Here is a 377,243-nt window from a genome sequence, read left to right on the forward strand (position 1 = left end):
TCAGCCAAAAGTGGAGTATGCCCATCAGAGATTGGAAGGGTGCATTAAATCAGTTTAGTATTAAGTATGAGGAGAGAATCCCTCTGTAGTAAACGAACCCCGTTTACACAAAATATGGGACACCCTCGGTAGCCAATCGAACCGCTTCCGCCAAATAAATATAGCCCAATTTAGGGCTATATTTATTTGCCTTAATCGACCACTTCAGTGCGCCAGCCTATACATAGTATTTTGCTCAAGGGGGGACCCCCTTAGTGAGCTTTCCAGACTTGAGGGTGGCTTACAACCCCTTCGGATGCTCCAGTGCAACTAGCTCTGGCATGACATCGACTGTCATCAGACTATTGGCGGTTTCTGTCGTGGCGTTAAGCCATTCTTGGAAGAATTCAGGGCGTAGCACTACAGGCGTTCTTTTTTCTTCGCCTACCTTATGGAATTGCTGCATCACCAAGTGCTGATCTGCATTAATAGTGAGCATGCTAAATGAGACCACCAGTTCACCTGACTCCTTATCTGTCCACGTATCCCAAATTGAGGCAATGCCCATTGGTTCAGTATTAGCGGCCTTTATTTCCCAGCGCACAGCTTTGCCACTGGCATAGGAAGGCTCAAAGAAGTTATCGACCAAGACTAAGCAGTATTGCCGTTTTCGCCATGGTGTGCGGTAACTAGGTTTCTCAGCAACGGTTTCAGCTCTGGCGTTATATGTATGTCTACCAAAGGTCTCATCTTTAGCCCAATGCGGAATAAGCCCAAAGCGAGCTAATCCACAGGCGATTTGAGTCTTGTCATTACGTAATACGATTGGAGCAGGGTAGCTAGGGTAAGTTTCAATAGGATAGTGGGAAGGCAAGTCCACATCAAAGTGTTCTTTAGTCCAAATGCTATTTTGGGTCGGCGTGAAGTTGGTACACATAGCAAAATCATAAGCTACCCTTAACGATTTGCAATAACCCAGACCCCACCTTACCCCCCCCACCTTTATCGTCTACTTCACTACGCCAGCCAATACGTAGTAATTTGCTCAGGGGCTAACCTTTTGTGAAGTTTCCTGACCATAGAATAAAAGCGGCGCTTTAATTATTCAAACCTATTCAGACTTAGATGGTAGCTTTACTCGACTATGGATATTTTAAGACATTCGTATTTGGTATTTATGATGTTTATCAGGCGGGTAGGAAAGCAAGCGAAACGCAAGTAGTTTATTTTGATGGAATTAGCAAGCAAGTTAGCAATTATTAGGAAGGCAGGTATCTTGCTGTGCATCCAATTCTGATCTAGATGATCAGTTAGCTAAAGAGTGGCATGGCCCGATTTAAACAAAAGATCTTGTAGGAGTAGGTTTCAATAAGGATATAATTGTAGTAACATATCTACATTACCTGATTTTAGGAGCTACCATGACCATTACTACCGTCTCTAGCCGTCAATTTAACCAAGATGCTAGCGGAGTAAAAAAAGCCAGCCAATCTGGCCCAGTATTTATTACTGATCGAGGACGGCCTGCTCATGTTTTATTAACTTATGAAGCGTATAAAAATATATGCGGGAAAGAAGCCAAAATTGCCGATTTATTAGCACTAGTTGGGGCTGAAAATATTGATTTTTTGCCTTCAGGTAGTCGGGATATCGCTAAACCAGCTGAATTTTTCTAATGTATTTAATCGATACAAATGTAATTTCTGAAATTCGTAAGATTCGTTTTGGAAGTGCCAACAAAAATGTAGCGAAATGGGCTGATGATGTAGATGCTCGAGAACTATATCTTTCTGTTATCACAGTTGAAGAACTGGAGATTGGCGTTTTATTACTAAAGCGACGAGACCCAAAACAAGGCGCTGTTCTAAGAGCTTGGCTTGATCATCAAGTTTTCCCTGCATTTGAAGGGCGCATATTAGAAATTGATATGGCCATCGTTTTACGTAGTGCGCATTTACACGTACCAAATCCAAAGCCATTAAGAGATGGCTTAATTGCCGCAACTGCATTAGTTCATAGTATGACTGTGGTGACGCGCAATGTAGAGGATTTTAAAATGGCTGGGGTAAAAATTTTTGATCCTTGGCAATAAGTTATCGCTGATCTTATTAAATGAGTTGAGACTTGCTAAGTCGAGGGGCTAATTTTTAAGGCGCTGGATTTGATCATGCTCTTTTTTAGAGCCAATTACACCCTATAGCGCTGGCATATGCTAATTTCAAATACAGACTTACAAGAGTTGGCTAAGGTTTCCTGAGGTGAGTTCCTGAGAAATCTAGCGGTTGATGCGCTTGAGAATCAATATATAAAGGTGGTAAGCTAATGAATAATTGGCAAATAGTGATGGATAATAAAGTGAATTTAAAAAGGCTAAGCATGCGTGCAAATTTCCGCAATTGGACATTACTGGTTGGATTATTATGTGTCGCCGCAGCCTGCGTCATTGCTTACCTAATTACTTTGCCAGCTGAGGCCGATGTTTCTTTGTTATTTGATGCGCCTAAATATAGTAGTTTGCAATATTGGATTTCTACTTAACTTATTTTAAAGAGAGAATTGACATGCAAGCCTCTATGTTAGAAGAAGTAATCACAGTACCTAATCCTTATCCAATTCGTTTTCAAGTTCAATATGATGAAGTCTGGCATCTTTGCCAGCAAGCGCGCGATTTAACGTGGAATCCTGATCACATTGATTTTGCTGATATTCGGGATGCCGATTTACCCCAAGAGGTAAGAGAGGCTGGGGGCGAGTGGTGGAGCTTGCGCTCGTGGATGGAGCATGGCGCCATCGCTTATGGAACAGAACGCCTTCGCGAAGCTATTTTTGCTCACCAGCCGTTTGAAATTAAGCAGCATATTGTCAATTTTATTGCTGAAGAGTTACGCCACCATGAAGCCTCGGTATTAATTGCCAAAAATTTAGGCGGATATCACGACGAGCCACGAGCTGATTACTTTAAATTGGTCATTCCCCGTTTTCATGATGAACGTGATGAAAAGGCGATGAGTTTTTTTGCGGGCTTAGCAGTCAATACCTTATTTGAACAATTATCAGGTGAATTGTTGCAAGCACGATATGAAAATGCTCGCTTTGAATCGATCCGCATGGCCTGTAAATTAATTTTGCGTGATGAAGCTCGCCATATTCAGTTTGGTCGAATCATTATGCGACGTTTTTTTGAAACTTTAAGTGCTGATGAAAAGCGCCTGATTGGGGAAAAGTTCTCCAAAAAATTACGTGGCAGCTTGCTTAATGGTGTGTATTCAGTAGTGAACTTGCCGGAGGATGAGCGTAAGCGTGCAGGGCGTAACAGGGCGCTTGCATCTGAATATGGTTTGGGTGCTACGCATCCCGATGAGGAAGTAGAAGTGATCCGCAATGCTTTAGACCGCATTCGCGCTGACGTCGCCCCTTACGGAGTTGAGATTCCTGCTATTCCAGAGCTAGACGGCTTAGCTCAGTTATCAAGTTAAGAAAAATATTGTTATTAAGGGAGATTAAGGAATTGAACAGTTTTTCTAAATTACTAGTGCTGACAGTAGCTTTATTTAGCCTCCCTGCATTAGCCCAACAAACTTACCCGCAGAAACCGATTACCTTAGTCGTGCCCTATCCCCCTGGCGGTTCAGCTGATATTTTGGCGAGAGCACTAGCGCCAAAATTGGGCGAACGCTTGGGACAGACTATTTTGATTGAAAATCGCGCGGGAGCGGGTACAGCAATTGGTGCAAAGGCAGTTGCGAGTGCGGCCCCCGATGGCTATACCTTGCTATTAGGCACCGTTAGCTCGAATGCGATTAATCCTGCGATGACTAAGGTTGGCTATGACCCAATCAAAGATTTTGTCGCGATTGCACCTGTGGCCGCCATCCCATTTGTTTTGGTAGCTAACCCCACTTTTCCTCGTAATAATGTGGGTGAATTAATTGCCTATGCTAAGGCAAATCCTGAGAAAGTCAGTTACGCATCTGCGGGCCCAGGCACGTCAAATCATTTAGCGGGCGTTATGCTAGCTTCAGCTGCACAAATTAATTTAGTGCATGTACCTTATAAAGGAAGTGCGCCAGCATTAAATGATGTTATTGGCGGTCATGTGCCAATCATGTTTGATTTAATCGCCACTGCGCAACCGATGATTCAAGCAGGAAAAGTGAAGGCTCTGGCAGTAACCAGTAAAGCGCGCACATCTTTATTGCCCCAAGTGCCAACCATGCGAGAAAGTGGTTTAGCCGATTATCAAGTAAGCGCGTGGTTTGGTATTTTTGGCCCTGCAGAAATGCCGATAGCTATTATTAATAAATTAAATCTTGAAATTACTGCAGTAATTAAAAATCCGGAAATGCAAAAACGTTTGCGTGAGTTGGGTGCTGAACCCGAGACCGCAACGCCACAAGAATATGAGCGTTTTGTGCGCGAGGAAGCAGCAAAGTGGGTAACGGTTGTGAAGTTGGCAAACTTGGCCCCTTAATTCATTATTTAAGCGTCGAAAAATTTCTCATCTAGCTTGTGGCCCCTAGTCAAATTCCTGTAGCTTTATTTCCTAGCCTACAGAGAATTGGCAATTCCTGGGCTAGCGATATTCAGCGGTATAGCCAAGAAGTAAAAGACCTCTACGCCCCTTTGCATGCTTTAACGAATAATGAGGACATTACTGTTGAACGCAATTTAGCTTATGGCGAAGATGCTCGGCAAGTACTGGATATTTTTATTCCTGCGCAGGTAAAAAATGCTGGCGTAGTCATTTTTGTGCATGGCGGTGCCTTTGTACGGGGTGCAAAATGTACCACCGATAGCTTGTATGACAATGTTTTATATTGGTTTGCCCGTCAAGGCTATATCGGAGTCAACGTTGAATATCGTTTGGCGCCAGCAGCAACATACCCTGCTGGTGGCATTGATGTAGCTTTGGCAATTGAATGGGTGCATAACCATATTGCTCAATTTGGCGGAAATCCTAAACAAATTCTATTAATTGGACATTCCGCTGGCGGTACTCATGCAGCTGCTTATGTGTTTGATCCTGCCGTAGCTTGTTTTGGTAAATATCTAGAGGCGCTAGTTTTAATTTCTGCACGTTTAAAGGCAGACGTTCTGCCAGAAAATCCGAATGCTGAAGGAGTACGCGCTTATTTTGGTGCAGATGAAAATCAATATGCTGAAAAATCACCGCTGACATACGTAGCTAATAGCTCCTTGCCAACCTTAGTGGTGGTGGCAGAATTTGAAAATCCGCTCTTAGATGTATATGGGAAAGCCTTTGCTAGAAAATTAGCAGAGGTTCGCTCGGCAAAGCCTTTGTTATTAGAAAAGGCAATGCATAATCACATGTCGATTGTGGCCCACTTTAATAGCAGTGAAGATGAATTGGGGCGGCAGATTTTAGAGTTTTGGGAAAATCAGCAGTAATAAGTAGTTTAGAGCGCTGGAAGTTGAAGGTTCTGAGCCTTAATTTTGAGTTTGATATAAGATAAAGAAAAATATTAGGGGACAATAAAATGAAAAAAATAAGTTATATTTCGAAAGTAATGGGTTTTTTATGTGCTTCAGTAGCTTTACATTACTCAGGTTTAGGGCAAGCAGCCGAACCTTTTCCTAATAAAGAAATTCGCCTCATCGTACCTTGGAATGTAGGCGGCTCTAATGATATTTCAGCCAGACTTTTATCGCAGCTAATTGCAGAGCAAGGCATTAAGGTGGTGGTAGAAAACATAGCTGGGGCTACGGGTTCAATTGGCATGGGCAAAGTGGCTAATGCAGAGCCTGATGGTTATACAGTTGGCATGGGCACAAGCTCAACCATGGCGATGATTGCGCAAAATTTAACCACTTTAAAAAATGATCAATTTGCACCTATAGCCAGAGTAACGACAGATCAATTGTTATTACTAGTGCCTGGCGATGGGCCGGCGACAAATTTAGATGCTTTTCTCGCTATGGTTAAAAAGAATCCAAATAAGATTTCGATTGGCACACCTGGCAGCAATAACTTGAATCATATTTTTGCTGTGATGACTGGGAGGGTCGTAAATACTGAAATTATTACTATTCCTTATACAGGTGGATCGAAAGTTATTGTTGATTTGGCGGGTAAGCAAATTGATGCTGCAGTTTTAAAACCGTCGGAAAGTAAAACACAAATTGATGCTGGCCTTGTAAAGCCCATCGGCGTATTTGCCAATGACCGGATTAAAACTTTGCCGAACGTTCCAACCTTTAAAGAAAAAGGCTTTGACGTTTTTCCTTTTGGGCCACTTGTGCAGATGGCATATATCGCTGCGCCTGCAAAAACCCCGCAAGCCGTGCAAGATCGCTTGATCACTATTTTTAGTAAGGCAATTCAAGACCCACGATTTAAGAAGGCCTCTGAAGAGGGTGGGGCTAAAGTAGATGATGTAACAGGCAAAGCACTTGGTGAAGAAATCGTGGCCGTTACTAAAACACTCGCTGTAGTTGGTCCAAAAATATTTACAACAGAAAAGAAATAATTTTCTAGCTGAAAGCCGTCATTCATGTCAAAAATTAAGAAAGTCACGTGCCACGTTGTTTCGGCTCCGGTTGCAAAACCCTTTACATCTTCAAGAGGGTGGATTTATAAAACCCGTGGATCTTGTATTGTCGAAATCGAAACCGTTGATGGCATTGTTGGTTGGGGCGAATGTTATGGTCCATCAGCAGTTGCAAAAAGTTTTATCGATACCCAGTATGCGCCGCGTATTCTGGGCATGGACTCATTTGATGTAGAAGTGATTTGGGAGGAGCTCTACAACCGCATTAAAGATTACGGTACTAGAGGAATGGCGATTTCAGCAATTAGCGGTATTGATATTGCCCTGTGGGACATTATTGGTAAGAGTTGTGGTCAGCCCATTCATAAATTAATTGGTGGCTCTTACCGCACCGAGGTGTTTGCCTATGCTACGGGACTATATTTTATTGATATGGATCGCTTAATCGAAGAGGCAGTTGAAGAGGCCCTGGAATTTAAAGGTAACGGTTTTACAGCAATCAAAATGAAGATTGGTTTGGGTAATCCCAAATTTGATATCAAGCGTGTTGAAGCAGTGCGCAAAGCAATTGGCGATGATATTCGGCTGATGGTTGATGCCAATCATTGCTTTACTGTACCGCAAGCAATTCGTATTGGCCGCGAGTTAGAGCAATTGGATGTGGAATGGTTTGAAGAACCTATTTCACCAGAGGATATTGATGGCTATGTTGAGGTCACCCGTGCCTTAGATATGGCTGTCGCAGGGGGTGAGAATGAATTTACCCGCTGGGGCTTCCGTGATCTAGTGGTAAGAAAAGCCATGGATATTGTGCAGCCTGATGTCTGTGCCGCCGGAGGAATAAGTGAGTGCCGTAAGATCGCCACTCTAGCTAGCGCTCATGGGGTGGAGTGTGTGCCGCATGCTTGGGGTTCTGCCATTGGTTTGGCTGCTACTTTGCATTTCTTGGCTGCACTGCCTGATCAACCCCCAAGTTTTAAAGGTAACCCTCCATTATTAGAATTAGAGCAATGTGAAAATCCATTCCGCGATCTTCTGTCGATTGAGCCCATTGAGCAACACAATGGTAAGGTAAAAATTCCAACTGGACCCGGCTTAGGAATTGAAATTAATCGCAGCGTTTTAGATCAATACCGAGTTTCATAAGAATATTATTTTTTTGAGTCTAGCAACTAGTTTACTTGTGCAGTCATCAAAATCCAATAAAACAAGGGGTTCTTTTTCTTGAGTAAGAAGCCAAAGGTATTACTAACAAATCCAATTCATCCTCATTTTTTTGAAGAATTAGCTCAACACTGTGAGGTGGTGGTAGCCCCAGATACGAAGCCTGCAACCCTTAAAGCCTTAATTGGCGATTGCAATGGGTTAATAGTGCGTTCTCAGTTGCCAGCCGATATTTTTGAGAATGCAAAACAGATGAAGGCGGTGGTACGGCATGGGGTTGGGCTTGATTTCATACCGGTTGAGGCGGCTACTAAAAAGAATATCGCCGTAGCCAATTTGCCCGGATCGAATACGAATGCGGTAGTGGAATATTGCCTCGCAGTTATCTTTCATTTCCGTCGGCGTCTGCATGTCATTGACTCAATACTGAGAGATAAAGGTTGGGCAACTGCTCGCCCATTAGCAGATGATGTAACAGAAATTCAAACTACTACCTTAGGCATTATTGGCGTGGGGGCCATTGGCAGCGCTTTAGCAAAAGCTGCCAGTAGCTTAAATATGCAAGTGGTCGCCTTAACGAGGCGCCCAGAAAATTTACCTAAACATATTCGCGCAGTGAGCAAGAACGATTTATTTTCTCAGGCTGATGTGATTGCCATTTGTTGTCCCCTGAATGATCAAACACGCGGCTTAGTTGACGCAAGTGCCATTGCGCTCATGAAGCCCAATGCCATCTTAATTAATGTAGCGCGCGGACCCGTGGTCGATACTAAAGCTATCATTACAGCGCTTAAGGCAGGAAAAATTGCTGGGGCAGCCATGGATGTGCATGATGAGCATCCTTTAACTGGACAAGAAGAAGTTTTTAATTGCCCCAACTTACTTCTAACGCCTCATCTGGCCTCTATTACTGCGAGTAGTATGCGTGGCATGAGTGAGGGTGCTGTTAAAACAATGTTAGCTTTATTGCGTGGGGATCGCCCCGACAATACAGTTAATCCCACCGTATTTACTAACTAGAATGTTGTGACCATGAAAAATCCCATGCGAATCGTTAAATTAGAGGCTGTGCCTATTTCATTCCCAGTGCCTGAAAATAAATCAGTGCGCTTGGGTATTGGTAGAAGCGTTAAACGTGATTCGGTATTGGTGCGCATTGAGACCGAAGATGGACATGTGGGGTGGGGGGAGGCGCATCATGGGCGAGCGCCTGGCGCCATTGCTAAATTAATTGATACCACCATGCGCGAGTTGGTATTAAATCAAGACGCTTCAGATATTAATGGCATTTGGGCACGGGTCTATAAGATGCAAATCTCGACTCACGGCATGGGGGCAGCTGCCGTTCTTGCCCTAAGTGGAATTGACATCGCTTTGTGGGATATTCGTTCGCAAGTAGATGGGCAGCCTTTGTATCGCTTACTAGGAGGCTCATCTAAAAAAATTAAGGCTTATGCTGGCGGCATTGCTTTGGGCTGGCAAGAGCCCGATTCGTTAGCGAGAGAAGCTTTAGAGCATGTGGCCACAGGCTATCGGGCATTGAAATTACGGGTTGGCGATACCGCTGAAAAAGATATTGCTCGCGTGCTAGCAGTAAGAAAAGCAGTAGGGTCCGAGATCGATCTGCTAGTAGATGCGAATACAAATTACACCTTACTAGATGTTCGTAAAGTGATGCCCGCCTTTGATGAGGCTGGCGTTAATTGGATTGAAGAGCCATTTCCTCCGCAAGATCGAAAAGCTTATCGGATGGCACGCAGCTTGGGGAGAGTGCCATTTGCTGCGGGTGAAAACCATTTCACCCGCTATGAGTTCGCTACCTTAATTGAGGATGGGGATGTGCAATTTATGCAACCCGACTTGTCTAAGGCGGGTGGCGTGACTGAATCAATGCGGATTGCAGCTATGGCTAGTGCTAATAAGCTCACTGTGAATCCACATACCTCGGCTACTGCAATTAATATGGCAACCACCATTCACTATCTCTGCGCGGTTGATAACCCAGGGTATTTCGAGGGTGATGTTACTTCGCTAAATCCTTTTAGAGATGAGATGATGGATAAGGTAGCCTATGTACTAGATGCAGATGGTTTTGTTAGGCCTTATGATGGTATCGGCATTGGCATGAAAATTAATTTAGACTTCATCAAAGATCATCCATTAATTGATGGTCCTTGTTATGTTTAGCCTTTCTCAATTGGAGAATACTAATGAGTTTGATAATTAAACCAGAAAATCCAGCAAGACCTAATTTTGTTGGGATTGCTAGTGGTATTGATTTAAGAAATCCACAGGATGAGGAAACCATACGAGCGATTGATCGTGCTATGGATCAATATGCAGTTCTCGTTTTTCGAGGTCAGCCATTAACGCAAGATGAGCAAATTGACTATTCACAACAATTTGGCCCATTAGATTCAGGCTTACGTAAAGCTACAGGGGCGCCTACCCGTTTTAAGCATGAGCAGCTCATCGATATAGGTAATGTAGCTTTAGATGGATCAATCGCTAAGCGAGATAACAAAAAGTTGTTGGGCGTCTTGGCTAATCAATTGTGGCATAGCGATAGTACTTTCCAAAATATCCCAGTTAAATATTCGATGCTATCTGCAGTCATTGTTCCCGAAGAGGGTGGTCAATCGGAGTGGGCTGATTTACGCGCCGCTTGGGATGCGTTGCCAGAAAAAACCAAGCAGTATGTTGAGGGACGCACAGGTTTGCATTCTGCTTTTCATTCTCGTATTGCTTTGGGTGATGAGCACTATACCGAGGAGCAGTTGGCTAAATTTCCGCCTGTTAGGCGATCTTTAGTGCACATACACTCGGGTTCAGGCCGTAAGGTTTTATTTCCCAGTGTCCATATTACCGAGGTTAGCGATTTAACAGTGCCTGAGGGGCGGTTGTTGGTGGCCGAGTTAATTGAACATGCTACGCAATCACAGTTTGTATATTCACATCACTGGCAGCCCGGTGATTATGTAATGTGGGATAACCGCACAACCTTGCATCGTGGCCGCCGCTATGACCTCTCAGTGCGTCGCGATTTACGGAGAACCACCACCCTAGAGCGCGACTACATACCATTGGAGGTAACCGCTTAATGATGATCTTAAAAAAACGATGCTTACATTGCTTGCTAGTCATTACGACAATGATGTACACAAGCCTTTCATGGGCAGATGTTTACCCATCTAAGCCAGTAAAGTTAATTGTGCCTTTTGCTGCAGGCTCAGCATCGGATACGGTGACGCGCTCAGTAGCTGAGCGCTTAACGCTATCGATGGGCCAACCATTTTTAGTAGAGAACAGGGCTGGCGGTGGAGGTACGATTGCGAATGATTATGTAGCAAAGGCACCTCCTGATGGCTATACGCTCTTAATTTCAACGGCGGCTTTACCCATCAGCGCAAGCGCTTATACCAATCTGAAGTATGACACTAGTGCATTTGTGTCTGTTACCGTCTTTACTAATTCTGCGTTGGCCTTAGCCGTTAATCCTACTTTTCCAGCAAAAAATGTGCGTGAATTTATTGATTACGCTAAAGCCAATCCAACCAAAGTAAATTTTGGCTCTTTAGGTGTTGGTACTTCTCATCATGTAACCGCCGAGAAATTAAAATTAGATGCTGGCATCAATATGACCCATGTTCCTTATAAGGGATCTGGACCAGCCCATCTTGATTTGATGGGCGGGCAAATTCAGGTGATGTTTGATAATTTAGTGGCCCTGATGCCTCACTTTAAGAGTGGCAAATTACGACCCGTAGCAGTTACTACCCTCAAACGTCATCCGCAGCTACCTGATGTGCCTACGCTTTCAGAGTCTGGCGTTAAAGGCTTTGAAGCAGTAGCTTGGTTCGGTATGGTGGCACCCCCTGGCACTCCAAAAGAGATTATTAATAAGCTGAATGTTGAAGTAGTCAAAGCGTTGAACACCCCTGAGGTTCGTCAACGGCTTATTGATGGGGGCTCAGAAGTCATTGGTAACTCACCTGAAGAAGCCGATCGCTTTTTAAAGGCAGAGATAGCTAAATGGGCGGTAGTGGTGAAGAATGGCAAGATAACTGCGGAGTAGGCCCCTGAACTCCAATTGTTTGAACCTTATTTCATTAAACCTAAACAGAGATTCTTGGTATCGCTTGACCGAATAGAGTAACAATACGATTTATCATGCTTCGCTTGGCCTAGACACAGGTTTTTAAGGTCCTCTTCCCTAATTGAATAGCAATAAGAAGCATCATTTTTAGAAATGCCAAGACAATAATTCTTTTTATCGACGTCATTAATTGAATAACAACTAGAGGAGTCAGCAAAAAGAAGTGGTGCACTAAGGGTGCCCACCAGCAATAAGATAATTTTCATCATATTAAAAATAAACTTGACAATATTTGGAATATTTATAAACCTATTTAGGCCATGGCTATCTTAGTCTAGGTAGGGCTTTTAATAAATCTAATAACCCTTCATCAGAATACCTGGGGCCAATTATTGATATACCAAGTGAACCCTCTGAGGTTGATATAACAGGCATGCTAATTTCTGGCAAGCCCCCTAATCCGGCAATACAGAGCAATGATTGTGATTGCCGACGGAATTCATCTAATTGAGACTCAGTACTAGATAATAAGGGTGGAAAATTGCTAACTGTTGGTATCAGCAAAAGTTTTTTACTGGTAAGCGAGCTTAGGAGCGCCTGTATTTTTTCTCTTGCCTTTAAAGCTTCAAGTGTAGTTTGAGCATCTATTTTGCTGGCATACAAAAATCTTTCTTTGATGCCGGGCCCAAACTTATTTAAATACTTCCCGGCCCAATTTCCATGCTCTTCCCATACTTCACTTGCTTGAATTATTCTAAAAGTATCTGCCCAAGAATTTAAGTTAAATTCAGAAATATTAGAAAAAGATAAATCCCACCCCTTAAAGATAGTTTGGATTTTATTTAAGGAAATTATTTTAAGTTCATCTGGTATTAATTCCCATGCCTGTTCGGGAAGAAGAAGTCCATTGCTAAAACTTTGCTCTGGCACTTCTTTATTCAGCAATACTTTGCCGACATCATTCAGTACATGAGAGTCTCTAGCAAACCATCCCAAGGTGTCAAAACTTTTGGCTAGAGGTTTGGCGCCCGCCAATGAAATTCTTCCATGAGTCGGCCGCATTCCGTAAATTCCACAGAAGCTAGCCGGCACTCTTATAGAGCCACCGGTGTCTGAGCCAATTGAAAAATCGACCAATTTACCTGCAACAGCTACCGCTGATCCACTTGAAGAGCCCCCAGGTACACGATTAGGCGAAAGCGGATTGATCGGCGTTCCATAATGGGCGTTTATGCCTAAAATACTATATGTCAGTTCATCGGTATGTGTTTTGCCAAGGAGTGTTGCACCACTACCTAGAAGATCTAAAACAACTGGGGCTGTCTTATTGGGAATGGGGTGGCTTTTTTTCCAATCAGGACTTCCAAAGGCAGTGGGGAAGCCGGCAATGTCAAATATGTCTTTTACGCCAAAGGTGTATTGACTAAGAATTTTATTTTCAGCTCCCTTGAGATAGGGCTCTCCATATTGAATAAATGCATCAAACTGATCCGGCGGCAATTTTATATTCATTTATAGATTCTATTTGCGATGAACTTGTTAAAATTTGAAATATTTTTTGGGTGAAGGTTCTATGCTAAATAATGAAGCGCTTTTGGGGATTTGGAAACTATTATCCTATGAGGTTGAGATTCAAAAATCAGGTGAGATTTTTTATTCAATGGGCAAAAATCCCTCTGGTTTTGCAAGCTTTACTATCAATAATTATGTCATGGTTACGTTGACAGCTGAGGGTAGAAGAGTTGCAACAAATGATCAAGAGCGTGCGGCATTACTGGATACCATTGTTTCGTACGCTGGCACCTACCGCATTGAAGGCAATGAGTGGGTTACAAGTGTGATAGTTGCGTGGAACCCTGAATGGATCAACACTGAACAACGACGTCAATTTGAGATTAAAAATAGTCACTTAAAAGTTTTAACATCATGGCGAGTGATGCCAAACTGGGCAGATAAGGGTATGCAACGCAGCATTTTGACTTTTACAAAAGTAGCCTAAATAAATAGCTACACTTTATTTAGGCTTTTCCTGCATTAGAGTCTACAGCCTTGATTGCTTTTTGAAATATCCCTATAGGCATTACCCCAATACCTCTTCCTAGCAAGCCCATTCCATCGCTAGCGACCATTCCGGTTGAGACTAGTGGTGTATTTCCAGTTTCTAAAATTAGTCTGACATCCACCCCAATCATGGTATCAAGAATAGGATTTTCATGTATTAAGATTGATTTCGCTCTTTGGGAATCATTCATCTTTAACCATGGTGCAAGAGCTGCTTGCAAACTTGGTGATCTGTAAAGCGCTTGACCGCCCAAGCCATACGCATCAATGATGCTACTGTCGCCAAGATGAGGTGGGAAACTAGTGATGGGCGGACCAGCCTTAATTGCCGGGCCTTCGATTGCAAATGGCTCGCAGGTAAGCCATTGGCTACCGAGCCCAGATACTTGAATTGCAGATTCAATGCCATTGCCAGTAATATTAGTGACTATAGTTGACCCATTAATTCCATTGGCCCTATCGAGCATTGCGGCACAAGCGGGAATCCATTGGCTTAAAAAATAGGTTGGCGTTTCCAATAAAGTGTTTAAAGTTTCTAATACATTTTTAGATTCAAGCTTGCGTGTCAAGAATACTGAATGCAGCATTTGCGTTGCGCTGGAGAGTCGATTATGCAGATCATCACCTTCATTTAATGCCGCTCGGGCAATAGATAGAAGGTCTATTGGCCTGCTTTTGAGTAATTCTTGAAAGCCAGGAAATAGTACCCGATCTCTAAATAACAACCGGTCAATAACTGCTAAATCTCTAGTACCAAAGCGCATTTGCGGGCCAAGCCCAGAGCCGAGAAAGCCAAACCATAATTGCTTATTATTTTTCTCGGCTTGAATAATGGTTAGGGGGGTAGATTGGCTTATTACTGCAGCTAACGGCACAGATGCTCTGTAATCATGGCTTGGCAGGAGGCGGATGAACCCCGACTTTACTAATTGGGTCGCCTCCAATTCATTTTTTGCCCAACCCTCATAAATGCAAGTCAGGATGGTTGAGTTCAAAATCGGCAGGGGCGGTTCACAGGGATTCTTGAGGGGTGGTCCTGCATGAAGGACCGTCATATCTGGTAATTTAAGGAGATCAGCGGCTCTTCCAACGCCAATCCACATTGGTCTAGAGGCAAGAATAGAAGAAATACCCCTATTATTAGGATTGTCTTTAGAGCTAGGAAAATTTGCCTTATTTTGCATTGGAAGCCCTAAATTCCTTGTTTATATGAATCAATATATACAGCAAATCAATGCCCACTCGTTTGGGATCCCAAACTGTTTACGTAACTTTAAATTTAGTTTACTCTACATGCAATGAATCAAGTAACCCAAATAAATCCGGAAAAATCGTCTTTAGCTGAGTTGGTTCATCAGAGAATTCGGAATGACATATATGAATTCCACCTTCTTCCCGGTGAACGGTATACGGAGGCGAATTTGGCGCAGCGCTATAGCGTTTCAAGGACGCCACTGCGATTAGCTTTGCATATGCTACAGAGAGAAGGTTTTCTAAACAAGGGCAGTGGTCATGCAGCTTGGCAAATTCCACCTATTGACCTTGACTATTTTCAAGATCTTTACGACCTTAGAGTGAATTTGGAGTTAATTGCTATTCGCCGTATATGCCTCTCTGAAATTCCTCCAGATTTCTCGGTACTGAAAAGCTTCTGGTTAGTAACCGAAGAAGAGCGAAGTATAGATGGTCAAGTTGTTGCAAATGCAGACGAGATTTTTCATAGTACCTTGGTTAAGGCTGCTGGAAACGCTGAAATGTCTAGAGTCCATACCGATATTACTGAGCGAATACGCATCATTCGACGTCTCGACTTTATTGAGGGTGCAAGAATAACTGCTGCATATGATGAACACGCCAAGCTCTTAAAGGCGCTGATAAAGCGCAAGCAAGAGCTTGCCGAAGTATTGTTAAAAACGCATATTGAGGTTTCTCGAACAGAAATTCGTAACCTTACACTGCATCGATTATCTGAGGCAGCAAATTCTAATAGACGGTTAGTTTAAAGGTGCGAGTGATTAAATGATGAAATATGATCTTTTGTTAAGCGGGGGATTTGTTATTGACCCTAGAAATAAGATAAATCGCGTTTGTGATATTGGGATTAAGAATGGAAAAATTGCCCAGGTTGCCGTTGGTATTGACCGAAACTTAGCTACAAAACCTATTGATGTATCTGGAAAATTAGTTACCCCAGGATTAATTGACACGCATGCCCATGTTTTTGAATATGTAACAGGTAGATTTGGGCTTGAAGCTGACATGTGTGGCGTTGATTCTGGCGTAACGACTTTAATTGATCAAGGGGGCCCTTCTTGCATGACACTGCCTGCCTTTCGGGAATATGTAGTTAAACCTAAAAAGTCCCGCATTTTTACCTACTTATCGTCATATCTTGTTGGTGGTATGGAAGGCCACTATTACCCGTCCCTATATAAGCCAGATTGTGTAGACATTGGAGCAAGCGTTAAATCTGCGCTTGCCAACCCAGATATCGTCAAGGGTTTTAAGGCACATGCTGAGCTTGGAGGTTTTGCGCGCTGGGGAATTGAAGTTATTCGTCAGGCTGCAGAAATTGGCGCGCAGGCTAAATTACCCATTTATATTCATTTTGGACAATTGTGGCCTTTGCCGTCTGAGGGCGATAACGGTATTGATGCAGATACGATACTTGCACAAGTTGTGCCTCTGCTTAAGGCAGGTGATATTTTGGCACATCCCTTTACGCGTCATCCAGGTGGTTTTGTAAACCGCAATGGTAAGGTACATGCAATTGTTCAGGAGGCCATTGCAAAGGGGCTCAAAATTGATGTCGGTCACGGCTCACATTTTAGTTATAGGATGGCGCAAATTGCTTTAGAGGCCGGAATTCTGCCGGACACGTTGGGTGCTGATATGCATGGATATAACACTTCAGTTCCAAAGTCTTCGATGGCTGGTACCCCTGATGAGCATTCTGATAAAGATCATATGTTTTTTGGGCAAGTAAAATTCTCACTTGTATCTGCAATGTCAGCTATGTTGGCGTTAGGCCTTCCTATTGAGCATGTTGTAGCAATGGCTAGTTGGAATCCCCAACGTTACTTTGGTCTACCAGACGATATAGGACATCTAGGCGTGGGCGCCTTAGCAGATATTTCAGTGCTTAATGATGATCGTGGGCATTTTGAGCTTACCGATAATGAGGGCACCAAAATTATTTCAGATCGTATGTTGACGCCCGCTTTTTGTTTTCGCGATGGCATACGACATGAAGTTCGGTCACCAATTTTGCCTCAGATCTTAGCAGCTTAAATCATGTTAACTATTAAATAATCAAGTAATGAGTATAAAAGTTCAGGGTGTAGGCGCGAGTGTTTTGCGCAAAGAAGATGATCGCTATATGCGTGGGCGAGGTCAATTTGTTGGCGACATCAAAATACCGGATATGTTAGATGTAGCATTTGTTCGATCTCCTATAGCCCATGGATTTATCAAAGGAATTCATAAGCCTGAGGGTTATGACGATTATATTTTCACGATGGATGACTTGCCGGATATTAAGCCTATTTGTGCGGTATCTAGCCTCCCTGGTTTTAAGGCATCTAATCAGTGGCCGCTAGCAAGGGGTAAAGTGCGTCAGGTTGGCGAATTAATTGCTGCCTGCATTGCCCCCACCCGGGCAAGTGCGGAAGATTTAGCGCAACAAGTATTTGTTGATTTTGATGAACTGCCAGCAGTGGTTGACTCGGTAGCAGCAAGAAAAAATCCACCGAGCTTAGTGCACGAAGAATGGGGCGATAATATTTTTCTTGAAACATTTGTAGAGGGAGATATCGACGCAATTAAGAGTGCGCCAATTAAGATATCTAGACATATTCATACCGCACGCCAGTGTATGTCGCCCTTAGAAGGCAGGGGAGTTATTTGCCAGTGGGACTATCGACTTGAGCAATTAACGATGTGGACTTCTGCCCAAATGGTTCATATTAATCGTCAGGGCTTAGCGGAATGCTTAGGTATTGATAGTGGAAAAATTCGGGTAATCGCCCCCGACGTTGGTGGGGGTTTTGGCTACAAGGGAATCTTGTTGCCGGAGGAAATTGTTTTGGCTAAGCTTGCCATGCAGCTTGGTAAGCCCTTGCGTTGGATTGAAGACCGTAGGGAGCAACTAACTGCTAACGCCAATTGCCGTGAGCACGATTATGAAATCACGGTCTATGCAAATAATGATGGTCGATTATTGGGTATTGACTGTGAAGCAACTGTAGACTCAGGGGCTTATTCATCTTATCCCTTTTCCGCATGTCTGGAAGCGGCACAGGTTGGATCTATTCTGCCAGGGCCATATAAAATGGAGCAATATCGCTGTAAAACATGGTCTGTTGCGAGTAATAAAGCACCAATTCTGCCGTATCGCGGAGTTGCAAGAACAGGTGTTTGCTTTGCAATTGAACTCATGATTGATGCTATTGCTAGACAAGCAAATATTGAGCCTATAGATGTTCGCCTAGCAAATGTCGTACTACCCTCCGAAATGCCCTACGACAATATTACTAAAAAACATTTTGATAGCGGCGATTATCCAAAAGTCTTAGAAATGGCTCGAGATGCTATCGATTTAAAAGCGATTCGATTACGCCAGACCAAGGGCGAAGCTGACGGGAAAAAAATTGGAGTAGGATTTGCAATTTATTGCGAACAAGCCGCTCATGGCACGAGTGTTTATTTTGGTTGGGGCATCCCCATGGTGCCCGGATTTGAGCAGTGTCGCGCCCGTTTAAATGCTGATGGTGTGCTAGAAATGTCTATTGGCGCTCACTCCCATGGCCAAAGCATGGAGACAACTCTAGCTCAGGTGGCCAATGAAATATTAGGCATTGATCTTGCAAAGGTGCGCTTAGTCCATGGCGATACTGCAAATTCTCCTTACTCCACGGGAACTTGGGGATCTCGCTCGATGGTAATGAGCGGGGGTGCAGTTGCTCAAGCTTGCAAAGAATTAGCCAAGCGCATTAATCAAATAGCAGCAAAAATATTAAATTGCGAAGTGACTGAGTTAAGTCTTCGCGACGGCATGGTTTGCCGCGGGAATACGCCTTCAATGTCATTAGCTGAGGTCGCTTATGTATGGTACCGCTCACCCCAACTATTACCCGATGATATAAACCCCGCTGGCTTGGAAGTAATTGCTGGCTATAAGGCTAAACGCGATACCGGCACGTTTTCATATGCCTGCCATGCCGTCGTAGTAGCTGTGGACACCCAGCTTGGATCAGTTGATATCGTCGATTACGTCATTATTGAAGATGGCGGTGTCTTGGTAAACCCGATGGTAGTTGATGGTCAAATTATTGGAGGGGTAGCACAAGGTATTGGTACTGCATTATATGAAGAAATGCCTTTTGATGAACATGGGCAACCATTAGCCTCAACCCTTGCTGATTACATGTTGCCAGGTGCGCCAGAGGTACCCACTATTCGTATAAAGCATATTGAAACACCTTCTCCCTATACTGAATTTGGTCAAAAGGGCATAGGAGAGGGTGGCGCAATTGCACCTCCAGCTGCGATAGTAAATGCGATTAATGATGCGCTTAAGGATATAGGCGTTGAAATTGTTGAGAGTCCTATTACCCCCAAAAGATTATTGGCAGCGATTTCAAAAGCCAGATTGGAGGCTGCACTATGAAGGCGGCTCCTTTTACTCTTTTGACTCCAGCTAGCTTAGATCAGGCTATTAACATATTGAATAAAAACCCAACCTTTTCCAAGTTAATGGCTGGCAGCCAATCCATTGGTCCAATGTTAAATCTTCGCTTAACTCAACCTGAAAATTTAATCTTGTTGAGAAATCTAAAGGAATTACGCGAGGTAGCTGATTGCAAAGAGAGTATTTTTATTGGCGCAGGAATTACACATGCAGAAATAGAAGATAAAAAAATATTAGATCCTAGTAGGGGGCTGATGGCCTCTGTTGCTGCGAATATCGCATATCGAGCAGTTCGTAATTTTGGGACCATTGGAGGCAGTCTCGCACATGCGGATCCAGCCTCAGACTGGGTTAATTTAATGCAACTACTTGATGCCAGATTCGTCATAGCGGGGCCAAAGAGCAAAAGAGAAGTAACAAGCAAGCAATTTATGCTAGCAGCCTTTACTACCACCCTTGAGGATGATGAAATATTACTTGGCGTAAAAATCAAAAAATTATCAGATGGAGCAAAGTTTGGTTATTTTAAATTTTGTAGAAAAGTAGGTGAGTTTGCAGAAGCCATAGGAGCAGTATTGATTGATTCAGAATTGGGAATCAGGCGAGCTATTATTGGCGCAACAGCCGGCACCCCATTTTTAGTGAAGAATATTGACGCTGTTCTTAAGGGTGATGCCGAAGAGATCAAGCAGGCAGTAATTCAGGCCGGATGCACTGATGAATATGAATTTCAAATGCATAAAATTGCCTTAGAGCGTGCACTTTTACAGGCTAAGTTATGACAACTATTAACCTTAAAGTAAACGGAAAATTGATTGCTTACAAAGGCGAATCTCGCACGCATTTAGGTGATTTTTTGCGAGAATCGTTAGGCCTCACTGGTACTCATTTAGGCTGTGAACATGGCGTCTGTGGAGCCTGTACAGTTGAAATTAATGGCTCTCCTGCTAGAACTTGCATTCAATTTGTGGCCGCATGTGCTGACTATGAAATTCGCACAATTGAAGACTTTAATGATGATGAAGTAATGCAGCAGTTGAGGGAAGCTTTTAGCCAAGAGCATGCATTGCAATGTGGGTTTTGTACACCAGGAATGTTGATTACTGCTAGAGATATGATTTTGCGATTACCAGGGCTAACTGGTGACGCAGATGAAGAACGTATTCGTACTGAGTTAGCAGGTAATTTATGCCGCTGTACAGGATACCAAGGCATCGTTAAGGCTATACAGTCGGTTCTTCGGCTACGCGCAATGCAAGGTAAAAATGATTATTAAAGAATTCTTCGAGATGCCTTTTGGGCTTGATACAACATGGCTTGCATTTAAAAATATACCTACATTAGTATCATGCATGCCAGGTGCTAGCTTGCAGTCTGAGCCAGTAAACTTAGAGACGGGCTCAAAAATAGATATCTTGTTTTTGGTAAAGTTGGGACCGATTGTTGGATCGTTTCAAGGTGTGGGTGAGGTGGTATATGACGAGCTACAAAGGTCTGGAAGTTTTTCTGGCTCTGGGGTAGACCGCAAGAGCGGATCGAGAGTTCGCGGAGAGGCTAAATTTTTACTCAATGCGTCTGCGAATGGACTTAGTACCGAGATCACCGTAATTGTCGACTACAGCCTAACTGGCCCCTTGGCGCAATTTTCTAGGGGAGCTATTGTTCAAGAATTTGCAGCTGCCTTAACCAGAGAATTTGCTAATAATTTAAAAAACAATTTAGACGGTCAGCATCAAACTAAAGACTCAGCTAGAAGCATTAATCAGCAAACTCCCCAGCTTTCATCTGATAACACACTCAATTTTGGTAGTTTAATTTGGCAAGTTTTAATTCGGAAGTTAAAAGCATTATTTCAACTTAGCAGACAGTAGCTTTTTTTCAATACAAATTAACTGGAGATGGCAATGAAAAAATTATTTTTTAAAACATTTTGCGTTACTGCAATTTTATGTACCACTAGTCTAATTTATGCGCAGGAGACTATTAAGATTGGTGCCCCACTAGCTTTGACAGGGGGCCTAGCTGACGAAGGAAAAAAGCAGCAGATTGCTTATGATATGTGGCTAAAGAAAGTAAACGCTGCTGGCGGCATTCAAGTTGGCAATAAAAAAATGAAGGTTGAGTTAATCACTTACGATTATCAAACTGATGAAAAGAGAGCCCAATCTCTAGCTGAAAAACTAATCACTCAAGATAAAGTTGCTTTCTTAACTTCACCATTTGGTTCTGGCCATACCAAAGTAGTTGCAGGTGTCGCAGAGCGGTATGGAATTCCTGTAGTTGCCCCGGTTGCGTCAAGCGAGTCAGTGTTCAATCAAGGTTATAAAAATCTGTTCGGAACCTTGGCGGCTAATAGCGGAATTGTTTCGCATATGGTCACGCTATTTACTAAGCAATATCCAACTACAAAAAGAATAGCCATTCTTGGTAGGGAAGATGTTTTTCCAAAAGCAATGGCTGCCGAAATGAAGGTTTATGCAGAAAAAGCGGGCCTTGAGGTGGTATTTAATGAGCTATACCCAGTTGGCACTCTAGATCATGCTGCTTCCCTATCAAAAATTAAGGCCGCAAAACCTGATTGGATCTATGTTTCTGGTTATACCCAGGATTTGGTGTTGGCCCGCAAACAAATGAGCGATCTTGGTGTAAAGGCTCCGATCATTACCATGATTACTGGCCCTGCGTATAAGGAATTTACCGATGCCTTAGGACCTTTGGCCGAGGGGATTTCAAGTGCAACATGGTGGCATCACTCTTTAACATACAAGTCAAAAGATGTATTTGGTTCGACTACTGAGTTTTATAAAGAATTTGTAGCAGCAAATAAATCTGACCCCGATTACGTTCATGCATCTTCTGCCGCTGCATTAATCGCATTACAAATGGCGATAGAAAAGGCAGGCTCAATCGATAAAGATAAAGTTCGCGCACAATTAGCATCCTTAGATGTGGTGACCTTTTATGGGCCAATTAAATTTGGCGCTAATGGCATGAATCAAAGTAGAGATTTGCCTATTATTCAAGTTCAAAATGGCAAAGTAGTAGTTTTGTATCCTGATGCGATTAAGCAAGGTAATTTGCAGCTTGTTAAGTAATTTATAAGCTGCAAAAGGCATTGTGATCATGATTTATTGCAACCCTACATAGGATAAGCCTCGGCTTAGAAACAGATGCTTCAAGCTCTTGCTAACGGCCTAATGTTAGGTGGTCTTTATGCCTGTATTGCTGTAGGTTTTTCTTTGGTATGGGGGGTTCTGAACATCATTAACATGATGTATGGATCCCTCATTATTTTTGCTGGCTATGTAACCTACTTTATTTGGTACGGAACCAAAATAACACCGATATTACTTTTGTTGCCAGTGACTTTAGTCATGTTTATTTTTGGGTATCTTCTTCAGTACTTAATGATTAATCGCGTTGTTAAAAGACCAGTCTTAACTACACTCACACTAACCTTTGGGTTGGATATGATTTTATACAATTTTATGAATTCTTTTTTTGAGGCGACGCCTCGCAGAATTGCATTAAATTGGGGTAGCTTTTCGATTGCGGATTTAGTTTTTCCAATTGATCGCTTAGTTGCTATGGCGCTTGCCTTTATATTGACTTTCCTTTTATATATATTATTGCGGGCTTCTAGAATTGGTCGGGCAATTGTTGCCGTCAGAATGGATCGTGATGCGGCATCGTTAATGGGCATTCAAATTCCGCAAATTTATGCCATTACTTTTGGTCTTGGGGCAGCTATGGCAGGTGCTTGCGGTGTACTTTTCGCAGTTGCTTTTCCGGTTACCACAAATATCTCAGGGCTTTTACTAGGGAAAGCATTTGTAATCTGCGTCATTGGTGGTTTGGGAAGCGTTCCTGGGGCATTAATTGGTGGATTAGCGTTGGGTTTAATTGAATCTTTTGGTAGTCATTGGTTTGGCCCACAAAATGCCATCATTATTGGTTTTGTATTGATGCTGACCTTATTGATGGTTAGGCCTACGGGATTATTAGGAGTTAAAGGTTATGAATAAGCCCATTGCAGCTTTTCTGGTTGTTTTTATTTCCTTGGCGGCCATGCCATTTATTGCTGATAATTATTTTGTAAAGTTAGCAACATTTATTGCAATGTATTCGGCCTTGGCGTTATCTTGGAATTTTATTGGCGGGTTTACTGGGTATCCCTCTTTTGCAACTGCTGCTTTTATTGGTTTAGGATCTTACGCAGGAGCAATTTTACAAAATGCAGGTATCAATTTAATAGCCTCATGGATTTTGGCATCAATTATCACCATAATTTTTGCGGGCTTTCTTGGCTTTGCAATTTTACGGGTCAAGGGACATTATTTTGCGGTTGGGTCTATTGCAGTTGTTGAGCTATTAAGATTAATTGCCTCATCTTGGTCAAGTTTTACGGGGGGAGGAGATGGTCTTAATGTAAAAATTATGGAAGGTGGCCCCGATTATGCTGGACGCGTCTTTTTGTATTCGATGCTTTCAGTAATGCTATTAGCATTCCTTACTACACTCTGGGTGAATCGAAGTAAATTTGGTTTCGGTCTTAAGGCCATTAAGCAAAATGAAGATGCAGCTGATATGGTTGGTATAAATGTTACGATTTATAAGATAGCAGCATTTTGTTTGTCAGCAGTATTTTGTGGAACAGTTGGGGCAATTTATGCATCCTGGATTGGCTATATTGCCCCAGTAGATGCATTTTCAATCATTACGACTCTTAAGGTTCCAGTTATGGTGCTATTAGGGGGTGAGGGAACAGTTTTTGGCCCCATTCTTGGTGCTCTCGTATTCGTAATTCTTGAGGAATCTGTTTGGGCTCATTTTTTAGAAGCCAATCAAGCAATCCTAGGAATGATTATCGTAATTCTTATTTTCTTTTTACCTGGCGGGATCTTAAAAGTAGATTATCGAAAATTAATAGCAAAAATTCAGGGGGTGAAAAGTGCTTGAGGTTCGAAATCTTACTAAGAATTTTGGTGGTATCGCAGCCGTTAATAATGTTTCGTTTGTAATCGGCGCTGAGGGGAGTAAAGGAGAGATAGTTGGCCTTATTGGCCCAAATGGTGCTGGAAAAACAACGCTTATTAATGTGATTACTGGAGTTCACCCAGCAAGTAGCGGTGAAGTTTTTTTTGAGGGCAGAAATATCACCACTCAAAAGCCTTGGCAATGCGCTCGCTCGGGTTTGGCGCGAACATTTCAGATTGTTCAACCATTTCCTGCGATGACTGTTTTAGAGAATGTTACTGCAGGCGCATTGTTTTCTGGCGGTGCTTCGAATAAGTTAGATGCAGAAAGGTTAGCTCTTAACCACTTGGAATTTGTGGGTCTTGCAAATGAAGCAAATCGTTTAGCTTCAACACTAACTTTGCCATCAAGAAAAAAATTAGAGCTAGCTAAGTCTCTTGCAATGAACCCTAGAGTGCTGATGTTAGATGAGGTTAACGCAGGATTAAATACAGGCGAGATAGATAAAGCACTTGAATTAATGAATTCCATTGCCGCACGGGGCATCACTATTCTTATAGTTGAGCATCTTATGAAGGTAGTTTTTTCTTTATGCCAGAAGGTGCTCGTTCTTCATCATGGTGAATTAATTGCAGAAGGCGAGCCAAGAGAGGTTGCAAAAGATGCAAAAGTTGTAGAGGCTTATCTCGGGCATAAATTTGCTTCAAAATTACAAAAAATGGATGCTAAGGTCGCTTCTAATGTCTGATCCCTTATTACAAGTCAAAAACATTAAAGCTGGATATGGCGAAATTCAGGTGCTTTGGGATGTTAATTTTTCGATTGAAAAAGGTGCAATTTCATGTATTGTGGGTTCCAATGGCGCAGGTAAAACTACTTTATTAAGAGCATTATCTGGGTTAATACCGACACGGGGCGGTGAATTTATTTTTGATGGTATACCCATAACAGGGCTTTCTACTAAAAAAATTCTACAGGCCGGTATTGCTCATGTGCCAGAAGCTCGTCGGCTATTTAAAGGTCTTTCTGTAAGAGATAATCTTTTACTAGGCGCTTATTTAAGAAAAGATTCTAGATTAGAAATTAATCATGATTTAGAGTGGATTTATTCGCTCTTTCCCATTCTATCTGAGCGCTCATCACAAGATGCGACTACGATGTCTGGCGGAGAACAGCAGATGTGTGCGATTGGTAGGGGTTTAATGGCCAGACCGAAGCTTTTATTGATTGATGAGCTTTCTTTGGGACTAGCTCCACGAGCAGTTGAAAAGTTGACAGAGGCATTGCTTGCAATTAATCAGCAAGGGCTATCAATTTTGTTGGTTGAGCAGGACGTAATGACGGCGTTTGATTTATCTTCATATGGCGTAGTAATTGAGACTGGTAAAGTTACTTTAACTGGCTCTACAGCATATTTATCCGAAGAGCCGAGAGTGCGAGAAGCTTATTTAGGAGTTTAAATTTAGCCTCTTTTTGCTAACTGGCAACGGGAATCGAATGAAAACCTCTTTGATTGGCTTAAGCAAAACATCCCCCCCAAGAAAAGACCGTTATCGACTGTGACTGACGAGGAGCTTAGAATGATCCAAGATAGATTAAACAACCGACCGAGAAAGCGATTAGGATTTAAAACACCAAGTGAAGTGTTTATGCAATCTTTAAACCGTGTTGCACTTCGTGTTTGAATCTACCTCAATTTATTAAAACAAAAAAAGAGATCATAGATAATGAAAGAGGTATGGTCTATTGGTATTGATATTGGCGGAACTTTTACTGATATTGTTGCTTTTAACTTAAGTACGCAGAAATCTGAGGCTATAAAGGTACTAACTACGCACAATAATCCAATACTTGGAATTACGATTGGATTAAAAAAATTAATTCAAGAAAAAAAAGTTATTGCTAAAGAAATTTTTTGTATCATGCATGCAACAACTTTATTTACAAATGCACTCATTGAACGCAAAGGCTCTTGCACTGGCCTGATTACCAATCATGGATTTAGAGATATTATTGAAATTGGTAATGAGCGTAAATATGATCTTTATGATTTGGCAATTGATCGACCTGAGACATTAATACCAAGATCGCATAGAGCTGAAATCTCCGGAAGAATTAATGCCAAGGGCGTTGAAATTGAAGCAATAGATGAGTCGCAAGCCTTATTTGAGATTGAAAGACTAATTAGTTTGGGGGTTGAGTCGGTTGCTATTTGCCTTCTTCATTCCTATATCAATTCTACACATGAAGAATTGCTAGCTAAACTGATTAAAGAAAAATTTCCGCATTTGGTGGTAACTATTTCTTCGGAAGTTAGCCCAATTATCCGCGAGTTTGAAAGAGCATCGACTACTATTGCTAATGCATACATTAAGCCAATCGCTTTAGCATACCTAAATCAATTAGAAAGTGCACTTTTCCAATTAGGAGTTCAATCTGAAGTATTAATGATGCTCTCTAATGGTGGGCTAAGCCATCTTAGTGAAGCCAAAAATAAACCCATTGAGCTTCTTGAATCTGGTCCAGCTGCTGGAGTTATTGCTGCAGGTTATTTTGGTGCACAAGAAGGCGTTGCCAACTTATTAGCCTTTGATATGGGTGGGACTACAGCAAAACTCTGCTTAGTCAATGAGAATCAACCCTCTATTGCCTATAACTTTGAGGCTGCTAGACGTAAGCGTTTTTCGAAGGGTAGTGGTATTCCGATTAATATCACAACGGTTGAGCTAATTGAAATTGGTGCTGGCGGCGGCAGTATAGCGTGCCAAGATGAATTAAACCTTTTGCAAGTGGGTCCAAAAAGTGTTGGATCTGAACCTGGGCCTGTTTGTTTCGGCCTAGGTGGTAATCAAGTAACTGTTACCGATGCGAACTTACTATTAGGCTATTTGAATCCTGTTTTTTTTGCTGGTGGCAGCATCCCTATATATATGGACACAGCAGAACAGTACTTAAAAGAGTTAAGTGCTAGTTTCAAATTAAGCCAAATTCAACTTGCATGGGGCATTCATAATCTAGTAGCTGAAAATATGGCAACTGCTGCGCGATTGCATGTAGCGGAAAAAGGTCGTGACCCTAGTAAATTTGCCCTGCTTGCAACTGGAGGGGGAGGACCCCTACATGGCTATATGGTAGCTAAAAAATTAGGCATCTCAACTGTTATCTGCCCTCCTGATGCAGGAACTGCATCTGCATTTGGTTTGTTAATCGCTTCGGCCAGAACTGACCGTTCTAAAACAATAAGCTATAAACCTGATTTTGATCTCGTTGCAGAGTTAGATAAGAATATCCACGTTCTTGAATTAGAAATACAGTCATCTCTTCAAGCCCTTAGTAAAAGCTATGGGCCCATTCACATACATTATCAAGCTGAAGCCCGTTTTGTAGGGCAAGGATTTAATTTGCTTTTTAATTTACCCGCTTCTCATGGCAAGAAGTTAAATAATCTAAGTATTAAAAATGCATTTTTAGCTGCATACGCAGAAAAATTCGGACGTACACCCTCTAATGGTGTAATCGAATTAGTAAATCTACGAATATCTGGAAGCGCAACTCCACTTCAAAAACAAAAAGTAAGGCAAGTTGAAGAATTGCATATAATTCCAACGCCAAAATTTCGGCGCGTATATTTCCAAGAAAGTAATGGTTTCATAGATACTCCCGTCTTTAATCGAGAGGAGTTAGACTCGCGCTTCCAACATTGGGGCCCTTTACTTATAGAAGAGCCCAGTACGACGATCGTGGTGGGACCATCGGGATTTGTCAGGTTAAGTCCTAATGGTAACCTAATCATCAATATTCAAAATGAGGTTAGGAATGAATAATGCACCGATCTTGAACTCAGATCCAATTTTCTTGCAAATTTTTTGGTCGCGAGTACAAGCAATTGCTGATGAAGCAGCTCAGTTAATCATCCGCACCTCCTTTTCAACTCTCTCTTCTGAAGCAAATGATTTTGCTGTTGTCATAACCGATAACGATGGTCATGCATTCGCTGAAAATAGCGGCAGTCTGCCATCTTTTATTGGCACCTTACCAAATACAGTTCAAGCTACTATTAATATAATCGGCAAAGATAAAATGCTAAAGGGTGATGTTTATATCACTAATAATCCCTGGGTTGGTACAGGCCACTTAAATGATATTTGTTTAGTAAAGCCCCTTTTCTACCAAGAAACGATTGTTGGCTTTGCAGCTACAGCTGGACATGTCCCTGATATTGGGGGAAAGATTCGCTCAGTTGATGCTCGTGAATTGTATGAAGAAGGTTTTCATATACCAATAATGCCATTAATGAGAAATGGAGAGCAAGATCTCACGTTAATTCAATTAATTAAAACTAATGTTCGTACCCCAGACCAAACTGTTGGCGATATATTTTGTCATGTAGGTGCAGTTGAATTAATTCAGAGTCGAATCCAAGAATTACTTATAGAATATAAACTTAATTCATTCTCAGAATTAGCAAAAGAGTTATTTGAGCTTAGCGACCAAGCTATGCGTAGGGCAATTAAAGCTCTGCCAGAGGGTAATTACTATTACACAATGGAAACTGACGGGTTTCAAGAGCGCTTCCAATTTCATGTAAAGGTTGAAATCAAAGATTTACATATTAGTTGTGATTTTTCAGGCTCACCACAGCAGCAAAATTTTGCAATCAATTGTGTTCTTCCCTATACAAATGCAATGGTGATTTATACGATTAAATCCTTACTTTTGCCAAATCTGGCTAATAATTATGGTTTATTTAAAGCAATTACTACCTCTGCTCCTGAGGGGTCGATTCTTAACCCAAAGTCACCTGCTCCAGTTGGAGGAAGATCCTGTACGGGTCATTACGTGCCCTGTCTAATCTTTGGTGCACTTGCGCCTATTCTGGAAAAAAAGGTAATGGCCGCCTCTGGATCACCGGTATGGATCGCCAATTTAAATGGGATAAAAGAAGATGGAAAACCTTTTGCCAGTGTTTTATTTTTTAATGGGGGATTAGGTGCAACAGCCTTAAAAGATGGCTCATCTGCTATGTCATGGCCAAGTAATATTTCTCCAACGCCAATTGAGATTGCTGAAAGAGACTTTCCCTTATTTTTTAAAAGAAAATTACTACTCCCTGATTCTGGTGGGGCCGGCTTACATCGAGGCGGCCTTGGTGAGGAAATTAGTTTTATTAATATGCATTCATTTCCATTAACTATTGTCTTTTTAACTGAACGACTTATCGTTGCAGCTCCCGGAATCGCTGGAGGTGAATCAGGAAAATTAGGGGAAGTATATATTAATGATATAAAAATTGACTCTCGTAAACCTCATACTTTGCAGCCAGGAGATGAAGTTCTGCTTCGCACACCAGGTGGGGGGGGTTATGGTATAAAAAAGCACCGGAATGTAAATTTAATAAATTTTGACTTTCACCACGGATATACTACCTCGAGCACTCAATATGAATAATTTACTTTTTTTTAAATTTTTTATACTACCTACCTTAGGTTTTTTTGCTGCTGTTAGTTTTGCTTTAGCTCAGCCTATTTATCCTGATAGGCCAATTACTCTTGTTGTAGGATTTTCTCCGGGAAGCAGTATCGACCTAGTAGCAAGAACTTTTGCTAAATCGATCACTAATACATTAAAAATTCCGGTCATTATAGAAAATAAAGTAGGGGCTGGCGGTAATATTGCGGCTGAACTAGTAGCCAAATCAAAGCCAGATGGCTATACCCTTCTTGTGGTTGCCAATAGCATTGCGATTAGTCCCGCGATCTATCCAAATCTCAGTTTTGATGTCAAAAAAGATCTAATGGCAATTGCTTATTTAGGCATAGGACCAGTAATATTAAAAGTAAATAATGACTTAAAAATTAACTCTATAAAAGAGTTGGTTAGTTACGCTAAAGCCAATCCTGGAAAACTGAATTATGGATCCTCTGGAGAGGGAGGAACACCACACATGGCTAGTGTGCTGTTCGAGCAAACTGCAAATATCAAAATGACCCACATTCCCTATAAAGGCGGGGGTGATGCATTGGCGGCTCTGATGGGTGGACAGGTTGATATATTGATTAATCCGCTCCTCGGAGACATTAAGTCGGAGCGGATTACTTCGCTTGCGATAACTGGACAGAGTCGATCAATACTCTCCCCAGATATTCCAACCTTCAAAGAATTAGGCTATGACTTTAATGTTGGAGTTTATTACGGTCTAATGGGGCCTAAAGGGATGCCAAAAAAGACGGTTGAGACCATTAATCAAAGTTTTAATAATGCGCTATCTGATCCAGAGTTAATTAGTGTGCTGACTAATAAAAGTGGCATCGTTATGCAAAAAATGTCTCCATTAGAATTTCAAGAATATTTAAATAAAGATATGGAGCTTTGGAAAATGATAGTTGCTAGAAATAAAATTAGAGATTAGTTTCATTTTTTTAAGTTGTATCTGCAGTCTCAATTTCAAGCTCTATTATTGGTCGTGATGTGATTGGCTTGACAACCGGAGAGCCCGCTTTTTTAAGAAAGAAAGTAGCGCAAGGCAGAAATACTGATTCTCAGTAATTTCCTACAAGAAAATACGATTTTTCTGCTATGTAATGGTTAATGCAGGCTTTACGCTTACATCTTTAACCCAGCTTGACTTAATAAAGGAAATCTCATGCTTGCAATTGACTACACCCATAAACGTGTTCGCTTATTTCGCATTGAACTAAATTACTACATTTTGATTGGTATCTGCCTAGCCGTCGTCATCTGGCGTTTACTGGTGTTGCTGACATATATTTAACGTGGTAAATAGCCCTACTAAGGCTAGCGATTTGGGGTGTAGTTTCTCAGTTAATACAAAATCCCCACTTCAACCATAGCCCTTACTTGAGAGGTATTAGTGCCATTTGCGCCAAAGCTTGCACCAGCGGTGGCATTTATGGCCTTTACGAGCGATGCTTCAAGGCGCATGAAGTATTGCTCAAACTGATAGGTGGGGGTGATGGTGAAGGTCCAGGCTGAGCTATTGGGGCCGTAAAGCAGTATTGGCGCCCCAGCTACATTGCCGCCGTTAGTGGATAAATACTCCACGCGCACTGGCAAACTTATATTCTTTAATTTAGCTGCGCCCATCTCAGTAGGGCGCATTTTATAGTTCACCAATATCGCGCCACCCCGAGTGGTATACGAAACAGGTATACCAATCGAAGGGTTGGCGGGTATCAATGAGTACTGTAAATAAGGTACAACTTGCCAATGATCAGAGCTAAATTTATAAACGACATTAGCAATTTGCGAATTGTTTTCTAATAAAGGCGTATTAAAAGTATTCGTATTATTGGGGCTGAAGGAGCCGACATAGCTAATGCCAAGATAATGATTTAGATTAGGTCGATAGCTAGCTGAAGCACCCAGCCAATTATATTTTCCTGAATACGCGCCATCATTAAGCGTAAAAGCCAAATCGATCTTATCTTGAGTGTGATTGACTTGAATACCGCGGGTAATGACATTCGTTTGGGCCCATAAGATGCCACGGGCAATATTTAAGTTTTGGTAGGTGAAGCCAGACTCATAACCCCCCATGGCCTGCAGCTTACCTATCATTGCCGACCAATTGCTATTGGGAACATAAGCGGCATAAACCTGTGGAACGTAGCCATAAGTATCGGCAGTATAAAAATTCGCTCTTTTGTATGCTGTGCCCAGTGTAGGAAAGCTATACGAACCTGCTTTAAAATAAAACTGAGCCACCCCAGTATTTTTTTGCAAAATTAATTGTGCATTCGAGAGATCGGCAGTGGTGCTTGGATAGCCAGAGGTTGTATTAGTTTGGCTGACGCCAATAGCACTTACTGCGGCTGAGGCGATCCATTCACCATATTGACCTAAATCAATTGCCAGCCCCTTGCCGCTAAATTCAAGCGAGTTATCCATATTAATACCCAATTGAATAGTATCGGTTGGCGTAGCGGATATAAAGGACTGCAGAGTCGCTGTTTGGCATAAGCCGCTATTAGCAATAAGTCCTAGTGCTGCTGCCAAAATGTTGCAGCAAATTGATGGATATTTTTTAGAGGACAAGCTTTGCTTTAGAAGATGTTTGAATTGAAGCGTCAGCGAAGGGGACGAGCCCAACCCCCGGCACTGGCAGTACTTGGGTTTGGCTGCTTCGTTCCCGACCTGACCAGGTTACCAAGCCACCATGCGAGGAGGCCCGTCCACCCACATTTTAGCCTTGTTCGAATACCTATGGCAGTATTAGTATTGGGTCACACCTAGGGGGGCAAATAATGAATATGAGTTTAGTCAGAATTGCGTTAATGTCGATGATGGTCGGCCTTAGTGGAATTGGTTTCTGCTTAGCTCAAGTTAACCCTCCTGCGGGTTCAGAAGGCGATATAGAACTAGAAAACGTAAAAGCCCCACCTAGAAATATTCAGGATATTTTGCAGGTGCTTGATACTAGTAAGCAAGACTTCGCTGCTCAAGATGAAGCAAAAAAAATTCTGGCATCTCCTAAACCAGAATCAAATGATCCCAAAATATTAAATAATTTTTACTATAAACAAGCTAAGGCATTTGAAAGATTTGGCAACTATAGAGCTGCCGTTGCTATTTATGAAAAAATAATCACTGAATATCCTCTCACTGGAGGAGCTGGCGCTGACGAGCTTACTTATTATTCATTGGCTGAAATGAGAAATGGCAATCCTCTTAAAGCAATTGACTTAATGCAGCGAGCATATGCAATAAATTTTTCGATCGGCAATCAAAGGGGTTTTATACCCAATAATCGCATTTTAATTCAATATTTTCTTACTATTGGCAACTTAGAAGCTGCAAAAAAGACTATGGGCTTGCTTGAAACCCAGTTAGAACAACTATTAGCTAATCCTAAAGTACGTTTTGTTGACAAAGTGCGCTTAGAGGGTCAGGTTGAGACTGTTAGGGGGTCAATTTTTCTTAGAGAGGGGCGACCAATTGATGCGGAAAGGAGATTCCGTAAGGCCATTAAATTAACACTGGATACTATAGCTAGTTATGAGGGTGTCACTAACGAGCTTAACTCCTCCGAACGAAATGCTGAAAGTACTAGAGTAATCGATGCCAAAAGCAGACTAGCTGAACTTCAGAATAACCTAGCAATGGCATTTTTAAATCAACATAAATTTGTTGATGCTGAAATAATGGCTAGAGAGAGTATTAACACCGTCATAAGCTCCTTTGGAGTGGTAGCTCCTGAAATTACTTCAGGTTTAACCACGTTAGCAAATATTCTTTTGGCTCAGGGGAGGGCTGATGAGGCTCGCATTTTAGCCCTTGAGTCTTTAAGAATATTAACTTTAGGTAATTCTGATGACTTGTCGACTCGGATGATAAGGCAGAAAAATTTTCTCGGCCAAGTTCTTGCCGCTGAGGGCAAATATGCTGAAGCAGATAAAGTTTATTCAAATTTATTAAGCAATTTACAGAGAGACCCTGAATTATTGATTAAGTTTCAACCAAGAAATTTAAGCTGGGTACTAGCCATGCTTAAAACCAATAAAGCAGCCCAAGCCACCCAAATGACCGATGGGCTTCTCAAGCAGGCAGTAGGCCGCATGGATAAAAACTCTCCTAGTCTAGCAATGACCCGCGCTTTTCATGCCTCAGCATTACAAGCTGATGGTAAAAGTAGTTCCGCAGCTACCGAATTTAAACAAGCAATCCCCATTTTAGTTAATCAAGCCCAAAATGATGCCGAGAACTCAACCGGTAGCTTTACTCAGACCCAGCGCCTTAATTTTGTGTTGAGTAATTACTTGGCACTCCTTGCCCAAAGCGCTAAAACAAGCCCCTCTCAAGCAGGTGATGCTGCTGCCGAAGCTTTCCAAATCGCTGATGTGGCACGCGGTAGTGGGGTACAACGCGCCTTAACCGAGAGTGCCGCGCGCGCTTCAATTAAAGACCCCCAACTCGCTACTCTCGCACGTCAAGAGCAAGATTTACAGCGGCGGATTAATACCTTATCTGATTTGTTAACAGGCCTCTTATCTGCCCCCGCTAATCAACAACTCCCTGGTGTACAAGCCAAACTTAAAACCGATATTGATACCTTTAAAGCCCAGCGTGACCCGATTAAAAAAGAGATTGAGAAGAAGTTTCCTGAGTACGCCGAGTTAGTTGATCCTAAGCCGGCGACGGTTGAGCGCACGCAGAAGTTACTTAAGCCCGATGAAGTGCTAGTCTCTTGGTACTTTGCTGATACGGTAGGTTATGTCTGGGCGATTAGTAAAGATGCTCCGGTACAGTTTGTGCAATTGCCTATTGGTAGAGTACAAATCGCAAAAGAAGTGGCGCAACTGCGTAAAGCCTTAGATCCTGGGGTCTCTTCGGTTGAAGAGATTCCGCCTTTTGATGTGGTGCTCGCTAATCAACTCTATCAACAGATACTCGCGCCCGTAGAGTCGGCTCTGAAGGGTAAAAAGGTCTTGATTGTGGTACCCCACGCCGAACTAGGCCAATTGCCTTTATCGGTCTTAGTTACTAAAGCCACGACCCAACCCACTAAAGCGGGAACTCCTTTTGCAGGATACAAGACTGTGCCTTTTTTAACCAAAGACATTGCCATTGCCCAGATTCCCTCAGTTACTGCACTCACAGCCCTAAGAAGTCTGCCTGAGGGCGATCCCAACCGCAAGAGCTTTGTCGGTTTTGGTGACCCGTACTTTAGCGCTACCCAAGAAAAACAAGCCGATAAAGCTAAAGGGACTCAGTTAGCTACTAGAGGCATTCCCTTGGCTTTGCGCAGCGCTCCTAAAACTGCGGGAGTCAGTTCTGCTGAACTAGCTCTACTGCCAAGACTACCGGATACGAGCCTTGAGATTGAGGATATTGCCAAAGTGGTAGGAGCTGGGCCAGACGATATCTTTTTACATAAGCAGGCCAGTGTGAAGCAAGTCATGTCAATGGATCTGTCTAACCGTAAGGTGGTGATGTTCTCTACCCACGGTTTAGTTCCGGGAGAGCTTAATGGTTTAACCCAACCAGCGCTCGCTTTATCGTCACCCGATGTCACGGGAGATAAGGATGATGGACTACTTACCATGGATAAAGTCATTGGTTTAAAACTGAATGCCGATTGGGTAGTTCTATCGGCTTGTAATACGGCCGCTGGCGAAGGCGCTGCCTCAGAAGCAGTCTCTGGTCTTGGTAGAGCCTTCTTCTTCGCAGGAACCAAAGCACTCTTAGTCTCAAACTGGCCAGTAGACTCCGTCGCATCAAGACAACTGATGACTGATCTTTTTAAGCGTCAACAAGACAATAAGACCTTAGCCAAACCCGAAGCCCTAAGACAAGCAATGCTCGCGCAAATCGATCAGGGAGGAGTGAAAGAGGGCAGTACGGTGAAATACAGTTATGCCCACCCACTCTTTTGGGCACCATTTATGGTGGTGGGGGATTGATTCAAGCCTTGTTAGAATCTAGGGATGACCGCATTAGCATTAGCCCGTTCGTGGCGCCCTAAAACCTTCACCCAATTGGTAGGGCAAGACCACGTGGTCAAAGCCTTGACACATGCTCTAGATCAGGGGCGCCTGCACCACGCTTGGTTATTTACGGGTACACGCGGTGTGGGAAAAACCACCATTGCCCGTATTTTGGCCAAAGCCTTAAATTGCACTGGCGCTGATGGTAAAGGTCAGATGACTTCAGAGCCCTGTGGTAAGTGCCCCGCCTGCGTTGAAATTGATGAAGGCCGTTTTGTCGATTACATTGAAATGGACGCCGCTAGTAATCGCGGGGTCGATGATATGGCTGCTTTGCTTGAAAAAGCCGCCTATGCACCAAGTAGCGCACGCTTTAAGGTCTACATGATTGACGAGGTACATATGTTAAGTACCCAAGCGTTTAATTCGATGTTGAAAATGCTCGAAGAGCCGCCTCCTCATGTGAAGTTTATTTTGGCAACGACCGATCCGCAAAAAATTCCAGTAACAATTTTGTCGCGTTGCCTACAATTTAATTTAAAGCAAATGCCGGTTGCGCTGATCATCGAGCATCTGGAAAAAGTATTAGCCGCTGAAAAAGTGAGTTATGAGCCTGTAGCCTTACGGGTACTTGCCAAGGCTGCGCAGGGCTCGATGCGCGATGCGCTTTCACTGACTGATCAAGCCATTGCGTATGCTGCTGGCGCTGTAAACGAAACTGCAGTTCGCGGCATGTTGGGTACCCTAGATGATGCTTATCTCATTAGCATGTTAGATGCCCTGGCAACACATGATGGGGCGAGCTTATTGGCTATTGCGGAGGAAATGGGCGTGCGTAGCATGTCGTTTTCCTTAGCTTTGCAGGATTTATCGAGCCTCATTCAAAAAATTGCCGCTGCACAAGTTGTACCCGAATCGGTATTAGATGATTGGCCCGAGGCAGGTGAAATTCGGCGCTTGGTGTCGGTATTCACCCGTGAAGAAATTCAATTGTTTTATCAGATTGCAATTACCAGTAGGGCTGATATTTCCTTGGCACCTGATGAGCAGACTGGCTTTGCTATGGCCTTGTTGCGGATGCTGGCGTTTCGTCCAGCGGGATCAGGCGATTTATCGCCAAAGGCACCACCCGCCAGTAAGCCGGTAGCCTCATCGGCACCCCTCGCTACGCCTTCGGCAGTTGTAAGCAAAGCGTTACCGCCAGCGGGGCGTCCCAATTGGCACGATTTAATGCGTCAGTTACCGCTGCGTGGTTTAGTGCAGCAAATGGCTTTTCAAACTGATTTACAAGATTGGACTGACTCAGCTCAGGGAATTAAAATCACTGCGTTAAGCAGCTTGCCCCAATTAGCCACGGATGATTGTGTGGAGCGCCTGCGCGAAGTGCTTGCTGCCCATTTTGGCAAACCGGTACGACTTCAAGTAGTTGGGGGTGCGGTTGTTCAGTCGGTGGCTAAAATTGATGCGCAAGTTCATCAAGAACGCCGTTTAAATGCCGAAGAGCAAATTGCTACAGACCCCTTGATTAAAGAGCTCGAAAAGCAATTCGGCGCAAAGGTTGTAAGTGGTTCAGTACGGCCGCTGTAACTGCAGTTGCTGTGATTGAATAGATTGGCAAATACGTAATACGGAATTGAGTAAAAAGATGAGGGACGCAAAATGATGAAGGGTCAATTGGCAGGCTTGATGAAGCAAGCTCAGCAAATGCAAGAAAATATGAAGCGTGCGCAAGAAGAGTTAAGTGCGCTTGAAATTACAGGGCAAGCTGCGAGTGGCTTAGTAAAAATTACCATTACGGGTAAATATGAAACCAAGCGCGTGCAAATTGATGCTGGCGCGATGGAAGACCGCGAAATGCTCGAAGACTTAATTGTGACAGCTTATGCCGATGCCTTTAAGCAAGCCGAGGCAGCAAATTCAAAGCTGATGTCGGGTGCGACAGCAGGTATGCCGATGCCACCTGGATTTAAGCTTCCGTTTTAATGACGCGAAATTCAACGAAGCCGAACGGTAAGTACGATTTGCCGCAAGATGCTTTACAGCGCTTAATTGATGCCTTAAGAGTGCTGCCTGGGGTAGGACCTAAGTCGGCACAACGCATGGCTTTTTATTTATTACAACACGATCGTACAGGTGCGGCGTTGTTGGCTCAAGCGCTTGGTGAGGCGGTGGAGAAAGTAGGGCATTGCAAACGCTGTAATACTTTTTCGGAAACTGAAATATGTGTTACCTGTAGTGATTTGCGGCGTGATCCCAGTTTGTTATGCATTGTCGAAACCCCTGCCGACCAAGTGATGGTCGAGCAGACCCTGAGTTTTAAGGGCAATTATTTTGTTTTGATGGGGCGTATTTCTCCGCTAGATGGTATGGGGCCAAGCGAAATTCACTTTGATCGCTTACTTGCTCGCATTGAGAATCCCGATACTGAAGTGCCAGTGCGAGAGGTTGTTTTAGCAACCAATTTCACTAGCGAAGGCGAGGCCACCGCCCACTATATTGGCGAGGTTTTAAAACTCAAAGGCATCAAAGTAACCCGAATCGCCCGTGGTATACCGGTGGGCGGGGAGCTAGAGTATGTCGATGCAGGCACCTTGGCACGAGCCATGCTCGATCGTCGAACCTTGGGTTAAGCTATTTTTTGCTTATAAATCATAGGGATAGTACATCGAATTTTTACTAAAAATAGGGCTTTGTCACCTATAATTCGGGGGGTAAACCCGAATTTAATAATATATCTCGATTGAATTGAACTTATTTAACCAACCCTGCAGTCACTTGTTGAAGCAATTACCTCGGCGCACCCTGAGCGTGGTCTGCTTTACTTTGTTGACGCTCGGCTATGGCTACGGTGCATTTGCTCAATCTGTACCGGCAACGGTGACGGTAGAGCCTACCAATAAGTTTGATGCTTTTAATCGTGCCGCCCCGAGCAATAAAGTTGAGTCATTTTTACCGCCACCAGAACTGAATTCTACCGAGCTACCCTTACCTAAAATTCTCAATCAATCGGTGAACAATGCGCGTAGCAGTTGGGATTTGCGGCAGCTCTGGAATGAGTTAAGAGCGAATAACCCGCAATTGATTGCCGCCCGTGAAGCCTATTTTGCTGCCAAGGCGACCGTGCCGCAAATTAATGCGCCTGCCAACCCCACAGTTGGGCTAGTCGTTTCTGGTATGCCTGGGTCAGGCTCGCCACTCGCCTTTGGTACTGCGGGAACTAGCCCACAAAGTCAGAATGCGTTTTCTTTCCAGCAGCCTTTTCAGTTTCCAGGTAAGCGCAGTTTGGCTGCCGATATTGCCGATACCTCTGCCGAGGCCTTACAAGCGCGCAATGAAAATCTTTATTTACAGTATGGCGCACAATTAGCTAGTCTTTACTACAGTACGCTCGCCTCGCAACGACAATTAAAAGTGCTGAGTGAAACTGTAGTGCGTACTGAGCTGATTAAAAATATTGCGAAAGCACGTTATGCGAATTACTCTGCTGCTTATGTGGAGTTCTTGAATGCGCAAGTTTCACAAAGCGCTGCTGAATCGGATCGCTTTACTTTAGAGCGACAACTCGCAGTTGCTTATAAAAATATTAATGTATTAATCGGGCGTGATCCCCGTGAAAAATTAGTATTGCGTGGCGATCCAGGTGCAGCAGTGCGCAAGGTACCCACTCTGGTCGAGTTAGAAAGCTATGCTGAATCGAGCCATCCCTTGTTGAAAAGCTCGCTGTTGCAAGTCGATGCCGCTAAAAAAGGCGTTACTTACGCAAAGAAAGCGTATTTGCCCGATTTTCAGATTATTGGCACGAACTTTATGAACCGTAGCCCATTTGCGGCGAATAATAGTGCTTCGTATTACCAAATTGAGTTCGATATTGTCATTCCCTTGTACTTCTTTATGAAGGAGCGGTACGGAGTAGAGCAGGCAGTACGAAACCAAGCGGCCATTGAGGCCAGTAATACCTCAATGCACCAAGAGATTATTTTGGGCGTGGGGAGTTCTTATGCTTCTTATGAGCAAATTAAAAAATTGTATGAATTTCTACGTGACCGTCAGCTGCCGGTGGCCGAAGCCGCATATAAGGTTTCACTGATACAGTATGCTAATAATGGTCAAGGGTTTAACGATTTAATGACTGCACAAATTCAATTACGCTCGATTGAAATACAACTAGCGCTTGCAGAAAGTAATTTAATGCAAGCTCAGGCTACTTTATTTGCTGCGGCAGGTAAAGACCCAATTGAATAGGTATTACGAATGTTAAAAAAACTGACCATCTATCTTGAAAAAACTCTTGCTCTGATCAAGCCACTTAGCGCGAGCGTAATGAGTCGTCTGCGTGCTTTCAAAGACCAAGTTTTTGCCATGTATTGGGATTTAACGCCTGATAATCGCCAGCGGGTGCGTTTAGTGGCCTTTGCTTTTGCTATTTTGGCCTTGGGCTTTTTGGTCGGACGCATTACCAATGTGAATCGAGTAGTGGGGCTTGAAAAAGCAGAGAAAGTGGAGCTGAAGGTTGAAAAAAGTGGGGCGATTGAGATAAAACTTCCTGACCTCAAGTTAAACCCAGCTATCTATCAATTCCAAGTTGTACAAAAGGCTCAAGTATCGGAAGACATTAAGGTGCCTGGACGGCTAGCATTTAATGCCGAGAAATCGAAAGTGCTTTCTGCCCGCATACCTGGTAGGGTTGAGCGAATTTATGCCTTTGAGGGCGCACTCGTGCAAGCAGGTTCGCCTATTGTTGAGCTTTATAGCCCTGAGTTTCTTTCGGCTCAGCAAGAGTTTTTATTGGCGACCAAAACAACTCAAGTATTAAGTGGCAAGCAATCCTTAAGTGATGTTCTGGGTGATGCCCAAATTACGGTTCAAGCTGCTAGTAATCGCTTGCGCAATTTAGGCGCCTCTGATCAAGATATTCAGAATTTAGAGAAAACCGAAAAAGGTCAGCCGAATTTAATTATGCGTTCACCTTTGCAGGGAGTAGTGGTAAAGCGCAATGTCGATCCAGGGGCCTTTGTGAATTCAGGCGATGTTATTGCAACCTTGGCCGACCCTAAGCAGCTCTGGTTTTTAGGGAATGTATTTGAGCAAGATATGCGTTTAATTAGCCGCGGGCAAAAATTAGTTCTTCGTACCGAGGCTTACCCCGATAAAGAATTTATTGCTTATGCAAACTATATAGCGCCCACAATTGACCCAGTCACGCGCGCGCTTTTAATTCGTTGCGATGTAGATAACTCGGCGGGCTTGCTGCGACCAGACATGTATGTTTCAGCGAAACTAACTACGGGCATGGCTGAGGCTTATGTGTTACCCCAAACTGCCATTATTCGGGTGCGTGAAAGTAAGTATGTGATTATGCGTATCGCTAGCGATACCTATAGACGGGTACCCGTGAAGGGCTATGACATCGATAGTAAAACATATGCAGTTACCGAGGGTTTAATGCCTAATGCTAATGTATTAACCGATGGTGCTGTGCTGCTGAACGATCGTTTTGCTAGGCAAGAGGACTAAGTGAGCCTGTTTTCTTCCTTTATGGGAGGCGTGCTTGAAAAGCGCGTGATCGTTATTGTGGCTTCAATTGGTTTATTGGGCTTAGGTATGTTTAGCCTGAGTCAATTACCAATTCAGCCCTACCCTGGAGTGGCGCCATTAACCATTCAGGCAATTTCTCAATGGCCTGGGCGAAGTACCTCCGAAGTTGAGCAGCAAGTCACTATTCCGGTTGAGAATGCCCTTGCGGGTATTCCAGGCGTACAGGCTTTTCGTTCGGTTTCCTTATTCGGCTTATCGGTTGTTACCTTAAAGTTTACCGATACAACTGATCCTTTTAAAGCGCGTCAAACGTTTATTGTTAATCTTGGTAACGTAACTTTTCCCGCTGGCGTTTCATCGAGCATTAGCCCCGACTCAGATGCGACGGGTGAAATTATGCGTTACCACGTGCAATCCGATTTTGCTTCACCAACTCGCTTAAAAACCTTACAAAATTACGAGATTTATAAAGAGCTGAAACAAACCCCTGGGGTAGCTGATGTTTCATCTTTTGGCGGTAAGGTGCGGCAATATCAAGTGATTATTACACCTGAGAGTCTGCAATCAAAAGGGGTAACCGTGTCGCAAATTATTGCTGCCCTTAGTAACGCCAATAGCAATGCAGGCGGCGGTTTATTGCCAGCGGGGGAGCAGCAGTTTGTGGTGAGGGGTGTTGGCCTGTTTAAAAATATAGGAGACATTAAACAGGTTGTGGTTGCCGTAAACCAAGGCGTACCTATTCGGATTGGTGATGTAGCGACAGTGGAGATTGGTTTTGCGCCACGTTTAGGTATGTTTCAATACGGAGAGAACGCCGATGCCGTTGAAGGCATTGTATTTTTGCGCCGGGGTGAAAATGCTACTGAGGTGTTGGCTCGGGTACGCGACAAAATCAAAAATATCAATTCACATATTTTGCCACCCGGCATTCAAGTAATACCATTTTATGATCGGCAGGCGTTGCTAGATATTACGATTGGTACGGTTAAGCACACTTTATTTTTTGGGATCTCTTTAGTACTGGCGGTTCTATTTTTATTTTTAGGAAATTTGCGCGCTGCCGCGGTCGTGGCGGCTGTTATCCCTTTAGCGCTATGTGTCTCGTTTATCCAGATGCATATTTGGAGTGTGCCAGCCAACTTAATTTCTTTGGGTGCAATCGACTTCGGGGTGATTGTTGACTCAGCAGTCATTTTGACGGAAAACGTCATGCGCCATTTAGAGGAGGGGGGTAAGCGCTTAAATCAAAGCATCATCATTGCTACTAGTGAAGTACAACGCGCCATGATTTATTCCACCAGCATCATTATTGTGGCTTATTCCCCCTTATTCTTCATGGGCGGGGTAGAAGGAATTATTTTTAAGCCGATGGCCTTCACCATGGGCTTTGCGCTGATTGCAGCCATGGTTTTAAGCCTGACTTTTTTACCTGCGATGATTTCCCTAATTTTTGGGGAAAACTTACATCACAAGCCACCCCGCTTTATTACGCGTTTGTTAGCTGGGTATAAGCCTTTATTGCGGCGCTGGATGGACCGTCCCCGCACCGTTGTAGCGATTGCAGTGTTTATTTTGGGTTTAACTTTGTTTAGTATGACTAAGCTTGGCACGGCTTTTTTGCCTACCCTAGAAGAAAATAATATTTGGCTACGGGTAACTTTGCCAAATACAGTAGATTTAGGTTATTCAATCAAAATTGCTAATGAATTACGCGGCATCTTTTTGAAGCAAGGTGAAATTGAAAAAGTAGCCGTACAAATTGGTCGTCCAGATGATGGCACTGATTCAACGGGGGTTTTTAACCAGGAATACGGGCTCTATTTAAAAGCCCCAGACAAAATGCCAGCAGGTTCGAGCAAGAAAAAACTGATTGAACATTTAGAAACAGAATTAAATAAAATTCCTGGTATTAATTATAGTTTTTCACAATACATTCAAGATAACGTTAACGAAGCTTTATCTGGTGTTAAGGGTGAAAACTCAGTGAAAATTTATGGCCCTGATTTAGAGGTCTTAGATTTGAAAGCCCGCGAGATTATTGATGAGCTGAAAAAAGTTTCTGGGGTGGCTGATGAAGGTATTTTGAAAGAGTTAGGGCAGCCTACCTTAAACATTCAAATTGATCGCGAGAAAGCATCGCGCTATGGCATTAATGTGAATGATATTCAAACGATCGTGGCTAATGCCATTGGGGGAATGCCAGTTACCAATTTGCTCGAAGATGAAAAAACTTTTGGTATTGCTGTGCGCTTAAATGAAGCAAGTCGTAATGATGTGTTGGATGTCTCGAAACTTTTAGTTGACTCGCCCACGGGCGCAGCAATTCCGCTGTCGATGGTGGCTAAAGTGAGTTTAAGTGATGGCCCTTTCTTTATTTATCGTGAAGCTGGTAAGCGCTATATCGCGATTAAATTTAGCGTGCGTGGACGCGATTTAGGCAGTGCGGTGGAAGATGCACAAGTGCTGGTTCAAAAGAACATCACTTTGCCAGCAAACTATTCGATTAGCTGGGATGGGCAATTTAACCAAATGAAGCAAGCGCAGAAAAAGTTAATGATTATTGTGCCATTAGCTTTGTTAGGTATTTTCCTGTTATTGGTGAGTGCTTTTGGTAACTTCCGCGACGCAGTAATTGTGATGATTAATGTACCCTTTGCGGCAATTGGCGGGGTTCTAGCCTTGCATCTAGCCGGCGAAACTTTAAGTATTTCAGCTTTCTTTGGTTTCTTATCCTTATTTGGTATTGCGATTCAAGATGGAGTGATCTTAATTTCCTTCATTAATAAATCGATGTCGGATGATTTGGCGGCAATGAAAGACACCATGGTTGAAGGCTCATCATTACGGGTACGCCCCGTTTTAATGACAGCGATGCTTTCGGGGCTTGGTTTGTTACCGGCTGCTTTATCGCATTCAATCGGCTCTGAAGCGCAGCGTCCGCTAGCCTTAGTTATTGTTGGTGGCATGGTAACGACGACGATTCTGACTTTATTGGTCCTACCCGTGATTTATAGTTGGTTTAGAGGTCGTTCATTACCCAATGCACCGGTCATTTAGCCTGATTGAATCGACTATCAATTTTACTTTTTAATGCGCTAATTTTAGATTCTCAATATTAATGCCTACCGATACCGATTTACATATTTTAGTTTCCAATGATGATGGTTACTTAGCCCCAGGCTTACTTGCTCTGGTTAATGCTTTGCGTCCACTGGGGCGCATTACTGTGATTGCACCAGAGCAAAATCACAGTGGCGCCTCGAATTCATTAACTTTATCGCGTCCCTTATCGATTCATCGCGTAGCGGGAGGTGAGCGTGATGGTTTCTTATTTATTAACGGCACTCCCACTGACTGTGTGCATATTGCTATGACCGGTTTTTTAGATCAGCGCCCCGATTTAGTTGTTTCGGGTATTAATCAGGGCGAAAATATGGGTGAAGACGTGCTCTATTCAGGCACGGTGGCAGCGGCAATTGAGGGGGTCATGTTTGGCGTGCCAGGAGTGGCATTTTCACAAATCGACCGTGGTTGGGCTCGTATTGATGATGCAGCAGCGATTGCTAAAGATATTGTTACGCATTTATTGGCGAACCCGATTGGCTCTGAAAAAGGGATAGCAACCTTATTGAATGTGAATTTACCGAACCAAAGCTATGCCGATTTACAGCGCTGGCGAGTCACTCGCTTGGGGAACCGTCATCACTCTGAGCCCGTAGTAGTGCAAAAAAATCCTCGTGAAGAACTCATTTATTGGATTGGGGCAGCCGGTGTGGCTAAAGATGCCTCGGCAGGTACTGACTTTAGTGCAATTGCCGATGGCTGTGTTTCACTAACACCGATGCAGCTTGATTTAACTCACCACGCCCGCTTAGCAGCGATGCGTGCCAACGGCTGGGATCGGGGTTGAAGGCGACTTCACGGCATGCTGGTCACCGCCAAGCACTTGCCGATAAAGTTGCCGCTAGTGGGGTAAAGCACCTGAAAACCCTTGAAGCTATTGCTACGGTGCCACGACATGCCTTTATGGATGCGGGTCTACATGCGCAAGCGTATGAAGATTCCGCCATACCCATTGGTCATCAGCAAACCATTTCTAAGCCATCAGTGGTGGCACGCATGATTGAGCTTTTACATAAAAACAAACATCCCCTAGGCAAGGTACTAGAAATTGGCACGGGTTGTGGTTATCAAGCTGCGATCTTGAGTTTGTTAGCTACAGAAGTGTATTCAATTGAACGGATACGACCTTTGCATGATTTAGCTCGGGCGAAGTTACGACCCTTTCGGATTAATAATTTACGCCTCATATACGGCGATGGCATTTTGGGCCTGCCCCAAGCTGCACCCTTTGATGCCATTATTTTGGCAGCCGCAGGGCTCGGTATTCCCGATGCTTTATTAGATCAATTGGCGATTGGCGGGCGCTTAATTGCCCCAGTAGCCCGCAATGCCAATCTGCAGCAGTTATTACTGATTGAACGAGTTAGCTCGCAACGCTATCAAAGAACCGCCTTTGACGAGGTCTTTTTTGTCCCTTTACAATCGGGGGTGATATGAAACGATTGATTGTTAAACCATTATTTTCTGTAGATTTAAAGCGCGCTTTAGCCTCAACTGCACCGCTAGCAATTACTTTGGCAGTGGGTTTGGCTTTAGCTGGCTGTTCTACGCCCCGTACAAAGCCTGCGCCCATTAACGATCGTAATGCGAGCATTTCCTCTGCAATGGCTAATGAACCAACCCCTCCTGGTTATTATCGGGTGAAGCGAGGCGATACCCTGTTGCGCATTTCTTTAGATCATGGTCAATCGTATAAAGATATTGCGCTTTGGAATAATTTAAGCGACCCGAATCAAATTGAAGTGGATCAACTTTTATTAATTAAATCACCTACTGCTAGTAAATCAGCTAGTGCAGCGAGTGCAGCGAGTAAAAAATTACCTGCTGGTGAAAGTGTAGTTGGAGGCACTGGTGCCGCTAAGACTGCTGCTTTAAAACCCGATACTACCAAGACTGAGACCATAAAAACTGACCCCCTGAAGAGTGATGCCAGTAGTTCTCCAGTTGCCGAGCCAGGTATTCGCTTATCTTGGCCAGCGCAAGGTAAGGTAGTAGAAGAATTTAGTGAAGGCAAAAATAAAGGGATAGATATTGCCGGCAAGTTAGGCGAGCCAGTTCAATCGGCTGCAGATGGTAAGGTCGTGTATGCCGGCAATAGTCTGCGAGGTTATGGTAATTTGGTCATTGTGAAGCATGACAATACCTATTTAACGGCCTATGCGTATAACAAGAGCTTGTTAGTGAAAGAGGGCGATAGCGTACGCAAAGGGCAAAAAATTGCTGAAATGGGTGATACGGATACCAATGCAGTGAAGTTGCATTTTGAAGTACGCGTGAATGGTAAGCCGGTTAATCCAATGCAATTTTTACAATAACTAGCTATTTTCATGCGTGTCGGTGCAACCGTTTTGGTCTTTGATATTGAGACTATTCCCGATGTGGCTGGTTTACGCCGTTTAGAAGAATACCCAACTACCATTGCTGATGCCGAGGTAGCACAGTTAGCGATGGCAGCACGAACTGTGAAAACGGGAAGTGATTTTCTACCGCTCTACTTACAACGAATTGTGGCGATTTCATGCGTGATTCGTCGTACCACTAAAGAAGGTTTACCGCAATTTAAAGTGGGATCTTTAGGCGAAGTGGGTGACGATGAGAAAACTTTAATTCAGGCGTTTTACGATTTAATTGAAAAATATACGCCGCAATTAGTTTCATGGAATGGTAGCGGCTTTGATTTGCCGGTTTTGCATTACCGCGCCATGGTTCAGGAAGTGCAAGCCGCACGTTACTGGGAGATGGGCGAAAGCCAAGACAGCGATAGCCGCGACTTTAAATGGAATAACTATATTTCGCGGTATCACTTACGGCATCTTGACATGATGGATATTTTGGCTAAATTTAATCCGCGCGCCAATGCACCGTTAGACAGCTTAGCAAAACTCTGTGGTTTTCCTGGAAAAATGGGCATGGATGGTAGCCAAGTTTGGGGCGCTTATCAAGAGGGTCGCTTACCTGAGATTCGCAGCTATTGCGAAACCGACGTCGTGAACACGTATTTAATGTATTGCCGCTTTCAATTAATGCGAGGCGGTTTTTCTCCCGCAGAATATGCCGAAGAATTACGGTTTGTGCGCGCCTATTTACAAGAGGAATCGAAGCAGCCACACGGCGCAGCTTGGCAGGAATACCTTGCTGGTTTTGCGGATGCCGCTTAAGTGCTTGCGGCATGTCTGAGCTAGTGAGTGAGCCAATTTGGATTGAATCACTTGATTTAGAAGCGCAGGGCATTGCCAGGCTGCCACCCGCACTAGATGCGCCTGCTGGCGAAGCTGGCAAGGTGCTATTTATTCGTGGCGCATTGCCAACCGAATTGGTTAGCTATCAAATTACCCGTGATAAAGCCCGCTTTGCCAAGGCCAAAGTCATCCACATCCTCAAGCCCGCGGTATTTCGGACTCAGCCGCGTTGCGCAGCCTTTGGAATTTGCGGGGGCTGTAGCATGCAGCACCTTGATATGGCTGCACAAATTGCGATGAAGCAAAGAGTCTTAGAGGATGATCTCTGGCATCTTGCCCGTGCTAAACCAGCAGAAATACTTCGCCCCTTAAATGGACCAAATTGGGCTTACCGGCAACGGGCGCGTTTAAGTGTAGTGAATCGCTCGATTAAAAAAGGTACTGCCCTAGTGGGCTTTCATGAATTCAATAGCGGGTATGTGGCCGACATGCTAGCTTGTGAAATATTGCCCCCGCCGGTTTCGGCTTTATTACTTCCTTTGCGGGATTTGGTGAACGCACTCTCGATTCCCGATGAAATTGCGCAATTTGAATTAGCAGTAGGTGAGGGTAATACCACCAATGCATTTCAGCCGGTAACAGTTTTGGTGATGCGCCACATGGTGCCACTGAGTTCTGCTGATCTTGACCTGGTGCGCATCTTTGCCGAGCGACACTCCGTATGGATGTGGTTACAAGCTGGCGGCATCGATACTGCCAAACCATTTCATCCTACTGAGGGTGGCTTAAGTTATCGACTACCCGAATTTGGGCTTGAAATGCCTTTCTTACCCACTGACTTCACCCAAGTGAATCATGCGATGAATCGTGCTTTAGTAGGCCTGGCAATGCGCTTGTTGGCACCACAAGCCCATGAACGAATACTGGACTTATTTTGTGGCATCGGTAATTTCACTTTACCCTTAGCGCGTTTAGCCAAAGCAGTTTTGGGGATTGAGGGTAACAACGCCTTAACTCTGCGAGCGCATAGTAATGCAAAACATAATGGGTTGGCTGATATGGCCCAGTTTCAATTGGCCAATTTATTTACAGCTGATGCAGCGATGGTGCGTTCATGGGGGCCAGCAGACCGCTGGTTAATTGATCCCCCTAGAGAGGGGGCGATGGCCCTGTGCCAAGCCTTAGGAGAGCTACAAAAGAATTGCCTCGCCGGCGATGCTACCGCCTTATCCTTTCTACCCAAACGTATTGTTTACGTCTCTTGCAATCCGAAGACGCTAGCGCGCGATACTGCAATCCTCTTGGGCGAAGCTGGCTACGAGTTGACTAAGGCTGGCATCGTGAATATGTTTCCTCACACTTCACATATTGAATCGATTGCGGTGTTTGAGCGTTTACCCATTGATCATCCTTACTATCCTTAGCTGAACTATTAGCACAATGTAATCCTCAAGCTAAGCGGTCTAAGGAGGATGATGAATGGATTAATGCTCGGCGAATCGGACGTGAGATCATGTGATGAATCGTGGAGATGTAAAGATCTTCAAAAGAGCTATTAGCCGCAAAGGGTATCTTAATTTGGCACCTAGGGATTACCTTATACGACCGAACTTTTTACTTCAATCTATTCCTGTACTATATGTTTGGGGTACTTATTAAAAATAGAGACACTTAAAAATAAAAAAGAGGAAATAGTGAAAAATAAAAACTATAATTTTGCATCTTTTACGCGCCGTCAATTTGTGCAAACAACTGGATTAACTGCCTTGGCAGCTTCTTTTCCAGGCATTTCTTTCGGCCAATCAGCCACCAAAGGATCTCTCGCTAAGTCTTCAAAAGGAATGGTTACTAGCCCACATGAGTTGGCAACTCAAGCAGGATTGAATGTACTTCAATCTGGCGGCAATGCAATTGAAGCTGTGATAGCCATTTCCTCATGTCTTTCTGTCACTTATCCCCATTTTTCTGGATACGGCGGAGATGCTTTTGTAATTATTAGCGATGCTAATGGTAAGGCGCAAACTATTTCTGGTATTGGTCAAGCCCCACAAGATATCAATGGCTATTCGGGAAGTATTCCATTTCGTGGGCCAAAGTCGATGCTTACAAGCGCAGCGTATGTTGATACTTTAGGCAAGGCTTATGAGATTAGTAAAAAAGATCTTAAAGGTCAGAAATCTTGGGCTTCCTTATTGTCACCAGCGATTAAGCTGGCTAAAGATGGTTTTCCAGTCTCAGAGTCAGAAGTTTTTTGGTTAAATTTTCGCCTAAAAGAAATGGGGACACTTCCTGGGGTTGAGAGCGGCTTCTTGATAGATGGTAAGGTGCCCACAGTTGGTCAAATTTTTAAGCAAGCAAAGCTCGCTAAGACAATCGAGATGATTGCAGAGTATGGCCCGCGTGATTTTTATGAGGGGAAGCTAGCTGCTATTTTGGCAAAGGGCTTAAAGGATGTGGGATCCCCAATAACTGCAAAAGATTTAGCATTAACACAAGCTCAAATTGAGCCACCCCTTAGCGTCCAGTATCGAGGTGGAACTTTATTAGCAAATCAGCCGCCGACTCAGGGAATAACAACCTTAGAAATAATGGGTATCTTAGAGCGTTTTGACCTTTCAAAAATTCCAGAAGGGAGCCCTGATTATTATCATCTCTTGGTTGAAGCTGTAAAGCTGGCCTTCATTGATCGAAATAAATTTGTAGCGGATCCTAAGTTTGTAGAAGTACCCAGTGGACGTTTATTATCGTCTGCTTACTTAGATGCGCAAGCCAAAAAAATTAAAATGAATGCTGCAATGCCTTGGCCTTATGTATATAAAACCGGTGACACTGTTTTTCTTGCAGCAGTAGATGCACAGGGCAATTGCGCCTCAATGTTAACCACTATTTATTATGATTGGGGTAGCGGCATGCAGGTTGGGGATACGGGTATGATTTGGCACAACCGTGGCGCATCATTTTCCTTGGATCCAAAATCCTTAAATCGTCTCGAGCCTGGAAAGAGACCATTCCATACTTTAAATCCAGGTATGTACATGAAAAATGGCAAGCCAAATATTCTGTATGGCACTCAAGGTGCTGATGGACAGCCGCAAACTTTAGCTGCTGTGCTTACACGTTTGATTGATTACAAAATGGATCCTTTAACTGCATTAGCTAAACCTCGTTTTTTATTGGGAAAAACTTTCTCTGATACTAGAGATTCCTTAAAGTTGGAACAAGATGCCGGGGATGCAGTTTTTGTAGAATTGGGTAAGCGTGGTCACGAAATGAGTGTAATAACAGCTCAAAGCCCCTTAGCAGGACATCCAGGTGCAATCGTCATTGATCAGCAGGCTAAACAAATAAGTGGTGCACATGATCCAAGAAGTGATGGAAGGGCACTAGGCTTATAGACAAAGTAAACCTAGTTCATTATGAAGATAATAGACGTTAGGGAATTATCAGCGTTTATTAAGATGATAGAAAGAAAAAAGCACCTTGAAAGGTGCTTTTTAGTTGCTAGCGTAAGCAGTCGCTAATTGAGTCTAATCGCGCTGCCCACCCATGATGCCAAATAAAGCCAGCAAGTTGGTGAAGACGTTATAGACATCAAGGTAGATGGCTAGAGTAGCCATTACATAGTTGGTTTCGCCGCCATTAATAACGCGTTGCACATCAACCAAAATAAAGGCTGAGAAAATGGCAATTGCTAGAATCATCACCGTCAGCATGAGTGCAGGTAATTGCAACCAGATATTGGCCAAGGAAGCCACGATGAGGAGCAATACGCCAACCATGAGCCATTTGCCCATACCTTGGAAATCACTTTTGCTAACAGTTGCAATAGTTGCCATGGTGGCAAAAATTAAGGAAGTGCCGCCAAAGGCAAGCATGATTAAGGTAGCGCCATTGCTATAGCTGCTGAGGGTAAAGCCAATTAGGCCTGACAGCATGAGACCCATAAAAAAGGTAAAGCCTAGCAGAAGCAAAACACCGATGCCAGTATCTTTATTCTTATTTATAGCCCAGAAGAAGCCAAAGGCAACTGCCATAAAGACGATGAAACCTAAGAAAGGACTACCAGCAAAAGGTACAAACCCCATTGCAACTCCCAACCAAGCGCCAATGACGGTAGGCACCATCGAGAGAGCAAGCAAAGCATAGGTATTGCGCAAAACCCGGTTACGGATTTGCAGACTTGTTACAGAACCAGACTGTCCAAAGCCAAAAGAGTTTAAATCGCTCATTGAGACCCCTTCATTGTTAAATTAACTAAGCCAAAAATTGGCTTGTGTATTAAGTATAGACAAAATAGGTTAATTTCAAGGGCTTTCGTAAAGATAGTACTGCTAAAGGGGTTATCCCCTGTAAATTCAATCACTTAGCTAATTTACCCTTAAAGGTAAGATGGTCTAGGGATGTATAATTCTATGGGCGTTGCTAAGCGACGCAGCTTTCAGCATCTGCAGCAAGGATGCCCTTTTTGGGGCTCTAACACTGCTTTTTACGATCTTTGATTCAGTACTGGAGTTATGCATGGCAATGGAACGCACTTTATCTATTATTAAACCCGACGCAGTAGCTAAAAACGTCATCGGGCAAATCTACGCGCGTTTTGAAGCGGCTAAGCTCAAAATAGTGGCCTCGAAAATGGCGCACTTATCGCAATCGGAAGCTGAGCAGTTTTATGCTGTGCATAAAGAGCGGCCTTTCTTTAACGACTTAGTCAAGTTCATGATTTCTGGTCCGGTGATGATTCAAGTATTGCAAGGTGAAAACGCCATTGCAAAGAATCGTGAGTTAATGGGCGCGACTGATCCAAAGAAAGCTGATAAGGGCACGATTCGCGCCGACTTTGCTGACAGTATTGATGCTAATTCAGTACATGGCTCTGATGCCCCTGAAACTGCTGCGGTAGAAATTGCCTTCTTTTTTCCTGGCATGACTATTTTTAATCGTTAATGTGAATTCACCCCGCATCAATCTCTTAGATTTAGACGCCGAGGCAATGAAGGCGTACATTGTGGGTCTGCATGAAAAGCCATTTCGGGCAAAACAATTGCTGAATTGGGTGCATCAACGCGGCGTTGGCAATATTGCTCTCATGAGCGATTTAGCCAAGGGGTTTCGCCAGACTCTAAGCGAGCAGGCCGAAGTTTGTGCACTACCTGTTTTAAATGAAGCGCTAGCGACGGATGGCACCCGTAAATGGTTGCTAGATGTGGGCGGCAGTAATGCCGTAGAAATGGTGTTTATTCCTGAGGATGATCGCGGTACCTTATGTATTTCTTCGCAGGCAGGTTGCGCGGTGAATTGTTCTTTTTGTGCAACTGGGTATCAAGGTTTTTCGCGGAATTTAACCACGGGTGAAATGATTGGCCAGCTTTGGTTTGCTGAGCATCATTTGCGCGCCGACCCTAACGCCATTAAACGCATTGAAGAATATCCCACTCCAGGTTATGTTCACGAGGGCAGAGTGGTATCAAACGTAGTCTTCATGGGTATGGGTGAGCCCCTCCTCAATTACGATAACGTCTTGCCGGCCTTACGTTTAATGTTAGATGATCACGCATATGGTTTATCACGCCGTCGAGTGACCCTCTCAACTTCGGGGGTAGTGCCAATGATGGATCGCTTGGCACAGGATTGCCCAGTGGCTTTAGCCGTGTCTTTGCATGCGCCGAATGATGCCTTACGCGATCAGCTAGTGCCGCTGAATAAAAAATATCCCCTGAAAGAATTGCTAGCCGCTTGTGAGCGCTATTTACCTTATGCACCGCGCGACTTTATTACCTTCGAATATTGCATGCTTAATGAAGTCAATGATCAAGATGCGCAGGCACGAGAGCTGGTGCAATTACTAAAAGGCATTCGTTGCAAAATCAATTTAATTCCGTTTAATCCTTTTCCTGAGTCGGGCTTAACTCGCTCTTCGCCGCAACGGATTTTTGCCTTTAGTAATATCTTGCAAGAAGCGGGCATGATTGCGACGGTGCGCAAAACCCGTGGTGATGACATTGCAGCTGCTTGCGGACAGCTCGCAGGCGATATTATTGACCGTACTAAAGTTCGTGAGCGCACGGTTGATGCAGCACTGGGCGAGCAAACTGTGCAATGGTTGGAACGTTAATTATTAACAGGATGGATATGCGTACTACTCCTGATTCTGCTTGTCTGCCCCTCGGCCCTGCGCCGCGGCGCAGTTCCTTGCAGGCAACCGTATCTTGGCAAGATGTACATGTTACCGTGGGCGGAGATGCACCAGTGCGCGTGCAGTCAATGACTAATACCGATACGGTTGATGCACTTGGTACCGCGATTCAAGTAAAAGAATTGGCGCGTGCCGGTTCTGAATTAGTGCGTATTACGGTCAATACGCCTGAGGCTGCCGCAGCCGTGCCTTACGTGCGCGAAAAATTAGATGCGATGGGTATTTTTACCCCGCTGATTGGTGATTTTCATTACAACGGCCACACTTTGCTAAACGATTTTCCAGCCTGTGCAGAGGCGTTATCAAAGTACCGCATTAATCCGGGTAATGTGGGTAAGGGCGCTAAACGCGATCCGCAATTTGCCCAAATGATTGAAGTCGCTTGCCGTTATCACAAGCCAATTCGGATTGGCGTGAATTGGGGTAGCTTAGATCAAGCGCTGTTAGCCCAGATCATGGATGAAAATGCAATGCTTGCTGAGCCTAAAACAGCGCAAGCAGTGATGATTGAAGCTTTAATTCAGTCAGCCTTGCAATCGGCTACTAAGGCTGTTGAATTAGGTATGAGCCCAAATCAAATTATGTTGTCGTGCAAGGTGAGTGGTGTACAAGATTTAGTTGCGGTGTATCGCGATTTAGCCCGCCGCTGCAATTATCCTTTGCATTTAGGTTTAACCGAGGCAGGCATGGGTAGTAAAGGGATTGTGGCTTCGACCGCGGCTTTAGGCATTTTGTTGCAAGAAGGGATTGGCGATACCATTCGGGTTTCACTGACACCTGACCCTGGTGCACCGCGCGAAAATGAAGTGATCGTGGCTCAGGAAATTTTACAAACCATGGGCTTACGGAATTTCACGCCTATGGTCATTGCCTGTCCTGGTTGTGGGCGTACGACCAGTACGACTTTTCAAGAATTAGCAGCCCAAATTCAATCTTACTTGCGCCAACAAATGCCAGTCTGGAAAAAATCGCATCCAGGAGTTGAAAATATGAATGTGGCGGTGATGGGTTGTATTGTGAATGGACCCGGTGAAAGCAAGCATGCCAATATCGGTATTTCGTTGCCTGGCACTGGGGAAGCCCCTGCGGCACCAGTATTTGTTGATGGTGTCAAAGTGAAAACCTTACGTGGTACCGGTATTGCCGAAGAGTTTCAGGTGATTGTAGAAGACTATGTGAAGTCACACTATGGTAGCTCGGCAAGCTAATTACGTAAAATGAGTGCGCAAAAAATTCAAAAACTAGCGGGCGTGCGGGGTATGAATGACCGTTTGCCTACTGAGGCAAAGCAGTGGCTACATTTAGAAAAAATATTGTACGATTTAACCCGCGCTTACGGTTATGAGTTAATAAACACCCCGATTGTTGAGGCTACTGAAGTTTTTCAGCGCGGTATTGGCGTGGTTACCGACATTGTAGAAAAAGAGATGTATTCCTTTGAAGATCGCCTGAATGGAGAGCAACTCACTTTGCGACCCGAAGGAACCGCCGCAGTTGTGCGCGCAGTCATTGAACATAATTTACTGTACGACGGACCTAAACGCCTATGCTATATGGGACCCATGTTTCGCCACGAGCGTCCGCAGCGTGGGCGCTATCGACAGTTTCATCAATTTGGGGTTGAAGCCTTAGGTTTTGCGGGTCCTGACATCGATGTTGAAATTATCGTCATGGGGCAACGACTCTGGGATGAGTTAGGTTTACGGGGCGTACATCTTGAAATAAATTCTTTGGGCCAAGCAGCTGAGCGCGCTGCCCACCGTGAAGCTTTAGTCGAGTATTTCACGGCAAATACTGCAGCCTTAGACGCAGATTCGCAGCGTCGTTTACTGACTAATCCCCTGCGAATTTTAGACTCTAAAAATCCAGCAATGCAAGAACTGCTTGAACAAGCGCCACGTTTATTCGATTTTCTTGGCGCAGAATCGCTACAACACTTTGCTGCGGTACAGGCTTTATTAAAAGCCCAGAATATTCCCTGCAAAATTAATCCGCGGTTAGTACGCGGCTTAGATTATTACAACCTCACCGTGTTTGAATGGGTCACTACTGAACTTGGGGCGCAAGGCACTATTGCTGGGGGTGGGCGTTACGATCCTTTGGTTGAACGAATGGGGGGTAAAGCGGCACCCGCTTGTGGTTGGGCGATGGGCATTGAGCGCGTGCTTGAACTAATGGCCATCTCAGGATCAGTCCCCGAAGCCGAGGCAGTGTGTGATGTGTATGTTTTACATCAGGGTGGTGAAACCTTAACGGCCGCTTTTATTGCTGCTGAACAATTGCGCAGTGCTGGCATGGATGTTGTTTTATTTTGTGCCCCCGATGGCCAAGCGGCAAGCTTTAAATCCCAAATGAAAAAAGCCGATGCGAGTGGTGCCGCCTTTGCTGTAATTATTGGCCCTGATGAATTGGCGCGCAGTGAAGCCCAAATTAAAGACTTACGCGGGTTGGGTAAGCAATATGCAGTTCCGCTAAATCAGGTCTTGGATGCCATGATTGAAGCCTTAGTTTCTGCTTCGGAATAAAATAGCCTGCCCTTGATCCCACTTTACTCATTTATTTAATTTACGTTTACCTTACGGATTGTTATGCCACTGGACCTAGAAGAACAAGAACATTTAGATAACTTTAAAGACTTTTGGAAAAAGTATGGCAAGTTATTGACTGGCTTATTAACTGCTATTTTATTAGCTTATGCGGGCTATAGTGGTTGGCAATGGTGGAAAAATAATCAAGCAATGGAGGCCTCAAAACTGTACGGCACCATGTTGAGTGCGGTGGCCAAAGGTGATAAAGAACAAATCTTTCGCGCAGTAGACGATTTACAAAATCAATTTGGACGTACAAGTTATGCGGCCATGTCGGGTTTAGTTGGCGCAAAAATTGCTGCAGATGCAGGCGATACAGCAAAGGCGCTAAGCTATTTACGCTGGACAAGTACTAAAGCAACCGATTCTGCATATGCAGGGGTAGCCAAAATGCGCTTGGTAGCCCAATTAATTGAACAGGGCGGTGATGCGGCGATAACTGAAGCCGACCAACTATTAAAAGAAAAACCGGTTAGTGGCTTTGAGGCTTTATGGATAGAGCGGCGTGGCGATTGGTATTTATCACAACAAAAAATAGCTGAGGCGCGCACGAATTATCAAACCGCGTGGAAAATGATGCTGCAAGCAAAAGAATTGCCCGATGAAAGCCGCCGCTTATTAAAGGTAAAACTGGATGCTGTAGGTGGTGTTTAATGCGTAGGGCTTTATTTGCTTTACTCGCTTTGCTAGTATGTTCAATGCTGGCATGCTCGGGCTCTTCGCGAACTCGCAAGCCTAACGATCTGACGGCAGTGACTAATCAATTTGAAATGAAAGAAATTTGGGCAGCGAATGTTGGCTCGTCCGAACCCTATTATTTTGATCCGATGGTAGCTGGCAATTCAGTCTATGCTGCTTCTGCTAGTGGCAAATTAGTAAGACTAGATTTACAAACTGGTAAAACGATTTGGGAAGTGAGCGTGCCCGATAGGCTAGCTGTAGGCCCAGGGTCGGATGGCAAAACGACAGTGGCGGTTTCAGCTAAGGGGATGGTTTATGCCTTTGATGAAGCCGGAAAAAATATGTGGTCAGTTTCAGTTGGCAGTGAAGTATTAACTGAGCCCATAGTGGCCGCTGGCACCGTAGTGATTCGCACGCTCGATAATCGTTTTATGGGCTTAGACGTACTCACAGGGAAGCGCCGTTGGTTTTATCAGCGCCAACAGTCGGTACTGTCATTGCGTGTAGGTTATGGCATGCTGCTTGTTAATAATGAAGTAATTGTGACAGGCCTATCGAGTGGCCGCTTCGGCATGATTGGGGTAAATAATGGGGCCCTGATTTGGGAAACATCGGTTTCTTTTCCAAAAGGATTTTCTGAAATTGAGCGTTTAAATGATGTATCCGCCAAGCCAAGCTTGGAGGGTGATAAATTATGCGCCGTATCGTATCAAGGCAAGATCGGTTGTAGCATGGTACGCACGGGAAATTTAATTTGGTCTAAGGATTTTTCGAGTTACACCGGTACTGCGCAGGGCCCTGAACTGGTTTTTGCTAGCAATGAAAAATCGCAAGTAGCGGCTTTTAAGAGCGCAGACGGAACGCAGGTTTGGGAAACGAGCAAGCTCAATTGGCGTGACTTAGGTGAGCCTACCGCCATCGGGCGAGTGCTGTTATTTGGTGACGCTGAAGGTTATTTACACGCTATCTCACAGGCGAATGGCGAGATTGTGGCGCGCATTCGGCACGATACCTCACCCATTGCGTCGGCCCCGGTGGTCGCCGGTGGCCTAGTTCTAGTGCAGTCTCAAGGCGGTAAATTAGTTGCCTATCAACCTAAATAAAGTTTACTTTATGAAACTTGTCCCATGAAACCTGTCATTGCAATTGTTGGTCGGCCTAATGTAGGTAAATCGACTTTGTTTAACCGCTTAACGCGCTCACGCGATGCAATTGTGGCTGATTTTTCTGGCTTAACCCGTGATCGACATTATGGCAATGGACGCCTAGGTAGTCGCGGTTTCATTTGCATTGATACCGGTGGCTTTGAGCCTGTAGCGAAAACTGGCATCGTCGCGGAAATGGCCAAGCAAACTAAACAAGCAGTAGCGGAATCGGATGTGGTGATTTTCTTGGTTGATGGGCGCTTAGGTTTGGCCCCCCAAGATCGTGTCATTGCCGATTTCTTACGTAAAACAGGACGGCCGATTGTTTTGGCAGTAAATAAAACCGAGGGTATGTCAGCGGGCGTTGTTACCGCTGACTTCCATGAGTTAGGTCTGGGTGATCCCATGCCGATTTCCTCAGCTCATGGTGAAGGCGTGCGCAGCTTAATTGAGGATGCGTTGGATGACTTGGGTGTGCCTGAAGAGGATGATGAGGCTGAGGTGCTGGGTGCAGATAAACCGCTCAAGATTGCTGTGGTGGGTCGTCCTAATGTAGGTAAGTCGACATTAATAAATAAACTGATTGGCGAAGAGCGGGTGATTGCTTTTGATCAACCTGGCACAACCCGCGATGCCATTGAAGTACCCTTTGAACGTGCTGGTCGCCCCTATATTTTGATTGACACCGCTGGCTTGCGGCGTCGCGGTAAAGTGTTTGAAGCGATTGAAAAATTTTCAGTCGTGAAAACCTTGCAAGCCATTGCCGACGCCAATGTGGTGATTTTGATGCTGGATGCTCAACAAGATATTTCTGAGCAAGATGCCCATATTGCTGGGTTTATTGTTGAAGCCGGGCGAGCCTTAGTGGTGGCAGTAAACAAATGGGATGGCGTCGACGCTTATGTGAAAGAGCGTTGCCGTTTAGAGATTGCGCAAAAACTGCGCTTTCTCGATTTTGCCAATGTTCATACGATTTCAGCGCGCAAGGGCTTTGGTCTAAAAGAACTGTTCAAAGATGTTGATGCTGCGTATAAAGCGGCCACGACGAAGATGCCCACCCCGCGTTTAACGCGAATTTTGATTGAGGCTATTGAACATCAGCAGCCCAAACGGGTGGGGATGGGGCGTCCGAAAATGCGTTATGCACACCAAGGGGGCATGAATCCGCCAATTGTGATTATTCATGGCACTGGCCTTTCTGGCGTTACAGATAGCTATAAACGCTTTCTAGAAGGGCGGTTTAGGGCGGTTTTTGGTCTCCGTGGGACACCGATGCGTATTGAATTACGCACCAATCGTAACCCTTACGTTGATGATGACAAAAAGAAGAAGCGATAATAAGATTCTGTTTTGAGTTTGAAAAAATCAAGACTCCCATTAGTGCTTAAAGGAGCGGTATGAATAATAATAAAAGTCAGATGTTGCAAGACCCTTTTCTCAATGCTTTGCGTAAAGAGCATGTGCCTGTTTCGATTTATCTCGTGAATGGCATTAAATTGCAAGGCAATATTGATTCATTTGATCAGTATGTGATTTTGCTGCGCAATACGGTGACGCAAATGGTGTACAAACATGCTGTTTCTACTATCGTTCCTGCCCGCGCAGTGACTTTTCGCCTAGATGAGGAAGAGCCCTCTGCATAAAACTAGTATTGACGCTGTGCGAGCGGTGCTAGTCGGCGTTGATACTGGCTTAGCTGATTTTCCCGAAAGCATGGCAGAACTTGCTTTATTGGTGGAAAGCGCAGGAACATTGCCAGTGGCTAATGTCATTGGGCGCCGCGGCAAAACTGATCCTGCTTTATTTATTGGGTCTGGTAAAGCTAACGAACTGAAGCACATTCTTGAAGAGCAAGAAGCGGAGTTGGCGATTTTTAATCATCCTTTATCGCCTAGTCAGCAACGCAATTTAGAGCGCCACTTGGGGCGCCATGTGCTCGATCGAACCGGGTTAATTTTAGATATCTTTGCCCAACGGGCGCAAAGTCATGTGGGTAAAACCCAAGTTGAGTTAGCCCATGTGCGTTATCGCATGTCGCGTTTAGTGCGGGCTTGGAGTCACTTAGAGCGGCAAAAGGGTGGTATTGGCTTACGGGGCGGTCCAGGTGAAACCCAAATGGAGTTAGACCGGCGCATGTTGGCTACACGTGCTAAGCGACTTGAGCTTGAATTGGCGAAGTTACAGCGGCAACAACGAACTCAACGCCGCTCACGCAGTCGCAAAGAAGTTTTCTCAGTGTCGTTGGTGGGCTATACCAATGCGGGTAAATCAACGCTCTTTAATGCTTTAACAAAGGCTGGTGCCTATGCGGCCGATCAATTGTTTGCCACCCTCGATACCACTTCACGCAAAGTGCATCTGCCTGAGACGGGGTCGATTGTAGTGTCCGATACGGTGGGGTTTATTCGCGACTTGCCCCATCAATTGGTAGAAGCTTTTCAAGCAACCCTAGATGAAACGATTCATGCCGACTTAATTTTGCATGTGATTGATGCAGCTAGCTTAGTTTCACGCGAACAACGGGCTGAAGTCGAGCGGGTTTTGCAAGATATTGGGGCTACTGACATTCCGCGCCTAGAAATCATGAATAAAATTGATTTAATGCCTGAAACCTTTGCCCATGGGCCTATTGTCAAGAGGGATAATAATGGCTTACCCAACCAAATTTTCCTTTCAGCACAGGCTGGCTTGGGCCTTGACTTACTCCGTAGTGCTTTAGGCGAACATGCCCAATTGGCTGATAGAATTAGGGCTCAAGATGACCGAGCCAAAAATCACACTAACGCCACTGATTTATTAGCTCCCTTAACCGATCGACCTGACTCTGCCGAATTTAATCCCCTCCCTTCCCGTAGCTATTCGCCACATAATGCATAAACTGCTTGCACTTTTTTCAGTAAAAGACCCAGGCTGGGGCAATAGTAGCAACAGTAATGATGCTAAAGACTCTGGCAATGGCGAGGCTACGCCTGCAGGCGAAACTAAGCCGCCAGCCGCTGAGGGGTCTCCAGGAAATAGCCCAGAAAATATACCCACAGTCAGCCCACAACCACCCTCCAAGCCACCTGAGCGACCCACCGATGGGCCGCCCGATCTGGATGAGCTCTGGCGCGATTTCAATAATCGCCTGAATAATTTTTTTGGCGGTAAAAAAGGCCCCAAAAGTACTACAAATAATTCTGGCAATTCATCGCCAAATAAAGCGCCATTTAATAAGCCCTCGAATAATGGTGGCGGCGGTAAAAACCAAGCACCATTTAATTTTAATTTTACGAATCCCTTTTCCAGCAAGGCAAGCTTTGGCTTTATTGCAGCTGGTGCGGTCTTGTTTTGGTTATTAAGTGGTTTCTTTATTATTCAAGAAGGTCAGGCGGGTGTGATTCTCACCTTTGGTAAATACAGTTACACCGCTGGGCCTGGCATTAACTGGCGTATGCCTTGGCCCATTCAGGCGCAAGAAATTGTGAATTTATCGGGCGTTCGTTCGGTTGAAGTAGGGCGTCCAGTCTTAATTAAGTCAACTAACTTAAAAGATGCATCGATGTTGACCGAAGATGAAAACATTATTGATGTGAAATTCGCCGTGCAATATCGTTTAAAAAATCCGACAGATTATTTATTTAATAATCGTAATCCGGATATTGCCGTAACTCAGGCTGCTGAGACGGCAATTCGGGAAATTGTGGGCCGCAGCAAAATGGATACCGTGCTTTATGAGGGGCGTGAAAAAATTGCCATTGACTTAGCTATCTCAATTCAAAAAATCTTAGATAGTTATAAAACCGGTATTTATATTACGAGCGTGACCGTGCAAAATGTGCAACCCCCCGAACAAGTTCAGGCCGCATTTGATGATGCCGTCAAAGCCAGTCAAGATGCTGAGCGTTTGAAGAGCGAAGGTCAAGCATACGCAAACGATATTATTCCGCGCGCTAAGGGTACTGGCGCACGTTTACTGCAAGAGGCTGAAGGCTATAAAGCACGAGTCATTGCAACTGCTGATGGTGATGCCACCCGCTTTAAACAAATTTTGACGGAATATGCAAAGGCACCTCAAGTCACGCGTGATCGGATGTATATCGACACGATGAAGGAAGTCTATAGCAATGTAACGAAAATTTTGGTCGATACCACTAAGAGTAATAGCCTCTTGTATTTGCCCCTCGATAAAATTGCCGCGCAAGTGAGTGCTGAAAGTGCCCAGGCGGCTGCGGCAGCACCCAATAGCAGCATGGGTTCGGGTTCGGTTGGTAGCTCTACTGGAGTACCTAGTTTGCCAGCTACGGGCTCGGTCACGGTTTCACCAGCACAGCCTGCGTCTGGCTCTGCGGCAACGGGCGGCAGTAATAGTTCGGTTGATAAACGCGATGGCTTACGCAGCCGCGATCGGGATGCCCGCTAATGAATATGAATCGCGTACTTGCTGCTTTAATTGGACTCATTGCCATTATTTATTTATTGGCTTCCAGTATTTTTATTGTTGACCAACGGCAGTTTGCAGTGGTATTTTCCTTTGGTCAAATTGTGCGGGTAATTCAAGACCCTGGTTTGCAATTTAAGTTTCCTGCCCCATTTGAGAATGTGCGCTTTTTCGATCGCCGCATTTTAACGATCGATAATCCTGAAGCTGAGCGTTTCATTACCTCCGAAAAGAAAAATCTCTTGGTTGATTCTTATGTGAAGTGGCGCATTGTTGATCCGCGTAAGTTTTTTGTGAGTTTTAGAGGTGATGAAAGTTTAGCGGTCGATCGATTAAATCAGCTAGTTCGTTCAGCTTTGAATGAAGAGTTTACGAAACGTACCGTACGTGAACTTATTTCTGAGCAGCGCGAACAAGTGATGCAGGGAATTCGTAAGAAAGTAGCCGATGATTCTGCCGATATTGGTGTTGAAATTGTTGATGTGCGTTTAAAGCGCGTCGACTTATTGGCTGAAATTAGCGATTCAGTGTATCGACGCATGGAAGCAGAACGCAAACGCGTAGCTAATGAATTGCGCTCTACGGGCGCAGCTGAGTCGGATAAAATTCGTGCCGATGCCGAGCGCCAGCGCGATGTTATTTTGGCTGAGTCGTATCGGGATGCGCAAAAAATTAAAGGCGCTGGCGATGCGAAGGCGACCGCCTTATACGCCGAAGCGTTTGGTCGGGATTCCCAATTTGCTCAGTTTTATCGCAGTTTGGAGGCATACCGCAGCTCTTTCAAAGATAAGAAAGACTTGATGGTGGTTGAACCCAGTGGTGAGTTCTTCAAGTTTTTGCATAAAAAGAGCCAATAAGACGACCCGCTCTTTAGGGCCTAAAAGGCCGCAGACTCAGAGTTCTGCGAGATTCCCCAGCATTGCCCATCATCAAGCATAGTTGAGCCATAATATTAGGCATGAACCGTTGGTTATTACCTGAAGATATTGCTGATATTTTGCCAGCTGAGGCTGCCAAAGTAGAGGCTTTGCGTCGCCGCTTGCTCGATTTATATCAATCTTATGGCTATGAGTTGGTGACCCCACCCTTAATCGAGTTTCTCGATTCTTTGTTAACGGGTACTGGTGCGGACCTTAATTTACAAACCTTTAAGTTAGTTGATCAGCTCTCAGGGCGTACCTTAGGCTTGCGGGCTGATATGACACCCCAAGTTGCTCGGATCGATGCGCATTTATTAAATCGAGATGGCGTAACCCGCCTATGTTATGCGGGCTCGGTTGTCCATGCCCGCGCCAGCATTACTAGTGCGTCGCGCGAAGAGGTGCAATTGGGCGCGGAAATTTATGGTTGCGCTAGTTTGGATGCGGATTCTGAAGCGATTTCACTTTTATTGCAAACCCTGCGTTTGGCTGGGCAAGAGCAGGTCTATCTCGATTTATCGCATGCCGGAGTATTGGCTGGCGTGTTAGAGGGCGTAACGCTAACGCCTGCAGATATGCAAACTGTATATGGCTTATTGCAAAGTAAAGATCGCCCCAGTTTGGTGGCCTGGTCGCAAGCCGTGCCCACCGATTGTGCTAAAGCCTTGCTAGCACTAACGCATTTAAATGGACCGAGTAGCGAGGTTTTAAAAAAGGCCCGCAAAGGTGAATTTGCTTTGCCAAATAATCTTCAAGTACAGGAATCTTTATTGCAATTAGAAGCGTTGCTCGCGTCAATGACTGAGCTCGCGCCTACTACCGAAATGAGTATTGATTTAGCAGATTTACGCGGTTATCAATACCACACTGGGGTGACGTTTGCGGCTTATATTGCTGACTTAGCTCAGCCCATTGCGCGCGGTGGTCGCTATGATCAGGTTGGAGCTGCTTTTGGGCGCGCGCGCCCCGCAACTGGGTTTTCACTCGATTTGTTGACCTTAGCAAGTCTTTCTAAGGCATCCGCTCTGCGGCCGGCAATACGTGCACCCTGGCTTTCTGATGCGGCTTTATTGGCCCAAATTTCCCAATTAAGGGAGGCTGGCGAAGTGGTGATTCAGATCAAGGTGGGGGAGGAATTTTTAAGTTCCCAATTCCAGTGTGATCGAGAATTGGTTCAGCAAGGTAAAAACTGGGTGGTAAGCCCATTAAGGTCGGTAAAATAGCCCGTCTTGATCAAATTTGGATTGAATATGTCTCAGCAGCAAAGTAAGCAAAACCCTGGCCAACCCAGGTCAGCCAAACGCGGCCGAAATGTGGTGGTAATAGGCACTCAATGGGGTGATGAAGGCAAAGGCAAGGTAGTCGATTGGTTAACTGATCATGCTGCTGGCGTCGTGCGCTTTCAAGGTGGCCATAATGCGGGACATACTTTAATTATCGGTAATAAAAAAACCATTTTGCGTTTAATTCCTTCGGGAATCATGCATCCGCAGGTCATTTGTTATATCGGTAATGGTGTTGTGCTATCGCCTGAAGCACTCTTTAAAGAAATTGGTGAGCTCGAAGCCGCCGGATTAAATGTCTGCGATCGCCTGCGTATTTCTGAAGCAGCGACGTTAATTTTGCCGTATCACGTCGCAATTGATAACGCCCGCGAGAAAAAACGGGGGGCAGCGAAAATTGGCACTACCGGACGTGGCATTGGCCCCGCATATGAAGATAAAGTAGCCCGCCGTGCTTTGCGTGTGCAAGATTTGTTTTATCCCGAAAAATTTGCCGCGCAATTGCGTGAAAATTTGGAATATCACAATTTTGTTTTAACCAATTACTACGGAGCGAGCCCCGTTGATTATGAAGCTACTTTAGCTGAGGCCATGAGTTATGCAGCGCGCCTTAAGCCGATGGTTACCGACGTTTCTAGTGCTTTATATGCAGTCGAACAAGCTGGGCAAAATTTATTATTTGAGGGTGCTCAGGGTACGCTGCTCGATATTGACCACGGAACCTACCCTTATGTAACTTCGAGTAACTGTGTGGCGGGGAATGCAGCCGCGGGTTCTGGAGTAGGCCCCGATTCTTTGCAATATATCTTGGGTATTACCAAAGCCTATTGCACCCGAGTGGGCGCTGGCCCATTTCCTAGTGAGCTTTATGATTTCGATAATCCTGCGAAGCAAGACCCAGTTGGCATCCGCTTAGCTGAAGTGGGCAAAGAGTTTGGCTCAGTAACAGGCCGCCCGCGTCGCACGGGTTGGCTTGATGCGGCCGCATTAAAGCGCTCAATTCAGATTAATGGGCTAACTGGTTTATGTATCACTAAATTAGATGTGCTCGATGGCCTTGAGCAGGTCCGCTTATGTGTGGGTTATCGTTTGGAGGGCAAAGAGCTCGATGTATTGCCGCGGGGTGCAGAGGCAGTAGCTTTATGTGAACCGATTTATGAAGATTTTCCAGGTTGGCAAGATAGTACTGTTGGTATTCAAAATTGGGACCGCCTACCAATTCAGGCACAACACTTTTTGCGTCGTATTGAAGAAGTCGTTGGCAAACCCATTGCCATGGTGTCGACTGGGCCAGAGCGCGATGAAACCATTTTGGTGCACCATCCTTTTGAGGCGACGCATTAAGCGGTAATGTGTAATTTATAGGCTATTTTTATTGTGAGATTTATTTAAAGGTTTTTATCATGACTGTACGTATTAACTGTTTTGGTTTGCAGGTTGCCGATTCACTTTACCGTTTTATTGAGGATAAAGTGTTACCAGGTCTGCAGATTAAAAGTGCTGACTTCTGGAAGGGCTTTGCCGCAATTGTTAAAGACTTAACCCCAATTAATGACGCATTGCTGGCCAAGCGTGATCGAATCCAGCGTGATTTAGATAAATGGCACCAAACTCATCCAGGCCCAATCAAAGATATGCCTGCGTATCGCCAGTATCTAAAAGAAATTGGCTATATAGATGAGATACCAGCCAATGTAGTGGCTTCTACTCAGAACGTCGATGATGAGCTTGCTCTCCAAGCGGGCCCCCAGTTGGTTGTTCCTGTGCTCAATGCGCGCTATGCTTTAAATGCAGCTAATGCTCGTTGGGGCTCTTTGTATGACGCGCTCTACGGTACAGACGTATTGTCTGAAGAGGATGGTGCTACCAAAGGCGGAGCGTTCAATCCAATTCGTGGCGCTAAGGTTGTAGCCTATGCGCGGCAGTTTTTAGATCAGGCTGCACCTTTGCTTAAAGCTTCATATAGCGATGTGGTGGCTTATACCGTGGTAGCCAATAAACTGGCAGTGAAGTTAAAAGATGGTAGCACTACTGGCTTGCTTGATGAAAAACAGTTTGTGGGCTACCAAGGTGATCCTGCCGCGCCTTCATCTGTTTTACTACGCAATAATGGTATTCATATTGATATTGAAATTGATAAGACGAAAACCATCGGTGCTAGTGATTTAGCTGGTGTAAATGATGTCGTACTAGAAGCTGCGCTCTCTACCATTCTGGATTTGGAAGATTCAGTAGCGGTTGTTGACGCCGATGACAAAGTACTCGCTTATGAGAACTGGTTAGGTATTCTCAAAGGGACCTTAGTTGAAGAGGTGAGTAAGGGTGGCAAAACTTTTACCCGCCGCCTCAATCCAGATCGTCAATACAAAGCCGGTATTGGCGCAGTAAATGCAAAAGATGGCTTGGTGACCTTACATGGCCGATCACTATTATTCCTGCGTAACGTTGGTCACCTGATGACAAATCCTGCCATCATTACTAGTGAAGGTAAGGAAGTTTACGAAGGCATCTTAGATGCAGTCGTGACCGTATTAATTGCTTTATATGATATTAATCGCCCAGCAGCACAAGCGATTGGCAATACCCGTAAAGGTTCTGTATACATTGTTAAGCCTAAAATGCACAGTCCTGAAGAAGTTGCATTTGCTAGCGAGCTCTTTAGCCGTGTTGAGAAATTGCTTGGCTTGCCAGAGAACACCGTCAAATTAGGCATCATGGATGAAGAGCGGCGCATGAGCGTCAATATTAAAGCTGCCATTGCGGCAGCTGGTGCACGCGTTGCTTTTATTAACACTGGCTTTTTAGATCGTACTGGCGATGAAATTCATACTGGTATGTATGGCGGTGCCATGGTCCGTAAAGGCAAGATGAAGGTCGGCAAATGGTTCAATGCGTATGAGCGCCGCAATGTCTTGGCTGGCTTAGATTGTGGTCTACGGGGTCGCGCACAGATTGGTAAAGGCATGTGGCCTGCACCAGACCTCATGCGAGAAATGGTAGAGCAAAAAATCGCCCACCCTCAGGCTGGTGCCAATACAGCTTGGGTGCCTTCACCCACAGCTGCTACTTTGCATGCTATGCACTATCACCAAGTCAATGTGGCGAAAATTCAAGAAGACATGGAGAAAAAAGATACTGCAGCTGAGTATGAATCGTTAATGGATGATTTATTGACTGTGCCAATTGCGCTCTATCCAGATTGGACTAAAGAAGAGATTCGCGAGGCGCTTAATAATAATTGCCAAGGTATTTTAGGTTATGTGGTTCGTTGGATTGATCAAGGTGTTGGCTGCTCGAAGGTGCCGGATATTTACAACGTTGGATTAATGGAAGATCGCGCGACATTACGTATCTCTAGTCAGCATATCGTCAATTGGTTACTGCACAAAATTGTGACTGTAAATGAGGTAAATGAAGCCTTGCAACGGATGGCTAGCATTGTTGATATGCAAAATGCAGGCGATCCCCTCTACAAACCAATGATGCCAAATTACAAAGACTCATTCGCTTTTCAGGCAGCCAGTGATTTGATCTTTAAAGGACTCGAGCAACCCAATGGTTACACTGAGCCGCTGCTACATGCTTGGCGTAGGCAAGTAAAAGGGGTATAGCTTACCCGTGTACTAAGAAAGCTTGGAATAGTGGTGCCCAGAAGAGGACTCGAACCTCCACAACCTTTCGATCGCCAGCACCTGAAGCTGGTGCGTCTACCAATTTCGCCATCTGGGCAATGGGCTCTATTATAGGGGGTATCTGGTTATTTTTTACTCTAATCTTGATTTGAAAGAAATGCATGTTGAAAGTAAGCAAGCGTAAGACTGAAGCTTCAGTGCAACGCGAGGCCGATCGGATTGGCACAGTACAAGGTCATCGTGATGGTTTTGGCTTTGTGATACCGGATGATGGTGGCGAAGATATTTTTTTATCGGAACGCGAAATGTCACGGGTGATGCATGGCGATCGCGTAAATGTAAAAGTGCTTGGAGTCGATCGTCGGGGTCGACCTGAGGGGCAAATTGTCGAAGTGCTGGTGCATGCTAACCGCCTCGTCATTGGGCGTTTGCTGAATGAAAACGGAGTATTGATTGTGGCCCCTGAAGATATGCGGATTGGCCACGATATTTTGATTCCCCCAAAGGGCCAAGGAAATGCTAAGTTAGGCCAAGTGGTCAGCGTAGAAATTATTGACTACCCCGATAGTTATCGGCAGGCAGTAGGGCGGGTGGTAGAGGTGTTGGGTGAAATTGATGACCCTGGGATGGAAATTGAAATTGCGGTACGTAAGTACGGGGTGCCTCATGAATTTTCAGCTGCTGTTATTAAAGAAGCCGCCGCATTACCTGACGGTGTTCTGCAAGCTGATTTAGAGGGTCGAGTTGATTTGCGCGACATACCATTAGTGACAATTGATGGTGCTGATGCGCGCGATTTTGATGACGCGGTGTATTGCGAGCCGACCCTGTTTGGAAAATCGAAAGCCTGGCGCTTAATTGTGGCTATTGCTGATGTTTCGCATTATGTCAAACCTGATCGTGCTCTGGACGATGAAGCCTTATTACGAGCGACCTCGGTATACTTTCCGCGGCGCGTGATTCCGATGTTGCCAGAGAAAATCTCCAATGGCTTGTGTTCATTAAATCCTGGAGTCGATCGTTTATGTATGGTGTGTGATGCGGTAGTCGATTTACAGGGCATTGTTTTGGCGTATCAGTTTTATCCAGCAGTTATGCATTCAGCACAGCGGTTTACTTACGACACCGTGTGGGAAATTTTAAGTAATTCGAAGGGGCCAGAAGCAGCTCGTTTCGCAGCATTTCGTACTGAATTAAGTAATTTATATCAACTATATAAGATTCTTGATGCAGCGCGTGAACGGCGCGGGGCGATTAATTTTGAGACCACTGAAACCCAAATTATTAGTAATGAATTAGGCAAGATTTTACGGATTGAGCCACGCATCCGCAATGAAGCCCATAAAGTGATTGAAGAATGTATGTTGGTAGCTAATGTGTGCGCTGCTGATTTATTGGCACAAAATAATCACTATAGCTTGTACCGCGTGCATGAAGAGCCTTCTGCAGAAAAACTAGCCACCTTAAGGCAAGCTTTGCGTACCTCAGCCCTTAGCTTAGCGGGGGGTGATAAACCACAGCCCAAAGACTTTGCGCGCTTAATTAAGGAAATTAAACCGCGGCCCGACTCAATGATGCTGCAATCATCGGTTTTGCGCTCCATGCAACAAGCAGTTTATCAGCCTGAAAATGCTGGGCATTTTGGTTTGTCTTATCCTGCTTACGCCCACTTCACCAGCCCGATTCGGCGGTATCCTGATTTATTGACGCATCGGGCGATCAAAGCCATTTTGCAGAAAAAAACCTATCACCCAACTCTGCCAGAGCGGGTGCCCCTGAATCTCACCTTACCTCGCAAAGGCACTGCTCGTGCGAATGCCGTAGCCGCTAAAAAATCGCATGGTGAGGCAGTGCAATCTCGCTTAGAGTCCAAAGGAATCAAAGGGCCTAAGGGTGCACAAGGTGATAAGGGTGCAAAGGGACAGCACTTGAGTTTGCCTGTTTGGGGTCAGTTAGGGGTCCATTGCTCAGCTAATGAGCGCCGTGCAGATGAGGCTTCACGTGATGTTGAGGCTTGGCTGAAATGTTATTACATGCGCGATCATTTAGGGCAAGAATATGCTGGCACGATTACCGGGGTAGCTAATTTTGGTTTATTTATTCAACTTGAGAATCTTTTTGTTGAAGGCATGGTTCATGTGACAGAATTGGGCGGTGATTATTTTCAATACGATGAGGCTCGCCAAGAATTACGCGGCGAGCGCACAGGTATTCGTCATCGTCTTGGTGATCGACTACATGTATTAGTAAGTCGAGTTGATTTGGACGCACGCAAAATTGAGTTTAGTTTAGTCAAGTCGGTTGGCGTAGAGGGCGGTGGCTCGCGGACCCGTAATTTAATGTTGGCTGCGGATACTGGGCGCCCTCATAAAAAAGCAGCTTCAAAAAAAACCCGTCCCGATAGTAAAGCGCCTGTTAAAGGCTCACAAGGAAGCGCGATTAGCGCGGCGACTGGTAGCGCGAATGGAGCCAATCGTAAGGCTGCTACCAAGAGCGGCAAGCATAAAGCAAAAGGCCGCGGAGCACATAAACCCGCTGGTAATAAGCCGCCAGTGCGTAAAGGTAAGCGTAAGTGAAAAATATCATTTTGGGTTTTCATGCAATTCAAACCCGCTTACGTTTAGACGCCCAAAGTTTACGTGCAGTCTATTACGATCCTGCGCGGCGTGATCGCCGTATGGGTGATTTTTTAAAACAAGCAACACCATTATTAGGCGATCGCTTGCATTCTGCCAATTCTGAGCGTTTACATAGCTTGGCAGGGCATGATCGGCACCAAGGCCTTGTGGCGCTAGCAGACAAAATGACTGTGGCGAGAACATTACCTGAATTAGTAGATGGTATCGAGGGACCAGCTTTGCTGTTAGTTCTAGATGGCGTTACCGATCCGCATAATTTAGGCGCCTGTTTGCGAGTGGCGGATGGCGCAGGGGTACACGGGGTTGTGGTACCCAAAGACCGTTCGGCGCACGTAAATGCGACGGTTACTAAAGTTGCCAGCGGTGCAGCAGAGGTAGTACCTTTAATTCCAGTAACAAATTTAGCGCGCAGTATGAAAGAGTTAAAGGAAATGGGTATTACCTTAATTGGTACCGATGAAGAGGCCGAGTTATCAATTTATGATCTTGATTTAACTGGCTCAATTGGCATTGTGATGGGCGCTGAAGGTGATGGTATGCGGCGATTGACGCGCGAAAACTGTGACCAGTTGGTGCGTATTCCGATGCAGGGCGTGGTCGAAAGCTTAAATGTTTCCGTTGCCAGTGGGGTTTGTTTATTTGAGGCAGTAAGACAACGCTTAGCTCTTATTTAAGTAATTGTTCTAATTTTTCAATATCAGCACAGAAGCTGCGAATGCCTTCGGCGAGTTTTTCAGTCGCCATGGCATCATTATTGAGTTGTAAACGAAATGCGGCTTCCTTCGTGTTGAGTTCAGTAGCCGATAAGTCATTCAGGGCTTCTGCATGTAACTGGCGTACGACGGGTATTGCACTATCTTGTAGGTTAGACAGTAATTCTGGGCTAATGGTTAACAGATCACAGCCGGCTAGCTCAATGATTTGCCCTATGTTGCGAAAGCTCGCTCCCATCACCTCTGTCTGAATACCAAATTGTTTGTAATAGCGGTAAATACGTTTAACAGAATTGACGCCAGGATCACTGGCGCCGCCATGAGTAGCATCCACCCAATTCGTTCCTAAGCGGGTTTTATGCCAATCGGTTATGCGCCCCACAAATGGAGAAATAAGGGTTGCCTTGGCTTGGCCACAAGCCGCTGCTTGAATTAAGGAAAACAATAAGGTCATATTGCAATGAATACCTTCAGCCTCCAGTTGTTTAGCGGCCTGAATGCCTTCCCAAGTAGCAGCTAATTTGATTAATATGCGCTCTTGATCAATACCTTGTTTTGCATACAGGGCAATGAGATGACGTGCTTTGGCGATGGTTGCGGAGGTATCAAATGATAGTCGGGCGTCAACTTCTGTTGAGACCCGACCTGGCACAATTTGGAGGATTTCTAAGCCAAAAGCAACTAAAACATGGTCCATGAGCTCGGTGGCGCTTGCCTGTGGATGCGCTTGCTGAACTCCTTTAACCAAATCTGCATAAGCACTTTGTTGCACGGCTTTCAGGATTAAAGAGGGGTTGGTAGTGGCATCTTGCGGCTGAAATTGGCGCATCCGTGCAAAATCGCCGGTATCGGCTACAACGGTGGTGTACTGTTTAAGTTGATCGAGGCTATTCATCGGTATTTATCTTCTTTTGACATATCATAATGAATTCAGAGGGGAGGCGGACGTGAATCCAGAAGAATTAAAACGCTTAGTGGCTCAAGCCGCTTGTGACGAAGTCTTAAAGCTGCCCGCTGGACAGTGTTTGGGTATTGGCACAGGCTCGACTGCCAATTGGTTTATTGATTTGTTAGCACCGCATCGCAACCACTTCGCTGGCGTTGTTTCAAGTTCGATAGCCAGTACGCAGCGCCTTATTCAGCAAGGTTTTTATGTTTTTGATACCAATCAAGTAGCTGATTTACCAGTCTACGTCGATGGGGCCGATGAAATTAATCCTCAGGGCCACATGATTAAAGGGGGTGGCGGCGCTTTAACGCGTGAAAAAATTATTGCGGCAATGGCCAAGCGCTTTATCTGTATTTGTGATGCCTCAAAACAAGTTGCTGTATTAGGCCGCTTTCCCTTGCCGCTGGAAATTATTCCCATGGCAGAGCCTTCTATTAGACGTACGATCGCTGCTTTAGGCGGTGACGGCCATTTGCGCATGGTTGGCACAACAGGTCAACCTTTTATGACTGATAACGGTGGCTGGATTGTGGATGTGCACGGTTTATCAATTAATCAGCCCGTGCAATTAGAGCTGCAGATTAATCAAATACCTGGAGTCGTTAGTGTTGGGCTCTTTGCCCAACGTAAAGCTGATTTACTCTTAGTCGGGAGCGCTACTGGGGTGGCGGCGGTGGCACATAGCCAGTAGCCATATCAGCGCCATCCTCAAAGAAATGTTTTTCAGCTTGCTTTAAGAGGTATTGGCGTGCGCGGGCATCGACCATATTCAGGCGATTTTCATTAATCAGCATTGTTTGGTGTTTAAGCCAGCCAGCCCAAGCTTCTTTTGACACTTGTTGCCAAATGCGCTTCCCTAATTCGCCCGGTAAAGGAGCAAAATCAAGACCTTCAGCTTCTTTATTGAGTTTGATGCATTGAACCATGCGTACCATGAAAAAACCTTTCTTTTAATACCAATATCGAGAGAAAATCAATTTTAGACGTTCTTAATCAAAACCATTGATTTACGATCCCAGTTATAAATTTCTTTACGCTCGATGGGTAAATCATCGACTGTGGCGCGCACAAAGCCCCGCTTTAAAAACCAATGTTCGGTACGGGTTGTGAGGACAAAAAGCTTGGTGATACCCTCATTTTTTGCTCTCATTTCAATATGCTTGAGGAGGCGCTCTCCATCACCCGAGCCTTGTACTTCGCTATCAACGGCTAAACAAGCGAGCTCGCCAACCTGATTCGGAAAAGGGAAGAGCGCAGCGCAACCAAATAGCACCCGATCATGCTCGATAACCGAAAACCGCGCGATATCGCGCTCAATGACATCTTGACCGCGGGGCGCCAAAATACCTTCTTCTTCAAGCGGCATGGTGAGCTGCAAAATACCGCTAACATCATCTTGGTTGGCTTCGCGTAAATTTTCAATGTTGGAGGAGGCTAGCATCATCCCAATACCATCGTGAGTAAATAACTCTTCCAAAAGCGCGCCATCGCGATTGGCAGGTAAAAAATGTACGCGGTTGACGCCAGCTTTAACAGCTTGTGCGGCTAAATTCAGTAAGCTACGAAAACCGGGGAGCAATTCGGCATGGCTATTCACATAAGTGTTTAATTGCTCCAGCGACAATTCAGTTATGGGTTCGTGCTGCTCATCGCGCAGAGCGGGATAGGGCGTTAGAAATAAAATTTTGTCAGCCTTTAAGGCTGCAGCAGTCGCTGCAGCGACATCTTCATACGATAAATTAAATGCTTGGCCAGTGGGCGAAAAACCAAGCGGCGAGAGCAAAACTATTTTATTGCTATCAAGCGAGAGCTTGATGGATTCAGCATCGACTTTGCGGACTAAGCCAGTATGAATAAAGTCGGTTCCGTCAACTACGCCAAAAGGCATAGCAGTTATAAAGTTTCCAGAAATTACTGAGATGCGTGAACCTGCCATGGGGGTGTTGGGCAAGCCGCGGCTAAAAGCGGCCTCAATATCTAGCCGTAATTCACCAGCTGCTTCTTTTACACACTCTAAGGCCGCAGCATCAGTAATGCGGTATGCGCTCATGGTGGCTTTGCCGTATTTACTTTTAATTTTGCGCAACTTAAGCTGCTCTTCAATTTGCGGGCGAATGCCGTGGACCAAGACAATACGCATGCCCATGGCGTGCAGCATAGCAATATCTTCGATTAGGTTCTCTAGGCCAATTTCTTGGGCCAATTCGCCAGCAAAAGCAATGACAAAGGTTTTTCCACGAAAACTATGGATATACGGCGCAACATCGCGGAGCCAAGCAACAAAGGGGAAATCAGTACCCGCAGGGATTGCAGCCAGGTTTAATGACGAAGTTTGCTGGGTAGTGGCGGCTAAGTCACGCCGGTTTTGGTCGAGCTTAGGTGGATTCGCGTTCATAGTGAGAAAATTATAGGGTGCAGAAGCCGATAAACCAAACAAAATTCAACCCAGAGTCTCTACCTGTGTCCACTTCCAACACTTCTGAGGAGGCCAAAGCTTGCCTTCTTGCGATTGAGTTTCCCGAAGAATTGCCAGTTTCAGGTGAGCGTGAGCGGATTATGGCAGCTTTGCGAGAACACCAATTGGTGATTGTTTGCGGCGAGACTGGCTCAGGAAAAACGACTCAGCTGCCCAAAATTTGTCTTGCGCTTGGTCGGGGACGGGCTAATGGAGGGCGTTTAATTGGCCATACGCAGCCCCGCCGTATTGCTGCCACAGCAACCGCCAAACGCATTGCGCATGAATTACATTCCCCATTGGGTCAGGATGTGGGTTATCAAGTACGTTTTGCCGATAAGACTAGCTCTACCGCTTCAATCAAATTAATGACGGATGGCATTTTATTGGCTGAGACGCAGCGCGATCCACTCTTAAAGGCTTATGACACCATTATTATTGATGAGGCCCATGAGCGCAGTTTAAATATTGATTTTTTATTGGGATATTTGCGGCAACTTTTGCCCAAACGTAAAGATCTCAAAGTGATCATTACTTCGGCCACAATTGATGCGAATCGTTTTGCGCAACACTTCGCTATTAATGAAATGCCCGCTCCAGTTATAGAAGTGAGCGGCCGTTTATTTCCAGTAGAGCAACGGTATTTTCCTTTAGAGGGCGCAGGCAAAAAGGAAACAAAGGATTTGAGCGAGGGTGTAGCAGAGGCGATTCATGATTTATGGCGTGAGGGTGCTTTAGGTGCTGGGGACGCGTTAGTATTTTTACCAGGCGAACGGGAGATTCGCGAATGTGCTGAAGTGTTACGCAAAGATCCCCATTTGCAACAGCGTTTTCATCCCGAGGTCTTAACCTTATTTGCGCGTCAATCGGTGGCAGAGCAAGAGCGGGTATTTCAAACAGGGCATGGACGCCGCATTATTCTAACTACCAATGTTGCTGAAACATCTTTAACGGTGCCCAATATTCGCTATGTGATTGATAGCGGTTTAGCGCGAGTGAAACGCTATTCCTATCGTAATAAAGTGGAGCAATTACAAATTGAGCCCATTTCACAAGCCGCTGCCAACCAACGTGCAGGCCGCTGTGGTCGGGTTGCAGATGGTATTTGTGTGCGCCTGTATAGTGAAGAAGATTTTCTGGGGCGGCAAAAATTTACTGATCCGGAAATTTTGCGGAGCTCGCTAGCAGCAGTTTTATTACGCATGAGTGCCTTACATTTACCGCGTATTCATGATTTTCCTTTTTTAGATCGCCCATTGGGCAGAGCAGTAGCCGATGGCATGCAATTGCTAGATGAATTAGGCGCGATTGAAACGAGCGCTGAAGATGGTGCTCAAGCAGGTGAAATTAAGCTTACTGCCTTAGGGCGTGAATTAACAGAATTACCGTTAGATCCAAAAGTTGGGCGCATGCTACTGGCGGCGCGAGATCATCAGGCCTTAAAAGAAGTTACTATTATTGTTTCTGCTTTAGCGACCCAAGATCCACGCGATCGACCGTTGGAGCAGGCAGCTGCTGCCGATGCAGCGCACCAACGTTTCGCTGACCCTAAATCTGAATTTTTGAATTATTTAAAAATTTGGAATTGGTATCAAGATGCCTTACATCATAAGCACTCTAATCGACAGTTAGAAAATTTATGTCGAAGTCAATTTTTATCCCCCCGCCGATTACGTGAATGGCGAGATGTTTATGGCCAGCTACATACTATGTTAGGCGAAAAGGGTTGGCGTGAAAATACGATACCGGCGACCTATGAGCAAATTCATTTAGCTTTATTAACCGGCTTATTGGGGCATGTAGCTAAAAAAGAAGAGAGTGATAAGACCACCACGCCAAATACTAAAGTAGGCTCCTATTTGGGCGCACGCGGAATTCGACTTTTTATTTGGCCCGGTTCAAGCTTGGGAAAAAAGGCCGGGGCATGGATTTTGGCAGGTGAATTACAAGAAACCACACGGATGTATGCCCGCACGCTTGCCAAAATTGAGCCACACTGGGTCGAACAAGTGGGCGCACACCGTTTGGTCAAATCTTTAAGTGACCCTTTCTGGGATAGTCGTCAAGGTGAAGTCATGGCGCATGAACGCGGTACCTTGTATGGGCTATCGATTTACCATGGCCGCAAAGTCACTTTTGCTCCCCATGATCAAGCTGAAGCCCGTCAATTATTTATTCAAAAAGCCTTGGTTGAAGGGGAGATGTTTGGGCGGGTAGATACCCCGGCACTGGCGAAAGAAACCGAAATAGAGGCGCAAAAGCGCTATCCTCATAACTATGCGTTTTTCTGGCATAACCGCCGTTTAGTGCGGGAAATTGAGGCGCTCGAGCATCGCTCGCGTCGCCCAGATGTACTAGTTGACGATGAACTATTGTTTGCTTTTTATGCGGCACGTATACCGACGGAAATTTATAGTCGCCCTGGTTTACAAGCTTGGTTACAAAAAACGGCTACTGCTGAAGCGAGTTTACGTTTAGATAAAGCCGACTTAATGCGTCATGAAGCTGCAGGAATAACGGTCGATCGATATCCTCAGCAATTAGTCATGGGGGGCACTGAATTTACTTTGTCTTATCACTTTGAGCCAGCTAGTCCAAAAGATGGGGTGACCTTAATTTTGCCTTTAACGCTATTGAATCAAGTAGATAGTCGTCGTTGTGAGTGGTTAGTACCTGGGATGTGCGAAGAGAAAACGCAAATACTAGTCAAGTCGCTCCCGCAAAAGTTGCGGCGTCATTGCGTACCAATTGCTGACTACGCTAAGGATTTTTTGGAGCGTAGGATAGCAGCGGATGAATTTGGTAAGGGCGATTATCTCGATAGCTTGATCTTGGATTTACGTCAAGTGAAGTCTTTAGAGGTAAAGCGTAGCGATTTTCGTCTTGAAGCGTTAGCGCCGCATTTGCTGATGAATTTTCGTTTACTGGATGAGCACGGTCGGCAATTAGAATTAGAGCGTAACTTGCCGCGCTTAAAAGCTGAGTTTGGTAATAGCGCCCGTCTTGCTTTTCAGGCCGTTGCGCTGGCGCCATCAGCCCTTTCTCGCACAGCCCTTAGCTCTGGCACTTATACCCAGTGGGACTTTGGCGAACTGGCAGAAACCTTAGAAATTCAAAAAGGAGGCAAAACCCTGTTTGGTTATCCTGCCTTAGTCGATGGCGGGGAATCTTGTGAATTAGCGGTATTTGATGATGTAGTTGAGGCACGTAAATTCCATTGGCTCGGTTTACGCCGTTTATTTGCGCTGAGTCAACGCGATACCCTAAAAGCCCTGCAAAAACAATTACCCCATGCGCGTGAAATTGGCTTGTTATTTATGCAAATTGGTACGGTAGAGAGCATCATGGAGCAGATTCTGAATTTAGCACTTGAACGAGCATTCATGGCAGAACCGTTGCCGAATAATCATGAGCAATTTCAAGCGCGTTTGCAAGCAGGCAAGCCACGGCTAACTTTAATTGCCCAAGAAATTGCCCGCCATCTCTTAGTCGCCTTGGAAGCCCACGCCGATGTACAGAAAAAATTAGCGCAAGCAAAAGCCCTTTCTGCTAGCGCTCATGCTGATATTACCCAGCAAATTCAGGGTTTGATTTTTCCGCGCTGCATTGCTGACGTGCCCTATACGCAATTAGTGCACTTACCCCGCTATTTAAAAGCCATTGTTTTACGTCTTGATAAATTGCGCGCTAATCCGGTGCGCGATGCCCAGGCTCAGCGAGAGTGGGAGGCCTTAGCGAGGCCTTGGCAAAAATTACTTCAAGGCCAGAAAGGGGGCGCATCTTATGTTTTAGATGAAGACGCGCGTTTACAAGATTTTCGTTGGCAATTAGAAGAGCTCAGGGTAGCCTTGTTTGCTCAAGAATTAAAAACTCCTATGCCAATGTCAGCTAAACGCCTCGAAAAGGTGCTGCAAAGCCTTTATAGGTAAATATAGCTAAGTCTTGATTCGTATCAAAGCCGGTTGTAGAGAGGGGATTTACAATGGGCTAATGAAATTTCTTTCCAGCGTTACTGTTTTTTTTGTCACATATTTGCTCTTTCCGCATTCTGGTGTTGCGCAAACTGTTACCCCACCCCTAGCGAGGCAAGGCGAGCCAAAGGTTGCCATCGTATTAAATTCAGGTGATGCCAGTATTAGCCTAGTCGATATGCAATTACGTGAAGTTATTAAAACTGTACCCATCGGGAAAGAGCCGCATCATTTAATGATGGCGCCTGATCAAAAAACCCTATTAGTGGCCAATGCGGTAGGCAATGATATTGCGGTTTTAAACGCTAACACTGGCGAGGTAAAAGGGCGTATTCCCAAAATCATTGACCCCTACCAAATTGGCTACTCACCAAATAGTCAATGGTTTGTAGTGAATGGGAATCGCTTGAATCGAGTAGATATTTATGCTGTGCAAGGCAATGACTTTACTTTAGCGAAGTCACTTGCTTTGGCTAAGACTCCAAGCCACATTGCCTTTACTGCCGATAGCAAAATTGCTTTTATTACGTTGCAAGACTCTTCTGAGTTAGTGGCGATTGATTTAGCTAGTCAGACGGTATTGTGGAGAATGCCCACGGGACCAACACCTGCCGGTTTATGGCTGACCCCAGGAGATCAATATTTATTGGTGGGTATTACTGGTGCTGATTATGTGGAAGTGATTGATTGGCGAACGCGCCAATCCATTAAGCGCATTGCGACCGGCAAGGGCGCGCATAACTTTAGACCTCAAGGCGATCGAAAGCATGTCTTTGTGAGTAATCGCGTAGCTTCAACGATTAGCTTAATTGATATGCAGACCTTAACTAAAGTGGGAGATATTACTGGTTTACCAGCGGGCCCAGACGACATGGAAATTACTCCTGATGGAAAAAGTTTATGGGTCACCTTGCGGTTTGCTAAAAAAGTGGCGGTGATTGATATTCCGAGTATGAAAGTAAGCTCAATTATTCCAGTAGGCAAATCACCGCATGGCGTTTTCTTTTATCCGCGAGCTGCCTGGGAGTAGATTTTGCGTAGGCTCTTTAACTCGCTGCTGATTTTATTTTGTTTGACCAGTTTGGGGTGGGCACAAACTATGCCTACGTCAGTTTGCAATAAAACGGTGTACCTCACTTTTGATACTGGCAATATGGCAATGGCTGAAACAATTGCAGCTATTCTGCAGCGCCAGCAAGTACAGGCTACTTTTTTTGTGGCCAACGAAAAAACCAGCCGCGGAGATTTTTCTTTAGACGATAGCTGGCGCTCTTATTGGCAAAAATTAGCGCAAGCAGGCCATCATTTTGGCAGTCATACTTATGATCATCTGTATTTTCAAGGCGATGGCAAAGCTGGGTTTGTTCGTCTTAAGCCACAATTTGGTGCCGATGCAGGCATTGGCAAATGGTATGACGCCCCCGCATTATGTGCGGAGTTAAAGCGGGTTGATGGGCGCTTTCATGATTTAACGGGGCGGCATTTAGAGCCCATCTGGCGCGCTCCAGGCGGTCGAACTTCAGCTCGGTTAATTGCACTTGCTGAGCAGTGTGGATTTCAACATATAGCTTGGTCCAGAGCAGGGTTTTTAGGCGATGAGCTTGACTCGGGGCGCTTCCCTAATGCCGTCTTACTTGAGCAAGCTAGTAGAAATATTCAAGATGGGGATATTGCCATGGCTCACTTAGGTATTTGGTCACGTAAAGAGGCCTGGGCGCCAGCAGTTTTAGAGCCCTTGATTGATAATTTGAAACAGCGGGGATTTTGTTTTGCTACTTTACCTGTAATCACTGCTAAATCCCTGCCTCTTAAACCATAAGGCTGAAGTACGACGATGCTCGATTTTTTATCCCAGCAATATAGCCAAGCGCAAGAGGCTTTGTATCATTATTTGCTTGAGCCAGTGCTGTATCAATTTGGCTTAATGCATTGGGCAGAGGACGCTTTTGATGGCAGTGAATGGCTTTTATTGGGCTTACTACAAATTTTTCTTATTGCTTTTGGATTGCGCCTGTGGGAGAAATTGAATCCCGCTGAATTGCAAGTGCGTCAGGCCAAGGGCATGTCGGCTGATGTGTTTTACACTTTTTTTCATCGCTTGGGTTTATTTCACGCAATCATTTTCATTGTTTTTGCCGATCTCTTTTTCCAATTTGAAGGGCAATTACACGACTGGCGATTTGAGCGTTTTAATGTGGAAAGTTGGTGGCCTGGCATGACCTCAATTCCTTGGGTTAGCTTTTTGATTTATTTAATCATCTTAGATTTTGTTGATTATTGTTATCACCGTGCTACCCATTACTTTCGGTGGTGGTGGCAGTTACATGCTTTACATCATAGCCAAACTACCATGACAGCATGGTCGGATAATCGCAATCATTTTTTAGATGATGTGATGCGCGCCTTGGTTTTTGCGTTTTGCGCTTTAGTTATTGGAGTCAGCCCAGGTCAATTTATTTTGCTGGTGGTCGTCAGTCAATTTATTCAAAGTTGGCAGCATGCAAATGTAAAAGTGCATTTAGGCTGGGCTAAGTATTTATTGGTATCGCCTATTTTCCATCGGCGCCATCATGCTATTCGTCTGGGCTATGAAGCCAGCAATCAACCTGGAGTATTGGGCGGGTGTAATTTTGGTGTTTTATTCCCGTGGTGGGATATGATTTTTAAAACGGCTAATTTTGATCAGCAAGTTCACCCCACTGGCGTAGAGCATTTGCAACTTGCTAATGGCGTACTAAAGCATCAATGGCAGAGCTTAAAATTGGCTTGGCAGACTTTTTTTAAACGCCCTCATTCGCGTTAAAGGTCTAGAAGTAACTTTAAAGGGAGTTTAGATGGTTGGTTTTAGTAGCGTCATTCGTGCTTTGGGTTTGGCCTTGGTAGGTTCAATGCATCCACGTATGTTATGGCTAAGCTTTAGACCATTTTTAATGGCGGCAGTTTTTTGGGGTGTTTTGCTCTGGTTCGCTTGGTCGCCTGCGCTCGATTATTTACGCATTTTTTTAAGCGCTTCGATTTTTACTAGTTGGATCGAGCATGCCCTTGCTTGGCTTGGCATTGAAGGTTCTCAAACCTGGTTAGCACCGTTATTTTTTATCATGCTTTTAATGCCAGTTGCGGCGATTAGTCTTTTGCTAGTGATTGCTTTTACAACTGTGCCCGCCATTGTAAATAGCGTGACCGAGCAGCCAGCTTATGCTAATTTGGCGCTGCCTGTTGGCACCCGTTTATTTGGGGGGTTTTTTAGTGGCCTAGTCTATACCCTTTGGTCAAGTTTAATTTGCTTGGTTTTGGTTTTTCTTACTTTACCTATTTGGTGGATACCACCCTTGTTTGCAATCTTGCCACCTTTGTTATGGGGTTGGTTAACGATGCGTTTAATGACTTACGATGTTTTGGCGAAGCATGCCAGCACTGCTGAACGGCATGCCATATTAGAAAAATATCACTGGTCTTTATTAGTTATGGGTATTTTGGCGGGCTTACTGGGAGTGGTGCCTAGCTTCTTTTGGGCTACTTCGGTGCTAGCTTTAGTGTTATTTCCGTTTGTGTCGTTTGTGGCGCTGTGGGTCTATTCAATCATTTTTGTTTTTGCTGCTCTATGGTTTTCCCATTTCTTATTACAAGCCTTAATTGAACTGCGGAGTACGAGTACCGTTGACGTGATTGAGCATGACCCGTTGCATGGATAATTGCGTATATGTCTTCAATTAACCCAAGGCGTTCTGCGCAGAATAAGAGCCCAGAGCAGCAGATCTCCACTTCGGCCAATTCGCCGGCTACAAGACGTTTTGGTTTGCTCGTTATTGGCGATGAAATTTTGTCAGGCCGAAGAAGCGATAAACACCTTGCCAAGCTGATTGAATTACTCAACGAACGGGGCTTGAATTTATCTTGGGCGCGCTATGTGGCAGATGATCCCGCGCAAATTATTCAAACCCTACAAGATACCTTTGCCAGTGGGGATGTGGTTTTTAGCACAGGCGGTATCGGTGCCACCCCTGATGACCATACCCGTGCTTGTGCAGCTAAAGCTTTGGGGTTAAGTCTAGCCCTGCATCCTGAAGCTAAAGTATTAATTGCTGCCCGAATTCAGGCAACTGCTGAGGGCGATCCGGTGAAGGCAGATCTGCATACGCCAGAAAATCAGCATCGCTTCAAAATGGGCGAATTTCCGCTCGGTTGTGAAATTATCCCTAATCCTTATAACCAAATTCCGGGTTTTCGGCTTCAAGAGCATCATTTCTTGCCCGGGTTTCCGGTGATGGCAGCGCCGATGATGGCCTGGTGTTTGGATCAGCACTATGCGGATTTATTTCACCGTAGCGAATGGGCTGAAAAAAGTTTTATCGTCCCCAGTGGCATTGAGTCAACCCTAACGCCGCTGATGGAGCAAATTGAACGCGACTTTGCAGGCGTGAAGGTGTTTAGTTTGCCTTCGGTTGGCGACCCCTCGCGCAGCGGTATTTTTGCTAAACGCCATATTGAATTAGGCGTGAAGGGCGAGCAAAGCACCTTAGATCCAGCCTGGGAGGCTTTGCGCCAAGGCACCACAGCTTTGGGGTATGAAATTCATGATTTGCCAGCCCGCAGTACTTAATTCAGGCTGGAGAGTGAGGAATTGACGGGTAGTTCAATTTATGCACTAATTTAGTGCAATAATAATGCCTTCAACACCATGGTTTCAGTAAATTAGTCTTATCGGTATTCGCTTTTGGTTTGCTGCAAACAGGAAGCGTAGTTGATTTAAAGCCTGGAGCTTGTGAGATCCAGTATTTTTTCTTAGAGGAGATTTGCATGACGAAGACCGTCGCAGATGTGATGAAGTTAGTGAAAGATAAAGAGTGTACTTTTGTCGATTTTCGTTTTGTCGATACCAAAGGTAAAGAACAGCATACGACTGTACCAATTTCAGCTTTTAATGAAGATAAATTTGAGAGTGGTCATGCATTTGACGGCTCTTCAATTGCAGGATGGAAGGGCATTGAAGCATCTGATATGTTGCTGATGCCAGATCCAACCGCTTGCTATATTGATCCCTTTTATGAAGAGTCGACTTTAGTCATTACCTGTGATGTCATCGAGCCATCGGATGGCAAAGGATACGACCGCGATCCACGATCTATTGCGAAGCGGGCTGAAGATTATTTAAAAAGTACGGGCCTTGGCGACACCGCTTATTTTGGTCCAGAGCCTGAATTTTTTGTTTTTGATGGCATTCGCTGGGGCGCTGACATGCAGGGCTGTTTTGTCAAAATTGAATCGGAAGAGGCCCCCTGGTCTTCTGGCGCCGAGTTTGAAGGCGGAAATACAGGCCATCGTCCAGGCAAAAAAGGTGGTTACTTCCCAGTTTCGCCAGTGGATACCTTTCAAGATATGCGCTCAGAAATGTGTTTAATTTTGGAAAACTACATGGGCATTCCAGTTGAAGTGCATCACCATGAAGTTGCTGGACAAGGTCAATGTGAATTAGGGACGAAGTTCAGCACCTTAACGCAACGTGCCGACTGGACTATTTGGCAAAAGTACGTGGTGCAAAACGTCGCCCATTCTTATGGCAAAACGGCTACCTTTATGCCTAAGCCCGTGGTTGGTGATAACGGCTCTGGTATGCACGTGCACCAATCAGTCTGGAAAAATGGTGAAAACTTATTTGCTGGCAACGGTTATGCTGGCCTTTCTGAATTTGCTCTGTACTACATTGGCGGCATTATTAAACACGCTCGTGCGTTGAACGCAATTACCAATCCGGGGACTAATTCCTATAAGCGTTTGGTGCCTGGTTTTGAAGCACCAGTGAAGCTGGCTTACTCGGCCCGCAATCGTTCGGCCTCGATTCGCATTCCGCATGTGGCTAATCCGAAGGGTCGACGGATTGAAACGCGTTTTCCTGATCCGCTAGCAAATCCCTACTTAGCGTTCTCTGCTTTGTTAATGGCGGGTTTAGATGGCGTGCAAAACAAAATTCACCCCGGTGAAGCGGCCGATAAGAATTTGTATGACTTGCCACCAGAAGAGGATGCCAAAATTCCAACGGTGTGCCATAGCCTCGATCAGGCCTTGGAATGCTTGGATCAGGATCGTGAATTCTTAACCCGCGGTGGGGTCTTTACGAATTCGATGCTCGATGCTTACATTAGCTTAAAGATGGAGGAGGTTACCAAGTTTAGGATGACGACCCATCCAGTCGAATTTGAAATGTATTACTCGCTGTAATTTGTTTTTAAGAAGGAAAGATTAAAGGAAACAGCTTGAGCGCAAGTATCTTGCGCAATCCTTTCAAAGGGGCAGCTGCGGCTGCCCCTTTTGTTCCGGGATTGCTCGAACATTTACCCAATGCATTGGTGGTATTTACTATGCCAACTTTTCAGTTGATTTATGTTAATCCCGCTGCTGAAGCTGCACTCGATCTGTCACGAAAATCGTTATTAGGTTATTCCATTCTAGATTTATTTGCGCACAATGAGGCTTTACAGCACATGATTACAGAAGTTTCAGCAGGCCGTGTAGCCACCAAGCGCCAAGAGCTAGTACTAGACCCTATGCCTAGCCGCATTCATCAAGAATCGATGCCAGCTCATGTGGTTATAGGGATGCTGGAAGAGCCTAACTTATTGATGATGGATTGGTTTCCTATCGATCAACAACTGCGTAGTGAGCGCGATGAAAGAGTGACTCAACAGGTAGAGGCCAATAAAGAACTCATGCGTAATTTAGCGCACGAAATTAAAAATCCATTGGGCGGTATTCGCGGCGCTGCACAGTTATTGGAATTTGAATTACCAGATAAAAATTTACGTGAATATACTCAGGTCATTGTTAAAGAATCCGATCGCTTACAAACCTTGGTCGATCGTTTGCTTGCGCCTCACCGTAAAGCCCATGCGATGGAAACTTTCAATGTGCATGAAGCCCTAGAGCGGGTTCGTAGCTTGGTATTGGCAGAATTTCCGCGTGGCTTAAGTATTGCGCGGAATTATGATACGAGCTTGCCTGATGTGACCGGCGATCAAGAGCAATTGATTCAGGCTGTACTCAATATTGTGCATAACGCTGCCCAAGCGTTACAAGATCAAATGAAACTCGGTACTGCCAAAATTGAATTAAAAACACGCATTGCCCGCTCGGTGACGATTGCGAAAGTGCGCTATAAGATGGCTTTTGATCTGCACGTCATTGATAATGGTCCTGGTATACCTGATGAGATTCGCGAACGCATTTTTTTCCCTTTAGTTTCTGGTCGAGAAGGCGGAAGCGGTTTAGGGCTTACCTTGGCGCAAACCTTTGTGCAGCAACATCAAGGCTTTATTGCCTGTGAAAGTCGCCCAGGCTTAACTGATTTCCAAATTCAAATTCCCTATCGTAAACAGGAGCTAGTAGCATGATAAAACCCGTTTGGATCGTGGATGATGACCAATCTATTCGTTGGGTCTTAGAAAAAGCGCTGACCCGAGAAAATATTCCCCATCGTAGCTTTACTAATCCAAATGATGTTTTAGACGCCTTAGAAAAAGAAACGCCTGAGGTATTAATTTCTGATATTCGGATGCCGCGAGGTAACGGCTTAGATTTATTGCAACAAGTAAAAATCAGTAATCCCAATTTGCCGGTGATTATTATGACAGCATATTCTGACTTAGATTCAGCGGTATCTTCATTTCAAGGGGGTGCATTTGAATATCTAACCAAACCTTTTGACATTCAAAAGGCAGTGGAATTAATTCAGCGGGCAGTCAGTGAGGGCTTGCGGAATAAGACGGGCTCTAAAGATCATGCTAGTTGGCGCAAAGATGTGCCAGAGATAATCGGTCAGGCACCAGCCATGCAAGAAATTTTTCGGGCGATTGGACGCTTAGCCCAATCCAATGCCACGGTTTTAATTAGAGGTGAGTCGGGTACGGGTAAAGAATTAATTGCACATGCACTTTATAAGCATAGTGCGCGCTCAAAAGGGCCATTTGTAACCTTAAACACAACGGCAATTCCACAAGATTTATTAGAGGCTGAACTATTTGGCAATGAGCGAGCACAGTTTGGCAATACCAAGGGCCTAAAACGGGGCGCTTTAGATCAGGCTGAAGGGGGCACCTTATTCCTGGATGAAATTGGTGAACTGCCGTTTGAATTGCAAACCCGTTTATTACGCGTGCTGACCGATGGGCATTTCTATCGCGCCGAAGGTACAGAGTCGATTCGTGCAAACGTGCGGGTGATTGCCGCGACCCATCATCAGTTAGAGGCGCGTGTGGCAGCCGGTTTATTCCGCGAGGATTTATTGCATCGCTTAAATGTGATTCAACTGCGTTTACCAGCATTACGTGAGCGGGCTGAAGATATTCCCGCCTTAGCCCGTCACTTTATGTTGGCTTGCGCTAATGGCTTAAATATAGAACCTAAGCGGCTCGCAGATGAAGTGTTAAAAGAGATGAGTTTAATGTCGTTTCCTGGCAATGTTAGGCAATTAGAAAATTTGTGTCATTGGCTAACGGTCATGTCGCCTGCCAATATTATTGGCCTCAGTGATTTGCCAGCCGAGACCTTGGCCGATGCTGCGGCGCTTTCTGCGGTGACCGATATTGAGGCACCCTCGTCGGTGGGTCATGGTCAGCGCGCTAATCGGGACGAGTGGGATATTGCCTTGGGACGCTTAGCGATGAAAATGTTACAAGATGGTGATAAGAGTGTATTTGATACCTTAACACTACGCTTTGAGAAAGCGGTTCTGAAAGCCGCTTTAGAAGTCACTCGGGGCCGGCGCGTGGAGGCTGCTCAACGACTGGGAATTGGACGTAATACGATTACCCGTAAGCTCCAAGAATTGGATTTGAATGATTAGAATTGCGGCTTGGAATGTCAATTCCTTAAAGGTGCGCTTGCCACAGGTTATCCGCTGGTTACAAGAGCAGAATCAAGCCAAGACACCGATCGATGCATTATGTTTGCAAGAATTAAAACTCACTGATGATAAATATCCGCATGCTGAACTTGAAGCAGCTGGATATTTAAGTTTAGTAGCAGGTCAAAAAACGTATAACGGAGTTGCAATCTTAGTACGTCGAGGTGCATTAGCAGCGATTTCTAGCAATGTTGAAACCACTTTTTTAAAGCCGACCCGCAATATTCCAGGCAGTACCGATGAACAACAGCGCATTCTAGCTGCAACCGTTTGTTTTAAGGGAGTTGCACCGCTACGCTTAATTTCAGCCTACTTTCCTAATGGACAGGCTCCTGGCAGTGATAAATTTTCTTATAAATTAGCTTGGCTTCGTGCCTTAGAGGGTTGGTTAAGCGATGAATTGCAACAGTTTGAGCGCTTAGCCTTATTGGGTGACTTTAATATTGCTCCTGGCGATATTGATGTGCATGATCCGCAAGCTTGGATTGGTCAAAATTTAGTTTCTGTAGAAGAGCGGGCTGCCTTTCAAGGGTTAATTCAATTGGGATTAGTCGATTCATTTCGTTTATTTGAGCAGCCCCCCAAAGTATTTAGCTGGTGGGATTACCGCATGATGGGTTTTCGGCGTAATGCTGGCATGCGCATAGACCATATTTTATTAAGCCAGCAATTAAAGGGTTTGTGTCGGGCGAGTTGGATCGATAAAATTCCCCGAACCTGGGAGCAACCATCCGACCATGCTCCGGTGGTGGCAGAAATTGCTGGCATTTAAGCCGCTGTCGTTAAGCCGCCATGTCGAAGTAAAGCATCGATACTCGGTTCACGACCACGAAAAGCTTTAAATGATTCAGCCGCAGGACGACTACCACCAACGGCTAAAATTTCTTGTCGATAACGTGCGCCAATTTTAGTATCGAGCACACTACCACTCACCTTGGCGGCATCTTCAAAGGCGGAATAGACATCGGCAGACAAGACTTCTGCCCACTTATAACTGTAGTAGCCTGCCGCATAGCCACCAGCAAATATATGACTAAAACTATTAGGCCAGCGCGAGATTGGCGCTTGGGGGAGGACATTTAAACGCTCATTTATTGCTGCAGCAAGATGAATGATTGCAGAATGATTGGCTTCTTTGGCGTCAAAATTAGCGTGTAAGTACCAATCGGTGAGCGAAAGAACAATTTGGCGCAAGGTGCTTAAACCATTGTGGTAATTCTTAGCCGCTAACATTTTGTCAAATAATGGCTTGGGTAAGGGTGCCTTAGTATCAATATGGGCCGTCATATTTTTGACGACGTCCCATTCCCAACAAAAGTTTTCCATAAATTGGCTAGGCAACTCTACGGCATCCCACTCCACACCATTAATGCCAGATACCCCTAGCGCTCCCACCTGAGTGAGCAGGTGGTGCATGCCATGACCACTTTCATGAAACAAAGTGATGACATCATCATGTGTAATAGTGGGTTCACGCTTAACGCCATTAATCTCGAGAGGCGGAGGAAAGTTACAGACTAAGTAGGCTATCGGAATTTGAATGGTGCCATCAGGTAATTCACGGCGTCCCCGTGCATCATCCATCCACGCACCACCCCGTTTTCCCGAGCGGGAATAGGGATCCAGATAAAAATAAGCGATGGTTTTGCCATCTTTCTGATTGACGGCAAAGGATTGCACGTCGGCATGCCAAGTAGGTAAATTCGCAGGCAGTATTTTTACGGTAAATAAGGTTTCGATCAAGCCAAATAAGCCATCTAAAACCTTAGGCAAAGGAAAATATTGCTTTACTTCATTTTCGGAAAAAGCATAGCGGGCTTGTTTCAGCTTTTCTGAAGCAAAGGTAATATCCCAAGGTTGTAAGCCTTCCTGACTATCGTTACCAAGATTTAATTCGCGTTTAGCAAAATCTTGCAACTCATCCCAATCGGTTTGGGCAAATGGTTTAGCGCGGCTTGCAATATCCTTTAAAAAATTTTCAACTTCACTAACACTACCTGCCATTTTGGCAGCTAAGCTCAGAGCTGCATAATTTTCATAACCCAAGAGCTGTGCTTCTTCATGGCGTAAGCGCAGTTGCTGCAGCATATTTTCGGTGTTATCCCAAGCTAGTTGCCCATGACCATATTGCGGACCTAGTTCTGAAGCTCGAGTTAAATAAGCCTCACAGAGCAGACGCCGTAGCGCTCGATTTTCGGCATATTGTTGTACGGGGTAATAGGCAGGAAAGTGCAAGGTAAAGACCCAACCTGTTAGCCCTCTTTGTTTTGCTTGATCGGCAGCAGCAGCTAAGGCATCGGCGGGCAGACCCTGTAATTCCTGTAGATCGACGACGTGATGAAAAAAGCCATCGGTTGCATCGAGCACATGATCAGAAAATGCTTTGCCTAATTGCGCCTGCTCATCTTGAATAGCTGCAAAGCGTGGTTTTATTGCAGCCGGAAGCTCTGCGCCTCCTAAACGAAAATCACGAATAGAATTTTCTAAGACTTTTTGTTGTGCCGGCTGAAGTTGTTTGAAAGCAGGGCTTTGTTGCAGCAATTTAAAACGTTCATAAAGAGCAAGATTTTGGCCGAGGTCGCTAAAAAACGCGGTAACTTGGGGCAGCATTGCGCCATAAGCTGCACGCAATTCAGGGGTATCGGCCACGCTATTCAGATGGCTAACCACCCCCCATGAGCGACTTAAGGCCTCTGTAGCATCTTCAAGTGGTTCAATTAAAGTATTCCAACTGAGTTGCGCATTGGGGATAGAGTTGTAATCTAGCGCGCGCTGCACGGCTGCTTCGGCCTGTTGCAATAGCCAGGTGATTGCAGGATCGATATCGGCCGGCTGAATCGCCGGATAATTTGGAATGCCGCGGCCAAAGTTCAGTAAGGGATTGCCGCTGGAGGCAGGACTGCTTAAATCGCGCACGACTTCCAAAACTCCAATTCCAGTTAAGACAATTTGACCGCTTTTTCGGCTGCTTCAATGGTATTCATTAAGAGCATTGTAATGGTCATTGGCCCTACGCCTCCAGGTACAGGGGTAATCCAGCCAGCGACATATTTAGCTGAATCGAAGTCGACATCACCACATAATTTACCGTCAGGCAAGCGATTGATACCAACATCGATGACTACCGCACCCGGTTTAATCATGGCTCCAGTAATCATTTTAGGTTTGCCAGTGGCTACCACAAGCACATCGGCATCTTTAGTATGGTGGGCTAAGTCACGGGTTTTACTATTGCAAATTGTGACGGTCGCACCCGCTTGGAGTAATAACATCGCCATGGGTTTGCCCACAATATTCGATGCACCAACCACGACGGCTTTTGCGCCACGTAGCGGGTATTCAATGCTTTCTAACATTTTCATACAACCATAAGGAGTGCAGGGAATGAATTCAGGTGCACCCACCATTAAGGCACCAGCATTGGCGATATGGAAGCCATCCACGTCTTTTGGTGGGGTAATTGCTTCGAGGACCCGTTTTGAATCAATATGTTCAGGCAAAGGTAATTGCACCAAAATTCCTTGAATGGAGGGATCAGCATTTAAAGTGGCGATACGTGCTAGTAGCTCTTCTTCGGATAATTCGCTTGCGTAGCGCTCTAGAACAGAATGAAAACCAGCTTCCTCGCAAGCCTTAACTTTATTTCTGACGTAGACTTGGCTGGCGGCATTTTCGCCTACCAAAATAACTGCTAAGCCAGGGCGTAAGCCTTTAGCTGTAACAATGGCCGCACGGGCCGTAATTTCGGTACGCAGCTTTTTTGATAAAACATTTCCATCGATTAACTGGGCTGGCATAGTGAACTCATTGGTTTAGGTGGAAATAAAAAACCAGTTTACCAGTTATTTATCGGTTGATCAACTTCCCTGAGACTCGGATAAAGCGAGACGCAGAAGGTCAGCCACTGTGCTGACATTCAACTTTTCCATAATATTTGCGCGGTGGGCTTCAACCGTTTTAATAGAAATACTAAGGTCGTCAGCAATTTGCTTATTGAGTCGGCCAGAAACAATGCGTTCGAGTACTTGGCGCTCACGGCCAGTGAGTTTTCCTAATAGACCTTGGGTTACTTTGCGGTTGCTAGCTAAGGAGTAATCGGCACGTGCTTTCATTAACATTCGTTCAACTAAATGACAGAGCTCATTTTCTTTAAATGGCTTCTCGATAAAATCAACGGCACCCCGTTTCATGGTGGATACCGCCATAGAGACATCGCCATGCCCCGTTATAAAGGAGACTGGCATTGGTAAATTTTCAGCGGTGAGTCGTTCTTGTAATTCCAGCCCCGACATACCTGACATACGAACATCTAGAATGGCACAGGAAATAGTGGATTTATCGGTATTTTGTAACGATTGTAAAAAACGTTCAGCGCTTGCATGACAACGCACCGTGTAGCCGTTACTCTCTAAGAGCCAAGTTAGTGAATCACGAACGGCCTCGTCGTCGTCAACAACGTATACAACCTCAGCTTGACTGGTTTTCGGGGTATTGCTTTGGATCATCATGGTTCTCGCTTAAATTCTCAGACAGCTCTATGGGTAATAGGATTGTAAAGGTGCAACCAAAAAGGCGGGTATGTTCTGGATCTAGCTGATTTTTGGCCCAGAGGCGGCCATGGTGTGACTCAATGATAGAGCGACAAATATTCAGCCCCATGCCCATGCCATCATCTTTAGTACTAAAAAAAGGCTCAAACATCCGCTGAATCACGGCATCTGCTATACCAGAGCCTGCATCTGTCACTTGAATACGTAGGGCAGTTGGGTAGGTCTCAGGATCTAAATCAGCAGTAATTTTTACCGGCGGGGCAGACCAGCGTGAAGGTAGGGGGTAAGCATCTCGCAAACTATCTAGGGCATTTTTTAAGAGATTAACGAGAACCTGCTCGATTAAGACGGGATCGAGTTCGATACGCGGCAAATTAGGCATGATCTCAGCCACAATTGAAAACCGATGGCGATTCGCTTCAATCTCTAGCAGATCAACCGCATTGCCAATAATTTGGGCGATATCGCAGCTTTTTCTTTGTGGTTCACTGCGTTTAACAAAGTCTCGAATGCGCTGAATAATGGTGCCAGCGCGCAAGGCTTGGGCGGAAGCTTTTTCTAAGGCTGGCATTAGCTCAGCTATTAGACTGGAATCAGAGTAGGTTTTTAATCGTTTGGCTACGCCCATGCAGTAATTAGAAATAGCTGACAAAGGTTGATTAAGTTCGTGCGCCAGTGAAGAAGCCATCTCACCCATTGTTGTTAGGCGACTGGTAAATTGCATCCTTTCATCCTGTTGGCGCGCTAAATCTTCGGCTTGTTTACGGAGCGTAATATCGGTAGCAATGAGTAGTTGCGCCAAATGACCATCGACCCAGGGAATATATCGCCCGCGTACTTCATACCAAGATGGTTCACCATCCATTAATTGCACTTCATGTGAATCGCTGCCCGTATTTTGATTGAACTCCGATTCAGGTAGGCCAGCAAAAACATCAACACTATCATCTTTCATATCATGAATGACATGGGGGCTCATCTCATCGGCATTTAAACTAATGTGGCCTTTTTCAGTAGGACCAAAGCGTTGTCGATAAAAACGATTGGCAAATAATAATTTGCCGGTTTCTAGAGAGACTACTGAAACTGCGGCATCCAATCCTTCCAAAACCGTGACAAAGCGTTCTTGCGTTGCCGTTAATTCTTCGCGAATTTTTTTGGGTTCAGAAATATCCGTAATCGAAGTGACCCAGCCAGTTTGCAAACCTTTTTCGTTTAGCAGAGGAGCGGCATAGGTACGCGTATTGATACGTACGCCATTGCGGCGTTGTAGTTCGCCTTCAATACCTGCTTTCATCAATTGATGATTTTGCTCTTGTAATACCCGTTCCATATTGGTGCCAAGCTGATCATGCTTATCGGCTGGCCAGAAGGGAAAGGGCGGTACTAGGCCAATTAATTCTTCACTAGAGTAGCCTACCATTTCACAAAAAGCCCGATTCACATAGGTAATACGTTTTTCCATATCGTGAGCGCGAATTCCAATTGGCGTGGAATCTTCCATGGCGCTACGAAAACTCGTTTCCGCACGCAAGTTGGTTTCAATTTTATTACGTGCTTGAATTTGTTTTAAGACCGACCATAAACTCCAAATAACGAATGCACTTAAGCCAATCACGACGCCAAGTAGCATTCTAAAAGTAAGATTAGTTGGGGGTGGATAGGTATCTACTTTTAAAATTAAAGTGGGGCTAAAGGCGCCTAACTCGAGACTAGTTTCATTACTCAGCGCCCGAGTTGGGGTATTTCGATCCGAAGAAATGGCCAGCACATTACCTGAATAATTTAGCAAGGTAAAGCGATATTGACTTTTTAGTTCCGTGGGAATGATGTACTCTAAAATTCCATGGGCGCTATATAAAACTGCCAGAATGCCTGCGCCCTCGCCTTCGATGGTAGTGGGTACAGTTTGCCAAAATACGGTTTGTCGCTCGAGCGGAATGGGTTGATCGGTATTCGATTGCAGGCTAATAATTTCACTGTACGCTGGACGATTGGTTTCCCTGCTTAAAATTATTGCCCGTTTTAATTGCCGCTCGATTGTTTCGGCATTAGGTGACTGATCAAACCAATCGGTCGCTTGCGAGGGTAAGGGAATCATCCATTGGCGTAAATTATTTTCATTAAACCAAATTAATTGGCTAATCTCATGGTTATTGGCGACAAAGGCTTCAGCCTGTTTTAATACTTTTACTTGGGCATTGTTATCGGTATTGGCCTTACCCAGCTCTTGACTCATTGCCACTAATGCTTCTGAGTTTGTTAAAAAACGCAATTGAATGCGTTGCTTTACAAATGAAAGCTCTCTGAAAAGAGCATTTTCTTGCTGGGAGCGCTCTTGCATTTGGAGCGTTCCCAAAATAATGCCCATCGCCAGTGTAAAAATAATAATTGCTAATAGCGGTGTAAAGACAATGCGTGATGCCCGCAACTTTGTTAAAAGGTTGCGGTTAAAGAGTTTGGCTGTGAAGAGTTGTTTGAGGGAGCGCATGGGGCGTATAGAGATTACCCTTATTCTGCCTTATTCCCAAGTTGATTTGCAGCGCAATATAATTCCATATTATGATAAATGCTATCATTATGTGGAATATTTCTTGTCAATATAACTTTCTCTTCTTAAAATTCAGCCATAAAGTGAAGTTCAACGGCATTACATATCACTATGGAGATTAAAAATGGCAGCAGTTCCAGAGCAAATATTGGGGCAACTTATTGCCAACACCAAGGATGAAGATCCAGGTGAAACTCAAGAGTGGTTACAAGCGCTTGATGGCGTAATTCGTACCGAAGGCGCTGAACGGGCAGCGTTTTTAATTGACCAACAAATTTCCCATGCCCGCGTGAATGGCGTTAATCAAGCCTTCCATGCTGAAACACCCTATATCAATACGATTCCCGTTGAATTGCAAGTACGCTTACCAGGCGATCAAAATATTGAACATCGGATCCGTTCTTATACTCGTTGGAATGCGATGGCCATGGTGTTGCGGGCAAACAAAGATACCAATGTGGGTGGGCATATTTCTTCGTTTCAATCGGCCGCCACTTTATATGATGTTGGATTTAATCACTTTTGGCATGCGCCTTCTGAGCAACATGGCGGTGATCTCATTTTTGTTCAAGGGCATTCTGCGCCAGGTGTTTATGCACGGGCTTTCATGTTGGGCAGGCTCGAGGCTAGCCAGTTAGACCATTTCCGCCAAGAGGTCGGAGGTAAAGGTATTTCGAGCTACCCCCATCCTTGGTTGATGCCCGATTTCTGGCAATTTCCAACGGTCTCGATGGGTCTGGGGCCAATTATGGCGATCTATCAAGCGCGCTTCATGAAGTATTTAGAAGACCGCGGTTTCGCAATTACAAAAGGTCGCAAGGTCTGGGCTTTTTTAGGTGACGGTGAAACCGATGAGCCTGAATCGTTAGGTGCAATTGGCATGGCTGGCCGCGAAAAACTAGATAACCTTATTTTTGTGGTGAATTGTAATTTACAGCGGCTTGATGGTCCTGTGCGTGGAAATGGCAAGATTATTCAAGAGCTTGAAAGTGAATTTCGTGGAGCAGGTTGGAACGTCATTAAGGTAGTGTGGGGCGGCCATTGGGATGCTTTGTTTGCGCGCGATAAAAAAGGTATTTTGATGCAGCGTTTGGGTGAAATTGTTGACGGTCACTATCAAACCATGAAGTCTAAGCATGGCGCCTATGTGCGTGAAATTGTATTTAATACCCCCGAATTAAAAGCGCTAGTGGCCGATTGGAGTGATGATGATATTTGGAATTTGAATCGCGGCGGTCATGATCCCCATAAGGTGTATGCCGCATTTCATGCCGCGGTTCATCATGAAAATCAACCTACGGTTATTTTGGCTCATACCATTAAAGGTTACGGTATGGGGGGGTCAGGTGAGGGCATGAATATTGCCCACCAAGCTAAAAAAATGAACCCTGAAGATGTGCGGCGTTTCCGTGATCGTTTTGATATTCCAGTAAGTGATGATCAGTTAGATGAGATCCCTTTGGTTAAATTTGCAGATGGCAGCCCCGAGTTGGAATATATGCGGGCGCGGCGTAATGAACTTGGTGGTTATTTGCCCCAACGTCGCACCAAAGCTGAAAGCTTGCCAGTACCCGCGCTAGACACTTTTGCACCGCTTTTAGAGGCGACTAGTGAAGGACGTGAAATATCTACGACGATGGCATTTGTGCGACTGCTTAATATTGTGATTCGCGACAAAATTTTAGGTAAGCGGGTTGTGCCAATTGTGCCCGATGAATCGCGTACCTTTGGTATGGAGGGAATGTTTCGACAACTAGGCATCTGGAATCAATTGGGGCAGCAATACACCCCTGAAGACCATGATCAGTTGATGTTTTATAAAGAAGATAAGCACGGCCAAATTTTGCAAGAAGGCATTAATGAGGCGGGTGGAATGTGCGATTGGATTGCTGCGGCGACCTCGTATTCAACCCATGGCGTACCGATGCTACCTTTTTATATTTTTTACTCGATGTTTGGCTTTCAACGTATTGGCGATTTAGCTTGGGCAGCCGGTGATATGCGTAGCCGCGGTTTTTTGCTTGGAGGTACTGCTGGCCGAACCACCTTAAATGGGGAGGGCTTGCAACATGAAGATGGTCATAGTCACGTATGGAGTGCAGCGGTGCCTAATTGCATTAGTTACGACCCTACTTTTGCTTTTGAATTAGCGGTTGTGATTCAGGATGGTATGCGTCGTATGCTTACTGAGCAAGAAGATGTGTATTACTACATCACCCTGATGAATGAAAATTATGCGCATCCAGGTATGCCAAAAGGCGCAGCGGAAGACATTATTAAAGGGATGTATAAGTTACAAAGTATGGGCGAGCCTAACGCGAAATTACGCGTACAACTATTGGGTTGCGGGACCATTTTCCGTGAAGTGATCGCAGCTGCCGAGCTGTTACAAAGTGAATGGGGTGTAGCTACTGATTTATGGGGTTGCCCGAGTTTTACGGAGTTAGCGCGGAATTGGAATGCCGTGAATCGTCATAACCTCTTGAATCCTGCGGCTGAGCCAAGCTTGTCGCATGTCGAGATTTGTTTAAAAGATACCATTGGCCCCGTAATTGCAGCAAGTGATTACATTCGGATGTTTGCCGAACAAATTCGCCCGGCGATTCAAAATTTGGGAAGACGTTACGAAGTGTTGGGCACCGATGGCTTTGGTCGCTCGGATACGCGTGAAAATTTACGACAATTTTTCGAAGTAGATCGCCATTGGATTGTGTTAACTGCCTTAAAAGCACTAGCAGATTCTGGCCAATTAGAGCGGCAGAAAGTTACCGAGGCCATACAGAAATATGGCATTGATACCAACAAGCCTAATCCACTAACAGTTTAATGCCCAGCCTAATATACGGTTAAAGTTCTTATGAGCCAATTAATTGAAGTTAAAGTTCCCGACATCGGTGATTACCAAAACATTCCAGTCATTGAAGTTTTAGTTCAGCCTGGCGATGTGATTGAAAAAGAGCAGTCTTTAATTACCCTTGAGTCGGATAAGGCAACAATGGATGTGCCTTCTTCCCATGCTGGTGTCGTTAAGGAGGTGAAGGTAAAGGTTGGCGATAATATTTCTGAAGGTGGGCTGGTTTTGCTGCTGGAAGCTACTGACGCTGCGGCAACCCCCCCAGTCGCAGCCGCACCAAGTCAAACGGCCGCTCCTTTAGCTGCAGTGGCACAACCGCATACAGCTTCAGCTCCTCCCGCAGTTGCCGTTACTCAAACTCATACGGCCACCCCAGCAACAGTGTCTAGCCCAATAGGGGATAGCGACTTAATGGGGAAAGCTAGCCATGCCAGCCCGTCGGTGCGTAAGTTTGCGCGCGAATTGGGAGTACAAGTTGCCTTAGTAACGGGTTCTGGTTTGAAGGGCAGAATTACGCAGGAAGATGTGCAGGCTTTTATTAAAGCGGCAATGATTGCTAATACCGGTTCTCATACTAATGCGTCAGCTACGGGATTAGGTAATTTCAATCTTTTACCTTGGCCTAAAGTGGATTTCACTAAATTTGGTGCAGTCGAGCGGCAACCGCTGTCGCGCATTAAAAAAATCTCTGCTGCAAATTTAGCGCGTAATTGGGTGATGATTCCCGCTGTTACTTATCATGAAGATGCTGACATTACTGATTTAGAAGCCTTCCGCATTTCAACGAACAAAGAAAATGAGAAGCAGGGTAAAAAAATTACCATGCTCGCTTTTTTAATTAAGGCGGCCGTTGCAGCCTTGAAAAAATATCCTGAATTTAATAGTTCGCTTGATGGTGATGACCTGGTCTTGAAAAAGTATTTTCATATTGCCTTTGCTGCAGATACGCCCAATGGTTTGGTTGTTCCAGTGATAAAAAATGCCAATCAAAAAGGTATTTTTGAGATTGCCCAAGAAACCTCCGAATTGGCGGCGCTCGCTAGAGAGGGAAAATTAAAGCCCGATCAAATGCAGGGAGCCAGCTTTACCATTTCTTCTGTCGGCGGTATTGGCGGCACCGCTTTTTCACCCATTGTGAATGCGCCTGAAGTCGCTATTTTGGGTGTGAGCAAGGCGGCTATGAAACCAGTTTGGGATGGCCAGCAATTTATTCCCCGTTTAATTTGCCCCTTGTCATTAAGTGCTGATCATCGCGTCATTGATGGTGCTTTGGCAACCCGCTTTAATGCCTATATTGCCCAATTGCTCGCTGATTTTCGGCGTGCAGTACTGTAAGGAGCGCAGATGACTAAGCAAGCCTTAATCGTGCCTGATATTGGCGATTACGATGATGTGCCGGTAATTGAAGTGCTGGTTAAAGTAGGCGATAGCGTCGAAAAGGAACAGCCCTTATTTGTTTTAGAGTCGGATAAAGCCACCATGGAAGTTCCAGCAGAAATCGCTGGAAAAATAGTGAGCCTAGCAATTAAGCTAGGCGATAAAGTGGGTAAGGGTACGGTGATTGGCGAGATTGAAGTCACTGCAGTGGCATCTTCGGCGGCACCGGCTACGGCGCCTTCGCAGTCATCTGCACAGACTACGTCACTACCTCCAGTGCCTAGCCCAGCTTCTTCAGTTTCAGCGCCTAGAGCAGCCGGGCAATATAGTGGCGCCGTACAGCATGAGTGCGAAGTACTTGTTTTGGGTGCAGGGCCTGGTGGCTATAGCGCTGCTTTTCGTAGCGCCGATTTAGGTATGAAAACGATTTTGCTCGAGCGTTATACGAACTTAGGCGGGGTTTGTTTAAATGTGGGCTGTATTCCCTCAAAAGCCTTATTACATACTGCTGCAGTAATGGATGAAGTGAAATCTATTTCTCGCCATGGCGTTCGCTATAGCGCTCCGGAAATTGACCTCGCTGAATTACGCACCTATAAAGAATCAGTCATTGGTAAGTTAACCAGCGGTTTGGCTGGTATGGCTAAAGCACGTAAGGTGACTGTCGTTCGCGGGGTAGGCCATTTTCTTGATGCGAATCATGTGGCTGTTCATTTGACCCGTGGTGATGGCCAAGATTTAAGCGGCGCACAGGAAGTGATTCGTTTTCAAAAAGCCATCATTGCAGTTGGTAGTCAACCTGTGCATTTACCGTTTTTACCAGCCGACCCGCGTATTGTGGATAGTACGGGAGCATTGCAATTAAAGAGTATTCCAAAGCGCATGTTGGTTATTGGCGGCGGCATTATTGGTTTAGAGATGGCGACCGTTTATAGTGCCCTCGGCACAAAGATCGATATTGTGGAAATGTTAGATGGCCTGATGGCTGGCGCTGATCGGGATTTGGAAAAGGTTTGGGAAAAACAGAATGCAGGACGTTTTGAGCATATTTTCTTAAAGACCCGTGCCGCCAAGGCCGAAGCAAAGCCAACAGGAATTGAAGTGACGTTTGAGGGTGAGCACGCTCCCGCTTCGCCACAAAGCTACGATTTAGTGTTGGTTGCTGTGGGACGCACGCCAAACGGCAAAAAAATTGACGCGGGTTTAGCAGGCGTGCAGGTTGATGAGCGCGGATTTATTGCTGTTGATAAACAAATGCGTACCAATGTACCGAACATTTTTGCGATTGGTGACTTAGTAGGGCAACCCATGCTGGCCCATAAAGCCGTACATGAAGGGCATGTAGCAGCAGAAGCTGCTGCTGGTCAAAAATCTTTTTTTGATGCTAAGCAAATTCCTTCAGTGGCCTATACCGACCCTGAAGTTGCATGGGCTGGATTAACAGAGGAGCAATGTAAGGCACAGGGAATTGCTTATGAAAAAGGTTTATTTCCTTGGGCTGCAAGTGGCCGTGCAATTGCCAATGGACGCGATGAGGGTTTTACTAAATTACTATTTGATGCGGCCACGCAGCGCATAATTGGCGGCGGTATTGTTGGCACCCATGCGGGCGATTTAATTGGCGAAGTGTGTTTAGCTATTGAGTTAGGCGCCGATGCAATTGATATGGGTAAAACGATTCATCCCCATCCAACCTTAGGTGAAACAGTGGGTCTAGCTGCAGAAGTACAGCATGGCTCGTGTACGGATTTACCTGCCCAGCGGAAGAAATGAAAAAAGCCCAGAAATTCTGGGCTTCAATCATTTTGCTACGGTCGAGATCGGATAAAACGACTTATTTGCTTTTGCCGCCCTTAGCTGACTTCACAGCTTTATCGGCTGCTTGCATGACACTGTCGGTAGCAGTATTTAAGTTGGTTTGGGCAATATCAATTGCGTGTTTAACGGCCTTTTGGCTGTTTTCAAATACGGTACTGGCTGAGGCAATGGCTTGCTTCATGGCATTAACTGCTGCCTCGGATCCTGCAGGTGCACTTTTCGCCCAATCGTCTACCATCGACTGAATTTTCTTCTGGCTAGCCTGAATTTCTGCTTCAGCAGATTGGCTGAAGGAGCTGTGGGTTTCATGCGCTAAATCGTAGAGGTGGCGGCTATACGCCATAATTTTTTCAGCCATGGGTTTAACTGTGTCGGCTTGATGAGCCAGCAATTGCTGAATATCTTTAATTTCCAAAGCTTTCTTCGCATTTCCTAAGCTATCGGTAAGGCTTGATTTTGCTATTTGCATATTCAGTTCAACCAACTTCTCAATACTTTTTAAAGCTTGGCCAGTGAGGCCGCTTAATGTTTCTAGGTTGGCTTTTTGGGCTGCTGCTAATTGTTCTGGTGTTAAGTTCATTATTACTCTCCGCAGGTTTTTTAATTAATAAAAAAGGGCTTTTGGTAGTTATCTATTGTCCTATTGGCCCCTAGGTTATGCACCTAATTTTTATAATTATATAGCAAAATTGATGCAATGCAACAAAAAAGGCCAGTTTCCGGTTTCCGCCTAAAATAAGGGCCATGATCCCATTTTTGTGCCTAGTGGCAGCTCAATAACACAATGCGCTTTTCACTAGAGGCCGCGATGGGGCCCATTTTTGTCCTTATTTGGAGTACCGGCTTCATTATTGCGCGGCTCAGCATGCCTTATGTCGAGCCAGCCACTTTTTTGCTTTGGCGCTTCATGGGAGTTTTATTGGCCATGGGTATCCTGAGCTTAATTTGGCGCCCCGTTTGGCCCAAATGGCCATTAGCTGGTCACATTGGCGTTGCTGGGGCTTTATTGCAGTTTGGCTATCTTTTGGGAGTATGGTGTGCAGTGCGCTTTGGCATGAGCGCAGGCTTAGCCGCACTGATTGTGGGCTTGCAACCGATTTTGACAGCCTGGTGGTCGGCGTGGGTCGCAGAGCATGTTACCCAACGACAATGGCTGGGTTTGGCTTTGGGGTTTATTGGAGTGGCATTTGTGGTGTTTGAAAAAACCCATTTTGTACAACTACCATTAGCAAGTTATTTGCTCATTATTGGAGCCTTACTATCGATTACGCTGGGTACCTTATATCAAAAAAAGTTTTGTGCCAACTTTGATTTACGGGCTGGATCACTCATTCAGTTTGCCGTTGCGGTGGTGTTGACTGCCATTACTGTTGCCTTATTTGAAACTGGCAAGATGGTGTGGAATTGGCCCGTTGTTATTGCCTTGGGATGGTCTATTGGGCCGCTCTCGATTGGATCAGTGAGCTTGTTATTTTTATTAATTCGTAAGGGTGCCGCTACCCGCGTAACTAGTTTGTTGTATTTAACTCCGCCAACCACTGCAGTTATGGCTTGGATTGGTTTTCATGAGCCGCTAACCGCGCTGATGATTTTTGGCATTCTTTTAACCATGGTAGGTGTTCTCATAGTGAATCACAAAGCGCAAGTCAGTCTTCCCTAGCGCTATTTTTAGATGTTGGTTTGCATAAATGCGTTGCTTGGCTGAAAAAGTATTTATCATGCTCAGATTCAGGTCGATAGAAAGTGGTTTAGATGGGTTTTCAATTTATTGAATATTTAAAGCATTCTGCCTTATTGCAGTGGCAGCATTTCTGTGTTGCAGGAGTTCTGGCGTTTATCATTTTAGGTGGTCTTCTCGGCAACCCGGCTGTCGCGCAAAATAACGGTAGTACTAATACTAAGAAAAAAGCCTCTACTCAAGCAGTTGCCCCGGTTGCGGCTGTTAGCAATAAATCAGCACCCAAAACGAGCGCTAAGGTTGTCGTCGCTAAAAAGCCTAAGCGAGTACGCATTACCGTTACCCGCCAACCCACTACTATGGTTGCTGAAGCGGCGCGACCATCCTTTGCCACCGCCTTGGGTTTGCGTGGGCAGCATGATGAATTAAGTTTGAAATCGAGCGTAGCTTTAGTCGTGAATCAAGATACTAAAGAAGTGATTTTCGAGAAAAATTCGAACGTGAGTTTACCGATTGCCTCGATAACCAAATTGATGATGGCGATGGTGGTGCTCGACTCTAAATTGCCCCTTGATGAGCTCTTGGTAATTAATGCCGAGGATGTGCAAAGCTATAAGCATTCACGCATCGCTTTAGGTTCTGCCTTTAGCCGCGAAGATTTTTTACGTTTAGCTTTAATGTCTTCAGAAAATCGAGCTGCTTATACCCTTGGGCGTAATTATCCTGGCGGTATGACCGCGTTTGTTGCCGCGATGAATCGGAAGGCCAAAGAGTTGGGCATGGTGCATTCTAATTACGCTGACCCAACCGGTTTAATGAGTGAAAACGTAGCTAGCGCAGAAGATTTAACCCGCATGCTAAATGCTGCTTACCAATATAAATTAATTCGCGAGTTTTCTACTTTACCCGAGCAAACTATTTTGATTAATAATCGGCCGCAAAAATTTTTAAATACCAATCGCTTGGTTCGTTCTGGCAATATGGATATTGGCCTGCAAAAAACGGGTTTTATTAATGCTGCGGGTAAATGTTTGGTGATGCAAGCACGGGTAAATGGTGCACCACTTTTATTGGTATTTTTAGATTCAGTTGGTACACAGTCGCGCTTTGCCGATGCTGAACGGGTGCGAGATTGGTATGAACGCATTCCAATTGGTGCTGCACCTGCTGGGCGCCAATTAATGTGAGACTAGAGAATCATTTTAAGAAGTTGGTTTGGGTTTAAAGCCAAGCCCACGGGAAATTTGAACGGCAGTTTCTTGCAGGGCTTTAAGCCAGTCTACCTGCATACGATCGGTAGGGGCGCTTAACGATAAACCCGCTACTAATTTTCCACTGTCATCAAAGATGCCCGCAGCCAAACAGCTTACCCCCAGCTCAAGTTCTTCATCGTCGCGGGCATGGCCTAATTTTTTTGCTTTACCCAGTTCCATTTCCAGCGCATTGACTTCAGTAATGCTATTGCGAGTATGGCCAGTTAAACCTGTGCGGGTTGCATAGGCACGTACTTGCGGCGCTTCATCGCTAGCTAAAAAGAGCTTACCCACCGAAGTTAAGTGCAAGGGCGCGCGACCACCAATAGCACGAACCACTTGCATGCCAGAGCGTTCGCTGTAGGCGCGATCGACATAAATAATTTCATCTCCTTGACGCAAGGAAAGATTGACCGTTTCCCCAGTAAGTTTATGCAGGTTACGCATGGGCATTTGGGCAGCTTCACGCACCGATAGGCGCGCTTTGACTAAATTACCTAACTCTAAAAGCTTCAAGCCTAGGCGGTAGGTACCACCATCGCCGCGCTCAACCAAGCGACAGGCAACTAAGTCGTTGAGGATACGGTGCGCAGTTGAGGAATGCAGGCCAGTTTGCTCGGCTAGCACTTTAAGAGGGCTGGCTTCCTCCTGCTCGGCCAAAGCATCGAGCAAATTCATCATGCGCTCGACAACCTGAATCGCAGTTTTACCCACTTCCCCTATGGCTTTGGGCGTTTTGGAGGGCTTGGCAATAGTCATGCTCTTATTGTAGCTATTCTTACTACGATTGCATATTATGAAATCAAATTTTATAGCTGCGCTTTTAGCGCTTGGGTGCGAGGGCCTTGACGCACTCGTTAATGAGGCTGGGACCGCGGTATATCAGTCCTGTATACAGTTGAATGAGTTGCGCACCCGCGCTTATTTTTTCTTGGGCATCGTGACCCGACAGGATGCCGCCCACCCCAATAATGGGAATTTGATTGTGGAGTTGGGCATGTAAGCTGGCAATGAGTTGATTAGAGCGCTGTTGAAGTGGGGCGCCGGAGAGTCCCCCCATTTCTTGGGCGTGTTCAAGTCCTTGTACCCCCTCGCGCAAAGTGGTGGTATTGCTAGCGATTACTGCATCGATGCCATACTCCAAAAGCAAATTGGCTATGAGAACCACATCGCTTGCTACTAAGTCGGGCGCAATTTTTAGAAAAAGCGGCTTTTTCAAGCCAAATTGATCGGTTAAACGTTGACGTGCTTCACTTAAATGGGTCAACAGGGCGCGCAAGGGCGCCTCTGCCTGGAGGGAGCGTAAATGGGCCGTATTTGGCGACGATATATTAATGGTGATGTACGAAGCGACTTCATAGACTGCCGTCATTGCGGCGATATAGTCATCCGCTGCATGCTCAATTGGGGTCGTGGCGTTTTTTCCAATATTGAGGCCAATGATGCCGCCCGTTTGCCAAAAATGGGATTGCCTTACTCGCTCTACACAGGCGACCACGCCATCGTTATTAAAGCCCATGCGGTTAATTAAGGCTTGTGCCGCGCTGAGGCGGAACATGCGCGGCTGAGGATTGCCTGCTTGCGGTCGTGGTGTAACGGTACCAATTTCTAAATACCCAAAACCTAAACGGGCTAAAGCATCAATATGGCGACCATCTTTATCGAGTCCCGCAGCAAGACCTACCGGATTAGGGAAAGTGAGACCACAGAGAGTCTGTGGTTGAGGGGGGATCGAGGGAACAACATATTTTAATAAGCCTAAGCGCTCTGCGCGGTCTAAGTTTCCTAAAGTGAGGTTATGCGCTTGCTCCGCATCGATTAAGAATAAACCGGGGCGCAATAAGGCATAGACGTCAATCATGGCGATACATTAGACAAGGGTAGTACAGCGGGTGAGGCTAGGGTTTGCCATTGTTCGTTAATTAAACCCTCAAGCGGTTGAAATTTTGCTTTATAGGCCATCTTCTCACTGGCTTGAATGTAATAGCCTAGGTAGAGATAGTTTAAGCCAAGTTGCTGGGTTTGATTAATTTGCCAGAGCACGCTATAGGTACCAAAACTAGTAGTGGCATCGTTAGCATCAAAAAAAGTATAGACCGAAGAGATGCCCTGTTCGAGAATATCAATCATGCTAACCATGCGTAAGCGGCCAGGATGTTCGCCGCTGAGCCCATCGCGAAATTCTACTAGTCGAGAGTTCACCCGACTTTGTAATAAGAATTGGCGGTACTGGTCTTCATCATCGCGATCCATATCTCCGCCTGCATGACGCTGATTTTGGTATTGTTGGTAGAGTTCGTAGTGTGCTTCTTGGTAAGTTAAATTTAAGACTTGAACTTGTAAATGCGCATGTTTTTTCCAAGCGCGACGTTGACTGCGGTTGGGGCTAAATTGGTTGACCGGAATGCGGGTTGCGATGCAGGCTTGGCATTGATCGCAATAGGGCCGGTATGTAAACAGACCACTGCGTCGAAAACCAGCATTGACTAGCTCGCCATATAAATCAGCATGAATGGAATGCGAAGGAGTGGCAACTTGCGAGCGGGCAATTTGATCGGGCAAATAGCTACAGGGATAAGGTGCGGTGGCATAAAACTGTAGGGCCGTTAAGGGTAGCTCGTTAACTTGCGTCATAGCCAGCGTTGCAAAATTGCTTTATCAAAAGACCATGGCACCGCCGTCTGGTTTTGTTGAATCGCTTGGTTAATGTGTTGAAGAAATGCGGCGCGTGTAATGGGGCGAGCCCCTAAAGAATTTAAATGCGCAGTTTCTTGTTGGCAATCGATTATTTTCACACCTCGATCGTAGCACCATGCGCAAAGCGCTGCCAAGGCAATCTTTGAAGCATTGTCGGTATAACTAAACATCGACTCTCCGTACACCATACCGCCAAAGTTAACACAATAGAGGCCGCCCAATAATTGGTCATTTTCAAGGACGGCAAGGCTATGGGCATGTCCAGCTTCATAAAGCGCGGTGTAGGCCTCAATTATTTCATGGGTAATCCAGGTGCCCTCCTGATTTTTGCGCTGGATGGTGGCGCAGGCCCTTAAAACAGCATCAAAATGCTGATCCACTTGTATTTGGGTGTTGGATTGATGATAAAAATGGCGTAAGGATTTATGAAGTGATTTACTGACAATAAATTGCGCGGGACTCAGCACCATGCGCGGGTCGGGCGACCACCATAAGACAGGTTGACGATCGGAATACCAAGGAAATAAACCTAATTGGTAAGCTTGGCTCAATTGACCTGGGTAAATATGTTCGCTTACTGCGAAGAGCCCAGGTACGGCCGGATCGGGATCAGGAGTAAGGCTGGGATCAGGAAAGGAATCGGCTATACCAAGCCACGGGATAGGACTCATCGAGTAATTACCACTTAGATTTTTTCGTGCGGGAGAATATCTCGGCTATGCATACTGCCAGCGAAGTGCGTAGCCATTTTACCTGCAGCCCGATCAGCAAAAAACCAGAGCAGCGTTTGTTTTACAGTCGGAAACGCAATCTCAGACCAAGGAATATCGGCTTCATTAAATAGGGCTACCTCTAAACTTTCCGTGCCCGCTAAAAAATCTGCGCTACGCATTTGCGCTAAATAAAATAGATGGACTTGCTCGACATGAGCCACATTTAGCAGGGAGTAAAGCGGCCCAATATCGACCTCAGCACCCGCTTCTTCGAGAGTTTCACGCGCTGCACCCATACTAGTACTTTCTCCAATTTCTAAAAATCCTGCGGGTAAGGTCCAGAAACCCAAACGTGGTTCAATCGCCCGCCGACAGAGTAATACTTGCTGCTGCCAGATGGGAATACTTCCGACTACATTACGGGGATTGAGATAGTGAATGTGTTGACAAACCGTACAAACATGGCGCAGACGAGTGTCATCAGCGGGAATGTGTAGGGTGATGGGTGAGCCACAGCAGGTGCAATATTTCATCAGGAATTCGTTTTATTAAGGCGGAATGCGGGAGTGATATTAAAAAGTGGCCGACAAGGGGCCACGTAGGGCATTACAAATAATAATCTCTTCGGCAGCTAAGACTTCAGCAACAGTCAGGTTGACCTCATGGGTTTGACGCTGATTATCATCGAGTAACTGTTGGCGCATGATTCCAGGTAAGACGCCCGCAGTGAGGGGTGGCGTTAACCATTGCTGGCTTTCTTTGGGACGGATAAACAGCGAACTCCGCCCCCCTTCGGTAACCATGCCTTGCTCATTAGTAAAGAGGGCATCAAAGCCGCCTTGCTGAACTGCCGCTTGCCAAGCCGTATCGTAGGCTAAGCGTTGAGTAGTTTTATGTTGTAAGAGCAGATTACCGGAATGCATGATGGCCATGGCAGGATCGCGGAGCAAATCTTGCGCCCAAAAAATGTTGACTGGGCTTGGTAGGGCCGCTAGCGCGCTAAATTGAAATGACAACAAGCCCGCGGGCGATAAATCGATTCTAAGACGAAACTCACCCTGCGCAGGAATTTGCTGGAGGGCATCTTCAACACAGCTATGCCACTGTGATGATGAAATGGGAATACCTAAACTCTGTGCTGATTTGGTTAAACGGGCGTAGTGGGAAGCCAGTTGTACTGCTTGGCCTGTAGTGACGCGGATGGTTTCAAATAAACCCACGCTACTGGGTAAATGACTTAAAAAACCCGACTTGACTTGGCACTCTTCCCATTCTGCGGCTGGATTTGAATCATTGGTAATGCCTGCACCTACTCCCATCACAAAATGGGTTGCTTGGGTTGCGGCATTGCGACTTAATTGAATGGTGCGAATGGGTACACTTAAAGCAAAGTCTTGGTTGGGATCAAACCAACCTAAAGCGCCGCAGTAATAGTTGCGAGCTTGGGGTTCGAGCGAACGAATAATTTCCATACTACGTTTTTTGGGCGCACCAGTGACCGAACCACAAGGAAAAATTGCCGCCAAGATTTGTTGTAATGAAATTCTAGGCTGTAATTGGGCGGTGACGGTTGACGTCATCTGTAATACATCACCATGACGGGCCACTTCAAATAATGCAGGCACAGTAACGCTACCAGTAAGCGCAATGCGACCAAGATCGTTACGTAATAAATCTACAATCATGACATTTTCTGCGCGATTTTTAGGGTCGGCGCTTAATGCTGCAGTTGAGCTTTCAAGTGCATTGGCTGTACCTTTCATCGGCATCGCCGCAATTTGCTGGCCAGTGCGCTGGACAAAGAGTTCGGGCGAGTGCGACAAAATATAATGTGTGTTGGCCGCCACAAATGCACCATAACGACCTGGTTGACGGGCGCGTAAGCGGGCATAGAGAGCTAGTGGTGCACCATAGGCTTGACCTCGCACTTGATAAGTATGATTAATTTGATAGGTATCGCCACTTTGTATCCACGCTTGAATGCGCGCAATATCAGCACTGAAGTCTGTTGCTGAAAGGGACTCACTTAAATGAGCTACCCCTGCGCTCGCTTCATCTGGCGGCAATTGTTGTAGCTCTGCCAAAAGCCATTGATCTACCTCTGTTTTACTCAGCTTGTTGACCGTTGAAAAAGCCCAGGCTTCAATTAAAGGATCTTCGGTCATTGCTTTAGCAGGTTGCGGCGCATGATCATTGCGCGACGACATGCCTTGTAAATAGTGACCTAATTCATAAGCAAAGGCAGCGACTACATAGAGACCTTGTTGGGTCGCAGACTCAATTGCCGTAAGACAGCTAGCAATTTCTGTGACCTGTTTAGCAGCCCAGTATTGAGTTGGGTGGCGGTAGAGGCGACTGGTTGGTAGCGCAGGCGTGCTTTCAACATCATCAAGCAAGATCATTGTGAACGCTTACGGCAGTTAGTTGGCGGAAATGAATTAGCTTAATTCAAAATAGTGGCCGACTGAATCACAACCGGCACGGTTGGTACATCAGCGAAGCGTCCCGCACCAGGCACATTTACCGTTGTAGTCTGCACTTTTTTGATGGCATCAATAGTTTGCATGCCTGAAATCACTTTGCCAAAGACGGTATAACCATTACCTGCAGCATTGGGATAGTTGAGGGCTTCATTGTCTTTGACGTTAACAAAAAATTGTGCAGTGGCTGAATCAGGATCGGCAGTACGTGCCATGGCAATGGTGTAGGCTTGATTCTTGAGGCCGTTTTGGGCTTCTGAAGGAATTGGTGCTTGGGTTGGTTTTTGTACCATTTCGGCAGTAAAGCCACCACCTTGAATCATGAAGCCGTCAATGACACGATGAAAAATAGTGCCATTATAAAAACCGCTTTTGACATAATTCAAAAAATTAGCAGTTGATTTAGGCGCTTTAGTTGCATCTAATTCAACCACAAAGCTACCCAAAGTCGTTTTCATTTCAACTTTAGGGCCTGCATAGGCGAATTGTGCAAAGCAAGCCAGGCTGACGATAGTTGTGAATAAAACCAGAATTTTACGCATAGCAATTTCCTTTAAAAAGAGCTGAATAAGTTACGCTGCAAGGCAGTCATCCCTAATTGTATTGAGTATTAGTGTTCTGGGTTCTAACGATCAGCATGGGCTTGCGCTAGTTCATCCCAAGCGGTAGTGTAGTTGGGGGTGCGTTGGGACGCCTGCATGCGCCAGTGTGGCTGCAGACCAGCACCAGCCAAGCTTAAGGTATTGGCACCATACTTTTGATTGAGGTGATCCATGACATGCATGACTTTATTATTGCGCGCAGGCGCATCTGCCACGAATAGATTCCCTTGTTGCTGCGTAGCAGGGTGTAATCCGAGTAGGATGACCCCTGCTTTTTTATAGCGATACCCTGCGCGATAGATTTTTTCGATGCCTAAGACCGCGAGTTGTGCTAAGCGACGGGTATCGTTACTTGCCACAATCAGGGGTAAGGTAAGGCTATTCGCATACTGTTTTTGTTGGCTGGAAAAAGGATTCGTTTGGATGAATACGACGATATGTGAGCAGACTGAGTCTTGTTGGCGCAATTTTTCTGCCGCGCGCGCAGTGTAGCTTAATACGGCTGCACTTAAATCGGTCAATGTGGTAATGGGTTGACCAAAACTTTTACTCGAAATAATCTGTTGTTTGCGCTTTTCCTGATTGGTTTGGGTATCTTCTAAGGCGAGACAAGCGAGGCCATTTAATTCTGCAACTGTGCGCTCGAGTACAACGCCAAAACGTTGACGGATTAAGCTGGCCTGCGCATATTTCAAATCGCGGCAAGTTTGAATTGCCAGCGCTCTTAATTGCACGCGTAAGCGTCTACCAACACCCCAAATTTCACCGACATCTATTTGGGCCATTAAGCAATCTTCTACCAAGGGCTCACAAGCCTGCCAATCGAAAACACCGCCATACTGTGGGCGTTTTTTGGCGAGATGGTTTGCTAATTTGGCGAGGGTTTTGGTTTTGCCGATACCTACGCTAGTGGGTAAACCTAAGTAGCGCCGCGTAGACCGACGAATGGTTTGGCCATAGCTGACGGCATCATGATGGATGCCGGTTAGATCGAGAAAGCATTCATCAATGGAATAAATTTCTTGTTGGGGTGCAAAACTGCTAAGTAAAGTCATCATACGCGCACTCATATCACCATAGAGTGTGTAGTTGGAGCTAAACCAAATGAGACCATGGCTTTGCATTAGATGTTTAGCTTGAAAAAAAGGGATGCCCATGCCAATACCTAAATCTTTTGCTTCTTGACTACGCGCGACGATACAACCATCGTTATTTGAAAGTACAACTACGGGCCTTTTTTCTAGCTGCGGATTAAAGACGCGCTCACAAGAAACATAAAAATTATTGGCGTCAATGAGCGCAAAGGTAGATGGTGCACTATTAAATGGTTGGGGCATGAAAAAGAATGAATGGCCAGAATGGGAAGAAAATTGCTAGTCGAGAGGCGGTGACGAAGGGCTATGGCTTATGAATTACGTGTGAGACCACGCCCCAAATTTGTAATTCTTGGTCGGCTGCGATGGCCAGATCGGGATAGTTGGGATTATCAGCTTTAAGAATAATTTTGCCGCGCTGCCGATGCAGTCGTTTAACGGTGAGCTCACCATCAATTACAGCAATGACGACGCGGCCATGGGTGGGCTCGACTGAGCGATCAATCACCAATAAATCGTTATCGTGAATACCGGCGCCAATCATCGAGTCGCCCTTGACGCGTAGAAAAAAAGTCGCTTCGGGATGCAAAACCAGATGCTCATTCAGATCAAGGCGCTTATCGTAATGATCGGCGGCAGGCGAAGGAAAACCTGCCGGAGCCGGGCAGGCGTAGAGCGGAAAACGAGCGACTTGCAGCGGGTATTTGGGGCGAATAAGTGAATTTTGCATATACTGTATTTTTATACAGTATAGGGGAGTTTTTTGACAATCGCTTATTTCTTCGCGTCGACGTCCAATTGACGCAAAAAAGCCATTTTTTCCGCAATTTGGCTTTCTAAGCCGCGCTCAACTGGCTCATACCAGCGGGGCTCTGGCATACCAGTCGGTAGATAAGTTTCACCGGCAGCATAAGCATGGGGTTCATCGTGTGCATAACGGTAGGCGTGACCATGACCAAGCCCTTTCATTAGCTGAGTAGGCGCGTTACGTAAATGGATTGGTACTTCACGACTTTGGTCGCCTGCCACAAAGGCGCGTGCGGCGTTGTAGGCGTTGTAACTCGCATTACTTTTAGCCGCTACTGCTAAATACACGACTGCTTGACCAAGGGCTAATTCACCTTCAGGTGAGCCTAGTCGCTCATAGGTTTGCGCTGCATCGTTAGCCAATTGCATCGCGCGGGGATCGGCCAAGCCGATATCTTCCCAGGCCATGCGCACAATCCGGCGGGCTAAGTAACGTGGGTCGGCGCCGCCATCAAGCATGCGGCATAACCAGTAGAGCGCTGCATCGGGATGCGAGCCGCGGACGGATTTATGCAAAGCAGAAATTTGATCATAAAACTGATCGCCGCCCTTATCAAAGCGCCTGACATTGCTCGCCAAGGTATTTTGCACATAAGCTTGATCAATTTGTTTGACTTCACAGCCTGGGGCTGAGAGGGCATTGCGAATTTGTTCGACTAAATTGAGTAAGCGGCGGGCATCACCATCGGCATGTGCCACTAAAGCTTCAATGGCCGCACTATCAAAGGCGATATCGGGGAGTGCAGCAGCGCGCGCGCGGGTTAAGAGTAGCTTGAGCTCAGCGGTGCTGAGCGGTTTGAGCACATAGACTTGCGCACGTGATAAGAGCGCTGAGATGACTTCGAAGGAAGGATTTTCGGTAGTGGCACCAATAAAAGTAAAGAGGCCCGATTCAACATGGGGTAAGAGTGCATCTTGTTGACTTTTATTGAAGCGGTGAATTTCATCGACAAATAAAATTGTTTGGCGGCCAAATTGCGCCATGGTTTGCTGGGCGCGTTCAATGGCTTCGCGAATTTCTTTTACGCCTGCCAAGACTGCAGAAATAGCAATGAAGTCGCGTTGAAAGGCTTGTGCAGACAGTCGCGCTAAAGTGGTTTTACCTACACCTGGCGGCCCCCATAAAATCATCGAGTGCGGTTGACCTGAAGCAAAGGCGAGATTTAGCGGTTTGCCAGCTGCCAATAAATGGGTCTGACCAATCACTGCGTCAATTGTTTTAGGGCGTAAAGCCTCGGCTAATGGTGGTGGCGGCTGCGTATCAAAGAGCTCGCCCATACGTTTAATTCAGCAGAATCACGTTAGCACTCCAGGCTAAGCAAGCCATCGCCACGAAAGTGAGATGGGTGCGCATCTGCAGGAATACGCGGCAAGCAACTTCATTGCTGAAGTAGTGGGGGTAAGTAGTTTTATCAATTACTAACTGAATCAGCAATAGCGCTGCCAAAATGAGCAGCGCTACCGGAATATAGAGATGCAAGGCCAACCAAGCGGTTAAGGCCGGAATCACACCCCACACCCAGGCATTGCGTTCGCTCCACCTTGTGGCAGTAGTAGGAGTTGAGTTGATTGAGCGCAAGCTAGCACCCCAATGGATTGCACCTAAAAATGCCACAATGACTGCGCCATATCCCGCTAAGGATTCAGCGGCGAGAAAATTATTCGGCGTTGAGCCCAGTTGCGTTACGAATGTCAAACCAATAAACGGTAAGAGGCCGGCGTAACCCAGAAGGCGTACTGCTTTAAGTGGCATATTGATACACGCCACGGCCTGTTTTACGGCCTAAGTAGCCGGCCGCCACAAGCTCTTGGAGGAGGGGGCAAGGCCGATATTTTGAATCACTAAAGTTTTCAAAGTACACCTGCATGACAGCTAGACAAGTATCAAGACCAATTAAGTCGGCTAATGCCAAGGGACCAATAGGTTGATTGCAACCCAATTTCATACCCGCGTCGATATCTTCAGCGCTCGCTAAACCTTCGGCCAGCACAAAAAATGCTTCATTAATCATCGGCAACAAAATGCGGTTCACTACAAAGCCGGGTGAATTTTTAACGGTGATCGGTTCTTTGCCAATATATTTAGCCATTGCAATTACCGCATCATGAGTGGCATCGCTAGTTTGTAGACCGCGAATGACCTCAACCAAAGCCATTAAGGGCGGTGGATTAAAAAAATGCATGCCGATAAAACGCGCTGGATTGGAATTTAAGGCCGCGAGTTTAGTAATCGATAGTGAAGAGGTATTGGTGGCAATAATCGTTTCGGCGCTAACAATCTCATCAATTTGCTGCAGAATTTTTTCTTTAGTCGCCTGATTTTCGGTAGCAGCTTCAATGATGATTGAGAGCCCAGCGAGATCGTTATAGTTAGTACTACCTTTTACTTTTTGTAGGACAATTTCTTTCGCTTCAGCTGTAAGCACCGCTTTTTTAATGAGGCGATCTAAGCTTGTATTGATTTGATCTAGACCACGCTTAACCGCAGCATCGTTCATGTCGATCATTACGACATCAAGACCAGCAACTGCGCAAACCTGCGCGATGCCATTACCCATTGTGCCTGCGCCGATAATTCCGACTGATTGAATTTTCACGGCATACTCTCTATTAAATAATTACGACATTAAATGTTGCAGCACTTGCTTAATCTGGTTTTAGCTTTTCTGCTTTGGGCTTATGCCAAAGAGCTGATCTTTCGCGGGAGCGTTAGTTAGCGGTTTACGAAATTCTGCAAGTACTTGGACGCCGCGTTGAACTGCAGGGCGAGCGCCAATTTTTTCATACCATTTTTTAAAATGGGGGAAGTCATCCAATTCAATACCCTGATTTTTCCAATTGCGGGTCCAAGGATAAGTCGCAATATCAGCAATCGTATATTCCTTGCCAGCAATAAATGGATGCTTGGCCAGTTGTCGGTCCATGACCCCATAAATGCGCTTGGCTTCATTGGTATAGCGATTCACGGCGTAGTCAATTTTTTCAGGCGCGTAGAGACGAAAGTGGTGGTTTTGGCCTAACATGGGCCCAACCCCTCCCATTTGAAACATCAACCATTCCATGACGACATATTTATCGCGGGTTGATTTCGGTAGAAAGCGACCTGTTTTCCCGGCGAGATAGAGCAAAATTGCACCCGATTCAAAGAGATGAATTGGCTTGCCATCAGGCCCATGCGGATCGACTAAAGCAGGAATTTTATTATTGGGGCTAATCGTTAAAAAATCAGGATTAAATTGGTCGCCTTTGCCAATATCCACAGCATAAGCGTCCCAATCACGGCCTAATTGATAACCGCATTCCTCCATCATCACATGGATCTTGTGCCCATTGGGGGTTGGCCAGCTATAGACTTCCATGGGCGTGTGTTTCTTTACCATCTGGTTTCCTTAAAGTGATTGCTTGATTTTACAAGTGCTGGAGGCGTAATAATGCACTTTTTAACGTTTCGGTCTGCTTAGCAAAGCAGAAGCGCACGACGCCTGATTCCAGTGGCTTGGCATAGAAGGCTGAAACCGGAATAGCCGCGACGCCGATTTCAGTCGTCAGCCAACGGCAAAAATCACTTTCATTCAATTTTGCTTCGGGCACGGTTAAGGCGGAATAATCGACACATTGAAAATAAGTACCAGGGCAAGGCAGGAGTTGAAAGCGCGTGTTCGCTAAACCGGCGCGAAAATAATCCCGTTTAGCTTGATAAAAACGCGGTAAATTTTGATAGTGTGCGGCAGTCTTTAGATACTGGGTAATACCATATTGCACTGGCGTATTTACCGTGAAGACATTAAATTGATGAACCTTACGAAACTCATGCGTAAGTTCGGCTGGTGCCGCCACATAGCCAATTTTCCAACCAGTGACATGATAGGTTTTGCCAAAGCTCGAAATCAGAAAGCTACGTTTAGCCAATTGCGGATGACTAGCAACGCTTTGGTGCGCTTGGCCATCGTAGACCATATGTTCATATACTTCGTCGCTACAAACTAGGACATCGGTATTTGCAAGTAGTGTTGCCAAGCGATCTAAGTCGGCCTTACTCCACACCATGCCCGTAGGATTATGGGGTGAGTTAATCATGATGAGGCGAGTTTTTTTATTGATCGCCTGACTTAATTGCTCCCAAGGAATTTCATAAGAAGTTACTTGGCCTTTCTGATCGCGGATGGTTTGAAGCGCAATGCCAATGGGTTTGCCACCTGCTAGTTCAATGGCGGGTTGGTAGCTATCGTACGCTGGCTCGAGCAAAATGACTTCATCACCAGAATGAACACAACAGAGCACAGCGGTCAAAATACCTTGTGTCCCTCCCGCAGTAATTGTGATTTCGGTTTCAGGCTGATAACTTTTGCCATACAAAGCTAGAATTTTCTCGGCAATCGCTTGGCGTAATTCAAGAATACCTGCCATGGGTGGATATTGATTATGACCAGCCATCATGGCAGCACTCACTGCTGCAATCAGAGCGGGATCGCACGGAAAGTCGGGGAAACCTTGGCCTAAATTAATTGCCTTTGACTCGCTGGCGAGCGCCGACATGATAGTAAAAATGGTCGTCCCCACGTGTGGTAAGCGCGAGGGAAAGGGCGCAATTGCAGCGGAATGTGCTGATGGTGGCGTGCTGTCGCTAAAATAGGGGGAATCTTGTTTCTTCATAACCAAATTGTGCCATGCTGATCGTTCTTTCCCCTGCAAAATCGTTAGATTACCAAACCCCAGTGAAGCTGAAAAAGCACACTCTCCCTGAATTCGTGCCCGAAGCCGCTGAATTGATTGCCAGCTTAAAAACACTCTCGCCCCCACAATTAGCTAAGCTAATGGGTCTATCTGATCCATTAGCAGCCTTAAATGTCGGCCGTTTTCGCGATTGGTCGAGTAAATTTACCGCGGCAAATAGCAAGCAAGCCCTTTTTGCCTTTAATGGCGACGTGTATGACGGTTTGGATGCCAGCACCTTAAATGCCAAGGCCTTAGATTTTGCGCAAGACCATGTGCGAATTCTTTCGGGGCTGTATGGGGTGCTAAAACCCTTTGATTTAATGCAGCCTTATCGCTTAGAAATGGGCACTGCCTTCAAAAATGGGCGGGGGAAAAATCTGTATGAGTTTTGGGGTGAGCGGATTACCAAAGCACTAAAAAAAATCCTTGCGAGCCAAAAAAATCCTTTTTTACTAAACTTGGCTTCCGAGGAGTACTTTAAGGTGTTGCAAGCTGCAGACTTCGATTGCCCTATTGTCTCCCCAGTTTTTAAAGATGCGAAAGCAGGGCAATACAAAATTATTTCGTTTTATGCAAAACGGGCGCGTGGCCTAATGACGCGTTTCGTAGTTGACAAGCGAATTACAGACGCCGCTGATTTAAGGGAATTTAATTTAGCTGGCTACCGCTACAATGCAGCAGCATCCAAGCCATTACAACCGGTTTTTTATCGCGCAGAAAAAAATTAAGGCTTTTCATTATGGCTGTCTACCGTTCAAAAACCTCACAACGTTCTTCGCCCGAAGCCGATCGCTTAGTGGCCGATGCGATTTCCCTCGCGGCATCGGGTAGTCGAATTGAGGATGAGTTTTGGGAACTTCGCTTACTTGAGCGTTTAGCGCGCCTGCTAAAAAGCCAAAATCAAAACGTGATTGACGCAGCATTAGATCAAACTTTTAAAATTAATACAGTCGCTTTTGAAGTTTTGGCGGATAACGCAGAAACTTTAGCCGAATCGCTGACGCTTGAATACGAAGGGCAAAGTTGGGATGCACTCTTAATTGCCATGCCCATTGTGGCGCATACGCGGTATCAAATTCCGTCGGGCGCTTTGCCTGTGCAAGTGATTGAAGCAACTGCTTTAGCACTACAACGTTCGATTGCCGCCACCGATACGCGTCTAGCAATTGTGCCTTGGTTATATAGCATCGATCAAATGCCCCATTCGCATTGCCAAACCCGGATTTTGCTTGATGCTTTATCGACGGCAGCAGTTTCTGCTAGCGAGATGAAATTAGAGATGCGCGGTATGTCTGAAACAATTGCAGTATTAGCAGATCCGCGTTTTATTATTGCGGTTATTGCCGCTCCCAGTTCGCAACCGTTATTTCGTTGGCAGGCTGAAACCCCGTCCAGACAAGAGCGTGGCGTGAGTTTAGTCGAGTGGCAAGCGGCTATGCATGAGCCAATTGCAAGTTTGTTTCCTGGCTGTGAATTTAATTTACTATTGCCTGAAGCATATTTCACTAATTGCCGCTTAGCGGATAAACAAGTGCGTCCCCTGAGTATTCGGGCAGCGGTTAACTTTCTAGAATCTGCGCTGAGCATCATTCCGGCGGGCTTATCATGTGTAGTTGGTGCTTTTGGCGAAGAGCAGGCCGATGAATATCGTTTAGCCTTTAGCATGAAGGGTTCGGGCGATGTTGTCTATGGCGTAATTTGGCCCCTTTACGATCGCGAACATGTTGCTAACGACGCGTTAAATGATGTTTCAAACGATGAAAGCCCCATTAAAGAAATTTGTGACGCGCTACGGGATGCTGGAATTGAAGACGTTTTTCGACACGCCGTTTTGTTTGCGCCCGAATTGTGTGACGACTGTGGGGCGCCCCTGTTCCCAGATCGTCTAGGTGAAGTGGTGCATGCGGAAATGCCAGAAGACTCTCCTACCCAACAACCTTTATTTCATTAGTCTTATTCGACTTTAGTAAACAGGTGAGGGTCTTTGCCGCCTTTCATGTCAGCAGTTTGGCAAAAATCAGCTAAGCGTACGCCACTCTTAATATTAAAGAGCATGGCTTTATTGCCCAACACCACGAGGTCTAGACCCGTGTCCATATTTTTATAGCGCAAACTGCCGGGTAAGGACGTTTCTTTGTTCATCACAAAGTTTTTCGAGTTCCATTCTAAAGTGAGATTTTCAGCTGTGCCGGAGGTTTTGAGTTCCATGCCATTACTGCAGGTCCAAGAGAAGGGCGAAGAATTGCGCAGACTTTGTGCTTGACTCGTTAATGCAACTAAGCAAGCAGTACTTGCCAGCGCGATTTTGAGAGGTAGTACCAGTGCGATTTTTTTCATGTTGTGTTCCTTAATTAAGTAAGTAAGTGCTTTACGCCTGCTTGTTCTTCAAGTAATTCATTCAAGGTGTGAGTCATGCGTTCACGTGAAAACTCATCAATGGCTAAACCTTCAACCAATTGATATTCCCCATTTGCACAAATAACGGGGAAACCATAAATCATTTCAGCTGGAATACCATAGTCGCCTTTTGAGGCAATACCCATTGTGGTCCATTTGCCATTAGTACCAAGCACCCAATCATGCATATGATCAATAGCTGCATTTGCAGCCGAAGCCGCAGAAGATAGGCCGCGAGCTTCAATGATGGCGCCGCCGCGTTTCGCAACTGTAGGAATAAAAACATCCTTATTCCAAGCTGGATCATTAATCAGTTTTTCTACCGATTCGCCGTTAATCGTGGCAAAGCGATAGTCTGGATACATCGTCGGACTGTGGTTTCCCCAGACAATTAATTTTTCAATTTCAGCGACTGGTTTGCCCATTTTCGCCGCCAATTGAGAAAGCGCGCGATTGTGATCAAGGCGCAACATCGCAGTAAAGTTTTTAGCGGGTAAGCCTGGCGCTGATTTCATCGCAATATAGGCGTTGGTATTAGCGGGATTGCCCACTACCAAGACCTTGACTGTGCGTTTGGCAACAGCGTCGAGCGCCTTACCTTGTGCAGTAAAAATTTGGGCGTTAGCCGAGAGTAAATCTTTGCGTTCCATGCCAGGGCCACGTGGACGAGCTCCGACCAGCATCGCAATATCAACATCTTTAAATGCCGTCATGGGGTCGCTGTGAGCGCTCATACCCACGAGGAGGGGGAAGGCGCAATCATCGAGCTCCATCATCACGCCTGCTAGTGCCTTTTGCGCTTTTTCATCAGAAATTTCAAGCAGTTGCAAAATCACCGGTTGATCTTTGCCTAATAAATCGCCATTGGCAATACGAAACAGCAGGGAATAGCCAATTTGGCCGGCTGCGCCGGTAACTGCGACGCGCATGGGTGCTTTTGCCATTACTAAAACTCCAGATGAAGGTTAAAAATTACTTCTATTATCCCTTTAAGTTTAGGGATTCCCCTATTACACTGTCAACCATGTCTTCTATAAGACCTCAAAACCACTTATTTTTTGCCTTTGCCAGGGCCAAAATAGCTTTTTATTGGAGTCATCTTGAGTGCCAATTTAACTGCTTTAGCCACCTTTAGCCCGCTTTATCAACAGATTAAAGCCATGTTGCTCGCTAGTTTGCAAGCGGGGGAATGGCAGCCTGGGGAGGTCATTCCTAGCGAATTTGAATTAGCAGCCCGCTATGAAGTTAGCCAAGGTACCGTACGCAAGGCGATTGATGAGTTAACTGCCCAAAACTTATTGATTCGTAAGCAAGGCAAAGGCACGTTTGTTGCCACCCACCATGAAGAGCGCCAGCAGTTTCGATTTCTGCGCTTAGCGCCCGATGGCGGCCAAGCAATGGTTTTAAAAAATCACTTTCTCAGTTGCAAAAAAATGAAAGCCCCCGCTTTTATTACGCAGGTTTTGAAAATTAAAGCAGGGGAGAGTCTAATTGAAATTGAGCGCGTGCAAACCTTTGCGGGTAAGGCGATTGTCTTTGAGCAAATTTGGTTGCCCAGCTTGCGTTTTAAGACGCTGAATTTAGCTACCTTACAAGCTTGGGCGGGCCCCCTGTATGCTCTCTATGAATCGACCTTTGCTACACATATGGTACGGGCAGAGGAGAAAATTAAGGCCGTTGCTAGTGACGCGATGAGCGCCGAGCGCTTAAATTTGCAATTGGGGGCGCCGATTTTATTGGTGGAGCGGGTTTCTTATTCCTATGGCAATAAGCCTGTAGAAATGCGCCTCGCCCGTTATGAAACGAGTACGCAACACTATGAAAATACCTTAAGTTAGGCCTAATGATGGAAAATCCCCCCATGCTTTCCTGCTTTCTACTAAAATATGTTGCAATACAACATATTTAATCGATTATTCCTTTTTATACCGAGATAAAACATGGCTGACGCCCAGCAGGACTTGAACCCTTCGCGACCCAAGCCGGTCTACCGCAATATTGGCTTGGCGCAGTTAATTCATTACCGCTTACCTTGGGCAGGGAAGGTTTCTATTTTGCACCGCATTAGTGGTGCGGCTTTATTTCTTTGTTTGCCATTCTTGTTGTATTTACTTGATCAGAGCCTCGCCTCAGAACTCAGTTATAAAAAATTCCAAGCCATTGTTGCTAACCCTCTAGCGAAATTAGTGCTCTTGGGATTGATTTGGAGTTTTCTGCATCATTTTTTTGCCGGCATTCGTTATCTGCTTCTAGATCGTGAAATTGGTATCGACAAAGTTCCAGCTAATCGTTCGGCAATTGGAGTTTTGATAATTAGTCTCTCGCTGACGCTGATTTTGGGCGCAAAATTATTTGGTTTGTTTTAAGGTAAGGAACAGGATGTCAATTTATAACGTTGGTCCGCGTCGTCTCGTTGTTGGTGCGCATTATGGCTTAAAAGAATGGTTAATTCAGCGCGTGACTGCGGTGGTGATGGTGGTCTTCACCTTGATTTTATTGGGCGACTATGTGCTCAATGGGGGCGCAAATTACACCGCTTGGGCTAGCTTGTTCAGCAATCAATTCATGAAGCTGCTGACCTTACTGGCTTTTCTCAGTCTTTTTTATCATGCTTGGGTTGGTATGCGTGACATTTGGATGGATTACATTAAGCCGGTGGGAACGCGCTTAGCTTTACAAGCCCTAACAGCTCTGTGGTTGATAGCTTGCACTGCTTACGCTATTCAAATTTTGTGGAAAGTGTGAGATGACAGAGATTCAAAAAGCATTACCGCGACGTCGTTTTGACGCAGTGATTGTTGGCGCAGGTGGTTCTGGCATGCGCGCCTCACTGCAACTCGCTGAGGCTGGGCTAGATGTGGCGGTGTTAAGTAAAGTATTTCCAACCCGTTCACACACCGTTGCTGCACAGGGTGGAATTGGCGCTGCCTTAGGTAATATGAGTGAAGACAATTGGCACTATCACTTTTACGATACGGTGAAGGGCTCCGATTGGTTGGGTGATCAAGACGTGATTGAATTTATGTGCCGCGAAGCGCCCAAGGTTGTGTATGAGCTCGAACACTTTGGGATGCCCTTTGATCGCAATCCCGATGGCACCATTTATCAGCGCCCCTTTGGCGGACACACGGCGAATTATGGTGAAAAGCCAGTACAGCGTGCTTGCGCCGCAGCTGACCGAACTGGGCATGCAATGTTACATACCTTGTACCAACGCAATGTGATGGCTAAAACCCATTTTTATGTGGAGTGGCTAGCGCTCGATTTAATTCGTGATGCAGCTGGCGATGTCGTCGGTGTTACTGCGCTAGAAATGGAAACAGGCGAGCTGTATATTCTTGAAGCCAAAATTGTGATTTTGGCAACGGGTGGGGCGGGGCGCATTTGGTCTGCTTCAACCAATGCCTATATTAATACTGGCGATGGCATGGGCATGGCAGCACGCGCTGGTATTCCTTTAGAAGATATGGAATTTTGGCAGTTTCACCCCACTGGAGTAGCCGGAGCTGGTGTATTACTAACTGAAGGCTGTCGTGGCGAAGGTGGCGTATTGCGCAACAAAGATGGCGAACGGTTTATGGAGCGTTACGCCCCCACTTTAAAAGATTTAGCGCCCCGCGATTTTGTCTCGCGCTCGATGGATCAAGAAATTAAGGAGGGTCGGGGTTGTGGCCCGAACGGCGATTATGTCGTGCTCGACTTAACCCATATTGGCGCTGAAACCATTATGAAACGCTTACCCTCGGTCTATGAAATTGGTATGAACTTTGCCAATATTGATGTGACTAAAGAGCCGATTCCAGTGGTGCCAACGATTCACTATCAAATGGGTGGTATCCCCACTAATATTCATGGTCAAGTTGTCGTACCCAAAGACGGTAATCCCAATCATATTGTGCAGGGCCTCTATGCCATTGGAGAGTGCTCATGTGTTTCAGTACATGGTGCCAATCGTTTAGGTACCAATTCTTTACTAGATTTATTGGTCTTTGGGCGCGCTGCGGGTAATCATATAGTTGCAGCCAATTTAAAAGACCGTGAGCATAAGGCCTTACCAGTAGATGCAGGTAGCAAGAGTGTGGCGCGCATAGCTAAGTTAGATGCTTCTACTAGCGGTGAGTATGCGCAAGATGTAGCCAACGAGATTCGCAAAACTATGCAAACCTATGCGGGGGTATTTCGCAATCAAACATTAATGGATGAGGGCGTACGCCAAATGGCGCTGTTGACCGAGCGGGCGAATCATTTATGGGTTAAAGATAAGTCACAAATTTTTAATACTGCGCGAATTGAGGCTTTAGAAATCGCCAATCTCATTGAAACGGCCAATGCCACCATGATTTCTGCAGCGGCACGCACAGAAAGTCGCGGCGCCCACTCACATGATGACCATCCAAAACGAGATGATGTGCATTGGCTAAAGCATTCATTGTGGTTTAGTGCGGGTAATCGTATGGATTACAAACCAGTGCAACTACAGCCGCTAACCATTGAATCTGTACCCCCAAAAGAACGCACCTTTTAATGCCTATTTGTAGACGAAAGAATTGAAATGAGTGATACCCGTATTTTTGAAATCTATCGTTACGATCCCGAGACCCATGACGCGCCTCGCATGCAGCGTTATGAAATTGAATTAAGCGATGAGCGCATGTTGTTAGATGCTTTAATTACTTTAAAGAAGATGGACGAAACCATTTCTTTTCGGCGCTCGTGTCGCGAAGGTGTTTGCGGTTCAGATGCCATGAATATCAATGGTAAAAATGGTTTGGCCTGCTTGACGAATATGCGTAGCTTGCCCAAAACCATTGTGTTGCGTCCGCTGCCTGGGTTACCGGTCGTACGTGATTTAATTGTTGATATGACCTTGTTCTTTAAGCAGTACTTATCGATTAAACCGTACTTAATTAACGAGACCCCACCGCCCGAAAAAGAGCGCTTACAAAGCCCCGCTGAACGTGAAGAGCTAGATGGCTTATACGAGTGCATTTTGTGCGCTTCTTGTTCTACTGCTTGCCCGTCATTTTGGTGGAATCCCGATAAATTTGTTGGACCTGCGGGCTTGTTACAGGCCTACCGCTTTATTGCCGATAGTCGTGATGAGGCTACCGCACTTCGACTTGATAATCTCGAAGATCCTTATCGTTTATTCCGTTGTCATACGATTATGAATTGTGTAGATGTTTGTCCTAAGCACCTGAACCCGACAAAGGCCATTGGCAAAATTAAGGAGTTGATGGTTCGTAGGGCGGTATGAAGCTAGCAAAATGAGCTTAACTTCGGCCGAACGCTATCGTTTGCATGCGGCAGCGCGACGGGGATTATTGGAAAACGATTTAATTTTGGAGCGTTTTTTTAAGCGCTACGGGGCAGTTTTGGATCAAGAGCAAGCTGTGGCTTTGAGTCAATTATTGGCTTTAGACGACAATGATTTACTTGAGCTGTTATTAAGTCGTAGCAATACCGTCGCAGCCCTGGGAAACGCACTGGAATCGCCGGTCTTGCAGAAATTATTGTTGATGTTGCGGGAAAAATAAGTAGCACAATTGCACTACCGATTGTTAATTTGGAACCCTTGAGGATGAATCATGATTGAATCCGACATTAAAGCGAAGCTTTCTTTTTCTGATGGCACACCCGATATCGACTTACCTATTTATAAAGGTACGGTAGGGCCTGAGGTGATTGACATCCGCAAACTCTATGGGCAGACGGGTAAATTTACTTATGATCCTGGTTTTCTTTCAACCGCTTCGTGCAGTTCGAAAATTACGTTTATTGATGGCGACAAAGGCGAATTGCTCTATCGTGGGTATCCAATTCAAGATTTGGCTGGTAAATGCGATTTCTTAGAAATTTGTTATTTACTGCTCAAGGGTAAATTACCCAATCAAACTGAAAAGAGCGGCTTTGAAGAATTGGTTATGCATCACACTATGGTGCATGAGCAAATGCAATTTTTCTTGCGCGGTTTTCGTCGTGATGCTCATCCCATGGCGGTCTTAACTGGGCTAGTTGGGGCAATGGCCGCTTTCTATCATGATCAAATCGACTACGCCGAACCCATGGCGCGTCATATTGCTCAAATTCGCTTAATTGCTAAAATGCCTACCTTGGTAGCAATGTCTTATAAGTATTCAATTGGGCAGCCTTTTATTTATCCCGATAATTCTCTTTCATACACCGCTAATTTTATGCGCATGATGTTTGCTACACCGTGCGAGCCTTATAAAATTAACCCGGTCTTAGTTAAGGCCTTAGATCGAATTTTTATTCTGCATGCCGATCACGAGCAAAACGCTTCGACTTCAACTGTGCGTTTATGCGGATCTTCTGGTACCAATCCATTTGCGGCTATTTCCGCAGGTATTGCTTGCTTATGGGGTCCAGCGCATGGCGGGGCAAATGAAGCTTGCTTAGATATGCTCACTAATATTCAAAATAATGGTGGTGTGGAAAAAATTGGTGAGTTTATTGCCCAAGTCAAAGATAAAAATTCAGGCGTACGTTTAATGGGCTTTGGTCATCGGGTCTATAAGAACTTTGATCCGCGCGCAAAATTGATGCGTGAAACTTGTTATGAAGTCTTGAATGAACTTGGTTTAGAGAATGATCCCCTCTTTAAATTAGCTATGACCCTTGAGAAGATCGCTCTGGAGGACGAGTATTTTGTTGGCCGTAAACTCTATCCTAACGTCGATTTTTATTCGGGTATTGTGCAGCGCGCCTTAGGCATTCCTACTGATATGTTCACTTGTGTATTTGCCTTAGCGCGTACGGTAGGCTGGATTGCCCAATGGGAAGAGATGATTACTGATGCAGAATATAAAATTGGTCGACCACGGCAATTATTTATTGGTGAAACCGAAAGAATAGTGCCAGCAGTTGCTGAGCGAAAATAAGTCTCTTTAAGGAATTTGCATGGCCCGCACCTTGTATGACAAATTATGGGATGACCATGTCGTCTATTCTGAAGATGATGGCACAGCCACGCTTTATATTGATCGACAGTTATTGCATGAAGTGACTAGCCCTCAGGCCTTTGAAGGGCTGGCTTTAGCGCAGCGCCCAGTTTGGCGTATTTCAGCCAACTTAGCGGTTTCCGATCACAATGTGCCAACTACCGATCGGGCTTTAGGTATTGCCGACCCGATTTCTAAATTGCAAGTCGACACGCTCGATCAAAATTGTGATCGTTTAGGTATTACCCAATTTAAGATGAATGATTTGCGTCAAGGCATTGTGCATGTCATCGGCCCTGAGCAGGGTGCAACGCTGCCGGGTATGACGGTGGTCTGTGGTGATTCACACACCAGTACCCACGGCGCGTTTGGGGCCCTCGCATTTGGTATTGGTACTTCAGAAGTTGAGCATGTTTTAGCTACCCAAACCTTGCTGATGAAAAAAAGTAAGAATATGTTGGTGCGCGTAGAGGGTCGTTTGCCTCCCGGCAGTACTGCTAAAGATATTGTCTTGGCTGTGATAGGGCGTATTGGCACCGCTGGCGGCACAGGTTATACGCTTGAATTTGCTGGTGAAGCAATTCGTAATTTATCGATGGAAGGGCGCATGACTGTTTGTAATATGGCCATTGAAGCTGGTGCTCGTGCAGGTTTAATTGCAGTTGATGAAACGACGATTGATTACATTCAGGGGCGCCCTTATAGCCCTAAGGGCGAAGTATTGCGCCATGCTTTGCAATATTGGAGAAGTTTGCATTCGGATGCAGATGCGGTATTTGATCAAGTGATTGAATTACGCGCAGAAGAAATTCAACCGCAAGTAACTTGGGGCACCTCGCCAGAGATGGTCTTGGCCATTGGTGAGCGTATTCCCGATCCAGAAAAAGAACGTGACCCGAATAAGCGCTTAGCGATGGAGCGTGCTTTAGAGTACATGGGGCTCATTCCCAGCATGCCGCTGACGAGTATTCAGCTCGATAAGGTATTTATTGGTTCATGCACTAATAGCCGCATTGAAGATTTACGTGCAGCAGCCAAAGTGGTCGATCGTTTAGGCAAGAAAGTTGCCGCAAATATTAAGGTCGCCATGGTTGTGCCTGGATCGGGCTTAGTCAAAGCGCAAGCCGAACGCGAAGGTTTAGATCGGGTTTTTAAAGCTGCTGGCTTTGAATGGCGCGAGCCTGGATGTTCAATGTGTCTAGCGATGAACGCCGATCGTTTAGAACCGGGCGAGCGGTGCGCCTCCACTTCCAACCGCAATTTTGAAGGTCGTCAAGGTGCTGGTGGGAGAACCCATTTAGTTAGCCCAGCGATGGCGGCTGCTGCTGCAATTGAAGGTCATTTTGTCGACGTTTGTAAAATTGCGTAAGCAAATTCATTCAAAAAAACATCATAAAGGGGTGAAGAGATGAAATTAATTAATCACCGTGCTCAAACAGCGCGCCTTATAGTCTTAGCGCAAGGCATTGTTCCCGCTACGCTTATGGTGCTGATGAGCGTAGGCTGCACAAATACGGTTACCGGCATGGGTAAAGATATTCAAAAAATGGGCCAATCGATGAATAGTCAAAGCAGTACCTCTGGAACAGCGGCTAAAGCCAACCCGAGCGACTCGTTAAGTCAGGGCAAAGATGTTGTGGTAACCCCCGTAGTAGTTACACCAACAAAATAAAGCAAAACACTAGCGTAATGGAAATAGCGTAATGGAGAAATTTACGGTTTTTACAGGTTTGGTTGCGCCGCTGGATCGCGAGAATGTCGATACTGATGCGATTATTCCGAAGCAATTTTTAAAGTCGATTAAAAAAACTGGCTTTGGACAAAACCTATTTGATGAATGGCGCTATAAAGATCATGGTGAGCCAGGCCAAGATTGCAGCATTCGCCCGCTCAATCCCGATTTTGTTTTAAATCAAGCGCGCTACAAAGGCGCCGGTATTTTGTTAGCGCGTAAAAATTTTGGTTGCGGTAGCTCGCGGGAGCATGCGCCCTGGGCCTTAGCGCAATATGGCTTTAGGGTAGTGATAGCCCCCAGTTTTGCAGATATTTTCTTTAATAATTGTTATAAAAATGGCCTATTGCCCGTTGTTTTAAGTGAGTCGCAAATTGACCATCTTTTTCACGAAACTTTAGCCTTTCCGGGTTACGAGTTAACTGTCAATTTAGAACAACAAGAAGTGAATGCGGGCGATAATCACGTCTATGCATTCGACATTACGCCATTTCGAAAATATTGTTTAACGAATGGGTTTGATGATATTGGCTTAACTTTGCAGAGTGCCGATAAAATCAAGACCTACGAAGCTGAGCGCTTGTTGCGGATGCCTTGGTTAAATACTCAATTGCCCTAAGGGCACACAAAGGTTTTTATGAAAATTGCGGTTCTCCCTGGTGATGGTATTGGGCCAGAAATTATTGCCGCAGCGGTCTCGGTGCTGGAGGCCTTAGGGCCATCATTCGATTTAGAGTTTGCACCTGTTGGGGGAGCGGCTTATGATCTGGCGGGACATCCTTTGCCGCCCGCAACCTTAGCTTTAGCTCAGTCTGCCGCGGCGATTTTATTTGGCGCTGTAGGCGACTGGAAATACGATACATTGGCCCGAGAATTACGCCCTGAACAAGCCATTCTAGGTTTACGTAAACACCTTGGTTTATTTGCTAATTTTCGGCCAGCGATTTGTTATCCCGAATTAACTGCGGCCTCGAGTTTGAAGGCCGAAATTATTGGTGGGCTCGACATCTTAATTGTGCGTGAACTCAATGGCGATATTTACTTTGGCGCGCCACGGGGAATTCGGGAATCAAGCAACCCGCTGTTTTTAGGTGCCCGCGAAGGTTTTGATACTATGCACTATAGCGAGCCAGAAGTTGAACGTATTGGTCGGGTTGCATTCGAGGCTGCTCGTAAGCGGCATAAAAAAGTATGTAGCGTAGATAAAGCGAATGTTTTAGAAACCTCCCAACTCTGGCGCGATGTAATGACCCGCCTGAGCCAAGACTATAGCGACGTGGAATTAAGCCATATGTATGTCGATAATGCGGCGATGCAATTAGTTAAAGCCCCCAAGGCATTTGATGTAGTGGTAACGGGAAATTTATTTGGCGATATATTATCTGATGAAGCGGCCATGTTAACGGGCTCAATTGGGATGTTGCCATCGGCATCATTGGATAAAAATAATAAAGGTTTATATGAGCCCAGCCATGGCTCAGCACCCGATATTGCGGGGCAGAATATTGCCAACCCCTTGGCCACCATACTTTCAGCAGCGATGATGTTGCGCTATTCCTTGGGTCTGCCCGCTGAGGCCGAGCGGATTGAGCGGGCGGTACAAAAGGTATTGAGTCAAGGTTATCGCACCGTCGATATTTATACACCCGGTACTCAGCAGCTGGGAACGCGTGAAATGGGCGAGGCAGTGGTGAAGGCTTTATCCTAGAGGTACTATTTCAATTTTTTATTAAGTAATACATGGTTAATTCTTCAGTTGAACGGCAATCCAGTAATCCACCTTTAGTAGGCTTGGTGGGTTGGCGCGGCATGGTTGGTAGCGTGCTCCTAGAGCGCATGTTGGCTGAGCATGATTTCGATTTAATTGAACCCATTTTTTTTAGCACTAGTAATGCTGGGGCTGAAGTCCCTTTATTCGGCGGACAAAAAGTCGCTAAAAAAATGAGCACGTTACAAGACGCGAATGATTTGCAAGCCCTTGGGCGTTGCGACATTATTTTGACTTGTCAGGGCGGCGATTACACCAAGGCCATTTTTCCGCAACTGCGCGCTAGTGGCTGGAATGGCCATTGGATTGACGCTGCCAGTGCTTTACGGATGCAGGATGATGTAGTTTTGGTGTTAGATCCGGTGAATCGCTCGGTAATTGATGCTGCCTTGGCTGCCGGAAATCGGAACTGGATTGGCGCGAACTGTACGGTTAGTTTAATGATGATGGCCATTGGGGGTTTATTAAAGGCAAATTTAGTTGAGTGGGTGAGCGCCATGACTTATCAGGCTGCCTCGGGTGCAGGCGCACAAAATATGCGTGAGCTTTTGCTACAAATGGGTGCTGTGCACGCTGCAGTACAAAGCGATTTAGCCAATCCAGCCACTGGAATTTTAGAGATTGACCGAAAGGTCAGCGCGCAGTTACGCTCGGCAGATTTCCCCACCACGAATTTTCGCAACACAGCTTTAGCTGGTAGTGTGATTCCATGGATTGATGAGCCAGTTGAGTTTGGGCAGACCCGAGAAGAATGGAAGGGTGGCGCTGAGCTGAATAAGATATTAGGTAAGCCGCCATTTCGGGCGCCCGGCAGTATTGCGGTAGACGGTATCTGTGTGCGAGTTGGGGCGATGCGTTGTCACTCGCAGGGCTTAACCGTGAAACTAAAGCGCGATATTCCGCTGACAGAAATTGAAGCGCTCTTGGCTGCCGATAGTAGCTGGGTAAAAGTTATTCCTAATGAACGCGTGGCGACCGAGCGCGAGTTATCGCCAGCCGCAATTAGCGGCACTTTAACCGTTGCCATTGGGCGTTTGCATAAGTTAGCAATGGGACCAGAGTTTCTTGGGGCTTTTACCGTGGGCGACCAACTAACTTGGGGTGCAGCAGAGCCCTTACGGCGTATGTTGCGCATTCTGCTCCATGCCGATACTTAATTTGGGCTGCACACCACAGCGGTTCAGTTTTTTCGCTGTATTGATTTGGCTGGTTGCCTTAGCATGGGGGCATTCGGCGATGGCAGTTTCCTTAGGCTCGCCTTTAGTTACTTCGCAGCCGGGCGAACCTTTTCGCGCAGAAATTCCATTATTACTGTCGCCAGATGAGATGTCGCTAGTTGAGCAAATGACAGTAGAGGTGCCAAGCTCAGCGACTTTTGATCGATTTAGTATTTCTAAGCGAGTTTTAGAATTAAAACCCCAAGCCCAAATTCGGCTGGGGAAATCGGCAGCCGGGCAAAATCAATACCAACTACTGATTCAGTCTGACCGCGCGCTAAGCGACCAACAGGACCCTTTTTTAGATTTGCTCGTGCAGTTAACTTGGCCCTCAGGAAACATCAGCAAAGTCTATTCCTTATTAGTGGCTGATGCGCAAAAAGTTGTGGTGCAGCCAGGGCAAACCTTAAGTGAAATTGCACTGCAAATGGCGCCTCAGCTGGGTGGGGCCAGTTTAGATGAGACATTGTTGGCTTTATATAAAGCGAATCCCGATGCCTTTGCGGGCGGCAGTATTCATCGCCTCAATGCTGGCGCTGAACTGTATAAGCCCAGCCAAGCATTGCTGCAATCGATCACTCCGGCTGCAGCCAAAAGCTTTGTGTCTAAAAGCAATGAAACCTGGGTAGAGTTAAAAAAATCGGGCGATAGTAGCCCAACTAAAAATCCAGATTCTAAACTAAATGTAGCTTCTAAATCCCTGAAAGAAAAGGAAATTAATAAAAATGAACCGAAGCAAGAAGCCCTTGACCGTTTAAAAATTGGCCCTGGTATTGGGGTTGGCGCCGAGCAACGGCGTTTTCAAGAAGAGCTGGTGATGCAAGAGCAGGCTTTATCCCAAGCGCGGGTTCGCGCAGCTGAGCTAGAAAAAAATATTGCCGATTTACAGATCTTATTAAATCAGCAGAAGGCAGAGCAGCAGGGGGCTAAACCCCCCCCATCCTTTACTTGGGGGCCGGTGCTATTGGTCGTCAGTTTATTGCTTTTAACGGGGGGTTTGTTTTGGCTTTTAGCGCGTTACACCCGTCAAGCGGAAACGCGTCAAGCGTTTCGAGTTAACGAAACTTCAGGCGGTCCTTTTCAGCCAGATTCACCTCAGCATGCCGCTCAGCGCGCATACCCAGAAAGCGTGGGCTTACCAGAAATGCCCGCACGTGCTAAGGCCCTGTTTGCTGGTCTCAATCTTGATTTGGATACCCCCCCGCAATTTGAACGGGTTGATCCGCAACTGAGCGCTAGCTCCTTACCCCTTGCGTTTGAGACCTTACAGGTGAAATTCAATTTAGCGCGAGCTTACGTCACTATTGAAGATTTTGTAGCCGCACGTACTTGCTTGAATGAGATTATCTGCGCTGAATTGGCTACTGATATTCCAGCTCATGCGACTCTTATTGTTGCTGCACAACATCTCTTGCAAACCTTAAATGAGCGTAGCGTTTAAGGTGAAGTGGTGAGGATAAGCTAATGGTTGCGCCCAGCAAACGTATCGCCCTAGGCTTGCAATATGACGGCAGTTCATTTTCTGGTTGGCAATCACAACCAAATGGTAATACCATTCAAGATCAATTAGAGCAAGCGCTTGAGCGTTTCATTGCCGCCGATCCAACCGCTTTGCCACTGCGGGTGACCGCTGCGGGCCGGACTGATGCAGGTGTACACGCCTTAGGGCAGGTAGTGCATTTTGATACCGCAGTTGAGCGCGACGCTTGGTCATGGGTGCGCGGTTTAAATCGCTACTTACCGCAAACCATTGTGGTGAATTGGGCACAGCCAGTTCCGATTGAATTTGATGCGCGTTTTTCGGCCTACGAGCGTACGTATATTTACGCCTTACACGCAGGACCATGTCGGGCGCCGACCGTAGCAGAGCGGGCAGGCTATTTAATGCTGCCAGCACAACAATGGTTTGATATCGCCGCCATGCGAGCCGCAACTACTTGTTTAATTGGCCAGCATGATTTTTCTGCTTTTCGGGCGGCAGAGTGCCAAAGCAACACTCCCGTTAAACACCTCTACGAAATTACTTTACTCGACAAGGAGCCTTGGCTATTTTTTAAAATTCGCGCCAATGCTTTTTTGCATCATATGGTTCGTAACCTTGTGGGCAGTTTAATTGCGGTTGGCTTGGGTAAGCAATCAAGTGCTTGGATGGCGACCGTGCTAGCTTCTCAAAATCGGCAGATTGCGGCGCCGACGTTTGCAGCCGATGGTTTATATTTGACCGCAGTAAAGTACCCCAGTGAATTTGCTATTCCCGAGCCTTGGCTCAGGCATTCTTGGTTGCCTTATGGGGCGCTGGAGGCTTTAGGGTTTCCACCTTCAGAAGTCCAAGAGGCTTATCCTTAGCATATGGGTTTACTTCAATACTCTCCTGGGAAAACCAGAATTAAAATTTGCGGCTTAAGGGATGCGGTAGCAGTGAATGCGGCCGTTCAGGCTGGCGCAGATGCGATCGGCTTGGTTTTTTATCCGCCTAGCCCACGAGCTATTTCGATCGAGGCAGCGCGCCCCTTAATGCAGCACATACCCGCTGGGGTCGATGTCGTTGCCTTGTTAGTGAATCCCAGCGAGGCTGAAGTTGAGCGCCTGCGCACCAATTTGCCCATTACTTTGTGGCAGTTTCATGGGGATGAATCTCCCGCCAACTGTATCGGGCTCGCAGCCGGCCAACCTTGGCTTAAAGCAGCCAGAATTGGGGAGAAATTCGCCTTTGCCAATTTTTCCCTACAATATGACTTAGCTAGTGCTTTTCTCTTAGATGCTTTGGTTGCAGGATATGGGGGAGGCGGGCTACCTTTTAATTGGCAAGGGATTCCACAGTCATGGGTAAGCGCAAACGCGCATCGGGTCGTTTTGAGTGGTGGGTTGAACGCGCACAACGTCGGCGAGGCCATTGCTCGCTTGCGACCTTGCGCAGTGGATATTTCGAGTGGCGTTGAAATTGCCAAAGGCGTAAAAGATCCAACGCTAATCCGTGAATTTATTGAAGCGGTGCGCGCTACCGATACACCCAATTAACCCTTAAAAGCGGTTACTGATTAATTAGAAGAGGTACTTATGTACGATAAACCCGATTCCCGCGGTCACTTTGGCCCTTATGGTGGAGTGTTTGTTTCTGAAACCCTGATGTTTGCTTTAGAGGAGCTCAAGCAGGCCTATGCCCGCTATCAACACGACCCTGAATTTTTAGCTGAATTTCACCGTGAGCTTAAGCATTTTGTTGGCCGGCCTTCACCGGTTTATCACGCAAAACGGTGGAGTGAAATGCTTGGCGGCGCGCAAATTTATTTAAAGCGCGAAGATTTAAATCACACCGGCGCCCATAAAATTAATAACGTTATTGGTCAAGCGATGCTTGCCAAGCGCATGGGCAAGCCGCGCATTATTGCGGAAACTGGCGCGGGCCAGCATGGGGTTGCTACAGCTACCATTTGCGCCCGCTACGGTCTGGATTGCACCGTTTACCAAGGCTCGGTCGACGTTGAGCGGCAAGCCCAAAACGTCTACCGCATGAAGTTACTAGGCGCTAAAGTCGTGCCTGTTGAGTCGGGTACGAAAACGCTTAAAGACGCCTTAAACGAAGCCATGCGTGACTGGGTGACGAATGTTGAAGATACCTTTTACATTATTGGTACTGTGGCAGGGCCCCATCCTTACCCAATGATGGTGCGTGATTTTCAAAGCGTGATTGGTGAAGAATGCAAAGTGCAAATGCCAGAAATGATTGGCCGTCAGCCCGATTATGTTTTAGCTTGCGTTGGCGGCGGTTCAAATGCCATGGGTATTTTTTATCCCTATATTGAATATCCTGAAGTACAACTGATTGGCGTCGAGGCTGCTGGTCGTGGCATTGCTAGTGGTGCGCATTCAGCAGCTTTATGCGCTGGCAAACCCGGTATCTTGCATGGTAATCGCACTTACTTGTTGCAAGACGATAATGGCCAAATTGCAGAAACCCATTCGGTTTCTGCGGGCATGGATTATCCAGGGGTAGGGCCTGAACATGCCTGGTTAAAAGATTCTGGTCGCGCTGATTATGTGGCCATTACCGATGCGGAAGCACTCAAGGCATTTCATGACTGCTGTCAAATTGAGGGCATCATTCCTGCGCTTGAGTCGGCCCATGCAATTGCCTATGCATGCAAAATGGCGCCCACTTTAGCTAAAGATAAAACGATCTTAATTAATCTCTCCGGGCGCGGTGATAAAGATATGCACACTGTTGCATTGGCAACGGGTTCAGAGGGCTAGTTCATGTCAAAAATTCAGGCTCTGTTTGCCGATTTACACCGCACTGGTAAAAAAGGACTGATCCCTTTTATTACTGCGGGTGACCCCGACCCGGCCTCGACAGTCGAGTTGATGCATGCTTTAGTGCGGGGTGGTGCGAATTTAATTGAGCTGGGAATCCCTTTTTCTGACCCAATGGCCGATGGTCCAGTCATTCAGCGCTCTTCGGAACGGGCTTTAGCCAAAGGGGTGACGTTGCGGCAATGTTTAGCGATGGTGCAACAGTTCCGCTCCAGCGATAACGCGACACCAGTAGTCTTAATGGGTTATGCCAACCCCGTTGAGCAAATGGGTGCAGAGTCTTTTGCGCAGCAAGCTAAGGCCGCTGGGGTAGATGGCGTACTGATTGTGGATTATCCGCCTGAAGAGTGCATTGATTTTGCTGCGTTGATGCGGGTAGCTGGAATTGATCCTATTTTCTTGTTAGCCCCCACTTCTTCGCAGGCACGGATTGAGGCAGCCGCGAAAGCAGCTTCTGGTTATATTTACTATGTTTCCTTGCGCGGTGTTACGGGTGCGGCACATTTAAGCACCCAAGATATTGCCAGCATTATTCCTGCGATTCGGGCAACCACAGCGCTTCCCATTGCTGTTGGCTTTGGAATTCGTGACGCCGCTAGTGCGCGTGCGGTGGCTCATTTAGCCGATGCGGTCGTCATTGGTAGTCGGATTATTCAATTGTTGGAAGAGTCGGTTAAGCAAGGTGAGATGACTGCAGCAGTACAATCACTAGAAAATTTTATGCGTGAAATTCGTGCCGCCCTCGATGCGCAATAAAACTATTAGAGATCATCATTAATGAGTTGGATCGATAAACTACTTCCCCCGCAAATTCAACAAACCGACCCGGCTAATCGCAAATCGATTCCAGAGGGTTTATGGGTCAAGTGCCCCGCGTGCGAAACCGTTTTGTATAGCACCGATATTGAAGCCAACTTGTCAGTTTGTCCTAAATGTGCGCACCATATGCGCATTGGCGCACGGCAACGCCTCAAGGCATTGTTAGACCCTAAACCACAGGAAGAAATTGGTGCGACGATTTTTCCGTTGGATCCATTAAAGTTTTATGATTCAAAAAAATATCCCGATCGCTTAAAAGAAGCTAAAGATGTCTCAGGTGAGAGCGAAGCATTAATTGTGATGGGTGGAAAAATTGCAGGTATTCCGGTAGTGGTCGCGAGTTTTGAATTTCAATTTATGGGCGGCTCAATGGGTTCGGTAGTGGGTGAGCGTTTTGTGCGCGGCGTTGATGCGGCGATTCAACAAAAATGTGCATTCATCTGCATTACAGCTACAGGTGGTGCCCGCATGCAAGAAAGTTTGTTATCGCTTTTACAAATGGCCAAAACCAATTCGATGTTAACGAAGTTAGCGCACCAAGGTTTACCGTTTATTAGTGTTTTAACCGACCCAACTATGGGTGGAATTTCAGCTAGCTTTGCTTTCATGGGCGATATTGTGATGGCTGAGCCGCAAGCTTTAATTGGTTTTGCTGGTCCCCGAGTGATTGAACAAACTGTGCGTGAAAAATTACCCGATGGTTTTCAGCGTGCTGAATTTTTGTTGCAACATGGTGGCATTGATATGATTGTTGATCGGCGCCAAATGCGCAGTGAAATTGCGAATTTATTAGCGCTTTTACAAAGTCGCCCAGCGCCAAACGTTGTTACAGTTTCTGAAGATCTTGCTTAGTTGACTTCAGCACCAGCGAACCCTTACTTTTTTGCAACCCTAGAAGCATGGCTTAGCCACTTAGAGGTAGCGCATCCGCTTGGCATTGATATGAGCCTAGAGCGGATTACTTTAGTAAAAAATGCCTTAGGCCTGCAAATAACTTGCCCTGTAATAACCGTTGCTGGTACCAATGGCAAAGGTTCAACTTGCGCTTTTTTAGAAGCCATTTTGATTGCGGCGGGCTATCGCGTCGCTTGCCATACTTCGCCCCATTTATTGCACTTCAATGAACGCGCTCGCTTGCAGGGCGTGGCTGCAAGCGATGCACAATTACTCGTCCACTTTGCTGCTGTAGAAGAAGCCCGTTTGCGGGTTCCTAACACCCCAACCCTAACGTATTTTGAATTCACTACTTTAGCAATCTTGCATTTATTTGCCCAAGCGAATTTAGACGTAGTGATCTTAGAAGTTGGTATGGGTGGCCGTTTAGATGCGGTAAATATTATTGATGCCGATTGCGCAATTGTTACCAGTATTGATATTGATCACGCCAGTTTTTTAGGGACAACCCGCGAAGCGATTGCGAGAGAAAAAGCTGGTATTTTTCGGGCCGGTAAGATAGCTGTATGTGGTGATCCATTGCCACCACAATCCTTAATCGACTATGCAACAAGCCTAGGTTGCGATTTACATCTTTCCGGTCGCGATTTTCATTTTCAAGGTGATCAACAGCAATGGGCATGGTCAGGAAGGGATAAGCGCTTTAGTGGCTTAGGTTATCCCGCTTTACGTGGCGCCAATCAACTCTTAAATGCGGCGGCTGCGCTTGCTGCTTTATCTGCTTTGCACCACCGCCTACCCGTATCGGCGCAAGATATTCGACTCGGCTTTGCAACAGTGGAATTGCCCGGCCGCTTTCAAGTTTTGCCTGGTAGACCAACTCGTATCTTCGATGTGGCTCATAATCCCCATGCTGCTGCAACCCTTTATCGCAGTTTGGATTCCATGGGTTACTTTCCTTATACCTTTGCTGTTTTTGGAGCGATGGCCGATAAAGATATTGCAGCTGTTTTGCAACCCTTTATATCTTTGGTTGATTATTGGTTTTGTACCGATTTACCCACAGCTCGAGCAGCTAGCGCGTTGGCAATCAAAGCGCAATTGCTCGCTTTGGGCGTAGCGGAAGAGCGCCATAAAGATGGCGGGATCCGCTGTTTTGCCGATCCAGCTAAGGCTTATCAAGAGGCTGTCGCAAAAGCCGGCGAGGGTGATAGAATAGTGGTCTTCGGATCCTTCTATACTGTTGCTGGCGTAATGGCTTATCGAAACAACCTGGTTAATTGATCCATGATTCGTTTACCGAAGCTGTTTAATCGCAATACCAAACCCGAGCCGGTCGGTCGGGTTCCTGTCGGCAGCCGATCGCGAGCCAGCAGTAAATCAGGCGGTGCTTCAAGCGCCTACCAGCGTTCCTCACAAACCCAATCGGCCGATGATCCTGCTTTAACAGAAGATCCTGATCGGCAACGCGCCCGTCATCGTTTAATTGGCGCAGCAGTTTTAGTGCTAATTGCAGTCGTAGGTTTGCCCCGCCTCTTAGATGGAAACCCGAAAACGGTGAGCAATGATATTGCTGTCAATATAGTCACCAGCTTGCCCTTGGTTGGTGCTGTGGTTAGCAGCTCGCCAGCCAATACACCCCCTGTTACAACCCCAGTCATGACACCACCAGCACCTAGCGCACTGGCTGTGACGCCACCAACGCAAGCGGCGACAGAGTCTGCAACAGAAACTAAGCCACCACCTGTTTATGCCCCGATTACGGTTGCACCAGCAAAAAACTTGGGCTTAGCTGCAGGTGAAGAAGTTGTTAAGCCTAGTTCCAGCGCTTTGGCTGACAATGCTATCCCAGAGGTGAAGACCAGCGGCACAAAGTTTGTGATTCAAATTGGCGCATTTGCCTCAGAAGAACGTGCAAAAGGTTGGATTGCTAAATTAAAAGAACAAAAAATCCCCAATTATGTGTTGAATAGAACCAGTGCTGATGGCACTAAGTTATTTGTTTTACGTGCGGGGCCATTTACCGACAAAGACGCGGCAGAAGCGGCGGAGAAAAAGATCAAGGCAATGGGCTTAAGCCCGCGTTTAGTAGAGGTAGGGAAAGCCTAATGGAACTCCTAGCTTCGTTGAAGTTAACCCCAGTAGATTATGTTGTCTTTACAGTGCTTTTAATCTCGGCCTTGGTGGGCGTGTCGCGCGGTTTATTTAAAGAAGTACTCGCACTATTTTCATGGATCATCGCTGCCTGGATTGCTTATCACTACAGTGAATACTTATCTACTGAGTGGCTGTCGACGTTCAAAATGGATGAGCTCTTTCGTCTTGGTTTAAGTTTTCTGATTTTATTTGTCGCCGCTTTAATTGCCTGTGGCTTGTTGGGCGGCATCATTCAAAAATTAATTTTGTCGGCTGGCCTCAGTTTGACTGATCGTTTTTTAGGCTTAATTTTTGGCTTATTACGGGGCGTAGTAGTAGTAGTTATCCTGGCAAGCTTGGCGGCTTTAACGCCACTTACTCAATCTACCGATTGGCGCTTAGCAAAAACGCGCACTTCTCTAGAAATTGCCACTAGCTTAATTAAAACGTGGTTACCAGCTGATTGGGCTAGTCAATTAGGCGCTTTACCAAAGGGTGCTATCCCAAACCTTGCTTTACCACTCAAATTAGGAAGCTAAGGCTATGTGCGGAGTTGTTGGCAGTGTTTCACACTATCCCGTAAATCAATTGCTGTATGACGCGTTGTTGCTGTTACAGCATCGTGGCCAAGACGCCGCTGGAATTGCCACCATGAATGGCAATTCTTTTGCGATGCATAAAGCTAATGGCTTAGTGCGAGATGTTTTCAGAACGCGGGATATGCGGAGCTTAATTGGTAATGCAGGCATTGGGCAAGTGCGTTACCCAACTGCAGGTTCGGTAAGCAATGAAGAAGAAGCGCAACCATTTTATGTTAGCGCACCGTACGGCATTATTTTGGTACATAACGGTAACTTAACCAATGCACTCAGCCTACGGGTAGAAATAGCCTATCTCGATCGACGCCACATTAACACTAATTCTGATACCGAAGTACTACTTAATGTATTAGCCGATGAATTACAACGCGAAACTAATGACGCGCCTCTAGATGAAGACGCTATGTTTAAAGCAGTAAGTAGTTTATCGCGGCGGGTGAAGGGCTCTTATGCAGTAATCTCGATGATTGCGGGCTATGGTTTACTGGCTTTTCGTGACCCCTTTGGCATTCGTCCTTTGTGTATTGGTCGACTTGATACCGCAGATGGACCAGAATGGTTAATTGCTTCTGAATCTGTCGCCTTAGAAGGTCTTGGCTTTACGTTTGTGCGTGATGTCAATCCGGGTGAAGCCATTTATATTGACCTTGAGGGCAATTTTTCTTGCCGTCAATATGCTGAATCAAGCCTAGTGCCGTGCATTTTCGAATATGTGTATATGGCGCGTCCCGATTCAACCATTGACGGTGTTACTGTTTATAACGTGCGCATGCGCATGGGTGATTACTTAGCAGAAAAAATTCGTGCTGAAACCGATGTTAGTCAAATTGATGTCGTTATGCCCATTCCAGATTCAAGTCGACCCGCTGCTATGCAAGTGGCTAAACGCTTGGGCATCGCTTATCGCGAAGGCTTCTTTAAGAATCGCTATATTGGTCGTACCTTCATCATGCCTGGTCAAGAGGTGAGAAAAAAATCAGTACGCCAAAAATTGAATGCTATGCGCGTTGAATTTAAAGACAAAACGGTTTTAATTGTTGACGATTCAATTGTGCGGGGAACTACTTCCTATGAAATTGTACAAATGGCTCGTGAAGCGGGCGCTAAAAAAGTCATTTTTGCCTCGGCTGCGCCACCCGTCCGTTTTCCTAATGTCTACGGGATTGATATGCCTACCCGAAGTGAATTGGTTGCTTATGGGCGTACCGATGAAGAAATTAACCGCCTCATTGGCGCTGACCAATTAATTTATCAAGACGTTGAAGATATGAAGCAAGCTGTGCGGGATATTAATCCTGATTTAAAGGAATTTGAAGCCTCCTGCTTTGATGGCCACTATATTACGGGTGATATTAACGAGTCTTATCTCGATGCACTAGAAGCCGCGCGCAACTCCGAGTCGGCGCAAGCCGATCGGCAAAAAGACCCTAGCGATTTTGCCCGCTCGCAATTGCATCTGCATTTAGCTACCGAAGATTAAATACCATGACGCGTAAACCCCCTAAGCGATCACCGCTTGATTTTACTCAGCTTGCCCAAGAGACGGTTGCGGTACGCGCTGGCACACGGCGCACCACTGAATTTAATGAGCATTCAGAAGCCTTATTTCTAACGTCTAGCTATTGCTTTAATAGTGCTGCCGAGGCGGAAGCAGGTTTTGCGAATGCGGAAGATGGCTTTATTTATTCTCGCTTTACAAACCCTACAGTGAGTATGTTTCAAGATCGCTTAGCCGCTCTTGAGGGTGGTGAGGCGTGTATTGCCACCGCATCTGGAATGGCAGCCATTTTGAGTGTAGCGATGGCGCATTTACAAGCCGGCGATCATGTGGTGTGCTCGCGCTCAGTGTTTGGAGCAACCATTCAATTATTTACGACCATCTTAGGGCGCTTCGGCATTACTACAACTTATGTCGATGTTTGTGATAGCAAAGCCTGGAAAGCAGCAGCCCTACCTAATACCCGCATGTTTTACTTAGAGACGCCTTCCAACCCATTAACTGAGTTAGCTGATATTGCTGCGATCGCTAAAATTGCCAAACAAAAGAATGCCTTATTCGTAGTGGATAACTGCTTTTGTACTCCTGCATTGCAGCAGCCTTTAAAGTGGGGTGCAGACGTCGTGATTCATTCCGCCACCAAGTATTTAGATGGTCAGGGGAGGGTCTTGGGCGGCGCAATTGTGGGTAACAAGACTTTCATTATGGGTAAAGTATTTCCCTATGTGCGCACGGCGGGGCCAACCCTTTCAGCGTTTAATGCCTGGATTTTTCTGAAGGGTTTAGAGACCCTCGACTTGCGCATGAAACAGCAAAGCAGTAACGCTTTAGCTTTGGCGAAGTGGTTAGAAAAACAACCGGCGATTGCCCAAGTCTTTCATCCGGGTCTGCAATCGCACTCCCAATATGCTTTAGCACGTCGCCAACAAACGGCGGGTGGCGCAATTGTGTCATTTGTTTTAAAAGGCGGTAAAAAAGCAGCTTTTCGTTTAATCGATCAAACCCGCTTATGTTCAATTACCGCCAATTTAGGTGATACCCGCACAACCATTACGCATCCTGCCACTACGACCCATGGTCGAATCTCGCCTGCGGCGCGCAAAGCAGCGGGGATTAGTGATGGCTTGGTGCGGGTGGCAGTTGGGCTTGAAAATGTCGCCGACCTGATTGCTGATTTCAAACTAGCCCTCAGTAAGAGCGCCTAGTTTTAGGCGACCCATTTAATGGGCTGGTAATAGTCTGCGTGGATCATTAATAGGGCGCAGCGGCATGATATGAATTTTACTGGCATCAAGCTCTAAGAAGACTGTACTGCCAAGCTGAATTCCCAGTCGTTTGATTTCGGCTGATGAGGCTTCCCAAACCAGCGATTCTTTGCTGGCACCGACGCTAAAACGGACAACTGCGATTTGACCAATAGAGCTAACGGCCTCAACTTGTGCCGGCAAATAGTGCGGAGCAGCTTGCGAATAGACAGTTAAACCCTCTGGCGGAATAACCCAGGCTACTGGGCTAGCAGGGGGAATTTTACCTTTATCTAAGACGTCAAAATGCCAGTCATTCGCCAGCCAATCGAGGCGTCCTGAGTTAAAGATGCCATTAAATACATTGGGAATGCCGACCAAGGCAGCGACCCTTGAATTGCGTGGTTTTTGAAATAATTCATTGGGGGCGGCAGTTTGTAGGCCAATGCCCTGATCAATGACGGTAATGGTATCAGCCAGTAAATTGGCCTCACGTAAATCGTGCGTAACTAAAATCATCGGAATGGCGAGGTCTTGGCGTAATTCTGCCAAAATTCGATAGAGATTTTGGCGGGTAGGATTGTCAATGGCTGAAAATGGTTCATCCAATAGCAGTACCTTGGGATTTCTGGCTAAAGCGCGAGCGAGGGCAACCCGCTGTTGCTGCCCGCCTGAGAGCTGGCCTGGAAAGCGCTCAGCGAATTCACTCAGAGCCATTCGCTCCAGCCAGGTTCGCGATTGCGCAAGCCGTGCTGCCTTAGATAGCCCACTATTTTCTAGGGCAATGGCGACATTATGTAATGCCGATAGATGGGGGAAGAGGGCGTATTGTTGAAATAAAAAACCGCAAGAACGCTGTGCTGGCGAGTAGTTCGTGATGGCTTGATTGGCGATTCGCCCTTCATACCATGTTTCACCAGCACATTCAATGAGCCCTAACTCGGGCTGATGTAAGCCGGCAATTGTTCTGAGGATGGTGGTTTTACCGCTACCCGATGGGCCAACTAAAGCATGCAACTCACCAGCCGCACAGTTGAGATTCAGTTCCAAAGGAATGCGAGAGTGATAGGGGATGCCGTGTGACTGGCTCTGGATGCGGACTTTCAGCATGAGCCGATCCGTTGGGCGCGCCGCTGACTATTGGCGCCAAAAAAACCATATGAGATCACGATTGCGCAAAGCGAAATACCCAATAACAAGAGCGAAAGCAGCCCTGCGCCTGAGGCATTAAAACTTTGCACTTGATCATAAATAGCAATCGATGCCGTTTTTGTTTTACCAGGTATTGCCCCGCCAATCATGAGAATGACGCCAAATTCGCCTAGCGTATGGGCAAAGGTTAGTACCGCAGCGCTAAGCACACCACGCCAAGCTAAAGGTAGATTAATGCGGTAAAAGATTTGCCAAGCGTTTAAACCGCAGACCTCAGCTGCCTCTTTAAGGGCGTTGGGGATAGCTTCAAAGGCTCGCTGAATCGGTTGTACGGCAAAGGGCAAATTCACTATTAAAGAGGCAATTAGAATGCCGAGAAAGGAAAATACCAAAGGCTCACCAAACAGTGTTTTGCCGCTAAAGCCCACCAATAGGTAATAACCTAAAACCGTGGGGGGCAGCACCAAGGGTAGTGCTAGTAAGGCCTCGAGCCAGGGCTTCCATCTACCAGCCGTGACCAAATGATGCGCCAGCCAAATACCCAAAGGCAAAATAATCAGCAGCGTACAAAAAGCCAGCTGGAGCGATAAGAAGATGGCTTGGGTATCAATCATGGTGGAATCACCGCCTATATTAGCTGAAAGAGTTACTGGGGGCTGGCTAGCTCAATCACTGCGCAGCGGTTTGTTAGCAAAACTAGGGTTTCTACTTACTTTATAAAAATATATTATATTTAATTAGCAAATATTTATTATTTATCTTATAATTATCGGCATTCATTACCAGGCTTATTAAGCAATGTAGATTCAATTGATAACCGCAGATCATCACTAATAAAAAAATGGTACAAATTACCAATAAAATTGATTTAAAAAAAATGCGTCAATCTGCTGATGGCGCATGTAAATTAATGAAAGTGCTCTCGAATCGCAATCGATTAATGCTTTTGTGTGAAATTAGCCAGGGTGAAAAATGCGTCAGCGATTTAGAGGTGGGACTTGGAATTGTTCAGCCCACCTTGTCGCAGCAGCTAACAATTTTGCGGACGCAAAAACTCGTTAAGACGCGCCGCGAAGGTAAGCAAATTTACTATTCATTGACTAGCCCCATTGCTATTTCAGTAATGGAATTGTTGTATCAGCACTACTGTAAAAAATAACTAGGAGTTTATATGCAATGCAACGTAGGTAATACAGATCGATATTTGCGCATGGTAGTCGGCGCTGTTTTAATTCTCTTGGCGCTGCTTGGCGTAATTGGCGTGTGGGGTTGGATTGGCATTGTGCCGCTTGCAACAGGTTTTTTTCGCTACTGCCCAGCTTATACCTTACTCGGTATTGGCGGTAATAAAACAGCGAAATAAGTTTACCAAGTTGTAATAATTCAGCGTTTAATTTATGGCCATGAAAGAAAATAGAGTTCGCGCAAAAATCCGTCAGGCCCCAGAAAGTTTTCTAGGTCCGGACTTGATTGCAGAGGTTAATCAATTCGGCTTAGATCAAAAGCGCCGCAGTTTCTTGCGGCAGGGTTTGGCGGCTGCAGCAAGTGGGGCCATTGGTACGGTCGGTACAGGCTTAGCGTTACCTGTTTTAGGAGCGGTTGAGGGCGACCCAGCCATTTTAGAAAAACAGGTGTGGCAAACCACCCTAGGAAAAAACGTCGCCACTATGCCTTATGGTACGCCATCGGTATATGAGGCAAACTTAATTCGACGTGAATCACCAGGGCTTACGCGTGTATCGGCTGCTTCGGTGGCCTTTACTCCGTTGCAAGGGTTATTTGGCATTATTACTCCTAATGGTTTGCATTTCGAGCGACAACATCAGGGCTGGTACAACATCGACCCTAATTTGCACCGCTTAATGGTGAACGGCCTAGTAAAAAATAGCCGCGTATTTACGATGAGCGATTTAATGCGCTTACCATCGGTGTCGCGCATTCACTTTATTGAGTGTGGGGCAAATACGGGCTTGGAGTGGGGTAATGTCGCCGTACCTACGGTGCAATACACCCATGGCATGTTATCTTGTTGCGAATTTACAGGGGTGCCACTCAGTCTTTTATTGGACGAGTGCGGCGCTGATTTAAAAAAAGGTAAATACCTCTTGGCTGAGGGTGGCGATGGTTCGGGAATGACGCGCACAATTAACTTAGATAGCGCACTCAAGGATAGTATTGTGGCTTGGGGCATGAATGGTGAAATGCTACGCCCAGAGAATGGTTTTCCATTGCGCTTAGTAGTGCCCGGAGTGCAAGGGGTTAGTTGGGTTAAGTGGTTACGCCGACTCGAGGTTGGTGATATGCGATACGCTTCTAAAGATGAGGCAGTCCATTACAACGATTTGATGCCTGATGGTTTAGCGCGGCAATACACCTCAATTCAAGAATGCAAATCCGTCATTACCACGCCTTCGGGTGGCCAGCAACTCCTTGAAAAAGGTTTTTATAACATTACGGGCTTGGCTTGGTCTGGTCGCGGCAAAATTAAGCGGGTCGACGTTTCAGTAGATGGTGGTAATAACTGGCGTACTGCCCGCTTAGAAACGCCAATCTTAACGAAAGCACTCACGCGCTTCAATATCGATTGGACATGGGATGGCGCTCCAGCCATTATTCTGTCGCGAGCCATGGATGAAACTGGTTATGTGCAGCCCACGATCAAAATGCTACGCGATGTAAGGGGTACGCGTTCGATTTATCACAATAATGCAATTCAGGCGTGGAAGGTTGATAGCAATGGCGAGGTGAGTAATGTTCAAGTTGGCTAAGCAGAATTGCGCTCGGTTCTTGCGTCATACACTAAACCCATGCTTCGTACTAGCCACGCTGGTGGCCCTACCGAGCTTTGCTCAAAATGCTCCCGCTAGTGCGGCATCGAGTTTGCCTCATTACCAAGGTATCGGCAGAATAGCCACCCCAGCAGAAGTGAATGCTTGGGACATTGATGTACGCCCAGACTTTGCTGGTCTTCCCAAAGGATCAGGCTCGGTTGCGCAGGGTCAAGCATTATGGGATGGAAAATGTGCGAGTTGCCACGGTACCTTTGGTGAGTCGAATGAAATTTTTACCCCGATTGTGGGTGGTACAACACAAGATGATGTGAAGTCAGGTCGAGTAGCGTCGTTAAACGACAATAAACAACCTCAACGAACGACCTTAATGAAGGTTGCAACTCTATCTTCGCTGTGGGATTATATTTATCGGGCTATGCCATGGAACGCACCGCGCTCGCTTTCCAGCGACGATACTTTTGCTTTGCTAGCGTATATTCTTTCTTTGGCAGAAATCGTCCCTGATAATTTTGTCTTAAATAACCTCAATATTGCGGACGTGCAAAAGAAAATGCCTAACCGCAATGGCATGACTTTGAAACATGGTTTATGGGATGTGGGTGGAAAGCCAGATGTTCAAGCCAAAGCGTGCATGAATAATTGTGTTGCGTTTGTGCAAATTGGCTCAAGCTTACCTGATCATGCGCGCAATGCGCACGGCAATTTGGCTGAACAAAATCGAGAATATGGGCCATATCGTGGGGTGAATACCAGTCAACCCCCTTTAGCCCAATTACCGCTTCAAATAGTTGCTGCACCGAGTACAGCTCAGGTTGCGACGGCTAAAATGAGCGGTCCAAAACTACTTTTTAAAGATAACAATTGCTCTGCTTGCCATGCCGATCATAGTAAGTTGGTAGGGCCATCGATTAGCGATGTGGCCACCAAATATCGGGGTCAGTCTGGCGCTGAGGCTAAACTAGTGGCAAAAGTAAAACAAGGCGGATCGGGAGTATGGGGGCCCATCCCAATGCCTCCTCACCCCGATATTTCGAGTAAGGATTTACAGGTTTTGGTGCATTGGATGCTAACTGGGGAATAAATACCAGTGGTTGTTAGCTTTCCTTGCGATTGATCGACAAAAGGTGTTTGAGTTTGACTGAAGGAGTTTTTATGAATAAGCAGCGACGAGATGTAATAAAGTACTCGGCCATATTTGGATTGATGGCTGCAGCAGGTTTAATTAGCGAGGCGCAAGCTCAAGCTTGGAATAAAGCTGCTTTTGAGGGCAAAAGCCTTGACGATGTTTTTAAGGTACTCGGCAGTGCTCCAGAAAAATCGGGCGCCGTAACGTTAAATGCCCCTGATATTGCTGAAAATGGCGCAGTTGTACCCGTGGGCATTTCTACTACCTTGAAGGCAGATCAATTGGCTATTTTGGTAGAAAAAAATCCTAGTGCTTTGGCAGCCTTATTTTTTATTCCTGCTGGTACAGAGCCGTTTGTGACAACCCGCATCAAAATGGGTCAAACTTCTAATGTCTATGCACTAGCAAAGGCAGACGGTAAGTGGTTGATGTCTTCTAAAGAAGTAAAAGTGACTTTGGGTGGCTGCGGCGGTTAAACCCAATGTCGATGAATAAAGCAATACAGATTATTACTAATGGGGATTTTCCCTTAAAAGATTAAGGAGCAATAATGGCTGATCCAATGCGCGTAAGAGCAACCGAAAGCGGTGGCGTAGTTGATGTAAAAATTTTAATGAAGCATGATATGGAATCAGGTCAGCGGAAAGATGCTGCCGGCAAAATCATTCCAGCGTGGTTTATTAGTACTCTAAACGTAAAGGCGCAAGGTAACGACGTATTTAATGCCCAGTTTGGGCCTGCAGTATCCAAAGACCCCTTTTTGAATTTTAAATATAAAGGCGCTAAGGGTGACAAGCTTGTAGTTAGTTGGGTTGATAGTAAGGGTGATAAACGTACTGATGAGGCAACCGTCGCTTAGGTTTTGTATTGCTTTCCAATAATAACAAGGGATAAAAGCCATGAGACAGCATTTTTCGCTGAGTTGTAAATTCGGGTATGCAATATTGTTTAGTGCCTTAGCCACACTTGCACTGGTAAAGACGGTGCAAGCGCAAACCGCAAGCGAGGGCATTGCTAAATACCGCGAAATGATTGCCGATGGCAATCCTTCTGAGCTCTATGAAGCGGCAGGGGAAGAATTATGGAAAAAGCCTATGGGCCCAAAAAATGCCACTTTAGAGCAGTGTGATTTGGGTCTTGGCCCTGGCGTGGTTGCGGGTGCTGCGGCACAGTTACCGCGATATTTTAAAGATAGTAATCGCGTACAAGATCTCGAGTCGCGACTGATGACTTGTCGAGAGAAATTGCAGGGTATCGATCCACAAGCCACTATTGATGCCCCATTTCAGGTGGGCCCCAAAAAAGAAATGGAAGCTTTGGTCGCTTATGTAGTCACCCTCTCAAAAGGTAAAAAAATTAATGTCAGCACCACCCATCCGAAAGAAAAAGAAATGCTGGCTTTAGGCAAGCGCGCTTTTTTCTTTGAGGGTGGACCGATGGATTTTTCTTGTGCCTCTTGTCATGGAGAAAATGGTAAACGAATTCGCTTACAAGACTTGCCTAATTTGACTACTCAAGCTGGGGCGGCCTTGGGTTGGGGATCTTGGCCTGCGTATCGTGTTTCTAGTGGTCAATTTTGGACAATGCAACAACGTTTAAATGATTGTTATCGGCAGCAACGTTTTCCCTTCCCAATTTATGGCTCGGATGTGACGATTGCTTTATCCATGTATATGGCAGCTACAGCTAATGGGGGAATTGTGCAAACCCCAGGCTTAAAACGATAAGAATGGAACTCAAAATGAACTATGTAAAACATAAAAATATGCGCACATTAGTTAGCTCAGCCCTGCTATTGAGTGCTACCGTATTGGGTTTCCTGAGTTTTTCAGGCATCGCCTTAGCGCAACAAAAGGCTGACCCAGCATTTCAGAAAATGATGCAAAGCGGCTTTAAGGCTGATGGTATAGCAGGCTTAGACCGAATACAGCAAGACGAAACGCAGGCTTTTTGCTCTGATCCAGTCTTTGCTAACGGCAATAGTAAGGCAGCTACCGCTAAACGTGAAGCGATTCAAAAATTGAATATGGCTGAAATTCAACAACCTTCAGACGGTAAATATGTGGGGGATTGGAAAAAGGGTGAAGCGATTGCGCAAAGTGGTCGTGGTGCTACTTGGACCGATACTGCGACAACCCCTGTGGGCGGAGGTTGTTATAACTGCCATGAAATTAATAAAAAAGAAATTTCTTATGGCAATATTGGCCCTAGTCTATGGAACTACGGTAAGTCGCGGGGCTATTCGAAAGAAATGATGGTGTACACCTGGAATCGGATTAATAATTCGAAGGCTTATAACGCTTGCAGCAATATGCCGCGCTTTGCGCATTTTAAATTACTGAATGAAAAACAAATGCAAGATTTAATGGCTTTGTTATTAGATCCAGAATCGCCAGTTAATCAATAAGGTTTTATGTCAATTCATCGTCGCGAGTTTTTGCAGGCGCTAGCTATAGCTGCTGCAGGTGGAATGGGTTTAAGTGCTAATTTAGCTAGCGCACAAACTGCTGCAAAAAAATTCTATGATTTACCAGCCTTTGGTAACGTCCATTTATTACACTTTACCGATTGTCATGCGCAGCTTTTGCCAATTTATTTTCGCGAACCCAATGTGAATTTAGGTATTGGTCCGCAGGCTGGGCAGATGCCCCATTTAGTGGGCGATTATTTTCTAAAGGCCAATGGCATTGCAGCGGGAACACCCGATGCCCATGCCTTTACTTACCTAGACTTTAGTGCCGCTGCACAAAACTACGGGAAGATGGGTGGCTTTGCTTATCTTTCTTCCTTAATTCAGCAAATGAAAGCCTCTCGTCCCAATGCGCTGCTATTGGACGGCGGTGACACTTGGCAGGGTTCGGGAACAGCCTTGTGGACCAACGGCCAAGATATGGTTGATGCCTCCTTGGCGCTTGGGGTTGATGTCATGACGGCGCATTGGGAAATGACCTTAGGCGAAAAACGCGTCTTAGAAATTGTTGAAAAAGATTTTCGAAATAAAGTTTCTTTCTTGGCCCAAAACATTAAAACAGCAGATTTTGGGGATGACGTTTTTAGCCCCTATGTCATTCGACAAATGAATGGCGTTTCAGTTGCCATTATTGGTCAAGCGTTTCCCTACACACCAATTGCAAACCCACGTTATTTTGTACCTAACTGGACCTTTGGTATTCAAGAGGAAAATTTACAGAAAAATATTAATGAGGCGGTTGGTAAAGGGGCAAAAGTAGTCGTCTTGCTTTCACACAATGGGATGGATGTCGATTTAAAATTAGCCTCGCGGGTTACTGGTTTACATGCCATTTTAGGTGGCCATACCCATGATGGTGTGCCAATTCCGGTGAAGGTGAAAAATAGCTCGGGCGTAACATTGGTGACTAATGCCGGATCGAATGGAAAATACCTCGGTGTTTTAGATTTCGATGTGAAGGGCGGGAAGCCAGTTGATTTTCGTTATAAATTATTACCAATCTTCTCAAATTTATTACCTGCCGATGCCGGCATGAGTCAATTAATTCAAAAAATTCGTGCTCCATTTGAAGTTAAATTAGCTGAAAAATTAGCCGTAACTGACGCTTTACTCTACCGCCGAGGTAACTTCAACGGCAGTTTTGATCAAGTGATTTTAAATGGTCTAATGAGCCAAAAGAATGCAGAAATTGCCTTTTCACCCGGGTTCCGTTGGGGCACTTCATTGCTACCAGGGCAAACGATTACGATGGAAAATTTACTCGATCAAACAGCGATTACTTATCCCTACACTACCGTTTCCAATATGACGGGAGAAACGATTAAAAATGTTTTAGAAGATGTGGCGGATAATTTATTCAACCCGGACCCTTATTACCAGCAGGGCGGAGATATGGTGCGAGTTGGTGGGTTACAGTACACCATCGATCCAGCTGCATCCATGGGTGGCCGTATTTCAAATATGCGCTTGAATGGCAAGCCACTTGACGCTGATAAATCTTACCGCGTAGCGGGATGGGCGCCAGTTAGCGAAGACTCTAAAAATCTCGGCGGCGAGCCAATTTGGGATGTGATTGCGCGGCATTTACGCGAAATGAAAACAATTAAAGCGGTTAAATTGAATGAGCCCGAAGTTAAGGGTGTAAGCAATAACCCTGGGATGGTGATTTTAAATTAGTAGTCACAATCAAGCGAGCAAATTTATTAGCGTAGGCCTAAAGGATAATGATGAAATATAAATTTACTACTGCCGTATTGCTCACGCTCGTTTTAACTTTTGCTGCGCTGGGTTCTCAGCTCAGTTTTGCACAAAGCGCCAATACCCCAACTCAAGTGGTATATCACGTTGATGATGCTGAAACCCAAGGACTAAAAGCCCTGCGTAATATTCGCAACCATTTGGATACTGCACCAAGCACTAAAATTATCATGGTAACGCACGCTAACGGAGTTGATATCTTGATGGAAGGCGCTAAGGATAAAAAAAATAATGTTGAATATGCGCCCTTAATTGGAGCATTAAAGTCGCGGGGAGTGCGGTTTGAGGTTTGTGAAATTACTTTAAAAAATCGCAATTTAAAAAAAGATCAATTCATTCTCGATGCTGACTTCACCCCTTCGGGTGTGGTGCGAATAGCCGATCTTCAGGCAAAAGATCATTTTGCTTACATTAAGCCGTAATTACGGCGTTTTATTCCTGGGTTTATTTTGCCAGTTAGCACTGGCGCAGGGTCACAGACTCATTGATGTAAGCGATACGGTGCCGAATCAAATTCAACCTATTGAAGTCGCTAAACAAGTTTATTTTGTACAGGGCTTGCCTGAAATGGGCAGCGCCAAAAATCAAAACTTTATTTCTAATGCCGGTTTTGTGATTACGCCCAAGGGAGTGGTGGTCATTGATGCCTTAGGCTCGCCAATCTTAGCTGAGCAATTACTGCAAAAAATTAAGCTGCTTACTCCGCAGAAAGTAGTCGCTGTTATCGTAACGCACTATCATGCCGATCATATTTATGGTTTACAGGTTTTTCGTAATGCTGGCGCAGTTATTTATGCCAATGAAAATGGCAAGTTGTATTTAACTGCAGATGCAGCGCAGCAGCGTTTAATTAGTTCGCGTCAAGATTTTGCCCCATGGGTAAATCAAAATACGAAATTGATTGCGGCCGATCATTGGGTCAAAGATCGCTTTACGTTGGTAGTGGGAGGAGTAGAGTTTTTATTAATAAGAGCCGGGCCAGCACACACAGCTGAAGATCTTCTGGTCTACGTACCAAGCAAAAAAGTGCTTTTTGTTGGCGATCTGGTTTTTAATGGGCGTATTCCATTTGTAGGTAATGCAGATAGCCAGCGGTGGATCGCGTCTTTGCAACAAATTGAAAAACTACAAGCCGCAATTATTGTGCCTGGCCATGGAGCATATTCTAATAACCCGCCGCGTGATATCGCCTTTACAAGCGAGTATTTGCGTTATTTACGTCACTCCATGGCGCCTGCAGCGCGAAATTTAGACTCCTTTGATGAGGCCTATCAAGCCACCAATTGGGGGGAGTATGAGGGTATGCCATTGTTTCGTGCTGCTAATCGCATGAATGCGTATAACGTTTATCTCTCCATCCAAGAGGAGTAAATTCCTTTAAAATAGCGCCATGATCGGTTTTCGCGCTAAATCTCCTTTTCAGCTTTTTTTTAAAACAATGTGTTTTTTTATTGGCATTTTTTCTGCTAATGCTTTTTGTTTTGCTGCAGATACCGCCCTCAAAAATGGCAAGCTCATTGAAGAAACAAAATGCTATGCCTGCCATGCAAAAAAATCGGGCTTTGGTAATGGCGATATGATTTATACCCGTAATGATCGCAAGGTGGAGAGTTATTCACGCCTCAAAGCAATGGTCGCAATTTGTAATAGCGAACTACGACTCGATTTATTTCCCGAAGACGAGGCTGATGTTGCACAATATTTAAATCATCAGTTTTATCGTTTTAAGAATAATTAAGTAAGAATAACTAAACTAGTGCCAAATTCCAGCGATCTACTTCACCTTAGCCAACATATTTTGTGGCTAACTTTGGCAGTCACAATTTTACTGGGCGCATTAATGCAATGGTCGAGCTTTTGTACCATGGGCGCGGTATCCGATATCTTGGTCATGGCGGATTACACGCGTATGCGGCAGTGGTCTTTGGCAATTGGCGTGGCTATTGTGGGGGTGGCGGTTTTAGCTGCGCAAGGCTATATCGATCCGAGTAAATCTATTTATACCAGCAATCGCTTGCTTTATTTATCGACTATTATTGGCAGCCTTTGCTTTGGTTTTGGCATGGTCCTTGCATCTGGTTGCGGTAGTAAAACCCTAATTCGCATTGGCGGCGGTAATTTAAAGTCCGTCGTGGTTTTTTTTGTGCTGGGCTTGGTTTCCTACATGACTTTAAAGGGGCTCTTGGCAGTATTGCGCGTAAATACTATCGACACCTGGTTTATTTCCCTAAGCACTGCACAAGATCTACCCAGTATTTTTGCTGCCCAAACCAGTATGGCTAAAACCCATTTGCAACTGATTTTAGGATTGCTGATCGGCGGTGGATTTATTCTGTTCGCTTTGCTAAAAAAATCGTTTTGGCAAATCGATAATCTGTTGGCTGGGGCTGGAGTTGGATTGGCGATTGTTGCTATTTGGTGGGTTTCTGGCTATCTCGGCTATATTGCTGAAGATCCCAAGACCCTAGAGGAAGTATTTTTAGCGACGAATTCTGGGCGCATGGAAAGCCTTTCTTTTGTTGCGCCATATGCTTACACTCTCGACTGGTTGATTTTATTTAGCGATACCTCGAAGGTCTTAACACTTGGAATTGTGGCGGTTGGTGGCATGATCATTGGCGCTTTTCTTAGTGCTGTACTCACCAAAACATTTCGTTGGGAAACCTTTCATGGGGTCGAAGATACGGGCAATCATTTGCTGGGCGGCGCTTTAATGGGTTTTGGCGGGGTTACTGCCCTTGGCTGCACGATTGGTCAAGGTTTAACTGGGATATCAACACTCGCGCTTAGCGCTTTTTTAGCCTTGCCTGGTTTTATTGGTGGGGCGTGTCTAGGTCTGTGGTATTTGCAGTGGCGTCTTGAGCGCCAGGCCAACTAAAAGGTGAGGCGCTATGCACATTGATTGGACCGTATTTACACCCTTTCCCGCGTTATTAGGCGGCATCATTTTGGGTCTTGCTGCCGCACTATATATTCATTTGCATGGGCGAATTTTAGGGGTTAGCGGCATTGTGGGTGGTTTGACTAAACCCGAGGCGGGCGATTGGCTTTGGCGTCTTAGTTTTGTGTTTGGTTTATTGTCAAGCCCGCTGTGGGCCAGTTTAATTTTTGATGTGCGAGCCATCGAGGTCATTGATGCAGGTTGGGGCGCATTAATTGTGGCCGGCCTCTTAGTGGGCTTTGGTGCTAGTTATGGTGCGGGGTGCACCAGTGGACATGGTATTTGTGGGATTTCACGACTATCCTTAAGCTCTTTAGTGGCGACGATCACTTTTATGGGCACCGGCTTTCTAACCGTTTTTCTCCTGCGCCATGTCTTTTAGGCGGTCTTGGGGAGCGCAATGATGAAACGTCATTTTGGACTACTTAGTCAATTTGCCATCGGCGTTATTTTTGGTTTAGGCCTGATTATTTCTGGCATGACTAACCCGCAGAAAATTCTGCAATTTCTTGATCTCACTGGCAACTGGGATCCGAGCTTAATTTTCGTGATGTTGGGTGGTATTTTGGTGGGTTTAGCCGCTTTTTATCTCGCCCGTAAACGCACTGAAGCATGGTTTGGTGGGCTGATTCAGTGGCCCAAAACTAGCCCAATCGACCGCCATTTAGTCATTGGCAGCGGGTTATTTGGCATCGGTTGGGGAATTGCGGGATTTTGCCCAGGACCTGCTATCGTTGCCTTAGGGTCTGGGCATGCCAAGGCCTTGGTTTTTACCGTCATGATGTTCATCGGCATGCTGATTTATCAGTACCTAGGCAGCCAAATCAAAAAACGTCTACATTAATTACATTAAATGCTTTTTAAGAGGTTGAAATGAGTCTTGGAATTGCTTGTCATAATGCATTATTTGGTACGGTTGGACAAATTGCGCCAGCTGATTTAGCAGAAATTGCCGCTCAGGGCTACAAGAGCGTAATTAATAACCGACCTGACTATGAGGAGGGCCCCGAGCAACCCCCTCATGAAGCGATTCAAGCTGAGGCCTTAAAACTCGGCTTAAATTATGCCTTTTTACCCGTTGTTAGTGGTGCGATTACGCTTGCACAGGTTGAGGAAATGGCTGGCTTACTGAAAACCCTGCCCGAACCTATTCTGGCTTTTTGTCGCTCGGGCGCCCGTTCAACTAATCTATATCAAATGGCGGTGCATCTCAATCAAGAGCGCAGTTAAATGCCCGATTTGTTAAATGCCACAGAGCGGCGCGCCTTAGCAACGAGTTATCCTGCCTGGCAGCTACTCACAGAGCGCGATGCAATGAGCCGCACCTTTTTGTTTGCTAATTTTGAAGCTGCATTTCGCTTTATGCAAGGTTGTGCTGTTTATGCTGAGCAAATCGACCATCATCCCGAGTGGTTGAATGTTTGGAATCGTGTTGAGGTGGTCTTAACTACGCATAGTGCAGGCGGCTTAACTCAACTTGATCTGCAACTAGCTCAATGGATGGATCAAACTGCTAGTGCAATCGGCTTGCAGCCGCCGAAATCATAAAATGCGTACTTGGTTCATGAAGCGTAATTGTTCATTTACGCCACGGCAACTCAGCTATTTCTACTTTTCTTTGGCTGCCTTTTCATTAATAGTGGGCAGCTATTTTTTATGGCAAGGGATATGGGTCATTATTTGCTTTACTTTGCTTGAATTGACCCTGGTTGCAATTGCTTTACTGGTTTATTCGCGTCATGCGCTTGATTATGAAAAAATTTCAGTAGATGGCGATCTGCTCATTTATGAAAAGAGCTGGGGTGGCCAAGTTAGCTGTCACCAATGGAATGCCCGCTGGGTACAATTAATTCATCTGCATAATGATCCCAATCAATTGGCTTTGCGTTACGGCAATGAAAAAAAGCCCATTGGTGTCTTTTTACGTGCTATCGATCGGCCCCGTTTTGAGCATGATTTACGCCTGCATCTTACTTAACTCGATCGTAATTAAAGGCTTTTATGAGAATTGAAATACCCGAGAACAAGCGCTTTGTTCATGAATCGACGATGGACATTCGCTGGGGCGATATGGATGCATTTCAGCATGTCAATAACACCCTTTATTTTCGTTATATGGAGCAATCCCGCATCGACTGGATTGTTTCTTTAGGATTTACGAATATGGTGGATAAGGAGGCCTTACTGATGGTAAATGGCTTCTGTAATTTTTATGCGCAATTATCCTTTCCTGGAACCTTGATTGTGCAAACCTTTATTGGCAATATTGGAAAATCGAGTATTGATTTGTATAACACCATTGCCTTGGCGAATGCGCCAGAAGCGATTTGTGCAGCCGGCGGAGCCACGATGGTATGGGTCGATTTAGCGACCAATAAATCCCGTCCTTGGCCTGAGCATATTTTAAAAATATTGCAATAACAATATTCCCAGAGCGTGTCTAAATTGTTGCTGGAACCGATGGTTGATTTTTCGCAATACGATGCCATTATTGACACACGTTCTCCGGCTGAATTTGCCCTCGATCATATTCCTGGCGCGATTAATTACCCGGTCTTAAATAACGAGGAACGGGCCCGAATTGGCACGATTTATAAAAACGATTCAGCGTTTGCCGCTAAAAAAATTGGCGCGGCTTTGGTAGCACGGAATATTTCAGCCCACTTAGAAAATCATTTTTTAGCCTTTCCTTATAGTTGGCGCCCCCTGATTTACTGTTGGCGGGGAGGCGAACGAAGCGGTGCATTTACCTTGATTCTGCAGCGCATTGGCTGGAAGGCCGATCAATTGGTGGGCGGTTACCAAGCTTTCAGGCGCCACGTTATTAGTGAGCTCAATGATTTTGCTAGCCAGTTTTCTTTTATCGTTATCTGCGGCATGACAGGAACCGGAAAAACCCGTCTATTGGCTGAATTACAAGGGCGTCAGTTGCAAGTACTTGATCTAGAGGGCTTAGCGGTACATCGGGGCTCGGTCTTGGGTCATCATCCAGAAGCCCCGCAACCGAGTCAAAAAAGTTTTGAAACTGCCCTATGGAATACCTTGCGTTTATTCGACCCAAGCAAGCCAGTTTATGTTGAATCGGAAAGTAAAAAAGTAGGGGGCTTGCATATTCCCGACCCCTTAATGGCGCGAATTCGGGCTGGGGAGTGTATTGAGATTCAGGCTGAGATTACGTTGCGGGTGCAATGGTTAATGGAACAATATCCGCATTTTTTAGTCGATGTTCCTGCTTTAGAGGCGCAGCTCATTAGCTTGACGGCTCGCTATGGCCGCATGCAGATTGAGGAATGGTGTGCAGCTGCTCAGGCAGGAGAGTTTGCTGAGTTAGTGCATGCCTTACTGGTGCAACATTACGATACTGCGTATCAACATTCAATTGAGCGCAATTTTACCCATTACCCCACTAAGCGCAACTTAGATTTAGCTGCACTGAGCCCAGCCGCTTTTAGTGCCTTGGCTGATCAGGTGCTAACTTTAGAGCGCGCTTAATTAAAGGCTTGAATGCCTGTTTGGGCGCGACCTAAAATGAGGGCATGAATATCATGCGTACCTTCATAAGTGTTCACGACCTCTAAATTAAGTAAATGCCGAATCACACCATATTCATCTGAGATTCCATTGCCACCATGCATATCGCGGGCCATCCGTGCAATTTCGAGTGCCTTCCCGCAAGAATTCCGTTTCATAATTGACGTAATTTCAGGTGAAGCTAGATGTTCGTCTTTCATTCGACCCAATCTTAAACAGCCTTGTAAACCGAGGCAAATTTCAGTTTGCATATCAGCTAACTTCTTTTGAATGAGTTGATTGGCGGCTAAAGGACGACCAAATTGAATGCGATCAAGGGTATATTGGCGCGCCGCATGCCAACAAAATTCTGCTGCGCCTAAGGCACCCCAAGCAATACCGTAACGTGCTGAGTTTAAGCAGGTGAATGGACCTTTTAAGCCGGTAACGTGGGGTAATTCATTTTCGCTAGGAACAAACACTTTTTCCATGACGATTTCACCCGTAATGGATGCGCGTAAACCCATCTTGCCCGTAATTTTTGGCGTGCTTAAACCAGGCATGCCTTTTTCCAGAATAAAACCCCGAATCTCATCGGCATCATTTTTAGCCCAGACGACAAAGACATCAGCAATAGGTGAATTCGAAATCCACATTTTGGCCCCCGACAGCTCAAAGCCACCTGGAACGCTATGGGCCCGGGTAATCATGCCGCCCGCATCTGAGCCAAAATTGGGTTCAGTAAGACCAAAGCAACCAATCAATTCGCCAGTGGCTAACTTGGGTAAGTATTTTTGTTTTTGTTCTAAGCTACCGAATTCATTAATGGGCACCATGACTAATGAAGACTGCACGCTCATCATCGACCGGTAGCCTGAATCAACTCGCTCGATTTCGCGAGCAATTAGCCCATAGGAAACATAATTTAAATTAGCGCCGCCAAATTCTTCGGGGATGGTAATACCGAGTAAGCCTAATTCACCCATTTCGCGGAAGATGCTGGTGTCAGCCCCTTCCCCGCGAAAATCGGCTTGGATACGGGGTGCGAGACGTCCTTGCGCATACTCAAAGGCAGCTTCGCGTACCATGCGCTCTTCGGTCGTGAGTTGCTGGTCTAACAGCAGGGGGTCGGCCCAATTAAATGGGGTTTTACTCATATCTTTGACTCACTTTTTAGGCTTTGAAATAGGGCTGGGCAAAACCAACCAATTAGCACTATTCTAGTCAATTACTGACTAAAGTATTTTGCTGGGCTCTTCACCTTGGAAAAAAACCCGCCACCGCGCCGCCATTATCGCTACTACGATTTAATCTTAGTGGCTTTTGTGGTGGTCTTGCTGTGCTCAAATTTTATTGGCGCTGGCAAAGCAGGAACCCTTGATTTACCGTTCTTTGGTCCCGTTATCTTTGGTGCCGGGGTGCTTTTTTTTCCTATTGCCTACTTTTTTGGCGACATTCTGACGGAGGTGTATGGCTATGCCTATGATCGGCGTGCCGTCTGGGCTGGCTTTGCCGCCTTAATTTTTGCGGCAATCATGGCGCAAGTGGTAATTGCTTTACCGATTGCCCCAGGCTCTTATATGGCGAATTATCAACAGGGCTTAGAGACCGTCTTTGGTAATTCATGGCGCATTGCCTTAGCATCGATTAGTGCCTTTTGGTGTGGTAGTTTTGCTAATGCCTTTATTATGGCAAAGTTGAAAATTGCCACCGCCGGACGTTTTTTATGGTTGCGGGCAATTGGCTCAACCGCAGTTGGCGAGTTAATCGATTCATCGCTATTTTATCTGCTAGCGTTTTATGGTATTTGGCCGCTCGCTGAATTGCTGCAAATTGCCTTAGCGCAGTATGTGCTAAAAACCAGTTGGGAAGTGCTAGCAACCCCGCTGACGTATTGGGTAGTTAATTTTTTAAAACGTAAAGAACATGAAGATTATTATGATATCCATACTAATTTCACCCCCTTTCGCATGCGCGTTGACCGCTAGGAGAAGCTATGAAGCCATTTATTGATCCCACCATATTACCCAGTGAAATTACCCCGCAAGCCATCTTTGCACAACGTCGAAACTTAATTAAGGCGGCAGCAGCGGGCAGCTTCGGCGCGGGCTTGATTCCCTGGTTTACGCGTGAAGCATTTGCTCAGACTCAACCTGCTGGGCCGCCGGCAGGTGGGGTTAAATTAAAAACTATTCCTTCCAACTATTCCACTACCGAAACGCTATCGGCTTATAAAGACGTCACTACCTATAATAATTTTTATGAGTTTGGTACTGATAAAGCCCAGCCTCATGAAGCAGCTAAAAGCTTAGAAACCCGACCGTGGACTGTTACCGTTGAGGGCTTAGTTAAAAAGCCACAGACTTTTGATATTGAGGCCTTACTAAAATTAGCGCCTATGGAGGAGCGTATTTATCGCATGCGTTGTGTTGAAGGCTGGTCAATGGTCATTCCATGGGATGGCTATTCTTTATCTAAATTACTCAACGTAGTTGAGCCCACTAGTGCCGCTAAATACGTCGAATTTATTTCACTTGCAGATCGTAAGCAAATGCCGGGCGTCAACTCATCCGTATTAAATTGGCCTTATCGCGAGGGTTTGCGCTTAGACGAAGCGATGAATCCATTGGCCTTACTTACTTTTGGTTTATACGGTGAGGCTTTACCAAAACAAAATGGCGCCCCCGTACGCATGGTGATTCCGTGGAAGTATGGTTTTAAAAGCGCCAAGTCAATTATTAAAATTCGTTTAACTGAGCAACAGCCACCGACAAGCTGGAATACCTCAGCCCCAAGTGAATATGGCTTTTATTCCAACGTGAACCCTAATGTTGATCATCCCCGTTGGAGCCAAGCTACTGAACGACGGATCGGTGATGGCCGCGGTTTTTTTGCGCCTAAAGTGAAAACTGAAATGTTTAATGGGTATGGCAATCAGGTGGCGAGTTTATATGCAGGCATGGACCTTAAAAAATACTATTAATCAAACAGGTTTTTTAAAGGGTTTTAAGTTTCTGGTTTTTTTGCTGGCCCTGATTCCGCTAGAGCGACTTTTCTATTTTGCTTACAGCGATCAATTGGGCGCCAACCCAATTGAATTGATTACCCGCTCAACGGGCACTTGGACCCTGGTTTTATTTTGTCTTACTTTAGGTATGACACCGCTGCGCTTAATTACAGGGTGGGGCGGCTGGATACGGGTGCGTCGTATGCTCGGACTATTCGTATTTTTTTATGCTTGTTTGCACTTTTTAATTTGGCTTTGGTTAGATCAAGATTTTGCTATAGCCTCGATGGCGAAAGATGTAATTAAGCGCCCCTTTATAACCATGGGTTTTATTAGCTTTGTGTTGCTCATTCCATTGGCACTCACATCAAACCAGTGGTCGCAGCGTCAATTAGGGCGCCGCTGGGCCTTGTTACACCGTTTAGTTTATGTCATTGCAGGCACGGCAATTTTGCATTATTGGTGGGATAAGGCGGGTAAAAATAACTTTTCAGTCGTTTCGATTTACCTCGGAGTTATTATCTTATTACTAGTCTTACGAATACCGCTGATAAAAAATCAACTCAATCGAATCCACCTTACGAAACCAAAGCCACCTGTTTAGGAATCATTAAATGCCATTGAAGATCATCCTGTGCAGATTAATACCATCGACTGCGCTAGTTTTCAGCCTGATTCTGAGCGTTTCTAACGTGGCTGCACAGACCAAAGACCTTGCTTATCCCAATCGCCAAATTACTTTAATTATTCCTTTTCCACCTGCAGGCGCTACCGATGCACTAGGCCGACTGCTGGCGCAGAAATTATCACAGCGTTTAGGCCAGACAGTTATTATCGATAACCATCCCGGCGCAGGCGGCTCAATTGGCTCAAATATCGTTGCCCGCGCTGCTCCCGATGGCTATACCTTACTTTTGTCTACTGGCAGCACTCATGCAGTTGCGCCGAGTTTTACTAAAAAATTACCTTATGACACCCAAGCCGATTTCACCCCTATTGGGGGGGTTGCCATTGCGCCTGGCTTACTAACGATTACGAAGACTTTACCGGTTAAAAATCTAGCTGAATTTATTGAATACGCGCGGGCTCATCCGAATGAGATTAATTATGCGACGAGCGGTAATGGCACGGTCATGCATTTGAATGCTGAGTCGCTAAAAGCCGCTGGCCGTTTTAATATGACACACATTCCCTACAAGGGCTCTGCTTTAGCTACGCCTGATTTAATTTCCGGAAAAGTGCATTTATTATTTGATACTACCATTGCCAGTTTGCCTTTAGTCACTGAAGGGAAGTTAATGGCCTTAGGAGTTGCTAGCCCAAAGCGCTCACCCTTGCTGCCGAATGTGCCAACCATTGGCGAGGCAGGTAAAAATTATGGTCTAGAGCAATTCGAGACGTCGAATTGGTTTGGGCTGTATGGCCCTAAAAATGTACCTATTGAAATTGTCAATAAACTAAACGCGAACCTCAATGCCATTTTGCTTGAAAAAGACACCAAAGAGCGCTTAGCGCTTTTGGGGGCTGAACCAATTCCTGGGACCCCTGAAAAATTTGCCACCATGGTCGCGCTTGATCGGGTCCGGTGGACCAAAATTATTAAACAAAATCAAATTTCGATCGACTAATCTATACACTGGCTCAACATGCAATTTCATTGGCAAAACCCTTATCCCACCATTCGCATGCCAGTAATGGGGCGCAATGTTGTGGCGACATCACATCCTTACGCGGCGCAAGCGGGTTTGAAGATTTTGCATCAAGGTGGTAACGCCATTGATGCGGCGATTGCCGCCGCCGCCGCCCTAATGATTGTTGAGCCTGTTTCTAATGGTTTAGGTAGCGATTGTTTTGCCATAGTTTGGGATGGACAGGAATTGCATGGCTTAAATGCTTCTGGGGTTGCCCCACAGGCGTGGAACCCAGCCTACTATGCGAAGAAATATGGCGTTGATGCTAATGGCATTGCTAAACGACCGATGCGCGGGTGGGATACCGTCACCGTGCCTGGTGCTTTAGCAGGGTGGGAGGCTTTGCAGAACCGCTTCGGTTCCTTGCCTTTAGCTGATTTATTGCAGCCGGCTATTGAAATTGCCGAACGAGGCTATGCAATGCCGCTGATTGTGGCGCATAAGTGGGCAGCGGCGATTCCGGATTTACAGACCCAGCCGGGTTTTGCCGCGGCTTTTATGCCGCATGGTAGAGCGCCGCTTGCTGGTGAGCGCTTTACCTTTCCAAGCGCTGCTCGCACCTTAAGAGCATTAGCAAAAAATGGTATTCGAGCCTTTTATGAAGGTGAAATTGCCGAAGCGATTGTGGCGTTTGCGAAGGCAACAGATGGCGCCATGACTTTAGCTGACTTAAGCGCATACCGCCCCGATTGGGTAGGTACGATTCAACAGAGTTTGCGGGCGGCAGATGGCCAGCAATATGACTTACATGAAATTCCACCGAATGGTCAGGGTATTGGCGCCTTAATTGCCTTGGGTATCTTGCAACATTTTGATTTAGCGAGTTTGCCTGTCGATGGCATTGAAAGTCAGCATTTACAAATTGAAGCGATGAAGTTAGCTTTTGCAGATGTGTATCAATATCTTGCTGACCCTCGTTCAATGGCGGTAACACCAGAACAAATGCTTAGTCCGAGTTATTTGGCTGAGCGCGCCAAACAGATTAATCCTAAAAAATCGACCCATTTCAAACATGGCTTACCCGCTTCAGGTGGCACCGTGTATTTAACTACCGCTGATGCACAGGGGCGGATGGTTTCTTTTATTCAAAGCAATTACATGGGCTTTGGCTCTGGGGTAGTGGTGCCAGAGTGGGGCGTCAGTTTGCAGAACCGCGGTTATGGTTTTTCACTCGACCCTCAATCGGCCAATGTAGTTGCTGGCGGCAAGCGGCCGTTTCATACCATCATCCCCGCTTTCCTTACCCGCAATGATGGCGGTCAAATTTTCCCCCAAATGAGTTTTGGAGTGATGGGTGGCGATATGCAGCCGCAAGGCCATTTACAAACCTTGGTGCGCATGATGAATTATCAGCAACAGCCCCAGGCTGCTTGTGATGCACCACGCTGGAAGGTGAATCGCGATTTCACCTTAGATGTTGAGTCGAACATGAACCCCGCTACGGTGGCGGGCTTAATTGCCATGGGTCATACTTTAAAGAAAATTGATGATCCCTATATGGATTTTGGCTCGGGGCAGTTTATTTGGCGCTTAAGCGATGATCTTGAGGATGGCTATATTGCCGCTAGCGATAGTCGGCGCGATGGCTTGGCGGCAGCGTATTAATTTGGCGAATTGATTGAAATAACTGCATTGAGCACGAACACCGTTAAAATAGGCGGTTTGCTATAAATCATTTCGATTGAGAAGGTTATCGTGCTGTCAGCTTCTAACATTACTATGCAGTTTGGGGCCAAGCCCTTGTTTGAAAATATTTCGGTTAAATTCGGTGGTGGTAACCGCTATGGCCTAATTGGCGCTAACGGTTGTGGCAAGTCTACCTTCATGAAAATTTTGGGCGGCGATCTCGAGCCCACTAGTGGCAATGTCAGCTTAGACCCCAATATTCGTTTAGGTAAATTACGTCAAGATCAATTTGCTTTTGAAGATGTACGAGTGCTTGATGTAGTGATGATGGGGCATGAAGAAATGTGGCAGGCGGCAGCTGAACGTGATGCCATCTATGCTAACCCCGATGCAACTGACGAAGATTATATGCATGCTGCTGAGCTTGAAGCGAAGTATGCTGAATATGGCGGATACACGGCAGAAGCTAAAGCCGGCGAGTTGTTACTTGGCATTGGTATTCCCATTGAGCAACACGATGGCCCGATGAGTAATATTGCCCCCGGCTGGAAATTACGCGTACTGTTAGCGCAAGCGCTTTTTTCCGACCCCGATGTTTTGCTCTTAGATGAGCCGACGAATAACTTGGATATTCACTCGATTCATTGGCTTGAAGAAGTGTTAAATAATTTTAATAGCACCATCATCATTATTTCCCATGATCGCCATTTTCTTAATGAAGTATGTACGCACATGGCTGATATGGATTTTGGGACGCTGAAAGTGTATCCCGGTAATTATGATTCTTATATGTTGGCTTCGGTGCAAGCGCGGGCGCAGCAAATGGCCTCGAATGTAAAGGCTAAAGAAAAGATTGCAGAACTACAAGCCTTTGTCAGTCGCTTCTCAGCGAATGCCTCTAAGGCTCGCCAAGCAACTTCACGGCAGCGGCAGTTAGAAAAAATCGAGATTACAGAAATTAAACCTTCTTCACGCCAAAACCCATTCATTCGCTTTGACTCCGAAAAGAAATTACACAATATGGCAGTGGAGTGCAATGGCCTAACTAAAGATTTTGATCGCACTATTTTTAAGAATTTTAAATTAGGCGTTCGTGCGGGCGAAAAAATTGCCATTATTGGTCAAAATGGCGCTGGCAAAACAACCTTACTAAAAACAATTTTAAGTAAACGTTTTAACGGTTTGCAGGCCGATAAAGGTGATGTTAAATGGGCTGAAAATGCGAATGTTGGGGTGATGCCGCAAGATACCAGCGAATTATTTCCTACTGAAACAACCCTGATGGAATGGATGAGTGGTTTTCGCAATACGGGAGATGATGATCAGGTCGTACGAGGTACTTTGGGTCGCTTATTGTTTTCCGGAGACGATATTGGAAAGTCGGTAAAGGTCTTGTCGGGCGGCGAAAAGGGGCGGATGATTTGGGGGCAATTAATGCTGCAAAAGCATAATGTGCTGGCGATGGATGAGCCAACCAACCATATGGATATGGAATCGATCGAAAGCCTACAAATAGCGCTCGAAAAATATGAGGGTACCTTACTCTTTGTTTCGCACGATCGTGAATTTGTCTCGGCTTTAGCCAATCGCATTTTAGAGGTTAAAATGGATGGATCGGTGGTTGACTATTCAGGCACGTATGAAGAATATTTACGCAGTCAAGCCATTACAGGTTAGTAATTTAATTAGCTAAAAATAAGGAAGTTTATGCAAATTACCAAGAAACTAGTTTTTGCTGTCTCATTGGCCTCAAGCATTGGTTTGAGTGCTCTAGTTGTGCAGGCCGCCGAGTTTCCTGGCGATCGACCGATTACCTTAATTGTGCCTTTCGCTGCCGGCGGTCCTACCGATAAAGTGGCCCGTGAGCTTGCGCTAGTCATGGGCAAGCAATTAAAGGGGCAAATTATTGTTGAAAATACCCCAGGCGCAGGCGGTACTATTGCGGCTAAAAAAGTGGTAAACGCACCAAAAGATGGCCATACTTTACTAATCCATCATATTGGTATGTCAACCGCTCCAGCACTATATAAAAATCTTGGTTTCGACCCGATGAATGATTATGAATATATTGGTCAGGTTGCTGATGTACCGATGATGCTCATTGCGAATAAAGATTTGCCGCCGAAAAACTTCAAAGACTTAGTGCCTTATATGAAGGCTAACACGAGCAAGATTGCCTACGCTAACGCAGGCATTGGCTCGGCGAGTCATTTATGCGGTTTACTACTGATGAGTCGCATTCAGATCGATTTAACTACTGTACCTTACAAGGGAACTGCACCCGCATTAACTGATCTAATGGGTAATCAGGTACAACTCATGTGCGATCAAACTACGAACATCGGCACGCAAGTTACTGCAGGCTCAGTAAAGGCATACGGTACAACTACTTTGCAACGCATTAAAGCGTATGACAAGGTGCCCACTTTGAATGAAGAGGGTTTGAAAAACTTTGAAGTTAAAGTATGGCACGGTGTATATGCGCCCAAGGGCACCCCTAAGGCTGATACTGAAAAATTAGCCGCCGCCCTAAAAGCTGCGATTCAAGATCCCAGCTACAAAAGTAAGATGGCTGAAATGGGTGTTGAAATTCCGAGTCAAGCCAATGCTAGCCCAGAGGGATTGAAAAATCACTTGAAAGCACAAATTGATTTGTGGTCGCCAATTATTAAAGCAGCCGGAGTCTACGCAGACTAATTAAAGTTCTTAAGTCTTAGTCTGGAAGCGCATCGCAGTACCTTCTAACTGAATGCGTTCCCAGACTATTTTTTTTTCTACAGGTGATAAAAAAACCCAGTTACTCACTTCCTGCGCGGTTCTGCCACAACCCTTACACACTTCATCAAATAGGGTAGAGCAGACGCCAATACAGGGGGAATCGGATTCAGCATCGCCAATAGCTAAAGAATTTGCGCCATCACTCATAGACATACTTTAGCTGAAATTCCAATTACCGTTTTGACGCAAGGGCGAATGCTCTTGAAGTTCATCAATATATTCGGCAACGCCTTCGCGCTCACGCTCTAAAAATCGATCTACTGCATTTAAAAAGCGTTCGTCGGCTAACCAATGGGCTGACTGCAAGGTAGTAGGTAGAAACCCACGGGCCATTTTGTGTTGGCCTTGAGCGCCACCTTCGAATAATTGAATTTTCTCCGCGATACAAAATTCAATGGCCTGGTAATAAGCAGTTTCAAAATGTAAACAGGGAATATGCTCAAGGCAGCCCCAATAGCGACCATAGGCAGTTGAGAGCGAAGCATGGCGATCGACCACTAGTAAAGAGGCTGCAATAGCTTGCGAATTACGTTTAGCCAGAATTAAATGAAGATTTTCAGGCATGCGCTCTGCCCATTGCATAAAAAAATCTTCATTGAGATAGGGTGTAGAGTGATGTTCAAAATAGGTATTAGCATAACAACGATAAAAGAATTGCCAATCATCAATTGTTGCTGCTGTTCCCGAGAGGTGAGTAAACGAAATACCAGCTTCAGCAACGAGACGACGTTCGCGGCGAATGTTTTTGCGTTTCTTCATATTGAGGCTACTTAGAAAGGCATCAAAATTGATAAATGCTTGGTTATGCCAATGAAATTGCACGGCATTGCGCAGCAAAAACCCCTGCGTGACTAAGGCAGCTAAACTTTCCTTGAGAGGAAATAAAACATGCGCAGAGGATAATTGGTGTTGAATGACCAATTGCTTCAGACCCTCAACCAGTGCAACGCGAGCGGCTGCTGAGTGAGTTAATATTCGCCCACCTTGTACTGGCGTAAAAGGTATAGCACATAATGCTTTGGGATAATATTGCAAGCCATTTTGGGTATACGCTTCAGCCCAAGCCCAGTCGAAGACGTATTCCCCGTATGAATGACGCTTAAGATATAAAGGCATTACGCCACAAATATCAGTATTGCCGGTCTCACGCAAAATCAGGTGGGCTGGTTGCCAACCTGTTTCGTTACCAACGCAGCCACTCTCTTCAAGTGTAGCTAGAAATTCGTAGCGCAAGAAGGGCCCCGATTCTGAATCTAATAAAGCATTCCATACAGCCGCTTTAATCGGGGCTAGGCTATGCACTACTTCAAGCGAGTAAGACATCAGGATGGGTTAATTAAGTAGCCACAAATTCGGATTTCGAGCTTACCAAATATGGGCATTTGCACTAAGCCACGCATCGGTCAAATAGGGGGCTTGTTTGGCAAAAATCAAGGTAGTATTTTCAGTTAACAAGGAGCCAGCTTCAATCGCTAATAAACTAGTAGCAAAAGACTCGACTTTGCCGTTGTCATTTCTACGCATGATGAGATTGGGTGTTACTTCAGAAGGATGTTTTAAGCTTGCCGCTGCGAGGAGATCGGCAACGGCTTTTAAGGTATTGTGATGAAATGCGTAGACTCGCTGCCCTTTATCTAAGGGGTCGAGGGCTTTTTGCCGTTGTGCATCTTGGGTTGCAACCCCAGTTGGGCAACGGTCGGTATTGCAAATGCGTGATTGAATACAGCCAATAGCAAACATAAAGCCACGTGCAGAATTACACCAATCAGCCCCGATGGCGCAGGTACGCAGGACATCAAATGCAGTGATAATTTTTCCTGCAGCACCCAGCCGAATTTGAGAACGTAAATTCACGCCCACTAGCGTGCTATGAATTAAGCGCAGAGCATCGCGCATCGGCATGCCGACATGATCGATAAATTCAACGGGGGCTGCGCCCGTGCCACCTTCGCTACCATCTACTACAATAAAGTCAGGGGTAATGCCGGTTTCCAACATCGCTTTAACGAGGGCAAACCAATTTTCAGGCTGACCAATACATAGTTTGAAGCCCACGGGTTTACCATTCGCGCTGACCCGTAATTGCTGAATGAAATGCATCAATTCAATGGGCGTATGAAAGGCAGTATGGCGATGGGGCGAAATACAGTCTTTGCCTAGAGGAATATCACGCGTTTTAGCAATTTCAGGGGTAATTTTTGCTGCTGGTAGCACGCCACCATGCCCTGGTTTTGCACCTTGCGATAATTTAATTTCAATCATTTTAATTTGAGGATCGTTAGCTACCTCGGTAAACTTCGCTAAATCAAAATGTCCGCTTGAGGTGCGGCAACCAAAATACCCAGAGCCAATTTCCCAAATAAGGTCGCCACCATATTTACGGTGATAAGGCGAAACAGATCCTTCTCCCGTATCTTGGGCAAAGCCGCCTAACTTTGCTCCCTTGTTCAGGGCTAAGATCGCATTGGCCGAGAGTGCACCAAAACTCATTGCAGAAATATTGAAGATTGAAATAGCATAAGGTTGCGTACAAGCGGCGCCACCAACCTGAACATGCAGGCTTTTAAGCGGCACCTGTGGTGAGGGTGCATTCGCATAAGCAAGCCATTCGTAACCGGCAGCATAGACATTTTCAAGCGTACCAAACGCGCGTTGATCGGATAAATTTTTCGCGCGTTGATAAACAATGGCACGTTGATTCCGTGAAAACGGCACCTTATCGGTATCGGATTCGATTAAATATTGTCGAATTTCAGGGCGAATTGCTTCCAGCCAAAAACGAAATAAGCCTGCCACTGGATAATTTTTTAAAACCGCATGCTTGGTCTGCAATAGATTAAAGAGGCCAATTAGCGAGAGGCTAGCAAAAAGAATAAAGCCAAACCAAGCAATAATCGGTTTAGGCTCCGATAAAATAAGGTATGCAAGGAAGATGGATAGCACAATACACAGGTGCCAAACCAAATGACGATGAAAGAAGGTGGATAAGTTCATAGCCCCATTCTAGTGAATATTGAGCGACATGTTTTATTAGACCCTGATAAACAATACTAGTATGATATGAAGTACAGTTCCTCCACTCTATAAGATTGTCATAAAAATGAAATACTTTCTTTTATCCTGCTTTACCTGCATCGTTGCTGCTGTTTTATCAGCCTGTGGAGGCAGTCGGATTGGCAGCACAGACAAAATGCCCGAGTCGGGTTTTTTACCGAATTACAAGCTCTTACAGCCAGTGCAGGATATGCCACAAGATGTACAAATGTGGCGTTATCGCAAGGTGGGCCTATCCCCAAGTCAATATACCGAAATAATCGTCGACCCAATTTATCTGAATCAAACCGAATATTCAGGGGCAATTACGCCGCAACTTGTGGCAGAAACTAAAGTAATTTTAGATCAAACTATTCGCGCTGCGATTGTGAATAAAGGCTTAAAAATAGTGACCCAGCCGGGCCCTAAAGTGGCGCGGGTTTCCCTGGCTATTACTGGGGCAGAGCTTACCAATGATAATTTAAAAGTGTGGAATTTTACGCCGATTGGCTTGGCGACAAACGCAGCTGCTTATGCTGGCGGAATGAATTCAAAAACACCAGCTTTAGTAGTTGAAAATAAAATTACCGATAGCCAATCAAAAGAATTTATTGGTGGTGGTGTTGTTACCGTTCAAGGCGAATCATTCCGCTTGGAATCGAGCTCAGTAAAAGCGTTTCAAGATATGGCCAAACGCATTGTGACTTTAGCTTTGGAAGCCCCAGGTAAATAAGCCTCACTTTTTAATTCGGCTTGAGTTAATACTGCAGACGTATTCCATCGTGTTCAATTTGGATTTGTTTGGGGGCATTGCCAAGTAGGGGCGAACTATTTTCAAAGCGATAAATGACTTGTTGCTCCAATAGGGCTGGCACTATTTTTTTAAGTAAGGCGGCTATTTGTTCCGAAGCGTTGTTATCGCTATCCACTGTAAATAACTCGAGCTGAGGCTGTGCAAGTCGCACTAAGCGATCGCTGGCTTTATATTGCAATCCAGAATTTAAGGCAATATTTCCCGCATAGGTTTTCTTCCCTAAGGCTAGCCCGTTGACCACATAGTTTGCATTTAATACAACTCGCTGTTCGTTTGCTAGTAAAGTTATCTCTGGATCTTTGAAGATTATTTGGGCAATGAGGGCATTTTTGCTGAGTGGAAAAGCACCCCACAAAAATAGCTCAATCCATTGTTTAGTGATAAAAAAATCAGTTTGAGCGATTGCGTTATTGATTAAAGGAAATAGGCAGAGAGCCAGTAGCCATTTACGCTTATTCATGCCATCGGTTTTGAGTTTCATACTTATGGCGTGATATCGGGCAGATGAAAATCAATCCCCGTACGGTCTTTTAACTCTTGATAAGAAATGGGTGGAGTCATGGCTGCCGTATTGGTATTTTCTATCCAGTAAGCCCACGCTTTCTTACGACTAGGGTCATAAACTAATTTATAAAGATGGCTGGGAATAGTGACTTGGCTAGTGCCAATTCGACCTAAGTCGCCAGTTGACCCTGTGAACACATAAATATCTCCGCCAGCCCGCAGCGCGTAATGCCGTGTCGCCTGCTCAACTTGTTTAGCCCAAATACCCCGATTATTTTCGCGCGCTTGGGGCATCATGTTGGCGAGAGAAAAAGATTGCGCCATGGCTTGCTCATTATGCATATCGGCAGCAGGGGCGTTATGACCACGATCGTAACCACTATCGCGATAGTCAGTAATTAAGGCGCGTTCTTGGCGCGGCAAGCGCGCCTCCTCATAAAATCGATTACTTCTTTTTTGGCGTTCACCCATTAAGCGATTACGATTCAGTTTTTCGACCACATAAATGGGTTTTTTATGCTCAGGCGAATAATAGACTGCAAAACCTTCAAAACAGAGGTCGCGACCGATTTGTGCAGTGGAGGGTAACTGTTGCGTCGGGAAATAGTCGAGGCATGCATCGAATAGCGCAAATGCGCTATTTGGCAGGGCGATGATGATAAGGACAAGAAGGCGGTACAGTATTGACATATTGCGCATTAGTTTAGGACACAATGCGCATCATTGATTGGAATACGAGTGATATGAACGCAGAAGCCTTAGAAAAGGTGCTTACATTTAGAATGCCTTACGGGAAGCATCAAGGCCGCATTCTTGCTGAGTTACCCGGCAATTATTTGGCTTGGTTTGCCCGGCAAGGCTTTCCTAAGGGCGAATTGGGGCAATTACTAGAATTGATGTATACGCTCGATCACAATAACTTACGCAGCCTATTGCGCCCCCTAAAGAAAGGTAATGGTAATCTAGCTTAATTCTAGTTATTGAAGGGAAAAGTGATGCCGGAGAAATACGAAACAATTTTAGTTAGCACCCATGGCAAGGTAGGTTTAATAACCCTCAATCGGCCTCAGGCGCTCAATGCCTTAAGTCCTGAATTAACTCGCGAGCTGGGCTTAGCTTTGGATGATTTTGAGGGTGATGAAACGATTGCTGCAGTAGTGATTACTGGCAGTGATAAGGCCTTTGCCGCTGGAGCAGATATTAAGGTAATGAAAGATTGGTCCTATATGGATGTCTATAAGGCCAATTTTGTTTCGGCAACTTGGGAACGCTTAGCGCGTTTTCGTAAGCCCACTATTGCTGCTGTCGCAGGATATGCCTTAGGCGGTGGTTGTGAGTTAGCGATGATGTGTGATTTTATTATTGCCGCCGATACTGCAAAATTTGGTCAGCCTGAAATTACGATCGGTACTATTCCAGGGGCGGGTGGCTCGCAGCGCTTAACCCGGTTTGTGGGGAAATCGAAGGCAATGGAAATGGTCCTCACAGGCCGGATGATGGATGCCGCTGAAGCAGAGCGTAGCGGCTTAGTGAGTCGAGTCGTACCTGCTGATCAGTTAATTAGTGATGCCTTGGCGACCGCTGCAAAAATTGCCAGTATGTCTTTGCCAATCTTAATGATGGCAAAAGAAGCGGTGAACATGGCTTATGAGGTCCCTTTGGCTGAAGGCATTCATTTTGAGCGGCGCTTATTTCATTCAACCTTTGCTACGGAAGACCAAAAAGAAGGGATGGCGGCATTTACTGAAAAACGTCCCCCCGTATTTAAAGATAAGTAAGAAAAAACTATTATTGATATAGAAAGTAGATACCTTGTTCAGGAGTTTGATTCATTTCTTGCGTGGGGGCCAATCAAGGCTCGGTTTTCAGCTCAATGATGGTGGTCGATTAGCTTCGGGATATAAGGGCTATGCAGGCGATTGTGTTATTAGATCGATTGCCATTGCTGCTGAATTGCCCTATGCCCAAGTTTATGAAGCTTTACGAGCGGCAAATTTTGCTTATGCTGATAGCAAACGCGATCGTCTGGCTAAACAATTAAATCAGCGCGGCGCATCACCACGCAACGGTAATCACCGTAAAGTATTTCACGATTATATTTTGGCGCAAGGTTTTCAATGGGTGCCAACCATGAAAATTGGCGGCGGCTGTCAGGCACATCTACGACTTCACGAAATTCCATCAGGGCGGGTTATTGTTAAGGTCTCCAAACACTTAACTGCTGTCATCAATGGCGTAATTCATGATACTCATGATCCATCGCGGCGAGGTACGCGCTGCGTTTATGGTTATTACTTAAAGACCTAAACTAAACTTAAAATAATATGCACTGCTAATTGCAGGGCATTTAAATGCCAGGCCCCCAGCGGTATTGCCAAAGCACATTAATGATGTTGAAGTTATTGCCCACCTTCGCATATACCCCTTGACTAGCGGCAATACGAATCGAGTTATTTTGATTAACGGGAAGCGCTAGAGTAGTGCCAATACGCCAATTTTGCAGATAATTATTATTTGACCTGCCATCAATCGTGGTCTGTCCGCCAGTATAGTAATTGGCATCAGCAGCAATCCAGGCTCCAGTTTTGAAGGTATAAACGACATGGCCTTCACTCGAGTAAATTGGGCTTTGGCTTAAGGTGTTGCCACCATAAAAGTTTTTATTTTCAGAGAAATATGTAATTGAACCCGTGAGCTCTATTTGCCATGGACCAAAAGCCTGTGAAGCTCCAACGCCAGGCTTAACATACCAGCGGTTCGCACCAATGTTTAATAATTTGCTACTGTCATAGCTCCCCCAAGGGATGGAGGTGGCAATACTTGCGCCAATAATCAGATCTTGTTGATAGTTTTTAAAGTCAGCAATAGAAAGGGCCGGGGCCCCATACAAATTAACTGAGAGCGTTAAGAGTGGATCAATTAAGCCGTCAGATACACCGCTAATCGACTGGCCACGGGCGTTATACGAGCCATAAAGCTGACCATAGGGTAGAGCGAGGGTAAGCTTTGCAGATTGACCATTGATATCTAAAATTCGCGTTAGGGCAACGATTTCAGAAGAAAGTTGATAGTTGGGGCTGCTTACTTGGGTATAGGCCAGCCCAAGAAAATTAATGTTAACTGGCGAATTGTTGTATGCCCGCGGGTCAATTTCTTGGGCTCCTAGGTTGCTAGATAAGATAAAGATCAGCGATAAACTGCCTATTTTTAGCGCCCTTAGAAACCTTTTCATGCCCCATTTTAGCGGTCTAAATATTCCTCGGAGTTGTTGGCAATTGCTGCTGTAGCGCATACAATGCCTGCAAGCATCTTAATAGGGAAGTTTGGAGCGAGCCCAGACTCATTCATTATCAAACCTTATCTTTTTTTAATATTTTTTGCCGGGACTTATTCTGCTGGAGTTTTAGCAGTCGAAACACCTTGCAAGCCTCAGCCACATAAAGTGACTGGCATCCTCATGCCGTGCCCGGATAAGAGTTCTGATATGCCAGTGAGCAAGGGTCCTGTGAGTATTCCCGCTGGCAGTCAGCCTGAGAGCACTCAACCCAGCACAAGCCCTAAACTGCAAGCAGTGCCGCCTTGCAAGCCTCAACCACACAAGGTAACTGGCATACTGATGCCTTGTCCAAATTAACAGCCCTATTTTGGGGGAGCTAAAAAATGACATTAATTGAAGTTATTCAGGGCGTCAGCGATGTGATGGATGGACTGGGCGTGGCAGTAGTCGCCTTGGGCGTCTTATGGGGCTTGTATGTTTTTATTAAAGACCTACCAAAGATGCCCATCGATGATGCTTATAAATTATTTCGTAATCAAATTATTCGTGCCTTGCTCTTGGGTTTGGAAATATTGGTTGCAGGTGACATCATTCGTACGGTCGCAGTTAGCCCAACATTAATGAGTGTAGCGGTGTTAGGGGCAATTGTGGTGATTCGTTGTTTCTTAAGTTGGTCTTTGGCTTTAGAAATGAATGGCCGGTGGCCATGGCAGTCGCCAAGAGAAACAAAATAATTTTCTTCATCCTTATTTAAGCATGCAGTTCAATATATGCCCTTCCTACTGGTTTTAGTAGTAAATAGTTTTTTGGTGATGGCCGCAATCTTGTTTCATTACGAGGTTCTTTTTCATTTAGCGAAACGCTTGGCTGCCATTCATCACTTTGCGCCAAGAATCCGGGTTTTATTTGGAGTGATTGTTATTTTCCTTGCCCATGTTATTGAAATTTGGCTTTTTGGGCTCGGCTACTTTTTTACTTTAAAAATAGATGGCCTTGGTAAGTTAGTTGGCAGTATTGCTGGCGGTGGATCACTACTCGACTGTGTTTATCTTTCCTTTTTAACCTTCACTACGGTTGGCTATGGTGATGTTGTGGGGGAGGGTTATGTACGGTATTTAACTGGGGTAGAAGCTTTAACAGGTCTAATTTTAATTACTTGGTCAGCTTCTTTTATTTATCTTGAAATGCAAAAATTTTGGAACTTGCCTCGGGCTTCGGCCAATGAATAAACGTAACTGAACAAAGTAAGGTAAATTTCAAATTATTGAATTTGCTGGGCCTAAAAAGACTTTTTACTATGCTGCTTTGGTTTGTCATTATTTATTGGATTATTTCAATTGGCATCGGCTTATGGGCAGCCATGCGCGTAAAGAATACGGCTGACTTTGCGGCCGCTGGTCATAGCCTGCCTTTGCCAATTGTGACGGCAACTGTTTTTGCTACTTGGTTTGGGTCTGAAACGGTATTGGGTATTCCTGCTACGTTTCTGAAGGATGGTCTGGGCGGAATCGTTTCCGATCCCTTTGGGTCTTCGCTCTGTTTGATCTTAGTCGGCTTATTTTTTGCCAAGCATTTGTATAACCGTAAGATGCTAACGATTGGCGATTTCTTTCGTGAAAAGTATGGGCGTACAGTTGAAATACTCGTTACCTTATGTATTGTGGCCTCTTATTTAGGTTGGGTTGCTGCGCAAATTAAAGCCCTTGGTTTAGTATTTAATGTCGTTTCTGAAGGTGGGGTCAGCCAAACTACCGGCATGTTAATTGGCGCTAGCAGCGTTTTAATTTATACCCTGTTTGGCGGTATGTGGTCGGTTGCTATTACTGATTTTATCCAGATGATTGTGATTGTGGTTGGGATGCTTTACATCGGCGGTGAAATGGCTAGCGAAACTGGGGGGATTAGTGTAGTTATTCAGCATGCAGCTGCAGCTGGGAAGCTCAATTTTTGGCCTGACATGAATTTAGCTGCTATTTTAGGTTTTATGGCGGCATTATTTACGATGATGTTAGGTTCGATTCCTCAGCAAGATGTCTTCCAACGAATTACCTCATCTAAAAATTCAACTATTGCAGTCCAAGCAGCCATTTTAGGAGGAGTACTCTATTTTATTTTCGCTTTTATCCCGCTTTTCTTAGCCTATTCAGCGAGCCTATTAGACCCCGCTCTAATTGCAAAATATTTAGACACTGATCCCCAATTAATTTTACCTAAGCTCATTTTGAACCATGCGCCATTGTTTGCCCAAATTATGTTTTTTGGCGCCTTACTATCGGCCATTAAAAGTTGTGCTAGTGCCACGCTATTAGCGCCGTCAGTTACGTTTGCTGAAAATATTGTGCGGGGTTTTTATCGTCATTTAACAGATCTTCAGCTGTTGAAAATTATGCGTATTACCGTACTTTGCTTTACTGTCATCGTAACTACCTTTGCAGTTAATTCTGAACTTTCTATTTTTAAGATGGTTGAAAGTGCCTATAAGATAACCTTGGTGTCGGCATTTGTGCCTTTGGCGTTTGGAGTATATTGGTCACGCGCTAACTCGTTGGGCGGGTTATTGGCGATCATCAGTGGTTTAACTGTTTGGATTGGCTGTGAGATTTTTGCGCCACTAGCAATTTTGCCGCCGCAATTGGCCGGTCTACTGGCTAGCATTGCCGGAATGTTAATTGGCGGTGTATTTCCGCGCTCGGCTGGCGTGCCAGAGGCCTATTTGCGGGAGTAGTATATTGGTAGTATATTAGATAGCATTGCGACCGAGTCTTTCATTCACAGGCGGATTACATGCTAAAAACTCTTTCAGAACAGCAGGTGAGGCAATATCAAGAACAGGGATACCTTAGTAAAATAAGGGTATTGAGTGCCGAGCAGACCCTAGAGATCCGCCAAAAACTTGAAGCTTTCGAGGCTGAACAAGGCAAACCCTTAAATGGCTCCCAACGGCACAAAACCCATTTACTCTTTACTTGGCTTAATGAGTTAGTCCGCAATAGCAAAATTCTTGATGCAATAGAGGATTTATATGGCGAAAATATCCTGTGTTGGACGACAAATTTTTTTATTAAAGAGGCCAATGATCCCGGTTTTGTTTCATGGCATCAAGACTCGACTTATTGGGGTCTATCTTCACCTGATGTAATAACTGCATGGATTGCTTTATCCCCAAGCAATCAAACTAATGGGGCGATGGCAATTATTCCCGGCACACACTTGCTCGATCAGTTGCCCCACCGAGATTCTTTTGCAAAAAATAATTTACTTACCCGTGGCCAAGAAATTGCAATGGCAGTAAACGAGGCCGAGGCGGTAACCTTAGAGCTAGAGCCGGGTGAAATGTCTTTACATCATGTGCGTATTATTCATGGCTCCCCGCCGAATCATTCTGCCGAGCGGCGAATTGGCTTTGCGATTCGCTATATTCCTACTTTCGTTAGACAAATTGAAGGTGATGATTCAGCTACGCTAGTGCGCGGCATGGACGAGTACCAAACCTTCACTCATGAGCCCACCCCAAGCAAGGATATGGATCTTGATTTTGTTGCTTTACACCAAAGTATTACCGATAAAAGCGCGAAGATTTTATATAAAGATACGAAGATCGATAGTTATGATGCCTCGATGGCCAACCCGAAGGAGCGGGCCTGACAAATTCAGGAGCTAGTGATAAGGGATGCGCTCAGTTCCTCTTAAGCTTAGTGACCAGCGCTGCGAATGGTTTAAATTTTAGGATTGGCGGAGCGATCCCATAAGTTAGGCACTTGAGCCGAAGAATAGCCGGAAACAAATTGTTTCTTTGCTCCGGTTTCATGATGATAGGTATGGCGATTGACTGCGCCAATATTAGCCCCATAGACATGAATGCTAATAGCGTTTTGGGTGGAGGAGGCATTGCGCACAATATGAATATCGCCAATATCTGGACTAACCGCTTCAACTTCTCCTGGATTAAGGATGACTTCAGGACCATCTTGCACTAATTTGCCAGCTTGATCGTGCTTAAAACGCTGACTAATTTCAGAGCCGCGAAGCATACCAATTAGGCCCCATACACAGTGATCATGAATTGGTGTCTTATGGTCTGGCCCCCAAACAAAGCTAACCACGGAGAAGCGCTCTAAGGGATCGGTATGTAACAAAAATTGTTGATAGTATTCATGATGATGAATGGTGCAAAAGGTCGGCAGCCAAGTGTCATTTGCAATAAGTTGTTTTAGTAAGGCCCCACCTTTATTAACTAGGGTAGGCTCATCCTGGGTTTCATTGACTAAATGAGTCATTGCAATGACAAACTCGCGCAGTGGGCTAATCGGATGGGTGGTTGCTGACATGGGTTTTCTCCGGAAAGGAATAAATATTAGGGTATCCCCCCACCATTATTCCAGTAATATAATTAATATTCAAGTAATATATCAGAAACATATTTGATGATTCGAATGGTTATTGTTTTTTCTTTAGCTTAGGAGGGTAAGCAATGAGCTCAGCAGCAAAACCCATGTTCATGAATGAGCGCCAACGGAAGTTTCGCGCGGCTTATATTGGCGCTATTAGCCCGTTTTATAACGGCATCGTGCATATTGGCGTGATGTATTTAGCAGGTTTAGTGGCAATTTATTATTGCGCCTCTCAATTAGTTAACCCTGGCTGGGCTTGGTTAACGGTAATTCCAGTTGCCATTGCAGGTAACTTTGTGGAGTGGGGTATGCATTTTTTTGTCATGCACCGTTTAATTGATAAGTTTGCCTTACGCGCCATTTATGATCGTCACACCCGCCAGCATCACCAGTACTTTACTGATAACGATTACACCATCGATACCGCACAAGAGTTTCGCATTGTATTTTTCCCTTGGCGAGTCTTAATTGTCTTGGGTGTTTTCGGCACTCTTTTCGGCTATATTGCAGCGCAGATTTTTAATCCTAATGTGGGATATATTTTATATATCACCATGGTTGGCCATTATTTGCTTTACGAAACCTTTCATTTTTGCTGCCATGTAAAAGACAATTGGTTTGTACGTAATATGCCATGCGTAAATACCATCCGTCGCCACCATGCCGCTCATCATAATTTAGGCATTATGATGCATAAAAATATGAACCTCACTTTTCCTGTAGCAGATTGGTTTTTAGGCACGTCTGATATTAAAAGAAGTCTTCTGGGCACTCTCTTTAATGGTTTTGATGAAACATATCTCGACCCTAAACTAAAACCGATTATTAACAAGTTTCAAGACAGCCAAGTACAGGAGGAAAAAGTGACGCTTGAAGGGCCGATTCTATCCCCTGCTGAGCAGCAAATTTTGCGCGCATAACCAGATGGTACAGGCCGTTTTTTTCGACGTCTTACCTAAAGAGGGTTCTGTTGAAACCTACTTTAGTATGGCCGCTAGCTTACGCCCAATCGTTGAAAAAAATCCCGGCTTCGTGGCGGTAGAGCGTTTTGAAAATTTACAGGAATCGGGTTGGTTTTTTTCATTTTCGCAATGGCGTGATGAATTGGCTCTGGCGCAGTGGCGGTGCCAGCCAGACCACTATGGAGCTCAGGTTTGTGGGCGTAGCCTCATACTTGCAGACTATCGTTTAAGAGTGGCCGCACAGCAAGTTGGCGCACCTATACAAAGCGAGATAAAAGAACGTGAACAGGTAGCGATGTTGATTGGGAATTTTGCGGCAATTGAGCACGCGTTTAAAGCGAGGCTAGACGCCGGCAATGATTTACAACTGTTCCGAGGGGTTATCGATGCACAGCGCGGTATCGGGCTGGTTAACCACATTTCAGGACCCGTTGAATTTGCTGCCTCTACTCAATATGAACTCAGATATTTTGAGGTTTGTCGTGACTATGGTATGTTTGATCGTGCCCAAGCCCCGCAACAATTTGCCTAAAAAATAATTCAAATGCTATGGATACTTTGGTCAAAATAAAATCAGTAGCTGCAAAGGAAGATTTATCGCTTTCTGATCAAGCTTATCGGCGTCTGGAAGAGATGATTGCCACTATGGCGCTTGCTCCCGGTGCCCCCATTTCTGAAAGTCAGTTATCTACTTTATTGGGAATTGGCAGAACACCCATTCGCGAAGCACTGCAAAGATTAAGTCGTGAACATCTGGTCACCATCTTACCGAAACGCGGTATTTTTATTTCTGACCTAAACCCGCAGAAGCAATTGCGCGTACTAGAAACCAGGCGTGAATTAGAAAGACTGATTTGCAAGAAGGCTGCTAAACGCTCGACCAATGATGAGCGTACTGAATTTATTAGGCTGGCAAAAGATTTTCGGAGATCTGCAAAAGAAAAAAATAATACCTTATTTCTAAAAATTGATAAAGAATTAAACGACTTAACAATTAAGGCGGCTAAAAATGAATATGCGGCAGCAGCTATGACTACTTTGCACGGCATGTCGCGACGATTTTGGTTTGGTAATTTTCATCAGGAGGTGAGTATTTCTAGTATTGCTGCTTTGCACGCTACGCTAGCAGATGAGATTGCTGCCGGGCAAGAAGAGGCTGCCGGCCAAGCATTAGATAAGTTGCTTGACTACATTGAAGATTTCACCCGTAGAACAGTATTACCCGATCATTAATTTATTTTAAGTAGTTGCAGTTGGGTATTTTAGTAATTTATAAAAAGAGGAGACAAAATGAAAAAGAAATTAGTTCAAAATGAAAGCCGCCGGTCTGTCATTAAAGGTATTGGCGCCACTTCTTTGCTTGCTGCAGGGGGGTGGGGTTTTCCTGCAATTGCTCAAAATACTCCAATTAAAGTTGGTATTTTGGCGCCACGCGCTGGTATAGCTGGCACTATTGGCGAATGCGGCTTACGGGGCGCAATGTTTGCAGTAGATAAGATTAATAAAAGTGGTGGTATTGGCGGCCGCAAAGTTGAACTCATTGTCGAAGAAGAAACAAATGCCAAAGATACTACCGAACGTTTTCGCAAATTAGTTTTACAAGATAAAGTAGATTGCGTACAAGGGATTGTTTCGTCTGGCGTTTCATTGGCGATGAGCCCTACAGTTGAAGAAATGAAAGCCTTAACCATCTATTGGGATGGCACATCCCAAGATGGCGTGAAAGAAACTATTCCGACACCAAAATATTTATTCCGCTCTACGGATAATGAGTGCGAGGCGGTAATGGCTTCATTACTGGCGATTAAATATTACAAAGGTAAATTTGCCACCATTGCAGGGATTAATCCCGACTATTCTTATGGCCGAAACAATTGGGCTGCCTTTCAGGCACTTTTAAAGCGCTTTGGCATTCCCCATAAGGTTGTGGCAGAGCAGTGGCCAAAGGTGGGCACGATGGACCTTTCTAGTAATATCGCTGCCTTAAAAGCTGCTAAGCCCGATTTAATTTTCTCTTCTTTATTATTTGCTGACTTACCAGTATTTATGCAAAATGCGCATGCTGCAGGTTTGGCCAATGGGGATATTAAATATGTGATGCCTGCTGCTGGCTTTCAGCAAACCTTGATGAAAAAAGAATTTACTCCCGAGGGCATAGTCTTTGGTTTAAATACGTTAGACTTTAACTATCCCAATGCTAGCCCCCTGCAGAAAGAGTTTGTGCAGTTTTATTACAGCAAATATAAAGATTATCCAAATTGGGAAGCTGATCGTGCGTATTTTGCCATGCAGATATATAAAGCAGGCACTGAAAAGGCGATTAAAACAAAGGGTGGGGCATGGCCTAAGACTGAAGAAATTATCGCTGGTATTGAAGGAATCGAGGTTCAGTCATTAGGCGGTCCTGGCAGAATGCGGGGCGACCATATTGCTGAACAAACTTTCTATCAAGGCTTAACTACACATAAAAATAAGTATGATTTTGTAACCACAAATCCTGTGGATAAGAAATTCAGCAGCGAATTACAAAAGCCGCCAGGCATGGATTTTTGGCAATGGCTTGAAACTGCAAAAATTACTCTTTAGATCGCGCTAAACCGGGCCGTAGCAGTACGGCTCGGTTTTTTTTTGAGCATCTCTTATGACAGCATTTATCGATATCGTATTAAGTGGCATTTTTCATGCTGCAGTACTATTTTTATTAGCTGGTGGTTTGCAGTTGGTTTTTGGCGTACAAAAAATTGTGAACTTATCTTGTGGCGCTTTTTATGCACTAGGCGCCTATTTTGGCATTACTTTTGTTAACCTAGCAATCCAGCAGGGCATTTCATCATCTTATTTGCTGGCACTTATTTTATTGGCCGGCATGATCATCGGCCTGGTTGGGCCTTTAATAGAGCGACTATTGCGCTTAGTTTATCAGCGTGAGGAAGGCTTTCAATTGCTGCTTACCTTTGCCATTATGTTGGTCTTGGAAGACTTAATTCGGATGCTTTGGGGCGCTACTCCTATGACCTTGGGCAATATTTCGATGGTATATGGCAAATTAAATTTTGCTTCGACTACCTTACCCGTTTATAAGGCTCTCGTAATTGGTTCAAGCATCTGCTTAGCTTTAGCACTTGGTTGGATGCTGCAAAGAACTAATTTTGGGCGTATTGTGCGAGCAACTGCAGAAAATCGCCGCATGAGTGAAGCCCTTGGGGTCAACGGCGTCTGGATTAATGTCGCTATCTTTACCCTGGGTACCATGTTGGGCACCCTTGGTGGCGCCTTAGTGGTGCCGACTTCCGCAGCTTCGCTCGATATGATCTCCGAAGTTGTTGTCGAAGCCTTTGCAGTAGTAGTCATTGGTGGGCTAGGCAGCATGCGGGGCGCTTTGGTAGGCGCTTTAATTGTTGGTTTAATGCGCGCGTTTGCGGTATATGCCTACGCAGAGCTTGAGCTACTCCTCATTTATTTAATAGTTATTTTAGTTTTAATTATTAAGCCTTCTGGTCTTTATGGAAAGGCAGCTGAATGACGCTTAAGTTTAAGTTGGTGATCTTAATTTGTTTGGCCGTGCTTTGTAGCTCGCCTTGGATTTTAAGCCCTTATTACATGACCTTGTTATTGCCAGCAGTGGCATACAGTATTATTTTGTTGGGCTTCAATTTACTCTTTGGTTATACCGGCCTTTTATCTTTTGGTCATGCAATGTATGTTGCTTTAGGAGCTTATACAGTTGCCATCTTGACGAGCCGCCTTGGCATTAAAAGCATGGAAGTCAATATTCTTGGGGCGGCGCTTGTTTGTTTTCTTATTTCGATTCCCATTGGGCTACTTTGTGTGCGCTATGTACGAATTTTTTTCGGCATGCTGACCTTAGCTTTTGGCATGTTATTCCATTCCATTCTCTTTAAGTTCTATGATTTATCGGGTGGGGATTCTGGCATTAAAGTTATTCGCCCCAACTTATTTGGCGTTGACTTAAGTGAAATGGATAAAACTAGTTTTTTAATTGGCCCATTTTTTTACTATTCAATTGGGGTCATGCTTATCCTCGCATTGGTGATGTGGCGGATTGTGCATTCGCCACTCGGCCTGCATTTGCAGTCCATACGTGATAACCCCCGTAAGGCCGAATATTTAGGCATAAAGGTACATCGTTTTCGTTTAATTTCCTTTGTTATTTCGGCGGTGTATGGCGGAATCGGCGGCGCCTTATTAGTCGTGCCCGTAGGCTTAGCCGATCCTGAGTTGGCTTATTGGACTCAATCGGGCAATATTGTTTTTATGACTATCTTCGGGGGCTTTAATAATTTCTTTGGCCCGATCATTGGTGCATTTGCGTTTATTGGGCTAAAAGATCAAATTGTCAGCCAAACTCAATATTGGCGGTTGGTATTGGGAATCGTGTTAATTCTGCTAGTGGTTTTTTTACCTGGCGGAATCATGGGCTTATTGACTGGCAAGAAGTCTGTGGCTCGTTCGCAGGAGGGGCGCTGATGCCGATTTTAGAATCAAAGGCGGTTTCAAAACATTATGGAGTTTATAAGGCACTGCAAGACGTTAGCCTGCAATTTTTTGAAAACGAAATTGTCGCGATTGTGGGCCCGAATGGGGCAGGAAAAACTACCTTTGTTAATGTGCTTACTGGTTTATTAAAGCCAACTCATGGTGAAGTTGCCTTTCATGGCAAATCGATTGCTGGAGTTGGTCCCGTCACCTTAGCGAAATTAGGCATGGCGCGTGCTTTTCAGCTAGTACAAATATTCCCGCAATTAAGTGTGCAAGAAACTATTATTGCTGCCGTTATTTCTCAACGTAATATGCAATACAACTTTTGGTCAAACGTTGGCTCCAAGTCGGAGTTAATTGAGCGCGCGCTTGAGGTGGCAGCTATTTTTAACTTAGACAAAAAAATGGCTTGGCAAGCTTCCTATTTGTCTCAAGGTGAGAAAAAGCTCCTAGATATTGCCAGCGCATTTGCTTTAAGCCCAGAGGTGATTTTATTAGATGAGCCAACGAGTGGTATTTCTACAGGCGAGAAGCGCGGCATTATGGATACCTTGATGGCTGCAGCGAAATTAGCTGGCATAAAAACGATGCTGTTGGTTGAGCATGATATGGAATTAGTTGCCGAGTATTCAACGCGAATCGTTGCTTTGGCAGAAGGCAAATTATTAGCTGATTTACCCCCCAACGAGTTTTTTAATGATCCTGAACTGCAGGCAACTATTATTGGTAAACGGGTGAATCATGCTTAAGGTGAAGGCGATTTCGGTTGAAATTCAAAATAGCCCCATTCTGCGTAAAGTTAGCCTTGAAGTTAAGGCCGGTGAATTGGTATGTTTGGTTGGTAGAAATGGCGCAGGCAAAACTACTACCCTAAATAGCATCATGGGTTATCGCAAACCAAAAGAGGGCGATATTCTGCTTGAGGAAAAATCGATTCTAGGAAAACGGACGTTTGATATTGCCCGATTAGGGATTGGATTTTCTCCAGAAGAAAGTGAAGTTTTTGGTGATCTAACTGTGGCTGAAAATATTGAAATGTCAACCTGGACAATTAAAACTAAAATGCCCAATGCTGAACGCATTGCGATGGCCTATCGTATTTTTCCTAAGCTAGACGGGTATCGCGAACGTGGTGGCAATCATTTATCGGGTGGTGAGCGGAAGATGCTTTCAATTGCTCGAGCGCTGACGCTTGATCCGAAGTTATTAATTCTGGACGAACCTTTCGAGGGGCTTTCGCCTGCGATTATTCCGATTATTAGTGACGGCCTATCGAGCATTCGTGAGGCAGGCCGAGCAATTTTAATGGCCGAGTCCAATGCTTTTCATATTCCCGACTATGCCGACCGTGTTTACGTGATTGAGCGTGGCGAAATTATTTTTTCTGGCAGCGTGAATGATGCTAAACGGCATACTAATTTAAGTCTTAAGGGCGAAGCATAGTAATTATTAAGGAGATTAAGTTGAACAAAGCAACGGCAGTGCCTGAGCAAAAAAAACGAACCATGCAAGATATTTATGCCTCAAAAAAAACAGGTGAGAAAATGGTTTATATGTCTGTACCCGATTACACCTCAGCAAAATGGGCAGAAACTGCGGGGGTTGATGTTGCTGTGATTGGGGATAGTTTGGCGATGATTGCGCATGGGCACTCTAATACGATTCCAGCGTCGATGGATATGATGGTGATGCACGCTGCTGGCATTCGACGTGGCGCCCCAAATACCTTTCTGCTGGGTTGTATGCCTTATCAAAGCTACAACACAATTGATCGGGCGCTCACCAATGCGACGCGGTTTATGCAGGAAGCAGGCTCAGATGCGGTGAAGCCTCAAGGTGGAAAATCGCAAGCACATATTTTGCGAGCTATGGTCGATGCAGGTATTCCAACCGCCTCTCATATCGGCATGACCCCCCATACCGTAGCTGTATTTGGGGGCTTTAAGGTACAGGGACGTACAGCTGACACCGCCATGAAAATTTTAGAAGATGCCTTTGCAATTCAAGATGCCGGCTGTTTTATGCTGGAGTTTGAAGCTGTGCCAGCAAAGATTGCCAGCGTTATTTCACAGCAATTAGAAATCCCAACAATTGGAATTGGTGCTGGCGTTGGTACTGACGGTCAAATTTTGTTATGCCATGATTTATTGGGCGTATTTTCTGATTTCAAGCCGAAATTTACTAAACGTTATGCGAATTTGACTGAAGTAGCGGTTGCCGGCATTAAGGAGTACATTGCCGATGTTAAGGGAGGTACCTTTCCAGATGATGAGCATAGTTATTCTGTGGACGAAAAAGAATTTGACAAGTTTCTTAATCTAGTAGAGAAGCGAAAGCATCATTAACCAAGATTTCACTTTCACTGCTAAATGAGCGCTAATCGTCAGAAAATAGCGGTAGTGGGAGCAGGCGCCGTCGGCTGTTATTTTGGCGGCATGCTGGCACGCAGTAATCATGAGTTAATCCTGATTGGTCGCAGCGAGCGAGTGGATGCTATCAATCGTTTTGGTTTGCAAATGGATTGCCAAAGTTTTCAAGCTAATGTAGCTTTACAAGCAAGTGCTGATTTTGCGAGCATCGCTGCTGCAGACATGATTTTACTTTGTGTAAAGTCTTACGATACCGTTGCTACGATGCAGGCTCTAAAACCATTCTTATCTGCTAATGCAGTGATTGTCAGCTTGCAAAATGGAGTGAGTAATACCGAATTAATTTCATCGCTAGTTGCCAATCCTGTTTATGCAGCCGCTGTTTATGTGGCAGTAGTAATGACTGATTTAAATACGGTAAAACATTATGGTCGTGGTGAATTACAAATTGGCTCATTTATTCCAGATTTAACTATTACTCAGCAGCAAGCTCAGTCTTTAACACAATTAATTAAACAATTTTCAAATTCCGGCGTACCCTGTGCCCATTCTATTGATATTAAAAGAGAGCTTTGGTTAAAGCTGTTGGTGAACTGTAGTTATAACGCCATTTCTGCAATTGGACAAATCAGTTATGGGCAAATGGCTCAAGTACCTGAAATTCAGGCATTAATCGAACGCCTCACGGACGAGTTTTTATCGGTGGCGCAGTGTGAAAAAGTCAAGATCAGTAAGTCTGAGGCAATTCAGGCAAATGAAATTATTGCCCGCACTATGGCGGGGCAAAAATCATCCACTGCGGCAGATATAGCGCGGGGAAAAAGAACGGAGATCGACTTTTTAAATGGTTATATTGTGCGTAAAGGCGCTCAATATAACTTGCTAACCCCAGCTAATCAGGCTCTGTATGCCTTGGTCAAAATGATTGAGGTCAAATTCAAGTAACACGCTTTAACCTCAATTTATTTTGCACTGCAATATCTCAGCTATATTAAAGCTTCTATTTATTAGAATCAGATATACTTCTTTGGAAGCAGGAGAGCGAGAGGTTATTTATCTCCACCGAAGGCGCAAACTCCCATGAACGCTCAGGTATCCCAAAAGACTGGTACTGCTTAACTTAAATAGCCGTCTGGAGAGTCGCCACTGAAATGGGGCGCACCGAAGGAGCAAATACCTAACTATGTTTAGGTATGAATCTCTCAGGTACCAAGGACAGAGGGAGCGGCAGCCGTAAATGAATGGCTGCATTTTTGCCTCGATTCATTTGGCGGAAAGTACTTGGGAGTTTCATGCTATGCAAGTTAAACCAGCACATCAATATAAAGTCCTCATTTTTGGCGCCTCTTATGGCTCTTTGTTAGCAACTAAATTGGCACTAGCGGGCCATGATGCCACTCTTGTTTGTCTACCTAATGAAGTGGAACTGATAAATCGTGAGGGCACAAGAGTACGCTTTCCCATTAAAGGCAGAGAGGGCTTAGTTGAGGTAGATTCTCGGGGCTTGCTGGGAAAAATTTCTGCCACTACACCAAATAATGTCAACTTAGCAAATTACGATTTAGTGGTGCTTGCAATGCAAGAGCCACAGTATGGCGCAACTGGCGTGCGGGAATTACTGCATGCCGTGGCAGAAGCAAGGTTGCCAACGATGTCTATTATGAATATGCCACCCCTTACTTACTTAGCTCGTATTCCTGGTTTATCGCTAGCAGATTACCGTAATTGTTATACCGATCCTAGTGTTTGGGATGGCTTTGATCCCACGATGATGACTTTATGTAGCCCTGATGCGCAAGCATTCAGGCCGCCAGATCAGCCTATTAATGTATTACAAGTTCGCTTACCCACTAACTTCAAGGCTGCGCGCTTCGAGTCAGAGGTTCATACCCAAATGTTACGTCAAATCGCCGCTGATATCGAGGCAGTGCGCTTTGATACAGGTTCCGAAGTAATTGAGTTGCCAGTGAAATTAAAAGTATTTGACTCAGTCTTTGTGCCACTAGCAAAATGGAGCATGTTATTAGCAGGTAATTATCGCTGCGTTGGCGCTAATGGCATGCGGCCAATTAAAGAGGCAATTCATGATGATCTTGGGCTATCAAAAAATATTTATAACTGGGCTCGGCAACTTTGCCTATTATTGGGGGCAAGCGAGACAGATTTAGTGCCCTTTGAAAAATATGCGAATGCAGCGCTTAGTTTAGGTAGCCCTTCATCGGCGGCACGGGCTTTATTTGCGGGAGCAAAAAATATTGAACGGGTTGATTTGCTAATGCAAACGATCGCCGCCAAACAGGGCATGCAATCAGAGGCAGTTAATCAGATTGTGAACTTAGTGAATCAGCAATTAGAAAAAAATCGGGCTTTACCGGTGGTGGCTTAGCAACTAGTATTACCAAGACTAATCGTCTGCCAGATCGTCGTCTGGCGACGGTTTCTTTTGCGTATTTAATTTGTTTGGAATGCCGTTAACTAAGATTGCTTTAGTGACCCAAGCCGATTGATTTTTATCGGTTTCAATAATTTCTTTTAAATGAGCACAATCGCTACGATGGCTACAGGCGGCAAAACTATCGTTAGCTTTATGGGTTGTAAATTCTGAGCATAATTTTTGATACCAAACACCATCTAATGGACAAGAATCTTTTTTCATTCGCTAATCCTTTGTAGTAAATTCACCTGAATTTAGTGTTTAGTCCGTCAGCCTCGTTTTTTAGTTCGGACAAGGACTAGGATAGGGTCAATGTCATTTTTTATTTTGATGCAGATCAAGACCGAGAGCACTAAATGGATTCTGGGCAAAGTGGATCCAATAATTAGAAATTCACCAAAAAGGTGCTTTTTTCTGCATTTTTCTACCCAGTTCTGTTCTAATGAAAAGGTTAATTTTGTTGGGCTTTTGCTGGTATTGCTGCTTTATTCCACTTCTCCATTCTTTTTCTTATAAGGATTAAAAAATGAAACGACGCGACTTTTTAGGAAAAGCCTCAGTAGGGGCTGCTGCAGGTATTTTGGCTGCTCCAGCCATTGCCCAATCCATGCCAGAGGTAAAGTGGCGCTGCGCATCTAGCTTTCCAAAAAGTTTAGATACGATTTATGGTGGTATTGACGTGATTGCAAAGCGGGTAGCTGCGCTAACAGAGGGTAAATTTCAAATTCGTCCTTTTGGGGCTGGTGAAATTGTGCCTGCGTTTGGTACGGTTGACGCAGTGCAGCAGGGCACGGTTGAATGTACCCATACCGCAGGCTATTATTTTGTTGGTAAGAATAAGACTTTTGCGTTTGATACTACTGTGCCATTTGGCATGAACCAACGGCAGCAAAATGCCTGGATGTATTGGGGCGGTGGCTTAAAATTACAACGTGAATTTCTTAGCAGTTACAACATTATTTCATTTCCAGCGGGCAATACTGGAACCCAAATGGGTGGTTGGTTTCGTAAACCCGTTAATACCGTAGCCGACTTAAAGGGACTGAAGATTCGAATTGCGGGTCTTGGTGGCGAAGTGATGGCACGACTTGGGGCAATTCCCCAGCAAATCGCTGGTGGAGATATTTACCCTGCGTTAGAAAAGGGCGTGATTGATGCGGCCGAATGGGTTGGGCCTTACGATGATGAAAAGCTAGGTTTTTATAAAATTGCGCCGAATTATTACTATCCCGGCTGGTGGGAAGCTTGTTCAATGTACTCGCTTTATGTCAACATCAAAGAATGGGAAAAATTGCCCAAAATGTATCAGGCTGCGCTCGAGGCCGCCTGTTATGAGGCGAATGCAGACATGATGGCTGAGTATGACTTTAAAAATCCCCCAGCCTTACAACGTCTACTAAAAAATGGCGTTAAATTATTTGCTTATTCAAATGACATTATGAAAGCGGCGCAAAAAGCCTCATTTGAAATGTTTGAAGAAGAGGCTGCAAAAAATCCCTCCTTCAAGAAAATATATGAACCTTGGAAAAAATTCCGTGCCGAACAATTGCTTTGGAATCGGGTCGCAGAAAATACCTTAGCATCATTTAATTTTGCTAATCCAGTTAATTAAGCGCTAGATTGAATGCTTAAGCAGTTGTTGCGCCTCGCTGGATTTGTTGATCGGTTAAATGATCGCTTTGGCGTTTTGGCAAGCTGGCTAGTGCTGATATCAGTGCTGGTCAGCGCCGGCAATGCTTTAGTGCGCTATGGCTTTAATGTTAGCTCTAATGGTTGGTTAGAAGTCCAGTGGTATATGTTCATTGGCATGGTGATGTTCGGTGCCGCTACCACCTTAAGGCTTAACGAGCACGTCAGGGTCGACGTTTTATATGCCCTGTATCCAAACCGAGCGCGGCTTTGGTTGGATTTCTTTGGCGGTATTTTTTTCCTCTTGCCAATGACGACGATTATTGGGTGGTATTCGTGGGATTTGCTCTATAACTCGATTTTAGTAACTGAAATGTCTAATAATTCGGGCGGCTTGTTACGTTGGCCGGCGCGGGCAATGATTACCTTGGGCTTTTTCTTGCTAACGTTACAAGGTTTATCAGAAATTATTAAGCGGTATGCCGCTTTGCAAGGCCTAATTAAAATCGATCCTCGCTATGAGAGGCCACTGCAATGATTGCTCATGAGGTAATGGCGCCATTGATGTTTGGCGGCCTAATTGTTTTTTTACTGATTGGCTATCCCGCAGCTTTTTCTTTGGGCGCAGTAGGCTTATTTTTTGCTTTCATTGGCATTCAGTTAGACTTTTTTCAGCCAACTTTTTTACAAGCCTTACCTGATCGTGTTTTCGGCATTCTTTCTAATGACTTACTGCTATCGATTCCATTTTTTACTTTCATGGGGGCGATACTAGAACGCTGTCGCTTGGCTGAAGATTTATTAGAAGGATTAGGTCAATTATTTGGCCCAATTCGTGGTGGTCTGGCTTATGCAGTGATTATTGTTGGCGCAGTGTTGGGGGCAATTACTGGCACAGTTGCGGCCTCAGTTATTGCCATGGGATTAATTTCCTTGCCCATCATGCTACGGTATGGGTATAACCCTCGCGTCGCTACTGGAGTGATCGCTGCTTCTGGCACCATTACTCAATTAATCCCGCCTTCCTTAGTATTAATTATTCTTGCCGATCAATTGGGCAAATCTGTGGGTGATATGTATGCGGGAGCAATTGGTCCATCGATTATTCAAATTATCTTATTTTGTTTATTTATATTTTTCCTTTCTGTCTTTCGCCCCCAAGATGTACCTGCACTTCCCATAGATGCCCGCCCGCCAATTGACTGGAAACTGATTAAGCGAATCATGTGGGGGGTTATTCCCTCCTTAGCCTTAATTTTCTTGGTTTTAGGTACGATTTTGATGGGTTTAGCGACGCCGACAGAGGGTGGGGCAATGGGTGCGGTTGGCGCCTTGGTATTGGCTGCCATGAATAAGCGTTTACAAAAAGATTTAGTGTGGCAAGCTATGACATCGACTATGCGCATTAATGCGATGGTGATGTTTATCTTAATTGGTTCAACTGTTTTCGGTCTTGTTTTTCGTGGGGTCGATGGTGATTTATGGATCGAACATCTTTTATCAAATTTACCTGGTGGGCAAATTGGCTTCTTAATTGCGGTTAACCTCTTTGTATTTTTTCTCGCCTTCTTCCTCGATTATTTCGAAATTGCTTTCATTATCATTCCCTTATTGGCGCCAGTAGCAGACAAATTAGGCATTGATTTAATCTGGTTTGGCGTCTTGTTGGGGGCAAATATGCAAACCTCCTTCATGCATCCGCCTTTCGGTTTCGCTTTATTTTATTTACGAGGGGTAGCTTCAAAAGAGGTAAAAAGTTCAGATATTTATTGGGGCGCTTTACCTTGGGTAGGATTGCAATTAATTTTGGTTGCCATTCTGATTTTTTTCCCAGAAGTGGTTACCTATTTTGTTGATAAGCCTACGGTGGCAGTTGAGAGCGGTGATGCATTGATTGATCCCTTTGCAAATGCTGTGCCAGCGGCACCCGTCGTAGATTCCAGCGCAGATATTGAACGGCAGCTCCGGGGTTTGAAGTAAACAGATAAAGAGTTAACTTATGCAAGCTAAATGGGGTATGCAAGGAATGGCTGTTGCACCGCATTCCTTGGCAGCAGAATCGGCTTTAGCGGTATTAAAGGAAGGTGGCAATGCGCTTGAAGCAATGGTTGCAGCTGCAGCAACCATTGCCGTGGTTTATCCGCATATGAATTCGATTGGGGGCGACTCTTTTTGGCTTATTCATGCTCCTGGTAAAGCCATCGGTGGTATCGATGCTTGTGGCGCTGCCGCGAGCCTAGCTTCAAGGCAATGGTATTTCGATCAAGGCATTACAGAGGCGATTCCATTTCGCGGCCCATTAGCAGCGAACACAGTGGCTGGTACGATTTCTGGATGGGGTGCTGCGCAGCGATTATCACAAAAGTACCTGGGGGGAAAATTACCGTTAACTCGCCTTTTAGCTGACGGTATTTATTATGCTGAAAACGGAATTCCTGTAACGCATAGTCAATCGAGTCTAACGGCCAAGAAGCTTAAAGAGTTAGAACCTCAGCCAGGTTTTGCAGAAACCTTTTTGGTGGCTGGCCAAAACCCAAAGACTGGCAGCATTTTTAAGCAGGCCCGTCTAGCAAAGACGCTGCACAGAATTGCACAATATGGCACTGAAGAGTATTACCGCGGCGCTCTTGCTAACGTCATCGCTCAAGAGTTACAAACTCTGGGTAGCCCAATTCGGCTTTCAGATTTGCATCGGCACGAAGCCAAGTTAATAGATCCATTGCGATTGACGCATAGCTTGGGCAGTGTGTACAACATGACACCACCCACTCAAGGCGTTGTTTCACTGATGATTTTGGGAATTCTTGATCGTTTAGATTTACAGCGTTTCAAACTAGATAGCGCTGAGTATGTGCATCTTTGCGTTGAAGCAACCAAGCAAGCTTTTAAAATTCGTGATCAATTTATTACTGATCCTGCTTATATGCATTGCGATTCCCAAGATTTTTTAAAACCTGCATTTTTGCAAAAACTCGCGGATGCAATTGATCTCAATAAAGCATTGCCCTGGGGGCAGGGCAAAGGTCCGGCTGATACCATTTGGATGGGCGTTGTGGATAAACAAGGTTGTGCTGTTTCTTTTATTCAGAGTATTTATCACGAGTTTGGTGCTGGCATTGTATTACCAACCTCAGGAATTAATTGGCAAAACCGTGGTTGTAGTTTTTCGTTAAATCCTGCTTCACTAAATGCCTTAGAGCCTTTACGTAAACCCTTCCATACTTTAAATCCTGCTTTAGCACTTTTTAAGGATGGTCGTACCATGGTTTATGGCACGATGGGGGGAGATGGACAGCCACAAACCCAATGTGCAGTCTTTACTCGAACAGCAGTTTATGGTCTAGATCCACAAGCTGCGATTAGTCGGCCACGTTGGTTATTGGGAAGAACATGGGGTCAAACTAGCGATAGCCTGAAGCTGGAGTCACGCTTTGATTCACAAGTCATTAGCGACCTTGCTGCTCTTGGTCATGAAATTGAGCTACTCAATGATTTTGATGAAACTGTAGGACATGCTGGCTGCATTATGCGCGAACCCTCAGGTGTATTACGAGGGGGCTGGGATCCTCGCAGTGATGGCGGGGTCGCAGCCTATTAAGCAAGCATTTAGATTTTGTATTAAAGTGTTTATTAGCGATTAAATTATCAACAATTTGGTTATTAAAAATACTCAGGAGACCATTCATGCAAAAATTAGATCAAAATCAGAATTCTTTGAGAACGCTTGCCTTAGCCTTGGGGATTGTTGGCCTTATCTCGCTTAGTGCATGTCAGTCTATGAAGCATGGCAATGGACAACAGGCTTCTGCCAAATTAGAACCACGTTCAGGCTCAACTACAACTGGCGAAGTCCTATTTATTTGGCAGGGTCATGATGTTTTGGTTACGGGTAAATTTGCTGGACTTAAACCCAATGCTGAGCAAGGTTTTCATGTGCATGAGAAAGGAGATTGCTCTGCGCCTGATGCGACTAGTGCTGGCGGCCATTTCAATCCTGATACCAAAGACCACGGTATGCCAAATAGCAATATGAGCCATGCAGGTGATATGCCAAATATCAAATCAGATGCCAATGGAAATGCCACTTATTCTGCTAAGTTAACCGGGTTTTCAGTTGATAACAGCGCAACCGGAATTTTAGGTCGTTCTGTAGTAGTGCATCGCGATCCTGATGACTATAAATCTCAGCCAGCTGGAAATTCTGGTCCGCGGATTGCTTGTGGATTAATCAAGTAAATTTTTATCAATTACATAGCTGTCATTAAGGGATGACAGCTATGGGCAACTAGATTTTAAATGTGAGCCGTGTTTAGAATTGCGCTCTTATGCTATTCTGATTTATAAGATTATAAATTGGAGGCAAAAATTTATAGCAAAGTGAAGCAACTTGCTCTTTTATTGAGCCCTTGGCTTATCCTATTGGCCCTATGGCAGATCATTATCTCGGCTAGCTTGGTAGATCGCTCACTCATGCCCAGCCCGCCTGAAGTGGCTGCTAAATTTTACGACTTATTAAAGAATGGTCGCTTACTTGGCGATATTATTATGTCGACCCAGCGGGTTTTTTTGGGGGTAGTAAGCGGCATTGCTTTAGCGGTGCCGGTAGGATTTTTAATTGGCTGGTATAAAGACGTCCGCACTTTTCTAGATCCGGTTATTAATTTTTTTCGCGCGTTGCCCCCAATCGCCCTAATTCCTTTAGTGGTTGTTTACTTTGGCATTGACGAGCCTGCCAAAATTATTATCTTATTTTATGCATCATTTTTTGCAGGCGTTATTGTGATGTATGAGGGTGTTGCACAGATTAGCCCAATTTATATTAAGGTAGCCCATACACTTGGAGCAACCGACTGGGAGATATTTACGCGTGTAATTGTGCCGCTGACAATGCCGCATATTTTGACTGCACTGCGAGTGGCATTAGGAGTCGCCTGGGCTACTTTAGTTGCATCTGAATTGGTCGCTGCACAAAAGGGGTTAGGGGCACTCATTCAAAGTGCCGGATCATTTTTTCAGCTTGACGTTATTTATGTTGGCATTATTGCAATTGGGTGTGTGGCTTTAACTATGGACCTAATCTTAAGGTCGTTGACTAAGCGATTAATTCAATGGCAAGATAGGGTGGAAGCGCAATGAGTCAGGATCGCATTCGCTTTGAAAAAGCGACAGTTGATTTTAAAGTTGACAAGGGTTTGCTACGGGTTATTGATGACATCTCTTTCTCAATCTCGGATGGTGAATTTATTTCTATAGTAGGTCCATCGGGTTGCGGTAAGACCACTTTAATGAATATTATTGCTGGGTTTGTGAAGCCGACATCAGGAACGGTAAAACTTGATGGCGTTGAAATTAATGGTCCTTCTCAGAACCGTGGAGTTATTTTCCAAGAGTACGGAATTTTCCCATGGCTTACTGTTGAAAAAAATATCCTCTTTGGCTTAACTCTACGAAATAGTAAAGTGCCCAAAGATCGACATCAAGAAATATGCAGCCGATACCTGCAGTTGATGGGCTTAACCGATTTTGCTTTAGCTTATCCCCGCACTCTTTCAGGAGGCATGCGACAGCGTTTGGCGATTGCCCGTGCCTATGCTACGAATCCAGAATTTCTGTTAATGGATGAACCCTTTGGCGCCTTAGATGCTCAAACCCGAGCCAAAATGCAAGACTTACTACTTGAGGTTTTGCAGCATGAGCGTAAAACGGTTTTATTAATTACGCACTCTGTAGATGAGGCAATTTATTTATCATCTAAAATTATTGTAGTAACTGCTCGTCCCGCTAAAATTAAAGAGGTGATAGAAATTCCATTTCCTTATCCGCGCCATGAGTCAATTCATGATGACCCCCAATTCATTTCTCTTAAGTCGCGCCTGAGAGATTTGGTTATGAAAGAATATGAGGCGCAACAAAAACTTTCTAGCAATTAGACTAGAAGCCTTTATTAATAGGAGATTATGGTGAAAAAAAATAATTCTGAATTTAATCGTCGTCAATTTATAGTTGGTGCTGCATCTGCATCTGCATTAGCAATTACTGGTTTTCCGGCTATTGCCCAATCAAAGGTGAAGTTAAAAGTTGGCTATGTTGATACCCTTGCAGTCACAGGTCAACTATGGACTGGTGTGCATCGTGGACAGTGGGCCAAGGAGGGAATTGAATTTGATCCCTATAAATTTAATACTGGTTTAGATTTATTTAATGCCATGATTGGCGGAAGTCTAGATATGCTGAGTACGGGGGCGGTTATTTCTAATTTCCCAGCTCGTGGACAAGGTAAGGCGTTCATTATTAACAATATTGAATTTGCTACTGCTCAGCTTTGGGTTCGGCAAGATCAAGGCATTAAAGATTGGGCTGACCTAAAAGGTAAAAAAATAGCGACCACCATTGGAACTACGGCCCATGTATTTTTAGATGCCGCTTTGCGCGCTAATGGCCTTGATCCTGCTAAAGATGTAGAGATTGTTAATCAAGGGATGCCAGTAGCTGTAACCTCATTTATTTCTGGCGCTGTTCCAGCTGTTGCTTTGTGGGTGCCATTCAATGTCTTGGTACGAGATAAAGTACCTTCAGCCAAAATGTTAGTTGATGCCTCAGCCTATTATCCGAAATCAGCGATTCTTGGTGGATGGGCAGTGCGGGCAGATTATTTGGAAAAAAATCGTGCAATTTGTGCTAGTGTAATTAAAGGCTGGGCGGCTGCAAATGATGATTTGATTAAAAACTCTGAAGAAATTCTGCCCATTATTCAAAAAGCAAACTATAGCCAGGTGCCTCTTGCCGATCTACAAGCGCAGTTTAAGGCCTCTAAATACAATACTGCTGCCGAGTGGAAGAAACTGATTGAAAATGGTACTGCTATAGGCTGGTTACAACAAGTAACTGACTTTTATGCCAGAGCTGGGAATATTCAAAATCCTATTCCTGCTAAAACCTATTTTGAATCAAAACTTTTTACGGATAATGTCAAAGGCTAACGCGCCCTCCCAGACCTGGGACTATATTATTGTTGGTGCCGGGTCTGCAGGATGTTTGCTGGCAAATCGTTTAATTCGTGCTGGTTTTTCTGTTCTTTTAACCGAGGCGGGTAAGCAAGATAAAGGCTTTTGGCTGCATTTACCGGTAGGGTATTTTAAGACTATTTTTGATGAACGTTACTCACGATTATTTACGGTTGAACCACAATTAGAAACTGGTAACCGAAAATTAATTTGGCCTCGCGGTAGGGTATTGGGTGGATCAAGTTCTATAAATGGGTTGATTTATATTCGTGGCCAGCACGCTGATTATGACGACTGGGAGCGTGCGGGGGCAACTGGCTGGGGGTATGAGAGTGTATTGCCATTTTTCAAGCGCTCTGAGCGTTATTCGGGAGAAGAGAGTTATTTTCATGGTCAGAGTGGTGAGCTTGGAGTTTCTAATTTAAAAAATGATGACCCCTCTTGCCATGCTTGGCTAGAGGCGGCACATGAGTATGGATTGCCATTGAACACAGACTTTAATGGCGAGACCGATTATGGGGTAGGCAAATATCAACTTAGTATTCGGGGGCGCTGGCGTTCAAGCGCCGCAGAAGCTTTTTTACGACCAGTTGAAGGCGACAATAGATTAACTGTGCTAATTAATACCATGGTATCAAAAGTCATTATTGACAATAATCAAGCCATTGGTATCGAATGCATTAGTAATGGATTGATTCACCGCTATTATTGTAATGCTGAAGTAATTTTAAGCGGCGGTGCTTTACAAAGCCCGCAAATTTTGCAGCTTTCGGGAGTCGGCCCAGCAAATTTGTTGCGTCAACATAAAATTCCGATTATTTATGACTCTCCTGAGGTTGGTAAAAATTTACAAGACCATTACCAAGCACGGACAATTGTTCAGTTAAAAAATAAAATTTCCCTTAACAATCAAGTACGTAATCCTTTTGGTTTAGCAAAAATGGGTTTTGAGTGGTTATTGATGCAGAAGGGGCCTTTAACAGTAGGTGCAGGGCAAGTTGGCGGTTTTGCAAAAACAGTCCACGCTAAAGATGATCGTGCTGATATTCAATTTAATGTGATGCCATTATCGGTAGATAAGCCTGGCGATCCTTTGCATCAGTACGCGGGTTTTACTGTTTCGGTCTGTCAATGTAGACCACAATCAAGGGGAGAATTACAGATTCAATCGACCAATCCTTTTGAACAAGCAAAAATTACCTCAAACTACTTAACTGCTGACGTAGATATCAAAACTTTAGTGGCTGGCCTAGAAATGAGTCGTGAAATTTATCGACAGAAAAGTTTTTGTAATCTCTGGCAAGAGGAGAAGTTACCTGGACAATTGCCCTTAGAAAGTTTTGCTCGAAATAATGGCGGAACCGTTTTTCATCCTACTAGTACATGCCGAATGGGATCTGATTTTTCTGCAGTTCTTGACCCTCAGTTACGTGTCAATGGCGTTAATAATTTAAGGGTTATTGATGCATCCGCTATGCCGACTGTTATTTCTGCTAATACGAATGCCGCCACGATTATGATTGCCGAAAAGGGTGCAGCATTAATGTTGGCTAGACGCTAAGTTTTATAGATTAATCTTGGGGAGACATCAATGAATATAAAAATAAAAAAGTACTCTTATTTATTACTTTATATAATTTTTTTGCTTGCTACTAGCAATCTTTATGCCCAGTCAGATTATCCTAATCGTCCAGTCAAGATGATTGTTGGATTTCCCGCAGGTGGTGCTGTTGATGGAGCGGGAAGAATGATGGCCCAAATTTTACAAAAGGCGTTTAATCAAACTTTTATCATTGAAAATCGCCCTGGTGTAGGCGGGATGCTGGCAATGCAAGAGGTTGCAAGGGCAGCGCCAGATGGCTATACGCTTGCAGTGGGTTCAGCAGGCCCGTTAACAGTAAGTCCCTCCATCTTTAAAAAAGCGAATTTTGATCCTCGCCAATCCTTGGCGCCTATTATTTGGTTTGTTAATAATCCAGGCATTGTAGTAATTCGTAAAGATTTACCAGTCAATAATATTGCCGAGTTAGTTAAGTTATCTAAAACTAAAGAATTGAATATGGCTTCTGCTGGTACTGGTAGCGTATTACATTTAATGGGGGAATACTTTCAAGAACGCATGGGAGTCAAATGGGTACACGTTCCATATAAAGGCAGCGGCCCAGCATTAACTGATATGGTTGCCGGCAGAACCGATGTAGCCTTAGAGCTTGTTCCTTCGGCAGCACCCTTTGTCAAATCGGGGCAGTTACGGGCATTGGCGATTACTTCAAGCAAACGTTTAAATGTTTTACCTGATATTCCTACTTTGGCAGAACTTGGCTATAGTGGCTTAGACATGGGGTCGTGGATGGCGCTATTAGCGCCTAAAGGAACTTCCCCTGAGATTATTAATAAATTAAATCAAGCGCTAAACGAAGCGATGAAAAACTCCGAACTTATTCAAAAGGTGAACGCTGGTGGGGGCGAACTAGTTGGCGGTACCCCTCAAGACCTGACTAATCAAATGAATAAAGAGATTCCCCGTTGGGCAACAATTATTGAGCGATTGAATATACAACCCGATTAGCGCCATTTTATTCTTTGAGGAAAATTGATGACAAAGCAAGAAATTTCAACAACTAATATTAAAAAACCAGGTGGACATTTCTCTCAGGCAACAGTAGTAGAGGCTAAAGGTAAATTAGTCTTTATCTCTGGCATGACCGCGCATAAACCCGATGGCACTATTTCGGGAATTGGCGATATGGAGGCGCAAACCCGCCAGGTTTGTGAGAATGTAAAGAATGCGGTTGAGGCAGCCGGCGGGACGATGGCAGATATATGTCGGGTTGATGTTTATGTGATTGGGATGCATCATTTTGATGTGATTCATAAAGTACGTCGCGAGTACTTTAAAGCGCCATTACCTGCATCTACGATGGTTGAAATATCGCGCTTTGTTTCCCCCGATTACTTAATCGAAATGAATGCAATTGCAGTAATTCAATAAAGATTTTTTTGAAAGGCTTCTATGTATTTTTGTACCTTTAAAGCAAAAGGTGTTCCGCAATTAGGAATGGCTCAAAATTCACGGTTACAGGCGCTGGTAAATTTAACAGAAATTTGGCCTAAAACTTTAGCGCCAAGCAATGTTGGTGAATTAATTACTAGCGGTGATGCGGGTCTTGCAATTGCTGCGAAATTACATCAGTCTGCGACGAAATGGCTTGATGTGCAAGATTTGCAATGGTTAGCCCCTATACCAACCCCCCATAAAAATATTTTTTGCGTTGGCCGGAACTACCGCGAGCACATCATTGAAGGCAATATCGCGCAGGGTCGCGAACCTAATTTATTTCCTGAATTTATTGAATTGTTTACTAAGGCGCCAACGGCTGTAATTGGGCATGGCGCAACAATACCGCTACATGCTGGCTTAACTGCTATGCTGGATTATGAGGCTGAGTTAGCCATTGTGATTGGGCGGGGCGGGGTAAATATTGCTGAAGATAGGGCCAACGACGCTATATTTGGATATACTATTTTGAATGATGTTACTGGCCGTGAAATTCAGCGGCGGCACGGACAATGGTTTAAGGGCAAGAGTCTAGATGGTAGTTGTCCAATTGGCCCCTGGGTTGCTCATAAGTCTGCCATTGCCGACCCGCATCAATTGGCAATTTCCTTAAAAGTAAATGGCGAGCAGAGACAAAATGGGAATACTTCAACAATGATTTTTACCATTCCGCGAATTATTGCTGAATTATCAGCTGGCCTTACTCTTGAGCCCGGAGACATTATTGCGACCGGCACGCCTTCAGGAGTGGGTTATGCGATGAAGCCGCCACGTCCTTTGAAAACTGGAGATGTTATTACTATCGAAATTGAGGGGCTTGGTAAGTTGGAAAATACGGTGGGCAATTAAGTAACTGCTATGTTCCACTTTGCCCAAAAAAGAGCCTTGGCCCATTGGGTGGCAAAAAGAGTTGCTGATAAAAAATCGGTTTCGATCGCTGGCCACTCGCCATAATCTCAACTAGCACCCCTTTGGTATTTTTTGCTTGGCCCAAGAGTTGATTGATCGTGCTTGGCAAGGCAATGCATTGAATCGTCCGGTCAATTTTTTCAAGGTAAATTTGATAATGATCTTGAATTAATCCGGCAAAATTAGCGCTATTTAATTCTTTCAATGGAGTTTTAGCAATAATTGGAAATTGTTCTGGATCAAGAAAGTATTTGCTATAAAAAGTATATTCCCCGGCCTGAATAACGCGATTGATTTGGAGTAATTGAACGTTTATTTTCCCTGCCGTTAACCAATGGGCCCATGATTCTGTAGAGCGGATTAATTTCCTCTTCACTACTTGGGTCGACATGGGCACAAATTCTGCACTGTCTTTTTCAAGAAAGCGAAAGATCCAGGGCCCACCGATACGTTTTTCAATTGGAATAACAAAGGTGCCCAATCCACGCTTGCGCTGTAAAAATCCCTCGCGAGTGAGGCTGCCAATAGCTTTTTGAATTGTTCCAAGACTAAATGGAGTAGATTTTGAAAGCTCTAACTCGGTAGGTAGCTTGACCCCACATTTCCAATACCCATCTTGAATGGCTGCCAAGATGGATTCACGTAAAACTTCATATTTCCTCACGTTAACCCTATGTTGAGGCTTATATTTTTTATAAAAAAGGGCTTCGCTCATTTGTTAATTGTGGTTATAGGACCGTAGTGCTTACTATCTTACGCTGCGCCTTAGAATTTTGCGCTGCACAAGTTAATATATAGTAAGTCTTGACAAATTTCCCAACTCTCAATAATCTAACTAAGCTTTATTGTTAAAAATTAAAAAATATAGTCGATTAAATCGCACTTAGGAGATAAAAATGCGTGGGGCGGTAGTTTGCTCTCATCAAATTGCTGCAGATGCGGGTGCTAAAACGATGGAGCATGGCGGCAATGCTATCGATGCAACTGTTGCAGTTGCTATGGCTTTAGCTGTGCTTGATCCTGCAAATTGCGGAATAGGTGGGTATGGCGGCTTTATGGTGATTCAAAAAACGCCCCATGAAATCCCTATAACCATTGATTTCAATGCTACGGTAGCCAATGAATTCAATCCAGCATTACTGACGTCTAATAAAATCGGCGTAAATTATTTTGGTAGCGCTGCTTCAGTCTCTACCCCCTTAGTGTTAAGTGGCTTGCTTAAGGCTCACCAAGAATTTGGGTCACAAGACTTTGCGCCATTACTAAACACGGCTATTGCTGCGGCGCAGGAGGGCTTCATTGTCGGTCAGAATTTACAAATGGCCTTAAGCTGGGCTGCAGCACGTGCGGACCAGTTTCCAGACAACTTTAAGGCCATTTTTGCCCCTGATGGCAAATGGTTGCAGGTTGGTGATCGCCTTATTCAGGCAGAGCTCGCAAATACACTCACTCACATTCAAGCGGATCCCGTTGGATTTTTTTATCAAGGTGAGTTTGCCGCTGCTACTAGCCAATTTTTATTAGAACATGGCGGCTGGTTAAGTAAAGAAAACTTTAATCAGCAGCAGGCCAAGCTTGATGTTGGTAATCCAGTAGCATTTCACGGGTCAACTATTTATGGCCCAAACCCCTTAACTTCTGGTTTTGGAATCGTCCAAGATGCGCTGCAACAATTGTCGAATATAGGACTACAAGAACTGCAGGCAGAAAAAAATTATATTGCTCTAGTTGCAGATGCTTTGCGGATAGGCTGGAGAAATAAAAGAGAGGCTTTTGCAGTTACTAAGGCAGCAGAGCAGCATACAACTCATTTTTGTATCAGCGATACCAAGGGTATGACAGTTTCTTGTACTTTTACACAGGGACCATTATGGTTTGGATCTGGCCTAATAACTCCAGGAACGGGGGTAGTTTTAAATTGCGCTGGCAATTTATTCCGCCAGTCGCGCGCTTCTGGGAAATGGCTTTGTGTGACCAATCTCTCACCTAATGTAATGCTAAAGAAAAATGGCGATCAAATTGCTTCGGGTTCTCCGGGCGGACCTCGCATACCAGCAATTATCTTACAAATTATTTTAGAAATGAGCTCTAAAACTGGCAATCTACAACAAGCAATTAACCGTCTGCGTGTCTCGGTTACGCCAAATGGCGAATTAGAGCTAGAGGATGAAGTGCTAGCTAAGCGTTATCAGGGGTTGAAAATTCATGCTGCAGAATATTTTGGGCCAACCTCAGCTTTGTTGAGAGCGCCAAATGGCGATTTACATATTGGTACTGATGATCGCTTTGAGAAGGGCGTAGCGTGGGTATAAGCCAACATAATCTTGAATAAAGGAATGGTTGTGGATAAATCCGTAGGCATTATTGATACAACTTTACGCGATGCTCACCAATGCTTATGGGCAACACGCATGACGACCGCCCATATGCTGCCAATCGCAGAACAAATTGATCAGGCTGGCTTTGATCAAATTGATTTGGCAGGAACCATCCAGTTTGATGTTTGTGTGCGCTACTTAAAAGAAGACCCGTGGGAACGCGTTCGACTGATGCGTAAGCTAATTAAAAAAACGCCACTGCGGACATTGGTACGCAGTAAAAATATTGCCTCATTTGACTTTGTTCCCGACGATATTATTGAGCTCTGGGTAGAGCGCTTAGTTGCCAACGGCTTTAGGGTGGTTGGTGCTTTTGATGGCCTCAATGACGTTGCCAATATGTTAGCCACCACGCGGGTATCAAAAGCCTTGGGGGTTTATACATTTGGCGCGCTTTCGTACAGTTTAAGCCCAGTTCATACTGATGAGCTATACGTTGAAACTGCTAAGCAATTAATTGCCAGTGGTACGGTTGATGCCATTATGCTCAAGGATGCTGGCGGTTTATTAACGGTTGATCGTATTCGCACTTTAGTTCCTGCGCTTAAAAAAGTAATGGGTACAGTACCCCTCGAAATTCATGGACATTGCTTAACAGGTATTGCCCCATTAATGTATTTAGAGGCCGTCAAGCTTGGCGCCGATCAGTTGCATACTTCGATCGCGCCGCTAGCAAATGGCGCTGCACAGCCTGCTACACAAAGTGTTGCTAAAAATTTAAGGCTAGACGGCTATCGCCTATCAATTAATGATGAGGTAATTGATGAAATTGGCGCCCATTTTCAGCGCATTGCTGAACTTGAAGATAAGCCTGTTGGGCAGATTTTGGAATATAACGCTTTTCACTATCAGCATCAAATACCTGGCGGCATGCTGAGTAATTTTCGCTCTCAATTAGACCAGGCTGGCATTGCAGATAAATTTGATGCACTTCTAGATGAGTGTGCTAGGGTCAGACAAGAGCTCGGCTACCCAATTATGATTACACCGTTTGCGCAATTTGTGGGTACCCAGGCGGTATTAAATGTCTTGCATGGCGAGCGTTATCGCGTTGTGCCTAATGAAATTAAAAAATATGCTTTAGGGTATTACGGTAAATTATTAGCACCAGTCGAGCCAAGCGTTTTGGATCGGATCATAGAGAATGGCTCTAAACAAATCGGTTTAAACCCCACGCCGCGCGAACCAGGCGTGAAGGCATTAAGAAAGAAATATCCGCACGCCAGTGATGATGAGCGCTTATTGCGCTATATGTTTGCTGGATCGCAAGTTGATGATATGTTAGCAGCGGGCGCAATGAAAACTGAATATGTTTTTGAGCACTCGGTTGTTTCGTTAATTAAAGAATTGAGTCGGCGACCTAAGACAAGTCGGATACATGTATCTAAACCTGGCCTGAATATTGAAATTGCTGGGTACTAATGATTCCAAATTTAAAACAAGGAGATAGTGGTGTCTGAGCGCAATTTAAATTATCAGGATTTGATGGAGATCATTCGCTTAGTAGAGGATTCACCACAATTTTCGGAGTTTAGTCTACAGTATGGCGATATTAAAATTGATTTACGAAAAAATTCTGCCAATTCACAGACCCGGTCTTTTCAACGCTCTGGCATCGTAGGGCAGGCCTCTGCGCCCGCGCAAAGTGCTGTAGTAAGCGCCGAAGTAAGTGCTGCACCACAAACGGTCGTCAGTAAAAAAATGATGGTGGCGCCTTCTGGTTTGGTTGGTATTAAGGCGCCAATGGTTGGTAGCTTTTATCGCTCTCCGGAACCAGGTGCTCCCCCATTTATTGAGATTGGCGCTAAGGTCGGAATCGATTCAGTAGTGTGCATTATTGAGGTAATGAAGTTGATGAATTCATTACCGGCTGGTGTTGATGGGGTGGTAAGTGAAATTTTGGTTGGTGATGGTGAGCCAGTTGAATATGGCCAAATATTGATTTTAATAAAGCCCAATGCGTAAAGCAAAACCCATTAAAAAACTGCTAATCGCTAATCGCGGTGAAATTGCAGTGCGTATTATTCGGGCTTGCCAAGAGCTTGGTATTGAAACTGTGCAGGTGTATTCAGAGGCAGATAGCCAATCACTGCCGGTTTTTATGGCAGATAAATCGATGTGCATAGGCCCTGCTCGGGCTAGTGAGAGTTACTTAAACGTTGAAAAAATTCTCACGGCTGCCTATCTCTTTCGGGTCGATGCAATTCATCCTGGCTATGGGTTTTTATCTGAAAATGCCGATTTTGCAGAGCGTTGCGAGCGCGAGGGCTATATTTTTATTGGCCCAAGTTCAACTTCCATTCGCTTAATGGGCGATAAGGCTACGGCTATTCGCCTGGCAAAAGAGGCCGGTATTCCGACCACGCCAGGTTCAAATGGAATTTTACAAGATGCAAAAGAGGCGGCCAGTATCGCAGACAAAATTGGCTACCCGGTTTTATTAAAGGCAAGTGCAGGAGGTGGGGGAAGAGGCATGCGCATTGTTAATCATGCCGAGCAAGTCGAATCGGCCTATATTGAGGCCTCCCAGGAGGCAAAGTCTGCTTTTGGTGACGGCTCGCTTTATATGGAAAAGTTTCTGACGGGCATACGGCATATAGAGGTACAGGTGCTGGGTGACGGTGAAAATGTTTTGCATCTCGGTGAACGAGATTGTTCTTTGCAGCGCCGCAATCAAAAATTGGTAGAAGAAAGCCCCTCTCCAGTGTTAAGCGAGAAATTGCGCACCGATATTGGTAATGCAGCCATTCAACTTTGCAAACATGTTAATTACCGCAGCGCGGGCACGATTGAGTGCATGCTTGACCCTATTTCAAAGCAATTTTATTTTATGGAAATGAATACCCGGATTCAGGTTGAACATCCAGTAACTGAAATGGTTACTGGTATTGATTTGGTCAAGGCTCAGATACTAATAGCTGCAGGGGAGGGTCTGAGTTTGCAGCAAAAAGATATCCGTTTAACAGGGCATGCAATTGAATGCCGCATTAATGCCGAAAGTGCATCCAATGATTTTCGACCTAATCCGGGCAGGGTTAACGAGTATTTTGCACCCGGTGGTTTTGGTATCAGAATGGATAGTCATTTATTTTCGGGATATGTGATTCCCCCATTTTATGATTCCCTGCTAGGTAAGGTAATTTGCTGGGGCCGTGATCGAGCTGAGGCAATTGCACGTATGCAACGGGCTTTATTAGAAATGCAAGTTGAGGGCGTGGAGACTACGCGTGAATTTCAAAGAAAACTGATTAGCTCTTCTGAATTTATGACAGGTGATGTGCATACTCGTTTTGTTGAAACCAATTTTTTAAACCGGATGGAATAAATTGTTCAGCTCTTTTTTTAGTTCCACTAGTAAAAAAATGAATCCAGGCATTAAGGCTGCCGGGCTTAATGTCCTTGCTTTAGCAGCATTTTTATTGTTATGGCAATTACTAGCGGGTTGGGTTGCTTCACCATTTTTCCCTCCAGTAGATGCTGTGTTCAAGGCATTTAAAAATTTACTTGTAAAAGGTGATACCCAAGGTATCTCACTCGGAGCCCATGCATGGGCGAGTTTATATCGGGTTTTATTGGGCTTTAATCTGGGTGTTTTTTTGGGAGTACCACTTGGCTTGTTGATGGGCCTAAATAAAAGCCTATACAACTCAACCCGCTCGGTCATGGAGCCTTTTCGCTTTATTCCACCCATTGCCTGGATTCCCTTGGCCATTATTTTATTTGCAGGCGATACGCGCTTTGCATTTTTAATTTTTCTTGGCGCTTTTTTTCCGGTTTATACGTCAACCTTAGTGGGAGTTCAGCGGGTTGAACCTTTGCATAAGAAGGTAGTAGCCGTTTATGGCGCCTCGAAGTTTTATACCTTAATGCATGTGGTGGTGCCAACCGTACTTCCAGATATTTTAGGGGGCATGCGAGTGGCGATGGGTGCCGCTTGGCTGACCATTGTTGCAGCTGAATTAGCTGGTGGGATTAATGAGGGCTTGGGACGCATGATGCTGAACTATGCTGAATTATTAAAGATTCCAGAAATTATTGTTGGCATGATTGTGATTGGTGCAATTGGCTTTGTTTTGAATGAATTGCTACTAATGGCTGAGCGTTATTTATTTAAGTGGAGATGGCAGGTTACCCTTTAAGGGCTTATCAAGCTAAATGATGACAAATTTAAACTCCAAACTTCAAGTTGCTATCTCTCACCAGTATGGTAATTTGGTCGTACATGGCGATATTCAATTTTCGGTTAAAGAAAATGAATTTTTGTGTATCTGTGGTCCCAGTGGCTGCGGTAAAACAACCTTACTTGATATTCTTAGCGGCTTATTAAAACCGTCAAAAGGCGACGTATTGTTAGACGGTGAAATCGTCAATCCAAAAAAACATAGTATTTCTTTTGTTTTTCAAGAACCCTCTACCTTGCCGTGGCTAACCGTTTGGGAAAATATTGCCACAGGCTTAAAAATTAAGAAATTAAAGAAAGCCGAAATAAAACAAAAAGTAGAAGAGGTGATTCGCATTGTTGGGCTTGGTGGGTTCGAGGGTTTTTATCCGCATCAGATTTCTGGCGGCATGAAGCAGCGAGTTTCAATTGCCAGAGCTTTTGCAACGGATGCAGATTTAATCTTAATGGATGAACCATTTGTAAGTCTAGATCAACCGACACGAGAAAGAATGCAGCAAGAGGTTTTGGATATCTGGAAAAATTTGAAACGGACGATTGTTTTTGTTACACATAATTTAGAAGAGGCAGTTTTTTTAGGCGATCGCGTCATTATTCTTTCTGAAAAGCCCACTTCTATTAAGGCTGATTTACCAATCGACTTGCCACGACCACGGAATTTAATGAGCCTTGAATTTACGGAATTAAGAGCCAAGTGCTTTTCTTTTTTGCATCAAAAGTAGGGGTAGATAAAGTAGTTTAAGCAGTTAAAAATCACTTTTTAAACAGGAGATGAGAGATGATTAATACTAATAAAAATCGCAGAAATATTTTAGGTATGGGTGCAGCAGCATCGCTGGGGACCATGCTGCCGATGGGCACGCCGTTATTTGCACAAAGCAAAAAAACAGTTATTAGGCTAGCAGATCAAGCTGGCGCTGAGGTTGACTATGCAGCTATTTGGGTGGCTGAAAATCAAGGCTATTACGATCAAGAGGGCATTCAAATTGATCGGCGCACCTATCCCAATGGCCCAGCATCGTTACTCGATTTAAATAAAAACTTAGACGCTGTAATGTGTGGCTTGGCACCGATCATGCAATATGCTGCAGGCGGCGGACAATTTTCGATGCTTTGTTCGGTCACTAAATACAATGCGCCACTGGTTGGCCATAAACAATTTAAATCTTATGCTGATTTAAATGGCAAAAAGGTAGGAACACCTGGGCTTGGCACAATTCACGATGCCATTTTATTTTATGTTGAAAAAACCCAAAATCTTAAATTCCAAAAGGTGCCTGGTCGCGTTGGTGATATTGCTGCCATGCTTGATCGCGGAGAGGTAGACGCATTTATTGCTTGGGAGCCAGCTTCAGCATTAGCAGTTTCTAAAGCCAAAGATACCCATTACATAGTGCAGTTACCACCCATACCCAATGCGGAGAGTTTGGACTTGGTTTTTCATCCCACCTTTATTAAAGATAATCCTGATGCAGTAGTGCGTTTTTTAAAGGCCACCTTAAAAGGGATGAATTTTATTAAAACTAAACCTAGGGATGAGGTTGCAGAAATTATTGCTAAAAAAATGAATGATCCGACCGCTAAACCCGTGGCGCTAATGGCCTTGAACTCAGTGTTACTTACTGAACCCCGCTTAGATATGCCTTCAACCCGCTTAATTCTGAAAACTATTTCTGAGCAAGGCAAGATTGATCCTGCGCTAGTCGCAAATACGGATGCTTGGGTTGGAAAATACTTAGATTATTCCTTTTTAGATAAAGCGGAAAAATCGCTGAAGGGTTAGGGAATGTTTTTGTACCATCTCTTTTAATTGATCTTTAAATACAGGGGCTTTATCTCAATGGCAAAAACCATCCTAACTTGCGCAGTAACTGGCGGCTTAACAAAGCCAGAGATGACCCCTTATTTGCCTATTACTCCACAACAAATAGCCGATTCTTGTTTGGGGGCTGGCGCTGCTGGAGCTGCTGCCGTGCATATTCATGTGCGCGACCCAGTTTCGGGTAAACAGTCAATGGAATTTGATTTATACGCCAAAGTAGTTGAGTTAATTCGCGCGCAAAACAAAGAGCTTATTATTAATCTAACAACCGGGCCAGGTGGTCGCTTTATTCCTAGTGAAGATGATCCTAAGGTCTTTGCTCCAGGAACTACTTTATGCCATCCCTTAAAGCGCGTAGAGCATATTACCAAGTTAAAGCCTGATATTTGTTCTTTAGATTTTAATACGATGAATGGCGCGACAGATATTGTGATTAATACGCCATTAAATGTGCGCAAAATGGCCAAAGTGATTCGCGATGCTGGAGTTCTTCCTGAATTAGAAATTTTTGATACGGGTGACCTCAATTTAGCTTTGGATTTAATTGCCGATGGCACACTTGATGGCCCTGGTTTATTTAGCTTTGTGTTGGGGGTGAAGTATGGCTTAAACGCTGATCCCGCCACTTTGCTCTATTTACGCGATCAATTGCCTGTTGGGGCTAGATGGTCGGCTTTTGGCATTAGTCGCTTTGAGTTCCCAATTGTGGCGCAATCTTGGTTATATGGGGGCCATACACGGGTTGGCTTAGAGGACAATATTTTTCTCAAGAAGGGTGTGCTTTGTCAAAGTAATGCTGAATTAGTTACTAAAGCAAAACGTATTATTGAAGACCTAGGTGGAGATTTGGCCTCAGCTGCTGAGGCGCGTTCTATGTTGGGCCTCAAAATAGCTTCTTAAGGCTATAAATAGCTAAATTGTTGTAATTTTCACCTAATTTTTGTTTTTTTATAAAAAGTTTGCGTTTACAGCTTTTTTATAATATACTTTAAAACATAATGTAATTTTACATTTTATTAGGAAATAAAATGAGTCAAGTAAAGCAGAGTACTAAACCAGAGCCATATTGGCACCCCCTTTATGCTGGGCTGGCTTTGGGCCTAGTCTTATTAGCTAGTTTTGTCGTCACTGGGCATGGCCTAGGCGCAACTGGGTTTACAACCCGTCTTACAGCATGGATTGGCATGACAACAATGCCGACCATGACTGCAGCTAATGAATACCTTGGCGGCATGGTGGAGGATGGAAACCCGTTAAATGGCTGGATAACTTGGCAGGTTATTGGCTTGGCTATTGGCGCTTTCGCCTCTGCCTGGCTGGCTAATCGATTTAAGCTGCAAACTGATGGTAAACGTTTTTTAGGGGGTAGTAAGCGTCCCTTAACAGCGCTACTGGGTGGGGTCTTAGCTGGTTTTGGGGCACGCATTGCAGCAGGATGTACTAGCGGTCTGGGTTTATCGGGCACAGCAGTATTGGGGCTTGCCGGGTTTGTTTTTTTAGGTACATTTTTTGCTACCGGCTTAGTCATTAGCCGTTTAATGAAAGAAAAGGCATAAATATGAATTCCATCATCTCTGGGCTACTTTTAGGTGCCGCCTTCGGTTTTGTTTTAGAGCGCGCTGGGTTTGGTAGCCCCTGTAAATTAACGGCTCAATTCCGTTTAACTGATTGGTCAGTATTTAAAGTGATGTTTACTGCGATCGTTTTTGCTTCAGTAGGCATTATGTTTTTAGAAAAAATGGGGTATATCGATGCCGCAGATTTATTTGTGCCGCCTGCATTTTTAGGGGCAGCCGCTCTTGGTGGGGCTCTGGTAGGAGCAGGTTTTGCCATTGGCGGATATTGCCCTGGAACTTCCGTGGTTGGCTTTGTTTCTGGCCGCATAGATGCCGGTTTATTTTTAATTGGGTTAATCATTGGTACTTGGATTTTTGCCGATATATTTTCTAGTATTGAGTTTTTGACTTCAGCTGGTGAATACGTAAAAGCATCAACATTACCAGAGGCGTTGCAAGTGTCCGCTGGAGTAATTAATCTTTTTATGATTGCTGCTGCGTTGGCTATTTTTGTACTTGGTACATGGATGGAAAAACAAGTCGGGGGTTCGATTTCTGCTGTAGAAGCTATGAATGCCTGCACAGTAAAGCAGTCTTAATCATTTCAACCATTTAATTGTTTAATAAGGAAAATTATGTCTAAGAAAAATACTATCGCTGCATTAGCTTTGGCTTTAGCGGGCTTGGCTGCTGCACCTGTTGCTTTGTCAGCAGATGCGCCAGATAAAAAACCCGCAAATGCTGAGCAAAAAAATCCTTGTGGACCAGCAAAAAAAGCAGATGCAAATCCCTGTGGGCCCGCCAAAAAGAAGGCTGCCAATCCATGTGGACCAGCTAACCCTTGTGGTCCAAAAAAGCGTAAATCAGCCGATTAATTTTATAGCCTTGATAAAAATTCTTAACTATTTAACTTCACCAGTGAAATAAATGCTCACCCAATCTATTCTTTGTTTAGCTGCACAAGAGTTGCTTAGTGTGCAAACCAAATATGCTAAAAAGGGGCTGACATTAAGCCAAGCAGCATTATGTGGGGCAAAGCAATTTGTCGAATGGCGGCACTATCCTAGCAAGGACTTGGTTGATGGTGAGGGAGGGTGTGAGTTCTATTACCACGCGCATGCTGCTGATGAGATGCAGAAAGGTGAGCACGGCCATTTTCATTTATTTAAACGTAGTGCTAAACAGCCCAATCATTTCTTTCACCTGATTGGTATTGCACTAGATCAAAAGGGCTTGCCAGTGCGGTTGTTCACCACTAATCAATGGGTAACAGGAGAGCAATGGGCCAAGGCGCCAACGGTCATTGCAGCCCTTCAAGATTTTGATGTATCAGTAAAAGGGCCATTAGGGCCATTAGGCAGATGGGTTAGCGCCTTAACTACATTATTTTATGTTGAGATGCGTGAGTTAATAGTGAAGCGGGACAGAAAAATAACGGCATTAGCCATCAAGGACGGTAATAAAAATTTAGCTTTAGAGAATCGTAAATATCATGTTTTAACAGAGCAAAAAATTCATTATATGGATCGACTTGCGGATCATTTATTTGTATAAAAAAGGTATAAAAATGAAAAAAATTCAAGGATTAATCTTATTTGCTTGCGCAATGGTGACAAGCGTAGCCTACGCTATCACCTTACCTGGCCCAGTTGTTAATGCTGAGTGGTTGGCAAACAATTTGTCAGCAGTGCAAATTGTTGATGTACGTTCAGATATAACTAGCTTTGGTCGAAATCCAGAGTTTGTTACTGATAAGGCGAGTGGCAAAAAAAGCCTAAGTGAAGTTGGGGGGCATATTGAAAACTCGACTTTGCTCAATTTTAAAAATGCTCGAGTAGAGCGCTTAGTCGATGGTCGTAAGGTCAAGTTTTTAATTCCCGAACAAGCTGATTTTGAAAAATATATTCAAGCGGCTGGAATTAACGCAAATAAGCCGATTATTTTAGTACCTGTAGGCCAAGATATTTCTGATGTAGATGAGGCCTTAAGAATGTATTGGCAATTTAAAGTTTATGGTGAAAATCAAGTAGCTGTATTAGACGGTGGTATGGCTGGCTGGTTGGCAGATGGGCGTGCATTTGTTACTAGTGCCGCCACAAAGCAAGTAGGAAATTGGGTGGCAAAGTCAGCCCGTAAAGAGTTAATTGCAGGCTCGGAAGATGTGGCTAATGCTTCAAAAACAGGTGCAGCGCAGTTAATTGATTCACGCTTACCTATGCAATATTTTGGTACGTCTAAAAAACCCGATATTGGTGCTTATGGACATATTGCAGGTGCTAAGGAATTTTCGCCAGATTTGCTAACTAAATCTGTGAATGGAGCCCTATATTTTTTCAAACCTGAGACATATTCCGCTCTATTGATAGCAAATGGAATTAAGCCCACGGGGCCAGCAATTAGTTATTGCAATACTGGTCACTTAGCTTCTGGAACCTGGTTTATTGTTTCTGAATTAGTGGGCAATAAGTCGATTCAACTTTATGATGGCTCGGCTTATTTATGGACTTTAGAGGGGCGCCCACTGCAGGGTGTGCCGCTAAATTAAAACTGCTGATTGTTTTAAGAACAGTGCTATATGTTGATGGCTCGAAATTTAATTGATTTAAAAAAAATGCAGCATTCGGCTGGTGAGGCGGTTAAATTACTGAAGGCCTTAACTCATCCAGATCGCATGCTGCTGCTCTGCCAAATAAGTAAAGGTGAGCGATGTGTTGGTGAGTTAGAGAATCTGCTTGATATTCATCAGCCGATGTTGTCCCAACACTTAGGCGCTTTAAAGCGGGCTAAATTGGTTAAAACGCGGCGCGTTGGCAAGAATATTTACTATGCCGTTGCTAATGATTTTGCAATGTCGATTATTGATCAGTTATATAGGCATTACTGCCTTAAAAATATGCTTATTTAAGGGAAAACGAGGATGGTTTCAGCTTATCTTTGTCCTATAAAGTGAGGGGTCAGAAAAAGGAGTGTTATGTCTCAGCCTTTACATCCTCAGGCTATATTAGATTCTTTGGCGCAGTTTGATACCCCCACCATTTGCAATGCGCTAGAGTTAATAGACCCCAATTATCGAAATCACGGTTTTACTACAGAACCATTAGAGTGCATCTATCCTAATTTAGCGCCGATGGTAGGGTATGCGCGCACTGGAACGATGCGTGCAGTTCAAGGGCCCCGTATTAGCCCTGAAGCGCAAAAAGAAATACGGATTGATTGGTATAAGTATGTTGATGAGGGGCCCAAGCCCAGCATTATTGTTTTACAAGACTTGGATGGTGCACGAGCCGGAATCGGTGCATTTTGGGGTGAGGTAAATACCCATGTACACCGCGGTCTAGGTGCTAAAGGGGTGGTTACCAATGGCTCAATTCGGGATATTCCCATGAATGCGAGCAATTTTCAGTTATTAGCTGGGAGTGTGATGCCTAGTCACGCGCATGTACACATTGTTAGCATTGGGATACCAGTTACTGTTGCCGGTATGGCGGTGCAGCCTAATGATTTAATTCATGCCGATCAACATGGCGCAGTGGTCATTCCCTTTGCTGCAGCTGAAAAAATTAATGATGCTATAGAACTTATTGCAAAAAAAGAAGCCGTGATTATTGGCGCCGCAAAAGCGAGCAATTTTTCTTGGGAAATTTTACGCGACGCAATTAAAGAATCAGCTGATATTCATTAAGCGCTATGGAATATACAGCGCTAATACAAGCAGATTCTATCCAAGGTTCATCTTAAAGGAGCAAAATGAAAACCGATCAAATAGCTAATTACCTGCGCCATTTTTGCGCTACCCTTTTATTACTCTCGCTGCCACAGCTTGTCTTTGCGCAAGCGAATGATTGGCCAAATAAACAAGTTTCCATTGTGGTGCCATTTCCGCCAGGTGGTGCGCTTGATATTACTGCTCGGGAAATTGCTTTGCGCTTAACTAACAAATATAAACAGTCTTTTGTGGTTGAGAACCAGCCAGGTGCAGGCGGTTTAATTGGTTCGCGGAACGTTGCTAAAGCTAAGCCAGATGGCTATACATTGTTGGTGGCTTCAACTGGTCAATTGGCTATTCATCCCGCAGTATTTAAAAATCTGCAGTACAACCCCTTAACTGATTTAACGCCGATCATTCAGTTAACCTCAGCCCCATTTTTAGTAGCAGTGAATGCCGATTTCCCTGGGAAAAATGCCCGTGACTTGGTGGCGTATATTAAGAATAATTCGGGAAAAGCCAATTACTCTTCCACCGGAATTGGCACCTTAGTGCATTTATCTGGTGAAATGATCAGCATTGAGGGCAATAGTGGTGCAACGCATGTCCCATTTCAAGGGGGCCCTCCATCGGTCGCGGCTATTGTAGGAAATGACGTGCTTTATACCGCTACTAATATTTCCAACCCATTACCTTTAATTAAGGCGGGCAAGCTTAAAGCTATTGCAACTACTGGCAGTAAAAGGCCCGCTGAATTAGCTGATATTCCCACTATGCAAGAGAGCGGTTTTCCGAATTTCGAAGTGACCGTGTGGGTAGGTTTATTTGGCCCTAAAAATTTACCTGCCAATTTAACCAATACGATCTATCAAGCGGTAAATGAGACATTAACTGATCCTGTTTTAATTAAGAAATTAGCGTCGGTAGGTGATGAGCCAGCCTCGAAAAATCCTCAAGAATTTGCCCAATTTATTGAAAAAGAAGCAAAAAAATATTTAACAATTGCGAAAAAAGCCAATATTCAGGTGGATTAAAGCGACTAGGTGAGGCTGAATTGGATTTTATTAATATGTTGCGGGTTCCTGTTTGCCTCTAAATTATGTTAACGTTCCTGAGGATTTTTCTATTAATTAAAACCTTTCTCAGGGAGATAACAATGAACAGCAAGTCAATTAAGCCCAGAAACCCAAAATACAGCTTTTTTGCTGGTCTTGCAGTAGCCATGCTTTCCGGTGGCTGCTTCGCTGATGGCGCAGCGCATTGGGGTTATGAGGGAAAAGTAGGGCCTAGTAATTGGGGCGCTCTTGAGAAGGAGTTTGCCGCCTGCAAAGTAGGGCAGATGCAAGCCCCAATTGATATTCCAAGCAAAGCTGCTACGCCAGCTACCGCACCAATTACCACTAAATATAAAGCATCAGCTGGCGAGATTATTAACAATGGTCACACCATTCAAGTTGCCCTAGCCGATGGCGGCTCTGCTCTTTTAGGCGGGGTCGATTATAAGATTTTGCAGTTTCATTTTCATACTCCAGCAGAAGAAAAAATTGATGGCAAAGGCTTCCCATTTAATGCGCATTTAGTTCATAAAAGTGCCGATGGGAAGTTAGCAGTCATTGGAATTTTATTTAATGAAGGTAGTGAAAATAAAAGCATCAAAGATATTTTTGCAAACTTGCCCGCAAAAGAAGGTAAAGTGGCTTTGAAAACCAATTTTGATGCAGCTAGCATGCTACCTAGCTCATTAGCTTATTACAGTTATGCGGGCTCTTTAACAACCCCCCCATGTAGTGAGGGCGTGAGTTTCTATATTCTTAAAACGCCAGTTGAGCTTTCAAAAGATCAATTAAATGCCTTCAAAAAGATATTTAAGATGAATGCCCGACCCATTCAACCGCTTAATGGACGTAAGATTACTCAAGGTAGTTAAGACCTTTTGCAAATTACAACTTGGCTATGAAAACCCTTGAATATTTAAAGGTTGTAGTCAAGCATGAATTAATTGCTATCAAGGAGGCACTGATTGAGTTAAAACTCATAGTGCTTCTTCTGGTGCTTATTTTTGCCGGACTGATTTACTACCTTAAACCATTTCCCGAAAAAAGTATCACCATCTCAACCGCATTTAAGGGGTCAGATTGGTATCAATTTGCCGAAACTATTGCCCCAGCCTTACAAGACCATGATATTAGTCTTACCGTGCTTGCTAGCGATGGCTCAATTGAAAATGTTGAAAAATTAGATAATCAGAATAGCAAGGTCACTGCTGGTCTCACTTATGGAGCGGCTTTATCCGCCGAACAAATTGGTGGAATTTACTCACTAGGAAGCATTACTTATGAGCCTATTTGGATTTTCTATCATGAAAAACGTATAGGCAAAATTACAGATATTAAGGATTTTGCGCGCTTTAAGGTTGGGGTGGGGCCGCCTAAAAGCGGGTCGTATGCTTTTGCCGAAAAATTATTTGCTATTAATGGGATTCAAATTAAAGAAAATAAAAATTTTCAAGCAGCTTCAATTGAAGGTAATTTAAATCAGTTTTTAGATGATAAATTAGATGTGTTTATTTTTGTCTCAACCATTATTGATTTACCTGTTCAAAAATTAATTCGGTCCCCAGGCATAAAACTCTTTAATTTTAAAAACTCAGCAGCTTATGAAAAAAAGTTTTATTTTTTAGATGCAGTTGAGATACCAGCAGGGTCAATCAATATTTTGAATAATTTTCCGCCAGAAAATATTTCTTTAATTGCCACAACTTCGACTTTAGCCGTGCGTCGAGATATGCATCCGGATCTGCAGCTTGCTTTACTAATAGCAATGAAAAATACCATTCAAGACTCGCAATTACTATTTTTTGCTAAAAGAAATCAATTTCCTGCCTATGTCGATCCCTCTATACCGCTGAGTCCAGTGGCACGAAAATTTTATAATAATGGCCCTCCCCAAGCGATTATCTATTTACCCTATTGGCTTGGGGTATTCGTAGACCGCTTCTGGCTAATACTTTTAACCCTTTTTGCGGTCATTTATCCCTTATCTAAATTAAATTTTCATTTAAGAAAATTCCTGTATGCCGTTAAGGAGCGGGGTCATTATGAGGAAATCTTGGCGATTGATCGGCAGGTAAGCTCCGACCCTATTAGTGCTGAGCAAAGAGTTTTATTCTTAAAGCGTTTAGATGAAATTAATCTGCTTCTTATTCGTCGAGACGTGCCAATTGGCGAGGAGACTGATTATTATTTATTTGTCAATGCTACCCAGTTATTACGCAATAAGATCGAGCGGCTATGATTAAATTAATTATTGCCATTACTGTCTTAGGATTTTCTTCGGGTATTTTGGCGCAAAATGCTGCGCTTCCACAATTGCCTAAAAATTGGAGCGGAATTGTTTCTGTCACCGCGATGGGCAATACTTACCAAACAAAAGTAAATAGCACATCTAAAGTTGGCGAAATGTCGTTTAATTCGTTTGATATTCCAGCGACGATTACGATTCTCAAACAAGAGGGTCGCCATCTTGAATTTTTATATCGCTCAGCTAATTATGAGTCGCGTTATGTCGGCACTTTATCAATGGATGGCAAACAAATACAAATTGCCTATCAACAGGGCTCTGGAAGCTATACTCTAGAAGGTAATAAATTATCGGGCTGTGGATCTGGTCGGGGCGGGAAAGGCACTTTTAAAGACTGGCTAAATAGTTATTCCACCTGGTGTGAAGAGTTTACTGCGCTGCCATAAGAGGTCTTTTAACATCAAACCATACCAAGACTTAAAACAACTTGTAATCTTTTTCTTTGCCACGCTGTTTTTAAGTGGCGGCGCTTTTGCAGTTGAGATTCAAGTCATTACATCTGGCGCTTTTGCTGAAGCATTAGTTGCATTGGCGCCGATTTATGAAAAGCAATCACAACACAAAGTTATCATTTCAAATGGGTCTTCGATGGGGTCTGCTCCTGATTCAATTCCGTCGAGACTTGCCCGTGGTGAGCGTTTTGATATCCTTATCTTAGCTGCGCCCGCTCTAGACACTTTTATTAAAAGCGGCCAGGTGCAAGTAGGTACGAAGGTGGATTTAGTGGCCTCAGTAATTGGTGCAGCAGTCCGTAAAGGCGCCTCTAAATCCGATATCAGCACGGTTGAGGCCTTGAAAAAAACACTTTTAGCTGCTAAATCTGTTGCGTATTCGGCGAGCGCGAGTGGCACCTATTTATCTACTGTGCTATTTGCGCAACTCGGTATAGCCGACCAAATGCAGCTTACTGCTAAAAAGATCTATAGTGAGAGGGTAGGTACTGTCGTAGCTAGGGGAGATGCAGATTTAGGGTTTCAACAGGTAAGCGAATTGATTCCCATTGCGGGAATAGATTTCCTTGGCGAGCTGCCAGCAGAAGTGCAGCAAACTGTATTATTCTCAGCAGGCATCACCAGCAATCGAAACAACCTGAATGCAGCACGTGATTTAATTGCATTTCTTGCGTCGCAGCAAGCAGCCCCGATGATTATTCAGGCGGGATTAAAACCCATATTATCTCCCCTACCATGGTAAAAAATTCATTTAATAAAATGCTCAAAATTAATAAAAAATGGCCCTTAGTATTTTGCTTTGTCTTTTATGCGCTAGCGAGTCAGGGCGCCTATCCCGATAAATCCATCCGTCTGGTCGTGCCGTTTGCAACCGGGGGCACTTCAGAAATTATTGCCCGCTCGGTGGCAAATGCGTTAACTACACAATTGGGGCAATCGGTATTCGTTGAAAATAAGCCTGGTGGAGCAGGCAATATTGCCATGGAAGAGGTCAAGCGGGCGGCTCCCGATGGTTATACCCTGATATTAGGACACGTTGGCACCCTGGCAGTAAATCCGGCGCTTTTTGGTAAAAAATTACCATACGATCCAAATAAAGATTTTGTGCCAATCACCCTGATTGCTAAAGTGCCCAATGTGATTGCAGTAAGTAAAGCAAGCCCCTATAAAACCTTAGCCGATTTGGTTGCAGATGCGAAAAAAAATCCTGGCAAAATTAATTATGGCTCTGCTGGTAATGGTAGTGCAGGACATTTGGCGATGGAATATTTCACCTCAGTAGCAGGTATTGATTTAGTACATGTGCCCTACAAGGGTTCAGGTGCCATGCTCACAGATTTAATTGGCGGGCAGATACAAGCAACGTTCAATGGTTTGCCATCGCTCATTGGACAAATTAAGGGCGGCGCTTTGGTGCCTCTAGCCGTAGGTTCTCTGGCTCGCTCGAGTACCTTGCCCCAAGTGCCAACTTTAATTGAATTGGGTTACAAGGGGGTTGAAACCTCGCAGTGGTATGGCATTATGGCGCCAGCTGGTACGCCTAAGGCCATTGTTGATAAGCTGCAAAAGGAGATTTCTAAAGCCTTGAAATCGAAAGACGATTCCAAAAAAATGCTTGAGGATGGCGCAATTTTAGTGGGCGATACCCCAGAACAGTTTGAGGCTTTTATTCGTGCTGAACAAAAGCGTTGGGCGAATGTGGTTGAAAAAGCAAAAATTTCAATTGATTAATGACCGCTAATGATGATTGAGGCGAAGCACAGGTTTTCACTGGTGAATGCACAGCGCATTGGTTTTGTGTTGATACTAGGTAGTTTGTGTATGCCACTAACTGCTTATACCCAAGCCCCGGTTCAGGCTTATCCAAATAGGCCTGTTAAAGTAATTGTGGCGTTTACTGCAGGCGGTACTACGGATATTTTGACCCGCATGGTGAGTCAAAAATTAACTGAGCGCGTTAAGCAATCTTTTGTGGTTGAAAATAAACCTGGCGGCGGCGGTAATATCGGTACCGAATTTGTGGCTAAGTCTGCTCCCGACGGATACACCTTGATTATGGATTCTGTAGGTCCAATCGCGGTAAATCCAACCTTATATAAAAGATTAAACATTAACCCTTTGACCGATTTAATGCCGCTTATACAAATTGCAGATGTACCGAATGTTTTAGTGATTAATGACTCTCTACCCATAAGAAACTTTGAAGAATTTATTAATTATGCGAAGCTGAATCCCGATAAATTAAATTACAGCTCTACCGGCATTGGTACTTCCTCGCATTTATCGGGCTACATGTTAAGTAAACGCTTGGGCATCGAGGCCACTCATGTTCCTTATAAGGGTGCTGACGCGCTGAATGATTTAATGGCAGGGCGAGTGCAGTTTATGTTTGCGACAATACCTTCGGTGATTCAGCATATTCATGCAGGCAAGTTACGCGCCATCGCCGTAACGAGTTTGAAGCGGTCGCGGTCTTTGCCTAATATTCCAACTGTTGCGGAAAGCGGTTTCCCCGGTTTTGAGGCGGGGTCTTGGTTTGGCCTTTTTGCGCCGAAGGACACGCCTGCGGAAGTGATCACTTTTATCAATAAGAATGTGAATGCAATTTTGCCTAGCCTTGAAACGCAATTTATTCGCGAAGGTGCTGATCCGGTTGGCGGTAGTGCCACCAAATTTAGTCAATTTATTCAAAAAGAATATGAAAAATGGAAAGTGATTGTGCGAGATTCAGGCGCGGTCGCTGAGTAAGGGTGAGAATTCTACTTTCTGCTCAGGCCGCCGCGCGACTTCAACCTCGGTTTGCCCTAAATTTAGCTGGGACACCCCATGAAATAGTCATAGCAGATGAGTGTCGCTTAGGGACTGATTTTGACTGTGCCTTTATATCTCGTGATGTTACGGGCTTATCTACTAAATTAGAGCTTGAGCCCAATACCCAGCACTTTTATGATTTATTACTTAATGCAGTGTCATTGCAGTGGGTGCATACGCATTCTGCTGGTAGTGATCGACCCATTTTTACAGCTTTACTCAATAACAAGCGCATGATTACGACTTCGGCGGGTGTAAATGCCGCGATTGTGGCCCAGTCGGCCTTAGCTGGTATCTTAGCGCTCGCGCGGCACTTTCCAAAAATGGCTAAAAATCAGGCTCAGCGCCAGTGGCGATCTTTGATGGCGGGTACTCTTCCTGCTGATCTTGAAGGGCAGACTGCTGTCATCGTGGGCTGGGGAGCAATCGGGCAGCGAATTGCTAGATTACTGCACGCTTTTGGTGTGCATTGCGAGGTAGTGCGTTTTAATCTACCGGTTGTTGAGTCTGCGGGGCTTCAGGCGCATCCGCTGGCAGCCCTCAAGACTGTATTACCTCGAGCCAACTGGCTTATTTTGGCTTGCCCATTAAGCGTTGAAACCGAGCGCTTAATTGATGCGGCAGCTTTAAGCTGTTTGCCCCATGGTGCGTATATTATTAATATAGCGCGGGGCGAAATAATTGTTGAGGCAGATTTGCTGACTGCACTGCAGACCGGCCGCTTGGGCGGCGCTTACTTGGATGTTTTTGAGTATGAGCCATTAGGACTTGATTCGCCTTTATGGAATAGTGATAATGTGATAATCACCCCCCATTCAGCTGGTCATTCACAGGGGAATGCGCAACGGGTCGAGGACCTTTTTTTGACTAATTTAAGCCATTTTATTCAGCGACAACCCCTTATCAATTTAGTGCAATGAAATGTGTTTACTAATAGACCTTAAGCGTGGCAGTTGGTGAAACAGCTGACAAATTCTGGGCGTTTGCCGCTGGTCTCTATTCGAGATCAAGTTTCTAGCGAAGAGTGGCAAGCACGCATTGATATTGCAGCCTGTTACCGTTTATTGGCGCATTACGGTATGTCTGACATGATGGCTAATCATGTAACCTTACGCGTACCGGGCGAAGCCGATGCCTTTTTAACAAACCCTTACGGCATGATGTATGAAGAAATGACGGCCTCATGTATGTTAAAAATTAATCATGCCGGTACAGTTTTGTATACCCCCGATTTTGGCGAGCTTAATTATGGCTTTAATAAGCCGGGATATATTTTGCATAGCGCAGTTCATGTCGCACGACCTGAAATTGATTGCGTGATTCATACTCATACGCCTGCTGGTATGGCAGTCTCTGCATTGCAATGCGGTTTATTACCCCTGACACAAACAGCGATGCGGTTTCATCATATTGCTTACCATGACTATTGGGGGGTGGTATTAGATCTAGCCGAACAGGCTAGCTTGGTAGGTGATTTAGGCTCGGCCGAAGCGATGATTTTGCGCAATCATGGCTTATTAACAGTAGGCAAAACGATTGGCGAAGCTTTCAATTGGATGCATCGTCTCGAGTTATCCTGCCGCTCCCAATTGGCTGCCATGGCCTGTAATACGCCTTTCAGCCCTGTGCCTGAAACGATCATCGAGGAGACTTATCAAAATTATCAGCCAACCACCCGCCGGCCCTATGGATTAATGGAGTGGCCTGCCTTATTACGAATGCTCGAGCGGCAGGACCCCAGCTTTAGGGAATAGGGGGGCTTGGGGCAAAGTACGCTATCCTTTAGCTAATTTACAGAATTGTGGCGCAAAATTAACCATGTCGATCTATACCAAATTTGAAAAACTGACCCTCAAGGCGAAGCTTACTATTAGCTTTTCGCTCATTATTATTATGACCGCGATATTAGGCGGCTTATCGATTTATAACTATGGCATTTTGGGCCAAGATACTGAGTGGCTGTATTTACAAAGTACCTTAGGCGTTAGTTCAGCTAAAGAGGTTAAGGTAGAAGTGCTTATTATTGGTCAAGATGTGAGCCAATATTTATTAGCGCCTACTGTGCTCAATAAAGAGGACCTTGCTAAGCATCAAAGTGAAATCACAGCGAAGCTTGCTAAGCAAAAAGATCTAATTAAAAAAACGCTTACAGAGGCCAGTAAAACTATTTCACGCCCTATAGTGCAAAAAAAGTTTGACGAAGTTAATTTGTATATGGATTTGTATTTAAAGCAGGTGGATACTATTATTGCTACTTATGCTCAGTCACCCGCTAGTGCGACGAAAATTGTTTTTGGTCCAGAATATATGGCGCTAGAAAATAAAGCATTAGGGGCCTTAGATGAATTTATTAATCTCAAGTTAGTAAGCGCCAAAGGTAGATATGAAGAGGCCCAAGCGATTAAAAGTAATGTGATTTACACCACAATTGCCATCATTCTATTAACCATTGGCATCAGTATTTTTGTTGGTTACTTATTGCGTCGATCTATTATTAGCCCCCTTAATGAATTAAAAAATGCGATTAGTAATTTGGCAGAATCAAAGTTCAATAACCTTATTGGGAACTTAGATCATTCTGGCGTCATTGGTCGGATTGCTTTATCGACCCAAACTTTGCAGGCGAATTTAAAAAAAGCTTTGCAAGACATCAATGAAAACACCTTGGTAGTGAGCAGCTCTGCTGAAGAGCTAGCAGCTGTGAGCACCCAAATGAGTGCAGCTGCTGAGGAAACGGCAGCGCAAGCGTCTGAAGTTTCGAAGTCGTCTGCCCAGGTAAGTGAAAATACCCAAACGGTTGCCACTGCAATGGAGGAATTTAGTTCAAGCATTCGCGAAATTTCGATTAACACTGCTGAGGCTTCTAAGGTAGCGCATCAGGCGGTTGATACCGCTAAAAATACCAGCGTGAAAATGAACAAGCTTAGCGAAAGTAGCGTTGAGATTGGTCAAGTGCTTAAAGTTATTTCAGGTATTGCAGAGCAAACCAATTTATTAGCCTTGAACGCGACAATTGAGGCTGCTAGGGCGGGTGAATGGGGTAAAGGTTTTGCGGTGGTAGCCAACGAAGTGAAAGAGTTAGCCAAACAAACAACTAAGGCCACCAACGAAATTTCAACTTATATTGATGCTATTCAGGGTGACACCCAAGAAACTCAAGCATCAATTAAGGATATTTCAGACATCATTGCAAAAATTGATGATATTTTAAATACGATTGCAAGCGCGGTAGAAGAACAGGCTACGGTGACTAATGAAATTGTGCGCAATGTCTCTAATTCGGCTTCTGGTGTTTCGGTCATTGCAGAAACCATTAAATCTGTAGCTGAAGCATCAAAAAATACAACAATTGGTTCAGCTGATGTGCAGAAATCGTCAGTTGAACTAGCCCAAGTTGCCGCACAATTAAAGAATTTATTGGCCCGTTTTGTTTTTTAGCGCCGCTTTTTCTTGCGGGCGCGAATATTTAAAAGTTCAACTCCCAAAGAAAAGCTAATAGCTACATAAACATAACCCTTGGGAATATGGACGCCCATGCCTTCAGAGATAAGGACGACACCAACGACGGTGAGAAATGATAAGGCTAGTACTTTGATGGAGGGGTGATGCTGTACAAAATCACCAATTGGCTTGGCAGCGATGAGCATAACGGCAATGGATACTAAAACCGCTGCAATCATGATGGCCACTTCATCAACTAGGCCAACCGCGGTAATAACGCTATCAAGCGAAAAAACGATATCAAGAATACCTATTTGGAGAACCGCACCCCAAAAAACCTTTTGTTTTTGCTCTTCAGTAATTGGCGCTTGAGTTTTGTTGTGGGCGTCTGCGTCGGCCGTTTCTTTGTCTTCGACCTCTAAATAGATTTCTTTTGAGGCTTTCCAGAGCAGGAAAAAGCCACCAGCCAACAAAATAAAATCACGTCCACTTATAGCGTGACCCATAGCCGTAAAAATAGGCTCAGTCAGCCCCATCACCCAAGATAGGCTGAGCAATAATAAAACCCGCGTGAGGAGGGCAAATAAAAGCCCAAATTGGCGCACCCGGCTTTGCATTTCCAGCGGTAGGCGATTGGCGAGGACGCTAATAAAGATAATGTTATCGATGCCAAGCACTATTTCAAGGGCCGAAAGGGTTAAAAAGGCGATCCAGGCATTGGGATCTAAAAAGAGTTCGAGCATGAATTTAGGGGCAGGGCTAACTGTGGCAAAAGCTGATACTAAGCCCTTTTTGCTGTATTGACTGAAGTTGGCTTATTGCATATAGTTAGTAGGGTTTTCCCATGTAACAAAAAAAGGCGTTAATAGGTATATTTTCAGATCAAAGTAAAGGGTAGCAATGACACATGGGGGGCGGAGTATCAATAAATGGGGCAGACGAATAATGGCGACATATACCGGGGCAACGCTCTCTTTTGGTTTGTCCAGCTTAAGTGTGGCGCAAAATCAAGCGATGCCAGCCTTAAGCTCTCAGCAATTGAACCAGATTAATAATCAGCCCTTGGTGAACCCAGTACCAGAGCCAGGCAATGCGTATGGCCCGAGCTCGCGTCAAATGAACCGAGAGTCGGCAACAGACCCAAATGCAATTACCGTATTAGGGCGACCTCTTTCTGGCCCAGGATCAGAAAAACCAATTCGGTTACAACCCTCAGATGCATCGGGAGAGACTAATATTCTGAATATCCCTTTTAATTAAATTAATTGAATGCAACTACAAAGGATTACCTCATGATTCAAAAAACTATATCTAAATCGACTAAGGCGGCAGTGAAAAAAGCCCCAATGAGAAAGTCCGCCTTAAAAAAAGTAGCGACAAAAAAAACCCCAGTGCGGAAATCCACTGCGAAGAAGGTGGGCATTAAAAAGTCAACGCGCAGCACTAATCCGGCGCCAAAATTTGTAGTTCAACCGCTGGCCCCAGAATTAAGTAAAAAAGATAAAAAGAAGCGGGCTGGAAAAGTACATAAGTCGGTAACGAATCGTGAATTTAAGATTTTGATTAAACCATCTGGCCTCGATCGACGTAATCGGATTGATGAGTTAAGTACTAAGCTGATGATTTTCTGTAAAAAACAGGGCATTCACTTTACTCATCTGGATAATGCGACAACCGGCTTACGTACAGTGTATTTCTTTGATACACCCAATGAAGATTTGCGTAATCATAATTTGATTTTGCGGGTACGCGAATCACGCGAGGATGTATGGATCGATGACTGGTGCGAGGTCACCTTTAAATGCCGCGCCCGTGACCTCGGAGCCTCTTTAGTATTTAACCCAATGCCGACCGATAAAACTAAATCGCGGGCACGCTTCAAAGAAGAAATTTTAAAGGGCGACGCGATTGGGACCCAACGGCAAATTTATTCAAACAATGCAATTTTAGATGCAGTACCGGTGGATGAAATTTTTGCGCACAGTTTGGCTAGCGCCATTGCGATGTTTCCAACCTTAGGTAAGCTTGGTTTGCCAAAAAGTACCCCGATTGATGTGGTGGGTGGACTAAAAAATAAAATTTTAGAAGCTTGCTTACCATTGGGTAACTTAGTATTTGGCGCTGGGGTTCAGGCGCATTGCGAAATTGCCATTTGGATGCGCAGTGTTGGCGAACCTATTGTTGGTGAACTGGCTTTCTCTTACCATGTAAACGATCATAATCGTAAAGAAGCCAAGGCACATAAACGGGCTGATAAGTTCTTCAATGCGCTGCAAATTGAGTTCGCCAATTGGATTGAAGTGGGCTCAACGAAAACAGCATTGGTTTATGGTAAACCTGAGTGAGTAGCTCAACCGAAGAACAGACGCAAAGCCTGCAAGCGGCAGCAGTTGGGGCAGGTGAGTCGCCACCGCGACCCACGCTATTTGAGCTTTTTTGGCAGTTTATGGTGATTGGCGCAGTGAGTTTTGGCGGCGGCATTATTGCCTACGAACAAATATTACTGGTTGAAAAAAAGAAGTGGTTGAATTTGGATGATTTTATGGCCACTCTAGCAATTAGCCAGACAATGCCAGGTTTAAATTCTGTCAACATGGCAGTGTTAACGGGTGATCGCCTCAGGGGCGTATTGGGGGCAATAGCGGCGGGCTTGGGCTTAATCGTACCAGGCGCGGCATTTGTTTTAATAGTGGGTATTGCCTACATGGCAAAGCCGGATCACCCCATTGCGAACTTAATATTGGCCGGGATTGCTGCTGGTGCAACGGGTTTATTGGCGGCCATTACCTACAAGATTGGGCAAGGCCATTTACGCCATATTATTTCCTGTTTAATTATTATTACTACCTTTGTTTTAATGAGTTTTTTTAAGTTGCCATTAATTATTGTTTTGCTAATAATGGCTCCAATTGCGTTGTTTATTTATCGGCCTCGTTAAATGATTAGTATCTTAATTCAGCTGTTCATGACCTTTGGTCTACTATCTTTATTGGCAGTGGGTGGTGGTACAGCGGTGCTGCCCGAAATGCAGATTGTTTTAAATGAACAATTTCAAGTTGATCATATGAAATTTGTGGAGGTATATAGCATTGGTCAGTTAGCCCCCGGCCCAAACATGATGATGGTCATTGTATTTGGCTTTCAGCTAGCTGGTTTAGCGGGTGCCTTGACGGTGCTGCTGTCATTCTTTTTGCCTTCGAGTATTTTATGTTTGACGGTAGGGCGAATTTGGGTACGCATCGGTGAAAGCCCATGGCGTCGTGCTGTACAAAATGCGTTAGAACCGATATCAATTGGTTTAATGTGCGCGGGAGTATTCGCAGTTGCCAAGGCAGCGATTAATGGGCCAGTGAGCATTGGGCTTGCGATAGCTGTGCTTGTAATTTTACTTTTTTCTCGCACTAACCCAGTCTATTTAATTTTAGGGTCTGGCTTAGTTGGGGGCACCCTAATGTACTTTACAAGGTTTACCTAAGCAGGGAAAAAGCTTACTTAGTATGTACTAAGTAGCTTGAGCTAATTGGCATTAGTGGGTAAGACTTTATTGGGATTGAGAATATTTAGTGGATCTAGAGCAGTTTTAATAGTCGCCATGAGATCATGCGCAATGGCGCCCTTATGGGCGCGCAAATCGTGCAACTTCAGTTGCCCGATGCCGTGCTCTGCAGAAATAGAGCCACCAAATTTTTCTACCATGCCATAAATGATATCGTGCACGCTAGTTTCATTTGCCTGATTAAAGATGGCACTATCTGTCCCCACTGGGGCGGCTACGTTGTAATGCAAATTTCCATCACCAAGGTGGCCAAAGTTAATGATGCGAACTTGCGGATATTTTGCTCGTAGTACCGCATCGGTAGCGCTAATAAAATTATCTAAGGCAGAAAGTGGAATAGTAATGTCATGTTTTAGATTGGCGCCTTCTTGAGCTTGGGCTAAGGTAATGTGTTCACGCATTTGCCAAAAAGTATTGGCCTGCGCAATGGAGCTAGCAATAATTGCGTTACTAGCTATACCGAGCTCTAAGGCCTCAGCCAAAATAGACTCGACTAAATTTCGGGCATGCGCTTCACTTTCATGATCGGAAAACTCAATTAAGACCGTGAAGGGTGGATTCTCGCCTAAGGGGTTACGCATTTGGGGGAATTGTTTTTCAGTTAAAGCAAGTGACTCAGCCGTCATCATTTCAAAGCCAGTTAAGAGAGCGGTGGCCTTTTGTTTAAATAAATTCAGCAATTGAATTGTTGCGGGAATGCTGGGTGTTGCAACCAGTGAGGTCCATTGGCAAACTGGCATGGGGTATAGCTTTAAAACGGCGGCTGTAATTATGCCAAGAGTGCCTTCTGAGCCAATAAATAAGTCACGCAAGTCATAGCCCGTATTGTCTTTACGTAAGCCTCGTAGGCCATTCCATATTTTTCCTTGAGCAGTTACAACTTCAAGCCCGAGGCATAAGTCGCGGGCATTGCCATAGCGCAATACATTAGTACCGCCTGCATTGGTAGCTAAATTGCCGCCAATACAGCAGCTGCCTTCGGCGCCCAGACTGAGTGGAAAAAGTAAATCCTGTGCGGCAGCAGCTTCCTGAATGGTTTGCAAGACACATCCTGCCTCAACCGTAATAGTTTGATTATCGATATCAAGTCCGCGAATTTGATTCATCCGTTTCAGGCTTACTACCACTTGCGTGCCGCTTTGGTCTGGTGTAGCCCCGCCGCATAGGCCAGTATTCCCACCCTGTGGCACTAGGGCTATACCAAACTCAGTGCAGATCTGCACAATTTCAGCCAATTCAGGAGTATTGCTAGGCAGTAATACGGCCAATGCATTGCCAAAGTAGCGCTTACGCCAATCGCATAAAAAAGGCGCCATATCGTCAGTTGTACAAAGTATTTGGGTAGATTTTAAGCGGGCTTGAAATGCACTAAGTGCGGCGCTGGGATTCATGTTTTAAGTGGCTTCTGGCGGACTGTTAATTTATATTACTTGATATTAATACGGGTTAGCGCGGCGCTTTTTCTTCGCAGCATCTTTTAGCGGCTTCAGATAAAGTAATAGCGCTATAAAAGTTGTGGTGGCTAAAATCAATTCTAAAATTGCGACGTAGCGATTTGCACCTGTTTCTGCAATGCGCACTAATGCCTCGGCTAGGTAAATTAAAATTAACATTGAAGCGCACTGCATGATGTAGTTTTTACCTTGCCAAATACCAGGCAAGACGAGTATTAAGGGCAAAGCTTTGAGAACCAGCCACGAACCACCAGGGCGCAAGGGCGCAAGAAACCATTCCCAAGCGATGCATAAAATAATTAAATCGGCTACAGCGGCAGCAGCAATAAGCTGATACAGATTTTTTTTTTCGAGGCGGTCAAGTACGCTAAAGTGCATTGTTCAAACTCATTAGGCCCGCACCAATTGAAGAGCAGTATGGGCAAGGCGCTTGCCCTGGGCAATGGCAAGGCGTTTTTCGGCAGCGCTAATTGGTGCTTTGCCATCGGCATGAGCTACGTGACTAGCACCGTAGGGGCTACCCCCACTGGTAGTACTCATTAAATCTGTTTCGCTATAGGGCAGACCCATGACCAGCATGCCATGGTGCAATAGGGGAATCATCATGGTGAGCAGGGTTGACTCTTGACCGCCATGTAAGCTACCAGTACTGGTAAAAACACATGCGGGTTTATTGGTAAGACTGCCATTGATCCAATGGGTAGATGTGCCATCTAAAAAGTATTTTAAGGCGGCTGCCATTTGGCCAAACCGCGTAGGCGAACCGAGCGCTAAACCACTGCATTCCTGCAGGTCGCTATATTCAGCGTAAGGTGCACCATCACTTGGAATGCTGGGTTCAGTGGCTTCACAAACTGCTGAAATTGCCGGCACTGTTCGCAGTCGAGCTTTTACCCCTGGGACAGATTCAATGCCCTCAGCTATCAGCCGCGCCAAATCGCGGGTGGCGCCATAGCGCGAGTAATAGAGTACCAATATGGTTATTTCAGTCATCATCATTTTCTAGTGTAAACGGGCTTGGCCTTATGATACGGCGATGCAGATAGTTCGTAACCCCCAATTATGGCTCGCTTTAGGTCGGGAATTATGGCTGCGTAATCGCGACCATCATTTACCCCAAATTGCTGCCAGTTTAGCTTTCACCACCACCTTGGCTTTGGTACCCGTTATTACTGTGGGATCATTATTGTTGGGGTATTTGCCGATGATGGTGCGCTTGCGCCATGCTACTCAGGACTTCATCTTGCAGACCTATATGCCTGGCGGGATGAATAAACAGGTATTACTGTATTTAGATCAATTCACCAGTAAGGCCAAGGGCCTCACTTTTATCGGCTCTTTGGGGCTGTTAATCACCACTATTTTGGCGATTGCGGTTGTTGAACAGGCTTTCAATCAAATTTGGCGGGTAAAGGCTCGTCGGCCCATGCTGCGCAGGGTGGCCATCTATTCGGCTGCAACCTTTTTGGGGCCTATTTTGCTCGGCGTTGGCATTTACTTTAGCTCCTTGCTGTTAAGTGCTGCCGAGGGTTGGACTGAAACCCTCAGTACAGGCTTGCAACTATTGGCCACGGTTTTACCGATTTTTTTGGCGCTAGCGGTCTATACCGTGGTATATCGGGTCTTGCCATATGCCCCTGTCAGTTGGCGGGATGCCTTAATTGGTGGATTTTGTGCAGCGCTGGTTTTTGAACTAACTAAATTTGGCTTTGGCTTTTTCATTACGAAAACTCCCTTTTATAAAACCGTTTACGGCGCTTTTGCCATTCTGCCGCTTGCCTTAATTTGGATTTATGTCACTTGGTGGGTTACTTTAGCGGGGGCTGTTTTAGTGGCTAATTTACCCATCATTCGGGCTGGTCTTGATGTGGGTAGAGGGATTAAATTAGTCAAACCAGATGAACCTCGACAACCTACTATGCATTAGCCGTATTGCGTGAAGTCAGCCTTCGAGCTATATTGGTACCATCAAGAGGAGATAAGATGAAAGTACGCGATATTTTGCGGGTTAAGGGTAGCGCACTTTATACCGTTTCACCTGATTTGCCTTTGCAGACTGCGATCTTAGTAATGGATGAGCACGATATTGGCTCTTTAGTGGTGATGGAGTATGAAGATCTTGCTGGCATCCTCACTTTTCGCGAAGTCATTCAAGCTTTAGCAAAAAATCATGGCGCTACTGCCGACTTACACGTCCGTTCTGTGATGAATGCCGAGCCCTTAACGTGCACGATGGATACCGAGTTAGATGAAGTGCGGCGGATGATGTTGGGACAACATGCACGTTACTTACCCGTTATCGATCAAGCGGTACTAATGGGGGTCATTTCCTTTTATGACGTGGCTAAAGCCATTGTCGAATCACAAGATTTTGAAAATACCATGCTGAAGGCATATATTCGCGACTGGCCGCAAGAAGATTCTGGGGTAGCGCCAAGTTCGCCAGCTTAGAATGCCATAATAGAAGTATGTCAGGAAATACCTTAGGCCTTCTCTTTTGCGTAACCACCTTTGGCGAATCTCATGGCCCTGCCATTGGCGCAGTGGTTGATGGATGTCCGCCAGGTATGCCCTTATCAGTTGCCGATTTACAAATCGATTTAGATCGACGTAAGCCCGGTACTTCAAGGCATGTAACGCAGCGTAAGGAAGAAGATCAGGTTGAAATTATAGCCGGCGTTTTTGAAGGCAAAACCACCGGCACACCGATTTGTTTACTCATTCGTAATGCCGACCACCGTAGCCAAGATTACAGCGAAATTTTGCATACCTTTCGACCTGGACATGCCGATTATGTATACCACCATAAATATGGTTTCCGTGACCCTCGTGGTGGCGGGCGTTCTTCAGCGCGTTTAACTGCGCCCATTGTGGCTGCCGCGGGCATTGCCAAAAAATGGTTGCGCCAGCAATATGGTACGGAGATTACGGGCTACATGAGCCAGCTTGGCGATATTGCCATTCCCTATATTGATGGATCGCAAATTGAATTGAATCCTTTTTTTGCGCCGAACGCAGCCATTATTTCGCAGCTTGAAGAGCGCATGGATGCATTACGCAAAGCAGGTGACTCGTGTGGTGCGCGAATTGAGGTGCGGGCAAAAAATATTCCCGTGGGTTTAGGCGAGCCCGTATTTGATAAATTAGATGCAGATCTTGCCTATGCCATGATGGGCATTAATGCAGTTAAGGGCGTGGAAATTGGCGATGGTTTTGGGGTAGTTACGCAACACGGTAGTGAACACGGTGATGAAATGTATCCCGATGGTTTTGCTAGCAATCATGCTGGCGGTGTTTTAGGGGGTATTGCGTCCGGCCAAGAGCTTCGAGTATCGATTGCCATTAAGCCCACTTCAAGTATTTTGAGCGCAAAGCATTCAATTGATATTGAAGGCAAGCCAATTACCTTACAAACTAAGGGGCGCCATGATCCTTGCGTAGGTATTCGCGCAACTCCCATTGCTGAAGCCATGATGGCCTTAGTTTTAATGGATCATGCTTTACGTCATCGCGCTCAATGCGGCGATGTGGTGCTTGACGTAGCGCCGATTGCTGCCGCACGGCCAGGCTCAAGCAAAGCCAACTAAATGGTTTGTCGATGACACCTTTTGTACGCGGGGCCTTTGGGGCCCTGTTCTTTTTATATTTTGCGTATATTGGTTTAGTTACCCCGTTTGCCAGTTTATATTTTGCAAAGCTGGGGTTTAGTGCCCTGGAAATTGCTAGCTTAATGTCGATGATGCAAATCACCCGCATCTTAGGACCATTTTCTTGGGGTTGGCTGGCCGATTTTTTTGGTGAACGGATCGGCATCATGCGCTTCTGTGCAGCTTTAGCCGCGCTGATCTTTTTATTTATTTTTTTTCTACCTAATTACTTCGCATTTTTAGTATGGATGTTTGTGGTGCATACGATTCTGAGTGCGCTCATGCCTTTAGGTGAATCAGCGACGATTCATGCATTGCATCGCGATAATTCGTTTGATCAGCGCTATGGTCGTTTGCGCCTATGGGGCTCAATTGGTTTTATTGCTATGGGCTTATTTGCGGGAGAATTATTTCAACAACGCGGCATTGAATTATTTCCATGGGTAGGTGCCACCGTGTTGTTTGCCTTAGCGTGCAATACCTGGTTCTTATATGAGCCCAAATTAGAGCGCCATCAAATGCAAAAGGGTGAGCTTTTACAGGTCTTAAAGCAAGGTCCTGTACAGTGGTTTTTAGCAGCAGCTTTTTGGATGATTTTTGGCCATGCAGCCTTATATGTTTTTTACTCCTTATATCTATTTGATTTAGGTTATAACAAATTTCAGATCGGTTTATTTTGGACGCTAGGAGTAGCTGCCGAAGTTGTATTTTTTTATTATCAAAGTCAGTTTATGAGTCGCTTTGAGTCAAAACGCATTTTGCAATGGAGTTTTGCGCTTGGCGTCGTGCGTTTTTTATTGATCGCCTATGTGGTGGTGACACCCGTGTTGATTTTTGCCCAGTTGCTGCATGGTGCCACTTTCGGTGCGCATCATAGCGCCACTACGAAATTATCTCAACGTTGGTTTAGGGGCCCATTACAGGCTCGCGGGCAGGCTTTAATTATTATGATTGCGTACGGCTTTGGCGGATCTTTAGGCGGGTTGTGTGCTGGTTGGATTTGGGAATCATTGGGACCAAATCAAGTATTTGCTATGGCAGCACTGGCTTGCCTCTTAGCTTTTATAGCGATTTATTTTGTGCCAAATGACGCGCGTACATTAGAGCAGAAAAGCTAAGACGTTTTGCTAGACGCGTTACATTGCGCCATAATTCGGACCACCACCGCCTTCAGGCGTTAGCCAGATAATATTTTGGCTTGGGTCTTTGATGTCACAGGTTTTGCAATGCACACAATTTTGTGCATTTATTTGTAGCTGCACTTGGCCGTCTCTTTCGAGATATTCATAAACGCCAGCTGGGCAATAGTATTGTTCTGGTCCAGCATAGGTTTTGTAATTAAGCGCCACTGGAATAGTCTGATCAAGCAAGGTTAAATGGCTTGGTTGATTTTCAGTATGATTTGCGTTGGAAACAAATACCGACGATAGGCGATCAAAGGTTAAGCTACCATCAGGCTTGGGATATTTAATAGGGTGATGCTGTGCTGCCGGATCGAGACACTCATGGTCAGCATATCGATTGTGGATCGTCCAAGGCACATGCCCACCCATGATTTTTTGCTCTAAGCCAACCATCACAGTGCCTAAATACAGTCCTTTTGACATCCAGGGTTTAAAGTTACGCGTCTGTTTTAATTCTTGATAGAGCCAACTCGTTTTAAATGTAGCGGGGTAAGCCTTAAGTAAATCGCCAGCCCGATTTTCGGCAATGGCAGCTACCGCAGCATCGGCTGCTAACATGCCGGTTTTTATTGCTGCATGACTACCTTTAATGCGTGCAGCATTCAGGTAACCGGCATCGCAACCAATAAGTGCACCACCAGGGAAAATGGTTTGCGGGAGACTATTAAGACCGCCTGCCGTAATAGCGCGAGCGCCATAAGCAATGCGCTTGCCACCAATAAAAGTAGGCCGTATATGTGGATGAGTTTTATACCGTTGAAACTCTTCGAAGGGGCTGAGGTAGGGGTTGCGATAGGACAGACCGACGACGATACCCACGGCGACTAAATTATCTCCATAGTGATATTGAAATGAACCACCATAGGTGTCATTATGCAGTGGCCAACCAGCGGTATGTACGACCAGTCCAGCATGATGCTGTTCGGGCTTTACTTCCCACAACTCTTTAATGCCCAGACCATAACTTTGCGGATCACTTTGGGCGTCGAGGGCATAACGATTGATTAATTGTTTGCCTAGGTGACCGCGTGAACCTTCGGCGAACAAAGTGTACTTACCATGCAATTCCATGCCGAGTTGAAATTGCTCGCTCGGTAAACCGGCCTTATTCATACCAACAGCACCAGTAATAACGCCGCCGACTGCGCCAGCTGGTGTATACATAATTTCAGTGGCAGGAAAGCCAGGAAAAATATCAACCCCTAAAGCTTCAGCCTGTTGGCCCATCCAGCGGGTGAGGTTGGCCAAACTGACAATGAAATTACCATGATTTTTAAAGCAATTAGGCAGCAGCCAATTAGGCACTGCATAGGATTGTTGTGCAGTCAAAAAGAGAAAGCGATCAGCCGTTACCGCTGTCTCGATGGGTGCTCCTAAAGTCTGCCAATTAGGAAGGAGTTCATTTAAGGCGATTGGGTCGATTACTGCGCCAGAGAGAATATGGGCGCCTATTTCTGAGCCCTTTTCAAGTACGCAGACACTGATTTCTTGTTGTTTACTTGCGGCTACTTGCTTGGCCCGTATAGCGGCTGCTAGCCCTGCAGGACCGCCACCAACGATAACCAGGTCATAGGCCATCGACTCACGCGGACCATAGTGCTCAAGTAATTCGGCAGAAGTCATACGGCAAATAGGGAGTAAGGCGGTTTCATCAAGCTACAGTTTAATTCTTTTTGGGGCTTTGCTGCGCTTCGCTTCGTGGCAAACCAGTTATGATTAGCATTTATTTTCCAAAATAAGGAATTAGAAGCGATGAACAAGGTTTTTTCTTCGGCGCAAGAGGCGCTTAGCGATGTGATGCGGGATGGTCAAACGATTGCAGTTGGAGGTTTTGGCCTATGTGGCATACCAGAAGCCTTAATTCTGGCAGTCAAGCGTTTGGGCTGTCAAAATTTAACTGCGATTTCAAATAATGCGGGCGTCGATGATTTTGGTTTAGGTATTTTATTAGTTTCACGCCAAGTAAAAAAAATGATTGCATCTTACGTTGGTGAAAACAAAGAATTCGAACGTCAATATTTAGCAGGTGAATTGGAGTTGGAATTTACTCCACAAGGAACATTGGCTGAAAAATTACGCGCTGGTGGTTGCGGCATCCCGGCGTTTTTTACCAAAACAGGAGTTGGGACTATTGTGGCTGATGGCAAAGAAATTCGTGAGTTTGATGGCCGTAAATATGTGCTGGAGCGTTCTTTGGTTGCCGATATTTCGTTGGTTAAAGCATGGAAGGCCGATCGCGCTGGTAATTTAGTCTATCGATATACCGCGCGTAATTTTAATCCGGTGGTGGCTATGGCCGGGATGATTACGATTGCCGAGGTTGAGGAGATTGTAGAAAATGGCATGCTTGATCCTGATGAAATTCATACGCCAGGAATTTATGTCCACCGCATTGTCCTGAATGCTAATCCCGAAAAGCGTATTGAACAGCGCACCCTTTCGCCAGCTACTGCGTAAGTATTTGCTATATATATACCAACCCAATTAACGATGCAATAAACTGATTAATAAGGAAGATTGAAATGCCGTGGAGTAGAGAAGAGATGGCGGCTCGTGCCGCTAAAGAATTACGCGATGGTTATTACGTTAATTTAGGAATTGGCCTACCCACCTTAGTGGCCAACCATGTACCAGAGGGTATGGAAGTTTGGCTGCAATCGGAAAACGGCATGCTTGGCATTGGCCCTTTTCCAACAGAGGCCAAAGTGGATGCTGATTTAATTAATGCTGGCAAGCAGACTGTGACCACGATACCTGGTACCGCAATTTTTTCATCGGCTGATTCATTTGGCATGATTCGCGGTGGCAAAATTAATATTGCTATTTTGGGTGCGATGCAGGTCAGTGAGTTTGGCGATTTGGCCAACTGGATGATTCCTGGAAAAATGGTCAAGGGTATGGGCGGAGCAATGGATTTAGTGGCTGGTGTAAAAGATGTGGTGGTGCTGATGGAGCACGTTGCGAAGAAAAAAGATGGTTCAGAAGAGCTGAAAATTTTGCCCCAATGCACTTTGCCTTTGACAGGAGTGGGGGTAATTGATCGCATCATTACCGATTTATGTGTTTTAGATATTACGCCCAACGGGTTGAGGCTAGTTGAATTAGCTCCCGGAGTAACTAAAGAAGAGGTAGTGGCAAAGACCGGTGCTAAGATTGATTTAAGCGCTGTCACTTAAGCATCATGAATGGATGAAATAATAGTATTTAATGAATACGCATGAGCATCAAGATCGCCCAATTGCTCATGCGCATGCGCATACAGAGGAAGAGTTAGTCGCCTCTAGTGCCTTACATGCCCATAAAAAAGGCGATGCTAAGCATACCCATTCCAAGGAAATTAATAATCAGCATTTATTAGCGATTGCCTTGGTGTTGACTTTGGGCTTTTCCTTGGTCGAAGCTATTGCTGCCTATTGGGCGGGTTCATTAGCATTACTTTCAGACGCGGGTCATATGGTGACCGATGCCGCCGCCCTTGGGCTAGCGTTGCTGGCGCAAATTATTTCCCGTCGCCCACCGTCACCGCGCCATTCATTTGGGTATGGACGAGCTGAGGCTTTAGCTGCATTTATCAATGGTTTGGCGATGCTAGCTTTGGTGGTGTGGATTGTGTTTGAGGCCATCTCCCGTCTATTTACTCCGCATCAGGTAGATGGCATTGTGGTATCAATTGTTGCGGCAATTGGCTTAGCCATGAATATTGTTGTGGCTTGGGTTTTATCGCACGATCGGAAAAGTGTCAATACGCGCGCCGCTTTAGTGCACGTCATGGGCGATTTACTTGGCTCAGTAGCCGCATTGTTATCCGGCGTCATTATTCAACTGACCGGATGGATGCAGGCCGACTCTTGGTTGTCGATTCTGGTCTCATTATTAATTTTAAAATCGACTTATGCAATTTTGCGCGAGTCATATCACTTCTTAATGGAAGGTGTGCCGCTACACATTGACTATTTAGAAGTGGGTCGCGATCTGCGGGCGATTCCCGGCGTGTTATCTGTGCATGATTTACATGTTTGGGAAATGGCTCCCAGTTTTCCAGCGCTGATTGGTCATATTGAAGTTGAGCAGCTTGCTGATTGGCCCGCGGTTATGGCGCGAATTAATACGATGTTGTTAAATAAACATGGCATTGATCATGTGACTTTGCAGCCCGAAGCAATGCATGAGCCTGATGTGACAAGTAAAGCTCAACTTGCTCTGCAGGATCGGCAACCTGCAGTTGCACCAGCGGCTCTTGACATACACCGCGGCAACACCTTTTATGTGGAATGTGCTCACTCGGGTGGTTTGCACCGTATGGCTTATCACGCTTGGGGCAATCCCCGCAATCCTCAGGTCTTAATTTGCGTACACGGCCTCACCCGTAGGGGCAGCGACTTTAAGCAATTAGCCTTGGCAATGAGCACCAAATACTATGTGGTATGCCCTGATGTAGTGGGGCGGGGTGAGTCTGACTGGTTAAGCAATTCCATGCTTTATGGTATTCCGCAATATGTTAGCGACATGGTCACTTTGGTGGCGCATTTAGGGGTCTCGCAGGTCGATTGGTTTGGTACCTCGATGGGCGGGATGATTGGCATGGTGTACGCTGGCATGGCCGATTCGCCGATTCGCAAATTATTGCTTAATGATGTTGGGCCTCGCATTGAACCTGCAGCGTTAAAACGTTTGGGTTCTTATGTTGGCAAGCCCTTGCGTTTTATCAATCGAGCCGATGCTTTAGCGCAGTTAAATTTACTGTGCACGACTTTTGGCGAACATACTGCCGCAGAATGGGATGACTATAACGGCCCCCATTTAGTTGAGCATAAGGGTGCATGGGAAGTCCATTACGACCCTGCAATTGCCGTGCCATTTGCGGCCGTCAATGCGCTTACCGCTGCGGCTGGGGAAATGGCACTATGGCATAGCTTTGAACAGATTCAGGTGCCGATTTTAATTGTGCGCGGTGCCGAATCAGACTTACTCTCGGCTGCAACTGTGGCGGAAATGTGTCGTCGTAACAAGCATGCTCGTAGTCTTGAGATTCCTTTAGTTGGGCATGCCCCTGCATTTATTAAGCCTGCGCAAATTACCCTGGCCAGAGATTTTTTTAATTAGCTCAACCAGTCTCTAAATATCCCTTGGTCATTTAGTGATGCCTACCGCAAAACTGACTCATGATCTTATGCTCGATTCTTGGTACGGCGAAGGACCCGCGACCCATGCCCGTGGCGTCCACGCCATTTTGCAAGCCCTCGGTTTGGATGCGAGTAGCCTTATTGCAGCTAGCCACATACACCATGAGCAAAATAAAGAGGCCTTAGTCAAGCTACTTGGCACAGAAGCCGCCCAGTTATTACTTGGCTTTCGGGGGCTACGTCAAGCGCAAGCAAAACTCATTGGTAAAGACGGTGTAGCGAGTGTTGTTGGACAAGAAGAAATGCTACGCAAAATGCTTTTGGCTTTTGGTAGTGACTTACGCGTCGTACTAATTTACCTTGCTTCACGTCTGCAAAGTTTACGGTGGATTACCCAAATGGGTATTGTGATGCCAAGCGCCTGGGCGCAAACGATTCTAGAAATTGATGCTAGTTTGGCTAATCGTTTAGGTATTTGGCAAATGAAATGGGAAATGGAAGATTTGGCTTTTCGCCTAGTTTCACCGGCAGATTATCGCAACATTGCCAAGATGCTCGATGCCAAAAGAACGGAGCGGGAAAGTCTAATTAAAGAAGTTATTGCGCAATTACAGGCAGAACTTGCTGGTGCAAAAATGACTTGCGAGGTGCAAGGGCGCCCGAAACACATTTATAGTATTTGGAAAAAAATGCAAGGTAAGTCATTAGATTTTGCTAATTTGTATGACGTACGGGCATTTCGGGTGGTGGTGCATGATATTCAGGAATGTTACAGCGTGCTGGGTTTAGTGCATCAACTCTGGCAGCCGATTCCACGAGAGTTTGACGACTATATTGCACGGCCAAAATTAAATGGTTACCAATCTTTGCATACCGTGGTAATGAATGATGCGGGGGTTGCATTTGAAATTCAAATTCGTACTCAGGCGATGCATCAACAAGCTGAATTTGGCTTAGCTGCGCATTGGCGTTACAAAGAAGGTCAGCAGCAGGGTACACAGAGCGCAGCAAGCGCTTATGAGCAACAAATTGCTTGGGCTCGACAATTAATTGCATGGAAGGAAGATGCGTGGGAGCATTTAAAACACCATGAACTTGATGGGCATATTTATGTGCTAACCCCGCTTGGTAAAGTCATTGCCCTAGAAAAAGGTTCTACGCCAATTGATTTTGCTTATGCTGTCCATACCGATCTTGGCCATCGCTGCCGCGGGGCCCATGTTGATGGTGCGATGGTGCCCTTAGATACGCCTTTAGCTAACGGGCAAACGGTAGATATCATTGCCGTTAAACAGGGTGGTCCCTCGCGCGACTGGATTAGCCCAGATCGTTCTTACTTGCAATCGCACCGCGCGCGCTCGAAAGTACGGGCTTGGTTTAATGCGCTCGATGACGAATCTTTAGTCCCAGCAAATAAAGCACCTGTAGAAACAAAAACTGTCAAACCACTCGAGTCGATTGTTTTGCATCCTGGTGCTCGTCAGGGGGCTAGTCATAGTGATGTCTTGGTGGTGGGCATGGATTCTTTATTAACTCAATTGGCGCGTTGCTGTCGACCTGTGCCACCCGATGCCATTGTTGGTTTTGTAACGTTAGGGCGCGGGGTCTCGATTCATCGTCGCTCATGCAAAACCTTTTTGAAGCTTCTAGAGCGAGCTCCTGAACGGGTGATTCAAACTGCTTGGAATGCGTCGGTAGCAGCTGCGCTTCCACAGCCCTATCAGCCCGGTAGCCCGAATAAAAATAGTAAGCCCCTTAAATCAGACAAACAAGATCGTCTTTATCCAACTGACCTGACGGTGCTTGCCTTGGATCGACCTGAACTGTTACGCGAGCTATTTGAAATTATTACCCGCCAAGGGGTGCATGTGATTGATTTACGTAAATCAGCTAAACGCGGGCAGGTTCAAATCGTCTTTACGCTGGAAATTAGCAACACTGCAGCGCTGCGTTTAGTGCAAAACAGCCTTGAAGATGCGGCTGGAGTACTAGAAGTACAGCGGCGGTGATAAACTCCTGACTGATATAGGCTCGTAGCTCAGCTGGTTAGAGCACCACCTTGACATGGTGGGGGTCGTTGGTTCGAGTCCAATCGAGCCTACCAACGAATTGACCCGAATTGACCCGGAATGGCGAATGGGAGTATGAATGCTGGCAGTAAGCTTACCTGATGGTTCGAAGCGCGAGTTTCCTGCGCCCGTAACCGTTGCTGAAGTCGCACAAAGTATTGGCAGTGGCCTGGCTAAAGCCGCCTTAGCTGGCATAGTGGATGGTCGTTTAGTCGACTTGAGTTTTACGCTTGAGCATGACGTGCAATTGGCAATTGTGACGGATAAAAGCCCAGAGGCTTTAGACATTGTGCGGCACTCGACGGCACATTTATTGGCTTACGCAGTTAAAGAGCTGTTTCCTGCGGCGCAAGTAACGATTGGCCCGGTGATTGAAAACGGCTTTTATTATGATTTTTCTTTTCAGCGCCCATTTACGCCGGAGGACTTAACAGCCTTAGAAAACCGCATGCTGGAATTGGCCAAGAAAAATGAACCAGTTGTACGCCAAGTGCTACCGCGCGATCAAGCCATTGCATTATTTAAAGCGCAAGGCGAACTTTACAAAGCTGAAATTATTGGCAGCATTCCTGCCGATCAAGACGTCTCACTTTATAGTGAAGGCGGCTTTACCGATTTATGTCGCGGTCCCCATGTGCCCTCAACCGGCAAATTAAAAGTCTTTAAGTTAATGAAGGTTGCTGGAGCTTATTGGCGGGGCGATAGTAAAAATGAAATGCTGCAACGAATTTATGGCACTGCTTGGTTAAAGAAAGAGGATCAAGATGCCTATTTGCATATGCTGGAAGAGGCTGAAAAGCGCGATCATCGCCGTCTCGCTAAGCAACTCGACTTATTTCATTTTCAAGATGAAGCCCCTGGCTTAGTATTTTGGCATCCCAAAGGTTGGGCGATTTGGCAAGAGGTTGAGCAATACATGCGCCGGGTGTATCAACAAGAAAACTACCAAGAAGTAAAAGCACCGCAAATTTTAGATCGTTCTTTATGGGAAAAATCGGGTCATTGGGAAAACTATAAAGATAATATGTTTACGACCGATTCTGAAAATCGAGCCTATGCCTTGAAGCCAATGAATTGCCCCGGTCATGTGCAAATTTTTAATTCTGGCTTGCATAGTTATCGAGAGTTACCGTTACGTTTGGGTGAATTTGGGCAATGTCATCGCAATGAACCTTCCGGCGCACTGCACGGCCTAATGCGGGTGCGCGGTTTTACGCAAGATGACGGTCATATTTTTTGTACCGAAGACCAAGTGCAAAGCGAGGTAGCTACTTTCGATAAAGCAGTGCGCGCGGTCTACGCTGATTTTGGCTTTACTGAAGTGGTGGTGAAATTAGCATTACGCCCGGCGAAGCGGGTGGGGACTGACGCGATTTGGGATAAAGCAGAAAATGCCTTACGGGGTGCTTTAAGCGAATCGCTTGGTGCTACCGGTCAAACTTGGGAAGAGTTGCCCGGTGAGGGGGCGTTTTATGGCCCCAAAATTGAATACCATTTGAAAGACTCTATTGGGCGATCTTGGCAGTGCGGCACCATGCAGGTTGATTTTTCAATGCCTGCACGCCTTGGCGCTGAATATGTGGCTGAAGATAATAGTCGCCAGGTACCAGTCATGTTGCACCGCGCGATTGTGGGCTCCCTTGAACGTTTTATTGGGATTTTGCTCGAAAATCACGCTGGCGCTATGCCCAGTTGGCTAGCCCCCACCCAAGCGGTAGTCCTCAATATTTCTGAAAATTCTGCTGCATATGCGCAACAAATTCAGCAAATCCTGAAAAAACAAGGGTTTAGGGCTGAGGCTGATTTGCGAAATGAGAAAATTACCTATAAAATACGCGAGCATGCATTACAGAAAGTGCCTTATTTGCTAGTTGTTGGCGATAAAGAGCTTGAAAGTAATACAGTGGCCGTTCGTGCCCGTGGCGGAGTCGATTTAGGCGTAATGCCTCTAGATGCCTTCGTTGCCCGACTCCAGCAGGATATTGTCCAGAAAGTCGGTCCCGAGCTAGTGAGCTAGGGCTTTGGGTGGTGTTGACGGTTTTTATTGTTTTTTATAAGGAATTAGAAGATCGCTACTGATAAATTGCAGCGCATTAATGGGGAAATAACTGCTCCTGAAGTGCGTTTGATTGGGTCCGACGGAGAAGCCGTTGGTGTAGTTAAGTTGTTAGATGCCTTAAGGATGGCTGAGGAGCAAGAAACCGATTTGGTTGAAATTGCTCCCACTGCGTTGCCTCCGGTAGCCCGTTTAATGGACTTCGGTAAATTTAAATACCAAGAAGCGAAGCGTCAGCATGAAGCGAAGCTGAAGCAAAAGGTGATTCAGGTGAAGGAAGTAAAATTTCGCCCGGGTACTGATGATGGTGATTATGGTGTGAAGTTGCGCAATTTAATTCGCTTCCTAGAGGATGGCGATAAAACGAAAATTACGCTGCGGTTTCGTGGTCGGGAAATGGCCCACCAAGAAATCGGAGCAAGAATGCTGGATCGTTTGAAGTTGGATCTTGAGCCTTTTGGTCAAGTTGAACAATTTCCTAAAATGGAAGGCCGTCAAATGGTGATGGTTTTATCCCCAGCAAAAAAGAAATAACCATGCGCCGCTAGGTGTATGAGAAGAGCAGCAATAGCTGCCGAGCTTGTCGTAGTTAGTTGTGTGAGTCAAGGTACAGGAAGTGTAGCCGTCGGTTGCCACCTTAGATCACGAGAGAATGAAAGGGAGTAGTCATGCCCAAGATGAAAACCAAGAGTAGCGCGAAAAAGCGCTTCACGGTGCGCGCTAGCGGATCGATTAAACGGGGTCAGGCCTTTAAACGCCATATCCTCACCAAAAAAACCACTAAAAATAAGCGTCAATTACGTGGCTCAACCGAAGTAGCTAAAGCAGATGTGAAGTCAATTCGCTCGATGCTGCCCTACGCATAAACCCAGACTAGATAGGAGAATGTAATGTCAAGAGTCAAACGTGGGGTTACCGCCAGAGCCCGTCATAAAAAAATTACTGATGCTGCTTCAGGCTATCGCGGTCGGCGTAATAACGTCTTTCGTGTTGCCAAAGAAGCAGTTATGCGCGCGGGTCAATATGCTTACCGCGATCGTCGTAACAAAAAACGGGTTTTCCGTGCCTTGTGGATTGCCCGTATTAATGCTGCTGTACGCGAGCACGATATGAGTTATAGCGTATTTATGAATGGCATGAAAAAAGCCCAAATCGAACTTGATCGCAAGGTGCTTTCTGATATGGCCATTATGGATAAAGAAGCGTTCGCAGCTTTGGTTACGCGGATTAAATCCACAGTAGCCGTAGCTTAATTTACTATTCATTAAGCTGAACTGATATGGTTTCGCTCGACCAACTTGTCGAGGATGCCAAACGCGATTTCGCTAAGGCTGCCGATTCGGCAGCCTTAGAGGATGCTAAGGCGCAGTATCTTGGCAAAACGGGTATGCTTACTGAGCGCCTCAAAGCGCTTGGTAAGCTTTCGCCTGATGAGCGCAAGAGTGCTGGCGCTGAAATTAATCTCGCTAAAACCGCAGTTGAAGATGCGCTCCAAGAGCGACGCCAAGCCTTAGCAGAGGGCGTTCTCTATTCACGTTTAGCTGCTGAAGCAATCGATGTCTCACTGCCGGGGCGTGGTCAAGAGGTTGGGAGTTTGCACCCTGTCATGCGGACCTGGGAACGCGTTGAGACCATCTTTCATTCGATTGGCTTTGATGTGGCACAAGGCCCTGAAATTGAAACCGACTGGTTTAATTTTTCGGCGCTCAATAGCCCTGAAAATCATCCAGCGCGCTCGATGCAAGATACGTTTTACGTTGATTGCAATGATGCCCAAGGTAAGCCCTTATTGTTGCGTACTCATACCAGCCCGATGCAGGTACGCTATGCAAGCGAGCACGTTAAAAAGTATGCTAACGCTGCAGTGATGCCGCCGATTAAAGTTATTGCCCCTGGTAGAACGTATCGGGTTGATAGCGATGCGACGCATTCACCCATGTTTCATCAGGTTGAGGGTCTGTGGATTGGTGAACAGGTATCTTTCGCTGATTTAAAGGGTGTATATACCAATTTTTTACGCACATTTTTTGAAACCGATGCGTTACAAGTCCGTTTTCGTCCCTCCTATTTTCCATTTACTGAACCCTCGGCGGAAATCGATATGGCCTTTAGCAGCGGTAAGTTAGCTGGCCGTTGGTTGGAGATTTCGGGTGCGGGTCAAGTGCACCCTAAGGTATTACGTAATATGGGCATTGATGCTGAACGGTATACCGGCTTCGCTTTTGGTTCTGGTTTAGAGCGTTTAACTATGTTGCGTTACGGAATTGATGACTTACGCTTATTTTTTGAAAACGACCTGCGCTTTCTGGCGCAATTTTCGGCTTAAGAGCATATGCAATTTTCTGAATCTTGGCTTCGTCAATACGTTAATCCACCGTTGGATAGCGCTGATTTAGCGCATGCTATGACAATGGCCGGTCTTGAGGTAGAAGAGCGGTATGCAGTGGCGCCGCCATTTACCCAAGTTGTGGTAGCTGAAATTCTATCAACCGAGCAACATCCTGATGCTGATCGTTTGCGGGTTTGTAAAGTCAATGCGGGAACTGGAGAAGATCTAACTATTGTTTGTGGAGCACCCAATGCGCGAGCCGGCATTAAGATTCCTTGCGCCTTAGTAGGAGCTAGTTTGCCTGCTGCTGAAGTCGGCGGTAAACCTTTACTAATTAAAGTAGGTAAATTACGTGGTGTTGAAAGCCAAGGTATGTTGTGTTCGGGTCGTGAATTAGGTTTGGGCGACGATCACGCTGGTATCTATGAGTTACCTGCTGACGCACCAATTGGCGAAGATATTCGTCAGTATCTGCATTTAGATGAGCAAATATTTGTGGTGAAGCTAACGCCTAATAAGGCGGATTGCTTATCATTAATTGGGATGGCCCGCGAAGTTGCGGCGATTACGAAAACGCCTTTGCAACTCTCGCCAGTGCAAGCGCCAGCCGTATCTATTCCAGACCAGTTAAAGGTTAATATCGTAGCGAGTGATTTATGTGGGCGTTTTGCGGGCCGAATTATTCGTGGCGTTAACGCTTCTGCACCTACACCAGCATGGCTTGTGCAGCGCTTAAAGAGTGCAGGTCAGCGCAGTATTTCTCCTTTGGTTGATATCTCTAACTATGTGATGTTAGAGATGGGTCAGCCAAGCCATGTTTTCGATTTAGACCGTTTAGTGGGTGACTTAAGTGTGCGCTGGGCTAAACCTGGAGAAAGTATTGAATTATTAAACGGTCAGACCCTCGTACCCATCTCTGATGAGATTGAACCGACTGCACAAATTACTAGTGGCGTAGGCGTGGTAGCAGATGAAAAGGGCTTAGTGAGTTTAGCTGGACTGATGGGCGGAAATCACTCTGCAGTGACGGATAAGACCACCAACATTTATGTGGAAGCTGCTTTTTGGTGGCCCGCGGCGATTCAGGGTAGGTCACGGCGCTTGAACTTTACGACCGATGCTGGACATCGGTTTGAGCGTGGTGTTGATCCTCAAGCCACGGTAGATTGTTTGGCGTATTTATCTGCCTTAATCATTGAAGTTTGTGGTGGTCGAGCCGGTCCGATTGACGATCAAATCGTTGCTTTACCAGAACGTAAGCCGGTCTCTATGCGCTTAAAGCGCGCCATGCAAATTATTGGGATTCCATTAACTATAGAAGTAGTAAGTGACGTGTTTACGCGCTTGGGTTTTGAATTTACTTCTACAGGAAGCGCTGCCGAGACGATTTTTCAAGTGATGCCACCAAGCTATCGTTTTGATCTAGAGATTGAGGAAGACCTGATTGAAGAGGTAGCCCGTCTTTATGGTTTTGAACATATTCCCGATTTACCGCCGCGGGGATTATTGGCGATGCGAGCGACACCAGAAAAATTGCAGAGCATTCATCTTTTACGGCATCGTTTTGCCCAGCAGGGTTATCAAGAAGTCGTCAATTTTGGTTTTACTGAGCCTGAGTTTGAACAGCAACTTGCTAATGGTGCCCCAGTTTCGTGCCCGCCAATCAATGTGCTTAACCCAATTGCAGCGCAATATGCGGTTATGCGTAGTACCTTGTTGGGCGGCTTACTAGCCAACTTGCGAAGCAACCTTAATCGTGGCGCTAGTCGGATGCGTTTATTTGAAGTAGGACGGACTTTTACACGCGTGAACAGTCTGGATACGCTTCGTTTACCCAATAGTGACGATGCCGTTGCTGCGGCAGTTGCAGGAATTTGGCAACCACTACAGATTGCGGGTCTTGCCTATGGCTTTGCTTGGCCAGAGCAGTGGGGAGTGGCAAATAAAATAGTCGATTTTTTTGATATTAAAGGCGATCTGGAAACCATCCTTATGCCCTTGCACATTACCACCAGTGCTGCGCCGCATGCTGCATTACATCCTGGCCGCTGTGCGGCAATTCAATTGTCTTTGCCAACTGGTGCACGCACAATTGGCTGGATTGGCGAGTTACATCCCGCTCTTCAGCAAAAACTGGCTTTACCGCTAGCGCCTATTGTCTTCGAGTTTGAATGGGATGCGATTAGCTTGATCGATTTACCGAGCCCTAATGAGCTCAGTAAATTACCTGCAGTACAACGCGATTTAGCCATCGTGGTTAAACAAAATTTTCCAGCGCAATTAGCCTTAGATGCTATGCTAGCAAAACCGCCCGCGTTTGTTCAAAAAATTACACTCTTTGATGAGTTTCGCTCAAAAGCTGATAGTACTGGGAGTGCATCTAATAGCGGCTTAGCAGCCGATGAAAAAAGTTTAGCATTTCGGATTACTCTTTTAAATCCAGCTGAAACTTTGCAAGATGAACAAGTTGATGCCGTTATAGCTACATTACTGGCGCAGTTAGAAAAAAAGTGTGGAGCCCGCTTGCGGTAGGTATATATTAGTCATTAGTAACTAAAAATTGAATAATAATTCAAGATTAAAAAGGTAATTTGAATGAACCAGACATCTCATGCGCACCCAACTGTAACTAAAAATGAGCTTTCTGAGGCTTTGTTTGATCAAGTTGGTCTAAATAAACGCGAAGCTAAAGATATGATCGATGCTTTTTTTGATCGGATTGCCGAATCCCTTGAGGCAGGCGTTGAAGTAAAAATTTCGGGTTTTGGCAATTTTCAATTGCGCAACAAATCTGCGCGCCCAGGTCGCAACCCTAAAACCGGCCAGCAGATTCCAATTGATGCACGTCGCGTGGTTACTTTTCATGCGAGCCAAAAACTAAAAGAAGCAGTAGAAGCGCAAACTGGTATGGTGGCTTAGGTTTGAATTTTAAGCAGGTTTTGTTTTTTATCTTCAGTCTCTCTTGATCTCTTTATTACCTCCCATTCCTGCTAAACGTTATTTCACTATTGGTGAGGTAGCGAGTTTATGTGGCGTTAAATCCCATGTCTTGCGCTATTGGGAGCAAGAGTTTGTGCAGCTTCGCCCGCAAAAGAGGCGCGGTAATCGGCGTTATTACCAGCATCACGAGGTGGTCTTAATTCGCAAAATTCGTTCTTTACTGTACGAAGAAGGCTTTACGATTGGTGGGGCCCGCAATCGCTTAGATGAAGCGCGTGGCAGCTTAAAACTGCGCGCAGAATTAGAGGCTGTAGTACAGATCTTATCGTTATAGCTCCGTAGCTGCTGATACAATTTTAGTTTCGTCGGGGCGTAGCGCAGCCTGGTAGCGTACTTGCATGGGGTGCAAGTGGTCGGAGGTTCAAATCCTCTCGCCCCGACCATTTTTTATACTTCAGTTTCTTATTCAAGACTTTCTGTATGCCAACTAGTTCAACCAATACGCCAACATCACCACGGGATTATTTTGGCCTGACGATTCCCTTTCTTGATTTTATTGGGGTAATTCCTGAATTTGCAGAGGCTGGTAAGTCACGGATTCGGGTAGATTTACGCCCGGAACTACACAATAGCTTTCAAGTAGCCCATGGTGGACTTACCATGACTTTGCTCGACTTTGCCATGGCTGCTGCAGCCCGTAGCATGCATGAACAGGCCTTAGGCATGATTACGATTGATATGACAGTGAGCTTTTTGCGGCCTTCCACCGGTATTTTGATTGTTGAAGGTAAATTGCTCAAAATTGGCAAAACAGTCAATTATTGTGAGGCTGAAGTTTTGAATGAGGCCGGAGAAATTACTGCCAAGGCATTGGGTAGTTTTATGCTCCGCCGCTAAGCTAGCGATAAATAAGTAACTATTAGCTTTAATTTAATATCTTAAATGCTTGATTTTATTCAATTTAGTAATTATAAATTTGATTAATTCAGTAATTAATATAATCATTTTTTATATACTAATGCCTAGATTTATTTATATCTATTTAAGCTGATATACAATAATATTAACCTTTATCATCATTTACATTTGGAGTATTAATAATAATGGTTAGTTACACTGATTTATTAGCCCAACGCGAGCAATTAGACCAACAAATTAAAGATGCAATTCAGCGTGAAAAGGCTGAGGGGATAGCGCAAGCTAAAGTCATTATTGAGCGTTATAAATTAGAAGTAGGCGATTTATTTAGTCGGAAATCTGCCACCCGTGGGGCGAGTGGCAAGGTCCCCCCAAAATACCGCAATCCCAGTACTGGTGATACTTGGACTGGGCGCGGCAAGGCCCCCAAATGGATTGAAGGCAGAGATCGAACGAGTTTTACGATTTAAGTCTATGGACTTTAAGCCCAATCGTACTTTCTCGATAAGGCTTCAACAAACAACTGTTCAAGTTGCTGTTTAGCCAACTGGGAGTGATTCGCTGGATAACCCAGAATGAGGGGGTTCTCTAAAATATTTTGATTTTGAGCGGAACTGGCGTTTTCTGCATTGGGCTGGGGCTGGATGACTCCTGAATTTTCTCCTGCCAACTGTATTACGCCAGGATGAAGTTCCACAAAACCCTCATCAACCAAAATGGGAATGCGTTGGGTAAGTTCATTTTTACTTAAATAATGGATGATGTGTACTTGCTCAACTGGGGGAATAAAGGCATCGAGATAAATTAAGTCGGGTGCGCTTGATACTGCTTGCATGAGACCCTCAAGGCTATCGAGCGACCAGATTAGGTCGACCTGCAGCGACCAATCCCGACAAATTTCTTGTAATTCTTCACGGTTTTCAGTGCGGCGAAAAATAGCCATGACCACACAATGAGTTGATAATTTCTGCCGCATGAGTTGTTTACGGCGCGTTAATTGCTTTTCTAGGGAGCTGGCGAGGATCCGCCGATGACCGCCGTAGGTTTTCCAGGCGATAAGCTCGCCAACTTCAACCATTTTTTGGACGGTACCCAAGGATACTTGGAGAATTTTAGCGCTTTGGCGAGTACTGAGATAGTCTGAGGCGGGATTAATGGCTTTCATTATTGGTAAATTTCTTTCAGTTTTATGAAGGTTCAAGCATATAAATCATTTCGCAGGGATGCTGTCAGTTTCGGCTGAAACAGTTGTAGGAAATTTCTTATTAAAGGGTCAGAATTTGGTCGATTCCTCCCCACTTCGCCATAAAACCTGACTATTAATAAGCTTAATGATGCTAAAATAACCATTCGATATTAGATTCAATGTGTAGATTCATCAGTGATCAGTTCGCAATTTGGTAAAGCCAAAGCCCGGACGGTTTAAACCACAGTTTTTTTCGGCATACCCGACGAAAGGTGAGCATCATGAGGCAAGCTTCAATAGGCTCGTCCTATTTGTTTGGCGGTAATGCGCCGTATGTAGAAGACCTATATGAGTCTTACTTGCTTGACCCCAGTTCGGTTTCTGATCATTGGCGCACGTATTTTGATAAGGTCAATCGTGTACCCGCTGTTGATGGCGGTAACCACCCAGATATTGCTCATGCGCCAATCGTCGCTTCTTTTGCTGAGCGCGCAAAGCAAGGCCCCATTCGTAAAGTTAGTGACTCGGCAGATGCGGAGATGGGTCGTAAACGAGTCGCTGTTCAACAACTGATAGCCGCATATCGAAATGTCGGTAATCGCTGGGCCAACATTGATCCGTTAAAGCGCACCGAACGCCCCGATATTCCGGAATTAAATCCCGCCTTCTATGGTTTTAGCGATGGCGATATGGATATTGTCTTCAATATTAGTAATACGTTTTTTGGCAAAGACACGATGACCCTGCGCGATTTATTGCAGGCTTTGCGCGAAACCTATTGCGGCACGATAGGTGCCGAAGTGATGTACATAGCCGACCAAAAAATAAAAAAATGGTGGCAAGAAAAATTAGAATCAGTACGCTCAACCCCGCGCTTTAATCTTGAAGAAAAGCGTCAAATTTTAGATCGCGTAACTGCAGCTGAAGGTCTCGAGCGCTATTTACAAGCCAAATATGTGGGCCAAAAGCGATTTTCTCTTGAGGGCGGTGAAAGTTTTATCGCCAGCATGGATGAATTAATTCGTGGCGCTGGTATTAAAGGTATACAAGAAATAGTCGTGGGCATGGCGCACCGCGGCCGCTTAAACATGCTGGTCAATGTTTTAGGCAAGATGCCTAAGGATCTATTTGCTGAATTTGAGCATACCGCACCAGAAGATCTACCATCGGGCGACGTTAAATACCATCAGGGTTTTTCTAGTGATATTTCAACACCAGGCGGCCCAGTCCATGTCTCTTTGGCATTTAATCCTTCCCATTTAGAAATTGTTGATCCGGTTGCTGAAGGCTCGGCTCGGGCCCGCATGGAGCGCCGCGGCGATTTGCATGGCGATCAAGTCTTGGCTGTTTTAGTGCACGGCGATGCCTCGATTGCTGGGCAAGGAGTTGTACAAGAAACTTTAGCGATGTCAGAGGTAAGAGGTTATTCCACGGGCGGCACAGTACATATTGTGATTAATAATCAAATTGGCTTTACTACTTCAGATCCGCGTGATCTACGTTCTAGCCTTTATTGCACTGACATTATGAAAGTGATTGACGCTCCGGTTTTACATGTCAATGGAGATGACCCTGAGGCAGTTGTATTGGCGACCCAGTTAGCTTTAGATTTTCGTAGCACCTTTAAGAAAGATGTAGCCATCGATATTGTTTGTTTTCGCAAGCTAGGCCATAACGAACAAGATTCACCCGCAATGACTCAGCCCCTAATGTATAAAATTATTGCGGCTCACCCCGGTACCCGCAAACTGTATGCAGATAAGTTAGAGACTCAAGGCGTGATCGCCGCAGGCGGCGGCGATTTGATGGTGAAAGCATTTCGTGCGGCAATGGATGAAGGGAAACAAACTTCTGACCCGGTATTAAGTAATTTCAAAGGAAAATTCGCTGTCGATTGGTCGCCATTTCTAAATAAAAAATGGACCGATCAAGCAGATACTGCGATTCCATTGGCTGAATGGAAACGTTTAGCCGCCCGCATCACAACAATTCCAGCCGACTTTAAGGCGCATCATTTAGTCGAAAAGGTCATTGCTGATCGTGCTGCCATGGGTCGTGGTGAAATCAATATCGATTGGGGTATGGGTGAGCATATGGCGTTTGCCTCTTTAGTGGCTAGTGGCTACCCAGTGCGTTTATCTGGTGAGGATAGCGGCCGTGGAACATTTACGCATCGCCATGCCGTATTGCACGATCAAAATCGCGAGAAATGGGATATTGGTACTTATGTTCCTTTGCAGCATGTTGCTAAAGATCAGGCCCCATTTACCGTAATCGATTCAATTCTTTCTGAAGAGGCGGTGCTTGGCTTTGAATACGGCTATGCTTCTGCTGAACCCAACACCTTGACGATTTGGGAAGCTCAGTTTGGCGACTTTGCTAATGGTGCCCAGGTTGTGATTGACCAATTTATCGCCTCAGGTGAGGTGAAGTGGGGTAGGGTGAACGGCTTAGTGATGATGTTGCCGCATGGCTATGAGGGGCAGGGCCCAGAACATTCGTCGGCTCGTTTAGAGCGTTTTATGCAGTTGTGTGCTGATACGAATATGCAGGTGGTACAACCTACTACGGCCGCGCAAATTTTTCATGTCTTGCGTCGCCAAATGATTCGGCAATTTCGCAAGCCGCTGGTGTTAATGACGCCAAAATCGTTATTGCGCAATAAAGAAGCCGCTTCACCTTTGATGGAGTTTACAAAAGGCCAGTTTCAAACGGTTTTGCCTGATACTGACGCGACGCTTGAGCCAAAGCAAGTAACTCGCTTAATTATTTGTTCGGGTAAGGTGTATTACGATTTAGTGAAGGCGCGAGTTGAAAAGAAATCAACAGATACTGCCATTATTCGGCTCGAGCAACTTTATCCATTTCCGCATAAGTCAATTGCTTCTGAACTTAAAAAATATTCTAATTTAGAAGAGGTTGTTTGGTGTCAAGATGAACCACAAAATCAAGGCGCTTGGTTTTTTGTGCAACACAATATTTTAGAAAATATGGGTGACGGCATGCGGCTAGCTTATGCGGGTCGGCCGGCATCAGCATCACCAGCAGTGGGTTATTCGCATTTACATCAAGAGCAACAAAAATCATTACTGAACTCAGCCTTTGCAAAATTAAAAGGTTTTATTGTGACAAAAAATAAATAAGTCGATTGATTCATTTTAGGAAAAATATGTCTATTTTTGAAGTTAAGGTACCGCAACTTTCTGAATCTGTTACAGAGGCAACTTTATTAAAGTGGCGAAAAAAACCTGGCGAAGCGGTGGCGCAAGATGAAATTCTGATTGAGATTGAAACCGATAAAGTGGTTTTAGAAGTTCCTGCACCCGCAGCTGGTGTGCTAACCGAAATTCTGCAGCCAGATGGTGCTACGGTAGTAGCTGAGCAATTAATTGCCAAGCTCGATAGTGTCGCCACTCCTACCGTTGCTGCAGTTCCAACTGCTAGCATAGTAGCAAGTGCAATAGCAGCACCGCCAGCTACAACGCCAAGGGCTTCAGCAACAGTTGCAGCAGCCCCTGCGGCAGTAAAATTAATGGCTGAACTGAACACGAATGCTGCCGCTATTAGCGGTAGTGGACGTGACGGCCGGATTACCAAAGGGGATGTGCTGGCTGCGGTAGCTACTGGCGGGGCTAAGCCTGTAAAAGCGGCTCAAGCCGCTTTGCCACCAGCGACGATGCCATTAGGTGATCGACCTGAAGAGCGGGTGCCTATGAGCCGCTTGCGCGCCCGTATTGCCGAGCGCTTGCTCGAATCGCAGGCTAATAATGCGATCTTGACAACCTTTAATGAAGTCAATATGGCGCCAGTAATTGCAATGCGCAATAAATACAAAGAGGTATTTGAAAAAACCCATGGTGTAAAACTTGGCTTTATGTCTTTCTTTGTAAAGGCGGCAACCCATGCCTTGAAAAAATTTCCATTACTGAATGCTTCGGTCGATGGCAACGATATTATTTATCATGGCTATTTTGATATTGGAATTGCGGTTAGCTCTCCGCGCGGTTTAGTCGTGCCCATCTTACGTGATGTTGATCAAATGAATTTAGCGCAAATTGAATTAAAAATTGCTGAATTTGGAGTGAAGGCTCGCGAAGGTAAATTATCCATTGAAGAATTAACCGGCGGTACATTTTCTATTTCAAATGGCGGGGTGTTTGGCTCGATGTTGTCGACCCCCATTATTAACCCTCCCCAGTCGGCCATTTTGGGTATTCATGCAACTAAAGAGCGGGCGGTAGTGGAAGACGGACAAATTGTAATTCGGCCCATTAATTACTTAGCATTATCTTATGATCACCGCATTATTGATGGCCGCGAGGCCGTGTTGGGCTTGGTGGCCATGAAAGAGGCAATTGAAGATCCTGCTCGCCTGTTGCTTGATCTATAAGAAAGATAATCCATGAGTCAAGCTTTTGATGTGGTGGTAATTGGTGCCGGACCGGGGGGATATATTGCGGCAATTCGGGCTGCGCAATTGGGCTTTTCAGTGGCTTGTGTTGAAGCTAGCTCGTTCAACGATCCCAAGGGTGAAATCCGCCTAGGCGGTACGTGCCTGAATGTGGGCTGCATTCCATCGAAAGCCTTGTTAGCGTCATCCGAAGAGTTCGAAAAAATTGAGCATAGTATTGCCGACCATGGCATTACTGTGGGGCAAGTTAGTATCGACATTAAAAAAATGTTGGCGCGTAAAGACGCTATTGTGACCAAAATGACAGGTGGTATTAACTATTTATTTCGCAAAAATAAAGTGACTTTACTAAAAGGGCACGCAGCTTTTTTGGGTAAAGATGCGGCGGGCTACCAACTGCAGATTGATGGCAAAACACCGACGACAGTGACAGCTAAGCAAGTGATTATTGCCACAGGTTCGAAGGCGCGGCATTTACCAACGATTAAAGTTGATAACGTGATGATTTGCGATAACGAAGGGGCACTGCAATTTGACTCGATTCCAAAGCGTTTGGGTGTGATTGGCGCCGGCGTTATTGGCCTTGAGTTAGGCTCTGTGTGGCGACGGGTTGGTTCACAGGTGACCGTTTTAGAGGCTTTACCGACTTTTTTAGGTGCCTGCGATGCGGGCATTGCTGCAGAAGCCCAGAAAATTTTTACTAAACAAGGCTTAGATATTCAGCTGGGGGTAAAAATTGGTGAAGTAGTTAGTTCTAAAAAAGAAGTCACAGTAAGTTATCAAGATAGTGCTGGTAAAGCGCAAAAATTAGTGTGTGAGCGTTTAATTATCTCCGTTGGGCGGGTGCCCAATACGGATGGCCTTAATTTGGCAGCCATTGGCCTGAAAACTGATGAACGCGGTTTTATTCCCATCGATCACCATACCTGTGCTACCGCCATGCCTGGCGTCTATGCGGTTGGTGATGTAGTGCGTGGCCCCATGCTTGCGCATAAAGCTGAAGATGAAGGTGTTCTGGTGGCCGAAATAATGGCAGGCCAAAAACCCCATATTGATTACAACTGCATTCCATGGGTTATTTATACCGATCCAGAAATTGCTTGGGTTGGTCAAACCGAACAGCAACTAAAAGAAAGTGGCAGAGCTTTTAAAGCAGGACAGTTTCCGTTTGCAGCCAATGGCCGTGCATTAGGTATGGGACGCTCCGAAGGTTTCATTAAAGTGCTAGCTGATGCAAAAACAGATGAGGTTTTAGGGGTTCATATCATTGGGCCAAATGCCTCTGACCTCATTGCTGAAGCCGCTGTGGCAATGGAATTTAAAGCTGCCGCAGAAGACATTGCCCGTATTTGTCATGCACACCCAAGCTTATCTGAGGTAATGCGTGAGGCTGCCCTTGCAACCGATCAGCGCGCATTAAACATGTAATTGAAAGTTGCCGAGTATTACCGCCATGAATTACAGTTGCATGGCTACCATACTGATGCTGCGCAAGAGCGTGCAGTAGCGCGCTTGCAATTATGTGAGGATGAATGGGTAGCCTATAAAGAAAAGCGTGATAACGCCCTGAAGAAAAAACTGTTTCACCCTGAATTGCCTAGAGGCATTTATTTATGGGGGGGTGTGGGGCGGGGCAAATCCTTTTTAATGGACTGTTTTTATGCTGCCTCGCCAGTAGAAAAAAAGATTCGCATTCATTTTCATGAGTTCATGCGCGGAGTGCATCATGAATTACATGAACTGTCGGGTTTAGTTAACCCGCTTGATGAGGTAGCTAAACGCATTTCTGAACGCTACCGCTTAATTTGTTTTGATGAGTTTCATATAAACGATATTGCCGATGCGATGATTTTATATCGCTTATTAAAAGCCTTATTTGAAGATCGCGTGCAATTCATTATGACCTCGAATTACCAGCCTGATGATCTGTATCCGAATGGCTTGCATCGTGATCGCTTACTGCCAGCAATTCAACTACTTAAAGCCAAGCTCGATATTTTGAATGTCGATGCTGGCGCTGATTATCGGCAGCTACAAATGGCACAAGTTGAGGCTTATTTATGTCCCCTTACGGCGCAAAATCATTTAATTTTATTAGATACATTTAAGCGCTTAAGTGGTAATCGCGATGAGATGTCGTGCCCCGTGCTCTTTATCGAGTCGCGACAAATTCGTCCCTTTCGTTTGGCTGAAGGGGTAGTCTGGTTTGATTTTCAAACCCTGTGCGTTGGGCCCCGCTCGCAAAATGATTATCTGGAGTTGGCGACGCGCTTTCATACCATTATGTTGTCGGAGGTACCGTATATGCCGCCGCGCATGACCAATGAAGCTCGGCGGTTTATTTGGCTAATTGATATTTTATATGACCATAGAATCAAATTGATTATGTCGGCGCAAGTACCACCTGCAGAGCTTTATCCTGAAGGTCAAATTGTGGCTGAATTTGGTCGCACCGTATCCCGCCTAGTGGAAATGCAATCTCGCGCCTATCTCGATGCCCCGCGCCGAGTAATTAATACAAGCTTGACCTAAAATAGCTGGATGAATACACCTTCTGTACTAAATGCAGATTTGCACTGCCATTCTGTGGTTTCAGACGGAACCTTGTCACCTGAAGCGCTGGCAGAGCGTGCGCAGCTGAATGGGGTGCAATTGTGGTCATTAACCGACCATGACGAGCTGGGGGGCCAGGTTCGCGCCCAAGCTGCGGCAGCGCAATGTGGAATTGACTATGTGGCGGGGGTGGAAATTTCGATAACCTGGCTAGACCATACGGTACATATTGTGGGTTTAGGTATTGATCCTACTGATCTTGGCTTAATTGAGGGTCTGCGTCAAACCCGCGATGGGCGCCGTAATCGAGCGCAGGCGATGGCAGAGCAATTAGCTAAAGTTGGCATTGCCGGTAGTTTTGAAGGGGCGCAACTGTATGCCGGTAATCCAGAATTAATTTCTCGTACCCACTTTGCGCGGTTTTTAGTTGAGCAAGGGTTTTGTCGCGATACCGAAACAGTATTTAAAAATTATTTGGTTGCAGGTAAACCTGGCTATGTGCAACATCGTTGGGCAACCTTAGAAAATGCAGTACATTGGATTCGGAGTGCTGGTGGCGTTGCCGTGATTGCCCATCCAGGGCGCTATCATTTAACCCCGCTACAGATGACGGAGTTGTATGCGCGTTTTAAAGATTTAGGTGGATTGGGCATTGAAGTAGTAACCGGCAGTCATAGCCCTGATCAGTATCAAACGTATGCCAAGATTGCTATTGATTATGGTTTTATGGGTTCACGAGGCTCTGATTTTCATGATCCGCGTGAAAGCCATACTGATTTGGGTTTGCTACCGAATTTACCTTCTAGCTTGAAGCCCATTTGGTCGTTGTTTCATTAACAATTGTAATTTTTGAAATTAATTTTTAGAAAAAATGAATGATGTTTGCTGATCGTGTACTTTCTGGCATGCGACCCACTGGCAATTTGCATTTAGGCCATTACCATGGCGTGCTCAAGAATTGGGTGCAGTTGCAATCGGAATACCCTTGTTTCTTCTTTGTTGCCGACTGGCATGCTCTAACCACTCATTATGAAACGTCTAGCGTGATTGAGGAATCGGTTTGGGAGATGGTAATCGATTGGTTGGCTGCTGGGGTTGATCCGCAACAAGCGACTTTATTTATTCAGAGTAGAGTGCCTGAACACGCTGAACTTTTTTTATTACTAGCAATGGGCACGCCCTTAAGTTGGTTGGAACGAGTGCCAACGTATAAGGATCAAATTGAAAAATTAAAAGAAAAAGATTTGCAAACGTATGGTTTTTTAGGTTACCCCCTTCTGCAGGCTGCGGATATTTTAATTTATCGCGCTCAACTGATTCCTGTTGGTGAAGATCAAGTGCCGCACGTAGAGATGTCGCGAGAAGTCGCCCGCCGTTTTAACTATTTATATGGGCGCGAAGCGGATTTTGAAGTCAAGGCAATCGAGGCGGTAAAGAAGTTGGGTAGTAAGCGCGCCAAAATGTATGCTGAACTGCGGGTTGCCTATCAAGAGCGGGGTGATACTGAGGCCCTAGAACAAGCTCAGGCCCTGCTGCAAGACTCTCAAAGCCTGTCGATGGTTGATCGGGAGCGGTTATTTGGTTATTTAGAGGGGGCGCGAAAAATTATTTTGCCAGAGCCCCAAGCTTTATTAACCAAAGCTTCGCGCATGCCTGGACTCGATGGTCAAAAAATGTCGAAATCCTACAACAACACAATTGGCATTCGTGAGCAGCCCGCTGAAATTATTCGCTTAGTACGCACGATGCCTACCGATCCAGCACGGGTGCGGCGAACCGATCCTGGTAATCCAGAGCATTGTCCTTTATGGCAATTACATTTGGTTTATTCTGATTCGGTCACTCAAGATTGGGCTAAAAAAGGGTGCATTTCCGCTGGCATTGGTTGTTTAGAATGTAAGCAGCCAGTCATTGATGCCATTTTGCGAGAACAGCAGCCCATGTTTGAAAGAGCGCAAATATATTTGGACGACCCTAGTTTATTGCGCTCCATTATTGCTGACGGATGTGATAAGGCGCGCAAGGTTGCCCAAGAAACCATGCGTGAGGTACGCGAGGCGATGGGGCTAGCGTATGACTAGCCGTGCTTGACCCTTCTTCCTGGGTGCAGCGCTTTGCGGCGTTGTTGAAGCCAGGTGGCAGGGTGCTTGATTTAGCGTGTGGTAGCGGCCGACACAGTATTTTTTTGGCTAATGCAGGCTTTGATGTTCTCGGGGTTGACAGCAATGTCGAATCGTTGGCTTTGGCACGGGAAAACCTGGGCCAATTAAAGAGCGGTAACCCCCAATGGCTTGAAATGGATTTAGAGGCTGCCGTGTGGCCCTTGTCGAGCGCCAGCTTTGGCTTTTGGGACGGAATCGTCGTGACAAATTATCTCTATCGCCCCTTTTTGGAGGTATTGCCGAGCCTTCTGAGTAAAGGCGGTTTCTTAATTTATGAAACTTTTGCCCAAGGCAATGCTGAGTTTGGGAAACCGACCAGCCCCAAATTTTTATTAAACCCTGCGGAATTGTTGCAGTTAGCCCAGCGCTCTGGCTTGCGGGTATGGGCTTACGAAGATCTTTTTACCGATCTACCTAAACCGGCGATGGTGCAGCGCCTCTGCGCCCAAAAATCGGCTTAGAGGGCCTTATCCGTTACAATTTCAGCGATGAATACGCCTAATTCCAGCGCTAGATTGCTTGAGAAGCCGATTAAAGGCAGCATGGTGGCAATTGTTACCCCCATGTTTGCTGATGGCGCTTTAGATTTTTCGGCTTTACGTAATTTATTAGATTGGCATGTAGCCGAAGGCACTTCGGCGATAGTGATTGTTGGGACGAGTGGTGAATCGCCCACGGTTTCGGTGGCAGAACATTGCGAACTCATTCGGGTAGCAGTAGAGCAGATTGCTAGCCGTATTCCGGTAATTGCTGGCACTGGTGGCAATTCAACCCTTGAGGCGATTGAGCTAACTGAGTTCGCGAAAAAGGTGGGCGCTGATGCGAGCCTGCAAGTGGTGCCGTATTACAACAAACCGACCCAAGAAGGTATGTTTGCCCATTTCAAAAGCATTGCTGAGCGGGTTGATTTGCCGATGATTCTCTACAACGTACCTGGTAGAACGGTAGCCGATTTAGCCAATGACACCATCTTACGTTTAGCAACAGTACCTGGCATTGTGGGTATTAAAGATGCCACGGGCAATTTAGAGCGAGGCTGTATGTTATTAGCGGATTTACAGTCTGCTGGGTTAAGTAATTTTGCGGTTTACTCGGGCGATGATCTAACAGCTTTTATGCTGATGCTAATGGGTGGTCAAGGCAATATTTCGGTTACTGCGAATGTAGCCCCGCGTTTAATGCATGATTTATGTAGTGCCGCTATGAATGGCGATTTGGTGCGCACGCGCGATTTGCAGTTTCGCTTATTTGCTTTGCATAAAGCCATGTTTATTGAGGCAAATCCTATTCCCGTGAAATGGGCATTACACGCTATGGGTAAAATTACGCCTGGCATCCGTTTGCCTTTAACGCCCTTGAGCCCCGCTTTGCGAGACTCTTTGTTGTCCACCCTTAAGCAACTTGGTCTTTTATGATTTTTGATGTGAAGGTTTATCGACTTCGATTCAAACCCCATACCCGCAATTTTTTCACCCTGCTAATGCTTGCTTGCCTAGGACTAACTGCGGGCTTAACTGCCTGCACCACTTCTACAGTAAGTTCTGATAAGGTTGATTACAAGTCGGGCGGTACTCAGCGCGGCCCCAACCTAGCCTATCCTCCTGATTTAGTTACTACGCAAGCCGATCGCCGTTATTTAGTACAAGACGGTAGCGCCACCATGTCTGATTACAACGCCATTCTAAAAAAGGGCGGAGAAGTACGTAAAACGCCTTTAACTGGAATTCCAGGTATGCGTATGGTACGAGATGGCGACAGGCGTTGGCTCGTCATCGATAAACCAGCAGCCGAGCTTTATCCGCAAATTAAAGATTTTTGGCAAGAAAATGGGTTTTTATTATTAGTAGATTCGCCTACCACCGGCATTATGGAAACCGATTGGGTTGAAAATCGTGCCAAAATTCCGCAAGATTATTTACGCAGCCTATTAGGTGGTGTGCTCTCGAGTGTTTTTGATACTGGTGAGCGCGATAAATATAAAACGCGCTTAGAGGTTTTAAAGCCTGATCAGACAGAAATTTTTATTACCCATAAAGGCGCTTCAGAAGAGCCCGTCCGCGATAACAGTGGTGGTGTGATTTCAACCAAGTGGGTACCACGACCCAATGATCCTGATTTAGACGCTGCTTTTCTGGTCAGGCTGATGGAGCGTCTTGGTCATACGCAAGAACAAGCTAAAGCCCAGTTGGCAGCAGCTAGCTCACCCACCAATAAAGTGGTCAAAGCGAAACTTGCGCAAGATAGTAGTGGAGTAGCTGTAATTGAATTACCCTCGAGCTTTGATCGGGCTTGGCGCGATGTGGGCCTAGCGCTTGATCGGTCGAACTTTACGGTAATCGATCGTGATCGCTCAAAAGGAGTTTACTTTGTGCGCTACGTCAATACTAAAGATACTGGCGATGCTTCTAAGGGCTTCTTTTCTGGGCTTTTTAGTAGTAAAGATGAAGCTGCTTTACAAGCGAAGCAATATCGAATTTTTGTGAAGGCCAATGGCGCAGAGGCAAGTCAAGTATTTGCGCAAGATGCTGAAGGCAAACCAGAAAATTCTCCTGCTGGAATTCAATTGCTCACATTATTAGCTGAACAACTAGCGCGCTAATTTACTACTGATTTTGATTGGTATGAGATCGTAAAAAAAGCCGCTTACGCGGCTTTTTCGTTCTTCTGCAAGAAGATTACTTCTTTGCTTCAGGAGCAGCAGGAGCTGGAGCAGCAGGAGCGGCAGCAGCAGGAGCAGCATCAGCAGGAGCAGCAGCAGGAGCTGGAGCAGGCGCTGGTTTTGGTTCTTCTTTTTTGCCACAAGCAGCCAAAGCAACGGCTAACATAGCAGCAAGTAATAGTGACTTCTTCATTTGTAAGTTCCTTTAAAAAAAATTAACATCAATTACCGGTAATTGTTGTTGGAATCAGTTAAGGGTTACCCCTTAACAAATCCAGAAAACATTATAGCCATCATTGGGGGAATGGTTCAAAGATTAACCATCCGGCTTGATATGCGCTGTAGAGAGAATGGGCAGCTTGGCCTTGGGTAGGCCGGAGAATTAACCGCTGCTGAGCTGAGAGACTAAGGGTTTTGTTCGTTGCCAGCGCGCGCCATAACTGTTTGACTAGCGGGCTGGCGGTTTGGGTCATATTTTCGCCATTACAAAAAATATGCTGCTTGTCACAGATCATGCGGGTAAGTGGATGAAGATACAAAGAGCTTGTAGACAGCTTGCCAATAAATTGTGGGTAACTGAGGGGTTTTGCTGGGCCCGTAAAATATGCGCTGGGTTTGGGTTCGCTTAAATAGGCGCTAATACCCTGTAAAAAATGATTAATATCATTTAAATCAAGGCTTTTCAGGCGTTTTTTCAATTGCTTAATTAGCTCTGGTGGTAGCACTTCGGGTTGCTTGGTGGCACCTTGCTGGGGATCGGCATAGTGTGTATTGAGCTCGGGTACCGAGTCTAGGGATTCAGCTAAGCGCCACAACCCCTCTTGGAGTAATTCTCGGTAGGTGGGTGCTCGAAAGCCAATTGACCAGGTTTGGCATGCTGGATCGAGCGCGACGCCATCATGTGCTGTATTTGGCGGTAAATAGAGCATATCGCCAGGCTCAAGCACCCATTCTTCTTGAGCCTTAAAGTGACGCAGAATTTTCAGTGGCAGGCCCGCTTTGAGTGTTAGATCACTTTGGGTGGAAATTGACCATTTTCTGCGGCCTGCCATTTGCAATAAAAACACATCATAGGAGTCAAAGTGGGGCCCCACGCCACCCCCGATACCGGCAAGACTGATCATTAAATCGTCTAATCTGGCATCGGGTATAAAGCGAAACCAAGAAAGTACCTTTGCGGCAGCGGGGTGATGGGCCTCTACCCCTTGTATGAGCAGGGTCCAATTAGGGTCTTTAAGATTTGGTAAATGCTTGGCTTTGAGCGGCTCGGTACTGAGGTCATGAAGACGCCAGGGTTTAGAGCGAATTAAGCGGGCTTCACTTTCACCCTGACTGGCCATAGCCCAGAGTGCCTGGGCCGATATAGGACTATCGAGCGGGTTACCAAGGGCCTTAGCTTGCTGAAAAGCAGGAATAGCTCCCCGCACTAAGAGGGGGCGCTGATGCCAGTAATTGCGCATAAAGACTTGTGGGCTAAGGCCGCCCAAGAGGGGCCAAGCTTGCTTCAAGAGCAAGACTTCAGGCGCGCGGGGTGGTTGGTAGGGATTGCTCAAGTAAAATGAACTCAATTCTAATTTTTTAGCAAACTTATTAGCAAACTACGTATGAAGATCTCAAAAAATACTATTGTCTCGCTGCGTTACAAATTAACCGATGCACAAAATAATGTCATCGAAGAACCCGAAGCCCCGATGGTATACCTGCACGGGGGTTATGATGGCACTTTTCCAAAAATTGAAACCGCTTTAGATGGGCAAGATGTGGGGTATGAAACCACTTTGCAACTCGATCCTGGCGATGCATTTGGCGAATACGACCCTGAGTTATTAAAAATAGAGCCCCGTACGCGTTTTCCAGAGCCGCTTGAGGTAGGGATGCAATTTGAGGGTGTACCCGACGCAGATGATGTTTCGCTTGATGCCGAACAGGTTCATGAGGTGATAGATGATAGCGACGAAGAGGATCTTTCCGCAATGATTTATACCGTGACCGATGTTGCCGAGAATCAAGTGGTGCTGGATGGTAATCATCCCCTTGCTGGCATGGCGTTACGCTTTTGGTTGCAGGTAGAAGAAGTGCGAATTGCCACCGATGAGGAAATTCAAAATCGACACCCGCAAGGCGAGGAAGGTCTTGGCTTTGGGGTTTTGGATGAGGGTGATGATGAAATGGATGAAGATTATATTGGCGGCGCACAAAAAAAAGATGGCGCAAATCCGCACACCTTGCACTAAATAAAATCCGTCATATTTTATTCTTTCAGCCAGCGCTTAATTGCGTCTAGCTCGCGCATCGCAGCGCCATCTTCAGAGCTAGGTGTTACCTGTGTAGGGGCGTGTCCTGTTAGTTTTGCCAAGGCTTCTTCTAAGGCTTGTATTTTTGTTTCTTGTAAGAGGGTGGCGTCAATCAGCCCTTTTAGCGCAAGTGACATGGGATCATCGGCATTGGGGGTGATTCCGTATGCAGAAAAATTAGCCTTACTTTCCATACTGCCGGCGTGAGGTAAGTCGGGGTGTAGGGTGCGGGCTGGCACACCAACGGCGGTTGCACCCGCGGGTATTTCTTTCAGCACGACAGCATTTGAGCCTATACGGGCGCCATCTCCCACCATAAACCCACCCAAGACCTTAGCGCCTGCGCTAACAACCACCCCCTTGCCTAGTGTGGGGTGACGTTTGACGCCTTTATAAAGTGAGGTGCCGCCTAAAGTAACGCCTTGATAAATTGTGCAATCGTCACCAATAACCGTGGTTTCGCCAATGACAATACCCAGGCCATGATCGAGGAAAACCCGGCGCCCAATTTTGACCCCAGGATGTATTTCAATACCGGTAAGCCAACGCGCCAACATTGACCATAGGCGGGCGATTAATTTAAGTTCTACTTGCCAAAAAAAGTGCGCAACACGATGCAGCCATACCGCATGCAAACCAGGGTAGCAAAGTATTACCTCCAGCCGGTTTCGCGCTGCCGGATCACGGGCAATAATGGAATCGATTTCGTCGAAGAATGCGTTGGCCATAGTGAGAGTTTAATCGGAAGCGCTTATTTTTTTGTCAGCATCTGTTTGGCGATACCCCTTAATAAATCAATTTCCTCTTTATGCAGTTCGGCTCGTGCAAACAAGGCCTGTAAACGGGGCATTAGTTTTTTGGGCCGATCGGGGTCAAGGTAGCCAATAGATTCAAGGCCTTGGCGCCAATGCTCGGCCATAGCGGCCACTGCGGTGGGGTCGGCTAGATCACTGCTTGCTGCTTTGGGGTTTGAGCTGATTTTGTGGCGGGCTATTTCGGCTTGCAAAGACTGGCGCAGGGTATAGGCGCAGACCATTACGGCTTGCGCTAAATTCAAAGAGGGGTATGCCGGATTAGCATCTAAAAAGACTCGATGTGAACACAGTTTGAGGGCTTCATTATCTAGACCAGTTCTTTCTGTACCGAAAACCAAAGCCACTTGCTCTTCATTCATTAATAGTTGAGTCGCCCGTTGGCAAGCTTCTGGCCACGAAAGCGCTGGCGGCCCAAATTGGCGCTCTCGGCTAGTTAAACCTAGCACCAGCGAACAATTTTTGAGGGCTGGGCCCAAGGTCGGTCTTTCGAGCGCTTGCTCTAATACGTCTTGAGCGCCACTGGCAAAGGCAATGGCCTCAGAGTGCTCGAACGGCTTATTTTGACGTGGGGCTATTAGCGTGAGGCGCTGAAAGCCCATGGTTTTTAGCGCCCGCGCGCTTGCGCCAATATTGCCAGGATGGCTGGTTTGGACCAAGACCCAATTTAGCGCATTAAATGCAGGATGTTCAGGTAGTGAGCTTAGCTGATGCAGCGGGTTAACCGCGTCACTATGGGTCGGTTGTGGAGTCATTGGGGGCATCTTGAGGTTCATTCTGCAGGTATTGCGTCCGATCGTTTAAGATGAGCGCTTCGCTTGTTATTGTCCCGCATTTTTTAGGGCACTTACAGGCTGGCTCTTATTTAATTTGCTCACACTAATCTTATGCATCCTATGTTGAATGTGGCCGTTAAGGCTGCCCGCCGTGCTGGAACTATTATTAACCGTGCCTCGCTGAACTTAGAGCGCTTGCAGGTTGATCGTAAACAACATAATGATTTTGTGACAGAAGTAGACCAACAAGCCGAAGCGGCCATTATTGAAACCTTAAGTGATGCCTACCCTGACCATGGTTTTTTGGCGGAAGAAACAGGTAGCCACAAACCCGATGCGGAATCAATTTGGATTATTGACCCCCTTGATGGCACCACCAATTTTATTCATGGCTTTCCGCAGTATGCAGTTTCAATTGCCTTAGCGGTTGCGGGAGTGACTCAGCAAGCAGTGGTATATGACCCCACTCGCGATGAATTATTTACTGCTACTAGGGGTAGCGGAGCGTATTTAAATCGCCGTCGTTTGCGGGTAGCAGCTGAAATCCGTTTGGCTAATGCTTTGCTGGGAACGGGCTTTCCTTACCGAGAAGATCAAGACCTTGAGAGCTACTTACGCATTTTTGCTGAGATGTCTCGGCAATGCGCTGGCTTGCGTCGGCCTGGTGCTGCTTCTTTAGATTTGGTTTATGTTGCTGCGGGTCGTTATGATGGATTTTTTGAAAGTGATTTAAAGCCCTGGGATATGGCAGCAGGCGCTTTAATTGTGGCCGAAGCAGGCGGCCTAGTGGGTACCTACTCGGGTGAAGAAGGTTTCTTGCAAAGTGGTGAGGTGATGGCGGCTAACCCTCGTTTATTTGCCCAGATGGCGCAAATTTTGCGACCTTATGCTAAAGCGCCGGAAGGCAATAGCGCCTTAAAACGGAGTTAGTTTTTTACCCCTTAACTAAGTCTAGGTAGCGCACCCCATTGGCATCAATGCGTAGTGCACTAGCTTTAGGCAAGACGCTCTCGGGATGATCTAAATCCCAATCGGATAGCACCCAGCGTTGCCACTCTACTTGATTGAAGTTTTCATGATGTCGAGTGGGTAAATGCGTATGACCATGAATAAGCTGATCGATCTTAAATTGATCGACAAGGCTGGCACAGGCATGAAGAGTGACATCGACTTTCATTTGAGTGGATTCAGGCGCATAACGCGCAGCTCGCTGATACTGCGCGGTACTATTGCTTCGCAACTGCTGGGCTATAGTGCGACGCCAGTTGAGGGGCATTTTTAAAAATAGCTGTTGTAGCCAGGGTTTACGAACCCACTTACGAAAGAGTTGATACGCGTTATCGGCAGTGCATAAAATATCGCCATGGCTTAAGAGATATTCAGAGCCTGCTAAGACTACTTTACTTGGGTCGGGCAAGAGGGTCATACTGGTTTTCTTTAAAAAATCAGGACCAATTAAAAAATCGCGATTACCATGAAGATAGTAAATTTTTACATTGAGCGCCAAATTGGCCAAGGCATTTTTTATCTCTAGATGAAAAGGGGAGCGTAAGCTAGCATCATCGCCTACCCAATATTCAAAGAGATCGCCCAAAATAAAAACGGCTTCAACCGAGCGCGCCTCTTTTTCACAAAAATCAATCAACCGTTGCGCCGTTATTGGCATTGACGGCGTGAGATGGATATCGGAAATCAAGAGGGCGCTAGCGTAGCTTGGAATCATGCTGAAAATTTCTTAAAAAATGACTAGCTCGTGAATTAGTCTTCTAAAACCGTGGCTTTTTCAATCGTGACATCTTCGGTGGGTACATCTTGATGAAAACCAGCGGTACCCGTTTTGACTTTGCGAATGGCATCAACGACATCCATGCCGTCACAAACTTCGCCAAAGACTGCATAACCCCAGCCTTGCGCATTGGGTGCTGTATGGTTTAAGAAATCATTGTCATTCAAATTGATAAAAAATTGCGATGATGCCGAGTGGGGCTCGTTGGTGCGGGCCATTGCCACAGTGCCGCGCAGATTTTTTAAGCCATTATTTGCTTCGTTTTCAATTTCAGCCAAGGTTGATTTTTGTTTTAGGCCAGTGGTCATGCCACCGCCTTGAATCATGAAATTATCGATAACGCGATGAAATATAGTGCCATCATAATGCCCACTTTTTACATATTGTAAAAAATTCGCCACGGTTTTTGGCGCTTTAGCAGCATCGAGAGATAAGGTGATATCGCCTTTATTTGTTTTGAGAAGAACTTTGGCCATTGCTTGGTGTACTTTCTAGAAGGTTAGGGGTTGAAGTGACGGGTGCTGCAGTAACTGATGGTGATGTTGCTGGCGCAACTGAAGTTGTTGGGGTGGTGGCCGGTTTTGCTGCTGCCGCAGCTTGGGGCACTTTGACAACGGGCGGCTTCAGAATTTCTTGCAAGGCTTTATTACGACGCGCATTTTCCCGAATATTGGGTTGTAATTTCGCGGCTGCTTCATAGTTTTTAGCGGCTAAACGAATATAAATATCACCTGAGTTTGACAGGGCAGTAACGTAATCTGGACGCAGCTTCAGCGCTAATTCAAGATAATCGCGGGCATCAATCCATTGATCTTGGCTAGCCCCAATGGCCGCTAGATTATTGTAGGGCTCGGGTAACTCTGGAAATTGTTGGGTAATTTCAGTAAAGGTTTTTTTGGCAGCAGGAATATTGTGTAATTCAATTTGTAAGCGCGCCTTCAAAAAACGCAATTGCACATTACGTGGGTTCTTAATCAAGGTTAGGTCGATTTGATCAACCGCTGCTTTAAATTGTTTTGCTCTTACGAGCTTTTCAATTTGGGGTGGAATGCCATCTTTTGCAAGGGCATCGGGCTCGATAATTAAGAACGACAGGTAGGGTACGGCAATTGAATTAGCGATAGGGGCAGTTAGCGGATCAAACCCAGCGGTTGGGCTATAAGATGAGACCACTGGAGGGGGTGGAGTGGTAGTGCAGGCGCTCAAGAAAATTGCGCCAAGCAACACTGCAGCAGATATAAACCGTTGAACTAAGGAGAATAAACGCATGCTAGCCAACTTATTGATAAGGCACAGCGACAGAATCGGCCATTGAAGGTGGGCCATCATTAAAAGTAGCCTGAGGAATTGCATAAGTTGCATTTGGATCGCCATTAATACTGGCACAACCCCCTAAATTGAAAAGCAAGGTTCCGCAGACCGGCAAAAGGATTTTGCGGTACCAATAAAAGGGAGTTTTAGGAAGGGTGGGGAGGTGTGGGCTCATTCGATATACTCAGCAGTCTAACAAATTAGCGGAACCGATACCTTCGCTGCCTTTATGCTGCAAATCTATAACACCCTGAGCCGGTCGAAAGAGGTCTTTAAGCCGATTACCCCCCGCCACGTAAGCATCTATGTTTGCGGGATGACGGTTTACGATTATTGCCATCTGGGCCATGCGCGGGTGATGATTGTGTTTGACATGGTAGTGCGGTGGCTAATGACCTTGGGATACGAAGTGAATTATGTGCGCAATATCACGGATATTGATGACAAAATTATCCAACGTGCGCTAGAAAATAAAGAATCTATTTTAGCCTTAACTAATCGTTTTATTACTGCTATGCATGTCGATTCTGACCATTTAGGCTTATTGCAGCCGAATCATGAACCAAGAGCAACCGATTTTATTGCGCCAATGCAGGGCATGATTTCGCGTCTCATTGACCAACAATTGGCTTATCAAGGTGATGATGGCGATATTAACTTTTCTGTGCGTTCATTTCCAAAATATGGCCAACTTTCGGGCAAAGCCATCGATGATTTAAACGCAGGCGAGCGCGTGGCGATTGGCAGCGGTAAGCGTGATCCACTTGATTTTGTTTTATGGAAAAGTGCTAAGCCCGAAGAACCAAGCGATACTCGCTGGAAATCCCCTTGGGGGGAAGGACGACCCGGCTGGCATATTGAATGTTCGGCAATGTCTTGTGATCTTCTCGGACAACATTTTGATATTCATGGTGGCGGTGCTGATTTGCAATTTCCCCACCATGAAAATGAAATTGCCCAAAGTGAAGGGGCTATCTACGGTCAAAACCGTAAACCACTTGATCCCCCTTTTGTAAATTATTGGATGCATAACGGGCATATTCGCGTTAATAAAGAAAAAATGTCGAAATCTCTTGGCAATTTTTTTCTGATACGCGATGTGCTCGAGCAATTTGATCCCGAGGTGATCCGCTTTTTTATGCTTAAAGCGCATTACCGTAGCCCGATTAACTTTAGTGATTCGCAGTTAGAAGAGGCGCGGGCGGGTTTAAATCGTTTATATACTGCGCTGGTACAAACCCCCGGTTTTGTGGCAAAAAAAATGAATGGGTTGGGTGACCCAGCTAACGCTTGGGTTATGCGTTTTACCGCCGCCATGAACGATGACTTCAATACGCCCGAAGCCCTTGCTGTGCTATTTGATTTAGCAAGCGAGATTAACCGTGCACAAGGCGCTGAGCGCGTAATTTTGGCCCAACATTTACATCATTTAGCCGGTGTGTTGAATTTTTTACAAGGTGATCCCACAGCATTTTTACAAGGCGAGACTTTAGTTCAACAAAACCCTGACTCGGCTGGGCTTAGTGCAGAGTTGATTGAGACGCAAATTGCCGCAAGAAGCGCCGCCAAAGTGGCCCGTGACTTCACTCAAGCTGATACGATTCGGCAGCGTCTCTTAGCGCAAGGCATAGTTCTAGAAGATCAGGCTGGAGGGGTAACCACATGGCGCCGCGCGTAATTCAATCTAGTACTGCTAAAGTTGCAACTGCTATACCTCCCCTCAAAAAAAATCTAGTTAAATTACCGGTTAGAAAAAAAATCGCAGCAGATGCAGCCCCCGATTATTGGCAACAAGCTTGTACTGAGTTAATGCAACAAGATCGTATTTTGCGCAAGCTCATTCCGCGCTACGGTACTGGATTTTTAGTCACCCGCGGTGATGCTTTTAATACCTTAGCGCGGGCGATTGTAGGTCAACAAATTTCGGTTGCAGCTGCCCAAGCAGTTTGGAATCGGTTGGTAACGAATTTAGAAAAAAAGGTCAATCCTGCGCAAGTTTTAGCTGTATCTAGTGAGCATTTGCGCAGCGCCGGATTATCAGGTCGGAAAGTAGAGTACATCCGTGATTTAGCCAGTCATTTTCATGAGGGGCGTTTACATGCCAAACAATGGCAAGCAATGGATGATGAAAGCGTGATTCGGGAATTAACCGATATTCGGGGAATTGGGCGGTGGACTGCAGAAATGTTTTTGATGTTTAATCTGATTCGGCCCAATGTATTGCCTTTAGATGATGTGGGCTTAATTCGGGCAATTTCCTTAAATTATTTCAGTGGCGAGCCTGTTAGTCGCCATGAAATGCGCGAGGTAGGCGAAAACTGGGCGCCATGGCGTACAGTAGCTACTTGGTATATGTGGCGCAGTATCGACCCAATTCCCGTGGAATATTAGAATTCAGCAATGAAAATCACTTTTTTAGACTTTGAACAATCGATTGGTGAGTTAGAAGCCAAAATTGAAGAATTGCGTTTTGTGCAAGATGAGTCAGCTGTTGATATTTCAGCCGAAATTAAAACGCTAGCTGAAAAAAGCCAGCAACTCACTAAAGATATTTATGCCAATTTAAGCCCTTGGCAAGTATCCCAAGTGGCCCGGCATCCGCAACGACCCTACACTTTAGACTATATCAACGCCTTATTTACCGATTTTCGGGAGCTACATGGCGACCGCACCTTTGCCGACGACAAATCGATTATTGGCGGCTTAGGGCGCTTTAATGACACCGCTTGTCTGATTATTGGTCATCAAAAAGGCCGCGATACAAAAGAACGGGCTTTACGTAATTTTGGCATGAGTAAGCCCGAAGGCTATCGCAAAGCCATGCGCTTAATGCGCTTAGCCGAAAAATTTAAATTACCAGTATTTACATTTGTTGATACGCCAGGCGCTTTCCCTGGTATTGATGCCGAAGAGCGCAATCAATCGGAGGCGATTGGCAGAAATTTATATACCCAAGCTGAGTTAACGGTGCCAATTATTTCTACCATTATTGGCGAGGGCGGATCGGGAGGGGCTTTAGCGATTGCCATGGGTGATGTAGTTTTGATGCTGCAATATTCAACTTATTCGGTAATTTCACCAGAAGGCTGTGCTTCTATATTATGGAAAACGGCTGAGAAAGCCCCTGAAGCTGCTGAGCAATTAGCCCTTACAGCGCAACGCCTCAAGGCCCTAGGCTTAATTGATCGGATTGTGAGCGAACCGGTAGGTGGCGCTCATCGTGATTATGAAAACATGATGACGGCCATGCGTAAAGCTTTAAGTGAATCTTTAAAGATTTTTGAATCAATGGGAAAAAAAGAACTTCTCGAGCGTCGGCATGAGCGTTTAATGAGCTATGGCAAATTCAAGGAAGCTGAACCCAAAGCCACCTAGCCGACGTAGTAGTCAGGTTATCAAGCCTCAACTACCGCGCAGCCAAGATACAGTGATTGGCATTGCTTTAAGTGGTGGGCTCGACTCCATGGTGCTATTTGATGCAGTCATACGCAATCTTGCTGCTTTGAAGACTGATAAGAAGGGCACATCAATTCCAATATGGGTTTTTCATATTCACCATGGCTTGCAAAAATCAGCTGATGCTTGGCTAGATTTTTGTGCCCTAGCTGCGCAGCGTAAAAAAGTTCATTTCGACTTCCGTTTATTGCAATTGCCTGCAAATACCAATGAGGCAGAAGCCCGTCTGGCCCGTTATGAAGCTTTAGCTGATTTATGCGCGGTGCATGGGGTAAGTGACTTATTGCTCGCCCATCATCAAAATGATCAAGCCGAAACCGTGCTCTTGCAATTACTACGTGGTGCAGGGGTACGTGGTTTGGCGGGTATGCCCATGATGCGAAACATGACCAAAGTAGAGCCCAATACTCAGACCAAACCCATTACCTTATGGCGACCGTTACTTGATTTATCGCGCGCAGAATTAGAAGCTTATGCCCAGCAACACCGCCTTAAGTGGGTGGAAGATCCCTCGAACCGTAGTTTGGTTTATCGCCGCAATGCGGTGCGTCATTCACTGCTGCCAAAGCTAGAGCAAGTGCAGCCAGGCGCAATTGCAAATTTAGCGCGCAGTGCAAAATTGTTAAGCGACTCGCAGCATTTATTAGAGCGCTTAGCGCAACTAGACGGCGCGGAAATTTTGCAAAGCTCAAAAACTGCCCCATTGACAACAGGATTAAAAGTAAAACCATTATTGGATTTATATCTAAAGGATGCTTCGGCGGCGAATAATGTCATGCGTTATTGGTTGCTGCAACTGGGTTTAGCAATGCCATCCTTAGAGCGTTTGCAATCGTGGTGGCTAGACTTACAACGCGCACGCAGTGATGCACGCTTGAAGTTCCTGCATGCTGGTGGGGAAATTCGTTTATGGCGTGGACAATTAATTTATGAGGCCACATCAAATCAGCAAAATAGTGATAAAGCTTTCGCAGGGAAGTGGGTTTTTTTACCTGTACCCTTGCGCAGTAAGCGATTAGGTTTAGCAGCGGCATGGGTGCAAGAAGCGCAGCTGACTGGAGCGATTGAATACCGTTTACGCAAAGGCGGAGAGCGTTTTCAAAAAACGGCTCGTGGTGCGACTAAAACGCTGAAAAATTTGTTTCAAGAAGACGCTATTCCGCCCTGGCAACGTCAGGCCCCTTTACTCTTTATTGCCAATGAACTCGTAGCAGTTGCGGGAATTGGGGTGAATCATCCGCATTTAGTGGCTACAGGCAACCGGGTTTGGCCCGAGTGGCAAGCTTGAAGACTTTGGCTGGAGCGCTGTAAACCTTGTAAAATAAAGCCTTTAAGCAAGCTTTCTACCTTCTTTTATGGCAATTATTGTTCACAAGTACGGCGGCACATCGATGGGCTCGGTTGAGCGCATTCAGAATGTGGCCAAGCGCGTAGCTAAATGGATGCGAGCTGGCCACCAAGTGGTCGTGGTGCCATCGGCTATGTCGGGCGAAACCAATCGCTTGTTGGGTTTAGCTAAAGATATTCACCCTAATCCAAATCCGCGTGAGTTAGATCAAATTGCCTCGACCGGTGAGCAGGTGAGCTCGGGTTTATTAGCCCTAGCTTTGCACCGTGAAGGTATTGATGCGGTTAGTTATGCAGGCTGGCAAGTGACGATTCATACTGATTCTGCTTTTACAAAAGCCCGCATTATGGGTATTGAAGATGAAAAAATTCGGGCCGATTTGAATTTAGGTAAAGCGGTAGTGATTACCGGTTTTCAGGGGGTCGATCCGCACGGTAACATCACTACTTTAGGTCGCGGTGGCTCTGATACTTCCGCGGTAGCAGTGGCTGCGGCACTGAAGGCAGAAGAATGTTTAATTTATACCGATGTTGATGGGGTCTTTACCACCGACCCCCGAGTTTGCGAAGATGCACGCCGCCTCGATAAAATTACCTTTGAAGAAATGCTGGAAATGGCAAGCTTAGGTTCGAAGGTATTGCAAATTCGCTCTGTTGAATTTGCTGGCAAGTACCAAGTTAAAACTCGGGTTTTGTCTTCCTTGACAGACCCCTTAATTGCGCTTGAACAAGAAATGAAGTCGGGTACATTAATTACATTTGAAGAGGACAGCACCATGGAAGCCGCCGTTATTTCGGGTATTGCATTTGCACGCGATGAAGCCAAAATTACTGTCTTAAGTGTGCCCGATCGTCCTGGTATTGCGTATCAAATTTTAGGCCCTATTGCCGATGCGAATATTGATGTTGACATGATTATTCAAAATCAATCGGTTGATGGTAAAACTGACTTCACTTTTACAGTACCAAGGGCTGAATATCAAAAAGCGATTGATTTACTAAAAAACTCAGTACAGGCGCATATCGGCGCCAAAGAAATTACTGGTGACCCCAAAGTTTCCAAGGTGTCGGTAGTGGGCGTTGGCATGCGTTCGCATGTTGGGGTTGCCAGTAAAATGTTCCGTACGCTTTCGGAAGAGGGTATTAATATCCTAATGATCTCTACTAGTGAAATTAAAATTTCGGTGGTGGTTGATGAAAAATACATGGAATTAGCCGTGCGGGCTTTGCACAAATCATTTGAGTTAGATCAGGCTTAGTTTTACTTTGGTTAAGAGGCTGTTGAAGGCCCAGTGAGGCCACATTTGGCTGTTTTACCAACACTCCGTTAAACTAGCGGCTGTAGTAATTTTTGTGACTGAATACGGAGACGTGGCCGAGCTGGTCGAAGGCACTCCCCTGCTAAGGGAGCATCGGGGCTAAAACTCTGATCGGAGGTTCGAATCCTCTCGTCTCCGCCAGTACTTTGGCAAACTTTCTACTTTCTGCTTTATACAACAAAGACTTAGCCCCGTAACTGGGGCTTTTTCTTTATTACTCCCGCTTACCAGTACGCTTACCACCCAAACAGTATGTGGTTGCAGATAGGTGGCTAATGCAATTGAAGCTATGAATCTCTTATTGCACTGTGGGATCAATGCTCTCGCGATAAGCGCTTAGTTTTTGGCTAAGATCTTGATTAATTCAGTGCTGCAAATATCATCGATATGCCTAAAGGCTAGAAAGATTCCATCGATTTGATCTGCAGCAATTCCAAGGCTTTCAAAGTGTGTTTTCCATTGTCTGGTTACTCGCCATACACGATCGATAATGTCGTTTGCTTGCTGCGCAGATAGGCCAAAGCGCTCTTTGGCACCATAGGCATTATCGAGTGTTGCTAATTTACCTTGTGGTCCAACGCCTAGATGTTGATAACGCTCACTTGCAATGACTACATGAGGCATTACATCATAGAGCGGACTTAGGCTCCAGCCCTTTAGCTCATGATTCCATAAGAATGCATGATTGCGTAGATGATCATCATCGTTACTAACAAAAATATTAAAGATCATGCGTGCATATAGTTCTTCAATATCAGCTTTGACTGTTTGAACCACGCAATATCTGCGGATGGTATCCGCAATATCCATATAGCTTTTTGTATTAGATTCTGATTCGTGACAGGCAACTAAGGTGAGGGCGCTAACGATATGATGACGAATTTCTACTGGCCGAGCAAAAGCAGTCCAAGAGCGATCAAAGCGTTTGACCATCAACACTTTTTTCTTGCCAACTTGTTCTAATTGAGTTTGCGCTACATTAAGACCGGCTAACTGCGCAAGTTTGAGTGTGGCGTATTCAATGCTTGGTACATCTAAAGCGCCATCTGTGTTACCTGGAAACTTAGCCATCCATAAAATATTTTCATCATCGCGCACACTTGCCTTAGGACGCATGCCCCCAAGGCCGCTACCCACAATCAAAATTCTGGATAACGCTTCCGATAATGGCAAACCTGCCTCAATTTTTTGTGCGCCTTCTAGTATGTAAGATAGATTATGAATGCTTTCATGAGCAGGGCGCTCCTCTTGATCTAAGGAAGATCGAATATCCAAAGCCCCCACACGATCACTGCCTGCTTCGAGTAGATAGGTTGACTCTGGAAGACTATTGGGCGGGACCTTAAGCCTAGCTTCAATCACTCTTCTTCCCCACGAATCAGGGGCAGCATCCCGAATTCCACCAAAAGATTCTAAACCGTTAGGTGGAACGAGGCGTTTGCCTTTGATCTCACTTTTATTCTTAAGACTAAGAGCGACTGGATCCACTTCTTGCGCGTTGCTCTTATCTAAATAGCGCAAGCCATAAGCAAATGAAGAGGCAATGAGTCTTGAGCCTTCTTCATCTATTTGCAGTTGTCCTGCTGGCACAAATTCACCATCAAGATTGGCAAAGACAAAAAGATCTTTAGTGGTATTTGCCATCAGAAATCAAGCGCTTTCATTTCCGCTGCACTTAAATCACGCACGCGTTGTGGACGTGAGCGACGCTCTAAAGCAATGATCGCAGGATCATCTCCGCTTAAGAGTTGCAACAAGTTCATGCCTGGAGCGATTGCATCTAAGTAACGCAGGAGCGCGCCAATAGCTACACCAGGATCACCCTTTTCAATGCGCTGTGCAGTAGCGCGAGATAGGCCGGCGCGGACTGCTGCTTCACTTTGGCGAACACGACGCGCAAGACGCAAAGAAACAAGGCATTGCGCTATTTCAGCGGATTGGCCAAGTTGCTTTGATGCTAGGGTCAGTTGTTGATCTACGCGCATAGTTGCCTCATGCATTTTGTTGAGTATGAGGCGTTAATATACCTGTTTATGCGCTATAGGTCAATAAATATGAATTATAAATGAGTCTTTAAGTAGTTTAATGACCTATTTATGAGTATTTTAATGGTTTACAGTAGAAAATTTAGGCTTGTAATTTCGTTAAAGGGGCGCCTCGATACCGGACTACTTCTCCATGCATTTTTCTACAAAGTCAGTTGTGGATAACCCAGATCCCACCATACCCTCACCAGCCTTTATCGACTAATTCACTAAGCCAACCTATACGTAGTAATTTGCTCAAGGGCTAACCCTCTGTGCAGTTTCCTGACCATAGAAAAGTCGGTTTATAGCAACATCGCCACTTCTAAATTGAGCAAAAAACAAGCGGGGGGGGGGGTAATATTGCTAAACAATTCTAAATTTTAGAATGGCTTATATGACAAAGCACCTTGTGTACGCGCTGCTTACATTTATATCAATATTACTAGCTGCTTGTGGAGGCGGTGGAGGTGATAGTTCATCAACGAGCAGTTCATCGTCAAGTGCTTCACTTCCAGCAGGATGTTGTTCAATTTATCAAACTGCAGCAGTTCAAGCAGCATATCTTGCAGGGTATACAGGTCAAGGTTCTACTGCTTTAAATTTAGATTGGTCAACGCATTCTAATCCTGACGGAGCATCACATCAAACGGTCACAAATGGAATTATTGCTGGATCCGGTGGAGTAGCAACTTATGCAACCTTGGTACCTGTAACTTACGCGGCAACCGTCAGCACCTCAAATTGGATTGGAATAATCTCAAACACATTAGCTGGGATGAGTAATGGTCAAACGCTCAATCTCAGTGCATATACTACTGGAACCTCTAGTACCGCGATAACCGCCCCCACCACAGTTCCTAGTATCGTAGTTACGATGGCAGCGGGCAATGATGGTCAGCCAACTTTAAATAAAAGTGAGACTGCGGCACTTTATAACTCCGCCTATAAAAGTAATTTAATTTTAGTTGGCGCATTAGGAGCTGATGGAAATATTGCGTCTTATTCTTCAACAGCAGGAGCAGCAGCGGACCGGTTTGTAGTCGACTACGGAACATCAACCACCCCTTATTCAGGAACCTCCTATTCAGCCCCAAGAGTTGCAGGATATGCGGCAATTATTAAGCAAAAATATCCGAATGCTACTGGCGAACAAATTGCAGCTGCGATCTTAAATACCGCAGTTCTTAAACCAGGTTGGGATCCAGTAATCTACGGTAAGGGTCAAGTAGATTTAACTGCGGCCTTAAGTTCGGCCGGTGGGCTTAAATAAATATATTCATTTGCCGTCAATTCTGATCTCCCCAAGGGCAAAGTTCGCCTGTAACTATCAGCTTACATTGTTTACTAAAATTGAACTCGCACTCCACTGGCAAATGAACTAACGCTAGTTGCGGAATAAATGCTGGTCGCTCCTCCTTTATCAATGCCATAAATAGCATATAAATTAGTGCGTTTACTAAGGTAATAATTGGCGCCAATTTGCCAAGCATTTATTTTTGAAGAGGGGCTATTAATTCCGTAGGTAGTGTATTGCCCATTACCAATATTGGCCCAGCTTTCAATATTGCTAGTAAAAAACCCCCTAAGCCCAATTTGTTGCGCAGACCTTGAAAGGGTATATGAAGCATCAAGCAGATTGGTGACCTTACGATTAACAAATTGCAAATAAGTTTTGAAATAGCCAAAGTCATAAGTTGCTCCAGCGTAATATTGGTTATCTTGAGTATTTACACCTCCTTCTGCCCAAGCCCAAACCTTCGGATCTGGTGTAAATGCAGTAGATGGACAGGCGCCAGGCTGCGCGCAACCGTAACCTAGATTTTGTGATTTAAGTGCCTGATATGCTACCCCTAGATAAAATTTCTCTTGAATATATTGTCCGGAAATCCCCCAGCCACTGGTACTATTTTTAATCGGCACGGGTTCGGTTTTTGATTGAGCGCTCAAAGTATCGCTACGAATAATAGCGATTCCTGCTAGCGTAAAACCAGATACATCTGCGGTTTTAAATGATAAGGTTGAGTGTGTTCTGGTGGTTAAAGCAATGCTAACGCCACCAACGCCAGCATTATCATCGAATGTGCCATTTGCACGCGTGCCGCCTTTGGAATAAATAGGGTAAACAGCCGATCCAGGGGTATTGTTGGTATGACCCACATCGGTTGCAGCTAATTGATTATAAATTGGGGTATTTTGGGTACCAATTGCAAATTGGCCCAAACTTGTCGCGCCTAGACCAAGAAAACTTTGACGATCTTGCCAGTGCGAAAGGAAGCCATTGGCAGGCTGCATATCAGTTTCAAGGGTAAAAAAAGCAAAGACACCGCCGCCTAAATCTTCAGTACCTTTAAATCCCAAGCGGCTGGTCTGTTGTGCTGAGTTACCAAACACCACGGTATTGGTAGCTTCGTCAGGAATAATGGTGGTGCCGTTAGTCTTTATATTAATATAGCCCACATCGACAATGCCATAAATTGTTACGCCTGACTGCGCACTGGCTTTGCTTACATATATGCTAAGTACGCTGCATGCCGCAATAGTAAAAATCGACTTATTCAACTAGATTTAATCCAGATATTATTATTGTTTGTATCTCAACATCATATCGATAAAATTAATAAGAGCGCTAATTTCCTTTATAATATTAAAATGAGCAAAAAACTGATATGGATGATAGTTTCAATTTTAATAGTGTTTGTTTTAGTGAGCGTTGCAGCTCGAAGCTTCTGTGACGCAGCGCCAAATAGTGCAATTAGTTCATTTGTAGAAAAAAATATTCCCAAGCCAAACAACGTTGATATTAATGAATTAAGACGTATGTGGATAGTAGTTTTTTCTAAATTTTGTGCAACGACCAGTAACCGCTGATTGAAGTTAGCTTAGTTATGGGGCCTTACGCTGATTCGCAAAATTCTCCGCTCAACAAAATTGACATGACTACGACTTATTTTGTTGCACCATTAAAAAAATCAAATTAATTATCGGTATAGGCAAAGTAGGGGCCAGTGCCTGCATTGCTTGTTTTGCCAGATATGCCAACATAAACGGTTCGACCAAAGAAGAAGGGCAGACCCCAATCGAATGATTGGGCACCAGCGGCTGGTATGGGGCCGGCTAGATTATTAAATGCATGATTAGTAACGCCAAGATTATTTGCATTTGCAACTGAAAAATTTACCGTGCTTGTAGTATTGTTTTGTAATGTCATTGTAGCGGTATAAGTTTTGGTACTGGCAGGGCAGTATAAGCCTCCAACTGAACAGATCGATAATTCATTGCTATTACTTCCAGCTACAAAATAAAGGGCATTACTGCCACTATCAATATAGCTTTGCGAGTAAGCAATACCGTTAAAAATAGTTGTAAAGTAACCATTACTATTTGCGGGAATAAAGTTTGCCCCGTTTGATGCATTATTTGCTTGAGTGTCAATACCAAAAATGACTGACCCTGTGACTGTAGGTGCACCACTTGCACTGACTTGTGGCAAGCGAATTAAAAGCCCATTATTGTTTACCGCAAATGCAGCAATTGGATTTTGGATTTGATAATTGGGCGGTGGAGTAATTTCGCAAGCATTAGCCGCACTGGGAATGCAATTAAAGTAAGGGCCAGTGTCGTAGAGGGTGTTAGAGACTCCAATAATGCCATTTGCACCCATGGCAGCTGGAGTTTGATTAGTGGGTTGCCCATTGCTACATGCACTAGGAACAATGCCATTATTGCTATCATCAATGACCTGTATTGCCATTGAGCTCGCTAATTCACCTGCCATACGTATATCTGCAACTTTTACGGCACCCCATGTAACACCAGAGCCAAAAAGAGCGCATTCATAAATATTTGGTGATGGTAATCCCAAATTGAGCGACTTCACTGCCGAAGCAAAAATGCGTAAACCCTGAGATCCGGTATCGAGCATAATATTATGAATAGTTTTGCAGTTATATGTGCCTGGGTCGCAAATAGTAACGCTTACGAAGGGAATATTAGATTGACCATTTAGACCCTCTGCTATCGTTACACTAAGTGAATTTGCGGCTAATACTACGCTTTCATAGTCCGTGTTACGGCTGTTTGTTGGCGCGGTACTCGAAGTATTATTATTATCTCCACCGCAAGAAATAATGCTGATAGCAACGCCAATACTACATAAGCATTGCAGCTTAAAGCGAGAATAAATTGATTTCATGATTGATCGATTTATAATCGGCAGTTAGTAAGCATGCCCCACTCTAGCCCAATAATTTGCAAATTACATGCAGGTTTACCCTAAATTTAGACTAGAGAAATTTCTTTTTTAGCTTTAAAGGTTATTCAATTAAAAATATTTATTCTTTTTGTAGTTACTTATTGCTTAGTATCATGCTGCTTTTAACGGCATGTAAAAAAGAAGAGGGTAGCTTTCGCCTTTTATGTACTGGCGACTATTTGATTAAAAATTACTACACGGCAAATAATCAAACGGCTGAGGCTGAGAAAGTAAAGCGTCAAACGTTTGAATTTATTGATAAGAAGGCCAAGGGCTCAATACCATGCCAAATTTGGTCTGCAGAGCAGATTGAATGCGAAGAAATTAGCACTGCCTCATACGATGAACACGACTTTAAAGTGAAATACAATCGTACTACTGGCGTACTAAATGAATATAGCTTAATGAAGCGGGGTGAATACACTAGCGAGCAACGCTTTACTGGGCAGTGCATTACAGTTAGTAATAAAAAAATCTAGGATTAATATGAAATTAATTTTTAGCCTACTCTTTTCAGCATTGGTTTTGGTAGCATGCGCCAAAATACCAACGCAAAACTTAGATACATCTAAAAATAATGCGAAGACGTTTAATCAGGACATTGCTGATTGTCAATTGGCTTATCCCGAGCAAAACTCGGGAATTCATCATAAGCAATGGATTAACTGCATGGAATTAAAAGGTTGGCGCTAAATTTTGTTTGCTTGGGTTCTGGCTCAGGCCTGATTAGGCCCGAATTCTCAGCGCTGAATTAACTCTATTTTGTAGCCATCGGGGTCTACTACAAATGCGATTACTGTAGCACCTCCTTTTACGGGCCCAGCTTCGCGGGTAATGACCCCGCCAGCGGCTTTAATTTTTTCGCAGGCACCATAGGCATCTGGTACTTCGATGGCAATGTGGCCATAGGCCGTGCCCATTTCATAGCCTTCTACCCCGTGGTTATGGGTTAGTTCAATTTCTGCCTGGCCATCGGCGTTACCTTTACCAAAGCCTACAAAAGCCAATGAATAATGTTGGTCGGGGCGCTCGGTTGTACGCAATAGGTTCATACCCATGACTTGGGTATAAAAGTCGATCGATCGGGCTAGGTTACCGACTCGTAGCATGGTGTGGAGGATCATCATAGGAGACAATATACTGCGTTTATGACTACACCAATTAGATTAACTGAATATGCCCATGGCGGGGGTTGTGGGTGCAAAATTTCCCCCAGTTTATTAGCAACAATTTTGCGTGATGTACCTTTGCCATTGCCCAATCCTAAATTGCTGGTTGGGAATGAATCGGCGGACGATGCAGCGGTATACCTCCTGAATGATCAGCAAGCATTAATAGCTACCACTGATTTTTTTACACCTATTGTTGATGACCCCTTCGATTTTGGGCGCATTGCGGCTACGAATGCGCTTTCAGATATTTACGCCATGGGTGGTGAGCCAATTTTGGCTTTAGCCATTGTGGGAATGCCGATTGACAAATTGCCTGCGGAAACTATTGGGCGAATTCTGGCAGGGGGGCAAAGTGTTTGCTCTGCTGCGGGCATCACAATTGCTGGCGGCCATTCAATTGATACCCCCGAACCAATTTACGGCTTAGCGGTGATGGGCTTGGCGCATCCTCAGTTTGTTCGTAAAAATTGCAACGCCAAAGCAGGGGATAAATTAATATTAGCCAAACCACTAGGCATTGGTATTCTTTCTGCGGCCTTAAAAAATGCGGTGTTGAGTGATGATGCTTATGCTGAAATGCTGCGCTTGACGACGCAATTAAACAGTATTGGCGCAAGTATTGCGAAGTTGCAAGGCGTTACGGCCATGACCGATGTAACTGGCTTTGGTTTGGCAGGTCATGCTCTTGAGATGGCTCGGGGAGCTAATTTGATATTACAACTTGATTTTGCAGCTATTCCCTTGATTACTTTGGCAGTTGACTATCTTAAGCAGGGATATTCAACTGGTGCAAGCTTGCGCAATTGGCAAAGCTACGGTGGTGAGATAGCGCTTAGCAATGCAGTAGGCCATGAACAAGGGCTTTCAACTGCGCAAGTACAGACCCTGTTAACAGACCCTCAAACTAGTGGCGGACTGTTAATTAGTTGTACACCAGCTACTGCGCCACAGGTGCTGGCAACGCTAAATCAAGCGGGGTTTTGTGATGCTGGCCAAATAGGTCAATTTTTGACTAAGGAACCAGCCGCTGAGCTAAACAGCCCAGCCCCAGTAATGAAGCTAAAGGTTTATTGAATCTTTGCTTTTGCTCGTAGTTTTTTCATCATTTCAGCAAACTGCGCTTTTTGCCATGCTTCATCTGAAATAATCATTTGTTTAAGCTGATCTTTGACTTCATCAAAGCTAGGCACTTTTGCTTCGCGCGATTCATCGACTTTAATAATGTGCCAGCCAAATTGAGTTTTAACGGGCTTGTCGGTCATTTGGCCATTTTTTAAGCCCACCATGGCCTTAGAAAATTCAGGCACTAATGCTTTTTCGCCAACCCAACCTAAATCTCCGCCATTGGGGGCAGAGCCAGGATCTTTTGATTTTGCTTTAGCAATATCGGCAAACTTTGCGCCGCCTTTAATTTGAGCAATGATTGCTTTGGCATCGGCTTCTTTTTCGACCAAAATATGTTCGACGTGATATTCCTTGCCGCTGTATTGCGTTTTCATATTTTCATAAGCTGACTTTAAATCGGCCTCAGTAACCCCTTCCTTTTCGATGTACTCTTGAAATACTGCGGCAACGAGGACACCAGTCTTGGATTGCTCAATTTGTTCGCGTACATCAGGGCGTTGCGCAACCCCAGTTTTATCGGCTTCTTGCAAAATGAGTTCACGAGTGATGAGCATCTCGCGACCTTGTTCACGAATTTTAGGATCATCGCCTTGGCCTGATTTTTTAATTAAAGCGTCTAGCTGTGCCGAGGGAATAGCTTTGCCATTCACAATTGCGGCATTTTGTGCATGCGCTAGGGGTATGGCAAAAGCAAGACAAATGGCGGAAAAGAGTAGGGCAAGGGGGGGATTTGAGCGTGTAAATGACATGATCTTAAATGGCTTCTTCTGGGGTTAGGGCAACAATAGCTAAGGCGTGAATTTCAGTAGGAATGTGTTTCTGCAAAGCATCATACACCAGCCGGTGACGCGCTACGCGGGATAGACCGGTAAATTCTGGGGCAATTAAAGTGACGCGAAAATGGCCTCCACCACTTGCTGCACCAGCATGCCCCGCATGCATATGGCTTTCATCTTCAATGTGTAAATTAGTTATGACAAACGCCGCCTCTAGGTCGGCAGTAAATTGTTGGATGCGTAATTGATTTGGGGTCATGACTCGATATGCTTGCCAAGCCAAATACTTTGCAAAATAATGAAAACAACTAATAAACCCGTGCTGCCGAATAATTTAAAGTTGACCCAAGTATCTTCAGAAAATTGGAAAGCAACATACAGATTTAAAAAGCCCATTGCTAAAAAAAAGAGCACCCAAGCTAAGTTAAGCTTACCCCACAAGGTATTCGCATGCAATGGCTTAAGGGTAACCTGCTTACCCATGACAACTTGAATCCAATTTTTTTTAAAAAACTGCGCACTAATAAGTAGAACTGCAGCAAAGAGCCAATATAAAACGGTTGGTTTAAGTTGAATAAAAACTTTATTTTGTAGGAAGATAGTGAGGCCACCAAAGACGACAATCAATACTAAGCTAGCCCATTGCATGGCATCGATTTTACGGTGGCGATAATAAACCCAAAGAATTTGCACGATCGTTGCCACCATCGCCACAATAGTTGCTGCATAAATATCAGCAAATTTAAAAGTAATAAAAAATAAAATGACAGGAAATAAATCGAATAGAAATTTCATAAACTTTATTTCTTTTCTGTAATGGTTTGGGCATTTTGGCTAGGCTCAAACTTTAGTGATGCTGAATTGATGCAATAGCGTAAGCCAGTAGTATCGGTAGGACCATCATTAAATACGTGCCCTAAATGGGCGTCGCAATTGCCGCAACGCACTTCAGTACGCGTCATGCCATGGGTTGTGTCTTTGTGTTCGACGATAGCCTCTGCAACCATTGGCGCATCATAGCTAGGCCAACCGCAACCTGCATCGAATTTACTGCTCGAAACAAATAAGGGGGTGCCACAACATACGCATTTGTATTCGCCTTGGTTCCAGTGATCCCAATACTTACCAGTAAAAGGGGCTTCAGTAGCGGCTTGGCGAGTGACGCGATATTCAATATCACTTAACTCTTTTTTATATTCTGCATCAGTTTTCTTCATATCAATATCTCACTTTAAGAGGAGCAACTTACCGCAATGGCATTCAATTCGGGTGGGGGAGGTTGGGCATAAGCATCATATTCTAATTGCTCATCATACGGCTTACGCAAAATAGTGGCTAAGCGTGTTAATTCCGAAAAATCATCTGCTTGCGCTGCTTCGATAGCTGCTTGCGCTAAATGATTGCGCAGGATGAATTTGGGGTTAACTAGATTCATGCGTTGTTGGCGTTTTTGATCGTTGCTGTGTTCTTGCTGTAAGCGTGTTCGGTAGTGTTCAAGCCAGACATCAAAACCAGCGCGGTTCAAAAATAGGTCTCGTAAGGGGCTATTTTGATTGTTACTAGGTAGCGCACTGAGGTCGCCTAGATGTCGAAAAAATGTCGTGAAATCAATTTGGTTATCGTGCATTAATTGCAGTAAGGCCTCAATTAAAGCTACATCTTCAGATTGGATCTCAAGTAAACCTAGCTTTGCGCGAAAATGCCTCTCCCATGCGGTTTGATAAAGATCGGGATAAAGCGCAAGTGCGCTGCGTAGGGTGGTTTGCGCTGCATTGCTTAAGTCTGCTTCAGACTGAGTTGGGTTAGCTTGCTTTAATTCTTGCTCTATTAAGGGCAGCATTGCACTGGCAAGGCAGGCCATATTCCAGTGCAAAATTTGGGGTTGGCGCTGATAGCTGTAACGACCTCCCGCATCGGAATGATTGCAAATATGATTGATTTGAAATTGATCGAGAAAGCCAAACGGGCCGTAATCCATAGTTAAACCTAGCAAGCTAGTGTTATCTGTATTCAGTACCCCATGACAGAAACCAACCGCCTGCCATTGCGCTGCGAGTTCTGCGGTGCGAGCTGAAATTGCTTTAAATAAATCTAAATAGGGCGTTGTTGAGTCTGCACAAGCGGGATAGAAGTTACGAATTAAATCATCAGCAAGTATTTGTAGCTCTGCGTGCATTTGTAAGGAAGCGAAATGTTCGAAATGCCCAACGCGTAAAAAACTGGGGGCTAAGCGCGTACAGACTGCAGCAGTTTCAAGGGTTTCGCGTACCACTGTTTTTTTTGAGCCGACTACCGCTAAAGCACGGGTAGTGGGAATACCCAGGGCATGCATCGCTTCGCTACACAGATATTCACGTATAGAAGAGCGCAGTACTGCGCGGCCATCACCCATGCGGGAATAGGGTGTTTTGCCAGCGCCCTTCAGTTGGATTTCTTGCCCTTGAATATCGCCCAATAAAATTGCCCGGCCATCGCCAAGCTGGCCTGCCCACATGCCAAATTGATGACCGCTATACGCAGTTGCCGTGGGCTCGCTGAATTGCCGATCGGCTACTTCTAAGGTGTTACCGGCTAATACTTGCAGCCATGCAGGGTCGCTTGGCAAGTGATCGGACGTGAGATTCAAGCCGATGAGTTTTGCCGCATCGGTAGAAAAAGCGACCCAATAGGGGTCGGGTAAAGGGGTAGGGGTGACGGTTTGCTTAACTGCTTCACCGCATAAAATAAATGCCATGCAATGGACTCTAGCTTAACTTGAGCCTTTTTGCTGACCGCGCTAGAAAGCCTTATGCTATTGTGAATTTGGAGACCCTATGACCACTGATGCTAATTTAACTGCCATTTCTAGCCAGCTAGCCCACTTAGGCGAAGAGCTGGATGTGCCATTCCTTAAATTATTAGGAGTACGCATTTTAAAAGCCGAAATGGGTCGTGGCGAAATTTTGCTCGCCTTACGGCCCGAGCATCAAAATACTTGGAATGTTGCGCATGGCGGCGTTTTACTAACGCTAATGGATGTGGCGATGGCCGTTGCAGCCCGTTCAGCAGATCCAGGCGATCGTAGTGTAGTAACAATTGAACTGAAGAATAATTTTTTGCAAGCGGCTAAGGGTATTTTGCGGGTGAAGGCAGATACCGTGCATGCCACCGCCACCATGGCATTTTGTGAGGCAAAGTTATACGATGATCAAGGGGCTATTTGTTGTATGGCTACAGGCACATTCAAGTTTCTTAAGCGCTTACCAACCCGTAATGCGCAGGGCGAACGGGTGATTGAAGTGGACGAACGTAAAGCGTAAGTGAGCGCTAGACCGAGAGGTTTGAACCCGAGGCTCCGATTAAGCCGCCCGTAACGACATCATGGCCAATCGTACCCTTGGCATCGAAGCGACGCTCAACCATTTCAAATGCGCCATCATGACGAACCCTTAAGATGGTGCTTGAGCGCGTGCCGTAATTTGGGGTCTGTATGAAAGCAGCTGACAAAGCCTTTTCCCATTCCATATTGACCCCAGTACTCGGTAATTCTTGATCACTAGCCTGATGTGTATCGGCTAGCAAACGCAGATAGGGGTCGACATTTTTTAATTCGCCTTGATCCATTGCTAAGGCTTGTGCAAATGCGGCAATCCGATGATTGACTTTAGGCCAAGGGGTATCAAGCATGGCATTTGATAGTCCATACACACCAGCATCTAAGGCTTGTTTAGGATAGGTTTTGCGGGGTCGAATCGATTTGCCCATCATTAAGCGGTTACTAACCCAGTGCATTTCAGCATTAACGGGATCACTTAGATCAGCCATTAGTAAGTTAAAGCCGTTATATTGATCAAATTGTTTAGCGTGGTGTTCAATGAATGTATCAGGTCGATTGGCATTATTGAGGAATAACATCGGTAACTCACCGCGGGTTCTGGCATCAAGCCTTTTTTCACTCGGCGCTCTTACGTTAGTCAGCGCGGCAAAGCGACCTGTTTTAGTGAAGCCAAACCAAGTACCAGGATTACCAAGGACATCTGCGCGATCGCGGCCCGCTAAAAGATGCGGTTTTTCTGGCCACCAAGCCATTTTTTCGGTATCGCGTTCATAAAATTCATCGCGATTAGCAGCCACGACTAAAGCGTATTTAGGGTGAGATTTCCAAGCGAATAAAATGAGGCACATAACGATAATATGCCAGATTAAATTTCTAGCAAGGGGTAAGGCAATTTTTCCCCCAAAAATAACAGTGGCCCATTCGCCGTGCCCAAATGTAAATGCTCGGTAGGAATTGCGAGCGTGCTATGAACTAACTCGGACTTACATTCGATCTGAAAACAGACCTGCTCTGCATTAAATGGATTGGGGGCAGATAGAACCGCCATTCCAGCAGGCTGGGTAGGATCTTGAGAATGAAAAATTTCTACCCCTGGTTGCACAAGGGCGGGGCTCACTTTCAGTGATTTGCTATCACTATAGGCTAAGTACAAACGCCGTTTGATAACTCCGCGATATTGGCTACGTGCGACAATTTCTTGGCCGGGATAACAACCCTTTTTAAAATCAACGCCATACACCGATTCAAAATTAATCATTTGCGGCACAAATTGATCTTGAGTGGACAACACAATGCGCGGTATAGCGCTCATGACTTCAAGAAAGTTCCACATGTCAGCAGCGTGATTTGCACATTCAATAGAACTCGGCTCGCTAGGAGTTACGGGAATAGCCATTAGAGAACGGGTAAAAGAAAGTCTGAGATCTTCAGCCATGATTTGAGAAGGGGGCAGCGATAAAATCACTGCCTCATTTGGAAGCCCTAGAGCGCTACCAGGGTTGAGGTTCCCCTCGCCTAGCTGTTGCCAACTGCCTTTAATTAGCCATTCATTGCTCACGTCACGCACTTGTACTTTAGCGCGTAAGACATACATGGCCAAACGTTTCGCAAAAGCAGCAGCAATATCCTTCGAAAGAAATAAAAAATAGCTTGGCTCTGCGGCTTGCTGCAAAATTAGCCAGCCACTTGCTAATAAACGGCCTTTAGGGGTGCAGTAGCCCATGAGCCGAACTTCTTGAGGTCCTGTCGCCACCTTGCCTGGTGGTATCGCTGTTAAGCCCTCGACGGAATTGGTAAGTTGATTTTGCAAAAAATGGCTGGCATCTAGCCCTTGAATACAGATTAAGCCCCACTGATCTAAAGTAGCAGAGCCAGCGGCAAGGGTTGGGTTATTTATTGAGGAAAGAGTCATTCTGCTTTTATCATAGCCTGATGCACAAAAAATGTCCTAAAAGCAATTATTTCAAATCGATTGCTTTAATTCTGCTGGTCTTGTTGATTTTATTTTATGTGAACATATTTACCTTTGGCCTTGTGCCCACGCGCGCGCAATTTACCGGTGGGGCAGCCCAAGAGCCATGGCGCATTCGGATCGCGCCGCAATCGGGGGTGCACAGCATTGCCAAACAGCTGCAGGCACAGGGCATTGGCGTAAATCCTTGGTTTTTTCAACTCGCCGCTCGCGCTCTTTGGGTCGGTGCTAAATTAAAGCCTGGGACTTATTTATTTCCAGTGGGCGCAAGCACCAGTGACGTTTTATTGCAAATGGCGCGGGGTGATCGGGTGCGTGAAACCCTTAGCATTATTCCAGGAATGACGATTTGGCAACTGCGTGCTGTCATTGATGCTAATCCAGCCTTAGACCATCAAACGCAAGGCTTAAATAATCAAGCATTGTTGAAGAAATTAAATCTCAATTATCCCAGCGGCGAGGGACTTTTTTACCCCGATACCTATGTGTTTGATCCCGGCGAAAGTGATTTAATCATTTATCAACTAGCGGCTAGTGCAATGCAAAAACAATTGCAGTTGGCATGGCAGCAACGTACCCCTCAAATTGCCGTGTCCAACCCCTATGCCTTATTAATTTTGGCTTCCATTATTGAAAAAGAAACTGGTCAAGCCGCTGATCGTGGCTTAGTTGCAGCGGTATTCGATAATCGCCTGCGAAAGGGTATGCTGCTTCAAACTGATCCAACCGTCATCTATGGCATAGGCCCAAAATTTGATGGGAATTTACGTAAATCGGATTTGCGCCGCGACAATCCCTACAATACTTATATGCGCCGCGGATTACCCCCAACCCCTATTGCTATGCCCAGTCGAGAGTCGCTATTTGCAGCTGCTGGGCCCGCTAAGAGTAGTGCGCTTTATTTTGTGGCCAAAGGCGATGGCAGCAGCTATTTTTCAACTTCCCTACCTGAGCACGAACGCGCTGTAACCCAATATCAACGATTGCCAGCAAAAGCGGCAACTACCTTACCCAGTAAACCGTAATTTCACTAGACCACCATTATTTTTACCCGCATGCAGAATCAACCTGGTTTTTTTATAAGCTTTGAAGGCATCGATGGCGCCGGTAAAAGCACGCACATTGAAGCGTATGCCAATTTTTTACGTGCTAAATTTCCGGCACGTAAGGTGCTAGTTACCCGTGAGCCTGGTGGCACCACTTTGGGCGAGCAATTAAGAATGCTGCTACTCGATGCACCAATGGATCTTGAAACAGAAGCCTTGTTGATGTTTGCGGCTCGGCGAGAGCATTTAGCCCAGATCATCGAACCGGCCCTTGCGGCGGGAAAAATTGTTATTTCAGATCGTTTTACCGATGCCAGCTTTGCTTACCAAAGTGGGGGGAGGGGCTTAAGCGTTGAAAAACTCAGCCAACTCGAACAATGGGTACAAAGCAGGGCAGGGAAGCTCTTGCAGCCTAATCTGACTTTCTTATTTGATTTGCCCAGTGAAGTTGCAGAAGCGAGGCGCTCACAGGCAAGAACGCCAGATAAATTTGAACGTCTGGACCTCGCCTTTTTTGAACGCGTTCGCCAAGAGTATCTGCGGCGTGCAGGAGCAGAACCTGAGCGTTTTCGTGTTTTAGATGCGCGCGACACCCCTGAGGTAATCTGGAAAAAGCTTCAAAATATTGATGTAAATATATGATTTATATGCATAATTTTATTATTAATTTTAACTATAATAGCTAACAATGAATAAAAGCTATGAGCCTTAATCAACCCATTGCTCCTTGGCTACAAGGCCTATGGGGCGAATTACCTTTCGCCGCCTTTCCCCATGCAGTGCTTATTTATGGGCAAGCAGGTATTGGCAAATATGATTTTGCGATCCATCTTGCCCAAGCCTTATTGTGTGAATGCGCAGAACCCAATATTAGTAAGCCTTGCCAGCAATGTGAGGCATGTCGGTGGTTTGCCACTGGCAATCACCCCGATTTCATGGCGCTCGTTCCTGAAATACAGCATAAGTATTTGCCCCAAGCAGCACTCGAAGGCGGTCAAGCCGATGCACCAGTGCGAACTACTAAAGCCCGCGATGATGAAGCCGATGCGGAAGCGACCGATAAAAAAGAAAAGCGTTTTATTGCTATCGCTGAAGCACGTAGCGTTATTAGCTCATTGGGGCTCGGTAGCCACCGAGGAGGTAATCGGGTGATCTTAGTTTCGCCCCTGGAGCAATTAAAGCCCGATGCAGCCAATACCTTACTTAAGTCTTTGGAAGAGCCGCCACCCCAAACTATTTTTATTTTAGTGGCCGCTAGACTTGATCGGGTTCTGCCAACCATTCGCTCGCGCTGCCGACTCTTGCAAGCACCAAAGCCTGAGCGCGCCATTGGGCTTAGTTGGCTGCAAAATAAACTCGCTACCGAAAAACTCAACGCAATATCTACAGCTGAAATAGAGGCGCTTTATGATGAATTCGGCGGTGCCCCATTTACCGTTTATGAAACCCTGCTAGCTAGAAGTAGTGAAGACGAAAAAGATGAGTTGCTGCTGGGTGCCTTGGCCACAAAAAGTTTGTTACAGGGCCTAGCAAATGGAATTCAGATTGATTGGCTTAGTATTGCCGAAAAAATTCATAAAGCGCCTGTTCCCATTTTATTAATCACTTTGCAACGCTGGTGTGCAGACCTACAAGGGCTTTCGCAAGCGAATGTGGTGCGTTATTACCCTAAGCACACTGAGGTCTTGAAGGTGCTAGCCAAGCAAGTGCGTCTAGTAAAATTAATGCGCTGGTGGAAAATGCTCTTACAAGCTCGGCGCCATGAAAATCATCCCCTTGCTACGCGCATACAAATGGAAGCCTTGTTGCTGCAATACCAAAATATTTTTAGCGATTGAACTATCAAAATATGTTGATTGGCCCTGATGTTTATTGATTCACATTGTCATCTTGATTTTCCTGAATATCGTGATCGCATGCCTGAGGTGTTGGCTAATATGGCTGCTGCCGGGGTTAGTCATGCGCTCTGTATTTCAGTTGATTTACCTGATTTTCCTGCCGTTAAGGCCTTGGCCGAAACCTATGCGCATCTATACGCATCGGTAGGGGTGCATCCTGATTATGAAAATACCCCCGAACCAACTGAAGATTTCTTGGTAGCGGAAGCAGAGCACCCAAAGATAATTGCCCTGGGAGAAACGGGCTTAGATTATTACCGTAGCGGAGAGCGCACCTATGATTCGATGGAATGGCAGCGCCAACGCTTTCGCATCCATATTCGGGCGGCCATACGGGCCAATAAACCCCTCATTATTCATACCCGCTCTGCCGCAGAAGATACGCTGCGCATTATGCAAGAGGAGGGAGCAGGGCGCGTTGGCGGGGTGATGCATTGCTTTACCGAGAGTACGGCAGTGGCACTAGCTGCCATTGAAATGGGGTTTTACATCTCTTTTTCAGGAATTGTGACCTTCAAAAATGCTAAGGATCTGCAAGAAACCTGCCGTCAGTTGCCCTTAGAGCATATGTTAATTGAGACCGATTCGCCGTATTTAGCGCCTGTTCCCCATCGCGGTAGAACCAATGAGCCAGCTTGGGTAGCCGATGTGGGCCGCTTTGTTGCGCACCTGAAAGGGGTTTCAGTTGAGACCGTAGCACAGCAAACGTCCAGTAATTTTTTTCATTGTTTTCAGTTAGATAGACCATAAATATGCAGTTAAATGTCACTATTTTTCGTAAGCCATTTTTGCTGCCGTCGTTGCGGCTGTTGGGCTGCTTGAGCTTGTATTTTGCTTTGGGCCTAGGAATGCCGATTTATTCCCTGGCTCAAACCCCAGTTTATGAGCTTGATGCCATTAAGGCAGCTAAATTTAATGATGTGAGGGGGATGACAGCGTTGTTACAGCAAGGTTTAATTAGTCCTAATATGCGCGATGCCAAGGGCACACCCCTGTTAATACTGGCTTTAGACGACCGTTCTATTGAAGTTTTGTATCTTTTAATGGATTCACCAGAAATTAATATCGATGCCACTAATCGAAATGGTGAAACCACCCTAATGATGGCCGCGATCTTTGGGTTAATGCCTGAAGTGAAGTATTTGGTTGAAAATAAAGCGGCGATCTTTAATCAATCTGGGTGGACGCCATTGCATTACGCGGCATCATCTGGTCAAACAGATATTGCTACCTATTTACTTGAGCAAGGCGCGCTAGTGAATGCACTTTCTGAAAGCAATACAACGCCCTTAATGATGGCCGTGCGTTCTGGCAATATAGAAACCGTAAGCGTCTTGCTCAAGAACGGCGCTGATATGCAAATAGTGAATCATCAGGGCTTTACGGCGATTGATGTAGCTGATTTCTTTGGGCAACGCGAAATTAGTGAAGGGCTTTCAAGTCGCTGGCAGAAGCTTTATAAGCAAAAATATACCCATATGGTGGCGCTGCCGCAGAGTAAGTAACATGGGCTTAGCCTAATCTATTATGCGTATAATCATTATTATGTCAAATAAGAAATAGATCTTCTTTTAATCCCGCCTAACCCTTACCTTCACTGCCACTGCTCATGCCTGAGTTTCTAAGCAATCTTCCCAATATTGTTCATCTATGGAATGAGATTGCTGTTGATTTGGTTAGGCCTGAAATGAAGTTTATGATTTTTGTGGCCGTGCTGGTAGTGTTAATCCATGGCATGCTTGTACTGCTGATCATGACGGCCTTTCATCAGATCAATAAACACAATATTAATCGTTACCAAAAACAAGTGGATGTCTTGGTCTATTTCTCAGTTATTTTATTGATCTTTGTAAGTCATTTACTGGATATCTTTATTTGGACCTATGCCATGGTTAACCTAGAGGTCTTCCCCAGCACTTTAAAAACCTTTTATTTTGCGGGGGAAATGTATACCAATTTAGACCATAACGACCCCAGCTTTAAGCTCGGGCCAAATTGGAATATGTTGCCCATTTTGCTGTCCTTTTCGGGCTTATTTGCAGTGGCCATTTCTGGGTCAGCGCTCTACACCTTATTAGTATCCACCTTTACCAGGCCAAATAAAGATGAATAACACCCTAAATTAATGGACCTACTAAACTACCTGCCTTCGCTGACTGAGCTATTTAAGCAAATATATATAGATATCGGCAATCAGCAAATCTATTGGATATTAGGTTTCGTTGGTTTGATGCTGACTTTTCATGGCGTCTATGTACTGCTCGTCGTTATTTGTTTTAATGCTATTCGCAGTTGGCTAGTAGATAACTATCGCATTGCCGGCCATTATATTTATGGCTTTCGGTTAGCCGCCTTTGTGGCTTATTTTGTCGCTATTGTGCTGATTATTTTAGGGCATCTGATGGACATTGTGCTGTGGACTTACGCCCTAATTCCACTCAATATTTTTCCCTCGAATCCAGAAACATTTTATTTTGCTGGCGAAATGTATGTCACCGTAGGATTTGGCGGCTTTGAGCTTGCTAAGAGCTGGCGAATACTACCGATTGTGATTGCCTTCTCGGGCATCTTCGCCGCCTCGATGTCGGGAGCAGCTTTGTTCAATATGCTGGGTACTCTAATAAGCCGGCGCACTAACTCAGCTAAAAGTGCCGATATTAATCTGCCCGCTGCTTAAATACCAATTCAAACACCCTGCCATTCGCCTCTAAGGTACGAACACGGCCAGGTAGCCATTCCAAATCTTTTGCTAACCAAATATCGACCTGCCGTTTATATGGATCGCTGGCCCTTTGAATTAAGCGATAGTGACGAACTGCTGTTTGACCTAAGGAAGGAATTGCATCTGATTTCAACTCTTCGCCAAAACTCAGAAATTGCCACATTTCAAGTGTGTTGTAATCGACCACGGGAATTTCGCGCACGACCCCTGCTTCATCAATCTTTTCGCTGCCATTGAGTAAAGAAGCTAGCTGAAACATCAAGCTAAAACGATCTTGGGTACCAGGCAAAATATCGGGAGTAAATTCAGGCTTTTCAGTAAAAAACATTTTCCCCCCACCTTTATCGTCACGATCAAAACGCGAGTACCGAGGTGGTTTTTCACCACGCTGAGTCCAATAAATGGCTGGTGCTAGACCATATTTATCAACCACGCCGCGCGACTCGAAAACAAACGGGCCAACAAAGGCAAACGGCACATTAATATAAAGCCGATATCCACCGTCATTAACAACCCAATCAACTCTTCCAGTTTGGTTTATTTGTCCATCGGCATACGCATCATAAAAAAGGGTAGCCGAGCTGGGTAAGCGAAAAGCCTGCCCTTTTTGACTTACGCCACCCTCCTCTCCTTCTGTTTCAGTACCGCTAGGGCTTGAGCTAATAGATGAATTACCGCTTGATGAGACGGTGGGGGCGAGCTTTTTCTTTTGTCCGCGTTTAATTTCAATAGGCTGAACCTTTTCAACTTTTAGAACAGCTTGAATAGTTTGTTCTTCTGGCGTAGCAAGCTGATTGCCAAAAGAAATAAAAGGTAAGCCAATAAATATAATAAAGTGCGCAACTAAAGAGATTAATAGTGCGCCTAATAGAACTCTTAATCCCAGAAAGCACCTTCCAGCAAGCGACTTTCTTTAGGTAATTTAGCAGCCAAAAAATCCATTTGATCAGCCAAAATATTGCGGCCTTTTAAAATCATATCTTCGTATAAGCTAGGTGTGTATGGGGCATACAGCAAGCTCATACCAGAACCTTCAGGGGTGCGATTGCCTTTGCGTTGATTGCAAGGCCGACAGGCGATGACTAAATTCATCCACGCATATTTGCCACCACGACTGTTCGGAATAATATGCTCTGCTTCAGCATCATTTTCTGTAACGCCCTGCCCGCAATATGCACATAGCCCGCGATCACGCCTAAATAACTTGCGTTTGGTAATTGCAGGAATCACATCAAAAAGATTAATGCGTGCAGAGCCCTTGACGGCTAAAATAGAGTGCAACTCAATGATAGATTGCTGACCAGTAAGGCGAGAAATACCCCCGCGCATGACTGCAATTGGGTCACCCAGTGTCCATAAGACACTTTTATCGGCGTAATGCTTAGTAGCCTCTTCAGCATTCACCCAACATTGGGGAATGCCACCAGCATCTAACTTCAAAATACTAAGCACAACAGCTCCTTTCTGCGATTCGCTTGCATTAAGGTAAGACCCTTAAAAACGAACCTTCGCCCCTATCTTACAGAAAAGTGGTGGCTCTATCAATGAATGCCATTTGCGCTCCTATTCCGCACTCTTAAGAGGGATTAAAGAAGGGGTTTAGGCTTAGCGACCAGCACAGACAAAATCCAGTACTTGAGGTAGGTAGAGGCTGTATTCACTTAGACCATGATCGCTGCCATCTAGCACCAGTTGAGGCGCGCTAGCATAAAAATCGACCATTTCATGCCAGTCAAGCAACTCATCGCCTTTAGCGGCCATTAAAAAATAGCGCTCGGGCATGGTTATTTGGGTAATTTGTAATGCTTTTAATTCATCGATATACTCAGCCTTGAAATCAAAGGGCTCATTACTGTCATATTGCGTTAACTGGCCAACATAAGGCGCTAATTCGCGTGCAGCATAGACGGCCGGATTAAGAACTACGGCTTTACAGCCCAGATACTCAGCCAGCCAGTTCGCATAAAACCCACCCAGCGAAGAGCCAATGATGGCAACGTTTGCCGGCTTTGCGTTTTGCAAGTGGTTTAGTACCAAATTAATTGCACCTTGGGGTGATGGCGGCAGTTGGGGGCAAAACCATTGCAGCGCAGCCCCATCTTCAATTTTTGCCTGCACAGCCGCACCAGTTAATTTTGCCTTAGAGGAGTTGGGTGAAGAACGAAAGCCATGTAAATAGACTAACTGCAAAATTTCTTTTGTCATTGTGTCAAATCATTCTTCAAGCGCTTCATCCAACTCAACCCTGCTTCGGTACTTGTCAGGGGTTTATATTCGCAGCCAATCCAGCCAGAATATTGCAAGCGATCAATTAGCTCAAATAAAAAATAGTAATTAATTTCTCCGGTGCCAGGTTCATTTCTGCCAGGGTTGTCAGCTAGTTGCATATGGGCAATACGCGGTAAATATAACTCTATAGTCTTGGCTAGCTCCCCTGCCATCCGTTGCGCATGGTAAATATCAAATTGTAAGAATGCATTCGGAGCGGCTACCTCATCTAAGATTGCAATGGCTTGCTCGGTACGAGATAAAAAAAAGTTTGGTATATCAAAGGTATTAATGGGTTCAATTAATAATTTCAGTCCTGCAGCATGAAATTCTTTAGCGGCATATTGCAAATTAGCAATAAGTGTTTGACGTAATAACTTGGCATCAATATCGTTAGGGGCAATACCCGCTAAACAATTAAGCTGCTGAACACCTAAGATTTTTGCGTACTGAATGCCCGTAGCGACACCTAAACGAAATTCCTCAATGCGATTTGGCAGGCAAGCTATACCCCGCTCATTAGTTTCAATATTACCTGGTGGTAGGTTATGTAAAACTATCTTTAAATGATATTGATCTAACCGGGTCTTAATTTCCTCGGCAGCGTACGCATAAGGAAACAGAAATTCAACCGCCTTAAAGTCAGCTTGAGAGGCTTTTTCAAAGCGCTCTAAAAAAGGAACCTCATTAAAAAGCAATGAAAGATTAGCAGCAAATTGGGGCATATTTGGTATTGTAGCGAGCCCGAGAAACCAGGCCCGCCATACCGTTATGCCCCCTCAGTCGGGACTCTTAAAAGCGATACGTAATTCCCACTGCTGGTGTCCATGGATTAAGGGTTAAAGTGCCTAAATTAGTACCTCCCGATACCGTTTGTACATCAGTTGACATGGTGATGTATTTTAGATCAACATTCATGCCCCAATTTTTATCAAACATGTAGTCAAAGCCAATTTGTCCGACAAAACCTACACTTGATTGATTAACCGTGACACTATTATTTAAGGCAGGAAAATTAGCGCGATTACTAAAAATAGTGTAGTTGATACCTGCTCCGACATAAGGTTTAAAGGCGCCTAAATCAGTAAAGTGATATTGCAAGACTAGGGAAGGTGGCAAAGCACTAATGGTGCCCACATTCGCTTGATTTGCACCGGCATTAATTTTTACTTTTTGGGGATAAGTTAGCACCAGTTCAGTAGCAATATTTTTGGTGAAAAAATAAGTAATATCTAACTCGGGAATCCACTCTTTTTCGGCTTGAACATTTAATGATTGCACTGCGCCATTACCGCCCGATTGACCATTAGCCCAATCTAAATAAACCGCACGAACTCTTATCATCCATGGGTTTTCTTGCGCCTGTGCTTGCGCCATTGCTGGAGCTAGCATACAACTAGTAGCTAAAGCAACTACCAATGATTTAACTCTCATCTCATACTCCTTTATTAATTTAGACTAAGTTTTCTTTACTAAGATCAGTCTAAATTTTTAAAAGTTTCTAATTTTGATTTAAATCAAACCCACAAGCAATTAAGGGGTGCCGAGGTAGTTGTTGTAAATTTATATAGAGTTAACAGCCTATATTTTGATCTAAATCAAAATATAGGCTGTGCAAAAACAACAGTAGATCGGCTTAGGCTGCCTTTGGAGAGGCACACTAAAGCCTAATCGACCTTCGCGCCAGAAGCCTTAACTAGCGTTCCCCAACGCGGGTAATCGGCGCGTATTAAATCAGCAAATTGCTCTGGGGTTGTAGGCATAGTGTTAAAGCCCTGCTCTTCTAATGATCGCTTGGTATCGGGCTCATTGAGGATAGCGACAATTTCGCGATTGAGGCGTTCAACAATGGGACGGGGCGTTCCAGCACGCACAAAAATGCCATTCCACACAATCGATACGTAACCCTTCATACCTGCTTCATCCATGGTTGGCACGCTAGGCAATAAAGGCGAGCGCTTTGCTGAGCCAACCCCTAAGGCGCGCAACTTGCCGCTATTCACCAGCATCACTATGGCGGGTAGATTATTAAACATCATTGGCACTTGGCCCCCAAGTACATCATTTAAGGCCGGAGGACCCCCCTTGTAAGGTACATGGAGCAAATCGATATCTGCTTGCATCTTAAATTGCTCTCCTGCTAAATGCATCGTGTTACCGTTTCCAGCTGAGGCATAAGCAATTGCCCCCGGCTTCGCTTTAGCAGCAGCAACGACATCGGCGACACTTTTATAAGGGGTTGCAATATTCACTACGAGTACATTAGCCATTTCATGCGTACCAGAAACTGGCTGCAGATCTTTCATCGGATCATATGGCATCTGTTTGCCATAAAGATGGGGATTAATGGTAATGGTGCTGGCAGAGCCTAGCAGAATCATATAGCCATCTGCCGGAGCTTTAGCAACATATTCCGAGCCAATATTGCCATTAGCGCCGGGACGGTTTTCAATGACTACTGGTTTACCAAGACGTTCACTTAATTTTTTTGCTAACTGCCGAGCAAATACATCGGCCGCTCCTCCTGGAGGATAAGGCACTACATAGGTGATTGGTTTAGTGGGGTAATCACTCTGAGCATTAGCTAAGAGTGATAAAAGGCAAGTGCATATACCAACAAGAAGTGCTTTTGCGGATTTATTAACTAGAGCCATCAGTTATCCATATATAAGTAGTCAAAATTAAGCTTAAGGTACGGGATTTAAATTAGCGTGAGCAATGACTTGCCATCCTGCAGCACTCTTTTGCCATACATCAAGTCGGTACTGCGGTTTTCTTGAGAGCTCTTTGCCATCGATGATTTCTTTTGTTGCTATTGCATAAGAAACAATTAAAGCATTTTCAGAATAGGTAGCCTTGAGACTGCTAAGGGCATATTCACGAATCTTGGCCTTTTTAATAATCTCCATCCAGGCCGCTTTATTTTGAGCGCCAATGTTTAATACCTGTTGATAGTTAGGTGATACAGTTTTTTCTAGCCCCTGCATGTCACCATTTTTTACTTGATCCCACCATAGACGTTCAAGTTTTTCTGCTTCAACTTGGGCATTTGCTGCGGTAATGACTTGAGCTTGCCCCAACATCGGAACAGCCATTAAGGACATTAGTATGGCTATAAGGATGAGTGCACGATTAAATAAAATCTTGGCCATGATTATTCTCCTTGGTTTAAATGGGAATAACTATACCCTGAATTTTGCTGTGGGAATCATGGCGAGATATGCTTGTTTTTTGCGGGCTGTAATCAAAAAGAAAAAGAGGCTCGAGAGCCTCTTTTTACTTGACAATTTGGCGGAGCGGACGGGACTCGAACCCGCGACCCCCGGCGTGACAGGCCGATATTCTAACCAACTGAACTACCGCTCCAAATAGGGCAAAACTAGTACAACGTCACTGTAAAACGATGCTACTAAACCACTTAATACGACTCAAAAAACTGGCGTCCCCAGGGGGATTCGAACCCCCGTACTCACCGTGAAAGGGTGATGTCCTAGGCCTCTAGACGATGGGGACCTGGACTAAATTGTTCAAAATAGTGGTGGAGATAAGCGGGATCGAACCGCTGACCTCTTGCATGCCATGCAAGCGCTCTCCCAGCTGAGCTATACCCCCTGCGTTAAATTGCTTAACTTCTTATTTCCCGTCAATATCTGACCGCATATTCAAACAATCCGTGATTTTAGCCTATTTTTCTTCTCCGGCTTGGGCTTACCGAGTTATTTGCCTAGCAATGCTTGATGCAGAGCCTAGCTTGGTACTAACTCAGCACCAAGTTTAGACGCTCGGTACAGGCTTCCCACCCCATCAGAGCCATTACTGCATCAATAGCTGGGGTTTGTGTTGTGGCAAATAAAGCGTAACGCAAAGGCATAGCGAGGGCTGGCATTTTGATTTGATGTTGTACTAAGACGGCCTTAATCGCAGCCGCATAGGCTTCTTTTGATGATTTACAGCCCTCAATTGCGCGTCTTAAATCGTTTAAAGCAGGCTTAATGGCTTCTGGTATATGAGCCACAATCTGCTCAGTTGAATGTTGAGGAGCAGGCATATAGAATAATTTCGCACCATCAGCAATTTCTAATAAGGTGTTGGCACGATCTTTTAGCAACCCTACAACTTGCTCAAAATTGGGACCTCGATGAATATCAATGCCACGCTCTTCAGCAAAAGGCCGCACTAATTCGCTTAAGTACTTTGTATCAGCCTGCTGAATGTAATGGTGATTTAACCAAAGTAATTTTTCAGGATTATGTTGGGCAGGAGATCGACCCAGATGCTCTAACTCAAACCAGGCAACAAATTGCTCTTTAGTAAATACTTCCGCATCGCCATGGGCCCAGCCCAATCGAGCTAAATAATTTAAAATGGCCTCTGGTAAATAGCCTGCCTTTTGGTAATCGCGCACGCTCATCGCCCCGTTGCGCTTACTCATTTTTTCACCCGTATCATTTAAGACGGTGGGTAAATGGGCATACACTGGTGGCGTACCGCCTAAAGCTCGCATAATATTAATTTGCCGAGGGGTGTTATTCACATGGTCATCGCCGCGAATCACATGGGTAATGTTCATATCCATATCATCTACAACTACACAAAAATTATAAGTAGGTGTGCCATCGGTTCGTGCAATGACTAAATCGTCAAGTTCATCATTCCGAATTTCAATTAAGCCTTTAACTGCATCTTGCCAAGCCACGCTGCCTTCGAGTGGATTTTTAAAACGAATCACAGGGCTGACACCAACGGGCGGCTCAGGCAAAATTTTGCCGTGCTCAGGGCGCCAAAGACCGTTGTAGCGCGGCTTTTCTTTATTCGCTATTTGTGCATCTCGCAAAGCATTTAAATCAGCCTCACTCATATAGCAAGGATAGGCTAAGCCATTTTTTAACATGTCCTGAATTACTAACTGATAGCGATTAAGTCGCTGCATTTGATAAATTGGTCCTTCATCAGGATCAAGCCCTAACCAATGCATGCCCTCAAGAATGACTTCAACAGCCTCGAGCGTTGAGCGCTCTTGATCAGTATCTTCAATGCGCAAGATGAATTCGCCTTGATGATGGCGCGCAAAAGCCCAAGGATATAAGGCGCTACGCAAGTTACCTAGATGGATGAAGCCAGTTGGGCTAGGAGCAAAACGGGTACGAATGGTCATATTGCTTATTATCTCAGGTCATGAGCTTTTTTCTAAAACCGTGGATACTTTAGTGATGAATCAATTACTTGTATTTATTTGTGATGGCGCACCAGTACGCGGAGAAATCGTCAGTCTTGGCACTGCCTGGCAAGCCATTCTAGAGCACCGTACTGAGCCCTTAGCAGTTCGTAAAATTTTGGGTGATTTTGTCTCTGCCGCCGCGCTTCTAAGCGCCAGCTTAAAGTTTGATGGCACCTTAATTATTCAAGCGCAAAGTAAAGGCCCAGTTTCATTATTAGTGGTTGAATGTACTGCCAATTTAACCCTGCGCGCAACGGTTAAATTATCACCCAATTGCGGCGAAATTAATGCAAACGCCACCCTTGGTGAGTTACTAGATGCAGAGCATACTGGCCGTCTAGTGATTACCTTAGATGCTGCTGAACGCAAGCCTGGACAAGCCCCTTATCAGGGTATTGTGGCTCTTCAACAAGATAATTTAGCTGGACAGTCAAAGCCGGTAACTTCTGTAGCCGAGGCCATCATGCTCTATATGCGGCATTCCGAACAAGTTGATACCCGTATTTGGTTAGCTAGTGACGAGGCAAGTTTAGGTGGCTTGTTATTACAACGCTTACCCAACTCTAGTGGGCATGCTCACTTAGATGCCGAATTAGCAGCCGAAGGTTGGAATCGTATTCAATTATTAGGAGAAACCATCACAAGTAATGAATTGCTCACCCTAGAGCCTGAAACCACCTTGCGTAGGCTCTTCCTTGAAGAATCAGCCAAGGCTGGGGTGCGCAGTTTCCCCACACGCGCAGTGCAGTTTGCCTGTCGTTGTTCGCGCCAAAAGGTAGCCGATGTCTTACGCATGCTTGGCGAGCCTGAGGTAGAGAGTTTGTTGGCTGAACGCGGTGATGTAGAGACCATCTGCGATTTTTGTGGCAAAACCTATTCCTTTGATCCGGTAGATTGTCGCCAAGTATTTAAAACAGATTTACTAAGTGATGCAACCAGGCCGCCATCGAAGGGACACTAATACCTAGCAATTTACTTCTTATTCGGCGCGGTTCCACTAACAGCGTTTGCAGCCAAGGGGCTTTCAGTTGGCAAAATTTGCACGTAATATTCACCTTCTTTAAGCATGCCATGCTCCGCTCGTGCGCGCTCTTCTATTGCGCGGGTACCTTCTTTTAAATCTTTAACATCGCCACTTAACTTGGCATTGCGCAAGGTAAGCAGTTGGTTTTTTTCCTGTTGCGCATTCAGCTGACCTTCCATTTCATAAACCCTTAACCACCCTCCCTTGCCTAGCCATAAAGGATATTGAATGCCAATAAACAGCAACAGCATCGAGTAAACAATGATTCTCATATTGAAGATGTCATTGGCATATAAATGAAATAAAGAATTTAACGCTTTAAATTATAAAAAACAGCTTTGCCTGGATAGGTGGCGATATCCCCTAAATCTTCTTCAATACGCAACAGTTGATTGTATTTAGCAATGCGATCTGAGCGCGATAAAGATCCCGTTTTAATTTGCCCTACATTTGTACCCACGGCAATATCAGCAATCGTACTATCTTCAGTTTCCCCAGAGCGATGAGAAATGACAGCGGTATAGTTTGCCCGTTTGGCCATCTCAATTGCTGCGAAGGTTTCTGTAAGCGTTCCAATTTGATTAATTTTAATTAAGATTGAATTTGCTACGCCCTTATCAATACCTTCTTGCAATATTCTAGTATTGGTAACGAATAAATCATCACCCACCAGCTGAATTTTCTTACCTAGTTTTTCGGTAATATTGGCCCAACCATCCCAATCGGCTTCGTGCATTCCATCTTCAATTGAGACAATAGGAAATTGATCGGCTAACTGCCCTAAATAATCGGCGAATTCAGCTGAGCTAAGCTGTAAGCCTTCGCCGCTTAAGTGATATTTTCCGTCTTTATAAAATTCACTGGCAGCGCAATCCAAAGCCAATAAAACATCTTCACCAGCTTGATAGCCAGCCTGATCGATTGCACTTAGAATCGTTTGCAAGCATTCTTGATTGCTAGTGAAATTGGGCGCAAAGCCACCCTCATCTCCAACTGAAGTAGGCATATTTTTAGTGTGCAAAATTTTCTTTAGCGCATGAAAAATTTCTGCGCCACAGCGCAAAGCCTCACGAAAGTTTTTTGCCCCTACTGGCATGATCATGAATTCTTGAATATCAAGGCTGTTGTTAGCGTGCGCACCACCGTTCACAATATTCATCATTGGTACGGGTAATTGCATGCCACCTGAGCCCCCAAAGTAACGATATAAAGGCAAACCCGCTTCTTGGGCTGCTGCGCGTGCTACAGCCATAGAAACTGCTAGCGTGGCATTTGCACCAAGTCGGGCTTTATTGTGCGTACCATCTAATTCAATTAAGGTGTGATCTAAAAAAGCCTGCTCACTGGCATCTAAACCCATCACCGCTTCAGATATTTCGGTGTTCACATGCTGCACGGCCTTTAGAACACCTTTGCCTAAATAACGCTTGTCGTCGCCATCGCGCAGCTCGATAGCCTCGCGTGAACCCGTCGAGGCGCCAGAGGGCACTGCAGCTCGACCAATCACACCAGATTCAAGTAAGACATCACACTCAACTGTGGGGTTGCCGCGAGAATCTAAAATTTCACGGCCAATAATGTCAACAATGGCGCTCATGCACCTTCTCCTAAAGCGTTTAAATTAAAAATCATCTTCAATGAAGACCCCATCTTTTTTTACTGCTGCATCAATTGCTAGCAGTGATTCAAGTAGTTCTCGCATGCGGTTTAAGGGCACTGCATTGGGGCCGTCAGAAAGTGCCTTAGCTGGGTCTGGATGGGTTTCCATAAAAATACCGCTAATTCCAACTGCAACTGCTGCCCGGGCGAGCACTGGCACAAACTCACGCTGCCCACCGCTACTGGTACCATGACCCCCTGGCAACTGAACTGAGTGTGTCGCATCGAAGACCACGGGAGCCTGCGTTGTACGCAAAATTGCCAAGCTACGCATATCGGCAACTAAATTGTTATAACCAAATGTAGTACCCCGCTCGCATACCAAAAACTGTTGTGATAGGCCTTTTTCTTTCGCGGCTTCGCGCGCTTTGTCTAGGACATTAAACATTTCTTGCGGCGATAAAAATTGACCTTTTTTAATATTTACTGGCTTGCCACTTTGCGCGCATGCCCGAATAAAATCGGTTTGCCGACATAAAAATGCGGGCGTTTGCAAAACATCGACAATCGCGGCAACTGGTGCAATTTCAGGAATGTCATGCACGTCGGTAAGCACTGGCACGCCAATTTGTTTTTTTACCTTGGCTAAAATTTCTAGACCCCGTTCCATGCCAAGGCCACGATAAGAATTACCCGACGAGCGATTAGCTTTATCAAAAGAAGATTTATAAATAAAGTGCATCCCTAATGCGCTGGTAATGGACTTTAATTCCCCAGCAATGTCCAGGGCTGATTGCTCAGACTCAATAACACAAGGGCCGGCAATTAAAAAGAGGGGCTGCTTCAAGCCAACGGGAAAGCCACATAAATGCATCGCGTGATCCATCTTCGTCATTAGGCAGCTACCGTTGCGACAGCTTGATGGCGCTCAAGAGCTGCCTTAATGAAGGCTAGAAATAAAGGATGTCCTGCGCGCGGGGTTGAAGTAAATTCAGGGTGGAATTGCACCCCAAAGAACCAGGGATGCATTGCCGTTGGTAGTTCCATCATCTCAGGCAACGATTCAGTGGGTGTATGGGCAGAAATAATTAAGCCGGCTTTTTCTAAACGGGGTACATAGGCGTTGTTTACTTCATAGCGATGGCGATGCCGTTCATTAACAACTGCGCCATAAATACGGTGTGCCAAGGTATCTGGTTTCACTGGACAGCTCTGCGACCCTAAACGCATCGTGCCGCCCAAATCGGAATCGCTCGCACGTTTTTCAATGCGCCCTTCACGGTCAAGCCACTCCGTAATCAGAGCGACTACGGGATGGGGAGTATCGAGATCAAATTCAGTGCTATTTGCCCCTTGAATTTGCGCTACATGACGGGCAAATTCAATGACCGCTAATTGCATACCCAAGCAAATGCCTAAGTAAGGCATTTGATTTTCACGCGCATAACGAATGGCTGCGATCTTGCCCTCGGTACCGCGCTTACCAAAGCCTCCAGGCACTAATATGGCATCTAAATTTTGCAAGCAATCGAGTCCAGATTTTTCAATTTGCTCAGAATCGATATAACGGATATTAACTTTAGTTTGATTATGAATACCAGCATGACGTAAAGCTTCAATAAGCGATTTATACGATTCAGTGAGGTCGACGTATTTGCCAACCATGCCAATACAAATTTCATTTTGCGGATTTTCTAATTCATAAACCAGTTTTTTCCAGACTGATAAATCGGCCGGCTTAGCCTCGATCTCGAGCTCACGACAAATCAGGTCATCCATGCCTTGAGCATGAAGCATGTCAGGAATTTTATAAATCGTATCGACATCCCAAACCGAAATTACCGCCTCTTCACGGACATTAGAAAATAGGGAAATTTTGGCACGCTCATCTTCGGGAATGGGTCGGTCGGCGCGACACAATAAAACATTAGGCAAAATACCAATTTCGCGCAGTTTTTGTACCGAATGCTGAGTGGGCTTCGTTTTTAGTTCGCCAGCACTAGCGATATAAGGCACTAATGTCAGGTGCACGTAAGCACAACTACCTTTGGGCATCCGTAAACCCATTTGGCGGGCAGCCTCTAGAAATGGTAAAGATTCAATATCGCCCACTGTGCCGCCAATTTCGCAAATGGCAACATCGGCATGCCCATCATGACTTGCTAAAGCACCTTTTTCAATAAAACTCAGAATTTCATTCGTAATATGGGGAATAACTTGTACGGTTTTACCTAAGTATTCCCCTCGTCGTTCTTTGCGAATAACGGATTCATAAATTTGACCAGTCGTGAAGTTATTGCTTTTACGCATTTTGGCTGAAATAAAGCGCTCGTAATGCCCAAGATCGAGGTCGGTTTCAGCACCATCTTCGGTCACAAAGACCTCACCATGCTGAAACGGGCTCATTGTGCCGGGGTCAACGTTAATATAGGGGTCTAATTTCAGGAGGGTGACCTTCAGGCCGCGGGATTCAAGAATCGCGGCGAGCGAGGCGGCAGCAATACCCTTCCCTAGGGAAGAAACTACGCCGCCAGTGACAAAAACAAATTTAGTCATCGCTTAGGCTCGGTTGGAAATGGCAATTATACCGATACCCAGGGCGATTTGGCAAAGTAGCCAAAAATCCCTAAGCCCTTCAATCATGCAGCTCCCCTACCAAGCTGGACGGCGACTAATGCTGATAGGGTCCCAAAGATTTACAATAAGGATCTGAATTGCTCCAAAAACTTACCTCGAGGTTTAATGATGTTAGATACCTATAACACCCAAGTTGCTGAACGCGCCGCCCTGGGAATTCCGCCTCTGCCCCTCACAAAAGATCAAACATCCTTATTGCTCGGCCTATTAAAAAATCCGCCGGCTGGTACCGAACAGCAGCTGATTGATTTAATAACCTATCGGGTTCCTGCTGGAGTTGACGAGGCCGCCAAGGTGAAGGCTGAATTTCTCGATAAAGTAGCCAAGGGGGAAGAAAAAACTCCTCTGCTTTCACGCATTGAAGCAACTGAATTACTGGGCACCATGTTAGGTGGCTACAACATTAAGCCCTTAGTAGACTTATTAAGCGATGCTGAATGTGGCGCAACTGCCGCCGCTGTATTGAAAAAAACCCTCTTAATGTTCGATTACTTTAATGACGTGCAAGAGCTCGCTGAAAAAGGTAATGTCAATGCCAAGGCAGTCATGCAAAGCTGGGCTGCAGCGGAGTGGTTTACGAGTCGCCCCGCTGTGCCAGAAAGTATGGTTCTAACCGTTTTTAAGGTTACTGGTGAAACCAATACCGATGATTTATCGCCAGCTCCAGATGCCTGGAGTCGCCCCGATATTCCACTGCATGCTACTGTGATGCTGAAAAACCCACGGGCTGGAATCGAACCCGATGAGGTTGGTGTACGCGGCCCCATGAAACAAATTGTTGAGCTACAGAAAAAAGGCCATCAAATTGCTTATGTCGGCGATGTCGTGGGTACAGGCTCATCACGTAAATCAGCTACTAATTCAGTGTTGTGGTGGACTGGTCAAGATATTCCTTTTGTGCCCAATAAGCGCTTTGGTGGCGTATGTTTAGGTAGCAAAATTGCGCCAATCTTTTTTAACACCATGGAAGATGCTGGCGCATTACCGATTGAACTAGATGTATCAAAAATGAATATGGGTGATGTCATCGAATTACGCCCCTATGAAGGTAAAGCACTTAAAGACGGCAAAGTGATTGCCGAATTTACGTTAAAGTCGCCGGTTATTTTGGATGAGGTGCGTGCAGGCGGACGCATTCCTCTTATTGTCGGACGGGGCCTTACTGCTAAAGCGCGTGCAGCCTTAGGTTTGCCAGCATCAACTGAATTCCGGGTGCCATTAAGCCCGCCTGATCATAAAAAAGGTTTTAGTTTGGCGCAAAAAATTGTGGGTCGCGCTTGCGGTTTACCTGAAGGTCAAGGCGTGCTGCCGGGCACTTACTGTGAGCCCCATATGACCACTGTAGGCTCGCAAGATACTACGGGCCCAATGACGCGTGATGAGTTAAAAGATTTAGCCTGCCTCGGGTTTTCTGCCGACTTAGTTATGCAATCGTTCTGCCATACCTCGGCTTACCCCAAGCCAGTTGATATTCGCACTCATCACGAGCTACCTGCCTTTATGACAAATCGAGGTGGTGTGGCCTTGCGCCCCGGCGATGGTGTTATTCATAGTTGGCTTAACCGCTTACTGCTGCCAGATACCTGCGGCACTGGTGGCGATAGCCATACCCGTTTTCCGATTGGTATTTCATTTCCTGCCGGCTCTGGCCTGGTTGCTTTTGCTGCGGCCACTGGCGTCATGCCGCTCGACATGCCTGAGTCAGTCTTAATTCGCTTTAAAGGCAAAATGCAACCCGGTATTACTTTACGCGATTTAGTCAATGCGATTCCACTCTATGCCATCAAACGGGGCTTGCTCACGGTAGAAAAAACGGGCAAGAAAAATATTTTTTCTGGTCGAATCTTAGAAATTGAAGGCCTTCCTGATCTAAAAGTTGAGCAAGCCTTTGAGCTCTCCGATGCATCTGCTGAACGCTCTGCTGGCGGTTGTACGGTGCACTTAAATAAAGAGCCAATTATTGAATACATGCGTTCCAACATCACATTAATGAAGTGGATGATTGCGAATGGGTATGAAGATAAGCGTACATTGGGCCGTCGCATCAAAGCCATGGAAGCATGGATTGCTAATCCCCAGCTCTTGAAAGCGGATGCGAACGCCGACTATGCTGAAATTATTGAAATCAATATTGATGAAATTAAAGAGCCAATTCTGGCCTGCCCTAACGATCCAGACGATGTGAAATTTTTATCAGAAGTTGCTGGCGCTAAGATTGATGAGGTTTTTATTGGCTCATGCATGACCAATATTGGGCACTTCCGCGCTGCAGGCAAAGTACTCGAAGGCAAAACCGATATCCCTACCCGCCTCTGGATTGCACCGCCCACCAAAATGGATGCAATGATTCTTACTGAAGAAGGCTATTACGGTATCTTGGGTCGCACGGGTGCGCGCATGGAATCGCCGGGATGTTCTTTGTGCATGGGAAATCAAGCCCAAATGCGCAAAGGCGCTACCGCTGTCTCTACTTCAACCCGTAACTTTCCTAATCGCCTAGGAATTGATACTCAAGTGTATTTGGCCTCTGCTGAATTAGCGGCAGTAGCCGCGCTCTTAGGGCGCTTACCGACTCCCAAGGAATATTTAGAGCAAGTTGCTGCACTCGATAGTAAATCGTCTGAAGTGTATCGCTATATGAATTTTGACAAAATCAAAAGCTTTAGTGAGATGGCCGATACCGTTACTGTCTAAACTGCCTTAAATCTCTAATGCCAGCTCTTGTCTGGCATTAGCATTTCTAAGGCCTTTAGCCCATGTTGCAGTAGCTAAACCGGTTTGTTCCTGAATTAATTGCGCACGCTTTTTAATACTTTTCCATTCCGCATAAATATGCGGGCCTTTAAAAGCAATGGCCACCGCATTGCAATCATGTGATTCGGGAAATAACAACACCCGATCATGAAATGCCCGACAAATATTCTGCAGATTCCGTTTAAAGCTGGAATGCTGTGAAAATAAATTGACAGTCATTACTCCAGGGCTGCGCAAAACGCGATAACAAGCCCGATAAAATTCGAGTGAGCTTAATACCGGCCCTTCGGCTGCCACATCATATAGGTCAACTTGTAAGGCATCGTATTGCTCAGCATTAGCGCTCGCAAGTACAAATTCCAGGGCATCAATTTGCTTTACTTGTAAACGGCGATCATCATCTGGCAAATAAAACATGGTGCGCGCCGCAATAATTACGGCAGGGTTTAATTCGATAGCGGTGGTTTTTACTGCCGGACAATAACGATACTGAAACTTAGCTAATGCGCCAGTGCCCAAACCTAGTTGGGCTACTTGCAAGCCTGGCCGACTTTCCAAAAAAAGCAGCCAAGCCATCATTTGCTGGTTGTAATCTAAATAAATTTCATCAGGATCATTTAAGCGCATAGCCCCTTGAATAAGATCGCTACCAAAATGTAAATAGCGAATTCCGCCCGATTCAGAAAAAGTTACAGCTTCTGTTGCTAAATTTTTTGACTTCCCTGCAGCCATTTGCATAAACCCGCGATTAATTAACCCAATAACGGGCATTGCGGAATAAACGCATCCATGGGCTAGCGCCATCGGTAATAGCATTCCATTCTGGCGGATGCCAACTAAGCTGAGCGGTACGAAAAACCCGTTCTGGGTGCGGCATCATAATGGTGAAACGCCCATCGGGCGTAGTTACGCCAGTTAATCCGCCGGCTGAACCATTGGGGTTGAGCGGATATGTTTCGGTAGCTTCCCCACGGTGATTTACAAATCGTACAAGGCCTAAATGTTCGGCGCGCAATTGCTCGGCATTACCTTGCCGGCTAAAGTTTGCATAGCCTTCGCCGTGCGAAACTGCAATGGGAAGCTGGCTACCAGCCATACCTTGAGTAAAGATAGAGGGCGATGGCAAGACCTCGACCATAGCTAAGCGGGCTTCAAATTGCTCTGAGAGATTGCGCGTAAATTGGGGCCATGAGGCGGCACCAGGAATTATTGGCGCTAAATTACTCATCATTTGGCAACCATTGCAAACTCCCAAAGCAAAACTATTTGCTTGGGCAAAAAATTGTGCAAACTGATCGCGTAATTGAGAATTAAACAGAATCGTTTTAGCCCATCCCCCGCCGGCCCCCAAAACATCACCATAACTAAAGCCGCCGCAGGCCACCAAACCACGAAAGTTGCTTAACTGCGCCCTGCCTGCAATTAAGTCTGACATATGCACATCAAATGTATCAAAGCCAGCCCAATGCATGGCATACGCCATTTCTACATGGGAATTCACGCCCTGTTCGCGCAAAATGGCTACTGGTGGACGCACGCCCTTCTGTATGAACGGTGCAGATATATCTTGCTGGGCATCGAAGGTAACGATGGGGGTCATCCCTGGATCACTGAGATCATCCAGTAAGCCAAATTCACTATCGGCGCAAGCAGGATTATCGCGTCCACGCGCAATTTGCCAACTGGTGTTTTGCCAGAGTTTTTGTAAAGATTCACGGCTAGCGCTATAAATCTTTTTGGCATCACGCCAAATTTCAATCATGCCAGTCGAATTGGGTTTACCAATTACATGGCTGCAAGCACTTAAATTGAGGCGTCGTAAGATCGCAAAAACAGCAGCGCGTTGACTGCGCCTAATTTGCATGACGACCCCTAACTCTTCATTAAATAAAGCCTGCATAGTAAGGTCGTGGCGCTTGCCCGAAATTTGTTGCGCCCAATTTTTAGCATCGCCATAGTCAGCTTCCTGTCGAGGATCTACCGCTAGCATATCGACATTAAGCGCAATGCCACAATGCGAAGCAAAGGCCATTTCAGCTACGCAGGCGAATAAGCCACCATCAGAGCGATCGTGATAGGCCAAAATCAGCTGGTGCTGTCGTAATTCAATCAGAGCGGCAGCTAAGGCCTTCAGATCGTCTGCTGAATCTACATCAGGTGTAAAACAACCCGTCTGATTTAAGACTTGCGCCAAAATGCTGCCCGCTAAGCGATTTTTACCGCGACCCAAATCGATTAGAACGAGCTCGGTATCTTGCAAGGAATGCGAAACATCATCAGCTTGTAGAACAGGTGTTAAGGTCTCGCGTACATCCTTAACAGGTGAGAAAGCCGAAATAATTAATGAGACTGGGGCAATTACTTCCCTTAACTCACCGGCGGCTTGCCAATTGGTGGCCATCGATAGCGAGTCTTTTCCTACTGGGATTGAAATACCCAATGCGGGACATAAATCCATGCCTAATGCTTTAACTGATGCAAATAATTTAGCATCTTCACCAGCGACACCGCAAGCCGCCATCCAGTTGGCTGATAACTTCACGTCTGCTAGCGCAACGATATCGGCTGCAAAAAGATTCGTTAAGGCTTCACCAACTGCCATGCGCGCTGCAGCGGGCGCATCAATTACAGCTAAGGGAGTGCGCTCCCCCATTGCCATAGCTTCACCCCGATAAGCTTTAAAGTCCATGAGGGTAACCGCACAATCAGCAACCGGAACCTGCCATGGGCCAACCAATTGATCGCGCGCATTTAAACCCCCTACTGTACGATCGCCAATCGTAATTAAAAAACCTTTACTAGCTACAGTGGGTTGTTGCAAAACCCACGCAATACAAGTTGCTAAATCGGTATCAGTTAGATTCAGGTCGGCAAAGACAGTTTTAGTACTCTCAACTGTACGGTGCATACGTGGCGGCTTGCCCAACAAAACCTCCATCGGCATATCAATCGGCCATGCGGCTGCAGCCGTTGGGTTTTGCTTTTCATCCTGTAAACGTAATTGCCGCTCTAGGGTAGCGCTACCAACTACAGCTATTGGACATCTTTCACGCTCACAAATTTGCTGTAAAAGTGCTAGGCTTTCGCTGGCTATAGCCAGTACGTAACGTTCTTGCGCTTCATTGCACCAAATTTCTGCTGGACTCATACCACTTTCTTCTAGCGGAATATGGCGAAGCTGAAAAGCGGCGCCTAAGCCGGCGCCATCGGCTAGCTCGGGAAACGCATTCGACAAACCACCTGCCCCGACATCGTGAATCGAAATAATGGGATTTTTTTCACCCAAATGACAACAAGCATTAATAACTTCTTGCACGCGCCGTTCAATTTCAGGATTGCCTCGTTGCACCGAATTAAAATCTAAATCAGCAGTATTAGTGCCGGTGGTCACCGAGCTGCCCGTTGCGCCACCCATGCCTATGCGCATTCCAGGTCCGCCCAATTGAATCAATAAGTGCCCCGCTTGAATGGGTTTTTTCGCTGTATGGTTGGCTGCAATATTGCCAATGCCGCCAGCAATCATAATGGGCTTGTGATAACCGCGGCGCACGCCATCAATGGTTTGCTCATATACCCGAAAGTAACCGCCTAAATTCGCTCGCCCAAATTCATTATTAAAAGCTGCGCCGCCCAGCGGGCCTTCGATCATAATTTGCAACGGGGAAGCAATGCGTTCTGGCTTGCCGTAAGGCGCACCCTCCCAAGGTAAATCGGTATTAGGTAAATGCAAATGCGAGACCGAGAAACCAGTTAAGCCAGCTTTAGGTCGTCCACCTATACCAGTAGCTCCTTCGTCGCGTATTTCTCCCCCAGCCCCGGTTGAGGCCCCTGGAAAAGGGGCAATACCAGTAGGATGGTTATGCGTTTCTACTTTCATTAAGGTGTGCATTAAGCAATTTTCTTTTTGGTATTGGTGCGCACTACCCTGTGGAGTCCAGGTTTCTGCCTCGCACCCAGCCATCACTGCCGAGTTATCCGAGTAGGCCACAATCGTGCCCTGCGGCTGTAAACGATGGGTATTGCGAATCATCGCAAAGAGAGACTGATCTTGTTCAATGCCATCGATAGTCCACGTAGCATTAAAAATTTTATGACGGCAATGTTCGCTATTGGCTTGGGCAAACATCATCAACTCGACATCGCTTGGATCGCGCTGTAAGCGCTGAAAGTTCGTTACCAAGTAGTCAATTTCATCCGGCGATAAAGCTAGGCCTAAATCGGTATTCGCTTGCTGTAAAGCGCCCTCACCTTGGGCTAAGACGGCAATACGTTTTACAGGCGTATCAGCTAAAGATTGATACAAACCTGCTGCTTGATCAAGCTCAAGTATTACCGCTTCGGTCATGCGATCATGAATTACATTGCAGATGAGCGCTTGTTCAGCAGTAGTTAAGACCTTAGCAGAGTACCAAGTAAATTGAATACCCCGTTCAATTCGTAAGACATCAAGACCGCATTGGCGGGCAATTTCTGTGGCCTTACTTGCCCATGGCGAGACCGTACCAAAACGGGGAATGGTAATGGCTTGTCCAACCCCTTTTGATGGTTTCTCTTGGGCCTTATATGGATCTCCATAGGCTAACAAAGCATCTAATACCTTGGTTTGCGCTTGATCTAAAGCGCTTTTCAACCAGACAAAGTGTAGGTAGCGGCCGCGAATGGAATCTAGCAGAACCCCTTGCTTGGCAAGATCAGCTAAAAGCCGTTGCTGGCGAAAGGAAGAGAGGGCATCGGCCCCTGGCAAACAACGGAAAAAAGACATCCTTAGATTATAAGAGTTGTCTTCATTCGGGTAGTAGCCGCCCGCCCTGTAGATGCAGTTGACGCCCGCAACGCTTTGCTAGAGTTACATCGTGGGTGACTAAAACGAGGGTCGAGCCATTATCCTGATTTAAGGCAAACAAAAGTTCAATAATCTTTGCGCCACTTTGCTCGTCTAGGCTACCAGTAGGCTCATCAGCAAATAACATGGCTGGCTTACCAATGAACGCACGTGCTAAAGCGACGCGCTGCTGTTCACCCCCCGATAAGGTTCGCGGGAAATGGTGCAAGCGCTGCAGAAGACCAACTTTAGTTAGCCAGTTAATCGCCTCAGCCCGCGCTAATCCACTCTCGACGCCGCGTAACTCTAGGGGCAGCATGGCATTTTCAAGCGCAGTAAGGTGTGGTATTAATTGAAATGACTGAAATACAAAGCCCAGTGTTTTACCTCGGTAGCGAGCACGCTCATCTTCATCTAAAGCACTAAATGGTTTCCCCAGCAATTGAATGGTGCCGCTCGTAGGAGTATCTAAGCCTGCCAGTAAGCCGAGTAAAGTACTTTTACCCGATCCCGAAGCGCCAACAATAGCAATGCTCTCCCCCGCCAAAATGCTGAAGCTAATGTCATCTAAGATGGTTAAAGGCCCATCGCTTGTTGGCACCGTTTTATTAATCTGCTCCGCCTGTAAGGCGCAAGTGGCATCTTGTTGCGAAGCAGGAAAATTAACGGGCTGAAGCATAAAATAGAGAGATAGGTCTTGAGTTGTTCTTTTAAAGGAGGCAAGTTGTTGCGTTGCAAATTACTAATAGCGCTTATCTTACTCGTGCTGGGGTTTTTTGGGCGGGCGCATGCTGAGCCAAGCGCAACGAGCCAAACAAGCTCCCCGAAGCAAGGCAGTCAGGGTAATTTACCGGTTTTGCTGGTGCTAGGCGACAGCCTATCGGCTGAATATGGCATTAGTCGCGGTGAAGGCTGGGTTAGCCTACTTGAGCGTCGTGTAAATGAGAGGGGACCCACATGGCAAGTGTTTAATGCCAGCATAAGTGGCGAAACTACCGCGGGAGGCTTAAGTCGTTTGCCCGACCTACTACAGCAAAAAAAACCACAAATAGTGATTATTGAATTAGGTGCCAACGATGCGTTAAGGGGGCTTGCCTTAAGTAGCTCAGAAAAAAACTTACGCGCCATGGTGCAGCTAAGCCTGAAAGCCAAAGCCAAAGTCTTACTCTTAGGAATGCGCATACCGAGTAATTATGGTGCGACCTATAGTAAACAATTTGCCAGCATGTATTCCAGTATTGCGACAACTGAACGCATTAGTATCGTGCCATTTTTTTTGAAAGGGGTAGCTGAAAAACCCGAATTATTTCAGGCTGACCGATTGCATCCAAGGGCAGAAGCACAAGCTATTTTGTTACAAAATGTTTGGGGCAAGTTGGCGCCCCTACTTTAACTACCAGCAGCAGAGCTAGCACTAGCCTGCTTCAGCGGATTAATTATTTTTACTCCTGCACTGTCACGCCAATGCATCATAAAACTGGCAAAGTCTGCTTGGGCAGCCAGTTGGTTCAATTGTTGTGCCTGGGCTTGTTGCACCTTGGGATCAAGCATAGTGGCCGGTCGCACTTCTTCTACCACGTAAAGTGTCGTACCTGTACCCGTATTGGCAATTGAGACGGCAATAGGTAATTTGCCTGCATCAACTGCCATTACCGCATCTAACGATTCAGCACTTAAATTAACAGGTTTATTGCGTGAAATCCATACGGCTGCGGTAAAACCAGCGGTATTTTTAGGATCTTTTTGAAGCGCTGTGAAACGCTCGGCAGCAGCGGCTGTAGCCAGCTTCTCGGCCAATTGCAAGCTCACTTGGCGCTTTACTTCAGCCAGCACATCCTGCAGTGGCAAAGTACTGGCCGGATGAAACTCAGTAATACGTGCCGAAACAAAAACTCCAGGGCTAATTTGGACGGCTTCAATATTGCGCTTATTTTTAATCGCGTCATCACGAAACAAGGCCTGCAATACCTTCGCATTATTTAAAGGGCTACTTTTGGGCAAACTAGCAGCGCTAGTACGGGTTATACCCTTTTGACTTTGAATACTGAGTTTTAATTTATCGGCTGCGGGCTTCAGACTATCAGCCTGTTCATAAGTCAAATTAGCAAAGGTATCGGCTTTATCGCCAAACGTTTTAGCATCTTCTTTTGGGTCAGCTTGTAAAACTAAAAACTGCACATCGAGCTCTTCGGGGGTCGCAAATAATTTGGTATTAGCCTCGTAGAAAGCCTTGATCTCAGCTTCGCTGGGATTAACTTTTTTGACGTAATCGCTAGCGCTAAAGGCTAATGCTTGAATTTGTCGCTCGACACCATATAAAGCGGTAATCTGATTCGCAAGTTTAGGTGTTGGTAATTCCGTACGGGCAACCGAACTGACTAATTGCTGCGCCATTAAGTCAAATCGTTGCGAGCCCTCGAACTGCTCTACGCTCATGCCATTACTAGCCAATAATTGGCGATATTTAGCGGCATCAAAACTGCCGTTGGCTTCATATAAAGCACGAATTTCAGGAATGCGTTTTAAGTTTTGCGCCAAAGCTTCATTGCTCACCCGTAAATTTAAGTGCTTTAGGGCAAAGCCCATCAGGCGCTGCTGCAAGAGCTCATCTAAAACCGCCTGTCTAAAACCCAAGCTTTGGGTTATTTGACCTTGCACCCCAATTCGGTCGGCTTGACGTTTGGCTGCTGCATCAATCTCTTGCATCGTAATGGGGTTGCCATCCACCTTCAACACGTCGGTGGCTTTATCCATAAAACCGGTGTAACCCGAAATGCCCCATAGCGCAAACGACGGCACAATTAACAGCAATAAAATGAACTGTAAAAGGCGTTGATGGGTGCGAACAAGATCAAACATAGGCCATTGAAATATCAGATAAGGAAAAGATTGGGGTGGTGGGCGCTGACGGGCTCGAACCGCCGACATTCTGCGTGTAAGGCAGACGCTCTACCAACTGAGCTAAGCGCCCCAACTGTTTCAGAACGAGATTGTAACCCGATTCAAGGCCAATTTAGTGTTTAATCACATCCCCAGCATTAGGCGCAGATGCTGCCTTCGCTTCGGCTGCTTTAGCCAGCTCGGCTGCACTTAGCTCCGGCAATGGTTCGGGATTGCGCTCCAAGGCCAATTCCAAGACTTTGTCGATCCAACGCACTGGCACTATTTCAATCGCGTTCTTTACATTATCTGGAATTTCAATTAAATCCTTCACATTTTCTTCAGGAATTAACACCAGCTTAATTCCACCTCGATGGGCAGCCAATAATTTTTCTTTTAACCCGCCAATTGGTAGAACCTCTCCACGCAAGGTAATTTCACCTGTCATGGCAATATCGGCGCGCACTGGAATGCCGCTAAATACCGAAACCAAAGCCGTGGTAATGGCTATGCCAGCAGATGGACCATCTTTAGGTGTCGCACCTTCAGGAAAATGAATATGAATATCTTTCTTCTCGAAGGCTTCATCGGTTATACCTAATCGTCGCGCCCGTGAACGTACCACAGTGCGCGCAGCCTCAACCGATTCTTTCATCACATCACCAATCGAACCCGTCCGCGTAATCACCCCTTTACCCGACATTACTGCAGCTTCAATGGTAAGCAGATCGCCGCCAACTTCAGTCCAAGCTAAGCCAGTAACTTGACCCACTTGATTCTCTTTAGCAGCCAAACCAAAATCGTACATGCGCACGGATAAAAACTTCTCTAAATTATCAGCACTAACCACAATGGGTGCAGCTTCTTTTTTAAGTAAGAGTAACTTCACTACCTTGCGGCAAATTTTACTCAACTCACGCTCTAAAGAACGCACTCCCGCTTCACGGGTGTAGTAGCGAATAATGCTGCGAACAGCACTTTCTTCAATTTTGAGCTCATCTTTTTTCAAGCCATTATTTTTAATTTGCTTGGGAATTAAATAATTCATCGCAATATTGGTTTTTTCATCTTCGGTATAGCCGGCAAGACGAATAATTTCCAAACGATCGAGTAAGGGCCCAGGAATATTCAGTGAGTTGGCAGTTGCCACGAACATCACGTCAGATAAATCAAAATCGACTTCAACATAATGATCTTGGAAGGTATGATTTTGTTCAGGATCTAAAACTTCCAGCAAAGCGCTGGCTGGATCACCCCGAAAGTCCATGCCCATCTTATCGACTTCATCTAATAAAAATAAGGGATTGCGTACCCCCACTTTAGTTAGGCTCGATAAAATTTTGCCAGGCATGGAGCCAATATAGGTGCGTCGATGACCACGAATCTCCGATTCATCACGCACTCCGCCTAGAGCCATGCGCACAAATTTACGATTAGTGGCACGAGCAATAGACTGCCCTAAGGATGTTTTACCCACACCAGGAGGGCCCACTAAACACAAAATAGGTGCCTTTACGCGATCGACCCGCTGTTGTACAGCAAGATATTCCAGGATGCGTTCTTTTACCTTATCAAGCCCATAATGATCTTCATCTAAGACTTTTTCAGCATTAGTTAAATCATTATTAATTTTACTTTTCTTTTTCCAGGGCAAATTCACTAAGGTATCGATAAAGTTACGAATAACTGTTGCTTCAGCCGACATAGGGGACATGAGTTTTAACTTCTTCAATTCCGACTCAGCCTTCTTGAGGGCTTCTTTAGGCATATGCGCAGCTTTAATGCGCTTTTCAAGCTCATCTAAATCGGCACCCTCTTCACCTTCGCCCAATTCCTTTTGAATGGCTTTTACTTGTTCATTCAAGTAATACTCACGTTGGCTTTTTTCCATTTGCCGTTTCACGCGACCACGAATACGTTTTTCTACTTGCAGAATATCGATTTCACTTTCAAGGTCGGCTAGCAGGCTTTCTAAACGTTGCACGACATCGCTCATTTCTAATAAGCGTTGTTTTTGCTCAAGCTTTACCGGTAAGTGGGCGCAAATCGTATCTGCCAAGCGGCTAGCATCATCAATACCGCCCAAAGAAGATAAAATTTCTTGAGGGATTTTTTTATTCAGTTTTACGTATTGATCAAATTGCGCCATGATTGCGCGCCGTAAGGCTTCGGTTTCATGGGCATCGATCACAGCAATTGGTTGCGGGCTAGCCTCGCAACTAAAGTAACCCATACTATCTTCAACTTGGCTCACATCAGCTCGTTGCGAACCTTCAACCAACACTTTGACAGTGCCATCAGGTAATTTCAGCATTTGTAAAATACTGGCAATACAGCCCACTTGATATAAGTCTTCAACCGAAGGTTCATCTTTAGCTGCGGCCTTTTGGGCGACTAAAAGTACGCTTTTACCGGTTTCCATAGCAGCCTCAAGGGCTTTAATCGATTTAGGGCGCCCCACAAATAGGGGAATAACCATGTGGGGAAAGACAACCACATCACGCAGGGGCAAAAGCGGCAGTTGAATCGGTTCAGAAGGAAGTAATAACTGGCTGGGCATACGGAAATCCTCCAAATAAGTAATGCGTTACAAAGGACCAAAAGTGCCAAAAAACACTACTAAGCATCCTTCATCACAACTAGAATACTACCTATATGGGTGCGCCTTAAAAAAATGCAAGGGCTAAAATGCGAAAAATACCAATTTTTGGGCGCTTAATCCCGATTTTTGGAGCCTTTTTAGGCCTTTTTTACCTGGTTTTCAGCTTCAACTTCGCCGCTTACGGCTTGCTTGTAGACTAAAAGCGGTTTGCCATCAATCGCAATCGTACTTTCATCAATAACCACCTTCTGCACATTCTTTAGCGATGGTAGGTCGTACATCACGTCCATGAGCGAACCTTCTAAAATAGAGCGCAAACCCCGCGCACCGGTTTTACGGGCGATGGCTTTTTTGGCAATTGCCGCTAGCGCACCTGGGCGAACCTCTAATTCAGATCCCTCCATGCCGAGCAAGGCTTGGTATTGTTTAACCAAAGCATTTTTTGGCTCAGTCAAAATTTGCACTAAGGCAGCCTCGTCTAATTGGGTCAAGGTCGCCAATACCGGTAAGCGGCCAATCAGCTCTGGAATTAAGCCAAACTTAATTAAGTCCTCTGGCTCAACTTCTTTTAATAATTCACCAATGGCACGATCATCCTTGCCAGCAACATCAGCACTAAAACCAATGCCCGATTTCGCAGTGCGTTGCTGAATCACTTTTTCAAGACCATCAAACGCGCCGCCGCAGATAAAAAGAATATTAGTCGTATCAACTTGCAGAAAGTCTTGATTTGGATGTTTTCTGCCGCCCTGTGGCGGAATCGATGCCATCGTACCCTCAATCAGCTTAAGCAAGGCTTGCTGAACGCCCTCACCAGAAACATCGCGGGTAATTGAGGGGTTATCCGACTTGCGAGAAATTTTATCAATTTCATCGATATAAACAATACCCTTTTGGGCCTTGTCAATGTTGTAATCACAGCTTTGCAGTAGCTTCTGAATAATATTTTCAACATCTTCGCCAACATAGCCAGCTTCAGTCAAGGTTGTAGCATCGGCCATCACAAATGGCACGTTCAACATGCGCGCTAAAGTCTGTGCCAACAAAGTCTTACCGGAGCCCGTGGGGCCAATCAGCAATATATTACTTTTCGCTAGCTCTACGCCATCGATCACGGCTTTAGCAGGCGCTTTGCTCATTTTTTTATCGCTGCTGGATTTGTCTTGCGATTTCTTTTTTGCAGCACCTTTTTCATTACTAGAAAGGTCATCAGCTGGGCTTATTTTTTCCGCTTTTTCTTTGGTTACCGGAGGTAAATGCAAAAGCCGTTTGTAATGGTTATATACCGCTACTGCCAAGGTTTTTTTGGCTAAATCTTGCCCAATGACATATTGATCTAAATTAGCGCGAATTTCATGTGGGGTTGGGATTGCTTCGCCCCCCTCACTGGGAGGTAACTTAGCAATTTCCTCCTGAATAATATCGGTACATAAATCAATGCATTCATCGCAAATAAAAACCGAAGGGCCAGCAATTAGCTTTTTAACTTCGTGCTGGCTTTTGCCGCAAAACGAACAGTACAACAGCTTATCGGTAGAGGAGGTATCGCTCACAGGGTGGACTCAGTAGAGTTTACGGACGCTTATCAATGACTTTATCAATCAAACCGTATTCGCGAGCTTGCTCGGCTGACATGAAATTATCGCGATCGGTATCCTTGGCAATCGTTTCAATCGATTGGCCAGTGCGGTCAGCCAAAATTTGATTTAAACGTTCACGTAAATATAAAATTTCACGGGCTTGAATTTCAATATCAGAGGCCTGGCCCCGCGCTCCACCCAAAGGTTGATGAATCATCACACGTGAATTAGGTAAGGCGTAGCGTTTGCCCTTTTCGCCCGCACACAGTAAAAATGCTCCCATACTTGCCGCCATGCCCATGCACAAGGTACTTACATTGGGCTTGATAAATTGCATGGTGTCGTATATTGCTAAGCCAGCCGAAACCGAACCACCGGGCGAATTGATATAAAGCGAAATTTCTTTATCGGGATTCTCGCTCTCTAAAAATAGTAATTGGGCAATAACTAAATTAGCGGTTTGATCATTCACTTCGCCGACCAAAAAAACCACCCGCTCACGCAACAAGCGCGAGTAGATATCATATGCTCGCTCACCGCGGCCCGAGGTTTCAATGACCATGGGCACCAAACCCAAACCTTGTGGTGCTAAATTCGCATTGAGGTCGTCAGACTGAGTTTGACCGTAAGTACTGCGTTGCATTCTAATCATGTTTTCTCTCATTGCCCTAGTTTACTCAGTTCTTCAAAAGTCACTGCTTTATCAGTTACCGTACCCAGGCCGCTAACATATTGAATAACATTCGACTCAAGCACAGCCGATTCAATGTCTTTGAGGCGCTGCGGATCGCTATAAAACCAGCGGACCACTTCTTTTGGGTCTTCATAGGTTGCTGCTTGATCTTCAATTTCTGCTTTAATTTGTTCTGGCGTAACAACCAAATTTTTCTGCTTTACTAATTCACTCAAAATCAAGCCTAAGCGTACGCGTTTTTGCGCCTGTTCAGCAAACATTTCTACAGGTATGGGTGCATCTTTTGCATTAGGAATGCCACGTTGTATTAAGTCTTGGCGCGCCATATTCACGAGTCTTTCTTGCTCATTGGCAACCAAAGCTTTGGGCACTTCTAATTCACATAACTTTTCTAATTGACCCATCACTTCATTTTTCATCAGCATGAGCGTGCGGCGTTTGACTTCACGCTCTAAATTTTCACGAACTTCACTGCGCATTTTTTCAAGGCCACCTTCTGTAACCCCTAAAGTCAAAGCAAAGGCCTCATTTACCTCGGGTAAATGGGCCCACCGTACCTCTTTCATGGTAAGGGTAAAGTCGGCAGTTTTACCAGCCACCTCTTTGCCGTGATAATCGGCAGGGAAAGGCAAAGCAAACGTTTTGCTCTCGCCCACCTTCATACCTAGGGCGGCAGCTTCAAACTCTGGCAGCATACGCCCTTCACCCAAAACAAACTCAAAATTTTCAGCCTTACCGCCGGCAAATTCAACCCCATCAATTTTGCCGACAAAATCAATTAACACTTGATCGCCCTTTTGAGCCGTGGTATCGGCCCCACCATCACCATGCTCGCCAACTTGACCACGAGAATGGTAATGAACTTGTTGTTTGCGTAAGACATCAATTGCACGCTCCATTTCGGCATCGGTCACCGCAGTGGTGTACCGCGTCATGGTTGCTTTGCTAAGGTCACCCAGTTTAATTTCTGGTAACACTTCAAAAAAAGCGTCGAAGACAATATTGTCTGCACCAATTTCACTTTTTGGCTCAAGGCGCGGTTGACCAGCTAAAGCGATGCCCGCTTTTTTACTGAGCTCAAAGAACAATTCAGCGGCCTTATCAAATTGCACTTCAAAATCAATTTGCATGCCGTATTGCTGCTCAACTATTTTCTTGGGTACTTTACCAGGCCTAAAACCTGCCATCTTGAGGTTTTTTCCTGCCTTAAGTAAACGCGCATCACGGGTTTTAGCTAAGTCGGAACGAGGAAATTCTAACGTTACCTTACGATCTAAAGCGCCCAAATTTTCTATCTGCACAGCCATGCCTCTTCAATTAAATACTACCGATTAAATGGTCTAAAGTTTAAGCTAGTAGCAAGCTACAGCTTGGTGCGAGGAGGGGGACTCGAACCCCCACACCATTTCTGGCGTCAGGACCTAAACCTGGTGCGTCTACCAATTTCGCCATCCTCGCATTTGTAACGCTACCAGCTCAAACTTCATGCCAAAGGGTGAATTCTACAATGGCTGGGCTTAAGCCCGATAGAGTAAGGCCACGGCATGGACGGCAAGGCCCTCGCCACGCCCCAAATGACCCAATGATTCATTGGTCTTGGCTTTAAGATTGATGTGGCTCGGGGTAACGGCAAGATCGGCGGCAATATTTCGCACCATCGCCGGGAGGTATTCGGCTAGCTTGGGTTTCTGGCAAATAATCGTGGCATCCACATTACCTACATGAAAGCCGGCAGCCTGCACTTTTTGCAAAGCACTGCGTAACAAAATACGACTGTCCAGGTCTTTAAATTGGGCATCAGTATCGGGAAAAAGCTGGCCAATATCATTTAAACCGGCAGCCCCCAGTAAGGCATCGGTTACGGCATGCAATAAAGCATCGGCATCGGAATGCCCTAATAAACCCTTTTCGAAGGGAATGAGAACACCACCCAAGATCAATTTACGGTCAGCAACGAATGCATGCACATCGTAGCCCTGGCCGATGCGAAAAGGCGGCGCACCATGATGGGAGGCGGTTGAAAGTTGATCGGCTGAATTCATCGTTCTCTCGGATCTCAATTTAAGGCAAGTGAAGAAGTACAGTGTGCATCAAATCCCAGTCAGCGGGATGAGTTACTTTAAAGTTCCGCGTCGCGCCCTCTACTAATAAGGGCTTAGCGCCCAATAATTCCATCGCACTGGCTTCGTCGGTAATTTCGACACCGACTTCAAGCGCTTGAGTTAATGCGCTATGCAAGGTGCCAAGCTGAAACATTTGTGGGGTTTGCGCTTGCCAAAGGTGCTGACGTGCCAAGGTTGCCTGCGCCAAGCTGCCGCGTGCACTTAACTCGGCCCGTTTTAAGGTATCAGCCAAGGGCATCGCCAATAAGCCGCCCCATAAATTAGGCTGGTTTGTTTCAGCGGCATTCACTGCAGCAATTAATTGCTGAATTAAGCCTACGGTGATGCCGGGCCGAGCCGCGTCGTGCACCAAGACCCAGTCATCCGGAGAAATCTGTACATTCAGTAAAGCGCTTAAGGTATTGAGCACGGTTTCGTGACGAGTTGCCCCACCAGTTGGCAAGAGGTGTAAGCGACCCTGGGCCCGCTCAGCCATTCCTTCTAAATACAGAATTGATTCAGCTTCATGAAATTGTGGGCTTAAACCAACCCAAATCGAATGAATTTCTGGGGTATTTAAGGCCGCCTCTATAGCATAAGCAAGCATCGGCTTGGTGCCAAGCAGGCGAAATTGCTTTGGTAAATCGCCGCCTAAACGGGAGCCCATTCCTGCGGCTGGCAAAACAAGGTGATAGGCACGATTTGAATTAGGCATGCCTGATTCTATAATGACGGCAGATGTCTGATGGAATCTTGCAAATACCCCCCGTCCCTGCTCCAAGGGCTGGGCAGCGCTTTACCTTTTCCGGCCTAGTGGGCTCAGCCGATGCGGCTTTACTGGCAGAGTCGGCCTTACTCTACCGCGCGCAATTTTCCATCTTGGTGGTTTTTTGTGCTCAGGCACAAGATGCTCAAAGGCTATCAGAAGAAATTCCTGCCTTTGCTCCTCAACTTAAAACCCGCCTTCTACCCGATTGGGAAATACTGCCCTACGATCAATTTTCGCCACACCAAGATTTAGTCTCCGAGCGCTTAGCAACCTTGCATGCAATGCTCAATGGCAGTTGTGACATTGTTTTAATTCCAGTTACTACCGCCCTGCAAAGATTGGCACCGCCCCAATTTTTATCTGGCCATACTTTTTTCTTTAAACAGGGCGATCATTTAAATGAAAGCGCCCTCCGTTTGCAATTACAGCAAGCAGGATACGACCCGGTGAGTGCCGTAATGCGTCCAGGTGAATATAGTATTCGGGGTGGCTTAATTGATTTATTTCCGATGGGTTCGGCACTACCATTTCGCCTTGATTTGTTTGGTGATGAAATTGAACAAATTCGTGCTTTTGACCCTGATACACAACGTAGCCTGTACCCAGTAAAAGAAATTCGTCTCTTACCAGGACATGAATTTCCTTTTGATGACGCGGCCCGTGTAGCTTTTCGTGGCCGTTGGCGGGAAGTCTTTGAGGGTGACCCCAGTCGCTGTGCAATTTATAAAGATGCCAACCTTGGCATTCCTAGCGCTGGTATTGAATCCTACCTGCCATTATTTTTTGCTGAGCCAGCTACGCTCTTCGATTACTTACCGCTTGCAGGTGAGGGTGTTTGGCTTGCCTCGGTAGGCGATATTGAGAGTAGTATTCGCAGTTTTTGGAAAGAAACCCAAAGTCGTTACAACTTTTTAAAACATGATTTTGAGCGCCCCATTCTCAATCCAGAAGCGTTGTTTTTAGATGTTGACACTTTCTTTACTCGGGCCAAGGCTTACCCAAGGTTAACGCTGGAGAACACTGCGCTTACTACATCCGCAGTAGCATCCACCACGCCACCCTTTCTGCCAGTACCTGAAGTCGCAGTCCACCGACGTGATGCTGATCCCCTCTCACGTTTGCGTCATCTCGTTGCACAACAGCAATATCGGGTGGTCATCTGCGCTGACACCGCCGGACGCCGCGAATCGATTCGACAACTCATTGAAGAAAGTAATTTAGTTACCGATTCTAAAAATAGTTTGCCTTTTGCATTAAAACCGACTCAAAGTGAAAACTTAGCCGACTTTATTAACGGAACAGCCAGCTTTGGTTTAGTAATTGCCCCTTTATTTAATGGCTTTAGCTGGCCAAGTGCCAAGCTCATTGTAATTACGGAAGCAGAGCTTTTTACGGCTACCGCGCGGCAACGACGCAAAGGTAGCGCTCAGCAAATTAGCGATCCCGATATGTTGTTTAAGGATTTAGCTGAACTGAAAATTGCAGATCCAGTAGTTCACGCTGAACATGGCATTGGGCGTTATCAAGGGCTGGTCTTACTCAACTTAGCGCCACCTAAAGAAACACCCCTCTTTGAAGAATTTTTACATTTGGTTTACGCCAATCAGGCGACGCTTTATGTACCCGTGCATCAATTGCAATTAGTCACCCGTTATGCGGGCTCCGATCCCGAATCGGCTCCCTTACATCAATTGGGTTCAGGACAATGGGAAAAAGCTAAGCGTAAAGCAGCCCAACAAATTCGCGATACCGCCGCTGAATTACTTAATCTCTATGCGGCTCGCGCGCTACGTCGAGGTCATGCATTTGAATATTCTGCGCATGATTACGCCGCTTTTGCCGAAGCCTTTGGTTTTGAAGAAACGCCTGACCAAACCACAGCTATTGCCGCCGTTATTAGCGATATGACCAATGGCAAATCGATGGATCGCTTAGTCTGCGGTGATGTCGGTTTCGGAAAAACTGAAGTGGCTTTAAGGGCTAGTTTTATTGCCGTAATGGGGGGTAAGCAAGTTGCTATTCTGGCCCCTACTACTTTATTAGCGGAACAGCATGCCGCTACTTGGAAAGATCGTTTTGCCGATTGGCCCGTGAAGGTCGTGGAGCTATCGCGCTTCAAAACTGCGAAAGAAATTACCGCTGCTCTAGCCGCAATTGCCGCTGGCGATGCCGACATTGTGATTGGTACCCATAAATTACTTTCTAAAGATACCCACTTTAATCGTTTGGGTTTGGTTATTGTTGATGAAGAGCATCGTTTTGGGGTGCGCCAAAAAGAGGTCCTAAAGGCCTTACGTGCCGAAGTTGATATTCTGACACTCACAGCTACCCCTATTCCAAGAACATTAGGTATGGCGATGGAAGGTTTACGAGAACTTTCTATTATTGCTACCGCACCCCAAAAACGCTTAGCCATTAAAACGTTTGTGCGCCGCGAGGGTGATGATGTCATCCGTGAAGCCGTGTTGCGGGAAATTAAACGGGGTGGTCAAGTTTATTTTCTCCATAACGAAGTTGAAACCATCGAAAACCGCCGCCTAGCTTTACAGGCACTTTTACCCGAGGCGCGCATCAGTGTGGCGCATGGTCAAATGCACGAGCGGCAACTCGAAACCGTGATGCGCGAATTTGTTACACAACGCAGCAATATTCTCTTGTGTACAACGATTATTGAAACAGGTATAGATGTGCCCACCGCAAATACCATCATCATGCACCGCGCCGATAAATTTGGTTTAGCCCAACTGCATCAACTGCGCGGGCGCGTTGGCCGTTCGCATCATCAGGCCTATGCCTATTTAATGGTGCCCGATCCCGATGCCCTGAGTAAACAAGCGCAATTACGTCTAGATGCAATTCAGGCCATGGAAGAATTGGGTTCAGGCTTTTATTTAGCCATGCATGACTTAGAAATTCGTGGAGCTGGTGAAGTTTTAGGTGACAAGCAATCGGGCGAAATTCATGAAATTGGCTATCAACTCTATACCGAAATGCTCAACCGCGCAGTTAAATCATTAAAAAGTGGTAAAGAGCCCGACTTATTGGCACCTTTACAAGTTACAACTGATGTGAATTTAGGTGTGCCAGCCTTGCTACCTGAAGAGTATTGCCCAGATGTACATGAGCGACTTTCTCTCTACAAGCGCTTTGCAGCAACCCATGACTTTGCAGAGTTAATGGGCTTGCGTGAAGAATTGGTCGACCGATTTGGTGACTTACCCGATCCGGCCAAATCATTTTATGAAACCCATCGCTTACGTTTAGAAATGGCGGGCTATGGGATTAAAAAAATTGATGCTAGTCCATTAGCCATTCAAATGCATTTTATTCCCAATCCGCCTATTGATCCTCTGCGTATTATTCAACTTATTCAAACCCATGCGCATATTCAACTCAATGGCCAAGATCGTTTAAAAATTATTCCTCCTCAAGCTCATGACTTTGATTTATTGGAAAAACGCTTAGAGCAAATTCGTCAAGTGCTAAAACGCTTAAATGAATCTGCCCTCAGCATGGCTTAACTCATGCAGCTCAATTTATATCTTCTTCTCAGTAACGTTTCATGAACTTGAACCCGCAGTTAGTTGCCCTTTCACCCCAAGTGTTGCCATTGGCATTCGATCTCGCAGTAAACGAATGGATGCAAGAACGGGGCATACAGATTAAACCTTTAAAGCAAGCTAATAGCGCAACATTAACTGTGCAGTCTTGGCATCTCGATCAAGTCTTATCTGCAGAGCAACGCCCCCTATTGCGGGCATTACTAAACGACTTTCAGGCCGATATGGCCCTCTTTCCCGCCCACTTTGATCCAGCACAATTGCGGGTATTGGCCATCGACATGGATTCGACCTTAATTAATATTGAATGTATAGATGAAATTGCTGATTTTGCAGGTCAAAAAGCGGCTGTAGCCAAAATTACCGAAGCCACGATGCGGGGCGAAATTAGGAACTTTAGCGAAAGTTTGCAACAACGAGTCGCCTTATTAGCAGGTGTCTCAGAAGCTGTTTTAGAAGCGGTGTATCGCGAACGCTTAAGACCCAACCCTGGCGCTGCCGAACTCATTGCCCAAGCTAAACTATTAGGCCTACATACCCTACTAGTTTCTGGCGGCTTTACATTTTTTACCAATAAATTACAACACGCTTTAGGTTTTCATCAAGCTCACGCAAATAGCTTAGAAATTCAAGCCGGTTTTCTTACGGGCAAGGTATTGGGTAATATTATTGACGGCGCTGGTAAGGCTCACTGTCTCGAACAAGTCTGCCAAACATTGGGCTGCAATAAAACGCAAGCTATGGTAATTGGCGATGGTGCTAATGATTTGCTAATGATGGCTGGCGCAGGGCTGAGCATTGCTTATCGCGCTAAACCATTAGTAAAAGAAAAAGCCGACGCGGCTTTTGACCGAGTCGGCTTAGATGCTGCTCTGGCTTTATTGCGCTAAATTACATGCGCTCAAAAATGGTTGCTATTCCTTGTCCACCACCAATACACATCGTAACTAAAGCATATTTTCCATTCACCCGCTGCAACTCATAAAGCGCTTTAGTTGCAATGGCCGCTCCCGAGCAACCAATTGGGTGACCCAAAGCAATTGCGCCGCCATTCACATTGGTTTTTGCTGGATCTAAACCTAAACCCTTGGTTACCGCTAAAGCTTGTGCAGCAAATGCTTCATTCGATTCAATCACATCGATTTGATCTAATTTCAAGCCCGCACGTTGTAACGCAATTTTGGTTGCTGGAATGGGGCCTTCACCCATAATTTCGTTAGGTACGCCGGCGATAGCATAGGAAACCAGACGCGCCATTGGCTTATGGCCAGCCTTAGCCGCTGCTTCAGCTGCTGCTAACACAAAAAAGGCTGCTCCATCATTAATGCCTGAAGCGTTTCCGGCAGTAACAGAACCCCCTTCTTTTTTAAAAACAGCTTTCATTTTGCTCAAGGTTTCCATCGTTGTTTCTGGCTTGCAATGCTCATCGGTATCAAAAACCACATCCCCTTTACGAGTTTTAATGGTAATTGGCACAATTTGCGATTTAAATCGTCCTTCTTTAATTGCAATGCCAGCCCGGCGATGCGATTCAACCGCCAAGGCATCTTGCTCCTCACGCGTTAGCTTCCACTTCTCCACCAAATTTTCAGCAGTCACGCCCATATGACCTACACCAAAAGGGTCGGTTAATACCGCCACCATCAGGTCGAGCATTTTGCTGTCACCCATTCTCGCGCCACTGCGCATTGCTGGCGAGCCATACATGCCTCTCGACATCACCTCTACACCACCGCCAATACCGTAATCGCAATCATTCAACATAATCGCTTGCGCCGTTGTCACAATGGCTTGCAAGCCTGAACTACATAAACGATTGAGAGCCATGGCCACCGATTCCATCGGTAAACCCGCTTGAATTGCTGCAACCCGTGCCACGTAGGCATAGCGGCTATCTGTGGGAATGGTATTGCCAACCGTTACGTAATTAATTTCTTTCGGATTAACGCCAGAACGAGCAATTGCCTCCTTCATGACAATACCGCCTAACTCGGCTGGCTCAAAACTGCTTAAACCACCACCAAAACTGCCAATTGCAGAGCGCGCTGCACTTAATACGACGACATCCCGACTCATCTTGAATTCCCCTTATTTATCACTGTTTATCCCCATTATTATCGCTCTTATAATCAATTTGCCAAGTTTTTATATTTCTACCAATAAATCATGTCCTTGGGTCTGCAGCACGGTAGCGCGTACAAAGTCACCTACCCGATAGCGTTTAGACGCTTTAGTGACCGGCAAGATTTTGACCAAGCCATCAATTTCGGGGGCATCTCCTGCGGTTCTGCCAATGCCCCCGCTGCCATCGACCCAATCAACCAAAATACGCAGGCGCTGACCCACCAGCTTGTGTAACTTAGCAATCGAAATCTTTTCAGCCCGTGCCATAAACTGGCTACGCCGTTCTTCGCGCACTGCCTCGGGTACCGCATTGATTAATTCATTGGCTAGAGCACCAGCTACGGGAGAATACGCGAAACAACCGGCTCGATCAATTTGCGCTTGATCTAGAAAATCTAATAAATGCTCAAACTCAGCTTGCGTTTCACCAGGAAAACCCGCAATAAAAGTACTGCGAATAATTAAGTCAGGACAAACCGCCCGCCAAGCCTGAATGCGCTCCAGATTTTTTTCCCCGCTCGCCGGCCGCTTCATCCGTTTTAAAACCTCAGGATGTGAGTGCTGAAAAGGAATATCCAAGTACGGCAACACGCCATAACCAGATTCAGCAAATTCAGCCATTAAGGGCAAAATCGTATCAACATGAGGATAGGGATAGACGTAATGCAGTCGTACCCAAGCCTCATGCCTTCGCGCCAATTGATTGAGTGCTGCGACTAAATCGAATAAGCGAGTTTTAAGCGGTTTACCATCCCAAAAGCCCGTCCGATATTGAATGTCAACGCCATAGGCGCTAGTGTCTTGAGATACCACTAATAATTCCTTAACGCCCGCAGCGAATAAACGCTCTGCTTCGCTTAAGACCTCGCCAATTGGTCGGGAAACCAAGTCTCCGCGCATGCTAGGAATAATGCAAAAGGTGCAGCGATGATTACAGCCTTCAGAAATTTTTAAATATGCATAATGTTTTGGTGTGAGCTTCACACCAATCTCGGGCACTAAATCAATAAAAGGATCGTGGGGTTTGGGTAAATGCAAATGAATGGCTTGCATTACTTCTTCAGTTGCATGGGGGCCAGTAACCGCTAGCACTTTGGGGTGCATGCTTTGAATTAAATCGCTACCATCGGCATTTTTACGTGCACCTAAGCAACCCGTAACAATGACTTTGCCATTTTCGGCTAAGGCCTCGCCAATGGCATTTAAACTTTCCTCTACGGCCGCATCAATAAAGCCACAGGTATTGACGATGACTAAATCAGCGCCCGCATAGTCCTTGGCGGTTTCATAGCCTTCGGCACTCAAGCGAGTAAGAATTAATTCAGAATCAACTAGCGCCTTAGGGCATCCTAAGGAAATAAACCCTACCTTACTCGACACAACTATTCTTTGTCAGTGGGTTTGGCGCTTGGGGCAAAGGGAAAACCGCCAAATAAATTTTGTGAGCCCTTCATTTGTTCTTGCATATTAATAAATAACTCTTTGCTCTGATCGAGGTAATTGCCCATTAAGCCCTGCATTAAGGGATTTTGCAAATTCATCATTTGTGCCCAAGCTTCGCTACCTACACCTGGTACCACTTTCGATTGATCATTTAATTTATTATGAATGTCCATAAAGGATTCAAGGGTTTTTTCTAAATAATTACCCATCAGACCTTGCATTGAATGGCCATAAAAACGAATAATTTGCGAGAGCATTTGACTTGAAAATACTGGCTCGCCAAGCGCTTCTTCTTCTAAAATAATCTGCATCAAAATATTGCGGGTTAAATCATCTTCAGTTTTGGCGTCGACCACCTTAAACGCCTCACTAGCCATCACCAGATCTTTAATATCAGCTAGGGTGACATATGCGCTAGTTTGCGTATCGTACAGGCGTCGATTGGGATATTTCTTTATCAGCCGCTCTTCGCCGGCTCGTTTCAAACGTGCAACCATACTATTTTCCTTGCGTCCATTTCTAACATAAGGGCTAGTGTAGCGTGCTTAGCCTAGCCCGTATGAATTCCGCCATTCAGAGAAAAATCAGCGCCAGTGGCAAAAGCAGCATCTTCCGAAGCAATCCAAGCGCAAATAGAGGCAATCTCATTCGGTAAACCAAGGCGCTTCACCGGAATGGCAGAAACAATTTTTTCCAGCACGTCCTCACGAATAGCCTTCACCATATCGGTTGCAATATACCCTGGCGACACTGTATTAACAGTCACACCTTTATTGGCAACTTCTTGCGATAAGGCCATTGTGAAGCCGTGTAAACCCGCTTTTGCAGTTGAATAATTGGTTTGTCCAAACTGTCCCTTTTGCCCATTGACCGATGAAATATTAATAATCCGTCCCCAATTCGCTTCAACCATGCCATCAATCACTTGCTTAGTAACGTTAAATAAGGAATTTAAATTGGTATCGATTACCGCTTTCCAATCATCGGGACTCATTTTACGAAAAACCGTATCGCGGGTAATGCCGGCATTATTGACCAGGATATCTACCCGACCGACATCGGCCTTCACTTTTTCAAAAGCACTAACTGTGCTTGCCCAATCTGCTACGTTACCTTCAGAAGCCACAAAGTCATAACCCAGCACCTTTTGCTCCCCAATCCAGCGGTCTTTACGCGGCGAGTTTGGCCCACAACCAGCAATGACCTTATAGCCATCTTTAGCTAAGCGCTGACATATAGCCGTGCCAATGCCGCCCATCCCACCTGTTACATAAGCTATCTTTTGCGACATTACGTCTCCTTAAAAATCTGTATTAACAACAAATTAAAACTAACGATTAAACCCATTCTTAAATTTATTATTTAAATTAGCCCGTAGGTTTAATTTAGCATAGCTTAAAAAAAATGACTAATCAATGACCTGCGCCTTTTCCTTCACATACTCACCTGGTGCAGCAGTAAGTTTTTTGTAGAGAGCATTACCAAATTGATTGCTAGCAGGTTTGCGTGCCCCACTAAATTGAGTCAACCATGCTGAAAAATCGGGCCACCAGCTGCCTGGCACTTCTTTGGCTCCAGCTAGCCATGCCTCGGCATTTTTAGGCAATTGATTATTTAAAAAATGGTAACGTTTCTTTTTTGCAGGGGGGTTAATTACCCCAGCAATATGGCCTGACGCCCCCAAGACAAAACGATTTTTACCCCCAAGAATTTGCGTCGAACTATAAGCCGATTGCCACGGAACTATATGGTCTTCTTGCGAAGCAAAGATGTATGCTGGGCAAGTAATTTTGCCTAAATCAATTTTTGCGCCGCATACTGTTAGTTTGCCAGGCTTCACTAATTCGTTTTGCAAATAAGTATGCCGTAAGTACCAACTGTACATTGGACCCGGTAAATTAGTTGAATCCCCATTCCAATAGAGCAAATCAAATGGTGGCGGCGAATTGCCTTTTAAATAATTGTCGACGACGTAGTTCCAAACTAAATCGTTGGGGCGTAAAAATGAAAAAGTGTTACCTAAATCACGACCAGACAACAACCCCCCCTCTGGACCACCCATCGATTTTTCGCGCATCTCAACCATGCCTTCATCTATAAAGACATCGAGAATTCCGGTATCCGAAAAATCAAGCAAGGTAGTTAATAAAGTCACACTGGCTACAGGATTTTCTTTGCGCGCTGCTAAAACTGCCAAAGCATTGCCAACTAAAGTACCGCCAACACAAAAACCCAATAAATTAATTTGCTCAATTGCGCCAATTGCCTTAGTTACCTCAATCGCTTTAATCACGCCTTTACCAATATAGTCATCCCACGTGGTGTGGCGCATTGAATCATCAGGATTTTTCCAAGAAACTAAAAAAACAGTATGGCCCTCACTCACCAAATACCGTACCACCGAATTTTCGGGCTGCAAATCTAAAATATAAAATTTATTAATACAGGGTGGCACCAATAAAAAAGGCCGCTCGTATACTGTGTCAGTTAGAGGCTTATATTGAATTAACTCGAATAAGTCACATCGAAAAATGACCGCGCCTTCAGACTGGGCTAAATTTTTACCAACCTCAAAAGCAGTTTCATCGGTTTGAGAAACTTTGCCCTTTTTTAAGTCGGCAAGCAAATTTAAAATCCCATTCTGAATCGATTGGCCCTGAGTATTAATAATGTTTTCTAACACTTCTGGGTTAGTAGCCACAAAATTAGCTGGTGATAAAGCATCGATTAATTGCAAGGTGGCAAAATTAATTCTTTGTTTAGTTTTGGCATCACTCTCAACTGCATCGGCTAATGCTAGTAAATGTTTTGAGTTAATTAAATACATACCTACAATCGAGCGGCTCCAGCCCGATTCCCAAGCCTTACCCTTGAAACGTCGATCACTAATAGGAAACGCCATTGGGTCTGCAGTGAATTGGCTTACTTCATCAAAGTAGTTTTTTTGAATTTCAGTTAAGCGCTCGGGCGGAATGAGGGCCATGTGCTGAGGAGAAAGCGTTGGGGATTTCCCCGAATGGGCTGTGGCTAACATCGGTTTCCTAAGTCAATTTCTTATAAATCTAAGACCCATTCTCAACGGAATATGGCTTAAGGGTTATCGGCACTAACCCTAGCTTGACTATTTTTACCTCTTAAGCGTTTTTTTAGGCACTGTAAGCCAAATTAGCGCGGCAAAGCGCCCCGAAACCCCATCGCGCCGATGTGAAAAAAAATGGTCTGGTTGCGTAAAGGTGCAACACTCAGAACCATAAATTGCATGAATGCCACAATTTTGTAGCCGCATACGGGCCAATTGATATAAATTAGCCCAATATTTTTGCGGCTTACTTGGTATGGCTTGAAAGGCCTCAAACGGAAGATTTGCCCCGGTTAATTCTGCCGCAGCAATAAATTGCTCGCGTACTTCATTGCCAACCTCAAAGCAACTAGGGCCAATAGCGGGACCAAGCCAAACCAAAATATCTTCCATTGCTAAGGTTTGACCTAGTAGCCGTGATTTTTCAGCAAGTGCTTGCACGGTATTTTCAAGCACCCCCGCGCATAAGCCTCGCCAGCCAGCATGCGCAACCCCAACTAAATTGCCCGCCCGATTACAAAATAGCACTGGCATGCAGTCGGCCGTTAACACTGTAATGACCTGCTCTAGTTCGGCGCTAATCGCAGCGTCTGCTTGATGAAGTGCGCCAGATTGCCAGACCGTCGTACCATGCACTTGCTGAAGCCAAACGGGGTCATTGGGCAGTAATTGGCGCAAACGAGCACGGTTTTCAGCAACCTGTAGAGGCTCATCTCCCACATGGTCGCCTAAGTTCAACTCGGCGTAAGGAGTTGAACTAACCCCACCCGCGCGGGTCGTTACCAAGGCCCGCACCGAAGTAGGTGCTGGCCAATTTGGCACCAATATTGGTAATGATTCTAAAAATTGAAAGGTAGCCGCCGGTAATTTTTCGCTCGCGTCAAGCCTCATCATTTATTTTGCCTCCAGAGCAGCGGCAGTGGGTAAGGCGCTAGCGTCAATTTCGACTAGTTGTAGTAATTCCAGCAAATCATTAGGTGGGGCTTGAAACCAATTACACAGTTGTTCTGTTTGTGGGTGTTGTAGTCCAAGGGCATACGCATGCAAGGCTTGACGATGAAAGGGCAATTCTTTCGCCAGATGATGAAGTTGTTTGCGGTAAATGGGGTCGCCCAATAAGGGTAGCCCAATTGATTCAAGATGGACCCGAATTTGGTGGGTTCGGCCGGTCTCTAGCCGACACTCAAGCAAGGCAACAGGTTTACCCATAAAAGTGCCTTGAGCCAAGCGTCGAAAATGCGTTAAGGCCGCTTTGCCTTGATCTTTGCCGACTACCGCCATTCGCAACCGATCGCGCGTATCGCGCGCAATGGGCGTGGCAATTTTGCCTAAAGCTGGCGCAACGCCCCAAACCAAGGCCAAGTAGTGCCGATGAACTAAATGGGCCTGCAATTGCCGTACTAAAGCAGTTTGGGCAATAGCGGTACGAGCCACGACCATTAATCCCGAGGTATCTTTATCTAAGCGATGCACAATACCAGCGCGGGGTAAATGGCTAAGCTCTGGATAATGAAAAAGCAAGCCATTAAGCAAAGTGCCGGACCAATTGCCTGCCGCAGGATGCACCACTAAGCCAGCGGGTTTATTAATTACAAGGAGGCTCTCGTCAACGACCTGCAGTTGTAGCGGCAAGTTTTCTGCTGCAAAAGCATGTTGCTCAGGCATCTCCTGGGGATAGACTCGCACTGTCTCGCCGCCCTTCAATAGATAGCGCGCTTTACGCACCTCGCCATCAACGGTTACGGCGCCAGCCTCAACCCAAGTTTGTAAGCGGCTACGCGAATAATCAGTTAAGGTAATGGCCAGCATTTTGTCAAGACGTGCGCCTGCACTGTCCCACGGAATTTCAAAAGCAATGAAATCCTCATCATCGATATAATCAATCCCATTGGAATTCGGAGTTTGCGGCAATGCCACGGTTGAAGTACCCTCTCGCAGTGAATTTAGCTCAATTAGCCCCTAGTTTACGGGCTAGACCTCGGCTATTGCTGATTACCTTGCTAGCGATGATGGCACTCAGCTCGTTCATCTTGGGTGGCTGTAGTAGTACCCCAAAAGATGAAACCGATGGCTGGTCGGAAAATAAGCTCTATTCAGAGGCGAATGCTAAGTTAAAAGATGGTGATTTTGATAAGTGTGGCAAGTACTTTGAAAAACTAGAGGCTCGCTTTCCCTTTGGCGCTTATTCTCAGCAAGCCCAAATTAATGCGGCTTATTGTTACTGGAAAGCCAGTGAACAAGCTCAGGCTTCAGTTGCCATCGATCGTTTTATTAAGCTCTACCAAGGTAGCCCCAATTTAGACTATGCCTACTATTTAAAAGGGTTAATTAGTTTTAATGATGACCTTGGCTTCATGGGTCGCTTTACTGGACAAGAGCTGAGCGAGCGTGATCCGAAAGCGGCGCGAGAAGCCTTTGAAGCCTTTCGAGTAGTTGCAACCCGCTTTCCCGATAGTAAATATGCTGCCGACTCAATTGACCGTATGCGCTACATCGTAAACTCTTTAGCTGAAGGCGATATTACTGTTGCGCGATTTTATTTTCATCGCGGTGCGTATTTAGCTTCGGCAAACCGAGCGCAATTAGTTATTCGTGATTATGATCGTGCGCCCGCGGTTGAAGAAGCCCTCTACTTATTAATTCAGTCGTATGAAAAATTGGGTATGACAGAATTAGTCACTGACGCCACGCGGGTATTTCATTTAAATTTTCCTAATAGCGATATTTTAGAAACGGGTTCCCGTGCCAAAAAAGAAGCTCGCTGGTGGCAAATCTGGAATAAATAAGCCCTTATCTAATCACCTGCACTGGAACGCGCGGCGCTAAGGCGCAGAGCAATTCATAACCAATGGTGCCGGCCTTTTGTGCTACCTCATCGACGGGTACTTCATGGCCCCATAACTCAACCACGCTGCCGATATGTGCTTGCGGCGCAGCGCGTAAGTCAATGGTAAGCATATCCATCGAAACTTGACCTGCCAAGGGGCAAATCACACCCTTACCCGTGTCATCGGCATCTGCAACCCAAACAGGGGTACCATCAACTGCACTACGGGGATAGCCATCAGCATAACCGCAGGCAATGACGCCAATACGCATATTCTCTGGTGCCGTATAGCGGCCACCATACCCAATTCTGGCCCCCTTTTTGACTGTTTGAATGCTGATAATTTCCGAGCTTAAGCGCATCACGGGTTGCAACTGTGCATGGGCAATGTCGGCATAACGCCCTGTGGGCGATGCCCCATACAACATGATTCCAGGCCGTACCCAGTTGCCTAAGGCGGTTCGGTGCCACAAAATTGCCCCTGAATTTGCTGTCGATGTATCGCCAGCTAAACCAGTAATGGTTTCGTTAAATAAGTCGTACTGTGCACCTACCGAGGGCAGGCAATCGACCCGATCAGCATTGGCAAAATGGGTCATATGGTGAACGTGATATCCAGCTGCATGTAAACGGTGATACATCATGCGATAGTCGTTGGTATTAAAGCCTAAACGATTCATGCCGGTATTCATTTTTAAATAAATGGGCCTTGGTTTAGCTTGATGTTGAGTTAAATCGAAGGCCTCAAGTGCGGCCACTTGGCTTTCTGTGTGCACCACCAAAGTGCAGTCAAGGGTAAATGCCAGCCTTAAATCGGCCACTGAAAATACCCCTTCTAAGAGCAAAATCGGGCCTTGCCAACCCATTTCTCGTAAGTGACGCGCATCTTGCAAATCGAGCAAGGCAAAGCCATCAGTCAACGATAAACCCTGCACAGCAGCAGCAAAGCCATGGCCATAGGCATCTGCCTTAACAACTGACCAAACCCAGGTTTGAGGGGCAAGTTCACGAACGCGGGTTAAATTATGGCGCAAGGCATGGGTATCCATAGTTGCCAAAATAGGTCGCCCCATAACGTGAACTCCTTTCATGATCTAATCTAACCAACACTAATAAAACGATTGTACGAATGAACCGTAGTTTTTACATCATCATGGCAGCACAGTTTTTTTCATCGCTAGCCGACAATGCTTTGCTTATTGCTGCAATTGCGCTTTTGGCTCAATTACACGCACCAGCCTGGATGACCCCTTTACTAAAATTATTTTTTGTCCTCTCCTATGTTGTCCTTGCTGCATTTGTGGGTGCTTTTGCTGATTCTCGCCCCAAGGGCAACGTCATGTTTATTACTAATACGGTCAAATTTATTGGTTGCGTGACCATGCTATTTGGTAGCCATCCTTTACTTTCTTATGCCATCGTTGGTTTAGGTGCAGCAGCATATTCACCAGCTAAATATGGAATTTTAACTGAGCTACTCCCTCCCGAAAAATTAGTCGCTGCAAATGGCTGGATTGAAGGCTTAACTGTCAGCTCAATTATTTTAGGCACTGTTTTAGGCGGCATCTTAATAAGTCGAACAGTTTCTACCGATTTACTCAGTTTTGATATGCCCTTTATTACTACCTCGGTTGATACACCGGCTGAATCAGCGATCTTAGTTATTATGCTCATTTATGTTATTGCCGCCTTAATCAATCTGCGTATTCCCGATACGGGAGTGAAATATCGGGAACAAAAAACCAATCCTATTGAACTCGTTGTTGATTTTGCAAAATGCTTTAAAACGCTTTGGGATGATCGTTTGGGGCAAATTTCACTCGCGGTTACGACCTTATTTTGGGGCGCCGGCGCAACCCTGCAATTTATTGTTTTGAAATGGGCGCAAGTTGCCTTAAATATGAATCTGTCACAAGGCGCAATTTTGCAAGCCATATCGGCCTTTGGCGTGGCGGGTGGCGCAGTCTATGCGGCGTGGAAGGTTCCCCTCAAACAATCTTTGCGCGTCTTGCCTCATGGTATCGCCATGGGATTAGTCGTCTGCACCATGGCTTTTTATAACGCTGATATGCTGCCTGCAACTAGCTTGTTGCAAATTGGCAAACTCAATATCACCCTCAATTTAGTACCGCCCTATTTACTTTTAATTCTAGTGGGCTGGTTAGCCGGATATTTTGTGGTGCCAATGAACGCCCTCTTACAGCATCGGGGCCATGTGTTAATGTCGGCGGGCCATTCTATAGCAGTGCAAAACTTTAATGAAAATTTATCAGTCCTAGGAATGTTATTAATTTACGCATTATTAATTTGGCTCGATGTCCCAGTGCCAATCATGATTGTGGGCTTTGGTATTAGTGTTAGTCTCATTATGTGGCTAGTCATAAGACGACATGCGGCCAATCAAGCCGAATACGATTCCTTACATTTAATTGGCGAGGCCAAGCACTAAAGTAAGGCCCGAAAAAGGCGCTGCAGTCGCGCTGCAGTTATTCACCGCTGGTTACAAATTATGTAAAACCGAATGCGCTAATAACAAGTCATTCCACAGTAAAGCCTTATCTTTTGGCCGGGCCAGCAAATGGGCTAATTCAAAGCTGGCAATTAAAGGCACTTCAAAAGCATGCTCATTAGCCTCACTAGTAAGCGTAAGAACAATGTCGCGTAGTTGTAAAAGCGGCTCTTTCTCACCACTAAGGCTTTGCGCAGCCATTGCACCAAAGGCCACTGCAACCAATGGGTAGGTTGGTACGGTAGTTGTAATTGGATCGAGCAGCTGCTTACCATCGAGACGAAACCAGCGCCATTCATTGGCACTTAAGCCTAAGACGCGCAGACATTGATTAAATAAGATCGCCTCATCACCCTCTGTCGTTTTACCAAAAAACCACCATTGAAATTGTGGCTCAGTTTGCGAGGTAACTGCATTGGATAAAGTTGCCAGCGGTTGCATGTTGGACTCAGCAGATTGTGAGGTCGGGGTAATGGTATCCCGAGCAAGCCACTCAGATACGCCCATTTCTTTTAGGTAGGCAGAACGTGCTTGGGTCATAGGGTATTGATTTTAAGCGATTTTGCTAACACATAAGCATCTTCGCGTTCACCCAATTGTGGGTCTAGTGGGTAATACTGCTTTCTTTGTCCAATGAGTAAAAAGCCTACCTGGGCATATAACTGCAGAGCTATGGTATTGCTCGGACGCACTTCTAAAATAATACGTTGGCAATGACTTTGTCGAGCAATATTTTCAATTGACGCCATTAACCGTGTGCCAATACCGCGTCGACGTACCGCCGGATTCACCGTAATATTTAATAGATGCAACTCATCTACTGCCGGAAACAAAATAAAGTAAGCCAATAACTCCTTACTAGTATCACTCTCGATGCAGTAAGCCCAATGGCCCGCTGCTAACGAATCGGTAAAATTTCCCCGTGTCCACGGATGCAGGTGCGACTCGAGCTCAAGAGTCAAAACCCGCTCTAAATCATCTTTTTGCATCGCTCGAAAAGCCAAATTAGCCATACTGTATTTCGCTAAAAAACATTTCTACTGGGCAGCAGCAGGCAATGCATTACGAGCGCGTTCGGCGCTGGTGAAAGCAACCTTATTACGCACATATAAAGGCTCTAGCAAGCGAACATCGTGTTGTAGGCCTGCAGTCAGTTGGGGCCTCGCGCAGCCTAAAACACCTAAGGCATGAGCGCTAATTTCCGTCTTATAAGCAAGTGCTTGCACTGCCCCGCTGCATAAATGAACCCCACTGCCAACGACCCAAGCAATGTCTTCAAGCGCTATCTGACTTGGCAAAGCTAATTGAGGTGCAGTTAAGCGTACTGGGCAACCATCTTGCAGAATATATTTAGCCCAATAGACTTCATGCATCCGCGCATCTAAAATCACTAAAAATTGATCGGCATTATGACTCAGTAAATTCATCTGCTGCAGAGCTTGCCAAGCAATACTATCTAAACTCATAACCGATATAACGGGTATATGAGCACCACAGGCCAAGCCTTGTACGCAAGCAATGCCCAAACGCACTCCCGTAAATGCACCAGGGCCAATATCAACAGCAATGGCATCAATCTCAACTAATTCTAATTCAGCTTCTTGCAGTAGCGTATTTATCCAGGGCAATAAATGCAAACTTGCAGCCGCGCCTAGGTATTCATGGCGCTGCAAAACAGTGTGTTGATTCAATGCTAAGGCCACCGAGCACCATGCACTTGAAGTTTCAATTGCTAAGATGCGCATGCGTAAGCCATTAAACTGCAACTCTAAATGACTGGATAACGTCAGCAGGAGCTTGTACCAATTCGATTAAAACACCTTCCCCACTAAAGGGAAAGGCATCGTTCGCTTTGGGATGAATAAAAATGATGTCATGTCCTCCTGCGCCTGCGCGAATTCCACCGGGGGCAAAGCGCAATCCCTGCGCTTCAAGCCATTGCACCGCCAAGGGCAAATCATCGACCCATAAGCCAATATGATTTAATGGCGTCTGTTGAACTGCTGGCTTTTTTTCAAAATCGAGAGGTTGCATTAAATCGACCTCAACTGTATTGGTACCACTACCAATTGCGCAGATATCTTCATCGACATTTTCACGTGCCGACACAAAGGAATTTTTAAATTGCAAGCCCAATAAATCAAGCCAGAGATGCCGTAATTTATTTTTATCGCTACCTCCAATGGCAATTTGTTGTACCCCTAAAATTTGGAATGGGCGTTGTTTTACTGTAGACATTCTGGTTTTCTCAATTAATAATTCAACCTTATTCAAAGCGCATAATCAGCTGATCAACCGACAAACTATCGCCCTGCTTAACCAACAATTCGGCAACGACGCCGTCTTGCGCAGCGACTAAAGTATTTTCCATTTTCATGGCCTCAATCGCTGCTAACTTTTGACCTGCGATAACAGAGTCGCCCACTTTAACCGCAACTTGAGTTAATAAACCCGGCATTGGCGAGAAGAGCATTTTAGAGGTATCTGGCAAAGCCTTAATGGGCATGCGCTGTTGCATTTCTCCGCCAAAGGGGCTTAAAACCATACAGGCATACTGGGCGCCATCTAAGACCAAATGGTAACCAACCCCGCGACGTTCCACTTGTGCAGTTAACTTACGGGTGCCATTAATGGTGGCGCGCAAGCAAATTGCGCCAGGGCGCCATTGGCTCGCTATATCGTAGCGGCTTAAGCCATTCGCGCCATCTACATACACTGTATATACGCCCTCTTTAAGCTCAATGCGTGTCGGCAAAATGTATTGATCATCGCTTGCCCCCACGCGCTTGCCAGTAACGACCGCAAAACGCTTAGCAATCACCATTTCATGACCAATTAATTGGCCGTCGATTAGTTGAATATGCTCGAGGTAGCGGTGGCGCATAAATGTAGCTAGCGCGGCAAAAAGGTAGGGGTCATGCGGTTGAACTGAATCGGGATGAAAACCATTGGGATATTCCTCAGCAATAAAGCCGGTATTAAAATCGCCTGAAACAAATCGTGGATGCTGAAATAAGGCAGCCTGAAATGGAATAGTCGAATGAATTCCCCGAATCACAAATTCATTTAAGGCGCTGCGCATTTTTTCAATGGCTTCTTGCCGATTGGCGCCATGAACAATTAGCTTAGCAATCATTGAGTCGTAATACATTGGTATTTCACCACCCTCAAAAACGCCAGTATCTACTCTTACACCGTTGCCTACTTCAGGCGGGCGATATTTCACTAAACGTCCAATAGAAGGTAAAAAATGACGAAATGGATCATCGGCATTAATTCGACATTCCATCGCCCAGCCATTCAGTTGAATTTCTGCTTGCGTAAAAGTCAATTTTTCGCCCGCCGACACCCGAATCATTTGCTCAACTAAATCAAGCCCCGTAATGGCTTCGGTAACAGGGTGCTCTACTTGCAAGCGGGTATTCATTTCCAAAAAATAAAAAGATTGGTCGGCACCAACCACAAATTCAACTGTACCGGCAGATTGATATTGCACTGCCTTTGCTAAAGCAACCGCTTGTTCGCCCATGGCCTTGCGGGTTGCCGCGCTGATAAATGGGGATGGCGCTTCTTCGATGACCTTTTGATGACGACGTTGAATTGAGCATTCCCGCTCCCATAAGTACACGACATTGCCATGGGCATCGCCCAGAATTTGAATTTCAATATGCCGTGGCTCAACCACAAATTTTTCAATAAATACCCGATCATCACCAAAATTATTGGCAGCTTCAGTTTTACAGGTCACAAACCCAGTCAGCACCTCCGCATCATTGTGTGCTACCCGCAGACCTTTACCACCACCTCCGGCGGAGGCTTTAATCATGACTGGATAACCAATGTCTTGAGCAATTTTGACCGCTTCTTCTGGGCTTTCAATCACCTCGTTGTAACCAGGAATCGTATTAACATGCGCAGCTAAAGCCAGTTTTTTTGAGGCAATTTTGTCGCCCATTGCAGCAATCGCCGGAAATTTTGGACCAATAAAAGTAATTCCTTCAGCTTCCACGCGCTCCGCAAATTCGGCATTCTCGGATAAAAAACCGTATCCTGGATGAACTGCATCAGCGCTAGTATCTTTGCAGGCCTGAATAATGCGCTCAATTAATAAATAGGATTCACGTGATGGCGCAGGACCAATAAAAACAGCCTCATCGGCCATCCGCACATGCCTTGATTCGCGATCCGCGACTGAGTAAACAGCTACTGTTTTAATACCCATACGCTGTGCCGTACTGATAATCCGACAGGCAATTTCGCCCCGATTAGCAATTAAAATTTTCTTAAACATTTTTTTAGTCATGATGAATTTACCTTAGGCTTACAGCGGAATATTGCCGTGCTTACGCTGCGGATTCAGTAATTCTTTATTTTTTAACATCATCAGCGAACGTGCAATTCGCTTGCGACTTTCGTGAGGCAAAATGACGTCATCAATATAGCCACGCCGTCCTGCAACAAATGGATTAGCAAATTTAGCTTTGTATTCGGCTTCACGCGCATTGATTTTATTAACATCGCCCTTTTCTTCGCGAAAAATAATTTCTACCGCACCTTTGGGGCCCATTACTGCAATTTCTGCTGAAGGCCAAGCGAAGTTCACGTCACCGCGCAAATGTTTTGAAGCCATGACGTCGTAAGCGCCACCATATGCTTTACGGGTAATTAAGGTAACCTTTGGTACTGTGCAATCGGCATAGGCATATAGTAATTTAGCGCCATGCTTAATAATGCCGCCATACTCTTGAGCAGTACCCGGCATAAAACCAGGCACATCTACTAAGGTCACAATGGAGATATTAAAAGCATCACAAAAGCGTACAAACCGTGCTGCCTTGATGGATGATTTAATATCTAAACAGCCTGCTAAAACTAAGGGTTGGTTAGCCACAATACCAATCGTTTGGCCTTCCATCCGCCCAAAGCCAATGATGATATTTTTTGCAAAATCGGGTTGCAATTCAAAAAACTCGCCATCATCAGCAATTTTTCGAATTAATTCGTGCATATCGTAAGGTTGGTTTGGATTCGCTGGCACTAGGGTATCGAGTGAATAGTCGGGCTCTTCATTGCGTTTGGCCGAGCGCACAATAGGTGGTTTTTCACGGTTGGAGAGAGGTAAATAATTAAAAAATCGCCGCAACATCATGATGGCTTCGACATCATTTTCAAAGGCTAAATCACAAACACCCGAAACTGTTGAATGAGTTAAAGCCCCCCCTAATTCTTCAGCGCTCACATCTTCATGCGTAACGGTCTTCACTACTTCAGGGCCCGTAACAAACATGTACGAGCTATCTTTCACCATAAAAATAAAATCGGTTAAAGCTGGTGAGTAAACCGCACCGCCTGCGCAGGGCCCCATAATGAGCGAAATCTGGGGAATGACGCCGGAAGCGGTGACATTACGTTGAAAAATTTCTGCATAGCCTCCTAAAGAGGCCACACCCTCTTGTATTCGGGCTCCACCAGAATCATTTAAGCCAATAACAGGTGCGCCGACTTTTAGCGCTTGGTCCATAATTTTGCAAATTTTTTCGGCATGTGCCTCAGATAAAGAGCCGCCAAGCACTGTAAAGTCTTGCGAAAACACAAATACCAAACGCCCATTAATCATGCCGTAGCCCGTCACCACACCATCGCCAGGCACGGTTTGCTCACCCATTCCAAAATCGTGGCAGCGATGTTCAACAAACATATCCCACTCTTCAAAACTGCCGGCATCAAGTAATAGCTCAATTCGTTCGCGCGCTGTTAGTTTGCCTTTGGCGTGTTGCGCTTGAATGCGTTTTTGACCCCCGCCTAAACGCGCGAGTTCGCGCTTAGCAGCGAGTTGTTCAATAATTTCTTGCATAAAAAATTCCTTAATAAAGGGTTATTTTGCTAACAATTCCAGTAAGCGTCGCGCTGCTACCGAGGCTGCCATGGTGCCTTGATTAACCGCCGCAACCATTTCTGGTAATGCAGCTTGTACTGCGACATGCTCACGGAAGCTGGCCTTGAGGCCCGCATCAATCCGTTCCCACATCCAGGCCCCAGCTTGTGCCTGCCGTCTAGCTTGTAACTTTCCATTAGCAGTTTGTAACTGCTGAAAATGCTGAATATGCGCCCATAACTCTGGCACCCCTTGGCTATGTAGAGCACTCATCGTCATCACTAATGGATGCCAAGAATCTTTCGCATGGGTCGCATGGTCGGGGTTTCCTTGAAACCCTAATAAACGTAAAGAACTCGTAATGAAAGCCTGCGCACGCTGGGCTGCATCAGGATCGATATCAGCCTTGTTAATCACGATTAAATCAGCCAATTCCATCACGCCTTTTTTAATCGCTTGCAAATCGTCACCAGCATTCGGTAATTGCAATAATAAAAATAAATCGGTCATCCCAGCCACAGCAATTTCGCTTTGACCTACTCCAACGGTTTCAACAATGACCACATCATGGCCAGCAGCTTCTGCAACCAAAAGGGCTTCGCGGGTTTTTTCGGCTACACCACCGAGCGTGCCAGACGAAGGGCTGGGGCGGATAAAAGCCTGCTCATGCACCGATAATTTTTCCATGCGGGTTTTATCACCCAAGATCGACCCACCTGACAAGCTCGATGAAGGATCAATTGCCAAGACAGCTACGCGGTGACCACGCGCAATTAAATATAAGCCCAAGATTTCAATTAAAGTTGATTTACCTACCCCAGGAACACCTGAAATACCCAAGCGAAATGACCGACCCGTGTGCGGTAACAAGGTATTTAAAATGCCATCAGCCCGCGCTCGATGATCAGCACGTGTCGATTCCAATAAAGTAATCGTTTTGGCCAGAGCCCGACGCTGCGCAGCACTTGGCGGCGCAATAATAGCGTCGACTAAAGCTTGATCGGCAGCCAGCAGCGAAGAATTGGCAGACATGGTGTCTTAAGTTAAGCTCTGCCGAATTTGCTCAAGTATGTCTTTGGCTGATGCCGGTATTGGCGTGCCTGGCCCATATATGCCCTTCACGCCGGCTTCATACAAAAATTCATAATCTTGCTTCGGAATGACCCCACCTACAAACACAATGATGTCGCTACCACCAAGTCTTTTTAATTCCTCAATAATGGCAGGCACCAAAGTTTTATGGCCTGCCGCTAAAGTTGAAATGCCTAAGGCATGCACATCATTCTCGATCGCTTGCCGGGCGCATTCTTCTGGCGTCTGAAATAAAGGGCCAATATCAACATCAAAGCCCAAATCAGCAAAGGCCGTAGCAACTACTTTGGCGCCACGATCATGGCCATCTTGTCCCAGTTTGGCAATCATCACGCGCGGGCGACGCCCCACGTCTTTAGCAAATTGATTAATTTCGACTTTTAGTTTTTCCCAGCCCTCGGCTGAATCATAAGCAGCTGCATACACTCCGGTCACCTTTTGCGTATCGGCGCGATGGCGCCCGTAAACTTGTTCTAAAGCATCAGAAACTTCACCAACAGTCGCGCGTAAGCGTACCGCAGCAACTGCTAAAGCTAATAAATTACCTGAATTTTCTTCTGCCGCCTTTGTTAACGCAGCCAACGCTAAGACAACCTGCGTATTATCGCGTTTAGCTTTTACGCTTTTTAAGCGCTCAAGTTGGTTATTGCGCACCTTATCGTTATCAATAATCAAAACATCAACTAAGTCCTCTTCAGGTAATTGATATTTATTTACGCCCACAATAACATCGGCGCCAGAATCTATTTTGGCTTGTTTCTCAGCAGCAGCCGCTTCAATTTTCAGTTTTGCCCAACCGCTCTCAACCGCTTTAGTCATGCCACCGAGGGCATCCACTTCAAGAATAATTTCCCAGGCCTTATCAGCCATTTCTTGAGTCAAGCTTTCCATTAAATAGGATCCAGCCCAAGGATCGATTACGCTACTTATATGCGTTTCTTCTTGCAAAATTAATTGCGTATTTCGAGCAATACGGCTTGAGGTAGCAGATGGTAAAGCAATGGCTTCATCAAAAGAATTGGTATGCAACGATTGGGTGCCACCAAAGACAGCAGCCATAGCCTCAACCGTAGTGCGCACTACATTGTTATAAGGATCTTGCTCGGTTAAGGACCAACCTGAAGTTTGGCAATGGGTGCGAAGCATTAATGACTTCTGATTTTTAGGATTAAATTCTTTCATCATGCGCCACCACAATAAGCGCGCTGCCCTTAACTTAGCAACTTCTAAATAAAAGTTCATGCCAATCGCAAAAAAGAATGACAGGCGCCCCGCAAAGCCATCAATATCAAGCCCTTTGGCCAGCGCCGTTTTAACATACTCTTTACCATCTGCCAAAGTAAAGGCCAACTCCAGAACTTGATTGGCGCCTGCCTCCTGCATGTGATAACCCGAAATAGAAATCGAATTAAATTTCGGCATGTGCAAAGTGGTGTACTCAATAATGTCACCAATAATGCGCATCGATGGTTCAGGCGGATATATATACGTATTACGCACCATGAACTCTTTTAAAATATCGTTTTGAATCGTGCCAGATAACTCTGCCTGACTCACGCCTTGCTCTTCACCAGCAACAATGTAGCCCGCCAAAATAGGTAGCACTGCGCCATTCATCGTCATCGACACAGAAACTGTATCGAGGGGAATTCCGTCAAATAAAATTTTCATATCTTCAACTGAATCGATTGCCACTCCGGCTTTACCTACATCACCGGTAACGCGGGGATGATCGGAGTCATAGCCACGATGGGTGGCTAAATCAAATGCCACTGAAATACCCTGACCACCTGCAGCAAGCGCCTTGCGATAAAAGGCGTTGGAATCTTCCGCCGTAGAAAAACCTGCGTATTGGCGAATTGTCCATGGTCGCACCGAGTACATCGTAGCTTGTGGCCCACGTATAAAGGGCTCAAAACCTGGCAATGAATCTTTAAACGGGAGGTCGCGGACATCGGCCTCGGTATATAAGGCCTTCAGGTGAATGCCATCAGGGGTTTGCCAGCCCAGTTGATCAACTTGGCCCGCTGGTGCCGATTTTTCAGCTAATTTACGCCATTCCTCTAGGCTGGGCTTAGCCATGCCAGGCCAAGCGCTAGCGGTAGTTTGCGGCGATTTACGCCCAGATTTACGATCTTTACTCATTAATGGCTCCTATTTAGCCTTTTTACTGATTAAAGCAACTAATGGTGTAATTGTGCTTGACAAATGTCCTCCTGTCTAGCTATTGTATACATAATTATGAATACAAAAATGAATTCACGGCCATTATATGAAGAAGTCGCAGAACGACTTAGAACCCAAATCTTTGCTCACGACTTTGCCCCGGGTAGCTGGCTAGACGAACAAAGCCTCGCGGAAGAGTATGGAATTAGCCGCACCCCCATGCGGGAAGCCATTAAAGTGCTGGCTGCTGAGGGTTTAATTACCATGAAGTTACGGCGGGGGGCGTACGTTACCGAAGTAAATCAAACCGATTTAGCGCAAATCTTTACGGTGCTCTCGCTTTTAGAAGGGGAAGCCGCTAAAACAGCAGCCCTCAAGGCCAGCGAAAGCGACCTCAATCGCTTAGATGATCTGCATTTAAAGCTGGAAAAGGCTGCTGCCGACCGCGATTTAGAGCAATTCTTTGCAATAAACGTGCAATTTCATGAGCTTTTACTCGAAATTACCGCTAATCCATGGATGACGGGGGTCATCGCCGATTTACGCAAGGTACTGAAGCTACAACGTCGCAATTCCTTAGATCAAACCGGGCGCCTCCAAAATTCATTACTCGAGCATCGCAACATCCTCAAAGCTATTTTGCAACGTGATGGCGAACTAGCAGCCAAAGCTATGCGCGCGCATTTAGCACAAGGCCTAGTAGCTAGCCGCTAATTAGTTTTTGCCGCCCCAGTTTATTAAGGCCTAAATCAATTATTTTTTTACGAGTAATGGACCAGGTAAAGAGGCCAAATAAGCGGCGATATTGCGCATTTGTGGCTCGGTCAAGCCTTTGGCCTGAGAACCCATGATGGCATTTTTACGTCCGAAGTTCGCATTCGTCTCAACTTGATACGAGCGTAAAGCGTAGTACAGATAATCTTCATGCTGCCCAGCCAGACGAGGATAAGTCGGTGCAATCGAGGTGTAAAAATCGGGGCCATGACAGGCGGCACAGTTACGTTCAGCAACTAATTTTTTCCCGCTCTCAATATCCGCTGCCGAGGCTACGCCCATGCTGGCAAGAAAAAGAAGGCTGATAACTATAAATTTCATAAACAAACCTTTAAATCAAAATCACTTCATCGAATTAATCGGGGAACTACTACTTTGCGCGGCATAGTATTCGCCAATATCAGCCATATCTTGATCCGATAGGCTAGTAGAAATAGCGCGCATCGTGGGGTGTTTACGCTCGCCTTTTTTGTAGGCAAGTAAAGCGCTGGAAATATAGGCTGAATTTTGCCCCCCTATTTTAGGCACGTGATAGACCAAGGGGTAATCCGCACGGTAGTCAGGAATGGAATGGCAGCCTGTACACAACCATACCTTGGCTTTACCAGCTTCAGCAGAGCCTTTAAGGTCTTGGGCTTGCGCCCTCACACTAAAGCTCGAGAAGGCAAAGCAAACCCCGCCTAACAAAAGCACTAAGGGGTAAAGTCGATTGGCAGAGTTAGGCTTGGCGGCAGATAATTTATTCATGAAAAAATATACTAAGCGGTTTTAAGTTGCTCAGATTATAGCGGACTAGACGTCCACTGCCCCACTCTCCCCCCTTGCTCCCTATGTCATTCCTAGGCAAAATGGCTAGACCCTCTCCTTATTTAAGCGAATTTAGATGAAGCAAACCCCACCCCTCTCTCCCAGCACCTTTACCGGCTCAAGCACTTATATCGCTACAGCCGACCTCAAGCTCGCGGTGAATGCAGCCCTTACCTTACAGCGCCCTTTATTAATTAAGGGGGAGCCAGGCACTGGCAAAACGATGTTGGCCGAAGAGGTAGCCTCCGCTTTAAAAATGCCGCTCTTACAGTGGCATATTAAATCTACTACTAAAGCCCAGCAAGGCCTCTATGAATACGACGCAGTAAGTCGCTTACGCGACTCACAACTAGGTGATGCCAAAGTAAATGACATTCGCAATTACATTATTAAAGGGGTGCTCTGGCAAGCTTTTGAAGCCGAGGAACCGACGGTGTTATTAATCGATGAAATTGATAAGGCCGATATCGAGTTTCCCAACGATCTCCTGCGAGAAATTGACCGGATGGAGTTTTATGTTTACGAAACCCGTGAACTCATTCGGGCTAAACATCGTCCTTTGGTTATTATTACCTCAAATAATGAAAAAGAATTGCCTGATGCATTTTTACGCCGTTGTTTCTTTCATTACATTGCCTTTCCCGATGCGGCCACGATGCGCAGCATTGTTGCGGTCCATCACCCAAACTTACAAGCCGATTTATTAGCTGCTGCCCTGCAATCGTTTTATCAAATTCGGTCTTTGCCGGGGCTGAAGAAAAAGCCATCAACTTCAGAATTAATCGATTGGTTAAAACTACTTTTAGCTGATGGCGTTTCGCCGGCAGCACTTTATCAAAGCGAGGAAAACGTATTAATCCCCCCCTTGCATGGCGCCTTACTCAAAAATGAACAAGACTTACAGCTATTTGAGCGTTTAGTGCTCATGAATCGGAACCACCGCTAACGTGCTCATTGATTTTTTCAGCCAATTAAAAAAGGCCAAAATACCAGTCTCAATACTGGAATTTCTTACTTTGCTTGAAGCGCTCAAGCAAGGCGTTATCACCCCTTCGATCGATGCATTTTATCAACTTGCCCGTCTGACCTTAGTCAAAGATGAGCAATATTTCGATCGCTTTGATCAGGTCTTCGGGGCCTATTTTCAAGGCATCGAAAATATCATCACCTTACAACCTGAAATTCCGCTCGCTTGGCTTGAAAAACAATTGCAACGGGTATTAACTGCTGAAGAAAAAGCCGCCTTGCAAAAATTAGGTGGGCCCGAGGCTTTAAAAAAACGCTTAGCCGAACTCATGCAAGAGCAAAAGGGTCGCCACGAAGGTGGAAAAAAATGGCTCGGTACAGGCGGGTCATCGCCCTTTGGAAATGCTGGTTATCATCCAGAAGGCATTCGCCTCGGGGGTGAAAGTGCTGGCAATCGCACCGCCATTAAAGTCTGGGAAGCGCGTGAATTTAAAGACTATGACAGTAATTTAGCCCTCAGCTCGCGCAATATTAAGATCGCCTTACGCCGCTTAAGGCGCTTCGCTCGAACTGGTTCAGCGCTCGAATTTGATTTAGATAAAACCATTCACTCGACCGCTGCTAATGCGGGCATGCTCGATATTCAAATGCGCCCAGAGCGACATAACCAAGTTAAAGTGTTATTACTCATGGATGTCGGCGGCTCAATGGATGATCATGTAGCGCGAGTGGCTGAATTATTTTCGGCTGCCAAAAGTGAATTTAAACATTTGGAACATTATTATTTTCATAATTGCGTTTACGAGCGCTTATGGCAAAGTAACCGCCGCCGGCGCGATCAAATATCCGCTACTCAGGATATTATTAATACTTACTCGGCTGATTACAAGCTCATTTTTGTGGGTGATGCCACGATGTCACCGTACGAAATACTTTCCCCTGGAGGTTCAGTCGAGTTTGATAACCGCGAATCGGGGGCCGCTTGGCTAAAGCGTTTGCTTAATCATTTTCCACATTACGCTTGGCTTAACCCAGAGCCAGAAGCCGTTTGGCAATATCGTCAGTCGATTGAAATGGTCCAAAATCTACTGCAAGGAAAAATGTATCCAGTAACATTAGCGGGCTTAGAAAGCGCGATGCGCCAACTGTCAAAATAATATATAAATTTAAAGGTCAAATTATGTCTAGTGCTTTAATTGATAATCGCTTACAAACCCTAGGCATTCAATTACCAGCAGTTGGTGCGCCAGCAGCTGCTTATGTCATGGCAGTACAAACCGGTGAATTGGTTTTTCTTTCGGGTCATATTGCTAAACACGATGGCAAGCCTTGGGTGGGTAAGCTAGGTAAGGATATGGATACAGCTACCGGAAAAGCTGCCGCCCGAGCCATTGCAATCGATCTAATGGCTACTCTGAAAGCACAAGTGGGCTCGCTTGATCGGGTCAAGCGCATTGTGAAAGTAATGGGCCTAGTGAACTCGAGCGATACCTACACCGACCAGCATTTAGTCATTAATGGTTGCTCAGAATTGCTGTTTGAAGTTTTTGGCGCTGCTGGCCAGCATGCACGAAGCGCCTTTGGGGTAGCGCAAATTCCCTTAGGCGCTTGCGTAGAAATTGAATTGATCGCAGAAATTGAATAGTACTGATTTAAGTGTACTAAAAACCGCAGTTGCTTGGCTGCAGGCGGGCGAGCGCATCGCCATTGCTACGGTCGTGCAAACCTGGGGATCTTCGCCCCGGCCGGTAGGTTCTTGGTTAGTGATGCGTGCCGATGGGCAAGTTGCCGGATCGGTATCAGGCGGCTGCATTGAAGATGATTTAATGCGGCGCGTGCAAACTGAAATACTGACTCGGAGTACTCCTGAACTCGTCATCTATGGGGTCAGTCAAGCAGAGGCAGCTCGCTTTGGGCTACCTTGTGGTGGCACCCTTCGTTTATTGGTTGAGCCGCGTCCGCAATTATCTATTCTAGAAAATTTATTAAAATTAATTTCTAATCAACAAATAGTCCGACGCATTGTAAATGTGCAAACGGGTGAATCTATTTTAGAAACCGGTGCGCGTAATGATCTATTTACCTTTGCCGCAGACCATATGCAAACTTCATATGGCCCGCGCTGGCGCATGATTCTAATCGGCGCAGCACAGCTATCACTCTATTTAGCCGACTTTGCAATTGCGAGTGATTTCGAAGTAATCATGATTGATCCACGTGAAGAATATGCAGCTGGATTAGAAGCAAGCCTTGGCAAAGATAATCTGCAATTTATTCAAGATATGCCTGACGATGCATTATTAACGCTTGCCGTTGATCCCCATACTGCTGTGGTGGCGCTTACTCATGATCCAAAGCTCGATGATATGGCCCTCATTGAAGCACTCAAGTCGCCAGCATTTTATGTAGGCGCTTTAGGTAGTCATACTAATAATCAAAAACGCAAGGCGCGTTTGCGTGAATTCGATTTAACCCAAGCACAGGTAGACCGCCTATTTGGCCCGGTTGGGCTTGCCATTGGCGCATTAACCCCACCAGAAATAGCCATTGCAATCATGGCGGAAATTATTGCAGTACAACGCGGAGTAGCTGTGCCTCTAAAGCGCCTTTAAGCGCCCTTCTTTTAAGCGCGGATCTACATAGTGACCTTTGCGCGCGCGATTGCCCGCAAACGACTTCAAGGTTTTACTATCTAAACTCCGCTCAGTCGGTTTACCGCCGCGACCAATGCCCGAATAGTTTGCCCCGCCAACGCCAACTGCAATTGCTGCGCTTAAGTTCTCGCCATCATCCAGACCCATGAGAATCACGCCTTTACCGCCAGCAGGCAAGCGCTTTAATTCATCTAAAGGGAAGACTAATAAACGTGCACTTGCTGATAAGCAAGCTACTTGACGCATGCCCTCAGACACTTTCACTGCAGATAAAGGCGCGTCACCACCCGGATGCTTGGTATCGACTCCAATAAAGGCTTTACCGGCTTTATTGCGGGTACTCATATCGGCTACATTGGCTAAAAACCCATTACCAGCGCGGGTGGCTATTAAAACTAAATCGTCAGCCTGTCCAGCGTAATAAGCCACCATCTGCGAGCCTGGAGCTAAATTAACAAAGCTTGTTAACGGTGCACCGTCGCCACGGGCGCCGGGTAACTCGCTAACCGGAATGGTATACACCCGCCCATCGCTACCAAAACCTTGGATCACATCTAAGGTGCTGCATTCATATGTAGCATACAAAGCATCGCCAGCCTTAAATGAAAATTGCTGATCGTCATGCTCTTGTCCTTGGCGCACTCGCACCCAGCCTTTTTGCGAGACGATGACGGTAACTGGCTCATCGAGTACTTTGGTTTCAGCTACTGCGCGCTTATCTTCTTGAATTAAGGTCCGCCGCGCATCGCCAAACTCTTTGGTATCGGCTTCAATTTCTTTAATAATGCATTTACGCAAGGTAGCATCACTTTGTAATAAGCCTTGCAAATCATCACGTTCAGTTTTTAATTCTTTCAATTCTTGTTCAATCTTGATACCCTCAAGACGCGCTAATTGACGCAAACGAATGTCAAGAATATCTTCCGCTTGACGATCGCTTAATTTAAAGGCTTTTATTAAATCAGCTTTGGGCTCATCGCTTTTACGAATAATTTTAATCACTTGATCAATATTCAGAAGAACAGTGCGACGTCCTTCTAAAATATGCATCCGATCTTTTACTTTGCCAAGCCGGTGAGCAGTACGACGAGTAACGGTTTGCACCCGAAACTCTAGCCATTCTTGTAAAATATCGCGCAAGCCCTTTTGGCGAGGACGTCCATCGTTACCAATCATTACCAAATTAATCGGCGCATTCGACTCTAAAGAGGTGTGCGACAGTAATAAATTAGCGAATTCATGCACGTCAATATTTTTACTTTTTGGTTCAAAGACCAAACGCACTGCGGCATCTTTACTCGATTCATCACGCACACCGTCTAACATACTCAATATGGTTTGGCGCGAATTGATTTGATCTGTACTTAAAGCTTTTTTACCAATCTTCACTTTCGGATTAGTAAGCTCTTCAATTTCCTGCAAGACCCGTTGGCTTGACGTGGCGGGGGGCAACTCGTTCACCACAATTTGCCATTGACCGCGGGCCAATTCTTCTATAGACCAGCGAGCACGCACTTTTAAACTGCCCCGCCCACTTTCATAAATTTGCGCAATTTCAGCCGCCGGTGAAATAATTTGGCCGCCACCAGGAAAATCGGGGCCCGGCAGGTAAGTCAATAAATTAGCGGTGGTTAATTTAGGTGACTTCATTAGAGCAATTGCAGCACTTGCCACTTCGCGTAAATTATGTGCAGGAATTTCCGTTGCCATGCCCACAGCAATTCCCGATGCGCCGTTAAGCAACACAAAAGGTAGACGTGCTGGCAGCATTTTTGGCTCTTCAAACGAGCCATCGTAGTTCAGCGCAAAATCGACCGTCCCTTCATCAATTTCACTCAATAAGAGATTCGCAATTTTAGTCAGGCGAGCTTCGGTATAACGCATCGCTGCTGCACCATCTCCATCACGTGAGCCAAAATTACCTTGTCCATCAATTAGGGGATAACGCAAAGAAAAACTTTGTGCTAAACGCACTAGCGCATCGTAAGCCGACTGATCGCCATGCGGATGAAACTTACCTAAGACATCACCTACAACACGTGCGCTTTTTACCGGTTTTGCATCTGCCCGTAAGCCCATTTCGCTCATTGAAAATAAAATTCGCCGTTGCACGGGCTTCTGGCCATCGGCTACTTCAGGCAAAGCTCTGCCTTTGACAACACTAATGGCGTAATCTAAATAAGCCTGTTCAGCGTATACCGCCAGCGTTAAATGATCTTCACCTTCGTCGCCTAATTTACTCCCGCCCCCACTAGCTTTGGTTCGTAGTCCTTGAGGGCTAGTCAAGACCTCAATCTCATCAAATAAATCGGCCTGCCTTTTTTTGCTCGGTGCTTTCTTCTGAGGTTTTTTACTTGCCATTAAATATCTGCCTCGACTTCATTACCGCGTTCCTCTAACCAATCCCGACGCGCACCTGATTCTGCTTTACCCATCAACATATCCATCGTCTTAAACGTATCTAATTCACTCAGCTCACCCAACAGCACCGGTAATAAACGGCGAGTATCTGGGTTTAAGGTGGTATCCCATAATTGCTCAGCACTCATTTCTCCTAAACCCTTAAAACGGGATATTTGCCAAGCTGCTTCACGTACGCCATCTTTACGTAACTTATCCTCAATGGCAATTAGCTCACTGCCATCTAGTGCATACATTTTTTGTGCTGGCTTTTTACCTCGTGCCGGTGCATCAACCCGAAATAAAGGGGGACGGGCAATATAAATATGGCCTAAGTCAATTAAACGGGGAAAGTGTTTATAAAATAAAGTAAGTAATAGCACTTGAATGTGCGCACCGTCTACATCGGCATCCGACAAGATACAAATCTTGCCATAGCGTAAGTTTGATAAATCGGGTTCATCATTCGCGCCATGCGGGTCGACCCCTATTGCTACGGCAATATCATGAATTTCATTGTTAGCAAATAATCGATCACGCTCAGCTTCCCAAGTGTTAAGTACTTTGCCGCGTAAAGGTAAGATGGCTTGATATTCTTTATTACGACCCATTTTGGCCGAGCCGCCAGCAGAGTCGCCCTCAACTAAAAAGATTTCATTGAGGGCTGTATCTTCACTTTCACAATCGGTTAACTTGCCGGGCAAAATTGCCACGCCCGAGGACTTTTTCTTTTCAACTTTCTGACCAGCACGAGTCCGCGCTTGAGCTTGCTTAATAACCAGTTCTGCCAAGGTGCGACCATAATCAACGTGCTGGTTTAGCCATAACTCCAAGGCCGATTTAGCATAAACGGAAACTAAACGAACTGCATCACGCGAATTTAAGCGCTCTTTAATTTGTCCTTGAAACTGGGGGTCTAATACTTTGGCTGACAAAATAAAAGAGGCTCGAGCAAAGACGTCTTCGGGCATGAGCTTCACGCCCTTCGGCTGCAAAGAATGCATTTCAATAAAGCCTTTTACTGCATTAAAGAGACCTTCGCGCAAACCACTTTCATGCGTACCACCAGCTGGTGTAGGAATTAAATTAACATAACTTTCTCGAATAGGTGGGCCATCTTCAGTCCACGCCACAATCCAAGCGGCGCCTTCACCCTCGGCAAAATTATCGTCAGCTCCTTCCCCCGTAGAGTATTGCTCACCTTCAAATGGCGGAATCACTTCAGCGCTATGGCCACCCTGCGCCATCGCTTCATTTAAATATCCACGTAAGCCTTGGGTATATTGCCAAGTTTGGCTTTCGCCCGATTTTTCTTGAATTAAGGTGACTTTGACACCGGGTAAAAGTACTGCTTTTGAACGCAGTAAGCGAGTCAAATCGACCATTGGAATAAGGCCGCTATCAAAATATTTGGCATCAGGCCAAACGCGTACACAAGTACCATGATTTTTATCGGCTTTACTGCTCGCTTTGGTTTTCAGTTTTTCAATGACATTGCCATTGGCAAAAGCTAGGCTAGAAACTTGCTGGTCGCGCCACACCGTAACTTCAAGGCGCTTAGACAAAGCGTTGGTGACTGAAACACCAACCCCATGCAATCCTCCTGAAAAGGCATAAGCGCCGCCCGAACCTTTTTCAAACTTACCACCTGCATGCAATTGGGTAAACACAATTTCGACAACAGGTAATTTTTCGGTTGGATGAATCCCAATTGGAATACCCCGCCCATCATCTTCAATGCTCACGCTGCTATCGGTATGCAAAGTCACCATAATTTGCTTCCCAAAGCCCCCTAAGGCCTCATCAGCAGCGTTATCAAGCACCTCTTGAATGACGTGAAGCGGGTTATCAGTGCGGGTATACATACCCGGGCGTTGCCGCACAGGCTCAAGACCCTTGAGGACCTGAATTGAAGATTCGCTGTATTGAGCGGGTTTACGTGTAGCCATGCGCAGAAATTGTAGTCATATCTGGGTAGGAAGTCGTAAATTTGCTTTCTGCGCACTAAAACCCTGATAAGCCCCAGGGATCTAAACCAGTACCACAGGGGTTTTGGGTCGAATTTGCGATCCGTGACAAAATTGGGTCATGAGCACATTGAGTAATTTATGTAGGCAAGCTCCTATGGGGGTAATCTAGGGCATGGTTAATCCTTCCCAAGCTAACTATCAACCACCAAAAAATCACCTCCCTCTAAAACAGGTATTGATTTTTGGCGGCCTCTTAGTCACTCTCTCAATGGGTATTCGCCATGGCTTTGGTTTATTTAATTTACCGATTACCAGCGCGAATGGCTGGGATCGTGAAACCTTTGCCCTCACTATTGCTTTGCAAAATTTAGCTTGGGGTGCTATTCAACCGATTACAGGGGCTATTGCCGATCGGTTTGGCGCCTTCAAAATCATGGTTGGAGGGGCACTACTGTATGCGCTTGGTTTGGTGGGAATGGCTCTATCAACCGAAGTGCTGAACTTTACGCTGGCTGGAGGTTTGCTGATTGGTCTGGCGCAAACCGCTACGACTTATAGCATTGTGTTTGGCGTACTCGGACGCAATGTCTCTGCTGAGAAACGCGTTTGGGCTATGGGAATTGCCGCAGCGGCAGGATCGTTCGGACAGTTTTTAATGATTCCAATTGAACAGGGCTTAATTAGTGGCTTTGGCGCCCAAGATGCCTTGCTCATTTTGGCCCTCATGGCCACTTTAATGTTGCCGGCAGCCTTCATGCTGCGAGAGAAAAATTTTAGTCACAACCAGAAGTTAGGTGAGCAAACATTAAAGCAAGCATTGCATGAAGCCTTTGGCAACCCTAGCTTTCGCCTACTGACCCTAGGTTATTTTGTTTGTGGTTTTCAAGTGGTATTTATTGCGGTGCACTTGGCGCCTTATCTTAAAGACATGTCTACACTTTATCCTGCCGTGGGCAGCCCAATGGTTGCAACTACCGCGCTTGCGCTCATTGGTCTATTTAATGTGGTCGGCACTTACTATTCCGGTGTAATTGCGCAAACCATTCCCAAGAAATTTTTACTTAGCGGCATCTACCTCACTCGCTCCGTGGTAATTGCGGCTTTTATTCTACTGCCCATTACCCCCATGACGACCTACATTTTTGCTGCTTTTATGGGGGTCTTATGGCTCTCTACCGTACCCTTGACGAATGGCATCGTGGCGCAAATATTTGGTGTCAAATATTTAACTACCCTGTCTGGCTTAGTCTTTTTCTCGCATCAATTAGGGAGTTTTTGTGGCGCATTTTTCGGGGGGTATTTATTTGATAAAACTGGTTCCTATCAAATTGTTTGGTTCATAGCAATTGTCTTAGGAATCTTTGCTGGCCTCGTTAACCTGCCCATTCGTGAACAAGCCATTGCGCGTTCAGCCTTGGCATAAGTACAATGCAAAGATGAAACGCACCCTTTTTATTGCGGATAAAAGCCGCAAACTATGGCTTACCCTCTTGGCTTATGCCTTCATTACAATCGCACTTGGTCTTAGTTTTGCTGCGTATTACGCGCCCACAGTCATGGTCAATATGACCAATCAGGTCTGGGCATTTTGTGGTTGGTAATCGTTGTGCACGATTACCAAAAAAGTAAAGAGCTTGCAACGGTAATTCTGCCCGCCGTAGCACAATGGATAGTGCAACCGCCTCCTAAGCGGTAGATCCAGGTTCGACTCCTGGCGATGGGACCACCCTAAGTTATCCACAGCTTTTGTGGATAACTTTATAAAAGCGCATGTAAGTCCTCAATTTGTAAAGATTGATCTTGTTTGCTAAAAAATTAAGCACAGGTATTTTCTAAGTAGAAATTGAGCACCAAAATTGTGAATTGCTGATTAGAAAAAATATATTTTTACTAGCCCTTGCAGAATCGTTTACATTGTGATCTAGACTGTACTGAAATAGTCGATAAATACATAATTGGAGAAACTTCATGTTGCTACAACTTCGCTACGGCTTGCTTATTGCTGCACTCGTCTGCAGTGCTTTTACGCCGCTTGCGTTTGCGCAAAGTACCTTTCCCAATAAAGCCATTCGCTTAGTGGTGCCGTTTCCTGCTGGCGGAGCGACTGATAATATTGCCCGACCCCTGCAACTCGAACTACTTGTTAGTGACAAATGGAATGTGATTATTGATAACAAGCCAGGAGCAGGTGGCAATATTGGTGCCGATGCGGTAGCCAAAGCACTGCCCGATGGTTATACCTGGCTCATGGCTTCGGTAGGTACGCATGGTATTAATCTTCCCTTATATACGCAAGGCGGCGGCAAACTACCCTTTGACCCCATTAAAGACTTCACGCCAATCAGCTTGGTAGCCGAACTACCCAATGTACTCATCCTTAATCTTGATTTTGCTAAACGCCACAATATTAATAGCGTGAATGATTTAATCGCCTATGCGCGTGCCAATCCAGGCAAAGTGAACATGGCCTCAAGTGGTAATGGCACATCGATTCATATGGCTGGGGAATTATTTAAGTCGATGACCAAAACATATATGGTGCATTTACCTTACCGCGGCAGCCCACCCGCAATAACTGATTTAATGGCGGGTAATGTCGACATAATGTTTGATAACCTGCCCTCGGCAATTAGTTATATTAAAGCGGGTCGACTCAAAGCTTTGGCAGTAACTAGTGCAAAACGCTCGCCCGCCTTCCCCGATTTACCCACCATTGCAGAAGCCGCAAAATTACCGGGTTATGAAGCGACCTCTTGGTTTGGTATTGTTGGGCCAGCCAATTTGCCCCCAGAAATTTTGAAGCAAACTAGCACCACTTTGATGAAAGCTATTAACAGTCCAGCAGTGCGTGAAAAATATTTAGCCATGGGTGCAGAGCCAGTAGGCAATACGCCCGCACAATTTGCTACCTTCATTAAGAATGAAATTGCTAAGTGGACGAAGGTTGTAAAAGATTCAGGCGCTAAAGTTGACTAAGTAAGCTGTCAGTTGTTAACTTAATTTTGATAATAATTTACTTGGGCTAATTATTTCAGGATCAAGAATTAATTCAATGATTGCGCCTGTTTTACTTTTTAAGGCGGCCGTAAAGGCGGCGGCAAACTCAGCGGTTTTGCTTACCCGATATCCCGGCATTCCAAAGCTTTCAGCTAGCTTAATAAAGTTAGGATTTGTTAAGCCAGTGCCTAGAACACGGTTCTTAAATTCGCGCTCTTGGTGCATACGAATGGTGCCCAAAATGCCGTTATTCACAATAATCACAATCGGATATGCAGCGTAGCGCATCGCAGTAGCCAACTCTTGACAGGTCATCATAAAATCGCCATCGCCACAAAATGCAATGGCAACCCGCTGCGGATCCAAAATTTTGGCCGTAATAGCAGCAGGCAAACCATAACCCATTGAGCCATTGGCTGGCGCAAGTTGCGTGCGAAATGGGCCGTACGGATAAAATCGATGCAACCAAGTAGCAAAGTTACCAGCGCCATTACATAACACTGCATTACGCGGAATAAGTTGGGCAAAAGAAGCCACAATTTCAGCTAACTGCAAGTCTCCTTGCACGGTTACGGGGGCAGAAAATCTCACATATTCAGCATGGGCAGCTACCATTTGAGTTTGATCGTAATCCCGCGGCATCCGCACTGCATCTAGGGCTGCACAAAAAGCAGCAGGGCTTGCATTGACAGCAAATTCAGGGCGATACACGCGACCCAACTCTTCTGCTCCAGCCAAGACGTGAATTAAGGTAGCCTGTGGGGTAGGAGGCGAAATAATTTGATAGCCAGCGGTAGTCATTTCACTTAAACGCTCGCCAATGACCAGTAACACATCGGCGGCTTTGACGCGCTTAACTAATTCTGGGTTGGCACCAATACCAAGGTCACCAGCAAAACAGGGTCGTAAATTATCAATGTGATCTTGCGAGCGAAAACTAGTGGCAACGGGTACTCCCTCGCGTTCGGCCCAAGCAGCAATATCATTGCACGCCGAGGCATCCCAGCCGCCGCCACCAATTAAGACTAGAGGGTGCTTAGCCTTGCTAAAGGCTTGCATGGCTTGCTGAAAATCGGTTTGATTTAAACCTGGCTGCACAATGTGCGCTGGTTTTACGGGGGATTCTTGCCCAATAGCAAATAGCATATCCTCTGGTAAAGCTAGCACTACAGGTCCTTTGCGACCCGCCTGGGCAACATGAAAAGCATGTGAAACAAACTCTTCAATCCGGTCTACCCGATCAATGCTGCCCACCCATTTAGCGCACTCTGAATAAAGCCGGCGGTAATCCATTTCTTGAAACGCTTCGCGTTCCACCATATTTGTACCCACTTGACCAATTAGCAAAACCATCGGGGTGGAATCTTGATACGCCGTATGTACCCCAACCATGGCATTACTCGCGCCTGGGCCACGGGTAACCATCACTACGCCAGGTTTACCGGTTAGCTTAGCGTAGGCTTCAGCCATATAAGCAGCGCCACCTTCATGCCTACAGGTAATAAATCGAAACCGTGCGTCATGATCAACTAAACCATCGAGCAGGGGTAAAAAGCTTTCACCCGGAACGCCAAAAGCCATCTCAACCCCTTGGCGAATGAGTGCGTTGGCTAAAATTTGGCCGCCATGGGGTAAGCCAACTTGAGGTAAGTCAGTTTGATTGTTACTGGGGGAAGATAAATTCATTAAAACACCTACTCCTTCGTTTTTTCTCTTACACTCTCACGACATGGATTCGCTAAACACCAGCACGCAAGCCGCTTTGGAAGAAATGCTCCAAAATACTGCGCGTACCCCACCGGTCGACTTTTTGCCCGTCTACTTTAACCATAGTTTAATTGGTTGCATCAACCCCGAGTTTATTCCCTACCTTCAAGAAACCTTAAATAAGGAACCTATTGCCCTTATTCAACTTGACCAGCAACGACTGTCCATTGCCCAAGGGCGCCCCATAGAGGTCAGTCAAAGCTTGCAAACTTTAACTGAACGCCTCCGCTTAGGCGGTCTAATTCCAGGTTGGCGCAATGAAGAATTTGCTTGGCTTGATGCCGAGGGGCACGAGCACTTTCGCCTCGAACGGGCTGCCTTTAAAACCTTTGGCTTTCGTAGTTTGGCGGCGCATATTAATGGCTACACCAAAAGTGGCCTTATCTGGCTGGGTCGACGTAGTGAAAGCAAAAGTATCGACCCAGGCCGGCTTGATAACCTGAGTGCTGGCGGAATTAGCGCCGATGAAACTCCATGGGTGTGCGCTAAACGTGAATTATGGGAAGAAGCTGGGGTACCTATTCAGTTGGCGCAAGCCATTCAACCCGCAGGGCGAATCCCCCTGCGGCGGGTTAGCCCGCCTTTTGGCTTTCATGATGAATTACTCTATGTATACGATTTAGAATTACCCGATCATTTTGTGCCTACCAACCACGATGGTGAGGTTAGCGGCTTTATAGCCGTTAGTTATGCCGAGGCGGCAGCCCGTATTTTGGCCGATGAGTTTACAGGAGATGCCTCTTTGGTCACGGCCGATTTTATTTTGCGCCACAGTAAACTAAAATAAATTAGCAGGTTTCACTTAGCGGCCATTTTTCGTGGTTAAATAAGACTTAAGGATGAAACAGGGGTGCCCTCCACATGAGTTGGTGGGGCTGAGAAAAACCCTCGAACCCGATCCAGGTAATGCTGGCGTGGGGAGTTCCATCAAACCGACACCCGGTTTCGTCCATCTAAATAATGTAAGGAGATGGGCATGAGCACAAAACACGAGATTCCTAGTCTAAAAAGTCTTGAGCGCGACTTTGGGCAAAAATTTGCCTACCCCGCCTCAACTAAAACCTATCTCACTGGCTCGCGCGCGGATATTAAAGCGCCCTTGCGCATGATTGAACAAGTGCCAACCCAAGTTGGAGATGTTGCAGTACCCAACCCCCCAGTTCCCGTCTATGACACCTCAGGCCCCTACAGCGATCCCGATATTGTAATTAACCTAGAACAAGGCTTACCACTACTCCGTACGAACTGGATAAGCGAGCGCAATGACACGATTCAATTGGCTGGTCCAAGCTCTGAATATGGTGTCGCCCGCTCCAATGATGCAGACACCAAACATTTACGCTTTGCCCATATTGGCGCACCACGCGTTGCCAAATCTGGCCACAACGTCAGCCAAATGCACTATGCCCGCCAAGGCATCATCACCCCAGAAATGGAATACATTGCTTTGCGCGAATCGATGGGGCTAGAGCAGTTACGCCAAGACCCCCGTTATAAACAATTGCTGAAACAGCATCCTGGCAAAAGTTATGGCGCTAATTTGCCAGAAAATATGACCGCAGAGTTTGTGCGCCAAGAAGTTGCCGCTGGGCGCGCCATTATTCCTGCCAATATTAATCACCCCGAGCTTGAGCCGATGATTATTGGGCGTAACTTCCGCGTAAAAATTAATGGCAACTTAGGTAACTCGGCCGTTACCTCTTCAATTAATGAAGAAGTGGAAAAAATGGTTTGGTCGATTCGCTGGGGTGCCGATACCATCATGGATTTATCCACCGGTAAACATATTCATGAAACCCGCGAGTGGATCATTCGCAATTCGCCAGTACCAATTGGTACAGTACCCATCTATCAAGCGCTCGATAAAACCGGTGGTGTGGCCGAAGATCTCACCTGGGAAATGTTCCGCGATACCTTGGTTGAACAAGCTGAACAAGGCGTTGATTACTTCACTATTCATGCAGGCGTTTTATTGCGCTATGTGCCCATGACTGCCGATCGCATTACTGGCATTGTGTCGCGTGGTGGCTCCATTATGGCGAAGTGGTGCCTAGCGCATCACAAAGAAAATTTTCTGTACACCAAGTTTGATGAAATTTGCGAAATCATGAAGGCCTACGATGTCTCGTTTAGTTTAGGTGATGGCTTGCGGCCTGGTTGCATTGCCGACTCAAACGATGCGGCTCAGTTTGGTGAATTGCATACGCTTGGTGAGCTCACTGCTAAAGCATGGCAGCACGATGTACAAGTAATGATTGAAGGCCCAGGCCATGTGCCAATGCAACGCATTGAAGAAAACATGACTGAAGAACTCAAGCATTGTTTAGAGGCGCCCTTCTATACCTTAGGACCACTCATTACTGATATTGCACCTGGTTATGATCACATTACCAGCGGCATTGGGGCGGCGCAAATTGGTTGGTACGGTACCGCTATGCTGTGCTACGTAACCCCTAAAGAACATCTCGGTTTGCCCGATAAAGAAGATGTGCGTGAAGGTATTATTACTTACAAAATTGCTGCACATGGCGCCGATTTAGCTAAAGGTTTACCAGGTGCACAAGTACGCGATAACGCTTTATCGAAGGCGCGCTTCGAGTTTCGCTGGGAAGATCAATTTAATTTAGGGCTCGATCCCGAACGTGCGCGTGAATATCACGATGCTACTTTGCCGGCCGAAGGCGCAAAAATCGCTCATTTCTGCTCGATGTGTGGGCCTAAATTTTGCTCGATGAAGATTACTCAAGAAGTACGCGACTACGCCGCCACTTTAGATGCTGATGGTAATCCTAAAGTCATTCCCATTGCTCAGGATATAAAACAAGGCATGGAAGAGAAATCAATTGAGTTTCGTCAGCGTGGCAGCGAAATTTATCAGTAACTCAACCGATATCTGCGCGCGATGAATTTAGCACATCAACACTATGCTGTTTTGGGCGCTGGTCTTCTTGGGCGGCTGCTGGCGGTCACGCTGGCGCAACGCGGTGCCAAAGTCGAGATCTTTGATCAAGGCGGCCCAGCGGCTGAGCATTCTGCGGCACATGTTGCCGCTTCCATGTTGGCGCCCTTGGCCGAATCGGCAATTACCGCAGCGAATGTGGTCAATATGGGTATGTATAGCCTAGCACGTTGGCCTAGTATTTTGGCGCAATTAGCTAAGCCCGTTTTTTTTCAACAAGCTGGCACACTCATTCTGTGGCATCGTCAAGATGTAGCCGAAGCAAAACGCTTTGCCGCTAAGCTAAATTACAATTGTGAACAGAATTCAACACTGAGTACGCCACAAACACTTGGACTAGAAGATATTTATGCTTTAGAACCTAGCCTAGGTAATCGCTTCCAAGACGGTTTATTTTTACCCCATGAAGGTCAGCTCGATAATCGCCAATTATTAGCTTCCTTAGCTGAAGAATTACATCGCTTAAAGGTCAATTGTCATTGGTATCAAAGTATCGAGCCTCACGAATTACAGCAAAATCTTTACACAGGCATGATTGATTGTCGGGGCTTAGGAGCAAAGGCAGCGTGGGCCAAATCTAGCAATGAAACCAATCCATTACGCGGCGTACGGGGTGAGGTAGTCCGTTTGCATGCGCCTGAAGTTAAGCTCACTCGACCCATTCGCTTCATTCATCCGCGCTATCCCATTTATATTGCTCCCAAAGAAAATGATATTTACGTTATTGGTGCAACTGAAATTGAATCGGAAGATTTATCACCAGCAAGTTTGCGCTCAACCATGGAGTTACTGAGTGCCGCGTATACCGTACACAGTGGCTTTGCAGAATCCCGCATTCTTGAAACCCTCACCCAATGTCGCCCAACCTTAAAAAATAATTTGCCTGCCATTCGAATGACTGAAACTGGCGTTATGGCAATTAATGGTTTATATCGCCATGGCTTCATGATTGCACCTGCTATTGTCGATTGCGCTATCGAGTTGCTTGAAAACCGCGACTCACAGCAGATCGATCGGGTTCATAGCCCCTTAGCCGCGCAATTGCAGCTAGCCGTATTACCCGAGCGAGCTTTATGCGCATCGTAGTCAACCATATTCCCCGCGAAATTCCTGCACAAAGTAAAGTCAGCGATCTTTTGCAATTTATTGCTGCACAGCCGCCGTATGCAGTAGCCGTTAATTTGCTCTTTATTCCCAAGACCAAACATTCTGAGCACGTTTTAAATGAAAATGATCAGGTCGAAGTCATTGCGCCAGTAACGGGTGGTTAATCATTAATACTGCTATTTCAATGCTGCCATGACCGCACTCCTGCCCCTCCATTCAGCCGACAGCCTAGTTTTATATGGTGAAGTATTTGCCAGCCGTTTATTACTCGGGACCTCACGATATCCCTCGCCACAAATTTTAGAAAACACCATTCGTATCGCCAACCCCGCCATGATTACGGCGAGCGTGCGTCGCCAAGGCTCGGGACCTGCAGTTGCTGAAAGTGGTTTTTGGCAGCTCCTCAAAAAAATGGCGGTACCTGTTCTTCCTAATACAGCCGGCTGCCATAGTCCACAAGAAGTCATTACCACCGCGCAAATGGCGCGTGAGGTATTTGAAACGCCTTGGTTAAAGTTAGAGCTCATTGGCGATGATTACACCTTGCAACCTGATACCCTGCAACTTGTACAAACTGCTAAGCATTTAATTAAGGATGGCTTTAAAGTGCTGCCCTATTGCACTGAAGATCTCATTCTCTGTCAGCGCTTAGTTGATGTGGGTTGTCAAGCTGTGATGCCTTGGGCTGCCCCCATTGGTACAGGTCAAGGCCCGCTGAACCCCTATGCCATGAAATTATTACGTGAGCGTTTGCAAGTTCCCCTCATCGTTGATGCGGGCTTAGGCTTACCATCCCACGCTTGTGCGGTCATGGAATGGGGTTATGATGCCGTACTACTAAATACTGCAGTAGCTTTAGCAACCGACCCTATCAACATGGCGCAGGCGTTTGCCCAAGCAGTTAGCGCTGGGCGAATGGCTTTCTTGGCGGGCGCGATGACCGCCCAAGATTCTGCACAAGCCAGTACCCCCCTTATTGGTACGCCGTTTTGGCATCAAGCTTAAAGCCCAGCGTTTATTTTATGGGTGCAAGCTAATGAGTTTAATTCGTGATTTAGCCGATCAAATTATTGCAGCCCATCAAAATGATGATCTATGCCTGCCCATTCCTCAAGCTACATTGGCAAACCCCCCTCCCACAATTCATCATGAACATACCCTAGATCATGTCGAGTTAGCAGGGGCCATTGCTGCAGTAGCCATGGGCTTTACTGAAGCTGACGCCAATATTGTTGGCAAAGCATGGTCAAGAATGACACATCTAGATGGCGGCTTTCATCCTCAAGCTTGGCCCAACCGACCAGAGCATTTCGATTTATTGCCTTGGTCTCGCGCGATGAATCCACAAGCGTTTCCAGAGTGTCCAAAGCGTTTGGGTCTATATGCAGTAATGCCCGATGCAAAATGGGTAGCACGCATGGTTGAGGCTGAAGCACCGACCATTCAACTGCGTTTTAAATCAACCGATCGCGCCGCAATTCACCGAGAAATTAAACAAGCTATTGCCGCTGTAAAAGATAGCAAATCGCTATTATTTATTAATGATTACTGGGAAGAGGCGATCGAGCAAAATGCTTATGGCGTTCATTTGGGCCAAGAAGATATTGCCAGCGCAAATTTAGAAGCGATTCGTCAAGCAGGATTACGCTTAGGGCTTAGTAGCCATGGTTATGCTGAAATGATTGCTGTTGATCGCTTATGTCCCAGCTATATTGCCATGGGCGCAATTTTTCCGACCAATTTAAAAGTGATGCCAACTGCCCCCCAAGGTTTAGGTCGCTTATATCAATACGCCAAACTGATGAGCGAGTATCCCCTCGTTGCTATCGGCGGCATTGATGCTGATAGCATTCATGCGGTAGCGCAAAGTGGGGTTGGTTCGGTTGCTGTAGTGAGGGCAATTACTCAGGCTAGCGACCCCAGCGCTGCAGTAAAAAAATTGCAAGAATTAATGAAAACATAAGCACCTTAACTTGCCAGTTTTACTGGGGATAAAAAGCATGCATATGCCATAAGGGACCCGCACCAGAACCAAGGTTAAGATACTGCCCTGCGCTAATGCCTGCCGCAACGTATTCAATTGCTTTAGCTACTGCAGTCTCAAGCGATAAACCTAAGGCTAAGTAAGTAGCAATTGCCGCAGCAAGCGAACACCCCGAGCCATGGGTATTCAAGGTATCAATTCGCTGATGATGAAATTCTTGATGCTCAATACTGCTCGCACTTTGCCATAATAAATAATCAGTTAACTCGCTTGGTGTATTTGTTAAATGGCCGCCCTTAATTAGCACTGCTTGTGGGCCAAGTTGCATTAGCTCTTGCGCAGCCAAGGGAAATTCATTCACTTGTGTAATTGCGCGGCCCAATAAAATCGAAGCTTCTAATAAATTTGGGGTAATTAAGCTTGCCAAAGGAAATAATTCGGCCCGCATAGCAGCAGCGGTTTCATTACCGCCTAAGCTAGCACCCGAGGTGGCTTGCAACACAGGGTCTAGAATAATTTGCTTCACTTGGTGACGGCGTAAGGTTTTAGCCACCACGTGCACAATTTCTGGGGTTGCCAACATCCCAATTTTGACTACATCAACTCCCATATCCGCAATAACGACATCAATCTGCGCCTCAATTACGTCTAAATCAATTGCTTGAATCTGCATCACCCCAAGGGTATTTTGTGCAGTAATCGCCGTTACTGCAGTCATCCCATACCCCCCTAGGGCGGTAATCACCTTCAGATCAGCCTGAATACCTGCACCCCCACTACTATCAGAGCCAGCAATACTGAGGACGAGGGGAATATTAGCGGAGGAAAAGTCAGTCATGGTCTATAGATCATAGTGTTTACAGTTAATGGAATTAATAACTACATAAAATTGGCTGAAAGAAATAAGTTAGTCTTCATCAGCTGCACCTAGGTATTAGCTATCGTGAAGCTTGCCACTCTGGAGAGCTTGACAAAATAACTCATAATCTTGCAAATTTCGTTTTGCGTACGTAATTGCAAACTGATATAAAGCATCATCAATTGCATGCGACTTTCCCAGATATCCCGCAATTTTTGCGGCATCACCAGAACGCGCATGACCTAACGCTAAGGCCCAGCCAAACATTTTGGCATAGTCTTCAAACGCCTCTAGGTCGCAACCGCCCTCGCCAAAAGTAAGGCCCCCCTTCATATCACGCAGTTGTCGTACATAATAGAATTTAGAAGCAGACGCCACATAGCCTAGAAAAATATCAGGTGCACCCTGAAGTAATCTTTGCCCAACAACTACACGGTGTGCTTGGTTTTTATAAATAGATGAGCCAATGTAAGGCGATAAGACGGATTCCTGAGCCTGTTTATATTGTAAAAATAAAGGGTCATCTAAGCTAGCGCCTTCAAAATACAGTACCCCACAAATGGTTCCCACACTACCAATGCCAACTACTTTTCGAACATAATCTTTTAATGAATAGCGATTAAATAAAAGTTCCTTATCGGGCAACAATGTTTTTTGATACTTAATTAATGCAACCTCTAATACCTCACGCATCGGCAGACCTTCCAGAGTAACATCCGCACGCTGAATTAAGGGTGGGTTCTCAACAAATTTTCTATCGCTACCAATTAAATCGGTAAATTTCTCTAAAACACCTAAATTGCATTGCCCCTTTGTTTTTTTGATGAATTGATCAAAAAGTTTTAAATGAGACTTACTAAAGTTATCCCGTACAACCCGTTCACCGAGAAATTCATAGGCTAAATTAACATAGCTTAATGAGGCATATTCTGTTAACTTTTCTCTATAACTACTGATAATTTTACGAACTACTAATTCACTATCAGACTCGCTCCCGCCAAGTTCTTCGCAAGCAATAACTGCACTAGCAACTAATCTTTTTATGTCCCACTCCCAGCTACCAGGCAAGGTTTCATCAAAATCATTAATACCAAAAACTAATTTATGTTCAGTGGTAGCAAAAAATCCAAAATTTGAAACATGCATATCGCCACAAAGTTGCACATTGATATTAGTGCTTGGTTGACAAGCTAAATCTTGCGCCATAATTGCAGCGCCACCTCTATAAAAAGAAAATGGCGACTCCTTCATTCGCTGATAGCGAATCGGTATAGCAGGATGAAGACGGTTTTTTTCTTGTTTCTTCAGGATTTCGATAAGCCCTATTCTTTTTTTGGGCAATATAAAATTACCCTGCTCTGCTAAGCTCACTTTATTACGCAACGATTTTCCAAGGGCAAAACGATCAGCAATCGAAAGTTTTGCTCCGTTATTAGCGCTTGGCGTATCTAAAGTTGCTTTTTTAAGTGGTGGAGAAGCGCTTTTTTTAGGCATAGTTAAGAATATAGCCTATCCTATTTAAATTGTTTTGAAGGCTTAATTGCAGCCTACAGCATGGCCACCAAGGCAACTTCTGCTAGAATATCGGCTATTCCTCGATAGCTCAGCGGTAGAGCAGCAGACTGTTAACGCTATCGCAGTTCAAACTCACTTTAGACAATACACAAAATTGTAATGATCACAAGATGATTAAGGTGATTCTTCAGGTAGTACTTTAATTACACGATGACTGCACGAACACAATATTGGTCGGTGGAATTATTAAAAAAGTTGTAAAAAACAACTTTTTTATGCTTGCTTTTTTACATAAGATTTATCGTGGGCCCGTACACAAGGACTCGAACTTGGGTCTAGGAAATTTGCTTACACGAAGTCTCGTCTTTGTTCCTTAAACGATCAAGGCAGGAGGGATTAATTTTAATTACTTAATGCTGAAGGCTTATAGAAATAAATTGACCCTGTATTCCCCATCATATAAATTAATCCTCCATATCCAAGATTGGGTAGAGATCCTAGAGCAGTTGATGGCGTATATGCGCTAGATGGCGGCCTAAGAATAGTCGTACCTGTGCTGGCATTGGCCCACTCTACAGTTTCGGTATAGTTGCCACTATAGAGCGCAGCTTGCAGAACACTTGTCGAAGTAGAAATATTCGGATTAAGGTATTGAGAAATTAATATCCTTTGGTTAGCTGGGCCAACTAAAGAAAAATAATCTGTCGTGCGCCAATCGGGTCGATTCCAAACAGTAGTCATTACGCCTGTTGTTTGA

364 protein-coding genes, 10 tRNA genes, 1 other RNA gene, 1 pseudogene and 3 riboswitches are annotated in these 377,243 nt (G+C 45.3%); of the genes and pseudogenes, 256 read left to right on the forward strand and 120 right to left on the reverse strand.

The window, feature by feature from the left end; genetic code table 11:
• Positions 1-280: 280 nt before the first annotated feature.
• Complete coding sequence (locus LZT21_RS05770) at positions 281-916, reverse strand: SOS response-associated peptidase (protein WP_233925319.1); 636 nt, start codon at positions 914-916, stop codon at positions 281-283.
• 484 nt (positions 917-1,400) lie between these two features.
• On the opposite strand from LZT21_RS05770, the gene LZT21_RS05775 reads away from it, so the two are divergent.
• The 12 genes from LZT21_RS05775 to LZT21_RS05830 all read left to right on the forward strand — a co-directional run bounded on the left by LZT21_RS05775 (position 1,401) and on the right by LZT21_RS05830 (position 11,727).
• Positions 1,401-1,655: a type II toxin-antitoxin system Phd/YefM family antitoxin gene (locus LZT21_RS05775; protein ID WP_233925310.1), complete on the forward strand. Its 255-nt coding sequence runs from the start codon at positions 1,401-1,403 to the stop codon at positions 1,653-1,655.
• A complete protein-coding gene (locus LZT21_RS05780) occupies positions 1,655-2,071 on the forward strand; it encodes a type II toxin-antitoxin system VapC family toxin (protein WP_233989811.1) in 417 nt (138 codons plus the stop codon). Before LZT21_RS05775 ends, LZT21_RS05780 begins: the two co-directional genes overlap by 1 nt.
• Before the next feature lie 284 nt (positions 2,072-2,355).
• Complete coding sequence (locus LZT21_RS05785) at positions 2,356-2,517, forward strand: hypothetical protein (protein ID WP_233925293.1); 162 nt, start codon at positions 2,356-2,358, stop codon at positions 2,515-2,517.
• Positions 2,518-2,540: 23 nt separating this feature from the next.
• Positions 2,541-3,455, forward strand: coding sequence for a diiron oxygenase (locus LZT21_RS05790; RefSeq protein ID WP_233925292.1), 915 nt, complete (start codon positions 2,541-2,543; stop codon positions 3,453-3,455).
• Positions 3,456-3,487: 32 nt separating this feature from the next.
• On the forward strand, positions 3,488-4,450 hold the full coding sequence (locus tag LZT21_RS05795; RefSeq protein WP_233989813.1) for a tripartite tricarboxylate transporter substrate binding protein: 963 nt from the start codon (positions 3,488-3,490) through the stop codon (positions 4,448-4,450).
• Positions 4,451-4,488: 38 nt separating this feature from the next.
• Positions 4,489-5,388 (forward strand): alpha/beta hydrolase, encoded by a 900-nt coding sequence (locus LZT21_RS05800; protein ID WP_233989815.1) that lies wholly within the window; start codon positions 4,489-4,491, stop codon positions 5,386-5,388.
• 89 nt (positions 5,389-5,477) lie between these two features.
• A complete protein-coding gene (locus LZT21_RS05805; RefSeq protein WP_233925289.1) occupies positions 5,478-6,467 on the forward strand; it encodes a tripartite tricarboxylate transporter substrate binding protein in 990 nt (329 codons plus the stop codon).
• A gap of 24 nt (positions 6,468-6,491) precedes the next feature.
• Complete coding sequence (locus tag LZT21_RS05810) at positions 6,492-7,634, forward strand: mandelate racemase/muconate lactonizing enzyme family protein (protein WP_233936561.1); 1,143 nt, start codon at positions 6,492-6,494, stop codon at positions 7,632-7,634.
• Positions 7,635-7,712: 78 nt separating this feature from the next.
• Complete coding sequence (locus tag LZT21_RS05815; protein ID WP_233936564.1) at positions 7,713-8,672, forward strand: NAD(P)-dependent oxidoreductase; 960 nt, start codon at positions 7,713-7,715, stop codon at positions 8,670-8,672.
• A gap of 12 nt (positions 8,673-8,684) precedes the next feature.
• Positions 8,685-9,839, forward strand: coding sequence for a mandelate racemase/muconate lactonizing enzyme family protein (locus LZT21_RS05820; protein ID WP_233925286.1), 1,155 nt, complete (start codon positions 8,685-8,687; stop codon positions 9,837-9,839).
• Positions 9,840-9,862: 23 nt separating this feature from the next.
• Positions 9,863-10,753, forward strand: coding sequence for a TauD/TfdA family dioxygenase (locus tag LZT21_RS05825; protein ID WP_233989817.1), 891 nt, complete (start codon positions 9,863-9,865; stop codon positions 10,751-10,753).
• Positions 10,753-11,727 (forward strand): tripartite tricarboxylate transporter substrate binding protein, encoded by a 975-nt coding sequence (locus tag LZT21_RS05830; RefSeq protein ID WP_233925284.1) that lies wholly within the window; start codon positions 10,753-10,755, stop codon positions 11,725-11,727. The genes LZT21_RS05825 and LZT21_RS05830 overlap by 1 nt, the downstream gene beginning before the upstream one ends.
• A 345-nt stretch (positions 11,728-12,072) precedes the next feature.
• Here the strand turns inward: LZT21_RS05830 and LZT21_RS05835 are convergent, their stop codons facing one another.
• Positions 12,073-13,260 (reverse strand): amidase, encoded by a 1,188-nt coding sequence (locus LZT21_RS05835; protein ID WP_233989819.1) that lies wholly within the window; start codon positions 13,258-13,260, stop codon positions 12,073-12,075.
• A 34-nt stretch (positions 13,261-13,294) separates the two neighbouring features.
• Here LZT21_RS05835 and LZT21_RS05840 point away from each other — a divergent pair, with 34 nt between their 5' ends.
• Positions 13,295-13,747: a lipocalin-like domain-containing protein gene (locus LZT21_RS05840; protein ID WP_233989821.1), complete on the forward strand. Its 453-nt coding sequence runs from the start codon at positions 13,295-13,297 to the stop codon at positions 13,745-13,747.
• A 19-nt stretch (positions 13,748-13,766) separates the two neighbouring features.
• Here LZT21_RS05840 and LZT21_RS05845 read toward each other — a convergent pair whose 3' ends face one another.
• Positions 13,767-14,993 carry a DUF1116 domain-containing protein gene (locus LZT21_RS05845; RefSeq protein WP_233989823.1) on the reverse strand — a complete coding sequence of 409 codons (1,227 nt, stop codon included), beginning with the start codon at positions 14,991-14,993 and terminating at the stop codon, positions 13,767-13,769.
• A gap of 114 nt (positions 14,994-15,107) precedes the next feature.
• Here LZT21_RS05845 and LZT21_RS05850 point away from each other — a divergent pair, with 114 nt between their 5' ends.
• The 14 genes from LZT21_RS05850 to LZT21_RS05915 all read left to right on the forward strand — a co-directional run bounded on the left by LZT21_RS05850 (position 15,108) and on the right by LZT21_RS05915 (position 30,884).
• Positions 15,108-15,812, forward strand: coding sequence for a GntR family transcriptional regulator (locus tag LZT21_RS05850; protein WP_233989825.1), 705 nt, complete (start codon positions 15,108-15,110; stop codon positions 15,810-15,812).
• Between the two features lie 16 nt (positions 15,813-15,828).
• The gene (locus LZT21_RS05855; protein ID WP_233989827.1) at positions 15,829-17,100 is read left to right on the forward strand and encodes an amidohydrolase/deacetylase family metallohydrolase; all 1,272 of its coding nucleotides are present in this window, start codon (positions 15,829-15,831) and stop codon (positions 17,098-17,100) included.
• A gap of 28 nt (positions 17,101-17,128) precedes the next feature.
• Positions 17,129-19,477, forward strand: a complete 2,349-nt coding sequence (locus tag LZT21_RS05860) for a xanthine dehydrogenase family protein molybdopterin-binding subunit (protein ID WP_233989829.1) — start codon at positions 17,129-17,131, stop codon at positions 19,475-19,477.
• Positions 19,474-20,280, forward strand: coding sequence for a xanthine dehydrogenase family protein subunit M (locus LZT21_RS05865; RefSeq protein ID WP_255696437.1), 807 nt, complete (start codon positions 19,474-19,476; stop codon positions 20,278-20,280). Before LZT21_RS05860 ends, LZT21_RS05865 begins: the two co-directional genes overlap by 4 nt.
• Positions 20,277-20,774, forward strand: coding sequence for a (2Fe-2S)-binding protein (locus tag LZT21_RS05870; protein WP_233989833.1), 498 nt, complete (start codon positions 20,277-20,279; stop codon positions 20,772-20,774). Before LZT21_RS05865 ends, LZT21_RS05870 begins: the two co-directional genes overlap by 4 nt.
• Positions 20,764-21,369 carry an SRPBCC domain-containing protein gene (locus tag LZT21_RS05875; RefSeq protein ID WP_233989835.1) on the forward strand — a complete coding sequence of 202 codons (606 nt, stop codon included), beginning with the start codon at positions 20,764-20,766 and terminating at the stop codon, positions 21,367-21,369. The genes LZT21_RS05870 and LZT21_RS05875 overlap by 11 nt, the downstream gene beginning before the upstream one ends.
• A 33-nt stretch (positions 21,370-21,402) precedes the next feature.
• Complete coding sequence (locus LZT21_RS05880; RefSeq protein WP_233989837.1) at positions 21,403-22,593, forward strand: amino acid ABC transporter substrate-binding protein; 1,191 nt, start codon at positions 21,403-21,405, stop codon at positions 22,591-22,593.
• Positions 22,594-22,668: 75 nt separating this feature from the next.
• Positions 22,669-23,523 (forward strand): branched-chain amino acid ABC transporter permease, encoded by an 855-nt coding sequence (locus LZT21_RS05885; protein ID WP_233989839.1) that lies wholly within the window; start codon positions 22,669-22,671, stop codon positions 23,521-23,523.
• Between the two features lie 43 nt (positions 23,524-23,566).
• A complete protein-coding gene (locus LZT21_RS05890; protein WP_233989841.1) occupies positions 23,567-24,457 on the forward strand; it encodes a branched-chain amino acid ABC transporter permease in 891 nt (296 codons plus the stop codon).
• The gene (locus LZT21_RS11920) at positions 24,450-25,223 is read left to right on the forward strand and encodes an ABC transporter ATP-binding protein (protein WP_233989843.1); all 774 of its coding nucleotides are present in this window, start codon (positions 24,450-24,452) and stop codon (positions 25,221-25,223) included. The genes LZT21_RS05890 and LZT21_RS11920 overlap by 8 nt, the downstream gene beginning before the upstream one ends.
• Positions 25,216-25,935 (forward strand): ABC transporter ATP-binding protein, encoded by a 720-nt coding sequence (locus LZT21_RS05900; protein ID WP_233989845.1) that lies wholly within the window; start codon positions 25,216-25,218, stop codon positions 25,933-25,935. The genes LZT21_RS11920 and LZT21_RS05900 overlap by 8 nt, the downstream gene beginning before the upstream one ends.
• 267 nt (positions 25,936-26,202) lie before the next feature.
• Positions 26,203-28,299 carry a hydantoinase/oxoprolinase family protein gene (locus LZT21_RS05905; protein ID WP_233989847.1) on the forward strand — a complete coding sequence of 699 codons (2,097 nt, stop codon included), beginning with the start codon at positions 26,203-26,205 and terminating at the stop codon, positions 28,297-28,299.
• Complete coding sequence (locus tag LZT21_RS05910) at positions 28,292-29,923, forward strand: hydantoinase B/oxoprolinase family protein (protein ID WP_233989849.1); 1,632 nt, start codon at positions 28,292-28,294, stop codon at positions 29,921-29,923. The genes LZT21_RS05905 and LZT21_RS05910 overlap by 8 nt, the downstream gene beginning before the upstream one ends.
• Entirely contained in the window at positions 29,916-30,884 is a 969-nt protein-coding gene (locus LZT21_RS05915; protein WP_233989851.1) for a tripartite tricarboxylate transporter substrate binding protein, read from the forward strand. Before LZT21_RS05910 ends, LZT21_RS05915 begins: the two co-directional genes overlap by 8 nt.
• Before the next feature lie 413 nt (positions 30,885-31,297).
• On the opposite strand, the gene LZT21_RS05920 is transcribed toward LZT21_RS05915, so the two are convergent.
• Together LZT21_RS05920 and ffs are read right to left on the reverse strand one after the other, a co-directional pair.
• Entirely contained in the window at positions 31,298-32,491 is a 1,194-nt protein-coding gene (locus LZT21_RS05920; RefSeq protein WP_233989852.1) for an outer membrane beta-barrel protein, read from the reverse strand.
• A gap of 79 nt (positions 32,492-32,570) precedes the next feature.
• Positions 32,571-32,668, reverse strand: an RNA gene (gene ffs / locus LZT21_RS05925) — signal recognition particle sRNA small type.
• Positions 32,669-32,739: 71 nt separating this feature from the next.
• Between ffs and LZT21_RS05930 the strand changes: the two genes are divergently transcribed.
• The 13 genes and pseudogenes from LZT21_RS05930 to ggt all read left to right on the forward strand — a co-directional run bounded on the left by LZT21_RS05930 (position 32,740) and on the right by ggt (position 51,151).
• The gene (locus LZT21_RS05930; protein WP_233989854.1) at positions 32,740-35,895 is read left to right on the forward strand and encodes a CHAT domain-containing protein; all 3,156 of its coding nucleotides are present in this window, start codon (positions 32,740-32,742) and stop codon (positions 35,893-35,895) included.
• Between the two features lie 24 nt (positions 35,896-35,919).
• Entirely contained in the window at positions 35,920-37,506 is a 1,587-nt protein-coding gene (gene dnaX, locus LZT21_RS05935) for a DNA polymerase III subunit gamma/tau (RefSeq protein ID WP_233989856.1), read from the forward strand.
• Between the two features lie 72 nt (positions 37,507-37,578).
• Positions 37,579-37,902 (forward strand): YbaB/EbfC family nucleoid-associated protein, encoded by a 324-nt coding sequence (locus LZT21_RS05940; protein WP_233936618.1) that lies wholly within the window; start codon positions 37,579-37,581, stop codon positions 37,900-37,902.
• Positions 37,902-38,549: a recombination mediator RecR gene (gene recR, locus LZT21_RS05945; protein ID WP_233923711.1), complete on the forward strand. Its 648-nt coding sequence runs from the start codon at positions 37,902-37,904 to the stop codon at positions 38,547-38,549. The genes LZT21_RS05940 and recR overlap by 1 nt, the downstream gene beginning before the upstream one ends.
• A 148-nt stretch (positions 38,550-38,697) precedes the next feature.
• On the forward strand, positions 38,698-40,161 hold the full coding sequence (locus tag LZT21_RS05950) for a TolC family protein (protein WP_233989858.1): 1,464 nt from the start codon (positions 38,698-38,700) through the stop codon (positions 40,159-40,161).
• A gap of 78 nt (positions 40,162-40,239) precedes the next feature.
• Positions 40,240-41,433, forward strand: a complete 1,194-nt coding sequence (locus tag LZT21_RS05955) for an efflux RND transporter periplasmic adaptor subunit (RefSeq protein WP_233936620.1) — start codon at positions 40,240-40,242, stop codon at positions 41,431-41,433.
• Between the two features lie 21 nt (positions 41,434-41,454).
• Positions 41,455-44,511 (forward strand): efflux RND transporter permease subunit, encoded by a 3,057-nt coding sequence (locus tag LZT21_RS05960; RefSeq protein ID WP_233990076.1) that lies wholly within the window; start codon positions 41,455-41,457, stop codon positions 44,509-44,511.
• Between the two features lie 61 nt (positions 44,512-44,572).
• On the forward strand, positions 44,573-45,364 hold the full coding sequence (gene surE, locus LZT21_RS05965; RefSeq protein WP_233936621.1) for a 5'/3'-nucleotidase SurE: 792 nt from the start codon (positions 44,573-44,575) through the stop codon (positions 45,362-45,364).
• Positions 45,352-46,014 (forward strand): annotated as a pseudogene (locus tag LZT21_RS05970) (protein-L-isoaspartate(D-aspartate) O-methyltransferase); the annotation flags it as partial. The gene surE and the pseudogene LZT21_RS05970, both read left to right, overlap by 13 nt.
• On the forward strand, positions 46,011-46,892 hold the full coding sequence (locus LZT21_RS05975; RefSeq protein WP_233989860.1) for a peptidoglycan DD-metalloendopeptidase family protein: 882 nt from the start codon (positions 46,011-46,013) through the stop codon (positions 46,890-46,892). The pseudogene LZT21_RS05970 and the gene LZT21_RS05975, both read left to right, overlap by 4 nt.
• Positions 46,893-46,904: 12 nt before the next feature.
• Positions 46,905-47,735 (forward strand): 3'-5' exonuclease, encoded by an 831-nt coding sequence (locus tag LZT21_RS05980; protein WP_233989862.1) that lies wholly within the window; start codon positions 46,905-46,907, stop codon positions 47,733-47,735.
• An 11-nt stretch (positions 47,736-47,746) separates the two neighbouring features.
• The gene (gene rlmD / locus LZT21_RS05985) at positions 47,747-49,180 is read left to right on the forward strand and encodes a 23S rRNA (uracil(1939)-C(5))-methyltransferase RlmD (RefSeq protein WP_233989864.1); all 1,434 of its coding nucleotides are present in this window, start codon (positions 47,747-47,749) and stop codon (positions 49,178-49,180) included.
• A gap of 417 nt (positions 49,181-49,597) precedes the next feature.
• On the forward strand, positions 49,598-51,151 hold the full coding sequence (gene ggt, locus LZT21_RS05990; RefSeq protein WP_233990078.1) for a gamma-glutamyltransferase: 1,554 nt from the start codon (positions 49,598-49,600) through the stop codon (positions 51,149-51,151).
• A 132-nt stretch (positions 51,152-51,283) separates the two neighbouring features.
• Here the strand turns inward: ggt and LZT21_RS05995 are convergent, their stop codons facing one another.
• Positions 51,284-51,985, reverse strand: a complete 702-nt coding sequence (locus tag LZT21_RS05995; RefSeq protein ID WP_233989866.1) for a Bax inhibitor-1 family protein — start codon at positions 51,983-51,985, stop codon at positions 51,284-51,286.
• 289 nt (positions 51,986-52,274) lie between these two features.
• Between LZT21_RS05995 and ndk the strand changes: the two genes are divergently transcribed.
• From ndk to LZT21_RS06065, 14 genes are all read left to right on the forward strand, one after another.
• Positions 52,275-52,700 (forward strand): nucleoside-diphosphate kinase, encoded by a 426-nt coding sequence (ndk, locus tag LZT21_RS06000; RefSeq protein ID WP_233923703.1) that lies wholly within the window; start codon positions 52,275-52,277, stop codon positions 52,698-52,700.
• A gap of 1 nt (position 52,701) precedes the next feature.
• Complete coding sequence (gene rlmN, locus LZT21_RS06005) at positions 52,702-53,868, forward strand: 23S rRNA (adenine(2503)-C(2))-methyltransferase RlmN (protein ID WP_370634794.1); 1,167 nt, start codon at positions 52,702-52,704, stop codon at positions 53,866-53,868.
• Between the two features lie 11 nt (positions 53,869-53,879).
• The gene (ispG, locus tag LZT21_RS06010) at positions 53,880-55,157 is read left to right on the forward strand and encodes a flavodoxin-dependent (E)-4-hydroxy-3-methylbut-2-enyl-diphosphate synthase (RefSeq protein WP_233923702.1); all 1,278 of its coding nucleotides are present in this window, start codon (positions 53,880-53,882) and stop codon (positions 55,155-55,157) included.
• Between the two features lie 9 nt (positions 55,158-55,166).
• Positions 55,167-56,474 carry a histidine--tRNA ligase gene (hisS, locus tag LZT21_RS06015; protein WP_233989868.1) on the forward strand — a complete coding sequence of 436 codons (1,308 nt, stop codon included), beginning with the start codon at positions 55,167-55,169 and terminating at the stop codon, positions 56,472-56,474.
• Between the two features lie 63 nt (positions 56,475-56,537).
• Positions 56,538-57,191: a tetratricopeptide repeat protein gene (locus tag LZT21_RS06020; RefSeq protein WP_233989870.1), complete on the forward strand. Its 654-nt coding sequence runs from the start codon at positions 56,538-56,540 to the stop codon at positions 57,189-57,191.
• Complete coding sequence (gene bamB / locus LZT21_RS06025) at positions 57,191-58,321, forward strand: outer membrane protein assembly factor BamB (protein ID WP_233923699.1); 1,131 nt, start codon at positions 57,191-57,193, stop codon at positions 58,319-58,321. The genes LZT21_RS06020 and bamB overlap by 1 nt, the downstream gene beginning before the upstream one ends.
• Positions 58,322-58,345: 24 nt before the next feature.
• On the forward strand, positions 58,346-59,701 hold the full coding sequence (der, locus tag LZT21_RS06030; protein WP_233936626.1) for a ribosome biogenesis GTPase Der: 1,356 nt from the start codon (positions 58,346-58,348) through the stop codon (positions 59,699-59,701).
• A 59-nt stretch (positions 59,702-59,760) separates the two neighbouring features.
• A complete protein-coding gene (gene hfq / locus LZT21_RS06035) occupies positions 59,761-60,006 on the forward strand; it encodes an RNA chaperone Hfq (RefSeq protein WP_233923697.1) in 246 nt (81 codons plus the stop codon).
• Complete coding sequence (gene hflX, locus LZT21_RS06040; protein WP_233989872.1) at positions 59,984-61,240, forward strand: GTPase HflX; 1,257 nt, start codon at positions 59,984-59,986, stop codon at positions 61,238-61,240. Before hfq ends, hflX begins: the two co-directional genes overlap by 23 nt.
• On the forward strand, positions 61,233-62,765 hold the full coding sequence (gene hflK, locus LZT21_RS06045) for an FtsH protease activity modulator HflK (protein ID WP_255696440.1): 1,533 nt from the start codon (positions 61,233-61,235) through the stop codon (positions 62,763-62,765). The genes hflX and hflK overlap by 8 nt, the downstream gene beginning before the upstream one ends.
• Before the next feature lie 5 nt (positions 62,766-62,770).
• On the forward strand, positions 62,771-63,640 hold the full coding sequence (gene hflC / locus LZT21_RS06050) for a protease modulator HflC (RefSeq protein ID WP_233923741.1): 870 nt from the start codon (positions 62,771-62,773) through the stop codon (positions 63,638-63,640).
• Between the two features lie 101 nt (positions 63,641-63,741).
• The gene (locus LZT21_RS06055) at positions 63,742-64,926 is read left to right on the forward strand and encodes an ATP phosphoribosyltransferase regulatory subunit (RefSeq protein ID WP_233989874.1); all 1,185 of its coding nucleotides are present in this window, start codon (positions 63,742-63,744) and stop codon (positions 64,924-64,926) included.
• 27 nt (positions 64,927-64,953) lie between these two features.
• Complete coding sequence (locus tag LZT21_RS06060) at positions 64,954-66,330, forward strand: adenylosuccinate synthase (RefSeq protein ID WP_233923694.1); 1,377 nt, start codon at positions 64,954-64,956, stop codon at positions 66,328-66,330.
• A 59-nt stretch (positions 66,331-66,389) separates the two neighbouring features.
• Positions 66,390-68,597 (forward strand): malate synthase G, encoded by a 2,208-nt coding sequence (locus tag LZT21_RS06065; RefSeq protein ID WP_233989876.1) that lies wholly within the window; start codon positions 66,390-66,392, stop codon positions 68,595-68,597.
• 31 nt (positions 68,598-68,628) lie between these two features.
• Here LZT21_RS06065 and LZT21_RS06070 read toward each other — a convergent pair.
• Positions 68,629-68,715: transfer RNA gene (locus tag LZT21_RS06070), tRNA-Leu, on the reverse strand.
• Between the two features lie 64 nt (positions 68,716-68,779).
• Here LZT21_RS06070 and rnr point away from each other — a divergent pair.
• On the forward strand, positions 68,780-71,194 hold the full coding sequence (gene rnr, locus LZT21_RS06075) for a ribonuclease R (RefSeq protein ID WP_233989878.1): 2,415 nt from the start codon (positions 68,780-68,782) through the stop codon (positions 71,192-71,194).
• Entirely contained in the window at positions 71,191-71,931 is a 741-nt protein-coding gene (rlmB, locus tag LZT21_RS06080) for a 23S rRNA (guanosine(2251)-2'-O)-methyltransferase RlmB (RefSeq protein WP_233923691.1), read from the forward strand. The genes rnr and rlmB overlap by 4 nt, the downstream gene beginning before the upstream one ends.
• Here rlmB and tal read toward each other — a convergent pair.
• Positions 71,924-72,865, reverse strand: coding sequence for a transaldolase (gene tal, locus LZT21_RS06085; protein WP_233989880.1), 942 nt, complete (start codon positions 72,863-72,865; stop codon positions 71,924-71,926). The two genes, rlmB and tal, sit on opposite strands and share 8 nt — an antisense overlap.
• 52 nt (positions 72,866-72,917) lie before the next feature.
• Here tal and rpiA point away from each other — a divergent pair, with 52 nt between their 5' ends.
• Complete coding sequence (gene rpiA / locus LZT21_RS06090; RefSeq protein WP_233923689.1) at positions 72,918-73,610, forward strand: ribose-5-phosphate isomerase RpiA; 693 nt, start codon at positions 72,918-72,920, stop codon at positions 73,608-73,610.
• Here rpiA and LZT21_RS06095 read toward each other — a convergent pair.
• Positions 73,576-73,854, reverse strand: coding sequence for an oxidative damage protection protein (locus LZT21_RS06095; protein WP_233923688.1), 279 nt, complete (start codon positions 73,852-73,854; stop codon positions 73,576-73,578). The genes rpiA and LZT21_RS06095 overlap by 35 nt on opposite strands.
• 44 nt (positions 73,855-73,898) lie before the next feature.
• Entirely contained in the window at positions 73,899-75,314 is a 1,416-nt protein-coding gene (gene argA, locus LZT21_RS06100; RefSeq protein ID WP_233989882.1) for an amino-acid N-acetyltransferase, read from the reverse strand.
• A 65-nt stretch (positions 75,315-75,379) separates the two neighbouring features.
• Between argA and hrpA the strand changes: the two genes are divergently transcribed.
• From hrpA to xth, 10 genes are all read left to right on the forward strand, one after another.
• Complete coding sequence (gene hrpA / locus LZT21_RS06105; protein WP_233989884.1) at positions 75,380-79,303, forward strand: ATP-dependent RNA helicase HrpA; 3,924 nt, start codon at positions 75,380-75,382, stop codon at positions 79,301-79,303.
• Positions 79,304-79,364: 61 nt separating this feature from the next.
• Positions 79,365-80,375, forward strand: a complete 1,011-nt coding sequence (locus tag LZT21_RS06110; protein ID WP_233923685.1) for a cytochrome D1 domain-containing protein — start codon at positions 79,365-79,367, stop codon at positions 80,373-80,375.
• 69 nt (positions 80,376-80,444) lie between these two features.
• Positions 80,445-81,164, forward strand: a complete 720-nt coding sequence (locus LZT21_RS06115) for a polysaccharide deacetylase family protein (protein ID WP_233989885.1) — start codon at positions 80,445-80,447, stop codon at positions 81,162-81,164.
• A gap of 15 nt (positions 81,165-81,179) precedes the next feature.
• A complete protein-coding gene (locus tag LZT21_RS06120; RefSeq protein ID WP_233923683.1) occupies positions 81,180-82,148 on the forward strand; it encodes a sterol desaturase family protein in 969 nt (322 codons plus the stop codon).
• Positions 82,149-82,179: 31 nt separating this feature from the next.
• Positions 82,180-83,037 (forward strand): EI24 domain-containing protein, encoded by an 858-nt coding sequence (locus LZT21_RS06125; RefSeq protein ID WP_233936778.1) that lies wholly within the window; start codon positions 82,180-82,182, stop codon positions 83,035-83,037.
• Positions 83,038-83,045: 8 nt separating this feature from the next.
• Positions 83,046-83,945, forward strand: coding sequence for a molybdopterin-binding protein (locus LZT21_RS06130; RefSeq protein ID WP_233989887.1), 900 nt, complete (start codon positions 83,046-83,048; stop codon positions 83,943-83,945).
• A 197-nt stretch (positions 83,946-84,142) separates the two neighbouring features.
• Positions 84,143-85,561, forward strand: a complete 1,419-nt coding sequence (gene glnA, locus LZT21_RS06135) for a type I glutamate--ammonia ligase (protein ID WP_233923680.1) — start codon at positions 84,143-84,145, stop codon at positions 85,559-85,561.
• Between the two features lie 35 nt (positions 85,562-85,596).
• Entirely contained in the window at positions 85,597-86,730 is a 1,134-nt protein-coding gene (glnL, locus tag LZT21_RS06140) for a nitrogen regulation protein NR(II) (protein WP_370634795.1), read from the forward strand.
• Positions 86,730-88,181, forward strand: coding sequence for a nitrogen regulation protein NR(I) (ntrC, locus tag LZT21_RS06145; RefSeq protein WP_370634808.1), 1,452 nt, complete (start codon positions 86,730-86,732; stop codon positions 88,179-88,181). Before glnL ends, ntrC begins: the two co-directional genes overlap by 1 nt.
• The gene (gene xth, locus LZT21_RS06150) at positions 88,174-89,013 is read left to right on the forward strand and encodes an exodeoxyribonuclease III (RefSeq protein ID WP_233989891.1); all 840 of its coding nucleotides are present in this window, start codon (positions 88,174-88,176) and stop codon (positions 89,011-89,013) included. The genes ntrC and xth overlap by 8 nt, the downstream gene beginning before the upstream one ends.
• On the opposite strand, the gene LZT21_RS06155 is transcribed toward xth, so the two are convergent.
• The 4 genes from LZT21_RS06155 to LZT21_RS06170 are packed head-to-tail and all read right to left on the reverse strand — an operon-like array spanning position 89,010 to position 95,282.
• A complete protein-coding gene (locus LZT21_RS06155; protein ID WP_233923677.1) occupies positions 89,010-91,157 on the reverse strand; it encodes a M3 family metallopeptidase in 2,148 nt (715 codons plus the stop codon). The genes xth and LZT21_RS06155 overlap by 4 nt on opposite strands.
• Before the next feature lie 23 nt (positions 91,158-91,180).
• On the reverse strand, positions 91,181-92,038 hold the full coding sequence (gene folD, locus LZT21_RS06160; protein WP_233923676.1) for a bifunctional methylenetetrahydrofolate dehydrogenase/methenyltetrahydrofolate cyclohydrolase FolD: 858 nt from the start codon (positions 92,036-92,038) through the stop codon (positions 91,181-91,183).
• A 60-nt stretch (positions 92,039-92,098) separates the two neighbouring features.
• Entirely contained in the window at positions 92,099-92,746 is a 648-nt protein-coding gene (locus LZT21_RS06165) for a response regulator transcription factor (protein ID WP_233990082.1), read from the reverse strand.
• Entirely contained in the window at positions 92,709-95,282 is a 2,574-nt protein-coding gene (locus tag LZT21_RS06170; RefSeq protein WP_233923674.1) for a PAS domain S-box protein, read from the reverse strand. The genes LZT21_RS06165 and LZT21_RS06170 overlap by 38 nt, the downstream gene beginning before the upstream one ends.
• 184 nt (positions 95,283-95,466) lie before the next feature.
• Here LZT21_RS06170 and aceE point away from each other — a divergent pair, with 184 nt between their 5' ends.
• From aceE to lpdA (LZT21_RS06185), 3 genes are read left to right on the forward strand one after another with little or no spacing between them, the layout of a single operon-like run.
• Positions 95,467-98,169 (forward strand): pyruvate dehydrogenase (acetyl-transferring), homodimeric type, encoded by a 2,703-nt coding sequence (gene aceE / locus LZT21_RS06175; RefSeq protein WP_233989893.1) that lies wholly within the window; start codon positions 95,467-95,469, stop codon positions 98,167-98,169.
• A gap of 30 nt (positions 98,170-98,199) precedes the next feature.
• Positions 98,200-99,531, forward strand: coding sequence for a dihydrolipoyllysine-residue acetyltransferase (aceF, locus tag LZT21_RS06180; protein ID WP_233989894.1), 1,332 nt, complete (start codon positions 98,200-98,202; stop codon positions 99,529-99,531).
• Between the two features lie 9 nt (positions 99,532-99,540).
• On the forward strand, positions 99,541-101,346 hold the full coding sequence (gene lpdA, locus LZT21_RS06185; RefSeq protein WP_233989895.1) for a dihydrolipoyl dehydrogenase: 1,806 nt from the start codon (positions 99,541-99,543) through the stop codon (positions 101,344-101,346).
• 61 nt (positions 101,347-101,407) lie between these two features.
• Here lpdA (LZT21_RS06185) and LZT21_RS06190 read toward each other — a convergent pair whose 3' ends face one another.
• A complete protein-coding gene (locus LZT21_RS06190; RefSeq protein ID WP_233936817.1) occupies positions 101,408-101,971 on the reverse strand; it encodes a phasin family protein in 564 nt (187 codons plus the stop codon).
• A gap of 204 nt (positions 101,972-102,175) precedes the next feature.
• On the opposite strand from LZT21_RS06190, the gene LZT21_RS06195 reads away from it, so the two are divergent.
• Positions 102,176-103,051 (forward strand): DMT family transporter, encoded by an 876-nt coding sequence (locus tag LZT21_RS06195; protein WP_233936820.1) that lies wholly within the window; start codon positions 102,176-102,178, stop codon positions 103,049-103,051.
• A 92-nt stretch (positions 103,052-103,143) separates the two neighbouring features.
• A complete protein-coding gene (locus LZT21_RS06200; RefSeq protein WP_233936823.1) occupies positions 103,144-104,256 on the forward strand; it encodes a serine hydrolase in 1,113 nt (370 codons plus the stop codon).
• 15 nt (positions 104,257-104,271) lie between these two features.
• Here LZT21_RS06200 and LZT21_RS06205 read toward each other — a convergent pair whose 3' ends face one another.
• The 14 genes from LZT21_RS06205 to LZT21_RS06270 form a co-directional block, all read right to left on the reverse strand.
• Entirely contained in the window at positions 104,272-105,081 is an 810-nt protein-coding gene (locus LZT21_RS06205) for an IclR family transcriptional regulator (protein WP_233923667.1), read from the reverse strand.
• A gap of 64 nt (positions 105,082-105,145) precedes the next feature.
• Positions 105,146-106,183 carry a quinone-dependent dihydroorotate dehydrogenase gene (locus LZT21_RS06210; RefSeq protein WP_233989896.1) on the reverse strand — a complete coding sequence of 346 codons (1,038 nt, stop codon included), beginning with the start codon at positions 106,181-106,183 and terminating at the stop codon, positions 105,146-105,148.
• Entirely contained in the window at positions 106,180-106,956 is a 777-nt protein-coding gene (locus tag LZT21_RS06215; RefSeq protein WP_233923665.1) for an arginyltransferase, read from the reverse strand. Before LZT21_RS06215 ends, LZT21_RS06210 begins: the two co-directional genes overlap by 4 nt.
• Complete coding sequence (gene aat, locus LZT21_RS06220) at positions 106,953-107,690, reverse strand: leucyl/phenylalanyl-tRNA--protein transferase (RefSeq protein ID WP_233923664.1); 738 nt, start codon at positions 107,688-107,690, stop codon at positions 106,953-106,955. Before aat ends, LZT21_RS06215 begins: the two co-directional genes overlap by 4 nt.
• 14 nt (positions 107,691-107,704) lie before the next feature.
• Entirely contained in the window at positions 107,705-108,265 is a 561-nt protein-coding gene (locus LZT21_RS06225; protein WP_233989898.1) for an NUDIX hydrolase, read from the reverse strand.
• A 39-nt stretch (positions 108,266-108,304) separates the two neighbouring features.
• The gene (locus LZT21_RS06230; RefSeq protein ID WP_233989900.1) at positions 108,305-110,134 is read right to left on the reverse strand and encodes a bifunctional chorismate-binding protein/class IV aminotransferase; all 1,830 of its coding nucleotides are present in this window, start codon (positions 110,132-110,134) and stop codon (positions 108,305-108,307) included.
• A gap of 41 nt (positions 110,135-110,175) precedes the next feature.
• The gene (locus tag LZT21_RS06235; RefSeq protein WP_233923661.1) at positions 110,176-110,754 is read right to left on the reverse strand and encodes a peptidylprolyl isomerase; all 579 of its coding nucleotides are present in this window, start codon (positions 110,752-110,754) and stop codon (positions 110,176-110,178) included.
• 83 nt (positions 110,755-110,837) lie between these two features.
• Positions 110,838-112,151: a Y-family DNA polymerase gene (locus LZT21_RS06240; RefSeq protein ID WP_233923660.1), complete on the reverse strand. Its 1,314-nt coding sequence runs from the start codon at positions 112,149-112,151 to the stop codon at positions 110,838-110,840.
• 61 nt (positions 112,152-112,212) lie between these two features.
• Positions 112,213-112,638, reverse strand: a complete 426-nt coding sequence (locus LZT21_RS06245; protein WP_233989902.1) for a LexA family transcriptional regulator — start codon at positions 112,636-112,638, stop codon at positions 112,213-112,215.
• A 44-nt stretch (positions 112,639-112,682) separates the two neighbouring features.
• A complete protein-coding gene (locus LZT21_RS06250) occupies positions 112,683-113,993 on the reverse strand; it encodes a replication-associated recombination protein A (protein ID WP_233923658.1) in 1,311 nt (436 codons plus the stop codon).
• 4 nt (positions 113,994-113,997) lie between these two features.
• Positions 113,998-114,468 (reverse strand): DUF3429 domain-containing protein, encoded by a 471-nt coding sequence (locus tag LZT21_RS06255; protein WP_233923657.1) that lies wholly within the window; start codon positions 114,466-114,468, stop codon positions 113,998-114,000.
• Entirely contained in the window at positions 114,458-115,312 is an 855-nt protein-coding gene (locus LZT21_RS06260) for a 3-hydroxybutyryl-CoA dehydrogenase (RefSeq protein WP_233923656.1), read from the reverse strand. The genes LZT21_RS06255 and LZT21_RS06260 overlap by 11 nt, the downstream gene beginning before the upstream one ends.
• A 60-nt stretch (positions 115,313-115,372) precedes the next feature.
• Positions 115,373-116,095 (reverse strand): glutathione binding-like protein, encoded by a 723-nt coding sequence (locus tag LZT21_RS06265; RefSeq protein ID WP_233923655.1) that lies wholly within the window; start codon positions 116,093-116,095, stop codon positions 115,373-115,375.
• A gap of 28 nt (positions 116,096-116,123) precedes the next feature.
• Entirely contained in the window at positions 116,124-117,368 is a 1,245-nt protein-coding gene (locus LZT21_RS06270) for a pyridoxal phosphate-dependent aminotransferase (protein ID WP_255696443.1), read from the reverse strand.
• A gap of 14 nt (positions 117,369-117,382) precedes the next feature.
• Here LZT21_RS06270 and yaaA point away from each other — a divergent pair, with 14 nt between their 5' ends.
• Both yaaA and LZT21_RS06280 read left to right on the forward strand, forming a co-directional pair.
• Complete coding sequence (gene yaaA, locus LZT21_RS06275) at positions 117,383-118,159, forward strand: peroxide stress protein YaaA (protein WP_233989904.1); 777 nt, start codon at positions 117,383-117,385, stop codon at positions 118,157-118,159.
• Positions 118,160-118,170: 11 nt separating this feature from the next.
• Positions 118,171-119,382, forward strand: a complete 1,212-nt coding sequence (locus tag LZT21_RS06280; protein ID WP_233936852.1) for a DUF2863 family protein — start codon at positions 118,171-118,173, stop codon at positions 119,380-119,382.
• Positions 119,383-119,384: 2 nt separating this feature from the next.
• Here LZT21_RS06280 and LZT21_RS06285 read toward each other — a convergent pair whose 3' ends face one another.
• Both LZT21_RS06285 and LZT21_RS06290 read right to left on the reverse strand, forming a co-directional pair.
• Positions 119,385-119,768, reverse strand: coding sequence for a hypothetical protein (locus LZT21_RS06285; RefSeq protein ID WP_233923652.1), 384 nt, complete (start codon positions 119,766-119,768; stop codon positions 119,385-119,387).
• Positions 119,769-119,782: 14 nt separating this feature from the next.
• A complete protein-coding gene (locus LZT21_RS06290; protein ID WP_233989906.1) occupies positions 119,783-120,772 on the reverse strand; it encodes a malate dehydrogenase in 990 nt (329 codons plus the stop codon).
• 156 nt (positions 120,773-120,928) lie between these two features.
• On the opposite strand from LZT21_RS06290, the gene LZT21_RS06295 reads away from it, so the two are divergent.
• The 23 genes from LZT21_RS06295 to LZT21_RS06405 all read left to right on the forward strand — a co-directional run bounded on the left by LZT21_RS06295 (position 120,929) and on the right by LZT21_RS06405 (position 142,969).
• Positions 120,929-121,666, forward strand: a complete 738-nt coding sequence (locus LZT21_RS06295) for a GntR family transcriptional regulator (protein WP_233923650.1) — start codon at positions 120,929-120,931, stop codon at positions 121,664-121,666.
• Positions 121,667-121,768: 102 nt separating this feature from the next.
• Complete coding sequence (gene sdhC, locus LZT21_RS06300) at positions 121,769-122,194, forward strand: succinate dehydrogenase, cytochrome b556 subunit (protein WP_233923649.1); 426 nt, start codon at positions 121,769-121,771, stop codon at positions 122,192-122,194.
• 13 nt (positions 122,195-122,207) lie between these two features.
• On the forward strand, positions 122,208-122,573 hold the full coding sequence (gene sdhD, locus LZT21_RS06305; protein WP_233936868.1) for a succinate dehydrogenase, hydrophobic membrane anchor protein: 366 nt from the start codon (positions 122,208-122,210) through the stop codon (positions 122,571-122,573).
• Position 122,574: 1 nt separating this feature from the next.
• Positions 122,575-124,353: a succinate dehydrogenase flavoprotein subunit gene (gene sdhA, locus LZT21_RS06310; protein ID WP_233923647.1), complete on the forward strand. Its 1,779-nt coding sequence runs from the start codon at positions 122,575-122,577 to the stop codon at positions 124,351-124,353.
• Positions 124,354-124,380: 27 nt separating this feature from the next.
• Positions 124,381-125,085 carry a succinate dehydrogenase iron-sulfur subunit gene (locus tag LZT21_RS06315; protein ID WP_233923646.1) on the forward strand — a complete coding sequence of 235 codons (705 nt, stop codon included), beginning with the start codon at positions 124,381-124,383 and terminating at the stop codon, positions 125,083-125,085.
• A 10-nt stretch (positions 125,086-125,095) separates the two neighbouring features.
• Complete coding sequence (locus LZT21_RS06320) at positions 125,096-125,365, forward strand: succinate dehydrogenase assembly factor 2 (protein WP_233923645.1); 270 nt, start codon at positions 125,096-125,098, stop codon at positions 125,363-125,365.
• 51 nt (positions 125,366-125,416) lie between these two features.
• Positions 125,417-126,730 (forward strand): citrate synthase, encoded by a 1,314-nt coding sequence (gltA, locus tag LZT21_RS06325; RefSeq protein ID WP_233936888.1) that lies wholly within the window; start codon positions 125,417-125,419, stop codon positions 126,728-126,730.
• Between the two features lie 19 nt (positions 126,731-126,749).
• Positions 126,750-128,159, forward strand: coding sequence for a 3-isopropylmalate dehydratase large subunit (leuC, locus tag LZT21_RS06330; RefSeq protein WP_233923643.1), 1,410 nt, complete (start codon positions 126,750-126,752; stop codon positions 128,157-128,159).
• Positions 128,160-128,198: 39 nt separating this feature from the next.
• A complete protein-coding gene (locus tag LZT21_RS06335) occupies positions 128,199-128,462 on the forward strand; it encodes a hypothetical protein (RefSeq protein ID WP_233923642.1) in 264 nt (87 codons plus the stop codon).
• Positions 128,463-128,493: 31 nt separating this feature from the next.
• Positions 128,494-129,141 carry a 3-isopropylmalate dehydratase small subunit gene (gene leuD, locus LZT21_RS06340; RefSeq protein ID WP_233923641.1) on the forward strand — a complete coding sequence of 216 codons (648 nt, stop codon included), beginning with the start codon at positions 128,494-128,496 and terminating at the stop codon, positions 129,139-129,141.
• Between the two features lie 18 nt (positions 129,142-129,159).
• Positions 129,160-130,230, forward strand: coding sequence for a 3-isopropylmalate dehydrogenase (gene leuB, locus LZT21_RS06345; protein ID WP_233923640.1), 1,071 nt, complete (start codon positions 129,160-129,162; stop codon positions 130,228-130,230).
• Positions 130,231-130,262: 32 nt separating this feature from the next.
• The gene (gene asd / locus LZT21_RS06350; protein ID WP_233923639.1) at positions 130,263-131,447 is read left to right on the forward strand and encodes an aspartate-semialdehyde dehydrogenase; all 1,185 of its coding nucleotides are present in this window, start codon (positions 130,263-130,265) and stop codon (positions 131,445-131,447) included.
• A gap of 40 nt (positions 131,448-131,487) precedes the next feature.
• Entirely contained in the window at positions 131,488-132,948 is a 1,461-nt protein-coding gene (locus LZT21_RS06355; RefSeq protein ID WP_233989908.1) for a FimV family protein, read from the forward strand.
• A gap of 23 nt (positions 132,949-132,971) precedes the next feature.
• Entirely contained in the window at positions 132,972-133,853 is an 882-nt protein-coding gene (gene truA, locus LZT21_RS06360) for a tRNA pseudouridine(38-40) synthase TruA (RefSeq protein WP_233923637.1), read from the forward strand.
• A gap of 3 nt (positions 133,854-133,856) precedes the next feature.
• Positions 133,857-134,525 (forward strand): phosphoribosylanthranilate isomerase, encoded by a 669-nt coding sequence (locus tag LZT21_RS06365; RefSeq protein ID WP_233923636.1) that lies wholly within the window; start codon positions 133,857-133,859, stop codon positions 134,523-134,525.
• A gap of 39 nt (positions 134,526-134,564) precedes the next feature.
• Complete coding sequence (gene trpB / locus LZT21_RS06370) at positions 134,565-135,758, forward strand: tryptophan synthase subunit beta (RefSeq protein WP_233923635.1); 1,194 nt, start codon at positions 134,565-134,567, stop codon at positions 135,756-135,758.
• Positions 135,759-135,761: 3 nt separating this feature from the next.
• A complete protein-coding gene (trpA, locus tag LZT21_RS06375; RefSeq protein ID WP_233923634.1) occupies positions 135,762-136,574 on the forward strand; it encodes a tryptophan synthase subunit alpha in 813 nt (270 codons plus the stop codon).
• Positions 136,575-136,595: 21 nt separating this feature from the next.
• Positions 136,596-137,489, forward strand: coding sequence for an acetyl-CoA carboxylase, carboxyltransferase subunit beta (gene accD, locus LZT21_RS06380; protein WP_233923633.1), 894 nt, complete (start codon positions 136,596-136,598; stop codon positions 137,487-137,489).
• Positions 137,490-138,815 carry a bifunctional tetrahydrofolate synthase/dihydrofolate synthase gene (folC, locus tag LZT21_RS06385; RefSeq protein ID WP_233923632.1) on the forward strand — a complete coding sequence of 442 codons (1,326 nt, stop codon included), beginning with the start codon at positions 137,490-137,492 and terminating at the stop codon, positions 138,813-138,815.
• Between the two features lie 3 nt (positions 138,816-138,818).
• Positions 138,819-139,640, forward strand: a complete 822-nt coding sequence (locus tag LZT21_RS06390; protein ID WP_233989910.1) for an SPOR domain-containing protein — start codon at positions 138,819-138,821, stop codon at positions 139,638-139,640.
• Complete coding sequence (locus LZT21_RS06395) at positions 139,640-140,206, forward strand: CvpA family protein (protein WP_233989911.1); 567 nt, start codon at positions 139,640-139,642, stop codon at positions 140,204-140,206. Before LZT21_RS06390 ends, LZT21_RS06395 begins: the two co-directional genes overlap by 1 nt.
• A gap of 4 nt (positions 140,207-140,210) precedes the next feature.
• On the forward strand, positions 140,211-141,746 hold the full coding sequence (purF, locus tag LZT21_RS06400) for an amidophosphoribosyltransferase (RefSeq protein WP_233923629.1): 1,536 nt from the start codon (positions 140,211-140,213) through the stop codon (positions 141,744-141,746).
• A gap of 5 nt (positions 141,747-141,751) precedes the next feature.
• The gene (locus LZT21_RS06405) at positions 141,752-142,969 is read left to right on the forward strand and encodes an O-succinylhomoserine sulfhydrylase (protein ID WP_233923628.1); all 1,218 of its coding nucleotides are present in this window, start codon (positions 141,752-141,754) and stop codon (positions 142,967-142,969) included.
• Positions 142,970-142,984: 15 nt separating this feature from the next.
• Here the strand turns inward: LZT21_RS06405 and LZT21_RS06410 are convergent, their stop codons facing one another.
• Positions 142,985-144,118 (reverse strand): ABC transporter ATP-binding protein, encoded by a 1,134-nt coding sequence (locus LZT21_RS06410; protein WP_233989913.1) that lies wholly within the window; start codon positions 144,116-144,118, stop codon positions 142,985-142,987.
• Positions 144,112-144,774: a molybdate ABC transporter permease subunit gene (gene modB, locus LZT21_RS06415; RefSeq protein ID WP_255696446.1), complete on the reverse strand. Its 663-nt coding sequence runs from the start codon at positions 144,772-144,774 to the stop codon at positions 144,112-144,114. Before modB ends, LZT21_RS06410 begins: the two co-directional genes overlap by 7 nt.
• A gap of 227 nt (positions 144,775-145,001) precedes the next feature.
• On the opposite strand from modB, the gene LZT21_RS06420 reads away from it, so the two are divergent.
• The 20 genes from LZT21_RS06420 (at position 145,002) to mnmH (ending at position 158,739) form a co-directional block, all read left to right on the forward strand.
• A complete protein-coding gene (locus LZT21_RS06420; protein ID WP_233936922.1) occupies positions 145,002-145,319 on the forward strand; it encodes a helix-turn-helix transcriptional regulator in 318 nt (105 codons plus the stop codon).
• A gap of 12 nt (positions 145,320-145,331) precedes the next feature.
• Positions 145,332-145,523 (forward strand): DUF2892 domain-containing protein, encoded by a 192-nt coding sequence (locus LZT21_RS06425; RefSeq protein WP_233923625.1) that lies wholly within the window; start codon positions 145,332-145,334, stop codon positions 145,521-145,523.
• A 40-nt stretch (positions 145,524-145,563) separates the two neighbouring features.
• A complete protein-coding gene (soxC, locus tag LZT21_RS06430) occupies positions 145,564-146,928 on the forward strand; it encodes a sulfite dehydrogenase (RefSeq protein WP_233989915.1) in 1,365 nt (454 codons plus the stop codon).
• Positions 146,912-148,033 (forward strand): c-type cytochrome, encoded by a 1,122-nt coding sequence (locus tag LZT21_RS06435; protein ID WP_370634799.1) that lies wholly within the window; start codon positions 146,912-146,914, stop codon positions 148,031-148,033. Before soxC ends, LZT21_RS06435 begins: the two co-directional genes overlap by 17 nt.
• Before the next feature lie 71 nt (positions 148,034-148,104).
• Entirely contained in the window at positions 148,105-148,554 is a 450-nt protein-coding gene (soxY, locus tag LZT21_RS06440) for a thiosulfate oxidation carrier protein SoxY (RefSeq protein ID WP_233923622.1), read from the forward strand.
• Between the two features lie 74 nt (positions 148,555-148,628).
• Positions 148,629-148,937 (forward strand): thiosulfate oxidation carrier complex protein SoxZ, encoded by a 309-nt coding sequence (gene soxZ / locus LZT21_RS06445; protein WP_233923621.1) that lies wholly within the window; start codon positions 148,629-148,631, stop codon positions 148,935-148,937.
• Between the two features lie 40 nt (positions 148,938-148,977).
• Entirely contained in the window at positions 148,978-149,805 is an 828-nt protein-coding gene (gene soxA / locus LZT21_RS06450; protein WP_233989919.1) for a sulfur oxidation c-type cytochrome SoxA, read from the forward strand.
• A gap of 14 nt (positions 149,806-149,819) precedes the next feature.
• Entirely contained in the window at positions 149,820-150,485 is a 666-nt protein-coding gene (gene soxX / locus LZT21_RS06455) for a sulfur oxidation c-type cytochrome SoxX (protein ID WP_233989921.1), read from the forward strand.
• A gap of 6 nt (positions 150,486-150,491) precedes the next feature.
• Positions 150,492-152,225 carry a thiosulfohydrolase SoxB gene (gene soxB / locus LZT21_RS06460; protein ID WP_233936942.1) on the forward strand — a complete coding sequence of 578 codons (1,734 nt, stop codon included), beginning with the start codon at positions 150,492-150,494 and terminating at the stop codon, positions 152,223-152,225.
• A gap of 50 nt (positions 152,226-152,275) precedes the next feature.
• On the forward strand, positions 152,276-152,728 hold the full coding sequence (locus tag LZT21_RS06465; RefSeq protein ID WP_233923617.1) for a DsrE family protein: 453 nt from the start codon (positions 152,276-152,278) through the stop codon (positions 152,726-152,728).
• Positions 152,709-153,677 (forward strand): MBL fold metallo-hydrolase, encoded by a 969-nt coding sequence (locus LZT21_RS06470; protein ID WP_233989923.1) that lies wholly within the window; start codon positions 152,709-152,711, stop codon positions 153,675-153,677. Before LZT21_RS06465 ends, LZT21_RS06470 begins: the two co-directional genes overlap by 20 nt.
• A 19-nt stretch (positions 153,678-153,696) precedes the next feature.
• Positions 153,697-154,044: a hypothetical protein gene (locus tag LZT21_RS06475; RefSeq protein ID WP_233923615.1), complete on the forward strand. Its 348-nt coding sequence runs from the start codon at positions 153,697-153,699 to the stop codon at positions 154,042-154,044.
• Positions 154,045-154,062: 18 nt separating this feature from the next.
• Positions 154,063-155,184, forward strand: coding sequence for a YeeE/YedE family protein (locus LZT21_RS06480; protein WP_233923614.1), 1,122 nt, complete (start codon positions 154,063-154,065; stop codon positions 155,182-155,184).
• A 13-nt stretch (positions 155,185-155,197) separates the two neighbouring features.
• Positions 155,198-155,629, forward strand: a complete 432-nt coding sequence (locus LZT21_RS06485; protein WP_233989925.1) for a YeeE/YedE family protein — start codon at positions 155,198-155,200, stop codon at positions 155,627-155,629.
• An 18-nt stretch (positions 155,630-155,647) separates the two neighbouring features.
• Positions 155,648-156,091, forward strand: a complete 444-nt coding sequence (locus LZT21_RS06490; protein WP_370634800.1) for a DUF6691 family protein — start codon at positions 155,648-155,650, stop codon at positions 156,089-156,091.
• Between the two features lie 29 nt (positions 156,092-156,120).
• Complete coding sequence (locus tag LZT21_RS06495) at positions 156,121-156,477, forward strand: TIGR01244 family sulfur transferase (protein ID WP_233923612.1); 357 nt, start codon at positions 156,121-156,123, stop codon at positions 156,475-156,477.
• Positions 156,478-156,795, forward strand: a complete 318-nt coding sequence (locus tag LZT21_RS06500; protein WP_233923611.1) for a 4a-hydroxytetrahydrobiopterin dehydratase — start codon at positions 156,478-156,480, stop codon at positions 156,793-156,795.
• Between the two features lies 1 nt (position 156,796).
• Positions 156,797-157,225, forward strand: coding sequence for a DUF2244 domain-containing protein (locus LZT21_RS06505; RefSeq protein WP_233936950.1), 429 nt, complete (start codon positions 156,797-156,799; stop codon positions 157,223-157,225).
• Between the two features lie 23 nt (positions 157,226-157,248).
• Positions 157,249-157,668 (forward strand): thioesterase family protein, encoded by a 420-nt coding sequence (locus tag LZT21_RS06510; RefSeq protein WP_233936952.1) that lies wholly within the window; start codon positions 157,249-157,251, stop codon positions 157,666-157,668.
• A gap of 15 nt (positions 157,669-157,683) precedes the next feature.
• A complete protein-coding gene (mnmH, locus tag LZT21_RS06515) occupies positions 157,684-158,739 on the forward strand; it encodes a tRNA 2-selenouridine(34) synthase MnmH (protein WP_233989927.1) in 1,056 nt (351 codons plus the stop codon).
• Here the strand turns inward: mnmH and LZT21_RS06520 are convergent.
• Complete coding sequence (locus LZT21_RS06520) at positions 158,736-159,914, reverse strand: acyl-CoA dehydrogenase (RefSeq protein WP_233936954.1); 1,179 nt, start codon at positions 159,912-159,914, stop codon at positions 158,736-158,738. The two genes, mnmH and LZT21_RS06520, sit on opposite strands and share 4 nt — an antisense overlap.
• Positions 159,915-160,019: 105 nt before the next feature.
• Here LZT21_RS06520 and LZT21_RS06525 point away from each other — a divergent pair, with 105 nt between their 5' ends.
• The 7 genes from LZT21_RS06525 (at position 160,020) to LZT21_RS06555 (ending at position 167,778) form a co-directional block, all read left to right on the forward strand.
• Positions 160,020-160,745, forward strand: a complete 726-nt coding sequence (locus tag LZT21_RS06525; RefSeq protein WP_233923606.1) for a queuosine precursor transporter — start codon at positions 160,020-160,022, stop codon at positions 160,743-160,745.
• An 8-nt stretch (positions 160,746-160,753) separates the two neighbouring features.
• A complete protein-coding gene (msrP, locus tag LZT21_RS06530) occupies positions 160,754-161,740 on the forward strand; it encodes a protein-methionine-sulfoxide reductase catalytic subunit MsrP (RefSeq protein ID WP_233923605.1) in 987 nt (328 codons plus the stop codon).
• Complete coding sequence (msrQ, locus tag LZT21_RS06535) at positions 161,709-162,368, forward strand: protein-methionine-sulfoxide reductase heme-binding subunit MsrQ (protein WP_233923604.1); 660 nt, start codon at positions 161,709-161,711, stop codon at positions 162,366-162,368. Before msrP ends, msrQ begins: the two co-directional genes overlap by 32 nt.
• 88 nt (positions 162,369-162,456) lie before the next feature.
• The gene (locus tag LZT21_RS06540; RefSeq protein ID WP_233923603.1) at positions 162,457-163,392 is read left to right on the forward strand and encodes a tripartite tricarboxylate transporter substrate binding protein; all 936 of its coding nucleotides are present in this window, start codon (positions 162,457-162,459) and stop codon (positions 163,390-163,392) included.
• 18 nt (positions 163,393-163,410) lie between these two features.
• Positions 163,411-165,060 (forward strand): gamma-glutamyltransferase family protein, encoded by a 1,650-nt coding sequence (locus tag LZT21_RS06545; protein ID WP_233989929.1) that lies wholly within the window; start codon positions 163,411-163,413, stop codon positions 165,058-165,060.
• Between the two features lie 90 nt (positions 165,061-165,150).
• Positions 165,151-166,758, forward strand: a complete 1,608-nt coding sequence (locus tag LZT21_RS06550) for an ABC-F family ATPase (RefSeq protein WP_233936959.1) — start codon at positions 165,151-165,153, stop codon at positions 166,756-166,758.
• Positions 166,759-166,788: 30 nt separating this feature from the next.
• Entirely contained in the window at positions 166,789-167,778 is a 990-nt protein-coding gene (locus tag LZT21_RS06555) for a tripartite tricarboxylate transporter substrate-binding protein (protein WP_233989931.1), read from the forward strand.
• Positions 167,779-167,787: 9 nt separating this feature from the next.
• Here the strand turns inward: LZT21_RS06555 and LZT21_RS06560 are convergent, their stop codons facing one another.
• Genes LZT21_RS06560 through LZT21_RS06570 form a run of 3 tightly spaced genes read right to left on the reverse strand, consistent with a single transcriptional unit; the run spans position 167,788 to position 170,853 of the window.
• Complete coding sequence (locus LZT21_RS06560; protein WP_233923599.1) at positions 167,788-168,006, reverse strand: DUF1289 domain-containing protein; 219 nt, start codon at positions 168,004-168,006, stop codon at positions 167,788-167,790.
• 9 nt (positions 168,007-168,015) lie between these two features.
• A complete protein-coding gene (locus LZT21_RS06565) occupies positions 168,016-169,182 on the reverse strand; it encodes a GNAT family N-acetyltransferase (RefSeq protein WP_233989933.1) in 1,167 nt (388 codons plus the stop codon).
• A 42-nt stretch (positions 169,183-169,224) separates the two neighbouring features.
• Entirely contained in the window at positions 169,225-170,853 is a 1,629-nt protein-coding gene (locus tag LZT21_RS06570; RefSeq protein ID WP_233923597.1) for an FMN-binding glutamate synthase family protein, read from the reverse strand.
• Positions 170,854-170,959: 106 nt separating this feature from the next.
• Here LZT21_RS06570 and LZT21_RS06575 point away from each other — a divergent pair, with 106 nt between their 5' ends.
• A complete protein-coding gene (locus tag LZT21_RS06575; RefSeq protein WP_233923596.1) occupies positions 170,960-171,625 on the forward strand; it encodes a DUF3313 family protein in 666 nt (221 codons plus the stop codon).
• A gap of 25 nt (positions 171,626-171,650) precedes the next feature.
• Here LZT21_RS06575 and LZT21_RS06580 read toward each other — a convergent pair whose 3' ends face one another.
• Entirely contained in the window at positions 171,651-172,187 is a 537-nt protein-coding gene (locus LZT21_RS06580) for a hypothetical protein (RefSeq protein ID WP_233936961.1), read from the reverse strand.
• Between the two features lie 2 nt (positions 172,188-172,189).
• Entirely contained in the window at positions 172,190-172,900 is a 711-nt protein-coding gene (locus tag LZT21_RS06585; protein ID WP_233989935.1) for a DNA/RNA non-specific endonuclease, read from the reverse strand.
• Between the two features lie 53 nt (positions 172,901-172,953).
• Here LZT21_RS06585 and LZT21_RS06590 point away from each other — a divergent pair, with 53 nt between their 5' ends.
• The 3 genes from LZT21_RS06590 to LZT21_RS06600 are packed head-to-tail and all read left to right on the forward strand — an operon-like array spanning position 172,954 to position 174,517.
• A complete protein-coding gene (locus LZT21_RS06590) occupies positions 172,954-173,181 on the forward strand; it encodes a DUF3820 family protein (protein WP_233923736.1) in 228 nt (75 codons plus the stop codon).
• 24 nt (positions 173,182-173,205) lie between these two features.
• Positions 173,206-173,988: an enoyl-CoA hydratase gene (locus LZT21_RS06595; protein ID WP_233936964.1), complete on the forward strand. Its 783-nt coding sequence runs from the start codon at positions 173,206-173,208 to the stop codon at positions 173,986-173,988.
• A 46-nt stretch (positions 173,989-174,034) separates the two neighbouring features.
• Positions 174,035-174,517 (forward strand): hypothetical protein, encoded by a 483-nt coding sequence (locus LZT21_RS06600; protein WP_233923592.1) that lies wholly within the window; start codon positions 174,035-174,037, stop codon positions 174,515-174,517.
• A 40-nt stretch (positions 174,518-174,557) separates the two neighbouring features.
• On the opposite strand, the gene LZT21_RS06605 is transcribed toward LZT21_RS06600, so the two are convergent.
• Positions 174,558-175,442, reverse strand: a complete 885-nt coding sequence (locus tag LZT21_RS06605) for a transporter (RefSeq protein WP_233936970.1) — start codon at positions 175,440-175,442, stop codon at positions 174,558-174,560.
• A 63-nt stretch (positions 175,443-175,505) separates the two neighbouring features.
• Here LZT21_RS06605 and LZT21_RS06610 point away from each other — a divergent pair, with 63 nt between their 5' ends.
• From LZT21_RS06610 to LZT21_RS06630, 5 genes are all read left to right on the forward strand, one after another.
• Positions 175,506-175,844 (forward strand): hypothetical protein, encoded by a 339-nt coding sequence (locus LZT21_RS06610; protein WP_233989937.1) that lies wholly within the window; start codon positions 175,506-175,508, stop codon positions 175,842-175,844.
• A gap of 26 nt (positions 175,845-175,870) precedes the next feature.
• The gene (locus tag LZT21_RS06615; RefSeq protein WP_233923589.1) at positions 175,871-176,221 is read left to right on the forward strand and encodes a DUF1622 domain-containing protein; all 351 of its coding nucleotides are present in this window, start codon (positions 175,871-175,873) and stop codon (positions 176,219-176,221) included.
• A gap of 36 nt (positions 176,222-176,257) precedes the next feature.
• Positions 176,258-176,716, forward strand: a complete 459-nt coding sequence (locus LZT21_RS06620; RefSeq protein ID WP_233923588.1) for an ion channel — start codon at positions 176,258-176,260, stop codon at positions 176,714-176,716.
• 68 nt (positions 176,717-176,784) lie between these two features.
• Positions 176,785-178,212, forward strand: a complete 1,428-nt coding sequence (locus LZT21_RS06625; RefSeq protein WP_233923587.1) for a sodium:solute symporter family protein — start codon at positions 176,785-176,787, stop codon at positions 178,210-178,212.
• Between the two features lie 59 nt (positions 178,213-178,271).
• Positions 178,272-179,132, forward strand: coding sequence for a phytanoyl-CoA dioxygenase family protein (locus tag LZT21_RS06630; RefSeq protein ID WP_233923586.1), 861 nt, complete (start codon positions 178,272-178,274; stop codon positions 179,130-179,132).
• A gap of 71 nt (positions 179,133-179,203) precedes the next feature.
• Here LZT21_RS06630 and LZT21_RS06635 read toward each other — a convergent pair whose 3' ends face one another.
• Positions 179,204-179,815, reverse strand: a complete 612-nt coding sequence (locus tag LZT21_RS06635) for a cysteine dioxygenase (protein ID WP_233923585.1) — start codon at positions 179,813-179,815, stop codon at positions 179,204-179,206.
• A gap of 143 nt (positions 179,816-179,958) precedes the next feature.
• Here LZT21_RS06635 and LZT21_RS06640 point away from each other — a divergent pair, with 143 nt between their 5' ends.
• The 11 genes from LZT21_RS06640 to LZT21_RS06690 all read left to right on the forward strand — a co-directional run bounded on the left by LZT21_RS06640 (position 179,959) and on the right by LZT21_RS06690 (position 190,095).
• On the forward strand, positions 179,959-180,798 hold the full coding sequence (locus LZT21_RS06640; RefSeq protein WP_233923584.1) for a sterol desaturase family protein: 840 nt from the start codon (positions 179,959-179,961) through the stop codon (positions 180,796-180,798).
• A 4-nt stretch (positions 180,799-180,802) separates the two neighbouring features.
• Complete coding sequence (locus LZT21_RS06645; protein ID WP_233923583.1) at positions 180,803-181,372, forward strand: antibiotic biosynthesis monooxygenase; 570 nt, start codon at positions 180,803-180,805, stop codon at positions 181,370-181,372.
• A 17-nt stretch (positions 181,373-181,389) separates the two neighbouring features.
• A complete protein-coding gene (locus LZT21_RS06650; RefSeq protein ID WP_233923582.1) occupies positions 181,390-182,073 on the forward strand; it encodes a GntR family transcriptional regulator in 684 nt (227 codons plus the stop codon).
• A gap of 57 nt (positions 182,074-182,130) precedes the next feature.
• Positions 182,131-183,426, forward strand: coding sequence for an ABC transporter substrate-binding protein (locus tag LZT21_RS06655; RefSeq protein ID WP_233923581.1), 1,296 nt, complete (start codon positions 182,131-182,133; stop codon positions 183,424-183,426).
• A 55-nt stretch (positions 183,427-183,481) separates the two neighbouring features.
• Positions 183,482-184,363, forward strand: a complete 882-nt coding sequence (locus LZT21_RS06660) for a branched-chain amino acid ABC transporter permease (RefSeq protein WP_233923580.1) — start codon at positions 183,482-183,484, stop codon at positions 184,361-184,363.
• Positions 184,360-185,328 carry a branched-chain amino acid ABC transporter permease gene (locus LZT21_RS06665; RefSeq protein ID WP_233923579.1) on the forward strand — a complete coding sequence of 323 codons (969 nt, stop codon included), beginning with the start codon at positions 184,360-184,362 and terminating at the stop codon, positions 185,326-185,328. Before LZT21_RS06660 ends, LZT21_RS06665 begins: the two co-directional genes overlap by 4 nt.
• Positions 185,328-186,089: an ABC transporter ATP-binding protein gene (locus tag LZT21_RS06670; protein WP_233936984.1), complete on the forward strand. Its 762-nt coding sequence runs from the start codon at positions 185,328-185,330 to the stop codon at positions 186,087-186,089. The genes LZT21_RS06665 and LZT21_RS06670 overlap by 1 nt, the downstream gene beginning before the upstream one ends.
• The gene (locus tag LZT21_RS06675; protein ID WP_233923577.1) at positions 186,082-186,783 is read left to right on the forward strand and encodes an ABC transporter ATP-binding protein; all 702 of its coding nucleotides are present in this window, start codon (positions 186,082-186,084) and stop codon (positions 186,781-186,783) included. Before LZT21_RS06670 ends, LZT21_RS06675 begins: the two co-directional genes overlap by 8 nt.
• 20 nt (positions 186,784-186,803) lie before the next feature.
• A complete protein-coding gene (gene panB / locus LZT21_RS06680) occupies positions 186,804-187,685 on the forward strand; it encodes a 3-methyl-2-oxobutanoate hydroxymethyltransferase (protein ID WP_233923576.1) in 882 nt (293 codons plus the stop codon).
• 24 nt (positions 187,686-187,709) lie between these two features.
• The gene (locus tag LZT21_RS06685; RefSeq protein ID WP_233989939.1) at positions 187,710-188,654 is read left to right on the forward strand and encodes a ketopantoate reductase family protein; all 945 of its coding nucleotides are present in this window, start codon (positions 187,710-187,712) and stop codon (positions 188,652-188,654) included.
• Between the two features lie 79 nt (positions 188,655-188,733).
• Positions 188,734-188,827, forward strand: a riboswitch (glycine riboswitch).
• A 4-nt stretch (positions 188,828-188,831) separates the two neighbouring features.
• Positions 188,832-188,938, forward strand: a riboswitch (glycine riboswitch).
• A gap of 8 nt (positions 188,939-188,946) precedes the next feature.
• On the forward strand, positions 188,947-190,095 hold the full coding sequence (locus tag LZT21_RS06690) for a hypothetical protein (RefSeq protein ID WP_233989940.1): 1,149 nt from the start codon (positions 188,947-188,949) through the stop codon (positions 190,093-190,095).
• A gap of 18 nt (positions 190,096-190,113) precedes the next feature.
• Here LZT21_RS06690 and LZT21_RS06695 read toward each other — a convergent pair whose 3' ends face one another.
• The gene (locus LZT21_RS06695; RefSeq protein ID WP_233923573.1) at positions 190,114-190,365 is read right to left on the reverse strand and encodes a hypothetical protein; all 252 of its coding nucleotides are present in this window, start codon (positions 190,363-190,365) and stop codon (positions 190,114-190,116) included.
• Between the two features lie 304 nt (positions 190,366-190,669).
• Here LZT21_RS06695 and LZT21_RS06700 point away from each other — a divergent pair, with 304 nt between their 5' ends.
• The 12 genes from LZT21_RS06700 to LZT21_RS06755 all read left to right on the forward strand — a co-directional run bounded on the left by LZT21_RS06700 (position 190,670) and on the right by LZT21_RS06755 (position 202,683).
• On the forward strand, positions 190,670-191,755 hold the full coding sequence (locus LZT21_RS06700; protein WP_233923572.1) for a TRAP transporter substrate-binding protein: 1,086 nt from the start codon (positions 190,670-190,672) through the stop codon (positions 191,753-191,755).
• A 12-nt stretch (positions 191,756-191,767) separates the two neighbouring features.
• Positions 191,768-192,310, forward strand: coding sequence for a TRAP transporter small permease subunit (locus tag LZT21_RS06705; protein ID WP_233923571.1), 543 nt, complete (start codon positions 191,768-191,770; stop codon positions 192,308-192,310).
• Positions 192,307-193,752, forward strand: a complete 1,446-nt coding sequence (locus tag LZT21_RS06710; protein ID WP_233989942.1) for a TRAP transporter large permease subunit — start codon at positions 192,307-192,309, stop codon at positions 193,750-193,752. The genes LZT21_RS06705 and LZT21_RS06710 overlap by 4 nt, the downstream gene beginning before the upstream one ends.
• Positions 193,753-193,771: 19 nt before the next feature.
• Positions 193,772-195,370, forward strand: a complete 1,599-nt coding sequence (locus LZT21_RS06715; RefSeq protein WP_233989944.1) for a gamma-glutamyltransferase family protein — start codon at positions 193,772-193,774, stop codon at positions 195,368-195,370.
• Positions 195,371-195,456: 86 nt separating this feature from the next.
• Complete coding sequence (locus tag LZT21_RS06720) at positions 195,457-196,008, forward strand: superoxide dismutase family protein (RefSeq protein WP_233989946.1); 552 nt, start codon at positions 195,457-195,459, stop codon at positions 196,006-196,008.
• 141 nt (positions 196,009-196,149) lie between these two features.
• On the forward strand, positions 196,150-196,908 hold the full coding sequence (locus LZT21_RS06725) for an ABC transporter permease (RefSeq protein WP_233923567.1): 759 nt from the start codon (positions 196,150-196,152) through the stop codon (positions 196,906-196,908).
• Positions 196,905-197,702, forward strand: coding sequence for an ABC transporter ATP-binding protein (locus LZT21_RS06730; RefSeq protein WP_233923566.1), 798 nt, complete (start codon positions 196,905-196,907; stop codon positions 197,700-197,702). Before LZT21_RS06725 ends, LZT21_RS06730 begins: the two co-directional genes overlap by 4 nt.
• A gap of 30 nt (positions 197,703-197,732) precedes the next feature.
• Entirely contained in the window at positions 197,733-198,752 is a 1,020-nt protein-coding gene (locus LZT21_RS06735; protein ID WP_233923565.1) for an ABC transporter substrate-binding protein, read from the forward strand.
• On the forward strand, positions 198,739-200,337 hold the full coding sequence (locus LZT21_RS06740) for a GMC family oxidoreductase (protein ID WP_233989948.1): 1,599 nt from the start codon (positions 198,739-198,741) through the stop codon (positions 200,335-200,337). The genes LZT21_RS06735 and LZT21_RS06740 overlap by 14 nt, the downstream gene beginning before the upstream one ends.
• A gap of 81 nt (positions 200,338-200,418) precedes the next feature.
• Positions 200,419-201,345 (forward strand): tripartite tricarboxylate transporter substrate binding protein, encoded by a 927-nt coding sequence (locus LZT21_RS06745; protein ID WP_233937016.1) that lies wholly within the window; start codon positions 200,419-200,421, stop codon positions 201,343-201,345.
• 27 nt (positions 201,346-201,372) lie between these two features.
• On the forward strand, positions 201,373-201,768 hold the full coding sequence (locus LZT21_RS06750) for a RidA family protein (protein ID WP_233989950.1): 396 nt from the start codon (positions 201,373-201,375) through the stop codon (positions 201,766-201,768).
• Between the two features lie 21 nt (positions 201,769-201,789).
• Positions 201,790-202,683, forward strand: a complete 894-nt coding sequence (locus LZT21_RS06755; RefSeq protein WP_233989952.1) for a fumarylacetoacetate hydrolase family protein — start codon at positions 201,790-201,792, stop codon at positions 202,681-202,683.
• A 7-nt stretch (positions 202,684-202,690) separates the two neighbouring features.
• Here LZT21_RS06755 and LZT21_RS06760 read toward each other — a convergent pair whose 3' ends face one another.
• Positions 202,691-203,458 (reverse strand): GntR family transcriptional regulator, encoded by a 768-nt coding sequence (locus tag LZT21_RS06760; RefSeq protein ID WP_233989954.1) that lies wholly within the window; start codon positions 203,456-203,458, stop codon positions 202,691-202,693.
• 181 nt (positions 203,459-203,639) lie between these two features.
• Between LZT21_RS06760 and LZT21_RS06765 the strand changes: the two genes are divergently transcribed.
• The 25 genes from LZT21_RS06765 to LZT21_RS06885 all read left to right on the forward strand — a co-directional run bounded on the left by LZT21_RS06765 (position 203,640) and on the right by LZT21_RS06885 (position 226,446).
• A complete protein-coding gene (locus tag LZT21_RS06765; protein ID WP_233989956.1) occupies positions 203,640-205,055 on the forward strand; it encodes a gamma-glutamyltransferase in 1,416 nt (471 codons plus the stop codon).
• A 30-nt stretch (positions 205,056-205,085) separates the two neighbouring features.
• The gene (locus tag LZT21_RS06770; protein ID WP_233989958.1) at positions 205,086-206,543 is read left to right on the forward strand and encodes a pyruvate carboxylase subunit B; all 1,458 of its coding nucleotides are present in this window, start codon (positions 205,086-205,088) and stop codon (positions 206,541-206,543) included.
• A 30-nt stretch (positions 206,544-206,573) separates the two neighbouring features.
• Positions 206,574-207,086, forward strand: a complete 513-nt coding sequence (gene accB, locus LZT21_RS06775) for an acetyl-CoA carboxylase biotin carboxyl carrier protein (protein WP_233937031.1) — start codon at positions 206,574-206,576, stop codon at positions 207,084-207,086.
• Positions 207,079-208,446, forward strand: a complete 1,368-nt coding sequence (gene accC / locus LZT21_RS06780) for an acetyl-CoA carboxylase biotin carboxylase subunit (protein ID WP_233937033.1) — start codon at positions 207,079-207,081, stop codon at positions 208,444-208,446. The genes accB and accC (LZT21_RS06780) overlap by 8 nt, the downstream gene beginning before the upstream one ends.
• Positions 208,447-208,483: 37 nt before the next feature.
• The gene (locus tag LZT21_RS06785) at positions 208,484-209,260 is read left to right on the forward strand and encodes an ABC transporter permease (protein ID WP_233923548.1); all 777 of its coding nucleotides are present in this window, start codon (positions 208,484-208,486) and stop codon (positions 209,258-209,260) included.
• A gap of 19 nt (positions 209,261-209,279) precedes the next feature.
• Entirely contained in the window at positions 209,280-210,023 is a 744-nt protein-coding gene (locus LZT21_RS06790; RefSeq protein WP_233923547.1) for an ABC transporter ATP-binding protein, read from the forward strand.
• 56 nt (positions 210,024-210,079) lie between these two features.
• Positions 210,080-211,084: an ABC transporter substrate-binding protein gene (locus LZT21_RS06795; RefSeq protein ID WP_233923546.1), complete on the forward strand. Its 1,005-nt coding sequence runs from the start codon at positions 210,080-210,082 to the stop codon at positions 211,082-211,084.
• Between the two features lie 51 nt (positions 211,085-211,135).
• Entirely contained in the window at positions 211,136-212,023 is an 888-nt protein-coding gene (locus tag LZT21_RS06800; RefSeq protein ID WP_233923735.1) for a 3-keto-5-aminohexanoate cleavage protein, read from the forward strand.
• A gap of 128 nt (positions 212,024-212,151) precedes the next feature.
• Positions 212,152-212,679, forward strand: coding sequence for a YeeE/YedE thiosulfate transporter family protein (locus tag LZT21_RS06805; RefSeq protein ID WP_233923545.1), 528 nt, complete (start codon positions 212,152-212,154; stop codon positions 212,677-212,679).
• A 2-nt stretch (positions 212,680-212,681) separates the two neighbouring features.
• Positions 212,682-213,278 carry a YeeE/YedE thiosulfate transporter family protein gene (locus LZT21_RS06810; RefSeq protein ID WP_233989960.1) on the forward strand — a complete coding sequence of 199 codons (597 nt, stop codon included), beginning with the start codon at positions 212,682-212,684 and terminating at the stop codon, positions 213,276-213,278.
• A 36-nt stretch (positions 213,279-213,314) separates the two neighbouring features.
• Positions 213,315-213,554, forward strand: coding sequence for a hypothetical protein (locus LZT21_RS06815; RefSeq protein WP_233923543.1), 240 nt, complete (start codon positions 213,315-213,317; stop codon positions 213,552-213,554).
• 52 nt (positions 213,555-213,606) lie between these two features.
• Positions 213,607-214,233 carry a hypothetical protein gene (locus tag LZT21_RS06820; RefSeq protein ID WP_233989962.1) on the forward strand — a complete coding sequence of 209 codons (627 nt, stop codon included), beginning with the start codon at positions 213,607-213,609 and terminating at the stop codon, positions 214,231-214,233.
• Positions 214,234-214,246: 13 nt separating this feature from the next.
• On the forward strand, positions 214,247-215,224 hold the full coding sequence (locus tag LZT21_RS06825) for a sulfurtransferase (protein WP_233989964.1): 978 nt from the start codon (positions 214,247-214,249) through the stop codon (positions 215,222-215,224).
• Between the two features lie 30 nt (positions 215,225-215,254).
• Positions 215,255-215,584, forward strand: coding sequence for a metalloregulator ArsR/SmtB family transcription factor (locus LZT21_RS06830; RefSeq protein ID WP_233937061.1), 330 nt, complete (start codon positions 215,255-215,257; stop codon positions 215,582-215,584).
• Positions 215,585-215,650: 66 nt separating this feature from the next.
• On the forward strand, positions 215,651-216,361 hold the full coding sequence (locus LZT21_RS06835) for an RraA family protein (RefSeq protein ID WP_233923539.1): 711 nt from the start codon (positions 215,651-215,653) through the stop codon (positions 216,359-216,361).
• Positions 216,362-216,426: 65 nt separating this feature from the next.
• Positions 216,427-217,419 carry a tripartite tricarboxylate transporter substrate binding protein gene (locus LZT21_RS06840; RefSeq protein ID WP_233923538.1) on the forward strand — a complete coding sequence of 331 codons (993 nt, stop codon included), beginning with the start codon at positions 216,427-216,429 and terminating at the stop codon, positions 217,417-217,419.
• Positions 217,420-217,541: 122 nt separating this feature from the next.
• Positions 217,542-218,312 carry a carbonic anhydrase gene (locus LZT21_RS06845; RefSeq protein WP_233923537.1) on the forward strand — a complete coding sequence of 257 codons (771 nt, stop codon included), beginning with the start codon at positions 217,542-217,544 and terminating at the stop codon, positions 218,310-218,312.
• Between the two features lie 26 nt (positions 218,313-218,338).
• The gene (locus LZT21_RS06850; protein WP_233923536.1) at positions 218,339-219,679 is read left to right on the forward strand and encodes a TAXI family TRAP transporter solute-binding subunit; all 1,341 of its coding nucleotides are present in this window, start codon (positions 218,339-218,341) and stop codon (positions 219,677-219,679) included.
• A complete protein-coding gene (locus LZT21_RS06855) occupies positions 219,676-220,131 on the forward strand; it encodes a hypothetical protein (protein ID WP_233989966.1) in 456 nt (151 codons plus the stop codon). The genes LZT21_RS06850 and LZT21_RS06855 overlap by 4 nt, the downstream gene beginning before the upstream one ends.
• Positions 220,106-220,939 (forward strand): substrate-binding domain-containing protein, encoded by an 834-nt coding sequence (locus LZT21_RS06860; protein WP_233989967.1) that lies wholly within the window; start codon positions 220,106-220,108, stop codon positions 220,937-220,939. The genes LZT21_RS06855 and LZT21_RS06860 overlap by 26 nt, the downstream gene beginning before the upstream one ends.
• Before the next feature lie 17 nt (positions 220,940-220,956).
• Positions 220,957-221,928, forward strand: a complete 972-nt coding sequence (locus tag LZT21_RS06865) for a tripartite tricarboxylate transporter substrate binding protein (protein ID WP_233923533.1) — start codon at positions 220,957-220,959, stop codon at positions 221,926-221,928.
• A 9-nt stretch (positions 221,929-221,937) separates the two neighbouring features.
• Positions 221,938-222,945 (forward strand): Bug family tripartite tricarboxylate transporter substrate binding protein, encoded by a 1,008-nt coding sequence (locus tag LZT21_RS06870; protein ID WP_370634801.1) that lies wholly within the window; start codon positions 221,938-221,940, stop codon positions 222,943-222,945.
• 2 nt (positions 222,946-222,947) lie between these two features.
• On the forward strand, positions 222,948-223,928 hold the full coding sequence (locus LZT21_RS06875) for a D-2-hydroxyacid dehydrogenase (protein ID WP_233923532.1): 981 nt from the start codon (positions 222,948-222,950) through the stop codon (positions 223,926-223,928).
• Between the two features lie 45 nt (positions 223,929-223,973).
• On the forward strand, positions 223,974-224,762 hold the full coding sequence (locus LZT21_RS06880; protein ID WP_233990089.1) for a class II aldolase/adducin family protein: 789 nt from the start codon (positions 223,974-223,976) through the stop codon (positions 224,760-224,762).
• Between the two features lie 64 nt (positions 224,763-224,826).
• Positions 224,827-226,446, forward strand: coding sequence for a methyl-accepting chemotaxis protein (locus LZT21_RS06885; RefSeq protein ID WP_233989969.1), 1,620 nt, complete (start codon positions 224,827-224,829; stop codon positions 226,444-226,446).
• On the opposite strand, the gene LZT21_RS06890 is transcribed toward LZT21_RS06885, so the two are convergent.
• Entirely contained in the window at positions 226,443-227,192 is a 750-nt protein-coding gene (locus LZT21_RS06890) for a TerC family protein (RefSeq protein ID WP_233989970.1), read from the reverse strand. The genes LZT21_RS06885 and LZT21_RS06890 overlap by 4 nt on opposite strands.
• A gap of 202 nt (positions 227,193-227,394) precedes the next feature.
• Here LZT21_RS06890 and LZT21_RS06895 point away from each other — a divergent pair, with 202 nt between their 5' ends.
• From LZT21_RS06895 to LZT21_RS06910, 4 genes are read left to right on the forward strand one after another with little or no spacing between them, the layout of a single operon-like run.
• The gene (locus LZT21_RS06895) at positions 227,395-227,709 is read left to right on the forward strand and encodes a hypothetical protein (RefSeq protein WP_233989972.1); all 315 of its coding nucleotides are present in this window, start codon (positions 227,395-227,397) and stop codon (positions 227,707-227,709) included.
• Between the two features lie 32 nt (positions 227,710-227,741).
• Positions 227,742-228,794 (forward strand): hypothetical protein, encoded by a 1,053-nt coding sequence (locus tag LZT21_RS06900; RefSeq protein WP_233989974.1) that lies wholly within the window; start codon positions 227,742-227,744, stop codon positions 228,792-228,794.
• A complete protein-coding gene (locus tag LZT21_RS06905) occupies positions 228,791-229,387 on the forward strand; it encodes a chromate transporter (protein ID WP_233989976.1) in 597 nt (198 codons plus the stop codon). The genes LZT21_RS06900 and LZT21_RS06905 overlap by 4 nt, the downstream gene beginning before the upstream one ends.
• Positions 229,388-229,924: a chromate transporter gene (locus LZT21_RS06910; RefSeq protein ID WP_233989978.1), complete on the forward strand. Its 537-nt coding sequence runs from the start codon at positions 229,388-229,390 to the stop codon at positions 229,922-229,924.
• A 41-nt stretch (positions 229,925-229,965) separates the two neighbouring features.
• On the opposite strand, the gene LZT21_RS06915 is transcribed toward LZT21_RS06910, so the two are convergent.
• The 3 genes from LZT21_RS06915 to wrbA are packed head-to-tail and all read right to left on the reverse strand — an operon-like array spanning position 229,966 to position 232,452.
• A complete protein-coding gene (locus LZT21_RS06915) occupies positions 229,966-231,396 on the reverse strand; it encodes an FAD-binding oxidoreductase (protein WP_233989981.1) in 1,431 nt (476 codons plus the stop codon).
• 45 nt (positions 231,397-231,441) lie between these two features.
• Positions 231,442-231,837, reverse strand: coding sequence for a DUF2069 domain-containing protein (locus LZT21_RS06920; protein WP_233989983.1), 396 nt, complete (start codon positions 231,835-231,837; stop codon positions 231,442-231,444).
• 12 nt (positions 231,838-231,849) lie between these two features.
• Complete coding sequence (gene wrbA / locus LZT21_RS06925) at positions 231,850-232,452, reverse strand: NAD(P)H:quinone oxidoreductase (protein ID WP_233923523.1); 603 nt, start codon at positions 232,450-232,452, stop codon at positions 231,850-231,852.
• A gap of 43 nt (positions 232,453-232,495) precedes the next feature.
• Here wrbA and LZT21_RS06930 point away from each other — a divergent pair, with 43 nt between their 5' ends.
• The 4 genes from LZT21_RS06930 to LZT21_RS06945 are packed head-to-tail and all read left to right on the forward strand — an operon-like array spanning position 232,496 to position 236,224.
• Positions 232,496-233,386, forward strand: a complete 891-nt coding sequence (locus LZT21_RS06930; RefSeq protein WP_233937109.1) for a YihY family inner membrane protein — start codon at positions 232,496-232,498, stop codon at positions 233,384-233,386.
• 56 nt (positions 233,387-233,442) lie between these two features.
• Positions 233,443-233,910, forward strand: coding sequence for a CBS domain-containing protein (locus LZT21_RS06935; protein WP_233989985.1), 468 nt, complete (start codon positions 233,443-233,445; stop codon positions 233,908-233,910).
• Between the two features lie 17 nt (positions 233,911-233,927).
• Positions 233,928-235,046: a chorismate synthase gene (gene aroC, locus LZT21_RS06940; RefSeq protein ID WP_233989987.1), complete on the forward strand. Its 1,119-nt coding sequence runs from the start codon at positions 233,928-233,930 to the stop codon at positions 235,044-235,046.
• Between the two features lie 11 nt (positions 235,047-235,057).
• A complete protein-coding gene (locus tag LZT21_RS06945) occupies positions 235,058-236,224 on the forward strand; it encodes an MFS transporter (protein ID WP_233989989.1) in 1,167 nt (388 codons plus the stop codon).
• An 18-nt stretch (positions 236,225-236,242) separates the two neighbouring features.
• Here LZT21_RS06945 and LZT21_RS06950 read toward each other — a convergent pair whose 3' ends face one another.
• Positions 236,243-237,913: an electron transfer flavoprotein-ubiquinone oxidoreductase gene (locus tag LZT21_RS06950; protein ID WP_233989990.1), complete on the reverse strand. Its 1,671-nt coding sequence runs from the start codon at positions 237,911-237,913 to the stop codon at positions 236,243-236,245.
• A gap of 129 nt (positions 237,914-238,042) precedes the next feature.
• Here LZT21_RS06950 and LZT21_RS06955 point away from each other — a divergent pair, with 129 nt between their 5' ends.
• From LZT21_RS06955 to LZT21_RS07035, 16 genes are all read left to right on the forward strand, one after another.
• Positions 238,043-238,747 (forward strand): CoA transferase subunit A, encoded by a 705-nt coding sequence (locus tag LZT21_RS06955; protein WP_233923517.1) that lies wholly within the window; start codon positions 238,043-238,045, stop codon positions 238,745-238,747.
• A 65-nt stretch (positions 238,748-238,812) separates the two neighbouring features.
• Positions 238,813-239,466, forward strand: coding sequence for a CoA transferase subunit B (locus LZT21_RS06960; protein WP_233923516.1), 654 nt, complete (start codon positions 238,813-238,815; stop codon positions 239,464-239,466).
• Positions 239,467-239,497: 31 nt separating this feature from the next.
• The gene (locus LZT21_RS11925) at positions 239,498-241,393 is read left to right on the forward strand and encodes an alpha/beta fold hydrolase (RefSeq protein WP_370634802.1); all 1,896 of its coding nucleotides are present in this window, start codon (positions 239,498-239,500) and stop codon (positions 241,391-241,393) included.
• A gap of 37 nt (positions 241,394-241,430) precedes the next feature.
• On the forward strand, positions 241,431-243,422 hold the full coding sequence (locus tag LZT21_RS06975) for a bifunctional (p)ppGpp synthetase/guanosine-3',5'-bis(diphosphate) 3'-pyrophosphohydrolase (RefSeq protein WP_233989992.1): 1,992 nt from the start codon (positions 241,431-241,433) through the stop codon (positions 243,420-243,422).
• An 18-nt stretch (positions 243,423-243,440) separates the two neighbouring features.
• Positions 243,441-243,517 (forward strand) — tRNA-Val (locus tag LZT21_RS06980).
• A 44-nt stretch (positions 243,518-243,561) separates the two neighbouring features.
• Positions 243,562-245,499, forward strand: coding sequence for a threonine--tRNA ligase (gene thrS / locus LZT21_RS06985; protein WP_233923514.1), 1,938 nt, complete (start codon positions 243,562-243,564; stop codon positions 245,497-245,499).
• 51 nt (positions 245,500-245,550) lie between these two features.
• On the forward strand, positions 245,551-246,072 hold the full coding sequence (gene infC / locus LZT21_RS06990) for a translation initiation factor IF-3 (RefSeq protein WP_233923731.1): 522 nt from the start codon (positions 245,551-245,553) through the stop codon (positions 246,070-246,072).
• Positions 246,073-246,206: 134 nt separating this feature from the next.
• Positions 246,207-246,404, forward strand: coding sequence for a 50S ribosomal protein L35 (gene rpmI, locus LZT21_RS06995; protein ID WP_233923513.1), 198 nt, complete (start codon positions 246,207-246,209; stop codon positions 246,402-246,404).
• Between the two features lie 24 nt (positions 246,405-246,428).
• Positions 246,429-246,791: a 50S ribosomal protein L20 gene (gene rplT / locus LZT21_RS07000; protein WP_233923512.1), complete on the forward strand. Its 363-nt coding sequence runs from the start codon at positions 246,429-246,431 to the stop codon at positions 246,789-246,791.
• A gap of 26 nt (positions 246,792-246,817) precedes the next feature.
• Entirely contained in the window at positions 246,818-247,864 is a 1,047-nt protein-coding gene (gene pheS, locus LZT21_RS07005; protein WP_233989994.1) for a phenylalanine--tRNA ligase subunit alpha, read from the forward strand.
• A 6-nt stretch (positions 247,865-247,870) separates the two neighbouring features.
• Positions 247,871-250,399, forward strand: a complete 2,529-nt coding sequence (gene pheT / locus LZT21_RS07010) for a phenylalanine--tRNA ligase subunit beta (RefSeq protein WP_233989996.1) — start codon at positions 247,871-247,873, stop codon at positions 250,397-250,399.
• A 63-nt stretch (positions 250,400-250,462) separates the two neighbouring features.
• Positions 250,463-250,786 carry an integration host factor subunit alpha gene (locus LZT21_RS07015; protein WP_233923509.1) on the forward strand — a complete coding sequence of 108 codons (324 nt, stop codon included), beginning with the start codon at positions 250,463-250,465 and terminating at the stop codon, positions 250,784-250,786.
• A gap of 43 nt (positions 250,787-250,829) precedes the next feature.
• Positions 250,830-251,141, forward strand: coding sequence for a MerR family transcriptional regulator (locus tag LZT21_RS07020; RefSeq protein WP_370634803.1), 312 nt, complete (start codon positions 250,830-250,832; stop codon positions 251,139-251,141).
• 32 nt (positions 251,142-251,173) lie between these two features.
• A tRNA-Pro gene (locus LZT21_RS07025) sits at positions 251,174-251,250 on the forward strand.
• Between the two features lie 37 nt (positions 251,251-251,287).
• Positions 251,288-251,704 (forward strand): PaaI family thioesterase, encoded by a 417-nt coding sequence (locus LZT21_RS07030; protein WP_233923508.1) that lies wholly within the window; start codon positions 251,288-251,290, stop codon positions 251,702-251,704.
• Between the two features lie 206 nt (positions 251,705-251,910).
• Complete coding sequence (locus LZT21_RS07035; protein ID WP_233923507.1) at positions 251,911-252,195, forward strand: H-NS family nucleoid-associated regulatory protein; 285 nt, start codon at positions 251,911-251,913, stop codon at positions 252,193-252,195.
• Positions 252,196-252,206: 11 nt separating this feature from the next.
• Here the strand turns inward: LZT21_RS07035 and LZT21_RS07040 are convergent, their stop codons facing one another.
• Positions 252,207-252,890, reverse strand: a complete 684-nt coding sequence (locus LZT21_RS07040; protein ID WP_233923506.1) for a helix-turn-helix domain-containing protein — start codon at positions 252,888-252,890, stop codon at positions 252,207-252,209.
• A gap of 302 nt (positions 252,891-253,192) precedes the next feature.
• Here LZT21_RS07040 and LZT21_RS07045 point away from each other — a divergent pair, with 302 nt between their 5' ends.
• From LZT21_RS07045 to bamC, 9 genes are all read left to right on the forward strand, one after another.
• A complete protein-coding gene (locus LZT21_RS07045; RefSeq protein WP_233989998.1) occupies positions 253,193-256,054 on the forward strand; it encodes a 2-oxoglutarate dehydrogenase E1 component in 2,862 nt (953 codons plus the stop codon).
• Positions 256,055-256,080: 26 nt separating this feature from the next.
• Positions 256,081-257,301, forward strand: coding sequence for a 2-oxoglutarate dehydrogenase complex dihydrolipoyllysine-residue succinyltransferase (gene odhB, locus LZT21_RS07050; RefSeq protein WP_233937157.1), 1,221 nt, complete (start codon positions 256,081-256,083; stop codon positions 257,299-257,301).
• A gap of 12 nt (positions 257,302-257,313) precedes the next feature.
• Complete coding sequence (lpdA, locus tag LZT21_RS07055) at positions 257,314-258,750, forward strand: dihydrolipoyl dehydrogenase (RefSeq protein WP_233923503.1); 1,437 nt, start codon at positions 257,314-257,316, stop codon at positions 258,748-258,750.
• Positions 258,751-259,854 (forward strand): cell division protein ZapE, encoded by a 1,104-nt coding sequence (zapE, locus tag LZT21_RS07060; RefSeq protein ID WP_233923502.1) that lies wholly within the window; start codon positions 258,751-258,753, stop codon positions 259,852-259,854.
• Between the two features lie 9 nt (positions 259,855-259,863).
• Positions 259,864-260,712, forward strand: a complete 849-nt coding sequence (locus LZT21_RS07065) for a 3',5'-nucleoside bisphosphate phosphatase (RefSeq protein WP_233990000.1) — start codon at positions 259,864-259,866, stop codon at positions 260,710-260,712.
• A 41-nt stretch (positions 260,713-260,753) separates the two neighbouring features.
• Complete coding sequence (locus tag LZT21_RS07070) at positions 260,754-261,956, forward strand: tryptophan--tRNA ligase (protein ID WP_233990091.1); 1,203 nt, start codon at positions 260,754-260,756, stop codon at positions 261,954-261,956.
• 2 nt (positions 261,957-261,958) lie between these two features.
• The gene (locus LZT21_RS07075; protein WP_233923500.1) at positions 261,959-262,498 is read left to right on the forward strand and encodes a class I SAM-dependent methyltransferase; all 540 of its coding nucleotides are present in this window, start codon (positions 261,959-261,961) and stop codon (positions 262,496-262,498) included.
• 27 nt (positions 262,499-262,525) lie between these two features.
• Complete coding sequence (gene dapA, locus LZT21_RS07080; protein ID WP_233923499.1) at positions 262,526-263,452, forward strand: 4-hydroxy-tetrahydrodipicolinate synthase; 927 nt, start codon at positions 262,526-262,528, stop codon at positions 263,450-263,452.
• Positions 263,453-263,517: 65 nt separating this feature from the next.
• The gene (gene bamC / locus LZT21_RS07085; protein WP_233937180.1) at positions 263,518-264,636 is read left to right on the forward strand and encodes an outer membrane protein assembly factor BamC; all 1,119 of its coding nucleotides are present in this window, start codon (positions 263,518-263,520) and stop codon (positions 264,634-264,636) included.
• A gap of 76 nt (positions 264,637-264,712) precedes the next feature.
• Here bamC and LZT21_RS07090 read toward each other — a convergent pair whose 3' ends face one another.
• Positions 264,713-264,889, reverse strand: coding sequence for a hypothetical protein (locus tag LZT21_RS07090; protein WP_233923497.1), 177 nt, complete (start codon positions 264,887-264,889; stop codon positions 264,713-264,715).
• A 100-nt stretch (positions 264,890-264,989) separates the two neighbouring features.
• A complete protein-coding gene (locus LZT21_RS07095; RefSeq protein ID WP_233990002.1) occupies positions 264,990-266,249 on the reverse strand; it encodes a cupin domain-containing protein in 1,260 nt (419 codons plus the stop codon).
• A gap of 51 nt (positions 266,250-266,300) precedes the next feature.
• Between LZT21_RS07095 and LZT21_RS07100 the strand changes: the two genes are divergently transcribed.
• Positions 266,301-266,930 carry a peptidylprolyl isomerase gene (locus tag LZT21_RS07100; protein WP_233937185.1) on the forward strand — a complete coding sequence of 210 codons (630 nt, stop codon included), beginning with the start codon at positions 266,301-266,303 and terminating at the stop codon, positions 266,928-266,930.
• 17 nt (positions 266,931-266,947) lie between these two features.
• Here the strand turns inward: LZT21_RS07100 and cysE are convergent, their stop codons facing one another.
• Together cysE and LZT21_RS07110 are read right to left on the reverse strand one after the other, a co-directional pair.
• On the reverse strand, positions 266,948-267,718 hold the full coding sequence (cysE, locus tag LZT21_RS07105) for a serine O-acetyltransferase (RefSeq protein WP_233923494.1): 771 nt from the start codon (positions 267,716-267,718) through the stop codon (positions 266,948-266,950).
• 23 nt (positions 267,719-267,741) lie between these two features.
• Positions 267,742-268,566, reverse strand: a complete 825-nt coding sequence (locus tag LZT21_RS07110; RefSeq protein WP_233923493.1) for an RNA methyltransferase — start codon at positions 268,564-268,566, stop codon at positions 267,742-267,744.
• 123 nt (positions 268,567-268,689) lie between these two features.
• On the opposite strand from LZT21_RS07110, the gene LZT21_RS07115 reads away from it, so the two are divergent.
• Positions 268,690-269,508: an inositol monophosphatase family protein gene (locus tag LZT21_RS07115; RefSeq protein ID WP_233923492.1), complete on the forward strand. Its 819-nt coding sequence runs from the start codon at positions 268,690-268,692 to the stop codon at positions 269,506-269,508.
• A 4-nt stretch (positions 269,509-269,512) separates the two neighbouring features.
• On the opposite strand, the gene LZT21_RS07120 is transcribed toward LZT21_RS07115, so the two are convergent.
• From LZT21_RS07120 to LZT21_RS07135, 4 genes are read right to left on the reverse strand one after another with little or no spacing between them, the layout of a single operon-like run.
• Positions 269,513-270,301 carry a UDP-2,3-diacylglucosamine diphosphatase gene (locus LZT21_RS07120; RefSeq protein ID WP_233923491.1) on the reverse strand — a complete coding sequence of 263 codons (789 nt, stop codon included), beginning with the start codon at positions 270,299-270,301 and terminating at the stop codon, positions 269,513-269,515.
• A 35-nt stretch (positions 270,302-270,336) separates the two neighbouring features.
• Entirely contained in the window at positions 270,337-270,840 is a 504-nt protein-coding gene (locus LZT21_RS07125) for a peptidylprolyl isomerase (protein ID WP_233990004.1), read from the reverse strand.
• Positions 270,812-271,633 carry a tetratricopeptide repeat protein gene (locus LZT21_RS07130; protein ID WP_233990005.1) on the reverse strand — a complete coding sequence of 274 codons (822 nt, stop codon included), beginning with the start codon at positions 271,631-271,633 and terminating at the stop codon, positions 270,812-270,814. Before LZT21_RS07130 ends, LZT21_RS07125 begins: the two co-directional genes overlap by 29 nt.
• Positions 271,634-271,643: 10 nt before the next feature.
• Positions 271,644-271,850 (reverse strand): hypothetical protein, encoded by a 207-nt coding sequence (locus LZT21_RS07135; protein ID WP_233923488.1) that lies wholly within the window; start codon positions 271,848-271,850, stop codon positions 271,644-271,646.
• Between the two features lie 54 nt (positions 271,851-271,904).
• Between LZT21_RS07135 and cysS the strand changes: the two genes are divergently transcribed.
• The 6 genes from cysS to LZT21_RS07165 all read left to right on the forward strand — a co-directional run bounded on the left by cysS (position 271,905) and on the right by LZT21_RS07165 (position 277,938).
• Positions 271,905-273,353, forward strand: a complete 1,449-nt coding sequence (cysS, locus tag LZT21_RS07140; protein ID WP_233923487.1) for a cysteine--tRNA ligase — start codon at positions 271,905-271,907, stop codon at positions 273,351-273,353.
• On the forward strand, positions 273,338-274,066 hold the full coding sequence (locus tag LZT21_RS07145; RefSeq protein WP_233923486.1) for a DNA-3-methyladenine glycosylase: 729 nt from the start codon (positions 273,338-273,340) through the stop codon (positions 274,064-274,066). The genes cysS and LZT21_RS07145 overlap by 16 nt, the downstream gene beginning before the upstream one ends.
• 9 nt (positions 274,067-274,075) lie before the next feature.
• On the forward strand, positions 274,076-275,050 hold the full coding sequence (locus tag LZT21_RS07150) for an acetyl-CoA carboxylase carboxyltransferase subunit alpha (protein WP_233923485.1): 975 nt from the start codon (positions 274,076-274,078) through the stop codon (positions 275,048-275,050).
• Positions 275,013-276,419 carry a tRNA lysidine(34) synthetase TilS gene (tilS, locus tag LZT21_RS07155; protein WP_233990006.1) on the forward strand — a complete coding sequence of 469 codons (1,407 nt, stop codon included), beginning with the start codon at positions 275,013-275,015 and terminating at the stop codon, positions 276,417-276,419. The genes LZT21_RS07150 and tilS overlap by 38 nt, the downstream gene beginning before the upstream one ends.
• Positions 276,420-276,486: 67 nt before the next feature.
• Positions 276,487-277,737 carry an aspartate kinase gene (locus LZT21_RS07160; protein ID WP_233990008.1) on the forward strand — a complete coding sequence of 417 codons (1,251 nt, stop codon included), beginning with the start codon at positions 276,487-276,489 and terminating at the stop codon, positions 277,735-277,737.
• Between the two features lie 106 nt (positions 277,738-277,843).
• Positions 277,844-277,938 (forward strand) — tRNA-Ser (locus LZT21_RS07165).
• A 195-nt stretch (positions 277,939-278,133) separates the two neighbouring features.
• Here LZT21_RS07165 and LZT21_RS07170 read toward each other — a convergent pair.
• The gene (locus LZT21_RS07170; RefSeq protein ID WP_233990010.1) at positions 278,134-279,441 is read right to left on the reverse strand and encodes a type II toxin-antitoxin system HipA family toxin; all 1,308 of its coding nucleotides are present in this window, start codon (positions 279,439-279,441) and stop codon (positions 278,134-278,136) included.
• The gene (locus LZT21_RS07175) at positions 279,441-279,797 is read right to left on the reverse strand and encodes a helix-turn-helix domain-containing protein (protein WP_233923481.1); all 357 of its coding nucleotides are present in this window, start codon (positions 279,795-279,797) and stop codon (positions 279,441-279,443) included. Before LZT21_RS07175 ends, LZT21_RS07170 begins: the two co-directional genes overlap by 1 nt.
• Positions 279,798-280,218: 421 nt before the next feature.
• On the opposite strand from LZT21_RS07175, the gene LZT21_RS07180 reads away from it, so the two are divergent.
• The gene (locus LZT21_RS07180; protein ID WP_233990012.1) at positions 280,219-281,094 is read left to right on the forward strand and encodes a S8 family serine peptidase; all 876 of its coding nucleotides are present in this window, start codon (positions 280,219-280,221) and stop codon (positions 281,092-281,094) included.
• Between the two features lie 74 nt (positions 281,095-281,168).
• Here LZT21_RS07180 and LZT21_RS07185 read toward each other — a convergent pair whose 3' ends face one another.
• Together LZT21_RS07185 and LZT21_RS07190 are read right to left on the reverse strand one after the other, a co-directional pair.
• Positions 281,169-282,383 (reverse strand): porin, encoded by a 1,215-nt coding sequence (locus LZT21_RS07185; RefSeq protein WP_233990014.1) that lies wholly within the window; start codon positions 282,381-282,383, stop codon positions 281,169-281,171.
• A 415-nt stretch (positions 282,384-282,798) separates the two neighbouring features.
• Positions 282,799-284,016, reverse strand: coding sequence for a DUF3443 family protein (locus LZT21_RS07190; RefSeq protein WP_233990016.1), 1,218 nt, complete (start codon positions 284,014-284,016; stop codon positions 282,799-282,801).
• Between the two features lie 173 nt (positions 284,017-284,189).
• Here LZT21_RS07190 and LZT21_RS07195 point away from each other — a divergent pair, with 173 nt between their 5' ends.
• Together LZT21_RS07195 and LZT21_RS07200 are read left to right on the forward strand one after the other, a co-directional pair.
• On the forward strand, positions 284,190-284,555 hold the full coding sequence (locus LZT21_RS07195; protein ID WP_233923477.1) for a hypothetical protein: 366 nt from the start codon (positions 284,190-284,192) through the stop codon (positions 284,553-284,555).
• A gap of 7 nt (positions 284,556-284,562) precedes the next feature.
• Entirely contained in the window at positions 284,563-284,769 is a 207-nt protein-coding gene (locus LZT21_RS07200; RefSeq protein WP_233923476.1) for a hypothetical protein, read from the forward strand.
• 47 nt (positions 284,770-284,816) lie between these two features.
• On the opposite strand, the gene gloA is transcribed toward LZT21_RS07200, so the two are convergent.
• Positions 284,817-285,203: a lactoylglutathione lyase gene (gloA, locus tag LZT21_RS07205; protein ID WP_233923475.1), complete on the reverse strand. Its 387-nt coding sequence runs from the start codon at positions 285,201-285,203 to the stop codon at positions 284,817-284,819.
• Between the two features lie 21 nt (positions 285,204-285,224).
• Here gloA and selD point away from each other — a divergent pair, with 21 nt between their 5' ends.
• The gene (gene selD / locus LZT21_RS07210) at positions 285,225-286,322 is read left to right on the forward strand and encodes a selenide, water dikinase SelD (RefSeq protein WP_233923474.1); all 1,098 of its coding nucleotides are present in this window, start codon (positions 285,225-285,227) and stop codon (positions 286,320-286,322) included.
• Here selD and LZT21_RS07215 read toward each other — a convergent pair.
• The 5 genes from LZT21_RS07215 to LZT21_RS07235 are packed head-to-tail and all read right to left on the reverse strand — an operon-like array spanning position 286,316 to position 289,883.
• On the reverse strand, positions 286,316-287,122 hold the full coding sequence (locus tag LZT21_RS07215; protein WP_233923473.1) for a peptidylprolyl isomerase: 807 nt from the start codon (positions 287,120-287,122) through the stop codon (positions 286,316-286,318). The genes selD and LZT21_RS07215 overlap by 7 nt on opposite strands.
• Positions 287,123-287,126: 4 nt before the next feature.
• Positions 287,127-287,408, reverse strand: coding sequence for a BolA family transcriptional regulator (locus LZT21_RS07220; RefSeq protein WP_233923472.1), 282 nt, complete (start codon positions 287,406-287,408; stop codon positions 287,127-287,129).
• Positions 287,405-287,944, reverse strand: a complete 540-nt coding sequence (locus tag LZT21_RS07225) for a septation protein A (protein ID WP_233923471.1) — start codon at positions 287,942-287,944, stop codon at positions 287,405-287,407. The genes LZT21_RS07220 and LZT21_RS07225 overlap by 4 nt, the downstream gene beginning before the upstream one ends.
• A 5-nt stretch (positions 287,945-287,949) precedes the next feature.
• Positions 287,950-288,372, reverse strand: a complete 423-nt coding sequence (gene msrB / locus LZT21_RS07230) for a peptide-methionine (R)-S-oxide reductase MsrB (protein ID WP_233923729.1) — start codon at positions 288,370-288,372, stop codon at positions 287,950-287,952.
• 8 nt (positions 288,373-288,380) lie between these two features.
• The gene (locus LZT21_RS07235) at positions 288,381-289,883 is read right to left on the reverse strand and encodes a YdiU family protein (RefSeq protein ID WP_233990018.1); all 1,503 of its coding nucleotides are present in this window, start codon (positions 289,881-289,883) and stop codon (positions 288,381-288,383) included.
• A gap of 79 nt (positions 289,884-289,962) precedes the next feature.
• On the opposite strand from LZT21_RS07235, the gene LZT21_RS07240 reads away from it, so the two are divergent.
• Positions 289,963-290,448: a PaaI family thioesterase gene (locus tag LZT21_RS07240; protein WP_233923469.1), complete on the forward strand. Its 486-nt coding sequence runs from the start codon at positions 289,963-289,965 to the stop codon at positions 290,446-290,448.
• Between the two features lie 7 nt (positions 290,449-290,455).
• Here the strand turns inward: LZT21_RS07240 and LZT21_RS07245 are convergent, their stop codons facing one another.
• Both LZT21_RS07245 and LZT21_RS07250 read right to left on the reverse strand, forming a co-directional pair.
• Entirely contained in the window at positions 290,456-291,313 is an 858-nt protein-coding gene (locus LZT21_RS07245) for an NRDE family protein (protein WP_233923468.1), read from the reverse strand.
• Positions 291,314-291,330: 17 nt separating this feature from the next.
• Positions 291,331-292,377 carry a folate-binding protein YgfZ gene (locus LZT21_RS07250; protein WP_233990020.1) on the reverse strand — a complete coding sequence of 349 codons (1,047 nt, stop codon included), beginning with the start codon at positions 292,375-292,377 and terminating at the stop codon, positions 291,331-291,333.
• A 20-nt stretch (positions 292,378-292,397) separates the two neighbouring features.
• On the opposite strand from LZT21_RS07250, the gene mltG reads away from it, so the two are divergent.
• The 7 genes from mltG (at position 292,398) to LZT21_RS07285 (ending at position 298,058) form a co-directional block, all read left to right on the forward strand.
• Entirely contained in the window at positions 292,398-293,462 is a 1,065-nt protein-coding gene (gene mltG, locus LZT21_RS07255; RefSeq protein ID WP_233990022.1) for an endolytic transglycosylase MltG, read from the forward strand.
• Positions 293,463-293,492: 30 nt separating this feature from the next.
• Positions 293,493-294,125, forward strand: a complete 633-nt coding sequence (gene tmk, locus LZT21_RS07260; protein ID WP_233923465.1) for a dTMP kinase — start codon at positions 293,493-293,495, stop codon at positions 294,123-294,125.
• 59 nt (positions 294,126-294,184) lie between these two features.
• Positions 294,185-295,321, forward strand: a complete 1,137-nt coding sequence (locus tag LZT21_RS07265; RefSeq protein ID WP_233937617.1) for a DNA polymerase III subunit delta' — start codon at positions 294,185-294,187, stop codon at positions 295,319-295,321.
• A gap of 27 nt (positions 295,322-295,348) precedes the next feature.
• Entirely contained in the window at positions 295,349-296,131 is a 783-nt protein-coding gene (locus tag LZT21_RS07270; protein WP_233990024.1) for a TatD family hydrolase, read from the forward strand.
• A gap of 2 nt (positions 296,132-296,133) precedes the next feature.
• Entirely contained in the window at positions 296,134-296,886 is a 753-nt protein-coding gene (locus tag LZT21_RS07275; protein WP_233990028.1) for an ankyrin repeat domain-containing protein, read from the forward strand.
• A gap of 104 nt (positions 296,887-296,990) precedes the next feature.
• On the forward strand, positions 296,991-297,494 hold the full coding sequence (locus tag LZT21_RS07280; RefSeq protein WP_233923461.1) for a hypothetical protein: 504 nt from the start codon (positions 296,991-296,993) through the stop codon (positions 297,492-297,494).
• A 12-nt stretch (positions 297,495-297,506) separates the two neighbouring features.
• On the forward strand, positions 297,507-298,058 hold the full coding sequence (locus tag LZT21_RS07285; RefSeq protein WP_233990030.1) for a transporter: 552 nt from the start codon (positions 297,507-297,509) through the stop codon (positions 298,056-298,058).
• Here the strand turns inward: LZT21_RS07285 and LZT21_RS11930 are convergent.
• The 11 genes from LZT21_RS11930 to gltX form a co-directional block, all read right to left on the reverse strand.
• Entirely contained in the window at positions 298,039-298,581 is a 543-nt protein-coding gene (locus tag LZT21_RS11930; protein ID WP_370634804.1) for a hypothetical protein, read from the reverse strand. The genes LZT21_RS07285 and LZT21_RS11930 overlap by 20 nt on opposite strands.
• Positions 298,582-298,979: 398 nt before the next feature.
• Positions 298,980-299,555 carry an HNH endonuclease gene (locus LZT21_RS07295; RefSeq protein ID WP_233923459.1) on the reverse strand — a complete coding sequence of 192 codons (576 nt, stop codon included), beginning with the start codon at positions 299,553-299,555 and terminating at the stop codon, positions 298,980-298,982.
• A 153-nt stretch (positions 299,556-299,708) separates the two neighbouring features.
• Positions 299,709-300,308 carry a YqiA/YcfP family alpha/beta fold hydrolase gene (locus tag LZT21_RS07300; protein WP_233990032.1) on the reverse strand — a complete coding sequence of 200 codons (600 nt, stop codon included), beginning with the start codon at positions 300,306-300,308 and terminating at the stop codon, positions 299,709-299,711.
• The gene (hyi, locus tag LZT21_RS07305) at positions 300,305-301,096 is read right to left on the reverse strand and encodes a hydroxypyruvate isomerase (protein ID WP_233990034.1); all 792 of its coding nucleotides are present in this window, start codon (positions 301,094-301,096) and stop codon (positions 300,305-300,307) included. The genes LZT21_RS07300 and hyi overlap by 4 nt, the downstream gene beginning before the upstream one ends.
• A 67-nt stretch (positions 301,097-301,163) precedes the next feature.
• Positions 301,164-301,805 (reverse strand): OmpW family protein, encoded by a 642-nt coding sequence (locus LZT21_RS07310; RefSeq protein ID WP_233923456.1) that lies wholly within the window; start codon positions 301,803-301,805, stop codon positions 301,164-301,166.
• Between the two features lie 233 nt (positions 301,806-302,038).
• A complete protein-coding gene (locus LZT21_RS07315) occupies positions 302,039-303,025 on the reverse strand; it encodes a tripartite tricarboxylate transporter substrate binding protein (protein WP_233990036.1) in 987 nt (328 codons plus the stop codon).
• Between the two features lie 33 nt (positions 303,026-303,058).
• Positions 303,059-303,523 carry a nuclear transport factor 2 family protein gene (locus LZT21_RS07320; RefSeq protein WP_233923453.1) on the reverse strand — a complete coding sequence of 155 codons (465 nt, stop codon included), beginning with the start codon at positions 303,521-303,523 and terminating at the stop codon, positions 303,059-303,061.
• Between the two features lie 137 nt (positions 303,524-303,660).
• A tRNA-Asp gene (locus tag LZT21_RS07325) sits at positions 303,661-303,737 on the reverse strand.
• Positions 303,738-303,808: 71 nt separating this feature from the next.
• A tRNA-Glu gene (locus LZT21_RS07330) sits at positions 303,809-303,884 on the reverse strand.
• Positions 303,885-303,907: 23 nt separating this feature from the next.
• A tRNA-Ala gene (locus tag LZT21_RS07335) sits at positions 303,908-303,983 on the reverse strand.
• A 145-nt stretch (positions 303,984-304,128) separates the two neighbouring features.
• Complete coding sequence (gene gltX, locus LZT21_RS07340; protein ID WP_233923452.1) at positions 304,129-305,526, reverse strand: glutamate--tRNA ligase; 1,398 nt, start codon at positions 305,524-305,526, stop codon at positions 304,129-304,131.
• Positions 305,527-305,581: 55 nt separating this feature from the next.
• On the opposite strand from gltX, the gene LZT21_RS07345 reads away from it, so the two are divergent.
• Positions 305,582-306,550 carry an Hsp33 family molecular chaperone HslO gene (locus tag LZT21_RS07345; RefSeq protein WP_233937624.1) on the forward strand — a complete coding sequence of 323 codons (969 nt, stop codon included), beginning with the start codon at positions 305,582-305,584 and terminating at the stop codon, positions 306,548-306,550.
• A gap of 11 nt (positions 306,551-306,561) precedes the next feature.
• Here LZT21_RS07345 and ftsB read toward each other — a convergent pair whose 3' ends face one another.
• From ftsB to LZT21_RS07365, 4 genes are read right to left on the reverse strand one after another with little or no spacing between them, the layout of a single operon-like run.
• Complete coding sequence (gene ftsB, locus LZT21_RS07350; RefSeq protein ID WP_233923450.1) at positions 306,562-306,885, reverse strand: cell division protein FtsB; 324 nt, start codon at positions 306,883-306,885, stop codon at positions 306,562-306,564.
• 38 nt (positions 306,886-306,923) lie between these two features.
• Positions 306,924-308,210 (reverse strand): phosphopyruvate hydratase, encoded by a 1,287-nt coding sequence (eno, locus tag LZT21_RS07355; RefSeq protein ID WP_233923449.1) that lies wholly within the window; start codon positions 308,208-308,210, stop codon positions 306,924-306,926.
• A gap of 24 nt (positions 308,211-308,234) precedes the next feature.
• Positions 308,235-309,086, reverse strand: a complete 852-nt coding sequence (gene kdsA / locus LZT21_RS07360) for a 3-deoxy-8-phosphooctulonate synthase (RefSeq protein ID WP_233923727.1) — start codon at positions 309,084-309,086, stop codon at positions 308,235-308,237.
• 20 nt (positions 309,087-309,106) lie between these two features.
• Entirely contained in the window at positions 309,107-310,768 is a 1,662-nt protein-coding gene (locus LZT21_RS07365; protein ID WP_233923448.1) for a CTP synthase, read from the reverse strand.
• A 189-nt stretch (positions 310,769-310,957) separates the two neighbouring features.
• Between LZT21_RS07365 and LZT21_RS07370 the strand changes: the two genes are divergently transcribed.
• The gene (locus tag LZT21_RS07370; RefSeq protein WP_233923726.1) at positions 310,958-313,543 is read left to right on the forward strand and encodes a bifunctional aconitate hydratase 2/2-methylisocitrate dehydratase; all 2,586 of its coding nucleotides are present in this window, start codon (positions 310,958-310,960) and stop codon (positions 313,541-313,543) included.
• Between the two features lie 6 nt (positions 313,544-313,549).
• On the opposite strand, the gene LZT21_RS07375 is transcribed toward LZT21_RS07370, so the two are convergent.
• Genes LZT21_RS07375 through LZT21_RS07385 form a run of 3 tightly spaced genes read right to left on the reverse strand, consistent with a single transcriptional unit; the run spans position 313,550 to position 319,104 of the window.
• The gene (locus LZT21_RS07375; RefSeq protein ID WP_233923447.1) at positions 313,550-314,374 is read right to left on the reverse strand and encodes a spermidine synthase; all 825 of its coding nucleotides are present in this window, start codon (positions 314,372-314,374) and stop codon (positions 313,550-313,552) included.
• Positions 314,352-318,365: a phosphoribosylformylglycinamidine synthase gene (purL, locus tag LZT21_RS07380; protein WP_233990038.1), complete on the reverse strand. Its 4,014-nt coding sequence runs from the start codon at positions 318,363-318,365 to the stop codon at positions 314,352-314,354. Before purL ends, LZT21_RS07375 begins: the two co-directional genes overlap by 23 nt.
• Positions 318,366-318,387: 22 nt before the next feature.
• Complete coding sequence (locus LZT21_RS07385) at positions 318,388-319,104, reverse strand: ABC transporter ATP-binding protein (RefSeq protein ID WP_233923445.1); 717 nt, start codon at positions 319,102-319,104, stop codon at positions 318,388-318,390.
• Positions 319,105-319,152: 48 nt separating this feature from the next.
• Between LZT21_RS07385 and LZT21_RS07390 the strand changes: the two genes are divergently transcribed.
• Positions 319,153-319,818 (forward strand): arylesterase, encoded by a 666-nt coding sequence (locus LZT21_RS07390; protein ID WP_233990040.1) that lies wholly within the window; start codon positions 319,153-319,155, stop codon positions 319,816-319,818.
• Here the strand turns inward: LZT21_RS07390 and LZT21_RS07395 are convergent.
• The 9 genes from LZT21_RS07395 to ispD all read right to left on the reverse strand — a co-directional run bounded on the left by LZT21_RS07395 (position 319,815) and on the right by ispD (position 328,998).
• Positions 319,815-321,284, reverse strand: a complete 1,470-nt coding sequence (locus tag LZT21_RS07395) for a peptidylprolyl isomerase (protein WP_233923443.1) — start codon at positions 321,282-321,284, stop codon at positions 319,815-319,817. The genes LZT21_RS07390 and LZT21_RS07395 overlap by 4 nt on opposite strands.
• Before the next feature lie 36 nt (positions 321,285-321,320).
• Positions 321,321-321,396, reverse strand: a tRNA-Val gene (locus LZT21_RS07400).
• Between the two features lie 42 nt (positions 321,397-321,438).
• Entirely contained in the window at positions 321,439-323,865 is a 2,427-nt protein-coding gene (lon, locus tag LZT21_RS07405) for an endopeptidase La (RefSeq protein ID WP_233923442.1), read from the reverse strand.
• Positions 323,866-324,044: 179 nt separating this feature from the next.
• Positions 324,045-325,460, reverse strand: a complete 1,416-nt coding sequence (clpX, locus tag LZT21_RS07410) for an ATP-dependent Clp protease ATP-binding subunit ClpX (protein WP_233937629.1) — start codon at positions 325,458-325,460, stop codon at positions 324,045-324,047.
• 19 nt (positions 325,461-325,479) lie between these two features.
• Positions 325,480-326,130, reverse strand: coding sequence for an ATP-dependent Clp endopeptidase proteolytic subunit ClpP (gene clpP / locus LZT21_RS07415; RefSeq protein WP_233923725.1), 651 nt, complete (start codon positions 326,128-326,130; stop codon positions 325,480-325,482).
• Positions 326,131-326,147: 17 nt separating this feature from the next.
• Entirely contained in the window at positions 326,148-327,488 is a 1,341-nt protein-coding gene (tig, locus tag LZT21_RS07420) for a trigger factor (RefSeq protein WP_233923440.1), read from the reverse strand.
• A gap of 64 nt (positions 327,489-327,552) precedes the next feature.
• Positions 327,553-327,639: transfer RNA gene (locus LZT21_RS07425), tRNA-Leu, on the reverse strand.
• Between the two features lie 59 nt (positions 327,640-327,698).
• Positions 327,699-328,223 carry a 2-C-methyl-D-erythritol 2,4-cyclodiphosphate synthase gene (gene ispF, locus LZT21_RS07430; RefSeq protein ID WP_233937631.1) on the reverse strand — a complete coding sequence of 175 codons (525 nt, stop codon included), beginning with the start codon at positions 328,221-328,223 and terminating at the stop codon, positions 327,699-327,701.
• 19 nt (positions 328,224-328,242) lie between these two features.
• Entirely contained in the window at positions 328,243-328,998 is a 756-nt protein-coding gene (gene ispD, locus LZT21_RS07435) for a 2-C-methyl-D-erythritol 4-phosphate cytidylyltransferase (protein WP_233990042.1), read from the reverse strand.
• Positions 328,999-329,021: 23 nt separating this feature from the next.
• Here ispD and mfd point away from each other — a divergent pair, with 23 nt between their 5' ends.
• A complete protein-coding gene (mfd, locus tag LZT21_RS07440) occupies positions 329,022-332,573 on the forward strand; it encodes a transcription-repair coupling factor (protein WP_233923437.1) in 3,552 nt (1,183 codons plus the stop codon).
• A 119-nt stretch (positions 332,574-332,692) separates the two neighbouring features.
• A complete protein-coding gene (gene serB / locus LZT21_RS07445; RefSeq protein WP_370634809.1) occupies positions 332,693-333,502 on the forward strand; it encodes a phosphoserine phosphatase SerB in 810 nt (269 codons plus the stop codon).
• Position 333,503: 1 nt separating this feature from the next.
• Here the strand turns inward: serB and LZT21_RS07450 are convergent, their stop codons facing one another.
• The 7 genes from LZT21_RS07450 to LZT21_RS07480 all read right to left on the reverse strand — a co-directional run bounded on the left by LZT21_RS07450 (position 333,504) and on the right by LZT21_RS07480 (position 341,175).
• Positions 333,504-334,688, reverse strand: coding sequence for an acetyl-CoA C-acyltransferase family protein (locus LZT21_RS07450; protein ID WP_233923435.1), 1,185 nt, complete (start codon positions 334,686-334,688; stop codon positions 333,504-333,506).
• Positions 334,689-334,757: 69 nt separating this feature from the next.
• Entirely contained in the window at positions 334,758-336,116 is a 1,359-nt protein-coding gene (gene rimO / locus LZT21_RS07455) for a 30S ribosomal protein S12 methylthiotransferase RimO (protein WP_233990046.1), read from the reverse strand.
• Positions 336,117-336,118: 2 nt separating this feature from the next.
• Positions 336,119-336,676, reverse strand: a complete 558-nt coding sequence (gene phaR, locus LZT21_RS07460) for a polyhydroxyalkanoate synthesis repressor PhaR (RefSeq protein WP_233923433.1) — start codon at positions 336,674-336,676, stop codon at positions 336,119-336,121.
• A 53-nt stretch (positions 336,677-336,729) separates the two neighbouring features.
• Positions 336,730-337,470 carry a 3-ketoacyl-ACP reductase gene (locus tag LZT21_RS07465; RefSeq protein ID WP_233923432.1) on the reverse strand — a complete coding sequence of 247 codons (741 nt, stop codon included), beginning with the start codon at positions 337,468-337,470 and terminating at the stop codon, positions 336,730-336,732.
• Between the two features lie 117 nt (positions 337,471-337,587).
• On the reverse strand, positions 337,588-339,213 hold the full coding sequence (phaC, locus tag LZT21_RS07470) for a class I poly(R)-hydroxyalkanoic acid synthase (RefSeq protein ID WP_233990048.1): 1,626 nt from the start codon (positions 339,211-339,213) through the stop codon (positions 337,588-337,590).
• A 93-nt stretch (positions 339,214-339,306) separates the two neighbouring features.
• The gene (gene pgeF / locus LZT21_RS07475; RefSeq protein WP_370634805.1) at positions 339,307-340,152 is read right to left on the reverse strand and encodes a peptidoglycan editing factor PgeF; all 846 of its coding nucleotides are present in this window, start codon (positions 340,150-340,152) and stop codon (positions 339,307-339,309) included.
• On the reverse strand, positions 340,153-341,175 hold the full coding sequence (locus LZT21_RS07480) for an RluA family pseudouridine synthase (protein WP_233923430.1): 1,023 nt from the start codon (positions 341,173-341,175) through the stop codon (positions 340,153-340,155).
• Between LZT21_RS07480 and LZT21_RS07485 the strand changes: the two genes are divergently transcribed.
• Positions 341,169-342,044 (forward strand): outer membrane protein assembly factor BamD, encoded by an 876-nt coding sequence (locus LZT21_RS07485; protein ID WP_370634806.1) that lies wholly within the window; start codon positions 341,169-341,171, stop codon positions 342,042-342,044. The two genes, LZT21_RS07480 and LZT21_RS07485, sit on opposite strands and share 7 nt — an antisense overlap.
• A 4-nt stretch (positions 342,045-342,048) precedes the next feature.
• Here LZT21_RS07485 and alr read toward each other — a convergent pair whose 3' ends face one another.
• Entirely contained in the window at positions 342,049-343,158 is a 1,110-nt protein-coding gene (gene alr, locus LZT21_RS07490) for an alanine racemase (protein WP_233937652.1), read from the reverse strand.
• 56 nt (positions 343,159-343,214) lie between these two features.
• Between alr and lplT the strand changes: the two genes are divergently transcribed.
• On the forward strand, positions 343,215-344,534 hold the full coding sequence (lplT, locus tag LZT21_RS07495; protein WP_233923429.1) for a lysophospholipid transporter LplT: 1,320 nt from the start codon (positions 343,215-343,217) through the stop codon (positions 344,532-344,534).
• A gap of 51 nt (positions 344,535-344,585) precedes the next feature.
• On the opposite strand, the gene LZT21_RS07500 is transcribed toward lplT, so the two are convergent.
• The 8 genes from LZT21_RS07500 to scpA are packed head-to-tail and all read right to left on the reverse strand — an operon-like array spanning position 344,586 to position 353,643.
• Positions 344,586-345,134 carry a hypothetical protein gene (locus LZT21_RS07500; RefSeq protein WP_233923428.1) on the reverse strand — a complete coding sequence of 183 codons (549 nt, stop codon included), beginning with the start codon at positions 345,132-345,134 and terminating at the stop codon, positions 344,586-344,588.
• Complete coding sequence (gene rimI, locus LZT21_RS07505; RefSeq protein WP_233923427.1) at positions 345,131-345,607, reverse strand: ribosomal protein S18-alanine N-acetyltransferase; 477 nt, start codon at positions 345,605-345,607, stop codon at positions 345,131-345,133. The genes LZT21_RS07500 and rimI overlap by 4 nt, the downstream gene beginning before the upstream one ends.
• A 24-nt stretch (positions 345,608-345,631) precedes the next feature.
• Positions 345,632-346,339: a tRNA (adenosine(37)-N6)-threonylcarbamoyltransferase complex dimerization subunit type 1 TsaB gene (gene tsaB / locus LZT21_RS07510; RefSeq protein WP_233990050.1), complete on the reverse strand. Its 708-nt coding sequence runs from the start codon at positions 346,337-346,339 to the stop codon at positions 345,632-345,634.
• A 10-nt stretch (positions 346,340-346,349) separates the two neighbouring features.
• Positions 346,350-346,832, reverse strand: a complete 483-nt coding sequence (locus LZT21_RS07515; RefSeq protein ID WP_233923425.1) for a VOC family protein — start codon at positions 346,830-346,832, stop codon at positions 346,350-346,352.
• A 28-nt stretch (positions 346,833-346,860) separates the two neighbouring features.
• The gene (gene accC / locus LZT21_RS07520; protein ID WP_233990095.1) at positions 346,861-348,885 is read right to left on the reverse strand and encodes an acetyl-CoA carboxylase biotin carboxylase subunit; all 2,025 of its coding nucleotides are present in this window, start codon (positions 348,883-348,885) and stop codon (positions 346,861-346,863) included.
• Positions 348,886-348,915: 30 nt separating this feature from the next.
• Positions 348,916-350,448 carry an acyl-CoA carboxylase subunit beta gene (locus LZT21_RS07525; RefSeq protein WP_233923424.1) on the reverse strand — a complete coding sequence of 511 codons (1,533 nt, stop codon included), beginning with the start codon at positions 350,446-350,448 and terminating at the stop codon, positions 348,916-348,918.
• Between the two features lie 21 nt (positions 350,449-350,469).
• Positions 350,470-351,501 carry a methylmalonyl Co-A mutase-associated GTPase MeaB gene (meaB, locus tag LZT21_RS07530; protein ID WP_233923423.1) on the reverse strand — a complete coding sequence of 344 codons (1,032 nt, stop codon included), beginning with the start codon at positions 351,499-351,501 and terminating at the stop codon, positions 350,470-350,472.
• A gap of 6 nt (positions 351,502-351,507) precedes the next feature.
• The gene (gene scpA / locus LZT21_RS07535) at positions 351,508-353,643 is read right to left on the reverse strand and encodes a methylmalonyl-CoA mutase (RefSeq protein ID WP_233923720.1); all 2,136 of its coding nucleotides are present in this window, start codon (positions 353,641-353,643) and stop codon (positions 351,508-351,510) included.
• A gap of 171 nt (positions 353,644-353,814) precedes the next feature.
• On the opposite strand from scpA, the gene LZT21_RS07540 reads away from it, so the two are divergent.
• Positions 353,815-354,441, forward strand: a complete 627-nt coding sequence (locus LZT21_RS07540; protein ID WP_370634807.1) for a GntR family transcriptional regulator — start codon at positions 353,815-353,817, stop codon at positions 354,439-354,441.
• Positions 354,442-354,480: 39 nt separating this feature from the next.
• Here LZT21_RS07540 and LZT21_RS07545 read toward each other — a convergent pair whose 3' ends face one another.
• Positions 354,481-354,822, reverse strand: a complete 342-nt coding sequence (locus tag LZT21_RS07545) for a cytochrome c (RefSeq protein ID WP_233923421.1) — start codon at positions 354,820-354,822, stop codon at positions 354,481-354,483.
• Between the two features lie 21 nt (positions 354,823-354,843).
• On the reverse strand, positions 354,844-355,248 hold the full coding sequence (locus LZT21_RS07550; RefSeq protein WP_233923420.1) for a cytochrome c: 405 nt from the start codon (positions 355,246-355,248) through the stop codon (positions 354,844-354,846).
• Between the two features lie 136 nt (positions 355,249-355,384).
• Between LZT21_RS07550 and LZT21_RS07555 the strand changes: the two genes are divergently transcribed.
• Genes LZT21_RS07555 through LZT21_RS07570 form a run of 4 tightly spaced genes read left to right on the forward strand, consistent with a single transcriptional unit; the run spans position 355,385 to position 358,886 of the window.
• Positions 355,385-356,254: a MoxR family ATPase gene (locus tag LZT21_RS07555; protein ID WP_233990054.1), complete on the forward strand. Its 870-nt coding sequence runs from the start codon at positions 355,385-355,387 to the stop codon at positions 356,252-356,254.
• Between the two features lies 1 nt (position 356,255).
• Positions 356,256-357,431 (forward strand): VWA domain-containing protein, encoded by a 1,176-nt coding sequence (locus LZT21_RS07560; protein WP_233923418.1) that lies wholly within the window; start codon positions 356,256-356,258, stop codon positions 357,429-357,431.
• A 23-nt stretch (positions 357,432-357,454) separates the two neighbouring features.
• A complete protein-coding gene (locus LZT21_RS07565; protein WP_233937639.1) occupies positions 357,455-357,919 on the forward strand; it encodes a RidA family protein in 465 nt (154 codons plus the stop codon).
• Complete coding sequence (locus tag LZT21_RS07570) at positions 357,912-358,886, forward strand: XdhC family protein (RefSeq protein WP_233923416.1); 975 nt, start codon at positions 357,912-357,914, stop codon at positions 358,884-358,886. Before LZT21_RS07565 ends, LZT21_RS07570 begins: the two co-directional genes overlap by 8 nt.
• Here LZT21_RS07570 and parC read toward each other — a convergent pair.
• Both parC and LZT21_RS07580 read right to left on the reverse strand, forming a co-directional pair.
• On the reverse strand, positions 358,872-361,289 hold the full coding sequence (gene parC / locus LZT21_RS07575) for a DNA topoisomerase IV subunit A (protein WP_233990056.1): 2,418 nt from the start codon (positions 361,287-361,289) through the stop codon (positions 358,872-358,874). The two genes, LZT21_RS07570 and parC, sit on opposite strands and share 15 nt — an antisense overlap.
• The gene (locus LZT21_RS07580; RefSeq protein WP_233990058.1) at positions 361,289-363,277 is read right to left on the reverse strand and encodes a DNA topoisomerase IV subunit B; all 1,989 of its coding nucleotides are present in this window, start codon (positions 363,275-363,277) and stop codon (positions 361,289-361,291) included. Before LZT21_RS07580 ends, parC begins: the two co-directional genes overlap by 1 nt.
• Before the next feature lie 193 nt (positions 363,278-363,470).
• On the opposite strand from LZT21_RS07580, the gene LZT21_RS07585 reads away from it, so the two are divergent.
• The 4 genes from LZT21_RS07585 (at position 363,471) to LZT21_RS07600 (ending at position 366,274) form a co-directional block, all read left to right on the forward strand.
• Entirely contained in the window at positions 363,471-364,721 is a 1,251-nt protein-coding gene (locus LZT21_RS07585) for an MFS transporter (RefSeq protein ID WP_233937641.1), read from the forward strand.
• 13 nt (positions 364,722-364,734) lie between these two features.
• On the forward strand, positions 364,735-364,899 hold the full coding sequence (locus LZT21_RS07590) for a hypothetical protein (RefSeq protein WP_233923412.1): 165 nt from the start codon (positions 364,735-364,737) through the stop codon (positions 364,897-364,899).
• A gap of 50 nt (positions 364,900-364,949) precedes the next feature.
• Positions 364,950-365,024, forward strand: a tRNA-Arg gene (locus tag LZT21_RS07595).
• 242 nt (positions 365,025-365,266) lie between these two features.
• Positions 365,267-366,274 carry a tripartite tricarboxylate transporter substrate binding protein gene (locus LZT21_RS07600; protein WP_233923411.1) on the forward strand — a complete coding sequence of 336 codons (1,008 nt, stop codon included), beginning with the start codon at positions 365,267-365,269 and terminating at the stop codon, positions 366,272-366,274.
• Between the two features lie 15 nt (positions 366,275-366,289).
• Here the strand turns inward: LZT21_RS07600 and LZT21_RS07605 are convergent, their stop codons facing one another.
• Positions 366,290-367,981 carry a thiamine pyrophosphate-dependent enzyme gene (locus LZT21_RS07605; protein ID WP_233990060.1) on the reverse strand — a complete coding sequence of 564 codons (1,692 nt, stop codon included), beginning with the start codon at positions 367,979-367,981 and terminating at the stop codon, positions 366,290-366,292.
• 43 nt (positions 367,982-368,024) lie between these two features.
• Here LZT21_RS07605 and LZT21_RS07610 point away from each other — a divergent pair, with 43 nt between their 5' ends.
• From LZT21_RS07610 to thiE, 6 genes are all read left to right on the forward strand, one after another.
• Positions 368,025-368,849, forward strand: a complete 825-nt coding sequence (locus LZT21_RS07610; protein WP_233990062.1) for a DUF4743 domain-containing protein — start codon at positions 368,025-368,027, stop codon at positions 368,847-368,849.
• A gap of 49 nt (positions 368,850-368,898) precedes the next feature.
• Positions 368,899-369,000, forward strand: a riboswitch (TPP riboswitch).
• 38 nt (positions 369,001-369,038) lie between these two features.
• A complete protein-coding gene (thiC, locus tag LZT21_RS07615) occupies positions 369,039-370,943 on the forward strand; it encodes a phosphomethylpyrimidine synthase ThiC (protein WP_233990064.1) in 1,905 nt (634 codons plus the stop codon).
• A 21-nt stretch (positions 370,944-370,964) separates the two neighbouring features.
• Positions 370,965-372,107, forward strand: coding sequence for an FAD-dependent oxidoreductase (locus LZT21_RS07620; protein WP_233990066.1), 1,143 nt, complete (start codon positions 370,965-370,967; stop codon positions 372,105-372,107).
• On the forward strand, positions 372,095-372,292 hold the full coding sequence (gene thiS, locus LZT21_RS07625; protein WP_233923406.1) for a sulfur carrier protein ThiS: 198 nt from the start codon (positions 372,095-372,097) through the stop codon (positions 372,290-372,292). Before LZT21_RS07620 ends, thiS begins: the two co-directional genes overlap by 13 nt.
• A gap of 28 nt (positions 372,293-372,320) precedes the next feature.
• Complete coding sequence (locus LZT21_RS07630) at positions 372,321-373,133, forward strand: thiazole synthase (RefSeq protein WP_233923405.1); 813 nt, start codon at positions 372,321-372,323, stop codon at positions 373,131-373,133.
• 31 nt (positions 373,134-373,164) lie between these two features.
• Positions 373,165-374,091, forward strand: coding sequence for a thiamine phosphate synthase (gene thiE / locus LZT21_RS07635; protein WP_233990068.1), 927 nt, complete (start codon positions 373,165-373,167; stop codon positions 374,089-374,091).
• A gap of 19 nt (positions 374,092-374,110) precedes the next feature.
• Here the strand turns inward: thiE and thiD are convergent, their stop codons facing one another.
• From thiD to LZT21_RS07650, 3 genes are all read right to left on the reverse strand, one after another.
• Positions 374,111-374,950: a bifunctional hydroxymethylpyrimidine kinase/phosphomethylpyrimidine kinase gene (gene thiD / locus LZT21_RS07640; protein ID WP_233990070.1), complete on the reverse strand. Its 840-nt coding sequence runs from the start codon at positions 374,948-374,950 to the stop codon at positions 374,111-374,113.
• Positions 374,951-375,046: 96 nt separating this feature from the next.
• On the reverse strand, positions 375,047-376,465 hold the full coding sequence (locus LZT21_RS07645; protein WP_233990072.1) for a DUF2252 domain-containing protein: 1,419 nt from the start codon (positions 376,463-376,465) through the stop codon (positions 375,047-375,049).
• Positions 376,466-376,888: 423 nt separating this feature from the next.
• Positions 376,889-377,243, reverse strand: a 355-nt coding sequence (locus tag LZT21_RS07650; RefSeq protein WP_233990074.1) for a hypothetical protein, incomplete at its 5' end; no start/stop codon positions are given.

The sequence above is a fragment of the Polynucleobacter sp. IMCC 30228 genome (genome assembly GCF_021395205.1).
Classification (GTDB): Bacteria; Pseudomonadota; Gammaproteobacteria; order Burkholderiales; family Burkholderiaceae; genus Polynucleobacter.

Coding starts and splice junctions, on each gene's coding strand:
- LZT21_RS05770 (WP_233925319.1), bottom strand. CDS start 916: ATGTGTACCAACTTCACGCCGACCCAAAATAGCATTTGGACTAAAGAA.
- LZT21_RS05775 (WP_233925310.1), top strand. CDS start 1,401: ATGACCATTACTACCGTCTCTAGCCGTCAATTTAACCAAGATGCTAGC.
- LZT21_RS05780 (WP_233989811.1), top strand. CDS start 1,655: ATGTATTTAATCGATACAAATGTAATTTCTGAAATTCGTAAGATTCGT.
- LZT21_RS05785 (WP_233925293.1), top strand. CDS start 2,356: ATGCGTGCAAATTTCCGCAATTGGACATTACTGGTTGGATTATTATGT.
- LZT21_RS05790 (WP_233925292.1), top strand. CDS start 2,541: ATGCAAGCCTCTATGTTAGAAGAAGTAATCACAGTACCTAATCCTTAT.
- LZT21_RS05805 (WP_233925289.1), top strand. CDS start 5,478: ATGAAAAAAATAAGTTATATTTCGAAAGTAATGGGTTTTTTATGTGCT.
- LZT21_RS05810 (WP_233936561.1), top strand. CDS start 6,492: ATGTCAAAAATTAAGAAAGTCACGTGCCACGTTGTTTCGGCTCCGGTT.
- LZT21_RS05820 (WP_233925286.1), top strand. CDS start 8,685: ATGAAAAATCCCATGCGAATCGTTAAATTAGAGGCTGTGCCTATTTCA.
- LZT21_RS05825 (WP_233989817.1), top strand. CDS start 9,863: ATGAGTTTGATAATTAAACCAGAAAATCCAGCAAGACCTAATTTTGTT.
- LZT21_RS05830 (WP_233925284.1), top strand. CDS start 10,753: ATGATGATCTTAAAAAAACGATGCTTACATTGCTTGCTAGTCATTACG.
- LZT21_RS05835 (WP_233989819.1), bottom strand. CDS start 13,260: ATGAATATAAAATTGCCGCCGGATCAGTTTGATGCATTTATTCAATAT.
- LZT21_RS05845 (WP_233989823.1), bottom strand. CDS start 14,993: ATGCAAAATAAGGCAAATTTTCCTAGCTCTAAAGACAATCCTAATAAT.
- LZT21_RS05850 (WP_233989825.1), top strand. CDS start 15,108: ATGAATCAAGTAACCCAAATAAATCCGGAAAAATCGTCTTTAGCTGAG.
- LZT21_RS05855 (WP_233989827.1), top strand. CDS start 15,829: ATGATGAAATATGATCTTTTGTTAAGCGGGGGATTTGTTATTGACCCT.
- LZT21_RS05860 (WP_233989829.1), top strand. CDS start 17,129: ATGAGTATAAAAGTTCAGGGTGTAGGCGCGAGTGTTTTGCGCAAAGAA.
- LZT21_RS05865 (WP_255696437.1), top strand. CDS start 19,474: ATGAAGGCGGCTCCTTTTACTCTTTTGACTCCAGCTAGCTTAGATCAG.
- LZT21_RS05870 (WP_233989833.1), top strand. CDS start 20,277: ATGACAACTATTAACCTTAAAGTAAACGGAAAATTGATTGCTTACAAA.
- LZT21_RS05875 (WP_233989835.1), top strand. CDS start 20,764: ATGATTATTAAAGAATTCTTCGAGATGCCTTTTGGGCTTGATACAACA.
- LZT21_RS05880 (WP_233989837.1), top strand. CDS start 21,403: ATGAAAAAATTATTTTTTAAAACATTTTGCGTTACTGCAATTTTATGT.
- LZT21_RS05885 (WP_233989839.1), top strand. CDS start 22,669: ATGCTTCAAGCTCTTGCTAACGGCCTAATGTTAGGTGGTCTTTATGCC.
- LZT21_RS05890 (WP_233989841.1), top strand. CDS start 23,567: ATGCCATTTATTGCTGATAATTATTTTGTAAAGTTAGCAACATTTATT.
- LZT21_RS05900 (WP_233989845.1), top strand. CDS start 25,216: ATGTCTGATCCCTTATTACAAGTCAAAAACATTAAAGCTGGATATGGC.
- LZT21_RS05905 (WP_233989847.1), top strand. CDS start 26,203: ATGAAAGAGGTATGGTCTATTGGTATTGATATTGGCGGAACTTTTACT.
- LZT21_RS05910 (WP_233989849.1), top strand. CDS start 28,292: ATGAATAATGCACCGATCTTGAACTCAGATCCAATTTTCTTGCAAATT.
- LZT21_RS05915 (WP_233989851.1), top strand. CDS start 29,916: ATGAATAATTTACTTTTTTTTAAATTTTTTATACTACCTACCTTAGGT.
- LZT21_RS05930 (WP_233989854.1), top strand. CDS start 32,740: ATGAATATGAGTTTAGTCAGAATTGCGTTAATGTCGATGATGGTCGGC.
- dnaX (WP_233989856.1), top strand. CDS start 35,920: ATGACCGCATTAGCATTAGCCCGTTCGTGGCGCCCTAAAACCTTCACC.
- LZT21_RS05940 (WP_233936618.1), top strand. CDS start 37,579: ATGATGAAGGGTCAATTGGCAGGCTTGATGAAGCAAGCTCAGCAAATG.
- recR (WP_233923711.1), top strand. CDS start 37,902: ATGACGCGAAATTCAACGAAGCCGAACGGTAAGTACGATTTGCCGCAA.
- LZT21_RS05955 (WP_233936620.1), top strand. CDS start 40,240: ATGAGTCGTCTGCGTGCTTTCAAAGACCAAGTTTTTGCCATGTATTGG.
- LZT21_RS05960 (WP_233990076.1), top strand. CDS start 41,455: ATGGGAGGCGTGCTTGAAAAGCGCGTGATCGTTATTGTGGCTTCAATT.
- surE (WP_233936621.1), top strand. CDS start 44,573: ATGCCTACCGATACCGATTTACATATTTTAGTTTCCAATGATGATGGT.
- LZT21_RS05975 (WP_233989860.1), top strand. CDS start 46,011: ATGAAACGATTGATTGTTAAACCATTATTTTCTGTAGATTTAAAGCGC.
- LZT21_RS05980 (WP_233989862.1), top strand. CDS start 46,905: ATGCGTGTCGGTGCAACCGTTTTGGTCTTTGATATTGAGACTATTCCC.
- rlmD (WP_233989864.1), top strand. CDS start 47,747: ATGTCTGAGCTAGTGAGTGAGCCAATTTGGATTGAATCACTTGATTTA.
- ggt (WP_233990078.1), top strand. CDS start 49,598: ATGGTTACTAGCCCACATGAGTTGGCAACTCAAGCAGGATTGAATGTA.
- LZT21_RS05995 (WP_233989866.1), bottom strand. CDS start 51,985: ATGAGCGATTTAAACTCTTTTGGCTTTGGACAGTCTGGTTCTGTAACA.
- ndk (WP_233923703.1), top strand. CDS start 52,275: ATGGCAATGGAACGCACTTTATCTATTATTAAACCCGACGCAGTAGCT.
- ispG (WP_233923702.1), top strand. CDS start 53,880: ATGGATATGCGTACTACTCCTGATTCTGCTTGTCTGCCCCTCGGCCCT.
- hisS (WP_233989868.1), top strand. CDS start 55,167: ATGAGTGCGCAAAAAATTCAAAAACTAGCGGGCGTGCGGGGTATGAAT.
- LZT21_RS06020 (WP_233989870.1), top strand. CDS start 56,538: ATGCCACTGGACCTAGAAGAACAAGAACATTTAGATAACTTTAAAGAC.
- bamB (WP_233923699.1), top strand. CDS start 57,191: ATGCGTAGGGCTTTATTTGCTTTACTCGCTTTGCTAGTATGTTCAATG.
- der (WP_233936626.1), top strand. CDS start 58,346: ATGAAACCTGTCATTGCAATTGTTGGTCGGCCTAATGTAGGTAAATCG.
- hfq (WP_233923697.1), top strand. CDS start 59,761: ATGAATAATAATAAAAGTCAGATGTTGCAAGACCCTTTTCTCAATGCT.
- hflX (WP_233989872.1), top strand. CDS start 59,984: ATGAGGAAGAGCCCTCTGCATAAAACTAGTATTGACGCTGTGCGAGCG.
- hflK (WP_255696440.1), top strand. CDS start 61,233: ATGCATAAACTGCTTGCACTTTTTTCAGTAAAAGACCCAGGCTGGGGC.
- hflC (WP_233923741.1), top strand. CDS start 62,771: ATGAATCGCGTACTTGCTGCTTTAATTGGACTCATTGCCATTATTTAT.
- LZT21_RS06055 (WP_233989874.1), top strand. CDS start 63,742: ATGAACCGTTGGTTATTACCTGAAGATATTGCTGATATTTTGCCAGCT.
- LZT21_RS06060 (WP_233923694.1), top strand. CDS start 64,954: ATGTCTCAGCAGCAAAGTAAGCAAAACCCTGGCCAACCCAGGTCAGCC.
- LZT21_RS06065 (WP_233989876.1), top strand. CDS start 66,390: ATGACTGTACGTATTAACTGTTTTGGTTTGCAGGTTGCCGATTCACTT.
- rnr (WP_233989878.1), top strand. CDS start 68,780: ATGTTGAAAGTAAGCAAGCGTAAGACTGAAGCTTCAGTGCAACGCGAG.
- tal (WP_233989880.1), bottom strand. CDS start 72,865: ATGAATAGCCTCGATCAACTTAAACAGTACACCACCGTTGTAGCCGAT.
- LZT21_RS06095 (WP_233923688.1), bottom strand. CDS start 73,854: ATGGTACGCATGGTTCAATGCATCAAACTCAATAAAGAAGCTGAAGGT.
- argA (WP_233989882.1), bottom strand. CDS start 75,314: ATGAACGCGAATCCACCTAAGCTCGACCAAAACCGGCGTGACTTAGCC.
- LZT21_RS06110 (WP_233923685.1), top strand. CDS start 79,365: ATGAAATTTCTTTCCAGCGTTACTGTTTTTTTTGTCACATATTTGCTC.
- LZT21_RS06115 (WP_233989885.1), top strand. CDS start 80,445: ATGCCTACGTCAGTTTGCAATAAAACGGTGTACCTCACTTTTGATACT.
- LZT21_RS06120 (WP_233923683.1), top strand. CDS start 81,180: ATGCTCGATTTTTTATCCCAGCAATATAGCCAAGCGCAAGAGGCTTTG.
- LZT21_RS06125 (WP_233936778.1), top strand. CDS start 82,180: ATGGTTGGTTTTAGTAGCGTCATTCGTGCTTTGGGTTTGGCCTTGGTA.
- LZT21_RS06130 (WP_233989887.1), top strand. CDS start 83,046: ATGTCTTCAATTAACCCAAGGCGTTCTGCGCAGAATAAGAGCCCAGAG.
- glnA (WP_233923680.1), top strand. CDS start 84,143: ATGACGAAGACCGTCGCAGATGTGATGAAGTTAGTGAAAGATAAAGAG.
- xth (WP_233989891.1), top strand. CDS start 88,174: ATGATTAGAATTGCGGCTTGGAATGTCAATTCCTTAAAGGTGCGCTTG.
- folD (WP_233923676.1), bottom strand. CDS start 92,038: ATGCCAGCCCAGTTAATCGATGGAAATGTTTTATCAAAAAAGCTGCGT.
- LZT21_RS06165 (WP_233990082.1), bottom strand. CDS start 92,746: ATGATCCAAAGCAATACCCCGAAAACCAGTCAAGCTGAGGTTGTATAC.
- LZT21_RS06170 (WP_233923674.1), bottom strand. CDS start 95,282: ATGCGCTCCCTCAAACAACTCTTCACAGCCAAACTCTTTAACCGCAAC.
- aceE (WP_233989893.1), top strand. CDS start 95,467: ATGGCAGCAGTTCCAGAGCAAATATTGGGGCAACTTATTGCCAACACC.
- aceF (WP_233989894.1), top strand. CDS start 98,200: ATGAGCCAATTAATTGAAGTTAAAGTTCCCGACATCGGTGATTACCAA.
- lpdA (WP_233989895.1), top strand. CDS start 99,541: ATGACTAAGCAAGCCTTAATCGTGCCTGATATTGGCGATTACGATGAT.
- LZT21_RS06190 (WP_233936817.1), bottom strand. CDS start 101,971: ATGAACTTAACACCAGAACAATTAGCAGCAGCCCAAAAAGCCAACCTA.
- LZT21_RS06195 (WP_233936820.1), top strand. CDS start 102,176: ATGCGCTTTTCACTAGAGGCCGCGATGGGGCCCATTTTTGTCCTTATT.
- LZT21_RS06200 (WP_233936823.1), top strand. CDS start 103,144: ATGGGTTTTCAATTTATTGAATATTTAAAGCATTCTGCCTTATTGCAG.
- LZT21_RS06205 (WP_233923667.1), bottom strand. CDS start 105,081: ATGACTATTGCCAAGCCCTCCAAAACGCCCAAAGCCATAGGGGAAGTG.
- LZT21_RS06210 (WP_233989896.1), bottom strand. CDS start 106,183: ATGATTGACGTCTATGCCTTATTGCGCCCCGGTTTATTCTTAATCGAT.
- LZT21_RS06215 (WP_233923665.1), bottom strand. CDS start 106,956: ATGACGCAAGTTAACGAGCTACCCTTAACGGCCCTACAGTTTTATGCC.
- aat (WP_233923664.1), bottom strand. CDS start 107,690: ATGAGTCCTATCCCGTGGCTTGGTATAGCCGATTCCTTTCCTGATCCC.
- LZT21_RS06225 (WP_233989898.1), bottom strand. CDS start 108,265: ATGAAATATTGCACCTGCTGTGGCTCACCCATCACCCTACACATTCCC.
- LZT21_RS06230 (WP_233989900.1), bottom strand. CDS start 110,134: ATGATCTTGCTTGATGATGTTGAAAGCACGCCTGCGCTACCAACCAGT.
- LZT21_RS06235 (WP_233923661.1), bottom strand. CDS start 110,754: ATGCGTAAAATTCTGGTTTTATTCACAACTATCGTCAGCCTGGCTTGC.
- LZT21_RS06240 (WP_233923660.1), bottom strand. CDS start 112,151: ATGCCCCAACCATTTAATAGTGCACCATCTACCTTTGCGCTCATTGAC.
- LZT21_RS06245 (WP_233989902.1), bottom strand. CDS start 112,638: ATGCAAAATTCACTTATTCGCCCCAAATACCCGCTGCAAGTCGCTCGT.
- LZT21_RS06250 (WP_233923658.1), bottom strand. CDS start 113,993: ATGGGCGAGCTCTTTGATACGCAGCCGCCACCACCATTAGCCGAGGCT.
- LZT21_RS06255 (WP_233923657.1), bottom strand. CDS start 114,468: ATGCCACTTAAAGCAGTACGCCTTCTGGGTTACGCCGGCCTCTTACCG.
- LZT21_RS06265 (WP_233923655.1), bottom strand. CDS start 116,095: ATGGTAAAGAAACACACGCCCATGGAAGTCTATAGCTGGCCAACCCCC.
- LZT21_RS06270 (WP_255696443.1), bottom strand. CDS start 117,368: ATGAAGAAACAAGATTCCCCCTATTTTAGCGACAGCACGCCACCATCA.
- yaaA (WP_233989904.1), top strand. CDS start 117,383: ATGCTGATCGTTCTTTCCCCTGCAAAATCGTTAGATTACCAAACCCCA.
- LZT21_RS06280 (WP_233936852.1), top strand. CDS start 118,171: ATGGCTGTCTACCGTTCAAAAACCTCACAACGTTCTTCGCCCGAAGCC.
- LZT21_RS06285 (WP_233923652.1), bottom strand. CDS start 119,768: ATGAAAAAAATCGCACTGGTACTACCTCTCAAAATCGCGCTGGCAAGT.
- LZT21_RS06290 (WP_233989906.1), bottom strand. CDS start 120,772: ATGGCAAAAGCACCCATGCGCGTCGCAGTTACCGGCGCAGCCGGCCAA.
- sdhC (WP_233923649.1), top strand. CDS start 121,769: ATGGCTGACGCCCAGCAGGACTTGAACCCTTCGCGACCCAAGCCGGTC.
- sdhD (WP_233936868.1), top strand. CDS start 122,208: ATGTCAATTTATAACGTTGGTCCGCGTCGTCTCGTTGTTGGTGCGCAT.
- sdhA (WP_233923647.1), top strand. CDS start 122,575: ATGACAGAGATTCAAAAAGCATTACCGCGACGTCGTTTTGACGCAGTG.
- LZT21_RS06315 (WP_233923646.1), top strand. CDS start 124,381: ATGAGTGATACCCGTATTTTTGAAATCTATCGTTACGATCCCGAGACC.
- LZT21_RS06320 (WP_233923645.1), top strand. CDS start 125,096: ATGAGCTTAACTTCGGCCGAACGCTATCGTTTGCATGCGGCAGCGCGA.
- gltA (WP_233936888.1), top strand. CDS start 125,417: ATGATTGAATCCGACATTAAAGCGAAGCTTTCTTTTTCTGATGGCACA.
- leuC (WP_233923643.1), top strand. CDS start 126,750: ATGGCCCGCACCTTGTATGACAAATTATGGGATGACCATGTCGTCTAT.
- LZT21_RS06335 (WP_233923642.1), top strand. CDS start 128,199: ATGAAATTAATTAATCACCGTGCTCAAACAGCGCGCCTTATAGTCTTA.
- leuD (WP_233923641.1), top strand. CDS start 128,494: ATGGAGAAATTTACGGTTTTTACAGGTTTGGTTGCGCCGCTGGATCGC.
- leuB (WP_233923640.1), top strand. CDS start 129,160: ATGAAAATTGCGGTTCTCCCTGGTGATGGTATTGGGCCAGAAATTATT.
- asd (WP_233923639.1), top strand. CDS start 130,263: ATGGTTAATTCTTCAGTTGAACGGCAATCCAGTAATCCACCTTTAGTA.
- truA (WP_233923637.1), top strand. CDS start 132,972: ATGGTTGCGCCCAGCAAACGTATCGCCCTAGGCTTGCAATATGACGGC.
- LZT21_RS06365 (WP_233923636.1), top strand. CDS start 133,857: ATGGGTTTACTTCAATACTCTCCTGGGAAAACCAGAATTAAAATTTGC.
- trpB (WP_233923635.1), top strand. CDS start 134,565: ATGTACGATAAACCCGATTCCCGCGGTCACTTTGGCCCTTATGGTGGA.
- trpA (WP_233923634.1), top strand. CDS start 135,762: ATGTCAAAAATTCAGGCTCTGTTTGCCGATTTACACCGCACTGGTAAA.
- accD (WP_233923633.1), top strand. CDS start 136,596: ATGAGTTGGATCGATAAACTACTTCCCCCGCAAATTCAACAAACCGAC.
- LZT21_RS06390 (WP_233989910.1), top strand. CDS start 138,819: ATGATTCGTTTACCGAAGCTGTTTAATCGCAATACCAAACCCGAGCCG.
- LZT21_RS06395 (WP_233989911.1), top strand. CDS start 139,640: ATGGAACTCCTAGCTTCGTTGAAGTTAACCCCAGTAGATTATGTTGTC.
- purF (WP_233923629.1), top strand. CDS start 140,211: ATGTGCGGAGTTGTTGGCAGTGTTTCACACTATCCCGTAAATCAATTG.
- LZT21_RS06405 (WP_233923628.1), top strand. CDS start 141,752: ATGACGCGTAAACCCCCTAAGCGATCACCGCTTGATTTTACTCAGCTT.
- LZT21_RS06410 (WP_233989913.1), bottom strand. CDS start 144,118: ATGCTGAAAGTCCGCATCCAGAGCCAGTCACACGGCATCCCCTATCAC.
- modB (WP_255696446.1), bottom strand. CDS start 144,774: ATGATTGATACCCAAGCCATCTTCTTATCGCTCCAGCTGGCTTTTTGT.
- LZT21_RS06420 (WP_233936922.1), top strand. CDS start 145,002: ATGGTACAAATTACCAATAAAATTGATTTAAAAAAAATGCGTCAATCT.
- LZT21_RS06425 (WP_233923625.1), top strand. CDS start 145,332: ATGCAATGCAACGTAGGTAATACAGATCGATATTTGCGCATGGTAGTC.
- soxC (WP_233989915.1), top strand. CDS start 145,564: ATGAAAGAAAATAGAGTTCGCGCAAAAATCCGTCAGGCCCCAGAAAGT.
- LZT21_RS06435 (WP_370634799.1), top strand. CDS start 146,912: ATGTTCAAGTTGGCTAAGCAGAATTGCGCTCGGTTCTTGCGTCATACA.
- soxY (WP_233923622.1), top strand. CDS start 148,105: ATGAATAAGCAGCGACGAGATGTAATAAAGTACTCGGCCATATTTGGA.
- soxZ (WP_233923621.1), top strand. CDS start 148,629: ATGGCTGATCCAATGCGCGTAAGAGCAACCGAAAGCGGTGGCGTAGTT.
- soxA (WP_233989919.1), top strand. CDS start 148,978: ATGAGACAGCATTTTTCGCTGAGTTGTAAATTCGGGTATGCAATATTG.
- soxX (WP_233989921.1), top strand. CDS start 149,820: ATGAACTATGTAAAACATAAAAATATGCGCACATTAGTTAGCTCAGCC.
- soxB (WP_233936942.1), top strand. CDS start 150,492: ATGTCAATTCATCGTCGCGAGTTTTTGCAGGCGCTAGCTATAGCTGCT.
- LZT21_RS06465 (WP_233923617.1), top strand. CDS start 152,276: ATGAAATATAAATTTACTACTGCCGTATTGCTCACGCTCGTTTTAACT.
- LZT21_RS06475 (WP_233923615.1), top strand. CDS start 153,697: ATGATCGGTTTTCGCGCTAAATCTCCTTTTCAGCTTTTTTTTAAAACA.
- LZT21_RS06485 (WP_233989925.1), top strand. CDS start 155,198: ATGCACATTGATTGGACCGTATTTACACCCTTTCCCGCGTTATTAGGC.
- LZT21_RS06490 (WP_370634800.1), top strand. CDS start 155,648: ATGATGAAACGTCATTTTGGACTACTTAGTCAATTTGCCATCGGCGTT.
- LZT21_RS06495 (WP_233923612.1), top strand. CDS start 156,121: ATGAGTCTTGGAATTGCTTGTCATAATGCATTATTTGGTACGGTTGGA.
- LZT21_RS06500 (WP_233923611.1), top strand. CDS start 156,478: ATGCCCGATTTGTTAAATGCCACAGAGCGGCGCGCCTTAGCAACGAGT.
- LZT21_RS06505 (WP_233936950.1), top strand. CDS start 156,797: ATGCGTACTTGGTTCATGAAGCGTAATTGTTCATTTACGCCACGGCAA.
- LZT21_RS06510 (WP_233936952.1), top strand. CDS start 157,249: ATGAGAATTGAAATACCCGAGAACAAGCGCTTTGTTCATGAATCGACG.
- LZT21_RS06520 (WP_233936954.1), bottom strand. CDS start 159,914: ATGAGTAAAACCCCATTTAATTGGGCCGACCCCCTGCTGTTAGACCAG.
- msrP (WP_233923605.1), top strand. CDS start 160,754: ATGAAGCCATTTATTGATCCCACCATATTACCCAGTGAAATTACCCCG.
- msrQ (WP_233923604.1), top strand. CDS start 161,709: ATGCAGGCATGGACCTTAAAAAATACTATTAATCAAACAGGTTTTTTA.
- LZT21_RS06545 (WP_233989929.1), top strand. CDS start 163,411: ATGCAATTTCATTGGCAAAACCCTTATCCCACCATTCGCATGCCAGTA.
- LZT21_RS06555 (WP_233989931.1), top strand. CDS start 166,789: ATGCAAATTACCAAGAAACTAGTTTTTGCTGTCTCATTGGCCTCAAGC.
- LZT21_RS06560 (WP_233923599.1), bottom strand. CDS start 168,006: ATGAGTGATGGCGCAAATTCTTTAGCTATTGGCGATGCTGAATCCGAT.
- LZT21_RS06565 (WP_233989933.1), bottom strand. CDS start 169,182: ATGTCTTACTCGCTTGAAGTAGTGCATAGCCTAGCCCCGATTAAAGCG.
- LZT21_RS06570 (WP_233923597.1), bottom strand. CDS start 170,853: ATGAACTTATCCACCTTCTTTCATCGTCATTTGGTTTGGCACCTGTGT.
- LZT21_RS06575 (WP_233923596.1), top strand. CDS start 170,960: ATGAAATACTTTCTTTTATCCTGCTTTACCTGCATCGTTGCTGCTGTT.
- LZT21_RS06580 (WP_233936961.1), bottom strand. CDS start 172,187: ATGAAACTCAAAACCGATGGCATGAATAAGCGTAAATGGCTACTGGCT.
- LZT21_RS06585 (WP_233989935.1), bottom strand. CDS start 172,900: ATGTCAATACTGTACCGCCTTCTTGTCCTTATCATCATCGCCCTGCCA.
- LZT21_RS06590 (WP_233923736.1), top strand. CDS start 172,954: ATGAACGCAGAAGCCTTAGAAAAGGTGCTTACATTTAGAATGCCTTAC.
- LZT21_RS06595 (WP_233936964.1), top strand. CDS start 173,206: ATGCCGGAGAAATACGAAACAATTTTAGTTAGCACCCATGGCAAGGTA.
- LZT21_RS06605 (WP_233936970.1), bottom strand. CDS start 175,442: ATGAAAAGGTTTCTAAGGGCGCTAAAAATAGGCAGTTTATCGCTGATC.
- LZT21_RS06610 (WP_233989937.1), top strand. CDS start 175,506: ATGCCTGCAAGCATCTTAATAGGGAAGTTTGGAGCGAGCCCAGACTCA.
- LZT21_RS06615 (WP_233923589.1), top strand. CDS start 175,871: ATGACATTAATTGAAGTTATTCAGGGCGTCAGCGATGTGATGGATGGA.
- LZT21_RS06620 (WP_233923588.1), top strand. CDS start 176,258: ATGCCCTTCCTACTGGTTTTAGTAGTAAATAGTTTTTTGGTGATGGCC.
- LZT21_RS06625 (WP_233923587.1), top strand. CDS start 176,785: ATGCTGCTTTGGTTTGTCATTATTTATTGGATTATTTCAATTGGCATC.
- LZT21_RS06630 (WP_233923586.1), top strand. CDS start 178,272: ATGCTAAAAACTCTTTCAGAACAGCAGGTGAGGCAATATCAAGAACAG.
- LZT21_RS06635 (WP_233923585.1), bottom strand. CDS start 179,815: ATGTCAGCAACCACCCATCCGATTAGCCCACTGCGCGAGTTTGTCATT.
- LZT21_RS06640 (WP_233923584.1), top strand. CDS start 179,959: ATGAGCTCAGCAGCAAAACCCATGTTCATGAATGAGCGCCAACGGAAG.
- LZT21_RS06645 (WP_233923583.1), top strand. CDS start 180,803: ATGGTACAGGCCGTTTTTTTCGACGTCTTACCTAAAGAGGGTTCTGTT.
- LZT21_RS06650 (WP_233923582.1), top strand. CDS start 181,390: ATGGATACTTTGGTCAAAATAAAATCAGTAGCTGCAAAGGAAGATTTA.
- LZT21_RS06655 (WP_233923581.1), top strand. CDS start 182,131: ATGAAAAAGAAATTAGTTCAAAATGAAAGCCGCCGGTCTGTCATTAAA.
- LZT21_RS06660 (WP_233923580.1), top strand. CDS start 183,482: ATGACAGCATTTATCGATATCGTATTAAGTGGCATTTTTCATGCTGCA.
- LZT21_RS06665 (WP_233923579.1), top strand. CDS start 184,360: ATGACGCTTAAGTTTAAGTTGGTGATCTTAATTTGTTTGGCCGTGCTT.
- LZT21_RS06670 (WP_233936984.1), top strand. CDS start 185,328: ATGCCGATTTTAGAATCAAAGGCGGTTTCAAAACATTATGGAGTTTAT.
- LZT21_RS06675 (WP_233923577.1), top strand. CDS start 186,082: ATGCTTAAGGTGAAGGCGATTTCGGTTGAAATTCAAAATAGCCCCATT.
- LZT21_RS06685 (WP_233989939.1), top strand. CDS start 187,710: ATGAGCGCTAATCGTCAGAAAATAGCGGTAGTGGGAGCAGGCGCCGTC.
- LZT21_RS06690 (WP_233989940.1), top strand. CDS start 188,947: ATGAATGGCTGCATTTTTGCCTCGATTCATTTGGCGGAAAGTACTTGG.
- LZT21_RS06695 (WP_233923573.1), bottom strand. CDS start 190,365: ATGAAAAAAGATTCTTGTCCATTAGATGGTGTTTGGTATCAAAAATTA.
- LZT21_RS06700 (WP_233923572.1), top strand. CDS start 190,670: ATGAAACGACGCGACTTTTTAGGAAAAGCCTCAGTAGGGGCTGCTGCA.
- LZT21_RS06705 (WP_233923571.1), top strand. CDS start 191,768: ATGCTTAAGCAGTTGTTGCGCCTCGCTGGATTTGTTGATCGGTTAAAT.
- LZT21_RS06710 (WP_233989942.1), top strand. CDS start 192,307: ATGATTGCTCATGAGGTAATGGCGCCATTGATGTTTGGCGGCCTAATT.
- LZT21_RS06715 (WP_233989944.1), top strand. CDS start 193,772: ATGCAAGCTAAATGGGGTATGCAAGGAATGGCTGTTGCACCGCATTCC.
- LZT21_RS06720 (WP_233989946.1), top strand. CDS start 195,457: ATGCAAAAATTAGATCAAAATCAGAATTCTTTGAGAACGCTTGCCTTA.
- LZT21_RS06730 (WP_233923566.1), top strand. CDS start 196,905: ATGAGTCAGGATCGCATTCGCTTTGAAAAAGCGACAGTTGATTTTAAA.
- LZT21_RS06740 (WP_233989948.1), top strand. CDS start 198,739: ATGTCAAAGGCTAACGCGCCCTCCCAGACCTGGGACTATATTATTGTT.
- LZT21_RS06750 (WP_233989950.1), top strand. CDS start 201,373: ATGACAAAGCAAGAAATTTCAACAACTAATATTAAAAAACCAGGTGGA.
- LZT21_RS06755 (WP_233989952.1), top strand. CDS start 201,790: ATGTATTTTTGTACCTTTAAAGCAAAAGGTGTTCCGCAATTAGGAATG.
- LZT21_RS06760 (WP_233989954.1), bottom strand. CDS start 203,458: ATGAGCGAAGCCCTTTTTTATAAAAAATATAAGCCTCAACATAGGGTT.
- LZT21_RS06765 (WP_233989956.1), top strand. CDS start 203,640: ATGCGTGGGGCGGTAGTTTGCTCTCATCAAATTGCTGCAGATGCGGGT.
- accC (WP_233937033.1), top strand. CDS start 207,079: ATGCGTAAAGCAAAACCCATTAAAAAACTGCTAATCGCTAATCGCGGT.
- LZT21_RS06785 (WP_233923548.1), top strand. CDS start 208,484: ATGAATCCAGGCATTAAGGCTGCCGGGCTTAATGTCCTTGCTTTAGCA.
- LZT21_RS06790 (WP_233923547.1), top strand. CDS start 209,280: ATGACAAATTTAAACTCCAAACTTCAAGTTGCTATCTCTCACCAGTAT.
- LZT21_RS06795 (WP_233923546.1), top strand. CDS start 210,080: ATGATTAATACTAATAAAAATCGCAGAAATATTTTAGGTATGGGTGCA.
- LZT21_RS06805 (WP_233923545.1), top strand. CDS start 212,152: ATGAGTCAAGTAAAGCAGAGTACTAAACCAGAGCCATATTGGCACCCC.
- LZT21_RS06810 (WP_233989960.1), top strand. CDS start 212,682: ATGAATTCCATCATCTCTGGGCTACTTTTAGGTGCCGCCTTCGGTTTT.
- LZT21_RS06815 (WP_233923543.1), top strand. CDS start 213,315: ATGTCTAAGAAAAATACTATCGCTGCATTAGCTTTGGCTTTAGCGGGC.
- LZT21_RS06820 (WP_233989962.1), top strand. CDS start 213,607: ATGCTCACCCAATCTATTCTTTGTTTAGCTGCACAAGAGTTGCTTAGT.
- LZT21_RS06825 (WP_233989964.1), top strand. CDS start 214,247: ATGAAAAAAATTCAAGGATTAATCTTATTTGCTTGCGCAATGGTGACA.
- LZT21_RS06830 (WP_233937061.1), top strand. CDS start 215,255: ATGTTGATGGCTCGAAATTTAATTGATTTAAAAAAAATGCAGCATTCG.
- LZT21_RS06835 (WP_233923539.1), top strand. CDS start 215,651: ATGTCTCAGCCTTTACATCCTCAGGCTATATTAGATTCTTTGGCGCAG.
- LZT21_RS06840 (WP_233923538.1), top strand. CDS start 216,427: ATGAAAACCGATCAAATAGCTAATTACCTGCGCCATTTTTGCGCTACC.
- LZT21_RS06845 (WP_233923537.1), top strand. CDS start 217,542: ATGAACAGCAAGTCAATTAAGCCCAGAAACCCAAAATACAGCTTTTTT.
- LZT21_RS06850 (WP_233923536.1), top strand. CDS start 218,339: ATGAAAACCCTTGAATATTTAAAGGTTGTAGTCAAGCATGAATTAATT.
- LZT21_RS06855 (WP_233989966.1), top strand. CDS start 219,676: ATGATTAAATTAATTATTGCCATTACTGTCTTAGGATTTTCTTCGGGT.
- LZT21_RS06865 (WP_233923533.1), top strand. CDS start 220,957: ATGCTCAAAATTAATAAAAAATGGCCCTTAGTATTTTGCTTTGTCTTT.
- LZT21_RS06870 (WP_370634801.1), top strand. CDS start 221,938: ATGATGATTGAGGCGAAGCACAGGTTTTCACTGGTGAATGCACAGCGC.
- LZT21_RS06885 (WP_233989969.1), top strand. CDS start 224,827: ATGTCGATCTATACCAAATTTGAAAAACTGACCCTCAAGGCGAAGCTT.
- LZT21_RS06890 (WP_233989970.1), bottom strand. CDS start 227,192: ATGCTCGAACTCTTTTTAGATCCCAATGCCTGGATCGCCTTTTTAACC.
- LZT21_RS06895 (WP_233989972.1), top strand. CDS start 227,395: ATGGCGACATATACCGGGGCAACGCTCTCTTTTGGTTTGTCCAGCTTA.
- LZT21_RS06900 (WP_233989974.1), top strand. CDS start 227,742: ATGATTCAAAAAACTATATCTAAATCGACTAAGGCGGCAGTGAAAAAA.
- LZT21_RS06910 (WP_233989978.1), top strand. CDS start 229,388: ATGATTAGTATCTTAATTCAGCTGTTCATGACCTTTGGTCTACTATCT.
- LZT21_RS06915 (WP_233989981.1), bottom strand. CDS start 231,396: ATGAATCCCAGCGCCGCACTTAGTGCATTTCAAGCCCGCTTAAAATCT.
- LZT21_RS06920 (WP_233989983.1), bottom strand. CDS start 231,837: ATGCACTTTAGCGTACTTGACCGCCTCGAAAAAAAAAATCTGTATCAG.
- wrbA (WP_233923523.1), bottom strand. CDS start 232,452: ATGACTGAAATAACCATATTGGTACTCTATTACTCGCGCTATGGCGCC.
- LZT21_RS06930 (WP_233937109.1), top strand. CDS start 232,496: ATGCAGATAGTTCGTAACCCCCAATTATGGCTCGCTTTAGGTCGGGAA.
- LZT21_RS06935 (WP_233989985.1), top strand. CDS start 233,443: ATGAAAGTACGCGATATTTTGCGGGTTAAGGGTAGCGCACTTTATACC.
- aroC (WP_233989987.1), top strand. CDS start 233,928: ATGTCAGGAAATACCTTAGGCCTTCTCTTTTGCGTAACCACCTTTGGC.
- LZT21_RS06945 (WP_233989989.1), top strand. CDS start 235,058: ATGACACCTTTTGTACGCGGGGCCTTTGGGGCCCTGTTCTTTTTATAT.
- LZT21_RS06950 (WP_233989990.1), bottom strand. CDS start 237,913: ATGACTTCTGCCGAATTACTTGAGCACTATGGTCCGCGTGAGTCGATG.
- LZT21_RS06955 (WP_233923517.1), top strand. CDS start 238,043: ATGAACAAGGTTTTTTCTTCGGCGCAAGAGGCGCTTAGCGATGTGATG.
- LZT21_RS06960 (WP_233923516.1), top strand. CDS start 238,813: ATGCCGTGGAGTAGAGAAGAGATGGCGGCTCGTGCCGCTAAAGAATTA.
- LZT21_RS11925 (WP_370634802.1), top strand. CDS start 239,498: ATGAATACGCATGAGCATCAAGATCGCCCAATTGCTCATGCGCATGCG.
- LZT21_RS06975 (WP_233989992.1), top strand. CDS start 241,431: ATGCCTACCGCAAAACTGACTCATGATCTTATGCTCGATTCTTGGTAC.
- thrS (WP_233923514.1), top strand. CDS start 243,562: ATGCTGGCAGTAAGCTTACCTGATGGTTCGAAGCGCGAGTTTCCTGCG.
- rpmI (WP_233923513.1), top strand. CDS start 246,207: ATGCCCAAGATGAAAACCAAGAGTAGCGCGAAAAAGCGCTTCACGGTG.
- rplT (WP_233923512.1), top strand. CDS start 246,429: ATGTCAAGAGTCAAACGTGGGGTTACCGCCAGAGCCCGTCATAAAAAA.
- pheS (WP_233989994.1), top strand. CDS start 246,818: ATGGTTTCGCTCGACCAACTTGTCGAGGATGCCAAACGCGATTTCGCT.
- pheT (WP_233989996.1), top strand. CDS start 247,871: ATGCAATTTTCTGAATCTTGGCTTCGTCAATACGTTAATCCACCGTTG.
- LZT21_RS07015 (WP_233923509.1), top strand. CDS start 250,463: ATGAACCAGACATCTCATGCGCACCCAACTGTAACTAAAAATGAGCTT.
- LZT21_RS07030 (WP_233923508.1), top strand. CDS start 251,288: ATGCCAACTAGTTCAACCAATACGCCAACATCACCACGGGATTATTTT.
- LZT21_RS07035 (WP_233923507.1), top strand. CDS start 251,911: ATGGTTAGTTACACTGATTTATTAGCCCAACGCGAGCAATTAGACCAA.
- LZT21_RS07040 (WP_233923506.1), bottom strand. CDS start 252,890: ATGAAAGCCATTAATCCCGCCTCAGACTATCTCAGTACTCGCCAAAGC.
- LZT21_RS07045 (WP_233989998.1), top strand. CDS start 253,193: ATGAGGCAAGCTTCAATAGGCTCGTCCTATTTGTTTGGCGGTAATGCG.
- odhB (WP_233937157.1), top strand. CDS start 256,081: ATGTCTATTTTTGAAGTTAAGGTACCGCAACTTTCTGAATCTGTTACA.
- lpdA (WP_233923503.1), top strand. CDS start 257,314: ATGAGTCAAGCTTTTGATGTGGTGGTAATTGGTGCCGGACCGGGGGGA.
- LZT21_RS07065 (WP_233990000.1), top strand. CDS start 259,864: ATGAATACACCTTCTGTACTAAATGCAGATTTGCACTGCCATTCTGTG.
- LZT21_RS07070 (WP_233990091.1), top strand. CDS start 260,754: ATGTTTGCTGATCGTGTACTTTCTGGCATGCGACCCACTGGCAATTTG.
- dapA (WP_233923499.1), top strand. CDS start 262,526: ATGAATACGCCTAATTCCAGCGCTAGATTGCTTGAGAAGCCGATTAAA.
- bamC (WP_233937180.1), top strand. CDS start 263,518: ATGCTTGCTTGCCTAGGACTAACTGCGGGCTTAACTGCCTGCACCACT.
- LZT21_RS07090 (WP_233923497.1), bottom strand. CDS start 264,889: ATGAAGAAGTCACTATTACTTGCTGCTATGTTAGCCGTTGCTTTGGCT.
- LZT21_RS07100 (WP_233937185.1), top strand. CDS start 266,301: ATGAAGATCTCAAAAAATACTATTGTCTCGCTGCGTTACAAATTAACC.
- cysE (WP_233923494.1), bottom strand. CDS start 267,718: ATGGCCAACGCATTCTTCGACGAAATCGATTCCATTATTGCCCGTGAT.
- LZT21_RS07110 (WP_233923493.1), bottom strand. CDS start 268,566: ATGCCCCCAATGACTCCACAACCGACCCATAGTGACGCGGTTAACCCG.
- LZT21_RS07115 (WP_233923492.1), top strand. CDS start 268,690: ATGCATCCTATGTTGAATGTGGCCGTTAAGGCTGCCCGCCGTGCTGGA.
- LZT21_RS07120 (WP_233923491.1), bottom strand. CDS start 270,301: ATGATTCCAAGCTACGCTAGCGCCCTCTTGATTTCCGATATCCATCTC.
- LZT21_RS07125 (WP_233990004.1), bottom strand. CDS start 270,840: ATGGCCAAAGTTCTTCTCAAAACAAATAAAGGCGATATCACCTTATCT.
- LZT21_RS07130 (WP_233990005.1), bottom strand. CDS start 271,633: ATGCGTTTATTCTCCTTAGTTCAACGGTTTATATCTGCTGCAGTGTTG.
- LZT21_RS07135 (WP_233923488.1), bottom strand. CDS start 271,850: ATGAGCCCACACCTCCCCACCCTTCCTAAAACTCCCTTTTATTGGTAC.
- cysS (WP_233923487.1), top strand. CDS start 271,905: ATGCTGCAAATCTATAACACCCTGAGCCGGTCGAAAGAGGTCTTTAAG.
- LZT21_RS07145 (WP_233923486.1), top strand. CDS start 273,338: ATGGCGCCGCGCGTAATTCAATCTAGTACTGCTAAAGTTGCAACTGCT.
- LZT21_RS07150 (WP_233923485.1), top strand. CDS start 274,076: ATGAAAATCACTTTTTTAGACTTTGAACAATCGATTGGTGAGTTAGAA.
- tilS (WP_233990006.1), top strand. CDS start 275,013: ATGGCAAATTCAAGGAAGCTGAACCCAAAGCCACCTAGCCGACGTAGT.
- LZT21_RS07160 (WP_233990008.1), top strand. CDS start 276,487: ATGGCAATTATTGTTCACAAGTACGGCGGCACATCGATGGGCTCGGTT.
- LZT21_RS07170 (WP_233990010.1), bottom strand. CDS start 279,441: ATGGCAAATACCACTAAAGATCTTTTTGTCTTTGCCAATCTTGATGGT.
- LZT21_RS07175 (WP_233923481.1), bottom strand. CDS start 279,797: ATGCATGAGGCAACTATGCGCGTAGATCAACAACTGACCCTAGCATCA.
- LZT21_RS07180 (WP_233990012.1), top strand. CDS start 280,219: ATGACAAAGCACCTTGTGTACGCGCTGCTTACATTTATATCAATATTA.
- LZT21_RS07190 (WP_233990016.1), bottom strand. CDS start 284,016: ATGAAATCAATTTATTCTCGCTTTAAGCTGCAATGCTTATGTAGTATT.
- LZT21_RS07195 (WP_233923477.1), top strand. CDS start 284,190: ATGCTGCTTTTAACGGCATGTAAAAAAGAAGAGGGTAGCTTTCGCCTT.
- LZT21_RS07200 (WP_233923476.1), top strand. CDS start 284,563: ATGAAATTAATTTTTAGCCTACTCTTTTCAGCATTGGTTTTGGTAGCA.
- gloA (WP_233923475.1), bottom strand. CDS start 285,203: ATGATGATCCTCCACACCATGCTACGAGTCGGTAACCTAGCCCGATCG.
- selD (WP_233923474.1), top strand. CDS start 285,225: ATGACTACACCAATTAGATTAACTGAATATGCCCATGGCGGGGGTTGT.
- LZT21_RS07215 (WP_233923473.1), bottom strand. CDS start 287,122: ATGTCATTTACACGCTCAAATCCCCCCCTTGCCCTACTCTTTTCCGCC.
- LZT21_RS07220 (WP_233923472.1), bottom strand. CDS start 287,408: ATGACCCCAAATCAATTACGCATCCAACAATTTACTGCCGACCTAGAG.
- LZT21_RS07225 (WP_233923471.1), bottom strand. CDS start 287,944: ATGAAATTTCTATTCGATTTATTTCCTGTCATTTTATTTTTTATTACT.
- LZT21_RS07235 (WP_233990018.1), bottom strand. CDS start 289,883: ATGGCATTTATTTTATGCGGTGAAGCAGTTAAGCAAACCGTCACCCCT.
- LZT21_RS07240 (WP_233923469.1), top strand. CDS start 289,963: ATGACCACTGATGCTAATTTAACTGCCATTTCTAGCCAGCTAGCCCAC.
- LZT21_RS07245 (WP_233923468.1), bottom strand. CDS start 291,313: ATGTGCCTCATTTTATTCGCTTGGAAATCTCACCCTAAATACGCTTTA.
- LZT21_RS07250 (WP_233990020.1), bottom strand. CDS start 292,377: ATGACTCTTTCCTCAATAAATAACCCAACCCTTGCCGCTGGCTCTGCT.
- mltG (WP_233990022.1), top strand. CDS start 292,398: ATGCACAAAAAATGTCCTAAAAGCAATTATTTCAAATCGATTGCTTTA.
- tmk (WP_233923465.1), top strand. CDS start 293,493: ATGCAGAATCAACCTGGTTTTTTTATAAGCTTTGAAGGCATCGATGGC.
- LZT21_RS07265 (WP_233937617.1), top strand. CDS start 294,185: ATGAGCCTTAATCAACCCATTGCTCCTTGGCTACAAGGCCTATGGGGC.
- LZT21_RS07270 (WP_233990024.1), top strand. CDS start 295,349: ATGTTTATTGATTCACATTGTCATCTTGATTTTCCTGAATATCGTGAT.
- LZT21_RS07275 (WP_233990028.1), top strand. CDS start 296,134: ATGCAGTTAAATGTCACTATTTTTCGTAAGCCATTTTTGCTGCCGTCG.
- LZT21_RS07280 (WP_233923461.1), top strand. CDS start 296,991: ATGCCTGAGTTTCTAAGCAATCTTCCCAATATTGTTCATCTATGGAAT.
- LZT21_RS07285 (WP_233990030.1), top strand. CDS start 297,507: ATGGACCTACTAAACTACCTGCCTTCGCTGACTGAGCTATTTAAGCAA.
- LZT21_RS07300 (WP_233990032.1), bottom strand. CDS start 300,308: ATGACAAAAGAAATTTTGCAGTTAGTCTATTTACATGGCTTTCGTTCT.
- hyi (WP_233990034.1), bottom strand. CDS start 301,096: ATGCCCCAATTTGCTGCTAATCTTTCATTGCTTTTTAATGAGGTTCCT.
- LZT21_RS07310 (WP_233923456.1), bottom strand. CDS start 301,805: ATGAGAGTTAAATCATTGGTAGTTGCTTTAGCTACTAGTTGTATGCTA.
- LZT21_RS07315 (WP_233990036.1), bottom strand. CDS start 303,025: ATGGCTCTAGTTAATAAATCCGCAAAAGCACTTCTTGTTGGTATATGC.
- LZT21_RS07320 (WP_233923453.1), bottom strand. CDS start 303,523: ATGGCCAAGATTTTATTTAATCGTGCACTCATCCTTATAGCCATACTA.
- gltX (WP_233923452.1), bottom strand. CDS start 305,526: ATGACCATTCGTACCCGTTTTGCTCCTAGCCCAACTGGCTTCATCCAT.
- LZT21_RS07345 (WP_233937624.1), top strand. CDS start 305,582: ATGAATCAATTACTTGTATTTATTTGTGATGGCGCACCAGTACGCGGA.
- ftsB (WP_233923450.1), bottom strand. CDS start 306,885: ATGAGAATCATTGTTTACTCGATGCTGTTGCTGTTTATTGGCATTCAA.
- eno (WP_233923449.1), bottom strand. CDS start 308,210: ATGAGCGCCATTGTTGACATTATTGGCCGTGAAATTTTAGATTCTCGC.
- kdsA (WP_233923727.1), bottom strand. CDS start 309,086: ATGCATTTATGTGGCTTTCCCGTTGGCTTGAAGCAGCCCCTCTTTTTA.
- LZT21_RS07365 (WP_233923448.1), bottom strand. CDS start 310,768: ATGACTAAATTTGTTTTTGTCACTGGCGGCGTAGTTTCTTCCCTAGGG.
- LZT21_RS07370 (WP_233923726.1), top strand. CDS start 310,958: ATGTTAGATACCTATAACACCCAAGTTGCTGAACGCGCCGCCCTGGGA.
- LZT21_RS07375 (WP_233923447.1), bottom strand. CDS start 314,374: ATGCCCGTTATTGGGTTAATTAATCGCGGGTTTATGCAAATGGCTGCA.
- purL (WP_233990038.1), bottom strand. CDS start 318,365: ATGTCTTTTTTCCGTTGTTTGCCAGGGGCCGATGCCCTCTCTTCCTTT.
- LZT21_RS07385 (WP_233923445.1), bottom strand. CDS start 319,104: ATGCTTCAGCCCGTTAATTTTCCTGCTTCGCAACAAGATGCCACTTGC.
- LZT21_RS07395 (WP_233923443.1), bottom strand. CDS start 321,284: ATGTTTGATCTTGTTCGCACCCATCAACGCCTTTTACAGTTCATTTTA.
- lon (WP_233923442.1), bottom strand. CDS start 323,865: ATGCCCAGCCAGTTATTACTTCCTTCTGAACCGATTCAACTGCCGCTT.
- clpP (WP_233923725.1), bottom strand. CDS start 326,130: ATGCAACGCAGTACTTACGGTCAAACTCAGTCTGACGACCTCAATGCG.
- tig (WP_233923440.1), bottom strand. CDS start 327,488: ATGGCTGTGCAGATAGAAAATTTGGGCGCTTTAGATCGTAAGGTAACG.
- ispF (WP_233937631.1), bottom strand. CDS start 328,223: ATGAATTCAGCCGATCAACTTTCAACCGCCTCCCATCATGGTGCGCCG.
- ispD (WP_233990042.1), bottom strand. CDS start 328,998: ATGCCTAATTCAAATCGTGCCTATCACCTTGTTTTGCCAGCCGCAGGA.
- mfd (WP_233923437.1), top strand. CDS start 329,022: ATGTCTGATGGAATCTTGCAAATACCCCCCGTCCCTGCTCCAAGGGCT.
- serB (WP_370634809.1), top strand. CDS start 332,693: ATGCAAGAACGGGGCATACAGATTAAACCTTTAAAGCAAGCTAATAGC.
- LZT21_RS07450 (WP_233923435.1), bottom strand. CDS start 334,688: ATGAGTCGGGATGTCGTCGTATTAAGTGCAGCGCGCTCTGCAATTGGC.
- phaR (WP_233923433.1), bottom strand. CDS start 336,676: ATGGTTGCACGTTTGAAACGAGCCGGCGAAGAGCGGCTGATAAAGAAA.
- LZT21_RS07465 (WP_233923432.1), bottom strand. CDS start 337,470: ATGTCGCAAAAGATAGCTTATGTAACAGGTGGGATGGGCGGCATTGGC.
- phaC (WP_233990048.1), bottom strand. CDS start 339,213: ATGTTAGCCACAGCCCATTCGGGGAAATCCCCAACGCTTTCTCCTCAG.
- pgeF (WP_370634805.1), bottom strand. CDS start 340,152: ATGATGAGGCTTGACGCGAGCGAAAAATTACCGGCGGCTACCTTTCAA.
- LZT21_RS07485 (WP_370634806.1), top strand. CDS start 341,169: ATGCCACGGTTGAAGTACCCTCTCGCAGTGAATTTAGCTCAATTAGCC.
- alr (WP_233937652.1), bottom strand. CDS start 343,158: ATGGGGCGACCTATTTTGGCAACTATGGATACCCATGCCTTGCGCCAT.
- lplT (WP_233923429.1), top strand. CDS start 343,215: ATGAACCGTAGTTTTTACATCATCATGGCAGCACAGTTTTTTTCATCG.
- LZT21_RS07500 (WP_233923428.1), bottom strand. CDS start 345,134: ATGACCCAAGCACGTTCTGCCTACCTAAAAGAAATGGGCGTATCTGAG.
- rimI (WP_233923427.1), bottom strand. CDS start 345,607: ATGGCTAATTTGGCTTTTCGAGCGATGCAAAAAGATGATTTAGAGCGG.
- tsaB (WP_233990050.1), bottom strand. CDS start 346,339: ATGCGCATCTTAGCAATTGAAACTTCAAGTGCATGGTGCTCGGTGGCC.
- LZT21_RS07515 (WP_233923425.1), bottom strand. CDS start 346,832: ATGTCTACAGTAAAACAACGCCCATTCCAAATTTTAGGGGTACAACAA.
- accC (WP_233990095.1), bottom strand. CDS start 348,885: ATGTTTAAGAAAATTTTAATTGCTAATCGGGGCGAAATTGCCTGTCGG.
- LZT21_RS07525 (WP_233923424.1), bottom strand. CDS start 350,448: ATGCAAGAAATTATTGAACAACTCGCTGCTAAGCGCGAACTCGCGCGT.
- meaB (WP_233923423.1), bottom strand. CDS start 351,501: ATGTCTGCCAATTCTTCGCTGCTGGCTGCCGATCAAGCTTTAGTCGAC.
- scpA (WP_233923720.1), bottom strand. CDS start 353,643: ATGGCTAAGCCCAGCCTAGAGGAATGGCGTAAATTAGCTGAAAAATCG.
- LZT21_RS07540 (WP_370634807.1), top strand. CDS start 353,815: ATGAATTCACGGCCATTATATGAAGAAGTCGCAGAACGACTTAGAACC.
- LZT21_RS07545 (WP_233923421.1), bottom strand. CDS start 354,822: ATGAAATTTATAGTTATCAGCCTTCTTTTTCTTGCCAGCATGGGCGTA.
- LZT21_RS07550 (WP_233923420.1), bottom strand. CDS start 355,248: ATGAATAAATTATCTGCCGCCAAGCCTAACTCTGCCAATCGACTTTAC.
- LZT21_RS07555 (WP_233990054.1), top strand. CDS start 355,385: ATGAAGCAAACCCCACCCCTCTCTCCCAGCACCTTTACCGGCTCAAGC.
- LZT21_RS07565 (WP_233937639.1), top strand. CDS start 357,455: ATGTCTAGTGCTTTAATTGATAATCGCTTACAAACCCTAGGCATTCAA.
- parC (WP_233990056.1), bottom strand. CDS start 361,289: ATGGCAAGTAAAAAACCTCAGAAGAAAGCACCGAGCAAAAAAAGGCAG.
- LZT21_RS07580 (WP_233990058.1), bottom strand. CDS start 363,277: ATGGCTACACGTAAACCCGCTCAATACAGCGAATCTTCAATTCAGGTC.
- LZT21_RS07585 (WP_233937641.1), top strand. CDS start 363,471: ATGGTTAATCCTTCCCAAGCTAACTATCAACCACCAAAAAATCACCTC.
- LZT21_RS07590 (WP_233923412.1), top strand. CDS start 364,735: ATGAAACGCACCCTTTTTATTGCGGATAAAAGCCGCAAACTATGGCTT.
- LZT21_RS07600 (WP_233923411.1), top strand. CDS start 365,267: ATGTTGCTACAACTTCGCTACGGCTTGCTTATTGCTGCACTCGTCTGC.
- LZT21_RS07605 (WP_233990060.1), bottom strand. CDS start 367,981: ATGAATTTATCTTCCCCCAGTAACAATCAAACTGACTTACCTCAAGTT.
- LZT21_RS07610 (WP_233990062.1), top strand. CDS start 368,025: ATGGATTCGCTAAACACCAGCACGCAAGCCGCTTTGGAAGAAATGCTC.
- thiC (WP_233990064.1), top strand. CDS start 369,039: ATGAGCACAAAACACGAGATTCCTAGTCTAAAAAGTCTTGAGCGCGAC.
- LZT21_RS07620 (WP_233990066.1), top strand. CDS start 370,965: ATGAATTTAGCACATCAACACTATGCTGTTTTGGGCGCTGGTCTTCTT.
- thiS (WP_233923406.1), top strand. CDS start 372,095: ATGCGCATCGTAGTCAACCATATTCCCCGCGAAATTCCTGCACAAAGT.
- LZT21_RS07630 (WP_233923405.1), top strand. CDS start 372,321: ATGACCGCACTCCTGCCCCTCCATTCAGCCGACAGCCTAGTTTTATAT.
- thiE (WP_233990068.1), top strand. CDS start 373,165: ATGAGTTTAATTCGTGATTTAGCCGATCAAATTATTGCAGCCCATCAA.
- thiD (WP_233990070.1), bottom strand. CDS start 374,950: ATGACTGACTTTTCCTCCGCTAATATTCCCCTCGTCCTCAGTATTGCT.
- LZT21_RS07645 (WP_233990072.1), bottom strand. CDS start 376,465: ATGCCTAAAAAAAGCGCTTCTCCACCACTTAAAAAAGCAACTTTAGAT.